This is a genomic window from Agrobacterium sp. GW821-FHT02D03 (genome assembly GCF_059421725.1).
Window position 1 is genome coordinate 567,501 of record NZ_JBWKVN010000001.1, and the last position, 451,413, is coordinate 1,018,913.

The following is a 451,413-nucleotide window of genomic DNA, read 5'->3' on the forward strand; positions in this document are numbered from 1 at the left end:
GTCCTAAGGTAGCGAAATTCCTTGTCGGGTAAGTTCCGACCTGCACGAATGGCGTAACGACTTCCCCGCTGTCTCCAACATAGACTCAGTGAAATTGAATTCCCCGTGAAGATGCGGGGTTCCTGCGGTCAGACGGAAAGACCCCGTGCACCTTTACTATAGCTTTACACTGGCATTCGCCAAGGCATGTGTAGGATAGGTGGTAGGCTTTGAAGCAGGGACGCCAGTTCCTGTGGAGCCATCCTTGAAATACCACCCTTATCTTCGTGGATGTCTAACCGCGGTCCGTTATCCGGATCCGGGACAGTGTATGGTGGGTAGTTTGACTGGGGCGGTCGCCTCCGAAAGAGTAACGGAGGCGCGCGATGGTTAGCTCAGACCGGTCGGAAATCGGTCGTCGAGTGCAATGGCATAAGCTAGCCTGACTGCGAGACTGACAAGTCGAGCAGAGACGAAAGTCGGTCATAGTGATCCGGTGGTCCCGTGTGGAAGGGCCATCGCTCAACGGATAAAAGGTACGCCGGGGATAACAGGCTGATGACCCCCAAGAGTCCATATCGACGGGGTTGTTTGGCACCTCGATGTCGACTCATCGCATCCTGGGGCTGGAGCAGGTCCCAAGGGTATGGCTGTTCGCCATTTAAAGCGGTACGTGAGTTGGGTTCAGAACGTCGTGAGACAGTTCGGTCCCTATCTGCCGTGGGTGTAGGAATATTGACAGGATCTGTCCCTAGTACGAGAGGACCGGGATGGACGTATCTCTGGTGGATCTGTTGTCCTGCCAAGGGCATAGCAGAGTAGCTATATACGGAATGGATAACCGCTGAAGGCATCTAAGCGGGAAACCAACCTGAAAACGAGTGTTCCCTATCAGAGCCGTGGAAGACGACCACGTCGATAGGACGGGTGTGGAAGTGCAGTAATGCATGAAGCTTACCGTTACTAATAGCTCGAGCGACTTCTTCGTTCCCATTGTTCATGCTCATCGAATAAAACTCGATCGCATCACGTGTTCATATCAAATAGAGCCAAAAGCTCTCCAGCTTCTCGATACAACAGCATGAGCCAAAGCTCATGCCAGTTGCGTTTTGCCGACCTGGTGGTTATCGCGGGGCGGCTGCACCCGTTCCCATTCCGAACACGGCCGTGAAACGCCCCAGCGCCAATGGTACTCCGTCTTAAGACGCGGGAGAGTAGGTCGCTGCCAGGTCTGCCAAACGCAACTCAAATCAAATCAAATCAGTTTATCTTCTCTCTCACAAACCGCTCGGCACAGGCCGAAACAATAGGCCGCATACAAAGCGGCCTTTTGCAGTTCTAAAGAAATAACGCGGGGTGGAGCAGCCCCCGCCGACCCGCAGAAGGCAAAAGCCTTCGAGGACCGGCAAAACAAAACAACCGGGCACTTGCGCTGCGGTCGCTCATAATTAACGCGGGGTGGAGCAGCCCGGTAGCTCGTCAGGCTCATAACCTGAAGGCCGCAGGTTCAAATCCTGCCCCCGCAACCAAATATACGACGATCATCAAAACCCCGCGGCCCAAAGCCGCGGGGTTTTGGCGTTTCTGAAGCTGCAATGCTTGCTTCACAGAGTGTGCGGCGATGAGATCGATCGCATCGTGTCGATCGGACCCACCAATGCGACGCTTGTTGAGTTATGCCTCGTGAGCGCTTTAAAGCTTGTGCAATTATTATAGTTCTCACGGCCCGCATTCTGGTGCGTCTGGGGTCATGAACGGCCGGGTCCGTAACTTCGCCAAACACGTAGATCGCATCGCGTTCTGGTAGTCAGGCCGGTGACACAGGCAACCTTCAATTCGCCCGGTAGTCTTCAAACTCCCAGTAACCGTATCGCCCGAGCTTGAGAGCAATATCCTGCCAGTCCGTCCCCATAGTTCTCTCACATAAAGCTGAAATACGCTTGGAAACCGCCTGATAATCGTATTCGGCGACGATCAGCATGTGACGAGCAAAAATCGATCCGTCCGTTAATAGTTCTCTAGAAATCCATTTTGGCGTACAAACCTGAAACCCAAACACATCGCCAGCATCCTCACCTTCAGGTCCTATAGTCGCCTGGACGTAGTAGCCGAAGTCGTCTTCTTCGTCCGGCCAATAGGTTCGCGGATCGATATCTGAGGTCATCAAGCTTTTTAGTTGAGCGCGCATCGTTAATCCGTGAAGTTCTAGTGTCGATTGTATGTCCGCTTATTCAACCGAAACCAAGGGCTAAATTTGCCTGAGTCCTTTAGATTAGTTGCGAATGTGCTGCCGGTCCATGACATCGCTTAAGATCGCGTTGCTGAAGGCGATCAATGAGGATCGGGGTTCGCCCTCATTGGATGCTTGGCGCTTGCGCCCGAATATGTAGCATGGCTGGGACGCCTATCGCTGCGGAAGCGGGGGAGGCACTCTCAGTCACCAGCACCTCGTCGGCACGGCGCGCGTATAGCTTGATTGCTAAGTTCTACCGACGTTAATGACGCGTCCAGTGTGGTTGCGCACCAATAGTTCCCGTGGCGGGGGAGACTGTTCAGGTCATTTTTCTGAACGCCAGGCTGCTGGTGACATTATGTATCCAGTTCCCAGAGGATGCGCGACTGAGATGAAACATCCGAGATCGAGGGGCGTTCCCGATCAGCGGCCGAAGGGCGATTCTTGGATTTGAATGAGCCACGTTGCTGAGACATATCCTGCCTGGGCGAACTTGTACGGTTTGGTCCCCGAGCGGTCGTTCTTACCTCCCGGACCTTATCCATCCTATCGGCTGATTTGCCGATATTGTCATATGCCCCCTGCAGCACGTTATTCAGCAATGCCCTTCGAAAAGCCCGGCGAGTTGGTGCCGAAGAGGTTGAAGCGGGATTTGTCCATGCCTTCCTGCTTGTATCTCACCTTGGCGCCCGCAAGAGCGGACTCGAATTCCTGTCCTGCCGCGAGTTTTGCGGTGAGGTCCTTCATCGGGGTCCGATCGCCGATCAGCATGTGGATGACGGATAAGGCTCTCTCGCCCAGGATTTGGCGGGAGAGGGGAGAACCGAAGTTGAGCTTCAGTCGAAAATAGGTCCACCGACCGTCTTTGTTGCCGCGGATCTGGATGAAGAGCGAGGGGGTGCGTCCCGTCTCTGGAAACTCCAGCAGGGAGTTGCATTCCCAATCCCCGTTCGGCATCTGGGTGAAGGTGGGGGCCGCTTTTTGCGACAGGTCCGCAAGCGCCTTGCAGCGAGTGGCGTCAAAATTTCGGACCGGAATTCGGCCCGCCTTTGCCACGATCTGCTGGAGTGGAGCGGGCTCCATCACGCGCGCGGTTCGGGTATTGTCCATCGTTATGCCGACAAAGGATAAGAGGGCGACGACGAGCATTCTCAAAGGCTCCGATTGAAGGGGCGTGCGGCGGAAGGTGGTTGAGCGGACCGAGACTGCGACCGTCTACGCTGGCCGCACTCTTTCAGCTACGCTTCCTGCGCTTTCGCTCCAGGTGTCGTCGCATGCCTTCATCAAAAAACCAACAGGAGTTTGACGAAGCGGCTCCACTCTCACCTGATCCATCCCGATAAGGGCTGGTTTGCAGGTTCAACCGACGACGACAGGCCTTTTCACGCCAGCCTCATCACCCGTGATGGAGGGCTCGCTGCAAGTCGCCGATGCGTTTGACGCGTTGTCTGCGGTTGGAGCCGTCATTGTATGAGAGGGACTGGAGCATGAACTCGGTCATGGCGACGAGCTGGAGCATGCTGTCGCTGCCGTTCTGGTTCAGCGGGATCGTCAGGCAGATGTCGGCGCTTTCTGGACCCCACTCGTAGAAGCGGGTGGTGATGAGGACCGTTTTATATCCGCCGCGTTTTGCCATCTTGGCAAGGCGCTGAAGGGCAGGGAGATTGCCGCCGCAGTCGATCAGGATCAGGAGCGTGCTGTCCGGCTCTTCATCCATCAGTTCGATATAGGTCGAGCCGTCGCTTTGCAGATAGTGGACCCGCTCGCGACATTCGAGAAGCTTCATGTAGAAGTAGCGGCACAGGCCGAAGCTTTCCGCCGATGAGGCGATAAAGACGTTCCGGCTGTCCTGAATGGCATCGAGTGCGGTCTTCCACACGGACTGACCGGCGAGGTCGTAAACGGCCTGCACGGCCTGGATCTGCTGCATCATCAGACCAGAAAGCGGGGTCTGCCGTGGCTCCTGGCTCTCGGCTTGAACGGCCGGTGATGCGGTGACGCGCTCGCGCAGATGTTCGCGAATGTCGCTGAGCTGCCGGTAGCCGAGAGACCGAAGAAACCGGCCAACCGTCATCGGGCTCAAACCCAGCTTTTCTGCCAGCGTCGCAGCCGTCTCGAAGGGAAGCTCGTTCATATGCTCCATGAGATATTTCGCGATGCGCCGCTCCGCCGGCGTGCCGGACTTCATCAACCGGGACAGATCGATCAGTAGCTTTTCCAATAACGCCTCATTACGTTTCTATCGGACGACGATACAGAGCTTGGCAGGTGGCTGGTGGTCGTACGTGCTTCGCGACACACTGTACCCGCTTCGAGGGCAGAATACTATTTCTTCCCCGTTGTTTTTCATAGTTTAGGCATGGCTGCTATTCAAGCAAAAGATGATAGCTCACCACCATTTGCGAAAGGCCCGAGCGACGGCGTTCTTGTGGAAGAAATACAGCCGCCTTATCTCTGCACCGCAGGTAACGTTCAGAAGAGGAATGGTGGTTTGATTCTTGATGCAGCAAAACGCGCCTTTGAGAACCTGTTTGCTTCGCAGACGCGTTCCGTCTTCTGGAAGGTTCTCGGCCTCACCATTCTTGTTTTGATCGGTCTGTGGTTTGCGATCCGCAGCCTGTTCATCTGGCTTGCTTTGCCATGGCTTGATTCGCTTGTGCCCGGCATGCCGGATTGGGCCGGTTGGATGAGCGTTGTTCTGGCCATTCTTGCCGGCATCGGATTGGCGCTGGCGCTGGCACTCTTAATATCACCGGTCACGGCGGTGATTGCCGGTCTGTTTCTCGACGATGTGGCGGAGGTGATCGAGAAACAGGATTATGCCAAGGAGCCCGCCGGTCGCGCCATGCCGCTTGGTGAAGCGGTGATGTCTTCGATCAAGTTTTTCGGCGTGGTCATCCTCGGCAATGCCATCGCACTTCTCCTGCTTCTGGTGCCGGGCGTGAACCTCATCGCCTTTTTCATGGTCAATGGTTATCTTTTGGGGCGGGAGTTCTTCGAATTCGCGGCCATGCGCTTCCGCACGCCAGAGGAGGCGCGGGCCTTTCGCTCGAAACACGCATCGACGGTGTTCATGGCGGGCCTGGTGATCGCAGCGTTTCTGGCGGTGCCCTTCCTCAATCTGCTGACGCCGCTCTTTGCCGCATCCTTCATGGTGCATCTGCACAAGTCGATCAGCCGCAAAGACCCATCCTTCGTGCTGCAATCGAATGCTCCCCGCTCAGGCACCAACCAGCTGGGGCGGTAGCTCGACCAACGGGGCAGGAATGTCCCAGGTCTTTTCCGGCGACTTACAGATGTCGGCAATGACGCAGCGCTCGCATTCCGGCTTGCGGGCCTTGCAGCAATAGCGCCCATGCAGGATCAGCCAGTGGTGGGCGTGAAAGAGGTAGGGTTCGGGAATGATCCTGACCAGCCGGTCTTCCACTTCGTCCGGGGTCTTGCCCGGTGCCAACAGAATGCGGTTGGCGATGCGAAAGACATGGGTGTCGACGGCCAGCGTCGGGATGCCGAACGCCATGGACATGACCACATTGGCGGTCTTGCGGCCCACACCCGGCAGCATCATCAGCTCTTCTCGGGTTTTTGGCACCTCGCCACCAAAATTGTCGATCAGCATCTGCGATAGCGCGATGACGTTCTTGGCCTTGTTGCGGTAAAGCCCGATGGTCTTGATGTAGTCGATCAGCCGTTCTTCCCCAAGCGCCAGCATCTTTTGTGGCGTATCGGCAATTTCAAACAGCGCTCTCGTTGCCCGGTTGACGCCGACATCGGTGGCCTGGGCGGAGAGTGCGACGGCCACGACCAGGGTGAAGGGGTTGGAATGTTCCAGCTCCCCCTTTGGCTCCGGCCGCTGGATGGAAAAACGGCGGAAGATCTCGTTCAGCTCCTCTTTCGAGTAAGCGGTCTTCACGCGCTTTTGCCTGGGCTTCGCCGTTGAAATTGACTTTTTTGCTGTTTGGGTGCTGGATCGTTTCTTGTCGATTGTCATAACGGATCTACATGCGCGTTGATCAGCCGTATCGAGGAAGGCAGATGGAAATGCTCAACGATCAGCCGGTTTTTTCTGCCGAACTCATTCCCTATCGCTCGCTGGGGCGCAAGGGCTTTCGTGTCCTGCTGGTGCTCTGCGCGCTCGTCGCAGTCCTCTATAGCGGGTTCTTCCTCGTCACCGGCGCTTGGCCGATCGGCTTCTTTCTGGAGCTCGATTTCCTGCTTCTCTATATTGCTTTTCGTGCAAACTATCGTGCCGCCAAGGTCAAGGAGCAGGTGGTGGTGTCTCGCACCAACCTCTCCATCCGTAAATTTTCGCAGAAGGGCGAGGTGGTTGAACATCGGTTCAACCCGTTCTGGGCGAGGTTTCGGGTGCGCCGTCACGAGGAATTCGGCATTCTTTCCATGCATGTGTCAGGCGAAGGCCGAGTGACGGATATCGGCTCCTTCCTCAACCCGGAGGATCGGGAAAGCTTTGCCAAAGCATTTCGCAATGCGTTGGCGACGGTGAAGCTCAAAATCTGATAGGTCTTGGCAAGAAACGGGTGGAGGCAGACGTCAGGTCGTGGTCTTCTGATCGCCAAGGAGACATGCCATGAATGCCAATATCATGCTGAAGGAAGATATCACGCCCCTCGGCGCCGACTACGAGACGGTGAGACAGGTGATCGAGATATTGACGGTGGATTACCGCGACCAGCCGTCGCTGGAGGAGATTGCCGCGAGGCTCAACCAGTCCCCCACGCAATTGCAGAAGACCTTTACGCGCTGGGCTGGATTGTCGCCAAAGGCCTTTTTGCAGGCCGTAACGCTCGATCATGCCAAGCGCCTTCTGCGCGAGGAAAATCTGCCGCTTCTGGAGACGGCCATCGAAGTCGGCATGTCCGGCCCAAGCCGCCTTCACGATCTCTTCGTGACGCATGAGGCCATGTCGCCGGGTGAGTGGAAGGTGAAGGGCAGCGGACTGCAGATCCGCTACGGCTACCACCCGTCGCCCTTTGGTCTGGCGCTGGTGATGATCACCGATCGTGGGCTGGCCGGCTGCGCCTTTGCCGATGCGGGTGAGGAAACGGAATGTTTCGAGGATATGGCGCGGCGCTGGCCGAACGCCATTTATGTGGAAGACAGCGCCGCGACAGCACCCTATGCCGAGCGGATCTTCGATCCCGCTCGCTGGAACAGCGACCAGCCGCTGCGCGTCGTGCTGCTGGGCACGGATTTCCAGGTGCGCGTCTGGCAAAGCCTGTTGAAGATCCCGATGGGCAAGGCCGTCACCTATTCGCATGTGGCGCAGGATATCGGCCAGCCGACGGCGTCTCGCGCCGTGGGCGCGGCGATCGGCGCCAACCCCATCTCCTTCGTCGTTCCCTGCCACCGTGCGCTTGGCAAGAGCGGCGCGCTGACCGGATATCACTGGGGCATCACCCGCAAGCGAGCGATGCTGGGCTGGGAAACGGGGCGGGTTTGATCGCGGCTTTTGCCATGCTGTCGTGGATGTGCGATAACGCAGGGTGACGAGAACATCAGTCGAGACAGAGATGAAAAGCACTATTCAGCTTCCGGACGATATCGACAAGCGTATCGAAAAGGTCTCTGCACAAACGAATCTCACACGCAGCCAGATCGTAGAGGAAGCCCTGTCTTTTGGACGGTCTCTTGCATGGCAGGAGCAGTGGGTCGCGGGTGTCAAAGCTGGGCTTGCCGAGGCTGACCGTGATGAGTTTGCGTCTGATGAGGAGATTGCCGCTGTTCTGAGCCGATATGATCAGGCCTGACCGTGATAGAAGTGGTTTGGACGAAACGCTATCTTCGTGAGCTCTCGGAGATTGCTGATTATCTCGCCGAGCGAAATCCTGGCGCCGCTGCCCGCATCGTTCGAGACATTCACAGCAAAACCAAGACATTGCTCTCAAGCAATCCGTTTATCGGTCGACCTGGAGAGATAGACGATACGCGAGAGCTGGTTCTTCCTGCATCGGGTTATATCGTTGCCTATCGCGTTCGCGACGAGAGGGTCGAGGTCCTTTTCGTACAGCACGGCGCAAAGGAATGGCCGCGGGATATCAGCTAGAGAGCTGTCACTTTAGAGCGTCCTTTGATCTACACATCGTGCTTTCCGAAAATCGAGTCCGATTTTCATGCCGATGCTGTAGCGTCTCCCGAACTCAACTCCATCAAGGCGCGGGCTGCCGCCTCATCCGTGATCAGCGTGTTGCAGCCGATGCGCTTGATGGTGGCGCGGATGGCGGTGGCGCGGTGGGCGCCGCCGGAGGCGAGCACGATGTGTTTGGCCTTTTTCAGCGTATCGAGATCGATCGACATGGCGTGATTGTTGATCGGGTGATCGACGGAGCGGCCTTCGGCATCGATGAAGTTGAACATGGTGTCGCAGACGCAGCCGGCCGCGACCAGCTCGTCGAGCGTCTGTTTCGAGATGAACCCTTCCGACAGCGATGTGGAATGCGGGCCGATATCGCCGCAGCTGACGATGGCGAGATCGAGGTTTTCGGCGAGCGCATAAAGGGTGCTCAGCCCGCATTTTTCGATCAGCGCCCGCTTGGTTTCGATGGAATCGACCAGGAGCGGGGCGAGAAACATGTAGCATTCCGCCCCGAGCGCGCTCGCCAGCCGCCAGGTGTAATCGAGCGGGTTGGTCTGGTGCACGGCGACGATCCCGCCAAGCAGCGAGACGACCTTGCAGTTTTCGCGCCGCGGCGGGCGGAAGCTTGAGAGCGAAGCGGTCATGGTGCGGCCCCAGCCAACACCGATCGTTGCATTGTCCGGCACGACTTCGGAGAGGAACTGGCCGAGCGCCAGACCCACGCCCTTGGCGATATCTCCTACCTTATCCGAACCCGTGGGAATGATCACCGCCTCATCCAGGCCATAGGCTTTTTCCAGGTCGATCGAAAGCGCGACAAAATCCTCGATGCCTTCATTGATCCAGATCTGCACGTCGGAGCGCTTCATTGCCTCATCAAGCAGGCGGATGACGGTGGAGCGGCTGATGCCGAGTTTCTCGGCGACATCCTTCTGCGTCATGCCCTGATTGTAATAGAGCCACGCGGCGCGAAGCCTCAGCGAGGGCGCTTCGGAAAAGGCCGTATGGGTTTCTCTACGCAGTTTTGCCACTGTCTTTTGCCGTATCCTGGTCTGAGTATGCTTGAAAGATGAGCCTGTCTCTCAAGGCTGCCGGGTTTGAAGAAGAGACTTTAGGGAAAGGCGGGTTTGATCGCTGCATTTTTCCGCCTGGCGCATTGCCGAGCGAAGAGTTACCTTCTGCTGGTCCGGCATGACGGGATATGCCGTTTCGAAAAGCGCGGTCAGCGGCGCCAAGCGGGCGTCGCACCAACTTGCTTCCATGCCGTCCAAGGCCAGCGCCTCCAGGCTGCCCTCGATGACCAGGCCAATGTTCGAATAGACCTGATCACGACCTGCCGCCGCCTTTGGATTGCTCGATAGCTCGGGCATTTCTGAAAACATTTTCTTGGTGATTGTGACCGCTGCACGACTAGACCAGAGTGTGGCGTCCAGACAGGCGCCAAGCCCCATCATATTGTCGGTGATTGCCTTCTGCGATCTCGCCGTGGCAGGATCTTCGTAGATATTCATGACGACGATGAGAGAGCGTGTGTAACTCACCACCGTCTTGTACTCATGTGGGGAGAGTTCATCCAGCTTTTCCGCTTCACTTGGGCGACAGAGAATATCGAGGGTTTTTGAAACCTCTGGATTTGTGGGCTTCATGGCCTCCCGGGAATGGCGATTGCGGTCGGCGAAAGCCTGCAGGCGTTGTGCGGTGTCCTGCATCTCCTGCAAACGCTTTTCCGATGGTGCGTTCGGTGAAATGCCATCCGTTTCTTGCGCTGGAGGTGGCGCAAAATTGAACCTGACTTCACCTTGGATACCCATGGCGGCCAGTTGCGGTTGGCAGCGCAGAACCGCTCTCATCGCCGCATTGGCGAATGCCTGATCGATCGCCCCGTTGCCTTTTTCAATGATGACGGGCGTTCTATCGAGCGACCCGTCAGCTTCAAATGTCGCGGCAATGACCACCGCACCGGTTGCCCCCGGCGGCGGGGTGAAACAGGCCTCCACTGCGCGCTGAAACTCGGACGGGCTGACGGCCTTTTGCGTCTCTGCCTGCGCTGTCTGGAAGACAAAAGCGGCTGAGGCCATGGCTGCAAAGATCATGTAAAGTCGTTTGGCTATCATGTTTGCATCCAAATTCGTTCCATCACCCCGACATTAGGCAGCGCATTGGCTTGATCCGGCAGTATTGCAGACGTGAAACTTATGTCAATTGCGATGGGCAAATGTCTTGACTTCCTCCCGTAAGCTGCGCGATACTCCCCGCGAACACAGTTCCCTTGTCGCCGACTGTACGCTCACCCGTGCGGAACGAAATTCGATAGCGATGGTTTCCGAGACATTCACAAGGATTAAACGGCATGACTTCCAAGCTTGATCAACTTCGCGCCATCACCACCGTGGTTGCCGATACCGGTGACATCGAGGCGGTGGCCCGTCTGAAGCCGGTGGATTGCACCACCAACCCGTCCATCGTCTTGAAGGCGCTCGGCACGCCTGCCTTTGCCGATACGGTGAAGGAAGCGGTTGCCTGGGGTCGCAAGCAGGGCGGTGCCTCCGAAGGCGTGATTGCCGCGGTTGCCGACCGTCTGGCGATCTCCGTCGGTGCAGCCCTTGTCGATCTCGTCCCCGGCCGCGTGTCGACCGAAGTGGATGCCGACCTCTCCTTCGATACGAAGGCTTCGATCGACAAGGCGCACAGCATCATTGCCGCCTACAAGGAGCGCGGCATCGAGCGCGAGCGCATTCTCATCAAGCTCGCCTCCACCTGGGAAGGCATCAAGGCGGCAGAAGTGCTGCAGGCGGAAGGCATCGATTGCAATCTGACGCTTCTCTTCTCGCAGGCCCAGGCGATTGCCTGCGCCGAAGCGAAGGCTTTCCTCATCTCGCCCTTCGTCGGTCGTATTCTCGACTGGTACAAGAAATCGACCGGTGAGACCTACACCGCCGAGACCGATCCGGGTGTGCTTTCGGTGCGCCAGATCTACAATTACTACAAGGCCAACGGCATCTCGACCGTCGTCATGGGCGCGTCCTTCCGTAATGTCGGCGAAATCGAAGCGCTGGCCGGCTGCGACCGCCTGACGATCAGCCCCGCACTTCTGGAAGAGCTGGACAAGGACACCGGCACGCTCGAGCGCAAGCTGTCTCCCGATCACGCCAAGGCAGAGCCGCTTCAGTCCCTGGACGAAAAGTCCTTCCGCTGGCAGCTCAACGAGGACGCCATGGCGACGGAGAAGCTGTCCGAAGGCATCCGCCTGTTTGCCAAGGATCTGGTGTCGCTGCGCGAGATCGTCCGCAAGGAACTTGCTGCCACCTGACGAAAAACGACCGGGAACCGATTTCGCGTCCGGTCGTTTTATTATCATAAGATCTCCAGTCTTGAAGCGCGGCTGTTCCCCCTGGCAGTCGCGCTTTTTCTTTGCGTGTTTGGCGTGGGGGCTGCTGTGACAGCTGGGCAAACCAGCGCTGCTGCAACGGATGGTGACGGTCAGCGTTGGAGCCGTCGAGTGGCGTGGCGAGGATGTCATATCGCCCGCAAATGGTTGCCGCGCGTCAAGACGATGTGAGTCCAGCCTTCATGTAATGGGTTGTTTTAGGCGCTTACTGACCGGCCACAACTTCTGAAATCGCCTTAGCCGTCTCGCGGATCAGCTCCAGACAGTCATCTTCTTTTGGCGCCGCTTCGTTGAGCGAGCCGATGAAGGGACAGGTGACGACGGCAAGCGCCGTGCCGTCGAGCGTCAGGATCGGGGCGGAAATGTTGCGCACGCCGGCGGTCTGCAGGCTGTTCATGCTCTCATAGCCCTGGGCCTTCACCTGTTGCAGCCGTTCGCGCAGGTTTGCAGGCAGTTCTTTTTCCTCGCCGCGTAGCTGTTCGGCAATCATCAACTCTCGCTGCGTTTCGTTCTGGAAGGCCAGAAGAACGTGGCCGGAGCCGGTGTTGAACAGGCTCATCTGCGCGCCGACGCGGATGGAGAGCGCCCAATAGGTGGAAGAGTCCTGCTGCGCGATGACGACGACCGAGCCACGATCATAGACCGCCAGATGACAGGCCTGCTGCGCTTTCGCCGAGAAATCCCGCATCATCGGGGCTGCAAAGGAAACGAGGCGTCTGACGGGCTGGTGGAAGTGGGCGAGCCCGAACATTTTCAGAGTGAGGGTAAAGCGGTCGCCATCCTGGCGCTGCACATAGCCGCGGCGGACCAGCCGATCCAGCATGCGATAGAACTCATTCGGGCTCTTGCCGAGCGCCTTGGCGATTTCCACCTGGGTCAGCCCGCCATCGGTGCGCGCCAGAAGCTCGAGAATATCCAGCCCCTTGTCCAGCGCCGGTGCGCGGTATCTGTCGCTATCGTCTTCCGTCATCGGGCCTCTATTGATTGCAAGCTGGCTTGACGGTCTGTGAATACACCGTTTACATATGAATTGTCGATGCATATTTGAGACGTTGCGCCCGAAGGCGCCGGAGGAGAGCCATCATGGGCCAGGATTTTTCAGGACAGACCGTTGTCATTACCGCAGCGGCACAGGGTATCGGCCGGGCAACGGCGGAACGCTTCATCGCGCTTGGTGCGCGCGTTATCGCCACCGACATCAATGAAGCTGCTCTCGCAACCCTTGAAAATGCCGAGACCCGCGTTCTTAACGTTCTCGATGGCGCTGCCGTTCAGGCCTTTGCCGCCGAGATCGGCTCTGCGGATGTGCTCTTCAACTGCGCAGGCTTCGTGCATGCCGGCACCATTCTCGACTGCGAGGAAAAGGACTGGGATTTCTCATTCGATCTCAATGCCAAGGCCATGTACCGCACCTGCCGCGCCTTTTTGCCCGGCATGTTGGAAAAGGGCAAGGGCGCCATCGTCAACATGTCGTCAGTGGCCTCCAGCGTCAAAGGCGTGCCGAACCGGTTTGCCTATACGGCCTCGAAGGCAGCTGTCATTGGCCTGACGAAGTCCATCGCATCGGATTTCGTTACCAAGGGTGTTCGCTGCAATGCCATCTGCCCCGGCACCGTGGATAGCCCATCGCTGCATGAGCGCCTGCGCGCGACCGGCGATTACGAAAAGGCTCTCAGCGACTTCATCGCGCGCCAGCCGATGGGGCGCATTGCCAAGCCGGAAGAGATTGCAGCGCTGGTGACCTATCTGGCGTCGGACGAGGCCGGGTTCACCACAGGTCAGATCCATGTGATCGACGGTGGCTGGACGGCCTGACAGGGCCGCTTTCAGTCCGCGGGTTTGCGTCTCGTCATCCCGCAAGTGACGGAGGAACTTAAGCTTCTGTCGTCGACGTGGTACGCCGCCAAGGTCACGCAGGTCATCGATATGACCAAACAAAAACGGCCGGGGAGGCCCGACCGTTTCTGTATTCCAAGCTTCTGTAATCCTTAGAGGATCGCCTGACCGGCCATCACTGCCAGCACCAGGAAGATAAGGAAGACGACCACGGCGATGAAGAACAGGATCCGGGCGATGCCAGAGGCCGCCGCCGAAATGCCTGTGAAGCCAAAAACTCCGGCGATGATCGAGATCACGAAAAATATTAGAGCCCACTTCAGCATGGTCGGTCCTCTTGCGTCAGATTTGAAACGGGCAAACGCTCAAGGTCCTGGACCCATTCGTTTGTCTCTCAGTCTTTGTTCAGCCAAGCCCTTACCGCACAATAATCTTCATGCGCGCGGGCATGCACTAATGACGCAAAAGTGAGGGAAGAGGTTCCAGGGTACCGGAAATCTTTTTCGACACCCGGCTCTTGCGATGGGTCACGCGGTCGCGGTGGCGGAGGTTTTCCTGGCTTTCATCGTCGTGCGGAGGAAGGCCAGGATGAAAAGACCGCTCATGATCAGCACGATGGTGGGCGCCGGTGCGCTATCGATCAGGAAGCTCAGCCAGATGCCAAGGGTGGTAGAGAAGAGCGCCACGCAGACGGCGGCAATCAGCATCTCGGAGAAACGCCGTGTGACGAGGAAGGCGATAGCGCCAGGTGCCACCAGCATGGCGACCGACAGGATGATGCCGATTGCCTGAAGTGCGCCAACGACGGTGAGCGACAGGACGGCAAGCAGGCCGTAATGCAGGATGCGGACCGGCAGGCCGATGGCCTTGGCGTGTTGCGGATCGAAGGCGTGCACCAGCAGATCCTTGCGCAGGATGGCGAGGAAGAGCGTGGCGGCAAGCGCAATCAGGCCGGTCTGGATGACATCGGCCATCGAAACGCCGAGCATGTCGCCGAAGAGGATATGATCGAGATGAACGTCGCTCTGCACCTTGACGTAGAGCACCAGCCCCAGGCCGAACATGCCGGAAAAGACGATGCCAAGCACCGTGTCTTCCTTGATGCGGCTGTTTTCCTTCAGAAAACCGGTGCCGAGCGCGCAGATCATGCCAGCGATGAAGGCACCGACGGAAAAGGGGATGTTGACGATATAGGCAATGACGACGCCGGGCAGCACCGCATGCGAGACCGCATCGCCCATCAGCGACCAGCCTTTCAACACCAGCAGGCAGGAGAGCATGGCCATCGGCACCGCGATCATCAGCGTGATGATGAAGGCATGTTGCATGAAGGGAAGCTGGAAGGGCAGGAGCGCCAGTTCGAGATATTCGCTCATGCGGGCTCCTCGAGTGCGGCGCGGGCCTTGGCGCGCGAGGCGAGATAGCCGTGCTTGGGCGCAAACAGGAAAGCGGTCAGGAAGATCAGCGTCTGTAGCACGATGATGATACCGCCGGTCGCGCCATCGAGGAAATAGCTCAGGTAAGCGCCGAGGAAGCTCGTTGCGGCGCCGATGCCGAAGCTCATGCCGATCAGCCGCTCGAAGCGGTCCGTCAGGAGATAGGCGGTGGCTCCCGGCGTGACGACCATGGCGACGACGAGAAAGGCGCCGACGGTCTGCAGAGCTGCGACAGTGGAGGCGGCGAGCAGGGTGAAGAAGATGACCTTCAGCACGTCCGGCTTCAGACCGATGGTACGGGCGTGGTTCTCATCGAAGAAGACGACCATGAAGTCCCGCCATTTCAGCGACAGGACCAGGAGACTGATGCCGCCGATCAGCGCCAGTTGAATGGTGTCTTCGGGGGTGATGGCGAGAATGTTGCCGAGAACGATGGTTTGAATGTTGATGGAGGTGGGCGAGAGCGACACCATGAAAAGGCCGAGGCCGAAGAAGGAGGTGAAGATCAGGCCGATGATGGCGTCTTCCTTCAGCCTTGTCTTCTGGTTGAGAAACAGCATCGATGCTGCCGCAAGCCCGCCGGAGAAGAACGCGCCGAGTGCGAAGGGAAGACCCAGCATATAGGCGCCCGCCACACCCGGCACGATGGCGTGGGAGAGGGCATCGCCGATCAGCGACCAGCCCTTCAGCATCAGATATGCGGAGAGAAAGCCGCAGACGCCGCCGACCAGTGCGCTGACCCAGATGGCATTCAGCATGTAGGAGTAGGTGAAGGGCTCGAGCAGGGTGGAGATCATCGCTCCGTGTCTCCCACCTTCGCCGGATCGCCCCGCGTCTCATGGCCGTTCTGGCCGTAGATGACGAAGGGGCGCTCGTCATCGGTGATCACTTTCAGACGCCGCGGGTCGGCATCGTCATGCAGATCGGCGCCGCCCAGGATGAAGTGGCGGAGGCTTCCGCCGAAGGCGGCCTGAAGATTGGCTTCGGTAAAGGTATCTTTCGTCTTTCCCGAGGCAAGCACCGTGCCCTTGACGAAGACGGCGCGATCGCAGAAATCCGGCACGCTGCCGAGATTGTGGGTGGAGACCAGCATGATGCGGCCTTCGTCGCGCAGGGATTTCAGCAGTGCAATGATCTGCTCTTCGGTCGTCACGTCGACGCCGGTAAACGGCTCGTCGAGCAGAATGACCTTGCCCTCCTGCGCCAATGCGCGGGCGAGAAAGACGCGTTTCTTCTGCCCGCCGGAAAGCTCGCCGATCTGGCGCTTGCGGTAATCCAGCATGTTGACGCGCGCGAGCGCCTCTTCCACCATGCGGTGGTCGCGTTTGGTGGGAATGCGAAAGAAGTTCATGTGGCCGTAACGGCCCATCATCACCACATCCTCGACGAGAACGGGAAAGCTCCAATCCACCTCTTCGGCCTGCGGCACATAGGCGACGAGGTTCTTTTTCAGCGCGGTGGAGGCCGGCTCGCCGAAGATGGAGACGGTGCCGGCCGACAGCGGCACGAAGCCCATGATGGCCTTGAAGATGGTGGATTTGCCCGCCCCATTGACGCCGACAAGGGCAGTGATGGTGCCCCGGGGTATCGAGAAGCTTGCGCGGCGCAATGCCGTGTGGCCGTTGCGATAGGTGACCGTCACATCATCGACGGTGAGCCCATCCTGACCAGGCTTTGGCTTCGCAGCGCTTCTCGTTTTCCCCATCATCATTGGCTGAGACCCTTCACGATCGTGGCTGTTGTGGTGCGCAGAAGATCGAGATAGGTCGGCACGGGGCCGTTCGCCTCACTCAGAGAATCCACATAGAGAATGCCGCCATAGGCCGCGCCCGTTTCCTTCGCCACCTGCTTTGCCGGATCGGGCGACACGGTGCTTTCGCTGAAGATGACGTGGACATTGTTGGCGCGCATCGCGTCGATGACGCCGCGCACCTGCTGCGGTGTGCCCTGGCTATCGGCATTGACCGGCCAGAGGAACAGTTCCTTCAGGCCGAAATCACGCGCCAGATAGGAGAAGGCCCCTTCGCTCGTCACCAGCCAGCGCTTGTTTTCCGGCAGTGCAGCGATGGCATCGCGCATCGGCTGGATTTCCTGTCGGATCTTGTCCGAATAGGCCTTGGCATTGGCGGCATAAACATCGGCGTGGTCGGGATCGATTTGCGTCAGCGCCTTGCGGATGTTCTCGACATAGATCAGCGCATTGTCCGGCGACATCCAGGCATGCGGGTTGGGCTTGCCACTATAGGCGCCGCCGCTGATCGAAATCGGCGTCACACCATCGCTGACGACGACATTCGGAACGCCGGAGAGATTGGCGAGAAACTTCTGAAACCACAGTTCAAGGTTCAGCCCGTTCCACAATACGAGGTCGGCATCGCGAGCTTTGAGTATATCGCGCGGGGTCGGCTGGTAGTTATGGATCTCGGCCCCGGGCTTGGTGATGCTCTCGACATCAGCCGCGTCGCCCGCAACGTTGCGGGCCATATCGGCAATGATTGTGAAGGTGGTGATCACCTTGGGCTTTTCCGCAGCAAAAGCGGAGAAGGGCAGGAAGGCTGCGGCGCAGAGAGCGATAAACGTCGAGCGGGTCAACTTCATGAGAACGATAAAACCTCTTTTGCGATTAATTCGCAATAGCAATGTGGGAGACATCGGAAAGATTGTCAATGCTATTGCAAATCATTCGCATTAAGAACGGCTACAACTGAATATTGTTCCAAATTCTTTCTTGCAACGGTGTGCTGTGGCCTGATTGGGCGCGGGCTGCTGCCGGCGGCGAGCCTATGCGGCGTGGTCTCTCTCTGGATAGGAGAGACCAAACGCCGTCAGCCGATACGTGCGGGCTCGCCCTTTGCGTGTCTTGTTCGCAAAAAGTGTCAGTGATCTTACGGCGTGTTTCGCCTTGGCAGCCTGGGCAAGAGCGGGCTGATGAGCCTCGGCGATCCAGCTCAAAAAACGTCCGGAAACGAACCTTTTTCCTGCCTAATTAAGTCTTCTTCAATGAGAAGCCATCAAGATCAATGGCTGCACGGATGTGGTCTATCACCATCCGGCCTTTTTCCACTCCGGTGGCGCAACGAGGCGCGACGGGAGACGAAGGCGTTAGACGAGGTTGTCTATGTCGGGACGTTTGACGTGAAAGCAGTGTTCAAAAGAATACGGTTTTCCCGCAAAGTGGTATTAATTGGCGGTGGCATCCTCCTTCTGGGTGGTGCCTCCGGCGTTGCTGCCATTGTCGTCGGCAGGGATCAGCTCTTCGGTAATTCGGAGGTCGTGCAGAACGGCCTGGAATGCAAGACGGCGCAGACAGTCAAGATCAAGAAGAACGGCTCGGTCTGGATCCGCAAATTCGTCCGCACGGAAGGTGGCGATGGCCCGGAGCGCATGAAGACGGCGCTGCGCGTGGCCAAGGCCATCTACGACAAGGATCATCCCGACCTCGTTCAGGTCTCGGTGCTGGATGCCAAGGGACCGCAGATGCGCGCCGACATGCGCGGCCGATCGATCGCCGCGCAGGCGATCTACATCGCCGATCCCAGCAAGCTGCCGGAAGGCGCTGCCTCTCAGAGTTATTCCGCCTATTACTATGATGGTGCTGCCGCCGATGACGGCCAGTTTTACGGATTGCGCATCGATCTTCCTGTCGAAGACGCCAAGGCGATGACAGCGTCGCTTACCGAATTTGCCGATTGCGTCGATCCGGTCGCGGCCACTGCCGGCGACGGACATGGCGCTCCGGCTGGTGGCCATGGCGCGCCTGCCGGTCACGGTGCTGAGGCGTCAGGCGGGCACGGCGACAGCAAGGGATCGGATGGCCACGGCGCTGAAGGCGATGGACATGGCGGTGGCGAGAAGCCTGCCGAAGGCGGCCACGATGCGCCTGCCAATGCTGATGGCAGTGGTCATGGTTCTGCTGAGCCACTTTTGACTTCGACACCCGACAAGAGCGAAAGCATGTTCAGCTTCGGCTATATCAAGTCGCTGCTGTTCGGTAAGGGTGAGACGACGGCAGTTGCGGCTGAGCAGCCTGCGGCAGAAGGCCATGGCGAGCCGGCAGCGGCTGGCGACCATGGCAGCGCCCCGGCTTCAGACGGTGGGAATGAGGCGGCGGGTCACAGCGCCCCAGCCGTGGCGGAAGAGCCTGCCGCACAGGGCAGTGCCGCGTCCGGCGCGGCGGCTGGTGGACACGATGCGCCCGCGGGAGAGGCCGCCGGCCATGATGACGCTGCTGCTGGTGGCGACCACGCCGCAGAGGCTCCGAAGCCCGAGCACTGATTGGGTTGCTTTGTGCGAGATGAGCGGCTTAGTTACCGCCTCGTGCATGTGAGTATGTCGCCAGTTCTGCAACATCGCGAGCAGCGGCATCGAAAGTTGCCACCGAAGGCATGAACCCTTCCACATCCCTGTGCTGATCCTCGCATCAAGGACAGGTGAGGTAGGATGATAAGGCCAAACCAATAAGCCGCTTATCTCGGACCGCCGCTCGTCGCGACGGTCCTTTGCGTTATAAATTCAGTCGGCCTTCTGGCGGCGGGCTGGGAAGAGGATGACGTCGCGGATCGACGGGGCGTTGGTGAGCAGCATGACCAGGCGGTCGACGCCGATGCCGAGGCCGCCGGCGGGGGGCATGCCCTGGTCGATGGCGTCGAGGAATTCGTCGTCGAGCTGCTTGTCCTTTTCGCCGCGGGCGTGGGCCTGTTCCAGCTGTTCCACCATGCGACGGCGCTGTTCTTCCGGGTCGTTCAACTCGGAGAAGGCGTTGCCCACTTCCCAGGCGTTGCAATAGCTCTCGAAGCGCTCAACCAGACGCGGTTCACCCGGCACTTCCTTGGCGAAGGGGGAGATGTCCTTGGGGAAATGGGTCACGTGGCTTGGCTGGATCAGCGTGCCTTCGACCTTTTCTTCGAAGATGAAGGCGAGGCATTCGCCCCAGGTCCAGTCCTTCTCGACTTCGAAGCCGGCGGCCTTGGCGGCAGCGCGGGCTTCCTCGTCGGTCTTGATCGCCAGGAAGTCGATGCCGGTTGCTTCCTTGACGGCATCTGGCATCGGCACGCGCTTGAACGGACCCTTGAAGGAAATTTTCTGGCCCTGGAAATCAAGCTCGGTGGTGCCGTGGATGGCGATTGCCAGCGTCTCGAACATGCGCTCCACGAGGCTCATAATGTCCTCATAGTCGGCATAGGCCCAGTAGCATTCCAGCATGGTGAATTCGGGATTGTGCCGTGTCGACACGCCCTCATTGCGGAAGTTGCGGTTGACCTCGAAGACCTTGTCGGAAAGGCCTGACACCAGCGTGCGCTTCAGGAACAGTTCCGGCGCGATGCGCAGATACATGTCCATCTTCAGCGTATTGTGGAAGGTCTTGAACGGATCGGCGGTCGCGCCGCCATAGACCGTCTGCAGCATCGGGGTCTCGACTTCGAGGAAGCCTTCGGCCTCCATGAAGCGGCGGATGCCGGAAATGATCTTGGAGCGCTGCTGGAAGCGCAGCTTGGATTCCTCATTGGAGAGGATGTCAAGATGGCGCTTGCGATAGCGGATTTCGACGTCGGAAATACCGTTCCACTTCTCCGGCATCGGTAGAAGCGACTTGGTGAGCATGGTGATCTCTTCGGCATTGATCGTCAGCTCGCCGCGCTTGGTGCGGCGCACCTTGCCGGTAACGCCGATGATGTCGCCGATGTCGATCATCGGCAGCATCTCGCGGGCCGCTTCCGGCGTCGTATCCTTGTGGGAAAAGATCTGCACCTTGCCGGACGCATCATGGATATCCATGAACATGCCGGAATTGCGCGAGGAGTAGACGCGACCTGCGACCGTGACCGTATCGCCCGTTTCGACATCCGGCTCGATATCGGCATATTTTTCCGCAAGCTCGGCATTGGTCAGCGTGCGGTGGAAATGCGCCGGATAGACGTCGCCGATCTTGTCGCGCAAAAGCGCCAGCTTCTGGCGGCGCACTTCTGTGGCGTCGGAGGACAGGGCAGTCGTTTCGGTCGTCTTGGTGTCGGTCATGGTCCTGAAGCCTTTTTCGGGCGAGTTGTTCTTGTGTCTGTGGCGGCCAGGTGGGTTGGCTGCACTCGTTTTCCGTATTCGTCATCCTCGGCCTTGAGCCGAGGATCCATAGTCTTGCGCTCGTTCCATCCGTCGGCCTTAGGAGACCTTGGCGTGGATCCTCGGGTAAAGCCCGAGGATGACGGCGGGTGGGGTGGCGCGACCTTATCGACCTTAGCCCGCAGCGCCAACCATCGTCGTGACAACGGCGATGGCGGCCTTCAGCCGCTGGCGAACGACCGAGCGGCCGAGCAGCGCCATGGAATCGAAGAGCGGCAGCGAGCGCGAGGAGCCGGACATGGCGACGAAAAGCGGCGGCGTGACGACGCGCAGCTTCTTGCCCGTGCGTTCCGCCACATCGCGCAGTTCCGCTTCGATGGCCTCGACGTTCCAGTCGGGCATCTTTTCCAGATCGGTAGCAACGGTCGTCAGGATCTCAAGGATCTCTTCCGGCTTGCTCTTCAGCCCGACAAAGGAGGCCGGTGTAAGACCTACATCGCCAGAGAGAAGGAAGCCTGCGAGATTGGGCAATTCGCCAAGCTTGGAGACACGGCTCTGGGAGAGCTTCAGGCCTTCGGTCAGGCGCTGGTTCTCCATCGCCCATTCCAGCGTGCGGGCAATGAACTCTTCCGGCGTGAGCTTTTCGCGCAGCCAGCGACCGTTCAGCCAGTCGAGCTTCTGGATGTCGAAGATCGCGCCGGCCTTGGAGAGCGCGTCCGGATCAAATTTCGCAGCCAGCTCGTCCATCGACAGCAGCTCTTCGCCCTCAGCAATCTGGATGAAGAACAGGCCGAGGAAGTTCATCAGCGCTTCCGGCAGATAGCCGAGTGCGGAATAGTAGGAGATCGAGGTCGGGTTCTTGCGCTTGGAAAGCTTCGACTTGTCGGCGTTGCGCATCAGGGACAGATGCATGAACACCGGCTCCTGCCAGCCGAAATAGCGATAGAGCAGAATGTGCTTGGGCACCGATGCCAGCCACTCTTCGCCGCGCGCCACATGGGTGATCTTCATCAGATGGTCGTCGATGACGTTTGCCATGTGATAGGTCGGCATGCCGTCGGCCTTGATCAGCACCTGCATGTCGACCGATTCCCACGGGATCGAGACATCGCCATAGACGCCGTCATGGAAATCGCATGAGCCTTCGGTCGGGATCTTCATGCGCACGACGGAAGGTTCGCCCGCTTCCATCTTGGCGGTGACTTCTTCCGCCTTCAGGTGAAGACAAAGACCGTCATAGCCCGGCGGCTTGCCGGCGGCGCGCTGTGCTTCGCGCATTTCTTCCAGGCGCTGCGGGGTGCAGAAACAGCGGAAGGCGTGGCCCTTGTCGAGCAGGTCCTCAGCGTAAGGCCAATACATGTCCTTGCGCTCGGACTGGCGGTAGGGGCCGTAAGGGCCACCCACATCCGGGCCTTCCGACCAGGTCAGGCCGGTCCATTTCAGCGCTTCCAGAACCTTCTCTTCATATTCGCGAGTCGAGCGCGTGGCATCGGTATCTTCGATGCGCAGAATGAACTCGCCGCCGTGTTTCTTGGCGAAGAGATAGTTGAAGAGCGCGATATAGGCGGTGCCGACATGCGGCTCGCCGGTGGGGGAAGGGGCAATACGGACGCGGACGCCGGAAGTGGTCATTGAAATTCACTCGTCGTGACGTTGCAGCGACGCAAGGCTGAAATCAGCCTGTTGTCAGCGAAATTGACGTTGGATGCGGCAGGATTGGCAAAAACAGGCGTTGGATCAAGCGCCATTTCACACCATCCCATTGGGCATGGCTTAGGCCACATTCCGCCGCAGGCGTCAAGAAAAGACTGTTGTGCCGTCTCGCCGGTGGCGCCGGGGGTGGCCCCCTCAGGACACCGGCCAGACGTATAGCAGCATGGGAATGCTGACGATGACGATGATGAAGGAGAGTGGCAGCCCAAGGCGCGGATAATCGCTGAAACGATAGCCGCCCGGTCCCATGACCAGCGTGTTGCACTGGTGGCCGATGGGGGTAAGGAAGTCGCAACCGGCACCGATGGCGACGGCCATCAGGAAGGCTTCGGGCCGAAAGCCGAGCGTGGTGGCAAAGCCCGCGGCGATCGGTGCCATCACAAGAACGGTGGCGGCATTGTTGAGGAAGGGTGTCACCGCCATTGCGGTGAGCAGGATCATGCCAAGTGCGGCAAAGGGCGGAAGACCATGGGCGACGCTGCCAAGCCAGTGGGCAATCAACTCGCTGGCGCCTGTGGTTCTCAAGCTGTCGCTGACGGGAATGAGGGCGGCGAGCATGACCAGGATCGGGCCGTCCACCGACTTGTAGACTTCCGTCAGCGGGATGGCGCCGACCACGATCATCAGGAAGGCGGCGGCGAAGAAGGCGACCGAAACCGGTACCAGGCCGCTGCCGGCGGCAATCATGGCGGCCGCGAGCACGATCAGCGGCATAAAGGCGCGGCGCTTGACGCCAAGCAGGATTTCGCGCTGGGCAAGCGGCAGCAGCGAAAACTCCTGCAGCATCAGCGGCACGTTCTTGCGGCTGCCCTGCAACAACAGCACGTCTCCCGCCTTCAGCGTCAGATCGCTCAGGCGTTCGCTGACACGCTGACCGCGCCGTGACACGGCAATCAGATTGACGCCGCGCGTATAGGAGAGCGCCAGTTCGCGTGCCGACATGCCGTTCAGGTGGGAATCGTTGCTGATGACGGCTTCCATGGAGATGAGATCGACGACCTTTTCGCCCTTGTCGGTGAGCGGCTTGCCCGAGAGTATGAGGTTTGCCTGCGACACCATCCGGTCGAGGCCTTCCGGGCTGCCTTCCAGCATCACGGTGTCGCCAGCCTTCAACGTCACATCGGGAAAGGGCGAGATGCGACGCGGGCCACGCAGAATGGTTCTGGCGATCACGTCGCCATCGCCAAGACGCAGCAGTTCGCGTAACGGCTTGTCGACGAGCACGCTGTCGGGCGAAAGTGTGGCTTCGGCGGTGTAGCTTGCCTGGTCGAGAATATCTTCCACAGACGCCTGCTGCTTTGCCCGCACGGGGAGAAGACGATAGCCGACGGTGAGGAAGAGAATGCCGACGACCGTCAGCGCAAGGCCGACGGGGGTGAAATCGAACATGCTGAAGCTCTGCCCGGTCATCTCCTCGCGAAGGCGCGATACGACGATGTTGGGCGAGGTGCCGATCTGCGTCATCAAGCCGCCGAGAAGGGCGGAAAAGGCCATCGGCATCAGGTAGAAGGAGACGGGGCTGCCGGACTTGCGGGCAAACTGGAAGGCAACCGGCATCATGATGGCAAGCGCGCCGATGTTCTTGATGAAGGCCGACATGACGGCAACGGTCACCATGAGGAAAGCCAGTTGCAGGCCCTTCGAGCGCATTTCCGGCAAATAGCGCTTGATGATGAAATCGACGATGCCGGAGCGCGCCACGGCGGAACTGACGATCAGCGCGCTGCCGACAATGATGACGATATCGTCGGAGAAGCCGGAAAAGGCCTTGTCGAAGGGAACCACACCGACGGCAACGGCCACCAGAAGCGCGCTGCAGGCCACCACGTCGTAGCGGAACCTGTCCCACATGAAGGCCACCATCATCCCAGCAATCACGGTGAAGGCCAGGATCTGCTCTGTGGTCATGCTGGGGTACTTTCAGGAGGGCATTGCCATTAGACAATGCGGGGATAACCCGGGAAGGGTGCATCAAGAACGCGGGCGCTGTGCCACTTGTTCCTGCCGGCTTTGCGGGTTTTGCGGGCGTGCCGCGCATGCTGTATCCGGGCGTGCCCTCGGACAAGTCTTTGAGGTTGCTTGTCTCTCAGCCTTGAGGCGCAAGCGCCGTGTTCAGCCTTGAATTTATACTGGAGCCCGCAGCGGGTGCGGGCTCCAGGGATGTCTTTACAGCATCAATGCAGGGTGCTGCTCTTCTTGCGCTTGGAATTGCGTGAGACGATGTTGAGCACTTCCACCAGCGCCGAAAACGCCATGGCGGCATAGACGTAGCCCTTCGGCACATGGAAGCCCATGCCTTCGGCAATCAGCGTCGTGCCGATCATCAGCAGGAAGGCGAGCGCCAGCATGACGACCGTCGGGTTGCGCTCGATGAAGTTGGCAAGCGGGGTTGCGGCGAGCAGCATGACGGTGACGGCAAAGACGACGGCAACGACCATGATCGGCACGTGAGGGGTCATGCCGACTGCGGTGATGATGCTGTCCACCGAGAAGACCAGATCGAGAAGCAGGATCTGCACGATGGCAGACGAGAAGCTGGTGATGGCAACCTTGCCGCCAACCATGTCTTCCTTGTGATCGATCGGGTCCACGTTGTGGTGGATTTCCTTGGTGGCCTTCCAGACGAGGAAGAGACCGCCGACGATGAGAATGATGTCCTTCCAGGAAAAGGGCTGGCCGAAGACTTCAAAGACCGGCTCTGTGAGCTGCACGATCCAGGCGACGGTGCCGAGCAGTCCAAGACGCATGACGAGAGCCAGACCGATGCCGATGCGCCGTGCCTTTTCCCGCTGGTTTTCCGGCAGCTTGTTGGTCAGGATCGAGATGAAGATCAGGTTGTCGATACCCAGCACCACCTCCATGACGATGAGGGTGACGAGCGCCACCCATGCGGTGGGATCTGACAAGAGAGGGACGATGGACTCCATCGGGCCGGACTTCCTTTCAACTGAAGGTTATTATTTGACGGTGATAACGCAGATAATGGGCAATCTATAACGAATAAGTTGCGACGCAAGCATGTCAAAAGCGCCGTCAGGAGAGGTTCCCGGCGGCGCTTCAGACTAACTCGGAAGGATGAATGGCTTCAGGCGGCTTTTGTTCCGTAAGCGGCCATGAAGACGCGGATGGCGCTGGAGATCACGCGTTCCAACTCTTCGTCGGGAACGGGGCCTTCCAATTCGCCAAACAGGCGATATTTGAAGAACGTGCCGGTGGAAAGTTCGATGAACTGGCGCGCGGCCAGTTCCACATCGTCAACCTGGAGGCTGCCGTTTTCAATATGATGGCGGATGAACTCTTCCAGAACGATCCTGATATTGTTGGGCGCGGAACTGAAGAACCGTCGCGAAAGCTTGGGCATACGGTCGATGACGCCAAGCAGTGAGCGCATGGCAGGGATCATGTCAGTGCATACCAGACGGTTCGCAAAGGCCGTGCCAAACTGCCTCAGGCCATCGCGCACCTCTTCGGTCCCGGCCAGAATGTCGCGCATGGAGTCAGCAAATTCGCTGCGATGGCGGTCGATCAAAGCGGCGAACAACTCTTCCTTATTGGCGAAGTAAACGTAGATAGTCCCCTTGGAAACGCCAGCTTCCCGGGTAATATCATTCATGCTGGCGGCGTCGAAGCCCTTTTGCTTGAACATGCGCCACGCGCCATCGAGGATCTGTTCACGCTTGGACGGGTCTTCACCCGCAGCAAAGCGCCCACCCGATGCGGTGGCCGAACTTGCATCCTCGATTACCTTCTCTGTCATCGTCTTTCGTCCGATCGCGGTTAACACCCGGTTCAACATATCGAACCGGGTGGTTCGATGCCACTTGATATGTGGTGTAAAAGCGATTATGTCAATCGAACCGAACGGTTCAGTTCAATTAATTTCGTATAACCAGGTGTCTACCATGTCGTCTCAAAAGAGTGGCGCTGTCCGGGCGATCAATACGTCGGAAGAAGCAGAAGTCCAGACCGCAGCTCAGGCTGAAGCCCGCACTGAAGAAAACCGTCCGGCAGAGGCCCCCAAGGCCGCAGCGCCCGTGCAGCCGCCGGTGCAGAAGAAGAAGGGCAAGTCCTTCCTTTTACCGATCTTCGGTGTCGCGCTTCTGGCCGGTGCCGCCTGGTATGGCTACGACTACTGGACGACAGGCCGCTTCATGGTGTCGACCGACGACGCCTATGTGCATGGCGATATCGCGGTGATTTCTCCCAAGGTGTCCGGCTATGTGGCGAAGGTGGATGTCGTCGCCAACCAGCAAGTAAAGGCCGGCGATCCGCTGGTGACGCTGGATGACGGCGATTATCGCCTGGCACTTGAACAGGCCGAGGCGCAGCTTGCCACGCAGCAGTTGTCCTTGAACCGTATCGACGCGCAGATCGCAGGCGGCGAAGCAGCGCTCGCCCAGGCGTCTGCCCAGAAGGGCGCGCTCGACGCAGCCCTGCAGGGTGCCGAGATCAACAACAAGCGTGCCACCGAGCTGCAGTCCAAGGATGTCGGCACCGCCGCATCTGCCGACAATGCCCGCATTTCGCTTGAGCAGGCCAAAGCCAATCTTGCTGCCGGTCAGGCGAATGTGGTTGCGGCTGAGGCCAATATCCAGCTCCTGAAGGCGCAGCGCAAAGAGGCCGAAGGCTCGATCAAGCAGCTGGAACTGGCGCGTGACAAGGCAGCTCGCGATCTTTCCTTCACCGTTCTTCGCGCGCCCTATGATGGCGTGGTCGGCAATCTTGCGGTGCAGACGGGCGATCTCGTCTCTGCGGGTAAGCGCCTGGCATCGCTCGTGCCGATGAATGAGCTTTATGTCGATGCCAACTTCAAGGAAACGCAACTGGCACGCGTCGTGCCCGGTTCCAAGGTGAAGGTGCATGTGGATGCGTTCGATGATGACGCGATCGAAGGCACGGTGCAGTCGATCTCGCCGGCATCCGGCTCGGTCTTCTCCATGCTGCCGCCGGAAAACGCCACGGGCAACTTCACCAAGGTGATCCAGCGCGTGCCGGTGCGTGTCGTTCTTTCCAAGGAAGATATCGACAAGCATCACCTGCGCGCGGGCCTGAGCGTCGTCGTCGATGTCGATACGCGCACGGCACCAAAGCCGGCCGACACCCAGGCAGCCCAGAACCAGTCCAAGTAACCGGCAGCCCGGATCAAGGTAGGGACAAGCATTATGGCGGCTACAGCCAGCATGAGCGGCGGCACGACGGCCGCCGTCGATCCGCCGATGGACCGCAGACGCCTGATCGCGTTCTTCGCCATGGTCTTCGGCATGTTCATGTCGATCCTCGACATTCAGATCGTTTCGGCATCGCTTGCCGAAATCCAGGCCGGCCTCGGTGCCGGTTCGGATGAGATCGCCTGGGTGCAGACATCCTACCTGATTGCGGAAGTCATCATGATTCCGCTATCTGGGACGCTGGCGCGCATCCTCTCCACACGCGTGCTGTTTGCCACCTGTGCGGCAGGCTTTACGCTTTCCAGTGCGCTTTGCGCGACCGCGACGAATATCGACCAGATGATCGTCTATCGCGCCATTCAGGGCTTCATCGGCGGCGGCATGATCCCGTCGGTCTTTGCCGCGGCCTTCACCATTTTCCCGCCCTCCAAGCGCCCGATCGTTTCGCCGATCATCGGCCTTGTCGCAACGCTTGCGCCCACCATCGGCCCGACGGTTGGCGGTTATCTCTCCAATGCCTTTTCCTGGCACTGGCTGTTCCTCGTCAACATCATTCCCGGCATCATCGTCACCATCGTGACCTGGACGTTCATCGACTTCGACAAGCCAGAGGCTTCGCTGTGGAAGAAGTTCGACTGGTGGGGTCTGATCTCCATGGGCGTCTTCCTTGGTTCGCTGGAATATGTGCTGGAAGAGGGCAACAATAACGACTGGTTCAACGATGAGAATATCGTCATTGCGGCGATTGCCATGACGATCGGTGCGGTGGTTTTCTTCTGGCGGGCCTTCAAGGTGGATTTCCCGGTGGTGGATCTGCGCGCCTTTGCGGACCGAAACTTCTCCATCGGCTCGCTGTTTTCCTTCGTCATGGGTATCGGTCTTTACGGGTTGACCTATCTCTATCCGCTCTATCTGGGGCGCGTGCGCGGCTATGATGCGCTGATGATCGGCGAGACGATGTTCGTTTCGGGTCTGACCATGTTCTTCACCGCACCGATTGCGGGGCGGCTTTCGGCCAAGCTCGATCCGCGGGTGATGATGGCGATCGGCTTCATCAGCTTTGCGGCGGGCACCTGGATCATGACGCATGTGACGGCCGACTGGGACTTCAACGAGCTTCTGATCCCGCAGATCCTGCGCGGTTTCGGCCTCATGATGTGTATGGTGCCGATCAACAATATCGCGCTCGGCACGCTTCCGCCCGCCCGCATCAAGAACGCATCCGGTCTCTTCAACCTCACGCGTAACTTGGGCGGTGCGGTCGGTCTTGCCATCATCAACACCGTACTCAGCCAGCGCACCGACGACCACTATGTCCGCATTGCCGAGCATGTGAATTACGGTAATCCCGCAGCCCTCGACTGGCTGAACAATGTCGGCGGCAATTACGACTCCTACGGCCTCGACGGCGCGTCGGTGGCAATCAAGAAGCTCGTCGGCGTGGTGTCGCAACAGGCGTGGATCCTGGCCTTTGCCGATGTGTTCCTGCTTTTGACCTTCCTGTTCACCGGGCTGATCTTCCTGACGGTGCTGATCAAAAAGCCGAAGGCGGCCCCGCCGCCCGATGCCGCGCACTGAGTTTTACCTATCCACCGCAGCGCATGTGGGGTCACCGGAAACGGTGGCCCCTTTTTTGTTTGGGTTGGACACTCTGCTTGTTTTTTGGCGGATGCCGGTGGTCGATCCACGCGCTCTGCCGTCATCCTCGGGCTTGACCCGAGGATCCATGGTTACCAATGAAGTCAACGGTTTATGGATCCTCGGGTCAAGCCCGAGGATGACGGAGGAGAAGGGCTTGAGCCTCGACTTAACCGTAGACACCATCAGACTTGAGTTCATCTCCGCCGCTACATCGTACGACTTCACTCCTTCATGAGGTACGTACATCATTTTCTGATTTACGTACCTCAGAAACTCCTCTATGACGGTGCGCGGGAGGAAGCATGAAGCCGACAGTTCACGATATTGCGTCAAAGGCAGGGGTCAGTCTCGCCACCGTCGACCGGGTGATCAACCTGCGTCCGGGCGTGCACCAGCTGACCCGTGCCAAGGTGGAAGCGGCGATTTCCGAGCTTGGCTATGTGCGCGATATCGCAGCCGCCAACCTTGCCAAGGGGCGCAGCTATGCGCTGGTCTTCATTCTTCCCAACAACGACAATTCCTTTATGGCGGGGCTTCGCAACGAGGTGAGGTGTGCAGCCTCACGCTCCTATGTGGAGCGCACCTCGATCCGCATCATCGAGGTACCACCCTTCGATGCGGCGGCACTCACCCAGGCGCTGGATGTGGCGCGGCTGGAAAAGCCGTCGGGCGTTGCCTTTGTCGCGATCGATTCCGAGGATGTTGTCGAGGCGACGGATCGTCTGGCTGACAGCGGGATCGCTGTCGTGACGCTGGTGTCGGATCTGACGGGCTCCAAGCGCGACCATTTCGCCGGTGTCGACAATGCCGCGGCAGGGCGCACGGCGGCAAGCCTGATGGGGCGCTTCCTGCCAAGAGAGACGGCCGAGATTGCGGTTCTGGCGGGCTCCATGCTGGTGAAGGATCACCGCGAGCGTCTGGCCGGCTTCGAAGGTGTGATCGAGGTGGAGTTTCCGCATCTTTCCATCCGTCCGGTTCTGGAGGGGCGCGACGATGCCGAAAGGGTGGACGCGCTGGTCGCAGACACTCTGCGCGACAATCCGAGGCTTGCCGGGCTCTATAGTCTCGGTGCCGGCAATCGTGGTCTGATCCGGGCGCTGAAGGCCCATGATGGCTTCCGACCCTGCGTCATTGCCCATGAGTTGAACGACACGACCGCGGCAGCACTTCGCGACGGCGTGCTGGATGCCGTGCTGAACCAGGATGCCGGCCACGAGGTGCGCAGCGCCATCCGCGTGCTGAAAGCCCGTGCCGATGGGCTTACCGTCATCGAAGCGCAGGAGCGTATCCGTATCGACATATTCCTGAGGGACAATCTCCCTTGAGCACTCTTCGTTTGAACCCGTTTCGGGCGCGGCCCGGCTTCAACTGCGCCAGCCTCATCACATCCCATCTTGGAGGACGACATGTATCTCGGTCTTGATCTTGGAACATCCGGCGTCAAGGCGCTGCTGATCGATAGCGATCAGACGGTCATCGGTTCGGCCAATGGCGCGCTGGATATTTCGCGTCCGCATCACGGCTGGTCGGAGCAAAATCCAGCCCACTGGATCAAGGCGACCGAAACGGCGATCGCCGGGCTGAAGGCGAAATTTCCGGCCGAGCTTTCGGCGGTCAAGGGCATCGGCCTCTCCGGCCAGATGCATGGCGCGACGCTGATCGATGCGAGCGGCAACGTTCTTCGCCCCTCGATCCTGTGGAACGATACGCGATCGTATGCGGAAGCTGCCAAGCTCGATGCGGACCCGCGCTTTCGCCAGATCACCGGCAATATCGTATTTCCAGGCTTCACGGCGCCGAAGCTCGTCTGGGTGAAGAACAACGAGCCGGAGATTTTTGCCAAGGTCGCCAAGGTGCTTCTGCCGAAGGATTATCTGCGCCTGTGGCTGACGGGCGAGTACATCTCGGAAATGTCCGACTCTGCCGGCACCTCCTGGCTCGATACCGGTGCGCGCGCATGGTCTTCCGAATTGCTGGCGGCCACCGATCTGGATGAGAAGCATATGCCGTCTCTGGTGGAAGGCACGGATGAAGCGGGCGTGCTTCGCTCCGAGCTCGCCTCCGCCTGGGGTATTTCCGGCAAGGTCGTCGTGGCCGGTGGCGCTGGCGACAATGCCGCATCCGCCTGCGGCATGGGCACGGTTGCCGAAGGCCATGCCTTTGTGTCGCTCGGCACCTCGGGCGTGCTCTTTGCTGCCAATGCCTCCTATCTGCCGAAGCCGGAGAGTGCCGTTCACGCCTTCTGCCACGCGCTGCCCAACACCTGGCACCAGATGGGCGTCATCCTGTCTGCCACCGATGCGCTCAACTGGTATTCCGGCATTGCCGGCAAATCCGCGTCTGAGCTTTCCAGCGAGTTGGGCGACGACTTGCAAGCGCCGACCGGCGTCACCTTCGCCCCCTATCTTTCCGGCGAACGCACCCCGCATAATGACGCGGCCATTCGCGGCTCCTTCATCGGCCTTTCGCATGAAAGCGACCGCAAGGCACTGACGCAGGCCGTGCTGGAAGGCGTGACCTTTGCGATCCGCGACAATCTCGAAGCGCTGAAATCGGCTGGCACCTCCATCTCCCGCGTCACCGCCATCGGCGGCGGCTCGCGCTCGCGCTATTGGCTCGCCTCGATTGCGACCTCGCTCGGCGTACCGGTCGATATTCCGGCCGAAGGCGATTTTGGCGCGGCCTTTGGCGCCGCACGTCTTGGCCTGATTGCCGCGACGGGGGCCGATCCGCTTGCGGTCTGCAGCCAGCCGGAGACGGAGGAGACGATCGAGCCGGTCACATCGCTATCAGGCGCTTACGAAGAGGCTTATGGGCGATATCGGGCGCTTTATCCGGCGATCAAGCCGCTTTCGCATTAGGCGGGGTTGAGGGTGGGGCTTACCCCCCCTCTGTCCTGCCGGACATCTCCCCCTCAAGGGGGGAGATCGGCCAGATGGACGGACACCACTTCAAATTCGGCCTCGGTAGAACCGAGCGCCCACCACGAATCGATCTCCCCCCGTGAGGGGGAGATGCCCGGCAGGGCAGAGGGGGGTGAACCGCACCCTCTACCGACACACCACACATCACCAAGGGAGAAGCAACGATGAGCACTGGATTTTTCGGCGATATCGCCAAGGTCAAATATGAAGGCCCGGACAGCACCAATCCGCTGGCCTTCCGCCACTACAACCCCGATGAGATCGTCTCCGGCAAGCGCATGGAAGACCATCTGCGCTTTGCGGTCGCCTACTGGCACTCCTTTGCCTGGGAGGGCAGCGATCCTTTCGGCGGACGCACCTTCGACCGCCCCTGGTTTGGCGATGACATGCAGAAGGCCAAGCTGAAGGCCGATGTGGCGTTCGAAATGTTCAGCCTGCTCGGCGCGCCCTATTACTGCTTCCACGATGCGGATGCGCGTCCTGAAGGCAAAACGTTTGCGGAAAGCACCAAGAACCTCAACGAGATCGTCGATTACCTGCAGAAGAAGCAGGAAGAGACTGGCGTCAAGCTTCTCTGGGGCACGGCGAACCTCTTCTCCAACCGCCGCTTCATGTCCGGCGCCTCCACCAATCCGGATCCGGATGTGTTTGCCTATTCGGCAGCCACCATCAAGACCTGCATGGACGCCACGATGAAGCTCGGTGGAGAGAACTATGTCCTGTGGGGCGGCCGCGAAGGTTACGAGACGCTGCTCAACACCGACCTCTCCCGAGAGTTCGACCAGATGGCGCGCATGCTGCACATGGCGGTGGAGTACAAGTACAAGATCGGTTTCAAGGGCACGATCCTGGTCGAGCCGAAGCCGCAGGAGCCGACCAAGCACCAGTATGATTACGACGTCGCGACCGTCTATGGCTTCCTGAAGAAGTATGGCCTCGAAAACGAAGTGAAGATGAATATCGAACAGGGCCACGCGATCCTTGCCGGCCACACCTTCGAGCATGAGCTGGCGCTTGCCAACACGCTCGGCATCTTCGGCTCGATCGACATGAACCGCAACGACTACCAGTCCGGCTGGGATACCGACCAGTTCCCCAACAACGTCCCGGAAATGGCACTTGCCTATTACCAGGTCCTGCAGGCTGGCGGCTTCACCACCGGTGGCACCAACTTCGACTCCAAGCTGCGTCGCCAGTCGCTCGATCCGGAAGATCTGCTGATCGGCCATATCGGCGGCATGGATTGCTGCGCGCGTGGCCTGAAGGCTGCGGCGAAGATGGTGGAAGACGGCGCGCTCTCCAAGCCGCTTTCTGAGCGCTACGCCAAGTGGGACCAGCCGGAAGCCCAGAAGATGCTGCGCGGCGAAATGAAGCTGGAAGAGATTGCGGCCAAGGTGGAGCGGGAGAACATCAACCCCGAGCCGAAGTCCGGTCGCCAGGAATATCTCGAAAACGTGGTCAACCGCTACGTTTGAGGCGTTGTGCCGGTGAGAGCCGGCTGTTGCGATGGTTTCACTCCGGACTTGCGTTCGGGGTGAAACCGTTGATGCGGTTTCTCTTCCTCCCTCATTCCTGTGCTCGTCACAGGAATCCAGCCGACGCGCGTCTGCGCGGCGAAAAGAGGCCCTTCCCGACCAAAGACTTGGTCTGACTGGATTCCTGTGACAAGCACAGGAATGAGGGTGGATGCTTCAGACCAACTCTTCCGCACGCGCCTCCAATAGCGCGAGGATCTCACACCCGCACATCCCCCCGATAGACATTCGGCGTCGTCCCGGTCAGCCGTCCGAAAATCTTGCGAAACGCGGCGGGGTCGGTGTAGCCGACGGACCAGGCGATGGATTCGATGGAGCCGTTGGTGGTTTCGAGCAGCTGTCGCGCCTTCATGATGCGGACATTCTGGTGATACTCGGTGAGCTTCAGTTTCGTGGCGCGGAAGAAGCGGCGTTGCAGGGTGCGCTCCGAGAGGTTCACGCCGTCTGCCAGTTCGCCAACGCTCTTTTGCAATTCCGGGGTGGCGTGGAACTGGTGCTGGATCTGCAGCACCTCGCGGTCGCCATGGTCGAAGCGCGGCAGGAAGGCCTTGTAACGGGCTTGGCTGGTGCGTGGCGGATCGACGATGAGGAAGCGGGCGGTCTCCAGCATCACCGTCTGGCCGAGAAGTTTTTCCACGAGCAGCAGGCCGAGATCGGCCCAGGCGAGAATGCCGCCGGCGGTGATCACGTCGCCGTCGTCGATGATCATATTGTCGGGTGCCACATCGATGCCGGGAAAGCGCTCCGAAAGCCTGTCGGCAAAGGCCCAGTGGGTGGTGGCGCGGCGCCCATTGATGAGGCCGGTTTCGGCCAGCACGAAAGCGCCGGCACAGACCGAGCAGACCGTCACGCCTTCGGCATGTTGCGCTGACAGCCACTGCGAGGCGGGCGTCATGCTCTGCATCTTCTCCGGCATCACGATGCTGGGCGGCGCGATGACGTAGCGCAGCGCATGGGGCTCGCCCGGATGCGAATCCCAGATGCAAGCGACCGTGTCGCCTTCCATCTTCCAATGGCTGATGCGGATGCCGGTTTCACCGGCGCGACCTTCCAGCGCCATCGCCCAGCTGGACGCGAGGCTGAAGAGATCCGTCAGCCCGTAGATCGCAGCCAGCTGACAATCGGGATAGATGAGTAGCGCAATTTCGATAGTGCTGATATTCGTATCGACGGTCTTCGGGACGCCCGTCTCGACACCTTTTTCCAGCATTTGCGTCATTGTCACTTTTGCCTTCTATAAAGTCGTTTGCGCCACGTGTTTTGTGTAGAGCAAGGCGCTAGCTTGTTCAAGTCAACAGCAACCAGACAGGCACCGACAGGAGAGCGCGATGACGGAACCAGGGACAACCAATGACGCCAACCGCTTTTTCGTGTCGAGGCGCAGTGTCTTGATCGGAGGTGCCGCCCTTGCAGGCGCCGCACTCTCGCCACTCGATTTTTCATCCGCCTATGCAGCAACCAATTCAGTACAAGGAGATATCAACATGGGTTACGTTACCACCAAAGACGGCGTGCAGATCTTCTACAAGGACTGGGGTCCAAAGGACGCGCAGCCGGTTGTCTTCCACCACGGCTGGCCGCTGTCTTCCGACGACTGGGACGCGCAGATGCTGTTCTTCCTTGCCAACGGCTACCGCGTCGTTGCCCATGACCGCCGTGGACATGGCCGCTCGGAGCAGGTGTCCGAAGGTCACGACATGGACCACTACGCCGCCGACGCTTTTGCCGTCGTCGAGGCGCTGGACCTGAAGAATGCCATCCACATCGGCCACTCCACCGGCGGCGGCGAAGTTGCCCGCTATGTGGCCAAGCATGGCGAACCGGCAGGCCGCGTTGCCAAGGCGGTTCTGGTTTCCGCCGTTCCGCCGCTGATGCTGAAGACCGAGGCCAACCCGGAAGGTCTGCCGATCGAAGTCTTCGACGGTTTCCGTTCTGCACTTGCCGCCAACCGGGCGCAGTTCTTCCGCGATGTTCCGGCTGGTCCCTTCTACGGCTTCAACCGCGATGGTGCTAAGGTGCATGAAGGCGTGATCCAGAATTGGTGGCGTCAGGGCATGATGGGCGGTGCGAAGGCCCATTATGATGGCATCAAGGCGTTCTCCGAAACCGACCAGACGGATGACCTGAAGGCGATTGGCGTTCCGACGCTGGTTCTGCATGGCGAAGACGACCAGATCGTTCCGATTGCGGACTCGGCCCAGAAGTCGATCAAGCTTTTGAAAAACGGTACGCTGAAGACGTATCCGGGCTTCTCGCACGGCATGCTGACGGTAAACGCCGACGTGCTGAACGCCGATCTTCTGGCCTTCGCCAAGAAGTAAGAAAACGTAAACGAGGGCCGCTGGCGGGGCAAACGCTCCGCAAGCGGCCCTTCGTCGTTTTAACGATGGTGCATCACGAAACTGTGATGGTGACGAGCGCTGCGATTTCTGATGTTTAGCAGTCTCCGCCACTGGAGATTGCCCATGCCCGCTTATGCCATTCTCGCCCTTGCTGTGATCAGCGAAGTCGTCGCGACCATGTCGCTCAAGGCATCGAAAGGGTTCACCGTCCTCGTCCCCTCCATCGCCGTCGTCATCGGCTATGGCGCTGCCTTTTTCTTCCTGTCGATGATCCTCGATCGCATTCCGGTGGGTGTGGCTTACGCCATCTGGGCCGGTGGCGGGATCCTCTTGACGGCGACACTCGGCTGGTTCGTCTTCGGCCAGCGCGTGGATTTCTGGGGCTTTGTCGGCATGGCATTCATCCTTGCGGGTGTGCTCATCCTCAATCTGCTGTCGAAATCTTCCGTTCATTGAGCGGCCACAAACGCCTGCAAAATCGCATGGTTACATTTCTGTGCCTTCTTGTGTGCGGCGCAACAGACCCTATCTGTATCTGCGTTTCAAAGGGCTTCAGACCGCGCATTGACGCGCATGGCTGGCCCGCCAAGGAGTTTCTATGCTGATCGATAAACTGAACTGGCGTTATGCCACGAAGAAGATGGACCCCGCCAAGGCTGTGTCCGAGGACAAGGTGGACCGCATCATCGAGGCGGCGCGTCTGGCTCCGACGTCAAGCGGCCTGCAGCCCTTCGAAATCATCGTCGTCACCAATCCGGAGGTTCGTGCCAAGATCCAAGAGATCGCCTGGAACCAGGCGCAGATCACCGATGGTTCGCATCTTCTGGTGTTCGCCGCCTGGGACAATTACACCCCGGAGCGCATCAACCACATGTTCGATCTGACGAACGAAGAGCGTGGCTTCAAGAACGAAGGCTGGGAAAAGTACCGCCAGTTCCTGCTTGGCAAGTACCCGGATCGTGACCCGGAAGTAAACTTCGAGCATGCCGCCCGCCAGGCCTATATCGCCTTCGGCATGGCTGTCGCCCAAGCCGCCTTCGAAGGTGTGGATGCAACGCCGATGGAAGGTTTCGAGCCTGCCAAGCTGGACGAAATTCTCGGCCTTCGCGAGAAGGGCCTGCGTTCGGTGACGATCCTGCCGCTCGGCTATCGTCAGGAAGAGGGCGACTGGCTTGCCAATCTGAAGAAGATCCGTCGCCCGCTGGGCCAGTTCGTTACCAAGGTCGAGTGACGACAACCGTCGCTCTTCGGGCAGATTTTTCCGTCATTCGCGGATAATTGAAATATCCTGCCTATAAATCGGTATCGCATACGGGCATGTATGCGATACACAGATGGCCGAAACGCTCCAGCAACGGCGTGAAAGCCATCGTCTTCAGAAAGTCGACCATGCTCTCAGATGTCTTTCATTGTCGAATGTGCCGGATGGCGGCATGAACGGTTGTGGCCTGACGGGCCGTCCGCCGGAATGAAGAGACAATTTCCTCAAGAGCAATGGCATGAATTCCGATATCAGTAAGGGCGCAGAGCGTCCGATCCCGACCTCGACAGCCGACCCGATGGTGGCCTTCGAGGCAGTGACGAAAACCTTTGGCGGCAATGGCAAAGAGCCGGCCTTCACCGCGCTTGCCGGCGTGGATTTCGTCGTCCCGCGCGGCGGCATATCCGGCATTATCGGCCGCTCGGGTGCCGGCAAATCCACCATGATCCGCCTGGTCAACGGGCTGGAGCGGCCGACATCCGGCAAGGTGGTGGTGGATGGCGTCGATGTCGGCGCGCTGGACGAGGGCGGCCTGCGCTCGCTTCGCCGCTCCGTCGGCATGATCTTCCAGCACTTCAACCTGCTGTCGTCGCGCACCGCTTACGACAACGTGGCGCTGCCGCTCGAAATCTCCGGTGTCTCCAAGGACGATATCACGCGCAAGGTTGGACCGCTGCTCGATCTCGTCGGCCTTGGCGACAAGGCAAAGCGCTATCCAGCCGAACTCTCCGGTGGCCAGAAGCAGCGTGTCGGCATTGCCCGTGCGCTTGCCACCGAGCCGAAGCTGCTGCTTTCCGACGAGGCGACGTCTGCGCTCGATCCGGAAACGACGCAATCGATCCTGGAACTGTTGAAGCGCATCAATGCCGAGCTTGGCCTGACCGTGCTGCTCATCACCCATGAGATGGAGGTGGTGAAGACCATCGCCTCGCAGGTTGCCGTCATCGACAAGGGCCTCATCGTCGAGCAGGGCTCCACCTTCGATATCTTCACCCATCCGCAACACGAAACGACGCGCAGCCTGTTGTCGTCTGCCGTCGGCGTCAAGCTGCCGCATTGGGTAACGTCTGGCTTGAAGAGCGAGCCGGCTGCAGGCGACCGTATTCTGGTGCGTCTGGTCTTCTTCGGCGATACGGCGTTCCAGCCATTGACCGCACGTCTCGTCGCCGAGATCGGGCAGGATGTGAATATTCTGGCGGGCACGATCGAGGAAATTGCCGGTGCGCCCTTCGGTTCGCTGGTCGTTTCCTATCCGGCAACGCCGGATGTGCTGGCGCGGGCGAAACGCGTCTATGACGAAACGGGTCTGACGACGGAGGTGCTTGGCTATGTCGCCTGATATGCTGTTCAACATTCTCCTCAAGGGTCTGATCCAGACGCTGCATATGGTGGCGGTCTCCGGCATCGTCGGTTCCGTGCTTGGCCTGCCGATCGGCATCTTCCTTGCCACCAGCGGCAAGGGCGAGCTGTTCGAGGCGCCGATGGCAAACCGCATTATCGGCTTCATCGTCAACGCCGCGCGCTCCACGCCCTTCATCATTCTGGTGGTGGCGATCATTCCCTTCACCCGGCTTGTCGCCGGCACCTCGATCGGCACCAATGCGGCGATCGTGCCGCTCACCGTCGCGACCGTTCCCTTCATTGCAAGGCTGGTGGAAGCGGCGATCCGCGAGGTGGACAAGGGGCTGATCGAGGCCGCGCGCGCCATGGGCGCGACGCCGCTTCAGATCGTCACCAAGGTGCTTCTGGCCGAAGCCAAGCCCGGCATTACGCTGGCGCTCACACTCACGCTCGTCAGCCTCATCGGCTATTCGGCGATGGTCGGTGCCGTCGGCGGCGGTGGGCTGGGAGACCTCGGCATTCGCTATGGCTATCAGCGCTTCATGCCGGATGTGATGCTGGCGGTGGTGATCGTCCTCATCGTGCTGGTGCAACTGGTGCAGAGCGCCGGTGACGCGCTGGCCCGCAGCTTCGACAAGCGCAACCGCAAGAATTGAATTCAAGTGCGGGGTTGCCCCCGCGCTCAGAGATAACAACGTCAAGGAGACACCCATGAAAAAGATCATCATCGCTGCTTCTCTCGCAGCGCTCTTTGCCGGCAGCGCGCTGGCTGAAACCATCAAGGTCGGCGTGACCCCTGCCGAACATGCGCAGATCATGGAGCAGGTGAAGAAGGTTGCCGCGACCAAGGGCCTCGATATCGAAATCCTCGATTTCTCCGATTACGTCGTGCCGAACCAGGCGCTGGCCGATGGCGAGCTGCAGGCCAACTCCTTCCAGCACCAGCCTTATCTCGACAACCAGATTGCCGACCGCAAGTTCGATATCGTCAGCGTCGGCACCACCATCACCACGCCAATGGGCGTCTACTCCAAGAAGGTGAAGAGCCTGGACGAATTGAAGCATGGCGCAACTGTCGGCATTCCGAACGACCCGACCAATGGTGGCCGCGCGCTTCTGGTTCTGGCTTCCAAGGGCGTGCTGAAGGTGAACGAGGCTGTTGGCCTAAAGGTCACGCCAGCCGATATCACCGAGAACCCGAAGAACATCCAGATCGTCGAACTCGACGCCGCACAACTGCCGCGTTCGCTGGATGATACCGATGCCTCGGTGATCAACACCAATTATGCAACCGCAGCCGGCCTCAACCCGAAGAAGGATGCAATCGCCATCGAAAGCGAAAAGTCTCCCTATGCGAATGTGATCGCGGTTCGCACGGAAGACAAGGACAAGCCCTGGGTGAAGACGCTGGTTGAATCCTATCACAGCCCGGAAGTGAAGGCTTTCATCCTCGAGAAGTATAACGGCACCGTCATCCCGTCCTGGTAACAGGCTGTGCGCTGTCGCCACCGTTCGATTGCAAATGGAACGGTCGGCCCCGCAAAATGCGTGTGAAACTTTCGCCCCTTCCACAACCTTGGGAGGGGCTTTTTCTTGCAAAAGTGGCATATTTGTACGTTTCGTACAAAATTTCTGCGCGCGTTTTTAATCTCTTCTGAATGTTTCCCCGGCACGATGGCGCTTTGTAAGGGCGAAAAATCGCATCTAGTGTGGGGCAGAGCAGAATGAGGATGATTGGTAGGAGATCTGCGGTTGCAGGTGTTCTTTTTGCCTTTGCGCTCATTGTCACCCTGATCACCGCGCTCGTTCTCTCGGCGCTGACCAATGTCACCCAGATGGCCAACCGGCTGGATGAGGAGCGTTCTCTCCAGACTGCGCGCGGCGCGCTTTCCACCTTCCAGCATCAGCTGGGCGCGACACTGAATGATTACGCCGCCTGGGACGATGCGGCCCGCTTCGTCTATGCCGAAGATGGTGCCGGCTGGATCATCAGCAACTACGGCGACATGACCGTCAATAGCGAACTCTTCGATACCGCTGTCGTTCTGGACGATCAGGAGGGCGTGCTGCTGGCCTATCAGAATGGCGCGCCGGCACCCTGGAGCGTCGGCTCCTATTTCGGTGGCAGCATTTCCGAAATGATCAACCGCATCCGCAGTGCCGGACCGGAGGCCACCCCGGAAACGACCGGCTTCATCCGCACGCGGGACGGCATTGCCGCCGCCGGTGTGGCGCTGGTGCGCAAGAAATCCGGCGAGCTCGACCCTTCACTTGGCAAGCGCTACCTGGTGTTCGTTCGTCATCTGACCGATGACAAGGTCGCCAAGCTCGGCCAGACCTATCTGGTCAATGGGCTGTCGCTGGAACCCGGCCTTGCGGCCACACCCTATTATGTCGATATCGTCGATCCGCATGGCGATATCCTTGGCAAGCTGACATGGACCTCCACCATGCCGGGCGATGTCAGCCTCAACGAAGTGCGCCCGCGGGTGCTGACCGCCTTTGCCATTGTCGGCGTCTTTTTCCTGGTGCTCTTCGTCTTCGGCCTTGCCGTCATCCGCAAGCTCAGACGTGAGGAAGCGGTGATGCGCGAAGAGCTTTTGGTCGATCGCTTGAGCGGGCTGCATAATCGCCCCGGCCTGTTTCGTGGCCTGAAGCGCATGACGGAAGCCGCGAATGCGGACGGCTCCTATGTGGAACTCATCTATCTTGATCTCGACGGCTTCAAGGATGTGAACGATTCCTTCGGCCACGAGGTGGGAGATCTGCTGATCAAGGCTGTGGCTGCGGCCCTCAAGGTTCTTGCGCCGAAGGGTGCCCTGCTGGCGCGCCTTGGCGGCGATGAATTCGCTGTTGCGCTGCAGGGTTCCAATGCCCGTATCGAGGGGCGCATGTTCTGCGACGCCCTGCTGGAACTCGTCTCCGAACCTTTCATGCTGGGTGATCGCGTTGCCGCAATCGGCTGCAGCATCGGCACGGCCGTCTCCAAGGGTGGCGATATCAATGGCGAGGAACTGCTGCGGCGGGCGGATATGGCCATGTATGAGGCGAAGGAAGGTGGCGGCGGCCGCTACTTCGCCTATCAGGCCGATCTCGACGCGCGCCGTGAAGAGCGCAAGCAGCTGGAAGCCGATCTGAAATACGGCATCGACAACAACGAAATCCGCGTCGCCTTCCAGCCAGTCGTCTCTACGCTGAGCCGCCGTATCATCGGCGTGGAAGCGCTCGCCCGCTGGAACCGCCCAGGCTATGGCCCGGTTTCGCCGGATATCTTCATTGCAGCGGCGGAATCAGGCGGGCTGATCGACAAGCTCGGCATGCAGGTCATGCGCACGGCGCTCAAGGAAGCGGCCGCCTGGCCGGACCTGAAGATTGCCATCAACATCTCGCCTGTGCAGTTTCGCAATCCAGCCTTTGCCGGACATGTGGTGCAGATCTTGGAAGAAACCGGCATTGCCCCGGAGCGGGTGATGCTGGAAATGACCGAAGGCTACTTCATTCATCATCCAGAGCGCGCTCAGGCCGTCATCGAAAAGCTGCAGCAGATCGGGCTCAGCATCGCGCTTGATGATTTCGGCTCCGGCTTTGCCAGCACCGGCTATCTGCGCCGCTTCGGTTTCGACCGGATGAAGATCGACAAGTCGCTGGTCGTGGCGCTGGAAGAGGGCGGCCGCTCACTGGAAATGCTCACCGCCACCGTGGCACTTGCCCGCTCGCTTGGAATTCCGGTGACGGCGGAAGGCATCGAAACCGAGGACCAGGCCGTCATCCTGCAGATCTGCGGCTGCGACGAGCTTCAGGGCTATCTCTTCTCCAAGCCGCTCCCTGCCGCAGGCATTCACGAGTTGCTGGCGCAGCAAGATGCGCCGATGGAGCAGTTGAAGGCTTCGTAACGCGTCGGGTGATTACAGCATCGGCCCGGAAATCGGACTCGATTTTTCGGAAAGCACGATGCGTCGATTCAAAAAGGGTAAAGCGTTCTTTGCGCGTCCAACAGGACGCGCGATGCTTTAGCGCCCCAGATGTTTCTCGCCGCGCTTCTTTGCGATATCGATCTGCTTCTGGCGGTCGCGGAAGCGTTGGCGGTCTTCTTCGGTCCGATCATTGTAACAGCTCGGGCAGGAGACGCCTTCTTCGAAAAGTGGCGACAGGCGCACCTCCTCGGTGATCGGGTTGCGGCAGGCGTGACAAAGCTGGTGGTCGCCTTCGGCAAGGCCGTGGACCACGGAGACGCGCTCGTCGAAGACGAAGCAGGCGCCTTCCCACAGGCTCTCGTCTTCCGGCACCTCTTCGAGGTATTTCAAAATGCCGCCCTTCAGGTGGAAGACATCTTCAAAGCCCTGTTCCTTCATGAAGGCCGTTGCCTTTTCGCAGCGAATGCCGCCGGTGCAATACATGGCGATCTTCGGCTTGTTATGCAGGCCGGGATTGTTCTTCACCCAATCGGGAAATTCGCGGAACGTCTTGGTCTGCGGATCGACCGCGCCCTTGAAGAGGCCGATCGCCGTCTCATAGTCATTGCGCGTATCGATGACGATCGTGTCCGGATCGGAGATCAACGCGTTCCAGTCCTTCGGATCAACATAGGTGCCGACGATCCGGTTGGGATCGATATCCGGCACGCCCATGGTGACGATTTCCTTCTTCAGCTTCACCTTCATGCGCACGAAGGGCATTTTCGACGCGCGGCTTTCCTTGTGCTCGAGGCTCGCAAATTCCGGCTGGGCGCGAAGATAGGAGAGCACGGTCTGCACGCCTGCATCGGTTCCGGCAATCGTGCCATTGATGCCCTCGGCTGCCAGAAGCAGCGTGCCCTTCACGCCCTGTTCCTGGCAGAGCTTGAAGAGACTATCGCGCACGCTCTCGAACCGCGGGAAGCGGGCGAAGTGGTAAAGCGCTGCCACGAGGAAATCGCCAGCGCCACCGGAGAGGGTGGAACTGGAAGACGTCGCCTCGGCGGTGGCGTCCGGGCGGAAGGATGTCGCAGTGTCGGTCATGGGCGCTGAAATACAGCCAGATGCGTTCGCTTGCAATCCTGTTGACGCTGGATTTGCATTTGCGCAGGTGCAGGCATGGTCCCGGCCCTGGGCATGGCGATAACGTTGATCCGCCAAACTTCACGGAGCTTGTGACAAAGGCAATGGGCTCTACGCCCGGCAAGTAAATCCAGCCGCACCTTTGTCTTGAGCCAATTTATCCGGATGTCAGGCTCATGAGCGGGTCTTCACCGCGCCGCATGCTTCCACAAAAGCGCAACGATCTCCGCCTCGCGGGCAGCGGTCTCGGCGAAGACGCGGTCGGCAAGCGCGAGGCTCTCTTCGCGTAGTGCCTGCTGTCGGTCGATAATCGCGTCGAGCAGCAGGGCAAGCGTTTCGCCGCCTGCGAAGCTGTCGGGTTCGCGGTCGGCGAAGGCGGCGAGTACGGAGAGGTCGTGTTCGTGGCCGAGGAGTTTGACCAGTTGCTTGGCATCCGCCCTCTTGGCGCGCATGGCCGAAGGCCAGAGCTTTTGTAACAACGCCAGATGCATCCAGTAGACCTGGCCGCTTTTGCGCAGATCGTGAAAATACTCGTCATGGGCTTGCCCATGGCAGAGACCCAAGGCGTCGAGCGCCTTTCGGCGTTGCTTTTCCCAGGTCTTGCGGATCATCTTCAGCGCGGTCTTTTCGCCGTGGGAGAGCGACAGGGCTGAGAGTGCGTCCTTGCCGTCTTCGCAGGACTGGATGGCCGCTTCGATCCGCTTTGGCAGGTCGCCATCCTCATGGGTTGCGGCATCGCGACGCTTGCTCAGCACCTCATGGGCGGTTGCCAAGGCTTCGCGCTCGGGATCGGAGCGGGCGACGCCTTGCAGATAGGTGATGGTTTCCACCAGGGCTGCGGCATCGCGCGCGGCTGAGAGGGAGCGGGCGATATCGCGGAAGCGGGCGTTTTCCGTCTTGCGGAAATCCGGCGCCTCCTTTTCGAGGAAGCGGTAGAGTGCCCGGATGCGCTTGAATTTCTTGCGGGCATCATGCACCGCACGGTCCGTGCCGTCCGGTTGATCTTTCAAAAGCGCGATGGCGTCGTCGATAAGCTCTCGCCCGGTATGCTTGATCTCCTCGACGAAGGAGCGGGTGGGGTCAATCCTGAAGGACATGGCACAGCTCCCCGCTCAAATCTTCCAAGGCCATATGCTGGTTTGAATAGCGCCGGTCGCCGGTGACTTCCGGGCCAAGCCATGCGGGAAGTGCCGGGCGGTCGGTTTCCTGCTTCATCTCGACTTCTGCGACCACGAGACCGCGATAGATCCCGTCGAAGACATCGACCTCCCAAACGAAGCCTTCGTGATCGACCGTATAGCGGGTCTTTTCGATGACGATGCCAAGCGCTGTGGTCATCAGTTCGCGGGCATCTTCGACCGTGATGGGATATTCATATTCGTCGCGCACAAGCGCACTGGTGCCGATCTTGATGGTGAGCCGGGCGTCGGCATCGTCCATGATCCTGACGCGGACCGAGCGATCCTCCATGGAGGCGACATAGGCTTGCTGGAACGATTTCCGAGACGTCGTTTCTCGCTGCCACTCATCGCTGCGGACCAGAAACTTGCGTTCGATTTCTTTTGCCATTCAACACCCTGCGCTGTTTTGTCGGGACGGTAAACCAAGTAGTTGTCATGAAAAAGCAATAAATGAGAAATCGTTGGCCCGGCCTCGACACGGCGGAATGGTCGCGGTATTTGAAAGCGCAATTTCAATCGATACAAAAGCCGGAGATAACGCCATGGCCCAGGATTCCGAAAAGCTTCTTTCCATCCTGAAACTTCAACCTGTGGTGCCCGTGCTGATCGTGGACGATCTGGTTTCTGCCGTTCCGCTGGCCCGCGCGCTGGTGGAAGGCGGTCTGAAAGCCATCGAGATCACCATGCGCACGCCCGTCGCACTCGATGCCATCCGCGCCGTTGCCGCAGAGGTGGAAGGTGCGCATGTGGGCGCCGGCACCATCTTGAACGCCAAGGATTTCGATGCCGCCGCCAAGGCCGGCTCCACCTTCATCGTCAGCCCCGGCGTCAACAAGAGCGTTCTCGATGCTGCGGAAAGCTCCAACGTGCCGCTGCTTCCAGGTGCCGCCACCGCCAGCGAAGTCATGGTGCTGCGCGATGCCGGCTACAAGGTCCTGAAATTCTTCCCTGCCGAACAGGCCGGTGGCGCGCCTTACCTGAAAGCGCTCTCTTCGCCGCTTGCCGGCACCGTGTTCTGCCCGACCGGCAGCGTTTCGCTGAAGAACGCCAAGGACTATCTGTCGCTGCCGAACGTCGTCTGCGTTGGCGGTTCGTGGGTTGCGCCCAAGGAACTGATCGCAGCGGGCGATTGGGCCGGCATTACCAAGCTTGCAGCCGAAGCTGCAGCGCTTCGCGGCTGATCGCGCGTTCACGCCGTTCACGACGGCGTGAAGATCCCTGCCATTTGTAATCGGCCGTACACTCCCTATCTCCTGTTTCGACATTGACGCAAACAGGAGATTTTGATGTTCGACGCGAAAAAGCTTCTCGACCAGTTTTTGGGTTCGCAGGTGCCTGGGCTGTCAGGAAGCGTGCGGGACCGTGCAGGCCAAGCCGCAGAGATTGCGAAGAACAATCCGATGAAGGCCGGCGCACTGGCTGCGGCCATTTTCGGCACCAAGACGGGCCGTAAGCTTGCGGGCAATGCCGCCGCCGTCGGCGGTATCGCCGCCATCGCCGGTCTTGGCTATCTCGCCTACCGCAACTATCAGTCCGGCAAGTCGCCGCAGGCAGTGACCCAGCCGCAGCCAACGCAGGAGCTTTTGCCGCCGCCGGTCGATTCCCCGTTCCACCCGCAGTCTCCCGCGCTGTCCAACAGTTTTGCGCTGACGCTGGTGCAGGCGATGATTGCCGCTGCCAAGGCTGACGGTCATATCGACGCAGGCGAGCGCGCCCGTATCATGGAGAAGGTCAAGGTCTCCGGTCTCGACCATGAGGCGGAAGCCTTCATCGATAAGGAACTGGCCGATCCGCTCGATATTGACGCGCTGGTGGCTGCGGCAACGACGGAAGAGCAGAAGGTGGAAATCTACACCGCCTCGCGTCTCACCATCGAGCCGGACAGCCGGGCCGAGCGCGGCTATCTCGATCTTCTTGCCGGTCGTCTTGGCCTGCCGGATGCGCTGGTGGAGCATATCGAAGCGACCGTTTCGGCTGCCAAGGTCTGATCGATCAAATTATTCCATATCAGAGGTCGGTTGTCTTTGATCGATGGCTGACCTATTCCTGAGCGTCGCAACGCTCAGGAGGGAAGATGCGCGATCTCAGCCAGTTCAAAGGATGTCCAGCACCGCAGCCGGTGACGCTCGAAGGCCGGTTCGTGACCGCCGTTCCCTTTGATCGAGCGGCGCACCAGCAGGCGCTTTGGGATGCGCTTGGCGGGCTCGGCACCAATGAGCTGATCAAATATTTCCCCAACGAGCCTTTTGCCGATGCGGCCGCCTTCAGCGACTGGATCGAGAGCATGGCAACGAGCTTGCAATGGGTGACGCTGGTCTTCATCGAAAATGCGAGCAGCGAGGTCGTCGGCATGGCGACCTATATGCGGCCGGATCCGAAGAATGGCGTGGTCGAGGTTGGCTCGGTTGCCCACGGGCCGAAGATGCAGCGCTCGCCGCTTGCCACCGAAGCCCATTATCTGATGGCGCGGCACGTTTTCGACGATCTCGGTTATCGCCGTTACGAGTGGAAGTGCCACAATGAGAACGAGCCGTCCAAGACAACGGCAAGGCGCTACGGCTTCACCTTTGAAGGCGTCTTTCGCCAGCACATGATTTCCAAGGGGAAGAATCGCGATACCGCCTGGTTCTCGATCATCGACAGCGAGTGGCCGGTGATCCGTGAGGCCTTCGAGGCATGGCTTTCGCCGGACAACTTCAACGAAGACGGAACGCAAAAGCGCAAGCTGGAAGAGATCCGTGCCGGTCTCTCCGCCGGGGCTCTCGCATGAGCGGCAAGGATACGACATCGGCCGCGATTGCCGCCATCGCCATCATCTTCGGCTTCGGGTTTCTGTTCTATATCATCCCGACAGTGACGCTGTGGCTTGCCAACACCTATTCGGTGTGGTTGGCGGCGGCCTTCGATGTTGCGGCGGTGCTGGCCTTCTTCCTGGTCTTCTGGCTCAGGGCGCGCCACCAGCGGCGGGGTTGACTGCCCAAAGCGATGGCAATCGCGCCTGCCCAAAAATTCTGCATTTGGCCTTTTCTTGCACCTTCTTTCGGCGCAATTCCAAATGATGTATAGCGGCGGCATTTAAGATGCTGCTCTGTATACTTTGGTGATTCATGGACCGGAATGTGGCCGAAAGGCCGTTGGAATTGACCGTTTTTGCGCCGATTGCCCCGTCGCTTCCCGTCCGAGAGGATGAACCTTACGCCCGCGACGAGATGTTGCAGGAAATTTTCGAGCAGACGGCCAGGCGCTATCCGTCCAAGCTTGCGCTTCGGCTTCTGGGAAACGATCCCGAATATAGCCGCCGGACTGAGCTGACCTACGGGCAACTGGCTGAACGCGCCATTCGCTTTGCCCGCACGCTGCAGACCATGGGGGTGAGACGTGGCGACCGCGTCGTCATCTGCCTGCCGCGCGGGCTCGATCAGTATATGGCGATCCTCGGTACGCTCTGGGCCGGTGCCTGCTATGTGCCGGTGGACTGGACCTATCCGCAGGACCGTATCGACTTCATTGCCGAAGATAGCGGCGCCACGCTGATCGTGACCGATGCCGAACGTGCCGGTGCCATGCGGGTGCAGACGCTCGTGGTCAACGAGACGCTGGGCGATCTTGCGGCGCAGGATGCGTTGCCGATCACGCGCGCCGAAATCGGCGCGTCTCCCGACGATCTCGCCTATATCATCTACACCTCCGGAACGACTGGTCGCCCCAAGGGCGTGATGATCTCGCATCGCAGCGCCTGCCATTTCCTGCGGGCCGAAGGCGCGATCCTGGCGATCGAGGACACCGACAAGGTGTTCGGCGGCTTCAGCGTGGCCTTCGACATGTCGATCGAGACCATGTGGAGCGCCTTTTCCGCCGGTGCCGAACTGTTGGTCGCCAACGAGGCGCTGCACAGAGCGGGCCCGGATGTGGCGATCACGCTGGCCGAAGAGGGCGTCACCGTCTGGCACGTGGTGCCATCGCTCTTCACTTTGGTGGAAACCGAGCTTCCGACGCTGCGCATCGTCAATCTCGGCGGCGAGGCCTGCCCGCCGGATCTGGTGAACCGCTGGGCGCGCCCCGGCCTTCGCATCCTCAACACCTATGGCCCGACCGAAACGACGGTGACGGCCACATGGACGGAGGTCCAACCTGGCCGCCGCGTCACCATCGGCCGGCCGCTGCCGGGCTATACCGCCTGGATCGTCGACGACAAGCTTTGGCCGGTGAATGCCGGCGCCGAAGGCGAGCTTGTGATCGGCGGGCCGGGGGTCAGTTCCGGCTATGTGAACCGCCCCGATCTCACCGCAGACAAATTCGTCATGACGCCCTTCGATGGGCCGGATGGGCTTCCCGCGCGGATCTATCGCTCCGGCGATCTCGTGCGGCTCGATGCCGTCGGCGATATCGAATTCATGGGGCGCATCGATACACAGGTGAAGATCCGCGGTTTCCGCGTCGAGCTTGCCGAGATCGAAACGGTGATTGCCGAGGATTCCAGTGTCGCGCAGGCCGTGGTGCATCTCTTCCGTGATGATGACGGGTCCGAACTTCTCGCCGCGTTCCTCGTGGCGCGCGGCAGCGCGGTGATCGATATCGAGGCTGCCCGCAAGCGGGTGGCCGACCGGTTGCCGAACTATATGCGGCCTGCCGCCTACCAGATACTCGATGCGCTGCCGACGCTGCCCGCCTCCGGCAAGGTGGACCGCAAGGCGCTTCAGCGCCCGGTGGTGGTGGCCTCCTCGGATCGCGAAGCTGTCGCACCGCAGACGCCGCTCGAAATCCAGCTGCATGCCATCTGGTCTGAGGCTTTCGCCCCCCAGAAGGTTTCGGTCGAGGATGATCTCTTCGAGGATCTGGGCGGCCATTCGCTGAAAGCCGCGCGTCTGGCGTCGGCCATGCGCAAGGCGCCCGGTCTTTCCGGTGTTTCTATCCAGGATCTCTACGCCGCGCCGACCATCCGCCGACTTGCCGCGCGCCTGGGTGAGCACGTGATGGCCGAGAGCGCCGCCCTCGAACCCTTCCACCGTGTCAGCACGTTCCAGAAGCGCCTCTGCTGGACGCTGCAGACCATCGCGCTGGTGCCGATCTATGCGGTGGCCGGGCTGCAATGGTTTTTCCCCTATCTGGCCTATACCTATCTGGTCGAAGATTTCGGCCGCGTTTCGGCGCTGCTGTTGAGCGGCTTGAGCTTCATTCTCATTCCGCCACTCGGCATGGTCTTTGCCATCCTCGTCAAATGGCTGGTGATCGGTCGCTACAAGGCGGGCGATTATCCGCTGTGGGGCAGCTATTATCTGCGCTGGTGGTTCGTGCGCCGCCTCTCCGATATCATCGCGACACCCTATCTCAGCGGCACGCCGATGATCCGCTTCTATTACCGGCTGCTGGGTGCCAGGATCGGTCGTCGTGCCTTTATCGGCACCGTTGCCATCGACACCGCCGACCTCGTCAGCATCGGCGATGATGCCATCGTCAGCGATTATGCCATGCTCGCCACCAGCTCCGTCGAGCGCGGTCTATTGCGCCTCGGCTCGGTCAAGATCGGCCGCAGCGCGTCCATCGGCACCATGGCGGTGATCGGGCGCAATTGCGTGGTGGGCGATGCTGCAGCGCTCGAGGATCTGTCTTCGCTGCCGATGAACCAGTCGATCCCGGCTGGCGAAAGCTGGAACGGCTCTCCGGCCAAATGCGCCGCCACGGGCCGTGTTGCTAGGCGTGATGACGAGGCGGGCTCCCTGCGTCGCTTCCTGGTCGGCGTCGGCCTGTTCATCGCCGCTGCCCTTCTTCCCGTCGTCGCCATCCTGCCGATTGCGCCAGGTCTGATCGCGATGATCGAAATCGACTGGAACACCGATGGCTATTCCTATCTGCTGATTTCGCCGTTCCTGGCACTCACCTATATCGTGTTGATGTGCGTTCTGACCGTCTTCGCCAAGCGCCTGATCCTCGGGCCGGTGCGGCCGGGACGCTACTCGATCCATAGCTGGTTCTATCTGCGCTTCTGGTTCGTCCAGCAGGTGACGGATCTGGCGCTGGCACTGCTTCACCCGATCTATGCCACCCTTTACGTGCTGCCCTGGTATCGCGCACTGGGTGTGCGGATCGGCAAGCGTGCCGAGATTTCTACCGCCGCAAAGATCGTGCCCGATCTCGTCGATATCGGGCCGGAGAGCTTCATTGCCGATGGCGTGGTCTTCGGCGCTGCTCGCCATGAGCCCGGCATCATCGAGCTTGCGCATACCAGAATTGGCCGGCGTTCCTTCATTGGCAATTCCGCCGTGCTGCCGACCGGAGCCAAGATTGCCGATGGTACGCTGATCGGCGTGCTCTCCAAGCCGCCATCGGATGGCGGGGCCGAAAAGCCGGATGGCACATGGTTCGGCTCGCCGCCGATTTCGCTGCCCGTGCGCCAGGCCGTCGGCCTGTTCGACGAGGGTGCGCGCTTCAACCCGCGTCCGCGCCTCGTCGCCATGCGCCTGTCGATCGAGGCGATCCGCGTGATCCTGCCGTTGACCCTGTTTCTCGCCTTCTTCAGCATCCTCTTCTCCATCGTCGGCGATATTCAGGATTACGATGACAGCCAGACGCTGATCGCGGCCGTCTTCCCCTTCCTCTATATCGGCTTCGCGCTGGCCTCTGGTCTTTCGGTCGTGGCGCTGAAGTGGCTGGTGATGGGCCGCTACAAGCCGACGACCAAGCCGCTGTGGAGCACCTTCGTCTGGCGCACCGAACTGGTGACGGCAACTTACGAAAACCTGGCCGTGCCGAACCTTCTGCAGCCCTTGCGCGGCACGCCGTGGATCTCGGCCTATCTGCGCCTGCTGGGCTGCAAGATCGGCCGCGATTGCTTCATCGACACGACCGATGTCACCGAGCATGATCTGGTGCGCATCGGCGACGAGGTGGCGCTGAACGAGTTCTCCGGCCTGCAGACCCATCTCTTCGAAGACCGGGTGATGAAGGTCAGCAGCGTCACGGTGGGCGACCGCGCGGTGATCGGCTCCTACGCCATCGTGCTCTACGATGCGGAAATCGGCGAAGATGCCCAGCTCGGCGATCTTTCCGTCGTCATGAAGGGCGAAACGCTGCCGGCGGGCACCTCATGGGAAGGCTCTCCAGCGCAACCCGTGCGCAGCGCATGAGTGAGATCGTCTGGCTTTCCGGCGCGGACGATTTGACGATAGCCACCGGCGAGGCGCCGGTGGTGTGGCACCTGCGCCTCGACGGGCCCGAGACGGAACGTCTTGCGGGAGGCGCAACGCTCTCCGCCGCCGATCTGCAGGATCTGGCTTCCAAGCCGGATGCCGGCATGCGGGCTCTGCGCCGACGACTGGCAAAGCTTCTTCTGGCACGGCTCTCTGGCCTGCACCCGGATGAGATCATCATCGGCAGAACCGCGCTCGGCGCGCCGCAGGTCCTCCACCCGCCCGGCTGGCACATCAGTCTCGCCGGGCGATTTCCCCACTGCCTGATTGGCCTCAGCCGGACCCCCATCGGCGTGGATATCGAACCGCTTGATGCCGAACCGCCGCCGGAAGACAGCTTTACCCCAACCGAACGACTGGCCCTTCAAGGGGCCACGGACACAACGCTCATCACCCGCTGGACGGCAAAAGAAGCGCACGCCAAGTGCCTCGGCGTCGCATCGCGCATCGATGCGGCCGAGATGGAGACGGTGGCTTTCGGTGACGGGTTGCTGGTTGTTTCAAGGGAAGGGGAAACGCGTGTGTGCGTGCGGGCGGAGGCAGGAACCGTGCAGGCGGTTGCCGGACTGCCCGATTCCGGTCGGTGATAGTCACCGGACCAGCGCGAAACCCTCTTAAGGCTGCGCCCGAACCACGACATTTCTGCCCTGGTCCTTTGCCGAGTACAATGCTGCGTCTGCGCGCAGGAGAAGCTCTTGCAGTCGCTCGGTCGGGCGGGCTTGGGCAACACCGAAGCTGCCGGTGATGCGCCCTTTCGGCAATGGCTCGACCACGCGACTTTCGACGGCGTGACGCAGACGTTCTGCCACCGATTCCGCCGCTGCGAGGTCGGCGCCGGGCAAGACGATGCAGAACTCTTCTCCGCCCATTCTCGCGGCGTAGTCGTAAGGGCGCAGGTGATCCTTCACGGCTTCGCCGATGGCCATCAGAACATTGTCGCCGGCATCGTGGCCGTATTCATCGTTGATGCGCTTGAAGTGATCGAGATCGAAGAGGATGAGCGACACGGCTTCTTCCGGTCGTGCGGCCTTGGCGCGAATGATCGGCATCTGCTCCATCAGCGCGCGGCGGTTTCCCAGCCCCGTCAGAAAATCCGTGGTTGCCTGATGCTTCAATTGCTTGGTCAAAGTCTCGACCTGTAACAGCATCGATCGCGCAATATCGGTCACGGTGCCGATCTCGTCGGGCGATGCCGGATACATCTTCAAAATCCCCTTGTCCTCTGGATACCGCTTCATGGCGTCCGCCAGCAGGTTGAGAGGCCTGATCAGCCGCCAGATCGCAAAAAGGCACAGGGACGTGCCGACCAGGGTGGCGACGAGGATGAGAAGAAGAATCGACAACGTGCTGAGCTGAAAACCCATCGACAGATAGGCGACAAGCGCAATCAGCGGCACATGGACGCTGACGAAGCAGACCAGAAAGGTTTTCGCGACGAAGGACGATTTGATCTTCTTCAAAGGCACCTCGGATTGGGGCTTATTTTATCTGGACCTCATTTAGAAGTGGAAAGACCAGAATCCTAGGCCCTAATCTGGTAGGCAACATCTTGCAGCACAAAAAGGTGGTTGGATCAACTCTAAGCGACAGAGCGGCGACTTGCGTGAGACAGCGAGCCCACTATGCATCTGGTGGTGCGTGTACGCTCGAGGCGTGGTCGAAAATAACTGGCGCGGCTTGCACTCAACGAAGATTTTGAATCATCAATTTAGACAATTATTAAACTGAAGCTGTGACAATCCTCTCGGATGAGGGGCAGGCCATGTATCGCGTATTATTAGCAACGATTCTTGTTTTCTGGACGGCGTTTATTGCAAGAGCCGCTGAGGGAGATTGGCAAGTCTCGAAGGCCAGCCAGCAGGTCAACTACACGGTCGACAAAACGACGTGGACGCCTGTGAAGGCTGGCGACACCATTCCAAACAACGCGTGGATCTCGACCGGCGCCAGAGGGCGAGCCCAGATCGTTCGCGGCGTCGAGAGCATCACGTTCCAACCCAACACTGTTGCGGGGATCTTTACCAAGTCCGGGTTGTTTGAGCGAACAACAGATATTTATCAGCAAGTCGGCACGATCGATCTGGAGATCGAAAAACGCAATAAACCGCATACGACGGTGGAGACGCCATTTTTGGCTGCGGTGGTGAAAGGGACGACGTTTCGGGTGGAAGTAACCAAGCGGAGCGCCGACGTTGTCGTCAATCACGGTCTCGTTCAGGTCACCTCTTTCAATTCCGGACAACGGGCCAATGTCGGCCCTGGTCAAAGCGCAGCGGTCGATGCTGCCCGCGGCATGACCGTTTCCGGTTCCAAAGGAGCCCCTTCCATATCGTCGGTCGCGCCCTCCGTATCGCGAGTGCCAGCCCTTGGTTCATTGAAGTCACCCAACTCGAAGCCGGAAGCATCTGCGCGCTCGTCCTCCGCGTCCAAGGGCAACGGCGTGACGGGTGGAGAAAAAGGCGGAACAAAAAATGGCAACGCCGCTTCCGGGAACGTCGGAAACAGCGGCAATGGCAATGGCAACAATGGCAAAGGTAACGGCAACGGCGGCGCCAGCGGAACTGGCAATAACGCAAACGGAAACTCCGGCAGCAGCCAGGGGAACGGCCAAGGCAACAACGGCCAAGGCAACGGCAATGGCGGTTCCAGCGGACATAGCAACAGCGGAAACGGAAACGGCAATTCCGGCGGCAGCGGCCAGGGGAACGGTCAAGGCAACAACGGCCAAGGCAATGGCAATGGCGGCTCCAACGGAAATGGCAACGGAAACGGAAACGGAAACGGGAATGGGAATGGGAATGGTGGCTGATCCATGGATGAACCCCCCTCGGTCATTGTCGGAAAACTGACCCTGTCGAGGCTGGTTCGATTGCTGTTCATGACGGCAATCATCGCAATCGCACTGCTGGGACACCGCGTTCCTTTTACGCGTTATCTGGACGAGCAGCTCATTTCCCATCGCTTCTCAGGCGCTCCGCGGCCAGCCTCCAACAGCATTGTCTTCCTGGCCATCGACAAGAAAACGCTCGATAGTGTCGGCACATGGCCCTGGCCACGCAGTCTATATGCGACGATCCTGGACAAGCTGTACCAAGCGGACGTCAACGACATTTTTGTCGATATCGATTTCAGCACGCCATCGACGAAACAGGAGGATGAGCGCCTGGGTTCGGCGCTTCGTGACGCGGGCGGTGGCGTCATATTGCCGGTTTTCAAACAGCAGGCATCTGCAGATGGCAAGGGCATCGAAGCCACCAAGCCAATTCCCTTATTGGCAGAGAATGCCTGGCTTGGCTCAGCCAACATGTATCCTGACAGTGATGGCTTGCTCAGACGTTTCACTCTGGGCGATGTCTATGATGGAGACGTGATCCAGTCCGCGGCTGCCCTCTTGAGCAAGTCCACCTTGGCTTCAGGGACGCTCCGCATCGATTTTTCCATCGCTCCCTCCAGCGTTCCCACCATTTCACTCAAGGAATTGTTTGATCCGGCCTTTGATCTGAACCGGCTTAATGGCCGCTCGATCGTTATCGGTTCCTATGCCAGCGAACTGAAAGACATATTTCCCGTCCCGGTCTACGAACAGCTCTCCGGGCCAATGATCCATATTCTGGCCGCCGAAACGCTGCTGCAGGATCGCGTTCTGACCGAGTTCGATCAATCGGCCCTGCTTCTTCTAGCCGCCGCCATCATATTGCTGACGGTGCTCACGCTGAAGCGGCGACCGATGGCGATCGCCACGTGCTTTTTGTTCAGTCTGCTATTGGCGGGAGAGGCTGCCGCATTCCTCTTGCAGAAGCATTCAGGTGTCGTCGTCTATACGGCAAGCTGCTGGTTGCTTGCGCTTTTCGGCCTCCTCTTGCTGATGACCGAGAAGCTCGACCTCAGTCGATTGATCGCTGACATTGCCAATGCGGAAAAGAGGAATATGCGCCGCCTGCTTGGCAAGATCGTCGTCGAGAGCACGGATGGCATTCTGGCTTTCGATCACAGGCTGAACGTCTTCGAAGAAAGCCGGTCAGTGCAGGCCATGCTGGGCATCACGGGCGAGTTGAGAGGCAAGGGATTGCGTGAGGTACTGCCGAGAGACCTTTTCAATCTCGTTGACCGGCTTGTCGATACGCACAGCACCGACAACCAGCTCGCTCTAAGCTCATCGGGGCGCTTCTCCTTCTTGATTGGCAAGAAAGCCATCTGCCTGGATGCCGTCGCGACGATATCGCCTGTCACGCAGCGATTTAACGCCGGGACTGAGCGCGCTGGCGCGTTCATAGGCAGCCTCGTGATCCGCGATGTGACGGCCAGACAGACCTACGAGGATCGACTGAAATATCTCTCGGAACATGACGATCTTACGGATGTGATGAACAGGCGCGCTTTCGGTGACTATGTTGCAGCACGGGAAGCTCCCCCTTTGGTCTTCGCAATCGGGATCCATCGTTTGAGCGTGGTCAATACGACCATGGGGAGGGATTTCGGCGATAAGCTTTTGAAAGCAGTGGCCGCCCGTCTAAAGGCGGTGGGCCACTTCCTTGAGGTTAGCCGCCTCGGAGGCGATGTTTTCGCTGTCGCGATAGCGGCGACGCCGGACGATGATATCGCGGCGTGTGCCCAGGCCATTGTCGACATTTTTGATACGCCACTCGAGATCGACAAAACGCTCATCAGCGTTGGCGTTCGGGTTGGCGCGCCTTGCGTTGACATGGCAACGGGCCACCATGAGGGTTCGATCGAACAGGCCGAGCAAGCCCTGGAGGAAGCCAAAGCGATACCGGGCAGTGGCTGGCGCGCCTATGATCCGGCAGCCGCACTGCGTCAGTTCGGGGCAAGGAAGCTCGAGAATGCGATGCGTGAGAGCCTCGGCAAGGGTGACTTTTTTCTGCTCTACCAGCCTCAGATCGACTTTGCTTCGGGTGCTGTGGTTGGCGCGGAGGCACTTCTTCGCTGGAAGCATCCAGATCATGGGATCATATCACCCGCCATTTTCATTCCCATAGCCGAAGCAAATGGCTTCATCTGCGAACTCGGCAAATGGGCACTTCTGGAAGCGTGCCTGGCGGCCAGCCGGTGGCCGGAGCAGTTAAGTGTCGCCGTCAATGTCGCTGCGATCCAGTTGCTCCGGGGCAACCTCGTCGAAGAGGTGGACGCGGCCTTGGAAGCCTCGGGCCTGTCGTCTTCGCGCCTGCATCTCGAAATTACTGAATCGGCGATGGTCGAGCATAGCGCGCCGATCCTCAAGACGATCGAAAAATTGAGGAAAAAGGGTATCACCATCGCCCTTGACGATTTTGGTACCGGATACTCTTCGCTGAGCTACCTCGCAGGCTTTCCCCTGGACAAACTGAAGATCGATCAGTCGTTCGTGCGCAAGATGGACCACGATCCCCAAAGCTTCGCAATCGTTCAAGCGGTCAAGTCGCTCGCAGTCGGACTTCGACTTGCTGTCGTTGCGGAAGGTGTGGAGACCGAGCGTGAGGCCGAACTCTTGAAGTCCATGGGATGCGAGGTCGCTCAGGGATACTTGTACGGTCGTCCACAAAGCTCGTCGGAACTGGTGTCGCTCATCGCTCGCCAACCCTGGATCAAAGCCGCGTAGCCTGGATGACTGCCATCGCGGCGAGCCCTGGCATTGAAGCCTGTCGCGATCTTTCGGATTCGCGCACACGCTTCAGGTCCTGGTTTTATCGCATCGGTTTATCGCAAAAATGCTTTACCGTTTTGCGTTGACCCTGCATTCGCTCTTCATCTGATTGACGTGGCTGCCGAGTATGGCCAGACTGAGCGATGCGGCGTCGGCCTTATCGTGCTTGTCAAATGCACGTCGTCATACTCGCCTTTGCCTCAGCAGAGAGCATCCAAGTCCATACCAGGAGAGATTACCCCATGGCCCGAAAGAACAGGGATGAGCAGGAGTCGTGGGACGAGCCGAAGCCGGAGCCGGTGATCTGTGCGCTATGCGAGCGCGTCATACCCGACGATCAGATGGACCAGCATCATCTCGTTCCCAAGAGCAAGGGCGGAAAGCAAACCGTGTCCCTGCACCGGATCTGCCACGACCAGATCCATTCGATCTTCACCGATGCCCAACTCGCCAAGAAGTTCTCTACGATCGAGGCCATCCTGGAGGAGCCTGCTGTGCAGACATTCGTCGCCTGGGTGAAAAACAAGCCTCCGGGCTTTGCGGATTCCGCCAGGGGATCACGGCAGTCCTTCGGGCGAGGGCGCTAGTCTTAAAGCATGTCGCGCAAAAGTGTGCAGCGGTTTTGCGATGACGACATGCGACAAAACAACGACTTAAAGCGTAGGGAGCGAATCTGAAAGATCGCGACACGCTTTAAAGCGCCGTGCGTCTTATGGGACGCGCAAGGGACGCTTTGTCTTTTTGAATATACGCATCGGCGGCGTCCGGCTGGACGCGATTGCGGACCTCTCAGCCTGCCGAAGCCTTGCCTCAGACGGATAGGTCGAAGATATCCGCCTCTTCCTGGGTCGCGAAGGTGAATGTCACCAATTCGCTGTCGTCGCTCTGGCGGATGCCGATGGCTGTCACGATCAGCCGGGCGATCTCGTCCTGCGCTTCGCTTCCCGATCGCGATGACCCCACCGCCTTTTCGATGGCGGGGGCGAAGAGTTCGCTGATCACACCAAGGCGCATGTTGTAGCGCATGATGATATCGCGGTCCTCGATGATCGCGGCCTGTTCTTCCTTCGGAATGTCGGCATTGTCCATGGCGGTGATCGTCGCATTCGTCGCCAGCTTGATCGGGCCTTCGGCCAGCCAGCGATCGACCATCTCATCGAACTGGCGCATGCGCTGCGCGGGGATTGTCTTCTGTACCGTGATCGACATCTGCGTTCCTTTGTTCGCTGCCATGCTTGCTGTCACGCACTTCCCGATCAGGGATCGACTATTGCCAGCATGAGATCTTTTGCGAGCAGGCTTTATGGGGTCAGGCCGCAAGCTTCAATGATTTTGTGGCGAAAGCCCGCCGCCGATAGGTGTGATCTTGAGGAGTGAGCGCGGCGCCCCGACGAAGCCACGCCCTCAACGACCATCTTTTGCCTCGTCATAGGTTTTCGCTGCCGCGTCGATCCTGTCGCCATTTTCAGCTGCCCAGGCGCACAGGGCTTCGAACGGCTGGCGCAGGGAGTGGCCGAGCGGCGTGATGGCATATTCCACGCCGATCGGCTGCGTCGGCAGAACCGTGCGCGTGACCAGCCCATTGCGCTCCAGCCTCTTCAACGCATCGGCCAGCGCCTTGTGCGTGATGCCATCCAGACGCCGCTTGATTTCGTTGAAGCGCGATGGCTTGGGGCAGATCACGGTCAGGATCAGGATCGTCCACTTGTCGGCGATCTTGTCCAGCACCGGGCGGACTTTTGGCATATCGCAGAGCGCCTGCTGAGAGAGGGTTTCCAGGTCGGTATACTCGTCCATATCTAGGCTCTCCAAGGTGCGTAATTGATATCAGATATCCACCGTATATCATGGCGGAACCATTGATTGAAAGGAATTACGATGGCTCGCATGAACAACAAGGTGGCTCTGGTCGTGGGCGGAGCGAAGGGCATCGGCCTCGCCATAGCAGAGCGGCTTTCTGCCGAAGGCGCAAAGGTTTTCCTCACCAGCCGCAAGGGGGAGGAGGCCGAAAAGGCAGCCCAGAGCATCGGCAGTGGCGCGGTCGGCATTGCCGCCGATGCAAGCTCTCCCGACGACATGCTCGCGGCTGTCGAAACCGTCCGCCAAGCCCATGGCCATATCGACGCGCTGGTCTTGAATGCCGGTCTTTCCGAATATGCACAGATTGCCGAGATCACGCCGGAGCATTTCGACCGCCACTTCGACGTCAACGTGAGAGGGATGGTCTTCGGCTTTCAGGCCGCTCTCCCTGCCATGAGAGAAGGAGGCTCAGCTGTCCTTATCGGGTCGATTGCCGGTAGCGCGGGCTACGCAGGTTACGGAACCTATTGTGCAACCAAAGCGGCCGTCCGCTCCTATGCAAGAACCTGGACGGCCGAACTCGCCCCCAAAGGCATCCGCGTCAACGTGGTCGCACCCGGCCCGACGGATACGGACATGATGGCCTCCGTCGCAGACGACGTGCGCGCGGCCATCGTCGCGCCGATCCCCATGGGCCGCATGGGACGGCCCGCGGAAGTGGCCGCGGCGACGTTGTTTCTGCTGAGCGATGAGGCGAGCTATATCGCCGGCGCCGAACTCTGCGTCGATGGCGGGTTGCTGCAGGCTTAAGGGCGGATGGAAGATGCTGCCCGATCGCGAAGGGGTCGGGCAGCCACGATCACCATCCCGAGCCTGCGGCTCACAATGGTGACGATGTGGAGCCGTCAGGCTGTCGTGTGGACTGGACGCTGCGATGTCGTCTGCCGCCGGCTGGTCAGTGTCAGGATCAGGGCTCCGCTCAAACCGGATACGAGCGATCCCATCAAAATCCCGATCTTGACGTGATCCTGCACCGCCGGATCGTTGAATGCCAGCAAGCCGATGAACAGCGACATCGTAAACCCGATTCCACACAAAAGGGCCGTGCCTGCCACCTGTCCCCAGCTTGCCTGCGCGGGAAGTTGCGCCAGACCGAGCTTCACGAGCACGGCGACGATGCCAAACACGCCGATGAGCTTGCCGAAGAAAAGGCCACCGGCAACACCCATTGTCAGCGGCTCGGTGAATACCGACAGGCTCAGACCCGAAAGTGAGACACCTGCATTGGCGAAGCCGAAGATTGGCACGATGATGAAGGCAACAGGCTTGTGCAGCGCACGCTCAAGGCGATGAAGCGGCGACTCGTCCGGCGTCGCTTCCGGCGTGCCGGGCGTCAACTTGAGCGGGATCGTCAGCGCCAGCATCACGCCAGCCAGTGTTGCGTGAACGCCGGACGCAAAGACGAGCACCCAAAGCACGGCGCCAAGGATGAGATAGGGCCACAGCACCTTCACCTTCATCCTGTTGAAGATGAAGAGATTGCCCCAAACGAGAGCAGTGCCGATAAGAGCGACCAGGTTCAGGTCTGCCGTGTAGAACAGAGCGATGACGATGACCGCACCGAGATCGTCGATGATGGCCAGCGCTGCAAGAAAGATCTTCAGTGAGGTCGGGACGCGCGATCCGAACAGGGAGAGCACGCCAAGGGCAAAAGCGATGTCCGTCGCTGTCGGTATGGCCCATCCTTGCAAGGCGGCTGGATTGTCGCGGTTCAGCAGGACGTAGAAGAGTACCGGAAACACCATGCCGCCCGCTGCGGCAGCACCCGGCAGAACCCTGCGGCTCCAGCTGGAGAGTTGACCGTCAAGCATTTCGCGTTTGATTTCCAAACCCACCATCAGGAAGAACACCGCCATCAGGGCGTCGTTGATCCAGTGCTGGATGCTCAGCGGTCCGATATAGACGTGGAGGATATGGAAATAGTCTTCAGCCAGAGGCGAGTTGGCCGTGATGATGGCAAGAAGTGCGACGGCCATGAGCACGAGGCCACCAGAGGCCCCGTTGTCGAGAAACTTGCGAAGTGTGGAATTGATGCGACCTGGATTTGATGTCGAAGACACAGGCTCACCCTCCCTTTGTTGGAAGTTGATCTTAGTCTCCGTCGATTTCGGGGGAACCCGCAGCGCACGCAGCACGCGCTGTCAGGTTCAATCATAGCCCAGTTTGGTGCGTTTTTCTACCGAAACCGTTCTCTCGCCCGTCCAGGTGAAGGCTTTTTTGCCGGGCAAGTCGACGTTTCAGCGCAGCCCTTCTTCTTCGTCCACCTGTCCGGCAAACCAGTTGGCGAGCAGTGCGCCGGATATGTTGTGCCACACGCTGAAGATGGCGCTGGGCACGGCGGCAAGCGGCGAGAAATAGGCCGTGGCAAGTGCTGCACCAAGACCGGAATTCTGCATGCCGACCTCGATGGCGATGGCTTTGCGCTTGGCAAGCGTCAGGCCGAAGGCCTTCGCCGCAAAGAAGCCCAGCAGATAACCAAGGCCGTTGTGAAGGATAACGACGGCGAAGATCATCAGGCCGGATTGGACGATGGAGGCCTTGGACGCGCCGACGACCGCCGAGACGATCAGCACGATGCCGATGACGCTGACGAGCGGCAGAGCGGGGACGGCGGCCTTGACGAAAGCGGGCAGAAGTTTCTGCAGGATTGCGCCGAGCGCCAGCGGTATCAGCACCACCTTGATGATGCTCATGAACATCGCCCAGCCGTCGACGGGCAGGTACTGGCTGGCAAACAGCCAGACGAGGAAGGGCGTGACGATGGGAGCCACAAGCGTGGTGACCGACGTGCAGGCAACAGAGAGCGCCACGTCTCCCTTGGACAGATAGGTCATGACGTTGGAGGATGTCCCACCAGGGCAGCAGCCCACCAGGATCACGCCTGCCGCCACTTCCGGCGGCATCGGAATGAACTTGGTCAAAAGAACAGCCAGAAGCGGCATGATCAGGAATTGGCCGAGAACGCCGATCGTCACATCGAAAGGCCGCTTCACCACCTCGCGGAAGTCATCAAGCGAAAGGGTAAGACCCATGCCGAACATGATGATGGACAGCAACGTCACGATCCATGGACCGATCTGCTTGAACGTATCGGGAAAGAAGAAGCCGAGGACCGCAAACAGTACCACCCAGGCCGCGAATGTCTTGCCAACGAACGACGATATCTGCGCCAGTGCCTTCATGATCTGTCCCTCCAAAGAAATGCTAGCGGGACGTCTAGATGCGTCAGCTTGACTGTCAAGGTCAGTTTGGCTGGGTTGTTGCGTGTCTGCTAATATTGTGGTTGCCTGCTTTCAGCGGGGAGGTGGACGACAGCCGGAGTCTGGGATGACGCGCGTGCACCCATCGGCGAGCCCACCCGCCGCCCAGCAGAGGACATCAAGGGCGCGCTTTTGTCAGCCTGATTTGATCGTCCTCAACTTTGGTCTCGTTGCTCCAGCCAAGGTGCCGGTAGAACCCGGCGGCGCGGCTATTTTCAGCGGTTTCGAGCCAGATTTCAGAATGGTGCCGAAACAGCTCGTTCTCAGCGGCATCCACCAGCTTTGCCCCTATGCCCATCCGCTCATGTGAGGGAAGAACGAAGGCAGCGAAGAGAGATCCTTCGGCAATATCGATCATCGAGAACCCGACGACCTCATCGCCCGAAACCGCGGCCCAGGCGCAGGGTGCAGCGGAAATCATCTCGGCAATCGACGCCTCGGTGATGCCGAGACCCGCAAGTTGTTCGCGGCTCAGGTGGTTCTCGCGAACGGAGGTGCGAATGTGAAACAGGGCTGGAACATCGGCGGGATTGGCGGGTCTTATTATTTCTACCATGACACGTCTTTTGTCTTCGAAGCAAAGACGCCTCCATCTCATACTGAGCTTCAGCACAAGGGGTTACGGCGCTAACTCTTCGCTACGGATACCAGTTCTAACACGTACTCGGTCAAGTCTTTGAGCAATTCTGGTTCGTGTTGAAGAAGATCACGAACGAGAGCCACCGAGTGAGTGGTTTTGCGGTACTCCAACGTCGAATTGGTCACCTTTGAAAATAGATCTGCTATTAATTTTGCCCCATCCACGCGAGCAAGCCATTCCTCACTGGAGCTTGTCGGCGGATCGGCTGGAGCACCGTATCGGCGATCAGCAGCCAAGGCGCGCAATACTCTCGCGACCTCAGCCTTCAACTCTTCAACATTGACTGGATGCACATGCTCTAACTCGGCAGCAATCACTCTAGCGATCGCTGAGGGGTGGAGAAGGTAACTTTCAAAATTGCGTCTCGGGAGAAAGTGAATCCGACCGCCAGAACGGGTCTGTAGTTCACGTTGCTTTTCAACAGTGAGATCGTCGGCATCGAAATTGAACGCGACTTTGCTTACCACGGGTGCAGTCGCGCCGGTAAGCCGTTCATAGATTTGGAAGACGGTGTCCGCCCGCATCTTTCGATTGTTGAAATCGCCGGTATGAAGCACGGCTATGAAGAGGATTGATCTCGTGTCATCGGTCGACTGGGCGAGAAGCATCGGGAAACACGCCTCCTCGGTTTCGCCGTCAACCCATATAATGTGCTCAGCGGCAAAGACATCCGTCATTGACACGCCGAGTTGACCTGTGACTTCGCGGAGTGTCTTCAGATTTCTCAAGTCGATCTCGGTGATACTGGATTCGAAACCGCTCTTACGAATCCAGAAGACTTTAGCGTCCCGGCCCGCGCTGAGGATTTCGGGTGAGTGCGTGGAAATAATATACTGATGTTGGGGGTAGTTTGACTGAAGTATACGTAGCAGGGCCTTTGCTGCGGCGGGATGAAGGTAACTGCTAATTTCGTCGATCACGAGCACTGCGCTGTCGTAGGTCATAGCCACGAAGAGTATTGCAATTGCCTGCGCAAGGCCGGTACCGCTGTCGTCCAGACTGAAGCTGAACTCACGCCGCTGTTGTTCGCGGGTCGACCACACGCGAATCTCAAGCAGACCTTCGGCTGGGCTCACGCTTAGATTGCCAACAGTGGGAAAAATAGAAACGAGATGGGCAACAAGCTTTGAAAATACCTCGGGACGATCACCTTGAAGGCCATTGAGTTGCACGGCAAGGGTGCTGGCGTTTTGGTCAAGCTTACCCGGCGCGCTGAAGGCCATCTTCCCAGGGCTTGTCCTTAAAGCCTGGAAGACGAAAACGTGGTCCAGCCAGACATGTGTTATGAGGGATGCAATCCCATCTACCGCGGGGAACCAACCATGATTGTCGACCTTCCATTGCCCCTGGTTAAAGGTTATGTGAAATGCTTCAGCATTTTCTGCTGGCGCGCTTCCTTCAAGCTGCTGAAACTCAGCGCCTCGGCGCTGCACCGTGGCAGTCGAGTTAGCTTTAGCGAATGCTGCAGACGCGTGTTCCAACGCTGATGCGGAGCCGGACACCGATGGTTCTGCGAAGAACCAACCGACGCCGTTTGGAGCATAACGTCTTAACACTCCCTCTAAGTCGGTACCCGCGTAATCGACGATTAAACTCTGCAACGGGATTGGGAGGTAGTCTGCTCGCCATTCAAGAGAATTGCGGTGGGGCACATAAGGCAGGCCCTGATTAAAAGAGCGTAGTATCGCGCTTTTCCCAGAGTTGTTCTCTCCCACGAAAATGTTCATAGTGCTCGACAGCGGTATCCAACCACTGTCGATAAATGGCCCGTAATTTTGAAGCCTAAATTCGCGAACTTTCATTTGTCCCCAGCATCGATAGACTCAAGGCTGCTGCTGTCACGCATGCATTAGGGATGATGACGAAGCGTCTTACAAATGCAAGTCTCGATTGAAGTAGGACTCACGCCTGCAACGACGCCCCCAACAGCGCCAGTCCCATCAACAGCACCACCAGCGCGCCCGCAATCTCGATCCCATTGGCGATCCTTGAGGCGCGGCGGCTGCCGGTTCCGGCGTAGCGGATGGCGGCGTCCTTGGCGGTGACGGCGAGGATGGCGAGGAGCGAGACGGTGATGGCGGTGCCGATGGACATGGCGAGCACCGAGAGCATGCCGCCGAGCAGCAGGCCGTTCAGCATGGAAAAGCTCATGACGATGATGGCGCCGGAGCAGGGGCGAAGACCGACCGCCACAATGGCCGACCAGGCTTCGGTGAGGCTGAAGGTGCGGGACTGGAAGAGCAGGGGGTCCGGCGCATGCGCCTTGCCGCAGGCATCGCAGAGATCGCCGCTGCCGCTTTGGGCGTGATCGGCAAAGACCGGCTGGCCCTGGAAGCGCAGGCCGCTGCCCATGCCGGTGCGGCGGGGCGCTGAGCTTGCGGTCTCCCCGAAGCCGGTCGTTCCGTTTTCGGCTGCCTTGAACGAGAGCACGGGGCTGGCGGACAGGCTGGCGCTTGTAAGAGGTGAGGCCGATGACGACGTGGCAAGGGCCGGTGCGGGCGTTTGCGGGGATGCGAGCGTGTGATGATCAGAGCGCCGATGCAGCATGCTCCAGATCTTGCGCGCCAAGAGCCAGGCGCCGAAGAGCGCGACCATGGCGAAGCTGGCAATCTCCATCGCCTGCGTCGCCTTGGTCATGGTGATGGAGGTGCCGCGCAACACGAAATAGGCTGCGACGACGAGGAGGATGGCGACGACGCCTTGAATCAGCGCCGAGACGAAGGAGATCAGGATGCCGCGTTTCAGCTGCGTCTCGTTGGCGATCATGTAAGAGGAGATCACCGCCTTGCCATGGCCTGGGCCAGCCGCGTGGAACACGCCATAGGCAAAGGAGAGGCCGATCAGCGAGGTTAGCGCCCAGGGGTCTTCGCGCATGGCTTTCAGCGCGCCGGTCAGGGCGCGGTAGAAGCTCTGCTGATGGACGTTGATCCACTGGAAGAAGGGGGCGAGCGGCCCGCCGACGGAAATGGAGGGTTCGGCCGAGCCGATGCCGAGCGGCGATTGGGCGTGGGCGATGCTGAGCGAGGCGAAGAGCAGGGTGAGGGTGGTCAGCGCGAGGAGAAGCTTGCTTCCCTCATTCCTGTACTTGTGACAGGAATCCAGTCGTCGCGCGTCTGCGCGGCGGGAGGAGCCTTGTCCGCCTAAGGACTTTGCGGGCTCAGACTGTTGACCAAGAGCCAAAGACGCCTCCCGCGTCATGGTCGGGGCCCGGATCGAGTCCGAGGGTGATCTGGCCATCCACGAGCCGTTGGAAATATGGATCCTCGGGTCAAGCCCGAGGATGACCCAAAGCGAGCGTTTTAGGGTGATCATCAATCCCCCAGCCTGACTGGATTTCTCTGATGAGCCCCGCATGAAGCCTGCGGACAGGAATGAGGGGAGAGAAACCGGCGCGCCCTCCGTCTTTCGGGCGCGAATCTTCGAAACACTGTTGCCTAGCATTGCAGTTCCAGTCTTGTCGCAAAGAGCTTGGTCATGTCGGTGCCGGTCGGGTCGTTGAAGAAGGCGTCGGTGAGGCTGCTCTGGTTCTGGGCGATGATTTCATCCGGGTCCGGGCGCACCACCTTGTGTTTGCAGGCGGCCAGATGCGGACCCTTCACCACGATGTCGGTGTCCTTGGCAAAATCGATGGCCGTATACATGGTCGGGTCCCAGGCGCCGAAGGAGAGCTTGCCCTTCACCGGCAGCGGGTTTTTCGGCTTGACCGAGAAGAACATCAGGATCTGGCCGTCCTTGTAATCCACATGGATGACGTCCGGCTTGTTGAAGTCGATGTTCTTTCCGTTCACCGCGATGAAGGTGTAATAGGAATATTCCGCCAGCGATTCATGCACCGTGTTGCCGATTTCGGCGAGCTCTTCCTTGTCGAGCTTGGCGTCGCTGTTCTTGTCGTAATCCAAGACCACGCTTGCGGAGAACATCTCGTCGAAGCGCCAGATGTTGCGCACTTCCTGCACATTGCCATCCGCGCCTTCGATGATTTCCATGCGGGCTTCGGCAAAGATATGCGGATGGGCGAAGGCGGTGAGCGGCGCAAGACAGGCGGCGGCGCAGGCGGCCGTTGGCAGAAGATGTTTTTTCATGGGCCGCGTTTATCCTCGGGCGAATCTGCGGTTACTCTATAACAAATTGGGTCTGAATTTCGGCGGCCAGCCGATCAACCGTTCTTTCGGAACCAGTTGGACAGATAATCGACGAAGCTGCGCACCTTGGCCGGCAGATAGCGCCGGTGCGGATAGACGGCGTAAATGCCGCGATCGCGGGAAATATAATCATCGAAAAGGGTGACAAGCTCGCCCGACTGGATATGCGGGCGGGCAATGAAATCCGGCACGATGGCGACGCCCAGACCTGAGCGCGCCGCGCGCAACGTCGCCTGAGGGCTGTTGACCTCCATCGGCCCGCGCGTTGCCACCGAATTGGTGCCGCCGCCCGGCTCGAAATAGCGGATGTGATTCTGGAAGCGGGAATTGGTATCGATGATGCAGGGGACTTTTCCGAGATCCTGCGGGTTTTCCAGCGGCCCATGGCGGGCGACGAAATCCGGTGTCGCCACCGCGTGAACGCGAAAATCCGACAGCTTGCGGGCAATCAGGCCGGAATCCTCCAGCTTGGTGATGCGGATGGCGAGGTCGAATCCTTCCTCGATCAGATCGACGAAGCGGTCATCGGCAACGATCTCCATGGAAAGCTCGGGGTTTTCGCGGGCGAAATCGATGAGGCTCTGGCCGACATCGGCATCGATGAAGGTGCGCGGCACGGAAAGCCGGAGTTTGCCCTTCAGATCGGAATTCTTCTCCCGCACCAGATCGGCGAGATTGTCGATCTCTTTCAGAATATCCGAGGCGGTGCGGTAATAGGTATGGCCGGCTTCCGTCAGCGAAAACTGCCTTGTGGTGCGGTTGAGAAGCAGCGCGCCGAGATCGTCTTCCAGCTCCCGGACATATTTGGACAGCAGCGCCTTGGAGCGTCCGGTCTTGCGCGCGGCGGCCGAAAAACCCTCCGCTTCGACCACGTCGATAAAGGCGCGAATGCGCGTCAGCGTGTCCATCCATAAACTCCTGTTCGTTCCATATAATTGAACGATTGGAATCCACTGTCCAACAGGAAAAGCACTGCCGAAAAAATTCGCGACATGCTGAAAAAATCCTCTTGATTATGACGGCGAATATTCTTATCTCCCTGTCTGCCCAAAGTCGCACGTGCCCATGTGTGTCCGCCGACCCTCGATGTGGTGAGGAGTTCGGTAAGGTACCTGGAATTAACCCCTCCAGTCGCTGTTCCGGCCAACCGGATATGCGAGGACATACGAAGCAACGACGGTGCGGGCCTTTCTGGTTCTCTGCCGGCTTTCCATCAGCCGGGGTACTGAAGAGGCACACCATCATTGCCGTAAGTGCGGTTGGGTATGATTCCCTCCAATCCCATGGCAGACAAAGCCGAATAATGCTCCTGGCAGGGCGTTGTTCATATTTGCGCCTTGAGCGTATGCGAATGAATCTGCGCCTCCACCGGCTGATTCGTCTTGCATATCTCGAGCGTTCTTTGTCCTCCGGAATTTTCCGGAGCCGGATCAAGTTAGGGAACACAACGATGACGACTGCTCGCATCCTCGACTTCATCAATACCCGCCGTCCCGAAGGTCCCTGCCTTGTGGTCGATCTCGACGTCGTGCGTGACAACTTCCATGCGTTCCGGCATGCCCTGCCGAACAGCGCGATCTATTACGCAGTCAAGGCCAACCCGGCTCCAGAAATTCTGTCGCTGCTCGCCTCCATGGGCTCCAACTTCGATTGCGCCTCCGTGGCTGAAATCCAGATGGCGCTCGATGCCGGTGCGACCTCCGACCGTATCTCCTATGGCAACACCATCAAGAAGGAACGCGATGTTGCACGCGCTCACGCGCTCGGCATCGATCTCTTCGCCGTGGACAGCCATGAGGAAGTCGAGAAGGTTGCCCGTGCCGCTCCCGGTGCGCGCGTATTCTGCCGCGTCCTGACCGATGGCGAAGGCGCCGAATGGCCGCTGTCTCGCAAGTTCGGCTGCGTGCCGCAGATGGCTGTCGATGTTCTGGTCTATGCCCACCAGCTGGGTCTGGAATCCTACGGCGTGTCCTTCCATGTCGGTTCGCAGATGATGAACCTCGACGCATGGGATGCAGCCGTTGGCGATGCCAAGCGCGTCTTCGCCTCTCTTGCCAAGCAGGGCATCCACCTGCAGATGGTCAATATGGGCGGCGGTTTTCCGACCAAGTATCTTCGCGACGTTCCTGCCGCTGAAGAATACGGCCAGGCAATCGACACGGCGCTGCGCAAGCACTTTGGCAACCAGATCCCGAAGACCATCATCGAGCCGGGCCGTGGCATGGTTGGCAATGCGGGCGTGATCAAGGCGGAAGTCGTTCTCGTCTCGCGCAAGTCCGACAATGACAACCATCGCTGGGTGTTCCTCGACATCGGCAAGTTCGGCGGTCTGGCCGAAACCATGGACGAAGCCATCCGTTACCCCATCCGTACCACGCGCGATGAGGACACGATGGAGCCTTGCGTTCTGGCCGGTCCGACCTGCGACAGCGCCGATGTGCTTTACGAGAAGAACATGTACCCGCTGCCGGTCTCGCTGACCATCGGCGACGAAGTTCTGATCGAAGGAACGGGCGCCTACACGACCACCTATTCGGCGGTCGCTTTCAACGGCTTCGAGCCCTTGAAGGCCTATGTGATCTAAACCCGTCTCAGGGTTTTCTCGATCCAAAGCAATGTGATCTGCGCGAGACGCCGCCCGTTGGGGCGGATGGCGTTCTCCCGGATCTTCCCGTTCCGGCCCGGCTGACGCCCGGGCCTGGCGCACACCCTGCTTGCCAATCCTCTGTCCAGTCGAGGGATAAGCTTGCGGCGCGCGCCGGGCCGGAACGGTTCATTCCTTGTCGTTGCAAGATGGTTGCGCGACATGTTTCTGGCAGGTGCCGCTTTCGTGGGCGGCTTGGTAACGGGAGGCCGGGATGGCCGCTGTTCTCAATTCGGTTCGTGCATTCTTCACGCCGCAGACATTCTTCATCGAGACCGAGAACGCCGGCGACATCGTCGCGCGCGAAAACCTGCTGGACCGCGCCATGGGTCCTGGCCGCCGCCGCAAGTCGTCGGAAAAGCTGCGCGCTGGCCGCGTGCCGGCCGAAGGTCTGGCGCTGGTTGCCCGCGACCAGGACGGCCATGTCATCGGCACGGTGCGCCTGTGGAATGTCGAAGCCGGCGTGACCCGCGAAGGCCGCCCGGTCGCAGCGCTGCTGCTCGGCCCGCTTGCCGTCGATGCCGCGCATGAGGGCAAGGGCATCGGCTCGGCGCTGATGCGCGCTGCCATTTCCGAAGCAACCCGCCGCGAGCACGGCGCGATCCTGCTCGTCGGCGATGCGGCATATTACGAGCGCTTCGGCTTCTTCGCGACGAAGACCCAGCACCTCGTCATGCCCGGCCCCTTCGAGCGCAACCGCTTTCTGGCGCTGGAACTGAAGCCCGGCTGGCTGGATGGCGTGGCCGGCATGCTGGCTGCAAGCGGTCGTCGCTTTTCCTGAGGGCGTGTGGGCCCTTGAGGTCTGTCGTGTAGATTGAAAAGCTGCCAAGACAGCTCTGAATGCTTGGCATACCCCCCCCCTCTGTCCTGCCGGACATCTCCCCCTCAAGGGGGGAGATCGAACTGTGCCCGGCCTTGCCACAAACTGCGGTCAGATGGGAGATGGGAAGAGCGCCTCTTGCCGATCTCCCCCCTTGAGGGGGAGATGCCCGGCAGGGCAGAGGGGGGTATGTGACAGATCCGGAACGTAGAAGGATATGGGCAATCCGCGCGACGTAGATCTGGAGACAGACCACCGACTATGCTGTCGACGCTGATAAAGGACGCTATCGTCGTGTCTCACGACATTGACCTCTACTTGCTGTCCAGAACGCAGTGAAACGTCCAAAACCAAGCCAAATCAATATCATGTCCATTATCCAGTAAGTTGAAAACGGACAGTGTGTGGATCACGTGCGGGATGACGGTGGAGGTGTGGCCGCCCTGCACGCCGGTGGTCCCTCACGAAACGATCGGAATCCAGATCTCCACCTCGCCGCGACCGGTGCGGCCGTCGAAGCGGTGGTCGTAGCGCTCGAAATCCGGTGCGTTCGCGCTTTCAAGTCCTGCGTCCGGCAGTGCCTTGTTCCAGATCGTATAGACCGTCTTGCCGATATCCGAGATGTGGCCGCTATGGGTGAAGACGGCATAGGTCTGCGCGGGGATGTCGATATGCTCCATTCCGGGTGTCGCGCCGGTCGCCTCGATACCGGCAATGTAGCGGAAGTTGCCGGCGCCATCGGCCATGCAGCAGACGCCGTAGGCCGGCCCTGGCACAGGGTTTTGCACCTCTGCCTCGCGCGCCATGAAGGATCCCCAGAGTGCCGGAATTTCGCCCGTCTTGTCGAAGGCGCAATCGACGCCCAGACCGACGACGCGGAAGGCTGCGCGGTCTTCTCTGCGGGGTGCTGCAAGCGGAACAATCATATCCTTGTTCATTTCAAAAGGCTCCATGAGCTCGAGGGTTGTGATGGACTGCTCGCCTCTCAGCCTGCTTGGCGGTGTGCCGAAATAGCTGGCGAAGGCGCGTGTGAAGGCCTCGTGGGAGCCGTATCCGGCATCCAGCGCAATGGCGATGATGCTCTCCTGGCCACCTGCGATGGCCCGTGCCGCGAGCGATAGCCTGCGTGCGCGGGCATAGGCCATGATCGACATGCCCGTGGCGAGTTGAAAGACCCGGCACATGTGATGAAGATTGACGGCACAACGCCTGGATAGAGACGGCAGCGATAGATCGGATTTGAGGTCCGTCTCGATCTGCCAGATCAGTCTTTCCAGAACGGCCATGGGCTCTCCCCTGCTTCACGCCTTACCTTTTCCGCATCGGAGGGCGTTGCGCTTGATCGCATTTGACTTTGCGAGAGGGCAGGGAGCAAGAGGGGCTCGGGGACAAATACATGAAGCGCGGTGCGATCTTGAAGGTCGCTGCGCGCTTCGTGTCTTTCGCTCGGCTCGGTTGTAAGCGCCGATCAGGCGGCGTGGCGCATGGCAGCCTGTCCGTTGCCGCCAATATGGAAACGGCCTGCGAGGGTGGCGAGCGTATGGGCTGCTTCAGCAAGATTCTGGGTGGCGGCGTTGGTTTCTTCCACCATTGCAGCGTTGTGCTGGGTCATCTGGTCCAGCGTGTTGACGCTGGTGTTGATTTCCGAAAGCCCGACGGATTGTTCGCGTGCGGCTGTCGCGATGCTGTCGATATTGAGATCGATGCGCGAGACGATCGCCTCGATTTCCGCCAGAACCGTACCCGTCGATTGCACGAGATCCACGCCGCCCGCCACTTCCTGGCCGGATTTGGCGACAAGCTGCTTGATCTCGTTGGCAGCGGCGGCGGAGCGCTGGGCCAGTTCGCGCACTTCCTGGGCGACCACGGCAAAGCCCTTTCCGGCTTCGCCGGCACGGGCGGCTTCCACGCCGGCGTTCAGTGCCAGAAGGTTGGTCTGGAAGGCAATGTTTTCGATTGCGCCGATGATGGAGCCGATTTCACCGGATGCGGTCTCGATCCGTTGCATTGCCGAAATCGCCTTTCCGACGACCTGCGATGAATGGACGGCGGCGTTGCGGGCATCCTTTACCAATGTGCGGGCATCTTCTATGCGCTCGACGGACGCCTTGCCGGTGGAGGTGACCTGTTCGAGGGCGGCGGCCGTCTCTTCCAGTGCGGCGGCCTGCTGTTCGGTGCGACGCGCCAGATTGTCGGCGCCGCCGCGCAGGTCCTGGCCCTGGCGGTTCAGGTGATCGGTTTCCGACAGCACGTCCCGAAGCGTCAGGCGCAGGGTGGAAATCGATTCGTTGAAATTCTTTCTCAGCGTTTCGAAGCGCGGATGGAAAGGCTGATCGAGGCTGCGGCTCAGATCGCCGATGGCAAGCTGGCTCAAGCCGCCGCCGAGCTGCTCCACGGCAAAGCGAAGCGCATCGGCATCGGCCAGGCGTTCACGCTCACGCTGCTGGCGTTCGCGATCGCTCAACTGGCGAGCGTCCTCGGCTTCTGTTTCCAGCTGTCGCTTGGCAAGACCGGCATCACGGAACACGGCAAGCGCCTTCGCCATGGCGCCGATCTCGTCCTGGCGGGCAAGATGCGGCGGTTCGTCCTTCAGATCCCCACTTGCCATTCTGGTCATGGCCTCGGTCATATCGCCCAGCGGGCGAATGGCGCGGCGCCTGGTGAAGAGGGTGGATGCAAGGCAAAGCACAATGAGGAACACGCCGAGCCCATAGCTTGCGCCCTGCAGCAGGCTCGTTTGCGAAGCGGCATAGGCTTCCTTCTCCTTGCCGAAGAGATTGCCCATTTCCACCAGTTCGTTGACGGCGGCCTCATGGCGATGGAACTTGACCCGCAGGGCGCTCAAGGAAGCGACGATGGCATTGCGATCATTGGCCTGGAGGGCGGGGAGCGTAACACCCTGCATTTCACGCCAGAAGTCATCGCCCTTGACCAGCACATCGTCGAGCAGCTTGGTCTTCAAGACGTCGGGAAGTCTCGTCGTTTTCCAATAGGCGCGGCGCTCCTCATACTGCTCTTTCAGAACCTTCACGCGTGGCGCATTGACGGCCAGCGTGTCGGGATGCAGTGTGCTCTCATTGGCCAGAGCATAGCTTTCGATCACATAAAGTGGTGGCGGCAGGATATCGGCAATCAGGTCCTTGCTGTAGATGATATCCTCATAGATCGGACCGTTGACCTTCAGCCGGTTCAGCGCTTCCGCTCCCGTGAGAAGCGTCAAAAGGACGCCCGCAATAAGCGCAAGACCCGTCGCGGTGACGGCGGTCGAAATGGAAATACGCATGCCTTGAATCCTCCACACCGCTCGCCGCGTTAACGGGTGGCGCGTTGCTTTTCTTAATTTCCGCATAGGTTTAGCAGCAATGGGTATAAAACATATTAATTAGTATTAATAAGCACTTACTTGAATTAGTGTGACTTAATATTGGCCAATAGAGGCTTTTGCCGCCCATGCTAGGGCTTAAAACCCTTGAATCCGTAACGGAAGGTTTTCGGTGTTTGATCCACCTCAAACACGTGCGCGACCAAAGTCGATAGGGATTGGCGCGACCGATTTGCTTGCCTCCCACATTTTTTTGAGCGGATCACCGTCAGTGTGGGAGGAGCGCAGGATCGTCGATCTGATCAAGGAGAGAAAACGTGTTTGCGACCGTCCGAAAAGCTACCCTTCCACTTGCCATCCTGTGCGGCGTCCTGCCCGGCGCTGTTTGTGCGGCGGATCTGGCACAAGTTGCACCGGCCCCCACGGCGGAAGAGGCCATTGCTGCGGCAAGCCCATGGATGATCCGCGTTCGTGCGCTCGGTGTCCTGACCCATGACAGTGGCACAATCAATGGTGTGCCGGGTGCTGGGCTCTCCTATTCGGACACGGTGATCCCCGAACTCGACATCAGCTACTTCTTCACCGACAACATTGCCGCCGAACTCATTCTCGGCACGACCTTTTCCAGGATCAACACGACAGGCGCGCTCGGCGAAATCGATGTCGGCAAGACCTGGCTTCTGCCGCCGACCTTGACGCTGCAATACCACTTCACCGATTTCGGCGCCTTCAAGCCCTATGTGGGTGCGGGCGTGAACTACTCGCTCTTCTATCACCAGAGCGAAAAGCCGGGCTTCAGCAATCTCGACGTCAAGAACGACTTCGGCGCAGCACTTCAGGTGGGCTTCGACTATATGGTGACGAAGAATTGGGGCGTGAACTTCGACGTGAAGAAGATTTTTCTCGATACCAAATGGACAGCGACAAGCGACGCTTTCGGTGACATCAGCGGCAAGGCGAAGATCGATCCGTGGCTGGTGGGTGCGGGTGTGACCTATCGGTTCTGAGTGCCTGGGAGGGCTGGGGGTGCCGCGCAAGTTCTGCGGCGCCCCTTCGTCATTCGGTCTCCCGGCCAGACCCAAATTGACCGCTTCTCACAAATCCGCTAAACACTGCGGCAGGTTGAGAGTGCCTGCCGTCCGCGAGCATCCATGCTTTGGTGAAACTCTCTGTCAAACCTCCGATACGGTCATTCCTTTTCAGGCATGCAGACGGTGGCAATGCGGACCCCTCCTCGACACTGTATGCCGATGCAGGAGAACCGCCATGCGGAACACGACACCACCTCTACCCAGTCTCGATACGCTGAAGGATCAGGCGAAGCGTCTTCGCGCTGGCCTTGCTGACGAAGGCACGGCCATCGGCCATTCACGCGCGCTGGAACTGATCGCGGCGCAATATGGCTACCGCGACTGGAACACGCTTCATGCCGCCGTTGGTAATCGCCCGCCCTTCAATCCCTACATGCTGGGCTCACGGGTCAGCGGCTACTATCTCGGCCAGCCTTTCACCGGTGCAATCCTTGGCGTGCAATCGCTTGGCGGCGATCCGGAGCGCTTTCGTCTGACGATGCATTTCGATGATCCGGTCGATGTCGTCACCTTCGACAGCTTCTCGGCCTTTCGCCAGCGGGTTCATTGCAATGTGGATGCGAGCGGTCGCACGACGGAGCGGACCTCCGATGGGCGGGCGCAGGTCGAGCTCACCTGGTAAAAGCGCAGGCGGGCGCATCTGGCGCTGATCTCAGCACCAGATGCGCCGTTGCTACAGGCATCTCGCTTTTAAGCGGAAATATCGACGATGCCGCAATCGCCCGCTTCGGAGGAGAAGGCGAGCAGCTTGCCGGTGGCGCTCCAGGAGAGGCCGGAAATGGCGCCCTTGCCGGGGCGGCGCAGCAGCGCTTCCTTGCCATCGGCCATGCGCACGCCGAGGATCATGCCATCGATAAAGCCGATGGCGAGCACGTCGTCGCTCGGATGGAAGGCCACCTGCGTGGCCATGATGTTGCCGCGGGTGCCGAGCTCTTCCGGCGGCTTGCCCATCGGGCCATCCTTGCCGGAGAAGGGCCAGACGATGGCGGCCGGGGCGCCGGAAGAGGCAAGCCATTTGCCCTTGGGCGACCAGGAAAGCGATTTGACCTTGGCCGGATAGCCGGTCATGCGCATATGGCGGGCGTCAGCACCTTTCGGCGCATCGAGCTTCCAGCCATGCAGCGCATTTTCCTGCATGGTGGTGACGAGGAAGCGGCCATCGGGAGAATAGGTGACACCGGTATGGGCGCCCTTCCATTCCAGATCGACGGGATCGCCGGCGGTCGCCACCCAGTGCAGCGTCACGCCATTGTAGCGGGCCGCGGCGATACGCAGGCCCTTGGGCGCAAAGGCAATCGCCTCGACCGTGCGCTCTTCCTTGAATTCCTTGGTGGTGCCGTCCGCAAGCTTAACGAAACTTGATTTTCCAACGGCATAGGCCACGGCATTTTGCGGGCCACCTGCCACCACGCTGATCCACTTGCGCGGCACATGGGCAAGCTCGGTCACCGCGCCATCATGACCGATGCGCAGCACCTTGCCGTCCTCGCCGCCCGTCAGAAGCGTTGCGCTATAGGGATCGCGAATGCAGGTGAGCAGGCCTTCATGGGCCTGCGTTACCTTTTCCCCGCCATCGAGGCGATGAATAGTACCGGCGGCGGTGGCAAACAGCGGGATATCGCCCAGAAAATGCGCCGCGACGACGTGGCCTTCAAGGTCAAGAGGAGCAACGGTTGGCATGGGCGGTGAGTCTTTCGTCTGTATGGGTTTTGGCTGCGGTATGGGGTGGTTTGTTTTCGTCCACCCTGTGCGGCGTGGATCCTCGGGTCACCCTCGGGCTTGACCCGAGGGCCGAGGATGACGCGCAGGAGAGGGCGGAGCCCAAGCTTCCCTTGGTCGGCCCAGGTGGAACTGGACCGGCCCGGAAGGGGGATGCTTACGCCTTCGCTTCACAGGCGTGGAAGCTGGCTTCCAGTTTTTCGCGATCCAGCTCACGACCGATGAAGACGAGGCGGCTTTCGCGCTTTTCGCCATCCTTCCAAGGACGCTGGTGATCGCCCTCGATGATCATGTGCACGCCCTGCACCACGTAACGCTCGGCATCGCCCTTGAAGGCGATGATGCCCTTGAGGCGCAGAATGTTCGGGCCATCGGTCTGCGTCACCTTCTGGATCCAGGGGAAGAAGCGCTCCGGGTTCATCTCGCCGCCGCGCAGCGAAATGGACTGAACCGTCACGTCATGGATGGGAGACGGCGCCGCATGGTCATGATCGTGATGATGGTGATCATGGTCATGGTCATGCCCATGGTGATCGTGGCCGTGATCATGCTCATGATGGTGGTGGTCGTGATCGTGGTGGTGATGATCGCAATCCGGGCCGCAGGCATGGTCTTCATGGCCGTGCTCGAGGAAGTGCGGATCGTTTTCCAGCGCACGCTCCAGGTTGAAGGCACCCTGATCCAGCACGCGGGCCAAATCGACGCCGGAGCGTTCGGTCTTGTAGATGCGGGCGGAGGGGTTGATGGCGCGCACGATGTCTTCGATGCGGGCCAGCTCTTCCTTGGTGACGAGGTCGCTCTTGTTGATGACGACGACGTCGGCAAAGGCGATCTGATCTTCGGCTTCGCGGCTGTCCTTCAGGCGAAGCGGCAGGTGCTTGGCATCGACCAGTGCGACGACGGCGTCGAGCTCGGTCTTGGCGCGCACATCGTCATCCATGAAGAATGTCTGGGCGACGGGGACCGGATCGGCAAGGCCGGTGGTTTCGACAATGATGCCATCGAAACGGCCAGGACGGCGCATCAGGCCTTCCACGACGCGGATGAGGTCACCGCGCACCGTGCAGCAGATGCAGCCATTGTTCATCTCGTAGATTTCCTCGTCGGATTCCACGATCAGGTCGTTGTCGATGCCGATTTCGCCGAACTCGTTGACGATGACCGCATATTTCTTGCCGTGGTTCTCGGTCAGGATGCGATTGAGCAAGGTGGTCTTGCCGGCACCCAGATAGCCGGTCAGCACGGTGACGGGAATGGGCTTTGCAGCAGCAGCGGTGTTTGCTTCGATCATTGTTTCGGTCATGGGAAACCTCGATATGCGGCGGGGTGCCGCGACAGACAAAAATGTTGCCGTTCATATAGGCTTGCGAAGAAGGCAGTTCAAAGAAATTCTGTTCAAGAATTTTGATGATGGGGTCTCAAGACCGATCGAAGTCGCTCACATCGAAGGCGCGCACGTCCTCCAGAAGCGCGATCAGACCGCGCACCGAATGGGCGATGATCTGCTCCCCCTTTCCGGCGGTTGCGGCGGCCGCGTTTCCGGCGACCCCCAGTGGGTTGAGGTCGCTCATCATCCAGCCGAAGGCGTGCGGGCCGTAGGCGCGCAGATGGGTGAAGCGGTTTGTAAATTCGCTTTGGCGGGAGGAAAAGCTCGCTGCCTTATCCATAGCGACTTCATCGGGGTTGAGCGCCAGCATGACCGACGTTTCAATATCGCCGCCATGAATATCGATCGCCTTGTCTTGCGGCGCGATCAGCCCTTCGGGCAGGCCAAAGCGCGTCCAGCTGGTGGCAACCGCCAGCATGGAAAAGCGCTTGCGCGCCTCTGTCGCGACGATCGTCATCAGCGGCGCATTGCCGCCATGGGCGTTCAGCATGACGAATTTGCGGATGCCCTTCTGATGCTGGGCGCGGACGATCTCCAGCCAGCGATTGACGGCCTCATCGAAGGCAAGCGTCTTGGTGCCGGCCACATCCATATGCTCGATGGAGTAGCCGACCGGCTCTACGGGTAGGAAGGTAACGGGGAAGTCTTGCGGCAGGGCTGCCTTCAGGCGCGCGACGATGCCTTGCGCAATCAGCGTGTCGGTCTCGAAGGGCAGATGCGGGCCATGCTGTTCATGTGCGCCGAGCGGCAGAACTGCGATTATCTCCGACGGTTGAAATCCGGCTGTTATCGTTTCGTCGTCAAATTGCGTGTATGTGTTTGGCATATGGCGATCCGCGCCTGTATTCGTTAGAAGTTACAATATCATATAGTCGTTTCGCGATCTGGCAAAAGGCACGGGCTGAATGAGCAAGGACAAGGCCTCGAAAAAGGACAAGGCGTCCAAGAAGGACAAGTCGCAGAAGAAAAAGGATATTGCCTTCAGCCCGGAAGAGCTGGCGCAATCCATCACGCAAGCAGCACGCTCCATGCGCACGGCGCTCAGCCACAATCTTGCGACGAGCGGCCTTTATGCGGGCCAGGACGGCGTGATCCTGGCGCTTGCCAAGGAAGGCAGCATGACGCCCGGCCAGATTGCCCAGAAGCTTGGCGTCAAGGCGCCGACCATGACTCGCACCATCGGTCGCATGGAAGCGCAAGGCTTTGTCGAGCGCAGTGCAGGCGAAGGCGACGGGCGCCTGACCATGGTGAGGCTCACCGAAGCCGGCCAGAAAAGTGTCGATCACATCAACACCTCGCTTGCGGCCTGTGGCGCGCGCGCGGTGGAGGGATTGTCCGCCAAAGACGTGAAAAACGTTGTCAAACTGCTGCGCGCCATCGACGCCAACCTGCAATCCCTCGATTTAATCGATTAAAAATTTGAAGCGAAAGCTTTCAACAGTTCGCAAAACCCTTAAACCAGTTGCGCGTGTTGTTTAAATTGTTTAATCACGATTTAAACGTCGCGGGGGTGCGACGCGCGATCTCGGGGAGGGGACATGGCGCAGAAGGTGAAGCTTTCAACGATTGCCGAAAGCCTGGGGCTTTCGACGGCAACGATTTCTCTGGCGCTGCGTGACAGCCCGTTGGTGGCATCCGATACCCGCGAGAAGATCAAGGATCAGGCCCGCGCGCTGGGTTATATCTATAACCGCCGCGCTGCCAGCCTTCGCACATCCCGCTCCGGCATTATCGGCGTCGTCTTTCACGACGTGATGAACCCCTTCTACGGCGAAATTCTCAAAGCCATCGAAAGCGAACTCGATCGCAGCCGCCAGACCTTCATTCTGTCCAACCATTACGACTCGGTGGAAAAGCAGCGCACCTTTCTGGAAACGCTGCTGCAGCTTGGCAGCGATGGCGTGATCATGTCTCCGGCGATCGGCACGCCGACGGAAGATCTGAAGCTTGCGGAAGAAAACGGCATGCCGGCCATTCTGGTGGCGCGCTCCATGGACGGCGTCGACATGCCGACCTTCCGTGGCGACGACAGCTATGGCATCTCGCTTGCCACCAACCATCTGATCAGCCTTGGCCACCGCACCATCGCCATGGTGGGCGGTACCGATCAGACCTCCACCGGCCGCGATCGCTATCAGGGCTATGTGAATGCGCTGCGCAAGGCCGGTATCGAGGTCGATCCGAATCTGCGCATTCCCGGTGCCCGCTCCAAGCAGGGCGGTTTCGAGGCGGCGGTGAATTTCCTGTCGCTGCCGCAGAAACCGACAGCTGCCGTCTGCTGGAACGATCTCGTCGCCATCGGCCTGATGAACGGCGTTTCACGCGCAGGCTTCGTGCCGGGCAAGGATATTTCCGTCACCGGCTATGACGATCTGGAAGAAGCGTCGATTTCCACGCCTTCGCTGACGACCGTGTCCAACGGTCAGGCGGAAGTGGGGCGGCTTGCGGCCCGCGCGTTGCTCGACAGGCTGGCCGGCAGCCATGAGCCGGACGGCATTCACCTGATCAAGCCGGAAATGCGCATTCGCCAGTCCACCGGGCCGTGCATTCCGCGTCAGTAATCCACGACAGTACCAATCTCGTCTTTTCGCGGGTTTCGGTTTCGTCTCGCATCGGTTAGCTTTGCCTTCCGCGTCACGGAGCGGTCCCGCCGCTTCGACATTTTTTGCATTTCAGGGTCTTGAGAGCGACTGGCTCTCCTCTCTGGAAATGCGTCTGCAGGAGGAATGACCGCCCATGTCCGATCAAAAACCCGTCGTTCTCGTTCCGGGGAAAATTCATCCGCGCGTGCTGGAGCGCTTCCAAGGCAAGGTGGAGGTGGTGACCGCCCCTGTGGGGGCAAAGCCTGCCATCTCCGCCGAGGTGGCGGAGCGCGTTCGCGCCGTCGCCGTCTCCGGCAGCGTCAATGCGGACTGGATCGATGGATTGCCGAACCTTGAGATCATCTCCAATTTCGGTGTGGGCTATGACGGCGTCGATGCCAAGCATGCGGCCAAGCGTGGCATCATCGTCACCAACACGCCGGATGTGCTGAATGACGAAGTGGCCGATACGACGATTGCGCTTCTGATCAACACGGTGCGCCGCCTCTATCAGGCCGAGAGCTATCTGCGGGATGGCAAGTGGGTGAAGGAGGGGCCGTTTGCGCTCTCGCCCTTTTCGCTGCGCGGTCGCAAGGTCGGCCTCTTCGGCATGGGGCGCATCGGCCAGGAAATCGCCAAGCGCCTCGAGCCCTTCAAGGTAGAGATCGGCTATCACACGCGCATCAAGCGCGACGAGCTGTCCTACACCTATTATGCCTCGCTGAAGGACATGGCCAGCGCGGTGGATATTCTGATCTGCATCGTGCCCGGCACGCCGGAAACCCACAAGGCTATCAATGGCGAGATCTTCTCCGCACTTGGCTCGAATGGCGTCTTCATCAATGTCGGCCGTGGCTCGAGCGTGGATGAGGATGCGCTGATCAAGGCGCTTGAAGACGGCACGCTCGGTGGTGCCGGTCTCGACGTGTTCTATTCCGAGCCGAATGTGCCCGAAGCGCTGTTGGCATTCGACAATGTTTCGCTCTTGCCGCACGTTGCCTCCGCCTCGGTGCCGACGCGCAATGCCATGGCGGATCTGGTGGCGGACAATATTCTCGGCTGGTTTGCGGAGCGGAAGGTGCTGACGCCGGTGCCGGAAACACCGGCGAAGCGGTAATCGATGAAGGGAGCGAGGCGTTTTACGCCTTGCTCGCCTGATATGCCCGCACGGCCTTGCCGAAGGCTTCGAACAGAGCGCGTGAGGGGCCATCGGTCTCGGCCCAATATTCCGGGTGCCACTGGACGCCGATGGCAAATCCCTTGGCATCAATAACGGAGACGGCCTCGATGGTGCCGTCTTCGGCGGTCGCTTCCACCTGCAGCCGGGGCGCGGTCTCGGCAATGGCCTGGCGGTGGACCGAGTTGATCTGGATTTCGCCGGACAGGCCAAGGTGCTCTGCAATGCAGGAGCCTTCGCGCACATGCACCGGCTGGCGGATGCTGAACATCACGTCGCGCTCGGTGGTCTCCGGCTTGCGGTGGTCCCAGCGTCCTGGCAGTTCCTGGATTTCGCTGGCGAGCGTGCCGCCAAGGGCCACGTTCAACTCCTGAATGCCGCGGCAGATGGCGAGCATCGGAATGCCGCGATCGATCGCGCGGCGGATGAGTTCGAGGCTCGTCGCATCACGCCCGGCATCGAAGGGGCCATCGGCGTCGGTGGCTTGCTCGCCATAGAGCGAGGGGTGCACATTGCTGGCCGAGCCCGAGACGAGCAGGCCGTCCACCCGGTCGAGAATGGCGTCAACCTCGTTGCCGGTCTCGAAGGCGGGTACGATCAAGGACATGACGCCGGCCACCTTCAGCGCCGCTTTGAGATACTGCGTCTGCGCCGCGTGCCACTCGGCACCGTCCACCTGTTTGATATCGGCAGGGATCGCGATGATGGGCTTCGACATGATGGCTCCGAATGTGATGCGGTCTTGAAATAAAGCATGTTGCGCAAAACTGTGCAGCGGTTTTGCGATAACGACATGCGAAAAAGCAAGGGCCGAAAGTGGGTGCGCGAATCTGCAAGATCGCAACACGCTTAAGGCTGCCGTCAGTGAAGCCGAAGGGGCGGATTCGTCAAGCATTCTCTTTGCGTAAGTGACGCAATTTATTGGTCTAAAGTATAAGATCATGCCGCTTGGACGATCGACTTTCCCATGAGGCGATCAATTTTATCGCTCCCAAGCATGTCATGAGATTTATTGTTCGATGGGCCGCTTGTCAGTTGCCATGGCCCATGCTTTTCTCAGTTGATGTCGTGTGCGTGGAGGGATGCGACACGATGACAGGTTCGTATCTGGGAGGATAATATGGATCGACGTTCATTCATCAAAAAAGGTGCGCTTGCGGGCACGGGTGCTGCAGCAGCAACGGTTCTGGCGGCACCGGCAATCGCGCAGGAAAATGCCAAGATCACATGGAGGTTGACCTCCTCGTTCCCCAAATCGCTCGATACGATCTTTGGCGGCGCGCAGGATATCGCCAACCATGTGAAGAACGCGACCGACGGCAATTTCAACATTCAGGTGTTTGCAGCCGGCGAAATCGTCCCCGGCCTGCAGGCGGCGGATGCTGTCTCCTCCGGCACGGTCGAAATGTGCCATACCTGCTCCTACTACTACGTCGGCAAGGATCCGACCTTTGCGATCGGCACCGCGATCCCCTTCGGGCTGAATGCGCGCCTCACCAATTCCTGGTTCTATGAGGGCAATGGCAACACGCTGCTGAACGAGTTCTACGCCAAGCACAAGCTCTATGGCATGATTTCCGGCAATACCGGGGTGCAGATGGGCGGCTGGTTCCGCAAGGAAATCAACACCGTCGACGATTTCAAGGGCGTGAAGATGCGCATTGCCGGTCTGGCCGGCAAGGTGGTTGAAAAGCTTGGCGTCGTGCCGCAGCAGATCGCCGGCGGCGATATCTACCCGGCGCTGGAAAAGGGCACGATCGACGCGGCCGAATGGGTCGGCCCCTATGACGACCACAAGCTCGGCTTCCAGAAGGTGGCGAAATATTACTACTACCCGGCCTTCTGGGAAGGTGGCCCGGTCATCCACTCCTTCGTCAATCTGGACAAGTGGAACGACCTGCCAAAGAATTACCAGGCCGTGCTGCAGGACGCCTGCTCGTTTGCCAACACCAACATGCTGGCGAAATACGACGCCAAGAACCCCAAGGCGATCAAGCAGATCGTATCCGAAGGTGCAACGCTTCGTCCCTTCAGCCAGGATATTCTGGACGCCTGCTACAAGGCCGCTCTCGAAGTCTACGCGGAAATCTCTGCCGTCAACCCGGACTTCAAGAAGGTCTATGACGACCAGGTGGCCTTCAAGCGCGAAGGCTATCTGTGGATGCAGCTGGCGGAATACACCTATGACACGTTCATGATGATCCAGCAGCGCAACGGCAAGCTCTGACGTTATCCATAGCATTGATAGGACGCCCGGATCGAAAGGTCCGGGCTTTTTCGTTTGAGCTTAAACAGGGCTCTCGCGCGTTTATGGACAAGTAACGGCGCGTGGTTATGATCGGCAGCGTTGAGCAGCGAAGCAGCACATTTCGGAGACCAGCCGGAATATCGGCGAGGATCGGCCACGCCGACCTTGGCAAAGGCCTTGCTGTTCAACTGTGGAGGTACAGCATCGGCCCGAAAATCGAAGTCGATTTTCGGAAAAGCACGATGCGTACATTCAAAAACCTCGAGCGTCCTTTGCGCGTCCTAGAGGACGCGCGGCGCTCTAGTGTGATGCGCAAGCCGCTGAGCATTACGTTTATCGTAAAGAAAAACCGGACAGGCTGGTCAATAGCTGTCCGGTTCACATTCTTCAGGAAGTAAATAAACGGAAGGTAGGTGTGCAACCCTACCTTCCACTCCACCAATATAACGCTTTCATCCTGATCAAACAAGCGTTCGCCGTCAGGGATTGATCTTCGGCGGTTCGTTGAGGTTCGGCATGCCGGGCAGGCCGTTGCCGCCGCCCTGGCCGGGTGCGCCGTCCATGGGGGGCAGGCCGAAGTTTGGCATGGTGTTGCCGCCCTGATTGCCAAAGGCGGGGACCTCGATCTTGATGGTGTTGAGATCGACCTCCGGGGTCTTGTCCAGCCAGTAGGTGACGGATTCCGGCCAGAAGATGACGATGGCGACGAGGATAAGCTGCATGCCAAGCCAGGGGATCGCGCCCATGTAAATATCCGAGGTCTTTACCGTGCGCGGTGCGATGGAGCGCAGATAAAAGAGCGCAAAGCCGAAGGGCGGATGCATGAAGCTCGTCTGCATGTTGATGCACAGAAGCACGCCGAACCAGATCAGATCGATGCCCAGCGACTGGGCGATCGGTGCCAGCATCGGCACGACGATGAAGGCGATCTCGAAGAAATCGAGGAAGAAGGCAAGGAAGAAGATGAAGATGTTGACGAAGATCAGGAAGCCGATCGGGCCGCCTGGAATGCCCGACAGCATGTGCTCGATCCACAGCGACCCATCCATGCCCTGAAACACCAGCGAGAAGCAGGTGGCGCCGACCAGAATGAACACCACCATGGAGGTGATGTGCATGGTGGAATGCATGCCCTGCTTGACCAGATCCCAGGTCAGGCGACGGTGGGCTGCGGCAAGCGCCATGGCGCCGACAACGCCAAGTGCGCCGGCTTCCGTTGGTGTCGCAAGGCCGAGGAAGATGGTGCCGAGAACGAGGAAGATCAGCACGATGGACGGGATCATGCCGCCCAGAACCTTCAGCACCAGCGCCCGGTTCAGCTCTCCACGGGCTTCCGGCGGAAGTGCGGGAACATCCTTCGGCCGGAAGACCGAGAGAAAGAGGATGAAGAGCATGAAGATTGCGACCTGCAGGAAGGACGGGCCGATGGCGCCGAGATACATATCGCCGACGGAACGGCCGAGCTGGTCTGCGAGAACGATGAGAACGAGAGAGGGCGGAATAACCTGCGTGATGGTGCCGGATGCGGCAATGACGCCCGTGGCGACGCGCGGATTATAGCCATATTTCAGCATGATCGGCAGCGAGATGACGCCCATGGTGATGACGGACGCTGCTACGGTGCCGGTGATGGCGCCGAGAATGGCGCCAACCAGAATGACCGCATAGGCAAGGCCGCCGGGGATCGCGCCGAAGAGCTTGCCCGTGCCCTCCAGCAGATCCTCCGCAAGGCCGCATCGTTCCAGGATTGCCCCCATGAAGGTAAAGAAGGGAATGGCGAGCAGCAGATCGTTGGAGATGATGCCGAAGATGCGCAGCGGCAGCGCCTGCATGAACGCGGGCGAGAAATGCTCGGTGAAGATGCCGATGACGCCGAACAGAAGGCCGACGCTGGCAAGCGAGAAAGCGACCGGAAAGCCGTAGAGCATGAAGATGATCATGCCCAGGAACATGGCCGGCGGAAGAATACCGTATTCGAACATCAGAATATCCTTGAAATGGCGCCGGCGTTACTGGAGCGGTTTTTCGTATTTGGTGTCGAGCTGATAGAGCCCGTTCAGCGCACCGATGCGCTTCACCAGTTCGGATATTCCCTGAAGGACGAGGAGGGCAAAGCCCGCAAAGATGATGAACTTGACGGGCCAGCGGATGAGGCCGCCGGCATTGGAGGAGACTTCGTTCTGTTGCCATGAAAGCAGGAACACCGGCCAGCTCAGCCAGGCGAGATAGAAGCAGGCGGGAAGCAGGAAGAGAACGAGGCCGATAATATCCACCCAGATGCGGGTGCGCGGTGCAATGGCGCCATAGATGATATCGACGCGCACATGCTCATTCATCCGCAGCGTATAGGACGCGCCGATGAGCACGATGAAGCCGAACATGTACCACTGGATTTCCAGGAGGCCGTTCGAACTGTAATTGAACAGGTAACGCACGATGGCGTTGCCGGCGCTGACGAGGCAGCAGATGAGAACCAGGTAGCCTGAGAATTTTCCCAGCGCCTCGCTCAACATGTCGATGGCGCGGCTCAGTTTCAAAAGCGCGTGCATTGTTTTCCCCTTTCGATCCCTTTGCGGGTTTTCGAGGAGGAATGTTTATGGCGGAAACCCCTCAGGCGAATCGTCCTCCCACGCCTGTTGTCCCCACCAGAAATCCTCCCTGCGTCCATCGTTATGGGCAGGATTTGCCAAATGCAACTAGGAAGAAGGTCGACCATGCGCCATCCCGGTCTTTCCTGCGCGCCGGTGGCGTCGATGTGACAAACGCTCCGCTTTTCCAAGGCCGCGAGCCCGGGATAAATTGCCCGAATTCGGAGCGATTTTGCCGGGCAAACAGCGCGTTACCCGCGTTGCGTCTGCTTCAAATTTTGTGTAGGTCTTGACGCGGAGCGTTCTGTCGCTTGCTTCGTTATCAGGGAAGACATCCATCGGATGATGGGACGATGACGGCGAGCGCAGATCAATAGAGGGGAAGCAAGCATGAGCGAACACCATAGCGGTCCAGTCGAAGTCGGTGCGAAGATGGACCTTGCCGAGCATCAGAAGACCTACAATCATTTTCTGTTGGCTTCGAAATACGGCACCATGCTGGTGTGCATGCTGATGATCGCCATGGCCGTCGGTTTCTTCACGACGGGCGGATTCTTCGGCGGATTGCTGGTTTTCATCATCCTGTCGGCTGCGGGTTTCTTTATTCTGTAAGCCGCTTTGCCGTCATCCACGACAGCGCGGCACCCGTCGCGCTTCATCTCACTCAACGTCATAAGACCGATGAGAGGCGCGTGTCATGAAGGCTCTTTTCCTGTCTTTGTGTCTGGCTGTCTGCTTCTGGCAGGGTGCGGCGGCGCGTGAATTCACCGCCGAGGAAAAGGCCGACCTTCAGGCGCAGATCGTGCGCTTCGAAACCGCGCTGAAGCAGGGCGACTTCGGTGTCGTCGCCGAGACCGTCCCACCCAAGGTTCTTCAGCATATTGCCAGCAAGGCCGGTGTGGATATGGCAACGCTTCGAAGCGCGATGCAGGCGCAGATGCAGATTGCGCTCGCCTCGGTCAAATTTCTCGATTTCGAGATGGATGTCGACAGGGCCGCTTACAAGCAAGCCCCCGATGGCACCCCCTATGTGCTGGTGCCTTCGCGCAGTCTGATGGAAACCAAGGGCCAAAAGATCGAGGCGAAGACCGCGACGTTGGCGCTGATCGATGGCGGAAAGTGGTATCTGGTCAGGATTGATGACGCGCAGCAGATCAATATCGTTCGCGAGGTCTATCCGCCGCTTGCCACTGTCGCGTTCCCGACGGGTACGATGGAAGCGGTGGAGTGAACCGCCCCTACTGATACGGTGAAAGCGATGCTGACATTTCGCCGGTGGATTTGTGGATCGGCGATCGCCGCGCGTTATGACGGCGACCTTGTAAGCTCCTGCCCCCTCTGTCGCATGAAGGATGGCAAGGTGACCTCCTTCCACTGTTACTGCGCCGCATCCATCATGATGCAGCGACTGGGGCTCGCGTGCTCCAAGCCTTGACGATGCAGTCGCATCGGGCAGTCGACACAGGCTTCAATCAAACATTCACCTTCGTTCTTCATGAGATATCAAAACCTCTCATGCAACAGTTCGACCCGGTCGGGGGCGACTAGAGCATCGGCTAAGCCGCTGCGTAGATTTTAAGAAGAGCGTCCTTTGTGCGTCCATAGGGACGCACGGCGCTCTATCGCTCAAACGAGGGACCTGAAGGTCGATGCTTGCATTTGTTGAACGCCATATAAAGCAGGCATGCGCCACGGACCGCTTTGAGACGAAGAGCAAGGTCCTTTCCTTTGCCCTTCGCACGGCTATCGTCGTGACGCTGGTTGCCGACATATTGAATATCGTCGCCCACCATCTGATGAACGCATTTGGCTTGCTGCCCTACGACGTCTGGCAGGGGGCAACCGTTGGCGTGATCATATCGACTGTGGTGGCCTCGTCGTTGACGTTTTCCATCGTGTATCTCGTGGGTCTCGCCATCCATCATCTGTCCATCTCGCGCGCGACATTTGAACGGCTGAGCCGCACCGACATGCTGTCTGGGCTCCTCAATCGCCGTGCCTTTATGGAAGAGGTGGCGAAGGCGGACGAGAATGCGTCGCTCATCCTGTTCGATATCGATCGCTTCAAGCGGATCAATGACGAGTTCGGCCACGATGTCGGAGACCATGCGATCGTGACGGTGGCACGGCACCTGATGTCTGCTTTCCCGCAACCCCATGTCGTTGCCAGGATCGGCGGCGAGGAATTTGCCGTTCTGGCGGTTCAGCTCACCGCCCAGAAACGTCTGACACTTGCACAGCGGTGCAACGAAATGCTGGCGGCCCGGCCCGTGAACCTGAAAGACAGGCTTGTTCATATCACGCTGTCGGGCGGTGTGGCCGATAAGGAATCCTACGCGTCCTTCGAGGATCTGTTCAACGCCTGCGACAGGGCGCTCTATCTGGCGAAATCATCCGGTCGCAACCAGATCCTCCATAGCGACCTGCTGCCGGAGGACTTCAAAGCGAAAGCCAGCGTGGCTGTGTAGCGCCTCGAGCCCTCCAGGGCAGGTTCTCTAAAGCGAGTCGCGATCTTTCAGATTCGATCGTTACGCTTGAGGTCCTTGGTTTATTGCATGGTGCTATCGCAAAGCCGCGGCATATTACAGCCGCTTTTGGCGCGAAGCAGCCGAAGTTGCTAGACAAAGCGCGCCAGAATGGGGGCGCAATTTTCAGATATTCAGAATACTGCGCGCGTCCACCATGGGTTCAAAGCGCAACAGTTCCGCATCACGATGGCAATGTCACCGTTGGGATAGTGCTCTTACTTCGAAATCCTGCTCAACACGCTACTCTTCGGTGGAAATCTTGATGTCGCGCGCTGCAAGCGCTTTCAGAAGCTTTGGGGTGGGCTTGCTGTTCTCCAGCCCACTGATCGATTTCAGGTTTGGCAGAAGCTCAAGATCGGTAATCGCCTTGTTGCTGACGGGAATGGCTTTATCGCCACTGCCGGGATCCCAGAAGGGGTAGAGGTGATAGATAAACTCGGACCCACCGTCCAATCCGCTTGATTGATGCAGCGTTTCGACCTTGGCAAGCAGCTCGTCCGATATGGGCAGATTTTTGAAGTAGGTCTCGACCTCCGGGATGATCTCGTAGCCGTCAATCTCGACGGAAATTTCCCGCTTCTCATATTCCTTGGCAAACAGGTGGATATCGAATTGCGGCGCGAGCACCTTCTGCCGGTACATGAGTTCTTCGATGACCAGCAGCTTCAAGCCAAAATCCTTGAAACGATTTTCCGAAGGCTTGTGCGAGGGGTAAAGTTTGGGACGGCTTGAATAGTCCTCAGCCTCTTTGAGAAGCGCGCCAATGAGCTCGGCGTAAGGGGCAGGGAGCTTCGTTTCGATAACCTTGAACGCCTTGCGGGTTGTGGCGGAAACGGCAAGCCGCTGCACGGCCTTGTCGCGACGTTTCCTGTTCCAGGCGTCGAAATCACTCTGGATCAAGTTAAGGGTTGCGCGATGCGCCTGAAGGGTTTTTTCGTCGCGTTCGCGGTAGGTTTGTGCTGACGTGCCGAGATGACTTTCATATTTGTTTTCCCGCAGCAGCCGTTCGTAATTGGCGATGGTCGATTGCAGGAGAGCTTCAGCCTCTGGGCTCTGATATGTCTGGATATCCAGAGGCGTAAAAACGACCTGCTCCAGAAACTGTTCGAGTTGTTGTTCCGTCCAGGAAGATGCGTCGCTGAGAGCATGTTGCAGAATTGCGGCCGATTGGGCGTGCGCCGGCTTGCCTTTATCGGAGTGAAACCCGAACATATCGTAAGCAAGGTCCACAAGCAGAGGGGCTTCGCGCTGGGCTTTTTCCAGGATGTAGAACCGGATCAGGTCACCAGCCTCGCGGATTGCATTTGGATGCAGCATCAAGTGGTCGGGCAGGAGAAAACTCCTGTGCTCCGGGAACGCCCGGTAGATCTTGGGAACGAGCATCGCTGCTTCGATTCTGAGCTTTTCGTCGTGATTGCTATAAGGCTTATGCCAATAATAAAGGTCGAGCATCGATGTAACGATATCAGCCCATTTTCCCGTTTTTGTCCTGCTGAATTTTTCACTGACGACACTATTAGGTCGTTCGATCGCGCGTCGCAAAAGGTCGAGATGTTGGGCGTGCCGCTCATTGAGAATTCGCCACGCTTCTTCTTTGCCGCCATGACTTGCGACGGTGGTCGTGCCCGAAAATGCAAGAATGAAATTATAAGCTTTCACACCGTTAAGCGCCAAAGCGTCATTTTCACCCAGGAAACCTTTGATCGTCGCAAAATAAATATCGTAAAGTCGTTCAAGGTAGCCACGATCTTCGCTGATCAGTGATTTCCAGTTTTCCTGGGCGATTTTTAGAGATCGGTAATCGTCCGCCTCATAGGAAGTTAGAAAATCCAGGCTTTCTTCAAACGTCATATCTACTCACAATCGATTTCGAACGGATTTGAAAGACGTGGCGCTGCAAACGGCAGTTCCCAACAAAATTAAGCGGCCCTATTGGACACAAACCTATCCCGGACAGCCTTGAGCCATCAAGATTAAAAAAGTTGCGATATCAAAGATAGGTCGAGTGTCGGCCAGCAATACCGCATCAGCTCATGCCTGGATGACGACCTTTCCGATTGCAGACCCTGAATCTCATCGCCCCATCATTCCGTTAGGTGCGGCCGCTCGTGATCGCGTCGTACAAGCTTTGGCGAGCCTGTGGAATCACATGCGGTACCAACCGTTATCCCGCGTAATGCGAACGATTTACGATCGCCATGACTTGCACCGTGTCGCTCGCTCCTGATTTAGAGCAACCCTCACCATGTCCGCTCTTGGCGCGAAGCGGCCCATTGCAGTCATCACGGGCCGAAGGGAGAAGGTCAGCGTCGCGCCTTCGTCTCAGTTATCCGAACCTCCTTTTGATGCCTTGCAGAAGCGGCCGTTCGTTTCGGTGCAGCAAACCTCGATCGTCGGCAAAGCCACATCCCAGGCGAGCTGATCCTTATTCTCAATATTATGAAGTGGTGATTTTGCTCCGAGACATTCATGCTTCTCCAGAGCCAAGGGCTCTACGTCACCGACACTGAAAGAGAGAAGAATGCCCAGGCTGGAGCTCCCAAATACATCGATCATCAACGGTGATAGAGTTCGTTGGGGGACCATCGGCAGCGGCCCGCCATTGGTTGCAGTTCACGGCACACCGTTTTCATCACAGGTGTGGCGCAATATCATTCCGCACTTCGCCAATGATCGGACCGTTTACTACTTCGACATGGTTGGCTATGGCCAGTCTGAGATGCGTGAAGGACAGGACGTTTCACTTGGCGTACAAAACAATGTTCTGGCGGCGTTGTTCAACGAGTGGAATATCGAACGGCCGGAAATTTTGGCGCATGATTTCGGCGGAGCAACCGTGCTTCGTGCTTACCTTCTCAACGGGTTGCGCTATTCCGCCCTGACAATTTTTGACGCTGTCGCTCTTGCCCCGTGGGGGTCGCCCCTGGTGCAGCATGTTCGTCAGCACGAAATGGCTTTCTCTGGCATGCCGAGCTACATGCACCGCGCCATTTTACGCGCCTATTTGCAGACCGCCGCCTACAAGCCGTTATCGGAAGAGGCACTGGACATATACAGTGCACCTTGGCTTGGTCCTGTCGGACAGCCCGCATTCTATCGGCAAATCGCGCAAATGGATCAGCGCTACACCGATGAAGTTCAATTCCGCTATGCCCCAATGGATTGCCCGGTAAAAGTGCTGTGGGGAAAGAATGACGAGTGGATTTCCTATGAAAACGGTGTTCGCCTGGCGGCACTGATTTCCGCCGATGACTGCATTCCACTTCTCGAAGCAGGCCATCTTGTTCAGGAAGATTGCCCGCAAGCCATTGTTGCCGCGGTTTTGAAGAGCTTCAGATAGCGAGTCACATAAGTCAGGTATTGGTTCGGCAGCATCTGGCCATGCCGGACGGCGTTATCTGACTGGCAAGTGCCATTTCATTTTCCCTGAGACATCGAACTTATGCGCCGCGACGACCTATCGCAATCCGTCACCGGCTGCGATAAGCTGCCATTTCAGTAGCTGCAGCGGTCCTGTTTTGGCCGACACTGGCAAGCAATGGCCGAGGTTTTTCATCATGGCTCAGTCGGCAAGGATTCTGATCGTTGGCGGTGGTGCGAGCGGCCTGGCCTGTGCGCTCAGTTGCGCTCGTCTTGGCGCGGATGTCAGGATCGTCGAGAAGAGGCCTTCCAGAACATCGGTGCAGAAGGCGACAGGGGTCGCGCAAGGCGTCTGGCACCAACTCGCGGATTTCGGCATCACCGAGAGAGTGATCTCGCAAGCTATTCCCATGCGGCGCTTTGTCTTTCACGACGATGAGAAACTGGTGGCGGATCTTCGGGTGCCGGATGTGAATGGCGAGCCGCCCGCGCATCTTTATCCGCAGGCCATGCTTGAGCAGGCGATGGAGGAGGCTTTGGCCGCTTATGGCGTGCAGGTCGAGTATGGTCGCGTGTTCGCAAGCGTCGTGGAAAATGCCGATGGCATCGAAGCGACCATCCGTGACGGGGATGGGACCGAAATCATCAAGGCCGATTGGCTGGTTGCCGCGGACGGGGGCAAAAGTGCGGTCCGATCATTCCTCAATGTGCCATTCGTCGGACGTGACTACCCCGAAGACTGGTCTGTCGCCGAGATAGAGACTGAGACGTGGCCTCAGGACGCACAGGCGCAACTGTTTCTGCAAGCAAACGGTGTCGGCCTCTTTCTTTCACAACCGCGTCGCGGTGTCGTTCAGGGCATATTCAATGCGAAGGGTGTGGCCTCCAGGCTCACTCATATGTTCCAGGATGCCAGGCTGCTTTATGAAAGGGAGTTTCGTGTTTCCCTTCGGCGCGTGCCTTCGCCACGCATCGGTCGCGTATGGCTGATTGGGGATGCGGCCCATGTCCAGTCTCCAGTCGGCGGCCAGGGCCTTAATCTGGCGATCTGGGATGGCGTGACGCTTGGCCGCGCATTGGCGAGACACCAGACGGAGGTGGAAAAAACCTTGCGCGATCGCGCACGATCCGTCCTGCGCTTCACCCATTTCGACTATCTGATGCTGTCGACGAAGTGGCGGAGTGTCCAATATCTCAGGAACAGCTACTGGAAATTTGCGGGGCGATTCCCCCGCAGTGCGGCCTGGTTTTTCACCCTCATTTCCGGGGTGTGGTGAAGCGGTCAGTGTGTCTTCAGCAGCGGGGCACCGAAGCAACCGATTTCATGAAGCGCGTCATCCATCCATGATGTCACGTTCGTTGAACGCGTCGTATTTTCGGATCTCGCCGCGCATCTTGCCGCTCCAGCGGCGGACGAAGGCGATGGTGTCGGCTACCAGCAAATGCGCGTTGAGCGCTGCCTGATCGGCCCAGCGTTCCGATATCAGCAGTCGCCCCTCGTGCGGATCGTCCACCGCCGCATCATAGCTGATGCATCCTGGCCGCTTTCGTGTTTCGGCTGCCAATGCTTTGAGGTCTGCGGTGAACGGCGCCAGATCGGCCGGATCGACATGCATGTGGCCGGTTATGATCAACATGGATATTGCCTTCCATAGGTGCCCCGACCGCGTGTTTGCGACGACCGGGGCATTGACTGGTCAAGTCGGTGATCAGGCGGCGACCAGCACGATCTTACCCTGGATGCTGCCTTCGGACGCACGACGATGCGCTGCCGCGGCCTCGGCCAGGGGATAGGTGCTGTCGATCACCACCCGCACGGTACCATCATCGAGCAGCCGGCCAGCCGCTGCCAATTGCGCGCCATTCGAGCGCACCTGCGTCGAGGAGACGGTTATGTTGCGCCGGGCGGCTTCCTCGTGGCCGGAAAAGCCAAGCGGGTTGACGAGGTACAGTGCGCCATTCGGCTTGATCAAGGGCAGGAAGCGTTCCATGTTCGCGCCGCCCACGGCATCGAGCACCAGATCGACATCCTTCATCACGGTCTCGACATTCGTCTTTCTGTAGTCGATGAAGAGATCCGCACCGAGGTCTTTGAGAAGCGCCTCGTGTTTGCCCGAAGCGACGGCAATCACCCTCGCGCCCTGCCATTTGGCGATCTGGACTGCGAGATGGCCCACGCCTCCGCCCGCGCCGTTTACCATCACCGTCTTGCCGCCAAGCGGAATGGGTGCGTGCGGAAAGGTCTGGAAGGGGTTCGGCACATCATGACCGAGGCTCACCAGAAATTGCCATGCGGTCAGCAGCGACATAGGTGCGCCGGCGGCGTGGATATGGTCGATCCCGGCGGGTTTTGGCGCGAGCTCTGACGCGGGAACCCGGACATAGTCGGCATAGGCGCCGCTTCCGGTCATCAAATCGTGCGGGAAGCGGACCATGGCGAAGACGGCATCGCCGCGTTTGAACTGCGAGACGTTCTCACCAACGGCCGAAACCGTGCCGGAAATGTCCGTGCCGAGGATCAGCGGGAAGCTTGGATTGGGCTGCCATTCCGGCGGAAGTGCGCGATAACCGTCGCGCAAATAGAGATCCGGCGGGTTGATGCTTGCGGCGTGGACCCGAACAAGCACCTCATCCGCAGAGATTTGCGGTCGTGGCGCATCCTCATAGAGGAGCACATCCGGTCCACCGAATGCGTGCAATCGCACGGCTTTCATCATCTCAGTCATCTTTGCCTCACCTGAATTGTCGTTGTGTCAGGAAAAGATAGGACTGCGGGTTTCATTTGAAAATCAGGCGGTAATTCGCTTTAATAGTGCCATGAAGGAACAAATCGGAATTGACAGGCTGACGGGGCTGATTGCATTTGCGCGCGCCGGTTCGCTTGGAAGCTACACCGCCGCTGCCCGCTCGCTGGGCATCTCACCGTCCGCGGTCAGCAAGAGCATCCAGCGGCTGGAACAGCAGCTCGGCGTTTCGCTGTTTGCGCGCACGACGCGTTCCTTGACGCTGACGAGCGAAGGGCGCGATCTGCATGATCGGGCGCTGAGGCTGCTGCACGCCGCCGAAGAGATCGAGCAGGCGGCAAAGGCAGCGCGCACCGAACCAGCCGGGACATTGCGGATTGCCGCATCCCTGCCGATCGGCCTGCATGTCATCGCGCCGGTGCTGCAGCAGTTTCGCGCGCTCCACCCGAAGGTGACGATCGATCTGCGTTTGAGCGATCACATGGTGGATCTTATCGACGGCGGCTTCGACCTTGCAGTCCGCATTGGCGACCTGTCGGATTCGCGCCTGCTGTCCCGCCGCCTGATGCCACACCGGCTATGCTGCTATGCCTCGCCCGACTATCTGGCGAGGCGCAGCCCGCCAACCCATCCGAACCAGTTAGAGGAGCACGAGACGGTCAGCCTGCGCTATCAAAGCAGCGGCCAGCTGTTTCGCTGGCCTTTCCGCATCGGGGAGAAGGAAGTGGAGATCGTGCCATCCTCCGGCATCATCGTCGATGCCAGCGAAGCGGTGCTGGCGGCAATATCAGCCGGTGCCGGGATCGGAATGGCGACGAGTTTCATGGCCAACGCCTGGGTGAAGCGTGGCGCGCTTGTGCCAGTTCTTTCCGATTACGCGGTGGACCGTCACAATATCACGGCCCTATGGCCCGAAAGTAGACGGTCCAACCCCGCCATGCGCGCCTTCCTGAACGCGCTGGTGGAGCTGTCGTGACGGGGGCAGGAGCCTCCGCAGTTTGCGGAGGCTCCGCGTTCTACAAGCGATATCAGCCAGCCACCTTCTTCAGCTCAGACAGTGCCTCCGAGGGGAGCTCGATCGTCGCGGCTGCCAGGTTTTCGCGCAGATGGCCGCGTGACGAGGTGCCGGGGATCAGGAGAATGTTGCGCGATCGCTGAAGCAGCCAGGCAAGCGCCACCTGCATCGGCGTGGCGTTAAGCTTTGCCGCCACGTCGGACAGGACGGAGGATTGCAGCGGCGAGAAGCCGCCGAGCGGGAAGAACGGCACATAGGCGATGCCGCGGGCCGCGAGCGTCTCGATCAGGGCGTCGTCGTGGCGATGCGCAAGATTGTACTGGTTCTGCACGCAGACGATGTCGGTGATCTTTCCGGCATCCTCGATTTGCTTTGCCGTGACATTGGAAAGGCCGATATGCCGGATCAGCCCCTGTTGCTTCAAATCCGCCAGCACGTCGAGCGCTTCGTCCAACGACCCTTCCGCAGGGCCGTGCACGTCGAACATGGCGCGCAGATTGACGACATCGACCACATCGAGCCCGAGATTGCGCAGATTGTCATGAACGGCCTGTGTCAGCTCCGCACGTGAGAAGGCCGGCTTCCAGGATGCGTCCGCGCCTCTGCTCGCGCCGACCTTGGTGACGATCAGAAGGTCGCTCGCGTAGGGATGCAAGGCCTCGCGGATGATTTCGTTCGTCACATGCGGGCCATAGAAATCGCTGGTGTCGATGTGGTTGACGCCGCTTTCCACCGCTTCGCGCAGCACGGCTATGGCCTCTGCACGATCGCGCGGCGGCCCGAAAACGCCCTTGCCCGCAAGCTGCATCGCGCCATATCCCAAACGGCGCACCGTGTGGTCGCCAAGCTTGAATGTTCCTGAATGTGTCATCGTGCTCATCGCCTGTCTCCTTTGTGTTGCTGGAAAATAGGCAGGTGGCATATGTGCGACAAGGCGCTATAATCAGGACAGGTTGTCCGCCAGGCTGGACAATGGCAACGGGCGTTGGGAGTGAGCAAGAGTGGCGGATTTAACGGATCTGAATGCGTTTCTCCTGGTGGCGCGATCCCAGGGGTTTCGGCAGGCGGCGCGTGAAAGTGGCATCAGTTCCTCGGCGTTGAGCGATGCGGTCAAACGGCTGGAAGACGAGCTTGGGGTGCGCCTGTTCAATCGCACCACAAGGAGCGTGCTGATGACGGATGCAGGGCGTCTCCTCATGGAGCGCACCGCACCCGCATTCGCAGAGGTGGCCTCGGCGTTGAACGAGGTCAAGAGCAGCCGCGGCCGTACCTCGGGCGAGCTTCGGCTGAATGTGCCGATGAGTGCGGCAAAGCTGGTCCTGCCTGACATCGTGCCACCGTTTCTCGCGGCCTATCCGGATATCAGCCTGGAAATCGTGACCGATGAGAATTTCGTCGACATCATCAAGAACGGCTGCGATGCGGGCATCCGTTATGACGAAAGGCTGGAGCAGGATATGCTCGCCCTGCCGATCGGCCCACGCCAGCAGCGCTTCGCCCTTGCCGCATCGCCAGATTACCTGGCACGAAGGGGCATGCCGCAACACCCGCAAGACCTGCTTTTGCATGATTGCATTCTCGGCCGGTTTTCAGGGCGCGCCATTCCGCCCTGGGAATTCGAACGGAACGGGGAAGAGGTGGTCATCAATCCGAAAGGCAACCTCATCGTCCAATTCGGCGGCGGCACCGATCTTGGCATCGACGCCGCCATTGCCGGCTGCGGCATGGCTTACATTTTCGAGGATTGGCTGAGGCCGCACTTCGAGCGAGGCGATCTGGTGCCGGTGATGGAAGACTGGTGGCTACGGTTTCCCGGCCCGTTTCTTTATTACTCCGGACGGCGGCTCGTGCCTGCGCCTTTGCGTGCGTTTATCGATTTCGTGCGGCAAATGAACAGGGATGCAGGGAAAGGTTTGGGGGCAGGCTTATGAAGATCAGCGACGGGGTCATGTCCATTGCTCTCTTTGGCGGGATCGCCGGGAGTCGTAGGGGCCTACTGGATGGAGACTATCGGGTCTAAGCCTGAGGTACATAGAGTTGAAAAGCTACGCAGAAGACGTTTTGGGATCAGCGCCCGGCTGCCAGTTTCTATAAGTGTCGGGCTCAATCCCCAAGCCTTCGAATGGGGCGCCATTTGGAAACATCTGCCTCTTGGTGCTGACCCACAACCGCATCCCATCGCCAAGGTCCCGCAGGCAAGGTTGTCCGCTGCTTCCGCCCGTCGTCTCACCGACGATTTCGGCACGTTTGGTGTCCTTGAAAGGCATCACAAAATCCTCGGCGGCTGAGAAGGTGCGTCTGTCAATGAGGATGGTCAGCGGTCCCTTGAATGCTCCTTCGATTGGCTCTCTCCATTTTGCCTCGTGGGTCAGCAAGGAAGGCGGCTTGCCTTGAGCGCGCGCAAGGGCGTTCGTGACGGGTGTGACATATGTCCAGAACCGATATCGATCAGGCATGAGTGCGGCGACGAGTTTGTCGGGTGTGTTGCCGCCGGAGTTGCCGCGAACATCGATCACCAGATGAATGGTATTGGCGAGAGATTGCAGAAGTCCGATAGCGTTAGCTTCGAAGTGAGGTTGAGCGAAGCTTGGTATGGTCAGGAGGTATCTCTCGCCGTCCACCAGCCAGCGACCTGTCGTTGCAGTACCGTCGTCGGGTAGCTCCCTGCCACGATCGATTTTTTTCTTCGAGCCATCGTCCATCACGATTTCAAAGGAAGGTGGAAACAGGAAAGGTTTCGAGAAAAGGCGGGTGCGTTGCTCACGAATGCTGGAGCCCGGCACGAACGCCAAAAGCCTCGACGCCATCTCATCAATTGGCCGGTCGTCGATCTGGAGAATTCGAGCTCCCAGAGAAATATCATCATAGGCTGACTTGGTAACGCACCATCCAGCCTCGTCGTGCGTTACGTCCAGTCCTATGGGCGCACCATGCTCATGCCAGAGCCATTCATCGGAAAATGCGGTATGCCCGTTCCTCAGCTTCGCAATAAACCGCATCGTGGCCAGATCGAAACCGAGGCGATCGGGCGCCTCAAAAGCGTCTTCGACATAGGCCTTGAACTCAGCCTCAAAGTCGAAACTGGCAAGTGGCTCCCAATGCGCGAAGCAAGATCGGATCGCTTCATATATGCCAGCGACGATCCCACCGCGCCGCGCCGCGGACAATGTCCTCTGCGCTTCCAATCGATCAATGTCTTGCGTTGCCATCTCCAGCCTCGGCTCAATAGGCGATCTGCAGATGACGTCGCTATATCGACCTGGATGTCAACGGCTGGTGTTGGCGCAAAGCGGAGACCGTGACTGGCCCGAAGCAGTCATGGTGTCCACAGACCAGTGCTTGTGCTAGCGTTGGAAAAAAAGAGATACCGATTGTCATGAGAGCACGACAGGCACTGACACTATTCTGCGTCATCGCTACGGCGATCTTGGGGCACGGATCGGCCTCCGGAGGAGTGATGACAAGAAGTGAAATTATCCGACAAATCAAGGCATCTGCGCTTGAGGTTGAGATAAGTACAATTTTTGAATTGGAGTTAGGGGAGCCGCCGGAAATCGATGGAGACCAATATAAAATCACCCCCGAAGGCTCTAAGCAATTTGCAATGGATGGTAGTGGTGGAACGTTCAACCTGATGCCGGACGGCAAAATTCTTCTCATCGACTCTGAGGGATCGTTTGGGGTCGTCGCGTCCGACTTTGACGAGTTTGTCGCTATAGCCACGGGATTACCAAGCTGGCGTGACGCGTTGAGATTTGTAGGCGAGCCAGACTTACGGCAAGCGCGTGCCGCCTGGGCTGCCTATGTTCAAAAATGGGGCATGGACGAGGCATTAAACAAGCCGTGGCCATATGAGCCCGGAGGCTATTCTGTCGCGACACCCGGCGAGGCAAGGGAAGCTATCCGAGAACGACTAGGTGTTGGTGCTTCCGCCGATCCCTTCGCTGCCCTCTACCGCGCAGTGAACGAGCTTAACGACGGGGTGGCTGTTTCCTGGCAGGGCGAACCACTCATTCGTTTTGGGCGTCAACCCTAGAAGCGCCCATGCTCGCCGCCGATGAGGGCCCAGCATAAGGGAAACTGCCTTCCGCGCATCGTCGCTGTTAACGCGAAACGGACGTTCGACCTGTCGTTTCCATGTTGCGATTGGACGTTAAGCCATGGCGTCATGTCGCGATTTCTTACTCAACCAGAATCGACAAAGGCGTAGACCCGCGAGAAGTCCGCTCGAACGGCGTCATTTCGGTTGATCATAAAAACGTAGTCGCCGTGATCACTGAAGTTGAAATCCGCTTCGCCTCCGGATGCGAGCTTGACCAGAATGAACCAGCCATCTGGCGCGGAGATATCGGACCAGCCGTTTTGTGCTGCATGTTTCGCAGCCATCTGCTGGATTGCAGCGAGATCACGCACGCCGGTTATTCCGAACATCTGGTGCTGCGGTCCATCTCCGATTTTAAAGCGCTCGCTGACCGCGATAGAAAAATCCGACGGGTCTTCGATCCCAATATCAGCATAGGCCCTTGGTTTGTTGTTGGGGCCACGCTGGCCGAAGGGAGCGCTAAGCGAGCGTTCGAAGCGCAGCGTCTGCGCCGAGCGGCTGAACTCGTATTCAGAGGCGAAAGCCCTGACGGGTACACCGTCACGGCTGAATGTCAAGCGACCGGCCTCGTCCGTGCTGACCAATAGTCCGTCGACAGCCTGTCCGTTCGGTACAAACCGCTTGAGGTCGCTATCCCAGACGATCATCTGCGATACCGAGATTGCCGTGTCCATCGCGTCTTCCGAAACTGTATGGGGCGTGAGAGTTGCGTCCGCCGGTGTATAGAGGACGCGCCAATCCGTGTAGTCCGTTCCCGTGAAAAAGGAGATCACCCCGGATGCCGGTAGCTCTTCGGGTCGATCAGGCACGTCAGCAAGATTGATCTGGGCAAGATAATTGAGGTGCAAGCCGTTGTCGTCGCGCGGCCAATCCGTGTCGGAGGGCAGGTCAGGGCCTCCGCCGATGCGGCTCAGGCCAGTGATTTCGGGGTCGGCGGCATTGCATTCAACCATGGCAACCGTCGGCATGACGATCAATCGCAGGGCTTCACGCTTATCCTGCAACCCAGCGTCAGCTACCGCCGCGTTGAAGCGCTCCTCGATACCGGCCGCGGGTGCCATCACGGCTGCTGCATTTTCGAGGCGCCGTTCTTCCTGGCTTTGCTGGATGCGAATGGCTGATACCTTCTCCATGCTGTCCTTCAGTTTTTCAACGACGGCTGCCGTCTCAGCTTCCGCCGCAGCTCTTACCTCGTTCGCGGCATTGCCTTCGAGCTTGAGGCGGAGGGATTCTAGCAAACGCTTAAAATCCCTCTCGATCTCGGCGAGCTCCGGCTCACTGACCATAGCAGTGGCGTGATACCAGGTAGAGCCATCAGCCGACACCAGAAGCGCACGCAGCCGATACCAGTTGCGTTTCTCCTTCGTCTCCCAATCCTGCAAACGATCCTTTACTTTGCTCATCTCGCCAGGCATGCCTGCGAAGGTCACAGCTTCACGCCCAATGATCTTGCCACCATCATCTTTGAGGCGGTCGCTGAGCCATTTTTCGGGCGATTTTCTCTCACGCTTAGCAGACCACACGCTCATCTGTGGTGAGAACGCCGTCTCCGGATGACGACGCAATCCGATTGACCCTGCAAAGATGCGGGTATTTTCAAACATAGGATTTGCTTCAACTGAGAACTCCGGCGTTTCGACCAACTTCATATGAGACTCCCAACGCGGACATAGTCGCTTCGATACTCGGCCAGATCAGAAACTTGCGCAACCACCAGAAATGGCGTGGTCTATTCGCGGCAGGTTCCGGCCCAAAGCCGTCATACCCGCCCTCTCAGGCCGCCATCATGGCCGGGGTGTAGCACAAGATAGCTCAAGGCAAACATCGGCGTAAATGTGCAACGAGTGCACCTTCCCCTTCTCGACTGCTACTTCAACACCGTGGGTTCCTGAGACCGGCGGACGACGCCCGTCCGAAACTGACAATTATCAAATCACTGAACTTCTTGATCTTTTCGAGAGATTTGATACCGATCAATTGGAATCTGAGGCGACAAGCCTCAATGTTGCAGGCGGACCGACGACATGAACCAATATGCGACGCAGCTCGGCGAAGGCCGCATGGGCAAGCTTATTGCGGCATACGACTGGACCTCGACGTCACTAGGGTGCCTGGAGACCTGGCCAGCGGCTCTTCGCTCTGTCGTGGAACTGATTCTGGGGCAAAGGCATGCGATATGCGTGTTCTGGGGACCTGACCTCACTCTGCTTTACAACGACGCCTATGCGCCGATCCTCGGAGCGAAGGAGGAAGGGGCACTAGGACAGCCTGCGGCAGAAATATGGTGGGATGTGTGGAATGACATCAAGCCCTTCGTGGATCAGGCGCTTTCCGGCGAAGGCACGTGGTCAGAGGAGCTTCCGCTCGTCATGACGCGGAACGGCTTCCCCGAGCAAACATATTGGACCTTCTCCTACAGCCCGCTTTACGACGGCGGCAAGATTGTCGGAATGATCAATGTCGCGTCGGACGCCACGCCGACGGTTGTCGCACGCGAAAGGGAAGCGGCGCTGCACAACGAGATGATCCATCGCCTCAAGAATACGCTCGCGGTCGCAAGCGCGATCGTCTCGTCGACATTGCGTAACGCCTCCGATCTCAATGAAGCACGAACGATCGTTATCGATCGGATCAATGCGTTGGGTCGAGCCCAGGACCTGTTACACGGTGATGCCAGAGAGGTGTCGATGCGCGAAATGATTGGCGTCGCCTTGAGTGCCCACATCGATCATCCCGGACGTATCGGTATCCACGGACCCGACCTCACGCTCGCCGCCCAACAGGCAATCGGGTTGTCTCTGGCTGTGTACGAATTAGCCACGAACTCGGTGAAATACGGGGCTCTATCGAGTGACAAAGGAAAAGTCTTCGTTTCCTGGAATTGGAATGATGCGGGCGCGTTGCGCTTCGTCTGGCGAGAAACCGGTGGCCCACCTGTCAAAGCGCCGGTCCGAAAGGGATTCGGATCGCGGCTGACCAACAGCATAGTAGCGGGATATTTTGAGGGTACCGCTGCCACCCACTTCCATGAAGACGGCATCGAGTATGAACTCGAGGGTAAGCTCAAACCCCTTGCTGCGGGCTAGCGTGAGAGAGTGTAGCAAGGTTATTGGCGTGGAACTTAACATACGTGGCGGTCATCGATTGCGGCCGCGACGCCTCCACTAACTGTTGACTGTTCAAACTGTGTTCCGTGGCCCATTTCTGGCTTGTTAGACTAAACCTCGGTACGTCACCATGACCGCTTCTGACGCAAACCAGTCCTAGAGAAGAAATCAGGGAAGCTGACCGGCTCGCGCACAGGCGTCAGTTCCCCTGTCAGCTTCGGCGCATCTTTCGTTATCGCGACTCTCTGCTCGCCGACCCGCCCTTAACCTTCCCCAGTCTTCCTCGCCAGAAGCCCATTCAGAAGCAGATCGAGATGGGCGGCGCGGTAGCCCTTTATGTCGATGTCCATGGCTTCTTCGAAGATGATCCTCAGAACGGTGAGCGTCATCAGCGGTGCGATGACGAGTTCGGGGAAGGCGATGTAGTCGCTCTTCAGTTCGCCGGCTGCGGCACCTTCCTTGATGAGTTCGATGATCCTGTCGATCAGGGGCTGGAAGACGCATTGCTCATGCCGGGCGACGATATCGGGGAACTTCTGGCCCTCGGCGATGATCAGCTTGAGGATTTCGCGGTTCTGGCGGTCTTCGTCGAGATGATCGTAGAGTGCGCCCAGAAGCGACCGGATCTTTTCCGAGGCCGTGCCGGTGCGGGTGTCCTCGCTCTTGACGATGTCGGCGAAGGAGGTCGAGGCGTGGCGGATGGTGGCTTCGAAGAGAATTTCCTTGGTCTCGAAGTACACATAAATGGTGCCCTTGGTGACGCCGACATGTTTGGCGATGTCCTCAACCCGTGTTGCGGCGTACCCGTTCTTGACGAATTCGGTGAAGGCCGCGTCCAGGATCTGCGCGGGGCGGAGCTCTTTCTGCTCGGCGCGCGTCAGTTTCTTTCCCGCCTTGGAGTGGCACAGCTTAAACATCGGTGATCGGCATCCCATTCATTCGGCATCGATAGTGCTGAAGCAAGTCGCGATCTTTCAGATTCGCGTCGCCGCTTCGTTCCTTGCTTTATCGCATATCGTTATCGCAAAACCGCTGTACAGTTTTTCGTGCAGCAGGCTTCAGAAGTTATCATTGACTTTCCAGTCAGTCAAATATACGCAATCACGATATCTCGATGATAAGGCCCACCCATGAAGCAGATTTTGAGCGTGCTCCTGATTGCGAGTGCCGGTTTTTTGACCGCGTGCAGTCCAAAGGAAGGCGAAGGAGAACCGGACTTGCGCCAGGTCCGGGTGGTGACGGTTGAGAACAGCCAGGTGGTGTCCGGCGGAGCCGTGACCGGTGAAATCCGCGCGCGTATCGAGACCGATCTGTCCTTCCGTGTGGGCGGCAAGATCATCGATCGTCAGGTCGATGTCGGAGACCATGTGAGAGCGGGCCAGGTTCTGGCGCGCATCGATGCGGAAGAGCAGCAGGCCGATCTGGCGGTTGCCGAGGCCAATCTCGAGGCCGCTGTGGCGCAGCGCATCCAGGCGGAGCTGGCCTTTGCGCGCCAGCAGAAACTCTTCGAAACGCAGGTCACGCCACGCTCGGCACTCGATCAGGCGCAGGAAGCGCTTTCCACCGCGCAGGGCAGTGAGCGGTCGGCGCAGGCGCAGCTTGGCAGCGCCAAGGAAGCGCTGTCCTATACCGAACTGAAAGCCGATCAGGATGGGTTGATCACCGCGCGCAATGCCGAAGTGGGGCAGGTGGCGCAGGCGGCTTCGCCCATTTTCACGCTGGCGCAGGATGGCCCGCGCGACGCGATCTTCGAAGTGGTGGAAACGCTCTTCCTCGGCCGCGAGATTCAGCCGGAGGTGAAGATCACGCTTCTGACCGATCCCGACCGGCAGGTGATGGCCAAGGTCCGCGAGATTTCCCCCACCATCGATTCCTCCACCGGAACGGTAAAGGTGAAGGTCGGGCTTGGCGTGGATGTTCCCATGCCGCTCGGCGCTGCCGTGCAGGGCAATTTCCTCTATGAGCCACAGGCCGCCATGGTGCTGCCCTGGTCGGCGATTTCCTCCAAGGATGGAAGGCCGGCTGTCTGGATCGTCGATCCCGCCTCGTCCAAAGTGGCGCTGCGGGTGATCGAGGTCGAAGATTATGAAACAGGTCATTTCATCGTCAAGCAGGGGCTGAAGCCCGGTGAGAGCGTGGTGGCTGAGGGGGGCAAGTTCCTGCGCCCGGATGAAAAGGTCGCTTTCGAGAAGGTGGCAGCACAATGATGAGAACCCCTATTGCTATCCTCCTTCTATCGGGACTGCTGCTTTCCGCCTGCAGCGAGGACAAGTCCGAGGCCCCACCGCCGCCCCCGCGCCCCGTGCTTTCGGTGGTGGCGAAGGAGGTTCCCGTGCAGTCTCTGAGCTTTGCGGGAACGGTGTCGCCGCGCTTCGAGGCCGAGCTTGGTTTTCGCACGCTGGGGCGTCTGACGTCTCGCACCGTCAGCGTCGGCGATCTCGTGGAGAAGGGGCAGATCATTGCCACCATCGATCCGACATCGCTGGAGCTTGCCGTGCGCAGTGCCCAGTCGGATCTTTCCAATGCGCAGGCACAGCTTCGCAATGCGCAGAGCACGCAGCAGCGCCAGTTGCAGCTTGCCGAAACGCGCTCCGGCACAAGGGCCGCGCTGGAAGAGGCGGAACAAGGGCTGAAGACCGCGAGCGCCTCCGTGGCGCGGGCGCAGGCCAATCTCAACAAGGCGAATGAGCAGCTGAGCTACGCGCAGCTTGCCGCCGAATTTGACGGCGTGGTGACGGCAACCTCGGCAGAACTCGGCCAGGTCGTGACCGTCGGCCAGGTGGTGGTGACCATCGCCAAGCCGGACGAGCGCGATGCGGTGATCGATGTGCCGCAGTCCATTGCCGAGCAGTTGAAGCTTGGCACGCCCTTCGACGTGGCCCTGCAGCTCGATCCGCAGGTGCGGGTGGCTGGCACAGTGCGCGAGATTGCGCCGCAGGCCGATACGGCCACACGAACGCGCCGCACGAAGATCGCGCTTGACCACCCGGGTGATGCCTTCCGGCTGGGTGCGGTCATCCGCGCTTCGGCCAGCATCGCCTCCAAACCCAATCTGATGCTGCCGGCCACCGCCATCCGCACGCGTGACAGCCAAACCGCCGTGTGGATCGTCGATGAGGCCGCCGCCAAGGTTGTGCTTCGCCCGGTCGTGCTGGAGGGTCCGCCGAACGCCTATGGCTATGTGGTTGTCAAAGAGGGCGTGAAGCCGGGGGAGCGCGTCGTTATTGCAGGCGTCAACTCGCTTGAGGACGGGCAGTCCATTCGCATCGATCAGGAGCGCGTACAGTGAAAAAGTTCAATCTCTCCGAATGGGCATTGGCGCACCGCTCGCTCGTCTCCTACTTCATGATCGTCTTCCTGATTGCGGGCGTGTTTTCCTATCTCAATCTCGGGCGTGAAGAAGATCCGAACTTCACCATCAAGACGATGGTGATTTCCGCCGCCTGGCCGGGTGCGACGGCCGAAGAGGTCAGCCGTCAGGTAACGGACCGCATCGAGAAGAAGCTGCAGGAACTGGAATCGCTCGATTATACCCGCAGCGAGACGACCGCCGGCAAGACCACCGTCTTCCTCGAACTTCTGCCCACCACCAAGGCGCGGGATGTGGAGCCGACCTGGCGTCGCGTTCGCAACATGATCAGCGATATCAAGGGCGAGTTTCCCTCCGGCGTGCAGGGTCCGTTCTTCAACGATCGCTTCGGTGATGTGTTCGGCAACATTTTTGCCTTTACCAGTGACGGGCTGTCACAGCGCCAGCTGCGCGATCTCGTCGAAGATGCGCGCTCCAAGATCCTGACCATCGAGAATGTCGGCAAGGTCGATATCATCGGGGCGCAGGACGAGGCGATCTATCTGGAATTTTCCACCCGCAAGATCGCAGCGCTCGGCATTGATCGCCAGTCGATCATCGCCACGCTGCAGGCGCAGAATGCGGTGACGCAATCCGGCTTCGTGACCGCCGGGCCGGAGCGCATCGCCATCCGTGTGGGCGGGCAATTTGCCTCGGAAAACGCGCTGGAATCGATCAACCTACGCGTCAATGATCGCTTCTTCCCGCTGACGGATGTGGCGACGATCCATCGCGGCTATGTCGATCCGCCGACGGCACTCTTCCGTTACAATGGCAAGCCAGCCATCGGTCTTGCTATCGGCATGCGTGCCGGTGCCAACCTGCTGGAATTCGGCGAGGCCGTCGACGAGCACATCAAGGCGGTGGTGGCGGATCTGCCGATCGGCGTCGAGGTCAACCGCGTGTCCGACCAGCCGGCGGTGGTGGAGGAGGCTGTTTCCGGCTTCACCCGTGCGCTGTTCGAAGCGGTTGCCATCGTTCTCGTCATCAGCTTCATCAGCCTTGGTCTTCGCGCCGGTCTGGTGGTTGCGGTGTCCATTCCGCTCGTGCTCGCCATCACCTTCGTTTACATGGAATATACCGGCATTTCGTTGCAGCGCATCTCGCTTGGCGCGCTGATCATTGCGCTCGGTCTTCTGGTCGATGACGCGATGATTGCGGTGGAGATGATGGTGGCGCGGCTGGAGGCGGGCGACGATCTGCGCAAGGCGGCGACCTATGTCTACACGTCTACCGCCTTCCCCATGCTGACCGGCACACTCGTCACCGTCGCGGGCTTCATCCCGATCGGCCTCAACAGCAGTGCGGCGGGTGAGTTCACCTTCACGCTGTTTGTGGTGATTGCGGTTTCGCTGCTGGTCTCCTGGATCGTCGCGGTTCTCTTCACCCCGCTTCTCGGCGTGTTGATGCTGCCCAAGACGATGAAGCAGCACCACGACAAGAAGGGCCGGGTTGCGACGATCTTCTCGCGCCTGCTGACGACGGCCATGCGCTGGCGCTGGGTGACCATTCTGTTGACCATCGGCGTCTTCGGCGTTTCCGTCGCGGGCATGGGTCTTGTGCAGCAGCAGTTCTTCCCAAGCTCCGACCGGCCGGAACTGATCATCGACTGGAACCTGCCGCAGAACAGCTCGATTGCCGAGACCAACCGGCAGATGGCAAAGTTTGAGCAGGACAAGCTCGCCAACAATCCCGATATCGACCACTGGACGACCTATGTGGGGCAGGGCGCACCGCGCTTCATTCTGTCCTTCGACGTGCAGAACCAGAACGTCTTCTTCGGCCAGACGGTGATCGTGCCGAAAAGCCTGGAAGCGCGTGACCGGGTGCGCGGCGATTTCCAGAAATATCTGAACGAGACGTTTCCCGGCACCGATGCCTTCGTGAAGCTGCTCGATATCGGCCCGCCAGTCGGCAAGCCGGTGCAATATCGCATCAGCGGGCCCGACATCCAGAAGGTGCGCGATATCTCCATGCGCTTTGCCGGCGTCGTCGGACAGCATCCTCTGCTTACCAACATGATCTTCGACTGGAACGAGCCATCGCGCGTGGTCAAGGTCGATGTGTTGCAGGACAAGGCCCGCCAGCTTGGCGTGAGCTCGGAAGATATCGCCACCGTGCTGAACAGCATCGTCGAAGGCGCGAGCGCCACGCAGGTGCGCGACAATATCTACCTCATCGATGTGATCGGACGCGCGGATGCTCAGGAGCGCGGCTCGATCGAGACGTTGCAGAACCTGCAGATTGCAGGCTCCGACGGAAAGCTCATCCCGCTCTCGGCCGTGGCGAACCTGCGCTATGATGTGGAACAGGCGATGATCGCATCGCGCGATCGCATCCCGACCATCACTCTGAAAGCGGCGATCAAGGGGCCGACCCAGCCGGCAACGATCGTCACCCAGCTTCAGCCGCAGGTGGACGCTTTCAGCAAGACGCTGCCGGTCGGCTACAAGGTCGAGATCGGCGGCGCCGTGGAATCGAGCGCCGAAGCACAGGGACCGATTGCTGCCGTCGCACCGATGATGCTGTTTGCCATGGCGACGATCCTGATGATCCAGCTGCAGAGCTTCAGCCGCCTGTTCCTGGTCTTTGCGGTGGCTCCAACAGCGCTGATCGGCGTGGTGGCGGCACTGCTTCTCAGCAATGCGCCGATGGGCTTCGTGGCGATCCTCGGCATTCTGGCGCTGATCGGCATCCTCATCCGAAACTCGGTCATTCTTGTGGTGCAGATCGAGCATCTGCGTATGGAGGGCGTGCCTGCCTGGCAAGCCGTGATCGAGGCGACCGAGCACCGCATGCGCCCGATCATGCTGACTGCGGCGGCTGCGACACTGGCACTGATCCCGATCTCGCGCGAAGTCTTCTGGGGGCCGATGGCCTATGCGATGATGGGCGGAATCGTGGTCGGCACGGTGCTGACACTGCTCTTCCTGCCGGCGCTTTACGTGACGTGGTTCCGCATCAAGCCGGAGGAGAAGACAGCCGAGCCAGAGGCGAAGGCCGAAGGCGACGCCAAGCCGGTGTGACAAAACGAGCTGGAGGCGATCCCTTTTAAGTTCTGAATCTGGGGCTTACCCCCCTCTGTCCTGCCGGACATCTCCCCCTCAAGGGGGGAGATCGGCAAGAGGCGCTCTTCGCGTTTCACATCTGACTGCAGTGTGGGGCAAGACGGAGCAACAATTCGATCTCCCCCCTTGAGGGGGAGATGTCCGGCAGGACAGAGGGGGGTGGGACCTCTCGGGCAGGGCTACCGGAACAGCCGAAGTGGGGCCGAAAGAAAAAGCCTCTCGCCCCAAAAAAGCTGTCTCAATTTAAACAAGACAGCAGTGGCTCGACGTCCTCACGCCCCTGAAAACCGCAATGCGATCTTACGACGCGCCAGCGCCGCGCATGCGGGCGAGGCCGTCGACGGCGGGCTTGTATTTGGGGTCGAGGCGGGCTGCGTGGTTGTAGGATTTCAGCGCCTTGTCCTTTTCGCCGCGGCGCTCGTAGACCAGTGCCTGGTTGGCCCAGGATTCCGCCCGGCTGTCATCCAGCGCAATGGCGTGGTTGAAATCGGCAAAGGCGTTTTCGTCGTCGTTCAGCGCCACATAGGAAATGCCGCGGCCGTTATATGGCTCGGGCGAGTTGGGCGAGAGCGAGATGGCCTTGGAGAAATCTTCGATCGCCTGGCTGTGCTGGTTGCGCAGCTGGTAGATCAGGCCGCGATTGTGATAGGCGCGGCCGTCGGTGGTGTCAGTGTTGATGGCGGCGGTGAAGTCGTTGAAGGCTTCGTTGGTGCGGCCCGTCTGGCGGTAGAGGTTGCCGCGACCGATCAGCGCCACGTCGTAATTCGGGTTGATCTGCAGCGCGCTGTTATAATCCTGCAGCGCCTGCTGCTGCTGGCCCATGTTGCGGTAGACGAGCGCGCGGTTGGCGTAAGCCTGGTAGAAGCGCGGATTAAGCTGCAGGGCCTGATTGAAGTCGGCAATGGCGCGCTTGGAGTCACCGGCGCGGCCGTAAGCCGAGCCACGAACATTGTAGCCCTCCGGATCCTGCGGATTGGCATTGATGACCGAGGTCAGCGAGGCGATGTTCTGTTCAGACCCTTGAGCGCGGTCGATCTGGAACACGTCGTTCGTCGTGTTGGTGGTGGCGCAGCCGGCAAGAGCCGCAACCATGCCGCAGAGGATGAGGGTGGAAGAAAGCCGCATGGTTTTTCTCTGAGATACGCCGTGGAACAGGGCGATAGGACGTCTGGATTCACCGGTATCAACAGCGTTCATGCGGTATGGGTTCCCTCTCAAGGCTGATCATGCAGAGCCAATTATGCAGGCCCGATCGTGCAAAGCGAATTCAGACATGCTAAACCGTGTCGCGATCTTTCAGATCCGCTCCTTCACGCTTTAGGCCTTCATCTCTCGCATGTCGTTATCGCAAAACCGGTCACCCCTTTTGCGCGACATGCTTTAGAGCGCCGTGCGTCCTATTGGACGCACAAAGGACGCTCTATCTTCTTTGAGCCACGCATCGTGCTTTCCGAAAACCCTATCCGATTTTTGGGCCGATGCTGTAAAACTCAAAGAGCGGCGGCGAAATAATCGCCCCCGCCCCATAAGCATTCAAAAACGTCGAAAAGACGGCCTATTAGCGGCTCGCAGCACGTGGAGCAGCAATCAGACCTTCGCGCTGCATGCGCTTGCGAGCAAGCTTGCGAACGCGGCGAACGGCTTCAGCCTTTTCGCGAGCGCGCTTCTGCGAAGGCTTCTCGTAATAATCGCGCATCTTCATTTCGCGGAAGATACCTTCGCGCTGCATTTTCTTCTTAAGAGCGCGAAGCGCCTGATCAACGTTGTTATCGCGGACTAGTACCTGCACGTGAATCCCGTTCCTTTAGGTTGGTTATCTTGCCATGCGAATAAAGGCATTCGCAGGCAAACAAAAAAGCGTTCGTGTGGCCGGGTTGGCCGCGCGATTGGTGTGGTGCAATATCAGATCGTTTCCTTGAAGTCCAGCCGTTAACTGTGTCTCTCGGCGAAAATACAAGGGGTACCGAGAAAGTTATGGGGCATGTCAAAACAATCATGTCGCGGCGTCGCAAAATGAACACTGAACACTGCGCATATTTGCCATTCATAGGTCTCAGCCGGAATAATCCAGCGTGTCTTCAGGGAGTTGCTTGCGAATGCGCAAATTTTCTGTTTTTGCCGTGGCTCGCGAGGCAATGCGGGCCCACAAGGGATGGGATGCCCAATGGGCTTCTCCCGAGCCGCGCAAGGAATATGACGTCATCATCATCGGTGGCGGCGGCCATGGTCTCGGTGCCGCTTATTATCTGGCCAAGGAACATGGCATCACCAACATTGCCGTTCTGGAAAAGGGCTGGCTCGGCGGCGGCAATACCGGCCGCAACACCACCATCATCCGCTCGAACTATCTCTATGAAGAGAGCATGGATATGTACGAGCATTCCCTCAAATTGTGGGAAGGCTTGAGCCAGGACCTGAACTACAACGTCATGTACTCGGCGCGCGGCGTGATGATGCTGTCGCACAATGTGCATGACCAGCAGTCCTTCAAGCGCCATATCAATGCCAACCGCCTCTATGGCATCGACAATGAATGGCTGACGCCGGAAGAGGCCAAGGCTTACTGTCCGCCGCTCGATATTTCTGCGAACGCCCGCTACGCCATCAATGGTGCTGCCCTGCAGCGTCGCGGTGGTACGGCCCGTCACGATGCGGTGGCCTGGGGCTATGCCCGTGCGGCATCCGATCGCGGCGTCCACATCATCCAGAACTGCGAAGTCACCGCGATCCGTCGTGGGCCGGATGGCGCAGTCACGGGTGTGGAAACCAATCGTGGCTTCATTGGTGCCAAGAAGATCGGCGTATCGGCTGCCGGTCATTCCTCCGTCATCATGAAAATGGCCGATGTGCGCGTGCCGCTTGCTTCCAACCCGTTGCAGGCGCTGGTTTCCGAGCCGCTGAAACCCATCTTCCCCTGCGTGGTAATGTCCAACACCGTGCATGCCTATATCTCGCAGTCCGACAAGGGCGAGCTGGTCATCGGTGCCGGTACCGACCAGTACAACTCCTATTCGCAGACCGGCGGCCTGCAGATCATCACCCATACGCTGGACGCCATCTGCGAACTCTTCCCGATCTTCCGTCGTGTGAAGATGATGCGCCAGTGGGGCGGGATTACCGACAACACACCGGATCGTTCGGCGATCCAGAGCGTGACGCCGGTTCCAAACCTCTTCGTCAATTGCGGCTGGGGCACGGGCGGCTTCAAGGCCACGCCGGGCTCTGCGCATCTCTTCGCGCATCTGATTGCGCGCGGCGAGCCGCACCGGCTGGCGGCGGGTCTGAACCTCGACCGGTTCCGCACCGGACGGTTGATCGACGAGGCGGCAGCTGCGGCGGTTGCCCATTGAAGATGCCGGCTGCTCTCCTTGCAGCTGTGTGTATGGCCTCTGCGGCCGAGGCCGGTCCGGTTGTTCCCGAGGCTGGCGATTTTCGAGTGCAGGCCATCCGCAAGGTGCAGGGAGAGGACAACTGGCCATTTCTGGCAGAAGAGGGCTTCCTGATGTGCGCTCCAAGCCTTGGCCAGAAGCTCGTCTATTTCGTGCCGAAGGGTGCGGATGGCGAGAATGAATATCCCGTCGCTCTCGACAGCAATCTGATGTCGATGGCGGTGGTCAATATCGGGCGCGGCAACGCGTTTCGGCCGTACGCGAATTTTGAAGATCTGACGAACAGGCTCTCCCCCTACATCACCATGGGAAAGCGCCTGTGTGACCAACCCGCCGGAACGGTGATTCCGGAAAGCTCTCTTTGAGGGAACATCATGCTGCTGATCCGTTGTCCATATTGCGAAGAAGAACGCTCCGAGCTGGAGTTCCGCTGGGCTGGCGAGGCGCATATTGCCCGCCCTGAAAACATTGCCGGGATCTCCGACGAGGAGTTTTCCGAATATTTCTTCATGCGCGATAACGACAAGGGCATGGTCTATGAGCGCTGGCGCCATATCCATGGTTGCGGCCGCTTCTTCAACGCGGCGCGCCATTCCGTGACCGACAAGTTTTACCTGACATACAAGGCGGGCGAGCCGAAGCCGGATGAGGCTTCGCTTCTCTCCTCCAGCGAAGGAGCAGCCCGATGAGTGGCGCTTACCGTATCAAGGGTGCCGGCCGCCTGACGCCCGCCCGCACCGCCCGCTTCAACTTCGACGGCAAGAGCTATACCGCGCTTCAGGGCGACACGGTTGCTTCCGCACTGCTGGCAAACGGCGTGCATCTGATCGGCCGTTCGTTCAAATATCACCGTCCGCGCGGCTTTCTGTCTGCCGGTCCGGAAGAGCCGAATGCGCTGATCGACGTGTCGCGCGATGCATCCCGCCGCCAGCCGAACGTGCGCGCCACGGTGCAGGAAGTCTTCGACGGGGCGATCGTCTCGTCGCAGAACCGCTATCCGTCGCTCTCCTTCGATGTCGGCGCGATCAACGATTTCTTCTCGCCTTTCTTTGCGGCGGGCTTCTACTACAAGACCTTCATGTGGCCGAAGGCGGCATGGCACAAGCTCTACGAGCCGATCATCCGCCGCGCCGCCGGTCTCGGTAGCGCGCCGAGAGAGGGCGATACCGATCAGTATGCCAGCCGCTTCGCCCATTGCGACGTGCTGGTGGCTGGTGGCGGCGCTGCCGGTCTGACGGCGGCGCTTTCTGCGGCCAAGACCGGCGCCAAGGTCACGCTGGTGGATGAGAATCCGACGGTTGGCGGTGCGCTGCGCTTTGAAAGCGGTACCGTGATCGACGGCAAGAACGGCTATGACTGGGCGCAGTCGGTTTTGGCCGAGCTGAAGGCCATGCCGAATGTGGAGGTTCTGACCCGCACCACCGTCTTCGGCTACTACAACCACAACTTCATCGGCCTGGCCGAGCGCGTCACCGACCACCTGGCAAGCCCGGCGCTGCATGAGCCGCGCGAGCGCCTGTGGCAGGTGCGCGCCAAGAAGGTGGTGATGGCGACCGGCGCCATCGAGCGCCACATGGTGTTTGCCAATAACGACCGCCCCGGCATCATGCTGGCGTCTGCTGCACGCACCTATCTCAACCAGTACGGCGTGGCTGTCGGCCACAATGTTGGTGTCTACACCGCCCATGACAGCGCCTATGAGGCGGCCTTCGACCTGAAGCGCGCCGGTGTGAAGATTGCGGCGATCGTCGATTGCCGTCCCAACCCGAGCGCGAAGCTTCTGGACGAGGCACGCGCGCTTGGTATCGAGGTTCTGGCCGGCCAAAGCGTTTACGATACCGCGGGCCGTCTTCGCGTCACCTCCATGACGGTTGGCCGCAATGGCGGTTCGGGCAAGCGCAAGATCGCTGTCGATGCGCTGATCGTCTCGGCTGGCTGGACGCCATCCGTCCATCTCTTCTCGCAGTCTCGCGGCAAGCTGAAATATGATGCGCCGAACCAGCGCTTCCTGCCCGACGTGCACGTGCAGGACTGCGTTTCGATCGGCGCCTGCAGCGGCACCGACGATCTCTCCGCACTGCTTTCCGAAGCGGCGGCGGCTGGGGGCGGTGAAGTTGCCGTTTCCGGCAGCAATGCCAACACCTGGACGGGTGGCATGATCGGTGCTGCCGAGGGTGCGGGTGCCGACCACAGCGTAAAGGCCTTCATCGACTTCCAGCACGATGTCTGCGCCAAGGATATCCGGCTTGCGGTGCGCGAAGGCATGCACTCCATCGAGCACATCAAGCGCTTCACCACCAACGGCATGGCCTCCGACCAGGGCAAGATGTCCAACATGCATGGTCTTGCCATTGCATCGGAAGCCCTTGGGCGCGATCTGCCGAAGGTCGGTCTCACCACCTTCCGCGCACCTTACACGCCGGTGACCTTCGGTACGCTGGTCGGCCATTCGCGTGGCAAGCTGTTCGACCCGGCCCGCAAGACGCCGATGCATGCCTTGGAAGAAGCAGAAGGTGCGGCCTTCGAGGATGTCGGCAACTGGAAGCGCGCCTGGTACTATCCGCGTCCCGGCGAAGACATGCATGAGGCGGTCAACCGCGAGTGCAAGACGGTGCGCGAAAGCGTTGGCGTCTTCGATGCCTCGACGCTCGGCAAGATCGAGGTTGTCGGCCCGGATGCGGCGAAGTTCCTCAACCTGCTCTACACCAATGCCTGGGATACGCTGAAGCCCGGTCGCTGCCGTTATGGCATCATGACCCGCGAAGACGGCTTCGTCTATGATGACGGCGTTGTCGGTCGCATGGCGGAAGATCGCTTTCACGTGACGACAACGACGGGCGGCGCGCCGCGCGTGCTGCACCACATGGAAGACTATCTGCAGACGGAATTCCCGCATCTCAACGTCTGGCTGACCTCTGCCACCGAACAATGGGCGGTGATCGCGGTGCAGGGACCGAAGGCGCGCGACGTGATTGCGCCGCTGGTGGAAGGTATCGACCTGTCGCCGGACGCCTTCCCGCATATGGCGGTGGCGGAAGGCAAGATTTGCGGTGTGCCGACGCGTCTCTTCCGCGTGTCGTTTACCGGCGAACTCGGCTTCGAAGTCAACGTGCCGGCCGATTACGGCCCGGCCGTGTGGCAGGCCATTGCAGAGCGGGCGAAAGCCGTTGGCGGCTGCCTCTACGGCACCGAGACGATGCACGTGCTGCGCGCCGAAAAGGGTTATATCATCGTCGGCCAGGATACCGACGGCACGGTGACGCCAGACGATGCGGGCCTTGGCTGGGCTGTCTCCAAGAAGAAGACGGACTTCGTCGGTATTCGCGGTCTGCAGCGCCCGGATCTGACCCGCAGCGGCCGCAAGCAGCTCGTTGGTCTCCTGCCGAAGAACGCGCATGAGGTGCCGGAAGAGGGCGGGCAGATCGTCGTCGATCCGAATGCACCCAAGCCGATGACGATGCTCGGTCACGTCACATCGTCCTACTGGTCCGAAAATCTTGGCCGCTCCATCGCCTTCGGTCTGGTTGCCGATGGCCGGGCGCGGATGGGTGAGACCCTCTACATTCCGCTTGCCGACAAGACGATTGCAGTCGAGGTGACGGACATGGTGTTCTTCGACAAGGAAGGAGGCCGGATCAATGGCTGATTTGGCGACAGCAAAGCGTACATTCGTTCTCGACGGCGTGCATGGTGGTTCCGCCGGCACCTCCATCAAGCCCGCGGCACCGGCCTACCGGCTGGTGCTGCGCGCGCGGCCAGAGGCGATCGAGGCCGTATCTCAGGCGCTCGAACTTGCCCTGCCGACACGCCCAAAAACCTCTACGACATCGGGACTGCGCTCGGCCTTGTGGATCGGCCCGGATGAGTGGCTGGTCATCGACCAGGGCGAAGCCGACCTGATGGCAGCACTTTCCGGCACGACCGGACTGTTTTCCGCAACCGACGTCTCCCACCGCAACCTCGCCATCATCGTCTCCGGCCCCCGCGCGGAAACGACGATCAATGCCGGCTGCCCACAGGACCTGTCTCTCACCGCTTTCCCGGTGGGTGCCTGCACCCGCACGGTCTTCGGCAAGGCGGAAGTGGTGCTGCTGCGCGTGGCGGATGACACCTTCCGCGTCGAATGCTGGCGCTCCTTTGCGGACTATGTGTTCGGTCTGCTGGACGAGGGTTCGCGGGACGTTTGAGGCGCGCGCCAAGTCATTCAGGCGCCCTAAGCCGTTGGAAAGATGGATCCTCGGGTCGAGCCCGAGGATGACGCAGGTTGGGTTTTGCCCCTCGTCCTGACGAGCATCCCTTTCCCGTTTTTCCTACTGCCTTGATCCAAGCGCAAGACGGCAGGCGAGCCCGGCAAAGACGCTTGCCAGCAGATATTGCGGCAGTCTGGGAAAGCGGCTGATGCCGGAAAGCCGCTGGCGGATGTTGCTGCCAAGAAGAATCACGGTGCCATTCACCAGAAGACCGATGCCGTTCAGGATGGTGGCGAGGATCACCATCTGGAGAACGAGCGCATTGCCATCCGGATTGATGAACTGCGGAAAGAGCGCGAGAACGAAGAGCGCCATTTTCGGGTTGAGGATGTTGGTGGCGAGACCTTCCAGAAAAATCCGTCTTGAAGACAGTCGTTTCAGCCCGGTTGTGGGTGAAAAGCCTGCGCCCTGTGAGCGCACGGTTTTGACGGCAAGATACAAGAGATAGGCGCAGCCCGCCCAGCGGACGATCTCGTAGGCGACCGGTACCGTCAGAAACAGTTGCGAGAGGCCCAAGGCCGCGGCAATCGCGTGGCAATAGGTCCCGGCGGCTATTCCGGCATAGGTTAGAAAACCTGCGGACCGGCCCTGGCTGACACTGCGCGAGGCGATCAGCAGCATATCAGGGCCAGGTGTTGCCGTCAGCACCAAGGCTGCGGCGGCAAAGAGCATGAGGGTGGGGAATTCCGGCATGGTATTTTCCTTTTGAAAATGAGGCCGGAATTCCGATCTATCATGGGCGACGCAGATAGCAAGCGCCGTTGTGCCGCTATGCCGATTTCGCCTGTGCCCGCATGAAGCCGACGGTCGCTGCCCAGAGGACGACGCCGATCAGGAGCAGGACGCCCGCAATCGAATATTGCACCGGATCGCGACCCGTCCATGGGCCGACGAGGAAGAAGCAACTGACGGCGCCGAGCACCGGCAGGATGGTGGGTGTGCGGAAGTGCTTGTGCGCCACCTTGTCCTTGCGCAGCACCAGCACCGCGACATTGACGATGGTGAAGACACCGAGCAGCAGCAGTGCCGTTGTACCACCAAGAGCTGGAACACCACCTGCAAAGGCGATCAGGCCAACCGCGATCAGCGAGGTGAAGATGATCGCCACAAAGGGCGTGCGGCGGCCGGAATGGACCTTGCCGAGGGCTGGCGGAAGCACGCCTTCGCGGCTCATGCCGTAGATCAGGCGGCTTGCCATCATCATGTTGATCAGCGCCGAATTGGCGACGGCAAACATGGTGACGACGGCGAAGATGCCGATCGGGAAGTTTGGCGCGCCGGCCTGTACCACCTTCAAGAGCGGCGTTTCGCCTTCGCCGAGTTCCGCTGCGGGCACGAGGGTGATGGCGGAAATGGCGACCAGAATATAGATGACGCCGGTGATGACGAGGCCACCGAGCAGCACTTTCGGAAAGATGCGGGCAGGCTGCTTGCATTCTTCGGCCATGTTGACCGAATCCTCGAAACCGACCATGGCGAAAAAGGCCAGTGTGGTGGCGGCCACCACCGACCATATGACGCCGTGGTCACCCGTAGGCTGGAAGGTCCAGGCGCGCGACACATCGCCCTGACCATTGCCGATGGCCCAGAAGCCGATGCAGATGATCAGAAGCAGGCCGGTCAACTCCACCACCGTCAGCACCACATTCATCTTCACGCTTTCACCGACGCCACGGAAATTGATGAGCGCGACGGCGACGATGAAGGCAATGGCGATGCCGGTGACACCGAAGCCGCCGAAATCGAAGCCGGTGACGGTGGCGAAATTGGCGGCAAAGGCGCGCGAGGCGGTGGAGGCGGAGGTCACGCCCGACGACATGACGGTGAAGGCGACGAGGAAGGTGATGAAGTGAACGCCAAAGGCCTTGTGGGTATAAAGGGCAGCGCCTGCGGCGCGCGGATATTTCGTCACCAGTTCGAGATAGCTGCAGGCGGTCAGAAGTGCCACGGCAAAAGCGATCAGGAAAGGCAGCCAGACGACGCCACCCACTTCGGCGGCGACCTGTCCGGTCAGCGCGTAAATGCCGGTGCCGAGAATATCCCCGACGATGAACAGAAGAAGCAGCCCCGGCCCCATGACGCGTTTAAGCTCAGTGCTTTGCTCGCCTGCATCATCCGGTTGTGTGATGTTTTGCGCCATATAGAATTCCCCCAAATAATATCGGCTTCAACGTGAGGGCTGGATGAAGGTTCCCGCGAGAGAAGAGCAAATGGCGCCAAGTGCTTGCGCTGGAATTGGCTGGAGGAATAGCGATGGTGTCTGCTATAGAGGATACAGCTTTTGGGCGAAGGGCTGAAGCCGCGCCCGACCCGTCATGGCCGGGCCCGACTACCCATGAGCCATTGAAAGCATGGATTCTCGGGGCCGAGCCCAAGGACGACGAGGGAACAGGTTAGTACTTCATTGCAGCCTGGCAGTCTTGGCTGGGGCCTTCTATAGAGGATATGATGCAGATACAGGTCGGCCATTATCCGCAATTGCAGATGCTCTGCTGGAGCAGGGACGCGAACGCGTGCTTGACTGGCGAAGAAGCGTTCTCGATCTACGAGCGCAATTGGCGCTTTGTCGACACTGATGCGCTGACCAAAGAAGAGAAAGCGTTGATCGACGATCTGGTTGAGCGATACGGCCCTTTGCTGATAGCATCCTGAGGTATGAGTACTTTCCGCCGTCCGCACCATAACGCTGTCCTGACCGTGCTGAACTCTCTCGACGGAGAGTTGCTGAAACGCGCTGAATGTTTTTTCGGCGGCGAGACCGCGATCGTCCTTAGCCTCGACGAGTATCGTGAAAGCGTCGATATCGACTTTCTCTGTTGGTCTCAGGAAGGCTACAGGATGCTCCGCGAAGCGGTGTGGACCCGAGGATTTTCGGGGCTGGCCAAATCGACTGGGAAGTCGATTGGCCGAGTTTCAACTCTGCGAGACATGCGGGCCGACCAATATGGTATTCGGACCTTTGTGCAGGTGGACGATACCCGCATCAAGTTCGAGATCGTACGCGAGGGTCGTATCGATCTTTCCGGGCAGATGGATGAGCGCTACGGCATCCCGGTGCTGAGCAGAAGCGATATGTTCGCTGAGAAGCTTTTGGCAAATGCGGACCGCTGGCCTGATAAGGCCGTTTACAGCAGAGATATTATCGATCTGTCGATGATGATTGCTGCGTGGGGCGATGTTCCTGCTGCGGCGTGGCAGAAAGCTCGAGACGCTTACGGTGAGACGATTACGAGCGCGTATTCCAAGGCTGTCGCGTTGATTCAGGACAGAGAATGGCTCCACACCTGTATGGACGGCATGCAGATGGACCGGCAGCTTGCGTCGCGGATATTGGGAGCGCATGCGAACCCAACGGCCGATCAGGAGCCGGATTAAGCTTCGAACAACGGCTTGGCTTTGAGCACGCGGCCTATGTGACCGTCACCGCACCCAGCCCTTCCAGTCCACCCAGCGCCCATGAAAATCCGCGCGGCCGATTTCCTGTTTTTCACCCGTGGGCCAGATTTGCAGGGTCAGCGCGGCACCGCGTGGCTGGCCATCGCCTTCCATCTGGAGGCGGGCGAGCGGGGCGTCCGGGGTGGCGCGGCTTCCGGCCTCAGTGATCAGCGCTTCGCCCTTCTGCTTGAGGCTGTCCGGAAAATACTGCCAGGCGACGGAGTGGAAGATGACGTGGGTGGCGCCGGGCTTCGATGTTTCGAGCCGTCTTGCCAGCCAGTCGATCGCGTCTGCCTTTTCCACCTGCAGGTGATTGTCGGCGGCGATGGTGAGCGCGTTTTGCGTGCGCTCCAGGCGGTCTGTCTGGTCTGCCCAGATGTAGGAGAGCTGGCGCAGGCGGTCCTCGGGGGAAGATGGGTTCAAGGGGTTGAGGTCGCAGCCGGCGCGCTCGAGGACGGTGAAGCTCAGCGGGATGGCTGGCGCTTCGCCGCGCCATTCCGGCGAGAGAAAGACGGGGCTGTCCGTTCCCCACTGTGTTTCGCCAAGGCGGTAGCGATAGCGGTCGAGCTGGAGGTTGAGGCCGGCGCTTGCGCCAACCTCTGAAAGGATGAGCGGCTGGCCGGTGCGCTCGGCGACGATGAAGAGGCCGGGCAGGAGGGCGGCGGAGCGGCGGACTTCGTTGGTTTGCGGCGGGGACTTCAGTCGCTCGAGGATGAAGGCCTCGTGCTCCTGAAAGGCGTGCTGGCAGGCGGTCCAGAGGTCGGTGTCATCAAGTTCGGTCAGCGGGCTGATCCGGTTTGAACGAACCAGCGCGTGCAGGCAACCGGCGGTGCGCAAGGGCACGGAGTCGTCGCTGGGACCGGGCGGGCCGGGCCATGTGAGGATGGTGCGGGCAACCGCACTGTGCGCGCTGTCCAGCTTTTCGGCGAGTAGCCGGCAGAGCCTGGCGGTGAAGGGGGAACCGAGCGCATCGCAAGCTTGCGCCTGCGTCTGGAATGCTTCTCGAACGATTGCTTCCGGCATGGTGCCCTCCCGTCCTCTACTTGTTCCAAGACGTGTCGCGATCTTTTAGATACGCGTCAAACGCCTCAGCTCTTTGCGATCGCAAACCGCCGACCCGTTTGCGCCGGCCATGCCTTACGCGTCCTCCGGCCTGTCCTTCGGATCGAATTGCGAGATGGTGGTCCAGCGGGCGGTGAGCGCCGGTTTGCGTTCGTCTTCGATCTCCACCGTCACGTCGTAGGTGTTGGTCAGCATCGATGCGCCGCGAAAACGGGCTTCTGCAAGGGTAAAGCGACCGCGCACGCGCGCGCCGCTTTTGACCGGGGCGACGAAGGTGACTTTCTCGAAGCCGTAATTGATGCCCATGGTCTGTTCGCGGATTTTCGGCAGCGCGCTGTAGTTCATGGCCGACAGCAGTGAGAGCGTCAGGAAACCATGAGCAATCGTGCCGCCGAAAGGGCTCTCGGCCTTGGCGCGTTCGGGATCGGTATGGATGAACTGGTCATCCAGCGTGGCTCCCGCGAAGGCATCGATCATTGCCTGATCGACGGTGATCCAGTCGGATACCCCAACTTCCGTGCCGACCAAACCCTTCACTTCAGCAAGCGATACGTCTTTCACAGCGCGTGGTCCTTTTCATGATGGAGACTCTACCGTATCGGCCCGAAAGTCGGAATCGATTTTCGGAAAGCACGATGCGGTGAGTCTACGAGATAGAGCGTCTTTATGCGTCCAATAGGACGGCGACGCGCTATAGGGCAGGTGAATGCGTGTCATCAACGGCTACAGCATCGGACGGGAAATCGGAACCGATTTCGCAAAGCAGATGCTAAAAGAATGAAGGCCTCCCCTAAAGGAGGCGTGGTGCACTCACATAAAAGACGACGGAGCGGGGTGGTAACCAGGCGGGAACGCCGAAATCGACGCCGAGCGGCTTCCAGCCTTCGCCCTTCAAGGTGAAGGGAATGGCATTGCGGCTGCGGTTGAACAGGATGGCCAGACGAACCGCCTTGCCGGTCTCCCGGTCCAGTGTTCGCAGCACCATGGCGAAGGTCGTGGCATCCGGACGGTCCCAGTCCTCGTCGCGCATGGGGTCACCCAAAGGCGAAAGCCATTCGATCTCGCCGTTGCCGGTTGAGAAGAACGTGCTTTCGCCAAAGACTGCGAAGCGCTGGCGCAGCTTGGCCAGAAAGGCGGTGTGGTCGATGAGATCCGGGGAAAGGGCTTGCCAGTCCACCCAGGTGATCTCGTTGTCTTGGGCATAGGCATTGTTGTTGCCGCGCTGGCTGCGCCCGCCCTCATCGCCCGCCGTCAGCATCACCGTGCCGCGGGTGACGAAGAGGGTGGCGAGCAGCGCCTTGACGTCGCCGATCCGGGCAGCGTTGACCGCCGGATCGTCGGTCAGGCCCTCGATGCCATTGTTCCACGAGTGATTGTCATTGTGGCCGTCGCGGTTCTCCTCGCCATTCGCCTCATTGTGCTTGTGGGCGTGGGAGACGAGATCGAAAAGCGTGAAGCCATCATGGGCAGCGATGAAGTTGACGCTGCGGGTTTCGGTACGCGCGTTGCGTGAGAAGATCGGGGCGGAACCCGCGAGAGCATCGGCGAGCGCGCCGATCGTATAATCGTCGCCGCGCCAGTAGCGGCGGATATCGTCACGCGCCCGGTCGTTCCATTCGAGAAAGGAGGCGGGAAAGTTGCCAAGTTGATAGCCACCGGGGCCGATATCCCAGGGTTCCGCGATCAGCACCCGGTCGGCCAGAAGCGGGTCTTCATGCATCTGGCGCAGGGTTTCGCTTTGCGGATCGAAGCCCTCTGCTGTGCGACCGATAACGGGGGCGAGATCGAAGCGGAAGCCATCGATGCCGGCATGGGCGACGAAGTGGCGGAGCGTTTCGATGACGAGATGGCGCACTTGCGGATGATCGCAGGCGAGCGTATTGCCGGTGCCGGTGTCGTTGATTAGCGTGCCGGGATCGTCGGATGCGTGACGGTAATAGGTGAGGTTGTCGAGACCGCGCAGCGACAGCGTCGAGCCGAAGCGATCGCTCTCGCCCGTATGGTTGAAGACGAGATCGAGGATCACGCCGATGCCTGCTTCATGCAGTTTGGCGACCGTGTCGCGCAGTTCGGCGATGCCGCCAGGGCAGAGCCGCGGATCGAGCGCCATGAAGCCGACGGGGTTGTAACCCCAGCCATTGGTGAGATTGAGCGGCGGCAAATGCCGCTCGTCGATCCAGGCGGTGATCGGCATCAGTTCCACGGCGCTGACGCCGATCGTCTTGAGATGGGCGATGATGGCGGGGTGGGCAAGGGCGGCGACCGTGCCGCGGATCGCTTCCGGCACGTCGGGGTGCAGCATGGTGAAGGGCTTGACGGCCACTTCGTAGATCAGGCCGGTGCGGGTGAAGCGGGGTGCTTCCTTGGTGACGATCGGGGCCTCTGAAACGATCGCCTTCGGCATGACGGCGGCGGTGTCTTCGCCGAAGGTGAAGAGGGAGGGGTGGTTCTGGAAGGGGCGGTCGATCGTGGTGGCGTAGGGGTCGAGGAGGAGCTTGGCCGGGTCGAACCATTGGCCGTGGTCTGGCGCGTAGGGGCCGTGGGCGCGGTAGCCGTAGCGGATGCCTGTGGTGGCTTGCGCAACGGTGAGGCGGTGGATGCCATCCTCGTCACGCTGCATCGGCAGGCGCGCGGTTTCGGTATTGCCGGTGGCGTCGTAGAGGCAGAGTTCGATTTTCGTGGCGTTTTGGGAGTAGACGGAAAACTGGGTGCCTGTTGGCGTGGGGACTGCACCTTGGGGGAACGCTGGGTGGGTTGGCATGGGCTGGTCCCTTTGGTGGTTTGTGGGTGGGGCTTGCGCCGCCGTCTTGTTGGTCGAAGACCAGAGGGTTTTGTGAAGGACCCCCCTCTGTCCTGCCGGACATCTCCCCCTCAAGGGGGGAGATCGAATCGTGGTCGGGCCTTGCCCAAACAACTACCGGAAGGCTGCTCGGTTTCACCCTCCTCGAGCTTGAGGACGCGCTGGGAGCGCGCCTCTTGCCGATCTCCCCCCTTGAGGGGGAGATGCCCGGCAGGGCAGAGGGGGGTGCCCACCTGTCATAACGGCAGAGGGGCGCGCCAACTCGGCCAGCCCTGGATCAGGTAATCACCGTCGGCGCATCACGGCCGGTATGTTTCTTGATGCCGGCAATCGTGTCTGCCGCAGCAATGAGGTCGGCCAGCGCTTCCTGGGTTTCGATAGTGTGGCGGGCCGCATCGGCCTCGTAGCGCTCGACATAGAGGCGCAGCGTTGCGCCGGAGGTGCCGGTGCCGGAGAGGCGCAGCACGATGCGCGAGCCGCCTTCGAAGAGGATGCGGATGCCCTGGTTCTTGCTGACCGACTGATCGACCGGGTCGTGATAGGCAAAGTCGTCGGCCTTGGCGACCTTCAGATTGCCGTAGGTGGTGCCGGGAAGCGTCGCGAGTTTCTCGCGCAGTATGGCGACCAGCGTGTTGGCGGCCTCGCTGTCGACTTCTTCATAGTCGTGGCGCGAGTAATAGTTGCGGCCATATTCGGCCCAGTGCTTGGTGACGATGTCCTTGACGCTTTCCTTGCGGGCGGCGACGATGTTCAGCCAGAAGAGCACGGCCCAGAGACCGTCCTTTTCGCGCACATGGTTGGAGCCGGTGCCGAAGCTTTCCTCGCCGCAGACAGTAACCTTGCCGGCATCGAGCAGATTGCCGAAGAACTTCCAGCCGGTCGGTGTTTCATACATGCCGATGCCGAGCTTTTCCGCCACGCGGTCTGCGGCCGCACTCGTCGGCATGGAGCGAGCGATGCCGGAAATGCCGGATGCGTAGCCGGGCGCCAGCTTGGCATTGGCGGCGATGATGGCAAGCGAATCCGAAGGGGTGACGAACATGCCCTTGCCGACCACCATGTTGCGGTCGCCATCGCCATCGGAAGCGGCGCCGAAATCCGGGCCTTCCGGGCTCATCACGTCGTCATAGAGTTCCTTGGCGTGAACGAGGTTCGGGTCGGGGTGATGGCCGCCGAAGTCGGGCAGCGGTACGGAGTTGCGAACCGAGCCTGCCGGTGCGCCAAGGCGCTTCTCGATGATTTCGACCGCATAGGGGCCGGTCACCGCGCTCATGGAATCGACCACGACCTTGAAGCCGCCGGCGATCAGATCGCGGATCGCGCCGAAGTCGAAGAGTTCTTCCATCAGCGTGGCGTAATCGGCCACCGGATCGATGACTTCCACCTGCATGCCGGCAACATCGCTCGTGCCGATCCGGTCGAGATCGATATCGGCGACATCGGCGATGCGGTAGGTTTCGATCGACTTGGTGCGGGCGAAGATGGCGTCGGTGATCTTTTCAGGGGCCGGGCCGCCATTGCCGATATTGTACTTGATGCCGAAGTCTTCGTTGGGGCCACCGGGGTTGTGGCTGGCGGAGAGAACGATGCCGCCGAAGGCCTTGTATTTGCGGATGACGTTGGAGGCAGCCGGCGTGGAGAGAATGCCGCCCTGGCCGACCAGAACCTTGCCGAAGCCTGCGGCTGCGGCCATCTTGATCGCCTTCTGGATGACCTCGCGATTGTAGTAGCGGCCATCGCCGCCGATCACCAGCGCCTCACCGGCAAAGCCTTCGAGGCTGTCGAAGATCGACTGGATGAAGTTTTCCGCGTAGTTCTCCTGCGCGAAAACCGGCACCTTCTTGCGAAGGCCGGAGGTTCCGGGCTTCTGATCCTGAAACGGCGTGGTCTGGACGGTCTTGATCGACATTCAATGGCCTTTCGACAAAAGTTGGGTGTAAAGCGCGGCATACAGCCCTGCGCTCTTTTCCCAGGAAACATCCGATTTCATCCCCTGCTTCTGCATCTGCGTCCACAGCTTCGGGTCTCGGTAATATCGCATGGTGCGGCGGAGCGCCTGGCGCAGTCCTTCCGGGGTGACGGAGGAGAACTGGACGCCGGTGGCGACCTTGGCGGAAACAGCAGCGTGATTGGCATCGATCACGGTATCGTTCAAGCCCCCGTTGCGGGCAACGACGGGCACGCAGCCATAGCGCAGCGCATAAAGCTGGGTCAGGCCGCAGGGCTCGAAGCGGGAGGGAACGATGATGGCATCGCAGCCGGCCTGCATCAGGTGCGACAGCGGCTCGTTATAGCCGACGGCAACGCCGACGCGTCCGGGATGACGGGTGGCGGCCGCCATCAGCGCGCCTTCCAGCGCAATCTCGCCAGCACCCAGCACCACCAGACGGCCGCCCATCTCAACAATATCGTCGGCAACCTCGGCAATCAGGTCGATGCCCTTTTGCCAGGTGAGGCGGGAGATGACGCAGAAGAGCGGACCGTTATCGTGATCGACCCGGAAGTGGTTGGCGACGGCGGCCTTGTTGATAGCGCGCAGCTTCAGGTTTGCAGCCGTATAGTTTTCCTGGATCAGATGGTCGATTGCCGGGTTCCAGACCTCGGCATCGATGCCGTTGACGATGCCATGCAGCGCCTGGGCGCGGGCGCGGATGACGCCCTCGAGCCCCATGCCGTAATCCGGAGTCAGGATCTCCTCGGCATAGGACGGGCTCACCGTGCTGAGCGCCGTTGCCGTCTGCAGGCCGCCCTTCAGGAAGCTGATATCGTTATAATATTCAATGCTTTCGGTGGAAAAGGCATGGGCCGGCAGGCGCAGTTCGGAGAAGATATTGGCACCGAACTGACCCTGGAAGGCAATATTGTGGATGGTGAGCAGGCTTGGAATTTCCGGCGTCTCGGCATAGCGCATATAGACCGGGGCCATGGCGGACTGCCAGTCATGCGCATGCAGGAGATCCGGCTGCCAGCCAGCAAGCTTGCCGGCGGCGATTTCGGCAGCGGCCAGCGAAAGGGCGGCGTAACGCTTCCAGTTGTCGGCGAAATCCTTGCCGGTGGAATCGAGATAGGGGCCGGCGGGGCGGTCATAGAGCGAGGGAATGTCGAGGATCAGGAGGTCCAGACCTTCGTGTTCGCCTGCCAGAATATCGGCATGTTCGCCCAGAAGATCGGGAAATTCCCCGACCTTGTGGGCGTCCTTGACCGCCGATTTGACGGCGGGGTAGCCGGGGATGAGCGAGCGGGTGTGAACGCCGCAGGCTTTCAGCGCGATGGGGAGCGCGCCGGAAACATCCGCAAGCCCCCCGGTCTTGATCAGCGGATAGATTTCGGATGTGACCGAAAGAACATTCATGAGGCTCACAGGTCCAGCTTGTCGATCATCGATTGGGTTATCAGGCAGATGCCGTTGTCCGTGCGGCGGAACCGCTTGGCATCGAGGATCGGGTCCTCGCCGACGATCAGCCCTTCCGGGATGACGACGCCGTGGTCGATCACGACATTGCTGAGCTGCGCGTGGCGGCCGATCTTCACGCTTGGCAGCACGACGGCATTTTCGAGGCGCGAATAGGAGTTTGCGCGCACGCCGGTAAACAGCAGGCTGCGGTTCAGCGATGCACCCGAGATGATGCAATCGCCCGACACGACGGAGGAGACCGCCGAGCCGCGGCGGTTTTCGTCGTCATGCACGAATTTCGCCGGCGGCGTGATCTCGGCATAGGTCCAGATCGGCCAGGACTTGTCGTAGATATCCAGATCCGGAACGATATCGGTCAGATCGATATTGGCCTGCCAGTAGGCATCGATGGTGCCGACATCGCGCCAGTAGGGTCCATGCTCGAAATCCGAGCGTACGCAGGAGGAGGCGAAGCGGTGCGCGACGGCCTTACCATGTTCGACGATATAGGGGATGATGTCCTTGCCGAAATCGCGGCTGGAATTGGGATCGCTTGCATCGCGGCGCAGGCATTCCATCAGGAACTTGGTGTGGAAGACGTAGATGCCCATGGAGGCGAGAGCGTTTTCCTCATCGCCCGGAATGCCCGGCGGGTCGGCCGGCTTTTCGATGAAGGCGATGATCTCGTCCTTGTCGTTGACATGCATGACGCCGAAACCGGTGGCTTCCATGCGCGGCACTTCCAGACAACCGATCGTCACGTCCGCGCCGGAATCCACATGCTGCTGCAGCATGTATTCATAGTCCATCTTGTAAATATGGTCGCCGGCGAGGATGACCATATATTCGGGACCGTGAGACTCGATGATGTCGATATTCTGGTAGACGGCGTCTGCGGTGCCTTCGTACCATTGCGTTTCGGAAACGCGCTGGGAGGCGGGCAGAATATCGAAGCTTTCGTTACGTTCCGGGCGGAAGAAGTCCCAGCCGCGCTGCAGGTGGCGGATCAGCGAATGCGCCTTGTACTGCGTGGCGACGCCAATGCGGCGGATGCCCGAGTTCAGCGCATTGGAGAGCGCGAAATCGATAATGCGTGCCTTGCCGCCGAAATAGACCGCAGGCTTTGCGCGGCGGTCGGTGAGTTCCTTGAGGCGGCTGCCGCGCCCGCCAGCCAGCACATATGCCATTGCATCACGTGCCAGAGGCTGAATTCTCTTTTCACTCATCGGTCCTGTCCTCCCATAAAATTCCACGGTTCCCTTGGTCTCAAACGTGTGGGGAGATTTTAAGGTTTCCCATCACGTGTTCATTTTCCTCTGCCTCATGTCCCTGCGACGAGAGGCGGATTAGTTTTCCAGCTCCAGCATGATGACGGCGAGCGGCGGAAGTGTGAGCGTCGCGCCGATGCTGCCGCCGGCATCCACCGCCTGCACGCGCCCGCCATTGCCCTTGCCCGTCCCGCCATAGATCTCGGCATCGGTGTTGAGAATTTCGCGCCAGCGCCCTGCGGCGGGAAGCGGCACGTAAAAATTCTCGCGATAGACCGGCGTCAGGTTGGAGATGACCGCCACCGGCTTTTCGCCCGGCGCACGGCGCAGCCATGCCAGCACGGAATTGTCGTGATCGTCGGCCATCAGCCATTCGAAGCCTTCCGGCTCGCAGTCGCGGGCATGAAGGGCGGCCTTGGAGCGGTAGGTGAAGTTCAGATCGCGCACCAGGCGGCGCATGCCTTCATGCATGTGGTACTGCAGGAGGTTCCAGTCGAGCGAGACCTTCTCGCTCCATTCGCTCCACTGCGCAAATTCCTGACCCATGAACAGCAGCTTCTTGCCCGGATAGCCCCACATGAAGGCGTAATAGGCGCGAAGATTGGCGAATTTCTGCCAGTCGTCGCCCGGCATCTTGGCAATCATCGAACCTTTGCCATGCACCACTTCGTCATGCGAGATCGGCAGCACGAAATTCTCGCTGAAGGCGTAGAGCAGACCGAAGGTCAGTTCCTGATGGTGGAACTTGCGATGCACGGGTTCGCGGGCAAAATAGCTCAGCGTGTCGTGCATGAAGCCCATGTTCCACTTGAAGCCGAAGCCGAGACCGCCCTCATGCACGGGCTGGGAGACCTTGGGCCAGGAGGTGGATTCTTCCGCAATGGTCATGACGCCCGGATGGTTGCCATAGATCAGCGTGTTCATCTTCTGCAGGAAGCGAACCGATTCCAGGTTCTCGCGCCCGCCATATTCGTTGGGGATCCACTCGCCTTCCTTGCGGGAGTAATCGAGATAGAGCATCGAGGCGACCGCATCGACGCGCAGGCCGTCGAGGTGGAATTTTTCCGCCCAGTAGAGCGCATTGTTGATGAGGTAGGACATGACCTCGACGCGACCGAAATTGTAGATCGCGGTGTTCCAGTCCGGGTGGAAGCCCTGGCGCGGATCGGCATGCTCATAAAGGGCGGTGCCGTCGAACCACTTCAGGCCATGCTCGTCGGTCGGGAAATGGGCCGGCACCCAGTCGAGGATGACGCCGATGCCGACCTTGTGGGCGCCATTGACGAAGCGCGCAAAACCCTCCGGTTCGCCGAAGCGGGCGGTCGGCGCATAAAGGCCGGTCGTCTGGTAGCCCCAGGAGGGATCATAGGGGTGTTCGGTGATGGGCAGGAATTCGATATGGGTGAAGCCCATGTCGGCGCAATAGGGGATGAGCTGGGCGGCCATCTCGTCCCAGGTCAGCATGGAGCCGTCCTGGTGCTTGCGCCAGGAGGCAGCGTGGACCTCATAGACGCTGATCGGCTGGCGACGCTGATCGATGCTGGCCCAATGCTTGCGGTGCGCGTCGTCTTCCCATTGCTGCACAAGCTCCGGCGTGGTGACGGAGGCATTCTTCGGGCGAAGCTCGGCGCGGCGCGCGTAAGGGTCGGCCTTCAGCGGCAAAAGCTCGCCATGGGGGCCGATGATCTCGAATTTGTAGGCGCAGCCGGCATAGACATCCGGTGCGAAGATTTCCCAGATGCCGGTGTCCTTGCGAAAGCGCATCACATGGCGGCGGCCATCCCAGTTGTTGAAATCGCCGACGACCGAGACGCGGCGCGCATTCGGGGCCCAGACCGCGAAATGGAAACCCTCGACGCCTTCAAGCTTCAGGGGATGGGCGCCCATCTTGTCAAAAAGGCGTAGGTGCGAGCCTTCGCGCACCAGATAATCATCCATCGGGCCAAGCACGGGGCCGAAACTATAGGGGTCGGTTACCGCCCATTCGGCATCGTCGCGCAGCGCGCGGTAACGCACGGGCTGGCGCTTGGTAATCGTGATCGGACCTTCGAAGAAGCCGTCGTCGTCGACGCGGGTCAACTCTCCGGCAACGTTGCCGTCCAAGGTCATGACCGTCACTTCTTCGGCGCCCGGGATAAAACAGCGGGCGACAAGAGTGCCCGGCGTCTGGTGGACGCCGAGCACTGCAAAAGGATTGGAATGCAAACCGCTCTTGATTGCCTCGATTTCGGCCGTGGGTATGGAGTTGAAAGTCTTCTCTTCAGCCGAATTGAGCGGTTTTTTCATCAGGCTCTCCAGATTTCCGTGGCGTATTGGCGGATCGTCCGGTCGGACGAGAACCAGCCCATGCGCGCGGTATTGCGAACGGTTTTTTCAAACCAGCTGGAGGGGTTGCTCCAGATGGCATCGACATCGCGCTGGGCTTGCGCATAGGCATCGAAATCGGCGGCGACCATGAACCAGTCATTGTTGTAGAGACCGTCCATCAGTCCGGTGAAGCGCGAGCGGTCGTCAGGCGAAAACACGCCGGACGCAATCGAAGAGACGGCTTGAGCAAGCTCGGCCGAATTTTCGATGATGGCGCGCGGATTGTGGCCCTCGGAGCGCGCCTTGGAGACCTCGTCGGCGGTCTTGCCGAAGATGACGATATTGTCTTCGCCGACATGCTCAAGCATCTCGACATTGGCGCCGTCGAGCGTGCCGATGGTGAGTGCGCCATTGAGCGCGAATTTCATGTTGCCGGTGCCCGACGCTTCCATGCCCGCGGTGGAAATCTGCTCCGACAGGTCAGCGGCCGGCACCATGATTTCGGCCAGCGAGACGTTATAATTCGGAATAAATACCACTTTCAGAAGCCCACGCACTGCCGGATCGTTATTGATGACGCGGGCGATATCGTTGGCGAGCTTAATGATAAGCTTGGCGTTGTGATAACTCGGCGCGGCCTTACCGGCAAAGAACTTAACGCGCGGAACCCAATCCAGTTCCGGGTGCGAACGAATTTGGTCGTACAAAGCGACCGCCTCGATCAGGTTCAGCAGCTGGCGCTTATATTCGTGGATGCGCTTGATCTGGATATCGAAGAGCGCGGAGGGATCGACGCGGATGCCCATGCGCTGCGCCACCGTGTTGGCAAGGCGCACCTTGTTCTGCCGCTTGATCTCGGCGAACTTGTCGCGGAAGCTGGAATCTTCGGCAAAGCGGTCGAGATCGAGAAGCTTCTCGGCATCGTCCAGGAAGGCATCGCCGATGGCGTCGCGGATCAGGCTCGTCAGGCCCGGATTGCACTGCATCAGCCAGCGGCGTGGGGTAATGCCGTTTGTCTTGTTGTTGATGCGGTTTGGAAACAGCATGTGCAGGTCGGAAAAGACCGTTTCCTTCATCAGCTCGGTATGCAGCGCCGACACGCCGTTGATGGAATGCGAGCCGATAAAGGCGAGGTTGCCCATGCGCACCCGGCGCTCGCCGCCTTCGTCGATCAGCGAGATCGAGCGGATCTGGCCATCCGAGAGCTTCTTTTCCTTGCGGGCGAAGATCAGCGTGTTGGCATTGATCGCGTAGATGATCTGCATGTGGCGCGGCAGAAGCCGCTCAAGCAGCGGCACCGGCCAGCTTTCCAGCGCTTCGGGAAGAAGCGTGTGGTTGGTGTAGGAGAAGGTGCCACGGGTGATCGTCCAGGCCTCTTCGAAATCCATGCCATGCACGTCGCAGAGAAGGCGCATCATTTCGGCAATGGATATGGCCGGATGGGTATCGTTGAGCTGGATGGAGACCTTGTCCGGGAGATTGGTGAAGTCCGGATATTGCTGCAGGTGACGGCGCAGAATGTCCTGCAGCGAAGCGGACGAGAAGAAGTATTCCTGGCGCAGGCGCAGTTCCTGGCCGGCGGGGTTTGCGTCGGCTGGGTAAAGAACGCGGGTGAGGGACTCGGCCTTGTTGCTTTCACGCAGCGCGCCAATGTGGTCGCCGGCATTGAAGGCATCGAGCAGGATCGGATCGATGGGCTGCGCGGACCAGAGGCGCAGCGTGTTGACGCGGGTGCCGCGCCAGCCGACCACCGGCGTGTCATAGGCCATGGCGATCATGCGCTCGGCCGGTTTCCACAGGAAGCGCTGCGGATCTTCATAGCCGCCAATGGTTTCCACCGTGCCGCCGAAGCCGATTTCATAGGCGCTTTCACGCCGCTCGAATTCCCACGGGTTGCCGTGGGCAAGCCAGGTCTCGGGCAACTCCACCTGCCAGCCATCGGCCATCTGCTGGCGGAACAGGCCGTGGACATAGCGGATGCCGTAGCCATAGGCGGCGATATCGACGGTGGCCATGGATTCCATGAAACAGGCGGCGAGACGGCCAAGACCGCCATTGCCGAGGGCCGCATCGGGCTCCAGTCCGGCGATCACGTCGAACTCGACACCGAGCGAGGTGAGCGCCTGGCGAATTTCCTCCATCAGTTCCAGGTTGGAAATAGCGTCTCGCATCAGCCGGCCGATGAGAAATTCCAGCGACAGGTAATAGACCCGCTTGGAATCGTTCTGATAGGCCTTGCGGGTGGATTCCATCCACTTGTCGATGATGCGGTCGCGAACGACGAGAATGGTGGCCGTCAACCAGTCATGCGGCTTTGCGACCTTGACGTCCTTGCCGATGCGGTAGGTGAGGCGCTCGATGATTTCAGAGGCAAGCACATCCGGTTCGGAACTGCGCGGGGCGGGGCGGGGAAGGTCGTTGGTGGCAAGTTTGTTGATCATGGGTCGGTCAGCACCTTGATGGGAGGAGAGGGCCTGAGTCTATCTGTCGATCAAAGCGCGTCGCGATCCTTGGGAGCGGCTCGTCACGCTTTCAATCCTTTCATTGTTGCATGTCACGATCGAAAATCGCCTTGCGGATTGCACGACATGCTGCACTGCTTCGATTGCAGTTTATGCATCGATAAGCGGCTGTGGCAACAGCCCTTTTCGCAAGAGGAGCGATTGCCCAGAAAGGGGCGCGAGCGGTGGCGAAAAGGCTGACTGAAACGCAGATAGATCGTCTCCTATGCGCCCATTTGGACGCGTGAGAGACGATCTATTTCTTTTTACGTCCACGCATCGTGCTTTGCGGAAAATCGGTTCCGATTTTCGGGCCGAAGCTGTCGCGCGCGGCTTTCGCCACGCGCTCCTAAAAACGTACGGGTGAATTGGAAGGTCAGTTGATCAGGCGGGTGGGAACGCTTGCGGCCTTGCGGGCGATCTCGCCGAAGGCGGCGACGATCTCTTCCATGTTATCGGGCTCGAAGTAATTGTCAGGGCTGCTGGCGCAATATTTCAGCAGCGATTTGCCCTTGTCCGGCGCCATGAAGGCCACGGTGAAGATCTTGATGCCATCTTCCTTGATCGAAGAGCAAATGGAACGCACCTGTCCGTCGATGCTCGAGTTGGTCATTTCACCATCGGTCATGAACACGATAAAGCGCTGGAACATTTTGTTGCCTCTTTCATCATGCCGCGTGCGCTCCTCCGGATTGGAGCCTCTCAGAGCGTTGTATGCGGTCGTCAGTGATGGATAGGCATTGGTGCCCCCTGTCGGCACCGCAGGGATGGAGTCGACATATCGCTTCGTCGCTGATGTACCCCAGGTGATCTTCTGCGCGCTGAAACTTGCCGAGTTATAGGCAATGGCCCCGGTGCGGATGAGTTCAGACTCAGGATTGCCTGACTGGTTATAGGACGGGTCCGACTTGTTCAGCGTGTCCACCAGGTAGGAGACTGCCGCCTGCAGCGACGCCATCTTCTTGATGTAGCAGGGGGTGGTGAAGGCCACTCTCGGCCAGGATTGTTCCGTGTAGTTGTCACAGGAATTCCTGGATTTGTCCAACGTATCGGTCTTGAAGGCCATGGAACCGGAGCGATCCAGCACCAGATAAAGAGACATGGCCGCACCCTTGCTGAAGCTGCTTTCGGCCGTGCTGCTGACGGTGATCGTGACCGTATTGACGCCGATGAAGCCGATCAGCGGGTTAAGGGGCACCTGACGGGTGAGCGAGCCGGAAATCTTGAAGCTCGTTCCCTTCTTGGTCTCATTGCGGCTGGCCGTCGCATCGACTTCGGCTTTGTCTTTTTTTGGGTTGCTCTTATCGGCACCGTTGCCGTTACCCTTGCCGTTTCCTTTACCCAGTCCGTGATCGAGGCCATGATCGAGCCCGGGGTCGAGCGGGTGCCGGGGCCCGCTTCCGCTGCCGTTTCCGCCTCCACCTCCATTACCGCTTCCGTTGTCAAGTTGACCCCCCGAAGCTTCTTCAACGACCTTCTTTACCTCCGCGGCATACTCTGCGTCGGACTTGCGGCCCTCGTCGAGCCGGGCATGCGTCGCTGCCGCGAGAACGGCGCTGTCGAGTGCGATCTGCATGTCATTTCTCACCTGCATCACGCGAGTGGTTTCCATGCCAGCGCCAACGGCACCAAAGAGGAGAGGCAGACCAAGTGCAGTCAAAATTGCGAAGTTGCCGCGCTTGTCGGCAAGTAACCTTTTAAACGTCCGTCCCATCATCATTCGGCCACCACCCAGCTATCGCCTTGTTTTATAAGGGGCAGGCTTACCGACGCTTCATTGATGATTTGCTAACTCAAGCACTCCAGTTTGAGCAAAGTGGCGTTTTATTTGATAATAATTACAGTTGTGACGCTTTTTACTTGCAGCTGTTCTACCGCAGACAACTCTCGATCGGTGAAGGATGGCATAGGCGGTTGAAAGGGTGATGATCAACTGACCGGGACGACATCGACCGCTTGTGTAATCTTCTGGTTGCCGTAGCTTTTCAATACGCCGATGACGGGTGCCACATCGGCGTAATCACGGCCATAGCCAACGACGATGTGATCGCTGCCGGCAAGGATATCGTTGGTCGGGTCCAGTTCGATATAGCCGTCCGCTTCGCCGCACCAGACGCGCACCCAGGCATGCATGGCGTCTGCGCCTTCCAGTCGCTCCTTGCCGGGTGGGGGAATGGTGCGCAGGAAGCCGCTGACATAGCCAGCGGGAATGCCGAGGCTGCGCAGTGCTGCAATCATGATGTGGGAGAAATCCTGGCAGACGCCACGCTTCAGCTTGAAGGCCTGGCCGGGTGTCGTGTCCACCGTGGTGGCCTCGCCATCATATTTGAAGTCCTTGTAGATGCGCTTGCACAGCGCAAAGGCAATTTCGCGCACCGTCATGCCAGGCTTGGCCGTTTCACGCGCGTAAGACGCAATCGCCGCATCTTCGCCGATGCGGGGGCTGGCTCCTGCCAGATGGTGCGGCGCCTCAGCGTCCAGCGAGTTGATGCTGGAAAGCTCTGCCTGCAGCCTCTCGAGCGGTGGCGAGAGATCTGCCGTCAGCGACGGACTCTCGACCGAGACGCGGGCCTGCATGCGAATGTCGAGCTTGTCGTGGGAGGCGCGCAGATAGATCGAGGTGGCGCTCTGGTGGAAGAAGTCGTCGAAGACGGTACGCTCTTCGGGCGTCGGCGAGACGGTGAGAGCAGAGGCGACCAGCCTTTGCCTGCCCTGAATGGAAAGCGGCGTGACACGGATGATGTGGCGCGCGCCGGATGCCAGCGTGTCGTAGACATAACCCATATGCAGCGAGAGATCGTAGAGCATCGACTATCCGAGATAGGTTTGTGCGAGAATATCGGAAAGCCGTTCGAGATCCTTCTCCAGCTGGCGGAAGACATCGCCGGAGAGATTTTCCGACGTCATGACCGCAAGCGTGGACTGAATGCGCATCGCCTCTCGGCAGAAGGGCGACATCTGGCCGTTGATGGAGGCGTTGGGCAATTGCTCGACCTCGGCATGGATCTCGTTCAGCTGGAAGAGGATCGAGCGCGGGTTGAGCGGGTCGAGCGCCAGAAGATCCATGACGGTCAGCGCTGCGGTATTCACATTGTAGCGGCGGCGATGGGTCATGACGCTGTCGCCGATTTCGAGCAGCATGTCATAGGAGCCGTCGGGCGCTTCCGGCCCGCCCATATGCGCAAGCAGCCGTGTCATGTGAAGACCACGTTCGAGATAGCGCCCGATCGCCAGAAAGCGCCAGCCGGTGAAGCGATACATGTTTTCATGCACGAGACCGGCAAAGCCCGCGACCTTGCGCAACAGAATGGTCATGGCATGGGTGGCATCGTCGCCTGCATGGATCTTGCTGTGAAAACGGCGTGCGGTTTTCGCCAGATCGTTGAGTGCCAGCCAGCCATCCGGCGAGAAACGGTCGCGGATGTTGCTGGCGGAATAGATGGCGCTGTTGATGTTGGCGATCAGGCTGGAGGGGACGGGCTCCTCCACGTCGATATCGACGGTTTCCAGATAATCGGTGACATGGGCAAGCAGCGGCTGCTTCGGATCGGCGGATTCGGCATAGCGTGCATGCCAGGCGCGCAGAATGCGCAGCGCGCCTTCGGAGCGTTCGATATAGCGGCCGAGCCAGAAGAGATTATCGGCCGCACGGCTTGGAAGGCTGCCGGGTATGTTGCGGATGAAGTTTTCTTCCGGCGGCAGCAGCGTGGTGCGCTCCACCGGCTTGTCGCTGACGATCCAGACATCCGCCGCGCGGCCTCCGGCCTGCATGGCAATGGCCGCCACATCGTTGCTGCGGCCGATGCGGGCAAAGCCGCCCGGCATCACCTGCCAGCCATCCTGGGTGCGGGCAACGAAGACGCGAAGGCTCATGGGCCGTGGCACAAGCTTGCCGTCGACGAAGGCAGGCGTGGTGGACAGCGTAACGACTTCCTGGCCGACGAGCTTGTGGCCGTCGGTTGCGAGCCAATCGCTGATCGAATCCCTGGCGGTTTCGCGCAGGCTCGAACCCAGCACCGACTGCCCGTTGTCGTCGAAGAAGGGCAGGCGCGAGTAAGCGGGGCCGATGACCATGCGCTCGATATTGCTCGCCACCTGCTGACGCTCCGTCGGCTGGCCGCACCACCATGTAGCAATCGACGGCATGGCGAGATCTTCGCCGAGGATATGGCGACAGATGGCGGGCATGAAGGCAAGCAGTGCGCGGGTTTCCAAGATGCCGCTGCCGAGCGCATTGACCATGTTGAGCGAACCGGCGCGCAGCGCCTGCACCATGCCGGGCGTGCCGATATGGGAGTTCTGGTCGAGCTCCAGCGGATCGGCATAGGATGCATCGAGACGCCGCCACAACACGCCGACGGGCTTGAGGCCTGCAACGGTGCGCACCATGACGCGGTTGTTGACGACCGTCAGGTCTTCGCCTTCCAGGAGCATGAAGCCGAGATAGCGAGCGATATAGGCATGCTCGAAATAGGTTTCGCTGGCAGGGCCGGGGGTCAGGACCGCGATACGCTCATCCATATGCTGGCGGTGCGATTGCAGCGTATCGCGAAACGCGCCGAAGAAGGAGGCGAGGCGATGGACATGCGCCTCCGCATAGATATCGGAAAAGGCGCGGGTGGTGGCCACACGGTTTTCGAGCGCGAAGCCCGCGCCGGAGGGTGCCTGGGCGCGATCGGCCAGAACCCACCAGTTGCCATCCGGGCCACGGCCGATCTCGAAGGAGCAGAAGTGCAGGTAATGGCCGTTGGCGGGTTTTACCCCCACCATGGGCCGCAGAAATTCCGGATTGGAGGCAATGAGGGCTGGCGGCACGTAGCCCTGCTGCACCAGCGTGTTCTCGCCATAGATATCGGCCACCACGGCTTCGAGCAGATTGGCGCGCTGGACGAGGCCTTTGGTGACGACTTGCCATTCGGCATCGTCGATCAGAACCGGGACATGCGAGATCGGCCAGTTGCGTTCGCTGCCGCCACCGCCGACGCCTTGAGCGCTATAGTCGCGATAGAAAACGCCGGCATCGCGCAGATAGCGGTCGGTACGCGAGAAGCGGTCGTGCAGTTCACGCTCGTCCATGCGCGAAAGGGCATTGACGAAGGGCTGCCAGACGGGGCGGATGCGCCCGTCTATATCCAGCATTTCATCGGCAACGCCCGGCAACGCGCGATAGCCCAGCATGGATCCCATGCCGGTTTCTCCGGTCTTGCGTTCCGTTGCAGGTGCCTTCGCCACCTTATACTCCTTGCGGGCGTCGCAGATCGAGTGTCAGCGGAAATTCCGGCGACACCGCTTCCGGCCAGACGGTATATTGACCGGCCGTATGGCCCCATGGCTCGAAACGCGCCAGGCGACGCGCTTCCGCCTCGTTTCCATTGACCGGAAAGGTGTCATAGTTGCGCCCGCCCGGATGGGCAACATGATAGATGCAGCCACCGATCGAACGGTTCGACCATGTATCATAAATATCGAATGTTAAGGGCGAGTTGACCGGCAGCACCGGGTGCAGGCCAGCTGCCGGCTGCCACGCCTTGAAGCGCACGCCTGCGACAGAAACGCCGGATTCGCCCGTTGGCTTCAGGGGCACGGCGCGGCCATTGCAGGACACGGTGTAGCGGGCCGGATTGGTGGTTTCGAGGCGTACCTGAAGGCGTTCGACGGAGGAATCCACATAGCGCACGGTGCCGCCAATGGCACCCTGTTCGCCCATGACATGCCAGGGTTCCAGCGCCTGGCGCAGTTCCAGTTTCGAGCCCTCATATTCCACCTCGCCGAAGAAGGGGAAGCGGAATTCAAGCTGGGCGACGAACCATTCCGGCTTCAGGTCGAAACCGTTTTCTCTCAGATCGGCGAGAACGTCGAGGAAATCCGCCCAGATATAGTGCGGCAGCATGAAGCGGTCAGCAAGCGCTGTACCCCAGCGGACGAACTTGCCACTGACCGGGTTCTTCCAGAAACGGGCGATCAGCGCACGCACCAGCAATTGCTGGGCAAGCGACATGCGGGCATTCGGCGGCATTTCGAAACCGCGGAATTCCACGAGGCCAAGACGGCCCGTCGGGCCATCGGGCGAAAACAGCTTGTCGATGCAGATTTCCGAGCGGTGGGTGTTGCCAGTCACATCCACCAGAAGATTGCGGAACAGACGGTCGACCAGCCACGGCAGGGGCGGCACGCCTTCGCCCGGTGCCGGCACCTGGGCCATGGCGATTTCCAGCTCGTACATGCTGTCATGGCGCGCTTCATCGATGCGCGGCGCCTGGCTGGTGGGGCCGATGAAGAGGCCGGAGAAGAGGTAGGAGAGCGAGGGGTGGCGCTGCCAGTGCAGCACGAGGCTCTTCAATAGATCGGGACGGCGCAGGAACGGGCTGTCATTGGGGTTTGCGCCACCGACGACCACATGGTTGCCGCCGCCGGTGCCGGTGTGGCGACCGTCGATCATGAACTTGTCGGCGCCAAGCCGCGACTGGCGCGCGTCTTCATAAATCGCGGTGGTGATATCGACGCACTCCTTCCAGCTTGCCGCCGGATGGATGTTGACCTCGATGACGCCGGGATCGGGTGCGACGCGGATGACGTTCATGCGCTCGTCATGCGGGGGCGCATAGCCCTCGATATGGACGGGCAGGCCGAGATCGGTGGCGGCAGCCTCGGCGGATGCGATGAGGTCGAGATAATCCTCGATGCGTTCGACCGGCGGCATGAAGACGCAGAGCCTGCCATCGCGCGCTTCGACGGATAGTGCGGTGCGCACCGTTCCGGCGATATCACTGATGACCTGCTCGTTGCGGCCGAGATTTGGGGCATCGCCCGCCTGGAAGGAAGCTTCCGGCATACTGCGTGCCGAAGGCGATGGGGCATGCGCCGAAGGCGGCAAGGCGTCCGGCAGAGGGCCGCGTGGAATCGAGGGATCAGCCTCGTGAATGTAGGGGAAGGCGGACGGCGGAACGTAAGGCAGGGTTCCAAGCGGCAGGCGGTAGCCGACGGCGCTATCGCCGGGCACCAGGAAGATCTTGCCGCGCCGTGTCTTCCACCGCTCGCTGACCCAGCGCTTGTGGCCGGAGCTTTGCGCATTCCACGCCTGCACGGGCAGAATATAGCCGGTCGGCTCCGTCAGGCCGCGCTCGAAGACGCGGGCAAGGCGGCTACGCTCTTCCGGGTCCTTGAGCTTGGAGTTGGAGGGATCGACATTGTCGGGAAGGTTGGCTTCCTTGATCAGCCATTCCGCCGTGTCTTCATAGGCGGGCAGTACCAGATCGGGCTCGATGCCGAGATGGCCGGCAATCGAGGTGAGAAGCCGTTCGGCATCGGTGGAGGTGACGCCGGTATCCTGACCTTCCTGAGCGACGAGATCGGGATTGCGCCAGACGGACTTGCCGTCCTTGCGCCAATAGAGCGAGAAGGTCCAGCGTGGCAGGGTTTCGCCCGGATACCACTTGCCCTGACCATAATGCAGGAAGCCGTTGGGGGCAAAGCGCTCGCGCAGTTTGCGGATGAGGATATCCGCCTTCTGCCGCTTGGTCGGGCCGACGGCGCCGGTGTTCCATTCCTCGGATTCGAAATCGTCGATGGAGACGAAGGTCGGTTCACCGCCCATGGTGAGGCGCACATCCTGCGCGGTGAGCGCGCGATCGACCGTTTCGCCAAGCGCATTCAGCTCTTCCCAGCTTTCATCCGAAAAGGGCTTGGTGATGCGCGGATGTTCGGCAACGCGCGTCACCCTCATGTCGAAGGCGAATTCCGTATTGGCCTCGCCGAAATAGCCGCCGGAGATCGGCGCTGCGTTGCGATAATGCGGGGTGGCCGACAAGGGGATATGGCTTTCGCCGGTCAGAAGCCCCGATGTCGGGTCAAAACCGACCCAGCCGGCACCCGGCAGATAGACTTCCGCCCAGGCATGCAGATCGGTGAAATCCACTTCCGTACCGGACGGTCCATCGAGCGCCTTCAGATCCGGCGCGAGCTGAATGAGATAGCCGGAGACGAAGCGGGCGGCCAGTCCCAGGCGACGCAGCACCTGCACGAGAAGCCAGCTGGTATCGCGGCAGGAGCCCTTGCCCGACAGAAGCGTTTCTTCCGGGGTCTGCACGCCGGGCTCCATGCGGATGACGTAACCGATGGCCTGCTGAAGTTTGGCATTGATGCCGACGATCATATCGACGGTCGTCTGGCCGGGCGTCTTGTCGATGGTGGCCATCAGCGCATCGAAGAGCGGACCCGTCTCTTCCGGCTTGCGGTAGATCGACAGATCGTCCTTCAGCGTTTCCGGATAGTCGAAGGGCCATTTGGTGGCGCTTTCTTCGACGAAGAAATCGAAGGGATTATAGACCGTCATATCCGCAACGAGATCGACCTCGATCTTGAACTCGGTGACCGGATCGGGAAAGACGAAGCGGGCCTGGAAGTTGCCGTAAGGATCCTGCTGCAGATTGACGAAATGATTGGAGGGCGTGACCTTCAGCGAATGGCTGATGACCTTGGTGCGTGAATGCGGCGCCGGTTTCAACCTTATGATCTGGGGTCCGAGGCGGACTGGCCGGTCATATTTATAATGCGTCAGATGATAGATGCTCGCCTTGATCGACATGTATTACCTTATATTTCCGGCATTTGCGGATTGTTCCGCCCCCTCTATTGCCCTGACTTTGTGCAATGCACGCGCATAATGCAAGGAACATTTCGGTCCCGTCGTGCATTCGTCGCCGCGGCATTTCAAAGGGCGCGTCAGAGGTGTTCTTGAGGTCGTGTAGACAAGTATCAGCTTAGTGATATTGCTGTCATCGCTAGGGCACAGACTTGGTCTTTGTCAGTCAGCGCGATTCTGTGATTTGAGAAAGTGGTAATGAATTGAAAACGCAAGGAAATTCTCCTGAGGAGATGGCTGCCTACGCGCGATTCGATCTCAATTTCAGAGCGCAGATGCGGATGATGGGCAGTGCCTTCTGGACATCTCCGGTGCGATCCCGGCTGATCCTTCTGGCCTGCGGTCTGCTGACCATCATTCTCGTGACAGCCTATGGGCAGGTGAGGCTGAACGAATGGAACGCGCCCTTCTACAATTCGCTGGAGCGGCGCGACCTTAACGCCTTCATTCACCAGTTGGAAGTCTTCACCATCATTGCCGGGTGTCTGCTGCTTCTCAACGTCTTCCAGACATGGCTGAACCAGATGACCGCGCTGAACATGCGCGAAGGGCTGGCGAAAGACATGGTGGAGCAGTGGCTGAAGCCCGGCCGTGCCGCCAAGCTTGCAAGCTTCGGCACCATTTCCATCAACCCCGACCAGCGCCTGCATGAGGATGTGCGCAACCTGGCCGAAAGCAGCACCGCACTTGCGATCGGTCTCGTCAACGCCACGATTATTCTCGTCAGCTTCATTGGCGTGCTCTGGGGGCTTTCGGCGGGCTTTGCCATCGAGATCGGCGGCAAGATGGTGGCGATCCCGGGCTATATGGTCTGGGCGGCACTTCTTTATGCGGGATCGGCCTCGCTGCTTTCCAACATTGTCGGCTACCGGCTGGTGCCGCTGAACGCCGAGCGCTATTCCAAGGAAGCGGAGCTTCGCTTCTCTTTGATGCGCGCGAGCGAAAATCTGACGGCCATCACCCTTTCACGCGGCGAGAAGAACGAGCGTCACCGCATTCGCCAGGATATCGACGCGGTGCTGGTCGTCATTCGGGGGCTCGCCATGGGGCTGACGCATCTGACATGGGTGTCTGCCGGTTATGGCTGGCTTGCCATCGTCGCGCCGATCCTGATTGCCGCGCCCGTTTATTTCTCCGGCAACCTGACGTTTGGCGGGCTGATGATGGCGGTGGGCGCCTTCAACCAGGTGAATGTGGCACTGCGCTGGTACATCGACAACTTCGGCCCGATCGCCAGCTGGAAGGCGACGCTGCAACGCGTGTCGATCTTCCGCAATGCGCTGATCCAGATGGACAGCGTCGAGAGGCACGAAAACGCCATCGACCTCGAACGTTCCGCGACCGATGTCGTGCGGTTTTCATCCGTCGAAATCAGTCCTGAAGCGGGAGGCAAGGAGATGGCGCGCAGCTTCAGGCTGCGCGAAGCTCCTGTCGAGATCGCCATTGGCGACCGTGTGGTGATCGACGGAGACCAGGGCGTGAACCGACGGCTGTTCTTTGCGGCGATTGCCGGGCTCTGGCCCTGGGGGCGCGGCAAGATCACCATGCCGCCGCGCGACGAGACGCTGTTCATTGCCCAGCACGGCTATATGCCGGCGGCGCCATTGCGCGAAATTCTCTCCTATCCGCGTGCGCCGCAGAAGTTCACGGAAGAAGAATTTCTGGCCGCCATGGAAGCCTGCGGCCTCGGCCACATCATTCCGCGGATGAACGACAATATTCGCTGGGACCAGAAGTTCGATTCCGACGAGCAGGCCTGTATTCGGGTGGCCAACGCGCTTCTGTTAAAGCCGCGCTGGCTGTTCATCGACGATCTGCTGGAAGGTCTGGAGAAGCACACGATCGACCGGCTGGTGGAGGTGCTGAGCGCCATGAAGGACACCGCCGTGGTCTATATCGGCCGCTCTGATGCGGTGATGCAGGTGCTGTCACCGCGCGTTCTGCATCTCGAGCTGGTTACGACCGCGCCAGCTGGATAGCGTGCGTGTCTTCCATGACCACCGGTGAGCGGATTTCGATCCGCTCTCCTTTCATCGTCTGTGTTTCGAAACGAAGCATAAAGGGCGCCGTCACCGCAATCGAGACGATGGCCAGCAAAGCGACCACGATCAGGCGATCGTAATGCCTCTGTTTGATGTCATTCCCACTCCAGTCATATGCCATTTTCGAGCCTCGCCCTGCATCTGGAAGTATATGAAATTAACCTAATAAATTAAGAGACTGAGCCGTTATAGTTAACGAAGCATTACCGAAGCTTGGTAATTTGTTGTATTGTGGTTTTTTGACTGTGTTTGACATGACTTGTTGTTGATTCAAGAATCAGCTTCCTCATTTCAAGCGACATGCTGGAAATGAAGACCAGCCAAGACGAAATCGCTCTTTTCCAATCAATGGTGAATAGGCTATCGCGACACCGGGAGGTGCGCGATCAAGAGGTATGCTGATGGACAACCAACCACCCTCCGATATGGAACTGACCCTTCGCACGCTGGCCATGCCGGCTGACGCCAATCCCGCCGGTGATATTTTTGGCGGCTGGGTGATGTCGCAGATGGACCTTGCCGCCTTCGTGCGCGCCAATGACGTGGCGGGCGGCCGCACGGTCACCGTTGCCGTCAACGAGATCGTCTTCAAGAAGCCGGTGAAGATCGGCGACACGCTGTGTGTCTATACCCGCATCGAGAAGGTTGGGCGCACATCGATCACGCTGAAGATCGAAGCCTGGACGCGCCACTATTCGCAACACTCCCGCGACAAGGTGACGGAGGCCGTGTTCATCATGGTGGCGGTGGATGATGCGGGCAACCCGCGGCCGGTGATGGGGTGAGGGTTTGGTGGTGCGGGTGCGTTGTTTGGGCCGATGAGCGGCACTCACCTCACTTCCGTCATTCTCGGCCTCGAGCCGAGAATCCATGCCCTTCAGAGTTCATTGCGCGTGGTGGCCTGCGCTGATTGCCTGTTAAGCCCTTGACGTTGTGGATCCTCGGGTCAAGCCCGAGGATGACGGCAGTGGGTGGGGCAGAGCGCGCGTGCAACAGGCAAGCTCGTGGATAAGGCCCAGATTGTCTCGCGTCTTTTGGTATGCCGCGGTTCCACTGAGAGCATCCGCTACCCAGCCCGCATCGTGAGCAATCGAGGTGGATTAAAACTTCACGCCGAGGCCGAGGCGCACACCGTGCTGGTCGATGTCTGAGTTGAGCAGCGGGCCGGCGTCATAATCGAAGTTCTGGTCGCCGAAATTGGTGTAGCGATATTCGACGCGACCGAAGATCATGTCGGTGAAGGCGTAATCGACGCCGGCGCCGACGGTGAAGCCGTAGAAATTTTCCTTCTGGGTGCCGGCACCTGGCACCGTCAGATAGCCGCGGCCGATGGCCCAGCCGGCCGTGCCATAGACCAAGGCGCGGTCAACCGCGTAGCCGACCTTGCCGCGGACCGAGCCCTGCCAATCGAATCCGTATTCGTAAAAATCGGGTGCGAGAACCGTGAGCTTGCCGCCGCCCAGGTTGCCTTCGAAATCACCTTCGACGCCTGCGACCCAGTTGTTGGAGAACTGATAATTGTAACCGGCAAAACCGCCGATCAGGCCGTCGTCGAAATTGGCATTCACTGTGCCGACCGGAGCGATGCCCAGAATATCGTTCTTGTTCCAGCCATATCCAACCTGAATACCCGCGTTAAAGCCGCTCCAGGAGAAGGAAGAGTTGTCGATGGCGACCGGTGCTGCGGGAACGTCCGAGACGGCGTCCGCGGCAATTGCGGAAGTTGCGGCAAGAATAAAAGCGGCGGCGGCAAAGACAGTGGTTTTCATCGGAAGCACTCTGAGGTTCAATGGCGCTATCGATAGCCTATTGGCGGCAAAATGCTGTAACTCCGAAGCAACAACAGAAACATCTTGCGGCCTGCAGCTTGGAGCGCGGTGGCGTGCCACTCGGCTCTTTGAGGGCTACAGCGTCGGCGCGAAAATCGGGCTCGATTTTCGCAAAGGCACGATGCGTCGATTCAAAAATGTAAAGCGTCCCGTCGATACCGGGCGGGTCTGTCCCTTCATGGCCCATGGGCTTCACGCTCGCGACTGGATGCCCTGCTGCGTATGGTTCAGCGTGTTGTAGAGACCGGTGCCGTGTCGCAATCGGCGTTGCTCTGCCATCTCGTCGCGTGCGTCCTTTTCCTTTCGGTCTTCCTCGCGCTCAGCAAAAGGGCGGATATCGAAATCATCGGCGATGGACATGCCCTTCTTGGCGGTGACGTCGTAGAGATCGACGCTGATCACCGTGCAGTTTTGCGAGGTGGTCTCATCGATCAGGGACTGGATCTCCTCCGCCTTATAGAGGCGCACCGGCATTTCCAGAAGAACCGTATCGCCATCGCGCCAGCGGGTGGCAATCAGCAGCATTTCGTCTTTTCCGATGATGTAGCCAGGCGTGGTCATGGGGGGTGATCCTCATCGTCGCTGTCTTCTCAGATACCGGGTTACTCCGCCTGATGCGGGTTCACCTGTTCGGACACAGATCCATTTCTACTATTATACTAGTATTTATGTCAACAAGAAAACTAGTAAATGTGGGAACAAAGAGAGAATCAGTTTGCAGAGGGCCGATTGGTCAAACGGATCGTTGCTGTGATGATGGGACGTCGACCGGCGGCGAGGTGATGCTTGGCAGCAGGCTACATATTGATGATCGAGCGGCGGACGCGGCCGACGATGATGGGGTCGTTGTCCGGGAAGATCGGTTCGTGCTGTGGATTGGTGGAGACGGGTTCGAAGCGCATGGGGCCGGAGCGGTAGCGCTTATAGGTGGCGTTGCCTTCCACGTCCGAGATGACGTAGCAGCCATTGGGAACGAGGTTGCGATCGTTGCGATCGACGAAGATGATGGAGTCGGGCGGAGAAATCCTGTCCATGGAATCGCCGCTGACTTTCAAGGCAATCCAGTCTCCCGAGGCCGGCAAATCCGCCACGCGGATGAGGCCAAGGGCTTCGTCGGCGATGTCATCGCGGATCATGGCGCCGGCGCTGACCCAGGCGAGATAGGGCACGATCAGGGTGGGAACGCCCTCCGCATCCGGCGTGTAGGATGGGTCGAGTTCGTGGACGCTGACGCCGAGCGCCTGGGCAAGGGCGGGAAGTTCAGTGGTCTTTTCAGTCAAGCCGGTCTCGAGCTGCGAGATGAGCTGCTGGCTCACACCCGACAGTTCCGCAACTTTCGCCTGCGAAAGATTTTTGATCTTCCTGATCGATTTCAGATTTTCGCCAATAATTCCCATGGCTTAGTTTCTACCAGAACACTTGTGGAAACGCACACAAGGAAACTAGTTGACGGATGTTCCAATTTTTACTAGTTTTCTTGTATGAACAGATTTCGTCATCATATCGCACCGGGCGCTGAGGCCGATGGCTTCCGGGTCGGACCCGGCTCGGCAGGGAGCGGCTTCAAGCCGTTCGTTTGCCGGTTACGGGTGGCGGCCCGAGAGGTCTGCGCCAGAGGGGCGGTTGCGGTTGAGACGGTGCCTGTCTTGCGAATGGCGAGGGATGGGTTTGTCCCTCGTCTGGACCTGCGCCCCGATGTCCTTGGTGAGCGGCAGGCAGCGAAGCGGAGGACCGATATGGCCTTCGCCGCGCTGGCCGCTTCCGGCATCGGGGCGGGGCAAAGGCAGGCTTTGACCTTTATGGGGGATCGGCGCGCATGAGTTCTGTCCGTATCGAAGCATCCGCGCAGGCGCGCCGCGCTGCGTTTCAGACACGCTATATCGGCTGCCGCGAATGCCGGCGCCCGCTTTCTATCGAACACCAGATCGAGCGGTTCTGCGACAGGTGCGGAACGGTGACGCCGGTCGAAATCCGGGAAGGAAAGAATGATGACTGATGTTCTGGACAGACCCGGCTTCGGCGTGGCGCGCTGGAAGGCGGTTGCCGAATATCGAAGCCAGGCCGGTATCGTCGATGTCGAACACGCGATCGAGGAACTGGACGAGTTGCACGACCTGATCGAGCGCGGGCCGGATTGGAATACGCTGGTCAAGATCACCGTGACCTTTGCCCGCCCGGTTTGCGAGTTGCTGACCATCGAGGAGGCCGCGCGGCTATGACCCAATGCAACAGCAACATGCAGCCCGTGGCGACGGATGATGAGGATGCAAGCTTCGATGTCGAGCTTCTTTGCGAGGTCAACCGCATCAATGGCGAGCGACTGGCGGCCTGATGGCTGCAGTGTTTGCCCCATGACTGAGTTCGAGATTTCGGCGGTTCTGCCGCTGGATCGAAGGTTTTGATCGCGTCTCCTCCCTGGCGATCAAAAACGGGCTGACGGCTTGTCCTCCCGGGCCGTCAGCCCAACCCTCCAATCCTTGAAGCCTTTGCCGTCTCGAGAAGACGGTTCGAGGCGCTTGTCGGGAAGATCCTGCGCGGGAGCGCCGGCCTTTCGGCCCGAAAACTCTCAGCCGTGCCGTGAAGGTGCGGCCGATATCACCATTGCCAATACCACGTGCCTTAAGTCTGCGCCTGCGGTTCAGACGACAGGCGAACTTTGCCGCCTGATGGCGAGGAAGCGGGAACACGCATGAGCAAGGCACTGACACTTTTTCGCTCCGGCTATGACACGGCCGAGATCGCCTACATTCTGGGGCGTTCCGAAGCGGATGTTTACAACGAGCTTGCACGGCTTCGCGAAGAAAGCCGGGCGGCAAATGTGGCGGTGATCAAGTATCACCCGGCCAAGGATGCCTGGGGCACGCCGCCAATGCGCGCGGAGAATGCCAATGGCTAACCTGCCTTTCATGCCGTTCTGGACCGATGCCTATCTGGCAGACACGGTGCATCTGACCACCGAGCAGCATGGCGCCTATCTGCTGCTGCTCTTCCAGGCGTGGCGCTCCCCCGATTGTTCGCTGGCCGACGATGATGAACTTCTGGCGCTGCAGGCCAAGGTTTCGCCGGCCAAGTGGCGGGCGATGAAGCCGGTGGTGATGGCGTTCTGGAAGCTCGACAAGCGGCGGAAGAAATGGGTGCAGAAGCGGCTGCGGATCGAGCGCGAAAAGGCCATGGAGCGCAAGGCGAAGGCCAGAGATAGCGCCGTAACCCGCTGGAAGGCTGAGAAAAAAAGCGATGCGAAGGCATTGCCAAAGCACAGCGAAGGCTCTGCTTCCAGAGTCACACCCATAGAAGAAAAATCTGGCGATTTTTCCAAAGGCGCTCGCGCGCCGAAAAAATCATCCCGCGATTTGTTGATGGAGGCGTTTCAGGATGTTTGACCTCATTGCCAAGGATCAGTTCGACCGGCTGCCGGAGCGGTATCGTGAGCGTGCGCGGCAGATTGCCCTGCGGGTGCAGGAGATCGACCGGCTTCTGGCGCCTGCCGCGCCGGAGACCATTCGCGATACGGCTATTCGGCTGATCGGCCAGTTTCGCCCGCAGCCGGGCGTGGATGTGGCGGCGTTTGGCCGGGAGTTTCGCGGTGTCTGCGCCGATCTGCCGGAATGGGCGGTGTGCGAGGCCGCCAATGATTTCATTGCCGGGCGCGTGGCCAACCATACCGGCCAGTTCGTGCCGACCTGCGCGGAGTTCGGCAAGCAGGCCAGAGCCATCGTCGCGCCCTTTCATGCCGAACGCTATGCGCTGCGCATCGAAGCCTCGCGGCTGTTCGACCGTGCGGCGGATGAGAAGCGGCGGGCGATGATTGCCATCGAGCGTGCTGATCCTGCGGTGAAGGCGCGGGTGAGGGCGATTGTGGCGGAGGCGCGTGCGGGGGCACCGGCGAGGGTCGGGTTCCTGCATGGCTCTCTCGACCCGCAGGTGCAGGCGACGCTGGATGCGATGAAGAAGACGCCGCAGCACCCATCGAAAATTTCAAAGACACGCATCGGCAAGGACGACAGACGATGAGCCTCTATCCTCAGACACAGCTGAATTTCACCCTGATCCAGACCAACCGCGTGGACGGCTTCATGCGGCTTGTCAGCCCGCTGGAATACCGCGCGCGCGACAGCATGGCGGACGCGGCGCGTCATCTTCTTCAGAAATATCCCGACGCCACGCTGCATCTGGTGCGCAGCGATGTGCGGGCGCGCTGGCTGGTCAGGATCCGGATGGAGATGGTGGTGCATTTTCGCGATGCGCTGGGCAAGACCTACCCGCAGATCGCCCGCTTCATGCGCCGCGACCACACCTCCATTCTGCATCTCTATCGCAAGGCGAAGGCACAAGCTCTGGAGGGCGGGGCGTGACCGGCACAATTCCAGAAGCGATCCACCAGGCAAAGGCTGCGGCATCGGAACGCAAGAAGCGGGAAACGGCGATCCACCGCATTCTCGACCAGTATCAGCAAGGCCGCGGTGCATCGGCCTGCATGGACGACATCAAGCGCATCCTGGCGCGCGATTAACAACGGAAAAGGACTAGCAGCATGACCAGCAAGGCCGAAAAACTGAAGCAGAAGCGCGGACGGCGCAAGGTGATCAATGTGGCGCGTGAGCCGAATGGGCGCATCTCAAGATCCGGCCGTGCCCACGCGCCGGCAGACAGTGTGGCGCTGAAGGCGCGGGCAAGCCGCATGGGCGTGACGGTCGAAGAAGCGCGTGATCCGCGGGCCGCAACCTATATCGGCACGCTGAACATGCTCGGCAAACGCGATGGTCTGAGCGACGACCAATATGAAGGCGCGGTGCGGTTTCTGGAACTACGCCAATCCTACATGATGGCGATCAAGGCGCCGGATGGCGATCGCGACAAAAGCGAGCGCAGCACGCCCTCCCAGACGATCAGCGAGGATTACGAGAAATGGTGCAAGGCGGTGATTGCCCGCTATGACGGATGCCGCAAGACCATCCAGACCGCACAGAACGAGCTTCGCCAGAACCTCTGGGCGGCGCTGGATTTCTGCGTGATCAAGGGCGAGCGGCAGCACCATATGCTGGGAGATCTGCGCGTGGTGTGCAATGTGCTGGCGCGGTTTTTTGGGGTGTGATTGGGGTGAAAAGCCTTGAAGGCGGCGGCGTTCGCGCCGCCCTCGCCACGCCAATTTTATGGGCTATTCGAGAAGCCTTTACAGAGCTTCAAGTGGCTTCCTACGCCTGATGAACAACGATCCGGGGCATAGAAGAGGTTGATTTTCAAAATTGCCGCTTTTTGAAAGACAAACCTGTTTGTCTCGCATGCGTGATACGCAAAAGGATTTGACTATCAATAATCCGGTATTTTGAAAATCAAATGGGTTTGAGTGATACAGATGTACATCAACCCGCGTTGTCTATCAAAAATAACCATTCTTGATAGACAACGGCTTCGTGATCAGGCATGACATTGTAGCTCGTATGTCAAAAATCCTGAAACTCGGACATCACAATGGCGCTGCGCCCAGGCTTGGACCTCTCTGAAGCGGTCGAATATCACTATGATCAGTTTCCACCGCGGTACATCGATGCTGGCAGACTCATTACGCCGGTGGCATCGGCATCGGCTGCTCTGGCGCGCTACGATCAAATGCTCAAGAGCATGCATAATAGCGAGATTCTGCTGGCGCCCTTGAGAAATCAAGAAGCCGTTGTGTCTTCACGTATGGAAGGCACGGTCAGTACGCTCGACGAAGTGTTGCGATATGAAGCCGATCAGGAGGAAAGTGGTGACGAGACGGGTGGCCACTATCGTAATGAAGCGATTGAGGTCTTTTTGTACACTCGCGCCCTGTCAGCCGCCCAGCGCAGTATGGAGCAAGGAGCGCCACTGTCCGGCTTTCTTGTAAAAAGCGCGCATCGCGTTCTTCTTGGTTTCGGTCGCGGCGCGCATCTATCCCCCGGCGAGTATAAGACGGAGCAAAATTATCTCGCCGATCGAATGCGCCGAAAAGTTCATTTCGTGCCAATGCGACCCGAACAACTTCAGGACGGGATGGATCGTCTTTTCGCATTCATCGAATCGGATGACTGGCAGATTCTCATCAAGACAGCAGTCGCTCATCTAGAGTTCGAAGCCCTGCATCCATTCAAGGACGGCAATGGCAGAATTGGGCGGATGTTGATCACCCTCATGCTTTGGAAAGCCGGAGCGATCTCCGCGCCGCACTTCTATATCAGTAGCTATTTTGAAGATCGCCGCGATGAATATATCGATCTTATGCGTGACGTGTCCAAGTCGGGGGCTTGGACCGAGTGGATCATTTTCTTTCTTGAAGCCCTGGAATCCCAGGCGCAAAAAAACCTGGCAACAGCCGAACGGATTCGCGACCTTTACGAAGAGCTGAAAAAAGAGTTTCCGCAACTCCTGACATCGCAGTGGAGCACAGCGGCTCTGGACTTCCTTTTTTCGCGTCCGGTTTTCAGGAATAACGTTTTTACAAAAAAATCCGGAATTCCTGGACCCTCCGCTCACCGGTTCACGCGAATCTTGTCCGAACGCGGGCTGATACGGACTCTTGAGCCTGCTGCCGGTCGACGGCCAGCGCTCTACAGTTTCGAGCCGCTTTTGCAGATCGTTCGTGACTAATGGTCTGCTTTTGACCTTTGCTACCGCTAGCAGAGGCAGCAATAGCAAAGGTCAAAATCTGAGAGGATAGGCGCTCATGTTGATTGTCTTCTTCTCGTCAATTCCGCCACGAAATCTCCGGCTCTGATCATCGATATGCCGAACGCCTGGACGGCGGGATGCTCGAAATGTCAGTCGCCACAGACGATGAATGTCGCACCAGCCGTCAAAGCGGATTCTATATACAAATCGTCCTTTGGATCAGTGGATTTTAAAATATATGTTTCAGGGCTTTAGACGATTTTTGCGTTTTGAGGATTTTAGCGTTTGACTTTTCTTCCCGAAACAGCGATAAGTGACATGTCTTCATATTCGAAGAATTGTATTTGGGAGCGGCCTTCGGGTCGCTTTTTGCGTTTCTGGGCTAATGCCATCGATACGCAGTTTTTGTACCGGCGTTCTTCGTGCTCCCGCACTTAATTTCCATCAACCCGTTGATCCGGCGTTACTGCTGTCCGCGACTGCATCAGTCATCGCAGCCTCAACATTCACGCTTCGATACGCAGCGATGCGACCCCCCACTCTGAGAGACCTTCCATGACATCACCACGGCCCCTAAGCGCGAGGCAACAGGCCTTCGTTGAGGAATATCTGGTCGATCTCAACGCTCCCCAGGCTGCGATGCGGGCAGGGTACAGCCGTTCGTACCCCGTCCAGATAGCGTGGAAGCTCATGCGGAATACGGCCGTCAGAGACGCGATCGACACGGCGAAAGAACAGCGCTCGAAGCGCACGCAGATCCATGCGGATTGGTTGCTTTCGCGGCTGGCCGAAGAGGCGCTGGCGGATATTGCCGATCTTTATGATGACAATGGCGGGCTGAAGCCGGTCGATCAGTGGCCGTTGATCTGGCGGCAGGGACTGGTTGCAGCGGTTGAGGTCAAGGAGCTGTTCGAAGGGCGTGGCGAGAGCCGCGAGGCGATCGGGCGGGTGTCTCAGGTGAAGCTCAGCGACCGGATCAAGCGGCTGGAACTGATCGGCAAGCATATCGATGTGCAGGCCTTTCGGGAAAAGGTCGAGGTCGAGGTCAGCGGGTCGCTGGCCGAGCGGTTGGCGCGGGCCAAGGCGCGGGTTTTGGAGTGACGGGTTTTGTTGTCGCGGTTGACGGCGCCGGTCTGTCGGGGTGTTGGCGGGGAGTATACTTCAAGCTGCTTCGTGTGTGACTTCGATACGTGATGCATCTGATTTTCTGGCGCCGTGACGCCAGGTAGGAACTTGGAACGACAGCCCTTTGGTCGAAGGCGGAAAACCTCTCGGAGTCATCCTCGCTCTTGAGGCGAAGATCCATCTTTTCACGCGCTTAAGAGTGCGGCTCATGGATCCTCGGGTCGAGCCCGAGGATGACGGAGCAGGAGAGGTTTGACCTCATCGCAACGTCGTGCGGAAGTGATAAGTGACAGAGTGTCCGGCTGAATGACTGTGTATCCAGCTAAACCGCCGGGCGTCCTATTGGACGCACAAAGGACGCTTTGCCTTTTTTGAATCTAGGCGATGCTGCAGCAGATTATTCGCGCCGTGTGATCGGAAAGATCGCGACCCGCTTCAATCGGGCGAATGCGCGCCGATTATGACATTCAATACGAGACATTGCAGGCTTTGCCGGGAGACGTTTCATGGGCAATGCCAAGCAGGCGAGCAAGGGCCGTGTGGATGCCGATCTCGATGCAGAGATTATCGAGGCGGCGGCGCGGTTTCAGTATGATCCGCAGGCCTGGGCGCGGTTTGCCTGGGACTGGGGGCAGGGCGAGCTTGACGGAATCGCGGGGCCGCGGGACTGGCAGGCGGATATCAATGACGAGATCCGACAGCATCTGAACAGCGAGAACCGCTACCAGCCTTTGCAGATTGCGGTGGCGAGCGGCCACGGGATCGGCAAATCGGCGCAGATGGGGATGATGGCCAATTGGGCCATGTCGTGTTTTGCCGATTGCAAGATTGTGGTGACCGCCAATACCGAGACGCAGCTGCGCACCAAGACATCGCCGGAAGTGGGCAAGTGGTTCCGCTCCTCGATTACCAGCCACTGGTTCGAGACGCAGGCGATGTCGATCAAGTCTCGCGACCGCGGACATGCCGATCTCTGGCGGCTGGATTTCGTGGCATGGTCTGCCAACAATACCGAGGCTTTTGCCGGTCTGCACAACAAGGACCGCATCATCGTCTTGATGTTCGATGAGGCGTCGAAGATTACCGACAGTGTCTGGGAAGTGGCCGAAGGCGCGCTGACCGACGAAAACACCATCATCATCTGGATCGTCTTTGGTAATCCGACGCAGAATACCGGGCGGTTTCGCGAGTGTTTCCGCCGGCATCGCCGGCGCTGGATCAGGCGGCAGATTGACAGCCGCACGGTGCCCGGTACCAACAAGAAGAAACTTGCCGAATGGGTCAGCGACTACGGCGAGGACAGCGATTTCGTCAAGGTGCGAGTGCGCGGCATGTTTCCATCGACATCGGCAAAGCAGTTCATCTCCACCGAGGATGTGGACGCTGCCCAGAAGGTGCATCTGCGCAAGGAGCAATATGATTTCGCGCCGAAGATCATCGGCGTCGATCCGGCCTGGACGGGTGACGACGAGCTGGTGATCTATCTGCGCCAGGGGCTCTATGCCCGACTTTTGATGACCATGCCGAAGAACGACAACGACATTCTGGTGGCAAACCATGTGGCGCGCTTCGAGGATGAATTGCAGGCCGATGCGGTGTTCATCGACCTTGGTCATGGTACCGGCATCTATTCCGCCGGCGTGACGCTGGGGCGCACATGGCAGCTCGTCAGCTTTGCCGAAAAGAGCATCGACCGCGGCTGTCTCAACAAGCGTGCCGAAATGTGGAAGGGCATGCGCGACTGGCTGAAACAGGGCGGCGCGCTCGATGCGCGCGACGACATTCTCTATCACGACCTGATTGGCCCTGAGCTCGTGGCCCGTGTGGATGGCAAGCTGCAGATCGAGAGCAAGGAAGACATGAAGGCGCGGGGGCTTCCTTCTCCCAACCGTGCGGATGCGCTTGGACTGACCTTTGCCCGGCCTGTCGTGCCTAAGGGGCGGGGGGATGAGCGGTATAATCATAGCCGGGAGACCGGGTATGGTGATGGTGGGGATGGGTATAATCCGTTTGGGTGATGTGTGCGCCATCTGATGCGCTGTGATGTCCGGCGGTAGGAATGATGAAGGCGACCCCTTTAACGTTCTGGATCTGCCGTTGACCCCCCTCTGCCCTGCCGGGCAGAGGGGGGTTCTTCCACCCAACTCATTGTTTCCATGAAATTTAAGCCGAACGACCCGCGGTGCGGGCTGGCTCTGTCTGTCTTCAATTCGAGGTTTTGCGATGTGTGTTTTCAAGTCTCCCAAGGTGGCGAAGCCGGAGGATCCGAAGTTGCCGATCGAGTATGCGGCGCAGCGCGAGCCGGACGCCCAGACGGTGAATGGGGCCGGGCGCCGCACGCGGGATCGGTTGCGGGCGGCGACGTCCACGATGTTGACCGGGGTTCAGGGCGTGGGCGCGCTGGATACGAGCGGCAAGAAAAACCTGTTGGGAGGCTGATATGGCCGATACGATCCGCGAACGGCATGAGCGGCGCCTGAAGGCGTTGCAGAAGGAGCGCAACCCCTATGAGGCGCAGTGGCAGGAGCTGAACGATTTCATCGTTCCTGGCCGCTACCGCAAAGGGGATGCCCGTGACCCGAAGGGGATCAACGGCAACAAGAAGATCATCGACAATTCGCCGAAGCTTGCCCATCGCGTGGCGCAATCGGGCATGCAGGCGGGGCTGACGTCTCCCACGCGGCCCTGGATGCGCTACAGCATTACCGACAAGGATCTGCGCGAGTTCGGCCCTGTCAAAGATTATCTTTATGAGGCGACACGCCGGGCGCGCGAGCGGCTGGCGGTCTCGAATATATATAATTGTCTTCATTCCGGTTATGGCGACGAGCTTCTGTTCGGGCAGTTCTGCCTGATCCTGACGCGCGCCGGGCGGCGCCTGCACGGCATCTTGCCGCCGGTCGGGCAATATTGGCTGGCGCAGAGCCAGTATGGCATGCGGGTCGATACCTGTTATCGCCGCGTGTGGATGACGGTGGAGCAGATCGTCGGGCGCTGGGTGGCAAAGCCCAATTCCCGCGATATGGACTGGTCGAACGTGTCCTCCACCATCAAGAACCTGTGGGACCGGGGCAATTACGACGAGGTGGTGGAGGTGTTCAACGCCATCGAGCCGCGTTCCGCCCGCGATCCCGCCCGCCCGACGAAGGCCAACAAGCCCTTCATGTCCAACTATTGGGAAGCGGGCCAGGACCGCGACAAGATGCTGGAAGTGAGCGGCTTCGACCGCAATCCGCTGATTGCGCCGCGTTGGGATGTGGTGGGCGAAGATGTCTATGCCGCCACATGCCCCGGCATGGATGCGCTGCCGGATGTGAAGATGCTGCAGACCGAACAGCGCTGGAAGGGCATGGGCATCGAACACCAGGTGCGCCCACCACTGGTGGCGCCGACCTCGCTTCGCAACAAGCGCAATTCCTCGCTGCCTGGTACCGTGACTTTCGTCGACGAGCAGAGTGTCGGGACTGCGGCCTATCGCCGTGCCTTCGAGGTGAATGTGCCGCTCGGCGATCTGGCCGCCGATATCGATGAGGCCAAGCGCCGGGTGGACCGCGCCTTTTATGCCGATCTCTTCATGGCGATCAGCACGATGGAGGGCGTACAGCCGCGCAACCAGTTCGAGTTGACGCAGCGCAAGGAAGAGCAGCTTCAGCAGCTGGGACCGACGGTGGAGCGACAGCATCACGAACTGATCCAGCCCTTGGCCGACTGGGTGTTCTACCAGCTGGACGACGACGACGAGCTGCCGGACGCGCCGCAGGATCTGCAGGGCGAGGAACTGAATGTCGACAATATCTCGACGCTCTACCAGGCGCAGCTTGCGGTTTCGACCGGCTCTATCGAGCGCATGGTGAGTTTCGTCGGCAATCTTGCCGGTGCGCGACCTGACGCGGTGGACAAGCTCGATGTCGACCAGGCGATCGACGAATATGGCGATGCGATCGGTGTGGTGTCCACCATCGTGCGTTCCGATGACAAGGTGAAGGCGATCCGCGACGAGCGGGTGCAACAGCAACAGGCGGCGCAGGCGACGGAAGCCGCCGCCAAGCTGGCGCCTGCATTGCGCGATGGTGCGCAGGCGGCACAGGCGCTTTCCGCCACCGACGATCATGGCGGGCCGGTGGAACTGCTGCGCAAGCTTGGAATTGCCGGATGACAGCCAAAACAATGCAGGAACAGGCGCTCGATCTCGCAACCGAGTTCGTGCTGGCGGAGCCGCGTGCGCGCGAATTTCTCTGGTGGGTGCTTTGCCAGTGCAACGTCTATGGCGCACCGCATGTGGTGAATGGCGAGACCGGCATTCACATCGGTCGCCGGATCATCGGCGTCACCATCATCGACCAGCTGAACCAGATCAAACCCACCGCCTATGCCGAGATGATGATCGAGGCCCACAGACGCGCGGAAAAGCGCAAGAGGGAAGAGCATGCTGAGACAGTGGATGAATAGCGCCACCTTTGCGCCGGAAGGCCATACCGATTGGGGCGCTGCCCCGAATCATGGCGGCAATGACAATGCCAACGCCAATGACGATGCGCCGCTTCTGAACGGGGCGGCCGAGAAGCTTTCTGCCGGCCAGAATGGGGCCGGGCGAGAGGGTGGCGAAGGGGAGGGTGACAACCTGTCTCCCGAGCCGGGCGATGCCGCCGATCTGGTGCCTGAAAATGGTCAATACGACATCAAGCTCGATGGCGGCATTGAACTCGACCGGGCGCTGCTGGACCGCGCCTCTCCGGTGATGAAGGAGCTTGGCCTGACGAATGGCCAGGCGAGCCGTCTGGCCGGCGTGATCGCCGAGCAGCGCAAGCTTGAATATGACGCGCTGAGCGAGCGCCACCAGAAGATTACCTCCGACTGGCAGCAGGAAATCCGCGCCGACCGGGACTTTGGCGGCGACAATCTTTCGACCAGCCTCAACAACGCAAACCGCGTGATCGCGACGTTCGGAGACGATGCTCTCCGCCGCGATCTCGTCGAAATCGGGATTGGCAACCATCCCGGACTTTTCCGGCTATTGGCCCGTGTCGGCAACGCTCTCAGTGATGACAAGCCCGCATCGTCGGAAACCGCAGCAGCCCCTCCGACCTCGCCCGAACAGGCGATGTATGGAGCGACAACATCAACGACACGAGGTTAACACATGGCCACTATCGGCAATATGTATCCCACCCTTTCCGACCTGAAGAAGCAGGGCTGGGGCGACGACATTTCCACCATCATCGACATGCTGGTGCAGTTCAACGCGATGTATGAAGACGCGCCGATCTTCGAATGCAACATGGGCTCGTCACATCTGACGACGGTGCGCACCGGCCTTCCCGTTCCCACCTGGCGCAAGCTCTACAAGGGCGTTCTGCCGACCAAGGGCACGACGGCGCAGGTGAAGGACGCGACCGGCATGCTGGAAGACTGGTCGGAGGTCGACGCCAAGCTGGTCGAAATCGCAAAGAACCCGGCGCGCTTCCGGCTCAATGAAGCCAAGGCCCATATTGCGGGCATGGCGAACATGCTGGGCTCCACCGTCTATTACGGCGATATCGACGTGAACCCGGAGCGTTTTACCGGCCTGCATGCCCGCTTCAATTCCAAATCCGCCGCCAATGGCCGCCAGATCGTCGATGCCGGCGGCACGGGCTCGGACAACACCTCCATCTGGTTCGTGACCTGGGGTGAGGATTCCGTTCACCTGCTTTATCCGGAAGGATCGAAGGCCGGTCTGCAGCGCGAGGACAAGGGCAAGACCACCAAGGAACTGCCGGACGGCTCTCTCTACGATGTGTACCGCGAGAAGTTCCAGCAGGATATCGGCCTTTCGGTGCGCGACTGGCGCGGTGTGGCGCGTATTGCCAATATCGATATTTCCGATCTGCGCGCCAACCCGACGGCCGGCGGTGCCGATCTCATCAACCTGATGATCGACGGCTATTACGCGCTGCAGAACCCGAACCAGCCGAACGGCAAGACGGTGATCTATGCCAGCAAGACGGTGCAGACCTTCCTGCACAAGCAGGCAATGAACCGCACCAATGTGAACCTGACGCTCGACCAGAGCCAGGGCAAGCCGATCGTCTCCTTCCTTGGGCATCCGATCCGCCGCGACGACAATATTCTCGAAACAGAAGGGCAGATCGTCTGAGGACGGTCTGGAACAGGTGACACTCCATGATTTTTGACGCACAGAATCTCTTCTCGGATGGGCAGGCGATTACCGCCTCGACCGTATCCACCAATGTCATCGACTTCGGCGCATCGGGCAAACCCGTGGGTGCAGCTGCCGCGATCCGCAAGGATCTTGGCCGCGGCAAGAAGGTCGATCTTCGCCTGCAGATGGTGGAGACGGCGCTTGCTGCCGGTGCGGCGACGCTGACCGTCGATCTGCAGACCGACGACAATGAGGCGTTCTCCTCGCCGCGTGTGGCCTGGACCTCCGGCGCGATCCCCAAGGCGGCCCTCGTGGCAGGCTATGTGTTTCCGCTGGAGTTCTTTCCGCGCGGTGCCGACGAGCGCTTTGCCCGTCTTGCCTACACGGTCGCCACCGGTCCGCTGACGGCGGGCAGGATCACCGCCGGTGTGGTGGCCGCCTCGGAGGACAATAATTATGACTAAGACCGTGATGGCGACCCGGGCCGGTGTCTACGGGCATTTTCGCGAAGAGGGCGAGGTTTTCGAGATTGCGACCGAGAACCATTTCTCCGCCTTCTGGATGACCGAGATTTCGCCGGAAGAAGCGCTGGCGCGTCAGGCGGCGGCCCGCAAACGGGCGGAAGCACAGCGCCATGGGACCGAGACGTCCCGTGTCGACAATGTGGAGATCGAAGCTCTGCGCGTCGAGATTGCCGAAAAGAACGCCGAGATCGAGCGGCTGATGCGCAATGCGCCCGTTGCTTCTGCCGAGAAGACCGCGGCGGATGTGGTGAAGATGGCGAGCGATCCGGGCGTCGAGTTCATGACCTTCAAGGCGGCGGCGCGCAAGCTTCTGGGCGAGGCGACGCCTTCGACCAAGGCGGAGATTATTGCCGCACTTGAGGACAAGGTGAGCCAGGGGTGATGGTCGCGGTCAGTTGAAGGACTGGCCTGCCTCCATAAGCCCATTGAAAGATGGGTCCTCGGGTCAAGCCCGAGGATGACCCAAAGTGAATGCTGCATACCGCATCCTGAACCCGGCTCAATCCAGAGCCGGGTTTTCTATTTTGGAGAAGCGAATGTCATCCGTTACCAGCATCTGCAACATTGCGCTGTCCAATATCGGCAAGAAGACCATTTCCGACATAGACGAGCCATCGACCGAGGCGCGCACCTGCAAGCTCCACTATGCGCTGACGCGCGACCGGTTGCTGCAATCCTATGAATGGGAATTTGCCAAGACCATGGTCGATCTGGCGGAGGTGGCCAATCCGCGCCCTGAGCGCTGGCGCCACGCCTATGCGCGGCCGCAGAATTGTCTGAAGCCGCTACGCATCGTGCCGGCCGTGCTTTTGCCAGGCGATAGCGATGACGTCGCCTATCATGCAACCGAAGGGCTGATCTTTTGCGATCAGTCTCCGGCGAAGCTGGAATTCGTGCGGCAGTTCGACGATCCCGCGCGTTATCCGCCGCTTTTCGAAGAGGCGTTGAGCTGGGCGCTGTCGGCCAAGATCGCCATTCCGCTGACATCCGACCAGTCCACCCGCAAGGATGCCTACCAGATTGCGGCTTCGTCTTTCGAGGCGGCGAAGGAGGCGGATGCGGATGAAAATCGATCGAGCTGGACCGACAGTTCCACGCTGATGACGGCACGGGGTTAAGGCGATGGCGATTCTGCGCGTGATGCAGCCGGCCTTTACCTCCGGCGAGTTGAGCCCGGCGCTGTGGGCCCGGGTCGATGTGGATAAATATCGGTCCGGTCTCAAGGTGGCGAAGAACATTTTCATTCACCCTCATGGCGGAGCGTCCAACCGCAGCGGTCTTGAATTTATCGGCCGGACGCGGGGTTCGGGCTTTGCCATTCTGCTCCCCTTCATTTTCGATGCGGAGACGGACCAGACCTATAATCTGGAATTCTCCCATCTGAAGATGCGTGTCTATCGTGCCGGGAGCCCGGTGCTGGAGGCGGCAAAGACGATCACCGGTATTTCCATTGCCGCAAATGGCGTGGTGACATCCGCAGCGCATGGCTTTGCGAATGGCGACGAGGTGTTCCTGTCCGGCGTTGCCGGCATGAGTGAGCTGAACAATCGCAATTTCATTATCCGCAATGTGACGGCCAATACGTATCAGTTGGAGGACCTGCTGGGTGTCGCTCTCTCCACGCTTGGCATGCCGGCCTATGCGGGTGGCGGTACGGCGCGGCGCGTCTACGAGATTGCCTCGCCCTATACGGCGGACGAGTTGCGGCGCGTGGTCTTTGCCCAGGAAAATGATGTGATGTATCTGACGCATCAGACACATCCGCCGATGAAGCTCTCCAGGCTCGGCGATGCCAACTGGCTGTTTTCGCCGCTGACCTTCGTGCCACAGATTGCCAAGCCGACGGGGGTGAAGGGGACCGTGTACTTCAAGCGCAAGACCGGCTCGGTTGCCAATATCGGCTACCGCGTGTCGGCAGTCGGTGCATCGGGCGCGGAAAGTGCGGCGTCTGCCGGCGTCACCGTCGGGGTTCAATATGAGAATGAGGACGGGCGCCGGGTACGGCTGACCTGGAACGCCTCTACCGGCGCTGCCCTCTATCGCATCTACCGCTCTGACGCGAGTACCGGCATTCTGGCCGAAACGCCGCTTGCGGAAATCGAGATCGACCAGACGCAGTATCAGGGCGATGGAACGGCCATCCCCTCAGCTTCTGCAACGGGCGCGCCGCCGGTGCCGACGGGCGTGACGGGTACGATCGTCTACGGCAAGGAAATGAAATATGTGGTGGCGGCCATCTCCGATGAGACAGGGGAAGAAAGCCTGCCATCCGAGCCTGCGACGCTGCGCAACGACATGGTTTATCGCGGCAACCGCAATGTGCTGTTCTGGACAGCGACGCCTGGGGCAGGAAGCTATGTGGTCTACCGGCTGGACAATGGCCGCTATGGCTATGTGGGCAAGACCGAGACGACGAGCTTTACCGACGAGAACATCACGCCGGATCTGGCGAGCGGCCCGCAGGAGGGATACAACCCGTTTGACAGTGCCGGCAATTATCCGGCTTGCGTGAATTTCTACGAACAGCGGCTTGCCATGGGCGGCACGGCGAATGTGCCGGCGGGGCTTTGGCTCGGGCAATCTGCCAATTATGAGAATTTCGGCGCGGCCTCGCCGGTAAAGGCAAGCGACGCCATCACCTTGCGCATCCGTTCCAAGGAGAAGAACCAGATCCGCGCGATCAGCGAGTCTCGCGGCATGGCGGTCTTCACCACGGCGAACGAGTTCAACGTGGCCGGCAGCGGTGAAGAGATCATGACGCCGACCAATATGGTGGTGAAGAAGCAGAGCAACCGTGGCTCATCCTGGTTGCAGCCGATTGCGGTCGGCGACGTGATGCTGTTTGCGCTGGCGCGGGGCGGGGTTATTCGCGACTATTCCTATGAATTTTCCAACGACAATTTTACTGGCCAGGATCTGACGATCATGTCGCGCCATCTGTTTGAAGGCCGGCAGGTTGTGTCCTGGGCTTTTGCGCAGTCGCCCTATTCGATCGTCTGGGTGGTGCTGGACAATGGGCAATGCGTGAGCCTGACCTATATGCGTGAGCATGAGGTGTGGGCCTGGACGCGGCATGAGACGGATGGTCAGTTCGAGGCGGTGAATGTGGTGGCCGAGGGCGACGAGGACGCGGTCTATTTCGTCATTCGCCGCACGGTGGATGGCAAGTCGCAGCGTTACATCGAGCGCATGCATTCGCGCCTCTTTGCGATGTCCGAAGATGCGTTCTTCGTCGATAGCGGGCTTTCCTATGAGGGCGCGCCGACGAAGACGATGCGCGGGCTTCACCACCTGGAGGGCAAGGTGCTGGTGGCGCTGGCGGATGGCAATGTGGTGCGCGATCTGGTGGTGACGAATGGCACGGTGACGCTGCCGATTGCGGCTTCCAAGGTGCATGTCGGCCTGCCTTACGAGGCGGAGCTGAGGACGCTCGATGTCGATCTTGGCAATGTGGGTGAGCTTGGCACGGTGCAGGCGAGGAACAAGGCGATCGCCAATATCACGCTCAGGGTGGAAAAGACCCGCGGCATCTGGGCCGGGCCTGCCGAGGATGCGCTGGTGGAGCTGAAGCAGCGTGAGTTCGAGAACTGGAGCGAGGCGATCCGCCTTGCGACTGGCGATGTGGAACTGACGCCGACGGCAGACTGGACGAAGGGTGGGACGATGATCATCAAGCAGTTCGATCCGCTGCCGATGACGGTTCTGGCCATCATGCCGGATCTCAGGGTGGCAGCGTGACGGTTCGGGTGATCGAGGCCAGCATCGACCATGTGGATGTGATTGCGCCGCGGATGCGTGAGGCCGACCGCGAGGAGGTGTTCGCCGCCGTGGGACGCGGACCGGCCTCTGCGCTTTTGCACTCGCTGGAGCGGTCCGACTTTGCCCATACCGTGTTGTTCGACGATGTGCCGGAGCTGATGTTCGGCTGCGGCACGACGAATATTCTGACCCGGACCGGTGCGCCGTGGCTGCTGGGGACCGATGCGCTGGAGCGGCATGCGCGCGATTTTCTGCGAGGCTCTCTCCACTGGGTGGCCGAGATGCGGCAGCGCTACACGCTGCTGCAGAATGTGGTCGATGACCGGAATGTGGTTTCCAAACGGTGGCTGCAATGGCTGGGCTTCACGCTCTCCGATCCGCAGCCTTTTGGCTATGAGCAGCGCCCTTTTCGTATTTTTGAGATGAAGGCTTGAGGCATGTGTGATTTTGGTCTGATCCTTGGCGCCGCCTCGACCGTGATTGGTGCGGCCGGCGCAAAACAGGAGGCGGAGGCAAGTGCCGCCGCATCCGAATATAACGCGAAAGTCACGGACATGAATGTGCGGCTTTCCGAGAGGCGGGCGCGAGACGCGCTGGACCGCGGTAAGCTGGAAGAGCAGAAGAAGCGCCAGGAGACGGCGCAAATTACCGGCCAGCAAAGGGCAGCGATGGCCGCCAATGGCGTGGACCTGACATTCGGCTCTCCGCTTGATCTGTTGGTCGATACCGCAACGCTTGGTGAGATCGACGCGCTGACCATTCGCCGCAACGCCGCAAACGAGGCCTATGACTTCGCCGTGGCGGCGGCCAATGGCCGGGCGGAGGCGAGCCTGGCGCGGGCGAATGCCAAGAACACCCGCAAGGGCGGCAACCTGAAAGCGATTGGCACGCTGCTGACCGGAGCGAGCAAGACGTTTGGCGATAGTCCATTGTTCAAGCCGAAACCGGGGACGGGATGAGCGCCCATTGTTGGTCGGGGCTTTTCGAAGCCCTTCAGCCGTCAAGGCGTCTTGGCGAAGGGGTCTTGCTGCTTTGCATCTTCGGCGCTGTTGCGGAGCATTTTTTCAGTCTCGTCCTGGCAGGCGCGCATTTGTGAGAAGGCCGTCTTCGCTCCGTCGAGCCGAAGGTCCGCAACCTCCTTTCCGTCATAGGTCACAAGCAATTGGCTGCTCGTTTCAAACTGGGCCATGAGCTTCGCCATTTTTGTGACGATGCTCAATCCGTGCGATGAGCTTGAGCCAGTTGCTTCTAGCTCCAAGGCTTTCTTGGAATCAAAGGAAAGATGGAGCGCATAGGCCTTGTCGTCTTTCAGGGACTTCCACTTGTCGTTTCTGAGAAGGACGTAAAATCCGGCGTTGCCAGGAAGCATAGCGAAACCGACGTGCAGGATCGTGCGGTCTTCATAAAGGCGCGACACGTAGCAGCCGAAGCCGAGATCTGGCTCAACATTGACCGACCACTTGCCAAAGGTTCCCCACTCGACCGGATCGGCGTAGGCGCTGAACGGCATGCAGGAAAGGCAAGCGGCGAGGAGGGTGTGTTTCAAGAGCCTGTCCATGTCTTTTGCCTGATCATGCTGGATGGTTATTGTGCCGGATGCGGTTGTGACGGCTCTGTTCGACCATCGCTCTTATCGACTGCACATCGACGCTACTGCTATCTCAATCACGGTTTGAAGGGGTCGTCCGAGGCTTGCGTGGAAGATTTCCTGGCGAAGGGATCGGACGTGTCGGGCTCCATTCTGGAGATTTTGAAGAATTCGTCGGTCGTCTTCTGACAGGCATCCATTTCTTCTATAGCCTCTTCGACGCCACTTAGGGAAAGGTGGGCTATCTCCTTCTTCTCATAGAACATCTTGACGATTTTGCTGGACTTGAACCCGTCGAGAAAGTCCTGCAAACTCGATTTCATCATAAGTCTACGGTTGGATCCTTGAACGTAGGCTGTAGTCTCTACATCCCAGTTTATGCCCTCATCGAATTCGAAGTTGACGGAATAGACTTTCTTGTGGACCAGCGATTTCCATTTTTCATTCCCAACAGAGAGAAAAAAGCCTGGCTTTCCCTTTTTGAAATAGCGCCAAAACATCAGTTCATGACCGGTTTCAAACACAGACATGACGACACAAGTATTGTCGAGGTTCGGTTGCATCTGAACCCTCCAAGTGCCGAATTTGCCCCAAAGGACCGGGTCTTTTATCTCCGGTGCGTTCTGCGCGGCGGCGGCGAAAGGCATGCAGGCCAGGAGGAGGGCGGCGATTGCCTGTTTCATGTGAAGGCCTGCTTTATGTTGGCTATCGGCAAGGTGGTGAGACTTGCGCATTTGTGCATGAGTCGAAATGCGTGTCGAGTGGTTTTGCCTTGGAAACGGGGTGCGCCCGATGGGTTGCAGAGAGGATACTTTCGTCCGTTAGATCAATGTCCATCGGGCTAATTGGCCGGTCAGATTGTGCTGAGGCCAGCGTCGAGGGGCTGACCTCCCGACCCCGGGGTCGTCCGCAGGTGCATCAGACCTCGACATAAGGGCGAAGACAGCAAGTGTTACAATTTTTGGGGATCGTCTGATGGTTCTACGGAGGGGTCCTTGGCGAAGGGATCGGCTTCCTGTGACTTTGGTTTTCGGGCTTTCAAAATCTCGTCAGTCTTTTTCTGGCAGGCGTTCATCTCGGCTATCGCCTTGGCGACGCCTCTCAAAGAGAGGTTAGCGATCTGTCTGCCGTCGTAGAAGAGCGTGGCGGTGTCGCTAGTCTGGAAGTGTTCGAGGAACATCTCATTATCTGTGGCGATCAAGAGACTGCGGTTGAAATCATCCTCCACTGTTGCCGATGCGTTCGTCTTCCAGATTCCATAATCGCCAAGCTGAACTTCCAAGGCATATCTCTCATCATCCTTCAGAGATTTCCATCTTGGGTTATTGACGGACAAGTATAGTCCAGAGCCGTCCTTTTGACGAAAGCGTCCAAATCGCATTACGACGCCCTCACCGTAAATGCGGGCCACGTAACAAGCATTTCCGCGAGTAGGGTCCATAAAGACGTGCCAGCCACCGAAGGTGCCCCAGACGGTGGAGTCTTTCGGGGGCGCGTCCTCAGCGACAGCAACAAATGGCGCGAGGACGACAAGAAAAGCGGCAATTGTCTGTTTCATGCGGGACTTGTTGATCAGAACCAGGTTGAAGGTCATTCATTTGCACACGGGTTGAAATGTCTGTCCAGGCGTTTCGCCGTGTCGGTGAGATCGTGCTCGGTGCACCGCCGCTGTTGACGCTAAGCTGGTTCATGGTTTGGGCGCGAATGGGTCATCCGTTGCGCTTGTTGCCGGAGGCTTGGCAAAAGGATCCTCCGTGGTGCTCTCCGCTGGAGGCTTGGCGAATGGATCATCCGGTGTCGCAGTCTCTGGCGTCTTGGCGAATGGATCACCAAACTCTTCCGGCGAGCTTTTAAGGTCTTCCATAACCATTGCCAAGCAGTCAAGCATTGCAGAAATCGCCTCGGCAGCGCGATCGAACTTCAATGCAATGGCCGCTCCGCTTACGGGTTTGACGTGAAGCACCTTATTCTTTGCGAACTCTTCGAAAAGTTGAGTATCCTGCGGCACCACAATAAATAGCATCTGGCTATCGTCCATGAAATCGGCTTTCGCCTTTATGGGCGCCGATGAACCGAACTGAAGACGCACATCGAGGTTCTTGCTGGGTTTAAGTACAGTCCATTTGTTGTGTGTGACCGAGAAGTAAACGCCTCGCGCTTCTTCTAGGGGTAAGACGCCGAGGGTGATGGAGGCGTCTGCGCCAAACGACCTGTACATCGAGCAACCGTGCGTCGCTCGACGGTCATTGAAAACGGACCATTCGCCGACCTGTCCCCACAATTCGGTCTCTGCGCGTGTGGTGGTTGGCAAGCATGCGAGGAATGCGAGTGCAATGGCCGTTTGTGCGGTCCCGAGCAAAACCGCTTTCCCAGACAATATCGATTGAAAGATCACTGGTTTCTCATTGGTGGCGGCATTTGTCTGCCTAGTCTGCATTGCTTTTATCGTCGAGTTCGAAAGCTGCCGCTTGTCCTCAGCGGTGGCGCAGTCCATCGCCGTTACAGCTCGCGCGGACGGTCCACTGCTCCGACAGGAGATTTTTTGGCGAAAGGTTCAGCCTCTTCAGTCTTCGGGTTCAGTTTCTTCAAAACCTCGTCGGTCTTCTTCTGGCAGGCGTTCATCTCCCTCACGGCCTCGGTGACGCCCTTTAGCGACAGGTTGATGATTTCCTTGTCATCATAGTAAACTTTGGCTGTGTCGCTTGTCTCGAACTCTTCGAGGAACTTTTCATCTGCACCGGAGACCAAGAGCGAGCGCGTTACATCGTCGTCCTCCACGACTCCCATAGCGCTTGCGGACCAAGGATCATTATCCCCAAACTGAAGGTCGATGAGATACTCTTGCCCATGCTTGAGCGACTTCCACTTTGGGTTGTTGACCGAAAAATACAGGCCGGAGTTGCCCTGCTTGCTGTAGCGCCCAAACCGAAGCACGACGTCCGCGTCGTACACACGACCCAAATAACAAGCATTGCCGGCGGTCGTATCGACACGAACGCCCCATTCACCGAATGTGCCCCACAGGATGGTATCCTTCGAGAAGGCGTCCTCTGCTGAAGCTACAAAAGGCATGCAGGCCAGAAGAAGGGCGGCGGTTGCCAGTTTCATGCGCGGGCCTGCTGTTCGGGTGCGGTATTGGTTTGAGACCTGGATATCTGCGCAGGAGTTGGAAGGGCTGTCGAGTCGTTTCTTCGAGCTAAAGCGTGTCGCGATCTTTCAGATTCGCTCATACGCTTTAGATCTTTGTTTTGTCGCATGTCGTTATCGCAAAACCGGTGACCACTTTTGCGCGACATGCTTAGGCGTGTGTTCTCACAGGTGAGAATGCGCAGACCTGCCGCGGGTGAGGGCTCGGCCAATGGCTGCAGCCTGCTCTTACAAAATCACGAGATTAGATGTTGCCAGGCGTTCTTCGGGGCGCCTTTTTCATGGAGTGCGCCATGGCTGAGGTTCCGGTCAAACAATATTTTCGCCAGGCCGCCGTGCCTGTTTATCAGGGCAGCGTTGTCCCGCGGCCGATCCTCCAGCAGCCACTGACGGTGAAGGCAACGGAGAATGATTTTGGTGCGCAGGTGGGCAAGGGCATGCAGTCTCTTGGCGAAGGGCTCGGCAAGATGGCCGAGTTTGCCAGCAAGCTGCGCGACCTTCAGGCCGACACCACCGCCAAGGACAGCAAGACTGCCTTCGAGCGTGCAAAGCTTGCGTTGGAGCATGGCGAAAATGGCTATCTCAACACAAGCGGCCAAGGCGCTGTCGAAGGCTATCCCGGCTATGAAGAGGCGCTTGCCAAGCTTCAAAAGACCTTTGAGCCGAAAGACCCGCTGGCGGCGGGACGATATGAGGCGATGGTCGCTCCTGTGGTGACGACCAGCCTGGAAGCCGCCATCAAGCACAAGGCGCAGGGGCAGAAGGAGTGGGTGGGCAAGGCCGCGGAGGGCAGGCTTTCTCTTGCCAAGGACCAGGCGATCGCCGGCTACAACAAGCCCGAACAGATCAATTCCGCGGTGGCATCCGGCGTCACCGAAATCCACAATCTCGGTAAGCTGAACGGCTGGACGCCGGAGGTGATCGTGGCCAAGGCCATGGACTTCATAACGGGACTTCACACCGGGGTAGCGATGACGATGGCCGGAAAGCCTGGTGGGGCGACCGCGGCGATGGAGTATCTGAAGGCCAACAGTGCCCAGGTGGACCCGAAGGCGCGGGCGGAACTGGAGACCAAGATCAGGCCCTTGGCAATCGACGAGAAGGGCAAGCAGATTGCCCTGGAGATCGTTTCGGAGAAACGGACACCCGCCGGTGCGAGTGACGATGTTGTGACGGGCGCTGTGGATAAGGCTTCGCCCGGCAAGGCTGAGACTGGTGCTGGTAAGGATGTTGGCACGCGAGGCGATGCCGATGCCGCTCAGAATCCAACCGCTGATGCCGGCAAGGATACGGTTGTCAGAACGGAGAGGAATAGCAGCAACACCGCTGACGGTGGGGACGCGAAGGCTCGGCCCGGTCAGACATCCACAGGTGGCGTGAACCGTGCCGCGGAGGAAGAACCGCAACGCGGCGGACCAACGCGGGCGAAAGCGTTTCTCGTTTCAATCTCGGCAAAGCCCGATCGGCCCGGCGACGCGCTTCCGCTTGACAATGCCCTTGCCGAAAACACCAAGGCCTTAATCGAGGATGCGCCAGAGCGCATCCGTAAGGGATTGGGGGTGAGCTTCGGCGACCCAAGGTCGCGCGCGCCTCTTGCGTCCACTTCTGCCGGGCGCAGCATCCAGTTGACCTATGAGGGGCGGCCGCTGGATCAGGCTCCGGCTCAGGTTCTCGACTGGCTTCACGACAATGCCGAACAATATGGTCTGCGGTTTCCCTATGAGACCGATCCATCCTCCACCGCGCCGGAGGCGTTCGGACGTGGCGGCAGCACTCTTGTTGCGGCGCAGGATGGGGTTGCGGCGCGCAGTCAAATGCTGCCCTTTTCACAAGCGATGGGAAGGGTGCGGCTGATTGAAGACCCGGAGTTGCAGTCTTCGACGCTGCGTTATGTGAAGGGGATGTTCCGGGAGAGTGGCAGAGCCGAGAGTGCGGCTGCCAACGCTGCGAAGATGCAGATGTGCCAGATGATCATGGACAACGTGCCCGTGTCCCAGATCCCGCTCGACCTGAAACTCGCGGCCGGCCCGGATGCTGTCGATGGCGTCAAGCAGTTCGAGGCGCAGGGCGGCAACGTAAAAGCCAATCCCGATCTCCATGATCAGCTTTCAATCATGAGTGCGAGCAATCCTCGGCAGTTTTTGAAGATGGACCTTACCGGACCGGAGATCATCAACAGGCTTTCCCGGGAGCAATGGAAGGGTCTGGCGGACAAGCAAGGCTCCATCCGGGCCGACGGGGCAAAGGCCGACCGCGATGGCACATTTTACAAGCAGGCGTTCCAGGAAGCCGGATTGACGCTGGAGGAGGCGGGGATCAACACACCTCGCCAGACGCTGCGCTATAATGCGCGGTTGCAACGCGAGATCGACCAGTGGGTGGAGCGCAAGGGCGAATATCCGAATTTTGCCGAGAGGCAGTCAATGATCAACATGCTCGCCATGGAAGTCATCTACACGGAGAAACGTGCTCGTCTGTCTCCAATGAGGCTGATCGACGACGGTGAAGATCAGGTTGGCAGCGGCTATATGTTCGACAATGACGACAGGCCGGAAGGATCTGACGTCAGGCTTACGGCGCGCTATGGCAAGATCCCGCCAAACGAACGGGCGCGGCTTTTCAAGGTGCTGATGAAGAAGAACGGCAAGGCGCCGTCACGAGCTGAAATCGAAGCGGAGTACAGCGCTGAGGCGATGGAAACCATTGGGACAGATTGATGCTGTTCTTGCCGGTCCAGTGCTCTATCGTTGAGGCGATGCCTCTAAGCTTCAGACACCTGTGAGCGCCATTTCCCTAGGGCGAATGGCGCTGTGACTGTTTGAACCGGCACCTGGCGCCTTTGGAAGGTCAGATTCGGATCTTCAGCCGGAGCTCTCAGTTCATCTTTCCCACGACCGCGAGCGCTTCAAAAATGACGCAAGCGATGACCGCTGAAAGCGCGCCTTTCCACGGATTATTTGAACGTCGTCGGATGAAATAGACGATTGAGCCAACGATCGCGCCTGCTGCGAATGTGGGGAGCATGCCTCCAACCCACTCTCCCAAAATCCGGCCAGGACTCTGAGACAATCGAGACGGATCCCAATCAAGCGGTGCCGTGACCAGCGCAGCGACGACCGTCGTGCAGAGCGCTGCGAAAAACATCTTTTTCAAGCGAGACCCCCATGTCCCCAGAAGAAAATCGAGACAGGACCCGTACACAAGGCGGGTCTTCTGTCAAGCAGACGGCGTATGACCTTCAGGATGTTCGCTCGACATTACCCTATGTTCCGGTGAGCGAAATGGACAAGCTTCTAAATGAGCACAGGTCTGTCGTCGAATTGCGGGGCAGCATGGCAGCTCAGGAATCTTTGCGGAAACAGAAGCAGCTCATTCTTCAGCAAAGTCCCGGATTGCGCGAAGCACTGAACGCTCGTGGGCACGCAGGCCTAACGGTAAAAGATTTGTCAAGTCTTGCGCTTTTTGAGCGAGCGCTGCAGCGTGTTCAACAAGAAGATGCCTACGCTAGTTCAATTGAGGCAAGTAGACGCGGATGGTTCAAAGGGTTCGGACTTGGAGCAGCGAACTCGGTCTCTCGTAGCATCTTGAAGATGAAGATCGCATACAACGAGTACAGGTTCCAACAAACTGCGGAACGAGCCTGGGATCGCAAAGCGTCATTTTCGGAAATTGCGAACAGTGGCCCCGACGTTGGCGTCTTATCTGCCGCGTTTCGATATATAGACGCGCGTTATGCTGATATGATCGGCACTGACGATGAGGAATCGGCACGTGAATTCGCCCTTGCTGTCGCACAACATACCAAAGAATTGGAGTATTTTCCTAAGTCCGAAATCGCCCAAAGTGCTGAGAAATCGATGTTTAAGAAGGGGGCAACTTGGGCTGAGCTCGCTGAAAACGTCGGGTCGACACTGATCGATAATCCTGTCGGTGTACTGTCTCTTGTGGCCGAAAATATAGGTGAGGAAGCTCTGCCAGTAACGGCGGCAGTTTTAACGACTGCCCTCACAAGGAATCCCAACGCTGGTGCGGCCATCGTGCTAGCCGGAAAATATGGTAACGAGCGTTACAATTCTTCAGCAGAATACCTCCAAGAAAAAGGTGTTGATCTCAAAAATCCCGAGCATGTCGATAGGATCGTCGACGACCGGACTTTGCTGGCCAAAGCCGATGAGTATGGTCGAACTCGAGCAACTGTCATCACTGCGGTCGATTTGTTTTCTGCTGGCTTGGGCAAGAGGGTTATGCTTGTGCCGCCGGTTATTGAAAGTGGCGTCAAGTCTGGGCAGGAGGTGCTCAGTGGGCCTGTTGGAGAATATGTTGCCCAAAAGGCGTCAGGCCAAGAGACTGACCCAAACAAGATATTTGGGGAATTTCTTTCAGGTTTGGGCTCCAAAACGAAAGACATTGGTGTTGATGAAGCGAAGAACATTGGTACTAGAGCTGTCCGAAGTTACAAAGAATATGCCGCAGCTGCGAAAGCAAAAGAAACCGAGGCCGCAGTTAATAAGCTAGGCGACGCCGCAGCTGCCTCAGACGTGCGCAAGCAAGACCCGGTCGCTTTTAGAGACTTTGTTTCTCAACTCACCAAGGGCTCCCCCACCGAATATCTCTACATCCGAATTGATCCGCTCAGAGACGTTGTTTCAAGCATCGGTGGCAATCCAAACGCAGTTTATGAAAAGCTGCGGATAGATAAAGCCGATTTGGATGCCGCAGTTCAGAGCAAGGGATACGTCAGATTTTCGATTGCGGACTACTCTACTCACTTTGATGGAGGCCAGTATGACCTATCGCTCCGCCCTCACATGAGCTTCGACCCTAACGCCAAGACGCCAGCGGAGGGACGAGAATTCATCACTAAAGAGGCCGAGCGTATTACCGAAGCGAAGAAGGCAGAAGAGACGACAGCTCGCGCTGAAGATCACGATCAAGCTGTTTCCAAGGCGAAACGGGGGCAGAGCTCTCAAAATCTGCAGTCTTCTGGTACGTTACCAGTAACTGCAATGCGCACCGTAAGGATCGGGAAGACCGGACGAACGCCCGACGACGATGGTCGAGGTGACACGTCGCTTCAGGATAGCTCCTTGAGCAACCAAGGGCAGTCACCCGTATCTGGTCCAGCACGGCTACCTCCCGCCAGTCTTCAGGGTGTTGGCGCGGGCAACGCGGCCACTAGTCGCGCTCCCGGCGATACCGGTACGAGCACGCCCTCTACGACCGATGCAGCGTCAGAAGCACAAGCTCAGGTTTCAACTAATATCCAGAAAGGGCCGCGGTTGCAGTCAGTTCCCGAAGGCCGTGGCGGGATGTCGACGGACCATTTCAAGAGGATGATGCAATCATCCACCGCGCCCGCGCCTCGGCTGGAACCGCCCAGCTCGCCACCCAAGATCCTCGATCAGCAAGGCCCCGCAGTTCCCACGGAGACGCCCTGGTCTGCGCGCCGAGACAAGCTGGAACGTAACGGACGATAAATCCAAGGAGGGATTCGATGGATACTGTTGAACCCGATGAAAACCCATCCCTCATTCGGCTTTTTGAAAGTGCTGAGCTTGCCGCCTTTCTTCGCGGGACGAGCCGGTATTTTCTGGAAACGCTTCCTGAAATTGGCCGGACGGATGCCGTTGTGCGGGAGATGGGTGAGACCCTGCGCGACTGGGGACGGGAGGTTTCTGATGCTGACGAAAGCGCGATCCACGTGCATTTTGCCCAGGTCTTCGAGGTGTATCTGCTGGAGGGTGAGGCGCCTTCGGTGGCTCTTCGCACTGTTTTCGAGCATTTCGCCGAGTGGCTTTTGCATGTCTATGGAGCATTGCGCGATCTTGATTTGACGCTTTCTCCTGACATTCGCGACGTGCTTTTGCGGATGCTGGCAACACATGCGGCAATCGAAGAGGCGCGCGATGACATGTCTGCGGGCATGTTGTTTACGGGTGGGAAGACGGTGGGGTTTTCCGCTGATGAGCACCGGCGTTTGCGTCGGCTTCATGAAGCGGCCGATGATGAGGCGCATCAAAAACTGCGGCGGCAGGTGATGAAGCCGATCTTTCTCGCGCGCCAGGACTGGTATCGCAAGGAGCGCGAGACGGTGAAGGCGATATCGACGCGGACCTTGAAGGCCGTGCCGATCTACCAAGCCATTCAGGCATTGCGCTTCGGCACCGATTTCGATGGCAAGCCGGTGGGGCGGATCAAGCTCGACCGGGATATTCTGGAGCGGGACTTTGGTTTGAAGCCTCTTTCTTCCAAGGCGGATGGAGGCGAGGACGAGCTGGACCATGCCCATGCCTTTGCCGGACGTGAGGGCATTCATCCCGACATTGCTGCCGGCATGTATGGGTTTGACAGTGGCCGGACGTTTCTGCAGGCGCTGGTGCGGGCGCGGCCAATCGAACTTGCCATCGAGCTTCTGACCGAGCGGACGATGATCGAGCGTCATGGCGATCTTTTGCTGGACGGCCAGTTGGAAGAAGAGGCGCTGAAGGCGCTGCATGGGGACAAGCGGCGCGCGTTTCTGCTGGCGGAACTGAATGCGCTGAGCAAGCTTTCGGGCGGTGAGGCGACAACACGTTACGAGGTGGAGGGGAATGTCTACCGGCTGTTCAGCGCTCTGAAAGTGTCCAGCGCGACGGATTTCGACCGCCACCTTGCGGCCGAGCGCAAGGCCGCCGCCGAGGCGGCGGAGGCCTTTGCCAAGGATGATCTGAGCCAAGCGGCGGAGGCGAAACGGCGACAGCTGATGGCGTGCCATTTCTACATGGCGGCCTCTGCCAAGGCAGACGAGCTTGAGGCGCTGATCGACCGGATGGCGACCTTGGATGCGATGGATGACGAGCGGGCGGGCGGCGCTGAGGCGGATGACCGCCAAGCCGTGCGTGCGCTTGCCGCAAAATTTGGCCTGGCGAGCAAACCTGTCCGGTTCGACATGGATGGCTGGCTTGAGCAAATGAGGGAGGACGATCTTGTCCTATGACGTGCTTTCACAGGCGACGGAGGTTTACGCCAACGCCGATGAAAAGGTGTTTGGCGATCTGACCGTTGCGGAATTCGATGCCGTTCACGATGCGATCGACAATGTCACGGAGGTTGGCCAGAACGCGAGGAAGATCGAGATCGATGGCGAGCGGCATGATCTGGACACTGTTCTTGGCTCGGTTTTGGCGGCTATGGCGGAGCGCAGCGAGGGCCAGAACGCGGATCTGCGAGGCAGGCTGAAGGCGCTTGGAGTGGGGGCCGTGACGCCACTTTCCGTTGAGGCGGCCCAGCGGCCGGTTGAGCTCTGGGCGCAGGATATGGATGGGGGCGAGGCGGGGCCTTGTTCGCGTTTCATCGTCGCGCCGGTGCGGCAGGCGTTTGAGCTCTACGAAAAGGACAGGGCTGCTCATCTTCGCGCGCTTCACGCCATTATCGAGCCGCGCAGAGCTGAACTTCTGGGGCCGGCGATTGGCGCCCCGGAGCTTGGATATACATTCGAGAACAAGGGACAACTGTTTCATGCGCTTTTGCACACCGGCAATGACAGCAATAAACGGAAGCTTCTAGCCGGGCGTGGCTGGCAGGCCGGATGGGAGCGCTTTCTGGCGCGGATGTGGCGCGAAGGCATTTTGACCAAAGCGGATTATGATGCGGCGCAGGCCATCTGGGATGTGATGGAGAGGCTGAAGCGCCCAGGGCGGGAGGCGCACCGCAAGATCTGCGGCTTCGCTTTCAGGGAGGTGGTGCCCACCGCGATGAAGACGCCGTTTGGCACCTATGCCGGTGGTTTCGTGCCGGCGGTGTTTGAGCACGGGGCTGGTGTGGATAATGGCGCGCGGAACCCGGCGGAGATGTTTCCGACCGTTGCTCCTGCCTTCACCGTACAGGGTAAGGCGAGCGACGCGCAGCCGCTGGAGCTGGAGTGTTCGATGCTTGCGGCGCATATGGATCAGCTCTTGAGATTCATCCATCTCGAGCCTGTGGTGCAGCAGATTGGGCGAATCGTGAACAGGCCGGAGTTTCTGGTGGCACTGGAAGAAATCTCGCCCGATATGATCGACACGGTGATAGCGCCTTGGCTGCGCAAGGTTCGCCAGCCGGTGGCTGAGGTGCAGCCGACCACGGCGGAGGGGCGGGCGTTGTCTCATGGGGTGCGGGCAATCCGTGGGCGTGCGGGGGTTCGCAGCATGATGCTCGATATCATCAATGCGACCGCCGCGGCCTGCTCCCACTCCTCCGTGCTGGCAGACTTGTCGTCCGGCCGTGTGGAGGCTGCGCTGTTTCGCTTCGGTAGAAAGGGTCAGGGCGCAGCCATGCGAGACGAGGCCGCGACGTTGTCTTCCGTGATGCAAGCGCGGATGATGCGTGGCAGCCGGGAGATGGAGAGACGTGTTCAGGATGCGATCCTCAAGCCAGGTGATCGCGGGTTGATCAGCGAGAAGGCTGGCATCTATGGCGACATTTTGCTGCAGGGGACGCGGAGTGCCCTTGAGCTTGTTCTCTGGCATGCCGCCTACGACGAGGCAATTGGGCAAGGCTTGGCGCAGGAAAAGGCTGTGGCGGCGGCGGACAGGCTCGTTATCCACGGTATGGAAAGCCCTTTCGCGACAGATACCGGGACGGCCTTCGCCCGCCTGTTCACGCTGTTCTACAGCTACTGCAACGGACAAGCCAAAATCTTAGGTGGAGATCTTCAGCCCACCATGCAAAGCTTCGGCTACATGGGGGCACCGCGTCTGTTTGCCATCTATCTGGCAGGGATTGCTCTTCCGGCGGTTCTGGCAAGGGTGATTATCGAGGCTGGGAAAGGCGGGTTGGCGGGGGATGGAAGCGCGCTCGGGGAACTGGCCGGGTTTTTTCTTGGCGATCAGGCGGAGGGAGGCGCGGGGATGGCGCCGGTCTCGGACCAAGCCTTCGACGCTTTCCTGAAAAACTGGAATGACGCCTCCCAAAGCAACAGCAGCTTGAAAAGCGTTGATGCCGCGGAGGGTGACGGATTGACGGCGGTTGCCATGGTGCTCGGTATCTCTCGCGATCGCCTGGTCAAGGCAGCAGGGTTTGGTGATACGGAAGACTTTGATCCAATCCTTGCCGTTGATGAGGTTTCGCCTGTGTCAGGTGGTGGGGCACCACGAAGTGAGGCAGTTCAACTTCAGGCGCCGCTCTGAGAGCGATTTCGATAGAGTTATGGGTCCTCGCGGGAAACACGCCCAAACTTGAATTTTCGCATCGTGCTTTTGCGAAAATCGATACCGATTTTCGAGCCGATGCTGTTGCGGATGATCCGCCACGACGGTTGCCTCGGTATGACCAGAGCCACCAATCCCAACGTCCGAAACGATGGCGGAGATCCGGTATTCCCTACGCCGCGGCGATATTGGGCGGATCATTTCGATTTTATGCCCACACAGCCCACACTGACAAGCGCCTTTAGGGCGCTTTTTCTATGGAGTGAACAATGACGGTTTCAAGCGAAGTCAGCGTAGCCGGGCCATTTTATGGCAACGGCACCACGAAGACTTTTCCCTATAGTTTCAAGATACTCGATGCCAAGCACATCCGCGCCGTGCTGATTTCAGCGTCCGGCGACGTATCCGATCTTTCTCTCGACAATGGCGATTATAGTATCACCGGCGTCGGCAGCGAGACCGGCGGCGACGTCATCAAGGCGACGCCGCTTTTTGCCGGCCAGACGTTGACGCTCGTTCGGCGGTTGCCGCTGACCCAGGAGACGTCGCTGGAAAACCAGGGAGCCTATTATCCCGAGGTGGTGGAACGCCGTCTGGACCAGATGGTGATGCAGATCCAGTCGGTGAAAGAGACGACAGAGCGATCGCTGACTGTTGAGCCTGGGCAGGAAAAGCCCTCCATGACGCAGATTGCGGCTGCGCAGGGTTATTCGCAGGCTGCGAGGACAAGCCGTGATGAGGCAGCCGAGCAGGCTTCCGCGGCGTCGGGTAGTGCTTCGAATGCATCAGGATATGCAGTGTTGGCAAGCCGGTGGGCGAGCGAGGCCGAAAACGTCCCGGTGGCTGGCGGGCTGTTTTCTGCCTTTCACTGGTACCGTAAGGCCTACGCGATTTATCAGACGATCACGCAAGGATTCCTTGAAAAGGTCGGCGGTATTCTCACGGGTGATGTGCTGTTTGGCCCTGGCACCGGTGGTAAGTATGCCAAGATCATGGCTAGTGGCGATGTCACGCTTAATCGCGGTGACAACACCGGCTATTTGCAGTGGAACGCCCCAAACGCTTATTTCGGTTGGAATGGTGTGGATTGGACATATGGACCAGGCGGTAAAATCTTCACTGCAGGTGGCGGTATCGCTGTCACTAATGCCGCAGGTTACGGGGTGGAGTATTCCTACACCGGCGATCACACCTTCTATGGCTATATGGCTAGCGAGTTTGGTGCTGGTCTGTCGGTCGCCCTGCGGGGTTTTACAAGCGCTCAGCAAACTTGGACAATTGGTGGTTCTCTTGTGGTTGCCCATGGTCTCGGCAGCATCCCAAAGACAGTGTTTCTTATGTTGGTCTGCAAGTCCCCCATTTCCGGCTACTCCGTTGGCGATCGTGTCATCGTAGCTCCCTCAGCAGCACGTGACGAAAACTACTACAGTGAAAATTACACGGCCCAGGTCGATGCCGCCAATGTCAGAATTCACTTCGCCAATAACTGGATCGGACTTGTGCAGAAGGGAGGGGGAGCTACCGGTGGTGGCGGCATCCCCACATACTTTGATGTTATCGTCGTAGCGAGGTTGTGATGAAGAGATATTTTGTGGATGCCAATGGCAATCACCTTAGCAGCTACGATGATGCCGACGGCAATATGCCAGATGACTTCGCAGACGCCATTAAGGTCCCAAGCAAGAAGCCAAGGTCACCAACCGTTCAGCGTTTTTATGCGGATGCTACCGGCAACTTTCTGGGTTCGTTCGACGGTCTGGATGAGGAAATTCCAGCCGACATGGCGAACGGGATTGAGGTTGCTACAGCGCCGCTGGATGCGCGCCAAGTATGGGACGGGCAGAAATGGCTTCCCGCCGTGCCAACACCGGACATGCTGACCGAAGAAGTCAATCGCCGCCTCTCTCTCGGCTTCGATTACGATCTCGGCGACGGGCGCGGGGTCCATCATTTCGGCACCACCGACGTGGACATGAAGCGATGGATGCAGGAGGTAACGCCTCTTGCGCAAGCGGCTGTAAATATGGGCGAGCCCAACAGGCAGATCGCAATCAAGACCGATACCGGTCCGACTTTCGTCACGGCTTCCGAGTGGTGGCGTGTCCTTGATGCTGCGGCCGATTGGCGCCAGCCGCTCTATGCAGCGTATTTCACGCTGAAAGCTCTACCGGAGATCCCGGCGGACTACGCCACCAATCCCGCTTATTGGCCATAAGACGAAAGGTCACATCATGAGCCTTAACAAGAAATTCGACACCGTCGTTTACCAGGGCGCCAGCGGCGAAGAAGCAGGTGCGCCGGTGGTTGTTTCCGTAACGCTTGATGCCTCCGGCAACCCCGCCACGCCGCTGCCCTCCGGCCGTGCGCCAGCTTCAAACGGCGTCCCTGTCACGCTCAGCGTAGAAGACAAGGACGCTCTCGATAAAGCAAGTACCGGCTACACCGCCGCAGGCGCTTACGTTGACAACACCGCTCGTGCAGCCGGGAGAGCGTTCCTTGCCAACATTACGACGTCCGGCACGGCGACGCTCACGGTGGGTGGCACGACTATGCAACTGAATTTCATCGCTGGGCCACCGGTTATCTTGCCACTCGCCGTCACGAAAACGGTTCTGGGCACGGCTGTCGGCACGTTCTTCGCGCTATCATAACGGGCATTTGCGATGGCTGGAGAAGTTACCACAAACTCTCTCGCGCGAGGTCGGGGTATCGTTTCGTTACCGCCCGCGTGGGTGCCTGTTGGTTCAGCCGGATATCGAGATTTTCAGCAGAACCGCGCTTACATGTCTGGAGGCGTCCTCTCGTCGAGCTTGGAGGGACTGGTGGCGTCACGCGCCAGCGCCGGGTTTGATTTAGACGTGTTGGCGGTCTTTGCGCCTAATCAGCCTCGCAGGAATGGCGCAGGGTTGCTGATAGAGCCATCCGGCTCAAACAGGCTGCTCAGGTCTACCGATCTCACTCAGGCGTGGAGCAAGAGCAACACGCTTATTGGCGAGACGCAAGACGATGGGACGCAACTCGTTACTGAAGGCGTGGGCTCTTCCGAAGTCCTTCAAACCGTCACAGGTGTCACGGCCGGGGCCGCATTCCTATTCAGCGTGGTTCTAAAACGGGGGAACCACAACTGGTGCCGAATACGAATTGACGAAGGCGGCGGTGGCGAGTTCGGAAATTGCTGGGTCAATCTCGTAACGGGCACGGTCGGAACCGTCAGCACATCGGGGGGTGGCTGGATGGTGTTCCCGGGAATGATACCGCTAAGCGGTGGCCGGTTCCTTTTCTTCGCCGGGTACCTTCCCAACGCTTCAACCACAACGCGCCGAGTAAGAATCTCATCCGCTGCTGGAGATAACAACCTGACGTCCGTTGATAATGCGACACGGTTTCAGGGCTTTCGTCAGTTGGAGCCACCAAGTTCGTTGCCACGATCTCATGCTGTGACGGCTGGAAGCGCTATCACACGCGCCGCCGACGTGATTACCGATACTGTCCCTGCCGTGGCATCTCAATGCACGCTTACCTACAGCAACGGTTCAACTACCTTAGTCATAGACCTGACGCCGGGTGGAAGTCTACTACTGCCGCCCAACCCACTTCGGACTACGCTCCTCTCAATGGACTTCCGCCCATGAACATCACTCATCAAACAAGGAAAGTATTCTAATGGCAGGAGAAATCACGTCACGTTCGTTGGCTCTCGGCCGGGGAATTGTTGCTGCTTTGGTGCAGCCCGTGCTGGTTTGGCTTCTAGCGACCGGTGCATGGAACGATGCTGGTGCTTGGGACGATGCAGCATCATGGAAGGATAGCTAAATGGGCCTTACATTGATTTCAAACGAGGACAAAGGCGCGAGCATCCGAGAGAAGCTTAATCGTCTCCTCGCGATGTTTACAGAAAACCGATACGCCGCCGATACCGTTCCTGGCGCGACCGACGATAGCGCAGCCGGTTTCGAGGTCGGGTCCAAGTGGTTCAACCAGTCCACCGGCATTGAGTATATTTGCCGCGACGCGACTGCCGGGGTTGCTTCTTGGGTGCGCCAGGATAATGCCGATTTCTTTGGCTATATCTCGGGGAACTATTATCAGGGGCTAAACACACTCGTCTCTGCCGGCGCTGCTGTCGTCGGCGGGCAGATCAAGTTTCATCCGATCGTCATCAAAGAGCGGGTGACGATCTCTGAACTCGCGGTTCGCGTGACCACTGCCGAAAGCGGCAAAGCCTTTCAGCTTGCGATCTATGCCGCTGACCCTGCCACCAAACTGCCTTCGGGTAATTGTCTTGGCGCTACGGCAAGCATGTCGGCGGGAACGACTGGCGCAATGAGCGCCGCAATCGTCGGCGGGAACCTGACGCTCAATCCGGGGCTCTATTGGGTCGGGATAAACGGCGACACCACGACAGCCATCTTTCAGGCCTTCGGTTCCAACTCAACCTTCATCGCTGTCCTGATTGGAGGCACAGCGTCACAGGTGGCGTCCGGAACGGCCTCCTCCGTTTCGTTCCTGGGCAATACGCAAACTTTCGGCACTTGGCCCGATCTCACAGGCCAAGGCTTCAGCCGAGGCAACAACAGCGGTTACGCGGGCATTTTCTTCAAGGTGGCATAAATGGAAGACGTCGAGCTTTACTTGCAGTACGACACCCAAGGCAACATTACGGTTTCCGTGGTGTACCCGCAGGGAAACACAAACACGCTTCACGTTCCGCATGATGTCCCGCCGATCGAGCGCGACAATCGCATCAATGCCTTCAAGGCAGAGCGGCAGGCGCTGTAAGACGCCTCGTGACGTTTTGCCTGTAGCGGCATAATCCAACAATCAGGACATCCCCATGCTCATCTCAAATTGGTGGCAGGTGCTTAAACGCGCCTGGTCCATTCGATGGATCGTGCTCGCCGGACTTCTGTCCGGCCTCGAAGTCTTTCTGCCGATCATTGATGGTTCCGTCGAAATTCCGCGTGGGCTGTTCGCCGCGCTATCGGGTGCCGCGACTGGCGCGGCCTTTATCTCCCGAATTCTTGCTCAAAAAGGTGTATCGGATGCCGATCAATAGGATTGTGCCGACGCGGCGTGGGCGGGCGGCTGTTGCGGCTGTGCTGGCCAGCGTCGCTGCGGGTGGTTATGCGGCTTATGACCGTTATTCGGATGCGGTGCGGATGGACCCTGCGGTTATCCTGGCGGTGGAGAAGGCCATCATTCCCTGGGAAGGGCTGGTGTTGACGTCGCACTGGGACCCTTTCGCGAAGATCTGGGATATTTGCTACGGCGAGACCCAGGGTGTGGGCCCGGGCATGAGGAAGACGAAGGCGCAGTGTCGCGATATGCTGCTGCGCCGGGTGCATGACGACTATTATCAGTCGATCATGCAATGTTCGCCGAAGCTTGGGGCGGCACCCGTCAGCGTTCGTGCGTCAATGATTTCCGGGTCCTATAATTTTGGTGTCGGGGCCTGGTGCCGGTCGACCGCGAAGGCGCGGATCGAAGCGGGGAAGTGGCGGGCGGCGTGTGAGGCGCAGACGGCGTTTAACCGGGCGGGTGGGCGCATCGTACGTGGGCTCGTCAACCGTCGGGAGATGGGGGACGCGCAGCGCATCGGCGAAGCCGAGCTCTGTGTGAGCGGCCTATGAGTGTTTTCTTTCCGACCTCGCTTATGGCGCGCCTGGCAGCGCTGATCCTTTTTGGCTTGCTGGTCATCGGCGGCTTTCGGCTGTGGCTTTCCGCGCATGATGCGGCGCTGCTGAAAGGCTATGTGCTGCTCTCCGAAAAGACCGCGGCCGAGGCCAAGGCGGCCGAACTCGAGCGACAGCGCAATGCCGCGGCGCTGGCGCTGGAAGATTATCGCAAACGTGCGGCGGCGGATGCGCTGGCGCAGCAGGCGCTTGAAGCCCAACTCGAAGAGGCGATCCGCAATGACAATCAGAAGATGGACGATGGCGATTACCGCTGGAGCGATGCTGATCGTCTCTGGCTGTGCCAGCAAAGAGGCGCGGCTGATTGCAGCCGCTGATGCGACGGGACGGCTCGCGGCAGGTGTGCGCCTGCCGGATTTGCCGGACGAATGTCGCCAGAAGATGCTGAGGGTCGTTCCGAAATACGGCATCGAAAAGCCGCGCAACACGCAGTTGCGATGGGAGGTGGCTGCCGAGCTTGCCGATCAGCGCACGGGGCGCTGCGCTTCCTTTTACGATGGCGTGAGGACGCGCTTCGACGGAGCGGCGCCGCGCCGCGGAGAAAAATGATGGGACCTGACGAGATGAATGGCAACGATGCCCACCGGGCCTATAGCGACGCCGCGACCGCCCAGCTCGGGGAGCGCGTCACCAATCTTGGGCGCCGCCAAAGCGATCTTGAAACCGAGATGCGTTCCGGGTTCAAGCAGGTGGAAAACACCATGTCGGCGATTGCCAACGAGATGCGTTCTTCGATCTCTGGCCTCTCCGCCAGCCTTGCGGAGCGCAGCCGCACGCAGTGGCCGGTCGTCTGGTCGGCGGTCGGCGTATCCTTTACAATTTTGGCGGCGCTGAGCGCCTTCGTTTATGGCACGCTCAGCAAGGATCAGAGCCGGCTTGATACCGCGATCCTGAAGAACTCCGAACTGGCGCAGACAGCGGTCGCGAAACTCGCCGATACCACGCAACAGAGCATCATTGCGATGACGGAGCGAATGGTGACGCGGCAGGAGATGGAGTGGCGCCAGCAACGCAGCTCCGAAGATCGGCTTCGCATGGAAGCCGAGGTCAAGGATCTGCGCGATGGGCAGGTTCCGCGCCCGGAGCTTGAGCGCGCCTTTGCCGGATATGATCAGCGGTTCAAGGATCAGCAGCGACAGATTGACGAGCAGAGGCGGCAGACAAGCGCTGGTGCGTTGCCTGTGCGGTGATCGCCCTCACGCCGTTTATGCTTTCTCCGATGACCGGATGTAGTGATGCGCGCCGAATGCGATGGCGGCGATGATGACAAGGGCTGGAATGATGGCGACAGCCATATGGTGGCCAAGGCCGAGCCTGCCGATCAGTGTCTCGACGGCCTGCCCCAATCCATAGCCGACGGCTGTGATGACGGTGCCCCAGGTGGCGGCGGAGATTAGGTTGATGGCAAAGAAGCGAAGCGGCGAAATGGACGAGAGGCCGATCGCGACCGGGCTGATGGTGCGAATGCCATAGACGAAGCGAAAACAGAAAATGAAGGCGTTGGGATGCTTTTCGAGCCATGACGTGACCCGCGTCATGGCGGGTTTTGCAGTCAGGCGTTTGACGGCTTTGACGCCGCTGGCATAGCGGCCGAGATAAAACAGAATTTGATCCGCCAGGAACGAGCCCACCGCGGCGGCAACGGCAGCATGCCAGTAGGGAAACACGCCCTTGTGGGCAAGCACGCCGCCCAGAAACGCCACGGTCTCTCCCTCCACGCCAGAGCCAATCAGGACGGCGGCGATGCCGTAATCGGTAACGAATTGTTCAAAAGCCATGATGTCTTCCAGATGATCGATCGATGGTAAGACTGTCATGAAGCATAATTGGTTGCCATCAAGGAATGCTCGATGCTGAGATTCTTGCCCGATGCTAGTCGATCCGACGCTTCGATGATCCAGGTGGCGGCACCTGCCGTAAGCTGGGAAAACATCAAAGGCGGCCCAATGCCGAAACAACGCAAGAAATCCGAATTGCCGTCCAAGATATGCCCTGTTTGCGGGCGGCCCTTCGTCTGGCGGAGGAAATGGGCGAAGGACTGGGAGACAGTGAAGTTCTGCTCCCAGCGGTGCCGCGAAGCGAAATGAGGCGTCGCTCCTGATATTCGTGTGCGTGAGAAGCTGCTCGCTCTTACGAAACGAAGCGATGTCCTGCCTCTTCGAGCAGGCGCCCCGCTCGATCCCAGTCTTTCTCCGGCACAAGAATATGCTCGCCGTCAAATGTGCAGAGCACGAAGACGCCGATGCCTTGTTCGGAGATCGGCTGAATCAGCGATTGGAGAATACCCGTAGCATTAAACGGGATCGGGCCGAGGCTGCGGAAGCAGCGCCAGTTTGGTTCGACTTCGACGTGTGTTGGTACCCGGTCCTGCAGGCAGACGAGGGTCAGTTCGTCGTCGCTTCTCACCATGGCGGAAAAGCCGGGGCCATCAAACCATGCAGGCAACGTGGCATCGGGCGAAAGGCGCGCGACGCTGAAGACGCCCGGAACGGCCCGTAGATTTATTGCCTGCGGCACGGCGCCTTCTCCTTCACGGTTTGGTTTCAGTGTCGATCAAGGTCGTTGGTCGCACCGCACAATGGGCGACGCATTTTTCGATCTGCGAGAAATCCGTCAGGCCGCACCAGAAGACCTTCCACCGCTCCTGTTTGAAGCAGCCGTCGGACTGGGCGTAGTAGAAGATGTTGACCTGATTGTTGTGGCGGGAGCGCCAGAACAATTGCGGTGTCTCTTCGCGCATGACCTTCCAGACCGCACGGCCGAGGCCTTCTCCCTGTGCTTCGTCGAGTACGGCGAATTTGTCGAGGTAGGGTACGCCATCCTCTTCCGTCAGGATGATGGCGGCGCGGTAGTGCTCGCTGATATAGGCCCGCAGCAGCCGGGTGCGCTGGAAATAATCGTCGACCACGCGTCGTCCGAAACTCGATTCAATCAGCGCCCTCAAACGGGTCAGGTCCAGTTCTTCCCATGATGTGGCGCGCAGCACCCGTTCGCCCCGGCGGATCAGCGTGCCGGAGCCCTTATGGGTGAAAAGCTCTTGCGCCAGGTTGGCCGGGTTGGTGATGGAGATCGAGGATTCCATCGGCAAGCCATCGAGCAATTGCTTCATCCGCTCGATCTTGAAGGTGAAGCCGCTTTCCGAATAGGCCTTTTCTGCGAACTGGTCGTATTCTGTGGAGAGGTTGATCGAGTCGATCCTGCGACCATTGTCATGGCGCAAGCCGCCGAAGCTCGTGAGAAAGATCACCTTGAAGGGCTGCAGCGCGCGCACCAACTCGTTGGTCGCGTCATCGCTGCCGATCTCTATTGTCTGGCCGGATGGGGTTTCGCCAACGCTGCTGATGACAGGGATCGATCCTGCATCGAGACTGGCTTCGATCGGCGCCAATCTTACTGCGCTGACCGTTGCGAGGCGAGAGCTGGCATTGCTTGTCGAAACGTCTGCCGCAAACACGCCTGCCGTGATCGAGGTGGCGCGCGTGCCTTGTTCTTGCAGCAATTGAACGAGCTTCAGGTTGAGGCCATCAAACGTCTCGCCTGCGGCAGTCTCGTGCCGTTCGCCCGCGGCCCTGTCTGCCCTCTCGTGGGTGGCGCTCTCATCTTCTGTCCGCGAACTACGTCCCAACAGAACAATCGGCGTCAGCCCCACTTGCTGCAGAAACGACAGCGAAGAGGCGGTCGCCTCTGCCTCCTGCGCATCGCGCAGGATCGCGCCATCGATGTTGACGAGCGCGAAGCGCTTGGCATCGAGCTGGGAGAAGCGTTTCAGATACTGGTCGATCTCCTTGGCGCTTGCCATGGTGGAGAGAAGACGCACGATTGTCTGGCGGGTGTCGCTTTGCATTCTAGGCACGGTCGTTGACAGTCTCGGAGGATGAAGTGGGCTTCACCCATAGGACCAAGATTGGTCTTTTCCAAATCATATCGACCACAAGGGTGAAAAAGAGGCCGCGCTCTCCCTTAAACAAAATCTCGCGCCTCGCCCCCGGGAGGGTAGGCGAGACGCGAGAGACCGCAGCAAAGGGCTGCAGCCGGCAGATCAGAGGTTGGCGAGAAGCTCGTTGACGCGGCTTTCCATATCGGCCAGCGCAGAATCGACGTCCTTCTGGCCAGTGATGGCCGCACTCATTTCCTCGCCGACAATGTCCTGAATGGCGAACTGGCGCTGGACGGCAGAGGGCAGCGGTTTGCCAAGCGTGGCGATCGGCGCAATCGTGTCGCGATGCGGCAGCGCCTTGAACTCGGCGGATTCGATGACCGCCTTGTAAGCCGGCAGGTGCCCGGTGCGCGACCATTCAAAATCATTATCGGCAAAGAATTTCAGGAACTTGGCAATCGCCGCCTCCTGCTCCGGCGTGCGATCCTTCTTGGAAACCGCCCAGCTGTGGCCATCGGCATATTGCGCCTTGGCGCCGGGGAAGAGCTGCGGATAGGGATAGACCGCATAGCCGCCCTTGTTCAGCGCAGTGCCCGGCTTTTCAGATTGGGCATTATAGTCGCCGACCATCCAGGTGCCGTTGAGGTGTACGCCGCCTTCACCGCCGAGAAACGCGTTGATGGAGCCGCCGTAATCGAGGTCCTTCGTCGTGTCGTCCTTTTCGAAGATGGTCTTGTACATTTCCAAGATCTTGCGTGCTTCCGGCGTGTTGAACTTCACCTTCTTCGGATCGGCGAAGAAATCGGAATTCTGCTGGAACAGGTAGGTGTAGAGATTGCGGGCATAGAGCGCCGTCTCGTTGGCAAGGTTCTGGACGAAATAGGGCTTGCCGGTCTTCTGCTTGAACTGCTCGGCCTGGGCCAGCAACTCTTCCGGTGATTTCGGCAGGATCGGCGTGCCGTCGGCATTGACGAGGCCTGCGGTTTTGAAGAGGTCCATGTTGATGTGGTAGAGCATGGTCCAGTTGTCGATCGGCAGGCCGTAAATCTTGCCGTTCTTGGTCACGCCTTCCTTGGCCGCATCGGTGAATTTGTCCGGCGTCACGCCGACGGTTTTCAACATGTCGTCGAGCGGGACCAGCAGGTCCTTGGACTGATAGTCGGACAGGACGGATTCATGGATCGTGACGATGTCCGGTGCATCGCCCGAGGCGAATTGCGCCGTCAGCTGGTCGTAGCCAGGCCACTCCACCGTGGTGACGTTGATCTTGATATCCGGATTGTCGGCGGCGAATTTGTTGATCATCGAGGTGATGATGCCGCATTCGCCTACCGCCTTGCTGATATCGGTGTTCTTGCCGAAATCTGCGTCGCAGGCACCAAAGAAGCGCTGCACCTGCAATTCGGTCTCGGCAAAGCTTGGTGATGCGACCAGAACCGCGGCTGCGGATATGGTGGCGAGAAACAGTGTCCTCAAAGTCATGATAGTCTCCTCCTCCTCAGGTTTCGCCGTCGCTGGGCGAGCGGCGTCTTTTCCTCATTCGTTCAGGCCTTGCATCTTGGCCGGAGCGTCATGCATCACCGCACCGCCGCGCCAGATACGGCGGTGACGATATATTTCTGGAAAAACAGATAGATGATCAGGATGGGTGCGCCGGCGAACACCGCCTGCGCCATCAGAAAGCCTATGCCCTGCGACTGGGCAAAGTTCATTTGCGTCGAGGCGATACCGACGGTGAGCGTGAACATTTCCTTCTTCGTCGCGGAGATCAGCGGCCAGAAGTAATCGTTCCAGGCGCCGAGAAAGGTGAAGATGCCAAGTGTCGCCTGGGCCGGGACGGTGAGCGGCAGAAGCACCTTCCAGAAGACGCGGAAGCGGCTGGCATTGTCGAGGATCGCGGCTTCATCCAGCTCCTTCGGAATGGCGCGGAAATATTGCGTCATCAGGAACACGCCGAAGGCGGAAGATAGACCCGGCAGGATCAGGCCCGGATAGGAATTGTGCAGGCCAAGCCAGCTGAAGATCTGGTGGCGGGCAATGAGCACCGCCTGTTCCGGCACGGCAAGACCCAGAAGCACCAGAACGAAGAGCACGTCGCGACCGGGGAAGTTCAGCCGCGCGAAGCCATAACCCGCAAGCGACGACAGGATCAGCGTCATGATCGTCATGCCGCCGGCCACCACGATGCTGTTGAACACCCAGAGAAACACGCTCGAGGTGCCGATCGTGTCGACATAGTTCTTGATCGTATAGGGCAGCTGGAAGACCGAATGCGGATCGACCATCAGTGCGTTGTTGTCCTTCAAAGACAGCGCGATGACGTAAAGGACGGGGGCTGCCATGACGATCGCCAGAAGGATGACGAGGCCATAGAGCACGCGGTCGCCGAAGGATCTGCCGATGATGTTGGAGTTCTGCGAAGCCATCACACATCTGCCTTTCTGCGGGACACCAGAAATTGCACCATGGCCGCGACCAGGATCAGCACGAACAGGATTTCGGATGCGGCGGCTCCGAGGCCGAGATCCCAGCGACGGAAGGCCGTCTCGTAGATGTAGAACACGATCGGCTTGGTGAGGTTGTTCGGGCCGCCGCGCGTCATCAAAAGCGCCTGACCGAAGAGCTGGAACTGAAAGACGATCTGGATGATGACGACGAGCACGAAGGTGCGCTTGATCGAGGGCAGGGTAATGGACCGCAACGTCTGCCAGCGATTGGCATTGTCGAGTGCGGCGGCCTCGTAGATATCCTGCGGGATCTGTTGGAGTGCCGAGAGAAACAGCATCATCGGCAGGCCGATGCACCACCAGACGGTGGCGATGGCAATGCCGATCATGGCAAGGCTGGGGTCCGACAGGAAGGCCGGTGCCCTAGCGCCGAACAGGCCGAAGATCATCGACAGAAGGCCGATGTCGGGAATGTAGACGATGCGCCAGATCAGTGTGACGATGGTGACGGACAAGACCGAGGACGAGAAGAACAGGCCCCGGAGGACGGCGGCGCTGCGCGTGCGCCGGTTGAGGCAAAGCGCCAGGAACAGGCCGAGCAGGGCCAGCGATGGAACCGTCAGCAGCACAAAGTAGAAGGTGTTCCAGATCGACTGCAGGAAGATCTTGTCATTGAACAGCCGAACGTAATTGCCGAAGCCGATAAAGGGCCCGGAGGAAAACGTATCCGCCTTGTGGAAGGACAGCCAGATGCCCCAGAACAGTGGCACGACGAGCAGGGTGACGAAGAAAACGAGATAGGGCGCGACGAAGAGAAAGTTTCGCCATTGCGGCGCGTAGATATCGACGCTTCTCGCGCGCTTAACTGAGACTGCACCTGGACTTTGATGGGCGGTGGTTGCGGTCAGTGGTTCAGCCATGACCCACCTCCCGCGCGTGCCAGGCGCGGCCTGACGCATCGAAAAGATGCGCCTTGGTGCTGTCGAAGGAGAGGCCGACCCGGTCGCCGACCGAGACGCGGCTATCGCCACTATCGGAACCGACAAGTTGCTGACCATCGGCAAGGCGCACATAGACCAGCGTGCGTTCGCCCAGCCGCTCCACCACATCCACCACGCCTTCCGCGTTGCCGCTGCCTTGCGATGTGATGCGCACATCTTCCGAGCGCAGGCCAAGTTCGAATGCGCCGGGCGCGATGCCGGCGGCTGGAATGGCGGTTGCCATCTTGATGCCCGAAGCGGTCTCGACGGTGAGCAAGCCGGCATCCGTGCCGATCGTGACGGGAAGGAAATTCATCGCCGGTGCACCGACGAAGCCCGCGACGAAGCGGCTTGCCGGGCGGTTGTAGATCTCCATCGGCGTGCCGATCTGCTCGATCTGCCGGTTGTTCATGACGACGATCCGATCCGCCAGCGTCATCGCCTCGATCTGGTCATGGGTGACGAAGATCATGGTCGACTTCAGCCGCTGATGCAGCTGTGCCAGTTCGATGCGAGTGCGGGTGCGCAGTGCCGCATCGAGGTTGGACAACGGCTCGTCGAAGAGAAAGGCTTTCGGCTCTTTCACCACGGCGCGACCGATGGCGACACGCTGGCGCTGGCCGCCGGACAATTGCCCGGGCTTGCGCTCCAGCAGATGGCCAATTTCCAGCATGCGTGCGGCTTCGGCAATACGTGCATCGATGACGGAGCGCTCGACGGCGATGTTCTTCAGCCCGAAGGCCATGTTGTCGCGCACCGTCATATGCGGATAGAGCGCATAGGACTGGAAGACCATGGCGACGCCGCGCTTGCCGGGTGGCTGGTCGTCGATGCGCTCGCCATTGATGTGGATTTCTCCGTCATCGACACTTTCGAGCCCCGCAATCATGCGCAGAAGCGTGGACTTGCCGCAGCCAGATGGCCCGAGGAACACGACGAATTCATGTGCTGGAATGGAGAGCGACAGTCCTTCAAAAACCGTCAGCCCGCCGAAGTGCTTGCTCACATTGTTGATATCGATACTTGCCGTCATAGTGTCTCCTCCCGTGACCCGTATGGCGATGTCGCAAGGCCCTGTCAGACCTTGATGCGCACCATCTGGTAGGAGTAGGGGGCGCATGTCGCCGAAAGCCGGCCGTCGGACAGCCTTGCCGTGTCGGCCTTTTTCGGCGCGACATTGTCCATATTCGTCTCGGTGTTGACCGCTTTCAGATCGGCATGGGTCATCACCTGGTGATCGGCGATGCTGCTGGCGCTGCCGAAGGCTGCGACATCGAACTCGGCCTCCATCTCCTTGTCGGAGCGGTTGACGACGAAGAAGCTGACGAAGCCGCCTTCCTCATCATGCACGGCGGAAACGTCGAGGCATGAAACCTCGCCCGCCGTATCGCTCTTGTAGGTGGGGCTGTTGACCTTCAGGTCCAGCGCCTTGCCGCGGCCATAGCGCGAGGCAAAGAGGAAGGGATAGAAGATCGTCTGGCGCCAGGCCGGGCCGTTCGGCGCGGTCATGATCGGCGCAATGACGTTGACGAGCTGCGCCAGGCAGGCGATGCGCACCACATGTGAGCGGCGGATGAATGTGTTGAGGATCAGGCCGACCTGCAGCACATCCTCGAACGTGTAGATGTCTTCCAGAAGCGGTGGGGCGAAGGGCCAGCCATCGGCACCGGCGAGCGTCTTCTTGTCCTGCTCCTTCGAGTGATACCAGACGTTCCATTCGTCGAATGAGATATAGACCTGGCGCGACGAGCGCTTCTTGGCCTTGATGTAATCAATGACGCCTGCGACCGACATGATGTAGTCGTCGAGCTTCTGGTTCATCGCCAGATAGTTGCCGACATCACTGGCGTGATTGTCGAAATACATATGCAGCGAGATGTAATCGACCTCGTTATAGGTGTGGTCGAGAACGGTCGCTTCCCACTCCGGATAGGTCGGCATCTTGGCATTGGAAGAGCCGCAGACCACGAGTTCGAGCGAGCTGTCGAAGGCGCGCATGGCCTTTGCCGTTTCGTGGGCGAGGCGGCCATATTCATCCGCCGTCTTGTGGCCGATCTGCCAGGGGCCGTCCATCTCGTTGCCAAGGCACCAGAGCTTGACGTCGAAGGGCTCCTTGCGGCCATTGGCGATACGCTTGTCGCTCCACTCGCTGCCGCCCGGGTGGTTGGCATATTCCAGCAGATTGCGCGCTTCATCCAGTCCGCGCGAGCCGAGATTGACCGCCAGCATCATCTCGGTATTGGCGGACACGCACCAGTCGGCAAATTCATGCAGGCCAACTTCGTTGCTCTCGGATGTGTGCCAGGCGAGATCAAGGCGAACGGGCCGTTCTTCCTTAGGGCCAACACCATCTTCCCAATTGTAGGCGGAAACGAAGTTGCCGCCGGGATAGCGCACGATCGGGACGTCCAGTTCCTTGACGAGATCGATGACATCCTGACGCATGCCGCTCTGATCAGCCGTTCCGTGGTCCGGCTCATAAATGCCGGTATAGACGGCGCGACCGAGATGCTCGATGAAGGACCCGTAAAGCCTGGGATCAATATCCGCCACGACAAATTGCGGATGCGCCACAACCGATACCTTCATGCATTCCTCCCATTAGTATCATAAAAAGCGATATGTATCGCTATTACGGATACTAAATCGGAAAATCCGGTATGGGTCAACAGGAAGAGCTGCAACGTTGCCTGAAGATGCTACCCGTAATTTCTAACAGCTTGATGTCGCGCCGTTATTTTAAATATCGGAATTATTGATATTATTCTATCTTCAGGCGCAGCACGATGTCCTGATCGTAATTGCCGAAGCCCTTGCCGAAGATATTGATGCCACCCGGATGCTTGGCGTCGTCTTCGATGCCGATGCGCACACGGATGGAGTGATGGCTGGCAAGATCGAGATCGGCCAGCGTGACATTCGAGATCTGCACGCCATCGACGAATGTGCCGTCAGGCCCCACCCGCCAGTTCTTCAGCTTGCCATATTGCGAGCCCTTGAGCTTCCACCAGTCCGGCGTATAGACGCCGCGCTTGTCGCCGAAATCTCCAGGCGAGGTCCACACCCCGACCTTCTTGCCATTGATGGTCAAGGTAATGTCGGAGGGCCAATCAGCACTTGTGCCCGGTACTTCGGAGCTCAGTTCCACCGCCACTTCCAACTCGCGGATTGCGGCGTTGGAGAGTTTGGCATTGTTGGGAAACTGGTACTCCACATGGCCGCGGGTGAACCAGATGAGCCCGGCCTTCATACGGTCGGGATCGAGTAGGGCATTCGGCACATCGAGGAGCCCGATAATGCCGTCCGTGGAGCAGAGCCCGCAAGGCGCCGTCACCTCGAAGCCGGTGTAAAGCCCAACCGGCATGGCCACCTCGATCACGTCCTTGCGCGGCTCACGCACCTCACTCTTGAAGACGATGACCACCTCTTCCACCGTGGCGCGACAGATCTTCTGGCTCCCCTTGCGCGCCTTCTGCGTCTCGCTTTGCAGCAAGCCGGCATCTTCCAGAATCTGGATATGGGTGGAGACCGTCGATTGCGGCAGTTCCAGAGCCGCTGCCATGTCGTTGACGTTCATAGGCCCGCGATCATGCAGCATTTTCAGCATGGTCGCCCGCGTCGGCGAGGCGATGCCCTTCAACACGGCGTGGTCGGTCTCGGGATCAATGATGAGGAATTTTTTCGTCATGGCGCTTTTACATTACGGAATTTCGGATTTGTATCGCGGTTTCTGATATTTGAAAAGCGTGTTTGGCGGCGCTGTTCCGCTGCGTCGAAAACGGAGCATTCACGGCTCGCCCTTCAGAAAGACATCGACTGCCACGGCCGCAAAACAATGCGTCGTCGTCTGCCTTGCGCCTCTGTACGGCGCAAAAGAAAAAGGCCTCGCGATTGCTCGCAAGGCCTTGATTTCTTTCTGAATTCGGATGGTGGGCGTGACAGGGATTGAACCTGTGACCCCTACGATGTCAACGTAGTGCTCTCCCGCTGAGCTACACGCCCTCCGTTGCGGCGCATAAATCACATAACCGAATGAAGCGTCAACTGCCTTTTTCGATTTTGTGACAGGTTTTTTTGAAACCCTTACGCCACAAGGAGTTTGTTGACTTCGTCGACGAGGTCGCGAAGGTGGAAAGGCTTGGAAAGCACCTTGGCATCCTTCGGCGCCTTCGAATCAGCGTTCAGCGCGACTGCTGCGAAACCGGTGATGAACATGACCTTGAGGTCGGGATCGAGTTCCGTCGCGCGGCGCGCCAGCTCGATGCCGTCCATTTCGGGCATGACAATATCGGTCAGGAGGAGCGAGAACGGCTCTTCGCGAAGTCGATCATATGCGCTGGCACCATTATCGAAGGACGAGACCTTGTATCCGGCCTTTTCGAGCGCCTTCACGAGGAAGCGGCGCATATCGTTGTCGTCTTCGGCGAGAAGAATTTTCTGAACCATATAAGTGACCGTAACTACAGAATTATTGGGATACCCTATCGCGATTGTACCATTGTCGGAGTAAATATCATGTGAATGGTAGAATCACGCGAGGGTGACTGCCTGCCAGTATGGACTTGCACTGGCGCAACTGGCAACATGATGCGTCTGGCAGAATTATGACATGGTAAACGGGACGGCATGGACTGGGTGACGGGCGAATATGAATTGTTCGAGGTGCGCGAGCCCACCGTGCACAGCATTCCCTTCGTCTATAACTCCCCTCACAGCGGTCGCTGCTACCCGGTCTCGTTCCTCGAAGCCTCGCGGCTGGATTCCTATGAGATCCGCCGTTCAGAAGATTGCTTCGTCGATGAGCTCTTTGCAAGCGCTCCGGACCTCGGCGCGCCGCTGCTGAAAGCCAATTTTCCCCGCGCCTATCTCGATGTCAATCGCGAGCCCTATGAGCTCGATCCGCGCATGTTTGATGGCGCGCTGCCATCTTACGCCAATATCGGCTCCATGCGGGTTGCGGGCGGTCTCGGCACCGTGCCGCGCATCGTGGCGGAAAATATGGATATCTACGCCCACCGGCTTTCGGTGGAAGAGGGGCTGGCGCGCATCGAGGGCATCTACAAGCCCTATCACACGTGCCTGCGCCGGCTGGTTTCGCGCACCCATGCCAATCACGGCATGGCTGTCTTGATCGATTGCCATTCGATGCCGGGCAATATTCGTCTCGCGGGCTCGAACATCCGCCCTGATATCATTATCGGCGATCGTTACGGCACGAGTGCTTCCGCCGAGATTTCCCGCGCCGCGCTGCATTTCCTCGAAGAGCTCGGCTTCACCGCCGTGTGCAACAAGCCCTATGCCGGCGGTTTCATCACCGAGCATTACGGTCGGCCGATCCGCTCGCTGCATGCGTTGCAGATCGAGGTAAACCGTGCGCTCTATGTGGACGAGAAGACGTTTCTGAAAGCGGCGGATTTTCCGGCCATGCAATCGGCTCTGGAAATCTTCATGCGCCAGTTGGCGGCTTTCGTGTCGGAATACGCGATCGACATGGCGCTTGCCGCCGAATAAGGCGCTCGACACCCTCTCATTGTTCAACTGTTCCTGCCCTGCGGCTATCGCATGGGCAAAAAAAACCGCGCCTTCGCGCGGTTAAGTCTAGGGAGGAAACACCCAAGGAGGGTATTTACAGTCAAAGACTGTGACCATCAGAGTAGAGGAATCTGCTTAATTGTCAATCATTTTTATTTTTGATTAAAAAATGCACAGCAATAAGGCGTTTGCTTTTCTGCTGTGCGAATTCTCAGACAAAATGCCCCGCCCGGGAGCAATTTCGCGTTTTGTTTGGGAGTGGACGAGAGATGGTCCAGCGCGCTATGTCTCTCTTCCAAAAGAGACGCCGGGGATTTCCATGCTGCCAGATCGCAATTTCTTTTTCCGCCTTGCCGATGCCGCCAAGGCTGAGACGCTGCCCCGGTTTCGCACCGGCATCGCTGTCGATAACAAGCAGGCAGGCGGCTATGATCCGGTAACAGAGGGCGACCAGGCGGCGGAGGCGGCGATCCGCGCGTTGATCACCGAGCATTTTCCCGATCACGGCATTCTTGGCGAAGAGCATGGCAGCATCGGCCTTGACCGCGAGCATATCTGGGTCATCGATCCCATCGATGGCACCCGCGCCTTCATTTCCGGCGTGCCGGTCTGGGGAACGCTGATCGGCTTCCAATCGGGCGGGCGCGCGAAGATGGGTCTGATGGACCAGCCCTTCACCGGTGAGCGCTATTTCGCCGATGGGAACAAGGCCTGGTACAAGGGGCCGGAGGGTGAGAAGCAGATCAAGACACGGGCGTGCCAGTCGCTATCGGACGCCGTGCTCTTCACCACCTCGCCGCATATCTTCACCGCCGACGAGGCCGAGCGTTACGGCCAGATCCAGGACAAGGTGCGGCTCTTCCGCTATGGCGTGGATTGTTACGCCTATGCGCTGCTGGCCGCCGGTCATGTGGATCTCGTCATCGAATCTGGCCTGAAGCCCTATGATGTCGGTGCGCTGATCCCGATCATCGAGCAGGCGGGCGGCATCATCACCACCTGGGATGGCGGGCGGCCGGAAGGGGCGGGGCGTATCATTGCTGCCGGCAGCAAGGCTGTGCATGAGGAGGCGCTGGCGCTGCTCTCCGGCCTCTGACCCTTTTAGGGCAGGACGCTATTCGTCCGGGGCGAAGAAGGCATCCAGCGCCGCAAGCGCCTGGGCACGGTAGATATCGCGTTCCTGAAACAGTTCGTGGCGGGCACCGATGACCGGGATCAACTGTGCTGCGCGGAAATTGCGCGACAATTCCTCTTGCACCGCATAGGGCGTGATGGTGTCGAGAACCGGGGCCAGCAACAGGGTGGGAATGGTGATGCGGGTCAGGTGATCCTGACGCGTCACTTTCGGCATGATCTTCATGACTTCGTAGAGCCAGCGGGCTGTCGGCCTGCCGATGAAAAGCTCCGGATGGCTGTTGGCGATCGCAATGTTTCGGGCAAAACGCTCGGCATCGGAGGTCAATGGGTTGCCATCGAAATCCCGCTCGCGATTATCCCTGCCCAGTTGCTTGCCGCCAAAACCCGTCCATGTCAGCGCGGTGGCAACGGTCTTGATCCAGCGTGGCGAAACGGATTGGCCCCCAAGCCCGACAAAGGGCGAGCAGAGCGCCATGCGCTCGATCCGGTTGGACAGTTCCGGCGCCATGGAAAGCGCAATCAGCCCGCCGGTGGAGTGCGCCACCATGAAGAAGGGCAGGCGCGTATCCGGCAGCACCACCTGTTCCAGGAAGAGCGACACATCCTTCTGGTAATCGGAAAAACGGCGCACATAGCCGGCGTCCGCCTTCTTCAAAAGCCGCGCCGAGCCGCCTTGGCCGCGCGTATCGAAAGTGGCGACCCAGAAGCCCTTGGCCGTCAGGTCGCGGATCGTCTCGAAGTATTTCTCGATCGTTTCATTGCGTCCGTGCAAAAGCACGATGGTGCCGCGTGCAACCGGTCTTTCGGAACGGAAGATCGCGTAGCGCAGGCTCTTCTTGCCATGGCCTTCAAAGGTTCCGACATGGTGGTTGTCGGGCACGGGGTTGCCTTTGGTCTCATGGAGAATGGCTTCGGTCATCGATATCCTGCCTCGGGGCAAATCGTGGTCGTGCGGAGAGGTGTTTCAAGGGGATAGGTTGAGCGGTTGTGTCCGTCAAAGGAAAACATGCGCAAAACGGATTACGCGGAAAAAATTGCCGGAACCGTCGGTTTAGCAGTCGCGGTTCCGGCCAGTCGGGCAGAGAAGAAGGGACGATGCTTCTCTGCCCTCGAAGTTGCCTCCGATAGGGTGGTTGTAGCGGGCGCTCAATGAACGGTTCTGGAACCTGCCATTCAGAAATCGTTCAGGTGAGTCGAATGCTTTTTTCCCTCTTGAACTGCCAAAACACCATTCCCACCTATTGCTCACGGTCGCCAGAACGGGGCCGTATCAAGGTTTCTTTCATCGCCAGAACGGGATGGAGAGCCACACTCGCAAACAGTCGCTTCTAAGGAGGACACCATGCGTCACGTTGATTTTTCCCCCCTTTACCGCTCCACCGTCGGTTTCGACCGTCTGTTCTCGATGCTCGACAGCATCGGCCAGCCGGAGCAGGCCCAGGCTTATCCGCCCTATAATATCGAGCGGACCGGCGAGAATGCCTATCGCATCACCATGGCGGTTGCCGGCTTCGACGAGACTGAACTCAGCATCGAATCCCGCGCCAATGTGCTGACCGTCAAGGCCGAGAAGGCTGAAGACACCAAGGCATCCGAGGGCGACTTCCTCTATCGCGGCATTGCCACGCGCGCCTTCGAGCGCCGCTTCCAGCTTGCCGACCACGTGGAAGTGCAGAATGCTTCGCTGAAGAACGGTCTTCTGCATATCGACCTTCTTCGCAACATTCCCGAAGCCATGAAGCCCCGCCGCATCGCGATTGCGACCGACGCATCGGACGCGCCGAAGCAGATCGAGGCACAGGTAACGCCAGCCCAGGTGAACTAAACCTCGAGGTTAGCGCGTGAATGAGAAGACGGCTCCCGCGAGGGAGCCGTCTTTTTTGCATTTATGGATGGGCAAAGACACTGTGACGTCATCCTCGTTATCGCCACGAGGATCGACTGTCTTGAGCGGCGGGCAGAGAGATTTATGACGCCGTCTTGGCCACGATCGCCGCCGCCTCCGGTGCATCTGCCGCGGGCGCCGCGATCTTTGCGGCTTCCGCTTCCTTTGCCTTCTTCGCATAGTGCTGTGCAATCACGGCGCAGGCCATCAGCTGAATCTGGTGGAAGAGCATGATGGGCAGCACGATGGCGCCGATGCTCTGGCCGGCGAAGATGGCGCCTGCCATTGGTACGCCGCTCGCAAGGCTCTTTTTCGACCCGCAGAAGGTGATGGTGATTTCATCCTCCTTCTTGAAGCCGAGCAGGCGGCTGCCAAACATGGTGAGACACAGGACAAGGGTCAGCAGAACCATGTTGATGCCGATCACGACGCCGATGTCGCGCAAGGTGAATTGGTTCCAGATGCCTTCCACCACCGCATCGCTGAAGGCGAGATAGACGACCATCAGGATCGAGCCGCGATCGACAGGGGCCAGCAGCGTCTTGCGGGCGCGTATCCACTTGCCGATCCAGGGCTGCAAAGCCTGGCCGGCGATGAAGGGCAGCAGAAGCTGCAGGAAGATTTGGCCGAAAGCATCGAGCGAGAAACCGCCGCCATGGCCGCCAACGGTAAAGAGGAAGCCGACGAGGAGCGGCGTCAGGAACATGCCGAAAATGTTGGAGGCGGATGCCGCGCAGATTGCGGCTGGCACGTTGCCTCCGGCCATAGAGGTAAAGGCGATGGACGACTGCACGGTGGAGGGAAGCACGCAGAGAAAAAGGACACCCATATAGAGAGGCTGCGGCAAGATGCTGTCTGGAATATAGCCTACCGCAAGTCCGAGAAGCGGGAAGATGCCGAAGGTGACGAGAAGGATGACGATGTGCAGGCGCCAATGCAGCATGCCCGCCACCACGACGTCTCGCGACAGGCGCGCGCCATGCAGGAAGAAGAGCAGCGCGATGGCGCATTTCGTCGCGATGGAGAAGTAATGCGCCGGCTCTCCGCTGATCGGCAGCAGCGACGCGAGGATGACGGTGGCGACCAGCATCATGGTAAAGCGGTCTGGCAGGAAGCGGCTCATGGCGCGGCCTTTCTAGAACGTGGTGGGCAGAGGGGCTTGGCGCTCTGCAATCGTTTGATCCGTCGTAACCAACCTAAAGCGTCAGGACCGTTTAAGATCCCGCACCCTCCAAGCCGGTTTGCGGATTGAAATCGGCGGTACTATCGCTCATCATGAAACCAGATGCAAAAACTAACAGTTATCATGTTTCGAGATATCCATGCTGAACCTCCAACATCTTGCAAGCTTCGTTACCCTGGAGCAGACGATGAGTTTCACCCAAACCGCAGAACGGTTGGGGATCGGTCAATCGACCGTCAGCCAGCACATCCAGCGGCTGGAAGCGTCGCTCGGCCAAAAGCTGATCGCCCGCGATACGCATCGGGTGCGCTTGACGCCGGAGGGCGAGGCGCTTCTTGGCTATGCCCGCAATATGCTCGATCTCAACAACAAGGTTGCGGCTCTCTTCGGCGAGAGCAGGCTGCGCGGTCGCCTGCGTCTCGGCGTCTCTGAGGATTTCGTCGCAAGCCGTCTCACCGTCATTCTGGAAGAGTTCACGAGACTTTATCCGCTGGTCGATCTTGAGTTGACGGTATCGCTCTCCGGCGTGCTTTATCAGATGCAGGACAATGGCGAACTCGATGTCGTGCTGGCGAAGCGCCGGCTTGGCGATCAGCTCGGCCATTTCCTCTATCGCGAACCGCTGATTTGGCTTGCCAAGGACCCGGATGCGATCCTTGCCCGCAAGGAAGCGCTGCCGCTCATCGCCTTTCCACCGCCCAGCATCACGCGCAAAGCCGCACAAGAAGCGCTCGATCGGGCTGGCGTTGCCTGGCGGATCGTCTGCACCTGCGGAAGCCTCAGCGGGCTGACGGCTGCTGCCCGCGCCGGCATGGGCGTTCTTGTCCAGCCTCGCAGCATGGCGCCGTCCGGCTTGCGCGAGTTGCCGCAAGGCAGTCTGCCTTCGCTGGAAGACGTGGAGTTCGTTCTGCAGCCGCGCAAGGGCGCGGATGCAGAACTGGTGCGGGCGCTGTCGTCGCTGGTCACAGCGAAAGGCATGGTGCCGGGCAGTTATGCGTGAGCGTGCAGCTTCTCACGCCTGACCGCAAATGCGCAGAAACGAATCCACGTCGCTCTCTTCCGTCGCAAAGCTGGTGACGAGGCGGATCAGCTGTTCGTTCTCGCCGACCGGCTGCTGCATGTCGTGCGGGACTGGCCAGTCGTAGAAGCTGGCGCCGGCATCGCGGGCAGCCTTCGCGGCCTGCTTGTCCAAGACAACGAAGAGCTCGTTGGACTGTGTGGGCCAGGCGAGGCGGGCGCTGTTGGAGGCCGAGAGGCCGTCGCGCAGGCGGTTTGCCATGCCGTTGGCGTGGGCGGCAAGCTCCAGCCACAGGTCGTTCTGGAAATAGGCGTCGAACTGGGCTGCCATGAAGCGGGTCTTGGAGAAGAGCTGGGCGGAGCGCTTGCGGATGAAGGGCAGGTCTTCTGCCATTTTTGGATCCATGTAGACGATGGCTTCCGCGCACCAGCAGCCGTTCTTCGTCGCGCCGAAGGAGAGAATATCGACGCCGCGTTTCCAGGTCATTTCGGCTGGCGTAGTATCGAGCGCGGTCAGCGCATTGGCAAAACGCGCGCCATCCATATGCAAGGGAACGCCAGCGCTCTTGGCGATTTCCGAAATCGCCGAAATCTCATCGAGATCGTAGATCGTGCCCTGCTCGGTCGCCTGGGTCATCGTTACCAGCATCGGCTGGCCCTGGTGAATGGAGCCCGGCGGAAAGCGATCGATGGCGGCTTTCAGGTTCTTTGGCAGCATCTTGCCGTTTGGCCCTGCCACCGGCATCAGCCGCGAGGCGTTGGAGAAGTAGATCGGTGCGCCGCACTCGTCCTCGATCACATGGGCCTCGGAATGGCAAAAGGCGATGCCGCCGGGGCGGGCGACGCTTGCGAGTGCCAGGGAGTTTGCCGCGGTACCCGTGCCGACGAAGAAGACGGCGACCTCGCGCTCGAAGATTTCATTGAACTTCTTCTCAATCGCCTGGTCCAGTTCGCTGGTGCCGTAAGCGGCGGCAAAGCGGGTGGATTCCTTCATCAGCCGCTCGTTGATGGCCGGGTGGGCGCCAGCCCAGTTATCAGAGGCAAAAATCATCGTCAGCACTTTCAAGCATGTTGCGGGCAGGGATGTCGCGCGGTTGAGATGGTTGGCAAGACTAGGCCCGTGGTTTTACGAGCATATTTAAGCCAAGGCAAATCCGGTAATGAAAGCAATTATTTCGACGCCGGCGGAGAAGAAAATTACGCGTTCCTTTGTTCTGTTGAAATTTCACGTCACAATGGTTCTCTATAAATTAACGGCATCCCCTTGCGGAAGGTGGGTGTTTCTGTCATTGTTCAGACAGAATTAAGACAGCATTGCTGTCCTAAATTGAAATGCGGAGACGGATTTGGCTTTCAGGATTGAAGCCGGATCGGCCTCCGCCTCTCTGCGTGACACCATGCAACGAGTTTGCAGGAGGGATGAAAATGACCATACGGCTGGAAGGCGAAAACGCCCAAGGACTTCAGACCCTGGCACTTCAGACGAATGACTGTCCGAGCGACGCGCCGAAGGCGATCGCGCCTCGCGCCACGATTGGCGGTCTTCCGGCCAGGCAGGGTCTTTACGATCCACGCAACGAGCACGATGCCTGCGGCGTCGGCTTTGTCGCGCATATGAAGGGCCAGAAGTCGCACCAGATCGTCAAGGACGGTCTTTTCATCCTTGAAAACCTCACGCATCGCGGTGCCGTCGGTGCCGACCCGTTGATGGGCGACGGCGCTGGCATCCTCGTGCAGATCCCCGACCGCTTCTTCCGTGAGGAAATGGCAAAGCAGGGTGTGACGCTGCCCAAGGCCGGCGAATATGCCGTCGGTCACATCTTCTTCCCGCGCGATCCGGAACGCATCGAGCATTATAAGAAGGTCATCGTCGATGTGATTGGCGAAGAGGGCCAGCAGTTTCTCGGCTTCCGCGACGTGCCGGTGGACAATGCCTCGCTCTCCAAGGCGGCGGACATTGCCGCGACCGAACCGCATCACGTGCAGGTCTTCATCGGCGCGGGTCGCGAAGCTGCGACCAATGCCGAATTCGAACGCCGTCTGTTCCTGATCCGCAAGGTTCTGTCCAACCGCATCTATGATGCCGGCGGCGGCAAGGAAGCGCAGGATTTCTATCCGGTGTCGCTGTCCTCCTCGACCATCGTCTACAAGGGCATGTTCCTGGCCTACCAGGTCGGTGCCTATTACAAGGACTTGGCAGATCCGCGCTTCGAAAGTGCGGTGGCGCTCGTTCACCAGCGCTTCTCCACCAACACCTTCCCGTCCTGGAAGCTCGCCCACCCCTACCGCATGGTTGCCCATAACGGCGAAATCAACACGCTGCGCGGCAACGTCAACTGGATGGCGGCGCGCCAGGCGTCGGTCTCGTCCGAACTCTTCGGCGACGATATTTCCAAGCTCTGGCCGATCTCCTATGAGGGCCAGTCGGATACGGCCTGCTTCGACAACGCGCTGGAATTCCTGGTGCGCGGCGGCTACTCCATGGCCCATGCGGTGATGATGCTGATCCCGGAAGCATGGGCTGGCAACCAGTCCATGTCGGCCGAGCGGAAGGCATTCTACGAATATCATGCGGCCCTGATGGAGCCATGGGATGGCCCGGCTGCCGTTGCCTTCACCGATGGCAAGCAGATCGGTGCCACGCTCGACCGTAACGGTCTGCGTCCAGCCCGCTACCTCGTCACCGATGACGACCGCATCATCATGGCGTCTGAAGCCGGCACGCTGCCGGTGCCGGAAGAGCGCATCGTCAAGAAGTGGCGTCTGCAGCCTGGCAAGATGCTGCTGATCGACATGGAAAAGGGCGAGATCATTTCGGATGAGGACGTCAAGCACGAGCTTGCCGCCAAGCATCCGTACCGCACCTGGCTCGATCGCACCCAGCTGATCCTGGAAGACCTGAAGCCTGTTGAGCCGCGCGCGCTGCGCCGCGACGTTTCGCTGCTCGATCGTCAGCAGGCCTTCGGCTATACCAGCGAAGACACAAAGCTTTTGATGTCTCCGATGGCGACGACCGGCCAGGAGGCTGTCGGCTCCATGGGCACCGACACGCCGATCTCGGCCATGTCGGAAAAGTCCAAGCTGCTTTATACCTATTTCAAGCAGAACTTCGCGCAGGTCACCAACCCGCCGATCGATCCGATCCGCGAAGAGCTGGTGATGAGCCTTGTCTCCTTCATCGGCCCGCGCCCGAACCTTCTGGACCATCAAGGTGCAGCCCGCGCCAAGCGTCTGGAAGTGCGTCAGCCGATCCTGACCAATGGCGATCTGGAAAAGATCCGCTCCATCGGCCACACGGAAGACCGTTTTGACACCAAGACGCTCGACTTCACCTATGATGTGGAGCGTGGCGCCGAAGGCATGCCGGAAATGCTCGATCGTCTGTGCGAGCGGGCGGAATCGGCCGTTCGCGGCGGTTACAACATCATCGTTCTGTCCGACCGTCAGGTTGGTCCGGACCGCATCGCCATCCCGGCGCTGCTGGCAACGGCTGCCGTTCACCATCATCTGATCCGCAAGGGTCTGCGCACATCGGTCGGTCTCGTTGTCGAGACCGGCGAGCCGCGTGAAATCCATCACTTCTGCCTGCTGGCCGGCTATGGTGCGGAAGCAATCAACCCCTATCTCGCCTTCGACACGCTGCTCGACATGCACAAGCATGGCGCCTTCCCGAAGGAAGTCTCCGACGATGAAGTGGTCTATCGCTACATCAAGGCGGTGGGTAAGGGCATCCTCAAGGTCATGTCCAAGATGGGCATTTCCACCTACCAGTCCTATTGCGGCGCGCAGATCTTCGACGCCATCGGCCTGTCGTCGGACTTCGTCGAGCAGTATTTCTTCGGCACCGCCACCACCATCGAAGGTGTGGGTCTGAAGGAAATTGCCGAAGAAACCGTGACACGCCACATGGCGGCCTTCGGCAAGGACCCGATCCTTGCCAACACGCTCGATATCGGCGGCGAATATGCTTACCGCATGCGCGGCGAAAGCCACGCCTGGAGCCCGGATTCGGTCGCCACCCTGCAGCATGCCGTGCGCGGCAACAGCCAGGAGCGCTACCGCGAATTCGCCGAGATGGTGAATGACAGCAACCTGCGCATGAACACCATTCGTGGCCTGTTCAAGCTCAAGAGCGCCGAGCAGTCTGGTCGCAAGCCGATCTCCGTCGATGAGGTCGAGCCGGCAGTCGATATCGTCAAGCGCTTCTCCACCGGTGCCATGTCCTTCGGCTCGATCAGCCGTGAGGCGCATACCACGCTCGCGATTGCGATGAACCGCATCGGCGGCAAGTCCAACACGGGCGAAGGCGGCGAAGAGTCCGATCGCTACATGCCGCTTCTCAACGGCCAGCCGAACCCGGAACGCTCCGCCATCAAGCAGATCGCCTCCGGCCGCTTCGGTGTGACGACGGAATATCTCGTCAATGCCGACATGCTGCAGATCAAGGTCGCGCAGGGTGCCAAGCCCGGCGAAGGCGGTCAGCTGCCCGGCCACAAGGTGGATGCAACGGTTGCCAAGACCCGCCACTCGACGCCAGGTGTCGGCCTGATTTCGCCGCCGCCGCACCATGACATCTACTCGATCGAAGATCTGGCACAGCTGATCTACGACCTGAAGAACGTCAACCCGGAGGCAGACGTTTCCGTCAAGCTCGTCTCCGAAGTGGGTGTGGGGACGGTTGCTGCCGGTGTCGCCAAGGCGCGCGCCGACCATATCACCGTGTCGGGCTTTGATGGCGGCACGGGAGCATCGCCGCTCACTTCGCTGAAGCATGCCGGTAGCCCATGGGAAATCGGCCTTGCCGAAACTCAGCAGACGCTGGTGCTGAACGGTCTCCGTTCGCGCATCGCGCTGCAGGTGGATGGCGGTCTGAAGACCGGTCGCGACGTCATCATCGGTGCGCTTCTGGGTGCCGACGAGTTCGGCTTCGCCACCGCGCCGCTGATTGCGGCGGGCTGCATCATGATGCGCAAGTGCCATCTAAACACCTGCCCCGTGGGCGTTGCGACGCAGGACCCGGTTCTGCGCAAGCGCTTCAAGGGCACGCCCGAACACGTCATCAACTACTTCTTCTTCGTTGCCGAAGAAGTGCGCGAAATCCTCGCTTCGCTTGGTGTTTCCAGGCTGGACGAGATCATCGGCGCTTCGGAGCTTCTGGAAAAGGATGAGATGCTGGCGCACTGGAAGGCACGCGGGCTCGATTTCAGCCGCATCTTCCACAAGGTGGAAGCGCCGAAGGAAGCCACCTACTGGACCGAGCGCCAGAAGCACCCGATCGACGACATTCTCGACCGCAAGCTGATCGAGAAGTCCATGCCGTCGCTGGAAAACCGCGAGCCGGTGGTCTTCGAAGTGCCGATCAAGAACGTCGATCGCTCCGCCGGTGCGATGCTGTCCGGCGCGCTCGCCAAGCGCTGGGGCCACAAGGGCCTGAAGGACGATACGATCCACGTGACGCTGCGCGGCACAGCGGGTCAATCCTTCGGCGCGTTCCTGGCACGCGGCATCACCTTCGATCTCGTCGGTGACGGCAACGACTATGTCGGCAAGGGTCTGTCTGGTGGTCGCATCATCGTGCGTCCGCCGGAAAATGCCCGTATCGTTGCGGAAAACTCGATCATCGTCGGCAACACCGTGCTTTACGGCGCGATCACCGGCGAGTGCTACTTCCGCGGCGTGGCCGGTGAGCGTTTCGCCGTGCGCAACTCGGGTGCGATTGCCGTTGTCGAAGGCGTGGGCGACCATGGCTGCGAATATATGACGGGCGGCATCGTCGTGGTTCTGGGTGAAACCGGCCGCAACTTCGCAGCCGGCATGTCCGGCGGCGTGGCCTATGTTCTGGACGAGACGGGCGACTTCGCCAAGCGCTGCAACATGGCCATGGTCGAGCTTGAGCCGGTTCCGGAAGAAGACGACATGCTGGAAAAGCTGCACCATCACGGCGGCGATCTCATGCACAAGGGACGCGTCGACGTTTCCGAGGACATGACACGCCACGACGAGGAGCGCCTCTACCAGATGATCTCCAACCACTTCCACTACACCAACTCCACCCGCGCCAAGGACATCCTTGACCGCTGGAGCGAGTTCCGTCCGAAGTTCCGCAAGGTCATGCCGGTCGAGTACCGCCGTGCGCTTGAGGAAATGGAACGGCTGAAAATGGGGGTCGCAGCAGAGTAGTTGGGTTTCGACAAATCTTGTGATATGCTTTGTCATATCACAAGATGGAGGTAGTCATGAATGACCATTCCAGCGTCGTTAAAATCGCGCAGGTCTTCAACAATGGACGTAGCCGCGCCATTCGTATTCCGAAGGAATTCGAATTCGAGGCTGACCAGGTGGAGATCCGCATGAATGAAAACGGCGATCTGGTGGTTCATCCGGTGAAAGCACCTCGATCTCCGGCAGGTTTGGTGGCTTTTCTGCGGACGCTTGAGCCGCTTACGGAAGAGGATCAGATGCCGGAAATCGAGGACTACCCACCGGAACCCGTCGATATCGATTTTCCGGAATGAAGTATCTCTACGACACGAATATCATCTCGAACCTTATTCGCTCACCCGACGGCAAGGTTGGTCAGCGCACCGAAATGCTGGCGGTTGGAGATCTTGGGACAAGCATCGTGGTCGCGGCAGAGCTTCGGTTTGGATACCGCAATCGGGGATCGAAGCGGTTGGAAGTCCTGGTCGAGCAGGTTCTGGCAGATTTCGAGATAGCCCCGTGGGCGTCGCCTGCGGATATGCATTACGCCGAGATACGCAGCATCTTGCAGCAGCAAGGTCAGCCGATCGGGCAAATGGACATGCTGATCGCCGCCCATGCGCTTGCGCTGGATGCGGTGGTGGTGACGGACAATGAGAGAGAATTTTCCCGCGTGCCGGGATTGAAAGTTGAAAATTGGCTGCGTTAGGCCGCGGAAGGGACTGAGACATGGGCAAGGTTACAGGTTTTCTGGAGATCGATCGTCAGGTTGGCAAGTATCAGCCGGCGTCGGATCGTATTCGCCATTTCCGGGAATTCACCATTCCCATGTCGGATGCCGAGGTGCAGAAGCAGGCGGCGCGCTGCATGGACTGTGGCATTCCCTATTGCCATGGCCCGACCGGCTGCCCGGTGCACAACCAGATCCCAGACTGGAACGATCTGATCTACAACAACAATTGGGAAGAGGCGATCCGCAACCTCCATTCCACCAACAACTTCCCGGAATTTACCGGCCGTGTCTGTCCGGCTCCTTGCGAGGAAGCCTGCACGCTGAACCTCGAAGATGCGCCGGTTGCGATCAAGACGGTGGAACAGGCGATTGCCGACAAGGCCTATGAGCTTGGCTTTATCGTACCCAAGCCCGCTACCGTTCACACCGGCAAGAAGGTCGCGATCATCGGTTCAGGTCCGTCCGGTCTTGCCGCTGCCCAGCAGCTTGGCCGTGCCGGTCACGAGGTGCATGTCTATGAGCGCGAAACCAAGGCCGGTGGCCTGCTGCGCTATGGCATTCCCGACTTCAAGATGGAGAAGAACTTCATCGATCGTCGCGTCGAGCAGATCAAGGGCGAAGGCGTCACCTTCCATTACGGCGTTAATGTCGGCGTCGACATGAGCGCAGAACAGCTGATGGCCGAGCATGATGCCGTGCTTTATTGCGGCGGCTCGGAAACCCCGCGTCCGGCCGGTATAGGCGGCACGGAGTTCCATGGCGTTCACGATGCCATGCCCTATCTGGTGCAGCAGAACCGTCGCGTCGGCCGCGAAAACATCGACAGCGTCGGCTGGCCTGCCGATCCGATCCTTGCTGGCGGCAAGCATGTCGTCGTCGTCGGCGGTGGCGATACCGCGTCTGACTGCGTCGGAACCGCCTTCCGCCAGGGTGCCGTCAAGGTGACCCAGCTCGACATCCGCCCGATGCCGCCGGAGAAGGAAGACAAGCTTGCCGTCTGGCCCTACTGGGCAACCAAGATGCGCACCTCGTCCTCGCAGGCCGAAGGTGCCGCGCGTGAGTTCCAGGTGGCAACGCTCGAATTCGTCGGTGACGAGGATGGCGTTCTGACGGGCGTGAAGTGCTGCCAGGTGGATGAGCGCCGCAAGCCGATCGCCGGCACGGAGTTCATCATCAAGGCCGATCTCGCCTTCATCGCCATCGGCTTCTCCGGCCCCTTCACCGATAGCATTTTGAAGGAACTGGACGGCAAGCTGACGCTCAACACCGACCGTCGTGGCTCCACCAACGTCGTTGCCAATGATCGCGACTACAAGACCTCGATCGACAAACTCTGGGCAGCCGGCGACGTGCGCCGTGGCCAGTCGCTGGTCGTCTGGGCCATCCGCGAAGGTCGCCAGGCGGCGCGCGCCATCGACGAAGCGCTGATGGGAAGCTCGGTTCTGCCGCGCTGATCAGTGGCTCATCTGTCAGATTATCAAGCGCCCGGGACATCGTTCCGGGCGTTTGTGTTTCACTCCACCGCCATAAACCGCTCGCGATAGGCCTGCGGGCTAACCCCGAAGCGGCGCTGGAACAGGCGGCGTAGCGTTTCCTCGCTGCCGAAGCCGGCGCGGCGGGCAGCGCGCGAAACGGGCTGTGCCTGTTCCAAGAGGCGCCTTGCGGTTTCCAGACGCATTTTCTCCAGCGCTTTGGCCGGTGTCACGCCGGTCTGCTCGCGGTAGTGGCGGGAGAAGCTGCGCAGGCTCATCCCTGCCTTGTCGGCGAGATCACCAAGTGACAAATCCTGCGTGATGTTTTCCATCATCCAGGCATGCAAGCCGTCGAAGCGACCACCTTCATCCTGAAGCGTAAGGGCAGCGCTGAATTGCGACTGGCCGCCGGGGCGCTTTAGGAAGACGACGAGTTGGCGCGCGACGGCAAGCGCAACATCGCGTCCGAGATCGTTTTCCACCAGCGCCAGCGCCAGATCGATGCCGGCCGTCACGCCGGCGGAGGTCCAGATGCTGCCGTCCTGAATGAAGATCGGGTCGGGATCGAGCCGGACCTTGGGGAAGCGTTTCCGGAACTCGCCGCAGCGCTGCCAGTGCGTGACTGCGCGCCTGCCGTCCAGCAGCCCGGTGCTCGCCAGCAGAAAGGCACCGCTGCAGACCGAAGCCGTTCGTCGCGCCAGCTTGGAGCGCTCCGCGATCCAGCTGATCAAAGCCTGATCCTCGCAGGCACGGTAAACGCCCCAGCCACCGGGAACGATCAGCGTGTCTATCGGCTGGTCGCTGACGGAAAGGGGAGAAGTGCCGATCGGCAATGCGGAGGAAGTGACGATCGGATTGTCAGCGCCGACTGCGACCGGCTGATAGGGCGCTGGCTTTCCGGCGTGCAGACAAAAATCATTGGCCGAGGCAAAGACCTGCAAGGGGCCAGCGACATCCAGAAGCTGGACGTCCGGGAAAGCTAGAATTTCGATGCGGCGGGTCATTTTGGCCTGAAGCGTGGGATGAATGGCAATCTCGCCAAACGATGCGCGCCTATCATGCTCTCGTCAACAGGAGAGTTCACATGACCTATCGCTTCGGTTTCCTCGTCTTTCCGAATATCCAGCAGCTCGATCTGACCGGGCCTTACGAGGTCTTCGCGTCGGCGCAAGATAGTACGGTGCATCTGGTGTGGAAGGACAAGAGCCCGGTTCGCTCCGTGACCGGGATCAGCTTCACGCCGGATGTCGATTTCGACGACAGCCCGCAATTCGACGTGCTCTGCATTCCGGGCGGCGGGGGCGTCAATGCGCTGCTTGGCGATGAAGAGGTGCTGGAGTTTATCCGCCGCCAGGCAAAGGGCGCGCGCTTTATCACCTCGGTGTGCACCGGCTCGCTGGTGCTTGGCGCTGCCGGACTGCTGAAGGGCAAGCGGGCGGCGACGCACTGGAACGCGATGGATTTTCTGCCGCATTTCGGCGCGACGCCGGTTTATGAGCGCGTGGTGAAGGACGGCAATCTGATCACTGCTGGCGGTGTGACCTCCGGTATCGATTTCGGTCTATCGCTTCTGGCCGAGTTGATGGGGCGGGAGGAAGCGGAGATCGTGCAACTGTCGCTGGAGTATGCGCCGGCACCGCCCTTCCATTCGGGCACGCCTCGCGAAGCGTCTGCCGATATTCTGGAAAAGGCGAAAGGTCGGATCGCGTGCTCGCGTCAGGAACGGGAGCGGCTGGTCGGCCAGATCGATTGATAGCGTTGGCTCACCGCGCATGCCCACAAAAAAACGGCCCCCGTGCATCTGCGCGAGGGCCGTTTTCCACATGTGTGGACATCAATGCTTGTTCTTGTGGCTCTGCTGGCCGGCCTTCATGTGCTGCTCCGACGAGCCACCCTGCTTGCCGCTGGTCTTGCTGTCTGCCGAGGACTTGGAAGATGCGCTGCGGGTTGCCTTGTCGTCGCTGTTCTTGTGCGACTGCTTGCCAGCCTTGACGTGCTGTTCGTGCGTGCCACCTTGATTTGCCATGACGGTATACTCCTCATATCCATCTTTTTAAGCAAGGCATCATGCCTTGCCGGGCGTTAACACGAGGCCAGCATTGATCGTTCCGATTTTAATATTTCGTGATAACAAAGATCGTCGTTCGGGTAGCCGACTACCGGTTTTCCCGGAGAACGTTCATTTCGCGGCGGTTTCATCCGTTGGCGGCATGCGATAATCATCCACGCGGCCAAGCGGCGCATCTTCCATCAGCCCGCGCTTCGTCAGTCTTTCGCGTGGTGTTTCGACAACGGAGAATTTCGCAGGCGCCTGCTTGCCACCCAGCAGCGCGTCGCCACCGTCGAGGTCAGGGTCGGTCAGGCTGATCGGTTGGGTGCGCACCTGCTGCGCATCGATGCCCATAGCGGGCAGCGAGGTGAGGGAGGGCAGGTTGCTGCCGTCCAGCGTGCCGAGACCGGGCTCGGCACCGTCCAGATGGCGGCGGACGAATTTCTCCACGTAGAAGGCGAGCTTCTGCTTGCCGGCCTGCGTCATGCCGATGCCATCGGCTTCACGCAGACGGGCCTGCTGGCCGTTCACGTCATAGCCGGTGGTCACGTATTTGCCGCCCTCATCAACGAAGCCATCCCAGACATCGACGAACTCGCCGCCGAGCTTTTCGATGTGGCTGCGGTAAAGCCGGTTGAAGCCGACGAAATCGGCCGTCAGCGACGGCGACTGGAAGGCGGGCAGGCCGACCCAGAGCACCGGCACTTGCTGGCGCTTGGCAAGGGTGATCAGCGCGTCGATGCGCCGCTCATATTCCTTGAACCAGATCTCGCTGCCGTATTTCTCCTTAGTGCCGCCAATGTCCATGGCCTGACGGTCGTTGGACCCCATCATGATGACGATGGTGGCGGGCTTGGTATCCTTGATGAATTGCGGGAGGTTGGCAAACCAGTCGTAGTAATCGGAGCGCACGAGGCCGGATGAGCCATTGGCGCGGACATCGATGGCAATGCTCGCCGAAGTCTCGAAGGTGGAGACCAGCGCCTCGCCCATGGCGCCAGCGAGGAAATCGCCGACGACGAGAACTCGTCGGGCATTCTCCAGCTTCTCCACCGGTGCGGGCTTGGCGGTGCGCATCTGCACCACCGACGGTGTGCTGCGCGGTGCGGCAGGCCTGGTGACGGAGCGGCTGGAATTTTGCCGCTGCGGCGCTGCCTGCCGGCGCTGCTCGCGGCGCTCGGGCGCATAGAGACGATCATTATACTGGTTGGGGCCGCCGAAGAGCATTTCCATCAGCGTGCGGCGCTCGCGATATTCCTGCGCAATGGCAGGCGCCGTCCATGAGGGCAGGCTGAATGTCACGACAAGAAGCGCGACGCTGCCGCGCTTCATGATCTTTGCAAAGGGTCCTGCTTCTCTTGTGGTCATGGCGTGATGTTCCCGAGACGGTCCCATTGATTATATTCTAATATAAGAGGCTCGTCAGGACTTTTATCCGCTACGCGATCGGTTGCCCGATCAGTTACGAAGCGCTCTCAGCAAGGTCTGCGATGGCTCGCCGTCATTTTGCAGGCCCATGCGTTTCTGGATGGCGCTGATTGCCGCTTTGGAGCCGGAGCCGAAATTGCCGTCGATTTCGCCATCATAATAGCCCAGTTCCTTCATGCGCGTCTGAAGCTCGAACTTCTCCTTGATGTCGAGCGTGCCATTCGGGCGCGGCCACTTCTGCTGCATGCCGCCGAAACCGGCAATCTCGTCGGCCAGAAGGCCGACGGCCAGCGCGTAGCTGTCCGACGCGTTGTAGCGCTTGATGGTGAAAAAGTTCTTGGTCATCAGGAAGCCCGGACCGTTCGAACCACCTTCGAGCTTCAGCGTCGCGCGGTCCGAACCGCGCGGGAAACCCTTGCCATTGGGGCGGAAGAAGCCGAGCTTCTGCCATTCGGCCAGGCTCTTCGTCTGGTCCGCATAGCGCGCACCACCCGCAGGCACCGCCGTCTCGTAACCCCAGGTGCGGCCGGGTTCCCAGCCGTTCTTGGCCAGAAGGTTTGCAGCGGTTGCCAGCGCGTCCGGCACGGAATGCCAGATGTCACGCTTGCCGTTACCGTCGGCATCGACCGCATAGAGCAGATAGCTCGTCGGGATGAACTGGGTGTGGCCCATGGCGCCCGCCCAGGAGCCGGTCAGCTGCTTTGGCGTCACGTCACCGGACTGCAGGATCTTCAGTGCGGCAATCAGCTGGGTGCGGGCAAACTTGGCGCGCTTCGGGTCGGAATAGGCGAGCGTTGCCAGCGCCTGGGGAATATTATGCAGGCGTTCGGGCTTTTCCAGCACCGCGCCGTAATTGGATTCCATCGACCAGATGGCGAGGATGACGTGCTTGTCGACGCCGAAATTGCGCTCGATCCAGTTGAGCGTCGTGGCGTGCTTCATCTTCATCTCGCGGCCGATGCGCACCGTGTAAGGGTTCACGCGGCTGTCGAGATAATCCCATATCTGAGTGGTGAATTCGGGCTGGAAGGTTGCCTTGCGCAGCGCGTCCGGATCAGGTTCAGTCACGCCTGCGAAGGCTTTCTGATAGGTCGCGCGCGAAATGCCTTCCTTGGCGGCTGTGGCATAGAACTGGTTGATCCATTGTTTGAAACCCGCATCTGCACTTGCAGTGACGGGCGTCAAAGCAATGGTCAGGCCTGCGAGTGCCACGCAGCCAAATTTACGGACGCCGGAAAGGATCATCTTTTTCATCGTCAGTCTTTCGTTTCTCTCGAATGTCAGTTCGATTGCGAGATACGCATCGGGCTTCACGATGGGGTACCAAATTAAAGTCAACAAATTCTTTACCATTAACGATAGGTAAGGTCACGCTTTGCAAAAACTTGCCACTTTTGTCATAACAAGTTCGTGTGCGTTACTTAAATGCCGTTGAAATCTCTGAGGAGGGATGTGTGGTAGAAAAAAAGAAAATTCGGAAAGCGGTCTTTCCGGTGGCTGGCCTTGGCACTCGTTTCCTGCCGGCAACCAAAGCTGTTCCGAAGGAAATGCTCACCGTCGTTGACAAGCCGGTCATCCAATATGTGGTGGACGAAGCGGCTGAGGCTGGTATCGAGCATTTCGTATTCGTGACCGGACGCGGCAAGGGCGTGATCGAAGACTATTTCGATATCCAGTTCGAACTGGAGCAGATGCTGCGCGAGCGTAACAAGAACGCCGAACTGACGCTGCTGACGAACATTCTGCCCAAGGCCGGCACGGCCAGCTTCACCCGCCAGCAGGTTCCGCTCGGTCTTGGCCATGCGGTCTGGTGTGCCCGTGACATCGTCGGCGACGAGCCTTTCGCGGTTCTTTTGCCCGACATGATCATGACCGGCGACAACAAGTCCTGCCTCAAGGGCATGGTCGAGCTCTACGATCAGAGCGGTGGCAACGTTCTGGCGGTCGAAGAATGTGCACCGGAACTTGCCCATCGTTACGGCATCGTCGCGCCTGGCGAAGAGATCGGCAACGGTTTCCGCATCACCGACATGGTGGAAAAGCCTGCCAAGGGCACGCAGCCATCGAACTACTTCATCAACGGCCGCTATATCCTTCAGCCGGAAATCTTCACGCTTCTGGAAACGCAGGAGCGCGGTGCCGGCAATGAGATCCAGCTGACCGACAGCATGCTGAAGCTTCTGAAGCAGCAGGATTTCACCGCCTATCCGTTCCGCGGCGAGACCTACGACACCGGCGCCAAGGATGGCTTCATTCTGGCAAACCTCGCTTTCGCCCTGCAGCGCGAGGACATCCGTCCGCTGATCGAAGGTCCGCTGAAGGACATCATCGCCAAGATGGGCTGATGACGAGATCGCTCTTGCCCTGCCATGTCGGACTTGGTCTCAGGTGGCGGGATGGAGCATCGGTTCTGAAAAACGTCAATCCCGGCCTCGTGCCGGGATTTTTTTTCTGGCATAGGCCCGCACTTGTCGGGCGAGGCGGTCGGCCTCGACCGGACCTTCCATAAAGCTATGAAAGTTTGATCCACTGCTGGCCGGGTTCATTTGCGACGTGCGAGCTATGTGGCTGATAAAGCTCCTCATTCCTGTGCTTGTCACAGGAATCCAGTCAGACCAAGTCTTTGGTCTGAAAAGACCTTTCTCGCCGCGCAGACGCGCGTCGGCTGGATTCCTGTGACAAGCACAGGAATGAGGGTGGATGAGAAAGCGTCATCAGGCGAACTGTCGCTCATCAACCGGACAGCATTGGGTCAAGCTCAAGAATGACCCTGACAGCACCAACGTCCTATCGCTTGAGCGTCAGGCCAGCGCCGATGCGCCAATTGTGGTTGTTGGTCACGGGCGTGGTGTCGTAGCTGACGTCGGTGGTGAAATCGAGGTAGCGGTTGATGTTCCAGGTCAGACCGGCGCCAAGCGTATATTTCGTCTCGTCCCTGATGCTGGAGGTCTGGAAGTTGCGCCGCTCCAGTCCGGTCGTCAGCCGTGCCACGAGGTCATAGCGCAATTGCTGGATCAGGCCGATGGTCAACTGACGCGTCACCCAGCCGCCCTCCGGGCCGCCGGCAAAGTCTTCAATGTCCGTCTTCAGGCCGAAGTTGACGTCAGTTCCGCGCATCGGCGACCAGGTGAGGGTGCCATCGGTGGTCAGCGCGTTGACGGATGCCAGGCGGCTATCGTCATAGTCGCGCCGAAGAAGGCCGACGGCGACTTCGCCGCGCCACTTCTCGCCAAGATCGATCTGCGTTCCGACCTTCGCGCCATAGGAGACGGATGAGCGCTGGTAGCCGGTTCTGTCCGTCTTCTGGTCGTAGGAGCTGAGCGCCCCTGTCGCTTCCAGGAAGGGAATGAGGGCGGGCGACACTTCATAGCCGACACGTCCGCGGATGGCCACGCCTGAGCGATCGCGATCGGACAGGCTGATCGGCTGGCCGTTGAGCCCCTTGGCGTCGGTATAGACGGTGCGCGACAAATCGAGTGCGGCAAGCGTCTTGACGAGGGCGACATTGTGCTCGACCGACGCGCCGGTGGTGAAGAGATGCTCGCCACCCTGCACCGCCGCACCGGTAATGGCGTTCGGATCGGTGGTATCCTCACGGCTGAAGGTGTAGCCGGCCTTCAGCCTGGCTGTTGTCTGGTCGGCCAGATCGAGGCGCAGTTCGGCCTGCACATTGGCGCTCGGACTTTCGCCCGCGCTGCTGCCGCCGAGATTGCGCTCATAGATCCCTTCGCCGGTGACGGTCAGCGCATGGCGGGACCAGTCGCTCGTCAAGGTGCCGCGAATACCGGTCGCCAGATAATTGCGGTTGGTCGATCCTGTGGCGAATGTCTTGTTCTCGTGGTTGATCGTCTGGCTGATGGAAGGGCGCAGCGTCAGCGTGCCGATGCGGATGCCGGGCGCGGTGCCATCATCGCTCGCAACCTTTTCGCCGCCGTCGAGCGTGGTCTCATAGGTGTTCTCCCGCCGATCAGCTGGTTCTATCGCTTCATCGACAGGCTCCGCCACGGCGCTGCCAGGATCGACGCTTGTGCGCGTACCGTTCGTGGTCGTTGTGCCGGTGGTCGGTCTCGGCGTCGGAACGACGGTCGCGGCAGGCGTCGGGTTCTGGCCGGAGGCTGGATCGTTGGCATAAGGGTCGGCGCTTTGTAGGCCGGCAGGCTGCACCGGCGTGTTCCGATCCGTATTCTGTCCGGTATTCTGGCCCGTGTTCTGGCCTCTATTCTGCCCGAGCGTCTGCGCTTGCGCAGGCAGGGGCAAGGCGAGGGAGAGAGACGCGCACAGCGACAGGCAGGCCGGCAGAGCGGCGGCTGCTCTGCGCAACGTCTTTTGACGCAGCGCGGTGCTGTGAGAGGTCATGCGTTTCACCCGGTTCGGTATCTTGGTTACCCAAAGGTAAAGTCGCATGGTTAATATCTGGTTGATTATGCGCCCTCTTTCGGCTCATCGTCAGAGGTAGGAGCGGATTTCGCCAATAGACAGGCAAAGGCGAAAATAGTAACAGTCCCGCCATGACCACGAGATCTGCTGCCCTGACCGAAAACAACGCCATCGAGTCTGCGCTGAGAACCGTTTCGATCGAGCGGAACGGGCTGGCGGCGCTGGAGACTGCGCTTTCCGGAGAGCTTGGCGACGCCTTTGCCAAAGCCGTCGATGTGATCGGCAACATCACTGGACGGCTGATCATCACCGGTGTTGGCAAGAGCGGCCATATCGGTGCCAAGCTTGCGGCCACCTTTGCCTCCACCGGCACGCCTGCCTTCTTCGTGCATGCGGCGGAAGCCAATCATGGCGATCTGGGGATGATCGGCGGCAATGATGTGGTGCTGGCGATCTCCAAGGGCGGCGAAAGTGCCGAGCTTCGCAGCATCATCAATTACACCCGCCGCTTTGCCATTCCGCTGATTGCGCTGACCTGCGCCAAGGGCGGATCATTGGCGAAGGCCTCCGATATCGTCCTTCTGATGCCGGATGAGGAAGAAGCCTGCCCGCACAGGCTGGCGCCGACCACATCCACCTTGATGCAGCTTGCACTTGGCGATGCGCTGGCGATTGCGCTTCTGGAAGCACGCAAGTTCACCGCAGGCGATTTTCGCGTCTTTCATCCCGGCGGAAAGCTCGGTGCCAGCCTGACGCTTGTCGGCGACATCATGCACACCGGCGAGCGCGTGCCGCTGGTGGCGCAGGGTACCCCGATGGCCGAGGCGATCCGGGTTCTGGCGCAGAAGCATTTCGGCTGCGTGGCGGTGCTGGATGAAGATGGCCGCCTTTGCGGCATCGTCACCGAGGGCGACATGGCGCGCAATCTGACGCGCAATCTGGCGGAACTGACGGTGGACGACATCATGACCCGCACGCCGAAGACCGTGACGAAAGAGGTTCTGGCAACGGCGGCACTCGCCACGCTCGAGAAGCACCATATCGGCTCGCTGATCGTCATCGATGCCGACAAGCGGCCGATCGGCCTTGTTCACTTCCACGATCTGCTTCGGATCGGCGTGGCCTGATCTATGCCATCGCAGGCTTGCGTCTGTTGCCATAAAGGGTGAGCAGGAGACCCGCTGCGACAATCAGCGTCGCCCCCATCACGGTTTGGAGGGTGGGCACATCCCCAAAAATCAGAAAGCCCAGAATGCTGACCCAGATGAGGCTCTGATATTCCAACGGCGCCAAGAGAGACGCCGGCGCGAGACGATAGCCTTCCAGGAACAGCATCTGCGCGAGCACGATCTCTATTCCCAGGATCGCGCACATGCCGATTTCGAACCAGCTGGCTGGCATGGTCCAGTCCATCAGCAGGCCGCTGACCAGACAAAAGACGAGACCCGTCGTCAGCAACTGCGCCTGCGTGCTCTCTCTCGTCGCGGCCTTGCGGGTGTAGACAACCGTAAGAGCCCAGAACAGGCCGGAAGCAAAGGCAAGGAGCGTTGGCGCGAGGTTGAGGGACCCGGCCGGGTTGGCGGCGATCACCGTGCCGATCATCCCCATGACAACCGCTGCCCAGCTTGCTCTTCCCACCTTTTCGCCGAGGATCGGTATGGAGAGGACGACGATGATCAGCGGGGCCGTGGCGTAAAGAGTCGTGACCTGTCCAAGCGGCATAAGCTTGGCTGCTGCAAAGAAACAGAAGGTGCAGGCGATTTGAAACAGTGCCCTCAGCGCCGTCGCCCACTTATAGGGGCTCTTGATGACCTCCCGGCACGCGGCAGGCTTTATCACGAGGGCACCAAGCACCATCGCGAAGCTGCGGATGAAGATGAGCTGCCATACGCCAAACAGGTCTCCCATCCACGCCATCGTGGCATAATGCATTGAGTACATCATGTAGGAGCCGCAGACCAGGATGATGCCGAGTGCGGTTTTCTCGCGGGTGATGGTCACCGCTGACGGCGCGGCGTTTTCTTCGTGCACCTGCAGACATTTCGGCGCGGCAGGCCCTTCGCGAGGGGTGCTGAGTATGATGGTTTCATTTGACATCGGCCACCCACAAACCCCTTAATGCCTCAATATGAATCACATAGTAGACCGGTCGTCTAGTAATGGCACGAGAGAATGCGACACGACACAAGCTTATTTGCGAAGGGCTGAAAGGCCTGATGGCGCATGGCTATGAGGGGGTGGGTATCGGGCCGATCCTTGCCAGTGTGGATGTTCCCAAGGGCTCCTTCTACCACTTCTTCAAAAGCAAGGACGATTTCGTCGGCGCGATCATCGAGCATTACGCCGAGATTTGGGACGCGCGGCGCAAAGACATCTTTGCTGATCAAAAGCTCAGCCCGCTGGAACGTCTCGATGCCTATCTTGCGGTGCTTGAAGGTACGATCCAGGAGGAGCATCCAGCAGGCGGTTGTCTGCTTGGTGTCTTGGGACAGACCATTTCAGGCCGAAGCACCATGCTGCGCGCGAAGCTCGCTGATGCTTACCGTTCCTGGGAAAACAGCATCGCAAGCGTCCTTCAGGAGGCGGAGAAGGCTGGAGAGTTGAGGGTGGGTGTCGATCCACAAATGGCTGCCATGGAACTGATCGACGCTTATGAAGGTGCAATCATCCGCGTCAAGCTCAACGACGATCTGGAGGCCTTTGCACGTTTTCGAAAATTGGCGATCGCGAAATTGCGTCGTGACCGCGATGAGCAGATCCGCAGCGCATAGAGCCAGCCGAATGCGACACACCGGCCGACATCAGCCTCATGTCATTGCCAGAGAGCGTTTCCAGTCAACACGGAAACGCCCTGGTGGCTTAACCCTTTGAGCGGCGTCAGCCCTCAGCCCTTTCCACCGTCAGGGTGCGGCCATGGGCCGAGGCGATGCGCACGCGCGTGCCGGCGGGCTGGTCGGTGCCTTGGACCGGCCACCAGGTGTCATCCAGACGAATGCGGCCGCGACCTTCGGTGATCGGCTCCTGAAGGGTGGCCGTGCGGCCGATAAGGCTTGCCTCGCGCTGGTTGAGGAAGGGTTCGTCGGTTGTCGCATGCTTGCGGTCATAGTAGCGGCGACCGGCAATGGCGAAGACGACGGAGAGTGCTGCAAAGAGCAGGAGCTGGATCTGCCAGCCCCAGAAGCCCATGTCCCACAGCGCCAGAGACAGCGCGCCGACCACCAGCGCAGCCGCGCCGATCCAGATCAGGAACACACCGGGGGCCGCCAGTTCCGCCACCAGCAGGATGGCCGCCAGCAGCCACCAGCTCCAGGGACCGAGACCGGCGACAAGTTTCTGGATCATGTCACTTGTCCGTCGGGCCGGCGAAAGGGTTGGGAACGGTCACGTTGATCGTCTGTCCGCTGGGGCGACTGGATGGCGGAACGGAGGAACGGCTTGTCGTGGCGCGTGGAGCAGGCGGCGGTGTCGTGCCGTCATTGTCCCTGCCGAAGACCTCGCGGGCAATGGCGCCGATGCCGCCAAGCGAGCCGATCAGCGAGGAGGCTTCCATCGGCATCAGCACGATCTTGGAATTGGTCGCCTTGCCGATATCGGCCAGCGCCTCGGTGTATTTCTGGGCGATGAAGTAGTTGATGGCGTGGATATCGCCGGCGGCAATGGCTTCCGAAACCATGCGGGTCGCATTGGCTTCGGCTTCTGCCAGACGTTCGCGTGCCTCGGCATCGCGGAAGGCGGCTTCGCGCTGGCCTTCGGCTTCCAGAATGGCCGATTGCTTGGCACCTTCGGCGCGCAGGATCTGCGCGTTGCGCGAACCTTCGGCCTCCAGAACCTGGGCGCGCTTCTCACGCTCGGCCTTCATCTGGCGCGCCATGGAGGTCACAAGATCCTTCGGCGGCGCGATATCCTTGATTTCGATGCGCGTGACCTTGATACCCCAGGGGCCCACGGCCTCATCGACGACGCGCAGCAGCCGGTCATTGATCGCATCGCGGTTGGACAAAAGCTCGTCGAGATCCATCGAGCCCATGACGGAACGAATGTTCGTCATGGTTAGGTTCTGGATGGCGAATTCCAGATTAGCGATCTGGTAGGCGGCCTGGGCGGCGTTCAGCACCTGATAGAAGGCCACCGCATCGGACGACACGCTGGCATTGTCCTTGGTGATGACTTCCTGGGTCGGAATATCCAGCACCTGTTCCATCACATTCATCCGTGCGCCGATCCGCTCGATGAAGGGGGTGATGATGTTGAGGCCGGGCTCCAGCGTGCGGGTGTAGCGGCCAAAGCGCTCCACCGTATAACGGTATCCCTGCGGCACGGTCTTGATACCGGCAACCAGCGTCAGGATGACAAGAACAACCGCCGCAATGACAAAAATATCGAAACCGCTCAAGTCCATTCCTGCTCTCCTGTTCAATCACCGGGCGAAAGAGAGGGTGGGATCAGACCCAGCCCTGCAATTCCTTGCGCACAACTTTTTCGAGAACCCGCATACCATCCGCACTGTCGTTGAGGCAAGGAATATGGGTGAACTTCTCGCCGCCATGGTGCAGGAAGCTCTCGCCCGCTTCACCGGCAATTTCTTCCAAAGTCTCAAGACAATCGGAAACGAAGCCGGGGTTCATCACGGCAATGCGCTTGACGCCTTCGCTTGCCAGTTTCTCCACCGTCTTGTCGGTATAGGGCTGCAGCCACTCTTCCGGTCCGAAACGAGACTGGAAGGTGATGAGGAAGCGGTCCTTGTCCAGCCCCAGCTTTTCGCGCAGCAGGCGACCGGTCTTCATGCACTGGCAGTGATAGGGATCGCCCTTCCTGAAGTAGGATTGCGGAATGCCGTGAAAGGACGCAATCAGCTTTTCAGGCTCCCAATCCAGCGTCGCCAGATGGGCCTTCACCGAGCTGGCCAGAGCATCGATATAGGTTTCGTCATCGTGATAGGGCGGCACGGTGCGCAGTGCCGGCTGCCAGCGCATCTTCATCAGATGCTCGAAGGCCTTGTCGTTGACGGTCGCCGTGGTAGCGGCGGCATATTGCGGGTAGAGCGGAAAGAGCAGGATCTTCTCGCAGCCTTCGGCCTTGAGAGCATCGATCTTGGAGGCGATCGAGGGCTGGCCATAACGCATGCCCCAATCGACCACCACATTCGGCAGGTCGGTCAGCGCCTTCGCCATCAGCTCGGACTGGTTGCGGGTATAGGTGCGCAGGTAGCTTTCGTTCTTCTCGTGGTTCCAGATTTCCTCATAGGCCTTGCCCACCTTTTGCGGGCGCTTGTTGAGCACGATGCCGTAAAGGATCGGGTACCAGAAGAGGCGCGACCATTCGATCACGCGTTTGTCGCTCAGGAACTCCGCGAGATAGCGGCGCATGGATTTGTAATCCGTGCCATCCGGCGTGCCGAGATTGACGAGAAGAACGCCGACCTTGCCGAAGGAAACCTTTGGATGGTCCTTGGGAAGGTGGCTTGCGGGGAAAGCGGTGATATCTGCGGCCATTAACTTGTCCTGAACTCTCATGAATCGCGGAAGACTACGTCCGCGCGCGCATCGTGGATCAATCTTTAGACCATCAATCCCGTGATCTGAATTGATTTTTGACAAAGCGCGCGTGGCATATCAGCGCGATGCGGGATGATTGAGCGGTTGACGCACCGTTGCGAGGGCCGCGGCATCGGCGTTGTCCCTTCCGGGCACTCGTAAGCCGGTGGAAAGATGGATCCTCGGGTCAAGCCCGAGGATGACGCGGAGGAGGAGTTGGATTCCGCCGGCAAGATCGGCGGAACAGGCAATCCGGTTAAAGGTCCCAAGATCGGCGGATGGTCCATTGTGAATCTCGGACGACAAAAACCTCTCGACCGTCATCCTCGGGCTGGACCCGAGGATCCATCTTTTCAATGGCTTGCGAGTGATCATGTCCACCCTCGGCCCGGGGACGAGTGGAAAACCAAAAGCCGGCCCGCAATGCGAACCGGCTCTTGTCATCAATCAACCAAAGATCAGTTGGCCGGAATGGTCAGCTCTTCACCCACCTCGATGTGGTTTGGACGGCGCAGCTCATTGGCTTCGGCGATCTTCTTCCAGTCGATGCCCTTGCCGTATTTTTCCTCGGCGATCTTCCACAGCGAGTCGCCCTTGGTGACGACATATTTTGCTGCCGCGGTGGCGGCTGCAGGTGCGGATGGCGTCGTGGTGGACGGAGCCGCCGGAGCTGCAGGTGCTGCGGTAGACGGCGCTGGTGTGGCCGGTGCTGGAGCTGCCGGTGCTGGCGTGGCGGGAGCTGGTGCAGCAGGAGCAGGCGCGGTTGCGGCAGGAGCCTGAGCCGTGGTGGCCGGAGCGGGTGCTGCCGGTGCCGGTGCGGCGGGCTGCTTTGGCGGGGCGACGTAACCGGCAGGCGTTGCATCTACGATACGGCCATCGGTATAGGGCTTGTAAGGGCTGTGCGCGTCGATATAGGCGGCGACCGCATCTTCCAGGCTCGGTCCGAAGTCATAGGGGTTGATCGCCTTGTTGGCGAAGGTCTTGAAGCCATCGCCGCCGGTGCGGGTGTAGTTGTTGGTCACGACGCCATAGGTCTTTTCCGGGTCGAGCTTGACGAAGTTATCGCCTTCCTTGACCTCGACGGAGACGATGCGGCTTCCGGCAGGCTTGGAGCGGTCGAAGGTGTATTTCAGGCCGGAGGCCTGGACGAAGCGACCCGCACCTTCCTCGATCTGGCTTGCGCCATTTTCGAGAGCCGCGACAAGGTCGGCGCCCTTGATCTGGAAGGTGGCGATGGAGTTCTGGAACGGCAGAACCGTCAGAACTTCACCCATGGTGACCGGGCCGGCATCGATGGAGGCGCGAAGACCGCCACCGTTCTGGATGGCAATGGTGATGCCCTGATCCTTCACGCGGTCAAGCAGCGCGTCGGCGACGAGGTTGCCCATCGAGCATTCCTTGGCGCGGCAGACCTCACGCGAGCCGTCGATCGGGGCTTCGCTGACGCCGATTTCCTTCTTCTTCATCTCTTCCAGCGGTGCGGCGAGTTCCGCCACGCGCTTGTTGTAGGCATCATCCTGGGCAACGGCTGCGTCGAGCAACTTCGGTGCGCCGCTGACGGATTTTACCACGCCGTTATCGTCGAAGGTGACGGCGAGATCGCCGAGATATTTGGAATAGGCATAAGCGGTGACGACCGGAACATCGACGCCCGATGGGTTCTTGACCATGGTCGGGTAGGGGCCGGCGGCCTTCGGATCGGTGCTGGAGAGCAGCGTGTGGCTGTGGCCGCCGACGATCACGTCGATGCCATCCACTTCTCTCGCGATTTCCTGGTCGCGCACATAGCCGACATGCGAAAGCAGCACGATCTTGTTGACGCCCTGGTCCTGCAGTTCCTTCACCGCGCCCTTGAGATAGGCGACCTCATCCTCGAAGGAGACCTTGTCGCCCGGAGAGGAGGTTTCGCCCGTATCGGTGGCGAGAACGGAAACCACGCCGACCTTCTGGCCGCCCATGTCCTTGATGACATAGCCCTTGAACTTGTCCTTCAGCTCCGAGCCGTCGGCAATCTTGGTGTTGCCGGAAATGATCGGGAACTTCGCGGCGTTGACGAACTTCAGAAGTTCTGCCGGGCCATCATCGAATTCATGGTTGCCGATTGCCATGGCGTCGAAGCCAATGCCGTTCATGAACTCGGCAACCGGGCCGCTCTTGTACTGCGTATAGAAGAGCGAGCCCTGAAACTGGTCGCCGGCATCGAGAACGAGAATATTGGCGTTCGGTCCAAGCTCGGCGCGACGCGCGTCGATGGCGCCCTTCACGCGGGCGATGCCGCCAAAGCACTCTTTCTTTTCCGTCTCGGCAGCCGAGCAGGTGGAATCATATTTGTTGATCGGCTCGATGCGGGAATGAAGATCGTTGATATGCAGGATGTTGAGTTGATAATCGGCAAGTGCTGCACCCGCCGAAAGCGCGACCACGGACGCGGTCATCAGGCTAAATCTCAAAATCCTGTTCATCAGTCTCTCTCCTGTTGATGTCGTGCTTTTCGTTTCAGACCGTCCACATTCACAGCTAATGCAAGACTGTGACAGCCATTCGAAGGCATGTTTCCATCTTGAAGCATCTGCCGCAAGTAGAATTCTTGTGGTGGAGAGACAATAAAAAACGCGCGCTACACGCGCGCGTTGAATAAGAGATCGCTCTTTATTCAGTGGGGCCTCTCGGCTCAGCCCTGGCGGTTCAGGGTGAACTGGCTGTTGGTGTCCGTCGTGCAGTTCAACTGACCGGGGGAAATCAGGGCGCAATTGACGCGCGACTGGGTGTTGCGCACCAGCGAGGTCATGTTGATCTCGTAGAGGGTGGGAGAGATCGCCACGTAGGTTCCGGAGGCCAGAAGCGTGTTGGTGTCGGAGGAACGGGTGGAGAAGGATCCGTTCTGGAACGTGGAGACGATGCCGTTACGGTCGATCCAGCGGCCATCCACTGCGGGGCGCTGCGAAATCGACGGCATGGGCCGCATGGGGCTTGAGGCTGGAGCACAAGAAGAAACGGCAACTGCAGCCAACAGCAAGGCAACACTTGTCTTGAAATACATTATTCTTTTCTCCTGCGATTCTTCAGCCAACGGTTAATGACCATGGCGCGAGTTCCGGTTTATTGCAAGCGAACGACAGGCGATACACACCGGTTCCGGCATCGCACGACAAAACCGCAAGCGTGGCAAAACTGCATCAATGCGCAGCGGGACGCGCTCAGGGTTGGCCTGAGCGCTTTCCTTTCCGTCAGGGCTTAGCGCACCAGAATGTTGCGGAACTGCCAGGGGTCGTCCTTGTCGATATCGTCCGGGAAGAAGCCGGGACGACCGTCCAGCGGTGTCCAGTCGGTGTAATGGCCTTCCACAGGGCCGAGATAGGGCTTCTGGATTTCGAGGCAGCGGCGATAATCCATCTCGTCAGCTTCGACGATACCGACCTCCGGATTTTCCAGCGCCCACACCATGCCGGCCAGAACCGCGGAACTGACCTGCAGACCGGTGGCATTCTGGTTGGGGGCGAGCTTGCGCGCCTGTTCGAGCGTCAGACGCGAGCCATACCAGTAGGCGTTCTTCTCATGGCCGTAGAGGAGCACGCCGAGTTCATCGGCGCCATCGACCAGTTCGTCTTCCGTCAGTACATGCTGCACGGCTTGTGCCTGTCCGCCATTGCCGAACATCTCATAGAGAGACAGCACCGCGTCGTTGCAGGGGTGGTAGGCATAGTGGCAGGTGGGGCGGAAGGCGACCTTGTCATCCTCGTCGCGCACGGTGAAGTAATCGGCAATCGAGATCGCCTCGTTGTGGGTGACGAGCAGGCCATATTGTGCGCCATGCGTCGGGCACCATGTGCGCACGCGGGTGTCGGCACCGGGCTGCTCCAGATAGATGGCGGCCTTCGATCCCTTCTTGTGCTTCCTGGCGTTTTTCGGCTTCCACGTTTCGTGGCTGCCCCAGCCCAGTTCGGCGGGCTGCAAACCTTCGGCGATGAAGCCTTCCACCGACCAGGTGTTCCAGAAGGTGCCGAAGGGTTTTGGTTCGCGGGCGCGCTGCGTGTCGCGCTCTGCCACATGCACGCCCTTGACGCCCAGGGTCTGCATCAGCTTTGCCCAGCCTTCGCGGTCGCCGGTTTTCGGCTCCTCGATCTCAACGCCCATATCACTCGCCAGATTGACGAGCGCCTGCTTGACGAACCAGGAAACCATGCCGGGATTGGCGCCACAGGTGGAAATGGCCGTCGTGCCGCCGGGGTGCTTTTCCTTGGCTTTCAGCATGGTCTGGCGCAGCCGGTAATTGGTGCGGGCGGAATTGTCGGCCTTGTCGTCGAAGTAGAAGCCCGGCCATGGCTCGACGACGGTGTCGATATAAAGCACGTCATGCTTGCGGCAGAGCTTCATCAGATCGACGGAGGACGCATCCACCGACAGGTTGACGCAGAACCCGCCCTTGCCGCCTTCGACCAGCGGCGTCATCACGTCCTTGTAATTATCCTTGGTCAGATGGGTGCGGATGTGGCGAATGCCTTTCTCGGCCAGATCATCGGCGATGTCTTCGCGCGGATCGATGACCACGAGTTTCGTCCGGTCGAAGGTAAAGTGCCTTTCGATCAGCGGAAGCGTGCCACGGCCGATGGAGCCGAAACCGATCATGATGATGGGGCCGTTGATCTCCCCGTAGATCGGGTATGCAGCTTCCGTCATTTCAATTCCCTTCGTAAACTATGGTCTAAAACCAGATTATCCATTCGTATCAATAAAGTACAACCACATGACGCGAATATGAAGCACGTCTTCATTCTCTCTTTACTATCGAGAATGATGCATCCTTTCTCGCAATCGCAATTTTGACACGAGCCGATATAATTGTCTGCTAAATAAGCGGCCATGAGGGACGCTGGCCGGATTTCAGGTGACGAATGTTCCGTCATGATGAGCAGTCTTATATCGGCGGTCTTCTGGAGCGCGTGGCGGCGTTGCAAGACGTAACGCCTGTTCTTATCGCGCTCTACGATACGGAAGACCGTGTTCGCTATGCCAACCGGGCCTTTCGCGAAGCCTTCCATCTCTCCGAAGACAGCTTTCCCACCTGGGCCGAGATCATCCGTTTGAACTATCAGAACCGTCAGGGCCTGATCATCAATACGAGGGATTTCGAAGCCTGGCTTCTGTCCGCTCAATCGCGGCGCGGCAAGCAGGCCTTTCGCGGGCTCGAACTCGATATGCATGATGGGCGCTGGATCTGGATGACGGAGACGGTGGAAACGGATGGCTGGATGCTGTGCGTCGGCACCGACATCACCGCACTTCGCCAGAACCAGCGAAGCCTGCGGCAGGATCGCGACCTTGCGCTGCGCGCCGCGCAGACCGATGAACTGACCGGAACCTCCAATCGACGTTTCGTTTTCGCTCGCCTGGCAGCTCACGCCGAAAATGTCGACAAGGACATCGAGCCCCCGTTCGGCGTTTCCATCATCGATATCGATCTGTTCAAGGGGGTCAACGACCGCTTCGGTCATCAGGGTGGCGATGCGGTGCTGCGCGACTTCGTCAAGCTTGCCCATTCGACCATTCGCCGGCCGGATTATTTCGGCCGTGTCGGCGGCGAAGAGTTCATGCTCGTGATGCCACGGACGGGGCTGGAGGAATGCGCCTCGATCGTCGGACGCATTCTGGAAAAAGCGGCAGAGTCACGGCCCTTCGCAGACCATCCCGAATTCTCCTATAGCTGTTCGGCCGGCATTGCGCTCTACAAGGCGGGTGAGGGCAGCAACGAACTCTATCACCGGGCCGATCGGGCGCTCTATCTCGCCAAGCAGAATGGCCGCGCCCGGCTGGAATGGATCGTCAACTGAAACCGGATCAAACCAGTTCGGCCGGCACCAGCCCGTGCAGTGAATTGCCGACAAAAATCTTCCTGCCTTGCAGATCTTCGGGCTTCAGCGCCTGTCCGCGCGCCTTGCGGTCGCGGATAAGATCGGCGCGAAGGACGCCGGGCAGAATGCCGCTATCGAGCGGTGGGGTCAGCAACTGGCCGTCCGGGCCTTCGACGAAAAGGCTGGTGGCAGAGCCTTCGCAGATTTCGCCGCGCTCGTTAAGAAGCAGGACCTCGTCAGCCTCCTTGGATGAAAACTCAGCACGCGCGGCATCATAGGGTTCGCGCCGCGAGGATTTGTGCCGGTAGAATGTGTCGCTGGAATCGAGCCGGGTCTTTTCGGCGATCTTCAGCCGCCAGACGGCGTCCGGCGCAATCGGCTGAAAGGGCTCTGCGGCAATCTCCAGCTCGCCCTTGTAGTTCATCACCAGGGCGACCTTCATGGGGCCGTCGCCGTTCACGGTTGTCTTGAGCGCCGAGGCCGGATCTTTCGGCGGGCGAAAACCCAGCGCATCGGCAGACCGCAGCAGACGGCGCAGATGCTGTTCCAGCCGCTGGAAGCCGCTTTGCGGCTCCCATCGCAATGTTTCCCTCAAGGTAAGGTCAGCGGGCTTGCGCTTCATGCTCCTGGTCCGTCTTCTGCATCTGTTCCGACGGGATATAAAAACCGGCGAAGCTTGTCCGAAATGGGAGCGTCGCCGATTTTTGTTGTCATGGTCTCATTTTGACGGCGCGTCGAGGGCTTCCAACTCGTCGATCAGGCCTTCGATCATCGACAGGCCCTTGCTCCAGAAGGAGGGGTTGGTCGCATCAAGGCCGAAGGGTTTCAGAAGCTCCGAATGGTGCTTGGTGCCGCCGGCCTTCAGAAGCTCGAAATACTTTGCTTGGAAACCCTCGTCGGCATTCTGATAGACGGCATAGAGCGAGTTCACTAGGCAATCGCCAAAGGCATAGGCATAAACATAGAAGGGCGAGTGGATGAAGTGGGGGATATAGGTCCACCAAGTCTCGTAACCTTCCGAAATGCGGATCGCCGGCCCGAGGCTTTCTTCCTGCACGGACAGCCACAATTCACCGATCTGTTCGGCGGTCAGTTCGCCCTCCTTGCGGGCGGTGTGCACCTTGCGCTCGAATTCGTAGAAGGCGATCTGGCGAACGACGGTGTTGATCATGTCCTCCACCTTGCGCGCCAGCATGGCCTTGCGCTCGCGCGGATCGGTGGTGGCTTCCAGAAGCTTGCGGAAGGTCAGCATCTCGCCGAAGACCGAGGCCGTTTCGGCAAGGGTCAGCGGCGTGGCGCACATCAGCGCACCCTGCTCACCGGCCAGAACCTGGTGCACGCCATGGCCAAGCTCATGGGCAAGCGTCATCACATCGCGCGGCTTGCCGAGATAATTGACCAGAACATAAGGATGGGCGGAGGGCACGGTCGGATGGGCGAAAGCGCCCGGCGCCTTGCCGGGGCGGGCGGGCGCATCGATCCACTCCTCATCGAAGAAGCGGCGGGCGATATCGGCCATTTCCGGGGCAAAGGCGCCATAGGCGGAGAGCACCATATCCTTTGCGTCACCCCAGGGGATGATAGCGTTGGACGTGTCTGGAAGCGGCGCGTTGCGATCCCAGTAGTCCATCTGCTCCATGCCGAGCCAGTTGGCCTTCATCTTGTAATAGCGATGCGACAGGCGCGGATAAGCCTCGCGCACCGCAGCCGCCAGCGCATCGACCACCTCGCGCTCGACGCGGTTTGCCAGGTGGCGGCTGTCGGCAATGTCTTCAAACTTGCGCCAGCGGTCGGAGATTTCCTTGTCCTTGGCGAGCGTGTTGGTGATCAGCGTGAAGACGCGCAAGTTCTCCTTGAAAGTGGCGCTGAGCGCGGCTGCCGCCTTGCGGCGTGTTTCCGGGTCCGGCTCCTGCAGCATGTTGAGCGTCGGTTCCAGGGCCAGGCTTTCGCCATCAACCTCAAAGCGAAGGTCGGTCATCGTCTCGTCGAAGAGGCGGTTGAAGGCGGCTGCGCTGGTCATGGATTTTTCCAGGAACAGCTGCTCCAGGCTGTCATCCAGCTGATGCGGCTTGTCCTTGCGCAGGTCCACCAGCCAGGGCTTGTAGTGCGCTGCAAGCGCATCCTTGTCGAATGCCGCATCGATCAGCGCATCATCGATGCGGTTGAGTTCCAGCGGGAAGAACAGAAGGTGCGAGGCAATATCGGTGAGCTTGGCCTGGGCGTCGCCGTAGAGCTTTCCATTGGCCGGGTTCGACGTATCGGAAAAGTAGGTGAGGCCCGCAAAGGAACCGATGCGGCCGAGAATGTCGTCCAGCGCTTCATATTCCTTCAGTGCCGCACCGATGCCCTCATCGCCCGAACGGCTGGCGGCAGCTTCAAGCTTGCCCTTCCATTTCGTCTCGAATGCCTTGGCATCGCTCTCGGCCTTTTTCAGGTCGCCTTTGTATTCGGCGGAATCGACCGAGGGATAAAGATCGGAGAGCTTCCAGACCGGCAGGTCGCCAAGAGCAGCGCTTGCGCTTTCGGCGGGAGAGAAGGCAGGCATGGGGGTCGATGTCGTCAAGGTCATGAAACGCGTCCTTTTTGTCTTCGCATCGAAGCATATGGGTGCCTTTGTTTCCTGTGGCAATGCTTAAAATGCAAGCAATTCTCACAACCCGATGTTGAAGTCTTGCGTGGCAAAGTCGAGCCAAAGAGCCTGCATGAGGCAGGTTCATAAACCGGAAACCGGAGCTCGAAATGACCGTTCACGTTCTCATTGTCGAAGATGATCCCGTCCAGCGCCGTGTGCTGAAACAGGCCGTGGAGCAGAATGGACATGCGTGCCTGCTGGCCGAGAGCGGAAAGGCGGGCCTTGGGATCTTGAAAACACGTGGGTCCGAGATCGGTGTCGTCGTCATCGATCTGGCGATGCGCGGGCTGGACGGTCTTTCCTTCATTCAGGCGGTTCACGATCTCGGCATGGACGTTCCCGTTGTCGTCCAGACCGGGCAGGGCGGTATCGACGCGGTTGTGGAAGCCATGCGGGCGGGCGCTTTCGATTTCGTCGTCAAGCCGGTTTCGCCTGAACGCCTTGGCACGGCGATTGCCGGTGCGCTGAAATCCGACGATCCAAAGGGTCGCTCCCTGCGGCGCGCGCGCCATCAGCCGGTTGGGCTTGCGGATATTGTTTCGGCCAGTCCTGCGATGGCACGCGTGGTGGATTTGGCAAAACGCGCCAGCCACTCCACCATTCCCGTGGTGCTGGAAGGCGAGGCGGGGGTCGGCAAGGAGATGATTGCGCGCGCCATCCATGCGGGCAGCGAGCGGGCGACGAAGCCCTTCGTGATTTTGAACTGCAGCGCGATTGCGCCTGAACTGATCGAGAGCACGTTATTTGGTGGTGATGCGGCAGAGGGCGGTGACGGCGCTGGCGAGCGCCAGCAGGCCAAGTTCCTGGAGGCCGATGGCGGCACGCTGTTTATCGATGAGCTTGGCGACCTGCCGCTCGAGGTGCAGGTGAAGCTTCTGCGGGCAGCGCAAAGCGGAGAGATCGAAGCCGCGGGATCGTCCAGGCGCCGCAAGGTCAATGTGCGGCTGATTTCCGCCACGGCGAAAAACCTGATCGAGGAGGTGAAGGAAGGCCGCTTCCGCGAAGATCTTTATTACCGCCTCAATGTCTTCCCCATCACCATTCCGGCACTGCGCCGCCGCAAGGAAGACATTCCCTTCCTGGCGCGCACCTTTGCCGAGCGGTTCTCACTCGAGCAGAAATTGCCGCAGTCGGTCGGGGTCAGTGCCGCAGCACTTGCGCTGCTGACCGCCTATGACTGGCCGGGCAACATCCGCCAGCTGGAAAATGCCGTGTTCCGCGCAGCCGTTCTGGCGCAGGGCCGTGAGCTGGCGGCAAGCGATTTCGTCCAGATCGCCGCGCAGGTTCCAGGCTTCGAAGGCGATGCGCGAGAGACGGGCGCACACGCCGCGGATCGGTCCGTGGCGGGAACCGCGCCTTCGCTGGTCGAGGTCAAGGCATCTGAAGCACCGGGTACGCATGGGACTGCAAGCGAGGAGGCAGACGTGGAGAATGATGGCGTTTTTCCGAGCGGCAGTCTGATCGCCAGTACCGATGAGACCGGCAATGTGCGCACCATCGCCGAAATCGAAGAGGAACTGATCCGGTTCGCACTGCGATTCTACCGCGGACAGATGAGCCAAGTGGCGCGAAAACTCGGCATCGGGCGCTCGACACTCTACCGTAAGTTGAAGGATTATGGCATTGATCCCGACAATCCGATGCATGACGCAGCGTGACGATGAGGGTTAAAGCCTAAATTAGGCGTTCGGATTTTTGTTAACCCCTGAGCAAGGATATTCGCTTACCCTTCATAAACCTCTTGTTAGTTGTCTGTTCACTATATAGAGGAAGGTTGTATGTGTGTGGCAAATTTGCCATCGTGTCACCGTAATTGAGGTTCAAGTGGGACAATGTGACAAATTGTCTGCCAGGCGGGGATCGAATTGCCATATCTGAATCGGAATATCGCGCATGCGGGCAAGTCTGCGCGCGGCTTGATCAAAGATATATGCACGAAGCTGTCGGCACGCGTTGTCACCGTTGCGTGCCTGATGTTAGCCGCAATGCCCATCTTCAGCGTTTCAGCGACGGAAGCCGCCGCCGAGACACGCAGTTTGAAGCTCTATTATATCCACACCAAAGAAAAAGCCGTCATCACATTCAAGAGAAACGGCAAGTACGATCAGAAGGGCCTGCAGGAGCTCAATCGCTTCCTGCGCGACTGGCGCCGCAACCAGCCCACCAAGATGGATCCGCGCCTTTTCGATCTGGTCTGGGAAGTGTATCGCCGCTCCGGTGCCACGGACTATATCAACGTCGTTTCCGCTTTCCGCTCGCCTGAGACCAATGGCATGCTGCGTTCGCGCACCAAGGGTGTTGCCAAGCACAGCCAGCACACGCTCGGCAAGGCGATGGACTTTTTCATCCCCGGCGTGAAGCTCGCCCGCTTGCGTGAGATCGGCATGCAGATGCAGATCGGCGGCGTCGGCTTCTACCCGACCTCCGGCTCACCCTTCGTCCATATGGATGTCGGCAATGTCCGTGCATGGCCGCGCATGAGCCGCCAGGAACTCGTTCGCATCTTCCCGAACGGCAACACCATTCACCTTCCTGCCGATGGCAAGCCGCTGCCGGGTTACGATCAGGCTCTGGCCGATTACAAGAAGCGCGTCAGCTCCTCTTCGATCCAGGTGGCGAGCACCGCTGGTTCCGGACCTGCGACATCTTCTTCCGGCGGCAAGCGCAAGACCCTTCTCGCAGCCCTCTTTGGCGGTGGCGACGAGGATGAAGATTCCGAAGAAATCGCAACACCCGCACCTGCCGGTCGTTCCCCTGCACCTGCTCCTGTAGCGGAAGAGGCGGAAGAAGCCCCAGTCGCGGTGGCCTCTGCAGCACCCGTGCCGAGTGCCGTGAATGCACCGCTGCCGACCGCACGCCCGGCCTTCCGTGGCGAAGAAGCTTCGACCGGCCTTGCGACGGCGCTTTATTCGCCAGGTCGTAACGCCGCTCAGGATGCGCTCCAGGCTGCGACCACGCCAACACCGACAGCCGCACCGGCTGAGCAGAAGTTCGCCGATCTGGCCGAGGTATCGGTTCCGGTTCCGACGCTTCTTGGACCACGCGGCATGCGTGGCGATGCTCAGGGTTCGGTCATGACGGCGTCACTCGACTCTGAAAACGCACCGGCCGATGCGCTGGTTGCCCATGTGCCGGTTCCGGCCAATCGTCCGGCTGTTGCAGAAGCGCTGATCGCCTCGGCTAATGCCGATACGGAAGGCCAGGATGACGTAGCCGACAGCCAGGCAGCTCTGTCTCCGACGGTGATTGCCGCCCTGGAACAGAGCGGACAGGATGCACGCTCTGCCGTGACGGCTGCTGCCATGCCAACGGCTGCACCATTCCCGTCATCGGCTGCTGCCTATGCTGCACCGACCCCGGTTGAAGCGCCGCGCCAGGTTGCCAAGCTTGACCCGATGGTGACGCCGAAGGCAAAGAGCTTTGGTGACGAGTTCGATCCGAAGCCAGCGGCTGCGAACAATAGCGGCCTTAATGCCGGCCTGCCGACCAAGGGTGGTCGCCCAAGCAAGCAGGATGCCGTCGTATCGCAGCAGGCCATGGTCAGCGGTGGACGCCTGACGCAGGAAGCGATTTCCGATTGGGCACTCAGCCAGAACAAGGGTGCGACTGTTCGTGCGGTGAAGGCACCGCGCGTCAGCAACCGGATGCTGAGCCACGACATGTCGGCCTCCAATGCAAGCTTCCGCCAGGGCGCCAAGGCGATCGACTCCAGCCGCTTCAGCTCGCCGGTCAGAATGCCTTAATCAGCTTCTGCAGAGCATAAGATAAGTTAGCGGCCCGGAAATCGACATCGATTTTCGGGTCGTTTGTTTTTGCAGGCATATTGAGATCTGGCATTTTGGTAGAGTTGCCTTTCAGGCGGCCACGCTGTGTCTCAACAAAGCGCCGGGCGTCCTCTTGGACGCACAAAGGACGCTCTCCCATTTTGAGTTGACGCATCGGGCTCTGCGAAAATCGGGTCCGCCATTCGGGCCGATGCTGTGGAGAGTCGTCCACAGAGAGGGCGTCTCAGGCGATTGAGACCATGTCTGTTCTTGCCGAAGCGTGCGCGGAGCTTTCGTCAGCCACGCTGTCACCTTGACGGGGTTTGACGGCGCTGTTAACGCTTTCTTCATTGCTTTGTTTGTCGCGGCGAAAGTTATGCGTGTATCGCCGCACGTCATTTGTTTTAGGTCGCGCAAAGGCAGTGGTCTTGAGAGACGCTGCACGCATGAAGCTCTTTCAATGCGCCGGTTCTGACGAACCATGTCCCTGATGAATTCCGTGTTCCTGTGTCGATAAAAGACGCGCCGTAAGGCCGTTTTGAATCTCGTCTCAACGCTCTTTCCTTCGGCCACGGGCACGAAGCGCGTTGAGGCTGGTTCGTCGTCACATGGGCATGCCACTCGACGGTATACGCGCCATGACCACGATTTCCTTGCTCGCCACACGCCAGATCGCCATGCTCTCCACCTCCGTGATTGCGGGGTTGACGAGTGCCGATGTCGATGCGCTGAGTTCGGCGCAGATCAAGGCGCTGACCAGCACGCAGATCGGCGCGCTGAACACCTCCGTGATTTCGTCGCTTTCCTCTGCCGATGTCGGTGCCATCGCGCCAAAGTCGATCATCGGTCTGACCCTGTCGCAATTGATGGCCATCGGCACGACACAGGTATCCGGGCTGACGACCGCGCAGGTCGCATCGCTCTACAGCAGCCAGATCGATAATCTATCGAGCGCGCTCATCGAAGCGTTGAACACGGCACAGGTGGGTGCCTTGAGCAGCGCACAGCTCGCGACGCTCTCGTCTGCCGAGATCAACAGTTTCACCACCGATGAACTGGCCGCCATCAAGAAAGCCAATATTGGCGGCCTGTCGAGCGCCGTCATCGCCGGGCTGTCGACGACGAAGTTTGCGGCGCTGACGCCTGCCCAGCTTGCCTCATTCAGTTCAACGCAGATGAGCGCCCTGACGAGTGCGCAGCTGGCAGCGCTGACGCCGGCGCAGATGGGTGCATTGACGCCGAAGCAGATCGCCGGGCTTTCGACCGACGTCCTCCACAGCCTCAGTTCCGAGCAGGTTGCCGGCCTGACAAACCGTCAGATGTCCGCACTCTCCGCCACCCAGTTTGATGCTCTCAGCAGTGCCGGCCTTGCAGCCCTTGGCAGCCAGCAGGTGAGCGGATTGACCGCCGCACAGGCGGGAACGCTCACCGCCGCTGAGCTCAACAGCTTCTCAGCCGATGAGATTGCGGCGATTAAGAAGAACGTCGTGGCAGGGATCAGCACCGCCGCGATTGCCGGTCTATCCACCAGCCTTGTCTCGGCAATTACCACAGCACAGATCGCCGGCCTGAACTCTGCGCAGTTGAGAGCCCTGACGGCAGCCCAGCTTGCCACGCTCTCGAGCGGGCAGATCGCCGCACTGAAGCCGGACCAGATCGCCAGCCTCACCACGGACGCGATCGCTGCCCTGAATGACGCCACCCTGTCGGCGCTCACCACGCGCCAGATCTCGTCGCTGACCGCTGCGCAATTCGACGTCTTGAGTTCCGACGACATCGCGCTCTTGAACGAAAATCAGGTCGCCGGCCTGACCTCCGCGCAACTCGCCACGCTTTCCTCCTCGGAACTCAACCGCTTCACCACGGCAGAGATCGCCGCGCTGAAAAAGGGTGCTTTGACAGGGCTGTCCACGGCGGCGATTGCTGGGCTCTCCACCACCCTGATCGCGTCAATGACGACAGCCCAGATCTCGGCCTTGACCTCCTCGCAGTTCCAGGCGCTGACCTCCTCCCAGCTTTCGGCGCTGACTGCCACACAGATCTCCGCGCTGAAGCCGCAGCAGGTCGCCAACCTGTCGACCGCGGTGATCGCGGGCTTGAGCGACGCGACGCTTTCGGCGCTCACCACACGCCAGATTTCGGCTCTCACCACAGCGCAGTTCGGGTCGCTCGACAGCGCGGATATTGCGCTTCTTAGCGCAGCACAGGTCGCAGGATTGACCTCGGCGCAGCTTTCAACACTGTCTGCGGCAGAACTCAACAGCTTCACCACGGCGGAGATCGCAAGCCTGAAGAAGAACGTGTTGGGCGGCTTGCCGACAGCCACCATTGCCGGCCTTTCCACCACCTTGCTTTCGGCGATGACGACAGCGCAGATTGCGGGCCTCTCCAGCGCGCAGGTCAACGCCTTGACCTCTGCTCAGATTTCAGCGCTGACGCCGAGCCAGTTCGCGGCGCTTTCGACCGCTCAGATCGCGACGCTTTCCACCGCAACGATCGCCAATCTCACCACGGCGACGCTGGCGGGCATGAGCACACGACAGATTGCCTCCCTGACGACGGCGCAGTTCGATACGCTCAGTTCCGCTGGTATCGCAGCGCTGACCGAAACTCAGGTCGGCGCGCTCAACAGCACGCAATTGGCAACCTTGTCGGCTGGTGAACTCAACAGCTTCACCACCGCCGAAATCGCCGCCATCAAGAAAAAGGCGATTGCCGGGCTCAGCACAGGTGCCCTGAGCGGTCTAGACACCAGCCACCTCGCTGCCTTCTCGTCCAGTCAGGTGGACGGGATGAGCCCCGCGCAGGTCGATATCGTGATCGCAGCCTACCGGAGTGTGTGATCGAGAGATGGGTTAAGGGTTGGATTGCCGGAAAACGGCACCAGCCCTCCGTCCTCAGGGCCGCGATCATCATCGGAGTTCTGAAGCGCCCTTCGTGTGCGGCTTGTTTGCGGCTTCGCGGACCTTACAAAATCCCTGCAACGCGCCCGTCCCGGACGCGACCAGAGATTAAGCACGACCAGTCTGTGGGCACAGCAGACGTTTTTACTGTGCGCATGTAAGGGACTGGTGCCAAACTCAAGCAAGGCGGAAGGGATTAAACCCTAAAAGAAACTTCCCATGCACTCGGAGTGGATTGGGGCAGCGTCGCTGCGCATCAAGCGCGAAACGGCGAAGGACAAGAGGGCGGAGCTTTGCTCTCGCCCTCTCTGAGTGCGATCAAACGCCGCTCTGGCCGTCCTGGGCAATATAGGCGATGCGGACCATGTTGGTGGCGCCGGGCGTGCCGAGGGGGACGCCGGCCGAGATGATGATGCGGTCGCCGGGCTTGCCGAAGCCTTCGGCCACGACGATGCGGCATGCGCGGTTGACCATGTCGTCCAAGTCGCTGGCATCACCGGTGACGACGCAGTGCAGGCCCCAGACCACCGACAGACGGCGGGCTGTCTGGATGATCGGCGAGAGTGCAATGATCGGAACCTGCGGGCGTTCACGCGCGGCGCGCAGGCCGGTGGTGCCGGACGAGGTGTAGGTGACGATGGCGGCGAGGCGCAGCGTCTCGGCAATCTGGCGGGCAGCGAGCGAAATGGCGTCGGCTCCGGTCGCCTCCGGCTGGGCGCGCTGCGCGTAGATGATGTTGGAGTAGTGCGGGTCCTGCTCCACGGTGCTGGCAATGGACGCCATGGTGGAGACGGCTTCGACCGGGTAATCGCCGGAGGCGGATTCGGCAGACAGCATGATCGCATCCGCACCTTCGAAGACGGCGGTCGCGACGTCGGAGACTTCAGCGCGGGTCGGGACCGGTGCGGAAATCATCGATTCGAGCATCTGGGTGGCAACAACGACCGGCTTGCCGGCGCGGCGGCAGGCGCGGGTCAGCTGCTTCTGGATGCCGGGAACGGCTTCGAGCGGCATTTCCACGCCAAGGTCGCCACGGGCCACCATCAGTGCGTCGGAGAGTTCGATGATCTCTTCGATGCGTTCAAGCGCCTGCGGCTTTTCAATCTTCGACATCAGGCCAACACGGTTGCCGGCAATCTTGCGCACTTCCGCCAGGTCTTCCGGGCGCTGCACAAAGGACAGCGCCACCCAGTCGACTTCTTCGGTTGCGAGAACTGCGGCAAGGTCGGCGCGGTCCTTGTCCGTCAGAACGCCAACGCCGAGCAGTGTGTCGGGCAGGCTGATACCCTTGCGGTCGGAAATCTTGGTGCCGGAGACGACGGTGGTGACGATGCTCTTTCCGTCGCATTTTTCGGCGCGCAGATGCAGCTTGCCGTCATCGATCAGCAGGCGATCGCCCGGCTTGACGGATTCGAGAATTTCCGGATGGGGCAGGAACACGCGGTTCTTGTCGCCAGGGGCTTCGTTGTTGTCGAGCGTGAAGGTCTGGCCAGCGACGAGATCGACCTTGGTATCGGCAAACTTGCCGACGCGCAGCTTCGGTCCCTGCAAATCCGCCAGAATGCCGATCGGGCGGCCGTTGCGGCTCTCGACAGAGCGGATGCGCTGGATCAGCGTGCGCATCACGTCATGGCTCGCATGGCTCATATTGATGCGGAAGAGATCGGCGCCGGCAAGATGAAGCTTCTCGATCATCGCCTCTTCTGCCGAAGCGGGGCCAAGAGTTGCAAGGATTTTGACTTTGCGGTTACGCTTCATCAGTTCTGACTTTCCTGTGTTCCTGGCGTGTCCGAAAGCTGGACCATCCAGCTTCCCTGTCGGCCAGTATCGTATTCCTTGAAGCCCATGCGCTGGAAGCTGCGGGCATAGCAATCATCGACGCCGTTGATCTTGAACTCGTTTTCGGCAACGCACATGTTGACGTCGCCGGTCCAGCGGCCGCCGCGGGCCGCATCCTCGGCGTAGAGATAGTAGTAGCGCGATTGCAGCTCACCCTCGATCAGCGTGGCGCATGTGGAGGCAGGCACCTGCCACCAGCCTTCGCTGACCCAGCCTTCCTTTGCGCGATAGCCGATGGCAACGCCGACAAGGTTCTGCGTGCTGTTGCAGACGCGGAAATCCGCCAATGCCGGCTGCGCTATCAAAAGGGGAGAGGAGAGGACGGCGGCTGCGGTGAAAATGCGGATCGCGCGCCGATGTTTCTCGAGGAGAGCGGGGAATGTGTATGTCACGGCGTCCATCCGGATTCCATGGTTATAGTGAAAACACTTCTAGGCGCGGAGGCCCAAGAATGTCAACGCGAGTTTAATCGATTATATTGTCAGGTCGGGTCTCTGGTGCGGTGCTGTCGATGGCCGTTTACCCGTGCAAACTTGCGCGTGGCGTCAAGCCATGCCATCAAGCGTCTCTCCCTTAGCTGCCCCAGAAATCAATTATGCCAGACTTTCAGCCATACGAAATCATAGAAGGCGATTATGACAAAGGCATGGTTTTGCTTGCAGACCATGCCATGAACCTTCTTCCACAAGCTTACGGCAATCTCGGTCTACCGCAAGCCGCGTTCGAGCGCCATATCGCTTATGACATTGGTGTGGAAGGTTTGACCAGAAAGCTTGCGGCGAGTCTTGGCGTGCCTGCCGTTCTCGGACGCTTTTCGCGTCTGTTGATCGATCCCAATCGCGGCGAGGATGATCCGACGCTGATCATGAAGATTTCCGATGGCGCGATCGTGCCCGGCAACCATCCGATCACGGACGAGGAGTGGCAGAGGCGGCTCGAAACCTATCACCGCCCCTATCACAATGCGGTGGATGCGGTTTTGACGAGAACGGCGCAGACGTCTGGCAAGGCAACACTTGTGTTTTCGCTGCATTCCTACACGCCGTTCTGGAAGTCCGTTCCGCGTCCCTGGCATGCGGCGGTTCTGTGGGACACGGACCACCGCGCCGTTCATCCGCTGATTGATCATCTGAGAGCCAGCGGCGATATTCTGGTTGGCGATAACGAGCCCTACGATGGCGCGCTGAAGGGTGACACCATGTATCGCCACTGCATGATGAAGGGCATCCCGCATGCGCTTCTGGAAGTGCGCCAGGACCTGATCGGCGATGAGGCTGGCATTGCCGACTGGGCTGATCGTCTCGCTCCCATTTTTGCCGCAATGAATGACGATCCCACCCTGCACGAGTACAAGCAGTTCGCCTCGCGGACTGGTCCTTATTGAAAGGCGACATCGATATGAGCGAGCTTGACGAGAAGCAGAGAACCGAGTTCGAGGCAGCCGCCTTCCGCAGGCTGGTCAACCATCTGCGCAATCGCCCCGAGGTGCAGAATATCGACCTCATGAACCTTGCCGGCTTCTGCCGCAACTGCCTGTCCAACTGGTATTCGGATGCGGCAAAGGATGCCGGTACCGATCTCAGCAAGGACGAGGCGCGCGAGATCATCTACGGCATGCCCTATGAGGACTGGAAGCGTCTTCACCAGAGCGAAGCGAGCGACGGCCAGAAAGCCGCCTTCGAAGAAAACCGCCCCAAGGAATAGCTGCCTCCCACCCGATTAGGCTTGACGTGAGGCCTTTCCACGGGCAGTTCACCAGCCGGGAATTTTGGCTGCCTTTGATGAGCAGCAGGCGAAGATTTCGCCTTACGTAAAACGGGCTCGAAGCGAGCCGAACTATTGAAGGATCATGGAATGGACGAAACAGCCACAACCGAAACCGTCGCCGCCGCCGAACTTCGCCAGATTATCGAGCGTATCGAACGCCTCGAAGAAGAGAAGGCGGCAATCCAGGGTGACATCAAGGATGTCATGGGCGAAGCCAAGGGCCGCGGTTATGACACCAAGGCGATCCGCACCATCATCCGCCTTCGCAAGAAGGATGCCAATGAGCGCATCGAGGAAGAGACGATCCTCCAGACCTATATGGCCGCGCTTGGTATGGAGTAAGGTCTAGAGCTGCGGGACCAAAGACGGCCTCGCAGCTTACTTGTTTTCGGTCAGGATGTTTTTGTTGGCTATCAGCAACTCCATAATTTTGCTTCTAACGAATTCTTGCTCTTTCAAAAGCTCTGACTGACGCTTGTTCAAAGCGCGCTCCACCTCTGTGAACATGACGACAGTAAAGAGAAAGTCGCCAAATCCATCGGCACGAGTAACATCACTAACTGGGCGTTCCGTGGTCAAGACGCGAAAGATGTTTCGCTTTTCGTCGTCGGAAACTTCGAATACGAGTTTATGCGCGAACTTGTTGCGGAGCGCGTTGACAGCTTTAAGTACACTCCCGAACTCGTCCCTGAAAAATCCCAGAGCCTGACATAAGCCGAGCTTCTCCGCGAAAGACCTGTGCGCGTTAAAATAAGCTTCTGGATGATCGAGGTGCTCGTTGAGGACGGCCGTGATTATATGATCAAGATATATATGGGCGACGATTAATTTTGCCCAATCTTCGGAAACTGATATCCGGTCGATAAACGTGCTGATGTCGAAACTAGGATTGTCGCCAATCGAGCGTAGTAGCAGCTCTTCTTTCTCGAATCTTCCTTGCTTCAAAATTGGTTCTGCTTTCTCTGAAAGTAGGCGGATCAGCTGCGCGTGCCAGCCAGCTTTTCGGAAAGCTCGCCCATTTCCTTCTGCGCTTCCTTGTCGGCGGGGTAGAGCGTCAGGTAGCGCTCCCATACCTTCATCGCGGTCTCATTGCGCTCTGAGCTTTCCAGAATATTGGCAAGGCCGGCAAGCGCGGGGAAGAAGCGGGGTTCTTTTTCCAGTGTGCTGTTGAGGTCGGCCATGGCCTTGCGGGTGTCGCCGTCGGCCAGATGTATCATGGCGCGGCGGTACCAGGCGCCGGCGTAGTCCGGGTCGAGGAAGATGGCCTGGTCGAGGAAGTCATAGGCTGCGGCGCTGCGCTTCTGTTCATTGGCCTCTTCGGCCCACTGCATCAGCAGATTGATAGTCGGGCTGCCGGAATCGCTCCACTGGCCAACGATTTCGGTGGCGATGACGCGGGCTCTCTTGGCGTCGCGCTCCTTCTTCAGGTTGTTGAAGAGATCGCCGACCGGGTCTTTGGAGGCAGGCTGCTCGGGCTGAGGCGCTGCCGCGACGGGCTCCGCAGCATGGGCGGTGAGAGCCGTGGCCGGGGCAATCGGGCTGAGCGAGGCGAGGAGAAGGGCACAAAAACGAAATTGGCGCATGCGGATCACGATAATCCGTATGCGCCAATTAGGAAATCGAATTCTGTCTGCTATCAACAAAGTGATCCGCCTTTTCAAACGGAGCACTGCAGAAACGCAATCAGCCCTGACGAGCCTTGAAGCGTGGGTTCTGCTTGTTGATGATGTAGACGCGGCCCTTGCGGCGAACCAGACGGTTGTCGCGGTGACGAGCCTTAAGCGCTTTGAGCGAGTTCTTGATCTTCATTTTTCTGGTCCGCAGTTTGGCGGGCTTTCGCACGCATAATCTAAACAATCAAAAGCGCGCAACGGGGCGCGCCTTTTTCGGTTGGCAGGCAGATACCCTTTCGGCACCGGCCTGTCAACACGCTCCGCAAGCTTTTACCGGGAAAACCCCGGCTTTCCAGCCTTGGTGAGTTGCGTCACATGGCCCATCTTTCGGCCCGGACGGGCCTCCGTCTTGCCGTAAAGATGCACGAGGCAGTCTTTTTGGCTCAGCCATTCCGGTACGCTGTCGATGTCGTCACCAATCAGATTGGTCATCACGCAATCGGAATGGCGCTCGGTGCTGCCGGGCGCCAGGCCCGCGACGGCGCGGATATGCTGCTCGAACTGCGAGACCACGCAGGCGGCTTCCGTCCAATGGCCGGTATTGTGGACGCGCGGCGCCATTTCATTGGCCACCAGCGAACCATCCGCCAGCACGAAGAACTCGATGCCGACGACACCCACATAGTTCAGCGCGGCGAGCAGTTTCTGCGCCGATTCCACTGCGACGGTTCTTGCCGCATCGGAAAGATCGGCGGGAATCGTCGACGTATGGAGAATGCCGTTCAGGTGAACGTTTTCGGCCGGATCGTAACAGGTGACGGTGCCATCCTGGAAACGCGCGGCGATGATGGAAATCTCACGCTCGAATGGAATGAAACTTTCGAGAATCAGCGGCACCTTGCCGAGCGCATCGAAGGCGCCGGTCAGATCTTCGCCGCCCTTGAAGACGCGCTGACCCTTGCCGTCATAGCCCATGCGCCGCGTCTTCAGCACGCCCTTGCCGCCGAATTCTGCAAGTGCTGCTTCAAGGCCTGCCTGATCGTCCACGGCGCGGAAATCGGCCGTCGGGATGCCGCAGTCATTGAGGAAGCGCTTTTCCGTCAGGCGGTCCTGCGAGGCGCTCAGCGCTTTCGCCGGCGGATAGACCGGCACGGAAGCGGCAAGCGTTTCGGCCGCGACGACGGGCACGTTTTCGAATTCATAGGTCACGACATCGCAGAGGCTTGCGAGTTCGGCGAGCGCCTTTTCGTCATCGTAAGCCGCGACGATCTGGCGGTTGCAGACCTGCGACGCCGGACAATCGGCCTGGGGTTCCAGCACCACGGTGCGGAAATTCAGGCGGGCGGCTGCCATGGCCAGCATGCGGCCAAGCTGGCCGCCGCCGATGATACCGATGGTGGAGGATTTCATTGCGGGGCGTCCATGGGATACTCGGCAACGATGGCCGTCTGGCGGGCGCGATAATTATCCAGCCGGTCGGCCAGATCCTCATCGGAAAGCGCCAGCACGGCGGCAGCCAGAAGGGCAGCGTTGATGGCGCCCGCCTTGCCGATGGCAAGCGTGCCGACCGGAATGCCTGCCGGCATCTGCACGATGGAATAGAGGCTGTCCTGGCCGGACATGGTTTTCGACTGAACCGGAACGCCGAAGACGGGGAGAGGGGTCAGCGCTGCCGTCATGCCGGGAAGATGGGCGGCACCGCCGGCACCGGCGATGATGACCTTGAAGCCCTCATCCTTCGCATTGGTGGCGAAATCGAACATCCGCTCCGGCGTGCGGTGGGCGGACACGATGCGCGCCTCATATTCGATATCGAGCGCATCCAGCGTATCGGCGGCGTTTTTCATGGTCTCCCAGTCAGACTGGCTTCCCATGATGATGGCGACGGGCGGCGTTTCGGTGGTCAAGCGGCCTCTCCTTGTCCAGAGGGTTGTCAGGGTCCAGAGGTTGTCAGGCGATGATATCCGGGATGATCTGATCTTCGATCTGGGTCATCTTGTCCTTGATGGCCAGCTTCTTCTTCTTCATCCGTTGAATTCTGAGCGCTTCGCAATTGGTTTGGATCATCGCGTTGATGGCCGTGTCGTAATCCTCATGCTCCTGCCTCAGCCTTGCCAGCGTAAGCCGGACGTCCGCCTGTTCCTGGTCGGCCATCTCGTCGTCCCCATTGTAATGAACCGGACCGCCATCCGGCATCTCTGTTGTTGGTCTTCGTGCCTGTACCATCAAATGGCGGTAACGGGAAGTTTCCTTAGAGCGCTTCCTTGTCAAATGGCAACGTTCTGCCGGAGCAGGTTTTCGTCAGGGCAAAGGCGATTGGCGAAGGGCATACCCAAAGGTACGCCCGAGCCGATCGCCTTTGATCCTGGCGGAAAGATGCCCGGCCCTTCGGGTTGGTTGAAACGGGCCACCTGCTTGCCCGGACGGCTTGGCCGTATGCGTTGGCTACGGCACGCGCCATCCGGACAATCAGTCGATCCCGTTTGAACCAACAGAACTGTTTCCATTTAACAAGGAAGCGCTCTTATAGCATTTTTGCCGCACTATTGCCCCGATTTCGCCTTCGACAAAGCGCGCTTTCCGTGTCACAGTGCTGTCGTAAACCTGAAACTCCAGCGATGGAGCGCTGGAGGTAGGTTCAACAAGGAAGGACGTGCCGCATGACCATTCAGGCTCATATTGCATCGCTCGAAAAGAAACACGGTGCTCTGGAGGAAGAGCTCGAGAGTATTCTTGCTTCCCCGTCTTCCGACGATCGGGAGATTGCCAATATCAAGCGCAGAAAGCTGCGTCTTAAGGACGAGTTGCAGAGGCTGAAAGCGACCACGAAACATTGATTTTCAATCACTATTGAGACCGCAGGGCGAGTTTTCGTCTGAGAAGCGGTAAAAGTTCAAGGCCCTGGTTGCAAAGCGCGATCAGGGCCTTTCCGTTTTGTCTGTAGGAGGCTGCGGATGCATGCGCCGCAAGGGACATTTGTTACGCCGGCAAGCCATCCCAGAGCAGTTTCAACGCCGCGATAAAGGCCATTCCATACATTAGCGGATAGAAGACGGCGGGCTTCATGTATTTGACAACCTTGGCACCGGCAAATGTGGCAATCATCGCCACCGGCAGCAGCGTGGCGGAGGTGGTGAGGTTGGTGGAATCCAGCGCTCCCAACGCAAAATAGGGGATGAGCTTGATCGCATTCATGATGGCGAAGAAGCGCACGCTCATGCCGGTATAGGTCTTCGGATCCAGCTTGAGCGGCAGCACATAGATCTGGAAGGGTGGACCACCGGCATGCGCCACGAAGCTTGCATAGCCCGAAAGTGACGACCAGAGCGTGGCGGCAGCCGGTCTCTGCGGTTTTGGCGCGATCTCCTGTCCGCGGCGGGCGCGGAAGCTCTCGTAGAAATAACGCAGGACGAAGAGGATGGTGACGGTTGCGACGACGAGGCGCATCGCGTCGGGAGAAATCAGCGTCGACGTGGCCCAGCCGAGCGCAATGCCGGCAATGGCACCCGGCAGCATCAACAGCAGCGTTTCCCGGTGGTTGTGGTGGCGCCATGCCCAGAGCGCCACCAGATCCATGACGATCAGAATGGGAAGGAAGATCGCCGCCGCCTGCACCGGCGGCACGGCCAGCGCCATCAGCGGCACGCCCATCAAGGCCAGGGCACCGCCAAGCCCGCCTTTTGACAGGCCGACCAGAACGACAGCGGGAATGGCAACAAGGAAGAAATGGAGATCGAGCGACATGGTCAGCACTTGAGATGAGCGTGTGAGACGGCCATTGGAACAGGCCGCGAGGGGAAAGGACGACAAAGAGTCCAGCTATGAACTGTTGATCCTTCGTGCAGTCCGGTTTATCGGAAACAGTATATGAAAACGAGTGCAGATTGGCGATGAAGCGTTCTTTCTGCGGAAAATGGAAAAATCATGGGTTCTCCTGAAGATCGCTGCCGTCTGGTTCTGATCGTGCCGCAAGCCGAAGATGCTGGCCTGCAAGCCAAGGCGCTGGAGGATGCCCTGAGGGGCGGCGACGTCGCCTCCGTCATCATTCCGCAATATGCTCTCGATGACGACAGCTTTCAAAAACGCGCGGAAGTGCTGGTGCCGATCGTGCAGGCGGCAGGTGCCGCAGCGCTGGTTGCCGGTGACAGCCGCGTTGCCGGCCGCGTGAAGGCCGATGGTCTGCATGTGATCGGCGGCGTGGAGCCGCTGGCGGAAGCGGTGGAGAAATTCACGCCGAAGATGATCGTTGGCGGCGGCAATGCCGATGACCGGCACAAGGCGCTGGAGCAGGGCGAAGCGAACCCGGACTATATCTTCTTCGGCAAGCTGGAAGGCGATATCAAGCCGGAGCCACACCCGAAGAACGTCGCGCTTGGCGAATGGTGGGCCTCGATGATCGAAATTCCGTCGATCGTCATGGGCGGTTCGGATGTCGCCTCGGTGGTTGCGGTTGCCGAAAGCGGCGTGGAATTCGTCGCACTGCGCCAGGCCGTCTTCGCTCACGCGGGCGGCGCGGCGCAGGCCGTTGCCGAAGCCAATGCATTGCTTGACGAAAAAGCGCCACGGTTTGGCGGTTGATACGGGCGATGATCCTTCGCTTGCTCCGCCTTTCCCCATCGATCTCGCTTCTGGCGATGGCTTTTGCCATCACCGCGGCCCCTGCCTTTGCGCAGGGCCAGGCTCCAGCTGCCGGCCAACAGTCTGCGCCGCAGCAGGCTGAGCCGCAGGCAAGCCCTGATCTTCTGCCGGGCCTTCAGCCGCAGGCGCAAGGTGCCGATGGCGCGGGTGAGGAAGACACCGATTTTGGACCGGTGGTGAACCAGGGACCGGACGTGCTGTCGCGACCGACGGACCAGGATGCCGATCCGCTGCGAAAAGGCCGCGTGACCGGCGGCGATCAGAAGGATCTCCAGCCTTCGGAGGGCGTCACCGTCTATCAGCGCATGGGAGCCGAGCTTCCGCCGCTGCCGAAGGAAAAGGAATTCAAGGGCAAGATTGACGAGGCCTATGGTCATTATCAGCGCGGTGAATATGTGCAGGCGCTGGACAAGGCGCTGACCCGCGCGCAGGACGGCGATGCCGCAGCGCAGACGCTGGTTGCCGAAATGATGAGCCGCGGTCTCGGCATTGCCCGCGACGACAAGACCGCCGCCTTCTGGTACGAGCAGGCCGCCAAGAATGGCGATCCCGTTGCCATGTTCAAATATGCGCTGATCCTGATGGAGGGCCGCCTCGTCAAGCACGACAAGACGCTTGCCGACGACTACATGCGCCGCGCGGCTGAGGCAGGCAATCCGGAAGCCGAATTCAACTGGGCACAGATCCTCGTTTCCCAGACGCCCGGGCCAAAGGGTCTGATGGCGGCGCTGCCCTTCTATGAAAGATCGGCGGAAAAAGGGATTGCGGATGCCCAATATGCCGTGTCGCAAATCTATTTGAACGTGCCGGAGGTGCCGAAGGAAAAGAAGGCAAAGGCACGCGAATGGCTGACACGGGCCGCAAAGGCGGGCTTCGATACCGCGCAGGTCGATCTCGGCATCTGGCTGGTCAACGGCACGGCCGGCGATCGCGATCTGGAAGAAGGTTTTCGCTGGCTGAACGGTGCTGCTCAGCGCGGCAATGTCGTGGCGCAGAACAAGGTGGCGCATCTCTACATCCAGGCGCTCGGAACGCGCCCCGATCCGATCGAGGCGGCCAAGTGGTATGTGCTCTCGCGCCGCGCAGGGCTAAAAGACCCGGGGCTGGAAGATTTCTATCTCGGCATCGAGGACAGTCAGCAGAAGCAGGCGATCGACGCGGCCAACAAGTTCCGGCCCAACTGAGGGCAAAGGCGCCGCCACGGCTCACGAGGCGAACGGGTCGTCCTTTTACGGTTTCAATTGTTGGGAGGCCCACCGTCGCACGACGTTGTGATGACGCCGAACCTCTCCTCACCGTCATCCTCGGGCTTGACCCGAGGATCCACTGTCGAACCGTTAAGCAGTTGAAAAACATGGATCCTCGGGTCAAGCCCGAGGATGACGAACGAGAGGTTTTCACACTTGATCACAGGATTGTCTCAACCGTTACTTCGAGACGCTTGATTGGCGTCACGGCACCGGAAAAGCAGATGCGCCCTGTACCGTGGCATTTCACCTTTTTGCTCGACTATGCTTTAGCCTTGAATTTCAGTGCGTTTTGTGGTCTTGAACCCGCAAACCTAAAATAGAAACCAATATGCCTGCCTGCCCCGATCTTGCGCGGCCGGTTCAGCCACCTTCCAGGAATGTTCTTTCATGGCCCGTTCAGCCCTTCTCAATGTCATGGTTCAGGCCGCCTTGAAGGCGGGAAAATCTTTGTCGCGTGACTTCGGTGAAGTGCAGAACCTGCAGGTTTCGGTCAAGGGACCGAGCGACTTCGTGTCCCAGGCCGATCTGAAGGCTGAAAAGATCGTTCGTGAGGAACTGATGAAGGCTCGTCCGACCTATGGCTTCCTCGGCGAAGAGGGTGGCGAGGAAATCGGCACCGATGGCGCCCATCGCTGGATCGTCGATCCGCTGGACGGCACCACCAACTTCCTGCACGGCATTCCGCAGTTTGCGGTGTCCATCGGTCTGGAGCGCAGCGGCGAAATTGTCGCCGGCGTCATCTTCAACCCGGCAACGGACGAGCTTTACACCGCAGAGCGTGGCGGCGGGGCGTTCCTCAATGATCGCCGCATTCGCGTTGCGGCCCGCAAGCAGCTTTCCGACAGCGTCGTGTGCTGCGGCGTTCCGCATCTCGGTCGCGGCAACCACGGCAAGTTCCTCGTCGAGCTTCGCCATGTGATGGGCGAGACCGCAGGCGTGCGCCGCATGGGTGCCGCTGCTCTCGACCTCGCTTACGTTGCGGCCGGCCGCTTCGACGGCTTCTGGGAAGCGGAACTGTCCCCCTGGGATATCGCCGCAGGTATCGTGCTTATCCGGGAAGCCGGCGGCTTCGTTTCCGATATGGGCGGTGCGAACAGCATGCTCGAAAGCCGTAGCGTCGTTGCCGGCAACGAGTATATCCAGAAGGCGCTGCTGGACGTCGTCAACCGTCCGGTTCCTGGCCGCTAAGGGGCACCAGCAAACCCGCCGTCGTCCTCTGGCCTGACCCGAGGCTCCACGACATCAGGGTTCATGGATGGTCGGATCAAGTCCGACCATCACGCCGGAGAGGTCGAGCGCTCCGTGGCTGGCTCGCGTCTTGTGTCGCGGTCCTTCACCGCTCTAAAAAGCTTTGTTCTCAAAAGGCTTTTCACTTCAATTCGTCGTAATTTTACTCTAGCTTCCGCTCCGAACCATGTTGATGCCCCAGTCTTGAGGGCAAGGTCATGGCAGCATCAAAGGAACGGGCCCTATGGCGGATACGGAACTGCTCGATGTCGGCGTCGAGAAACCGCTGACGAAAGAATATCATCACAAGCTGTCCAGCCCGACGCCGTTCTTATGGACGATGATGATCTTTCTCATCATCGTGTCCTTCCTTGCCGCCATTCTCTTCCGGCAGGCCCAGTCAGCCTTCATGACCAATCCGGGTCTGAACGGCTTCATTCTCGGCGTTCTCGCCATCGGCATCGTTCTGGTGTTCATGCAGATATTGAGCCTGCGCCCTGAAGTGCGCTGGTTCAACAATTTCCAGGCAGCCGGAAGCGTCGACAAGGCCGGGCGTCCGCCGAAGCTCCTGGCGCCGATGCGGGCGCTGATCGGCAAGCGCGGCGAAGTGCGAGTCTCGACCGTCACGCAGCGCTCCATTCTCGATTCCATCGCCACTCGTCTGGATGAATCGCGCGACACCTCGCGCTATCTCATCGGCCTTCTGGTCTTCCTCGGTCTGCTCGGCACCTTCTGGGGTCTGATCGGCACGATCGGCGCCATCAGCGACGTCATCCAGGGCCTCGATCCGACATCCGGCGACAGCAGCGATATTCTGTCGTCGCTGAAATCCGGCCTGACGGCGCCGCTGTCGGGCATGGGCACGGCGTTTTCGTCCTCGCTGCTCGGTCTTTCCGGCTCGCTGATCCTCGGCTTTCTCGATCTCCAGGCGGGCCGCGCGCAAAACCGCTTCTATACCCAGCTGGAAAACTGGCTGTCTTCCGTTACCGATCCGGGCGTCGATCTCTCCGTTGACGGCAAGCCCGTTGCGGCGAGCGGTGCCGCCGGTACCGAGCGTTCGCTTGCCGCCATGCATAATCTGGCGGAGGGCATTCAGGGGCTGGTGAAGAATATGCGCGGCGAGCAGCAAATGCTGCGCGACTGGATCGAAGCGCAGCAGGAGGAATCCAAGGCGCTCCGTCGCACGCTTGACCGTCTCACTGCGCGAATGGATGCCGACCAGAAGGCGGCCAGGCGATCCACTCCCCACGATAACGGGAGCGCGTAGCCATGGCGCTTGCGCGCAACCGCCGTCGCGACAGAGGTATCGATTACTGGCCGGGCTTCGTCGATGCGCTGTCGACGCTGCTGATGGCGATCATGTTTCTGCTCACCGTTTTCGTTCTGGCGCAGTTCGTGCTCTCGCGCGAAATCTCCGGCAAGGACGAGGTCATGACGCGCCTCAACAACCAGATTGCCGAGTTGACCGAATTGCTGGCGCTGGAAAAGGGCAGCAAGCAGGATATCGAAGACACGCTTGCCAATCTGCAATCCACCCTTGCGCAGTCTGAAAACGAACGCTCGCGCCTGCAGGCACTTCTTGATTCCGGCGCGGGCAACAGTTCCGCCGCCAATGCCCGTGTCGGGCAGTTGACGGGCGAGCTTGAGGATGCGCGCGAGGCCGGTGCCAGAGCCTCGACGCAGATCGAATTGCTGAACCAGCAGATCGCCGCACTCAGAGCCCAGATCGCCTCTGTCGAGGCGGCACTGCAGGCGTCGGAAGCCAGGGACACATCCTCTCAGGTGAAAATCGCCGATCTCGGCCGTCGTCTGAACGTGGCGCTGGCGCAGCGTGTGCAGGAGTTGAACCGCTATCGCTCCGACTTCTTCGGACGCCTGCGCGAAATCCTCTCGGACCGCGAGAACATCCGCATCGTCGGCGACCGCTTCGTCTTCCAGTCGGAGGTTCTGTTTCCGTCCGGCGGCACGGATCTCAATCCGGAGGGGCAGGTGGAGATGGCGAAGCTTGCCGCAGCGCTGATCGATCTTGCCAAGGAAATCCCACCGGAAATCAACTGGGTGCTGCGTGTCGATGGTCACACGGACAATGTGCCTCTGTCCGGCTCCGGACGTTTTCGTGACAACTGGGAGCTATCGTCGGCCCGCGCCACATCGGTCGTCAAGTTCCTGATTTCCAAGGGCGTGCCGGCCAACCGTCTGGTCGCAGCCGGTTTTGGCGAATATCAGCCGTTGGCGGAAGGCGAGACTCCGGAAGCCCGTTCGCAGAACCGCCGTATCGAGTTGAAGCTGACGGAGCGCTGATCCTGTCGGGGCAGTGGGGCGCTTTGCGCTCACATCGGGATCGCGGCCTTTAAAGCGTGTCGCGATCTTTCAGATTCGGCCACAAGCTTTGGGTCATTCTTGTCGCATGTGGTGATCGCAAAACCGCTGCGCAGTTTTGCGTGGACCGTGCTTCAAGCCGCGTCGTTGGCATCCGTGTTGAATTGCAGGCGCGCCAGCTTGGCATAGAGACCGCCCTGGCGGATCAGGCTTTGATGCGTGCCTTCCTCGATAATGCGGCCTTCATCCATCACCAGAATGCGGTCGGCCTTGAGCACGGTTGCGAGGCGGTGGGCAATGACGATGGTGGTGCGTTTGGCGATCAGCTCGTCCAGCGCCTTCTGCACCAGCGTTTCGCTTTCGGCATCCAGCGCTGAGGTGGCTTCATCCAAGAGGAGGATCGGCGCATCGCGCAGGATGGCACGGGCAATGGCGATGCGCTGGCGCTGGCCGCCGGAGAGTGTGACACCGCGTTCGCCGGCCACGGTGTCGTAACCTTCTGGGAGTCTGGCAATGAAGCCATCGGCCTGCGCGGCGACCGCTGCAGCCCGCACCTGCTCACGTGTGGCATCCGGTCTGCCGAAGGCAATGTTGTCGTGGATAGAGGAGGCGAAGATCGCCACATCCTGCGGCACGATGGCGAGCCTGGAGCGCAGCTCCTTCAAGGTGACGGAGCGGATATCGGTGCCGTCGATGGTGATGCGGCCGGATTGCGGATCGTAAAAGCGCATCAGAAGCGAAAAGACGGTGCTTTTTCCAGCGCCCGACGGGCCGACGATCGCCACTGTTTCGCCGGCGGCGACGTGGAAGGAGAGGTCGGAGATAATCGGTTTGCCTCCACCCTTCGGATAATGGAAGGCCACATGCTCGAAGCTTGCTTCGCCGCGCGGCGGAACGGGCAGCAAAACGGGTGCGACCGGTTCTTCGACAGGGGACTTTTCCTCCAGCAATTCGGAGAGGCGTTCGGCCGCGCCACCTGCCTGCGACAGCTCGCCCCAGACTTCCGAGAGCTGACCGAGCGAGCTTGCGGCAATGACGGAATAGAGAACGAACTGGCTGAGCGTACCGGCGGAGATCGCACCGGTCAGAACGCTATGCGCGCCATACCAGAGAATGGCAACGACGCTGCCGAAGACCAGGCTGATGGCAACGGCCGTCAGAATAGCGCGGGCGCTGATGGCCGCGCGGGCGCCATGATAGGCCTTCTCCACGGCTGCATCATAGCGGCTGTTTGCCAGCATCTCGGCATTGAAGGACTGGATGGTGCGGCTGGCGGAAATCGTCTCGGAAGCGAAGGCAGACGAAGCGGCAAGCGTATCCTGCGTGGTTCTGGAGCGCGAGCGCACCGAGCGGCCAAAGGCAATCAATGGAAAGACGATGAAGGGAATGGCAAGAAGGGCAAGGCCCGCAAGCTTCGGGCTGGTATAGACCATCATTGCCACGGCGCCGAGACAGAGCAGCGTGTTGCGCAGCGCCACGGAAGCCGACGAGCCGAAGGCGGAGCGGATCTGCACCGTATCGGCCGTGAGGCGTGATGTCAGTTCGCCGGAATGGTTGGTATCGAAGAAGGCCTGCGACAGCGAGGTCAGATGGGCGAAGACATCACGGCGCAGATCGGTCACCACACGCTCGCCGATGATCATCACATAATAATAGCGCATGGCGCTGGCGAGCGCGAGAATGATGGCGATCGCCAGCAGCATGGCAAAATAATCGTTGATCATCGCGCCACCGGTCGCTTCAAAACCGTGGTCGATGATGCGGCGCACGGCAAGCGGTAGCGCAAGCGTGGTGGCGGAGGACAGCACGAGCGCAAAAAGGGCCGCGGCAACCAGGCCGCGATAGCGCTTGAGGTAGGGAAACAGGCTTGCCAGAGGTTTCAGCGTCCTGCGCCCTGCGGGCTTGTGTGCCTCAATGTCTGCCACGTGCATTACTCCTTGGTGCCGCAGGATCAACAGGTCCGGCGGCGACGCCGTTTTGGCGTCTTGATATGTGTCTTGCCGTGATCGGCAGGCACTTGTTATCTCGGCGCCCTTCATGTATAGGCTCCGCATCAAATTGGGAAGCCATGGCCTAAAGGGCTCAGGTTTCATTTATTGAATCGGCTCAGTTGACGCAATTGCGGCAAATGGTCCGCACCCACTTACGCAGGAAGATTGTCATGAAGGCTGAAATCCATCCCGACTATCACATGATCAAAGTTGTCATGACCGATGGTACCGAATACGAAACCCGTTCGACCTGGGGTTCCGAGGGCGCAGTTATGAACCTCGAAATCGATCCCAGATCCCATCCGGCCTGGACTGGTGGCAACCAGCAGCTGATGGACCGCGGCGGTCGCGTTTCCAAGTTCAACAAGCGTTTCGGCGGCCTCGGCCTCTAATCCGTTTGATCATGGACTGCAAAATAACCTCGGAGCGATCCGGGGTTTTTTGTTGTCTGGATGACGGAGCGGGGTGGTCTGCTTCGTGTAGGACGGATCAATGCGTGGCACCCTGCTGATGTGAGACAAGGGTTGCGTTTCAAGCGCTCGTCTGAGGTGCCAGCGATATGGCGCGGCAGACTTCAGACAACAAAAAAGCAGGCCGGAGCCTGCTTCTTCAAAATCATGCGTCGGGAATAGCGCGATCAGTTGCTGTTGAACGCGGTGCGCAGCAGGTTGAGCTGTGCCTGAACGCTGTTTTCGTTGTCCGGTACCTTTGCTTCCGACGGGCGATAGATTTCGCGGTCGAGAAGGGCAACGCGGTTTTGCAGGCGAAGCGAACGCTCGACGAGATCGCGGAAGGATTCCGGAAGGTCGTTCCAGCCTGGAGCGTTGCGATCGACGTTGAAGTTGTCGAGGCGGACCTTGTTCTTTTCGTTGAGAACCTGATCGCGGGTCATCTCGCCATTGTTGACGGCGCGCTGCAGCAGCAGCCAGGAGGCCATCTGCATCAGGCGGGTGGTGAGGCGCATGGACTCCGCGGCATAGAGCACCGATGCCATACGCGGCAGCACCTTGGAGGCTGCGCGACCGGAGCCATCGAGGTAGCTTGCCGTTTCTTCCACCAGGCCCATGCCCTCGGCATAGAGAGTCTTGAACTGGTTCGAGGCTGCGGCGCGGCCGGCGAAGCTGATGGTATTCAAAACCTGTTCCGACATTTCTTTAATCCCTGCTTACGCATGATACGGTGAGGCAACGGAGTTAGCGGGTGAATTGTTCCGGCCTTTGTATTTTCAGGATGATACCAATACCGCAAATGCGCAAGCTGATTATTAAAGAAAGGTTAATACCCACAGTTTTGCAGGTTTTCCAACAGAATAAAAAAAGAGCCGCAAAAGCGGCTCTCAAAGTAAAACAGGGAGAAAAATCAGACCAATTCGCCGATAGGAGAAACTGCCTGAGGTTCAGCAGAACTGAACATGTATAGTAATCTCTCAGAAAGCTTAATATTTGGTTAATGGTAAACGAAAAACTGTCTCACGGGGTAACGTTTGCTCGCCATTCTTCATCTCATCTGGTGCGAAACAGATTTTCCGCAGCCTTGCGGCCCGCCGACTTCTTCTCCTTTTCGCCTTCCAGCCGTTCGATTTCGGCTGACAGAATATTGATGCGTGCGGTCAGCTCATCCACCGAAAGCAGCGCCAGGTCGGCGCCGATGATGTGCGTGGTGTTCTGCTTTTGCGGAAGATCCTCGTCAAAGATACTCATATTCCTGCTCCCTTCTGCAAATCTGCTTCCTCTTCAGGATATTGCGGTGCTCTGGGGTCCAGCGAAGCGCTTTCAGGCGTCAGTAGCGGCGCAGGGGCCGTCGGCATGGTGGAGAAGTTATCCTTCTCCGCGGTGGTGAGCGCGGCGCGCTGCCTCGAGCGGAAGATAGAATAAGCCGTAATCAGAAGATGCGAAACCGCCGTTACCAGAAACAGCGCGTAAGGACCAAAGGAGGTCATGATCGGGCCGCCAAGCGTCGGGCCGATAATGGTGCCGATGCCGTAAAGCAAAAGCAGGCCGCCCGAGACTTTGACGAAATCTTCCGAGGAGGCGAAGTCGTTGGCGTGTGCGACCGCGATCGGGTAGAGCGCATTGGCGGCGGCACCATAAACGCAGATCATTCCGATCAGCACATAGACATGTGTCGGGTGGATGATCGCAATCGCAAGGCCCGCGACGGCGGCGAGCGCCGAGAGGCCTGCCAGCACGAAACGACGGTCGATACGGTCGGACAGCTTGCCAGCCGGAAATTGTGCGAGCGCGCCGACGAAGATGGTGGAACTGACCATGATGGCGATGGTGGTGGGATCGAGCCCCGCACGTGCGCCGAAGACGGCAGCCAGCGTACCATAGGCGCCATTGGCGATGCCGACCAGCAGGATGCCGACGAAGGATACCGGCGAATTGCGGTAGAGCGCCCGAAGATCGAGCTTGACCTTCTTCAGCGGCTGCGGGCTTTCCGCTTTCGACAACATGGCGGGAAGGATGGCGACGCAATAGATGATGGCGCAGACCATGAAGAGCGATGTATTGCCGACATGGCCAAAGGGAATGACGAGCTGTCCGGCTACCACGCCGAAGAGCGTAATGGCGATATAGAGCGAGAAGATCGCACCGCGGCTTTCATTGGTGGCGCGCTCGTTCAACCAGCTTTCGATGATCATCGAGGTTCCGGCCGTGCAGAAGCCCGTCAGGGCACGCAGGGCAACCCAGGAGACGTCGTCGATGAAGAGCCCGGTCAGGAGAACGGTGAGGCAGATGACGGCGACGAAGCTGCCGAAGGCGCGGATGTGGCCGGCCCGGCGCACGATGGCGGGCGCGACGAAACAGCCGATGACGAAGCCTGCCGCCCAGGAGGTGCCGAGAAAACCGAGCACTTCGTTGGAGTAACCTTCCTCTGAACCGCGCACCGGCAGAAGCAGGCCCTGCAGGCCGTTGCCAAGAAAGAGGAAGAGGGTGCTGGTGAGAAGAGCGAATACGGGTAGAATATTTCTGCTCATAAAGTCTCTCTCATGCTGATGCTATTGCCGGTATCATGTGGAAGTTGGTGCGAATAAGACGCCGCCATGGTGAGCATAAAAATGTCCACCCTGTGACGATGTAGAATGAGTTTGACATTTGGCTCACGGATGCGGCAAGCCCTTTAATAGACATTTGCAGTTGAACCGGCGGCAGTTGCCAAGGGTTCCCTCAGAAGATGGCAGAAACGGTGGCACACAGCTTGCCCGATTGAGCCAAAAGGTTGCGTGATGACGAAGGCGATCGGCCTTTTGCTACTTTTGGCCATGGGTATCCAGCTCATCCGCCCGCTCGGATTCCCGGGCTTTAGACGACGCGCCGATTTCTGGAAGATCGCCGTGGTGGCCTTTGTTCTATGGACGCTGGTGCTGCTGCTGCGGCCATGAATTTCGGCGCTCCCATCGATGACGGAAGCGCCTACAGCATGGGCCCGAAAATCGGTCTCGATTTTCGGAAAGCACGATGCGTAGCTTCAAAAAGCTAAAGCGTCCTTTGTGCGTTTAACGAAACGCACGCCGCTTTAGATGATCAGAGTTTGCGCCCGAGATAATCCTCGACCTTCTTGCGCTCCCATGCGGCATTGAGGAAGGGCACGAGGTCAAAGGTGGTCATGCCGTTCATCGCAAGGGCGACACCCCAGCCGAGGGCTGGCCATATGGCCCAGAAGTAATGTGGGCTGGTAACAAGGTTGATGACGAGCAGCATGGCGATGACCAAGACATATTGCGCGACATGCAGGTAGAACTTCTTGATCTTTCGCACGCGCTCGAACGCGAGGGCTTCTTCGGCTTCTCTGGAGTCGACAGCAATGCTTTGCATATCCGTTTCCTTTTCTACGGTCAGTTGCGACACGTCGATCTCGAAGACGGATGTTAGAGCGTTTCCTTGTTAAATAGAAACGTTCTGCCGGAGCAGGTTTTCGTCAGGGCAAAGGCGATTGGCGAAGGGCATACCCAAGGGTACGGTCGAGCCGATCGCCTTTGAGCCTGGCGGAAAGATGCCCGGCCCTTCGGGTTGGTTGAAACGGGCCACCTGCTTGCCCGGACGGCTTGGCCGTATGCTTTGGCTACGGCACGCGCCGCCCGGACAATCAGTCGATCCCGTTTGAACCAACAGAACTGTTTCTATTTAACAAGGAAACGCTCTTACGTTGCGAGCGTTTCCAGGCTCGCGGATTGGCCGCGCTCGATACGCTGAATGGTGCGCACGCTCAAGCCACTGACGATTGCCAACTGCTCCTGCGACCAGCCACGCTGTAGCCTGAGTTTCTGTACCAGCATCATTCTCTCCAAGGTTCGACGCGGTCGACATTTCCGCAAACCGCCATCGATCACCACGCCATCCGCCCGACTGTCGGGTTGCTGTCGGGACGGTGACGGGCCTGTCATGGCGGCATACTGCGCCGGGCGAGCGTGAATTTGAAGAGCGGCGAGCCGCCGCGAAAAGAAAAAGCCGCTCGAGGGGAGCGGCTTTCCGGTACAGTCTTCGATAGGGCTTACGTAGAGAGAAGCGACGTCAGGCCGCCTTCTCAAGCTCCTGCTTCCAGTTGCCGCGCGCTGCCAGAGAATTCATCTCGGCGCGGTGGCGGAAGGCACGCTGGCCGGCTGCGACATTTTCCTGCTTGCCGCCCCAGGCATGGAGTGCTGCTTCCTGCAATGCGCGGCCATAGGAGAAGGTGACCGACCAGGGCAGGTCATAGCCGGCATTGATGGCCGAGAGGTGGGCTGTGGCTTCTTCCGATGACTGGCCGCCGGAAAGGAAAGCGATACCGGGCACAGTGGATGGCACGGTGGCCTTCAGCACCTTCACGGTCTTTTCGGCGACCTCTTCAACGCTTGCCTTGCGGGCATTCTTGCCGTCGATGACCATGTTGGGTTTCAGGATCATGCCTTCCAGATCGACGCGGGCATCATAAAGATCGGTGAATACAGTGCGTAGCACCCATTCGGTCACCTCGGCGCAACGGTCGATGCTGTGGGTCCCAGGCTTGCCGTCCATCAACACTTCCGGCTCGACGATCGGCACGATACCGGCCTGCTGGCAAAGGGCTGCATAGCGTGCAAGCGCCTGGGCATTCGCCTTGATCGATCCCCATGTCGGAAGCCCATCACCAATAGCAATAACGCCGCGCCATTTGGCAAAGCGCGCACCGGCCTCGTAATAGGTCTTCAGGCGATCCGCCAGGCCGTCAAGGCCCTCGGTGACCGTCTCGCCCGGAAAGAAAGCCTGCGGCTTGGCGCCCTTGTCCACCTTAATGCCGGGAACGGCGCCGGCGGCCTTGATGATCTCGACGAAAGGCGTGCCATCGGCGGCCTTCTGGAAGAGGGTTTCCTCGTAGAGAATGACGCCGGAGATGCACTTGGTCATCGCCTCTTCGGTGCGGAACAGCATTTCGCGATAATCACGGCGGCTGGTTTCGGTCGATTCCAGACCGATCGTATCGAAGCGCTTCTTGATCGTGCCGGTGGACTCATCCGCCGCCAGCAGTCCCTTGCCGTTCGACATCATTTTTTGTGCAATATCTTGAAGACGTTCGGTCATTTGCAGTTCTCCCAATACATAATCATACTCAGATACCAGACAGAGGCAGAAAGATGGCAGGCTAATGCCTTGAATCGTTTGAAATAGTTTTAGTAAGTTGAAGGTCCTGAAGTTGTAGTTTGCGCAGTTTGGTCGTCGCGATCAATTCATTCGATTGCTTGATTGATCGTAGTTTTTAGACTACATAAGCAGAATGTTCGAGCTGAAGCAGACCTCCGTCTTTTCCAAATGGGAATCAAAGCTGCGAGATAAACGCGCCAGGACGATTATCGCTGCACGTCTGATGAGGTTGGCTGCAGGCTTGCCCGGAGACGTCGAAGCTGTCGGAGACGGCGTCAGCGAACTACGAATTCACCAAGGGCCGGGATACCGGATTTACTTTCAAAAACGGGGAAGCGTTTTGATCGTGCTGCTGTGTGGCGGGGACAAAGGATCGCAGCCGCGCGATATCGCGCTTGCCAAAACGCTGGCCAAGGAATGGAGCGAACGAGATGAGTGAGAAACTAACGACCTACGACCCTGCTGCCGCTCTCGTCGACGATGAGGAAATCGCCGCATTCATGGCCGACGCCTTTGAGACTGGCGACGCGCTCTATGTGGCGAAAGCGCTAGGCGTTGTCGCCCGCGCCAAAGGGATGACAGAGATAGCCCGTAAAACCGGCCTATCACGCGAGCAGCTCTACCGCTCGTTCAGTGAGAACGGAAATCCCACGCTCAAGACGACATTTGCCGTGATGCGCGCTCTTGGCATTGAGATGACTGCCAAGACGCACGCTTCACAATAAGCAGACGCTTACTTCTGTTCCTGCAGAATGGCGACGCCGGGCAGGACCTTGCCTTCCATCCATTCGAGGAAGGCGCCGCCGGCTGTCGAGATGTAGGTGAAGTCTTCGGCAACGCCCGCATGGTTCAGCGCTGCGACCGTATCACCGCCGCCGGCGACGGAGACGAGCTTGCCGGACTTGGTGCATTCGGCGGCATGGCGGGCGGCAGCGACCGTTGCGGTGTCGAAGGGTTCGATTTCGAAGGCGCCGAGCGGGCCGTTCCAGACCAGCGTTTCTGCGCGCGAGATCCAGCCCTTGATGGCTTCGACCGATTTTGGACCGACATCGAGTACCATGGCGTCTTCGGGGATGGCGTTGATATCGACAATCTCGTTGGCGGCATTGGCCTTGAACTCGCGGGCAACGACGCCGTCATCCGGCAGCACGATGGCACAGCCAGCCGTTGCGGCTTCGATCATGATCTGCTTTGCGGTTTCGGCCAGATCATGCTCGCAGAGCGACTTGCCGACCTGCGTGCCGCGGGCGGCGAGGAAGGTGTTGGCCATGCCGCCGCCGATGACGAGCGCATCGACCTTCTTGACGAGGTTCATCAGGAGATCGATCTTGGTGGACACCTTGGCACCGCCGACAATGGCAACCACCGGGCGGGCAGGGGCGCCGAGACCCTTTTCCAGCGCTTCCAGTTCCGCCTGCATGGTGCGGCCGGCATAGGCCGGCAGATGGCGTGCGAGACCTTCGGTGGAGGCATGGGCGCGGTGGGCTGCGGAGAAGGCATCGTTGACGTAGACATCGCCGTTCTTGGCAAGCTCGGTGACGAAGGCCGGATCGTTCTTTTCCTCGCCCTTGTGGAAGCGGGTGTTTTCCAGAAGCAGGATATCGCCATCATTCATCTTGGCGATGGCGTCCGCAGCAGCCGGACCAATGCAATCGGTGGCGACGTGGACGGCGTGGTCGAGAACCTCTTCAAGCGCAGGCGCGATCAGCGACAGCGACATGTCAGCAACCGGCTCGCCCTTGGGGCGACCGAAATGGGCGAGCAGAATGACCTTGGCGCCCTTGTCCGAGAGTTCCAGGATGGTGGGTGCCACGCGTTCCAGGCGGGTCTTGTCCGTCACCTTGCCGTCAGCAACCGGCACATTGAGATCGACGCGAACGAGAACGCGCTTTCCGGAAATGTCGGTGAGGTCGTCAAGGGTCTTGAAGGCGGGCATAGATCAATCCTGTAAAACGTGTTTGAAACAATGTCTTCGGGCGCGACCATACTATGCCTGACCAACGACGCAAGGCGTTTTCGTCACGATGCCATGACGCGCTTTCACTTCGCGTTCAGGCGGGCACGGCGCCTTTCCTTGCGGTGCTCGCGGGCGCGGTGGATGATGTCTTTCAGGTTGATGAAGATCGGCAGCGTGGTCGCCGGTTCGACCGGTTCCAGCGAAATGCCGATGCTGGAAATCGCGTGGTTTTCATCGAGATCGCGGACGATCAGGATCAGCGAGCCGAGACGGATGCGATCGGCATATTCAGCCTTTCCGCCAAGGCGGGTTTCGATCAGTTCGCCAACGGTAAGCGACTGCTCCTGGGGCGTGATCAGCCCAGGCCCGTAGGATGCATCCAGTTCCGTTGCCGGGCGTTGCGGCGAGATGGCGAAGGTACCGAAAATGTCCTCGTCATCGGCGGTCACCGGCTTGGCGCTGGCAAAGAGGCGGTCGAGCAGCCTTGCATTGCTGGGGATGACGAAGAGATAGACGAGATCGTTTTCCCGAAGCCTGCCGGCATATTGATAGCGGATCGAGGTGCCGTCGCGCACGACCAGAGACGGCATGGCCCAGCGGGGAATGCGCTCGCCCTGCAGGATCGCGCTGCCCTTTGCCACACGGTAGGAGATCAGCTCGTGGGTTGCCGTGCCGGGCAGATCCACTTCCAGCTTGTCCACCTCACCCATGCGCGGCGGTACCACGAGGCCGAGACGGGTTGCGACGGGCTTGATCGTCCAGCCCTGCAAGAGAAGCGAGACGAGCACGATGATGAAGGCGGCGTTGAAATAGATCTCGGCATTGTTGAGCCCCCCAAGTGCGGGCAGGATGGCGAGCAGAATGGAGACGGCACCGCGCAGACCGACCCATGCAACGAAGCTCGTTTCCTGCTGGGTGTAGTTGAAGGGCATGAGGCTCAGCCACACCGCAAGCGGCCTTGCAACGAAAATGAGGAAGAGCGCAAGCAGGATGGCGGGAATGATGATGGCCGGGAACTGCGAGGGTGTCGCAAGCAGGCCGAGCATCAGGAACATGATGATCTGCGCCAGCCATGTCATGCCCTCATGAAAACGGCGGATGGCGCCCTTGGCAAAAATCTTGCGGTTGCCGGAAACGATGCCCGCAACATAGACGGCGAGGAAGCCACTGCCGTTCAGCGCGCCGGTGAAGGAGAAGACGAGGAGCGCCAAGGCCAGGACGAGGATGGGTGCGAGCCCGCGATCCATGGTGAAGCGGTTGACGACCTTGACGATCATCAGCCCGCCGAGCACGCCGAAGATCAGGCCAAGTCCCATTTCTTCGAGGAACATCAGCAGGAAGCCGGTATCGAAACCCGCCAACCCCTTGCCGCGGCCAACGACCTCCACCAGTGCGATGGTCAGAAAAATCGCCATCGGATCGTTGGTGCCGGATTCCACTTCCAGCGTGGAGCGCACCTGGTCACGAATATGGATGCCGCCGATGCGCAGCAGGAAGAACACGGCTGCCGCATCGGTGGAGGCGACGATGGAGCCGAGCAGCAGTCCTTCCAGCCAGGAGAAACCGAGCAGTAGCGCAGCAGCGCCCGCGAAGAACACCGCCGTCAGGACGACACCGACCGTGGCAAGTGTCAGGGCGGGCCGGGACGAGAGCCGGAAGGTCTGTAATGGCGTGCTGAAACCGGAATCGAAGAGGATGACCGCCAGCACCAGCGAGCCGAGCATATAGGCCAGCGCGCTATTGGTGAATTCGATGCCGAGACCATCCTTGCCCGCGGCAAGCCCGATCATCAGGAAGAGAAGGAGCAGGGGCGCGCCAAAGCGGTAGGCGATCAGGCTGGAAAAGGCGGCTGCAAGAACAAGGACGTTGGCGACCAGCAGCAAGAGATAAAATGATTCCAATGCCCTAACCTTTGCAAGCGATGCTTTGAAGCTGGCGCACAGCCTCCCGTCTGCGACTACCGAATCTTGTCAGTGATTGTTCAGGTTGAAAATGGACCAGAGCAAGGCGGGAGTGCCGGCGCCGGCGACGGACCCATAAAAAAACCGGCGGGATTGCTCCCACCGGTTCTGATTTGTCATCGACCGCCGGATCAGATGGTCTTGGCGAAAGCCACGGCCGTGTCGGACATGCGGTTGGAGAAGCCCCACTCGTTGTCGTACCAGGAGAGCACGCGCACAAAGTTGCCTTCCATGACCTTGGTCTGGTCGGTGGCGAAGATCGAGGAGTGGCTGTCGTGGTTGAAGTCACGCGAAACCAGCGGCTCGTCGGTGTAGCCGAGAACGCCCTTCAGCGCGCCGTTCGACGCAGCCTTGATGGCTTCGTTGATTTCAGCAACCGAGGTTGCCTTCTTGGCGACGAACTTGAAGTCGACGACCGAGACGTTTGGTGTGGGAACGCGGATCGAGGTGCCGTCCAGGCGGCCCTTGAGGTGCGGCATGACGAGACCGACGGCCTTGGCAGCACCGGTCGAGGTCGGGATCATCGACAGCGCTGCGGCGCGGGCGCGGTAGAGATCCTTGTGCATGGTGTCCAGCGTCGGCTGGTCGCCCGTGTAGGAGTGGATCGTCGTCATGAAGCCATGGTCGATGCCGATCAGGTCATCGAGAACCTTGACGACCGGTACCAGGCAGTTGGTGGTGCAGGACGCGTTGGAGATGACGAGGTGGTCCTTCGTCAGCTGGTCGTGGTTTACGCCGAAAACAACCGTCAGGTCGGCGCCGTCGGCCGGAGCCGAAACGATGACGCGCTTTGCGCCAGCCGTCAGGTGGGCGGCAGCCTTGTCACGGGCGGTGAAGATGCCGGTGCATTCCAGCGCGATATCGACGCCGAGTTCGCCATGCGGCAGCGTTGCGGGGTCGCGCACGGCGGTGACCTTGATCGGCTTGCCGCCGCCAACGGTGATCGTGTCGCCTTCGACCTTCACCTCGGCCGGGAATTTGCCGTGAATGGAGTCGTAACGCAGCAAGTGTGCATTGGTCTCGACAGGGCCAAGATCGTTGATGGCGACGACTTCGATGTCGGTGCGGCCGGATTCGACGATGGCGCGAAGGACGTTACGGCCGATGCGGCCGAAGCCGTTAATGGCTACTTTTACAGTCATTTACAGTCTCCCGATCAATAATTTACGTCTGAATGGAATAGCTTGGGCGCAAAGTGGCGAAGGCGTGGGGCGCGCTCCACCGCTTGCGGCGGTCGACGACCGAAGATCATGGCGTGCGAGACGCCCTGATCTTCGGTCAATGGGATCAGCCGAGCTTTTCTTCGGCTGCGGCGACAACCGCTTCCGCGGTGATGCCGAAGTGCGGGAAGAGGTCCTTGGCCGGTGCAGAGGCACCGAAGGACTGCATGCCGACGAAAGCGCCGTCATTGCCAATAAAGTAATCCCAGCCCTGGCGAATGGCCGCTTCGACGGCGATCTTGACCGGCGCGTTGCCGATGATCGCCTGACGATAGGTTTCCGGCTGCTCCTTGAAGAGTTCGAAGCAGGGCACGGACACGACGCGGGCGGAAATGCCCTTGTCCTTCAGCGTTGCGGCGGCCTTCAGCGCAAGCTCGACTTCCGAGCCGGAGGCGAAGATCGAGACCTTCGCATCGCTTGCCGAAACCAGTTCGTAGGCACCGTAGGCAACGAGGTTCTTCTCCTCATAGTCCTTGCGGGCCGGCGTCAGGTTCTGGCGTGTAAGCGCCAGTGCGGAGGGACGATGCTTTTCATGCAGGGCAAGCTGCCAGGCTTCTGCCGTTTCGGTCTCGTCTGCCGGGCGGAAGACCAGAAGGTTCGGAATGGCGCGCAGCGCCGCGATCTGTTCCACCGGCTGGTGGGTCGGGCCGTCTTCGCCAACGCCGATCGAGTCATGCGTCAGGACGTGAACGACGCGGATGCCCATCAGTGCGGCAAGGCGGATCGACGGACGGCAATAGTCCGAGAAGATCAGGAAGCCGCCGGAGTAGGGGATCAGACCGCCATGCAGCGAAATGCCGTTCATGGCCGCAGCCATGCCGTGTTCGCGGATGCCGTAATGCATGTAACGACCGGAGAAGTCGGTCGGCGTGATCGACACCATCTGGCTGGTCTTGGTGTTGTTGGACGGTGTCAGGTCGGCAGAGCCGCCGAGCATTTCCGGCACGACGCCGTTGATGACTTCGAGTGTATCTTCGGAAGCCTTGCGGGTGGCAACCGTCGGGTTGTTGGCCGCAACCTTCTTCTTGAAGGCGTCGATGGAGCTGTCGAAGTTGCCGGGCAGATCGCCGGCGAAACGGCGCTTGAACTCGGCCTTCTTCCCACCCTCGACCGCTTCCAGGCGGGCTTCCCACTCCTGGCGTGTCTTGGTGGAGCGCAGACCTGCCAGACGCCATGCGTCGAGCACGTCTTCAGGAATGACGAAGGGTTCGGCTTCCCAGTTGAGATGCTTGCGGGTCGCAGCAATTTCTTCTGCACCGAGCGGCGAGCCGTGTACCTTGTGGGTGCCGGCCTTGTTCGGGGCGCCGAAGCCGATCGTGGTCTTGGCTGCGATAAAGGTTGGGCGATCCGACTTGTGGGCTTCTTCGATGGCAGCGGCAATCGCTTCCGGGTCGTGGCCGTCGATCTCGATCGTGTGCCAGTGAACCGCTTTGAAGCGTTCGATCTGGTCGGTGGAGTCGGACAGGCCGACTGCGCCGTCGATCGTGATGTTGTTGTTGTCCCAGAAGAGCACGAGCTTGTTCAGGCGCAGATGGCCGGCAAGCGCGATTGCTTCATGGCTGATGCCTTCCATCAGGCAGCCGTCGCCGCACAGAACGTAAGTATAATGGCTCTGCAGATCGGAGCCGAATTCTTCTTCCAGCTTGCGCTCGGCAATGGCCATGCCGACAGCATTGGCAATGCCCTGGCCGAGAGGACCGGTGGTGGTCTCGATGCCGGTGGCATGACCATATTCCGGGTGGCCGGCGGTCTTGGAGCCAAGCTGACGGAAGCGCTTGATCTCGTCGATCGTCATGTCTTCGTAGCCGGTCAGATACAGGCACGAGTAGAGCAGCATGGAGCCGTGGCCGGCAGACAGCACGAAACGGTCGCGGTCGGGCCAGTGCGGCGCCTTGGGATCGAATTTCAGGTAGCGGGTAAAGAGAACGGTGGCGACATCCGCTGCTCCCATCGGCAGGCCGGGGTGGCCGGAATTGGCCTTCTCCACAGCATCCATGGCAAGAAATCGGATTGCATTGGCCATCCGGTCGTGTTTGTCGCGAGAAATCATGGCTTTTCCGTTTGTTCCGGGTGAAAGGAGATAGTCGTTCTAACTATCCAAAAAGCGGGTTGATCCATAGCAGGTAGGGCGGCTCTGTCAATAAATCCAGCCTGATGTTGCGGTTCGATCGGTCACAAAAATCGTTTCGCATCAAAAGATTCGCGCGCCGCCCATGGCCACATTCGATCTCGCGCAAGCTTCGCGCCGCGCTGTGGCCATAATCAGGCAGGGATGGGGAAGCCCATGTTTGCGACTTTGCATTCATCCACAGCCCAAAGTGCTTGAATGTATTGGTTTGATTGACGCGGGCGCAAAACGGGTAATATCGTATCAATGCCTTGAGTGACATCGGGCGGCAACGATTCGGGCGTGCCGCTTATGCGGTTTGGAAGAAACGATGACGGCGGAAAAAACAATACAAGTCGCGCTGTCGGAGCTCAGCTCCGCAATCACCAGCCTTGAAAACGCCCTCGACATGCGCCTGGAGCGCCAGCGGGAAAGTGCCGAGGTGGAGGGTGAGGTCAAGCGCGTGCACGTGGATCGTGCCCGTCTTGCCCAGGAGCTCGACCAGTCGCAGTTCCGCGCCAATCGCCTGGAAGAGGTGAACCGCGAGGTCTCGCGCCGCCTGGTGACCGCCATGGAAACCATCCGCGCCGTACTGGACAGATAAGAGGAGGCCCGCATGGCTCAAGTCACCGTGATGATCGACGGCAAGGCCTATCGCATGGCCTGCGAAGCCGGGCAGGAAGACCATCTGACCGATCTCGCAGCGCGTTTCGACCGCTATGTCGGCCATCTGAAGAGCCAGTTCGGCGAGATCGGCGATCTGAGGCTGACCGTCATGGCCGGCATCATGATCACCGATGAGATGTCCGAGCTGTCGCGCAAGATCGAAGCGCTGGAAAACCAGGTGGCGTCCTTGCAGCAGAACCGCGACGGCATGGCCGAAAGCAAGGCGAAGGCCGACGAGCAGATCGTGCTCGCCATCTCCGATCTCGCCATGCGGCTCAACGGCATTACCGAGAAACTGGTGGAGAGACCGAAGCCTTCGGTCAATTGAGATTGCGAGCGTAAGCCTGCCATCAAGATTGTCTTCGATAGCCTCTTTCGAAACGGACCGATCCATCATATATAGAGCATGCGTTCTGCGCTTCTCGACAGGAACCACAATCCCTGGGGCCATACTCGATCCAAAGGGAGCTGTCCCTGGCCAGCCTCGTGGGGCTGGACACACGGTGCCCACCTACGTTTGTAGGCACCCAGGATCGTAAACATCCATCGGTCGTCGCGGACGCACTTTATCATTTTTTTGCCTTATGCTGCCGTGCTCATTTCCGGCGTGGCAACAAACCTTCGGTTTCAAATCGCGTCCTTCTGCTTGAGCGTGACGCCCACGATTATTTTATCCGTTTGACGATGAAAGCTTTGCAATGGCGCTATGTTGTCATTGCATTGGTGGAACAAATCTTTATTATTCGGATTGGTATGTCCGTTCAGCCTCTCCTCAAGGCGAATGCGGTTGCAACCGCGACGTGCCGTTCAACAGCCCAAAGAGCTAAACTTGTTTACTGAAATTATGATCGTGGTCCTGCTCACCGTATTGAACGGGGTGCTCGCCATGTCCGAGCTTGCTGTCGTCTCTTCCAGACCGGCGAGACTTAAAGTGCTGGCCGCGCAAGGCAGCAAGGGTGCCACGATGGCGCTCAATCTTTCTGAAAATCCCGGACGGTTTTTGTCCACCGTGCAGATCGGTATTACGCTGGTCGGCGTTCTTTCCGGTGCCTTTTCCGGCGCCACACTTGGTGCCCGCTTCACGCTTTGGCTCGCTGAACAGGGCGTGCCGGACCGTGCCGCCGATGCGCTTGGCGTCGGCGTCGTGGTTGTTGCCATTACCTATCTCTCGCTGATCGTCGGCGAACTTGTGCCCAAGCAGATCGCGCTGCGAGACGCTGAAAAGGTCGCAGCCCGCGTCGCGCCTGCCATGGTGTTCCTGTCGAAGATCGGCGCGCCCGTCGTCTGGCTTCTCGACAAGTCGGGCAGGATCGTGCTCGCTCTCCTCGGTCATAACGGTGAATCCAACGCTTCTGTCACCGATGATGAAATCCGCACCGTTCTGGCCGAAGCGCACAGCGCCGGCGTGATCGAAACCGAGGAATCGGCGATGATCACCAGCGTCATGCGCCTGGCCGACCGCAACGCCCGCGGCCTGATGACGCCGCGTCGCGACGTGGAAGTCGTCGATATCGAGGACACGGCTGAGGAAATCCGCGAGCAGCTTCGTGCCACCCAGCGTTCGCGCCTTCCGGTGCGCAACGGTGCCTCGGATGAAATTCTCGGCGTTCTCTTCGCCAAGGATGCCTTCGATGCGCTGGCGTCCGGCAAGGAACTGAACATTCGCGAGTTGCTGCGTGAAGTACCGGTCGTTTCCGACCTCACCAGCGCCGTCGACGTGATCCAATCGCTGCGCCGTTCCACGGTGCATATGGTTCTCGTCTATGACGAATATGGCCACTTCGAAGGCATCATCAGCTCCGGCGACATTCTGGAGGCCATTACCGGTGCCTTCCAGGAGGACGACGGCGAAGAGCCTGCGATGGTGGAGCGCGAGGATGGCAGCTTCCTGGTTGCCGGCTGGATGGCGGCCGATGAGTTTGCCGATCGCATGGGCTTCCAGATCGATGAAGATGCCGAATTCGAAACCGTCGCCGGTCTGGTGCTGGACGAGTTCCGCCGCCTGCCGGAACTGGGCGAGCACATAACGCGCAACGGCTGGCGCTTCGAGGTCATCGATCTCGACGGCCACCGCATCGACAAGGTCCTGGTCAGCCGGGCTGCCTGATGAACGAAGCCGGTTCTCTGACAAAAGCGCAATTGCGTCTCGAGCGTCTCGCCCAGCGGGACGCTCTTTCCGTTGAAGACCGCCAAACAAAAAGTCTTGCGATGGCGCAGTCGGGTGCGCAGGCCTTGTCCTTCGCCTCCGGTACGGTGATTTCCGGTTTCATGCCGATCCGCTCCGAAGCCGACACCCGGCCGCTGATGGAAGCCCTGCGCGACAAGGGCGCCACGCTTTGCCTGCCGGTGATGCTTGACCGCGAGACCATTGTCTTTCGCGCCTTCGCTCGCAACGCCGAACTGGTGAAGACGGGCTTCGGCACGAGCGGGCCGGATGAGAGCGCTGCGGTCCTTGATCCGCATATTCTGCTCGTGCCGCTTTCCGCCTTCGATGGCACCGGTCAGCGCATCGGCTATGGCGCCGGGCATTATGACCGCGCCATTGCCCGCCTGCATGCAAAAGGACTGGAACCACTGTTGATAGGGATTGCATTCGATTGCCAGGAAGTGCCATCAGTGCCGGCTGAAGCGCACGACGTTGCGCTGGACGCGATTTTGACCGAAAGCGGCTTGCGGCATTTTTCTGGCAGGGCAGGGGCATGAGACTACTTTTTCTCGGAGACATGGTTGGCAAGACCGGACGCACGGCCGTCTGGGAAAAGTTGCCGGGGCTGATCTCCGACCTGAAACTGGATTTCGTCATCGTCAATGGCGAGAACGCCGCTGGCGGCTTCGGGATTACAGAAGACATCTATCTGGAAACGATCAATGCAGGCGCGGATGTCGTCACCACCGGCAACCATGTCTGGGACCAGAAGGAAGCGGTGTCATTCTGCGAGCGCCACGACCAGTTCCTGCGGCCCGCCAACTACCCGAAGGGCACGCCCGGCAAGGGTTCCGGCCTGTTCTATGCCCGCAATGGCGCGCGTGTGCTGGTTGCCAACATCATGGGCCGCGTCTTCATGCATCCTGAGCTGGATGATCCCTTCAGTTCGGCGGAGAGCATTCTGGCGGCCTGCCCGCTCAAGGAACAAGCGGACGCGATCATCTTCGATTTTCACGCGGAAGCGACCAGCGAGAAGCAATGCTTCGGCCATTTCGTCGACGGTCGCGCGAGCTTCGTCGTCGGCACGCATACGCATGTGCCGACCGCTGACGCCCAGATCCTGAACGGCGGAACCGCCTATATGTCGGATGCCGGCATGTGCGGCGATTACGATTCCTCGCTTGGCATGGAAAAGGAAGAGCCGATCAACCGGTTCATTTCGAAAATGCCGAAGGGTCGCTTCGAGGCGGCCAGTGGCCCGGCGACATTGTGTGGTGTCGGGGTCGAGATTTCCGATAGCACCGGGTTGGCGGAGAAGATCGCGCCTTTGCGGATCGGACCGCGGTTGGCGGAGACTGTGCCGGCGTTTTGGGCTTGATGGGTTTGCGGCCGGTTCGGGCGTAAGCTACGCTCACCCCATCCAATGACAACAATGTGAGCGCCCTCCACCGCTTACACCTAGACGAACCCCCATCCTTGCCGCATCTTTTCGTCCATTCGCCTTTCCGGGGAGTGGTGCCATGCCTCGCATGTTCATGCCTGCATTGATCGCCATGCTGTTCAGCGCCGCTTCCGTCGCGGCGCAGGAGCCTCCCGATCGACCGCCCGTCAGCCAGTGCCAGGCGATCGCGCAGGCTCTTCCCCGCGTCACGTTTGCGAGCTTCAAGCCGACCGATGTCAAGAAGGCCCAGTTGAGCGACCGCGAGGAGGTGAAGATCCAGTATATCGGGCATTCGACCTACACCATCGAGTCGCCGGAAGGGGTGGTAATTGCCACCGATTATAATGGCGTCTATCGCCCACCGGTCATGCCGACCGTGGCGACGATGAACAATGCGCACACCACCCATTACACGCTCTCGCCGGAGCCTGAGATCAAATATGTGCTGCATGGCTGGAGCGATGTGCCGGGTGAAAAGGCCGTGCACAAGCTGGAAGTGGGCGACGTCTATATCCGCAACGTCACCTCGGATATCCGCAACCGCTGGGGCGGCGGCGGCCTGCTGACGAAGGACGGCAATTCGATCTTCATTTTCGAAGTGGCGGGCTTGTGCATTGGCCATCTCGGACACCTGCATTACGAGCTGACGGAAACCCAATATGCGGAGATCGGCAGGCTGGATGTGCTGATGGTGCCGGTGGATGGTGGGTTGACGATGGGCGCCGATAGCATGAGCCGGATCGTGAAACGGCTGCGCTCTGCGCTTATCCTGCCGATGCACCAGCCGAGCGCGCTCGAGCGGTTTCTCGTCGCCTTCGGCCCGCAGTTCAAGATTGCCTATGCCAGCGATCCGGTGATCCGCGTTTCGATGCGCAATCTTCCCAAGCAGCCGCAGATCCTTGTGCCGCAGGGCATGTAGCCGCATTGGCGCAGAAAGGTCATACCTCAAAGCAAAAACGCCGCGCGTCATGAGGATGCACAGCGTTTCTCAAACAGCTATGGGTCAGGATCAGGCGAAGGTCAGGTGCTGACGAACGCCGACATCCGGCATCTTTCCATCAGACATATTGGCCTTGGCGATTTCCCAGCCGAATTTCAGCGTGCTGTCGGTCGAGGCCCAGATATCGGCATCGTCCACGTGAAGAGCCAGCATGACGAGCTGCGGGTCGCTCTTGCCGTGCTCATACCAGGCGGCGGTGACGGAGTTCCAGTATTCGTCGAGCTTGGTCTTGTCGTCGCGCACTTCCAGCTTGCCGGACAGGCAGGCGTGATAATCATGATCCTTGCCGATGACACAGAAGTGGGCACGCGAACCGGACTTCAGCGACTGAACAAGGTCGGTATCCTTCTTGGAGAAGAACCAGATGGTGTTGGTCTTCGGATCGGCATGCGGTGCCATGGGCTGCATGTGGTTGTGGAGACCTTCCAGACCCAGCATGCCTGCATGGACGGAATTGATCTCGTCCCAAAGCTGACGGGCGGGTTGTTCGCGTGCTTCAGTCAGACTTACCATTCAGTGATCTCCTTGCGGTTCCTGTTCCTTCCGGCAGCGATCCGGTCATGATCGCGCCGCCTGTGATCACAACGGCGGGAGAGGATTTCTGTTCCTTGCAGCGCTGTCATGTGGATGCGAGAAGAAGGGGGTTACGGGCTTGAACAGCCGCGCCATCGCACTTATAAGGCCCACAATCCAAACAAACGATCCGATCAGGGGTGCCATGGCTGGCCATTCACAGTTCAAGAACATCATGCATCGCAAGGGGAAACAGGATTCGATCCGTTCGAAGATGTTCTCCAAGCTTGCGCGTGAAATCACCGTTGCAGCCAAGTCCGGTCTTCCGGACCCGACCATGAATGCTGCTCTTCGCCTGGCCGTGCAGAACGCCAAGGCGCAGTCCATGCCGAAGGACAATATCGACCGCGCCATCAAGAAGGCGTCCGGCGCGGATGCGGAAAACTACGATTCCGTTCGCTACGAAGGCTACGGCCCGGGCGGCACGGCGGTCATCGTCGAAGCGCTGACGGATAACCGCAACCGCACGGCATCCAACATCCGCTCGATCTTCACCAAGGCCGGCGGCGCACTTGGCGAAACCGGTTCGGTTTCCTTCTCCTTCGATCGCGTTGGCGAAATCACCTACAAGGCGTCGGTCGGCGATGCGGACAAGGTGATGGAAGCGGCGATCGAAGCCGGTGCCGAAGACGTGGAAAGCAGCGAAGACGGCCACACGATCATCTGCGGCTTCGAAGACATCAACGAAGTTTCCAAGGCGCTTGAAGCCACCCTCGGCGAAGCCGACAGCGTCAAGGCCGTCTGGCGTCCGCAGAACACCGTTCCGGTGGATGAGGAAAAGGCGCAGTCGCTGATGAAGCTGATCGACAACCTCGAAGACGATGACGACGTGCAGAACGTCTATTCGAACTTCGAAGTGTCCGAAGAAGTCATGGCGAAGCTGTCAGCCTGATACTCTCGGGTTCCGTTCGATTTGAGGACGGCAATCGAAAGCGACAGATGCTAAGTACAAAAGGCCGGATTTGCTCCGGCCTTTTTCAATTTCAATGATGATAGTGGTAGAGGAGTGTTAGAACACAGTCGGCTCAGGCCGCCTTTTTCACACCTTCCCGTACCTCGGCGAAAACCTCGACAGACCGCAGCCGCTTGTTGATGTCGTGGATCGGCATGGAAACAATCAATTCATCCGCGCCGGTCTCGCCCAGGAACTGCTGGAGTTTGCGATCGATGGTCGCGTGCGAGCCGACGGCGGCGTAACGCAGCGTATGTTCGACGGTGATGCGCTCCATGTCATTCCAGTAGCCGTCCATGCTCTCGACCGGCCGGGGGAAGGGCGTGCGGACGTTCTTGCGCAGATTGACGAATTGCTGCTGGGCCGAGGTGAAGAGATGCCGGGCTTCCTCATCCGTGTCCGCACCGACGCCCATGATGCCCACCATGACATAGGGCTCCGAAAGCGTTGCAGACGGCTGGAAGCGCTCGCGGTAGATGGCTATGGCATCCATCAGCATATCCGGCGCGAAATGCGAGGCGAAGGAATAGGGCAGGCCAAGCGCTGCGGCCAGATGCGCGCTGTAGATGCTGGAGCCCAACAGCCAGATCGGCACATTGGAGTTCACGCCCGGCACGGCAAGGATCGCCTGATCCGGTTCGGGCGCACCGAGATAGCGCTGAAGCTCGACGATATCATGCGGGAAGTTCTCGGCCCCGGCATCGAGATTGCGGCGAAGCGCACGCGCCGTGCGCATATCCGTTCCCGGTGCGCGGCCAAGTCCGAGATCGACACGACCCGGCAGAAGAGCGGCAAGCGTGCCGAACTGTTCAGCGATCACCAGTGGAGAGTGGTTAGGCAGCATGACGCCGCCCGAGCCGACGCGGATGCGCGAGGTTGCGGCACCCACGTGGGCAATCACGATCGACGTTGCGGCACTTGCGATCCCCGGCATGCCGTGATGCTCGGCCAGCCAGAAACGCTCATAGCCGTGTTCTTCCGCCTTGATCGCCATGCGGCGGGAGTTATCGAGCGCCTGGCTTGCGTTCTCCCCATCGCCAATCGGCGACAGATCGAGAATGGAAAAGGGAATCATGGCATGCTCCTTCCGGCCTTTATTTAGGACCTTATTTAATGTGTAGCGTCGTGTTTGCCATCCTCGTCGCAGCGAATTGATCCATGGTTCAAAAAAACTGACGGCGTGAGCGTGGATGGCGATCCGCTGGCGCGGCGCATTTTCTCATTGAATGTTTTTGTTTTGTTCACTTATGGCTGGCAGGTTTCCTGACCAGACGGTAGGGTGAGACATGCAAAACGCGATTCGAATTATCGGCATTGATCCGGGGTTAAGGCGTACCGGCTGGGGCGTCATCGAGACGATCGGCAACAGCCTGCGTTTCGTGGCGTCCGGCACGGTGACGTCCGATGGCGACATGGACCTCGCCTCGCGCCTTTGTCAGTTGCATGACGGGCTGGCGGATGTCGTTCATTCCTATCAGCCTGATGAGGCGGCGGTGGAGCAGACCTTCGTCAACAAGGACGCGGTGGCGACCCTGAAGCTTGGCCAGGCGCGTGGCATTGCCATGCTCGTTCCCGCCCGTGCGGGCCTGCACGTGTCCGAATATGCGCCGAATGCGGTGAAGAAGGCGGTGATCGGTGTGGGTCACGGTGAAAAGCAGCAGATCCACATGATGCTGAAAATCCTGATGCCGAAGGCCGAGTTCAAGGGTAATGACGCCGCCGATGCCCTGGCGATTGCCATCTGCCATGCCCATAACCGCGGGGGCGACCGGATGCGCCGGCTCCTTGCTGCGGGCTAAGCGGGCGTTCTTCGGCTTTTCAACTCTTTCTCAAACATCACGGACGCGACGATGATTGGCAAACTCAAAGGCACCATAGAGGAAATCGGCGACGACTACGTTCTCGTTGACGTCCATGGCGTCTGCTACGTGGCGCATTGTTCGGCGCGCACTTTGTCCAGGCTTGGTTCCGCGGGCGAGGCAGTGGTGCTGTTCATCGAGACCTATGTGCGCGAGGACCAGTTGAAGCTTTTCGGCTTCATGAGCGCTCTTGAGCGCGAGTGGTTCAATCTGTTGCAGAGCGTGCAGGGTGTGGGCTCCAAGGTGGCGCTTGCGGTGCTCTCCACCCTCTCGCCGTCCGAACTCGCCAACGCCATCGCACTGCAGGACAAGGCTGTTGTCTCCCGCGCACCCGGCGTTGGCCCGAAGGTTGCGATCCGCATCGTCACCGAATTGCGCAACAAGGCGCCGGCCTTTGCCGGAGAAGCGGCAGGTGCCATCGGTCTCAAGCAGGAGATCGGCGAAGGCGCGGCACCCGCACCTGTGGCCGATGCCGTCTCGGCTTTGACCAATCTCGGCTATTCGCGCGATCAGGCCGCCAACGCCGTGGCCGCCGCCTTGAAGAATGGTGGTGAGGGTGGCGATAGCGCCAAGCTGATCCGATTGGGCTTGAAGGAGCTTTCGCGATAAATCGGACATTTGTGTTTTTGGCGGATGAATGATAATATTTCCGCCATATGAATTTTTTTCTTACGGGTGCTTATAATGGGATGGGAAGTTGTCGTCTCGTCGAAGGGGCAGGTGACGTTGCCGAAAGACATGCGTGAAGCGCTCGACCTCAGGCCCGGTGATCAGGTCGTCTACTCAATCATCGATGGCGAAGTGGTACTGACGCCCAAGAATGTTGATTTCAATGATCTCGCTGGCCTTTTGGGTAAGCCTCCCAAGGGCCGTGCCACCCTGGAAGAGATAGACGAGACCGTCAGCAAGGCTGCAGGCCATAACGTCGTCGATACCGACGATGATCAGGCGGATGCCGCTGCATGATGGTCTATGGCGTGGATACGAACGTCGTTCTTCGTCTTTTCGTTGATGATGAACCAGGCCAAAGGGAAGCAGCGCTGCGCTTCGGAGCAGGGATTGGCCGCGACTACACTGTCTTCGTAACGCTTCTCACTCTGATCGAGCTCAGTTGGGCTTTGAAGTCACAATACGGTTTCGATCGCCGACAGATCAGCTTGGCCGTTCGAAAGTTGCTACACACAAGGGGTTTGGTTGTTGAAGGGCACGATAAGGTCGTGAAAGCTGTCCGTCTGGTTGAGCGCCATAATGCCGACTTCACGGACGCGCTTATCGCGTGTCAGTCGCTCGGCGAAGGCTGCAAAACGATCTACACCTTCGACATCAAGGCGGCGCGGAAAATACCCGGAATGGAACTTTTGACATGAGTGAGGCTGCACGGCTGATATCTTCTGAGAAGCGCGGCGAGGATATCGATACGACGCTGCGCCCGCAGACGCTGGATGATTTTACCGGCCAGGCGGAGGCGCGCGCCAATCTGAAGATTTTCATCGAGGCAGCGAAGAACCGCGGCGAGGCGCTGGACCACGTGCTCTTCGTCGGCCCGCCAGGCCTCGGCAAGACGACGCTGGCGCAGATCATGGCGAAGGAGCTTGGGGTTAACTTCAAGTCCACATCCGGCCCGGTCATCGCCAAGGCGGGTGATCTTGCAGCGCTTTTGACGAACCTTGAAGAGCGCGACGTTCTGTTCATCGACGAAATCCACCGGCTGAGCCCGGCGGTGGAGGAAATCCTCTATCCGGCGATGGAGGATTTCCAGCTTGATCTGATCATTGGCGAGGGGCCTGCGGCGCGCTCGGTGAAGATCGATCTGTCGAAATTTACTCTCGTTGCCGCCACCACGCGCCTTGGTCTTCTGACCACGCCGCTTCGCGACCGTTTCGGCATTCCGGTGCGGCTCTCGTTCTACACAGTGGATGAGCTGGAACTGATCGTGCGCCGCGGTGCGCGTTTGATGGGTCTGCCGATGACGGATGAGGGCGCGCGCGAAGTTGCGCGCCGCGCGCGCGGAACGCCGCGTATTGCCGGGCGCCTGTTGCGCCGCGTGCGCGACTTTGCCGAAGTGGCGCGCGCCGAAGCCGTGACCCGCGAAATTGCCGATCAGGCGCTGACGCGGCTTCTGGTCGACAATATGGGTCTCGATCAGCTGGATATGCGCTATCTGACGATGATCGCAGTGAATTTCGGCGGCGGGCCAGTCGGCATTGAAACCATCGCAGCCGGTCTCTCAGAGCCCCGCGATGCAATCGAAGATATCATCGAGCCCTATATGATCCAGCAGGGATTTATCCAGAGAACGCCGCGTGGCCGTATTTTGACCGCGACAGCGTGGAAGCATCTCGGTATGCAGCCGCCTAAGGATCTGGAAGCGGCGCAGTTTCGCCTATCTCTCGAGGACGAGTAAATTTGATCACGCGTCGAGCGCTTCTTAAAATGGCCGCGACTGCCAGCGCAGGCTTCTTTTCTCTTGGGGCCTATGCAGGTGGTGTCGAACCGATGCTGCGGCTTGCCACGACGCGCTATCGCATCACCCCACCCAACTGGCCGGCCGGGCAGAGCCTGCGCCTCGTCATCCTGGCCGATGTGCATGCCTGCGAACCGTGGATGTCGACGGAACGGATTTCGGGCATCGCCAACTATGCCAATACTCTTGGCGGGGATATCATTCTGCTGCTTGGCGACTATGTCACCGGCATGCAACGCTTCATCACCGATATCGTCCCGCCGGTGGAATGGGCAAAGGCGCTTTCGGGGCTAACCGCACCCTATGGCGTTCACGCCGTGTGCGGCAATCATGACTGGGCGCAGGATGCAGAAGCCCAGAGGCTGCGGCTGAAGGAAACCGTGTCGCACAGGGCGCTTCGCGCTGTCGGTATTACCGTTCATTCCAACACCGCGATCCGAACGGGGAGCGAAGAGCACCCCTTCTGGATTGCTGGACTTGAGGATCAGTGGGCGTTTCGCGAAAGTGGCGAGGCTGTTGGGCTCGACGATCTTCCTGGAACGATGGCGCAGATCACCGATGACGCGCCGATCATCATGATGGCCCATGAGCCGGACATTTTCCCAACGATCCCGGAGCGCGTGTCACTCACCCTGTCAGGTCACACGCATGGCGGGCAGGTCAATCTCTTCGGCTGGAGACCCGTCGTTCCCTCGCTCTTCGGCGAGCGATATGCCTATGGGCACAAGGTGGAGAACAATCGCCATCTGGTCGTATCCGGCGGGCTTGGTTGTTCGGGCGCGCCGATCCGCTTCATGTCGCCGCCGGAAATCGTCGTGATCGATCTGGTCGGCTGACGGAACCAGATGACCGTCACCGCCTTTTCCCGTTCTTTCAATGGGAGAAGCCGCATGACGACATATCGCAAGGGCACCAAGGTCAGCTGGAAGTGGGGCAATGGCAAGGGCGAGGGCAAGGTGGCCGAAAGCTTCACCGAGGATGTCGAACGCAAGATCGACGGCTCGACGATCAAGCGCAAGGCGAGCAAGGATGAGCCTGCCTATCTGATCGAGCAGGAAGATGGCGGCAAAGTTCTGAAGAGCCATTCGGAGCTCGACAATGCGAGCTGAGCCGACACCTCGCCACCGCTGATGAAAAAGGCTCAAGGCGCGATCGCCTCGGGCCTTCAGCCGATATGCAAAAGGGGTGGCGAGATGACCTATGATTCAACGCGGATATTCAAAAAGCTGGCGCGCAACAACAGGCTTGCCAATCTGCGCCTGCACCACGCCTGTCTTCAATTAACCGCTGATGAGTTGGTGGCACCGCGCACCAGCTTTTTTCCGACGATCCGCAAAACGCTGAACCACATCTACCTGGTGGATCTCTTCTATCTCGATGCGATGAAGGGCGGATCGTTGGGGCATAGCGTTTTCGGCGAGCCTGAGCCCTATAGCGACATGGCCTCCTTGGCAGAGGCGCAAGCGGCACTCGACATGGATCTGATCGCTTTTGTCGACGGTATCGACGGGGACGGGCTTGCCGCCACGGTCCATGTTCACCGGGGTGAGCGGGTACAGCAGGATCGCTGTGACGATATTCTTTCGCATCTCTTTCAGCACCAGACGCACCATCGTGGTCAGGTTCATGCGATGCTGTCCGGCACGCGCCTCAAGCCGCCACAGCTGGATGAATTTATCGTCGGTGACGATGCGCCTGTTCGCAAAAAGGAATTACAGGCATTAGGATGGACGGAAACTGATTTGCTGTTTCCTGTTTAATCCTTTGGACGCCTGATGGTCGAAGACACTCGTATTCGCATGAAATTCAAGCCGAAGCGCATTTTCCAGATGCGCGTGGCAGGCATCGCCTTTCGCAACGGCCATTTGCTGGTGCACCGCGCCACCCATGAGAAATTCTGGACCTTTCCCGGCGGACGCGCCGAGATGGGCGAGCGATCGGAAGAGACGCTGGCGCGCGAAATGGTGGAAGAACTGGGTGCCGAGGTATCCGTTGGGCGGCTGCTGTGGGTGGTGGAGAACTTCTTCCACTACGAGGGCAAGGACTGGCACGAGCTTGGTTTCTATTACCTGATGGACCTGCCCGAGAGCTTCCCATTCGATGAGGAAAAGATCGTCCACAGGGTTCAGGACGGCAAGAATGCGTTGGAATTTCGCTGGGCCAAGGCGACGACGCAGGCATTGACGGCACTCGACATCCCGCCCTATTTCATCGCCGCAGAGATCGAAAACTTGCCCGCCTCCACGCGCCACGTGGTCTGGGACGACGGCAATCTGGACGACAAATGAGCAATCCCCAACCGCGCCACATGATCCGGCTGGACCACAAGCCGCAGCTCTTCAGCTTTCGCGTGGCAGCCCTGATCTTCCATGAAGGCCATCTTCTGGTGAACCGGAGCGTGGCCGATCGGTACTGGGCGCTGCCGGGTGGCCGGGCCGAAATCGGGGAAAGCACCGAAGAGACGATCCTGCGCGAGATCGAGGAAGAGCTGCATGTGAAGGCGCGCATCGAGCGTCTTGTCTGGTCGGCAGAAAACTTCTTCACCTACGGCGACTATCAGGCGCATGAGATGGCCTTCTATTATCAAATCCGGCTGGAAGAGGCCTTTCCGTTTCATGAGAATGATATCATTCACCGCGTTGCCGATGGCGGCGAGGTGGAGTTCCGCTGGTTGCCCGCAACTGTGAAAGCCCTGCGGGAGAACGATCTCCGTCCCGCCTTCATTGCCGACAGTATCGAGATGCTGCCGGAGCGACATGAGCATGTGATCGTGCGCGAAGGCAATCAACCCAGGACAGACAATGACTGACATCACCGTTTCCCTTTCCGGCGAGCTGATCGAGCACGGCCACAGGCTGGTACAGCGGGTCTATTACGAGGACACGGATTTTTCCGGCCTCGTCTACCACGCGCGCTACCTTCATTTCCTCGAGCGCGGCCGCACCGACTATCTGCGCTGCCTTGGCTGTGAGCAGAGTGCGCTTCTGACGGCGGATGAGGAGGGGCTGGTCTTCGTCGTTCACCGCATGGAGATCGACTTCAAGACACCGGCGCGAATGGATGATGTGCTGACCATCACCACCATCACCGAGAAGGCGGGTGGGGCAAAGATGGTGCTGAACCAGGAGATCCGTCGTGGCGAGACGCTGCTGGTCGCGGCGAAAGTGATCATTGCCGTCATCAACGCCAAAGGAAGACCAAGACGTCTGCCGGAGACGGTCGCGGAGAAGTTTTTGAAGTAAACCGGAGGGCGGGACAGAAAACCCGCCCGCAGCCCCATGTTTCGTAACACTCCCTTAACCATAATGTAGTCTTACTGAAACGCCCGGTATTTGTGGGCTATGCGCCTTCCTTTTACCAAATTTACCGGCGAATAAGGCGTACTGGCACTTATCGGGGCAAAGGCGACGGGCTGGCGGATTCTCAACCGCGACGCTTAACGCATCAATGCGTGTTTGAATCGCCCGGTCATGCACCGGGCGTTTGGATTCGGGGATTGGAATATTTATGGAACAGGCAGGTTTGGCAGCGGCAACGCATGATGTGAGTCTTTGGGCACTGTTCATGCAGGCAGGACTCATCGTCAAGCTGGTGATGATCGGCCTCTTAGCCGCCTCGGTTTGGACGTGGGCCATCGTCATCGACAAATATATGAGCTTCACCAAGGCACGGCGCCAGTTCGATCAGTTCGAGCAGGTGTTCTGGTCCGGCCAGTCGCTTGAAGAGCTCTACCGCACCCTGGCCGAACGCCAGAATGGCGGCCTTGCGGCGATCTTCGTGGCCGCCATGCGCGAATGGAAGAAGTCCTTCGAGCGCGGCGCACGGTCTCCGATCGGTCTGCAGATGCGTATCGACCGGGCCATGGATGTGACGATGTCACGCGAAGCCGAGCAGTTCGAAGCGCGTCTCGGTTCGCTGGCAACGATCGGTTCTGCCGGTCCGTTCATCGGTCTGTTCGGTACGGTTGTCGGTATCATGACCTCGTTCCAGGCGATTGCCGGTTCGAAGTCCACCAACCTTGCGGTCGTGGCGCCCGGTATTGCCGAAGCGCTTCTGGCAACCGCAATCGGCCTTGTGGCCGCTATTCCGGCGGTCATGGCCTACAACAAGTTCATGGCTGACGCGCACAAGCTTTCCTCGCGCATGGAAGGTTTTGCCGACGAGTTCTCCGCGATCCTGTCTCGCCAGATCGACGAGAAGCTGCAGACGCGTCAGGCCGCGCAGTAAAACGCAACGCCGAAAGCCAGTGGAGTAAAACGCGATGGGTATGTCAGCAGGCGGTAGCGGTGGTGGTTCGGGCGGTCGTCGCGGCCGTGGACGCGGTCGCCGTGGCGGTGGTGCGATCAGCGAAATCAACGTGACGCCACTCGTGGACGTCATGCTCGTGCTGCTCATCATCTTCATGGTGGCAGCACCGATGATGACGGTCGGTGTGCCGGTTGATCTGCCGCAGACCTCTGCCTCCGCTCTGAACTCGGAAACGCAGCCGATCACCATTTCGGTCAATGCCAATGGTCAGATCCATCTGCAGGAAACGCCGATCGAAGCGGCGGAAGTGGCGGACAAGCTGAAGGCGATCGCCACCACCGGATACAATGAACGCGTCTTCGTGCGTGCCGATTCCGTTGCCGCTTACGGCGTTGTCGCGGATGTCATGGCGCGTATCCAGGGTGCGGGCTTCAAGAATATCGGCCTCGTAACGCAACAGAAACAGGACAATTGACCTCGGCGATGAAGGGTAGCATTACCACATCTGCGATCGTGCACGCCTCGCTGCTGGCCTTTGCCCTTGTGTCTCTGGGCTCGCCGGCACCGCTCGAGGTGTCTCAGGCCGAGTCGATGCCTGTCGAACTCGTGTCCGTCGAAGAAATGACGCAGATCCAGCAGGGTGACAAGAAGGCGCCGAAGGCGGAGAAATCCGCCCCTGTTCCGACGACGCGTCCCGACACCGTGCCCAATGCGCAGAATGTCGGCAACAACAATGCCGACCTCGATGCGCCGCCGACGCCAACCGAAAAGCCCAACAACAATGACAGTGCTGCCGCTCCGCCCAAGCAGGAGCAGCCAGCACCCGTGGTCGATACCAATCCGAACGACGTCAAGGACATCGTGAAGGAAGAGACCGCGCCGAAGCCGCAGGAAATGGCGGCCCTTCCACAGCCGAAGCCTGAAATCGCGACGCCGCCCAAGCCCGCCGAGCCACCGCCTGCCGAGCAGAAGGCCGAAGAGCCGCCGCCGCAGAACCAGGAACCGGCAGAAATTGCCGTGCCGCAGAACGTGCCGCGCCCCAATGCGCGTCCGCAGCCGCCGGAACAGAAGCCGGAGCCGCCAAAGCCCGAGCCGCAGAAGCCGGCTGAGCAGAAGCCTGCGGAAAAGCCGACTGAAAAGAAGACCGACCAGGCCAAGGCCAATGAAAAGCCTTCCGACAAGAAGGTCTCCGATCGCAAGCAGGAAACGGCAAAGGCTGCCGCGACCCAGCAGAGCGAGTTCAACGCCGATGAAATTTCTGCACTTCTCAACAAGCAGGCGCCTTCCGGCGGTGGCGCAAAGCGCTCCACCCAGACGGCAGCCCTTGGTGGCAAGAAGACGATCGGCACGGGCCTGAGCGCCAGTGAGATGGATGCCCTGCGTGGGCAGATCTCCAAGAACTGGTCGATGGTCGCCGGCCTGACCGATGTGGCGCAGGTGGTCGTTGAAGTCCGCGTCCATCTCGACAGATCGGGTGAGATCGTCGGCCAGCTTGAGGTTTCGGCGACAGGCGGGCCGGACGGAACGCGCCGTGCGGTGGAAGGCAGCGCAAGGCGCGCCGTCACCCGGTCCGCGCCCTTCACCAATCTCCCACCGGATAAGTACGACGGTGAAAAAGGATGGAACACCTTGTTGTTGACGTTCACGCCGGAAGACTTCGGTGTCTAAGCAGCCGCTTTCGGCGCCGGCATCCGTATTCCAATCGATGTGCAACTTATGAAAAAAAAGCTGAAAGGCTTGTCTCGATGATCAAGTTCTCTTTCCTTCGCGCGATGATGGTGGCCTCCGGCCTCATCCTGTCGTTCGTTGCGATCACTCCAGCCAACGCGGAAGTTCGGCTCAATATCACCAAGGGCAATGTGCAGCCGCTGCCGATTGCGATCACCGATTTCATGTCGGGTGACGGCATCGGCGCGCAGGTTTCCGCTGTGGTTGCGGCGGACCTGCAGCGCTCCGGCCTGTTTGCGCCGATCAACAAGAGCGCCTTCATCGAAAAGATCAGCAATCCGGACCAGTCCCCACGCTTTGAAGACTGGAAGGTCATCAATGCCCAGGCACTGGTGACGGGCCGGGTGACGAAGGAGGCCGACGGCCGTCTTCGCGCCGAGTTCCGTCTGTGGGACACCTTTGCCGGCCAGCAGATGATGGGTCAGCAGTTCTTCACCCAGCCGGAAAACTGGCGCCGCGTCGCGCACATCATCGCTGATGCCATTTATGAGCGTATCACCGGCGAGAAGGGCTACTTCGACACCCGCGTCGTTTTCGTTTCCGAAAGCGGCCCGAAGCAGCAGCGCAAGCGCCAGCTGTCCATCATGGACCAGGATGGCTTCAACGTTCGCAACCTCACCAACACCAACGATCTGGTGCTGACGCCGCGCTTCTCGCCGAACCGGCAGGAAGTCACCTATATGTCGTTCGAAGGCAACCAGCCACGCGTTTACCTGCTGCAACTGGAAACCGGACAGCGTGAAGTCGTCGGCAACTTCCCGGGCATGACCTTCTCCCCGCGCTTTTCGCCGGATGGTCAGAAGGTGATCATGAGCCTCCAGCAGGAGGGCAATGCAAATATCTACACGATGGATCTGCGCTCGCGCACCACGACGCGTCTGACGAACACCGGGGCAATCGACACGGCACCGTCCTATTCGCCGGACGGCCAGCGCATCGCCTTTGAAAGCGACCGTGGCGGCCGCCAGCAGATCTATGTGATGAATGCCGATGGCTCGGGCCAGACGCGTATTTCCTTCGGCGACGGCTCCTACTCGACGCCGGTCTGGTCTCCGCGCGGCGATCTGATTGCCTTCACCAAGCAGTCGGGCGGCAAGTTCTCCATCGGCGTGATGAAGCCAGACGGTTCTGGCGAGCGCATTCTGACGTCCGGCTTCCACAATGAAGGACCGACCTGGGCGCCGAATGGACGAGTGCTGATGTTCTTCCGCCAGAATGCCGGCGCCGGTGGCCCGCAGCTCTATTCCATCGATCTGACAGGTTATAACGAGCAGATGGTCAAGACCCCGACCTATGCGTCCGACCCTGCCTGGTCGCCACTGCTTGACTAAAGCGTATCGCGATCGTTTAGATTCGCGTCTTGCGCATTAGGACTTGTTCTTTCGCATGTCGCTATCGCAAAGCCGCTGTACCGTTTTGCTTCGACCACGCCTGATGAATACCCGCCACAGCACCTCGAACCGGAGTTGTTGTGGCGGTTTTGTGGAGAATACCGGGAATGCGCCTCTTTCTTGCCGCAAAATGCTGTGAGGGAGCAGAAAAGTGGGACATTTCCGTTTTGTTAACCATAAGCGTTCGGGGGCCGTTAACCTCAATCGGTTAGCGTCTGGCAACGTTATCGAAATCCTAAGGAGAGACCGGCGATGAGCCGTACACAAACTTCGGCGCTTAGCCCAATGCAGAAAATCGCCCGCAATCCGGCTGTTATCGCTCTGACGCTTGCTCTGGCGCTTGCCGGTTGCGCGAACAAGAAGAACATGCCGAACAGCGCTGGCGAGCTTGGCCTCGGCGGTGGTGCTGGTTCCGCAACGCCTGGTTCGCAGCAGGACTTCACCGTCAATGTCGGCGACCGCATCTTCTTCGATACCGACTCTACCTCGATCCGCGCCGACGCACAGCAGACGCTGCAGCGCCAGGCCCAGTGGCTTGCTCGTTACCCGAACTACGCCATCACGGTTGAAGGCCATGCCGACGAACGCGGCACACGCGAATACAACCTGGCGCTCGGTGCACGCCGTGCAGCCGCCACCAAGGAATTCCTGGCATCCCAGGGTGTTCCGGCCAACCGCATGAAGACCATCTCCTACGGCAAGGAACGTCCGGTCGCCGTTTGCGACGACATCTCTTGCTGGTCGCAGAACCGCCGCGCGGTTACCGTTCTCGGTGGCGCAGGCATGTAATTGCCTCGCGCAATCGTGATGAAATTTGCAAAGGCGGCCCTCGGGTCGCCTTTCGTTTTTTTCATAGTTTGGCCGAAGTTAAGTTGCTTTTTCATCGCAGATGGAAAAAATCGCGAGTTGCGCCGCTGGGGCGCAAATCAATGAGACAGGAAGCACTATGAAGAAACTTGTCGTGGCGGGAATGCTGGGGCTTGCAGCCTGCACCGGCTTCAGCGGCACTGCAGTGTCGCAGCCGTTGTTTGGCTGGGGTGGGAACCCTAGCACGACCAATTCGCGGGCTCCGGTGGTCAATGTCCAGGCCAACGAGACCTACCGCGTACAGCAGCTTGAAGAGCAGATCCGTCAGTTGAACGGTCGTATCGAAGAGATGAGCTTCCAGCTTCTCCAGATGCAGGAAACCATTCGCAAGGCGCAGGAAGACAATGAGTACCGCTTCCAGGAACTGGAAGGCGGCGGCAAGTCCTCTGCACCGGCTGCGGCACCGAAGAAAAAGGCCGAGGCGGATCTTCCGCCTGCAGGCTCTTCCGCCGGTCCGTCTGACGATGTCGCAACAATTATCGGAGAGCCGTCCACCAACGGCGCTTCGGTGCCAGGCAGCGCAGCACCCACCGGTCCGCGGTCCAACGCGGCACCGGGCGAGACCACGCTTGGCTCGATCGAGCTCGATTCGCGTGGCCTGCCAGTTGGCGGCACGCTGAATTCCAGCGCCAACAATTCTGCAGGCGCGCTTCCAGGTGTAAGCACGGGTGGCAAGTCCACCAGCACCGATCCGGTCAATACCGCAGCGCTAACCAGCGAAAACGATATCTACCAGGCGGCTTACAGCCATGTGCTTGCTGGCGACTACAAGCAGGCGGAGCAGGGCTTCGAACAGTATATCCAAGGCTATCCCAATGGCTCGAAGGCGGCGGATGCCAGCTTCTGGCTTGGCGAAGCGCAATATTCGCAGGGTAAGTTTACTGCTGCGGCGAAGACCTTTCTCGACGGCCACAAGAATTACGGCAAGTCTCCCAAGGCGCCTGAAATGCTGCTGAAGCTCGGCATGTCGCTTGCCGCACTCGATAACAAAGACACCGCCTGCGCCACGCTGCGCGAAGTGCCGAAGCGCTACCCCAGCGCCTCCAAGACCGTTCTCGGCAAAGTTACCAGTGAACAGAAGCGCATCGGCTGCTGAGCCTGCTCGCAGCCCCCGCTATGGCACCCCTTTCTTCTCCGCTCGCGCCGATCGAGGCAGCACGGAATTTCCTAGAACGAATTTCAAAACCCGCCCTTCTTCTGGTGGCGATCTCAGGTGGAAGTGACTCTACCGGCCTTCTTCTCGCTCTTCACGAGGTTTTGCTTGTCTCCGGTCGAGACGATGTCCGGCTTCATGCCGTGACCATCGACCATGCATTGCGGCCCGAAGCGGCGGATGAAGCGCAAGCCGTTCAATTCTTGTGCTGCGGCCTGAATATTCCCCATGACATCCTTCGCTGGAATGACGAGAAGCCGAAAACAGGCATCTCCGCCGCAGCGCGGCTCGCGCGGTATCGGCTGATCGACGAGGTCGCCGGCAAGATCGGCGCAACAGCCATTGTGGTCGGGCACACGCTTGACGACCAGGGCGAAACGATCGCGATGCGTAGTCAACGAAGCGCGCAGGCTGGCATGCCCGGCCTCTCTGGCATGGCAGACGCGGTTCTCTACAATGCCCGCAATTGGGTGCTGCGCCCGTTCTTGAGCGTGCGGCGCGAGGATATTCGCGACTATCTCGCCGCCAAAGGGCAGGGCTGGTTCGATGACCCCAGCAACGAAGACGACACGTATGAGCGGGTGCGCGTGCGCAAGCTCTCAAAGGATGCCGAACCACCGTTCCTAGAGCCGTTGCTCGACAGGACGGAGCTTGCATCCCGCGCCGGGGCTTTTGTCTCCCATTCTGTGCAGGCTTATCCGGGGGGACTGATCAGGCTCAGCGCCGATTGTCTTGGCGATGATCCTACCGTCATCCGCTATGCACTGACCGCACTCGCTTGCGTTGCAGGCGGCAGAACCTATCCGCTTGCGGCGGAGAGCATGGACCGGGTGATGGCCTTCGTCACCGCTAAAGAGCCAGGCAGGCTGACGGCAGGGCGGGTCATCTTCGACCGGCGCAAGGATGGGTTATACCTGATGCGGGAGAACCGGGACGTGCCGACGATAATCGTTGCTCCCGGCGAGACCGCGAGGTGGGATGAGCGGTTCGAGATCGTCAACCGTTCCAAGGTTCCGGTGACTGTTTCCGGCGGGGCGGTTGCTCATGCAGAGGATGCCACGCCCACCGCCGTTCCGGCTGGCGTGCTGAAACGCGCGAAGCTTGCGCAGCCACGTGTTGCTCCGGAGGGTGCGGGGCAGGGGGAGGCTGATATGGGGTCGATCACCATGCGCCCATTGCTAGCGCCCTACGACCTGTTTCTCCCGCGCTTCGACCTCGATTTGGCCAACGCAATTGCGCTCAGTCTCGGGCGCGGCGTCTATCCAAGGCTTCCGCTGCAAAGTTTGTCGTAAATTTCGCAGAGTTTTTACCGCAAAACACATCTCCTTCCTCCCTTCGCCTTGGCAACCGCAACTGTCCTCCTTATGTTAGGGGCAACATAATGGCGGGCGGTCATCCGTCCGTTGGAGTTCGGGGAGTTCAATGAACCCAAATTTTAGAAATTTCGCCCTGTGGGCGGTGATTGCTCTTTTGCTGATTGCGCTTTTCAGCATGTTTCAGACGTCGCCGTCTCAATCCGGCTCGCGCGAAATTCCATATTCGCAATTTATTCGTGATGTCGATGCAGGCCGTGTCCGTGAAGTGACGGTAACGGGCAACCGCGTTCTTGGCACCTATACCGAGAATGGAACGACCTTCCAGACCTATTCGCCGGTCATTGACGACTCGCTGATGGACCGTCTTCAGCAGAAGAACGTCACCATTGTCGCGCGTCCTGAAAGCGATGGTTCCTCCGGTTTCCTGAGCTATCTCGGTACGCTGTTGCCGATGTTCCTGATCCTTGGTGTGTGGCTGTTCTTCATGCGGCAGATGCAGGGTGGATCGCGCGGCGCGATGGGATTTGGCAAATCCAAGGCGAAGCTTCTGACGGAAGCGCATGGCCGCGTCACCTTTGACGATGTCGCCGGTGTCGACGAAGCCAAGCAGGACCTGGAAGAAATCGTCGAATTCCTGCGGGATCCGCAGAAGTTTCAGCGTCTCGGCGGCAAGATCCCGCGCGGCGTGCTGCTCGTCGGTCCTCCCGGTACGGGTAAGACGCTTCTGGCGCGCTCGGTTGCCGGCGAAGCCAATGTGCCGTTCTTCACCATTTCCGGTTCCGACTTCGTTGAAATGTTCGTTGGTGTGGGTGCATCCCGTGTCCGCGACATGTTCGAACAGGCGAAGAAGAACGCGCCGTGCATCATCTTCATCGACGAAATCGACGCCGTCGGTCGCCATCGTGGCGCCGGTCTTGGCGGCGGTAACGATGAACGCGAACAGACGCTGAACCAGCTGCTGGTCGAGATGGACGGCTTCGAGGCCAATGAGGGCATCATCCTGATCGCCGCGACCAACCGTCCCGACGTTCTCGACCCCGCTCTTCTGCGCCCAGGCCGTTTCGACCGTCAGGTCGTGGTGCCGAACCCGGATATCGTCGGTCGCGAACGCATTCTGAAAGTTCATGCGCGCAATGTGCCGCTGGCGCCGAATGTCGATCTCAAGGTGTTGGCCCGTGGCACGCCCGGCTTCTCCGGTGCGGATCTGATGAACCTTGTCAACGAAGCAGCCCTCATGGCCGCGCGCCGCAACAAGCGCGTCGTCACCATGCAGGAATTCGAAGACGCCAAGGACAAGATCATGATGGGTGCGGAACGCCGCACGACTGCCATGACCGAGGCCGAAAAGAAGCTGACCGCTTACCACGAGGCGGGCCACGCCATCACGGCGCTGAACGTGCCGGTGGCCGATCCGCTGCACAAGGCGACGATCATTCCACGCGGTCGCGCGCTTGGCATGGTCATGCAGTTGCCGGAAGGCGACCGCTACTCGATGAGCTACAAGTGGATGGTGTCGCGCCTTGTCATCATGATGGGCGGCCGCGTTGCTGAAGAACTGACCTTCGGCAAGGAAAACATCACGTCGGGTGCGTCTTCCGATATCGAGCAGGCCACCAAGCTTGCACGTGCCATGGTGACGCAGTGGGGCTTCTCTGACGAACTCGGACAGGTTGCCTATGGCGAAAACCAGCAGGAAGTCTTCCTCGGTCACTCCGTGTCGCAGTCGAAGAATGTTTCCGAGGCAACTGCGCGGACGATCGACAGCGAAGTTCGCCGCCTGATCGACGAGGCCTATACCGAAGCGCGCCGCATCCTGACCGACAAGCACGACGAGTTCGTGACTCTTGCCGAAGGCCTGCTCGAATATGAGACGCTGTCGGGCGAAGAGATCAAGTCGCTGCTGAAGGGCGAAAAGCCTGCCCGCGATATGGGCGACGATTCGCCCCATAACCGCGGCTCGGCCGTGCCGAAGGCGGGCGCCAAGAAGGATGGCCCGAACGAGGCCAAGGGCGATGGCGAAGCCGAAGGCGGCATGGAGCCCCAGCCGCACTGAGCTTCGTGCACAAGTTTACGACGGGAAGGCCGCTTCGAAAGAGCGGCCTTTTTGTTTGGCGGGATGCGGGTCCATCCCCTCCGTCGTCCTTGGCTTGACCCGAGGGTCTATAAATCATTGAACGTGCTTGGAAACGTGGATCCTCGGGTCGAGCCCGAGGATGACGGAGGGTGTGGCGGGAGCGGCGCCAGTCCCGTAGCTTCCCGTCTGTCCGTCGCCTCTCTCATTGCTGGCGCTTCGCGTGCGAAGTGTCCGCTTTCCTGGGGAGAACCTGGACCGGTCACGACATATATTTCGTTTTTGCGGTAATTTACGTGCTGCCAGACTCGCTTTGTGGCATCTAGCGAAAAAAGGTAGCCGCATCTTAGTGCACGGCGCCGCCATATATTTGGAGTTCACATGACACGTCGCTATTTCGGAACTGATGGCATTCGCGGGCAATCCAACGTTTTCCCCATGACGCCGGATCTGGCGATGCGGGTGGGGATTGCTGTCGGCACGATCTTCCGTCGTGGCCATCACCGTCATCGCGTCGTGATCGGCAAGGATACACGTCTGTCCGGCTATATGCTGGAAAACGCCCTGGTCGCGGGCTTCACCGCCGCCGGTCTCGATGTCTTCCTGCTCGGCCCGATTCCGACACCTGCCGTTGCCATGCTGACCCGCTCGCTTCGCGCCGATATCGGCGTGATGATTTCCGCCTCGCACAATCCCTTCGCCGATAACGGCATCAAGCTTTTCGGCCCGGATGGCTACAAGCTTTCCGATGAGCTGGAGCTGGAAATCGAAGATCTGCTCGACAAGGACATCCATGCACAGCTTGCCAAGCCGCATGAGATCGGTCGCGCCAAGCGCGTCGATGGCGACATTTATCGGTATATTGAATTCGTCAAGCGCACCCTGCCACGCGACGTGACGCTGAGCGGGCTCCGGATTGCAATCGACTGCGCCAATGGCGCGGCCTACAAGGTCGCACCGACGGCGCTTTGGGAGCTCGGTGCCGAGGTTGTGACCATCGGCAACGAACCGAACGGCACCAACATCAATTTCGAATGCGGCTCGACGCATCCGGACGCGTTGCAGAAGAAGGTGCATGAAGTGCGCGCCGATATCGGCATTGCACTTGATGGCGACGCCGACCGCGTCATCATCGTCGATGAGCGCGGCCAGATCGTCGATGGCGACCAGTTGATGGCGACGATCGCCCATAGCTGGGCCGACGACAATATCCTGCGTGGCGGCGGCATCGTCGCCACCGTCATGTCCAATCTTGGCCTCGAACGCTTCCTTGGCGACAAGGGGCTGACGCTTGCGCGCACCAAGGTTGGCGACCGTTACGTGGTCGAGCACATGCGCAACCACGATTTCAATGTCGGCGGCGAGCAGTCCGGCCATATCGTGCTTTCCGATTACGGCACCACCGGCGATGGTCTTGTCGCGGCGCTTCAGGTTCTGGCGCGCGTCAAGCGCTCGGGCAAGACGGTCAGCGAAGTGTGCCGCAAGTTCGAGCCCGTGCCGCAGCTCTTGAAGAATGTCCGCATTTCCGGCGGCAAGCCTTTGGAGAACCCGGTGGTGAAGCAGGCGATTGCCGATGCCGAAAGCGCGCTTGCCGACAAGGGCCGTCTCGTCATTCGCCCATCCGGCACCGAGCCGCTGATCCGCGTCATGGCTGAAGGCGATGACAGCGCCCAGGTCGAGCGGATCGTCAACGACCTGGTGGGCGTGATTGGCAGCGTCAAGTCGGCGGCTTGAAGGTAATCAACTGATAGGACGGGGAAGGGGTGGCGCTTTTCATCTCTCCTCTTTCCTGTGCTTGTCACAGGAATCTAGCCGCTGCGCGTCCGCGCGGCGAGAGGAGTTCTTTCAGACCAAAGACTTGGTCTGACTGGATTCCTGTGACAAGCACAGGAATGAGGAGCGTGACAATTGATGCTCCCGTTCCTTCGTCGCCGTCGCGGTGCAACTCGTCGAAGACACAGAAAAGATAAGCTCCATCAGTGACATACGTCGTACGTCACAAAATCGAACCGGACAGCAATGGGCCCAGACCAAGGGGGATCAAGAGGCGAGGTCGTGACGCCTCGGTATCATTGCTGCGCTTGCTTTGCCGCCCGCTTGCCTATGACCGCGTCACGCCCACTGCTGAAGGCTGTCCTCAACACACCCATTGAGAAACGCATGCACGCTCTCCGTCTGGATCGGACGGGAAAAGACATAGCCCTGCACCAGCGTCCCGCCCAGCGCCTTGATGACGGCGAGTTCGGCCTGAGTTTCGACGCCCTCCACAATCGTGTCTAGGCCCATTTCACGGCTGAGCGTCAGCAGCGAGCGGACGATGTTGTAGCTGGCGTCGCTGTCTTGGATGTCTCTGACGAAGCTGCGGTCGATCTTGAGCTTGGTGAGCGGGAGAGAGTGAAGCGAGGTCAGGCTCGAATAGCCGGTGCCGAAATCGTCGAGCGAAATGCCGCAGCCGATCTTTCGCAGCATCTCGACGGATTTGCGTGCCTGCCGGGTGTCATGAATGATCGCGGTTTCGGTGATCTCGAGATCCAGCCGCTGCGGGTCGAAGCCGCTATTGGCGATGATGGCGACGATGCCAAGCGTGGCTTCGGCGCTGTTGATGTCCTGGGCAGAGAGATTGAAGGACAATCGAATGTCCTGCGGCCACGTCTTCGCGGTGGCCAATGCCTTCTTCAACAGCGGCTTCGTCAGCATATTGATGATGCCGGCGCGCTCTGCGATCGGAATGAATTGTGCCGGTGGGACAGTACCGAGAAGCTTGCTGTTCCAGCGTGCGAGCGCTTCGAAACCGACTGTCTTGCCGGAGTTGACGTCGAGGATCGGTTGATAGACCACCGACAACTCGTTTGCGAGATCGGCTTGCCGCAGCGTCTGCTCCACGCGCGCATCGCGGTGGATTTCGACGATATGCTTGGTGGTGAACAGGGTGCTGTTGCCGCGATGTTCGCGCTTGCTCTGGTAGAGCGCATAGTCGGCCCGGTCGAACAGTTCCTCGGGCGTGGACGCCACATCCGGATAGATGGCGATGCCGATCGAAGCGGAAATCATGATCGTCGCATCCGGGGTTTCAAAGGGGATGCGGAGTTTGGAGCCCATCAGGTTTCCCGCGGCAAGAACGGTATTCTCGTTCACCTGACCGGAGATGATGAAAGCAAACTCATCGCCACCCAAGCGCGACAGGAACATGCTTTCGGCGTTGCAGACGTCTTGCAGCCTCTCACCGACCTCTTTCAAAAGCCGGTCGCCAGCGGAGTGCCCGTAAAGGTCGTTGACGGGTTTGAAGCCGTCGAGATCGATCACGCCGACGGCGAGGCGATGATTTTCCGCCTGGGCGAGGGTGAAGGACGTGTCGAGATGATGAAAGAAGGCGCGGCGGTTCGGGAGTTCGGTCAAGCTATCGATATTGGCGAGCTTGAGGTTCTCATTGCTCAGCGCTTCGGTCTTCTGTTGCGCCAGCACCATTTGCTCGAAATTGTCGTAGTTGATCTTCAGCACGACCAGCATGCCGAAACAGACGAGCAGAATGTTGATGGCCGTGGCAATAAGCGTCATGTGCCCGGTCGATGCGAAGAAGACGACGAAGGTGCCGTTGACGATCGCCGTGACCATGAGGGCGGCGGAGCGCACATGCATCATGCAGAAGATGCAGGAAATGACGGTGATCGCCATATAGAAGGCGACATGCGATTTCTGGAAGGCGTCGCCATAGGGATAGAGAAGACAGGACCATGTGGTAAAGGACGCGGCAATTACCGCCCCAAGGATGTTGATCCGCCTCATGGTGGAGGCGACAGTCGCAATGGGCGGAGTTTCACCTCTAGACCGTAGCCAGAAGAGAATGCGCGCCCCGCACATCACGGTGAAGAGGCAAGGGACGCCAAGCGACAGCAGCCTCGGCGCGGTGTGCAGATAGGTTAAGGCCAGCGCCCACGTGCTCGAGAGCAGAATGAAGTACATCATCGGCATCTGCTGGCTGAAGGCCATATATTGTGCCCGCAACAACACCGGATTGTCCTGAGGTGTCGGAGAGAAGTCGAAGATGCTTTTCAGATTGGTTTTCAACGAAGGCCACTCTCGAACAGTTGTTATGTCGTCTTCTCAACGGGTTTGTCGTGATGCAGTTGCTAGCGAACGCTGTGAGTGGCTTCGTCGTGGTCGCTTGTGGGGACGATGACGGGCAAAGTCGAAACGTTCTGCGTTTGAACCATCTGGAAGGGTCTAAGTTTCCCGATGTTCACACACGTTTCGTTTTATACTGTGTGCCGGTTAATACTGTTGTCTATCAAAAGGGAATAATTCTAAAGAAACGTACCGGTTCGGCGCAGCGGCGTAGACTTGCTGACGTGCAGCTTTTGGATGTGCTGGAGCGCATTCCTGCGTGTGAATGCGCACTTTGAGGTGTAGACGTTGCTTACTTTAACCGGGTGTTGACTGTATTTATTAGCAAAACGACCTGTACTGGCCGTGATATTAATCGTCACTTAACCAATTTCCTTCATGTTTCATAAGTGAAGAATTCACTGGTGTGCGCGCCGTTCGCGTATGCCGCTTATGGAGCCGCCCACATGAAGAAGAGCCTGATCGGTGTCGTTGCCGCTCTGATGGCAGGTCAGCACGCACTCGCTGCGGATGTCTATCAGTCAGCCCCACCAGCCTATATTGAGCCCGCACCGGAAATTCAGGTGAAGGAAGCAAGCGGCTGGTATCTGCGTGGCGATGTCGGCTATTCCTTCAACAAGTTCCGTGGCGGCAGCTTCAACCGGGCAGTGTCGGCATCTGCGATGGAAGATGTGAGCTTTACCAGCACGTCCCAGAAGGACAGCGTCCTCTTCGGCGCAGGCGTGGGCTACCAGATCAACAATTATCTGCGCACCGACCTGACCGTCGACTATCTGTCGAAGTCGAAATTCCGGGGCTCTGCTCCAAGCCTTGAGTCGCACACCTCGCTGCAGGCCTTCGGCCTGATGGCGAACGCCTATGTCGATCTCGGCACCTATGGCCGTGTCACCCCCTATCTCGGCGCAGGTATCGGTGGCGCGCATGTGAAGTGGGATACGTTCAAGACCGATTCGGGTTGCTGCGAATTCGATGGCAAGGGCAGCTGGCGCTTCGCTTACGCTTTGATGGCCGGTGCCTCGGTTGATGTCACCTGCGACTTCAAGGCCGATATCGGCTATCGCTTCCGCCAGATCGGCCAGGGCGAAATGTTCGGTCTCAATGGCGCTGCCGGTCCTGGTCGCGACAAGGGCTTGACCTCGCATGAAATCCGTCTCGGCGGCCGCTATGTCTTCAATGGCTGCGATACCGCACAGTACATGCCACCGGCCGATATTCCGGTTCAGCCTGCCGTTTACAAGTAAACGTCACAGACCGACTATAGACTTGGACCGCCCGTATCTGATCGATACGGGCGGTTTTTGTTTGTGCGGTTATTGGCGTTTGGCGCAGATCGGACAAAATTATCGAAGCTTGCGACATATTCCGCTTGACGGAAACGGGTGAGAGGAATAGCAACGGTGTCAGGACACTCCACCCTAACGTGGAGCGCCTATCTGGAAGGATAGTCAAATGACAGATATAGTGAAGCCGGACGTGCGTCCGGGCAATACGCATTTTTCTTCAGGTCCCTGCTCGAAGCGCCCCGGTTGGTCGCTTGAAGCTCTCGCCGATGCACCGCTTGGTCGTTCGCATCGTGCCAAGGTTGGCAAAGCCAAGCTGAAGCAGGCCATCGATCTCACCCGCGAAATTCTCAATGTTCCTGCCGATTATCGCATCGGTATCGTTCCCGCATCCGACACCGGCGCCGTTGAAATGGCCCTGTGGTCGCTGCTTGGCGAACGCGGCGTGGACATGGTTGCCTGGGAAAGCTTCGGTGCCGGCTGGGTGACCGATGTTGTCAAGCAGCTGAAGCTCAAGGATGTTCGCAAGTTCGAGGCCGATTATGGTCTCCTGCCGAACCTCGCAGAGGTCGACTTCGACCGCGATGTGGTCTTTACCTGGAACGGCACGACCTCCGGTGTTCGTGTTCCCAACGCCGATTTCATTCCCGCCGATCGCAAGGGCCTCACCATCTGCGACGCGACCTCTGCCGCATTCGCGCAGGATCTCGATTTCGCCAAGCTCGATGTTACGACCTTCTCCTGGCAGAAGGTTCTGGGCGGCGAGGGTGGCCATGGCGTCATCATTCTTTCGCCCCGCGCCGTCGAGCGTCTGACGACCTATGTTCCCGCCTGGCCGCTGCCGAAGATTTTCCGCATGACGTCCGGCGGCAAGCTGATCGAAGGCATCTTCACCGGTGAGACGATCAACACGCCCTCTATGCTCTGCGTCGAAGACTATATCGATGCGCTTCTCTGGGCGAAGAACCTGGGTGGCCTCAAGGCGCTGATCGCGCGTGCCGATGCCAATGCCAAGGTCATCTTCGACTTCGTGGCCGAGAACAACTGGATCGCCAATCTGGCTGTCGCCGATGAAACGCGCTCCAACACCTCGGTCTGCCTCAAGATCGTCTGCAAGGATGTTGCAGCCCTTGATGCTGGCGTCCAGGCCGATTTCGCCAAGGGCATGGTTGCCCTTCTTGAAAAGGAAAATGTGGCGCTCGACATCGGTGCCTATCGCGACGCGCCGTCTGGCCTTCGTATCTGGGCTGGCGCGACCATCGAAACGGCCGACATGAAGGCCGTGATGCCCTGGTTGAAGTGGGCCTTCGAAACGCAGAAGGCCACGCTTGCCAAGGCGGCAGCCTGATCCATTCCGGCCCTGCGCAGTGCAGGGCCGCACACACTTTTCGCTTTCACGCATAAACCGCTTTTCAAGGAGCCCACACCATGGCACCTCGCGTACTCGTATCCGACGAACTGTCTGAAACCGCCGTTCAAATCTTCCGCGACCGTGGCGTCGAGGTCGATTTCCAGCCGAAGCTCGGCAAGGACAAGGACAAGCTCGCCGAAATCATCGGCAATTATGATGGTCTTGCCATCCGCTCTGCCACCAAGGCGACGGAAAAGCTTATCGAATCGGCCAAGAACCTCAAGGTCATCGGCCGCGCCGGCATCGGCGTCGATAACGTCGATATCCCAGCTGCATCGCGCCGCGGCATCATCGTCATGAACACGCCTTTCGGCAACTCCATCACCACGGCAGAACATGCCATCGCGCTGATGTTTGCCGTTGCCCGTCAGCTTCCGGCAGCGGATACCTCTACCCAGGCCGGCAAGTGGGAAAAGTCGAAATTCATGGGTGTCGAAATCACCGGCAAGACGCTCGGCGTCATCGGTGCCGGCAATATCGGCTCCATCGTCTGCTCGCGTGCGCTCGGTCTGAAGATGAACGTGCTAGCCTACGACCCCTTCCTGTCGCCGGAACGGGCACAGGAAATGGGTGTGACCAAGGTCGAGCTCGATGAGCTTCTGGCCCAGGCCGACTTCATTACGCTGCACGTGCCGATGACCGACAAGACGCGCGGCATTCTCGGTGCGCAGAACCTGGCCAAGACCAAGAAGGGTGTGCGCATCATAAACTGCGCCCGTGGCGGTCTGGTGGATGAGGCAGCGCTTGCCGACGCCATCAAGTCCGGCCATGTGGCTGGCGCCGGTTTCGACGTCTTCGAAGTCGAGCCTGCAACCGAAAGCCCGCTTTTCGGCCTGCCGAACGTGGTCTGCACGCCGCATCTTGGCGCGTCCACCACGGAAGCACAGGAAAACGTGGCGCTGCAGGTTGCCGAGCAGATGTCGGATTACCTGGTCAAGGGTGCGGTTTCCAACGCCATCAACATGCCTTCGATCACCGCTGACGAAGCACCGCGTTTGAAGCCCTTCATCAAGCTTGCCGACGTCCTCGGTTCTTTCGTTGGTCAGGTGCAGGAGAGCGCCACCAAGGAAATCGAAATCCTGTATGATGGCGCAACCGCCAACATGAACACCAAGGCGCTGACGAGCGCGCTTCTGGCCGGTCTCATCCGTCCGCAGGTGGCAGACGTCAACATGGTTTCCGCGCCAATCATGATCAAGGAAAAGGGCATCATCCTCTCCGAGGTCAAGCGCGACAAGACCGGTGTCTATGACGGCTTCATCAAGCTCACCGTCAAGACCGAAAACCAGGTTCGCTCGGTTGCCGGCACGGTGTTTTCGGATGGCAAGGCCCGCTTCATCCAGATCAAGAACATCAACATGGATGCCGATGTCGGTCAGCACATGATCTACATCACCAACACCGACGTGCCCGGCATGATCGGCTTCATGGGCACCACGCTCGGCGAAGCGGGCGTCAATATTGCAAACTTCCAGCTTGGCCGCGAAGCCAATGGTGGCGATGCGATTGCGCTGCTCTATGTCGACGGCCCCGTCTCGGAAGAGGTGCTGGACAAGCTGCGCGCCAACCCGGCCATCCGTCAGGTCAAGCCGCTAACCTTCAATATCGATTGATCGACGACGGCCTTCTTGAAGATTTCAGCCCGGTGCGGATCCTATCTGCACCGGGCTTTTTATTGCGCGATGAAGCGTAAATCTACCGAGGGTTGCGTATCACGAAATATTTATGGTTCTCACCCTCAAAACAAAGACCGATAGTTGCTATATGCCTTTTGTTCTTTGTCGCTCAATGGGAGGGCGACCCAACAGGAGATGACGATGTTTGCTGCCATTCGGCGCTTTAAAGGTTTGTTCGCAGTTGCCGCTCTGGGGATTGCGGTTTCGTTCGTGGCTGTCGATATGGCAGAAGCGCGCCGCGCAAGCGGCGGTTTCGGCAGCCGCGGCACGCGAACCTTTTCGGCGCCGCCCGCAACCAATACCGCACCTGGCCAGGCCGCGCCGATGAACCGCAGCATGACGCCGAACACCAACCAGGCGACGCAGCCAAATGCAGCGCAGCCGGCACGTCCAGGCGCGCAGGCACCGCAGCAGAACCGCGGCATGTTTGGTGGCATGATGGGCGGTCTCATGGGTGGCCTGTTGATGGGCGGCCTGTTCGGCATGCTCATGGGCGGCGGCTTCGGCGGCATGGCTGGCTTCTTCGGAATGCTGCTGCAGGGACTGCTGATCGGCGGCCTCATCATGCTCGCCATGCGTTTCTTCGCCTCGCGCCGCAAGGCCGCTGAGCCCGCTTATGGCGGTGCAGCCGGCTCGAACAATGCGCGCAGCGACTATGCCGCCAATCAGCCCCAGGGCCAGGGTGGTTTCAAGATCCCGCAGATGGGCTCGCGTGCCGGTGCCTTTGGTGGCGCTACTGCCGCAACGGCAGCTGCCGAACCGGTAGCTGCCAAACCCGTACCGCATGAAAATGCCATGTCCGAAGGCGACGAAATCGGCGTGACGCATGGCGACCTCGAAACCTTCCAGCACATGCTGCAGCAGGTTCAGTCCGCTTATGCTGCGGAAGATTACGGCACGCTGCGCAAGCTGACGACGCCGGAGGCGATGTCTTATCTTGCCGAAGAACTCAGTGACCATGCGACGAGCGGCGTGAAGAACGATGTACGCGATGTGACGCTGTTGCAGGGTGACGTTGCCGAGGCCTGGCACGAAGAGGGCCAGGATTACGCGACCGTCGCGATGCGCTATTCGGCGATTGACATCATGCGCGACCGCGCCACCGGCAAGGTCATCGAAGGCAATGAGCACGAGCCGGAAGAATCGGTCGAGATGTGGACCTTCGTTCGCAAGGGCGGATCCGACTGGCAGGTGGCCGCAATCCAGGCCGCCGCGTAAACCGCATCGATTTCTTCTCACGATTTAGGCGCCGGGGTCAGACCCCGGCGCCTTTTTCTTTTTTGCCGCTTTGCACTGGTGAGCAAGCGGTTCAGGCGACCGACGCAAAATGGGGGAGGGACGGTGCCGCAACCTTGTCCACGTATTGCCTTTTTTCGTTCATCCCGCATTCAGTCGCGGCCTTCTAACCAGACAGGCACACGTCAATGTGAACCGCTCGCGTTTTAGCAAATGCGCGCATAGGCGGAACTCCCGCCTTTTATTCGCGTTGACAATCCGAACTTCGGGCCGACCTTCGGACAACACCCGAGCAGAGGAACACGGCGACCAGCCACAGCGCGGTCCGCGAAATGGAGAGCTTTAACGATGAAACGCTTCGACCTGATCGACGGGATGCGCGGCTATTTCCTCGTCTTTATGCTGATCAACCATCTGGTCTTCGCAGGCGGTTTCTGGCTGGTGGAAATCAACCATCGCCAGTTTGCCTTCGTTGAGGACGCACAGGGCTTCGTGTTCCTGTCCGGCCTTCTTATCGGCATGGTGTATGCCCGCAAGATGGTGAAATACGGCTACGAGGCCGGGCGCGATATGATCTGGAACCGCGCGCTCGAACTGTACAAATATGCAATGGGACTGGTGATCGCCGTTCTCTTCGCACGCATGGTCATCCCGCACGCCCCTTACATCTGGTACAATTGGCTCGGCATGACGTCGTTTGACGATCCGTTGCGTCTGGCGGCCATTGCCACCTTCCTGTTCCAGCCGACCTTCATGGATATCCTGCCGCAATATATCGTCTACATGATCTTTGCGCCCTTCCTGGTGAAGCTCTGCATCGACGGCAAGTGGGCCTATGTGATGGCCGGCTCGCTGCTGGTATGGATGGCGGGACAGCTTGGCCTGCAGCAGCTCTTCACCGCGCCGATGAACGAGATCGTCAAGGGCGTCGACGAGCAGGGCATTCGTGTCAGCTTCAACCTGTTTGGCTGGCAGCTGGTATTCTACACGGCATTGGTACTCGGCGCGATGACGGCGCAGAACCGTATTCCGTGGACGAAGATCTTCTCGCCGGAGCGTAGCTGGATTGCCAAGGCCGCGCTGATCGTCTGCGTGTTCTTCGTGCCGCTGCGTATCGCCACCGCCTGGAACCTGATGCCGGAATTCGTGCTCGGCAAGTTCTCGACCATGGAAATCCGCGCCGACTTCGGCCCGGTCTACCTGATCAACTTCCTCGCGGTCGGCGTTGGCCTCACCTGGCTCATCATTGCCGGTCCGAAGCATCACAACCCTACCGTGCAGAAGATCGCCGCTGGCGTCATCTGGGTGCTGTCCCTGAAGTTCCTGCAGCTTCTTGGCCGCCACTCGCTGCAAGTCTATGTCTGGCACGTCGCCATCGTCTACGGCATCTACTATCTGGATGGCCGCACGGCAGAGCTGACGCAGATCCAGAAGACCGCGATTGCCGTCGTCGGGATTGCGCTGCTGGCAATCCCAGCCCTCTGGCGCGAACGCGACAAGTGGATCGGCAACAGCCAGAAGACCGCTGGCGCCTGATACTGCAACACAGAGACAAATCCTCTACGGGGTGGCACGTGCCGCCCCGTACTTGCGTTTCAGGGCTTTTCTTTCTATATGCAGCGCTTGAAAATCCAAGCTTCCATGTCTCGCTTGAGGCTGAGCTTCATGGATTTGACGACAGGCGGCGGGGCCTTTACCCCCGTTATGACTGACGATTGGAAAAACCTTGAATACGCTCGACTTTGACAAGAAGCCGGAAGATACCCGGATTGTCGTTGCCATGTCCGGTGGCGTCGATTCCTCAGTGGTGGCTGGCATTCTCAAGCGTGAGGGCTATGACGTCCTCGGCATCACCCTGCAGCTTTACGACCACGGCGCCGCCGTTCATCGCGCTGGCTCCTGTTGTGCGGGCCAGGATATCGACGATGCACGCCGCGTGTGCGAAACGCTCGGCATTCCCCACTACGTGCTGGATTACGAGGCGCGTTTTCGCGAAACGGTGATCAACCCCTTCGCCGAAGCCTATGCCATGGGCGAAACGCCTGTGCCTTGCGTCGCCTGCAACCAGACGGTCAAGTTTGCCGATCTGCTGGCCACCGCGCAAGAGCTGGGCGCCGACGCGCTGGCAACCGGCCACTATATCCGCTCGCGCCGTAACCCGGTGGCGGGCAACCCCAACCGCCGCGCGCTCTATCGCCCGATCGATAGCGACCGCGACCAGAGCTGGTTCCTGTTTGCAACGACACAGGAGCAGATCGATTACCTGCGCTTTCCCCTTGGCGGTCTCTCCAAGGCGGAGACGCGTGCGCTGGCGGAAGAAATGGGCCTGGTGGTGGCCAAGAAGGCGGACAGCCAGGACATCTGTTTCGTGCCGCAGGGCAAGTATACCGACATCATCAACAAGCTGAAGCCGAATGCAGCACTTGTGGGCGATATCGTCCATCTGGACGGCCGCGTGCTCGGCCGCCACGACGGCATCGTGCATTACACGATCGGCCAGCGCCGCGGCATCGGCGTTGCGACCGGCGAGCCTCTTTATGTCGTCCATCTCGACGCCCGCGGACGCCGCGTCATCGTCGGCCCACGCGAAGCGCTGGAGACACACCGCGTCTATCTGCGCGACATGAACTGGCTCGGCGACGCAGCACTTGAAGACGACGCAGCAGGCGGCTTTGCCTGCTATGCCAAGGTCCGCTCCACCCGCCCGCCGGCGGAAGCCGTTCTCCATACCGACGAGAAAGGCATCTATGTCGATCTCGCCGTCGGCGAGGCGGGTATCGCACCCGGTCAGGCCTGCGTCCTCTACTCCGCACCGGGCGCGGATGCGCGCGTCTATGGCGGCGGTTTCATCGAGCGCTCGGAACGCTCGGCGGAGGCCGAGGCATCGCTCAAAGCGCTGCTCGCCAACCAGGTCGCAGCCTGAAATCGGCACTCCGGCCAAGTCTGTCGAAAGACTGACTTTTTGCGCATCTTGCGCTTGACACTTTAGGGAGCGGCACCTTATAAGCCGCTCATCCTGATGAAACGGGCCGCACATCGCAGCTTTGTTTCCCTCGTGGCGGGGTAGCTCAGGTGGTTAGAGCAGCGGAATCATAATCCGCGTGTCGGGGGTTCAAGTCCCTCTCCCGCTACCATTATTTCCATGTCCGAACCGAAGACGTAAGTAACAGTTTGTACCTAAGACATAGTGTACCCTCTAGCGCGTTTTCGGAATTCTGACAGGAGAAATCAGAATCGCGCGAATCCGAAATCTCTGGAAAATTGGATGGGGCACAGCTGAAGATCGTGATCACTTGTTATGTCGCCAAGATCGGGCACATCACATTTGTCGAAACAATAACCTTATCCAGCCATATGCGGTTCGTCGGCGCAAGGTTAGACTGACCTAGTGGTGGCGCTTGCAGCTCGGAGCTACGATGCTTTCTCGCGAAGGTTTGCTTCGTACCTTGCAAGGTCGATTACATATGCAAGCGCAATCTCGATTCGATTCTCGGTCGGACGAACAAGAAACTGAGCGGAAAAATCTGTTTTGTGAAATGGGTCTACGTCTATCAAGGGAACGTTGCCGGGACCTAGAGGTTTCGCGGCGTACGTAACTACCTTTTGTGACATGGGCCGCCCAAGAACACGGAACGGTAAACCAAAAACGTCTACAAACGCACGTAGCAGATCGAGAGGCTTTGCTGTAGCTAAATCAAAGTTGCGGTCAAGGTCGGTAGCGTAAACTTTCCAGATTGCCGATGGTTGGATCGTCTCGCTCTCTCTCTTCGCTGGAATCAGGTACCACACTGCCTGGTAAGGATCCTCGGCAGAGGCTTCGGAATTGATCATTTTCACGTAAATCGAGACTAACGGCGCATCTTGAGCGAACTCTTCGGGCGCGAATAGGTGCTGATAAGCATCAGGATTGCGGACGTAGTACTCAAGTCGAGAGCTTGTCAAACCTAGCAATTTGACTTGATCGCGAACATAAGGGCTAACGTTGACCTTATATTGCTTAGGGTCCAATAGGCCTGTGGATCCTAAAACACCTCGCGCATCGCGTGGTCGCACTTCACCAATCGACAACGAAAACAAAGCATCCATAGCCACTTCCGACAGCCGTACCTTGTCAGCAACTCTTTTTGATTTTAGATCAACTCCGGATTTCTCCGCCAATATGCGGAGCGTATCGATAACCTCAGGCGGCAACTCCCCTGCCAAGGCACCAGCCACCGATGCGGATGAAGCGAGCGCGGCCATAGCAAGCGCAACGCGATCACGCGAAAGGCCGCTTCTTTCGAGAGACTGGTTACTACTCAACATCGAGCTCAATCCTATCAAACTCCGACCCTTTTAAATCGACGATCTTATACTCATCGCCGAAACCTGCACGCTCCGAGGGTGGCACTAAGACAATCCTCGACACGTCGATTCCAGACTTCGGAATTACGTAAATAAGAGGTCTCCACAGCGAAAGTTCGTCAGAGCGGAGCATGTACAAAAATTCGTTTGCAGCATCTAGTGAAACTGTGCCGGCTATGCGCCACTCCTCTATGAGAGCCACCAAACCAAGTTTCTGCTGCACTATCTTAGCATTGTGTTTGTCTTTCGTCTTTACCGCCGCGGCAAGGTCTTTAGCAATCAAATAAGGGCTGGACGTCGGCGGGATGAGTGAACCACGGTCATCTGACGTTAGCCGTCTCGGATCGAACACCGGACTGCACCACACATGATGAATGTCAGAGCGAAGCTCCTTCGCGATCAACCACTTTATCCAGGGATTGCATGAGTAAAGGATCAAGGACGATGGCATTATTGCGTAATTACTCCGCTTTTAAGCGCAGCTTACATGGTTGCATTCACTTTACAAGTCTACGTCAGGGTGCAGGCTAAAGAGGTACTTACCATCCAGCAAACATTAAAAGGCGAGTCGCCAGGCCCGCCTTACGCCTCTTTCGAAGCCTTCTCACCTGTGACTCAAATGGGCGTTTTTGAGAGTTCGCCACGCACACGCTGCAGCCAGACTGACCACCCCGTTACCGGCCGCATCGGATCGGTCCATCCGATCGGCCATCCCATGATCCAATCCGAAAAATTCGGGTTGAAGGTCAGGTCGCCGATCGAGGATCTCGGCCCAGCGTTCAAAGTGAGATGGAGGGGGGCGAGAAGAGGGCAATCTGAAGGCCATGTGGGTCGAGCTCCGCATGCCTTCATCAAAAGCTAAATGCTCATCCATGGGCGGGAGGCTTTGCTCCGAGCGATCTGTTTGCCAATTTGGTTTAAATAAAAAAGCCCGGCGCAGTGGCCGGGCTTTCTCAGATCAACGTGTTCTTCTAACCTTAGAACTTCACGCCAAGACCGACGCGGATCGCGTGCTGGTCGACGTCGGAGTTGAGCGTTGCGCCGCCGCCGAGGTCAAAGTCCTTGTCGCCGAAGTCGGTGTAGCGGTATTCGATGCGGCCGAACATCATGTCGGTGAAGGCGTAGTCGACGCCCACGCCAACGGTGTAGCCGTTGAAGGTTTCTTTTTCGCTGGCGCCTGGGACTTCAGCGAAGCCACGGGCATAGGCCCAGCCGGCGGTACCATAGACCAGTGCGCGGTCGAAGGCGTAGCCGACGCGGCCGCGGACGGAGCCCTGCCAGTCGAGGCCGTAGTCAACCGTGGCGATGCCGCCGAGGTCTGCCGTGTCATCCGCCCAGTTCTTTTCGAAGTCCGCTTCAAGGCCGACGACCCAGTTGTTGCCGAGCTCGTGGTTGTAGCCGACGAAGCCGCCGAGAAGGCCGCCGTCGACGTCAGCAGAACCGGTTGCGCCGAGGAGCGAAACGTCCTGGTTGGCCCAGTTATAACCGCCCTGGATACCGATGTTGAAGCCAGTCCAGCTGAAGGCGGGGGCAACGTCGGCGACGGGTGCAGCCGGGGTTTCGTAAACGGCGTCCGCTGCCATTGCAGTGGAGGCTGCGAGAAGGAATGCCAATGTGGCGATCGTCTTTTTCATGGTCTTTACTCCCTTATATGAGGGAATACTAAAACGCATTTTGGTTGAAAAATCTGTAGATTTTATGCAACAGTTAGCGATCGATAGGCCAAAAAATCCCTTTGAAGTTGCGTTGCGGTTTGCGCGCACAAAGGAGTTCAAGCTGTTCGTTGTCATGGCAGCAGGGAATAGGCGTTGGAAGTACGCCCGGCCTTGCGCCGTGTATTGTATATTCCAAGATCAAACCGGCCTTAATACTTGCAAATGCATACAAATCTTGGGAATATTTGGCGCGTCCAGCTTCTTTCTGCGCACAAATTTCGTTGATAGTGTTGTTTTTATGAAATCGACACTTCACCCGGCGCGCATATAAATGTTAGGGTCTCCTTAAGTTCCCCGTACCGGCAATAGCGCCACGGATGTGCGCAAGCGGTCTGCGCCTCCTGAATGATTTACGGGGTGCGATCAGGATTTGGAGTGGGACATGGATTGCCTGTTGGGCAGGGACCCGAGTGAAGTTGGGTATCATACTTGGGACATCATCGAGAACCGATTGTCGCTCGATCGCGTCTGCGCAGCAATGTGTGGCGTGCCGGAGGCGGAAGGGGCAGAGGGGATTCCGATCGAGGCCTTTTTGATGAAGATCGACCTTGCCAATAGGGAGCGGGTGGCGAAGGCCATCCATGACAGTCTTCTCTACGGCAATTTCTACCAGGAAGAATATCCGGTTGAATATGAGCCTGGTCTGTTTCGTCTCGTGCGCGTGGGCGGTCGGTTGATCTATGACCGGGACGGCGTGCCTCTCAGGGGGATCGGCTGGATGGTGGATGTCAGTCCTGAAAAGATACTGGGCGAGGGCATCACCCGCCAGTAAAGCAATCCAAACGTGAAAACGGGCCGCGTGTTACGCAGCCCGTTTTCGGATAGATTTGCTAGTGTGCGGTTACCAGCCCTGGCGACCGTACCAGCTGTCGACGTCGCTCTTGACGCGATCCTTTTCAATGCCGTAGCGCTCCTGGATCTTACCCTCCAGCTGGTCGCGCTTGCCTGCGATCTGGTCCAGATCATCGTCAGTGAGTTTGCCCCACTGCTCTTTGATCTTGCCCTTGACCTGCTTCCAGTTACCTTCGACGCGGTTCCAGTCCATGGTGGTGTCTCCTCTATTAAATCATGGTGATATAACGGGCGCATGAAGCTGTGGTTCCAATAAATGAATGATTGATAATTCGTTAAAATCTGATTCGACATCCGATTCGATCAGGTGTAAAAATTAAGTGTTCATGGAAATTAACATCGTTTGTCAGCATGTTGCGGGAGGATGAGCCTTGTCGTACGCGGCATTTCAACGAGTCGGCGGACAGTTGTCGCCCCAGCAGGTCACGGATCTGCAGACTATCTTTGACGGTGTTTGTTTCGAATGCTTGGAGGATCGCAGCAGTCAGGTGGCGAATGAATGCGCCGCCGTGCTGATCAGAAGCGCCCAGCGCGGCATTCTTGATCACGACATGCTTCGGGACATCGGCCGCGCAGTCTTGCGGCGGCACTAGTTGGCACTATCTTGGTGAAAGCGCCCGGTCTTGGCCGGGCGCTTTGTCGTGTCAGGCTTTTTCCTGCACGTGGGCTTCGAGGAACCACAGCGACTTGTCGAGATCGCGCGAGGCGGCGGTGAAGATATCCGCCGTGCTGGCGTCGCCTGCCTCATCCGCCTCATCGATCGACTTGCGAACGAGATTGGCGACATCGCCGTAGCGCTCGATCAGTTCGTCCAGATGGTCATGGATCTTGTAGATATCGGTCGGGTAGGCCTTGAGCTTGGTGGTGGACGAGACCGCCTGAAGGCTGCCAAGTGCGGTGCCGCCGAGCTGGACGGCGCGTTCTGCGATAATGTCGGTGTGGTTGTCGATCAGCTTGCGGAAGCTGTCGAGAAGCTCGTGCACGGCAATGAACTGCGGACCCTTGAGGTTCCAGTGTGCCTGCTTGGTAAGGAGTGCCAGATCGATCATCGAAGCCAGCGCTTCGTTCAAAAGCCCGATCACCGTGGATTTGGTGTTGGAGGGCAGGTCGTTTCTGGTCTTGTGGGTCTTCATCTTCTTCTCCTGGACGGTCGCGGCCATGTGCCGCTTGTGCTGTTCAGGAGAGGAACGGGCAGCGGCTTATGATGTTCCGCTGCCGTCAAAGGGACGATGGAAAATTTGCGCGGCGCTTAAAGCGTGTCGCGATCTTTCAGATTCGCTCCATACGCTTTAAGTCCTTGTTTTGTCGGATGTCATTATCGCAAAACCGCTGCACACTTTTGCGTGGACCATGCTTTAGCGCGCGGTCAGTTTTCCGGATAGTCGCTGATGATCTCGCGGCGCAAAAGGGTCAGCGAACGGTCCGGTTCGATCCGATAGGTTTCCAGCGCAAGGCGTCCGTCGCCGGTGCGGAAGCTATGGCTGAAGGTGGAGCCTGCGGGCGACTTCACCAATCTCTCACGCGGCTGTCCGCCATAGGTAATGCTGCCGGGAATGGGTTCGACGGTGGACCCGGCTGTGGAGCAGGAAGCAAGCGCCAGAACGAGAAGAAGGCCGAGTTTACGCATGGTGGCTCCCGTTGAATCTAGGTGAAGTATGAGTGTGTAACTCAGGCTCTTCGCGTCTGTTCCAAAGGAAAGAGCCCCGCATCGTGCAAGATACGGGGCTCTTCGTCCTGGGAGGTGTTCTGGTTACGATCAGTCTTCGTTGGCCGCAAGCTGCGTCAGAACCTGGCCGCGTCCGCGAATACGCATGATCAGCGGAACGATGAAGGCTGCGGCGGCGACGAGGAAGAGGCCGACGGCGATGGGCGAGGTGAAGAGGACGCTCGGGTCACCCTGGCCGATGGCAAGTGCACGTCGCAGCTGCTGTTCGGCAAGCGGGCCGAGGATGAGGCCGACGACGGCGGGCGCGATCGGGTAGCCGAAGATGCGCATAATGTAGCCGAGGATACCGAAGGCGAGCAGCATGCCGAGTTCGAAGACCGATGGATTGGCGCCGATGGTGCCGAGCGTCGCAAACAGCAGAATGCCGGCATAGAGCCATGGCTTCGGGATGGTCAGCAGCTTCACCCACAAGCCGATCAGCGGCAGGTTGAGAACCAGCAGCATCAGGTTGGCGATGAAGAGGCTGGCGATCAGACCCCAGACGAGCTGCGGATTGGTGGCAAACAGCAGTGGGCCGGGCTGCAGGCCATATTGCTGGAAGCCCGCGAGCATGATGGCGGCGGTTGCCGTGGTGGGCAGGCCGAGTGTCAGGAGCGGAACGAGCGTACCGGCTGCCGATGCGTTGTTGGCCGCTTCCGGACCGGCAACGCCTTCGATGGCGCCTTCGCCGAATTCTTCCGGATATTTGCTCAGCTTCTTCTCCGTCGCATAGGAGAGGAAGGTGCCGATTTCCGCACCGCCCGCAGGCATGGCGCCGATGGGGAAGCCGATCAACGTGCCGCGCAGCCATGGCTTCCAGGAGCGTGCCCAGTCCTGCGCGCTCATCCAGATGGAGCCCTTGACCGCTTCGATCTTGTCCTGGCCGGTCTGGCCCTGGGCCACGATGAAGAGCGTCTCGCCAATGGCGAACATGGCAACGGCAAGCGTCGTGACTTCGACACCGTCGAGAAGGTCCGGAACGCCGAAGCTCATACGCGTCTGCCCGGTCAGCTGGTCGATGCCGATAATGGCAAGCGTGAAGCCGATGAAGAGCGAGGTGAGGCCGCGCAGCGCCGAATCGCCGAATGCCGACGAGACGGTGACGAAGGCAAGAACCATCAGCGCGAAATATTCGCGCGGACCGAAGACCAGCGCCAGCTTGACGATATAGGGCGCGACGAAGGCAAGCGCTATTGTTGCGATCAGTCCGGCGACGAAGGAGCCGATGGCGGCGGTGGCAAGAGCCGGACCGCCACGACCCTTGCGGGCCATCTTGTTGCCTTCGAGCGCGGTGACGATCGAGGCGCTTTCGCCTGGCGTGTTCAGAAGGATCGAGGTGGTCGAGCCGCCATACATTCCGCCGTAATAGATGCCGGCAAACATGATGAGCGAGCCCGCAGGGTCGAGCCTGTAGGTGACGGGCAGAAGGAGTGCCACGGTAAGAGCCGGGCCAATGCCGGGCAGAACGCCGACGGCGGTGCCGAGTGTCACGCCGATCAGCGCGTAGAGCAGGTTCATGGGTTGGGCTGCAACCTCAAGACCGTGCAAAAGGAATTCGAATGTGCTCATGGACAGATGTTCCCCTGTCGGGCGAGGCTGCCGCGGAATTCGCGTCCCACTGCGGTCAAGCCTCTGATCTTTGTTGTTTTATAATTTGCGGTCAGATGAAGAGCTGCTCGATTGGGCCAGCGGGTAGAGACAGCTGCAGCAGGCGCGCGAAGATGAACCAGACGACGAAGCTGATCGCGATACCGAGCGGGATCGAATAGTGGAGCTTCTTCTTGCCGAAAGCGCGCGCGGTGAAGGCAAACAGCAGGCCGGTGGCAATGGAAAAGCCGGCAACCTTCAACAGCAACATCTGTGCGGCAAGGCCTGCAACAACCCAGACCACGGGTCCGACTTCCTGGTGGTCGCGCTCGGGGAAATCCCCACGCCAGGCTTCGATCGCCGTCCAGATTGCCAGACCCACAAGACAGAAGCCGATGGCGTAAGGTACCGTTGCCGGACCGACAGGCGAGTAGCCGGTGACGCTGGCCAGACGGCCTGAATCCCAGAAGATGACGGCGGCAATGGCGACCAGCGCCACCGCGATGAGGAGCGCCGCCCAATCAGGGCGGCGTTTTTGTGATTGTGAGGGGTTGATACCCTGGCTCATTTTACAAGTCCGATGTCTTTGAGAATGGTTTCGGTCGCGGCCGTATCCTTGGCAAGCTCGGCCTTGAAGGCTTCACCGGCGAGATAGGTGTCCGTCCAACCCTTGGTCTTCAGCGTTTCCTGCCACTTGGCGGATTTGACCAGCTTCTCGATATCGGCGTTCACAGCCTTTTCCTGATCCGCCGTCAGGCCGGGAGGAGCGGCAACCATGCGCCAGTTCTGCACGACCACATCGAGGCCGCTTTCCTTCAGCGTCGGCGCGTCGACGCCTGGAAGCTTCTCTGCGCTGGTGACGGCGAGAAGGCGAAGCGTTCCGGCCTTCACCTGGCTTTCGAATTCGCCATAGCCGGAAATGCCGGCGGTGACCTGGGCGCCGAGGATGGAGGCAAGTGCTTCGCCGCCGCCGGAATAGGCGATGTAGTTGATCTTGGTCGGATCGACGCCGGCAGCCTTGGCAATCAGGCCCGCCGTGATGTGGTCGGTGCCGCCAGCCGAACCGCCGCCCCAGGACACGCTGCCCGGATCCTTCTTCAGCTGTGCGACCAGATCGTTGATGTTCTGGATCGGCGAGGAGGCCGGAACGACGATCGCTTCAAATTCGCCGGTCAGGCGGGCAATTGGGGTGACGTCGTTCAGCGTAACGGGCGCCTTGTTGGTGAGGATGGCACCCACCATGACGTAACCGCCGACGATCAGCGCGTTGGCGTTGCCCTTCTGCTGGCTTGCGAACTGGGCAAGACCGATGGTGCCGCCGGCGCCTGGAACGTTTTGAACCTGCACGCTCTTGGAAATGCCCTCTTCCTGCAGAACCGTCTGCAGCGAGCGGGCCGTCTGGTCCCAGCCACCACCCGGATTGGCAGGCGCGATGATGGTGTAATCAGCGGCTGCTGCGGGAAGAGCGATGGCGCCAGCCAGAAGCGAGGCGAGGAAAAAATGCTTCAAAGTGAATCCTCCTTGAATGCCGTTTCGGCATTGTTGCGATCATTGACAACGGAAGGAGCACGCACATTTACCGACCTGGCGCGAAGACGCTGCCTGTTGAACGGTATCATGCGATGAGACTTGCCTCCCGCTTCCCCGGCCGCCTCCACGGCATGAAGAAGAATTGCAGAGCACCATACAAAGCTGTCATTTAACTGACGCGGGGTGAAGGTTGCGGTGTTTACGGGCTGTTAATTTTTACGAGAGGGTGTTTTGCCAGTGCCTGCAGTCCCTTCGGCCGCCGCATTCCGTATCGCACCGCCTCCCGACATAGGAATTCTGTGATGGCCTGTGTAGGACGCATCTAAATTTCCAGCGTTGTGGCGTTGATGAACGTCTGCAACATCGGTTGGGACAGTCCTATGATCGAGGGCGAAAACTTATCGTTCGTCATCCTCGCCCTTGAGGCGAGGATCCATAAGGCTTTGACACTAGTGGAAAACGTGGATCCTCGGCTCAAGGCCGAGGATGACAGGGAGGAGGGGTCCGACATCATCGCAACGTGGTGTGCGAGGGAACCCCCAAACCCACGTGGCAGAGTACACGGACGAGGAATCATTTGAGCCATGTCCTGCCCTGTGATGATCCCAGGCCGAGTCCGCGGACAAGATCGAGGGCGGCGATCGTGGTTGGTTACTGCGACCGCAGCGCCTCGTTCCAGCGCTCGATGATGCGGGCGCGCTTGACCTGGTCGAGATAGACCATCAGGCCGGGGCTGACGGGGACGGGGCGCAATTGCGCACCGTGGATGGCCTGCATGGTGTTGGCAGTGTTTTCGCCTGCGACTTCCGGGCTGACAGCCGGGATCTGCAGTTGCCGTGCCATGATCGTCTGGCCCTCCTTCGACATGAAGAACTGCAGATAGCGGCGGCCGAGTTCTGGATTGGCGGCGGCCTGCGGCACGAGGCCGATGCGTGACATGACGACGGTATAATCGCTTGGCAGCATGATGCCGACATCCGGGTGGCGGGCGGCCCAATCGGCGGCGTATGAACCGAGGATATTGTATCCCAGCACGAAGCGGCCATCGGAGATGCGCTCGAGAATGGCGGAGCTGGTGGAATAGACCTTTACGCCCGCTGCCCCCATGGCCTTGATGACGTTCCAGATATCGCCGAACTGCTCCTGGTCGCGCGACATGAAGAGAAAGCCGACGCCGGAGCGCTCGATGTCATAGGTGGCGATGCGGCCGTGGATATCCTTGGCGTGGCGCTGAAGATAATCGACGAACTCGGCGCGGCTTGTCGGTGGCTTCTCGTTGACGAAGCTCGGCTTGTGATAGACGAAGACAGCGGGCTCGAAGGTCAGCGCGTAAGCGGTGTTGCGCCAGTTGGCCCAGGCGGGCCAGAGCGCGCTGCCGGGCAGGTCGGAGCGCTGGGCGTAGCCGTCATTGCTGAGCTTGACCTGCAAATCCATGGCAGACGAGAAGGCAAAGTCGGCGGTCCTCTTGCCGCTATCTGTCTCCTTCACGATGCGGTCGTAGATCTCGCCGGTCAGCATGTCCTCATAGGAGACGGCCACATCCGGGTTGGCGCGCTGAAAGCCTTCGATCATCGGTGTGGCAAGTGGCTCGTCGAGCGAGGAATAGACCACAAGCGTCTGCGCATCCTTCTTCCCCGAAAGCGCGGGAAAGAGCATCGGCTGCGCTTGCGAGGCGGCAGTGCCGAGAAGAACAAGACAAAGGGCAAGAGCAATACGCATGGGCGCGATCATGCCGCAGGGCGTTGTTCTTCACAAGCGGGGTTCATGAGCGGTCGCTTCGAGATGGGCATTCACAAGCGCCAGCGACTTCGCTAACGTCCGGGTGGAAAGAGGGATTTGACGTTTGCGCATTCTGCTGGTGGAGGACAATCAGGTTCTGTCGGAAGGACTGTCGGCGCTGTTGCGTGGCAGTGGCTATGCCGTGGACGTGGTGTCCGATGGCAATTCGGCCGATGCGGCGATTGCTGCTGAAAATTTCGACCTCGTCATTCTCGATCTCAACCTGCCGGAAAAGGATGGCATCGATGTGCTGCGCTCCATGCGCGCGCGCCAGGACAAGGCCGCCGTGTTGATCCTGACGGCGCGCGGCACGCCCGAGGAGAAGGTGAGGGGCCTCGATCTCGGCGCCGACGACTACATGATCAAGCCCTTCGACATTGCCGAGTTCGAGGCGCGGGTGCGGGTGCTTCTGCGTCGCAACGCCGGCCTGCGCTCTTCTCTCGTCAGCTTCGGCAACGTGTCTTTCGATCTTACCTCGCGCACCTTTTCCGCCGGCGGTCATCCGCTCGATCTTCCGGCGCGCGAAGTGGCGCTGCTGGAGGTCCTCTTCATGCGGGCAGGCAAGGTGGTGGCGAAGGAGGCGATCGTCCAATCGCTGACGGGCTTTGACGACGAGCTTTCCGGCAATGCAATCGAGCAATATGTCAGCCGGTTGCGCAAGCGCCTTGCACCCCACGGGCTGACGGTGAAGACGGCGCGCGGCATTGGCTACTATCTCGAAAGGCTGGCCGAGGCCGCCGAATGAGAAAGGTCGCCTATTCGCTTCGGCGCAGGCTTCTCGGCTGGCTCTTGGTGTCTACCGCGATCATCGGCTGCGTGGCACTCGCCGACACCTATCGCGAGGCGATCAACACCGCCAATATCGTCTCGGACCGCGTGCTCTCCGGCTCGGCGCTTGCCATTGCCGAACGCGTCGTGGTGGCAGAGAACGGCACGCTGGAAGTCGATATTCCCTATGTCGCGCTGGAGATGCTGACGTCAGCTGCGCAGGACCGCGTGTTTTACCGGGTGGATGGGCCGAACGGCCAGTTTCTTACCGGCTACCAGAACCTTCCTTCGGTGAATGGCCTGCAAGGGGATAGCCCGCGCTACATGGACGGTGTGTTTCGTGGCGAGCCGATCCGGATCGCGGGCCTTCGCCGCTTTGCCTCAACCGGCATCAACTCCGTGCCCTTTACGGTCACGGTGGCGGAAACCACCATTGCCCGCAGCCGGCTTGCCCGCGCCATCATCCTGCGCTCGGCGCTGCGATTGCTGCTGATGATCCTCGGTGCCGCAGCGATTGTCTGGGTGGCAGTGACTATATCGCTTCGGCCTCTCTATCGCTTGAGCGAGGCGATCGACGAGCGCAGCCCGGACGATCTGCATCCGATCCGTCAATCCGTCCCGGTCGAGGTCGAGAACCTGGTGGAGACGGTCAACTCCTTCATGGTCCGGCTGCAATCGGCGCTCGATGCTCTTCGCCATTTCACCGGCAATGCCAGTCATCAGTTGCGCACCCCGCTTGCCATCATCCGCACCCAGCTGGCGCTGGCCGCGCGTGCACAGACGCTGGAGGAGGCCAAGGCAGCAGCCAAGAAAGGCGATGCTTCCGTTGCGCATGCCGAGCATATTCTGGCGCAGCTTCTGCGCATGGCCAACATCGATGCCGCGGGCTCCGGCGAGAAGCAGAGCCTCATCGCTGTCGATCTCGTTTCACTTGCCCAATCGGTGACGGCGGATTTTGTGCCGAGCGCTGCAGACGCCGATATCGATCTGGGCTTCGAGGAGGTGGAGCCAGCGACCGTCGAGGCTGAACCGCTGCTGCTTCGAGAACTTCTCGGCAACCTCATCAGCAATGCGATTGCCTATGCGGGACGCGGCAGCGAGATCACCGTGCGGGTGCGCAAGATTGATGGCAGGGCCTGTCTGGAAGTGGAGGACAACGGCATCGGTATCCCACCGGAGAAGCGTGCTGTCGTGCGCCAGCGCTTTGCGCGCGGCGAGGGGAATGTGGCGCCCGGCGCTGGATTGGGCCTGGCGATCGTCGAGGAGATCGCGACGCTTTTCAAGGCAGAACTTGTGCTTGAAGATGGCGCGGGTGGACAGGGGCTGAAAGCGTCGATCCGGTTCTGATCGACAAGGGTGAACGGGCAGGGCAGCGCATCGCCACCCTGCCACAGCCAAAGGCTTAATCGTTCATCTTGTCGATGAGCTGCATCATGATATCGGCGCAAGCTTTCATCGGTTCATCGTCGGCGCATTTGACGTCGATCTTGGTCTCGCCGCTCTCGATGCGGAAATGCGCACCCTTGGAAGGTGGCGGCGGAGGAGGCATATGACCGCGCGGGCCGTCCGGACCTGGACCATCTGGGCCGGGGCCACGCTCCATAGGACCGCGAGGGCCTGGTGGCGGTGGCGGCGGCGGAGCGTCGGGCTTTGCCATTCCGTCAGCCGGCGCTGCCGGCGGAGGCGGCGGTGGTGGCTGCTGGGCAAAGGCGGTTCCGGCCGCAAGGAAAAGCGCGGCGCCGGCGATAATCAACTTTTTCATGGGGAAGCCTCTTGGTTGGACTGCGCAAAAGAAACGGCACGGAGCGCCGTCAGTTGCTTATGGTCCAAAATTATTTTTGGCTTCCCCGGGAAGACGCTGCCTACAGCAACGGCCCGAAAATCGGAATCGATTTTCGGAAAGCACGATGCGTAGATCAAAGAAGATAGAGCGTCCTTTGTGCGTCCAATAGGACGCACGGCGCTCTAAGCCGCGGCATCGGTCTGCGTTTTAGCGACCAAAGAGAGCCTGTAGCCCAGAGCATCGGCCACCTTGCTGATGGTGCCGAGTTCTGGATTCCCTTCTCCGCTCAACGCCTTGTAGAGTGTCTGCCGGGACAGGCCGGTCTGCTTGGACAGATCGGTCATGCCCTTGGCGCGGGCCACGACGCCCAAGGCATGGGCAATCTCTGCCGCGTCGCCGCTCTCGGTGGCGTCAGCGAGATAAGCTGCGATTGACTCTTCGCTATCGAGATAACGTGCTGCGTCGAACTCACGAGTTTCCACGGCCATGGCCTACTCCTTCAACGCCTTGGCAAGTGCCTTGGCTTGTGAAATGTCCCGGCTCTGCGAGCTCTTATCTCCACCGCAGAGCAGCACGATAATGAGCTTACCCTCCTGAATGAAATAGACCCGGTAGCCGGGACCGTAATCGATCCTCAGCTCACTGACGCCCTCGCCAACCGGCTTGACATCGCCGGGATTGCCCTGCTGGAGCCTATCGACCCGCCGGACAATCCGCGCTCGCGCCTGAACGTCTTTAAGCTTGGTCAGCCAGTTCGAGAACTCCATTGTTTCGCGAATGGTGAACATAGGAAGTGTAAACTATGGTTGTCTATTTGTCAAAGATTGATGGTGGGCGGAAACGTTACCCCATCCGTTCCGACGCATAGGAACCGGGGCTTGGCGGGAAGACCACGGTGCGGTTGCCGTTGATGAAGGTGCGGTGGTGGATATGGGCGTGGATGGCACGCGCCAGAACCTGGCTTTCCACATCGCGGCCAAGCGAGACGTAATCGTCTGCCGATTGGGCGTGGGTGATGCGCACCGTGTCCTGCTCGATGATCGGGCCTTCGTCGAGATCGGCGGTGACGTAATGGGCGGTGGCGCCAATCAGCTTCACGCCACGCTCATAGGCCTGCTTGTAGGGGTTGGCGCCCTTGAAGCTTGGCAGGAAGGAGTGGTGGATGTTGATGATCTTGCCAGACATCTTGCGGCACATGTCGTCTGACAGAACCTGCATGTAGCGCGCCAGAACCACGAGTTCGGTGCCAGTGCTTTCGATGAGGTCGTTCAGCTGCGCTTCTGCCTTCGGCTTGTTTTCCTTCGTCACCTTGATGTGGTGGAAGGGAATGTCGTGGTTGACGACAACCTTCTGATAATCGAAGTGGTTGGAGACGACGCCGACGATATCGATCGGCAACGCGCCGATCTTCCAGCGATACAGCAGATCGTTGAGACAATGACCGAAACGCGAGACCATCAGCAGCGTTTTGGTGCGCTCGCCATCGCTGAAGATCTCGGCTTCCATCTTGAAGCGCTCCGCGACCGGCTTGAAGCCTTCCTTGATGTCTGAAAGCGACACGCCTTCTTCCGAAATGAAGGAGACGCGCATGAAGAACTTGCCGGTTTCGAGGTCGTCGAATTGCGAGCTATCGACGATGTTGCAACCCTTGTCCGCGAGATAACCCGAGATGGCGGCGACGATGCCGCGTGTGGATTTGCAAGCTACGGTCAATACATAGGTCGTCATCTGGCCTTACCCCTCGCGATCTTTATGGTGCCTAATAGCGCAAGCGTGCGTGGGCGCAAGTCCTCCATCGCGCCGCTTCTGCGCTTCAGATCAATGTATGGAATTCATAAGGCACGCGCAGGGCGCGGAACATGCCGGGAGCGACATCCGCTGTTCAAAGCAGGAGTGGCGTCGGGCTGCCGAGATGGGATCATTCGGCAGCCCCGGATTCACGGCCGTCAGTGGTGAAAACTGTTCCGCAGGGTCTCGAAGCGGGCGACCTGGTGGGGCAGCAATTCCTTCTCCGCATCGCGGCGTACGAAGATTTTGAACATGGCGCTGCCCGCCGCATTCATGAACCAGACGGAGAGCGACCGGCGTCCGTGAAAGGTGCGGTCGACAAAGGCGATGGAGGCGCAGGCCTCTTTCTTGATATGGCCGCCAATCGGGCTATCGCCGTGGATGTTGAACCAGCCATGGCCCTCGCTGCCCTCCGGCAGGGTGCCTGCCACTTCGAAGACGATATCCGGCGTCTGGACGATCATCAGGATTTCGCCCCAGCTTCGCAGCTCGTCCCAGATGGCGTTGAAGCTCTCGGCAGGCGCCTGGACAGCAGCACCGGGCGGCAGGATCGCCAGAATTTCGGCAGGTGTCACCTCAGCCTTGCCGGCAATGGCCTCCACCACACCATCGGGCTTTTCGGCGAGCGCCGCTTGAGCGCGGGCGCGGCGTTCGTTGGCCTCGTTCGAAGCGTTCAGCGTTGCGGCTGTCATCGTCATGCGGCGACCGAACGGGTTTCGCCGTTGGCGTCTTCATGGATGATGACATCGAAGCCTTCAAAATGCGGGCCGGAAAGATATTCGACCTTGCCGCGATTGTTGCCGGCATTGGCATGGGCGGCGCGGAACTGCTCGGAGCGCGTCCATGCGGTGAAATCGTCCTTGGTGGCCCATACGGTGTGCGATGCGTAGAGCGTATGGTCGTCGGCCTTCGGGCCTTTCAGCATATGAAACTCCAGATAGCCGGGCATTTCGGCCAAATGGCGCTTGCGCTCGCGCCAGATGGTCTCGAAGGCTTCTTCATAGCCCGGGACGACGCGGAAGCGGTTCATTGCGATAAACATTGGGGTCTCCATTAAGTGGTGTATGCCACTCAGGATATTGAGCACCTCGGCAAATGAAAAGAGGAAAATAGAAAAGATAACGCTCATACTCCACTTTATCGGATTGTGCGCATTTTAAAGATGTGTAAATAACTCAACTTATAGGCGGCATGCCTGCCGCACCGTTCGATAGCAGGGTTATGACATGCCGGTTTTCACGCGTTCCGCTCTCTTTGGTGTTGTTCTGCCAGCGCTCGCCGCGTTGGTGCCGTTGCACGCCACCGCTTCGGACAAGGGCAATCTTGAGGCGAAACGGATCGTTGCCGTCGGTGGCACGATCACGGAAATCCTTTATGCGCTGGGTGCGGGAGAGCGCGTGATTGCGCGTGATTCCACCAGCACCTATCCCGCCGAGGTCGTGCAAAAGCCGGATGTCGGCTACATGCGGGCGCTCTCGTCCGAAGGCGTTCTGGCGCAGAAGCCGGACCTCATCCTTTCCGAGGACGGTGCCGGACCGCCGGACGTGATCGGCATCCTGAAAGCCAGTGAAGTGCCGATGGTGACGATCGATACGCCGCCAGATGCAAAGGCCATCGCCAGGAAGATCGAGGATGTCGGGGCCGCTGTCGGCCTGCAAGGCAAGGCGAAGGCACTGGCCGACAAGGCCGATGCCGAACTCGCTGCGCTTACCAAGGATGTTTCTGCCGTCGGGGACAAAAAGAAGCGCGTCCTCTTCGTTCTTTCGATGGCGGGCGGTCGTATCATGGCGGCGGGCAAGAATACCGAGGCTGCGGCGATCATCGAACTTGCAGGTGGCATCAATGCCGCGCCCGAAATCACCGGCTACAAGCCGCTGACGGATGAGGCGGTGATTGCGGCAGCCCCTGATGTTATTCTCACCATGCAGCGGGGCAATCATGCGGCAAAGCCCGAAGAGGTCTTTGCGCTGCCCGCCTTCCAGTCCACACCCGCTGCTGCGGCAAAAGCCCTGATCAGCATGGACGGGCTTTACCTGATCGGCTTTGGCCCGCGCACGCCCGCCGCCGGTCGTGAGCTTGCGTCAAAACTCTATCCGGAGATCGTCAAGCCGTGAGTGCGATTGCGATGAACGCGGCGGCGGGAAGGGTGCCAGGAGATCGCTCCCGCAAGGGCGTCGTGACGCTTGGCGCACTCTGCCTCATCCTGTTTCTCGCCTGTCTCGTGTCGCTGGCAAGCGGCCCGACAGGCGTTGGCTTGCATGAACTCTGGCTTTATTTTACCGGCGGTGCCGAGGGCATGGATGCGCGCGACCGCATCATTCTGGAGGCCGTGCGCCTGCCGCGCACCGGGCTTGGGCTGATGATCGGTGCTGCCCTCGCCGTTTCGGGTGCGATGATGCAGGGGCTGTTTCGCAATCCGCTGGCCGATCCGGGCCTTGTTGGCGTGACCTCGGGTGCCGCCCTTTTTGCCGTTGCGGCATTGGCGCTGGGCGGTGGGCTGCTTGCACCGCTGTCGCTCTTCCTCGGCGTCCACTTTCTGCCGGTCATGGCCTTTGCCGGCGGGCTGATCAACACATTCCTTCTCTACATCATCGCCACGCGCAATGGCGCCACCTCGACCACGGTGCTGATCCTTGCCGGCATTGCGGTCGCTGCATTGAGCGGTGCCCTGACGGGCCTGATGATCTTCATGGCCGACGACCGGGCGCTGCGCGACATCACCTTCTGGAGCCTCGGCTCGCTCGGTGGCGCCACCTCCACCAAGGTGCTCGCGACGCTGCCCTTCGTGCTGGCGATCCTTGTCAGCATTCCCTTCGTTTCCAAGGGGCTGGATGCGCTGATCCTTGGCGATGCCGCAGCTTTCCACATGGGTATTCCGGTGCAACGGCTGAAGCGCATCGTCATCGTCGTCGTGGCCGCTGCCTGTGGTGCAAGTGTCGCCGCGGCAGGCTCCATCGGCTTCGTCGGCATTGTCGTGCCACATCTGCTGCGTCTCGTCATCGGCTCGTCGCATCGCTTCCTGCTGCCGTCCTCGGCGATTGGCGGAGCAGCACTTCTGCTGCTTGCGGACAGTTTCGCCCGCACCGTCGCCGCTCCCGCCGAATTGCCGATCGGGGTGGTGATGGCGCTGATCGGTGCGCCAGTGTTCCTATTCCTGCTGCTTGGCAAGAACGGTCTCGGTCTGAGGAGCACGACATGATTTCGGCACGCAATGTCACCGTCACACGCGGAGAGCGGCATTTGATCGATGACGTGTCGATCAGCCTTTCGCCCGGTACTTTCAGTATCATCATCGGTCCCAATGGCGCGGGAAAATCGACCTTGATGAAGGTGTTGTGCGGCGAGATGACGCCCGATCAGGGTCACGTCGCCTATGGCAATATCGATCTCTCGGTTTTCTCCCCGGTGCAACTCGCGCGTCGTCGTGCCGTGCTGCCTCAGAGCACGATGCTTGCCTTTCCCTTCACCGCGCTTGAAATCGTGCGGATGGGTGCGGTGGCGCAAGGGTCGCGCACCCCGGATGAACAGGCACGACGCGCGCTTGCGAAAGTGGGCTTGAACGGCTTCGAGGGCCGGGCTTACAACATGCTGTCTGGCGGAGAGCAGCAGCGGGTGCAGTTTGCCCGCGCGCTCGCCCAGGTGCCGCTTGCCGTGGAGAACGGCGAGAGCCGTGTCCTGCTTCTCGACGAGCCAACTTCCAGCCTTGATCTTGGTCATCAGATTTCCGTCCTGGAAACGGCCAAGGACTTTGTTGCGGCTGGCGGCACGGTGCTGGCGATCCTGCACGATCTCAATCTTGCGGCGGAGTTTGCCGATCAACTTATCGTCATGCACCGGGGCACTGTCACCGCGTGCGGATCGGCGCTCGAGACCATCAATGACGAGACCATTGCCCGGGTCTATGGCGTGGGCGGCGCGGTGGGGCGTCTGCCGGCCGATCATATCGCCTATGTGCTGCCACAGGCACGGCACCGTTAGGCCGCTTGCTCAGTCCTTGGGCGGCGATGGCCGCGTGACCACGAAGGTTCCAGCACCGATCATCACAACCGCGACGACCAGCATTTGAAGAGCGGGCGGGGCCAAGATGAAGACGTAAAACAGATAACTCATTGTCATCAAAGAGACTGCGGCGATCTTGGCGCGCCGCGGAATGGCGCCGTGTTCGCGCCAGTTGCGCAGGGATTTGCCGAAGCGTGGGTGGTTCAGCAGCCATGCCTCCAGTCGCGGCGACGATTTGGAAAAACACCAGAGCGCCAGCAGAAGAAATGGCGTCGTCGGCAACACGGGCAGAAACGCGCCGACCACACCGGTGGCGACCATCAGACAGCCAAGACAGAGGTAAACAATGCGCATATCTGCCGGTAACACGGGCGTGCCATCCCTGACAAAGAAAAAGCGTCGCAGACCCTCGTTCCGAGCCAAGGGGTTGAACTCTCTGCCTTTCGGCTTTATCTGCCTGCCAAAATGCCGGGGTACAACCGGCCAGGCATGGTCCGCGCAGATATGCGTAAGCGGTTTGCGATAAGGACGTGCGACAAACAAAACTCGAAGCGTGAGGCGCGAATCCGAAGGATCGCGAAACGCTTTAACAGGAAGAAGGAAGACACCATGGCCAAGCTGATCCACTCGATGGTCCGGGTGCTGGACGAGACGCGTTCGGTGAATTTCTACAAGCAGGCTTTCAATCTCGATGTTGCCGAGCGCTTCGAATTCGAAACCTTCACGTTGATTTATCTGAGCAACAGCCAGGGCGACTTCGAGCTGGAACTGACGGTCAACAAGGGCCGCGAGGTGCCGTATGCGCTGGGTGACGGCTACGGCCATCTTGCCGTCAGCGTCGACGATGTGGATGCCGAGCATGCCCGCCTTTCCGAACTCGGCCTTTCGGTTGGCAAGATCATCGAGGCGGATTACAAAGGCATGCCGTTCGCCAAATATTTCTTCATCTGCGATCCGGACGGCTACAAGATCGAAGTGCTGCAGCGCGGCAATCGCTTCAAGTAAGCGGCTTACAGGGGACGGCTCACCATGGCAGAGGCTGGCGTGAAACTCGAGGAGAGCTGGAAACAGGCGCTTTCGGGTGAATTCGACAGCCAGTATATGCAGAAGCTGAAAGGTTTTCTGCTGGCCGAAAAGGAAGCCGGCAAGCAGATCTTTCCCAAGGGGCCGGAGTATTTCCGCGCGCTCGATCTGACCCCGCTCGACGAGGTCAAGGTCGTGATCCTGGGGCAGGACCCGTATCATGGTCCGGGCCAGGCGCATGGTCTCTGCTTTTCCGTGCGCCCCGGCGTGCGCATTCCGCCCTCGCTCGTCAATATCTACAAGGAATTGCAGAGCGATCTGGGCGTCCATCCAGTCAAGCACGGCTTTCTGGAAAGCTGGGCCAAGCAGGGCGTTCTGCTTCTCAACAGCGTCCTGACGGTGGAGCAGGCGCGGGCCGCCTCGCATCAGGGGCAAGGCTGGGAGACGTTCACCGACGCCGTCATCCGGGCCGTCAACGAGCAGTGCGATCATGTCGTCTTCCTGCTCTGGGGCGCTTACGCCCAGAAGAAGGCGTCATTCGTCGATCAGCGCAAACATCTTGTGCTGAAATCGGCCCACCCATCGCCGCTTTCCGCCCATAATGGCTTTTTCGGCAACCACCATTTCTCCAAGGCCAATGCCTTCCTCATCTCGCATGGACGAGACCCGATCGACTGGCAGTTGCCGGACGAGGTGTGAGGGCTGTGATCGTCAGGGGGCATGCAAAAACCCGCAGCGCCGAATGAGCAACTGCGGGTTCCAACACGACCGTCCGAGCGGTCTCAGCCTTTAACGTCAATCACTTGACGACGTTGATCTCGGCGACAGAATCTCGCACCACACCGTCCTTGTATGAGTTGCGGATCACAACCTTGTCAGTGCCGGTGAACCCCTTTTTCGAGGTGTAGTAAGCGGCGGCCCCTTGCACGTCTTTTCCCGTGCATTTTGCATAGGTCCCGTGGAACTTTCCATCTAGCTTTTCGTGGACGATGTCGACGGTGCCGTGTTGAGGGGCTTGCAGAACGCGCAGTTCCGGGATGACGCGAGCGCTGCAATCTCCCTTCACCGCCACAGCCCAATCGATTTTGGTGGGCTCGCCGCTGAGGGCGTTCTTTGTATAAGTGGTTTGCTTGATGCCTTCGGCATTCGTGGTGACACAGCTTGCTACTGCAGTGGAAATCAATATTGCGGCAGAAATTTTAAGGAGGATCTTGTTCATGGTGGTTGTCCCAACCGAGGAATTTACACGCGAAATCTAGAAGTGCCGGTAGTACAGTCAAATTAAATTTCGTTTAGAATTGCGCATGTATTTCAGCGACTTGAGATATATTGAGAAAACAACTGTCAGCGAGGAATCTGCGTAATTGCGGATAAGCTGGTGACGACTGGCAGCCGAAAACTGTTCTCAGAAAAAGAACGATCCGTTCTGATTGTTCACTCTATGCGTCAGGGCCGATCTGCACCATCTTCAGCCCATCAAACACGGCACCTGCTTCCAGAATGAAGCCTCCGCCGAAGCACAAGGGTTTTATCATGTTGAACCAGATCAAGGGCCTGCACCACGTCACCTCCATGGCCGCGAGTGCATCGGGCAACAACCGCTTCTTCACCGATACGCTGGGTCTGCGCCGGGTCAAGCAGACCGTCAATTTCGATGCGCCGGATGTCTATCACCTCTATTATGGTGATGAGGTCGGTTCGCCGGGTTCGGTCATGACCTACTTCCCATTTCCGCATATTGCTCGCGGGCGTCCGGGCACCGGCGAAGTCGGCACCACGCTGTTTTCAGTTCCAGAAGGTTCGCTCGGTTATTGGCAGGATCGTCTTTCCAAGGCGAATGTCGAGGGGCTGAAGAGCGATGAAGCCTTTGGCAACAAGCGCCTGCATTTTGCTGGCCCCGATGGCGATGGCTTTGCGCTGGTGGAAGTCAAGGATGACAGCCGGGCGCAGTTCACGGGCAATGGTGTCGGTCAGGATCAGGCGATCCATGGTTTCCAGGGTGCGTCGCTGCGCCTACGCGATGAGGGTGCGACGGCAGAGCTCTTGAAGTTCATGGGCTATCAGGAGATGGACCGCCAAGATGGCGTTGTCCGTCTTGGCATTCCCGGCGGCAATGGTGCCGATGTGATCGATATCGAGACCATGCCGAATATCTCCGGCGCGCGTCTGGGTGCCGGTTCCGTCCATCACATCGCCTTTGCTGTCGAAAACCGCGCCAAGCAGTTGGAGGTTCGCAAAGCGCTTATGGACACTGGCTATCAGGTGACACCGGTCATCGACCGCGACTACTTCTGGGCGATCTATTTCCGTACGCCGGGTGGGGTGCTGTTTGAGATCGCCACGAACGAGCCGGGCTTCGATCGCGATGAAGATACCGCGCATCTGGGTGAAACGCTGCAATTGCCTGAGCAGCACAAGCATCTGCGGCCCTTCCTCGAGCAGCATCTTGAGCCGCTCGATGGCTCGCTAAAGGCTTGAACATCAGGGGAACGAGGCTGGCTCAAACGCAGGCCTCGTCGAGGATTTGAGGAGTACGAGATGAGCACCGACAGTTACATTCATAAGCTGCGCGTCGGCACGCCCGGCCAGCCGGCTTTCTTTGTCTTTCACGGCACTGGTGGCGACGAGAACCAGTTCTTCGATTTCGCCTCACGGCTCTTGCCGAATGCCACAGTGATTTCGCCGCGCGGCGATGTCTCCGAACATGGTGCGGCGCGTTTCTTCCGCCGCAAGGCGGAAGGCGTCTACGATCTTGACGACCTCGACCGGGCGACCCGCCGCATGGCCGATTTCATTACGGCGCACCGCGACGCGCATCAGGCAGGCAAGGTTGTCGGGCTCGGCTTTTCCAATGGCGCGAATATCCTTGCCAATGTCCTGATCGAGTTTCCCGATCTCTTCGATGCGGCAGCGCTCATGCATCCGCTCATTCCCTTTGAGCCGAAAGCGGGCCCCGCGCCGCAAACGCGACGGGTTCTGATCACGGCTGGAGAGCGCGACCCGATTTGTCCGGTGCCGATGACCAAGGCCTTTGCCGACTATCTGAAAGCCCAAGGCGGAGAGGTCACGGAAGAGTGGCATGCTGGCGGGCATGAGATTCGGTCGAATGAAATCGAAGCGGTGCGGACGTTTTTGACGCCCTATATGTGAGGCATAACAGAAGCGGTGGCCGAGCCCATTCCCGGCTCAGCCGCGGCTTTTTCTCAATAGCCGCATTGGCGAAGCTGTGCTTCGTAGCGGATTGCCATATTGGCCGAGCGCCGCGCCGCCTTCTGGATGGCCGTATTGTTGCGCCATACACCATTGGCGTAGCCGCCATGGCCGGAGTAATAGGCAAGATAGAGATTGTAGGGATCGTTCAGCGCAATGCCGTTCTGGCGGTTGCTGGTGGAGTGATACCAGCCGACGAAATGGATGGCGTCGGTGAAGTCGGTGCGGCTGGCGCCCCAGCGTCCGGTTTCGCGGCGGTATCGATCCCACGTGCCGTCCAGCGCCTGGGCATAGCCGTAAGCCGTGGATTTTCGCTTCCACGGAATGAAGCCGAGAAGCTTGGTGCGCGGCGGGCGGGCGTAGGGCTGGAAGCTCGATTCCGTATAGATCGTCGCCATCATCACCGGCACGGGCACGCCGAACTCGCGTTGCGCTGCCTCGGCATCCTTGCGCCAGTTGTTGAACATGCCGTTGCGCTGTTCGAAAATGGCACAGGCATTGGTGATTTGCGACGGGGCTGTCGCACAACCTGCCAGAACGACCAAAAGAAAAAGGGCGACAAAAACGCTACGCATCGCGAAAACCTTTCGTTCCGCGCATTAGTAAATCGTAAATCTTAATGCTCGGTTTTGAGACAGGGTTAATGCAAATGCGATCTGTTAAGGATCGATTAACCGCTTAGATACGGCTCATGGCCGACGCCATCTGGTAGAGCGCGAGACCGGATGCGGTGCCGGCGTTGAGGCTATCGAGCTGCGGAGATTGGGCGATGCGGGCCGAATGGAAGCGCGAAAGCACAGCAGGCGGAAGGCCATCTCCTTCGGTGCCGATCACGAGCGCCATGCGGGGAGAGGGCGGGATGTGTCGGATCTCCGTTTTGCCCGCTGGCGAGAGGCTCCAGATCTCGAAACCTTCATTTGCCAGTGCCTCCAGCATGGAAAGCGCGTCACCGCCGCGATGATAGGGCACCGACAGGACCGAGCCGACCGAGACGCGCAGGGCCTTGCGGTAGAGCGGATCGCAGGAGGTGGAGTCCAGAAACACCGCGTCCGCCATGAAGGCTGCGGCGTTGCGAAACATGGCGCCCATATTGTCGTGGTTGGAAAGGCCGCAGCCTGCGACGACGAGTGCGGTTTCCGGCAGGCTGGCGATCGTCTGCGCCCTGTCGCGGCTTCCCATCCGCGAGCCCAGCGCCAATATGCCCCGGTGCAGGTGAAAGCCGACGATGGTGTCGAGCACCTCGGCCTCTGCGACATAGACCGGCACGTCTGCCGGAAATTCGGAGAGAATATCCAGCACGCCGGCGAGGCGATTTTTCAGGATCAGGATGCATTCGGCGCGGAAATCGCCGCCTGTCTTGTGGACTGCCGCCAGCATGCGCAGCACCACGGTGCCTTCGACGATGAATTTGCCGTGCCTGCCGGTCAGGTCGCGTTCCTTGATGTCGCGAAAGGCAGCGATCCGTGGATCGTCAGCCCGCTCTATCGCAGTGGGACGCGCGCCATTCGGCAGGGCAGGCAGATCATTGAGCATCGATGGTGACGTCTGCGACGAAGCGGCGTGTCTGGACATTGAAGACCAGCGCCTTGCGCGTGCCGTTGGCGAGGCGACCATAGAACAGCATGTCGCCATTGGCGAAGGAGACGTTCTCGATGGTGAAGCCCTGCGGCAGGCTGGCCGTTGCCGAGACCGGCTGATCGGACGGTACCTGCATGGACTGGGTCGCCGCCGGTGTTGCGGTTTTCGATGGTCCCATCGCCTTGTAGACAACCGCGCCGAAGACGGCCATAAGGCTGATAAACATCACCAAGCCCGACACGATCTGCAAACGGATCATCTTGCGGCGAACTTTTTCCATGGCCGGGTCTAGCGGCTTGTCGTCCTGTTCGTCTTGCTCGATCTGCGTCATCGGGGTCCTTGGAAGTCTCGGATTGATCGGAAAAATAAGAATGAACGACCCCTTTAAACAAGGCGAAGACGCAAGGAAAGTCCTGATTGCTGGCGATGATGCCGAAGGGCGCCTCGATTCCTGGCTGGCAGCCGAAGTTGGGGGCGATCTTTCCCGCAGCCGCCTCAAGGCGCTGATCGAGCAGGGAGCCGTCTTCGTCAATGGTGTGGCCGTCACCGAGCCGAAGAAGAAGATCCGCGTCGGCGACAGCATCGAGATCACCATGCCGGAGCCGGAAGATCCCGAACCCAAGGGTGAGGATATTCCGCTCGAGGTGGAATATGAGGATGATGACCTGATCGTGCTGATCAAGCCCGCCGGTCTTGTGGTGCATCCCGGTGCCGGCAACTGGACCGGAACGCTGGTCAACGCGCTGATCCATCATTGCGGCGATAGTCTCTCCGGCATTGGCGGCGTCAAGCGCCCGGGCATCGTTCACCGGCTGGACAAGGAAACCAGCGGTGTGATGGTGGTTGCCAAGAACGACAATGCCCACCGGCATCTGGCCGCACAATTTGCCGACCACGGCCGCACCGGCCCGCTGGAGCGCGCCTATAAGGCGATCGTCTGGGGCCGCCCGAAGAGCCTGCGCGGTACGATCGATGCGGCCTTGGGACGCAGCACCGACCGCACGAAGCGCGCCGTCAAGCGCGAGGATGCCGACGATGCGCGCGAAGCCATCACCCATTATGAGGTGGTGGAGCGCTATCACGAAAAGCCGGATGCAACCTCGCTCGCCTCCATGGTGGAATGCCAGCTGGAGACCGGGCGCACCCACCAGATCCGCGTTCACATGGCCCATATCGGCCATCCGCTGATCGGCGATCCCGAATATGGGGCGGCCTTTCGAACCAAGGCGAACCTTCTACCGGAACCGGCGAAGATCGTCGTCAACCGCTTCCCGCGCCAGGCGCTGCATGCCTATCTACTGGTCTTCGAACATCCGCGCACCGGCGAGGTGATGGAGTTTGAAACGGATATGCCGGACGACATGGCAGAACTGGCGAATGCGTTGCGGGCTTAAGCCGTGAGCAACGCCTGACGGTGTGCGGCATCCTGCCGCTTTTCAATGATGATTTTTTTGGGAACGATTTCGGCTGAGATCGGTTTTTTCAACGTCCCGTGATGAGGTATTATCGGTTCATATGAGAGTGTCGCGTTTCCTTGAAACGTGACATCCGCATACATATTTAAGACATGGCTTGAAGCGGGGTCGGAAATGAACCGCGATAAGGTTCGCCTTAGGTTTGGGAACCGTGCCTGAAAAAAACATAAAGGGGGTGCTTTATGGCCCGCAATAGTTTGCCATCGATTACGGCTGGTGAAGCCGGTCTGAACCGATATCTAGACGAAATTCGCAAGTTCCCGATGCTGGAACCGCAGGAAGAATATATGCTCGGCAAGCGTTATGCCGAGCACGGCGACAGAGATGCCGCCCACAAGCTCGTGACCAGTCACCTTCGCCTCGTTGCCAAGATCGCCATGGGTTACCGTGGTTACGGTCTGCCGATCGGCGAAGTCGTGTCCGAGGGCAATGTCGGTTTGATGCAGGCGGTGAAGAAGTTCGATCCTGATCGCGGCTTCCGCCTCGCGACCTATGCCATGTGGTGGATCAAGGCGTCGATCCAGGAATATATCCTGCGCTCGTGGTCTCTGGTCAAAATGGGCACGACCGCCAACCAGAAGCGCCTCTTCTTCAACCTGCGCCGTCTCAAAGGGCGTCTGCAGGCGATCGATGACGGCGATCTGAAGGCCGAACACGTCAAGGAAATCGCGACGAAGCTGCAGGTGTCCGAGGAAGAGGTCATCTCGATGAACCGCCGCCTGTCTGGCGACGCCTCGCTGAACGCGCCGATCAAGGCGTCCGAAGGCGAATCCGGCCAGTGGCAGGATTGGCTGGTCGACGACCAGGAAAGCCAGGAAGCGGTGCTGATCGAGCAGGACGAGCTGGAAACCCGCCGCCGCATGCTCTCCAAGGCACTCGGCGTTCTGAACGATCGCGAACGTCGCATATTTGAAGCACGCCGTCTGGCGGAAGATCCGGTGACGCTGGAAGAGCTGTCCACCGAGTTCGACATCAGCCGCGAGCGCGTTCGCCAGATCGAAGTCCGCGCCTTTGAAAAAGTGCAGGACGCGGTGCAGAAGCAAGCCGAAGAGGCTGCCAAGGCACTTCGGCTCGTGGACGCCTGATACGTTTAAAGCGTGTCGCGATCTTTCAGATTCGCTCCCTACGCTTTAAGTCCTCGTTTTGTCGCATGTCGTTATCGCAAAACCGCTGCACACTTTTGCGCGACATGCGTTAGAGCGCCGTGCTTCCTATTGGACGCACAAAGGACGCTCTATCTTCTTTGATCTACGCATCGTGCTTTCCGAAAATCGATTCCGATTTTCGGGCCGATGCTGTAGGCATTCGATGAATACACCTTCCAAGCAAAAGCCCCGGTGAAATCTTCACCGGGGCTTTTCGTTTTGGTCGAGTTATCCGATCTGCTTACTGCGCGGGCGTCGGCGATGCCGCCATCCACTCGCGAAGCGCGGTCTCAAATGCAGACTTGCCGTCAGCGCCCTTCTGAAGCGTCAGGAGCGCCCGGCGACCGTTGCGGTAGGACACCGGAATGTCGATCCAGTCACGGGTTCTGAGCAATTCCAGATTGGTCTTGCGTGCGTCGGGAAAGTCGTTCAGCGCGATCATGTGGAAATCGTCGGTGATCTTTGCAGGAACGGCGATGAGTGCGTTGCCGCGGTCCTGTTCGGTGGACTTCATGGCAATGCGCTGGACGCTGTCGATGGCGCCACCTTCGAAGCCGGGCGAGACCGAGAAGACGATCTCGACCAGATGGCTTGCGGGAAGCGACGGGTCGGTGTTGCGCTTGAAGGTGATGAGTGCGCTGAGGCCACGGCCGGGGATGGTGATCTGGCCCTGAACCTCAGGCGATGGCTTGCCAGCCTCATCCTTCTCGTTCTGCAACGTCCAGGAGACCGTCCCTTCGATCGCTGTCGGAACCGTCTGGCCGAGCACTTCCTCGTAGAGGAACATGCGGTCGCCGGTTGCTGCGGCCGCGGGAGTCGCGGCTTGCTGTGCGGCGGGCTGGCTGCCGGAAGCAGCCGGTGCCGCAGCAGCGGTGTTCTGGGCCGAAGGCGCCTCGTTCTGTTGATAGACCGACTGGCCTTCTGCGGTCACAGGCTGGCCATTGGCGCCGGGGCCTGGGCCTTCGTCCTTCTCCGTACCGTCGGCAAGAAGCCGCTGGGTGAACTTCGTGCCGGTGACGGAGCCGTCATCGGCAGGACGCGTCGCTGCCGGCGTTGCTGTCGACGCCTGGCCCTGGGCCGGTGTCTGGCCGTTGGCCGCTGGCTGATTGCCAGCCGGTGTTTGGCCATTGGCCGGTGCCGATGCCGTCTGCGAGGTTCCGTCGGATGGTGTCTCGGTCGATGTGCCCGTCTTGGCCGAATTGACCAAACCGCCGACCATGTCGTTCAGGGCCTCGCGGTTTGTCCAGGCGGCGTAGCCACCGCCTGCAAGCACCACGAGAAGGCCAAGGCCGAGAACCATGCCCGCATAGTTGCGCTTCGGCTTTTTCTTCGTCGCATAGGCGGCTGCCGGAATGCCAGCGCCGGTAAAGCCGCTGTCGAAATTATTGCCGGCCGTCTTGTCGGAGCGATCGTTTGCGCCGCCATCATAGCCGATCAGTTCTTCGAGATCGTCCCAGGGCGTGCGTTCCTTGTCGTCCTTCTTGGCGCTTGCCGCAAAAGGATCTTCATCTGCACGGGGGAGGGACGGCGAAGACTTCGGCGGCAGATCGAGTGCCGTGTCCTGAAAATAGGACGAGAAATCGTCGACCGGAGCCGCGGCCTTGCCAGCGTTATTGGCTTGCGCCGTTTCCGGCTGGTCGCGATGAGCGTCATGCTCGTCGAAGGCGGCATAATGCGTCTCGTCGGAAGCGGTACGGTTCTCCGGCTCTACGCTGACATTGCCATAGTAATTGGAATGGCCGTCGAAGCCTGCCGTGTAGGGAAGCGGTGCGTTTTCATGCAGCACGGTTTCGGTGCTGAAGGGTTCTGCCTGACGCGGTTCTTCGCGCGCGTCATCATCCCGATGGGTCTCCTCATGACGGTAATCGTCATGGGCAACCTCGTCGTGGCGATAAGCGGCATGAAGCTGATCGTCAGCCACATGGTCGCCGACCGTCGTCTCTTCGCGCTCCCACGGGGCGGGCTCGAGATGGCTGTCCTGGCCGACCCAGTCGCGGTGCGCGTGGTCTTCCTCGGCGACGGGCTCATGACGTGCTTCGACGCCATGGTGCTCGTCCTCATGCTTATGAGAATAGGCCGGGGCCTCGTGCCGATAGGTCTCCGGCTCCTGATGAGGTTCATGTGCCTCGTCGAATGCCGGGCGCTCGTAACGCTCGGCATCTTCTGCCGTTTCCTCGGCACGATAGGCCGGCTCTTCGGCAGGCTCAGCCTGATAGGCGGGCTCGCGCTCTTCGTGCCGTTCCACATCTTGGTGGGCAGCATAAGTATCGTGCTGCTCAGGCTCGGCCTGCTGATCAGGATGGGCGGGCTCCGCCTCATCGCGATGGTCATCGGCGTAGCGCTGTTGCTGCGCGACGCTTTCTTCATAATAGGGCGACGACACGTCTTCGGTCGCAGGCGCCGCGTAAGCGGCGGCCGCGCCATCGTCTTCGTCCTCCACTGCGGGAAGTGCTTCGGAATACTCGCCCTCGACCTCGGCAATCGCGGTGTCGAGCTTCATGATCTGCCGCTGGAGCATTTCTTCCGGCGGGCGCGGCTTCATGTTTTCAAGCTGGCGCACGACGGCGCTGCGTGCCTTGTCGTACACCTTGGCCCGGTTTTCGGGAGTATTGTTCGCCAAGCCATCCACGGCCTTGCGAATGACTGCTACAAAATCCGCCATCAGCACTTTCTCGTCGGGACCGGCAACACGCTGACCCGAAATGGTTTATGAAGTTTGATCGCCGAGGACATTAGTCCTCAAACGGGTCAGTCACAAGTATGGTGTCGTCACGCTCCGGGCTGGTGGACAGCAGTGCCACGGGCGCGCCGATCAGTTCCTCGACCTGACGCACATATTTGATCGCCTGGGCCGGCAGGTCCGCCCACTTGCGGGCACCGACGGTCGATTCCTTCCAGCCCTCAAGCGTGATGTAGATCGGCTCGACGCGGGCCTGTGCGCCCTGGCTTGCCGGAAGGTGATCGATTTCCTGGCCGTCGAGTTTGTAGCCGACGCAGATTTTCAGTTCGTCCAGGCCGTCGAGAACATCGAGCTTGGTGAGCGCAATGCCGGTGATGCCGTTGGTGGCAACCGACTGGCGCACCAATGCCGCATCGAACCAGCCGCAGCGGCGCTTGCGGCCCGTAACGGTGCCGAATTCATGACCTTTCTCGCCCAAGAACTGGCCGATCTCGTCGTGCAGTTCGGTCGGGAAGGGGCCTTCGCCAACGCGCGTCGTATAGGCCTTGGTGATGCCCAGAATATAGCCGAGCGAACCCGGGCCCATGCCGGAACCGGCAGCTGCCTGACCCGCCACCGTGTTGGACGACGTCACATAGGGATAGGTGCCGTGATCGATATCGAGAAGCGAACCTTGCGCGCCTTCGAACAGGATGCGCGCACCGGCGCGGCGCTTCTTGTCGAGCAGCAGCCAGACGGTTTCGCTGAAGGGAAGAATGCGATCGGCAATCGATGTCAGCTCTTCCATGATCGTTTCATGCGCAACTTCGGCAGCGCCGAAACCGCGACGAAGGGCATTGTGGTGGGTCAGAATGCGGTCGACCTTGGCCGACAGCGCTTCGCGGTCTTCGAGATCCATGACGCGGATGGCGCGACGGCCGACCTTGTCTTCATAGGCAGGACCGATGCCGCGGCGGGTGGTGCCGATCTTGGTGCCGCTGTTGGAGGCGGCGTCTTCGCGCATGCCGTCCAGTTCGCGGTGCAGAGACAGGATGAGCGTGGCATTGTCGGCGATGCGCAGGTTTTCAGCCGTCACCTTGACGCCCTGGGCTTCCAGACGGCCCATTTCCGCAATCAGCGCGTGAGGATCGACCACCACGCCATTGCCGATGACGGCAAGCTTGCCGGGACGAACGACGCCGGAAGGGAGCAGGGACAGCTTGTAGCTGACGCCATCAATGACAAGCGTATGACCGGCATTGTGCCCACCCTGATAGCGCACGACCACGTCGGCGCGCTCGGAGAGCCAGTCAACAATCTTACCCTTGCCTTCGTCGCCCCACTGCGAGCCGACCACGACTACATTCGTCATTTCTTGCTTTCCTGCTCATGGCGCCGGGGCGCCCCTACCTTAAACCCGCAAATCTATACTGCGTTGTTTTGCGGAAAGCGACCCTGTTTATGCAGCGGAATTTTGCTTTTGTAGGATAATTGTGCCCATCCTATGGCTGAAAAGCGTGCAACTGCCCTTGCGAAGCCGTGAGGGCGAGTGCAGAAATCGGGCACGTCTTTGAATGAAAGTTCTGTGCCCGTGCCCTCCAGAGCCTATCTCGTCCTCACCATTGCCGCATTGTGCTGGGGCGGCAATGCCGTCGCGGGCAAGCTTGCGGTGGGCCATATCAGCCCGATGGTGCTGACCTTTCTGCGCTGGGTCGTTGCAGTGGCGATCATTGTCGCGATCTCCTTGCCGCAACTGGCCCGCGACTGGCCGGTGGTCAAGAAGCGGCTGCCCTATTTCTTCATCCTCGGTACGGTTGGATACACCTGTTTCAACGCCGCCCTCTACTCGGCGCTGAAATACACAACCGCGATCAATGCCGCGGTGATCCAGGCTGTCATTCCGGCGGTGATCTTCATCTTCAACTTCGCGCTCTTTCGCACCAAGGTGCTCGCCGTCCAGATCATCGGCTTCATGCTGACCATCTGCGGGGTTGCGCTTCTCGCCTCCCGCGGCGATCTGATGTCGCTCGTGCGGCTAGAGTTCAATCCAGGCGATGCGATCATGCTGCTCGCCGTGCTCGCCTATGCGATCTACACCGTGATCCTGCGCTGGAAGCCGGCGGTGGACTGGCGCACGCTGATGGCCATTCCAGCGACGGCCGCTCTTCTGACCTCCATACCGCTGATGGGATGGGAAGTCTTGAGCGATCAGGCGATCTGGCCCGAAGCGAAGGGTTGGGCGATCGTTCTCTATACCGCACTCTTCCCGTCCCTCGTGGCGCAAATCTCTTTCATCAAGGGCGTGGAAGAGATCGGTCCGAACCGCGCGGGGCTCTTCATCAACCTCATTCCGGTTTTCGGCACGTTTCTATCGGTGATGATCATCGGCGAGACGCTGCATCTCTATCAGATCATCGCCCTTTTGCTCGCACTTGGCGGCATTGCGGTGGCCGAACGAAAAAAGCCGCCTGTCGTGTAGGCACAAGGGCGCAACGACGGGCGGCAGTCGGTCATGAATCTCTTGGATATTTGGTTCAGCGCAGCTTTTCGAACTGGTCGAAGCGCTGGAAGTAGAAGTCGAGCGAGGCGATCGCGGCCTTGCGCTCGATGTCCACTTGCTCGCCCTGTGTGATCGACGGGGCCGATGCAATGAGGTTGCGCTCGATCTTGGCAAAGCTTCTGGCGAGACCGCCGGGGCCTGCCGCATCGGCGTGGCTTGCGATGGATGCGATAACGATGCCGCACAGTGCGGCTGCGAAAAGCTTCTTCAACATGTCTAACCCCGTTTCGTGGCCGGCTTGCCCGCCGGTTTCTTTTGCGCTTCGGTTACCGGGCCGGTTTTTCTTTCGTTGTCCGGCCTCTGTTGAAGACGACATTACGAGGCAAAATTTTCGGGGCGTTTAAATCGATCGGTACAATTTTATCGGTCTTTATTTTTAATGCCGCTCATCGCATTTTTTTCGGCGATCCTCACCAGGGGACGCCACGCCCTTCCCGGTCGAGATAGCGAAGACCTGGCTTTCCCTGCTGCGCGAGAAGCGTGGTAACGATCTGTGGTACGGTCTCTTCCATGCCGAGGGGCGCATCGGGGCCGCCGAGTCCGGTGCGGATCCAGCCTGGCGCCATCAGCACCAGGGCGCGAGAATCATGAGCATGGCGAGCCGCGTAGCTGCGCATATATTGGTTCAGCGCAGCCTTGGAGCCGCGATAGACCTCATGACCGCCATTCCTGTTGTTGGAAATGCTGCCCTGCCCGGATGACATGACGCCGATCAGACCAGCCGGCGTCACGCAATCCTGCAAGCCTTCAACCACCCGCATGGGGCTAAGCGCATTCGTGACCATCACGCGGATGAACTCATCGGTCGACACCTCCGAGATGGTCTCATCCTGATTGGTGTTCGCCGTACCAGCGTTCACGAACAGGATGTCGATCTGTTTCTCTGCCAGCCGATCACGCAACGCGGCGATCTGCTCCGGCTCTGTGACGTCGAGCTGTTCGATTTCAACACGGCCTGGATGTGCATCGGCAAGGTCGTGCAACAAGGTTCGATCAGGTCCACGCACCGTTCCGATCACATTCCAGCCGTGCCCCAAAAATTCCGCCGTCATTGCATGGCCAAGTCCCCGCGATGCGCCGACGATGAGAGTGGTTTTGTTGGTTTCGTTTGCATGGTTTGAGGTCATGATCTCGCCTTTCCTTTTGATGTCGGACGCCATCATCCTCCTCGCAGATGAAATGCGCCAGACGCACAGGATGCAAACTATTATTGCACAAGACGCTATGCATCTGTCGGGTATCGGATAGAGTGTTGCGATGGACACCATCGACCTCAATCTTTTGCCGGCACTGGATGCGCTTTTGACTGAAGGCAGTGTAACGGCGGCGGCGCGGCGGCTGGGCCTGAGTTCATCCGCCATGAGCCGGACGCTTGCCCGATTGCGTGCCGCGACCGGCGATCCTCTGCTCGTGAGGGCAGGTCGTGGGCTGGTGCCAACGCCACGCGCCATCGCGCTGCGTGAGCGCGTTCATGTGCTGGCGCGCGATGTGCGCGCCGTTCTGAGCCCGCAGGACGGCACTCTTGATCTAGCCACTCTGGAGCGGACCTTCACGATCCGGGCCAATGAAGGTTTCATCGCCTTGTTTTCCGCTCCCCTGGTCGCCGCGGTGGTTGCGATCGCTCCCCATGCGCGCCTGCGCTTTGCGCCGAAGCCGGTTAAAGAGGCGGGACCGCTCCGGGACGGAACGATCGATCTGGAGATCGGAGTGCTGGGCGACTTTGCGCCCGAGGTTCGAACGCATCTTCTCTTTCGCGACCGCTTTGTCGGCGTTGTCCGACAGGGGCATCCGCTGCTCTCAGCACCGGTGACGCCTGAGCGGTATGCCGCCGCCCGGCATGTCGTCGTGTCCCGGCGCGGGCAATTCACCGGGCCGGTCGATGACGCTCTTGAAACGCTCGGCCTTACCCGCGAAATCGTGGCCGTGGTGCCCGGCTTCCCCGATGCCTTGCGGATTGCGCGCCAGTCCGATCTCGTCGCGCTGGTCACGCAATCCTGCCTGTCCGATCCATGGTTCGAAGAGGGGTTGGTCAGCTTCCCGCTACCGGTGGAAACGCCGGAGATCGCCGTCGTGGCGCTTTGGCATCCCCGCATGGAAGCCGATCCCGCGCATCGCTGGCTGCGCGAGACAGTCATTGGCGTATGCCGGTCCTCCGCGCCGTTGTCGAAACCGGAGGACAATGGCCGCTAGAGCGCCGTGCCTCCTATTGGACGCACAAGGGATGCTCTATCGTCTTTAATCCAGGCATCGCTCATTCCGAAAATCGATTCCGATTTTTGGGCCGATGCTGCCGGCAAAATCTGGGAAGCCACGTCCGCCACAACAAAAGCGACAGGAAGCTCACATGATCGTCCAAGCCTGCATCAACGGAGCCCGTCCCGCCGGTTACCATCCGAATTTGCCCCTGACGGTCGACGCCATGGTCCGAGATGGTGTTGCCTCGATCGAGGCGGGTGCGGCCGAACTGCACATCCACCCGCGCGATGATGCTGGCCGGGAGAGCCTTGCGGCCGTCGATGACACGATCCGTGCCATGCGCAACGCATGCCCAGGCACGCTGATCGGCGTTTCCACGGGCGCATAGATCGAAGCGGATGCAGCAACCACGCGGGCACGCATCGCGGCCTGGCGTGAGCGGCCCGATTATGCGTCGGTCAATCTCTCCGAACCGGATGCTCCCGCGGTGATGGCGCTTCTCGACAGGATCGGGGTCGGCATCGAAGCCGGTCTGGCGACGATTGCCGACGCGGAGCGGCTCGTCTCATTGCCGGACCGTCCGCCCCTGTTCCGGGTGCTAATCGAAATCGAAGAACAGGATGTCAACAAACCGACGAGATCGCCGATGGCATTGCGCAGGTGCTGGCCAACGCCGGGCTGTCCCGGCCGATCCTGCTGCACGGCTTCGATGCGACCGTCTGGCATTTCGTGCGACGCGCGCGCGAGCGGCGCTGGTCGACGCGGGTCGGACTGGAAGACGGCCTGTCAAGGCCGGATGGGACCCTGTCCAGCGGGAATGCCGATCTGGTCGCCGCGGCTGTGGCAATATTCGCGCCAAACCGATGGGTCAGCTGATCCTTCACGCCGTGTATCGTTGCGCGTGGCTGAGGCTAAACTTATCCCCGAGAGCGCCGATGCTGGCGCTTGCCCCCGCTACAGCGTGAGCATTCTTCTCATGATGACCCGGCGCGGCGCGCCATCAACTCGCTGGCACGGTTGGCAAGGCTTTGGCGGTTACCTGCGCTTTCGGCATTGGCGATGAGAGCGGGAATGGGGGAGCTTTCGCCTTCCTGCGCGGCAGTGAGCGCGATCATGCGTGCGGCAATCTGGCTGATCTCGTTGCGGATCGCCTCATCATGGGTGTCGCCCTTGATGTTCAATAGCCGCTCCGTCAGCGCCGTGCCCTGATTGCGGATATCCTCGATTTCGCGCGAAAGCCGTTCCGGCGTTTCCGCAGAGGTTTCAGACTGAATGAGCGGAAGAGGGGCGGTGCTCAGCGCGTCCTTGCTCGCATCATTGCCGCTCATGCGCTCTTTCAGGCGGGCGATTTCCTGGGCGCGACGCTCCAGTAGCATTTCGCTATCGGCATTGCGCGCCATTTCCTTGGCAAGCTGATCTTCAAGCCGCGCAATCTTGCGGCTTTCCCGGTTCATATGCTGGGCGGTCTCGCGCGCTTTTGCGGCGGCGTCTTCCAGCTGGCGGGTGATGTCCTCGCGCTCCTTGCGCCAGGAACTCGCCTTGCTTTTGCCCTGCTCCACTTCCAGATCGCGGGCCGACAGCGCGATCTTGAGATCGTCCAGTTCGCGGGAAATGGCGCTGACGCGCTTGGTCAGATTGGAGATTTCCTGGGTGCGGGCAATCGCCGTTTCTTCAGCGTCGTTGAGCTTGGTCGTTAGCCGGGCGACGGCGTCCTCGTGACGGCGGGCCTTGGCGCGCAGGTCGCCTGCCTCCAGCGTCATCTGCTCGAGCTGCAGTTTCAGCTCGCGGGTTTCGGCGAGAAGCCGTCCGGCATCGCCCTGGGCCGCCTCGTTCTTGAACTTCAGCGCCAGAGCCTTTTCCCGCTCGGAATCCAGTTCCTGACGGGTGCGGGCATTTTCCGCGGCATACAGCGCACGCGCCATGTCCTTTTGCGCACGCACCTCCTGCGGGCTCATCGGCATCGTCGCACGCAGTCGCTTTTCGGTATAGGACACGATGCGCCGGTGGATCGCAGGGGCAATCAATGAAACCAGCAAAATTGCGCAGAGAAAACCAAGGCCGAAAATAAGGGCGTACTCAATCACGCGTGGTCGTCTCCACAGGAAGCGCCATGGGTCGATGACCCAAAATGGCAGCTCATTTCATCGTCGCGGCGAAGACTGTCATGGCAATCTTGCGCCAGGCGGTCATCGCCTTACACGCTAAAGCGCCGTGTGTCCTATTGGACGCACAAAGGACGCTTTACCTTTTTGAAGCTACGCATCGTGCTTTCCGAAAATCGATTCCGATTTTCGGGCCGATGCTGTAGTCGCGTTAGAGGACTTTACTGCAAAAGTGAGCGGCTGACGAATCAGAAAGGATTCCAGGTCGGCTGCGGGGTGAGCTTCAGATAGCCGACATTGATGCCAAGGCGCGCGCCGATGCCGGTACGGATCGGGGCGATGGTGACGTCGCTGTTCTTCAAAACCGTCATGCCAACGCCGGCGACGATGAAGGCCGAGCCGCTGACGCCGCCATAACGACGATAGAGCGCGTTGACGGAGGGCAGGTTGTAGACGAGCATCATGGCGCGCGTGCCCTGGCCGCCGTAATCGAGACCGAGCGATGGACCCTGCCAGAAGACCGGATGCTGACCGGCATTCTTCGTATACAGCGTACCTTCGCCATAGGTGAGGCCTGCGACAAAGGCGCCGGAGCCTTCCTGGCCCAGAATGTAGCCGTTCGGCAGACCATATTGCTGGAATGCGCGTTCCACGACCTTCGCAAGGCCGCCCGTCGTCTCGCCGAAGAAGCCGTGACCGGCATCGACAATTTCCTGGATTGTGTATTGATCGCTGCTTTGTGCCGATGCCTGCGCAGCCGACAAAGACAGGCTCGCGAGCATCACGAAAATCTTTACCAGCCCGAGGCGTGCGATGGTGCGGAGTTGGTTAAGTCGCATCGTCAGTTCCGTCCGTCTGTTTGTTACCATTGCCGTGTTAAGACATTTGGCATTTTGAGACCATGATATTAACAATCGGTTTACCAAATATGGTGTCATTATGGCTTAGAGCGTTTCCTTGCTAAATGGAATCGGTCCGGCGAAGCACGTTTTCGACAGGACATATTGTATTTAACAAGGAAAAGCTCATGAGAGCGCCTCGCGTCCTTTCGGACGCCCTTGGGGCGCTCCAACAGTTTGAGGTGACGCGTCGTGCTTTTCCGAAAATCGGTTCCGATTTCCGGGCCAATGCTGAAGCAATTTTTATAGGGTCCGCGCTCCATCCGCGCAGGAGAAAATCTATGACATCAAAATTCAATATCTCGCTCTCCGGCCCGGATCTGGCGGCACTTCTGTGCAGCCGCGTCTGCCACGACGTCATTTCGCCGGTCGGAGCCATCAATAATGGTCTTGAACTTCTCGACGAAGGCGGCACCGATGCCGATGCGCTGGACCTTATTCGCACCTCGGCGCTGAATGCTTCCGTAAGACTGAAGTTTGCACGCCTTGCCTTCGGTGCTTCCGGCTCGGCCGGTGCGTCGATCGACACGGGCGAAGCGGAGAAGGCCGCCAAGGATTTTGCCGCTGCGGAAAAGAAGGTGGAAGTGACCTGGTCCGGTCCGCGCGCCATCGTCGCCAAGAACCGCGTCAAGCTGCTGCTGAACCTCTTCCTTGTTGCCTATGGCGCGATCCCGCGCGGCGGCAATGCGGATATCGTGCTGGAAAACCCCGAAGGCGATGCCCGCTTCGAAATCACCGTCAAGGGCCGCATGATGCGCGTGCCCGCGAAATTTGCAGCCCTGGCCGAAGGCACGGAAGAAGAGGCGATCGACGCCCATTCCGTCCAGCCTTACTACACGCTGCTTCTGGCGGAGGAAGCCGGCATGAAGATCGAGTACAAGATTCATGAGGACCGCGTGGTCTTCACGGCCTCCATGGCCGGGGCTGCCGAAGCGGCCTGATTCTGATGTGGGCTGCCGTGAGGTGGCCCATTTTTTTCATGCCGAGTGAAATGTGGGGGTGGCTTAAAAGCTGTTGCCCCCGTCACTGACAGTGCGATTCGCTTGGCTAGGTCTTCAAAGACGCTTCACCATCACCTCGTTGGCATAGGATTGCTCGCCGATCCGGAACGTAGTCTGGCCGTCGCGCGTAAAACCGAGACGTTCATAGAAGGCGATGGCGTCTTGATTCTCGCTGTTGACCGCGAGCCACACGCCGTCACGTCCGCGTTCCGCGCTTAGCCTGAAAGCTTCATCGAGAAGCCGTCTACCGATGCCTTTTCCCTTGTGTCGCGGCTGAACATAGAGCGTTGCGATTTCTGTTTCCGAGATAGGGGCGGGGCTTTCGAGCGTGACGCGCACGAAGCCGTCTATGCCGTCGCTATTGTCGGAGACGAGAACGATCTCGTTTTCATCATCGATGAAGGCTTCGAATATCTGCGTGGTGAAGGTCGAGAGGGCGTAATCGGCAAAGAATTTCGACACGCCGTTCCTGAGATAGGTGCCGATCCAGACTTCAATGGAAAGTGCTGCAAGGCTGGAGGCGTCGTCTATTGAGGCTTCGCGAATCGCCATAGCATCTTCCGTCCTGTGGCCGCGTCATCGGAAAAACAAAACCCGCCGTTTGCGCGGCGGGTTTGTCATGACAATCATGCTTGGGAGGCATGTTCAGGCGATAATCAGGCGGTCTCGAGATATTCGGTGTTGCTGTCCGGCTCGCGCAGCACGTAGCCGCGGCCCCAGACGGTTTCGATGTAGTTCGCGCCGCCTGCTGCGTTTGCGAGCTTCTTGCGCAGCTTGCAGATGAACACGTCGATGATCTTCAGTTCAGGCTCGTCCATACCGCCGTAAAGGTGGTTGAGGAACATTTCCTTGGTGAGCGTGGTACCCTTGCGGAGCGACAGAAGCTCCAGCATCTGGTATTCCTTGCCCGTCAGGTGAACGCGCTGGCCGCCGACTTCAACAGTCTTGGCATCCAGGTTAACGATCAGTTCGCCGGTGGCGATGACCGACTGGGCGTGACCCTTGGAGCGGCGCACGATGGCGTGAATGCGGGCAACCAGCTCGTCCTTGTGGAACGGCTTGGTCATGTAATCGTCGGCGCCGAAGCCGAGACCGCGCACCTTGTCTTCGATACCAGCCATGCCCGACAGAATGAGGATCGGTGTCTTGACCTTCGAGAGACGGAGCGTTCTCAAGACCTCGTAACCGGACATATCCGGGAGGTTGAGATCGAGAAGGATAATATCGTAATCGTAGAGCTTTCCAAGGTCCACGCCTTCCTCACCGAGGTCGGTCGTATAGACGTTGAAACTTTCTGACTTCAACATCAGCTCAATGCTCTGAGCCGTTGCGCTGTCGTCTTCAATAAGTAGAACCCGCATAATTATCCCCTTTGCCGCCCGCGGTTGGTAAATCAATGCCTTTGCGCGATGCGGATCCAGACGTTGCCTGATTTGCAGGCTGCCACCAAATGGTTAACAAATTCTTCTCTCCTTTGGCAAGGTATGCAGAATTTATTAAATAATTCGGGCACTCTGCTGTTTTTCAACGTGAATCCCTCATCGCCAAACATGAACCAATAGATGAGGAAAGCCCCCTAAGTGATTCAATCGACTCTTGCATTGTCGTGCCCAGTGGTTTTTTGGGCTTGGCATTTACCGACCCTTAAATGATCTCCCTTATCATTAACGATGCCCGTAAATGAAAAGTTAACAGCGCAGTTTTTTTATTAATGGCGGGTAACTTTTAAGAATCATTCCGGCACAGCCGGAGTGGCGGGTTGGTTCCTGTTTGAACCGGGGTCTCGCTATCCACGGAGTATTGAGTATGAAGTCGCGTGACAGCCTAGTTCGCCTGAAGGAATTTCAGGTCAACGAAAAACGTCGTCAGTTGCAGCAGCTGCAGTCGATGATGTCCGAATTCGAACGGATGGCCAAGGAGTTGGTCCATCAGATCTCGCTGGAAGAAAGCAAGTCCGGGATCAGCGATCCCAGCCACTTCGCCTATCCGACGTTTGCCAAAGCTGCGCGCCAACGTGCCGACAACCTTCAGGTCTCCATTCGCGAGTTGAAGATGCAGCAGGAAGCCGCGGAAGCCTCTCTGGAAGAAGTGCAGGCCGAGTATGATAAGGCCGCAGCACTGGAAAACCGCGATACGGCGGTGCGCGCCCGCGCTTGACGCTTTTGCGTTAACGCGAGTGCTTTGATCCTGACGTCATTGACGGCGGCCAGCTGATCAGGAGGCTGCTTTCAATGACGCTGTGTCATTTTTGTAGATGACAGTCCGCCTGGCGAAAGCCGGGCGGATTTTTTTATGGGTTACTGACCGATCGGATTGAGGGCAGGGGAGAAATCCCCACCACTTGCCATTAAGACAGTGCGAAGTCCAAAAACAAAAAAGCGCCACGCCGTCCCGGATGAGCGGGATGGGGTGACGCCGTATCTGGCAAGGCTGGACGCAACCAATGCGCCCAAGCCTAAACTCTTAGTGGCGGTATTGCTGAATGCGCGTGGTGCGCAGGCCGGCGAGGCCATGATCTGCAATCGACGACTGCCAGGACAGGAATTCTTCCACTGTCAGCGTATAGCGCTCACAGGCTTCCTCCAGGCTGAGAAGACCCCCGCGCACGGCGGCGACGACTTCGGCCTTTCGGCGGATAACCCAGCGACGGGTGTCGGCTGGTGGCAGATCGGCAATCGTCAAGGGGCTGCCATCGGGACCGATGACATATTTAACTCGCGGGCGTATCATTTCGGTCATTGGACACTCTACACAAACTCAAGACCATATGCTGGGCACTTTAGGGGCGTACCTTTAAAAAATACCTAAGCGTGCAGAGATAATTTATTAACAATTTGAATGATTTCGCTGCGTTTGTTCGTGCTTCGCGGCACATAGGCGCAAAATGAGCGCTTTACCGCTCACGGAATTGTCGAAAATTTTTTCGCCGGAAACGAAATTTGGGAGAGGTTGCAAGGGGCGCGCGGATGGGCGGCTGGGGCTTCTACGGGTTACGTCGCAGGCCCGCACCCAGCTCTTCGCATGGCATTGGATTGCATCTTTGGAGCGCCGGGTCGCTCGGGAAGGAGAGACTCCTGCGACCACACGGGAGGCTCTTATCGCGGGGGAGCGCCCCAGGCGATGAAGTCGGGGTTGGCCAGCATGTCGTCATTGCTCTGGTCGATTTCGTAGCGCAGCGGCAGGCCCGCCATATCGAGCGTGATGCCGCCGGCAGCCCTGAGCACCGCGTCGCCTGCGGCGGTGTCCCACATCATGGTGCGGCTGAAGCGCGGGTAAACGTCGGCCGCGCCTTCCGCCAGCATGCAGAATTTCAGCGAAGAGCCAATGGAGATGCTGTCGATCAGGCCGTTTTCGGCAACGAAGGCTTCGGTCTTCGGCGTGCAGTGGGAGCGACTGATGACGGCAACCGGCATGGGCGGTTTGGCACGGCAGCGAATGGAGTGGTTTGACACCGGCTCGAATTCGCCTGAGATGAAGAGCTTGCGCGCCGTCTCCTTTTCGCCGGTCCATGCCACGCCAAGGGCCGGCGCATAGACGACGCCGAGTACAGGCGTGCCATCGCGGATCAGCGCGATATTGACGGTAAAATCCTGCTTGTCGGAAATGAATTCCTTGGTACCATCCAGGGGATCGACGAGGAAAAAGTCGCTTTTGATCTCGGGGATATGGCCGCTGGCGGCGGCTTCTTCGGCGACGACGGGGATATCGGGATAGTGGCGCGCCAGAGAGGAGAGGATGATGTCTTCGGCGCGTTGATCTGCCTCGGTCACGGGAGAACAGTCATTCTTGTAGGTGACCTGCGGACCTGCGGCATGAACCGCCATGATTTCCCTACCAGCACTCAAAGCTGCGGCGATCAGACTTTCCAGCATTTCCATTCCTTCAGAACCAGCAAGCCCACAGCCCTTCTGCTGCAAGGCTTTCTGTCATCACGAGAAGCGATCCGGTGAAGGTTGGTTACGCCTGAAGAGAGCGATGGTCAAATATATCTATTTATAAACAAAGTGGTTGTCTTCGGCGCTTAAAATTTCGGGCCTTGTTGCCGCTTTCATCATCTTTTTGATGCCGATTGCAGCAATCGGTGGGTCAACATTAAATTTTGTGCATATTTCCACCTTTTTAGCTTCACATTTTTAACGAACGCGATATGGGTTTGGGTCAAGAGGGACCAAAACAGCAATGAGAGCCCTCAGGAAGCAACATAAACGAGGCGCGTTCCAACTTGAGGACGTGCCCGGGGGAAAAATATGGAGTATTTTATCCAGCAGCTCATCAACGGGCTGACTCTTGGATCGATCTACGGCCTCATCGCTATTGGCTACACGATGGTCTACGGTATCATCGGCATGATCAACTTCGCTCACGGCGATATTTTCATGCTTGGCGGCTTTGCCGCGCTGATCGTCTTTCTCATTCTCACATCCTTCATCGCAGGCATTCCGGTCGCCATTCTTCTGTTGGTGATGATGGTCGTTGCCATGCTGGTGACGGGCCTGTGGAACTGGGCAATCGAGCGCGTCGCCTATCGTCCGCTGCGCGGCTCGTTCCGCCTTGCGCCGCTGATCACGGCGATCGGCATGTCGATCGTGCTGTCGAACTTCATCCAGGTGACGCAGGGTCCGCGCAACAAGCCGATCCCGCCCATGGTCACCGAGACGTATCATTTCGGCGCAATCACCATTTCGCTGAAGCAGCTTCTCATCGTGGCCATCACCTCGGTGCTGCTGTTCGCCTTCTGGTACATCGTCAACAAGACGCCGCTTGGCCGTGCACAGCGCGCCACCGAGCAGGATCGCAAGATGGCGGCGCTGCTTGGCGTCGACGTCGACCGGACCATTTCGGTGACCTTCGTCATGGGTGCAGCGCTCGCCGCCGTCGCCGGTACGATGTATCTGATGTATTACGGCGTGGCCTCTTTCAATGACGGCTTCATACCCGGCGTCAAGGCTTTCACGGCTGCGGTTCTGGGCGGTATCGGCTCGCTTCCGGGTGCCGTTCTCGGCGGTCTTCTGATCGGCCTTATCGAGTCGCTCTGGTCGGCCTATTTCTCCATCGCCTACAAGGACGTGGCCGCCTTCGGTATCCTGGCTTTCGTGCTGATATTCAAACCGACTGGCATTCTGGGCCGTCCGGAAGTCGAGAAGGTTTAAGCACATGGCAAACATTCCTTCTGACAACACCGCCGAGCAGGACGTCATGGCAAGAGCGGTGAAGGAAGCCATTATTGCTGGCTTCGTTTCCCTCGGCATGTTCCTGCTCTATGTGGGCATCGTCACCTATCAGGATATCAACAACCAGCTGGTCTGGGGCACACGTTGGGGTCTCCTGGCGATCTTCGTCGCCGTCGCCGCCATCGGTCGCTTCGTCGTGGTCGGCGTCATCGAGCCGCATCTCGACCGCCGCAAGCTTGCCAAATCCAAGGCTGGCATTCTGGAAATTTCTGAGGAAAAGAACTTTTTCCACAAGCATTTCCTGAAAATCGCGCTGGTGTTCCTGCTGCTCTATCCGATGGTTGCCGTCTATTTCCGAGGCGCTCAGGGCTCGCTGATCTTCGTCGACAATTTTGGTATCCAGATCCTCATCTATGTGATGCTCGCCTGGGGTCTGAACATCGTCGTCGGTCTGGCGGGTCTGCTCGATCTCGGTTATGTCGCCTTCTATGCCGTCGGCGCCTATTCCTACGCGCTGTTGTCCAGCTATTTCGGCCTGTCCTTCTGGGTGCTTCTGCCGCTTGCCGGGATTCTCGCCGCTTTCTGGGGAATCATTCTCGGCTTCCCGGTGCTGCGTCTGCGCGGCGACTATCTCGCCATCGTCACACTTGCCTTTGGTGAGATCATCCGGCTTGTGCTGTTGAACTGGACGGATGTGACCCGAGGCACATTCGGTATTTCCGGAATTGCCAAGGCTTCGGTCTTTGGTATCTGGTCTTTCGATGTTGGTGCGCCGAACAATTTTGCCAAGGCTTTCGGCCTGCCGATGTCGTCGGGTTACTACAAGATCTTCCTCTTCTACGTGATCCTGCTTCTGTGCATGCTGACGGCCTATGTCACCATCAAGCTGCGCCGCATGCCGATCGGTCGTGCCTGGGAAGCGCTGCGTGAAGATGAGATCGCCTGCCGTTCGCTCGGCATCGATACGGTCAAGACCAAGCTCACCGCCTTTGCAACAGGTGCGATGTTTGGTGGCTTTGCGGGGTCCTTCTTTGCCGCACGTCAGGGCTTCGTGTCTCCGGAAAGCTTCGTCTTCCTGGAATCGGCCGTCATCCTCGCCATCGTCGTTCTTGGTGGCATGGGCTCGCTGACCGGTATTGCGATTGCTGCCGTCGTCATGGTTGGCGGTACGGAACTGCTGCGTGAGATGGAATTCCTCAAGCACGTCTTCGGTCCGGACTTCACGCCAGAGCTTTACCGCATGCTGCTCTTCGGCCTTGCCATGGTTATCGTCATGCTGTTCAAGCCCCGCGGTTTTGTCGGCTCGCGTGAACCCACGGCCTTCCTGAAGAAACGAAAGTCTGTCTCCGGCAGCTTCACCAAGGAAGGTCACGGCTGATGGCTTCCGGAAACACTGTGATGAACAAGAATACCATCCTGAAGGTCGAACATCTGTCGATGCGCTTTGGCGGGTTGATGGCGATCAACGACCTTTCCTTCGATGTGAAGCGCGGCGATATCACCGCGCTGATCGGTCCGAACGGGGCCGGCAAGACCACCGTGTTCAACTGCATCACCGGCTTCTACAAGCCGACGATGGGCATGATCACCATGGTGCGCAGCAATGGCGAGGAGCATCTGCTCGAGCGTCTGCCGGACTTCGAAGTGACCAAGAAGGCCAAGGTTGCCCGTACCTTCCAGAATATCCGCCTGTTTTCAGGCCTCACGGTTCTGGAAAACCTGCTGGTTGCGCAACACAACAGGCTGATGAAGGCCTCCGGCTACACCATCCTCGGCCTGCTCGGGCTTCCGGCCTATACGCATGCGGCCGAAGCATCGGTCGAAAAGGCCAAATACTGGCTGGAGAAGGCCGATCTCATTGATCGTGCCGACGATCCGGCGGGCGATCTTTCCTACGGCGCGCAGCGCCGTCTGGAAATTGCGCGCGCCATGTGCACCGAGCCTGAGCTTCTGTGCCTAGACGAACCGGCCGCCGGTCTCAACCCGAAGGAGTCGCTTGCGCTCAACGCCCTCCTGCGCGGCATTCGCGACGAGGGAACCTCGCTGCTTCTGATCGAACATGACATGTCGGTCGTCATGGAAATCTCCGACCACGTCGTGGTGCTCGAATATGGGCAGAAGATTTCTGACGGTACGCCCGATCATGTGAAGAACGATCCCAAGGTCATTGCCGCCTATCTTGGTGTCGAGGACGATGAAGTGGAAGAAGTGATTGCAGAAGAACTTGACGGGAGAGCAGTCTGATGTCTGACACTCTTCTGAAAATTGAAGGCGTTGAAACCTATTACGGCAATATCCGCGCTCTGGCTGGCGTGGATGTGGAAGTGAAAAAGGGTGAGATCGTCTCCTTGATCGGCGCCAACGGTGCCGGCAAGTCGACCCTGATGATGACGATCTGCGGCGCGCCTCAGGCACGCAATGGCGAAGTCATTTTCGACGGCGAGGATATCACCCGCCTGCCGACGCATATGATTGCCCGCAAGCGCATCGCCCAGTCGCCTGAAGGCCGCCGAATTTTTCCGCGCATGTCGGTGCTGGAAAATCTGCAGATGGGCGCCAATCTCGACAACCTCAAATACTTCAAGGAAGATGTCGAGAAGGTCTTCACCATGTTCCCGCGCTTGAAGGAGCGCCAGAGCCAGCGTGGCGGCACGCTTTCGGGTGGCGAGCAGCAGATGCTCTCCATCGGTCGCGCGCTGATGTCGCGTCCGAAACTTCTGCTCCTCGACGAGCCGTCTCTCGGCCTGGCTCCTTTGATCGTCAAAGGCATTTTCGAGGCGATCAAGAAGCTCAACCAGGAAGAGGGGCTGACTGTCTTCCTCGTGGAGCAGAACGCTTTCGCGGCCCTGAAGCTTTCCGACCGCGCCTATGTGATGGTCAATGGCAAGGTGACGATGAGCGGTTCTGGCAAGGAGCTTCTCGCCAATCCGGAAGTGCGTGCAGCCTATCTCGAAGGCGGCCGCCACTGACGATGAGAGGGTGCGGGGGTCGTCGATCCCCGTCCTTTGACAAGGCGCAAAAGTTTTTATGATTTTGTGCCGCTGCCCATGAAAAAATGCTTGCTTTCGAAGGCGTTGGGCGCAAATCTGCTGAGAGCCTGTCAGACTGCATAGCCGGTTTGGCGGATCAAAAACAAACAATAAAGCTTGCCGGAAAACGGTCAAGCGAAACAGAAAACAGGATCGTTTGCTTCTCGTGGCGGTGGTGCTGATTGGGGAAAAGATGCAGGGCCTTTTTTTCGAAACCGATAGTGGCGTTCGCTATATCTTGCGTGGCCTCGTCGTTCTTCTCGGCTTCTGGACTGCCTGGCGTACAGGCAAGTCGGTTGCCGATGGCTGGGGTCAATATCCGCAGGTGGTGATTTACGCTCTGCTTCTGGGCTGCGTCATGCGCTTTTTGCATTACGCGCTCTTTGCCGGTCCGTTGTTGAACGGCTTCTACTACCTGATCGATGTCGCGGTTCTCCTGGCCTTCGCAACGGCCGGCTTCCGCATCCGTCGGACCAGCCAGATGGTCGATAACTACTACTGGCTCTACGACCGGACATCGGCATTTTCCTATAAGAAGAAACATTGACAGACGGGTTTTTCTGAAATCAGAATTCCCTCCTGAGAGGAACAGCCTGGACAGTTAATTTGGGTGCTGGACAGGTCGAGAAAACCAACCCAATCAAAGGAACTGGGAGTAATATAATGAAGAAGTCTCTTCTTTCCGCAGTTGCGCTGACCGCAATGGTCGCGTTCAGCGGTTCGGCATGGGCCGATGTCCTGATCGGCGTCGGTGGTCCGTTGACTGGCCCTAACGCTGCTTTCGGCGCTCAGCTCCAGAAGGGTGCAGAGCAGGCCGCAGCGGACATCAATGCTGCTGGCGGTATCAACGGCGAGAAGATCAAGATCGTTCTCGGCGACGACGTGTCCGACCCTAAACAGGGCATCTCGGTTGCCAACAAGTTCGCAGCCGATGGCGTGAAGTTCGTCGTCGGCCACTTCAACTCCGGCGTTTCCATCCCGGCATCTGAGGTCTATGCTGAAAACGGCATTCTCGAGGTCACGCCTGCTGCGACCAACCCGGTCTTCACCGAGCGCGGCCTGTGGAACACCTTCCGTACCTGCGGTCGTGACGACCAGCAGGGCGGCATCGCCGGCAAGTACCTCGCGGACCACTTCAAGGATGCCAAGGTCGCCATCATTCATGACAAGACCCCTTATGGTCAGGGCCTTGCCGATGAGACCAAGAAGGCTGCCAACGCCGCTGGCGTGAAGGAAGTCATCTATGAAGGCGTCAATGTCGGCGACAAGGACTTCTCCGCCCTGATCGCCAAGATGAAGGAAGCTGGCGTTTCCGTTGTTTACTGGGGCGGCCTCCACACCGAAGCCGGCCTGATCATCCGTCAGGCAAAGGACCAGGGCCTCAAGGCCACGCTCGTTTCCGGTGACGGTATCGTTTCGAACGAACTGGCTTCGATTGCTGGCGACGCCGTTGAAGGCACGCTGAACACCTTCGGTCCTGATCCGACCCTGCGTCCGGACAACAAGGACCTGGTTGCGAAGTTCAAGGCTGCAGGCTTCAATCCTGAAGCTTACACGCTCTACTCCTACGCCGCCGTTCAGGTGATTGCCGAAGGTGCAAAGGCTGCCGGTTCTCTCGACGCTGAAGCCGTCGCTGCAGCGCTGAAGAAGGGCACCTTCAAGACCGTTCTCGGCGATATCTCCTTCGACGAAAAGGGCGACCCGAAGCTTCCTGGCTACGTCATGTACGAGTGGAAGAAGGGCCCGGACGGCAAGTACAGCTACTTCCAGCAGGGCATGTAATCTGCTGTCTGGATTTGAGATTGATGGAGCCCGGCAGCGATGCCGGGCTTTTTCCGTTCTTTGGCTCCCGGTAGTATCGGCCTCCGGCGGCAAGCTCAGTCTTCTATCAAGCATCCTGCTGTCGTTCCCGGCGGAGAGAGGACAGAGTGAGACTCCCCTTTGAGCATGTTCGATCACGATAAATTAGAAAAATGTGATGATGGGCGGAACCGGCTGCGACGCGCCACGTTTCCCGCAGCCTCAATTCAGGAGTTCATGAATGAAAAAGCTTGTTGTTTCCGCAGTGCTCGCCGCCGCGTCGTTTTTCTCGGTCACCGCATCGTCCTACGCCGAGACCGTCACCGTGACGACGTCGCAGCGCGTCATGCGTGAGCCCGTCCGTGAAGAATACCGCCCGCGCCACTACCGCCACGCCCCGCGCGATTGCTTCGTCAAGAAGGAACGCATCCGCCGCCACGGTGAGATCATCGTCCGCAAGACGCGCGTTTGCCGCTAATCTCAGCGCTTGGTCTCCCTTCCGATGGTGTCGGAGGGGAGGGCAGGTGTGATGCTGTAGTGTATGGCGGACGGAGTTCCGCCTTTTTTGCATTGTGGGGAATGTAAGCCGTGGCTACCCCCCTCTGTCCTGCCGGACATTTTCCCCTCAAGGGGGGAGATCGGCATGAGGCGCCGACGCAGTTTAGCGTCGACGTTCGCGATTTTTGCTTCGTATCGGTTTAAGCGGGCCTGTCTTTCTCATTTGTCTTGAAGCAGGTTCAGCATGAATTCCACTCGCTCATCAACGCGCGTCTTCGGCAGGATGGCGACGTCATATCCCAGATTTTCGTAATCGCGGCAGAGCCGCTCATACTCGTCTACGGCGTCCTCGAAGCCGTGGCGGCGTTCGTTGTCGGTTGCGTAGATTTCGGGCCACGGGGGTGTGAGGAAGACCCGATTGTCGTAACGAAACTCACTACGCAGTTTCTCATACCAGCGGTCGTCTCCCAGATGGCGAAGCGCGGAGGCGGCGTCGATCAGGCTACGGTCAAAGATCGAAATGCCTGATGTGTCGCGGGCGGCTGCGTAGTCCTGTTCCGCCATCGCAAGTGCTTGCTCCAGGAAGGCTTTAAGATCGAGCCAGGGGAAGGCCGTGCCTCCCGTTTTCAGCTGTTGTGCGACGACGCGTCGGCCCGGTTCTTCGACCGTGGCGAACCCGTGTTTTGAAAGGTTTGAGAGGAGCGTGGATTTGCCGCCGCCGGAGCAGCCGGAGAGGATGACGAGTTTGGCCATGGGTTTATCCTTACAGCATCAGCCCGAAAATCGACCTCGATTTTCGGAAAGCAGGATGCATCAATTCAAAAAGGTGAAGCGTCCTTTGTGCGTTCAATAGGACCACGGCGTCTTAATGGATGAGATGGTGCAGCCCCGTCGTGATCAAGCGACAATGGCGCAATGGAGCGTGACACTGTGGAGCGCGCGAGGGCTCGCAGATCGGGTGTTACTTATCGGGCAGGCGGCGGAGACAGACGGCTCGCGAATCTCAGCTATCGTGCAGCACATTCGCCGCTTTCACTGCGGCAGAGGCGCGGTTTTCGACGCCGAGTTTGACGTAGATCTGCTCCAGATGCTTGTTCACCGTGCGGGCCGAGAGGCCGAGGATTTCGCCGATATCGCGGTTGGATTTGCCCTTGGCGATCCAGACCAGCACTTCCGATTCCCGCGTCGTCAACGAGAAGCGGTCCCGCAGCAAAGCGTCGCCGGATTTGTCGTTGGTGGTGGTGAGGCGGAAGAGATATTCGTCGGCGCCGACGGCACCCAGAAACGTAAATTGCAGCGAAGGCCGATCCGACTGCGTGATCACCAGCGGCATGTCACGGGATGCCTGCTTCTCCATCCATTCGCCAATGGTGCGCGAGACGATATCGAGGCCATCATTGCTGCCGGTTGCGGCGTTGATGAGGCGCGTTGCCTGTGGCGTGGACCAGAGGATCGTGCCATCGGCGCGCACGGCCAGAAGGTGGCGGCCGGCGGCATCCAGCGCGACGCGCGCGCTTTGGGCCGAGCGGGCATTGGAGAGGTGAACCCGAAGCCTGGCGCGCAGCTCGTCGATATTGATCGGCTTGCTCAGATAATCCACGCCGCCGCATTCCAGCGCGCGCACCACATGCTCGGTTTCGGTCAGCCCGGTCATGAAGATCACCGGCACCTGCGCCACGGCGGCGTTCGCCTTCAGCCGCAGGCAGGTTTCGAAGCCATCCAGGCCCGGCATGACGGCATCGAGCAGCACGAGATCGGGCGTCACGCGCTCGACGATGTTGAGGGCTGCCTGTCCAGAGGTTGCGATCAGCACCGAGAAGCCGGACTGTTCCAGCGCCTCGGTCAAAAAGCCAAGCGCTTCCGGGCTGTCATCGACCAGAAGAACGATATCGCGGGGCTGCAACGATCGGTTCATCCGTGTCCGTCCTTTCTGTGGAAAGCCTGGAGATAATCGGCATAGCCGGCGAGGTCAAAAGCGCGCACGAAGCGGCGGGCTTCTTCGGTGAAGGCGAGGTTCTCAGGTTCAGCCGCAAGGCTATCAAGCTTGGCTTCGATGCCACGAATATAGCCTATTTCGCCAAGTGCAATCAGATCCTGCAAATGCGCCGGTGCCGGTGCCTGTATTGCGCCGGGCTTTGCATGACTTTGGGCTAATGAGACTGGGGGCAGATCGGTATCGTAAACCCATTGCAGACCGAGATGGACGGCCAGCCGGTCGCAGAGCTTGCGGATATCCACGGGCTTTGCCAGCGTGTCATTATGGCCATCGGTCCCAGCGCCGATGATGGCCGTATCGCCGATATTGGCAGAGAGCATGAGGATGGGTGCCGTTTGGCCTGCGTCGCGCAGCCTGTCCACCAGTTGCCAGCCGCTCATCCCCGGCATGGAGATATCGATGAGGAAGGCGTCCGGCTGCATCGCCTCGATCAGCGCCAGGCAGTCCGGCCCGCTTTGCGCCGTTAGCACGACGAAATCGAAGGGCGACAGAACCTCCATCATCAGGTCGCGGTGATCCTCATTGTCATCGACAACGACGATGGTGCGGCGTGGACCGGCATAGGAAACGATCTTCTTTTCCGGTGCGAGTGCCGTGCTGGGACGATCGACGGAGGAGAGCATCAGCCGCACCCGGAAGGTCGAGCCGACATCCTTTTCGCTCTCCACCGAGATCTCGCCGCCGAGCGTGTTGGTCAGAAGCTGCGTGATGGTGAGGCCAAGACCAAGCCCAGGCATCGGCTTGATGCTTTCGGCTTCGCCGCGCTGGAACGGCTCGTAGATGCGGGCCAGATCCTTTTGCGCAATACCGCGCCCGGTATCGGTGACGGTGAAAGTTGCGACCTGGCTGCGATAGGTCACGTCGAAGCTGACAGTGCCTTCGTCGGTGAACTTGATGGCGTTGGAGAGCAGGTTGACGAGGATCTGGCGCAGGCGTTTTTCGTCGCTGCGCACATATTGCGGCAGGCCTCGTGCCCGTTCATGACGGAAGGTCAGCCCCTTGGCCTGCGCCTGCGGGCGGAACATGTCGATGATCTGGTCGAGGAAATCCTGAATGTTGATTTCGCTGGACTGCACCTGCAGGCGTCCCGCCTCGATCTTGGAGATATCCAAGAGACCGTCGATCAGGCCGGAGAGGTGATCGGCAGAGCGGCGGATGACCTTGATGGCGGACTGGCGTGGCGCGGGGATGGTTTCGTCGCGCTCGAGGATCTGAGCGTAGCCAAGCACGGCGTTGAGCGGCGTGCGCAATTCGTGGCTGAGCCCCACCACATAGCGGCTCTTGGCGCGGTTGGCAGCCTCGGCGGTTTCCTTGGCGTTTTGCAAGGCGGCGTCGGTCTTCTGGTGGGCGGCGATTTCCTTAAGCAGCAGCGTGTTCTGGCGAGAGGATTCCTCCTCCGCCACGACGCGGCTGTCATGGGCTAGCACCAGGAACCAGCAGACGATGCCGGCAATGACGGCAAAGACGAAGAAGACGATCAGGATGGTGCGGTTGACGACATCCGCCGTCGCTGGCGTGCCGGTGCCGACCTGATGGGCGATCAGCCCCAGAATGCCGCCAATGGCGGCCACGGCGAGTATCGAGAAGATGGCGTAGCGGCCTAGCCGGGTCGACAGCTTGGCGACGAGCTGTTCCGGCAGGAAGGTCTTCGCCACCTGGGCGGTCTGATAATTTAGTCGCGCCTTTGGCTTGCACATATCGTGGCAGCGGCTGTCCAGCGAGCAGCAGAGCGAACAGATTGGACCGGCATAGGCGGGGCACCAGGCCATGTCTTCCGGCTCGAAAGGATGCTCGCAGATGGAGCAGGTGATGCTGGAAAGCTCCTTCCACTTCTGGCGCGGCTTACGGGCCAGGTAGAATTTTCCCTTCGTGCCCCAGGCGATCAGCGGTGAGGCGATGAAGGCGACGATGAGGGTGATATAGGGCGCCAGCGATGCGGCAAGCGTGCCGAACAGACCGAAATGGGCGCTGAGTGCGATCGTTGCGGAGAGCGCCATGGCGCCGACGCCAACGGGATTGATATCGTAGAGATGGGCGCGCTTGAACTCGATGCCGGGTGGGGCAAGGCCGAGCGGCTTGTTGATGAAGAGATCGGCCGAGATGGTGCAAAGCCACGCCATGGCGACGATGGAGAAGATGCCGAGCGTTTCTTCCAGCAGCCGATAGATGCCAAGCTCCATCAGAAGGAGCGCAATCGCCACGTTGAAGACCAGCCAGACGACGCGGCCCGGATGGCTGTGGGTGAGCCGCGAGAAGAAATTCGACCAGGCGAGCGAGCCTGCATAGGCATTCATCACGTTGATCTTCAACTGGGACACGACGACGAAGGCCACCATCAGGATCAGCGCGGCATTGTGGTTCGGGATCATGTAGCCGAAGGCGGTCAGATACATCTGCGAGGGGTCGGCGGCACGATCCACCGGCACGCCGGAGGACAGCGTCAGCACCACCAGGAAGGAGCCCGCCAGAAGCTTGGGAACGCCGACCAGAACCCATCCGGCACCAGCGAGGAAAACGCCGAACTTGTGGCGCCACTTGCTCTGACCTTCGGCCGGCAGGAAGCGCAGGAAGTCCACCTGTTCGCCGATCTGTGACATCAGCGCCAGGATGACGGCGGAGGCCGCACCGAATTCGATGAGGTTGAAAGAGGCGACTTCACCGGGCTCCGCGGAGGCATGGTGAATGCCGGAAAAGGCGAGCCAGAGATCGAACTTCTGCCAGTCCATCAGGGCGATGAAGATGAAGGGCAGAACGTTGAGGACGATCCAGAAGGGCTGCGTCAGGATCTGGAACTTGCTGATGAGCCGCACGCCATGGGTGACGAGCGGAATGACCATGACGGACGAGATGATGTAGCCGATCCACAGCGGGATGCCGAGCGCCAATTCCAGCGCGCCGGACATGATCGACGCCTCGATGGCAAAGAGCATGAAGGTGAAGGCGGCGTAGATCAGCGAGGTGATGGTGGACCCGATATAGCCGAAGCTTGCACCGCGCGTCAGAAGGTCGATATCGACGCCATGGCGGATGGCGTAGCGGCTGATCGGCAGGCCGACCAGCAGCATGGCGATCGCAGCAGCAACGATGGCGAAAAAGGCGTTGGTCGTGCCGTAGGAGAGGGTGATGGCGCCGCCAATGGCTTCCAGGGCCAGAAAGGAGATCGCGCCGATGGCGGTGTGAGAAATGCGGCTCGAGGAGAATTGCCGGGCGCTCTTGGCGGTAAATCGCAGCGCGTAATCTTCCAGCGTCTGGTTCGCGACCCAGCGGTTATATTCGCGTCTGACGGGGATGATGCGTTGCCGTGCGGCCATGCCAGTGTTCCACAGCCTCCACTAGAGCTTGGTGTCCGTATCTCTCTCCGGCGTCATGGTCGGGCTTGACCCGACCATCCACCAGCGGATGGAAACCTGGATCCTCGGGTCAAGCCCGAGGATGACGAGCGCGCCGCGGTCGTTGAGTCCACGTTGCCCGCAAACGGCAGACGGAAAAATGGCGTCGCCCGGATCGAGCGACGCCACTTGTTTTAGATTAGGCAGCAGCCGACTTTGCCGTCGGGACTTCTGCGATCGTCTTCAGAACGACGGAAGCGATCTGGTATGGGCAGCCCTGGGAGTTCGGACGACGGTCTTCGAGGTAACCACGATAGCCGTTGTTGACGAAGGAGTGCGGAACGCGGATCGATGCGCCACGGTCTGCAACGCCGTAGGAGAACTTGTTCCACGGAGCGGTCTCGTGCTTGCCGGTCAGGCGCAGGTGGTTGTCTGGACCGTAAACGTCGATGTGCTCTTTCCAGTTCTTTTCGAAGGCAGCCATGAGGGCTTCGAAATAGTCCTTGCCGCCAACTTCACGCATGAACTTGGTGGAGAAGTTGCAGTGCATGCCAGAGCCGTTCCAGTCGGTGTCGCCGAGCGGCTTGCAATGGAATTCGACGTCGATGCCGTACTTTTCGCACAGGCGAAGAAGCAGGTAGCGAGCGATCCAGATCTGGTCGGCGGCACTCTTGGAGCCCTTGCCGAAAACCTGGAATTCCCACTGACCCTTGGCCACTTCGGCGTTGATGCCTTCGTGGTTGATGCCTGCTTCGAGGCAGAGGTCGAGATGCTCTTCGACGATTTCGCGAGCGATCGAACCAACGTTCTTGTAGCCGACGCCGGTGTAGTACGGGCCCTGCGGAGCTGGGTAGCCCTGCTCTGGGAAGCCGAGCGGGCGGCCATCTTCGTAGAAGAAGTATTCCTGCTCGAAGCCGAACCAGGCGCCTTCGTCGTCAAGGATGGTTGCGCGGCTGTTGGACGGATGCGGCGTGACGCCATCCGGCATCATGACTTCACACATGACCAGCGCGCCGTTGGTGCGGGCAGGGTCAGGGTAGATTGCGACTGGCTTGAGAACGCAGTCAGAGCTGTGGCCTTCGGCCTGCATGGTGGAGGAGCCGTCAAAGCCCCAAAGCGGAAGCTGCTCGAGTGTTGGGAATTCGTCGAATTCCTTGATCTGCGTCTTGCCGCGCAGGTTTGCTACCGGCTTGTAACCATCCAGCCAGATGTACTCGAGTTTGAACTTAGTCATTACGAACCTCTCATGGGTTAAGATGCGAAGCCTTGATTGTTTTCGTCCGGTTACCGGTGGAAAACGCTCTCGCTTTCAAGGGCTGCCGATAGATATGCATGCCGCGTGCCAATTCGCGTCCGGCTCGAATCGACACCTCATTTTTTTCTGCCAACCTTGCTGCCGAACCGGTTGGTACGGCAAAATTCCGCCTTGCAGCGTAATGAAGGGTTTTCGCGAATTTTTAGAATTATGAAGGCGTTATGAAGCGAAATCGGCCGATTTTCTGCTGAAACTGTAAGCGTTAGGGTCGTTCTGAATGTTTTTTGATCTGAAAGTGCGAAATTTGAGTGATTAGCTGCATAAAGACTATTCGATTAACCGACGCGCGATCGATGTGATTAAAAATTAGGCTTTGTGATATTTTTTTAAGCGGATGGGGTGAATTTCGGCTTTCAATCGGCTATAGTCCGGAACGAAGCATGGTGCTGAGGTGTTTGACTGGAAGAAAAGAGGCCGTCATGAGAACCGAACCCAATTTTGAAAGTGCCAAGATCTATCAGTTCCCCGTCGGAGGCCGTGCAGGCTACCGATGCTTTCGCAAGGATGCGTCGGTTCAGTCCATCCAGGCAGAGGCTCCGCGCGTGGACTTCGACAGCTGGTACCATCAGGACGCCATTGCCGAGGACGAAAAGCCCCGTAACTGAGGTATCTCGCGTCCTCGCTTAGCCCGTCGGCTGACCTTGCGTCGGCCCTCACACTTCCATGTGCTGATTTCGCCACCCCACCTACGTCAAACGACGTATACGGTTTCGCGGCACCGAGCCCGATAGTCCCCTCCAGCAGCGGTTCAACATGCCGCTGAGGCCTTCACGGCCCAACACGAAGAGGGGTTCTTCCGATGACTTTCAGCAAGATGCTCACTGGCGCGCTGCTCGGCGCCATCATGTCCACCACCGCATTCCATGGCGCATTTGCCGCTGACGACACGATCAAAATCGGCGTGCTGCACTCGCTCTCCGGCACGATGGCGATTTCGGAAACGACGCTGAAGGACGCCATGCTGATGCTCATCGATGAGCAGAACAAGAAGGGCGGCGTTCTCGGCAAGAAACTGGAAGCCGTCGTCGTCGATCCGGCCTCCGATTGGCCGCTCTTTGCCGAAAAGGCGCGTCAGCTGATCAGCCAGGACAAGGTCGCCGCCGTCTTCGGTTGCTGGACCTCGTCTTCGCGCAAATCCGTTCTGCCGGTGTTCGAAGAGTTGAACTCCATTCTCTTCTACCCTGTGCAGTATGAGGGCGAAGAGTCCTCTCGCAACATCTTCTACACCGGTGCTGCACCGAACCAGCAGGCGATCCCTGCCGTCGATTACCTTGCCAACACCGAGGGCGTCGAGCGCTGGGTTCTGGCCGGTACCGACTATGTCTACCCGCAGACCACCAACAAGATCCTGAAGGCCTACCTGATGTCGAAGGGCGTCAAGGAAGAGGACATCATGATCAACTACACGCCATTCGGTCACTCCGACTGGCAGACGATCGTCTCCGACATCAAGAAGTTCGGCTCTGCCGGCAAGAAGACTGCCGTCGTTTCCACCATCAATGGTGATGCGAACGTTCCCTTCTACAAGGAACTGGCGAACCAGGGCGTGAAGGCTGAAGACATTCCGGTCGTCGCCTTCTCCGTCGGTGAAGAAGAGCTTGCCGGTCTCGATACCACGCCTCTCGTCGGCCACCTTGCTGCCTGGAACTACTTCCAGTCCGTCGATACGCCGGTCAATGCCGAGTTCATCAAGGAATGGCACGCCTTCACCAAGAACGACAAGCGCGTGACCAACGACCCGATGGAAGCCGCCTATATCGGCTTCAACGCCTGGGTAAAGGCCGTCGAGGCTGCCGGCACCACGGATACCGACAAGGTTCTGGATAGCATCATCGGCGTTTCGGTGCCGAACCTGTCTGGCGGTTACGCCACCGTCATGCCGAACCACCACATCACCAAGCCGGTGCTGATCGGTGAAATCCAGTCTGACGGCCAGTTCCAGATCGTCCAGCAGACCGCGCAGGTCGTGGGCGACGAGTGGTCCGACTACCTGCCGGACTCCAAGGACCTGATCTCCGACTGGCGCAAGCCAATGTCCTGCGGCAACTTCAACGTTGCGTCGGGCAAGTGCGGCGGCAAGGGCATGTGATTGGGTGATCCCTCTCGAGGCGCTGATGCGCCTCGACTGGACTCCGGCTCAACTCCGGGGTGAGGGAGACCGGGCAAGCGCCCCACACACTGCCGTCATCCTCGGGCTTGACCCGAGGATCCACTGTTTACACTCACTCCCTCTAGCGTCGCTGGTTTCTGGCCGACGTGATGGATCCTCGGGTAAAGCCTGAGGATGACGTCGAGAGGGAGGGAGGCTCCAAGGGGGACTTGGGACCATGTTTTTCCGACTGTTGGCCGTGATCGGCCTGTTGTTCAGCCTGACGGCTTCGGCCTTTGCCCAGCAGGGCGATGCCAAGCCGTTGATCGATGCGCTGGGCAAGGCCGACTTCAAGCAGGCTGAAGCGTTGATCGGGCAGATTGCTGCGACCGGCGATGCGCGCGTCGTGCCTGCACTCGAAGCGCTTGCTGCCGGTGAGCTCTATGTTCGCAAGGCCGACAGTCTGGTGTTTCTCACCAAACTCGCCGGCGATAATCTGACCCTGATCGATCCGGTGACGGGTGAGGCGGTCGGTGAGGCGCCGAAAGCGGCGGTGACGAAGATCAAGGTCAACAATACGCTGCGCCGTGTCACGCGCGCAGCACTCGGCGGTCTGACGCTGCTGAGCCCCGATCGTGGCGTGCGGCTTGCCGCGGCCGATGCCGTGTTGAAGGCGCCGAGTGCTGAAAATCTCGGGCTGTTGGAAGCGGCTCTTGCCAAGGAAACCGATGCACAGGTACGCGCACGCATGGAAGAGGCGCGTGCCGTTTCCCTCCTGAGTTCCAACCGTTCCGTCGAAGACAAGCGCAGTGCCATCGACACGATCAAGACGATCGGCGGGCGCGATGCGATCAGCATCCTAATGGCTTCATCGTCCTCCGTCGATGCCAGCCTGAAGCCGGACATCGACGCGGCGATCTCCCACATCCAATCCTCGCTGGCGCTATGGGATGCCGCGCAGAATATCTGGTACGGCCTGTCTCTCGGCTCCGTGCTGCTGCTTGCGGCCATCGGCCTTGCCATCACCTTCGGCGTGATGGGCATCATCAACATGGCGCATGGCGAGATGGTGATGATTGGTGCCTATTCCACCTTCATCGTTCAAGATATCATTCGCAGTCACTTCCCGGGCCTGTTCGACTGGTCGCTCACCATCGCGCTGCCGGTCGCCTTCATCGTCACCGGATTTGTCGGCCTCGTCATCGAGCGCGGCGTAATCCGCTTTCTTTATGGCCGGCCGCTGGAAACACTGCTGGCCACCTGGGGTATTTCTCTGATCCTCCAGCAGGGCGTGCGCTCCATCTTCGGGCCGACGAACCGCGAGGTCGGAAGCCCAAGCTGGATGTCCGGCTCCTTCAGCGTCGGTTATCTGAATTTCACCTGGAACCGCGTCTGGATCGTCTGCTTCTCGCTGTCGGTGTTCTTCGCTCTGCTTCTGCTTCTGAAGCGCTCGTCCTTCGGTCTGCAGATGCGCGCCGTGACCCAGAACCGGCGCATGGCCTCTTCCATGGGTATTCGCACACCCTGGGTCGATGCGTTTACCTTTGCGCTCGGTTCCGGCGTTGCGGGTCTTGCGGGCGTCGCGCTCAGCCAGATCGACAATGTGTCGCCCAATCTTGGCCAGAGCTACATTATCGACAGCTTCATGGTCGTGGTCTTCGGCGGTGTCGGCAATCTCTGGGGAACGCTGGTCGGCGCGCTGTCGCTTGGTGTTCTCAACAAGTTCCTGGAGCCGACCGTCGGTGCCGTTCTCGGCAAGATCCTCGTCCTCGTCCTCATCATCCTGTTCATCCAGAAGCGGCCACGCGGTCTCTTCGCACTCAAGGGAAGGGCGATCGAAGCATGATTACCGGCTTTCTCCTTCGCGCGCTCGACCGCCGCATCTCGATTGCCATCGGCATCATTCTGGCCGTTGCGCTCATCATTCCGGCGCTGAACCTGCTCTTGCCGCCCAGCAACCCGCTGCATGTACCGACCTATATGATGTCGATGCTCGGCAAGTATCTGGCTTACGCGCTACTGGCGCTGGCACTCGATCTCGTCTGGGGTTATTGCGGCATTCTCTCGCTCGGCCACGGGGCGTTTTTTGCGCTCGGCGGCTATGCCATGGGCATGTATCTGATGCGCCAGATCGGCTCGCGCGGCGTCTATGGCGATCCGGTGCTGCCGGATTTCATGGTCTTCCTCAACTGGAAGGAACTGCCCTGGTTCTGGCATGGCTTCGACATGTTCTGGTTCGCCATGCTGATGGTGCTGGTCGTGCCCGGTCTGCTTGCTTTCATCTTCGGCTGGTTCGCCTTCCGCTCGCGCGTCAATGGCGTCTACCTGTCGATCATCACCCAGGCCATGACCTACGCACTGTTGCTCGCCTTCTTCCGCAACGACATGGGTTTTGGCGGCAATAACGGCCTGACAGACTTCAAGGATATTCTCGGCTTTTCCGTTCAGGCGGATGGTACACGTGCGGTACTCTTTGCCATGACCGCACTGATGCTGGCGCTGTCCCTGATGATTGCCTCCGGTATCGTCAACTCCAAGTTCGGCAAGGTGCTGGTGGGTGTGCGCGATGCCGAAAGCCGCGTTCGCTTCCTTGGCTTTCGCGTCGAAAACATCAAGCTCTTCACCTTCGTCGTCTCGGCGATGATGGCGGGCATTGCCGGTGCGCTTTTCGTGCCGCAGGTGGGCATCATCAATCCTGGCGAGTTCGCGCCGGCCAACTCGATCGAGGTGGTTGTGTGGACGGCCGTTGGCGGTCGCGGCACGCTGATCGGGCCAATCATCGGCGCGCTGCTGGTCAATGGCGGCAAGAGCTATTTTACCGGCGCCTTTCCCGAGTTCTGGCTCTTTGCGCTGGGCGGCCTCTTCATCGCCGTGACGCTGTTCTTCCCCAAGGGCATTGTCGGCACCATCCAGCACACTATGGCGGGTCGTCGCGGCAAGGGTGCAAAGCCCAAAGACAACCCGGCAAAGCCCGGCAATGACGATGCGGTGGCGCATCAGGCAGCGGAGTGAGGCGGATATGAACACAGTTTCTGATACGAGAGCAAAAAGCCTGCTCTATCTCGACGGCGTTTCCGTGTCCTTCGATGGCTTCCGGGCGCTGAACTCTCTGTCCTTTGTGGTGGAGCCCGGCGAGTTGCGCGCCATTATCGGCCCGAATGGAGCCGGCAAGACGACGATGATGGACATCATCACCGGCAAGACGCGGCCGGACAGCGGCACCGTGCTGTTCGAAGACCAGATCGACCTGACGAAGAAGGACGAGGCCGATATCGCCCAGCTTGGCATCGGCCGGAAATTCCAGAAGCCGACCGTGTTCGAAAGTCATACGGTCTGGGACAATCTGGAACTGGCGCTGAACCGCAAGCGCGGCGTGTTCGCCACGCTGTTCTATCGCCTCACTGCAGAGGACAAGGCGCGCATCGAGGAAATCCTCGCAACCGTGCGCCTCGGCCACCGCCGTCACGACTTGGCGGCGAACCTGTCGCACGGACAGAAACAGTGGCTGGAAATCGGCATGTTGCTTGCGCAGGAGCCGAAGCTTCTGCTGGTGGACGAACCGGTGGCGGGCATGACGGACGCCGAGACGGCGGAAACGGCAGTGCTATTGAAGGAAATCGCCAAGACCCGTTCCGTGGTGGTGGTGGAACACGACATGGGCTTCATCCGCGAACTCGGCGTCAAGGTGACATGCCTTGCCGAAGGCTCCGTGCTGGCCGAGGGATCGATCGATTTCGTTTCGAACGATCCGAAGGTCATTGAGAATTATCTGGGGCGGTGAGGGGATGGCTTCTAGTGTTCAAGGTTGGTGGGTGTTGCCGTGGATCCTCGGGTCAAGCCCGAGGATGACGGACGAGGGTGAGGTTGCGCTTCAGCAGAACCCACCAACGATGCCTGAGATTGGGGCACCACATAAGCTCCACCCACTGCCGTCATCCTCGGGCTTGACCCGAGGATCCATGGCAGCACGCGCCGTTGCCTCATCCAAACTCCTCATACAAATCCCGCCACTCGGGATTCAAATCCTCGATCAGCTTGATCTTCCAATCCCGGTACCACCGTTTCAAACTCTTCTCCCGCTGGATCGCCGTGCCAATGCTCATGTGCTCTTCGTACCAGACGAGCCGCGTGCAGCCATAGCGGCTGGTAAAACCCTTCGTCAGACTTTCGCGGTGCTCATAGATGCGCTGCTCAAGATTGGACGTCACGCCGATATAAAGCGTACCGCGCTTCTGGCTGGCGACAATGTAGACGTAACCGCTCATCGTGGTCGTTCCCGGTTGTGGATCCTCGGGTCAAGCCCGAGGATGACGGAAGAGGTTGAGGCTACCCTACAGCCAAACCGGCGAACAATCCCCGAGATCGGGGCACCACATAAGTCCCGCCCACTGCCGTCATCCTCGGGCTTGACCCGAGGATCCATATTACAGCCGAAGCCGAAGCCGAAGGTAACACCATGCTGAGCGTCGAAAACATCAATCTTCATTACGGCGCGGCGCAGGCTTTGCGTGGCATTTCGCTCAATGCCGAGATGGGCAAGATCACCTGTGTGCTGGGGCGCAATGGGGTGGGCAAGAGTTCGCTGTTGCGTGCGGTCACCGGGCAGCATGCCATCAGCGGCGGCTCGATTACCTTTGGTGGTGAGAGCCTGAATGGACTTGCACCCTACCAGCGGGCAAAGCGCGGAGTCGGCTATGTGCCGCAGGGGCGTGAGATCTTTCCGTTGCTGACGGTGCAGGAAAATCTCGAGAGCGGTTATGCACCGCTGCCGCGCAAGGAGCGGTTTATTCCCGACGACATTTTCAGCCTGTTTCCGGTGCTGCAAAGCATGTTGTCACGCCGCGGCGGCGATCTTTCCGGTGGCCAGCAGCAGCAGCTGGCGATCGGCCGGGCGCTGGTGACGCGTCCAAAGATCCTGGTGCTGGATGAGCCGACCGAAGGCATCCAGCCTTCGATCATCAAGGATATCGGCCGGGCCATCAAGTATCTGCGGGACTCCACCGGCATGGCGATCCTGCTTGTCGAGCAATATCTGGATTTCTGCCGCGAGCTTGCCGACTATGTCTACATCATGGATCGCGGCGAGGTCGTGCATCAAGGTGCGGCGGAAACGCTCGACACGCCGGAAGCGCGGCGGCATTTGACAGTATAGTTGCTGCTGATTTGCTCACGCCGTAATAAAAACCTCGTGATAAAGTGAACAGCCATGCGCTCAGGCATGGCTTTCATGCAGGTTTTTACGTTTCATTCACCAAAGTCCTGTGTTATTGGCAACATGAATGCTGCATGCAAGACACACCCGAGAGGTCATCTGCACGCCGCGACCGTCGATCCCTTACATTCCGCGAATTTTCCGGCATCTTGTCGGAGAACTGTGCCAATAAAGGCGTGCCGATGAATTTGACTGTTGCTGGCCGGACGCTCCGGCTTCAATTTCCTGCCAAGACATTGTTCGCAGGGTTTGCCATCCTCACAAGCATGAGCGCCGCAGCATCGGCGTCGATGTGCGGTGAGGCTGCAAAGCCCGGTCGGCATGAGTTTTCGCTCACGTCACAGGGGTCAGAACGCGAGGGCGTCTATTTCGTTCCATCTTCATATGATGGATCGAAGCCGGTGCCGGTGGTTTTTGACTTTCATGGCAGCAACAGCAACCCGAACGGCCAGTTGGATCGCAGTGGCTGGGACAAGGTCGCCGAACGTACGGGCGTCATGGTCGTGGCACTGCAGGGCAGTCTCGACGGCGATCTGCCCGGTACCCATGCCTGGAACGTGCCGGGCGTGACCACCCGCAAGGGGGGGCTGGACGAGGTCTCTTTCATCCGCGATGCGGTTTCCATGGTGAAGTCGAAGTTCTGCGTCGATGAAGAGCGCTTCTATGGCTCCGGCTATTCCGGCGGCGGGCGCATGCTTTCCCAATATCTGTGCAGCGGCAGCAATGATTTTGCCGCGGCTGGCTTTGTCGCCTCGCTGCGCGCAGGCGTTCCGGTGGAAGCTGAAGGCCGCTGGCGGCCGGATATGGCAAGCTGCACGCCGGCCAAGCCCATGTCGATCATCGCTTTTGCCGGCACGAAGGATCCAGCCAATCCCTATCAGGGCGGCGGCAAACCTTACTGGCAGTATGGCGGCGAGACGGCGCTGAAGCGGTGGGCGGAGCTCGATGGCTGCAAGGGTGCCGTCAAAAGCAAGTCTCTCGGCAACTTCACCTTCAATTCCTATGATGTCTGCAAGAGCGGATCGCGCATCCATTCCTATGTGATCGACGCCTGGGATCATGCATGGCCGCGCGCCACGATGAAGTCCGACGTCATTGCCGCTTCTGCCGTTCTGACCCGCAAGCCCGGCAGCGATGTGACGCCGAAGGCGCAGCCTGCGGTGGACCGCAGGGCATCCGGTGATGAGAGCGCAAGACAGGTTGATGCAGCCGAAAGAATGTGGGATTTCTTCCAGAATACGGAAGGGCAGATGGTTGTCGACGCAACGTCGAAGACGGATTGCTCTGTGAAAGCGGTTTCCGCATCCGCGAAGCCCTCGGAGACGACGTGCAGCCAGTCCTTGAAAGCATCAGCCAACCCCGTCCGCAACGCGCCCGTGGCCGAGGACGCATTGTAACCAAAGCGCTTGATGGGCGCAGCCGTCTGGATGAATTGTTCCAGGAAGGCTGCGCCAAGATCAGGCTCCCCGATACATTTTCCAATGAAATGGAAGCCATTCTCATCAATTCCTCCGGCGGTTTGACCGGGGGAGACGAGGTGGAATGGCAGGCGCATGCCAAGGCAGGCACCAGCCTTGTCGTGACCACGCAGGCCTGCGAAAAGGTCTACAAGGCCGCTGCCGGGACTGCGACTGTCTCCGTTCGTGTCACAGCGGAAGAAAACACCCGGCTGCACTGGCTCCCCCAGGAAACCATCCTTTTTGATCGCGCCTCGCTGACACGCAGGCTGGAGGCCGATCTGCATGCCTCGTCCGAGTTTCTCGCTGTGGAAGCGGTGCTGCTTGGCCGTCAGGCCATGGGCGAAGCAATGGAAGAGGGACTGTTTCGGGACCGCTGGCGCATTCGCCACGGCGGCAAGCTCGTTCATGCGGAGGAGCTTTTTCTCGACGGTCGCATTGCCGATCTGACGCAGCACTCTTCCGTTCTTGCGGGCCGTGTCGCCTTCGCCACCATCCTTTATATCGGGCCGCTGGCTGAGGCGCTCTTGCCTAAAATCAGAGCGTTTGCCGGAGAAAGCGGCGGCGCCAGCGAATGGCAGGGGAAGCTCGTCGTGCGACTGTCTGCACAGGACGGTTTCTCCTTGAGAAAAATGCTTTTTCCCATCATTTCGCTCTTGCGCAACGGCGCGCCAGTGCCGAAAGTCTGGAATCTGTGAAGCGGGTGCAGCACGCCTAACGCCGGATGACCGTTCGGCCTAAGTGACTGCATCGGCGGGATGATTTTGAGCGTACCTTCCAAGCTTTGAAGGACGCTCGGCTGGAATGGGACGACGATGAACCTTACTCCCCGGGAAAAAGACAAGCTCCTGATCTCCATGGCCGCCATGGTGGCGCGCCGGCGGCTCGAACGCGGCGTGAAACTCAATTATCCAGAGGCGATCGCGCTGATCACCGACTATGTGGTGGAAGGTGCGCGTGACGGCCGCGCCGTGGCCGAACTGATGGAAGCGGGCGCCCATGTCATCTCGCGCGATCAGGTCATGGAAGGCATAGCCGAGATGATCCACGACGTGCAGGTGGAGGCCACTTTCCCGGACGGCACCAAGCTCGTCACCGTGCATGAGCCGATCCGTTAAGACCGACTGATTTTGTTTTACGCATGTCAGAATGCAAAATCGCTCATGCTTTTGCCGGACATGCTGAAGGGAGAACCGCGATGATACCAGGTGAGATCATTGCTGCCGAGGGCACGATAGAGCTCAATGCCGGCCAGCCGACTGTGACCATCGAAGTCGCCAATTCCGGTGACCGCCCGGTGCAGGTGGGCAGCCACTATCATTTCTTCGAAACCAATGCCGGGCTGATTTTCGAGCGCGACAAGGCCCGCGGCATGCGACTGGATATTCCGGCCGGCACGGCGGTGCGTTTCGAGCCGGGGCAAAAGCGTGAAGTGACGCTCGTGCCGCTTTCCGGCAAGCGCGAGGTCTATGGCTTTCGCCAGCAGGTGATGGGGAAGCTTTGATGGCCTCGCAGTTGAATCTGGGCGCCTTTGTTTCGCTCTTCCTGCTTGTCGGCTCCGGCGCCGCCACCACGGCGTTTGCCCAGGACAAAAAGGTCAATTGCGCCGACCCTCAGACGCAGATGGAGATGACTCAGTGCGCCGGGGAAGACTACGACAAGGCCGACGAGGACTTGAATGTCGAGTACCAGAAGCTCCGCAAGCTTTTGGGCGAGCGCGACAAGGTGGCTGACGAGAACGGCAAGGGCGCGGTCGATGCGCTGGTTGCTGCGCAGCGCGCCTGGGTCGCCTACCGCGATGCCAATTGCAACCTTGCGGGATTTCAGGCGCGTGGCGGGTCGATGGAGCCGCAGCTTGTCGCCTCTTGCCTTGCGCAGATGAGCCGCGATCGGACGCAGGAGTTAAAGACGCTTTCCGCACAGTTCTGGTAGCCCGGATCTGTCAAGATACGTCACGATGCCAAGGCGGACGCCGCCTTGGTCTTTATCAAAACAATAGCCTTCTCCGCCTCTGAGGGAGCCAGACCGCCCATGTCCTACAAGATTTCCCGCGCCGCCTATGCCAGCATGTTCGGCCCGACCACCGGCGACAAGGTGCGCCTGGCCGATACGGAGCTGTTCATCGAAATCGAAAAGGATTTCACCACCTATGGCGAAGAGGTGAAGTTCGGTGGTGGCAAGGTCATTCGTGACGGCATGGGCCAGAGCCAGGCGACGCGTGCGGAGGGTGCGGTCGATACCGTCATCACCAATGCGGTGATCGTCGATCATTCGGGCATCTACAAGGCCGATGTCGGCTTGAAGGACGGGCGCATCCACGCGATCGGCAAGGCGGGCAATCCGGATACGCAGCCGGGCGTGACGATCATCGTTGGCCCTTCGACCGAAGCCATTGCAGGTGAGGGCAAGATCCTGACCGCCGGCGGCATGGACGCCCATATCCACTACATCTGCCCGCAGCAGATCGAAGAAGCGCTGATGAGCGGCGTCACCTGCATGCTGGGCGGCGGTTCTGGCCCTGCGCATGGAACGCTTGCCACCACCTGCACCGGCGCATGGCATATCGAACGGATGATCGAAAGCTTCGATGGCTTTCCGATGAATCTGGCACTTGCCGGCAAGGGTAATGCCTCGCTGCCGAAGCCGCTGGAAGAAATGATCCTGGCAGGCGCCTCCTCGCTGAAGTTGCATGAGGACTGGGGCACGACCCCGGCAGCCATCGACAACTGCCTGACGGTGGCCGACGCCTTCGACGTGCAGGTGATGATCCATACCGATACGCTGAACGAAAGCGGCTTCGTGGAAGACACGGTGGCCGCCATCAAGGGCCGCACCATCCACGCCTTTCATACGGAAGGGGCAGGTGGCGGTCACGCGCCGGATATCATCAAGATCTGCGGCAACCCCAACGTCATTCCGTCCTCCACCAATCCAACGCGGCCCTATACGGTCAATACGCTGGCGGAGCATCTCGACATGCTGATGGTTTGCCACCATCTGTCGCCATCGATCCCTGAAGACATCGCCTTTGCCGAAAGCCGTATCCGCAAGGAGACCATCGCGGCGGAAGATATCCTGCACGATATCGGCGCCTTCTCGATCATCTCCTCCGACAGCCAGGCTATGGGCCGCGTCGGCGAGGTGGCGATCCGCACCTGGCAGACGGCTGACAAGATGAAGCGTCAGCGCGGCCGTCTGAAGGATGAAAAGGGCGAGAACGACAATTTCCGCGTTCGTCGTTACATCGCCAAATACACGATCAATCCAGCGATCGCCCATGGTGTGAGCCACGAGATCGGCTCGGTCGAAGTCGGCAAGCGCGCCGATCTCGTGCTTTGGTCCCCGGCCTTCTTCGGTGTGAAGCCGGAAATGGTGCTGCTCGGCGGTTCGATTGCGGCAGCCCCGATGGGCGACCCGAACGCCTCCATTCCCACGCCGCAGCCGATGCATTACCGGCCGATGTTTGCGGCTTACGGCAAGCTGCGCACCAACTCCTCCGTTACCTTCGTCTCGCAGGCCTCGCTCGATGGCGGCTTGGCACAGCGTCTCGGTGTGGCGAAAAAGCTGGTGGCGGTGAAGAATGTCCGTGGCGGTATCTCGAAGGCCTCGATGATCCACAACACGCTGACCCCGCATATCGAGGTGGACCCGGAGACCTACGAGGTGCGCGCCGACGGCGAGTTGCTGACCTGCGAACCGGCAACGGTTCTGCCCATGGCGCAGCGCTACTTCCTGTTCTGATATCGGGCTTTTTGAAACGGTCCGCATAACTGCGCGATCGTCGCCTTAGCGTCGTCTCCGCTCCGTTGGCGGATTGGCGAGGGGCGCACGCGTTTGAAATGATGCGTTGTGCTTTTGCGATACTGACGTCAGTTGCGAGAATTGGTCTACCTCCAAAAACGAAGCGGGCGCCGTCCAGAGACGGCGCCCGCTTCGTTTTGTTATCGGTCGCAGACCCCTGATGAGGGTCTTTAGTCTTCGATGATCTCGCTCTGCTTGCTGGTATCGCGCATGAACAGGTAGACGACAAGCGACACGCCGATCATGGCGGTGACGTACCAGTAGAAGCCCTGTTCCCAGCCAGCGCTCTTGAAGCGCAGTGCGACGAACTCCGCGGTACCGCCGAAGAGCGTGTTGGCGAGAGCGTAAGGGAGAGCAACGCCGAGTGCGCGGATATGGGCGGGGAAGAGTTCCGCTTTGACCACGGCGTTGATCGAGGTGTAGCCCGTCACGATCACCAGTGCGGCCATGACCAGCAGTCCGGCAATCAGCGGATCCTTGGTGTGTTCCAGGGCCGAGAAGATCGGGTAGGTGAAAAGAACGCCCATCACGCCGAATGCGATCATAAGGGGTTTGCGGCCGATCTTGTCGGACAATCCGCCCGCGATTGGCTGCAGCAGCATGAAGATGAGGAGCGTGATCGCATTGATCTCGCTGGCGACTTCGCGCGAGAAGCCGGAGGTGTTGACGAGGAATTTCTGCATGTAGATCGAGTAGGCGTAGAAGGCCAAGGTGCCGCCTGCGGTCAGCAGCATGACGAGTGCGGTCTCTTTCGGATGCTTGGTCAGAAGCTGCCAGAAGCCGGACTTCGGCTTGCCTTCAGCCTTGGCGTTCTTGAAGCTTTCGGTTTCTGCAAGGCCACGACGCAGCCAGAAGACCACGACGGCAAGTGCCGCACCGACGAAGAACGGGATGCGCCAGCCCCAGGCATTCAAATCTTCCGTGGTCATGACGTTTTGCAGAATGATGAGGACGGCGATGGCCAGAAGCTGGCCCGAGATCAGGGTCACGTACTGGAAGGAGGAGAAGAAGCCGCGGCGTTCCTTGCCGGCCATCTCGGAAAGATAGGTGGCAGAGGCACCATATTCGCCGCCAACGGAAAGCCCCTGCAACAGACGGGCGATGACGAGAAGTGTGGGCGCGGCCACGCCGATCGTGTTGTAGTCAGGCGTCAGCGCAATGATCAGCGAGCCCAAGCACATCAGGGTTACCGAAAGCGCCAGACCGGACTTGCGGCCATGACGGTCGGCATAAAGACCCATGATCCATGCGCCGACGGGGCGCATTACGAAGCCGACGGCGAAGACGGCTGCGGAATTGAGAAGCTGTGCGGTCTGATCGCCTGCGGGAAAGAAGTGCGGTGCGAAGTAAAGCGCAAAGGCGGCATAGACATACCAGTCGAACCATTCGACGAGATTGCCCGTCGAGCCGCCAATAATCGATTTCAGGCGGTGCTTGCGGTCCGCTGACTGCGCGGCTCCTCCCTGGGTGACAGTATTTCCGGTCTCGATCAACACACTCAGACCCTCCCTTGGTCAAGTTTTACAAAGACGCCCAGTGCCTTCTTCCAGGCAGGGCCAAGATCGTGACGCGCGGCTAGGGGCTTGGGTCTTCCCTTAAAGTGACCAGCGATTGTCCCGCTCAAAGCGTGCTTGCTGATCAGCACATGGCCGTTGATTTTTAGCTGTTGGGCCATCCTCCCGACGGCGCGTCCTCTTCATGCAATCTGCGGGAGGGGCGGTCGACGTGTGAAGGTTTTGTTGCGCTTTGGTCAAGCTATTGAATTTTATTATTTTTCCCAAAATTGTCTTCGGGCTACCGATAAAATTTGTGCTGATTTTTGCATGGCATTCTGATAGGTTGTGCAATATCCTGCACAGATGTCAGTGAAACCTCGTCTACAAATCGTCGTGCTGGTGCTGCTCGTCCTGGCCGCTATCGCTCTCGTCTGGAGTGGAGCGTCACTCTGGTCGCGTAGGCAAGCATCGCAGCAACTGGCCAGAGAGGCCGAGTTGCTGGTACGCCAGCACAGCCTGTTGATTGACAGCGAACTTGCCCGTTTTCGGCTCATGCCGATCGTTCTGGGCGAATATGGCGATCTGGTCGATGTTCTCTCGACCAGGAATGCTCAGACGGCAGCGCGGCTCAGCGAAAAGTTCGGCTCTCTCGTGCGAGAGACCGGAGCCTCCTATATCTATCTTATCAATCGAAACGGCATTGCCGTTGCCGCCTCCAATGCCAGCGATGACAGCAGCTTCGTCGGGCAGGATTTCGGCTTCCGGCCCTATTTCTCCGGCGCCATGCGCGACGGGAAGGCGGAGTATTATGGTGCCGGCTTACTCACCCGTCAGGCGGGATTGTTTCTGGCGCGGCGCGTCGGCCAGAACGACGCGGCATCCGGCGTCGTCGTCGTTAAATACGAGTTCGGTGCGCTTTCCTCCATCTGGGCCGGTGATCCGGGGCGCACGCTGATCGTCGATGCCAACGGCATCATTCTGGCGGCACCCGACAAGGACCAGATTTTGACAACGCTTGCGCCTTTGCCAACCGCGGTCCGCCAGCGCATCGATGCGATCAGCCAGTATGGCGATGCAAAGTTGGAGCCGGGCAATTATCGGTTTGCCGGTCCGGATCATATCGAGACGGCTGAGGGCGCTGACATGGTCTATGCCGCACTTCCCATTGCCGGAACGGATCTTCGCATCCTGCATCTTCTCAACACGCGGCAAGCGCGTCTCGCCGCAGACCGGCGAGCGACGTTTGCCACGCTTGCCATCCTGCCGCTTCTGCTTCTCGCCGGTTTCGTCGTCTGGTGGCAGGCCAATCGTACTGCGAGGCGCGCTGCGGAGCGGCGTAGCCTGGAGGCGGCGGTTGCTGAAAGAACGGCGCAGCTTCGTGAAGAAATGGGCTATCGGGCAATTGCCGATCAGCGTTATCGGGAGGCGCGCGAGGAACTGGCGCAGGCCAATCGGCTCGCCTCTGTCGGCTCCATCACCGCTGGCCTCATGCATGAGATCAATCAGCCGGTTGCCACCATTCGCACCCTTTCGGAAAATGCGCTGCACCATCTTGCCGCCAGTCGCAGCGAACGTGTTCGCGACAGCCTCGGTACGATGATTGCGATGACGGAGCGGATCGGCACGCTGACGCAGGAAATGCGCGGTTTTGCCCGCAAGGGGGAGGGGCAGATCCGCGAAGAGCCCCTGGATGAGATGATCGCCGGCGCCATGCTGTTGATGGAAGACCGGATCCGCAAGGCGGGCATTCGCCTGACCTTGCCGCCAGGCGGTCGACCAACTGTGCTGGGCAAACGTGTGCCGCTCGAACAGGTTGTCGTCAATCTGCTGCAGAACGCCATGGATGCGCTGGAGGGACATCCCGATCCAGAGATTGCGATCACGGTGCAGCGTGAAGAGGGCATGATTTGCCTGACGGTTGCCGATAACGGCCCCGGCATCGATCCACAGCTTGGCAAGCAAGTCTTCGAGCCCTTCGTTACCGGCAAGCCCAATGGTCTTGGGCTCGGTCTCGGCATTGCCCAAGACATCATGAAGGATCTCGGCGGTTCTCTCACCATCACGGCGTCGGCGCTTGGGGGCGCGGCCTTTACTGTGACGATGAGGGCGGCATGATGCAGAACGCACCGGAGAAGATCCTGCTCGTCGAAGACAACCTCGCCTTTCGCGCAGCATTGGCGGACAGTTTCGCCATCGCCGGGTTGGAGGTGGAAGTGCATGACGATGGGAAATCGGCGCTCGCCAGCCTCTCCACAACGCTGCCCGGTGTCGTCGTCACCGATCTTCGCATGCCGCGGCTCGATGGCAACGACCTGTTCGATGCCATTCTGGCGCGAGACCGGGAATTGCCAGTCATCTTGATGACGGGGCATGGCGATATCGCCATGGCAGTGGCGGCTTTGAAGCGGGGCGCTTTCGACTTCGTGGCAAAGCCGTTCATGACGGACCATCTGATCGCCTCCGTCCGGCGGGCGCTCGAAACGCGCCGCCTCGTCGTCGACAATCGGCGGCTGCGCCAAGCGGCCTTGGAAGCGGAACTGACATCGCCGCTGCTTGGCCAGACGCCGGCGATGGTGCAGTTGCGGGACCTGGTCGAGCGGGTCGCGCCAACGGACGTCAATGTTCTGATCGAAGGGGAGACTGGCACCGGCAAGGAGCTGATTGCCCGACTGTTGCACCAGGGAAGCGCGCGACGTGCGCGCCCCTTCATCCGCGTCGATTGCGCGTCGATCTCTGATACGGCGGTTGACGAGACGCTGTTCGGGACGCGCCTGCGTCGTGGGCTGATTGCCGAGGCCCAGCGCGGAACGCTGTTTCTGGATGGGGCGGAGACCATGTCTGCCCTGATGCAGGGGCGGATGCTGGGCGTGGCGGAGAGCCGCGAAATGCCCAATCCCAGCGGCGGGACGATGCCCGTGGATATCAGGATCATCACCACCCTGACACGCAAACACCTTGCCGGTGATGACGAAAGGGCGGGCTTTCGCAAGGATCTGTTGTATCACCTCGAGACCGTGCGCATCGGTGTGCCGCCTCTGCGCCAGCGGCAGGGGGATATCGCCATCCTCTTCCACGTGTTTTTAGAGGACGCGGCGCGTCGGCATGGGCTTCCCAGCCCGCAGATCGATGCCGAGATCGAGGCGTTTCTGCTCAGCAACGAATGGCCGGGCAATGTCCGTGAATTGCGCAACTATGCAACGCAGATCGCGCTTGGCCTCGCGTCACCGCGCCACGGCCTATCGACGAGGCTGGGCCTTGTGGAGCAGATGGATGCTTTCGAAACAAGCGTTCTCACACAGGCACTTCAAAACCATGGCGGTGACGCTACGGCTGTTGCGGAAGCGTTGAAACTTCCGCGACGGAGCCTGTATGCGCGTTTGCAGCGTCTGGGCATCTCCCCATCCTCTTTCCGCAAACCCCGGGAGGAGAGCTAGGATCTGTCTCTCTTCGTCTCGCTGAGAGCATGCCGCGGAAAGCCCTCGGACGCTGTCATGCGGAAATCTGGGGATAACGACACCAAAGCAGAACTGGGGCCGCGTGCGGCAAAGCGGAGGCGCCCGACAGCATTTTCATGAGAATTTTGCGGATCATTCCTGCTGCTTCGCCGTTCATGCCCGTGGGGAATGACAAGCTTAAGGTCATCCTTGTTTAAGCACATATGCGATTAATTTCACCACGACCGCACATGCATAAAACTAGCTTAAACTTTTACTTGTTCTATTGAAGATGTCGCAACCTTTTCTGCTTATCGGTTGCCTTATGGAGGTAAGAGGCTGATGGCTGACGGGTTCGCAAAGTTTATCTCGCTCGATATGAGCCTCAGCGATCAAGGCCGGGGCCAGACGCTGCGAAGCTTTGCGATGAAAATGGTGTTCATCTCCATATCCTTGTCCATCGTGATCAGTCTGGCCGTCATTTTGATCGGTTCCGCGTTGGGGCTTCTTCCCGTTCCGCTTGCGGAAGCTGTTTCCTATAGTATCGCCATGGGCTGGATCGTCGGCGGCCTGGTGGCCGGAATTCTTTGCACGGTTCTTGCCAAAGCGATCCTTCAGTTGCGGGAATCGCAGGCGGAGTTTGAGCGGCTGAGCCGCACCGATACGCTCTCGGGACTGGCCAATCGCCGCGCCTTCAACCAGGAATTCGAAGAGATTCAGAACAACGCCTCGCTTGCGATCTTCGATCTCGACCGCTTCAAGTCGATCAATGACAATTTCGGCCACAGCGCTGGCGATCTGGTGATCAAGCGTGTTGCCCGGGCAATAGAGGATGTCTTCGGCGATTTCCACTGTGTCGCAAGGCTCGGCGGCGAAGAGTTCGGCGTGATTGTCTGTGGCGGAGAGCGCAAGGATCGCGTCGCGCTGATCGAAATGGCGCGTGTCCGCGTGGCCTGTCTTTCCGTCAATTTCGAAGGCAATCTGTTGCAGACGACGGTTTCCGTCGGCATTGCCGAAATCGAGCCATCGCGATCGAAGCACGATACTTTCGCCTTGGCCGACAAGGCGCTCTATATCGCCAAGGCCGCCGGGCGCAATCGCCTTTGCCATAGCGATGGATTTGCCCGCGTGGAGCGTAACGAGACAGTTGGCATGGCCCTCCAGGCGGCATCCTGAGCCGAAGTGAACGCGGTGCCGCCGTCACTCCATGAGGCGCATTTGTGCTTGCTATACGCTTGAGATTTTGAATCCACGCATCGTGCATCTGCGAAAATCAGTTCCGATTTTCGGGCCGATGCTGTAGCGGCTTGCAATCCCCCATCCCATCCGGCAAGACTCATCGCTTGAAGCAATACAGTCAGGCCGGACAACTCCATGTTACGTGTTCAATCCTATCTCCCCGCAGGCACACACGCCGATGAGCCGAGCGGCTATGTCACCCTTGCCCATGACCAGAGACATTTGAGACGCAAGTTGTTGCATCTCCAGAATGACGAGATGGTCATGCTGGACTTGAAGGAGGCCGTGCTGTTTGCCCATGGCGATCTGCTGGTCGTCGAAAACGGCGATCTGGTGGAGGTGCGCGCAGCCAATGAGAAGCTGTTCGAGATCTCCGCAAAGAGCCCGCTGCATCTGATCGAGCTTGCCTGGCACCTCGGCAATCGCCATCTGTCGGCGCAAATCGAGGAAGATCGTATTCTCATCCTGCGCGATCACGTCATCCGCGCCATGCTTGAGGGTCTTGGTGCAACGGTGCGGGATGTGGAAGAACCCTTCCAACCGGCCCGCGGCGCCTATCATGCACATGGTGGGCATTCGCATGGCAGCCATTCCCATGGGGATCACGGGCATGGCGATCATGGACACGGCAGCCACGGCCACCACCATCACGATTGACGCATGATGCCGAAACGCAATGTGGATAGCCTGCTCAGACTGCTGGCCTGGATGTCGCCTGCCTTTCCGGTTGGCGCCTTTTCCTATTCAGGTGGTCTTGAAAGCGCTGTTGCGGACCGCCGCATTACCGATGCTGAAAGTCTCAGCGACTGGATTGGGCTTTCACTCCATCGTGGAACGTTGTGGAACGACGCAGTTTCGTTGTGCCAGGCCTGGAACGGCTTTGCCGACGACTCCCTGCTCAACGAGACTGCCGAACTGTCGCGGGCTCTCGCGGGTTCGGCGGAGCGCTATCGCGAGACGGTTCTCCTGGGCGATGCCTTTGTGGAGGCTGCGCGCGCCTGGCCGTCCCTAGTCTTCGACAGGCTGCCGGCCTCGCCAACCTATCCGGTTGCGGTGGGTGCAGTTGCCGCCGCGCATGACATTGCACTTGAGGATATTCTCGCCGCCTATCTGCATTCCGGCCTGTCGCAACTGATTTCCGCAGGCATCCGTCTTGGTGTCGCGGGGCAGAAGGACGGTGTTGCGATCCTGGCAAGGCTAGAGGAGGCGGTGGGAGAGATTGCAAGCCGAGCCTCTACCGCCACGCTCGATGATCTCGGATCGGCCGCCATCATTGCCGATACGGCCCCCATGCGCCATGAGGTGCAGGGAACGCGGCTCTTCCGCTCCTGACCGCCTCCCTTTACTTTGGTGTTGATGAGGCAGGCGTGAGACCGCTATGGTCGGCCAAACACATCCAGAAGGGAAGTAGGCATGAAATCGGGAAATGGGCCGCTCAGGGTTGGTATTGGCGGGCCTGTCGGTTCCGGCAAGACGGCGTTGACGGAAAAGCTGTGCAAGGCGATGAGCTCTGAATTCTCCGTCGCCGTCGTCACCAATGACATCTACACCAAGGAAGATGCCGAAGCGCTGGTGCGGATGCAGGCGCTGCCATCGGAGCGCATCGTCGGCGTGGAAACCGGTGGCTGCCCGCACACGGCGATCCGTGAAGATGCGACGATCAATCTTCAGGCGATTGCCGGTTTGAACGAGCGGTTCCCCGATCTCGACGTGGTCTTCATCGAATCGGGCGGCGACAATCTTGCGGCCACCTTCTCTCCCGATCTGGCCGACATCACCATCTATGTCATCTCCGTCTGCCAAGGCGAGGAAATCCCGCGCAAGGGCGGGCCAGGCATCACCCGTTCCGACCTTCTGGTGATCAACAAGAAGGATCTGGCACCTTATGTCGGTGCCGATCTTGAGGTGATGGACAGCGATGCCAGCCGCATGCGCAAGGACATGCCCTTCTTCTTCACCGACATGAAGCGCGGCGAGGGCATCGACCGCATCGTCGGCTTTCTGAAGCAGCAGGGCGGCTTGTGAAAGGATCAGCCTATGGAAGGCCCGGTCCGCTTTGATACTTCCACGGCTTAGTCCGGGTCATAGCCTGTTGAGGGCCGCCGGGTCTTTGATGTGGATAACGCGTCCGCGCACGCTGACGCCGCAGCTTTTCAGAGTGGAGAAGGCGCGCGAGAGCGCTTCGGGTGCAAGGCCGAGCTTGCCCGCTAGCACGCTTTTCTGAAATGGCAGGCGCAGCGAATAGGAGCCATTGTCCGTCGGCGCCTGGGTCGCCAGGTAATGCGCCACGCGTTGAGGCGCTGTCTGCAACCGGTCATTGGCGACGCAATCCATGACTTTCAGATTGTTTTTCGACAGGGTTTCGATCATGGCCCGCGCCACTGTCGGGTCTGCTTCGAGCATCGCCCTGATACGCGACAGTTCCAGCCTTGCCAGCAGGCAGCATTCGGTGGTCTGGGCGCTGTAGCGGTGGTTTCCGGTCTCGAAGATCATGCAGTCGTTGAAGGTTTCGCCTGGACTGCAGATGCGAATATCGGCCTCGCGCCCGTCGCGACTGGTGCGAAACAGGCGTACATGGCCGTTCAATACGTAATAGAGATATTCCGCGGCACTCGCCTCGGTGAAGAGCACATGACGGGAGGGTAGCGTCAAAAGCGACGCGGCATCGATGACCGACCGCGCCGATGTCTCGCTCATGGGAGACAGAAGGTCACTGCGAATGAGAAGGGCTTTGTCCCTGTTGGTCAGTTTCTCGATCTTGCTCACGCTCGTCCCCCGGAACCATAACCATCTGCGCGTCCGTCTCGTCAGGTCGATTGGGAGAGGCGCGAACCTTAGGCCATGGATGTTGTCATGGGGAGAGGATAGCCGGTTCTGTAGAGGCTAAATTGATTTCGATCAAACTTTGATGAAATTTGAGGAGCGTATTTCTTCGAAGTGATACTGCTTGCTGCGTAGATGAAGCCGTCGAAAGAGGATCGACGTTTTACCTTTTCAATCTAAGTATCGTGCTTTCCGAAAATCGAGTTCGATTTTTCGGGCCGATGCTGTAGTGGGATCGTTGATCCAAGCGCTATGCTTGTCACGACTTGTGGATGGTCTGATCAAGTCCGACCATGACGACGGAGAGGTTTAATTTCCCATTATAGACGAGAACGCCGGGTACATGGCCCGGCGTCTTTGGTTCGATTCAACTGCGTTGCGGCTACTCAGCCGCGAGAGGTGGAAGTCGAAGCACGTTGTCGGATTTGCCATTGCGGTTGTCCTTCGGCGCATTCTTTTCCACCGCTGCGATACGCTCCTCCATGGAAGCGATAGCTTCGCTGTTTTCCCGCGCGACGTTCGACAGTTCTTCCGATGACAGGATCGGGTGCTCTTCTTCCTTCTTGCCGACGAAGCGGCCGAACAGGTGAGAGAGCAGGCGCGACAGGTCGTCCATGATCAGGAAAAAGGCCGGGACGACGATCAGGGACAGAACCGTCGAGACGATGATGCCACCGATCACGGCGATTGCCATCGGCGCGCGGAATGAGCCGCCTTCGCCGACGCCGAGTGCGGATGGCAGCATGCCGGCCGACATGGCGATCGAGGTCATGATGATCGGACGGGCGCGCTTACGGCCGGCCTCCACCATGGCTTGAACGCGCTCCATGCCGTGGCGTCGCATCTCGATGGCGAAATCGACGAGCAGGATGGCGTTCTTGGTGACGATGCCCATCAGCATCAGAATGCCGATCAGAACCGGCATGGAGAGCGCGTTCTGCGTGACGATCAGCGCCACTGCCACACCTCCGATCGCAAGCGGCAGCGAGAAGAGAATGGTGAAGGGCTGGATGACGTCCTTGAAGAGCAGGATAAGAACGACGAGAACCAGCAGTAGGCCGAGCAGCATGGCGTTGACGAAGCCTTGCTGCATTTCACCTTGGACCTTGGCATCGCCGCTTTCCGCCAGGCGAACCGTTGACGGAAGCTTTGTTTCTTCGACGATCCGTTTGAACTCATTCGTCGAGGTATCGAGTGCCGTGCCGAAGGGGACATCGGAGCCGATGGTGACAACGCGGTTGCGGTCGTTGCGCTTGATGGAGCTCGGGCCTTCCGAATAGTCGATATCGGCCACGCTATAGAGTGGCACGGTTGCGCCCGACGCAGTCTTGATCTTCAGCGCGCGGATTGCGGCCAGATCGCGCCGCACATCGAGCGAGGTCTGGACGCGGATCGGGATCTGCCGGTCATCCAGTGAGATCTTCGTCAACTGCGCATCGATATCGCCGATGGTGGCAACGCGCACGGTCTGCGAAATCTGCTGTGGCGTGATGCCGAGGCGGGCGATTTCATCCTTGCGCGGGCGGATCTGCAGTTCGGGACGCGGCAAGGCACCTTCCGAGCTGACATTGGCGAGGATCGGTGAGGCGCGCAGGCGTGATTCCAGAATGCCGATGGCCTGGCTCAGGTCTTCCTCGCTGGAGGAGAGAAAATTGAATGCAAGTTCGCGTTCCGCGCGGTCGTTGAGCTTGATGATGCGGACATCCGGGATGTCGTGAACGCTGGCGAAGATGTCGCGCTCCACATCCCATTGTGGCCGGGTTCTGCCATTTTCTTCGATCTTTGGCAGATGAGGACCGATCAGCGGAAGGGAGCCGAAACCCTGATTGACGATGGTCTTCAGCAGCGAGTGGTCGATCTTCTTCAAGATGACGCGCACCGTCGCACGGCGCAGTTCAAGATCACCCTTGGGGGACGCGCCGCCGAGGATGAAGACGCTTTCCACGCCGTCGATGCCCTTGATGGCGTCATTGATCTTGGCAGTCGTGGCGTCGGTCTCGTCGAGCGTCGCATTGGGCGGAAGCTCGATCGACAGCACGACGCGCGAGGAGTCGTCCGGCGGCAGGAAGCTGCCGGGTACCTGGGCGAGCAGCATCAGCGAGGCGACGAGGAAGCCGATCGCACCGAGCAGGGTGAGATAGCGCGCCCACCATCTGCGGGTCGTGCCCGTCACCATGCGCGTATAGGCCTTCATCAAGCGACCGTCATTATCGTGATGATCGTCGACGGCATCGTCGGCACGCATCAGATAGGCGGCCATCAGCGGCGTGATCAGACGCGCCACCATCAGCGAGAAGAAGACGGAGAAGGCGACGGTCAGGCCGAACTGGATGAAGTACTGGCCGGGAATGCCGGGCATGAAGGAGACGGGGACGAAAACCGCGATGATGGTGAAGCTGGTAGCGATCACCGCAAGGCCGATTTCATCGGCAGCTTCAAGTGCTGCGCGATAGGGCGTCTTGCCCATCTTGATGTGTCGCGAGATGTTTTCCACCTCCACGATCGCATCATCGACGAGAATACCGGTTGCCAGCGTCAGAGCCAGGAAGCTGACAAGGTTCAGCGAGAAGCCGAGCAGATCCATCACCCAGAAGGTGGGGATGGCCGAGAGCGGCAGCGCGACGGCCGCAATCAGCGTGGCGCGCCAGTTGCGCAGGAAGAGCAGCACGACGATGACGGCGAGGATCGAGCCTTCCATCAGCGTGTGAAGGGCGGCCTCGTAGTTTCCATAGGTGAAATAGACCGAGTCATCCACCATCTGGATGGCGACATCCGGATGGTCTGTGCGCACCTTGTCGAGGTTCTGCGCCACGGTTTCGGACACCGTCACTTCGCTGGCGCCCTTGGCGCGGAAGACGGCGAAGGTGACGGCGGGATTGCCGTTGAAGCGCGAGAAGGACTTCGGCTCCTCATACGTATCGGTCACTCTTCCGAGTTCCGACAGCTTGACGAAGTTGCCGTTCGGTAGCGCGATCGTCGTATTGGAAAGCTCCGCCACGTTGCGGGCGTCGCCGAGCGTGCGGATCGTCTGTTCGTTCCCGCCGACCTGACCACGGCCGGAGCCCAGATCGATATTGGTACCGCGCAGCTGGTTGTTCACCTCGGCTGCGGTAATGCCATAGGCATCGAGCTTCGACGGGTTGAGCGACACACGCACTTCGCGGTCAGCACCACCGTAGCGGTCGATCTTGCCGACGCCCGGCTGGCCCTGGAGTGCGCGCTTGATGGTGTCATCCACGAACCAGGAAAGCTCTTCCAGCGTCATGTTCGGCGAGGAGACCGCAAAGGTCTGGATCGCCTGACCTTCAACGTCGATCTTGCTGACGACAGGCTCTTCGATGCCGGCGGGCAGATTGGAGCGGATCTTGTCGATCGCATCCTTGGTGTCCTGCACGGCCTCTTCGGTCGGCTTTTCGATCCGGAAGAGAACGGTTGTCAGCGACTGACCGTCGGTCACGGTGGACTGGATTTCATCGATGCCGCTGATCGAGGCGACGGCATCTTCCACTTCCTTCGTCACCTGCGCCTCCAGTTCGGAAGGCGAGGCGCCGCTCTGCGTGACCGTGATGGCGACGACGGGAACGTCGATATTGGGGAAGCGGGTGATGGGAAGGTCGTAGAATGCCTTGATGCCAAGGAAGAGCAGCAGCGCGAAGGCAAGCAGCGGCGCAATTGGATTGCGGATGGACCATGCAGAGAAGTTCATGGTTGTGCCTTCGCTTTAGTTCGAGGCCGCGGCAGCAGCCGGAACCGGGTTGATCTTGTCACCGTCGCGGACAAAAGCGCCTGCCTTCTCCACGACCTTGTCGCCCTGCGACAGGCCTTGTTTGATTTCCACAAAGCCGGAATCCTGAATGCCGGTTTCGATCTTCACCTGCCTGATGAAACCGTTTTCGACCTTGCGCGAGGTGGAGCCGTCACGCCCCGAGGTAACAGCCGACAGGGGGAGGGCCAGCGCATTGGCGGAAGCAACGACGATTTCGGCATTGGCATACATGCCGGCGCGCGCCGGGCTATTGGCGGGAAGCACGATATGGACTGCGCCGAGGCGTGTGGTCGGATCCACCGTCGGAGAGACGATGCGCACGGTGCCCTCGATCTTCTGGCGGCCGCCGGCGACGGTGAGGCGCGCCTTCTGGCCGACCTCGACCTTTTGAATATCGGTCTCCGACAGGTCGGCGACGAGCTCGATCGCGCCATCCCGGATGATGGTGAAGAGGGGGTTGCCCGACCCGCTGGCAATGGCGCCGATGCGGGCATTCTTGGCGGAAATGACGCCGGCGACGGGCGTCTTGACGCCGGTGCGGGCGAGCTTCAGATCGATATCTTCGATCTGCGCATCCACCACCTTGATATCGGCTTCACCGACCGTCACGGTCTGCCTGGCTGCCTCGAGGCGCGCCTTGGCGACATCTGCTGCCGCTGCCGTCTGCTCCACCTGGGATACGGAGCCGGAGCCGGACTGGCCAAGGCGGGCGGCGCGATCCTTCTGGCGCACGGCGTCATCCAGATTGGCCTGGGCTTCGATCACCTGCGCCTTGCTCTGGGCAACGCCTGCCTCGGCTTTCGCCCGGTTGGCTTCCAGCTGGCTCTTTTGCAAAAGCAGGCTGTCGCGGGAAAGCTCGGCGAGAACCGCACCTGCCTCCACCTTGTCGCCCACATCGACATTGAGCTTGTCGAGGGCAAGGCCCTCTACCTGCGGCTGGACATAAATCTCGTCCACCGGGCGAATGGTGCCGGTGGCAATCACGCGGTCCACGAGATCGCGCTTTGCCACCTCCGTCACCACGATGGCGGGCAGGTTGTTGCGGCTTGCCTGCACGGGTTCACCTTCTGCCTGAGCCACTGTCTGAAGAGTGGAGCCGAGAAGAAGAAGGGCAGTAAAACCTGCAATCGGTGCGATGCGCTGCATATATTTGTCCGTCTACAGTGGGTCGCGCGATGATCATGCGCCGTCGTCGGCGCCGGTCATCTTCGGCGAGAAGTGCATGCGATATTCATTAGACTCTTCTACGATATCAGCCTCCATCCGGTTTACCTGACCGCGATGTCGGCGATATTACGCAAGCGTGTCCCATTCCCCTGATGCACGCTTTGTAAAAGCTCTGGTGAGAGGAATGTAAATGCGAGATCGCTACTTTTCAATCCGTCTAGCCGATGGCCCGGCTATACATTTTTGAATATCTTTTTGATGGGTGGCCGAAGGGTTCATCTGCACTCACGTACCAGCCTATCAGGAATTTCCGCGCCGTGCGTAGCATGTTTGAGAAAAACATGACGATTATCATCAACTTTATTCTTTACTCTAAAACTCATCTTTAATATCGTGCTCTCCAAGAACCGGCAGAGGGCCGGGTTTCAACGGCAAGGTGAGGCATGGCGCGGAAAGAAAAGAAGAAGGCAGTTCGGGGCAAGCAGGATGATCGCTCTCAATCGCCGGACACGTCCGTACAACAGCAGGCACCTTCCGGTCCGAAGAGCTTTCTCTATGTCGGCGGGCGCGACTGCCAGGTGGCGCATCTGCGCCAGATCGCCAGCAATTTCGATGCCGAACTGATCCACCATGACGGGGGCTTGCGTGAAGCGGTTTCGCGCATCGACACGCTGCTGCCGTCGGTCGACTGCGTCTTCTGCCCCATCGACTGTATCAGCCACGACGCGTGCCTGCGCGTCAAATCCGGCTGCAAGAAGTTCGGCAAGACCTTCATCCCGTTGCGCAACGGCAGCAAGTCCAGCCTCGAGCGGGCGCTGCAGACGATGAATGAGCGCGGTGCGAATTAAGGGATGATGCGGCCCCGGATGAGGTCTGCAGGTACCCCTACTATCGAGTCGTAAAAATAGTAGATCCTCGCCTCAAGGGCGAGGATGACGGAGGAGAGGTCTGAGGCTGATCGTGCCCACCTCGACGTGGCGAAAAATGGTATCTACAAAGCGTTCTTCCGGATCACATCGCTCAGCCAGTGATATGACGCCTTCGGAATACGCTGCAGTGTCGGGTAGTCGACATAGACCAGACCGAAGCGTTTGGAATAGCCGCGGCCCCATTCGAAATTGTCCATCAGCGACCAGGCGAAATAGCCTTTGATATCGTGGCCCTCTTCGAGCGCGTCGAGAAGAACGTTCAGGTAGCCTTCGAAATAGGCGATGCGATCCTTGTCGATGACCTTGCGATCCGGGCCGAGCGCGTCCGGATAGGAGGCGCCGTTTTCGGTGATGTAGATGGTCGGCTTGTTGTAGCGGTCGCTGGTATCGCGGATCTGTTCGAGGAAGGCCTGCGGATCGACGACCCAGTTGACATCGGTGAGCGGACCCATGCCGGTGGGCGGGGCGGTCTCGGCAACGCCGAAGGTCGTGTTCTTGTTGGGGCCGACGAAGACCGGATTGTAGTGGTTGAGGCCGAAGAAATCCATTGTCTGGCTGATATCGGCCATGTCGTCGCCAAGAATGAACGGCTCCATCTGCTTGGCGATCGGCTCTGGATAGGTGCCGAGCCACAGGGGATCGACGGTCACGCGGCGCCAGAGGCAATCGCCCAGAATGCGGGCTTCCTCGTGGGCCGCGTCGTCGTAATGCGGACGCACCGGCCCGAGCGAGACGATGTTGCCGACTTCCGCCTTGGGCGCTTCGGCGCGAACGGCCTTGACCGAGTAACCATGGGCAAGGTTCAGCGTGTGGATGGCCTGCAGGCTGTCCTGGTAGGACTGCTTGCCCGGCGCGTGACGGCCGACATTATAGGCGACCCAGGGAATGACGTTCGGTTCGTTGATGGGCGCAAAGCGTTTGACGCGGTCGCCAAAGTAGCGGGCAATCGTCGCGGCGTAATCGGCAAAAATCTTCGGTGTTTCGCGCGAGCGCCAGCCGCCCTTTTCTTCCACCGCCACCGGCATGTCCCAGTGATGCAGGCAAATCCACGGCTCGATGCCTTCATGCAGCAGAAGGTCTATGACGCGGTCGTAGAAATCGAGCCCGCGCTGGTTCACCTGGCCGGAGCCCTGCGGGAAAATGCGCGGCCATGCGGTCGACAGGCGATAGGCGCCGACGCCAAGACCGCTCATCAGGCCGATATCTTCCGGATAGCGGTGGTAGTGGTCGCAGGCGATATCCGCCGTCTCGCCATTGGTGGTGCGGCCCGGCGTGTGGGCATAGACATCCCAGACACTCTGACCGCGGCCATCCTTGTTGACGGCGCCTTCGGTCTGGAAGGCGGAGGCGGCGACGCCCCAGAGAAAGTCCTTGGGAAAAGAACGCGTCATGACAGGTGCTCATTATCGATGAAGGAGGCTAGCGGCGTGCCCCGCACAGGATGCGGGACACGTGTCTTCTTGGGAGGAGAGTTGACCTCAGTTGCCGGTGCTGACATTCCAGAAATACGGCCAAGGGGATGGCTTGAAATCCTTGAGTGTCTTCTTCTTCGAGCTCAGCGCATTGAAATCGCCGACCTTGTAAACCGGGGCTTCCTCATAGAAGACCTTCTGAATTTCGGCGAAGAGGGCCTTGCGCTTTTCCGGATCGGATTCCGCAATGAAGGGCTCGACTGCTGCCGCCTTGGCAGGCGTTGACCACCAGCCGGGATAGCTGTCGGACATCCAGCCGTTGAGGATCGGCTCCGGCGGGAAGGGGCCGTGGGTGATGAAGATGTCCCACAGTTTCGGATCGGCCCGGCGGGTGGTCAGCGTTGCCCAGTCGAAGACGCCAAGCTCGACCTTGAAGCCGGCGGCCTTCAGATACTCGGCCGCCACCTGCGCCATCTTGTAATGGAACTCGTATTGGCGGCTGGTCAGGATGCGGATCGGCTTTTCACCGTCATAACCGGCCTTCTTGGCCATGGCTGCTGCCGCTTCGGGATTGCCCGCGCCATAACGCTCGATGCCCTCTTCCGTATGCCACGTATAGCCCTGCGGATAGAGCGCGCCATCGACGGCGAAGAATTCCGGATTGCCGAAGGCGGCCAGCAGCATGTCTTCCGGGTTCAGCGCGGCCTGGATGGCGTGGCGCATCTCCTTGTTGGCAAGCACGCCTTCCTTGGTGTTCATCACCATGACTGGCGCACCATAGGGCTTCAGCACCACAGGCTCCGAAGCCTGCGACGCCTTCAGGCGGTCGAAGGTCTCAGGCGGCAGGGAGTCCGCATAGTCGAACTGTCCGGAGACCGCGCCTTCGAGGCGGGTATTGGCATCGGGAACCGGCACGAAGCGGACTTCATCGAGAATGGCCTTGCGCGCTCCGCCAAAGCCGTTGGCCGCTTCAGACCGCGATTGGTAGCCATCGAAGCGGACGAGCTGGATATACTGGTCGGCCTTGCGTTCTTTCAGCATATAGGGGCCGGTGCCGATGGTCTTGGTCAGCGGGTCTTCGGCAAGGTTTGCCTTCGGCATGATGACGGCGGCGGAATTGTTGAAGGCGAGAAGCGAGAGCAACGGCGCGTAGGGCTTGTTCAGCACGATCTGAATGCTGTCATCACCCTTGGCGGTGACCGAACTCAGATAAGGTGCGACCTGCTTGCCGCGTGATGCGATCTTGGCCCAGCGTTCGATCGAGGCGACGACATCGGCGGACGTCATGGTGGAGCCGTCATGAAACTTGATGCCCTTGCGAAGCGCGATGTCATAGGTCTTGCCGTCGGCGGAAACGGTCGGCATTCCCTCGGCCAGCAGCGGAACGACGTTCCATTCGGCATCGAAGGTGAAGAGCGTTTCGAAGATGTGCTGCGTGATCATGCCCACCACATCGGCTGTCGATGCCATCGGGTCGAGTGTGGGCGGTTCACCGATCGTCGCGACATTGACGACGCCGCTGGCAAAACTCGGCGTTGACATGGCGGGCAGCAAGAACAAGGAGGCTGCAAGCAAAGTGCGTTTGAGCATGACGTTCCCTCTTTTGAATCCACAATAATGGAATATGCGTTTTTATTGCGTCATACTGTAGCGGGATGATGAGCGTTGTCAAATGCGTTTGCGCGCACAGTCGCGTGTAAGCAACGTCACCTGAAAGTCATGGGGATCGACGCGAAACCACATGCGCGTTCTGGCAAAGACGCGCCGACACGTGGTCGTTACGGTCAAAGTGGATCGCTATCCATTTCACACGCCGAGCGAGGCGATCTCAGGATCGCCCTTGTCCGCTGCGCGGTCTTACGCCGGTCCCAACAGGCTTGCGATACGTCGAAGCTTGTCGAGGTCTTCTTCGATCATCGATGTTGCTTCGGCACGCTTGATTGCGCTTCTGGAATGCTGAACGGCAATGCGTTTGAACTCGGGATGGCGAAAACCGGAAAGGGTGATGAACGCCTTCTGCAATCGAATGCCGACTTCAAGGATCGCGGCGCCATCGCGGGCGAGCGGAATGAAGAGATCATCGAAGACATCTTCGAGCCTGATGGGCGCGACATGCAGGCGCGGATATTGCACGTCGATCTCGTCGGCGTGTTCATCCCAGACGGTCAGGAGACGCATATATCTCGAAATCAGATCGATCGCGGTGCCGGAATCGTTGATGGCTTGCGACAACGATCTGGACGCGATTTCAGCCAGAACCGCAGCACCGAAACGTGGGTCCTGATCGAAGGACCGGACATCGCCAATCGTGAATGCCGATGCTATGCGTTTTTGACCTTCTTCATCGACATCCCCGATGATCCAGGCCAGGGGAATATTGGGGGCAACCAGCTTGCCGGCGATCGCCACCACTGCGATGTCCACGTCAAGTTCTTCCGAAATTTGCCCGAGCGCACCGCCATCCACATGCTGGACATAGCCCACCTTCGGCTGGTGAACGGGCGTGTTCGGCGCGCTCAGCCTCGGATCATTGTCCTCCAGTTCCTTCCCACCCAGGCACGGGCTTTCTATCCAGGACCGTAAGGCCTCGATGGTGGCTTTCTCCACGCGCTCCGTCGTTTCCGTCACACGTCCAAGGCGTGAAAGGTGATCGATCCACCGAAGCAGGGTGACGATGATCAGAAGGATGACGCCGATCGTCACGACGAAAAGGATGACGCGGCCCTGGTCGCCATAGGCTCCGGTTGCAAGCGCGATAATGCCAACGAGGCTGAAGAGGAACGAGCCGACAAAGGTGGCCAGCACATTTTGCGTCGTGCTGTCTTCCATCACGAGCTTGGTGGCCCGTGGCGTGACGTTGTTCGTTGCCGCCGAATAGGCGGCGACCATCGTGCTCAATGAGAAGGTGGTCACTGTCAGCATGCTCGAGGCGATGATGCCGAGGATCTTGTCGACAGCGTCGGCACCGATCTTCGCGGGAAGCTCTGCCGGGATGTAGGAGGAGAAGGCGACGGCGAGAAGTGCGGTCACGACCCCTCCGACGGAGAACAACGTGGCCCTGAACCATATTCGCCGGACGATCTGGTTGAGCCACCACTGCCATTTCGATGTCATATAGCCCCCGCTCCATTGCAACCCGGTCGTCTACAATCGCCGACGATCCGGCCTCTTTCAGACGCTTTTCAGAGCGATAACGACGTCACGCGGAGGGCGTTCCGTAAAAGGAGTTGCAGCGCTTCTGGTAGGGCTGGACGCGTTTGCCGTGGTTTACGTGAGCCGCTATTTCGCGGTGCTAGTCCCGTGCGGATGGAAAAAAGGCCGCGGCTGCAAGCGCCAACCAGCCGAAGATCATGCCGCGACCGCCTGCGGGGGCGGCCATGGGAAAGAGGCTTTCACCGGCAAAATGCTTGGAGACGAGATCGCCGGCAAAGAGTGCGGTTCCAAGGCCAAGAAGAAGGGCAGTGGGCAGGGCGGTCTTGATGCGATCCCAACCAAGGTGGAGACCGAGGAGCACAGGCGCATGGGCAAGGCACATGGCAGACGCATTACCGAGCAGCACTGTCGCGCCCGTATGGGTGGCAGCGGCGGCAAGGGCGACGCCGGAGGCGCCGAGCACGCCGCTCAAAAACAGCGTCCCGGCTTTCACGATGCCCTGATTCATGGCTGCGCCTCTTCCTGGTTTTGCATGTGAAAGGCCAGTCTTTCCACCGGCGCCCAGATGATGTCCCGTAGCTTCGGGTTTTCGATCGTCTCATCCATGGCGCGGCGGAAACAGAGCAGCCACTCATCCCTTTCGCTTGCGCCGATCGGTGCGACGAAATGGCGGCGGCGCAGCATGGGGTGGCCGTATTTTTCCACATAGACCGGCGGTCCACCGAGATAGCCTGTCAGATAATCGTAAAACTTGCTTTCGCTGCCGGAAAGATCGGCGGGATGGATGGCGCGGCAATGGGCGGCTTCCGGCAATGTGTCCATCAGCTGATAGAAGCGGCGGGTGAGCGCCCGCACGGTGGCGTCTCCACCAATGGCTTCATAGAGAGTGATCGTATCGTCTGCCACGCCTTAGCCGTCTCCGTTTGCTCCGCTTTTGGCGCGTCCACAGGGAAAGTGCAAATGGAAAGGCCAGGATGCGGCAATTTGCGTTGCCGCATCCTGATGATCGTCAAAGACGATCAGCTGAAATTGCGGATGAGGTCGAGGCCCTGGTTCAGCAGCGCATTGGCCTCGCCTTCATTTGCCGCTTCCACATAGCAGCGCATTTCCGGGGCATTACCCGAGGGGCGGAAGTGGATGGTGTTGCCATTGGTCAGCGTCACCCGCAGGCCGTCGATATCGCTGGTGGACTGGACTGCGCCGACCGGCTTGAGGAACGCTTCGAGATTGCTGCGCGAGGCACGCAGGTGCTCCATCAGAGCCGAGCTCTTCTCCTGGGCGAAATCCTGCAGGCGGTCGGCGGCTGCGACCGGCAGCGAGTAGGCAGCAGCGACCTCGGACAGTGTCTTGCCTTCGCTTGCCTTCAATTGCAGTGTGGCGAGGATCGGCAGGAAGCAGTCACGGGTGGGAAGGGGCGCGATCTGCTTGCCGTGCAAGGTAAAGGGCGTTGCCGTCAGGAAGCCGCCATTGGCCTCGAAGCCGACCACGTGGTCGCGACCTTCCGACAGCGCATCGGCCATGCCGGCGATGACGAAGGGTGAGCCGACCTTGGTGCGCACCACCTTGAAGTCACCCGCCGCCTCGATGCCGGAATTGGAGGTGACCGGCGTGACGACGACGCCTGCTCTGAGAAAGTTCGAGGTAATGAGACCAATGAGATCGCCACGCAGCGGCGTGCCGGTTTCATCAGCAAGCAAAGGCCGGTCGCCATCGCCATCGGCGGAGACGATCGCATCCAGACCATGCTCCGGCGCCCAGGTCTTCAGCTTCTCCAGCGTGTCAGGAGAGACGGCTTCTGTATCGACCGGAATGAAGCTCTCCGAGCGGCCAAGCGGCACGACGTCGGCGCCGTAATGGGCCAGGACGTCGACGAAGAGATCGCGCGCCACGGTGCTGTGCTGATAGACGCCGATCTTCAGGCCTTTCAACGCATTCTCATGCAGAAGACCGATATTGCGCTCATAGAAGAGTTCGTTTGCCTCGCTGCCACGGCTTTCGCCCGTGCCTTCCTCAACGGTCAGCTCGTCCTGCTTCAGGCTTGCGGCCAGATCGGCAATCGCGGTTTCGTCCTGCTTGTCGATTTCGCCATCGGGGCGGTAGAACTTGATGCCGTTGCGGTCTGCGGGAATGTGAGAGCCGGTGATCATCAGGGCCGCTGCCTTGAGCGACAGGCCGTAAAGCGCCAGGGCCGGCGTCGGCAGCGCGCCGCAATCGAGCGGCTTGAGGCCGGCGGCCTTCAGCGCGCCAATGCAGCTTGCGGCAATCGCTGGGCTGGAGTCGCGAAAGTCCTGTCCGATCAGGATCGGGTCGCCTTGTTTTGCCAGGCCGGAGTTCAGAAGATGATGGGCGAAGGCTGTGGCGTAAAGGGCGGACGCCTTGCCCTTCAGATCTTCCGACAGGCCGCGCAGACCGCTCGTTCCAAACTTCAAACTCATCTCAAAAAAGCTCCTTGTTCAAAATCTATTCGAAGCCCGAGACGTGGGCTCACAGTTTTCTAACCCGGAACATGCGGCATTGATCCCGGCCTGTCATCAGGAAAGACGGTATTGCGTTAACGCGAAAGAGGCTTCGATCCCGTACAAATGGCTGCATATGGTGGCTTTTGCACACCATTTTGCTTACAGACTTTTTCTGGCACTGCTCCATATCGGCGCATTGCTTCCAGGGGATGACAAAGCAATGGACACTGTATCGATCGACAATCGCGGCGATTTTGGCCTTTGGGCCATTGAGCGTGCCAAGGAGATCATCGCGGTCGAGGCTTCGGCGCTGGCGATCGCGTCACGCGATGGCAAGGACGAGGAGATCCGCGATGCGGCCAATGCGCTGGGTGCGGCCATCTCCGCCGCACTTCTGGAGGTCTATGACGGGCTGGTGCCCGAGGAGTGATCGGCTCCGCGCATACCTGAATAGCGAAGCGCGATGAAGGCGGTGAGGCAGGCGACGGCAAAAGCATTGAGGTTGAACAGCTTGCCCAGATCCTCCGCGCTCCAGATGTGCAACGCATCGCCGATCAGGTAGCGCGTGGTCAAGAAGCCGGCAAAGACGACGCCCGTCAGGCCGATCTGCCAGAGTTTTTCGCCTGCCCTGAAAGATAGTGCCACGAGCATGATGCAGGCGGCAAAGAACAACTCGGTGCCCGATCCCGTGCCGAAGAGCTTGGTTTCGAACACCGTGTCGATGGTGCCGATGAGGGGAAGCGCAATTCTTGCCGCCAGCGCGGACCGCCTGGCGATGAAAGGGATAGCGAGAAAGAAGGGCATGGACAGCACGCTGATCCATGCCGCCTCGACGCCATTGCCGACCACCCACCAGATGGTCGGCGGGTAGAATGGCTTGTTGGCAATGATGACCCAGGCCACGGTGACGGTGGCTGCCGTCAACGCGTCCTGTTTCGCGCTTGCGCCTCTGTCTGTCATTTGCCGACCGGCTTCAGCAGATAGTGTCCGACGCCCCAAACCTCGCCCTTGTCGTGGCCGAAAAGCCCTGCGGTGGCGAGGAAGAACAGTCTCCAGCGGCGGTGCCACAGCGAAGCGTCCTTGCCGTAAACACGCTGCAGGATCGGCGTGATCCTCTCCGACTTGGCATCGAAATTGGCAAGCCAGTCCATGGCAGTCCGGCGGTAATGCGTGCCGGACCAGCGCCATTCGGCTTCCACGGCGTAGACATCGGCGAAACGATGCGGCAGATCATGCGCCGGCATGATGCCGCCGGTGAAGAAGTGATGCGCGATCCAATCGGCAGGGTCGTTCGGATCGAAGCGGTAGGAGCGGTTCTTGTGGGTGAAGACGTGGATGAACAGCCTTCCATCCGCCTTCAGCCAGCCATTGGTGCGCTCGAAAAGGGCGCGCCAGTTGGACATGTGCTCGAACATCTCGACCGAAACGATGCGGTCATAGGTCCCTGACGGCGAAAAGTCGTTCATGTCCGCGGTGATGACGGTGAGGTTGCTGAGGCCCTGGCGCTCAGCCTCCCCGACAATATAGGCGCGCTGCGAGGCGGAGTTGGAAACCGAGGTGATGCGGGCATTGGGAAACTGCCGCGCTAGATAAAGCGACAGCGAACCCCAGCCGCAGCCAAGCTCCAGAACATCCATACCGTCATGGACATCGGCGTGCTTGACGGTTTCAGCCAGTGCTGCGGTTTCCGCATCTGCAAGCGTGCTGGAATCGCCCAGGTAATAGCAGCAGGAATATTTTCGCTGTGGCCCGAGCACCAGAGAGAAGAATTCCGCCGGGACTTCGTAATGCTGGCGGTTGGCGTCATCGGTGTGTGTGGCGACAGGAAAATCCGCCATGTCACGGGCAAAGGCCGCCTCCTTGCTCTCTGGCACCTTCTCCAGCCGGCGCTTGGTGCGGTTGCAGAGGAAATCGATGCCGGTCAGCGTGAGGCCGTCGGACAGCGGTGCCTTTTCGGCTGCGTTGATGGCGAATGCCAACATGTTCATGTCATGCCTCCTCTTTGCGTGGACCGGGGAAAAATGCGTTGACGCGGCGCTGCAGCGCGCGGAATTTTTCGCCGCGCGAACGCAGCATGTGCTCTTCAAGCGGCGGGATGCCGGACGCATGGACGAGCAGCCAGTACATCAAGGCTGGCGCCAGAAGCGCTGCCCAGGCGAAAGGCGAGGGGCCCGTCAGCGCCAGCAGCGGCCATGAGCACCAGTAGAGCCACTCGAAGAAATAGTTGGGGTGGCGGGAATAGCGCCACAGGCCTTCCTCGCAGACTTCGGTCTTGGCTTCCGGCTTCTTGCGGAAGCGTGCCAGTTGCCGGTCCGACAGTGCCTCGCCAGCAATGGCCAGAAGACCGATGACGACGGCGATAAGATCCAGCGAGTGGGGGAAGCTGGCTGTGCTGAAGGCTGCCAGATAGATGGCAAGGACCAGAATGAACCCGGCAAGAGCCTGGATCTGCAGAAACAGGAAGAGGCGTTTGGAGGCGTTGTCGCCCCATTCCTCGACGAGCTTGGCATAACGAGGATCTTCGCCGCCACCCTTGGTGCGAGAGCCGATATGGCTACCCAGCCGGATGGACCAGACGGCCACGAGCAGGAATGCGGCAAGCCTGCGCTCCTGCGTGCCATCGGCAATGACGATTGCGACGATGCCGCCGATACCGACGGCGAAAGACCAGATCGTATCGATCCAGCCGCTTGCCCCCGTGCGGCGTTGCACGGCCCAGGCCGCAATCATGGCAAGCGACAGGCCAAGGGCAATCAGAAACAGGAAGAGGACATCCATAGGAAAGTTCTTTCCGTGATCAGCATGATGAGTCTGCCAAATCTACGGAGAACGACCGGTCGCGGTTTCCTTGCAGAAGAAAAAAAATTCTTACACCATTTCTTGTGATCCGAAATCAAGGTCGGCGCGTTGTTCTCGTCATCGGTGCGCAGCGACGCCTCTTGTTAAAGGATTTGAGCATGAAAACGGTTCTTAGACTGTCCATCCTTGCCCTTGCTTTGAGTGGTGGCAGTGCCTTTGCAGATACGATCGAGGGCCAGTGGGCGCGCGGCGATGGCAATGCCAAGGTCCGGATTGCACCCTGCGGCTCCGACATCTGCGCCATCAACACCTGGATCAAGCCGGGTACGCCCAAGGAAAAGACGGGCGACAAGCTGGTGATGAGCATCAAGCCGACATCCGACGGCGAATATTCCGGCACCGCTTTCGATCCGCAGCGCGACCTGACCTACAAGCTGACCGTCTCCGTCAAAGGCGCCAGCATGACCACCAAGGGCTGCGTATTGGCAGGCATCGTCTGCAAGGGCGTCAACTGGACGCGTATCAACTGATCCTGGGGTGCCGGGCGCGACACGTTTGCGCGATGTGCGTCCAGGAATGCTTTAAGACGTGGGAGTTCTCATGAAACGTTTCGTCATCGCCTATATCGCGACCATGGTCTTCTTCCTGGCCATAGATGCGGTGTGGCTCAGTACCATGGCGGACCGTCTCTACCGCCCTCTGTTGGGAGATCTTCTGGCGCCGCAGTTCCGCCTTGTCCCCGCCGTGCTCTTCTATCTGATCTATTGTGCGGCCTTGAGCTTCTTTGCGGTTATTCCCGGCCTCGACCAGCGCCGGCTGGTGGTGGCGCTGCGCAACGGCGCCTTCTTCGGCTTGGCCGCCTATGGCACCTATGACCTCACCAATCAGGCGACGCTCGTGACCTGGCCAACAACACTGACCATTGCCGATCTCATCTGGGGTTCTGTGCTTTCCGCGGCCACGGCGTTTTGCTCCTGCTGGCTGACGGGAAAGCTGAATGGGCGTTCTGCCCATTAAGGACCCGGCCATTTCCGTCTTGCGTATCGAGATGGCCGGGTTCAAGACGTGATGTTACCTCTCTTCTCAGGACGATCATGCCCAACAGTTTTCTGCCGATGCTCGGAACGGTTCTTGCCATGAGCATGATGACGCCCGCGATCGCTGCATCGGACAGCCCGACCAAGGGTGAAGAGAGGGTCGATGTCGGCGGCTTCAAGCTGAACAGCATCCTGCTGCCCGCCGGAAAGAAGGCCGATCTTCCGCCGATCGTCTTCATCCATGGCGCGAGTGCCAGCCTCTACGATCCGCTCTTTTCCTTCCGCGAGCCGCTGGAAGGGCGCGCGAAGCTGCTCTTCGTCGACCGGCCGGGGCACGGTCTTTCCGATATCGGGCCGAAGGAAAACATCCTGCCGGACGCGCAGGCCGATGCGATTGCCGAGGCGATGAAAAAGCGCGGCATCCGCAAGGCGATCATCGTCGGCCACTCCTTCGGCGGCGCGATCACCGCCGCCTTCGCACTGCGCCACAAGGATATGATCGAAGGGCTCGTCTTCCTGTCACCCGCACTCTACCCGTGGCCGGGTGGCATCAGCTGGTATTATGACGCCGCGCGCGTGCCCGTGGCCGGCGTGTTCTTCAGCACGCTCATTGCCCCGCCTGCCGGGCTGATTGTGTTGAACGGTGCGGTCAAAGGTGTCTTCGCACCCAACCCCATGCCATCCGATTATGTTTCGAAGACGAAAGCCTACCGTGCCCTGCGCCCCGTCGCCTTTCGTCACAATGCCCAGGAAGTGGGGGCTTTGAACGGCTGGGCAAAAGATGCCTCTGCGAATTATCGGCAGATCCGAGCGAAGACGATCATCATTGCCGGGGACAAGGACGGCGTGGTCTCGACCGAAATCCACTCCAAGCATCTTGCCCGCGATATCCCGGGAGCAGAGCTCATCGTCGTCCATAATCTCGGCCACAAGTCGGATTACGTCGCCCGCGATCTGGTCGTCGCCGCGCTGGAAAAGATTGCCGGTAAGCCCCGCAATCTGAAGGCCATCGCCAAGACGGTGGAAACGCGGATTGCCAGCGACAAGGGCGCGATGTGACGGCAGGACGATATTTCGACTGGTCACAGCCACACTTGTCGATCTTCATTGCATGCCGTATGTCTCAATCCAATAGTTCAAGGATTGTTGAAATATGGACGAGCGTCAGGCGCTTTCTTCTGTCGCGGCACTCGCCCAGGAAACCAGGCTTCGCATCGTGCGGGCGCTGGTCGTTGCGGGTCCGGATGGACTTGCGGCCGGTAAAATTGCCGAACGCATGGGCGTTTCTGCCACCAATGTCTCATTCCATCTCAAGGAACTGGAGCGTTCCGGGCTGATCAACCAGCAACGGGTGTCACGCTCCATCATCTATCGTGCCAGTTTCGAGACGCTTGCCGAGCTTGTGACCTTCCTGATGGAAGACTGCTGCGCTGGCCACTCCGCGATCCGGCATAATGTCCCGCTGTCCGAAGGTCATCTATCTGCTGCAAGAGTGAACGCCGTTGAGTAAGTCGCGCGTTTCTGCCTCTCTCGTTTCAGCGCTCGGCCTGACGCAGATCATCGGCTACGGCACGCTCTATTACAGCTTCAGCATACTGGCGCCCGGCATGGCGCAGGATCTTGGGCTTTCGCTGGCGCAGGTGTTCGGGGTGTTCTCCGTTTCCCTCTTTATCGGCGGGCTTTCGGCAATTTACATCGGCAGACAGATGGACCGGCTGGGTGCGGCAACCATAATGGCGGTCGGGTCCGCGCTGGCATCGGTGATGCTCGTGCTGTGCGCCGCAGCACCTTCGGTTGCGACGTTTGCCATTGCCATCATCCTGCTCGAGGTTTCGTCCGGCATGGTGCAATATCAGGCGGCCTTCGCCACGCTGGTGGAGAGCGATGCCCATAGCGCGTCGCGGAGCATTACCTATCTGACGCTCATTGGCGGCTTTGCGTCAACGATCTTCTGGCCGATCTCCAGCGTGCTTGCCAGCCATCTTTCCTGGCGTGAAATCTATCTCGTCTTTGCGGCGCTCAACCTTGTTGTCTGCATGCCGCTGCATGTCTGGATCAGGAGCCTTGGCAAGACGGCGCGTGGTTTGCCCGCTCGCGCGAAACCGACTGTCGTCGGCGCCGTTCCGCCGCATATGCGCCAGCGGACCATGCTCATCGTCTCCGTCGCTTTCGCGCTTCTCGGATTTACGCTTTCCGCCATGCTGGCGCATATGGTGCCTATGCTCGGATCAATCGGGCTGGGGGCTGCCGCTGTTGTGATCGGTTCTCTCTTCGGCCCGGCCCAGGTTCTGAGCCGCCTGATCAACATGGTGTTTGGAAAGCGTCTTTCGCCGCCGGGCCTTGCCGTTTTGTCCGCGGTGCTGATCGTGTCTGGGGTGGTGATGCTGCTGATGAGCGCGGACTGGTTGCCGGGTGCGGTGGCCTTTGCCATCTGTCTCGGGCTTGGCTCCGGCATCAACAGCATCGCCCAGGGGAGCCTGCCGCTTTATCTCGCCGGCTCGGAAGGCTATGGCGCAATGACCGGCAAACTGACCGCTGCGCGGCTTGCGGTTGGCGCTTTCGCGCCCTTCGCCTTTGCCGCCGCCATGGAAAATGTGGGCCTGAGCTTTGCGCTTGCGGCAAATGCAGGACTTGGCGCGCTCAGCATTGCCGCTTTCGTCATTGTCGCGCGGTCATGCCGGGCTCAGGTGGCGTAAGCGCGCTGCTGGTCAGATCGAATTCAGTGACACCCGCTTCTCAAGTGCTGCTGCTTCTTCCTTCCGCTCGCTGTAACGGCTGGTCAGATAGGGTGAGGCGTCGCGTGTCAGAAGGGTGAACTTCACCAGTTCCTCACAGACATCGACGACGCGATCATAATAGGAGGATGGCTTCATCCGCCCTACGGCATCGAATTCCTGAAATGCTTTGGCGACCGAAGACTGGTTGGGAATGGTGATCATCCGCATCCAGCGGCCGAGGATGCGCATCTGGTTGACCGCATTGAAGGACTGGCTGCCGCCGGAAACCTCCATCACCGCAAGCGTCTTGCCCTGGGTGGGGCGCACGGAACCGAGCGACAGAGGAATCCAGTCGATCTGCGATTTCATGATGCCGGTCATGGCGCCGTGGCGCTCCGGGCTGATCCAGACCTGACCCTCCGACCATTGCGAGAAGTCGCGTAGTTCCTGCACCTTGGGATGACTGGCGGGTGCTTCATCCGGAAGCGGAAGTCCAGCGGGATCGAACAACCGCACTTCGCACCCCAAATGCTCCAGCAGGCGCCGGACCTCGAAGGCGAGGAGCCTGCTATAGGACACTTCTCTGAGCGATCCATAGAGTATGAGGATGCGCGGGCTGTGGACCGACATTGCGGGCCGCAGGGCCTCTGCCGCGACGGGATCGAGATGCTCGGTCTGTAAAGCGGGGAGGTGCTCAGACAATGCGCTTTCCCTCATGATCGAGAACCTGTTCTCCATCTTCCTTGGTGAAGGCACCCTTATGGCTGTCGGGCAGAATTTCCAGCACCGCTTCCGACGGACGGCAGAGCCGTGTTCCGAGCGGCGTAACCACGAAAGGCCGGTTGATGAGGATCGGCTCCTTCACCATGGCATCCAGCAACTGCTCGTCGCTTAACGCCGGATTGTCCAATCCCAGTTCGGCATAGGGCGTGCCCTTTTCCCGGATCGCTTCGCGGACCGTCAGTCCAGCATCGGTGATCATTGCCTTCAACTCTGCGCGTGATGGCGGGGTTTGGAGATACTCTATGACCGTGGGTTCGATACCGGCGTTGCGGATCATGGCCAGCGTATTGCGCGACGTGCCGCAGGCGGGGTTGTGGTAGATGGTGACCTGCATGATTATGCCTCCTTGGCTTGGGCGTTCTTTGAAACGGATGGGGCGCTTTCGTACCAAGCCTTCGAGCGGTTCACGATCCAGACGACGGACAGCATGACGGGCACCTCGATGAGCACGCCGACGACGGTTGCGAGTGCGGCGCCAGACTGGAAGCCAAACAGGCTGATGGCCGCGGCCACCGCGAGTTCGAAAAAGTTGCTGGCGCCGATCAGGGCCGATGGGCCAGCAACGCAGTGCTGTTCGCCCGATAGCCGATTGAGGAGATAGGCAAGGCCCGAATTGAAGTAGACCTGGATCAGGATCGGCATGGCAAGAAGCCCGATGACGGCAGGCTGGGCGATGATCTGCTCGCCTTGAAAGCCGAACAGGAGAACGAGCGTTGCCAGGAGAGCGACAAGAGAAAGCGGCTGCAACCGGGCAAGCAGGGCATCCAGCGCGCGCGTCTTTCCATCGGCGGTCAGCATCTTGCGAAGAAGTTGGGCTATGCCGACGGGGATGAGAATATAGAGAACGACCGAAATCGTCAGCGTATCCCATGGCACCGTTATGGCGGAGAGGCCGAGAAGCAAGCCTACGATCGGCGCGAAGGCGACGACCATGATGGCGTCATTGAGCGCCACCTGCGACAGGGTGAAATGAGGCTCGCCCTTGGTCAGGTTCGACCAGACGAAGACCATCGCCGTGCAGGGCGCTGCAGCCAGGATGATCAATCCCGCAATGTAGGAGTCGATCTGATCTTGCGGCAGCAACGGTCGAAACAGCCAACCGACGAACAGCCAGCCGAGAAGAGCCATGGAGAAAGGTTTGATCGCCCAGTTGATGAAAAGTGTGACGCCGATGCCGCGCCAATATCGTCCGACTTTCGACAGGGAGCCAAAATCGATCTTCAGCAGCATGGGGATGATCATCAGCCAGATTAGGGCGGCGACAGGAATGTTGACGCTGGCGACCTCAGCTGCGCCGATCGCATGAAAGACCCCCGGCAACAGGTGGCCGAGCGTGACGCCGACCAGAATGCAAAGAAAGACCCAAACTGTCAGGTAGCGTTCGAACGTGGACATCAACTTGTCTTTCCGGCGTTTGATCCTGGCGTGGTGGCGTGATGCTGCGTCACGACTTTTCAACGCTACAGCAGGGCGTCAAATCGGCGATTAGCGGGGTGCAGAGCGCGGCATTGCCGTTGCAGCAATCCTTGAGCAGGAAGAGTGTGAGCGCACGAAAACCATCGAGATCGGCGCGATAGATGATGGAGCGGCTTTGCCGGTCGCTTTTCACGATGCCAGCGCGTTGCAAAATACCGAGATGTGCCGACATCGTGTTCTGGGGCACGTCCACCAACCGAGCCAGCTCACCGGCCGCCACACCATCGGGCTCCGCCTCCACGAGGAGACGGAAGGTTTCAAGACGCGTTGTTTGCGCAAGGGCCGACAGCGCTGTAATGGCAAGATTAGTATCCATATATCCAGAATAACGGATATTTTGTCTCTGTCAAGAGCACGCGTCTTTTGGGCGTGGAGAACGTCGCAGGCTCTTGGATTGACTCAGTTTTCGATCAGATTGGCAACCGGTGCCGAGAGCGAAAACACCAGCCCGTCCCTGTCGAAATCAATCCGGCTCGCGCCTCCAAGATAGGAGGAGAGCGCCTTATCGATCATCCTCGATCCAAAGCCGCGGCGGGTCGGCTGGAAGACTTCGGGGCCGCCGGTTTCTTTCCAGGTGAGGTCGAGGGTGGGGCGGTCGGCGTCTTCGTTGAGTTTCCAGGTGAGCGAGACGATGCCGGTGTCGTTGGAGAGCGCGCCGTATTTGAAGGCGTTGGTGGCAAGTTCGTGGAAGGCGAGGGTAAGCGCAAGCGCACATTTGGCCGAGAGATCGATTTCGGGGCCATCGATCAAAACCCGGCCGGCGCTATGTTCAGCAACGACGGCGTCCGCGAGTGTGCGCAGTTGCGTCGGGTTGTGATGGGCGTTGATGAGGATGTCATGCCCGCGGCTGAGAGCGCCCAGGCGCGAGAGGAAGGTTGGCTTGGCCGTTGCCATGTCGGCGTCGTCTTTCAACGTTTGCGACGCGACCGCCTGCACAAGGGCGAGGATATTCTTGATGCGGTGCGCAAGCTCGTTGCGCAACAGGATCTGCTCATCCTCGAAGGACTTCAGAGCGGTGATGTCTCTTGAAATGGACAGGATGCCTTCGACAGCACCTTTGTCATCGAAAAGGGGGGAGACCTTTACATCCCAATAGCGCGGCGTGCCCTTGGCTGTATTGGCGAAGCCCGTGAAGCGCGCAGGGCGACCGGCGCGGGCTTCAGCCAGTGCGGCAACAGCATCGATATTGCCTTGGCCCTCCCAGAAATTGGGCCAGTAGCAGCCCTTGAACTGGGAAAAATCGTCCACCTCCATCACCCGCTGGCCGCCTTCGTTCATGAATTGCAAAGAGCCATCCAAGCCGATGACTTTGATGCAGTCTTCCGAAGCGGCAAATGCCGCGGCAATAAAGCGGGAACTATTGGGGCTATCCAGCACTGGAAATTACCTTGAATAAGATGCGGGTCTGCGAGAAACACAGGCTAGTTCAATACCATAACCATTTAAGGCGCAACAGAAGAAGAAGTTCCCATCAATACTTCGTTAATGACGTAACGTGAGGTCTTTCACGTCGGATTTTCTTCGCTGTGCATTGCGCAAAATCGCCTTGCCGGGGAGCGCTGACAAGCACGTTCAACGTCCCGGTGCCGAATTTCGTGGCAAGTCCGTGTCGTTAGGGACGCCTGCTCCACAGGCGGTCATGAAGCGTCATGCCCAAAAGCATGGCGACGACGAAGAGGATGACCTGCGGCGCACCGCTGGTGAGTGCTGTCACCGAGAGAGACGCGATGGCCGGGCCGGGGCAGAAGCCGCCGAGCCCCCAGCCGAGGCCGAAAAGCGCTGAGCCGATGATGAGCGGCGCATCGATCTTCTGTTTTGTCGGCAGGTGGAACACATCGTCCAGCACGGGGTGCCCCATGCGTTGTGCTGCCCGCCCGCCGATAAAGGCAACAAGGACAGCGCCGCCAAGAACGAAAGCGAGGCTCGGGTCCCAATTGCCGAAGACATCCAGAAAGGCTTGAACGCGGGCAGGGTTCAGCATACCGGAAAGTGACAGGCCGAGGCCGAAGATCAGGCCGGATGCCAGTGCTGCGGAAAATCGAAGGATCGAGCGGTTCATCATCCGATGCTCCGCAGGACGGCAACGGCGGCAATGCCCGTTGCCAGAAATGTCGCGACCGCTGCCATGGAGCGGGGTGACAGCCGCGCGAGCCCCAGCACGCCGTGGCCGCTGGTGCAGCCGGAGCCCATGCGCGAGCCGAAGCCGACCAGCAATCCTGCGAGCGCGATGAGTGGCAAGGGCGTGGTGATCTCGATCTGCGGCCAGCCACCGAAGAGAGAAAGATAGGCAATCGGCCCGAGCAGCAGGCCCAGCACGAAGGCGAGATTGGTGGTGAGCCCTGCGCCCTGGACCAGGCGCCCGACAATGCCGCTGATACCGGCAATGCGGCCGTTGAGGATGAGCAGCATGACGGCGGAGGCGCCGATCGACAGGCCGCCCGCAAGGGAGGCGAGATAAGGGCTCATGCCGTCTCCCTCGCGCAGAAAATAGTGTAGAGCGCGGCGATCAGTTGGGCGGCCTTTTCTTCGGTCAGCCGGTAGAAAATCTGCTTGCCATCACGCCTGGTATCGACAATGCCGGAGCCTCTCAGCACGGTGAGGTGCTGGGAGAGATGCGGCTGGTGCAGATCGAGCCGCTCCTCCAGATCGCCAACGGAGAACTCCCCTTCGACCAGGGTGCAGACGATCATCAGCCGCGCCGGGTGCGACAGGGTTTTCAGCAGGGTGGCGACATCTGCGGCGCGGTCTGCCATTTCGGCAGGCGAAAGCGCCAGGTCTTTTGGCAAAGCGGTCATTCCCAAACGGCTCCCTGCAAGGCATCCAGCGGGAACTTGAGATAGCGTTTGCCATTTGCCTCCGGTTCCGGCAGGCGGCCACCGCAGATATTCACCTGTAGCGCATGGAGCATGAGCTTCGGCATGGGGAGCGTCTTGTCGCGTTGTGTACGAAGCGTCACGAAATCCTGCCGGCTGACGCCTGCAATATGCGGGTTGGAGGCTTTTTGTTCGGCGACCGTACTTTCCCAACGCGGCGTGCGGCCATGCGGCTGATAATCATGACCGGTAAAAAGCCGCGTCTCATCCGGCAGGGCCAGAATATCCTGAATGGAGTGCCAGAGGGTCTCCGCATCCGCGCCAGGGAAATCGGCGCGCGCCGTGCCGCCATCCGGCATGAACAGCGTGTCGTGGATGAAGGCCGCATCGCCGATGACATAGGTGATCGAGGCGAGCGTGTGGCCGGGAGAGAAGAGAACCCGCGCATCGAGTGAACCGATCTTGAACGTCTCTCCATGGGCAAACAGCTGGTCCCATTGCGACCCATCGGTTTCGAGGTCCGGCCAGTTATAGATATCCTTCCATAGCGCCTGGACATCCACGACGCGCTCGCCGATGGCGGTGCGGGCACCTGTCTTTTGTTTCAGATACTGTGCGGCAGAGAAATGATCGGCATGCGGATGCGTGTCGAGAATCCATTCGACCGTGAGACCTTGGGCACGCACATAATCGAGGATCGCATCGGCATTGATGGTGGCTGTGGCGCCGCACTTCTCGTCAAAATCCAACACCGGATCGATAATGGCGCATTTTCCAGCCTCGGGATCAGAGACCACATATTGAATGCTGGAGGTGCGGGCGTCGAAGAAGCCCTTCACCTGCGGCCGCCGAGAGGTTTGGCGGGCAAGCCACGTCTCTGTGGCACCCATGTCGAAGCCATGGGCGCGGCCGAAGGCAGCGACATCGGCTGCTTTCATCCGCCCATCCAGAACTTCGCCGATCACATAGAGGCTGAGCGAACGGGTGCCGCCTTTGCAATGGGCGAAAACCGGGCCATCGGACTGGCGCATGGCATCCTGGAAAGCTCGCACGTCCGCCTCGGTGATGGTACTCATCGTCACCGGAATGTGGCTATAGGCCAGACCATATTGGCCCGCTGCCTGCGCCTCCACTTTCGTGCCGAGTTGAGACGTGTCCTCGCCATCCGGGCGATTGTTGATGAATGTCGTGAAGCCTTGAGAGTGAAGGGCCTCGATGTCTTCCACACTTGGCTGGGTCGAGACCGATAGCTTGTCGGAGATTTTGGTGACCGGCATAGATGCCCTCCATCCTAATTCACTATATATTATTTTATAATGTATAATGATAGCGGCTGCAAGTGCTGAAGCGTGTCGCGATCTTTCAGATTCGCTCCTTCGCTTTAGACCCTTGTTTGGTCGCATGTCGTTATCGCAAAACCGCTGCACACTTTTGCGCGGACCATGCTTTAAAGCGTGGCGCGATCTTCAGATTCCCTCGCCACGCTTCAGCTCGTTGTCTTATAGTCTGTCGTCATCGCCAGACCGCTGCACCCTCTTGCGCGGCATGCTTCAGTATTTCGGAATGGACGATGGCTTTCGGTCGAACGTTTCCGTCGTGCCGTCCGGCCTGTACAACGTCCAGGAGCCACTGAGATTTTGCGAGAGCCTTCCCTCACTTTTGCCGTCGCGGCTGACGGCATATCCGCCTCCAAGATTCTGCTGGAGTTCGTAGGTGCTTCCATCTTTCTTGAAGCATCGCGAGGCGTTCATCCCGCACTCGGCGAAGGCGCTGTTTGCTGCAAGCACCATGATGGAAGATAGGATAAGTCGCTTCATGAGTTTGATCCTTTCGCTTTGTTTTCAGTTGGACGTGACATCGATTTGAACTGTTCTGGGTGACCACCGCAGGATCCGCCCGGGTGAAGAATTCATCCGGACGGGCAGGCGGCGGAGATGGATGCGCTCATCTCCCGGCCGAGATGGAGCACGGCGCCTTCGTCCCTTTGGGTGGGCAGCGTTTCGCCGTGATACCGGGAGATGCGTGCGACTATGAAAGCTCACCGTATGCGTGAACTGGCGTTACTGCCTTCGCATCGCGCATAGTCTGCTGCATCGCTGGCAAAGTTCTTCGCCGCATCCGCGGCATCGGCTGCGTCCTCTGCATATTCCGTCAGGGCGCGAATATAGGTCGCGACGTCGTTCTTGTAGGAGCGCATGTCATACTCCGAGCAATTGGAATAAAGCACGCAGGAGGGCTGTGAAATTTTGGAGGGCGCCCTGGGAATGCGGACATCGCTGGAAGGCTCGGAGCAGCCCAGTGCCAGTGTTGGAGAGATCATGAAAAGAGTACAAAGAAACGAAACGCGTCGCATGCTGGAAACCTCCGTTTGCATGGCTGATGAAAATTCCTGTCAGGGTTAAGGCGTCGCGCGGAACCGTGCGGTCTCTTGTCTATCCATCGCGCCGACCTCACTATCGTTTTGCCCATTTGTCCTTTATGGTCGCGGGCTAAATGCCGCTGCGGAAAGACGACCCCGCGTTGCGTCGTGCCATGTGCAGGTCTCCATGTGTTCGACCCGTCTGCCCCTGAGATTCTCTCCCAATCTCTTCATTCGATGTGTCCTTCGTGGGTGGCGGTTACGACCGCCGTTGACCGAGTGGGTGCGATCGGTGAGTAGGGACTTGTCTTAGCCTCAGTGGCCACTATCCGATTGGCGGATGGCTATTACTGAGCGGCTGGCATTCTCCTCGGTATCAATCTGCGCGGATAGGCAAGACGATCGTCGAGAGGCGATCTGCATCGTTCAAAGCAGCATCCGTCCTCAATCGCGCGATACATGCCCGAAGACGAAATGGTTGCCGTTTCCGTTGCCGCATCGGCTGCACCGCAACTTCCGTTCCAGCGGCATCAACTGCTGCGACTTGCCAAACCGTCGCTGTAATTCCCACCGTTCCAGCATGCTCACCTCTCCGCATTGTCCGCATTTGCCGCTGACCGAATACCATTGCGGCAGGTCGGCAAATGTAACCTCGTTGGCCTTTTGTCCTGCTATCTCGTCGCCCGCGCCCACCAGATCGATACCGCGACGGTGGCGCATGTCACTCCCGCTCGCCGTTCGGTATCCACCCGCGCGTAAATCCTCGTCCCATCGCGGCGACGGCGACCGACAGCTGTTGTTGCAGATGCTCGATCTCATCCAGCAGCGTTTCTACTGCCGCCTTCGCATCCCCGTCGTGGCATTGGATGACATATGCCGCAACATCCACGACCTGTTCGTTGATTTCGGCACACACGTTCCCGATCTCCTGTTTCAGAGCCACCTGCTCGTTGATGTGAAAGATGATTGATCCCTGTCCGGTCAGTCAGGCATCAAGTCGGTAATCTCGCCATGAGAGACCAAGAGACGGGGATCGGCCATATCGCCACTCTCCTCATCCACGGTGACGGCATAGGCAGCAACGCCAATATGGCGAGACGCCATTGCACCGGCAATCTTCTCGGCAGAGGCGGCGCTGGAAGCCTGTCGAATATCCCCCGGCACAATACCGCCGCGTCCCTTCTTGAACTGCACCACGATGATCTTTTCAGCTCCGGACATTGCTCGCTCTCTCATTTGTTCTATAAATGTTCTCATTTTTGGGAAGAGTCAAGACGGTGGTTTGACGCGATTTCGAAGGCGTGTCTCCAGCAGACCAAATATCCGCAGAAGATGGGATCGCGAGCGCCATATGCACGTCGAAGAGAACTATTGGAAAATGGCGCACCCGACAGGATTCGAACCTGTGACCTTTGGAATCGGAATCCAACACTCTATCCAGCTGAGCTACGGGTGCACTCGTGACGCGTTTTTGAGTCGCGTTTGGATATGCCGGGTTTCTTAAACCAGCTTTCCTGTCTCTTCAATCCGTAAAATGTCGCCGGCGACAATGATATTGCCGATGAATCGGTATGGTTAAAAATCATCTATTACTTCTTGCACGCTTTGCTTGTGTCTAATTCTTACGGGCTGGAATTTGTACTTCATCTTTCGCCGGTTGCATGATGAGTGGCTAGTTAACGAGAACGTGCATGATGATTTTTCGCGCTCGAGTTTGATAAGAGCGAGATTAGTGGTTTGTTTACAATATATTGGTTGTAAGAACCAATATTTATGCGATGCTAATAGTAGGAAATGCTTATCGTTTCTACCATGGAAGATTTCATCCGTACGAACCCTAGACCTATGGATTAATTACTATTAAACATTGTTCTAATAAACATATGCCGCTAATGACCTCTCAAGCGGATGAATCACAGGAGGCCGGGATGACTTTGAATATGGCTTTTGAGCAAGGTCGCGCGAAGGGTAAATACTCGGAAGCCGATGAGCCGTCGCTCGGGCATTCCAAGCTCTCGAAGCTCGATGTCGATTACTCCATTCTTTCCGAAGCTGTACTTTACAGGCTCCGGAGGGCACAACTCGCGGTGGTGGGGGACTTCAACGAGAGCCTTCTTGCCTACGGTCTTCGTCCGGCTGATTTCTCCGTGCTGATCGTTGTGGCGAACAATACCGATCTGAAGCAGAGCGATGTTGCAGAGGCGCTTGGAATTCAGCGCGCCAACTTCGTGGCGATCATCGATGGTCTGGAAAACAAGGGGCTGCTCGCCCGCCGCAGATCGGCGACCGACCGCCGTGTCCACTATCTGGAGATGACAGAAGAGGGCAAAGCCACGCTCGACGAAATCCTGCAGATCTGGAAGGCCCATGAGGATAAGCTCGTTGGTCGACTGGGTGGCGAGAAGGCCCGCGATCAACTCGTCGGCCTGTTGCGCAAGATCGAGGATTGATCCTGGGCGATAATGCTCGGTGCTCTCCATTGAACACTTGAAGGCGGTGCAGTTTTGCGCCGCTTTTTTGTTGCGGACTAGGGGTGGCGCGTCTGCGATGAGCGGACTGACCCGTCATGGTGTTCGCCGTTGCAGCACGATCCTTGGACGAAACCTCTTGCTGCGCCATTCCCATTGTTGTGCAGTGGCTCCGGGGCGGGAGGTAGTGGGCTTCCTCATCCGTGTTTGCTATCGCTCGCCAGTCCACACGCAGAGCCGCTCGGGGTAAGTTCTCTGAGATCAAGGACAATGGTCTGGCTATTTCTCCAATACCGCCGGATGGGTGTGCCTGTCATCTGGCTGGATCCTGACCCTGGGGGCGAGCCTCTTGTTTTGGGGTCAAGCGTGTCGCCCTTCTCTAAACGCCGGCATATCCTGCCCACACCAGCGCAGTGGATTGGCCTTCAGTCGATCACAATCCGGTTGGATAGGCGATTCTCGCGCCTCTCTTTGGCCTGCGGTCTTGCATTGTTGCGTTTCTGAGGGGATATGCTCGGCAAAATGCTTGAAGCGCCGTGCGTCCTGTTGGACGCCCAAGGGATGCTTCACCTTTTTGAATCGACACATCGTGCTTTTCCGAAGATCGATTTTGATTTTCGGGCCGATGCAGTAAAGCCGGATGCTTGCGTGGATTTCGCATGAGAGGCTGGCGCAAGGGAGAGACCATGCTTTTGATCGATACGAACCATCCGATGTATCGCCCGCTCTGGGTGCGGCTGCTGATCGTTGGCGTCTGCGCTGGCTGGGCGGTGTTGGAGTTCGTTAACAACGAGCCCTTCTGGATGACCGTCGTCGGCGGCATCGCGCTTTATGCGGCCTATGTGCTGCTGTTTACCTTCAAGCCGGCCGAGCCGAAGCCGGACGAGCCAGCGGTTCGCTCCGAGCAGGACTGAGGCCTCACACGCGCTTTACCGAGCGCGTTTTCAGGTTCTGCCCATCAGCGGCAACAGCCGGATGGCCTGGTCGATAAGAAGATTGGCGGCCGTCATGCGCAAATGGGCGTTTTCGCGAAAGGCGGCGAGGACTGCGTCGGGGTGATTGAGCTTGGCGAAGGCCCGCCGCTTTTCGCTGAGGCTTTCCAACGTGTCCCTGTCGTTGATGGCAAGCTCGTCGCTGACATCTGCCAGAGAGGTCTTTTGAAGATAATCCGGCATCGGCGCCGGTTCAGGCTCCTCATCCCTCGGCTCAATGTCTAGGGTCGGCATATCCTCCAGCACATCGAGATAGGCAGAGAGCGGGCGATTGTCCGGCTCTGTGTCGGGTATGCCGGATGTCGCGATGGGGCCGGGGTCGAAGATGACGCGCGGGCTAAAGGGTGTGGCAATTTCCTCCTCAGGTCGATCTTCCGCCTCGCGCTCAAGGCGCGCGACGACAGACTGGAAAACCGACTGGCCGAAAAGCATGACACCCCATCTCTTTGCGACCGCGCTAAAGCAAGATGCGTAGATTCAAAAAGTAAAGCGCCCTTTGTGCGTCCAACAGGACGCGCGGCGCTTCAGCAGGTCTACTGCGGCGGTCGTTGCTTCCCGCAGAGAGAATCACTCTAATATTGCCTGAGCCTTGAGCGTTACGCGGCCTTGCGGCTTTCCTCCAGCACCAGATCATAAAGAAGCTGGGCGCTGGGCGGCAGCACTCGGTCCTTAACCGTCAGCAGGCTGAAGGGTTTGACACTGAGCTCAAACTCGGTCGGCAGAATGCGGATGTCGCCCATAGGGGAATGCTGGCCGGAGAGAAACTCGGCCATTTCCAGCGCAAGCGGCGCGATTGCGTGGGTGGTGCTGACAATGGCAAGGGTGAGGACGGTGGAGGGCGTGTTGATGATGTTACGCGGCAGCGAGACGCCCTGGGCAAGGAAGGCATCCTCGATCGTGCGCCTCAGCAGTGTGCCGGGCGGCTGGAACACCCAGTCGTAGTCGCAAATATCCTCCAGCCGGGCAGGCGGGGCATTCAGCAGCGGATGATTCTTGCCGACCAGAAGACAGGCGCGCTCGATGCCGATTTCATGGGCGTTGAACAAGGCCGGGTCGAGATCGTCTGGAATGCGGCCGATGACGAAATCATGCCGTGCTGCCAGAAGCTCGCGCGCGAGAATGTTGCTCGTTTCCACCTGCACGCTGATTTCGATGCCGGGATAGATATCCATTGCTTTACGAAGTGCGGGCACCACCATGCTGATGGCAGGCGCGGTGACTGCGCCGATATAGACCGAGCCGCCGCTGCCGGTTTTCATCTGTGCCAGTTCCCGGCTTGCCTCTCGCAGCTCCAAAAGGATCTTCTTGGCCCGTCTCGCCAAGGCTTCTCCAAACTTGGTTAAGACAACGCCGCGTGATGCGCGCTGACAGAGCGGGCTCTTCACGATGGCCTCCATCTCCGACAGAACGCGCGAGGCTGCAGGCTGCGTCATGTTGAGGGCTGCGGCCGCAGCGCTTACCTGGCCGTGTTCTTCCACCATCACAAGCATACGTAAATGGGTCATTTTCAGCCCGGCACGCAACAGGGGGTTGTCTTCGATGATCGAGGGAAACTCACTCAGATTCGTTTCATCGCGTTCCATTTTCGTCACCGTTTATGGCAGGAGAGCTTAGAATAAACATTTGTATCGATTTAATATATCAAAATTGATATAGGAAAAGAGAGATATTCTATTTGACAGTTATATAGATTCAGAACAGTTTGCACCTCGTGCCGGGGAGGAGCGATGAAAGACGGATTATGCTCAGGGAGCCCGTTCGAGTAAGCTCGATTCTTCACTACCGCGCATGAATTTGACGGCATTCTGTAAGGATACAGAAGCCTAAAAGGGTTCCAAGGGAGAGAGTTCATGAAATCCATCATTTCGTTGTTTGCTGCCTGCGCTATCGGCGCTGCGGCATTTGCGTCGCCCGTCTGGGCGCAGGACAAGGGCACGGTCGGTATCGCCATGCCAACCAAGTCCTCCGCGCGCTGGATCGACGACGGCAACAACATCGTCAAGCAGCTTCAGGACGCCGGCTACACGACCGACCTTCAGTACGCTGACGACGATATTCCGAACCAGCTTTCCCAGATCGAAAACATGGTCACGAAGGGCGTCAAGGTCCTCGTTATCGCTTCGATCGACGGCACGACTCTGTCGGACGTTCTCAAGCAGGCCGGCGAACAGGGCATCAAGGTTATCGCCTATGACCGCCTGATCCGTAACAGCGGCGACGTCAGCTACTACGCAACCTTCGACAACTTCCAGGTTGGCGTTCTGCAGGCAACCTCCATCGTCGACAAGCTCGGCCTGAAGGACGGCAAGGGTCCGTTCAACATCGAGCTCTTCGGCGGTTCGCCGGACGACAACAACGCCTTCTTCTTCTATGACGGCGCAATGTCTGTCCTGAAGCCTTACATCGACAGCGGCAAGCTCGTCGTGAAGTCCGGCCAGATGGGCATGGACAAGGTCGGCACGCTGCGTTGGGATCCGGCAACGGCCCAGGCTCGCATGGACAACCTGCTCTCCGCTTACTACACCGACGCCAAGGTTGACGCCGTTTTGTCTCCTTATGACGGTATCTCCATCGGTATCATCTCCTCGCTCAAGGGCGTAGGTTACGGCACCAAGGACCAGCCGCTGCCGGTCGTTTCCGGTCAGGACGCTGAAGTTCCTTCCGTCAAGTCCATCCTGGCTGGCGAACAGTACTCCACCGTCTTCAAGGACACACGCGAACTCGCCAAGGTGACCGTCAACATGGTCAACGCGCTGATGGAAGGCAAAGAGCCTGAAGTCAACGACACCAAGACCTACGAAAACGGCGTCAAGGTTGTTCCGTCCTACCTGCTGAAGCCGGTTGCCGTGACCAAGGACAATGTTGAAAAGGTTCTGGTTGAAAGCGGTTACTACAAGGCTGACCAGCTGAAGTAATTTCTTCATGATCGTGGCGGGGAGGGACGTGATCGTCGCTCCCCGTTTATCCAAATAAGAACGCCGGATTGTACGGCGCAGGATTGTGATATGGACAACACCATTCTCGAAATGCGCAACATCACCAAGACGTTTCCAGGCGTGAAGGCGCTTGAAAACGTGAACCTCAAGGTTCGCCAAGGTGAGATACATGCGCTCGTCGGCGAGAATGGCGCGGGAAAGTCGACCCTCATGAAGGTCCTTTCCGGCGTTTATCCCGCTGGCACATATGATGGAGAAATCCACTACGAAGGTGAGCTGCGCAATTTCCGCGCCATCAACGACAGTGAAGATATCGGCATCATCATCATTCACCAGGAGCTGGCGCTCGTGCCGCTTCTGTCGATTGCAGAAAACATTTTCCTCGGAAACGAAGTCGCGCAAAACGGCGTCATCAGCTGGCAGCAGACCTTCAATCGCACCCGCGAGTTGCTGAAGAAGGTTGGCCTGAAGGAATCGCCCGAAACACTCATCACCGATATCGGTGTCGGCAAGCAGCAGCTAGTGGAAATCGCCAAGGCGCTGTCGAAGAGCGTGAAGCTTCTGATCCTTGACGAGCCGACGGCTTCGCTCAACGAAAGCGATTCCGAAGCGCTGCTCAATCTCTTGATGGAGTTCCGCACCCAGGGGCTGACCTCGATCATCATCACCCACAAGCTGAACGAAGTGCGCAAGGTGGCCGACCAGATCACCGTGCTTCGCGACGGCATGACGGTGAAGACGCTCGACTGCCACAAGGAAGAGATCAGCGAAGACGTGATCATCCGTAACATGGTGGGTCGCGATCTGGAAGACCGCTATCCGCCGCGTGACGTGCCGATCGGCGAGACGATCCTCGAGGTCAAGAACTGGAACGCCTTTCACCAGCAGCACCGGGACCGTCAGGTCCTGCACGATATCAACATCAATGTCCGCAAGGGCGAGGTTGTCGGTATTGCGGGTCTGATGGGTGCGGGCCGCACCGAATTCGCCATGAGCGTGTTCGGCAAGTCCTATGGCCACAAGATCTCCGGCGAGGTTCTGCTTCACGGCAAGCCCGTGGATGTCAGCACCGTGCGCAAGGCGATCGATGCGGGTCTGGCTTACGTGACCGAAGACCGCAAGCATCTGGGTCTCGTGCTGAACGACAACATTCTGCACAACACCACGCTTGCCAATCTGGCCGGGGTGTCGTCTGGAACCGTCATCAATGACATTCAGGAAATGAAGGTGGCGACGGATTTCCGCAAGCGCTTGCGCATTCGCTCGTCCGGCATCTTCCAGGAAACGGTCAATCTGTCCGGCGGCAACCAGCAAAAGGTCGTGCTGTCCAAGTGGCTGTTCTCCAACCCGGACGTCCTCATTCTGGATGAACCGACGCGCGGTATCGACGTCGGCGCAAAATACGAAATCTACACCATTATCAACCAGCTTGCCGCCGACGGTAAGGGCGTTTTGATGATCTCATCGGAAATGCCCGAGCTGCTTGGCAATTGCGACCGCATCTACGTTATGAACGAAGGACGGATTGTCGCCGAATTGCCGAAGGGAGAGGCGAGCCAGGAAAGTATCATGCGCGCTATCATGCGCTCAGGGGAGAAGAACTGATGAGTTCGACCAACACATCCACCGAAGAGAACAACGTCATCTCGGTCGGCTCGTATATCCGGTCCAATATCCGTGAATACGGCATGCTGATCGCGCTCGTCGCCATCATGCTCTTTTTCCAGTTCTACACAGGCGGCATTCTCTTCCGTCCGGTCAACCTGACCAACCTCGTGTTGCAGAACTCCTTCATCGTCATCATGGCGCTCGGCATGCTGCTCGTCATCGTGGCAGGGCATATCGACCTTTCGGTCGGTTCGATCGTCGCCTTCGTCGGCGCGATAGCCGCCATATTGACGGTCCAATGGGGTATGAACCCGTTCCTGGCCGCGCTGATCTGCCTCGTCGTCGGCGGTGTCATCGGTGCCGCCCAGGGCTACTGGATTGCCTATCACCGCATTCCGTCCTTCATCGTGACGCTGGCGGGCATGCTGGTTTTCCGCGGACTGACGCTCTTTGTCCTCGGCGGTAAGAACATCGGTCCGTTCCCGTCCGACTTCCAGGTCATCAGCACCGGCTTCCTGCCGGATATTGGCGGCATCGAGGGCATCAACACCACCTCGCTGATCCTGACGATTTTGATTTCAGTCGTCCTTCTGGTTCTGGCTTTCCGTCGCCGTCAGGTGAATCAGAAGCATGGCATTGAGGTCGAGCCTTTCGGCTTCTTCCTGGTGCAGAACGTTCTGATTGCCGCTGCGATCCTCTTCCTCGGCTACAGCCTGTCGACCTATCGCGGCCTGCCGAACGTTCTCATCGTCATGCTGGTGCTGATTGCGATCTACAGCTTCGTGACCCGTCGCACCACGATCGGCCGTCGCATTTATGCGATGGGCGGTAACGAAAAGGCGACAAAGCTCTCGGGCATCAACACCGAACGCTTGAGCTTCCTGACCTTCGTCAACATGGGCGTTCTCGCCGGTCTTGCCGGCATGATTATCGCAACGCGCCTGAACTCGGCGACGCCGAAGGCCGGTGTGGGCTTCGAACTGGACGTGATTGCGGCCTGCTTCATCGGCGGCGCATCTGCTTCCGGCGGCGTTGGCAAGATCACCGGTGCGGTCATCGGCGCCTTCATCATGGGCGTGATGAACAACGGTATGTCGATCATCGGTCTCGGCATCGACTTCCAGCAGATGGTCAAGGGTCTCGTGCTTCTGGCCGCCGTGTTCTTCGATGTCTACAACAAAAACAAGGGCTGACCTTAGCGTTCGCCAACAGTTTTGAACGATAGCAAGTGGCCGGTTTCCGGCCACTTCCATGAGGAGGGGGCGTTTGAGGACGCCCAGGAAGGAACAACTATGCTCATTTCTCAAATCAAGGACGCCAGCGGCAAGATCATCGTCGCCGCGCGTGAAGATGGCGGCGAGGCCCGCGCCGTCAACAATGCCGAGTCGGTTTATGCGCTGGCGATGGAAGCTGCCAATGGCGGCAAGTCTCTTGCCGATGTGATTGCTGCCTATGGTTATGGCGATGCGGTCGATCTGGAGAAGGCCTATTCCGAAGGTCGCTTCCTGCCGCCGATCACTCATACCGATCCTGCCCATCTGCATCTGACCGGTACGGGCCTGACGCATCTGGGCTCTGCCGCCACGCGCGACAGCATGCACAAGAAGACCAGCGAAGCCTCGGATGACACGCTGACGGATTCGATGAAGATGTTCAAGATGGGTCTGGAGAACGGCAAGCCGAAGGCTGGCGAAAAGGGCGTTCAGCCCGAATGGTTCTACAAGGGCAACGGTCATGTCTCGGCAGCCCCGGGCGCAGCACTCGTTTCTCCCTCTTTCGCGCTCGATGGTGGCGAAGAGCCGGAAATGGCCGGTATCTATGTGATTTCGGACAAGGGCGAGCCCGTGCGCATCGGCTTTGCCGTTTCCAACGAGTTCTCCGATCACGTGACGGAGCGGATCAACTACCTCTATCTGGCGCATTCCAAGCTGCGTCCAGCAAGCTTCGGCCCGGAAATTCGCGTCGGCGCACCGCCATCCGATATTCGCGGCACGTCCCGTATCCTGCGTGACGGCAAGGTGATTTTCGAAAAGCCTTTCGTTTCCGGTGAGGACAACATGTCCCACACCTTCGCGAACCTCGAATATCACCATTTCAAATACGGCCTGTTCCGCGTTCCGGGCGAAGTGCATGTGCACATGTTCGGCACGGCGACGCTGTCCTTTGCCGATGGCATCAAGACCGAAGCTGGCGACGTCTTCGAAATCGAGGCCGGCGGCTTTGGCCTGCCGCTTCGCAACCCGCTGAAGGTTGCCGAAGAAGAGACGATTACGGTTCGTCAAATCTAACGGGCAGGGCGGTTCTCCTCAAAGGACTGCCGCCCCACAGACATGATGAAGAGGGCTCGGCGCATGGCGTTCGAGCCCTTTTTTTCTGTCGCAAGGGAATCGCAGATCGAAACGCCGTCCGTCCCTTTGGATGCACTAAGGACGGGCCTTACTCTGCAAATCTACGCATCGTGCTTTTCCGAAAATCGATCTCGATTTTCGGGGCATCCCGTAAGGCGTCTTACTTCAACTTGCCCACAGACCCACTTCCCCGATCTCGACGGAGTTGCCGGCCGGATCGCGGACGTAAACGGAATAGGCGCCGTTGTCCCAACGGAAATAGAGGTCGATCGCTACACCCTTGGCGACGAAGTGATCGCGCCATGCATCGACCTCTGCCTTGTTTTCAGCCCTAAAACACACATGCCCCGCTCCTGTGGTGCCATGACGGGGAAGCGGATTGCCGCCTTGTGCGACGCGTGAGGTCTCCGGATTGAAGATCAGCAGCATCTGCTCGCCGCAGCGCAGGAAAACGAATTGGTTCTTGAAGGTTTTCACGATCTCCAGCCCGACGACATCGCGATAGAAGCGCTCCGCGGCATCAAGATCGGTCGCATATATCACGGTTTCCAAAATGGCTTTTGGTGCTCTCATCTGGCGGCTCTTCGTTTGAGGTCGGTGTTTGTGGAATGTTAGCCGCTCGAACGTAGACGGGCGATCACGAATTCATCAATCTGCCACGCCCGAACCGATTTCGCTCCCATATCAGCCCAATGCCTATCCCGTGTGTGCCGCGTTCTGCTTGACCTGTTTACGGCGCGGCGCCGGAAGCGTCATCGATTCCTCCTCGGCATCCTGCGGGTCTCCCCAGAATGCTTCCAGGCTTGGCCGTTGGGCCAAAAATCGATCTTGGACAATGAACTGGACGATTTCGCGCAGCCATACACGCCTGCCCATCTTGGTATACCAGCGCATCGAATGGCGCTGCTCCGGGTCGGGATGAAAAAGGATGCGTGCCAATGCGCGCGGTCGCGCCTGGACGGCCAACTCGATTGCTTTGACGCAGGCAAACAACAACCACGGCCGGAAGTGTGCCATGGCCAGGACCTGATGCTTATAGTCCCACTTGCGTATATCTGCCTGAATGACTTGCCTGTCCTTTGCGATCCGGAAGAACGGTGTCCAGCGATGCGGCGTAACGTAAAGCGCCTGTATCTGGTCAGGATCGTAGGACAGAAGTTGGCGGAAACCACGCCATAGGTCCTTTGGGCGATCCTCCTCGAAGCCAACAACCCAGGTCGCCATGGACAGTATGCCGTGCTGGCGCAAAAGCTGGATCGCTTGGCGATCCGAAGACGTGCCGCCACCTTTTCGGATCAACGCCAATGTGGCCTCATCCGTATTCTCCATGCCGATAAGCCAACGGATGACGCCCGCCTTGCGATAAAGATGTAAGATATCTGCATCACGCACGATGTCATCGGCACGCGTGGAGCCCACGATCAGGACGGGAACATTCTCCGCAATCATCGCTTCCAGAAACGCCTTCCACGCCTTTTTTGACGAGGTCGGGTTCTCATCGGCGAGATTGACCAATTCTATGCCATGGTCGCGATGAAGCCTTGCGATTTCACGTGCGAACAGCACCGGATCTCGGTGCCGCCAGCGGGCCCAGAAGCCGCGCTGACCACAATAGTTACAGAGATGCGGGCAGCCTCGCGAAAACTGCATGACCACGGCTCTTTTGCCGCCCCAGTAGCTGTAACGTGCATGATCGATCAGTTCCCAGCCCACCCTGCAGCTATCGAGGTCGGCAATTGCCTGAGCAGGGGCGGTCGCCTTTGCGCTGCCGTCCTCTCCACGATAGGCTATGCCATTCACCATCGAAAGAGGCCGTCCTGTCTCCAAAGCGTCGATCACGAGCGTTATCGTCGCCTCTCCTTCGCCGCGAACGATCAAGTCGAAGGCGTTTGTTTCGGTCAGTATCTCTCGCCAGTGGTAGGTCGGAAACACGCCCCCATAGATGACGAGTATCGTGTCATCCTGGGCCTTCACTGCCTGCGCGATGGCAAGCGCAGTCGGATGCGCCGAGGTTGAACCGGAATGCCCGATGAGCACAGCGTGGGGGGCGCCAAGCACGATCTGCGACACGATCGCCGCAATCGACATTGGCCCGAACTCCGCATCGATGAGCGATACGTCATGCCCGGCGTCGATCAATGGGCCGCCGAGGGAGAGGAGACCTAGAGGTGGCAGGTGATCGTCCGGAACCCGACTCCCGATCGCCGTATGCGGTGGATTGACGATACAAATCTTCACGCGTGCAGTTCTCCCTGAAAGCTCAGTCGGTCGCGGGCTGATCGAAAGATTGACGCATCAGCCGCGGCAATCGGCACTATGCCGAATTTGAGGTCGCATGCGTACAGGAAATCTGCATCCTATAGCCTCGCATTTCACTCCCGTTGGACGGGGATAGACCTTGGCGGGGAACCGGCCAAGGTCGTTTGCATGCGCTTTCGGGGGCCGTGTGGTGGCGCCGTGGACGCATCGCGCCGACAGCCAATGGTCCTTTTTGTCCCACATCCATTTTCCACAATACAAAAGAACAAAGGGAGTATATGGATTTCTCATGGACAATCCCGAGCACCTGTATACCGAACATGAAATCAGCGAGCTGGTATCTGGTGCCGGCCCGTTTGCGGCGGCGATGCGGGCATCGCGGATGCCGATGGTGATCACCGATCCGCGAAAGGCGGATAACCCGATCATCTTTGTCAATGATGCTTTTGCCAGGTTGACGGGCTACAGCCGTGAGGAAACGCTTGGCAAGAACTGCCGGTTTCTTCAGGGGCCGGGTACGAATGCCAACGACGTTCGTCGCCTTAAGCAGGCGATCGCGGAGCGCCGTTCCGTCGAACTGGACCTGCTGAACTACAAGCGGGATGGGTCGATCTTTTGGAACAGGCTGCTGATTTCGCCGGTCTTCGAGGGCGAGGAACTGGTGTATTTCTTTGCCACACAATACGACGTCACACGCGAGCGTGCGGTCAAGGCCATCGAGCATCAGGAAGACTACCAGCTCGAACTGGAGCAACGGATCGCCGATCTGATTGCCAGCGAAGAGCGTTTGAATTTCACGCTCAAGACAGGCAGTTTGGGAACCTGGGCGCTCGACGTTCTAGCGCAGAAGCTGTCTTGTTCTGCTCTTTGCAAGAAGAACTTTGGCCGCAGCCCGACGGACAGGTTCGATTACGAGGAACTCAAGGCGTCCATCCATCCGGGCGACTTCAACCGGTGGCAGGATGCGGTGATGTCTGCTCTTTCCACTGATGGCAATCTCCAGGTCGAGTATCGTGTCGTCCGGCCGGACGGGACTTTGAGCTGGGTAGAAGTTCGGGCAGAAACGAAGTTCAGCGCCGACGGGCAGCCGATCCTGATGAACGGCATCTCGATGGACATCACCGCGCGCAAGACAGTTGAGGCAGAGAAAGCCGTCATTGCGCAAGAGATGGGTCATCGGATCAAGAATATGATGGCGACCGTCCAGTCGATCGTGAACCAGTCGATGCGCGGCGATTTTGACGTGGCGACAATGCGCAATAACATCACCAGCCGCCTCGATGCGCTTGGCCGGTCTCACGATGTGCTGCGGTCTAGGGACTTTCTTTCGGCCAACATCAGGGCAGTCATCGAACGCGCCATCGAGCCTTTCGATGCCGGCGAGCGTTTTGTCATCTCCGGTCCCGACTTTCTCCTGTCACACCAGGGCAGCAACACGCTGGCGCTTTCGGTGCACGAGCTTGCGACGAATGCTGCCAAATACGGCGCATTGTCTAAAAGCGGCGGCGAGGTCCGGATCGAGTGGCGGATCGAGGGCGAAGACTTCTATTTCAGCTGGGCCGAGAGCGGTGGACCGCCCGTGGTGACACCCCAGAAATCGGGCTTCGGGACACGTCTGATCAGAATGCTGGGCCTCGGCCTGAGTGGCAAAGCCGCGATCGACTACAACGAAACAGGCGTCGTCTTCACGGCATCGACCAGTCTCGCGTCGCTTTCCGAGATCTGATTCACAGATCGAGGCCCAACCGGGCCAAAAGCCAATTGGTTCTGGCGAGGAAGCGTTGATCGATGCAATCGTCGCGCCGGGCATTCCATAGGCGATGGGCGTTGATCGGACACGCGACGTGGAACGCCGCATTGGGCGTGTTCAAAGTGTTGCCGGTCTTGACGGAAGTGTCGAAATCAGCCGATTTGGCCATTGGTGGTCGTGCGCATTTCGTGCGACGCACCGCATTCCCATTCTCAGATGCACGGAGCCTGCTTGTGACGATCGATTTTAGACGTGGACGATGGTTGAACGAGCCGGTCAACGCGCAGGTCACGGAACACAGCCTGACGATGACGACGGATGCGAAGACGGATTTTTGGCGCGAGACCCATTATGGCTTCACCCGTGATACAGGCCATTTTCTGGGCATACCGACAGCGGACGGGTTCACGGCGGAAATCCGCGTGCAAGGCGAGTTTCGCACCTTGTACGATCAGGCCGGTTTGATGGTGCGGATCGATAAGACCCGTTGGGTCAAGACGGGTGTCGAGTTTACAGACGGAGAGGCATTCCTGAGCACGGTTGTCACCGACGGACGATCGGACTGGTCCGTCTCGCAGCCTTTCAAGCAGCTTGACGATTTCTACATGCGCGTGACGCTGTCGAATGGAGCGATGCGGATACAGGCGTCGCGAGATCGGAGCTATTGGCCCCTTCTTCGGCTGGCGTCTTTTCCAATTGCGGAAACCTACGAGGTTGGTCCGACGGCCTGTACGCCGGAACGCAGCGGACTGAGCGTCCATTTCTCCGAGTTCACGATTGGTCCGGCGACCACAAAGGATCTCCACGATCTAAGCTGAAAACGAGAGGGCTGATGAAGGGCGATCACTCGCTGCCATTGCCACCGGTTCGAACGAGGACAATGGTGAGATAGTTCCGGAGTTCAAAATCGATCTCGATCTCTCTCCGGAGCATCGTCAATTACGGGTTTTTGAAATCCAGTGGCTGTCGTGGTTGTCATGTTGGGACGAACAGTCCCCAGGCATTTCTGCCTCGTCCAGTTGCTGTAGTAGATGTGAGAAAAGCTCGTCCGTCTGTACCGATCGTCTCGATGCAGAGCGTGATGCTTGCTTTATGGCGTCGTGGCTCAAAAACCTAGCCAAGCGATAGTCTTGTCCTGTCACTGATCTGTCCCTGTTGTTCCCCACCCGGCAAACAGTTCCGGGTGGATTAGGTTCCGCGGGTGTGCGGCATCCATCGTGAAAAACAGGGGTGCGCCCATTAATGAGACAGTTATGGTTTCACAGCCGTTACATGCAGCCAGTCGGTGGGCTTGTTATCGTAGCCGCTGCCTTTGGCTTCATCGATGGTGATCTGGTCCCATGAGAGTTGCTGGTAGACGTCCAGGAGCCAATCGGGAGAAGGATAATTATAGAAGCGATCGAGTTCGTCGCGGCCTTCGGCCGTGCCGGCCTTATAGCTGGCATAGAAGACGCCCTCGTCTTTCAAGGCGGCATGAATGCGGGCGATGATCGACGGCAGGGTGGCGCGGGGCACGTGCAGCAGGCAGGCATTGGCCCAGATGCCGTCATAGGCGTTTTGCTCGGCAATGTCTTCGAATAGCAAGGTGCTGGTTGCGACGCCCAGACGTTCTGCTGCCGCACGCGCCATTTCGGGCGTGCCGTCGGTGGGATGGACGTCGAAGCCGAGGGCAAGCATGGCTTCGCTATCCTGGCCTGCGCCACAGCCGAGTTCGAGAATGCGGCCGCCGGGCGGAAGCGCTGCGAGAAAGGCCTTGAGGCGAGGGGAGGCGTCTACGCCTCGCGTGGTGTAGGCGGCAACTTCTCGGGCGTAGAAGCCGATCGTATGATCATCGCGGGCAGTCATGGATGCTCTCTCTCCTCAGTCACATTTCATTGAGGTAAAGCGCTTAGCAGTTTTGCGCGATCGTCTCCACCTCCGCCAGTTTAGTTTAATGCGCTTCTAGGCTTGATGCGGGGCCGTTAGTGCGCTGGCCACCACAAGTGTTTCTGAGCTTGACGATGTCAGAGCGGCACCACCATGATTGGGAGGACCCGCGGGACGGATCCGTTCGTTTGCGTCAGAAAGGTGTGATGATGACGGTTGATGTGAGTCTGACATCGTACCCGGGTCTCGATGATCGCATTACGGTTGTTCGGGCGGGTGATGAGGTCGATGCTGTGTTCGTCAGCACCGAGCGTTTCAATGTGCTGGTCGATACGCTGGGGACGCCGGCCCTGTGCCGGCGTGCGCTGGAGCTGCTTGCTGACCGCATGCGGGATCGACCGCTCATCGTCGTCAACTCGCATATGGACTGGGACCATTTCTGGGGCAATCGTGCCATCAGCGACGCGCCGATCATCGCCCATCAATCCGCGATCGATCGCTTGCGCGATCCGTCTGCGCTTCAAACGCTTGAGCAGAAGAGAAAGACCGAGCCCCGCTTTCACGAGGTCGAGCTTGTTTCACCGACATTGACCTTCAGCGGGGAGAGCATGACGCTGCATGGCGGCGATCTCAGCCTGCATCTTTTGCACACGCCTGGACACACGCCAGATCATCTTGCCGTTTGGATCCCCGAGATCGAGACGTGCCTGGCGGTGGATGCGGTCGAGCATCCCATTCCGGAAGTTTGGAGCAGCGCGCCTGACGATCTGCGCAGTCTCTGCTCCTCGTTGAACCGCATTCGCAGCCTGAAGCCGAAGCAGCTTGTTCTTGCGCATGGACAGACGAGTGACCCCGCCGTCTTGGATCGCAACATCGCCTATTTTGAAAACATTCAAGAGGCCGTGGCGCTCGTCCCTGCATCTGCCCTGATGAGCGCGGCTCTGGACCAACGCGAGAGAATGAGACTGGAAGACTTCGTCGATATTCCAGCGGGCATGTCTTTCGAGGCCCGGGAGTTTTACGAACGCTGCCACCGCTCCAACCTTGCGGCTACCGTTGCGGCGCGGGGAGCGTCTTGATCTGTCAGCTGGACGATGAAGCCGAGTATAGCGTGGTGAAAGATCCTGGAGACGCCTGTCGCGATTGATCGCAGAGTCCATTCAAACCGGCATGGACTTCGGTTCTACAGCATCGGCCCGAAAATCGGACTCGATTGTCGGAACGGCGCTTCAACTCTGCGACTGGCTTTGGCTCTGGGACTCATGCACGGTGACGGAGACGCTCAGGCTTTCGCCGGAAACGCCAACGCGCATGCCGGAGACGGGTGCGCAGTCGCGGTAGGATAGGCCCGTGGCGATGCGGACATAGCGCTCATCCGGGCAGATCTTGTTGGCCGCATCGAAGCCGACCCAGCCCAGGCCAGGAAGATGGGCTTCACCCCAGGCGTGGGTTGCCACCTGTTCTTCGACGCCTTCCATCATCAGGTAGCCTGAGACGTAGCGGGCAGGATGGCCGAGCAGGCGGGAGGCAGCAATGAAGATATGGGCATGGTCCTGGCAGACACCCTTGCCAGCTTCCAGCGCCTGTTCCGCCGTGGTTTCGGTGCCGGTGCTGCCGGTCTGGTATTCGACCTCCAGGTGGATCAGGGCCATCAGTTCGTGAAGGCGTTCCAGTTCGGTGCTGCCTGAACTCTGTCGAGCCATCTCGCGTATCAGTTTGCCGGGCTTGGTCAGCGGCGTATCGCGCATGAAGAGCCAAAGCGGCGCGTTGCCGATATGGGCGCCGAAGACGCCTGCCTTGTCCTTCGTTTCCACTTCACCGCTTGCCGTAACCTTCACGGCGCGGCTGGGACCTTCGCTTTCCACAAGCTCGATGCGGTTGCCGAAATGGTCGTCGTAGCGCACTTCCACTGTCGCGCCCTCGACGGAAACGTCCCAGTTCAGCACGGTTTGCATCGGGCCGCTGAGCGGTGTCAGGCGCAGGCGCTGAAGCGAGTATGGCACCAGCTCTTCGTACAGATATTCGGTCGTGTGATTGATCTTCAGACGCATTCGCCCCGTATCCCCGTCTTGTACCGCTTACTGATAGAAGCGGTAACCTTCCGTGATTTCCTGACCCAGCTGGCCGTTCCTGTTGATGAAGGCTTCCAGGAACTCGTGCAGGCCCCGATCCATCACGCGGTCGATGGTGGTTTCCTTCAGTGTCGACAAAATGGCGTCCGACGTTTCGTGTGCCTCGTGCCGCTCGCCATAATCCTTGGCGAGATAGCCGAGGTTGCTGACGATCTTCTCATAGCAATAGGCGAGCGAACGCGGCATGCGGGCGTTGAGAATGAGGAAGTCAGCAATGTTGGCGGGTTTGTATTCCGCGTCGTAGACCCAGCCATAGGAGCGGTGGGCCGACACTGAGCGCAGGATCGATTCCCATTGTGCATTGTCGAGCGAGGAGCCGACCTGCGCTGCCGCAGGCAGAAGCACGTAATATTTGACATCGAGAATGCGCGCGGTGTTGTCCGCCCGTTCGATGAAGGTGCCGATGCGCGAGAAATTGTAGAGATCGTTGCGCAGCATCGAACCGTGGAAGGCGCCGCGCACCAGGCCTGCCCGATGCTTGATGACATCGATGACATGCGGCATTTCCGCCGGTTTCAAGCGGCGTCCGAGCAGGCTCTTCAACTCGATCCAGAATTCGTTGGTCGCTTCCCAGGTCTCGCGCGTCAGTGCGGTGCGCACCATGCGGGCGTTGTTGCGGCCGGAGTCGATGCAGGACATCACGCTCGACGGGTTGCTCTTGTCGCGCAGGAGATAGTCGATCGCATCTGCCGACGTGACCTTTTCGTTGTCTTTGAGAAAGGCTTCGCGAACGCCCGCACTTTGCAGCACGCCGTCCCAATCCTCATCCGCGCTGCCGCTTCGCGTCAGCGAGACACGCAGGCCCGCATCGACGAGGCGCGCGATGTTTTCGGCGCGCTCGATATAGCGGAACATCCAATAGAGCCCGTTTGCAGTTCTTCCCAACATGGCTCAGTCCTCCAGTACCCAGGTGTCTTTGGTGCCGCCACCCTGGCTGGAATTGACGACGAGCGAGCCCTGCTTGAGGGCCACGCGGGTCAAGCCGCCTGGAATGATTTTGACCTTGTCGGACACAAGCACATAGGGACGAAGATCGACATGGCGTGGCGCGATGCCGTTCTTCACCATGATCGGGACAGTCGAGAGCGAAAGCGTCGGCTGGGCAATGTAATTGTTCGGACGCGCTCGCAGCTTCTCGGCAAACAAGGCGCGTTCCTTCTTTGAGGCGGTTGGGCCGACCAGCATGCCGTAACCGCCGGAGCCATGCACTTCCTTGACGACAAGATCGGCGAGATTGTCGAGCACGTATTTCAGGCTGTCCGGTTCCGAACAGCGCCATGTCGGCACGTTTTCCAGAAGCGGCTTGCGGCCGGTGTAGAACTCGACGATTTCCGGCATGTAGGAATAGATCGCCTTGTCATCGGAAATGCCGGTGCCGGGCGCATTGGCGATGGTGATGTTGCCCGCGCGGTAGACATCCATGATGCCGGGAATGCCAAGCGCCGAATCCGGGCGGAAGGTGAGGGGATCGAGGAAATCGTCGTCGACCCGCCGATAGAGCACGTCGATGGCTTCATAGCCCTGCGTGGTGCGCATCTTCACCTTGCCATCCATGACGCGCAGGTCCGAGCCTTCCACCAGCTCCACGCCCATCATGTCGGCCAGGAAGGAATGCTCGTAATAGGCGGAGTTGTGGATGCCGGGGGTCAACACCGCCACGCGTGGCTTGCCCTTGCAGCCGGGGGGCGCGAGCGACGCCAGCGACTGGCGCAGTTGATAGGGATAGTCCTCGACGCGCTGAACCCGGTTCTCATGGAAGAGTTCTGGGAACATCTGCATCATGGTTTCGCGGTTTTCCAGCATGTAGCTGACACCCGACGGCGTTCTGGCATTGTCTTCCAGCACGTAGAACTGGTCCTCGCCGGTGCGCACGATGTCGGTACCGACAATATGGGTGTAGACGCCGCCCGGCGGGCGGAAGCCGATCATCTGCGGCAGGAAGGCTTCGTTCTTCTCGATCAGCTCGCGGGGAATACGACCTGCCTTGATGATTTCCTGCTTGTGGTAGATGTCGTCCAGAAAGGCGTTGAGCGCGATGACGCGCTGTTCGATGCCCTGGGCAAGCTTGCGCCACTCCTTGCCGGAAATGATGCGCGGAATGATGTCAAAGGGGATGAGCTTTTCGGCGCTGTCGGCGTGGCCATAGACGGCAAAGGTAATGCCGGTTCTGCGGAAGATGTTTTCCGCGTCCTTGGATTTCTGGATCAGATGCGACCGGTCCTGTCGGCTATACCAGTCGTTGTAGTTTGCGTATGGGCTTCGCGGCGTGGTGTCCGCATTTATCATTTCATCAAATGCCAACTTTCAGATCCCCTTTTTGTACATTTGAATACAAGGTTGGAAGCAATGCAAGCCGCATGAGTGGTCGGCGATCCAGATTTTTTGGGCCGCCTCGGTCCCTCAAAGCGACTGAAAATAAAGCAATCTTTCCCTCTCAGCATCAAAATGCGGCAGCGCGTGGAAAGTTCATTCCGTGTTGGTAGAATTGCGGAGGTTTTTACGCCCGATGCAAAGGCTCAATGCCTATAAATTGAGCGCATTTTTATCGTGCGTCCTTCCCCCAGAATTGAGTGCCGGAGGAGAAGATGCGGTGCGGCCAGGGCAGAATAAGAATGGACTCGGCAGAGTGACGTAGTGTCCACTGGTCCTTAACCTCCGGCCAAGGATATTAGATATTTGTTAACCATAAAAATATACCTCTGGTTAAATCGAAAGATTCGTGACGGCAGGGGGTAATATGTCGATTTCGCGTCGTGGTTTCCTGTTCGGGTTGCCACTTTTCCTGGCAGGCTGTGCAAGTATCAATCCCGCGGGCCAGCGGCAGAACTATGCGGCTCTGCCGAATGAGCAGTTTCCCATGGCAGCCATGCCGCTTGAGAAGATCAAGCCGGAATTGCGCCGCCAGGAAGTGGCCTATGAAACCACCTATCCGGCCGGAACCGTGGTCGTCGACACGCCGGCGCGCCGCCTCTATTTCGTTCTCGGCGATGGCCGCGCCGTTCGCTACGGTGTGGGTGTCGGTCGACAGGGCCTGGCGCTGAAGGGCAATGCCTATGTGGGTCGCAAGGCCGAGTGGCCAAGCTGGACGCCGACCCCGAACATGATCCGCCGCGAGCCGGAACGGAACCTGAAATATGCCGGCGGCATGCCAGGCGGCCTTAACAACCCGTTGGGTGCGCGTGCGCTTTATCTTTATCGCAACGGCAATGACACGATGTTCCGCCTGCATGGCACCAACCAGCCGCAGTCGATCGGACACGCCATGTCGAGTGGTTGTATCCGTATGCTCAACCACGATATCATCGACCTTTACGAGCGCGTCCCGGTCGGCGCCCGCGTGGTCGTGATCCAGGCCTGAAGCATCTCATTAACGCCCTGATCGGGCGTTAGAGCGGCCTTGTTGAACAATGAGGCCGCCCCAATGGCCCGATCGGTGGGGCGCTTTCAACCTGATATGAAGGTATGCGCATGTGCCGTTTTCTTGCCTATTCCGGCTCACCTGTCTGGCTCGACACTCTGCTGATCGAGCCGGAGAGTTCGCTGATCAGCCAGTCGCTTGCCGCAAGGGAAGCCAAGACGGTGGTGAACGGCGATGGGTGCGGGATTGGCTGGTATGGCGAAAGACCCGAGCCGGGGATCTATCGCGGCATCCTGCCCGCATGGTCTGACAGGAACCTCACCTCGCTGTGTCATCAAATCCGCGCCGGCATGTTTCTGGCGCATGTGCGCTCCGCCACCACCGGCGGCGTTTCCATGGCCAACTGCCATCCCTTCGGTTTTGGGCGACACCTTTTCATGCATAACGGCCAGATCGGCGGCTATGAGAAGGTGAAGCGCGCCATCGAGGCGCATATTTCCGATGATGTTTACTGCTCGCGGTCCGGCAATGGCGATAGCGAGGCGATGTTCCTGATTGCCGCTGGCCTCGGTCTCGATAAGGACCCGGTCGATGCGCTTTCGCGCACCATCGAAATCTGCATGGATGTGGTGCTCGATGCAGGCGTAGACCAACCCATCCGTTTCAGCGCCATCCACGCCGATGGCGATACGCTGCACGCCTTTCGCTGGTCGAGCGACGCCCGCCCGCCGACCCTTTACTGGCGCAATATGGGGGAGGGCATCGCCATCGCCTCCGAACCCTTCGGCACGGGCGGCGAGATGTGGGAAATCATCCCTGCCAATACGGTGGCGACCGTGACCAAGGGCAAGATCGAGTTCAAGCCCTTCACGCCTTACTATCGCGATGCAGTTCTGATGACCGCCTGAGTGCGGTGTGCCGTCAACCGAAACCTAAAATATGTGGATTAATTTCTGGCGCCAATAGATGCTGCCGGTTGAATTCCGCTAGGCGAGGCGGGAAACGGGGCATTTTTTCAACTCAACGGAGAGTTGCGCCTGTGGCTGATAGATCCCCTTCTTTTTGATAGCGGAAATGTGATTATCGAGCGCTCGATTTCGCGCCTATCGACGAAGCGTCACCTCAAGCAAATGCGATGACCGTATTTCCATCGTATGAGCTTCAACCCTTTGTTTTTATGCATTTCTAGACACGAAGCTAAGCACCGCCGCTGGAAATGCGCCAATCAGGAACGCTTGAATGTCGGTATTTGAAAAATTGTCCCGTTATCAGCCTTACGCCCTTGCAGCACTGCGTATCATTGCCGCACTTCTCTTCATCGAACACGGCACGCAGAAGCTGTTCGGTTTTCCGCCAGCGCAGATGGAAGGCTCGCTCCCGCCGCTTCTTCTTGCGGCCGCTCTGCTCGAACTCGTCGGCGGCATTCTCATCCTCGTCGGCTTCTTCACCCGCCCGGCCGCCTTCATTCTGTCCGGCCAGATGGCGTTCGCCTATTTCATGGCACATGCGCCGAAAAGCTTCTTCCCCGCTATCAATGGCGGTGATGCTGCGATCCTATTCTGCTTCGTCTTCCTGTTCCTGGTGACCGCAGGTCCGGGCGCGTTCGCAGTCGACAAGCGCTAAGATGCCCTTGTTCGCCGCCATCCCTGGGCTCGACCCAAGGATGGCGGAGAGCGGGCTATCGGGGTTCAACCGCAACTCCCATCGGAGGCGCTTAAAGTCGGTGCCTTCTCAATTTTCGGAAAGCGCGATGCGTCGATTCAAAAAGGTAGAGCATCCTTCGTGGGTCCAATAGGACGCACGGCGCTTTAAAACGCTTCCAGCGCGCCCTTCGGTAGCCACTGGCTGATCTTGGCGCGTAGCAGTTCGGGGCTGATGGGTTTTGAGACATAGTCGTCCATGCCGGACGCCAAGCATAATTCGCTGTCCAGATCCAAAGCGTGCGCCGTGACACCGATGATCGGCACGCGGCCGAGGCGGCCGTCTTCGTCGTCCTCCATCCGGCGGATGGATTGGGTTGCGTGGTAGCCGCTCATGACCGGCATCGACACGTCCATCAAGATGAGCGCCGGGCTGTCATTGCGCCAGGCTTCCACGGCCTTCTTGCCATTGGCGACGATGCGGAAGCTGAGTCCCGTTTGCTGCAGGATCTGGCTGAAGACGATCTGGTTGACATCATTGTCTTCAGCCACCAGCACATCGATGCCGGAGCCGTTCTTGCGGGGCGGCTGCGGCAGGTGAAACGGCTGATCATCCTCGACAGGTGCGGTAATCGAAGGCGAGGGGATGTCTGTCAGAACAGGAGCGGGAATGAGCGCTTCCAGAGTTTCACGAAGCTTTCGCCCGCGCACCGGCTTGGCAAGGTAGGCGTGAGCGTTCTCGCAAGCGTCCCTCTCTCCAAGCGCGGTCAGCAGGATCACGGGGATGTCCTGCGTGCCGGGATGACGGCGGAGGTACGCGACCACGTCATTGGCACGCATATCGGGCATGGCCTCATCGACAAGGAGAGCTGCGGGGCGCAGACCGAGCGCTATGGCTTCCTCCAGAACGGCAAGCCCGGTCGTACCGTCTTCGGCGGCATAGGCGTCCAGCTTCCAGTCGCTGAGGTGTCTTGTCAGAATATCGCGGCTCATCGCATTGCCGTCGATCACCAGGATGCTTGCGTGGGCAGGCCATAGAGGTGTGACGGGTTGTGCCGAAATCACGCAAACCGGCAGTGTTACGGTAAAGACCGATCCACTGTTCTCTTCGCTTTTCGCCTCGATCCTGCCATCGAACAGAGACACGATCCTGAGGGTTTCAGCGAGCCCGGTTGCGGCTGGTACAGAACGACTGTTTTGACCAAGGATGGAGGCAAGTTGCTCCTGCGACATGCCGATGCCGGTATCTTCGACGATCAGCCGAAGTGAGACGCCGTCCGCAACGTTCTCAGCCTTCAGCCTGACAATGACGTGACCGGACCGGGTGAAGCGGATGGCGTTGCTGACGAGGTGGGTGACGATCTGACGTAAGCGCGCTGCGTCCGCTTCGATCGTGATCTCTGCCGATGCATCGATGTCGGTAAAGACAGTCAGCCCCTTCTCTTCCGCATGAAAGGCGAGCAGCGACGCAATCTCTTCCATCAGATCGGCGGGATCGAAGAGGCTTGTCTGCAAGGATGCCGAGGTGTCAGTCGCAGACGCGCTCAGCACAGCGTCCAGGCTTCGCAGCAACGCGTTGCCGGATTGGACGATTGTGTCCGCATAGATCCTTTGTCGGGTGTCGAGGTCGGTTCGGGCCAGCGCGTCTGCCATGCGAAGGATGCCGGTGAGCGGCGTCTTGATCTCGGAGAGCCAACGGGCGTCATTGCTGCGATGCCGACCATCTTCTTCTGCCCCCTGAGCGTCATTTTCCATGACACTGACCGGGTTTGGCCGTGGCGTGCTGTCGAAGTCCGGCATCTTTTCGAAGACTTCGTAGAGAAAGATCTGCCCGGCCTCGTCGATGAAGCGCTCGCATCGCAGGGTCTGCGCCTCAGGCAAGATCCCCCGGCAGGTGGCGACCTCGTCGGTGGCGAAGACGAGACAGCGGCGTTCCTTGTCCTCCCGCTCCACATCGTCCGCGGTGTTGAAGATGAGGCGGCTGGTTTGCCCGGCAAAGTCTTGTTGGTTCTTTCCGGCAAAACGGGCATAGGCTTGGTTGACGCAGATATAGCGCAACTCGCTGTTCTTCACGCAAGCCGGCAGGTGCAGGGACGAAACGCCCTGGCAAGCCTTTTCCAACAAGCTGCCCTCGATACTCAAGCCGTACTCCGCACCATCAATGGAATCAAAATATCTTTAATCTGATCGCAAGCTAGGAGAGGTGCGCATGAAAAACCATGGGCGACCAAGGCTTTTCACGCTTTTTTAACCATAAGCATCAGGTTGTGAGGGTGGTGCCTGCGAAAGAATTGCTTGACTTTTTTCGGCAAAACGACCACATGCCTGTCAAGCTTTCACCTTCCACAGCCGCGTGAGCTGTAGCGTCCACTTGAAAATTATACGCACGCATGAAGGAAAAGCGCAGGCAATACAGAATACGGCGACCCTTCGCCGGTGCTAAGCGCAGAAAGTCATTTCAACCACCAAGTTCCCAATTCACGCGGGGTTCTTGACGCCAAGACAACCGGACAGCATGGGCTGAACCGGCTGAAGCGTTTTGGCGCCCCGAAAGGTATTCTATTGACCAGTTTTAACGAACTCGGCCTCTCCGAAAAGCTCGTGGCTGCGGTCACCGCTCTCGGTTACACGACACCAACACCTATTCAGGCGAAAGCCATTCCCTTCCTCATGGAAGGTCGCGACGTCATTGGTCTGGCTCAGACCGGCACCGGCAAGACCGCTGCATTCGGCCTGCCGATGATCGAAATGCTGATGAAGCATGCAGAACGTCCTGCAAACCGCACCACCCGCTCCCTGATCCTTGCGCCGACACGCGAACTGGTCAACCAGATCGGTGAAAGCCTGCGCGCCTTCGTGAAGAAGACGCCGCTTCGCATCAACCAGGTTGTCGGCGGCGCATCGATCAACAAGCAGCAGCTGCAGCTGGAAAAGGGTACCGATATTCTGGTCGCCACGCCTGGCCGCCTGCTCGACCTGATCGCGCGCAACGCGATTTCGCTGTCCAAGGTCACGCATCTCGTTCTCGACGAAGCCGACCAGATGCTGGATCTCGGCTTCATTCACGATCTGCGCAAGATTTCCAAGATGGTGCCTGCCAAGCGGCAGACGCTTCTCTTTTCGGCGACCATGCCGAAGACGATTGCCGATCTTGCCGGTAGCTATCTGACTGATCCGGTCAAGGTGGAAGTCACACCTCCGGGCAAGGCTGCCGACAAGGTTGAGCAGTATGTTCACTTCGTCGCCGGCAAGAACGACAAGACGGACCTTCTGAAGAAGTCTTTGTCGGAAAACCCCGATGGCCGCGCCATCGTCTTCCTTCGTACCAAGCATGGTGCCGAAAAGCTCTACAAGCATCTTGAGCATATCGGCTTCAAGGTCGCGTCGATCCATGGCAACAAGAGCCAGGGCCAGCGCGAGCGCGCGTTGAAGGGCTTCAAGGATGGTGAAGTCAAGGTGCTGGTGGCGACGGACGTTGCTGCACGTGGCATCGACATTCCTGCCGTAACGCATGTCTTCAACTACGATCTGCCCGAAGTAGCAGATGCCTATGTGCACCGTATCGGCCGTACGGCCCGTGCCGGTCGCGATGGTATTGCGATTGCATTCTGCGCACCGGACGAAACCCGCCTGCTGCACGACATCGAAAAGCTGATGAAGATCGAAATTCCGGTCCTCTCTGGCGAGCGTCCAGAAGGTCTTGCCAGCCCGACCCGTGGCAGCGGCAACCGTGGCGGCCGTGGAAACGGCGCCGGCAATGGCGGTCGTCGTCAGGGTGGCGAGCGCGGCGAGCGTGCACATGGCGATCGTCCGGCCCGTGCTCATCGTGAGGGCGGTCACCGTGAAGGTGGTCATCGCGACGGTGGACGTCGCAATGGCGATTTCCGTGGACAGCGTGCGGGCGAGTTCGCTCCCGTCGAGCGCGACAACGATCTGGAAGTCACGTCCGACTTCAAGCGTACCAAGGTTGAAGGTGCCGAAGGCGCCAAGGCCGCTGGTCCGCGCAAGCATCGTGGCGGCCAGGGCCGTCCGGCCCGCAAGGCTGGCTCCTTTGCCGCTGCCGGTCAGGCTCGTCCTGCCGGGAACGCCGGTCGCGGTCGCAAGCGCGGCTGATCTGATCTGATGAATTCGAAAACGCCCGGACGATGATCCGGGCGTTTTTGTTTTGGGTATCTTGTCGATGGGACGGTGAGGCTACTCGGCCGATCTGCTATCGCAGCTGCTTGGTGCCGCAGAGCATTTCCCGCTTGCCGGCAAAGCCCTTTCGGCGCTCGACTGCAAAGCCTGCGGACTGCAAGTTCCGGCGAACAAATCCAGCGGCGGCATAGGTCGCAAAGGTTCCGCGCTCTTGCGTCTTGTCGTAGATCGCGCTCATGATCTCTACCGACCACATGTCCGGATTGCGCGACGGCGCAAAGCCATCGAGGTACCAGGCGTCGAAGACGAGGTCGCTTTGCTTGATACCCTGTAACGCCTCGCCGCAGACGACGGTGAGCTTCGTCTGCTCATCCAGTTGCAGCTCGACAATACCGTGGGGCTCTTCCGGCCAAAGCGAAACGAGGGCCTGACGTTCGGCATTCACCTCGGGCCAGCGCGACAGCGCCCGGTCGATCTCTGCGGCGCGCATTGGGTAAAGCTCGAAGGAGACGAAGTGCAATGTCTGGCCAGGCTTGCGCGCAAGCTTCCACTGCCGCCATGTCTCGGTGAGATTGAGCGCAGTGCCGAAGCCGAGTTCTCCGATCACGAAGGTCTCTTTCGGGTGATCTTCCCAGCGATCCGGCAGTCCGTTACCGTTGAGAGAGACATGCTCGCATTCCAGCCGCCCCTCGGTCTGGCAATAAAAATGATCGCCAAAGGCCAGGGAATAGGGCATATCGCCCTCTCGCCAATCCAGCATGTTGTTGCCGGTGCTGTCCGGTCTTGCATCTTCGGGATGTGTCATGGTCCAAGCCGATAGTCTTCCCGATCACCAAGGTCAATCGCCATTACCCTCCAGTGCCGCGCTGCTGATTGTCGGCGGCGGCATCATGGGCCTGTGGGCGGCGCTGAAGGCGGACCGTCTGGGGATCGATACGGTGCTGGTCGATGCCGGCCAAACGGGAAGCGGCGCAAGCGGTGGCCTGCTCGGCGCCCTGATGCCGCATATGCCGGATCGCTGGAACGACAAGAAGCAGTTTCAGTTCGATGCGCTTCTGACGCTTGAAGACGAGATTGCGCAGCTGGAAGCCGAAACCGGCATGTCGGCCGGTTACCGGCGATGCGGGCGCATCATCCCGCTGCCGAAGCCGCATCTGCGGCCCATCGCCGAACGCCACCGCCAGGAGGCGCTGACCAATTGGGATCAGCAGGGGCAGCGTTTTCACTGGCATGTGCTGGACGCGCCGCCGGTGGAAAACTGGGTTGATGCATCCGCGGGGCAGGCGGGCTTTGTGCATGATACCTTTGCCGCCAAGGTCTCGCCGCGGGCTTTGGTTGCAGCACTCACAGCGCGTCTCAAAGCTTCGCGGCATGTGCGTGTCGTGGAGGGCCAAAAGGTCGTGTCGCTGGGCAAAGAGCGTCTTGCGCATTTCGACGATGGCGCGCGACTGTCATTTTCCCATGCCATTGTCTCGGCGGGGCATACCTCCTTTCCGCTCTTGACGCAGGCATTTGCTCTTCCCGCTGAGCCAGCACTGGGGCAGGCGGTGAAGGGCCAGGCCGCCCTGTTGCGGGCGACGATCGATCCGGCCATGCCGGTGGTCTTCCTCAACGGGCTTTACATCGTGCCGCATGAGGACGGAACGGTTGCGATCGGCAGCACCAGCGAGGAAGATTTTGCCGATGCCTTCAGCACCGATGCGAAGCTGGACGCTTTGATGGATGCGGCAAGGGAGATTGTGCCGGCGCTTTCTACGGCTGAGGTGATCGAGCGTTGGGCCGGTCTTCGTCCAAAAGCAATTGGTCGTGATCCGATGGTGGGCGCGCATCCCGATCATCCTCAGATCGTGGCCCTGACAGGCGGCTTCAAGGTGAGCTTCGGTCTGGCGCATCGTCTTGCGAATGCTGCGCTTTGCGCCGTTCAGGGCCAGGATATGGATGTGCCCTCAAGCTTCCGCACCGAAACGCACCTGGCTCTCGCTCACGGAAATCTTTGATTCGTCTTCGTTTTGCGTCGTCAATCTGTCACGCAAATCACCTATCTGCTGTCGCCATGCACATACAGACGTAAATCCCAATTGAGCGGGGCGAGGTGACGACGCATGCGGTACGCCATTCATTACACGCCTTCCCCGAACGACCCGATGACCTTTGCTGCTGCATCGTGGCTTGGTCGCGACGTCTATTCCGGCCACAGCATCGAGCCACCACCACAGACCGGGCTTGGGATGCAAGAGCTCTCCTACTTTACCGCACTTCCGCGCCGATACGGTTTCCACGGTGCGATCAAGGCGCCGTTTTACCTTGCCGAAGGCATGACCGAAGCCGGGCTTCTTCGCGACCTGATGCGGTTTGCCGGCACGCACCAGCCTTTCACGCTGCCGCCGCTTGAAATCGCCAAGCTGGGCAACAGCTATGGGCTCGTCCCATCCTGGCCGTCGGAGACGCTGAATTTCCTCGCTGCAAGCGTGGTGCAGGATTTCGACCGCTACCGTGCGCCCCTTTCTGATGCCGACATCGACCGGGCCGATCCGCACCGGCTCTCTGCCACCCAACTGACCAATTTGCATCGCTGGGGACACCCTTACGTCATGGATGAGTTTCGTTTTCAGATGACGCTGACCGGCGCCATCGTGCCAGCCGATTGCGCTCGCCTGGAGCGGGCTTTGCGAAGCGTTTTCGCCGCCCTGCTGGAGCGACCGCTGGAGTTCGCCAATCTGGCGCTCTTCGTCGAAGAGGAGCCGGGCGCGCCGTTCAGGGTGCATTCGCTGCATCCGATGGGCCGCGTCTCGGCGCGCAAGATCGCCTGATTGCAAGGTGCGCTGGACGTTTCAGCCCAGCGTAAAAGCAGCGGGCGCTTTTGGTGAAATTGCGCTGAAACGCTCTCGACTTTCCGGTCTGCGATGCTACCGTTCACGAAATTTCGTGAAGGTGATTTGATGATTTCCGCAGACTATCCCCGCAATCTCATTGGTTATGGCCGCAACGCTCCCGATCCGAAATGGCCGGGGGATGCGCGCATCGCCGTGCAATTCGTCATCAATTATGAAGAGGGCGGGGAGAGCTGCATTCTCGACAATGACAAGGCGTCGGAATCGCTGCTCTCCGAAATCGTCGGGGCGCAGCCTTGGGCCGGTCAGCGCAACCTCAACATGGAATCGATCTACGAATATGGCTCGCGCGCCGGTTTCTGGCGTCTTTGGCGCATGTTCACGTCGCTCGGCGTAACCACCACTGTCTATGGCGTGACCTCCGCCATGGCGCGCAATCCGGAAGCGGTTGCGGCGATGAAGGAAGCGGGATGGGAGATTGCCAGCCACGGCTATCGCTGGCTGGAATATAAGGATTTCTCCGAAGAGGAAGAGCGCAAACACATTCTCGAAGCGGTGCGGCTGCACACGGAACTGACGGGCGAGCGGCCCTACGGCATGTATCAGGGCAAGCCGTCCGACCATACGCTGAAGCTGGTGATGGAGGAGGGTGGCTTCCTCTATTCCTCCGATTCCTACGCCGACGATCTGCCCTATTGGGTCAAGGGTTCGAAGAACGATCCGTTCCTGATCATCCCCTATACGCTTGAAACCAACGACATGCGCTTTGCCACGCCGCAGGGCTTCAATTCCGGCGATCAGTTCTACACCTATCTGAAGGATGCCTTTGATGTGCTCTATCAGGAGGGTGTGGAAGGCTCCGCCAAGATGATGAGCGTCGGTCTTCATTGCCGTCTGGTCGGTCGTCCGGGACGTGCGGCAGCGCTTCGCCGTTTCATCGAATATGTGCTCGGCCACGAGAAGGTCTGGATACCGCGGCGGATCGACATTGCGCGCCACTGGCACGAGCATCACAAGCCGGAGGCGCTTTGATGCTAGAGCGTGACGATTTCATCAGCCGTTTCGGCGGCGTCTTCGAGCATTCGCCCTTCATTGCCGAACGCGCCTATGATGCAGGTCTGGTGGTGGAGCCGCTGACGGCCAGAGGTGTTCACGAGGCGCTTTGCGTGCCGTTTCGTGCCGCCTCTTATGAGGAGCGTCTGAGTGTCTTGCGGGCGCACCCGGATCTTGCCGGTAAGCTCGCCATTGCCGGAGGGCTGACCGAGGACAGCAAAAAGGAGCAGGCCGGTGCCGGGCTCGATCGGCTGACGCCGGAAGAGCATGCGCGCTTCACCGCGCTCAATACGGCTTATGTCGAGAAGAACGGTTTTCCTTTCATCATCGCGGTGAAGGGGCTCAACAAGGACGATATTCTGCGTGCCTTCGAAGAGCGCATTCACAACGACGCCGAACAGGAGTTTGCCACCGCAACTGCACAGGTGGAGAAGATCGCTTACTTGCGCCTTTCCGCGCTGTTGCCCGAGACTGCTGCCTGATGCGGCAGCTTTCCACGCGGCCTTTCTCGCCCTATATTCCCCGCCAGCAAAGGATTTAGGCGATGAGACCGTCGGACGTGCTGGAGCAGAATCGGGAGGCGATCCGCGAAGCGACCAAGCGCTTCAACGCGGCCAATCCGCGAGTCTTCGGTTCGGTTGCGCGCGGCGAGGACCGGCCGGACAGCGACCTCGATATTCTGGTCGATGCCTTGCCAGGGACGACGCTCTTCGATCTCGGCGGGTTGCTGGAGGAGCTTTCGGACATGATGAGAGGGACCGATGTCCATCTTCTCACGATGGGCGATCTTCCTGAGCGCATTCGCTTTCGGGTCGCAGAAGAAGCAAGGCCGATATGAGATCGGACAGCCTGCTTCAGCATATCGAGACGATCGAGACGATCGCGTCGAGAGTTCAGAGCTTCGTGGGGGATATGGACGAAGCGTTGTTCCTCTCCGACACGCGGACCCAGATGGCGGTGATGCTATGCTTGGTTCTCATCGGCGAAGCCGTAATCAAGATTGACGGTGAGGCACCGGAATTCTTGGCGCAGCATCCCCATGTGCCTTGGGCACCGATCAGAGATATGCGAGACCTCATTCTGCTTGACTATGTCCAGATCGAGCTGCCTGCCATCTGGCAGGCGGTCACCGAAATTATCCCCGATCTGCAAGAGGGTGTTGCCACCATCCGAAACTGGCGCGCGCAAGGTGAATAAGCATTTGAGTGAATTTCTAGAAATCCGCCCTCTCGAGCGCGAAGCCTTTCGTGCCTTTGGTGATGTCATCGAAGCCGATCCATCGACGATGCGCCTCATCAATGGCGGCAATACCGAGCGGTATCATGCGCTCGCTCAAGCCGATGTGGTCGGTGAGGGCGCGCGCGTCGTGATCAATCTCTTTCGCGGCACGCCCCGACGCTTTCCCCATGCCATCGATATGATGGAGCGGCATCCGTTTGGCAGCCAGAGCTTTTCGCCGCTCTCAGCGCGACCGTTTCTGGTGGTGGTCGCGGAGGATGAGGGTGGCAAGCCCGGTCGGCCCCAGGCGTATCTTGCGGCGCCCGGCCAAGGAGTGAACTACCACCGCAATGTCTGGCACCATCCGCTGATGACGATTGGCGAGACGAGCGACTTTCTGGTGGTGGACCGCGATGGTCCAGGCATCAATCTGGAAGAGTATTTTTACGAGCAACCCTTTTTTATAGCGGAGCCACGTCCATGACCGGCCTGACGACCCATGTTCTCGATGCTGCCCACGGTACGCCTGCGCAAGGACTGAATATCGATCTCTACCGGCTGGATGGCGAGCGTCGCGAGAAGCTGAAGAGCGTAGAGACAAACAGCGATGGCCGGGTGGATGGTGGGCCGCTGCTGGTGGGGGAAGAGTTCCGCGCCGGGCAATATGAGCTGGTCTTCCATGCCGGCGATTATCTACGCCAGAAAGGCCTTGTGCTGCCGGAACCGGCTTTCCTCGATATCATTCCGATCCGCTTCGGCATCGCCGATGAGGCCGGGCATTACCACGTGCCGCTGCTGCTTTCGCCCTTCAGCTACTCCACTTATCGCGGGAGCTGATCGTCATGATCTTTGCTGCGATTGCCGACGTCCACGGAAACCATGCAGCACTTGAAGCGGTGCTGGCCGATATTGAAAAGCTTGGCATCACCGACATCGTCAATCTCGGCGATTGTTTCAGCGGTCCGCTGGAAGCGGGGCGCACCGCGAGACTGCTGATCGATCGAGGCATTCCGACGGTGCGCGGCAATCATGACCGCGCCTTGATCGAGGAGCAGCCCGATGAGATGGGGTCGTGGGAAAAGACGATCTACCCACAGCTTTCTCCAGGGGATCTCGAATGGCTGAAAGCGCTGCCATTCGACATGGCGTTCAAGGACGTGGCCTATTGCTGCCATGGTTCACCGGCTGGCGATCTGGACTATTGGCTGGAGCGCATCCTGCCGGAAGGCGTGCTGCATCTGCGTGCCCGCGCCGAGATCGAAGCGCTTGCCCGCAGCATCGATCAGCCGATCATGCTTTGCGGCCACACCCATCTTGCCCGCACAGTGCAGCTTTCCGACGGTCGCCTGATCGTCAATCCGGGTAGTGTGGGTTGTCCCGGCTGGAAGGATGACGAGCCGGTCTATCACCAGGTCGATGTCGGCCACGGGCTGGCGTCCTATGTGGTTCTCGAAGACACCGCGCATGGCTTTCAGGTCACCCATCGCAATATCCGCTACAATGCAGCACCCATGGCGGCATTGGCTCGCGAGAATGGCATGGACCGCGTCGGCAACGCGATCGAGAGCGGCTGGTTGGACTGAACTGGCCTGATCTGGGCTGAGCTCTGCTGTCAGAGCTCAGCCGTTGCTGGTCATCACCACGCAGGAATAGGAGCGTGCCTTCAGGTCCTTGCAGGCCGAAAGCGCCTCTGCCTGGGTGTCGAAGCCGGTGAAGCGGGCGCGGTAGAGCGTTGCGCCGCCGGTTCTGACCGCTTCGGTGTAGGGTGCCACACCGGCATGGCCGGAGGATAGCGAATCCTTGGCAGATTTCAGCATGGAGAGGGCGGCGGCTTCCGAGTCGGTTGCGGCGATCTGCACTTCCCAGCGGCTTCTGCCTGGAGGAACGGCGGATGGGGCTGCGACGGAAGTCTGCATCATATCGGCCATCACGCCATCTGCCGCCGCAATCTGATTGGCGATCGGGTCATGGCGCTCGGCAAACATCGGCAGCGGTACGACGGAGGGTGGCGTGTCGAAGGTGCGGCTGGTGCTGGCGCTGGCGACCAGCTGCTCGGTGTTGCGCGTGCGCGATGCTTTCGGAAGAGTGCGGTCAAGCAGCGCGACGACCTGATTGTCGCGGCGTTGGGCGCTCTGTCCACCCAGGACGACGGCGACGACGCTGCGGCCATTGTGATTGACGGCGCTGACGATGTTGAAACCGGAAGCGTTGGTGTAACCGGTCTTGATGCCGTCGACGCCCTTGTAGCGCGTCAGCAGGCGGTTATGGCCACGGATCGTCTTGCCGCGAAAGGTGAAGGATGTGGAGCTGAACATCTTGTATTCGCGGGGGAAATCCCGCTGCAATGCGAGGCCGAGTTTCGCCATGTCGCGTGCGGTGGTGACTTGCGATTTGTTCGGCAGGCCCGATGCATTGCGGAACACGGTTTTCGTCATGCCAAGCTGGCGCGCCTTGCGCGTCATCATGTCGGCAAAGCGGGCTTCGGAGCCGCCAAGATAATCGCCCATGCCTTCGGCGAGATCATTGGCGGATTTGACGATCATGCCATAGACGGCTTCGCGTACCGTGAAGGTGGTGCCAGCGCGGACATAGAGCTTGGAGGGAATGGTCGCCGCGCCATTCTTCGACATGGTGATGCGCTGATCCCAGGTGATGCGGCCCTTATGCAGCGCCTCGAAGGTCAGATAGAGGGTCATCATCTTGGTCAGCGATGCGGGATATTTCAGCTGATCGGCATTCTGCGAATCCAGCACCTTTCCAGAATTCGCATCGATGACGATATGCGCATAGCGTGCCTGCGCTGGTGCTGCCCCGAAAGTGAGGATCGCGCAGAAAAATGCCAAAGCGAAAAGCCACGCTTCAGCCGTTCCCCGTCTGATCTTACCCGACATGAAATTCCCCTTACTGCCCATCGAATGTGGGTTCGTCCCGAAGCTGCCCGTTCCGCATAAGGTAACGCCGCTTTCGGGCAACAAAACCGTTCAAAGTTTAAAGACTGCCTTCATGCTTAATTAAGTATGAAAATCGACCCCCACTGGTGGCGGGTCAGATTTGGGACTTGGCGGGTGGATGAAGGGTTTCTGCAGTGCTTCGGACGGGCATGTGAGGCGGCTCAACACGATAGCGATCACCCGGAAAGGTCACCTGCAAATGCTGAAATTTCGGGGTTTTTTAGATGGTCACAACATGAATGAGGTTGTCCGCACAGCAGGTGGCAGAAACGCTCGGCAGATCAACCGGCGTCCATCTTGATAGCCGCCTTCAGGCATTTCGCCCTCACGTCATTGTGAGGGCGTCGGAAGGTCGGGTCGGTGCGGTTGTGCGATGATCAGGCGTTCTGAACGAGGATGCTGCGATCGATATCGGTGATCAAACGCTTGCCGCAAAGCGCCATGGTGATGTCCATTTCCTTGCGAATGATCTCAAGCGCCGTCGTCACGCCAAGCTTTCCGTTGGCGCCGAGACCGTAGAGGAAGGGGCGGCCGATATAGGTGCCCTTGGCGCCGAGCGCGATGGCTTTCAGCACGTCCTGGCCGGAACGGATGCCGCCATCCATATGGACTTCGATCCGGTCACCCACAGCATCGACGATCTTCGGCAGCATGGCGATGGAGGAGAGTGCGCCGTCCAACTGCCGACCGCCATGGTTGGAGACGATGATGGCATCCGCTCCCGTGTCAGCCGCAGCACGGGCATCTTCCTCATCGAGAATGCCCTTGAGGATTAGCTTGCCGCCCCAGCGTTCCTTGATCCACTCGACATCTTTCCAGGAGAGCCGCGGGTCGAACTGCTCCGCCGTCCAGGACGAGAGGGAGGAAAGATCGGAAACGTTCTTGGCGTGGCCGACAATGTTGCCGAAGCTACGACGCTTGGTCTGCAGCATGTCGAGGCACCATTTCGGCCGCGTCGCCATTTGCCAGATGTGCTTGGGCGTGAATTTCGGCGGGGCAGAGAGGCCGTTGCGCAGGTCCTTGTGGCGCTGGCCGAGGATCTGAAGGTCGAGCGTCAGGACCAGCGCCGAGCACTTGGCGGCCTTTGCCCGGTCGATGAGATTGTTGATGAAGTCGCGGTCCTTCATCACGTAAAGTTGGAACCAGAAGGGGCGCGAGGTGACGGAGGCGACATCCTCGATCGAGCAGATGCTCATGGTCGAGAGGGTGAAGGGAACGCCGAACTCTTCGGCGGCTTTGGCCGCCAGCATCTCACCATCGGCATGCTGCATGCCGGTGAGGCCCGTTGGGGAGAGTGCGACCGGCATCGAGACCTTCTCGCCAATCATCTCCGTTTCCAGCGAACGATTGGTCATGTCCACCAGCACGCGCTGACGCAGCTTTATTTTTTGAAAATCATCCTCATTGGCGCGGTAAGTGCCTTCGGTCCATGCGCCGCTATCGGCATAGTCGAAGAACATTTTCGGCACGCGACGTTGCGCCTGTTTCTTCAGGTCTGCGATGGTGAGGATTTTGCTCATGGATAAAGCCTTCAAATTTGAATGACAGTTGGCCATAGCACGGATTTCGGCACCATGTCACCGGAATCGTTGCGCAAGCGGGCAGGAAAGGGTGCTCACCTCGCGTGTTACGCCGCAAGGGCAAAGCAGCATTCATCCGTTCGCGGAATGAAGCTCCAGTTCGACCGCCTTGCCCGCCAGCCGTGCAATTTCCAGCAGGCGCGCGAGGCTCACTCCGTTGCGGGCCATGGCAGAAAGGCCGGCCATGCTTGAGCAAACGAAGTCGGCCAGCCGATCCGCCTTGTCGGGAAATTTTTGGGCGATGTGAGACCGGATGACCTTGCCTGCCGCCGCATAGAACGCCCTTGCGGCGTTTCGGGCGTCCTCATCGTCGCAGCGGGTGCTTTCGATGACCAAGCAGCCCCTGGCCTCGGGGTCTGCCGCATATCGCCGCGCGGCATCCTCCATCACCGCCGTCAGGCTTTCGCCGATGGGCCTATCCGACTGCAACAGATCTGGCAGCGGGATAGCGTCGGTCCTGTTGTACTGATCGAGGACCCGCTGGTAGAGACCGAGCTTGCTGCCAAAGGCGGCGTAAAAGCTTGGCGGGTTGATTCCAAGTGTCGCCGTGATCTCCGCGACACCCAGCGCATCGAAGCCGCGCGCGTGGAAGAGATGCTTTGCCGTAGCAACGGCCTCGTCAGGATCGAAGCGGCGCGGGCGGCCTCGGGGCCGAATGTTTTTTGTATCGTTCACTACATAATACCTTGACCGGGATAGTCTTTGGGTATTTATGTATCGATCATTACGTTAATCTTCAAGGAAGCACAGACCATGTTCGAAGGAAAATCCATTCTGGTGCTCGGCGCCAGCCGTGGCATCGGTGCTGCCATCGTGCGCCGTTTCGCAGCCGATGGCGCAAAGGTCACATTCACCTATGGCGCCTCCAAAGATGCGGCGGAGAGCCTCGCCGGCGAAACGGGAAGCACCGCGATCCAGGCCGATAGCGCTAACAGAGATGCGGTTATCAAGGTTGTGCGCGAGAGCGGCCCTCTGGATATCCTCATCGTCAATTCCGGCATCGCCATTTTCGGGGATGCCCTCGAACAGGACCCGGATGCAATCGATCGTCTTTTCCAGATCAACATCCAGACGCCCTATCACGCATCGGTCGAGGCGGCGCGGCAGATGCCGGACGGTGGGCGCATCATCGTCATCGGCTCGGTGAATGGCGACCGGATGCCGGTGCCTGGCATGGCGTCCTATGCGGTCAGCAAGTCGGCGCTGCAGGGACTGGCAAGAGGGCTTGCGCGTGACTTCGGACCCCGAGGCATCACCATCAATGTCGTGCAGCCTGGCCCGATCGATACAGACGCCAATCCTGAAAGCGGGCCGATGAAGGATCTGATGCACAGCTTCATGGCGATCAAGCGCCATGGCCGTCCGGAGGAAGTGGCTGGCATGGTGGCCTGGCTTTCCGGCCCGGAAGCGGGCTTCGTGACCGGCGCGATGCACACGATCGACGGCGCCTTTGGCGCCTGATGTGAACAGGGTGGAGGGAGCCGTTGGCTTCCTTCGCCTTTCCTACGGATAGAGCCGGCCGCGTTCGGCTTATGCGGTCGGCTGGAATTTCACCACGTCGATAAAGGCGCGCAGCGGTGGCGGAACCGATCGATGGCCGGGATAATAGAGCGCCATTCTCTCAGGCGCATGCATCCAGGACGTGAGCACCGGTTTCAATTTGCCGGCAGCGATCGCGGGTTCGGCAATCCAACTGACAACATAGGCGATCCCCAGACCACTTGCGGCAGCCTCGATCATCAGATCCTCGTCATCCAGGACCACGGTTCCGCCTGTCTCGACGCTGAGTTCCTGCCCAGCGCGCTCGAACTCCCATTTGTAAAGCTTGCCGCTCGGCAGGCGGTGGCCGATGCAGCGATGTTGAGTGAGATCGTGCGGCGTGAGCGGTTCTCCGGCGCGCTCGAGATAGGCGGGTGAGGCGACGCAGAGAAAGTGCACGGGCTTGCCGAAAGGGACGGCGACCATGTCCTTCGGGATGGCCTCCATCAGGCGAACACCGGCATCGAAGCCGGCGGACACGATATCGATCAACCGGCCATCTGCCACGAGATCGACCTCGACATCCGGATACCGCTCCGTCATCAGCGGCAGGATTTCCCGCACAAGATAGGCGATGGTGACACGCGGCGCGTTGATCCTTACTCGCCCCGCCACATTGCCGCGAAAGGCAGCCGTGGCATCGAGCGCCTCATCCAATGAATTCATCACCTTGTGCAGCCGATTGAGCAGTGAAAGTCCCGCTTCCGTGGGCGAGACGCTACGGGTCGTCCGGTTGAGCAACCGCACGCCAAGGCGTTCCTCGAGCGCGCGCACGGTGTGGCTCAAGGTGGACGGTGCCGTTCCAAGCTCGTCCGCCGCACGCCGAAAGCTGCGATGGGTGGCGACGGCCATGAAGGCGGTGAGTTCGGTCAAGGATGGGCGCATGATTGATGGGAATTTTGCATGAGTGCATCCCAACTTCAACGTCTAATCGCATCTATGCGTCATTGCTATCTCTCCAACAGCCGAGGTGAACGATCCCGGCTGTTTAAAGAAGGAGAAGCACATGACAAAGCCCGAAGCAGTTTTCCCGGCCCGTCGTCAGGCACTTTACGACATGCACCGCTATTCCGCCGCCATCCGATCCGGTGATCTTCTGTTCATTTCCGGACAGGTTGGCGCGCGCGAGGATGGATCGCCCGAGCCGGATTTCGAACAGCAGGTTGAACTGGCCTTCACCAATCTGAAAGCGGTGTTGGAGGCCGCCGGCGGCACGTTTGAGGACATCATTGACGTGACGACGTTCCATACCGATCCGGAACAGCAATTCGAGGCGGTGCTTGCCGTCAAAGACAAGATCTTTGCGGAGGCGCCCTATCCGAACTGGACTGCGGTCGGCGTAAACTGGCTTGCCGGTTTCGACTTCGAAATCAAGGTGATCGCGCGTCTTCCTTGAGACCCAGTTGGGCCTCAATTGCAGTCTTGTCGATCACGGACCAGACAGAGACGATCTGCAGATCGCGGAACTCGTAGAAGACGTTTTCGGCGAAGGAAATGCGCCGTCCATTGATGGGAAGTCCGAGGAACATGGATTTCGGCGAGCAGTCGAATTCCAGCCTTGCCGCAACGTAGGGCGGATCGCAGGCGAGGAGTTCGATCTTGAAGGAAAGATCCGGAATCGTCTCGAAGTCGTTGATCAGCATGCTCCTGTAGCCATCGAGCCCGAAGCTCCGGCCATTATGCGTTACGTCGGAGGCAACGAACGTCCCGAGATCATCCCAGCGTTGATCGTTGAGGCAGGCAATGTAGGCGCGATAGTGATCGGCGAGCTGTGTCATTCAAACCTGTCCCTGCTCATGAACGCGAGTGCCCCTCATTTGAAGTCGGATTCGCTACAGAAGTTCCGTTTTCTCGCTAAATTAGGAATAGCAGAAATATCGGATAAGCTCCGGACTTCAAGCGGATGGTATTCCCGATCCCGATAGAGCTGCCGTCAAGAAAACCACGGTGGCAAAAGCAGAACAGGC

Annotated in this window: 434 protein-coding genes, 4 tRNA genes, 2 rRNA genes, 1 other RNA gene and 2 pseudogenes (1 of these 443 cut by a window edge); 240 read left to right on the plus strand and 203 right to left on the minus strand. The window is 59.3% G+C overall.

What is annotated here, in order from left to right:
- The 3 genes from AC07U5_RS02560 to AC07U5_RS02570 all read left to right on the plus strand — a co-directional run.
- Nucleotides 1-967 (plus strand): 23S ribosomal RNA (locus AC07U5_RS02560); it begins 1,833 nt to the left of the window's first position.
- Nucleotides 968-1,095: 128 nt separating this feature from the next.
- Nucleotides 1,096-1,210: ribosomal RNA gene (gene rrf, locus AC07U5_RS02565) — 5S ribosomal RNA — on the plus strand.
- Between the two features lie 221 nt (nt 1,211-1,431).
- Nucleotides 1,432-1,508 (plus strand) — tRNA-Met (locus AC07U5_RS02570).
- Nucleotides 1,509-1,810: 302 nt separating this feature from the next.
- Here the strand turns inward: AC07U5_RS02570 and AC07U5_RS02575 are convergent.
- From AC07U5_RS02575 to AC07U5_RS02585, 3 genes are all read right to left on the minus strand, one after another.
- On the minus strand, nt 1,811-2,167 hold the full coding sequence (locus AC07U5_RS02575) for an immunity 8 family protein (RefSeq protein ID WP_113327456.1): 357 nt from the start codon (nt 2,165-2,167) through the stop codon (nt 1,811-1,813).
- A gap of 636 nt (nt 2,168-2,803) precedes the next feature.
- Entirely contained in the window at nt 2,804-3,361 is a 558-nt protein-coding gene (locus AC07U5_RS02580; RefSeq protein ID WP_494722207.1) for a DUF6030 family protein, read from the minus strand.
- A gap of 247 nt (nt 3,362-3,608) precedes the next feature.
- Nucleotides 3,609-4,433, minus strand: coding sequence for a MurR/RpiR family transcriptional regulator (locus tag AC07U5_RS02585; protein WP_246666378.1), 825 nt, complete (start codon nt 4,431-4,433; stop codon nt 3,609-3,611).
- Nucleotides 4,434-4,703: 270 nt separating this feature from the next.
- On the opposite strand from AC07U5_RS02585, the gene AC07U5_RS02590 reads away from it, so the two are divergent.
- Complete coding sequence (locus AC07U5_RS02590; RefSeq protein WP_494722208.1) at nt 4,704-5,459, plus strand: sulfate transporter family protein; 756 nt, start codon at nt 4,704-4,706, stop codon at nt 5,457-5,459.
- Here AC07U5_RS02590 and nth read toward each other — a convergent pair.
- Nucleotides 5,433-6,203 carry an endonuclease III gene (gene nth / locus AC07U5_RS02595; RefSeq protein WP_494722209.1) on the minus strand — a complete coding sequence of 257 codons (771 nt, stop codon included), beginning with the start codon at nt 6,201-6,203 and terminating at the stop codon, nt 5,433-5,435. The genes AC07U5_RS02590 and nth overlap by 27 nt on opposite strands.
- Before the next feature lie 44 nt (nt 6,204-6,247).
- On the opposite strand from nth, the gene AC07U5_RS02600 reads away from it, so the two are divergent.
- The 4 genes from AC07U5_RS02600 (at nt 6,248) to AC07U5_RS02615 (ending at nt 8,276) form a co-directional block, all read left to right on the plus strand.
- Nucleotides 6,248-6,730, plus strand: coding sequence for a DUF2244 domain-containing protein (locus tag AC07U5_RS02600; protein ID WP_494722210.1), 483 nt, complete (start codon nt 6,248-6,250; stop codon nt 6,728-6,730).
- Nucleotides 6,731-6,800: 70 nt separating this feature from the next.
- A complete protein-coding gene (locus AC07U5_RS02605; RefSeq protein ID WP_494722211.1) occupies nt 6,801-7,673 on the plus strand; it encodes a methylated-DNA--[protein]-cysteine S-methyltransferase in 873 nt (290 codons plus the stop codon).
- A gap of 70 nt (nt 7,674-7,743) precedes the next feature.
- Complete coding sequence (locus AC07U5_RS02610; protein ID WP_062598970.1) at nt 7,744-7,980, plus strand: CopG family ribbon-helix-helix protein; 237 nt, start codon at nt 7,744-7,746, stop codon at nt 7,978-7,980.
- Nucleotides 7,981-7,985: 5 nt separating this feature from the next.
- Entirely contained in the window at nt 7,986-8,276 is a 291-nt protein-coding gene (locus AC07U5_RS02615) for a type II toxin-antitoxin system RelE/ParE family toxin (protein WP_111850510.1), read from the plus strand.
- Between the two features lie 65 nt (nt 8,277-8,341).
- Here AC07U5_RS02615 and AC07U5_RS02620 read toward each other — a convergent pair whose 3' ends face one another.
- Both AC07U5_RS02620 and tolA (AC07U5_RS02625) read right to left on the minus strand, forming a co-directional pair.
- Nucleotides 8,342-9,337 (minus strand): sugar-binding transcriptional regulator, encoded by a 996-nt coding sequence (locus AC07U5_RS02620; RefSeq protein WP_111850495.1) that lies wholly within the window; start codon nt 9,335-9,337, stop codon nt 8,342-8,344.
- Between the two features lie 51 nt (nt 9,338-9,388).
- Nucleotides 9,389-10,420, minus strand: a complete 1,032-nt coding sequence (gene tolA / locus AC07U5_RS02625; protein WP_494722212.1) for a cell envelope integrity protein TolA — start codon at nt 10,418-10,420, stop codon at nt 9,389-9,391.
- Nucleotides 10,421-10,656: 236 nt separating this feature from the next.
- On the opposite strand from tolA (AC07U5_RS02625), the gene tal reads away from it, so the two are divergent.
- Nucleotides 10,657-11,616 (plus strand): transaldolase, encoded by a 960-nt coding sequence (gene tal / locus AC07U5_RS02630; RefSeq protein WP_494722213.1) that lies wholly within the window; start codon nt 10,657-10,659, stop codon nt 11,614-11,616.
- A gap of 283 nt (nt 11,617-11,899) precedes the next feature.
- Here the strand turns inward: tal and AC07U5_RS02635 are convergent, their stop codons facing one another.
- Nucleotides 11,900-12,664 carry an IclR family transcriptional regulator gene (locus AC07U5_RS02635; protein ID WP_062424983.1) on the minus strand — a complete coding sequence of 255 codons (765 nt, stop codon included), beginning with the start codon at nt 12,662-12,664 and terminating at the stop codon, nt 11,900-11,902.
- 113 nt (nt 12,665-12,777) lie between these two features.
- Here AC07U5_RS02635 and AC07U5_RS02640 point away from each other — a divergent pair, with 113 nt between their 5' ends.
- Entirely contained in the window at nt 12,778-13,509 is a 732-nt protein-coding gene (locus AC07U5_RS02640) for an SDR family oxidoreductase (RefSeq protein ID WP_062439287.1), read from the plus strand.
- Between the two features lie 173 nt (nt 13,510-13,682).
- Here AC07U5_RS02640 and AC07U5_RS02645 read toward each other — a convergent pair whose 3' ends face one another.
- The 5 genes from AC07U5_RS02645 to AC07U5_RS02665 form a co-directional block, all read right to left on the minus strand.
- A complete protein-coding gene (locus AC07U5_RS02645; RefSeq protein ID WP_082447294.1) occupies nt 13,683-13,856 on the minus strand; it encodes a DUF1328 domain-containing protein in 174 nt (57 codons plus the stop codon).
- Between the two features lie 201 nt (nt 13,857-14,057).
- Nucleotides 14,058-14,906 carry a metal ABC transporter permease gene (locus AC07U5_RS02650; RefSeq protein ID WP_494722214.1) on the minus strand — a complete coding sequence of 283 codons (849 nt, stop codon included), beginning with the start codon at nt 14,904-14,906 and terminating at the stop codon, nt 14,058-14,060.
- Entirely contained in the window at nt 14,903-15,763 is an 861-nt protein-coding gene (locus AC07U5_RS02655) for a metal ABC transporter permease (protein WP_494722215.1), read from the minus strand. Before AC07U5_RS02655 ends, AC07U5_RS02650 begins: the two co-directional genes overlap by 4 nt.
- Complete coding sequence (locus AC07U5_RS02660) at nt 15,760-16,671, minus strand: manganese/iron ABC transporter ATP-binding protein (protein ID WP_494723244.1); 912 nt, start codon at nt 16,669-16,671, stop codon at nt 15,760-15,762. The genes AC07U5_RS02655 and AC07U5_RS02660 overlap by 4 nt, the downstream gene beginning before the upstream one ends.
- A 2-nt stretch (nt 16,672-16,673) precedes the next feature.
- Nucleotides 16,674-17,564 carry a metal ABC transporter substrate-binding protein gene (locus tag AC07U5_RS02665; RefSeq protein ID WP_112360453.1) on the minus strand — a complete coding sequence of 297 codons (891 nt, stop codon included), beginning with the start codon at nt 17,562-17,564 and terminating at the stop codon, nt 16,674-16,676.
- A 576-nt stretch (nt 17,565-18,140) separates the two neighbouring features.
- On the opposite strand from AC07U5_RS02665, the gene AC07U5_RS02670 reads away from it, so the two are divergent.
- Nucleotides 18,141-19,241, plus strand: a complete 1,101-nt coding sequence (locus AC07U5_RS02670; protein ID WP_494722216.1) for a hypothetical protein — start codon at nt 18,141-18,143, stop codon at nt 19,239-19,241.
- 237 nt (nt 19,242-19,478) lie between these two features.
- Here the strand turns inward: AC07U5_RS02670 and lysS are convergent, their stop codons facing one another.
- From lysS to AC07U5_RS02695, 5 genes are all read right to left on the minus strand, one after another.
- Entirely contained in the window at nt 19,479-20,981 is a 1,503-nt protein-coding gene (gene lysS, locus AC07U5_RS02675; RefSeq protein ID WP_062424978.1) for a lysine--tRNA ligase, read from the minus strand.
- Between the two features lie 213 nt (nt 20,982-21,194).
- Nucleotides 21,195-22,652: a glutamate--tRNA ligase gene (gltX, locus tag AC07U5_RS02680; protein WP_494722217.1), complete on the minus strand. Its 1,458-nt coding sequence runs from the start codon at nt 22,650-22,652 to the stop codon at nt 21,195-21,197.
- Between the two features lie 216 nt (nt 22,653-22,868).
- The gene (locus AC07U5_RS02685; RefSeq protein ID WP_144621532.1) at nt 22,869-24,641 is read right to left on the minus strand and encodes an SLC13 family permease; all 1,773 of its coding nucleotides are present in this window, start codon (nt 24,639-24,641) and stop codon (nt 22,869-22,871) included.
- 266 nt (nt 24,642-24,907) lie between these two features.
- Nucleotides 24,908-25,660 (minus strand): TerC family protein, encoded by a 753-nt coding sequence (locus AC07U5_RS02690; protein ID WP_062424975.1) that lies wholly within the window; start codon nt 25,658-25,660, stop codon nt 24,908-24,910.
- A gap of 158 nt (nt 25,661-25,818) precedes the next feature.
- Nucleotides 25,819-26,490 carry a TetR/AcrR family transcriptional regulator gene (locus AC07U5_RS02695; RefSeq protein WP_494722218.1) on the minus strand — a complete coding sequence of 224 codons (672 nt, stop codon included), beginning with the start codon at nt 26,488-26,490 and terminating at the stop codon, nt 25,819-25,821.
- A gap of 145 nt (nt 26,491-26,635) precedes the next feature.
- Here AC07U5_RS02695 and AC07U5_RS02700 point away from each other — a divergent pair, with 145 nt between their 5' ends.
- From AC07U5_RS02700 to xylA, 5 genes are all read left to right on the plus strand, one after another.
- Entirely contained in the window at nt 26,636-27,862 is a 1,227-nt protein-coding gene (locus AC07U5_RS02700) for an HlyD family secretion protein (protein ID WP_494722219.1), read from the plus strand.
- Nucleotides 27,863-27,895: 33 nt separating this feature from the next.
- Nucleotides 27,896-29,479, plus strand: coding sequence for a DHA2 family efflux MFS transporter permease subunit (locus tag AC07U5_RS02705; protein WP_062598958.1), 1,584 nt, complete (start codon nt 27,896-27,898; stop codon nt 29,477-29,479).
- A gap of 365 nt (nt 29,480-29,844) precedes the next feature.
- Nucleotides 29,845-30,867, plus strand: coding sequence for a LacI family DNA-binding transcriptional regulator (locus tag AC07U5_RS02710; protein WP_494722220.1), 1,023 nt, complete (start codon nt 29,845-29,847; stop codon nt 30,865-30,867).
- 81 nt (nt 30,868-30,948) lie between these two features.
- Complete coding sequence (gene xylB / locus AC07U5_RS02715; RefSeq protein WP_494722221.1) at nt 30,949-32,403, plus strand: xylulokinase; 1,455 nt, start codon at nt 30,949-30,951, stop codon at nt 32,401-32,403.
- 227 nt (nt 32,404-32,630) lie between these two features.
- Complete coding sequence (gene xylA / locus AC07U5_RS02720; RefSeq protein ID WP_494722222.1) at nt 32,631-33,941, plus strand: xylose isomerase; 1,311 nt, start codon at nt 32,631-32,633, stop codon at nt 33,939-33,941.
- A gap of 259 nt (nt 33,942-34,200) precedes the next feature.
- Here the strand turns inward: xylA and AC07U5_RS02725 are convergent, their stop codons facing one another.
- Nucleotides 34,201-35,220 (minus strand): GlxA family transcriptional regulator, encoded by a 1,020-nt coding sequence (locus AC07U5_RS02725; RefSeq protein WP_494723245.1) that lies wholly within the window; start codon nt 35,218-35,220, stop codon nt 34,201-34,203.
- 265 nt (nt 35,221-35,485) lie between these two features.
- Between AC07U5_RS02725 and AC07U5_RS02730 the strand changes: the two genes are divergently transcribed.
- From AC07U5_RS02730 to AC07U5_RS02765, 8 genes are all read left to right on the plus strand, one after another.
- A complete protein-coding gene (locus AC07U5_RS02730; protein WP_494723246.1) occupies nt 35,486-36,322 on the plus strand; it encodes an alpha/beta fold hydrolase in 837 nt (278 codons plus the stop codon).
- Between the two features lie 144 nt (nt 36,323-36,466).
- A complete protein-coding gene (locus AC07U5_RS02735) occupies nt 36,467-36,799 on the plus strand; it encodes a DMT family transporter (RefSeq protein WP_062427774.1) in 333 nt (110 codons plus the stop codon).
- Between the two features lie 142 nt (nt 36,800-36,941).
- Nucleotides 36,942-37,574 (plus strand): NAD(P)H-dependent oxidoreductase, encoded by a 633-nt coding sequence (locus AC07U5_RS02740; protein ID WP_494722223.1) that lies wholly within the window; start codon nt 36,942-36,944, stop codon nt 37,572-37,574.
- 103 nt (nt 37,575-37,677) lie between these two features.
- A complete protein-coding gene (locus AC07U5_RS02745) occupies nt 37,678-37,815 on the plus strand; it encodes a hypothetical protein (RefSeq protein WP_156380110.1) in 138 nt (45 codons plus the stop codon).
- A gap of 87 nt (nt 37,816-37,902) precedes the next feature.
- Complete coding sequence (locus AC07U5_RS02750; RefSeq protein WP_494723247.1) at nt 37,903-38,943, plus strand: methionine ABC transporter ATP-binding protein; 1,041 nt, start codon at nt 37,903-37,905, stop codon at nt 38,941-38,943.
- A complete protein-coding gene (locus AC07U5_RS02755; RefSeq protein ID WP_062427776.1) occupies nt 38,933-39,601 on the plus strand; it encodes a methionine ABC transporter permease in 669 nt (222 codons plus the stop codon). Before AC07U5_RS02750 ends, AC07U5_RS02755 begins: the two co-directional genes overlap by 11 nt.
- A 55-nt stretch (nt 39,602-39,656) precedes the next feature.
- On the plus strand, nt 39,657-40,433 hold the full coding sequence (locus tag AC07U5_RS02760) for a MetQ/NlpA family ABC transporter substrate-binding protein (RefSeq protein WP_494722224.1): 777 nt from the start codon (nt 39,657-39,659) through the stop codon (nt 40,431-40,433).
- Between the two features lie 242 nt (nt 40,434-40,675).
- Entirely contained in the window at nt 40,676-42,838 is a 2,163-nt protein-coding gene (locus tag AC07U5_RS02765) for a putative bifunctional diguanylate cyclase/phosphodiesterase (RefSeq protein WP_494722225.1), read from the plus strand.
- Nucleotides 42,839-42,955: 117 nt separating this feature from the next.
- Here the strand turns inward: AC07U5_RS02765 and trhO are convergent, their stop codons facing one another.
- The 3 genes from trhO to AC07U5_RS02780 all read right to left on the minus strand — a co-directional run bounded on the left by trhO (nt 42,956) and on the right by AC07U5_RS02780 (nt 45,550).
- The gene (gene trhO, locus AC07U5_RS02770) at nt 42,956-43,942 is read right to left on the minus strand and encodes an oxygen-dependent tRNA uridine(34) hydroxylase TrhO (protein ID WP_494722226.1); all 987 of its coding nucleotides are present in this window, start codon (nt 43,940-43,942) and stop codon (nt 42,956-42,958) included.
- Between the two features lie 227 nt (nt 43,943-44,169).
- On the minus strand, nt 44,170-45,078 hold the full coding sequence (locus tag AC07U5_RS02775; RefSeq protein WP_113266625.1) for a CHAD domain-containing protein: 909 nt from the start codon (nt 45,076-45,078) through the stop codon (nt 44,170-44,172).
- Complete coding sequence (locus tag AC07U5_RS02780; RefSeq protein WP_113180926.1) at nt 45,062-45,550, minus strand: CYTH domain-containing protein; 489 nt, start codon at nt 45,548-45,550, stop codon at nt 45,062-45,064. The genes AC07U5_RS02775 and AC07U5_RS02780 overlap by 17 nt, the downstream gene beginning before the upstream one ends.
- Nucleotides 45,551-45,704: 154 nt before the next feature.
- Here AC07U5_RS02780 and AC07U5_RS02785 point away from each other — a divergent pair, with 154 nt between their 5' ends.
- From AC07U5_RS02785 to AC07U5_RS02810, 6 genes are all read left to right on the plus strand, one after another.
- Entirely contained in the window at nt 45,705-46,343 is a 639-nt protein-coding gene (locus AC07U5_RS02785; protein WP_494722227.1) for a 2-dehydro-3-deoxy-phosphogluconate aldolase, read from the plus strand.
- 105 nt (nt 46,344-46,448) lie between these two features.
- Nucleotides 46,449-47,150, plus strand: a complete 702-nt coding sequence (locus AC07U5_RS02790) for a tellurite resistance TerB family protein (protein ID WP_494722228.1) — start codon at nt 46,449-46,451, stop codon at nt 47,148-47,150.
- An 86-nt stretch (nt 47,151-47,236) separates the two neighbouring features.
- The gene (locus AC07U5_RS02795; protein WP_494722229.1) at nt 47,237-47,932 is read left to right on the plus strand and encodes a GNAT family N-acetyltransferase; all 696 of its coding nucleotides are present in this window, start codon (nt 47,237-47,239) and stop codon (nt 47,930-47,932) included.
- Nucleotides 47,929-48,135: a hypothetical protein gene (locus AC07U5_RS02800; protein ID WP_112360743.1), complete on the plus strand. Its 207-nt coding sequence runs from the start codon at nt 47,929-47,931 to the stop codon at nt 48,133-48,135. The genes AC07U5_RS02795 and AC07U5_RS02800 overlap by 4 nt, the downstream gene beginning before the upstream one ends.
- A gap of 161 nt (nt 48,136-48,296) precedes the next feature.
- The gene (locus AC07U5_RS02805) at nt 48,297-52,286 is read left to right on the plus strand and encodes a Pls/PosA family non-ribosomal peptide synthetase (protein WP_494722230.1); all 3,990 of its coding nucleotides are present in this window, start codon (nt 48,297-48,299) and stop codon (nt 52,284-52,286) included.
- Nucleotides 52,283-52,936 (plus strand): 4'-phosphopantetheinyl transferase family protein, encoded by a 654-nt coding sequence (locus tag AC07U5_RS02810; RefSeq protein ID WP_494722231.1) that lies wholly within the window; start codon nt 52,283-52,285, stop codon nt 52,934-52,936. Before AC07U5_RS02805 ends, AC07U5_RS02810 begins: the two co-directional genes overlap by 4 nt.
- Nucleotides 52,937-52,963: 27 nt before the next feature.
- On the opposite strand, the gene AC07U5_RS02815 is transcribed toward AC07U5_RS02810, so the two are convergent.
- Entirely contained in the window at nt 52,964-53,809 is an 846-nt protein-coding gene (locus tag AC07U5_RS02815; RefSeq protein WP_494722232.1) for a GGDEF domain-containing protein, read from the minus strand.
- 302 nt (nt 53,810-54,111) lie between these two features.
- Here AC07U5_RS02815 and AC07U5_RS02820 point away from each other — a divergent pair, with 302 nt between their 5' ends.
- The 3 genes from AC07U5_RS02820 to AC07U5_RS02830 all read left to right on the plus strand — a co-directional run bounded on the left by AC07U5_RS02820 (nt 54,112) and on the right by AC07U5_RS02830 (nt 58,577).
- The gene (locus AC07U5_RS02820; RefSeq protein WP_494722233.1) at nt 54,112-55,158 is read left to right on the plus strand and encodes a FecR domain-containing protein; all 1,047 of its coding nucleotides are present in this window, start codon (nt 54,112-54,114) and stop codon (nt 55,156-55,158) included.
- Nucleotides 55,159-55,161: 3 nt separating this feature from the next.
- The gene (locus AC07U5_RS02825; protein WP_494722234.1) at nt 55,162-57,945 is read left to right on the plus strand and encodes an EAL domain-containing protein; all 2,784 of its coding nucleotides are present in this window, start codon (nt 55,162-55,164) and stop codon (nt 57,943-57,945) included.
- Between the two features lie 287 nt (nt 57,946-58,232).
- On the plus strand, nt 58,233-58,577 hold the full coding sequence (locus AC07U5_RS02830; protein WP_112956485.1) for an HNH endonuclease: 345 nt from the start codon (nt 58,233-58,235) through the stop codon (nt 58,575-58,577).
- 223 nt (nt 58,578-58,800) lie between these two features.
- Here AC07U5_RS02830 and AC07U5_RS02835 read toward each other — a convergent pair whose 3' ends face one another.
- On the minus strand, nt 58,801-59,223 hold the full coding sequence (locus tag AC07U5_RS02835) for a hypothetical protein (protein WP_112956484.1): 423 nt from the start codon (nt 59,221-59,223) through the stop codon (nt 58,801-58,803).
- A 171-nt stretch (nt 59,224-59,394) separates the two neighbouring features.
- Nucleotides 59,395-59,787, minus strand: coding sequence for a winged helix-turn-helix transcriptional regulator (locus tag AC07U5_RS02840; RefSeq protein ID WP_112520907.1), 393 nt, complete (start codon nt 59,785-59,787; stop codon nt 59,395-59,397).
- An 81-nt stretch (nt 59,788-59,868) separates the two neighbouring features.
- Here AC07U5_RS02840 and AC07U5_RS02845 point away from each other — a divergent pair, with 81 nt between their 5' ends.
- The gene (locus AC07U5_RS02845) at nt 59,869-60,600 is read left to right on the plus strand and encodes an SDR family NAD(P)-dependent oxidoreductase (RefSeq protein ID WP_494722235.1); all 732 of its coding nucleotides are present in this window, start codon (nt 59,869-59,871) and stop codon (nt 60,598-60,600) included.
- A 95-nt stretch (nt 60,601-60,695) separates the two neighbouring features.
- On the opposite strand, the gene nhaA is transcribed toward AC07U5_RS02845, so the two are convergent.
- From nhaA to AC07U5_RS02880, 7 genes are all read right to left on the minus strand, one after another.
- Nucleotides 60,696-61,910, minus strand: coding sequence for a Na+/H+ antiporter NhaA (gene nhaA, locus AC07U5_RS02850; RefSeq protein ID WP_494722236.1), 1,215 nt, complete (start codon nt 61,908-61,910; stop codon nt 60,696-60,698).
- Nucleotides 61,911-62,087: 177 nt separating this feature from the next.
- The gene (locus AC07U5_RS02855; protein WP_494722237.1) at nt 62,088-63,032 is read right to left on the minus strand and encodes a bile acid:sodium symporter family protein; all 945 of its coding nucleotides are present in this window, start codon (nt 63,030-63,032) and stop codon (nt 62,088-62,090) included.
- A gap of 196 nt (nt 63,033-63,228) precedes the next feature.
- Entirely contained in the window at nt 63,229-63,666 is a 438-nt protein-coding gene (locus tag AC07U5_RS02860) for a GNAT family N-acetyltransferase (protein ID WP_494722238.1), read from the minus strand.
- A gap of 71 nt (nt 63,667-63,737) precedes the next feature.
- Nucleotides 63,738-65,552, minus strand: coding sequence for an ATP-dependent nuclease (locus AC07U5_RS02865; RefSeq protein WP_494722239.1), 1,815 nt, complete (start codon nt 65,550-65,552; stop codon nt 63,738-63,740).
- A gap of 100 nt (nt 65,553-65,652) precedes the next feature.
- The gene (locus AC07U5_RS02870) at nt 65,653-66,801 is read right to left on the minus strand and encodes a nickel/cobalt transporter (RefSeq protein ID WP_494723248.1); all 1,149 of its coding nucleotides are present in this window, start codon (nt 66,799-66,801) and stop codon (nt 65,653-65,655) included.
- Nucleotides 66,802-67,184: 383 nt separating this feature from the next.
- Nucleotides 67,185-67,832, minus strand: a complete 648-nt coding sequence (locus AC07U5_RS02875; RefSeq protein ID WP_494722240.1) for a DUF1007 family protein — start codon at nt 67,830-67,832, stop codon at nt 67,185-67,187.
- Nucleotides 67,833-67,906: 74 nt separating this feature from the next.
- Nucleotides 67,907-68,800, minus strand: coding sequence for a LysR family transcriptional regulator (locus tag AC07U5_RS02880; RefSeq protein WP_494722241.1), 894 nt, complete (start codon nt 68,798-68,800; stop codon nt 67,907-67,909).
- A gap of 542 nt (nt 68,801-69,342) precedes the next feature.
- Between AC07U5_RS02880 and odc2 the strand changes: the two genes are divergently transcribed.
- Complete coding sequence (gene odc2, locus AC07U5_RS02885) at nt 69,343-70,476, plus strand: ornithine/lysine decarboxylase (RefSeq protein ID WP_062427966.1); 1,134 nt, start codon at nt 69,343-69,345, stop codon at nt 70,474-70,476.
- A gap of 274 nt (nt 70,477-70,750) precedes the next feature.
- Nucleotides 70,751-71,317, plus strand: a complete 567-nt coding sequence (locus AC07U5_RS02890) for a GNAT family N-acetyltransferase (RefSeq protein WP_062439399.1) — start codon at nt 70,751-70,753, stop codon at nt 71,315-71,317.
- Between the two features lie 500 nt (nt 71,318-71,817).
- Here the strand turns inward: AC07U5_RS02890 and AC07U5_RS02895 are convergent, their stop codons facing one another.
- Nucleotides 71,818-72,642: an AraC family transcriptional regulator gene (locus AC07U5_RS02895; RefSeq protein ID WP_494722242.1), complete on the minus strand. Its 825-nt coding sequence runs from the start codon at nt 72,640-72,642 to the stop codon at nt 71,818-71,820.
- Nucleotides 72,643-72,824: 182 nt separating this feature from the next.
- On the minus strand, nt 72,825-74,639 hold the full coding sequence (locus AC07U5_RS02900) for a methyl-accepting chemotaxis protein (protein WP_494722243.1): 1,815 nt from the start codon (nt 74,637-74,639) through the stop codon (nt 72,825-72,827).
- 395 nt (nt 74,640-75,034) lie between these two features.
- On the opposite strand from AC07U5_RS02900, the gene AC07U5_RS02905 reads away from it, so the two are divergent.
- Nucleotides 75,035-75,685 (plus strand): OmpW/AlkL family protein, encoded by a 651-nt coding sequence (locus AC07U5_RS02905; protein WP_245495298.1) that lies wholly within the window; start codon nt 75,035-75,037, stop codon nt 75,683-75,685.
- Between the two features lie 259 nt (nt 75,686-75,944).
- Nucleotides 75,945-76,391: a glyoxalase superfamily protein gene (locus tag AC07U5_RS02910; RefSeq protein ID WP_153311641.1), complete on the plus strand. Its 447-nt coding sequence runs from the start codon at nt 75,945-75,947 to the stop codon at nt 76,389-76,391.
- Nucleotides 76,392-76,459: 68 nt separating this feature from the next.
- Here AC07U5_RS02910 and AC07U5_RS02915 read toward each other — a convergent pair whose 3' ends face one another.
- The 3 genes from AC07U5_RS02915 to AC07U5_RS02925 form a co-directional block, all read right to left on the minus strand.
- The gene (locus AC07U5_RS02915) at nt 76,460-77,449 is read right to left on the minus strand and encodes a WD40 repeat domain-containing protein (RefSeq protein ID WP_494722244.1); all 990 of its coding nucleotides are present in this window, start codon (nt 77,447-77,449) and stop codon (nt 76,460-76,462) included.
- A gap of 196 nt (nt 77,450-77,645) precedes the next feature.
- Nucleotides 77,646-78,791: a CobW family GTP-binding protein gene (locus AC07U5_RS02920; RefSeq protein ID WP_494722245.1), complete on the minus strand. Its 1,146-nt coding sequence runs from the start codon at nt 78,789-78,791 to the stop codon at nt 77,646-77,648.
- A 115-nt stretch (nt 78,792-78,906) separates the two neighbouring features.
- Nucleotides 78,907-79,701, minus strand: a complete 795-nt coding sequence (locus tag AC07U5_RS02925) for a creatininase family protein (RefSeq protein ID WP_494722246.1) — start codon at nt 79,699-79,701, stop codon at nt 78,907-78,909.
- A 79-nt stretch (nt 79,702-79,780) separates the two neighbouring features.
- On the opposite strand from AC07U5_RS02925, the gene AC07U5_RS02930 reads away from it, so the two are divergent.
- The 3 genes from AC07U5_RS02930 to AC07U5_RS02940 all read left to right on the plus strand — a co-directional run bounded on the left by AC07U5_RS02930 (nt 79,781) and on the right by AC07U5_RS02940 (nt 82,574).
- Nucleotides 79,781-80,290 (plus strand): MarR family winged helix-turn-helix transcriptional regulator, encoded by a 510-nt coding sequence (locus tag AC07U5_RS02930; RefSeq protein WP_494722247.1) that lies wholly within the window; start codon nt 79,781-79,783, stop codon nt 80,288-80,290.
- Between the two features lie 123 nt (nt 80,291-80,413).
- Nucleotides 80,414-81,436, plus strand: a complete 1,023-nt coding sequence (locus AC07U5_RS02935; protein ID WP_062427810.1) for a LacI family DNA-binding transcriptional regulator — start codon at nt 80,414-80,416, stop codon at nt 81,434-81,436.
- Nucleotides 81,437-81,611: 175 nt separating this feature from the next.
- Nucleotides 81,612-82,574: a 2-hydroxyacid dehydrogenase gene (locus AC07U5_RS02940; RefSeq protein ID WP_494722248.1), complete on the plus strand. Its 963-nt coding sequence runs from the start codon at nt 81,612-81,614 to the stop codon at nt 82,572-82,574.
- A gap of 22 nt (nt 82,575-82,596) precedes the next feature.
- On the opposite strand, the gene AC07U5_RS02945 is transcribed toward AC07U5_RS02940, so the two are convergent.
- Nucleotides 82,597-83,352: a gamma-glutamyl-gamma-aminobutyrate hydrolase family protein gene (locus AC07U5_RS02945; protein WP_494722249.1), complete on the minus strand. Its 756-nt coding sequence runs from the start codon at nt 83,350-83,352 to the stop codon at nt 82,597-82,599.
- A 402-nt stretch (nt 83,353-83,754) separates the two neighbouring features.
- Here AC07U5_RS02945 and AC07U5_RS02950 point away from each other — a divergent pair, with 402 nt between their 5' ends.
- Nucleotides 83,755-84,861: a TRAP transporter substrate-binding protein gene (locus AC07U5_RS02950; protein ID WP_062439429.1), complete on the plus strand. Its 1,107-nt coding sequence runs from the start codon at nt 83,755-83,757 to the stop codon at nt 84,859-84,861.
- A 500-nt stretch (nt 84,862-85,361) separates the two neighbouring features.
- Here AC07U5_RS02950 and AC07U5_RS02955 read toward each other — a convergent pair whose 3' ends face one another.
- Both AC07U5_RS02955 and AC07U5_RS02960 read right to left on the minus strand, forming a co-directional pair.
- Nucleotides 85,362-86,864 carry a TRAP transporter large permease gene (locus tag AC07U5_RS02955; protein ID WP_062427813.1) on the minus strand — a complete coding sequence of 501 codons (1,503 nt, stop codon included), beginning with the start codon at nt 86,862-86,864 and terminating at the stop codon, nt 85,362-85,364.
- A 27-nt stretch (nt 86,865-86,891) separates the two neighbouring features.
- On the minus strand, nt 86,892-87,431 hold the full coding sequence (locus AC07U5_RS02960; protein ID WP_062439430.1) for a TRAP transporter small permease subunit: 540 nt from the start codon (nt 87,429-87,431) through the stop codon (nt 86,892-86,894).
- A gap of 429 nt (nt 87,432-87,860) precedes the next feature.
- On the opposite strand from AC07U5_RS02960, the gene AC07U5_RS02965 reads away from it, so the two are divergent.
- From AC07U5_RS02965 to AC07U5_RS02975, 3 genes are all read left to right on the plus strand, one after another.
- Entirely contained in the window at nt 87,861-88,082 is a 222-nt protein-coding gene (locus AC07U5_RS02965) for an aa3-type cytochrome c oxidase subunit IV (protein WP_062427815.1), read from the plus strand.
- 85 nt (nt 88,083-88,167) lie between these two features.
- Entirely contained in the window at nt 88,168-88,701 is a 534-nt protein-coding gene (locus AC07U5_RS02970; protein ID WP_494722250.1) for a hypothetical protein, read from the plus strand.
- Nucleotides 88,702-89,119: 418 nt separating this feature from the next.
- Complete coding sequence (locus AC07U5_RS02975; protein WP_112956116.1) at nt 89,120-89,938, plus strand: GGDEF domain-containing protein; 819 nt, start codon at nt 89,120-89,122, stop codon at nt 89,936-89,938.
- 300 nt (nt 89,939-90,238) lie between these two features.
- Here AC07U5_RS02975 and AC07U5_RS02980 read toward each other — a convergent pair whose 3' ends face one another.
- On the minus strand, nt 90,239-91,315 hold the full coding sequence (locus AC07U5_RS02980) for a DUF6892 domain-containing protein (RefSeq protein ID WP_494722251.1): 1,077 nt from the start codon (nt 91,313-91,315) through the stop codon (nt 90,239-90,241).
- Here AC07U5_RS02980 and AC07U5_RS02985 point away from each other — a divergent pair.
- The 3 genes from AC07U5_RS02985 (at nt 91,307) to AC07U5_RS02995 (ending at nt 94,635) form a co-directional block, all read left to right on the plus strand.
- A complete protein-coding gene (locus tag AC07U5_RS02985; RefSeq protein ID WP_494722252.1) occupies nt 91,307-91,762 on the plus strand; it encodes a hypothetical protein in 456 nt (151 codons plus the stop codon). The two genes, AC07U5_RS02980 and AC07U5_RS02985, sit on opposite strands and share 9 nt — an antisense overlap.
- 757 nt (nt 91,763-92,519) lie before the next feature.
- Nucleotides 92,520-93,338 (plus strand): alpha/beta fold hydrolase, encoded by an 819-nt coding sequence (locus tag AC07U5_RS02990; protein ID WP_494722253.1) that lies wholly within the window; start codon nt 92,520-92,522, stop codon nt 93,336-93,338.
- A 217-nt stretch (nt 93,339-93,555) separates the two neighbouring features.
- Entirely contained in the window at nt 93,556-94,635 is a 1,080-nt protein-coding gene (locus AC07U5_RS02995; protein ID WP_494722254.1) for an FAD-dependent oxidoreductase, read from the plus strand.
- A gap of 57 nt (nt 94,636-94,692) precedes the next feature.
- Here AC07U5_RS02995 and AC07U5_RS03000 read toward each other — a convergent pair whose 3' ends face one another.
- Together AC07U5_RS03000 and AC07U5_RS03005 are read right to left on the minus strand one after the other, a co-directional pair.
- On the minus strand, nt 94,693-94,995 hold the full coding sequence (locus tag AC07U5_RS03000; RefSeq protein WP_494722255.1) for a putative quinol monooxygenase: 303 nt from the start codon (nt 94,993-94,995) through the stop codon (nt 94,693-94,695).
- Between the two features lie 72 nt (nt 94,996-95,067).
- Nucleotides 95,068-96,084, minus strand: a complete 1,017-nt coding sequence (locus AC07U5_RS03005) for an NADP-dependent oxidoreductase (RefSeq protein ID WP_494722256.1) — start codon at nt 96,082-96,084, stop codon at nt 95,068-95,070.
- A gap of 91 nt (nt 96,085-96,175) precedes the next feature.
- On the opposite strand from AC07U5_RS03005, the gene AC07U5_RS03010 reads away from it, so the two are divergent.
- A complete protein-coding gene (locus tag AC07U5_RS03010; RefSeq protein WP_494722257.1) occupies nt 96,176-97,078 on the plus strand; it encodes a LysR family transcriptional regulator in 903 nt (300 codons plus the stop codon).
- A gap of 52 nt (nt 97,079-97,130) precedes the next feature.
- Here AC07U5_RS03010 and AC07U5_RS03015 read toward each other — a convergent pair whose 3' ends face one another.
- Entirely contained in the window at nt 97,131-97,997 is an 867-nt protein-coding gene (locus tag AC07U5_RS03015; RefSeq protein WP_494722258.1) for an aldo/keto reductase family oxidoreductase, read from the minus strand.
- Between the two features lie 121 nt (nt 97,998-98,118).
- On the opposite strand from AC07U5_RS03015, the gene AC07U5_RS03020 reads away from it, so the two are divergent.
- A complete protein-coding gene (locus AC07U5_RS03020; protein ID WP_494722259.1) occupies nt 98,119-99,048 on the plus strand; it encodes a LysR family transcriptional regulator in 930 nt (309 codons plus the stop codon).
- Nucleotides 99,049-99,162: 114 nt separating this feature from the next.
- Here AC07U5_RS03020 and AC07U5_RS03025 read toward each other — a convergent pair whose 3' ends face one another.
- Entirely contained in the window at nt 99,163-100,326 is a 1,164-nt protein-coding gene (locus tag AC07U5_RS03025) for a S41 family peptidase (RefSeq protein ID WP_494722260.1), read from the minus strand.
- Nucleotides 100,327-100,574: 248 nt separating this feature from the next.
- Between AC07U5_RS03025 and AC07U5_RS03030 the strand changes: the two genes are divergently transcribed.
- On the plus strand, nt 100,575-101,153 hold the full coding sequence (locus tag AC07U5_RS03030; RefSeq protein WP_494722261.1) for a hypothetical protein: 579 nt from the start codon (nt 100,575-100,577) through the stop codon (nt 101,151-101,153).
- A gap of 149 nt (nt 101,154-101,302) precedes the next feature.
- On the opposite strand, the gene AC07U5_RS03035 is transcribed toward AC07U5_RS03030, so the two are convergent.
- Nucleotides 101,303-102,868, minus strand: a complete 1,566-nt coding sequence (locus AC07U5_RS03035) for a DUF1963 domain-containing protein (RefSeq protein WP_494722262.1) — start codon at nt 102,866-102,868, stop codon at nt 101,303-101,305.
- Nucleotides 102,869-103,279: 411 nt separating this feature from the next.
- Here AC07U5_RS03035 and AC07U5_RS03040 point away from each other — a divergent pair, with 411 nt between their 5' ends.
- Complete coding sequence (locus AC07U5_RS03040) at nt 103,280-104,305, plus strand: sensor histidine kinase (RefSeq protein WP_494722263.1); 1,026 nt, start codon at nt 103,280-103,282, stop codon at nt 104,303-104,305.
- A gap of 284 nt (nt 104,306-104,589) precedes the next feature.
- Here the strand turns inward: AC07U5_RS03040 and AC07U5_RS03045 are convergent, their stop codons facing one another.
- The gene (locus AC07U5_RS03045) at nt 104,590-105,243 is read right to left on the minus strand and encodes a TetR/AcrR family transcriptional regulator (protein ID WP_112520929.1); all 654 of its coding nucleotides are present in this window, start codon (nt 105,241-105,243) and stop codon (nt 104,590-104,592) included.
- 213 nt (nt 105,244-105,456) lie between these two features.
- Here AC07U5_RS03045 and AC07U5_RS03050 point away from each other — a divergent pair, with 213 nt between their 5' ends.
- Genes AC07U5_RS03050 through AC07U5_RS03060 form a run of 3 tightly spaced genes read left to right on the plus strand, consistent with a single transcriptional unit; the run spans nt 105,457 to nt 110,701 of the window.
- Nucleotides 105,457-106,533 carry an efflux RND transporter periplasmic adaptor subunit gene (locus AC07U5_RS03050; RefSeq protein WP_494722264.1) on the plus strand — a complete coding sequence of 359 codons (1,077 nt, stop codon included), beginning with the start codon at nt 105,457-105,459 and terminating at the stop codon, nt 106,531-106,533.
- The gene (locus tag AC07U5_RS03055; RefSeq protein WP_494722265.1) at nt 106,530-107,615 is read left to right on the plus strand and encodes an efflux RND transporter periplasmic adaptor subunit; all 1,086 of its coding nucleotides are present in this window, start codon (nt 106,530-106,532) and stop codon (nt 107,613-107,615) included. Before AC07U5_RS03050 ends, AC07U5_RS03055 begins: the two co-directional genes overlap by 4 nt.
- On the plus strand, nt 107,612-110,701 hold the full coding sequence (locus AC07U5_RS03060) for an efflux RND transporter permease subunit (RefSeq protein ID WP_494722266.1): 3,090 nt from the start codon (nt 107,612-107,614) through the stop codon (nt 110,699-110,701). The genes AC07U5_RS03055 and AC07U5_RS03060 overlap by 4 nt, the downstream gene beginning before the upstream one ends.
- A gap of 342 nt (nt 110,702-111,043) precedes the next feature.
- On the opposite strand, the gene AC07U5_RS03065 is transcribed toward AC07U5_RS03060, so the two are convergent.
- Together AC07U5_RS03065 and rpsU are read right to left on the minus strand one after the other, a co-directional pair.
- Nucleotides 111,044-111,868 (minus strand): tetratricopeptide repeat protein, encoded by an 825-nt coding sequence (locus AC07U5_RS03065; RefSeq protein WP_246666389.1) that lies wholly within the window; start codon nt 111,866-111,868, stop codon nt 111,044-111,046.
- Between the two features lie 433 nt (nt 111,869-112,301).
- Entirely contained in the window at nt 112,302-112,532 is a 231-nt protein-coding gene (rpsU, locus tag AC07U5_RS03070) for a 30S ribosomal protein S21 (protein ID WP_062427830.1), read from the minus strand.
- Between the two features lie 307 nt (nt 112,533-112,839).
- Here rpsU and AC07U5_RS03075 point away from each other — a divergent pair, with 307 nt between their 5' ends.
- From AC07U5_RS03075 to AC07U5_RS03095, 5 genes are read left to right on the plus strand one after another with little or no spacing between them, the layout of a single operon-like run.
- Entirely contained in the window at nt 112,840-114,093 is a 1,254-nt protein-coding gene (locus AC07U5_RS03075; protein ID WP_062427831.1) for a sarcosine oxidase subunit beta family protein, read from the plus strand.
- Between the two features lie 32 nt (nt 114,094-114,125).
- The gene (locus AC07U5_RS03080) at nt 114,126-114,497 is read left to right on the plus strand and encodes a hypothetical protein (protein WP_333631993.1); all 372 of its coding nucleotides are present in this window, start codon (nt 114,126-114,128) and stop codon (nt 114,495-114,497) included.
- Between the two features lie 9 nt (nt 114,498-114,506).
- Complete coding sequence (locus AC07U5_RS03085; RefSeq protein WP_113261852.1) at nt 114,507-114,821, plus strand: sarcosine oxidase subunit delta; 315 nt, start codon at nt 114,507-114,509, stop codon at nt 114,819-114,821.
- Nucleotides 114,818-117,778, plus strand: a complete 2,961-nt coding sequence (locus tag AC07U5_RS03090) for a sarcosine oxidase subunit alpha (protein ID WP_494722267.1) — start codon at nt 114,818-114,820, stop codon at nt 117,776-117,778. The genes AC07U5_RS03085 and AC07U5_RS03090 overlap by 4 nt, the downstream gene beginning before the upstream one ends.
- The gene (locus AC07U5_RS03095) at nt 117,771-118,319 is read left to right on the plus strand and encodes a sarcosine oxidase subunit gamma (RefSeq protein WP_494722268.1); all 549 of its coding nucleotides are present in this window, start codon (nt 117,771-117,773) and stop codon (nt 118,317-118,319) included. Before AC07U5_RS03090 ends, AC07U5_RS03095 begins: the two co-directional genes overlap by 8 nt.
- Nucleotides 118,320-118,442: 123 nt before the next feature.
- On the opposite strand, the gene AC07U5_RS03100 is transcribed toward AC07U5_RS03095, so the two are convergent.
- Together AC07U5_RS03100 and AC07U5_RS03105 are read right to left on the minus strand one after the other, a co-directional pair.
- Nucleotides 118,443-119,075: a LysE family translocator gene (locus AC07U5_RS03100; RefSeq protein WP_494722269.1), complete on the minus strand. Its 633-nt coding sequence runs from the start codon at nt 119,073-119,075 to the stop codon at nt 118,443-118,445.
- Between the two features lie 76 nt (nt 119,076-119,151).
- On the minus strand, nt 119,152-120,522 hold the full coding sequence (locus AC07U5_RS03105) for an APC family permease (RefSeq protein WP_494722270.1): 1,371 nt from the start codon (nt 120,520-120,522) through the stop codon (nt 119,152-119,154).
- A 308-nt stretch (nt 120,523-120,830) separates the two neighbouring features.
- On the opposite strand from AC07U5_RS03105, the gene AC07U5_RS03110 reads away from it, so the two are divergent.
- Nucleotides 120,831-121,034 (plus strand): hypothetical protein, encoded by a 204-nt coding sequence (locus AC07U5_RS03110; protein ID WP_494722271.1) that lies wholly within the window; start codon nt 120,831-120,833, stop codon nt 121,032-121,034.
- A gap of 3 nt (nt 121,035-121,037) precedes the next feature.
- Nucleotides 121,038-121,757: a nucleotidyl transferase AbiEii/AbiGii toxin family protein gene (locus AC07U5_RS03115; RefSeq protein ID WP_494722272.1), complete on the plus strand. Its 720-nt coding sequence runs from the start codon at nt 121,038-121,040 to the stop codon at nt 121,755-121,757.
- Between the two features lie 45 nt (nt 121,758-121,802).
- Here the strand turns inward: AC07U5_RS03115 and AC07U5_RS03120 are convergent, their stop codons facing one another.
- The 12 genes from AC07U5_RS03120 to AC07U5_RS03175 all read right to left on the minus strand — a co-directional run bounded on the left by AC07U5_RS03120 (nt 121,803) and on the right by AC07U5_RS03175 (nt 143,733).
- Nucleotides 121,803-122,840 carry a DUF2332 domain-containing protein gene (locus tag AC07U5_RS03120; RefSeq protein WP_494722273.1) on the minus strand — a complete coding sequence of 346 codons (1,038 nt, stop codon included), beginning with the start codon at nt 122,838-122,840 and terminating at the stop codon, nt 121,803-121,805.
- Between the two features lie 114 nt (nt 122,841-122,954).
- Entirely contained in the window at nt 122,955-123,440 is a 486-nt protein-coding gene (locus AC07U5_RS03125; RefSeq protein ID WP_113327397.1) for a MaoC family dehydratase, read from the minus strand.
- 229 nt (nt 123,441-123,669) lie between these two features.
- Nucleotides 123,670-125,640, minus strand: a complete 1,971-nt coding sequence (gene glgX / locus AC07U5_RS03130; RefSeq protein ID WP_494722274.1) for a glycogen debranching protein GlgX — start codon at nt 125,638-125,640, stop codon at nt 123,670-123,672.
- A gap of 316 nt (nt 125,641-125,956) precedes the next feature.
- The gene (locus AC07U5_RS03135; RefSeq protein WP_335322061.1) at nt 125,957-127,588 is read right to left on the minus strand and encodes an alpha-D-glucose phosphate-specific phosphoglucomutase; all 1,632 of its coding nucleotides are present in this window, start codon (nt 127,586-127,588) and stop codon (nt 125,957-125,959) included.
- A complete protein-coding gene (gene glgA / locus AC07U5_RS03140) occupies nt 127,589-129,031 on the minus strand; it encodes a glycogen synthase GlgA (RefSeq protein ID WP_062427973.1) in 1,443 nt (480 codons plus the stop codon).
- A gap of 5 nt (nt 129,032-129,036) precedes the next feature.
- A complete protein-coding gene (gene glgC, locus AC07U5_RS03145) occupies nt 129,037-130,299 on the minus strand; it encodes a glucose-1-phosphate adenylyltransferase (RefSeq protein ID WP_062427843.1) in 1,263 nt (420 codons plus the stop codon).
- 120 nt (nt 130,300-130,419) lie between these two features.
- The gene (gene glgB / locus AC07U5_RS03150) at nt 130,420-132,627 is read right to left on the minus strand and encodes a 1,4-alpha-glucan branching protein GlgB (RefSeq protein ID WP_113180873.1); all 2,208 of its coding nucleotides are present in this window, start codon (nt 132,625-132,627) and stop codon (nt 130,420-130,422) included.
- Nucleotides 132,627-135,089, minus strand: coding sequence for a glycogen/starch/alpha-glucan phosphorylase (locus AC07U5_RS03155; protein ID WP_494722275.1), 2,463 nt, complete (start codon nt 135,087-135,089; stop codon nt 132,627-132,629). The genes glgB and AC07U5_RS03155 overlap by 1 nt, the downstream gene beginning before the upstream one ends.
- Nucleotides 135,090-135,525: 436 nt before the next feature.
- Nucleotides 135,526-136,869 carry a vWA domain-containing protein gene (locus tag AC07U5_RS03160; RefSeq protein WP_494722276.1) on the minus strand — a complete coding sequence of 448 codons (1,344 nt, stop codon included), beginning with the start codon at nt 136,867-136,869 and terminating at the stop codon, nt 135,526-135,528.
- A 209-nt stretch (nt 136,870-137,078) separates the two neighbouring features.
- On the minus strand, nt 137,079-137,957 hold the full coding sequence (locus AC07U5_RS03165; protein WP_494722277.1) for a transglutaminase family protein: 879 nt from the start codon (nt 137,955-137,957) through the stop codon (nt 137,079-137,081).
- Nucleotides 137,958-137,960: 3 nt separating this feature from the next.
- Nucleotides 137,961-140,381, minus strand: a complete 2,421-nt coding sequence (locus AC07U5_RS03170; protein WP_062427847.1) for a circularly permuted type 2 ATP-grasp protein — start codon at nt 140,379-140,381, stop codon at nt 137,961-137,963.
- Between the two features lies 1 nt (nt 140,382).
- Nucleotides 140,383-143,733 carry a transglutaminase family protein gene (locus AC07U5_RS03175; protein ID WP_494722278.1) on the minus strand — a complete coding sequence of 1,117 codons (3,351 nt, stop codon included), beginning with the start codon at nt 143,731-143,733 and terminating at the stop codon, nt 140,383-140,385.
- A 290-nt stretch (nt 143,734-144,023) separates the two neighbouring features.
- Between AC07U5_RS03175 and AC07U5_RS03180 the strand changes: the two genes are divergently transcribed.
- Nucleotides 144,024-145,769 carry an ABC transporter ATP-binding protein/permease gene (locus AC07U5_RS03180; RefSeq protein WP_494722279.1) on the plus strand — a complete coding sequence of 582 codons (1,746 nt, stop codon included), beginning with the start codon at nt 144,024-144,026 and terminating at the stop codon, nt 145,767-145,769.
- On the opposite strand, the gene AC07U5_RS03185 is transcribed toward AC07U5_RS03180, so the two are convergent.
- Nucleotides 145,747-145,953: a hypothetical protein gene (locus tag AC07U5_RS03185; protein ID WP_062427850.1), complete on the minus strand. Its 207-nt coding sequence runs from the start codon at nt 145,951-145,953 to the stop codon at nt 145,747-145,749. The two genes, AC07U5_RS03180 and AC07U5_RS03185, sit on opposite strands and share 23 nt — an antisense overlap.
- A 280-nt stretch (nt 145,954-146,233) precedes the next feature.
- On the opposite strand from AC07U5_RS03185, the gene AC07U5_RS03190 reads away from it, so the two are divergent.
- A complete protein-coding gene (locus tag AC07U5_RS03190; RefSeq protein ID WP_494722280.1) occupies nt 146,234-146,617 on the plus strand; it encodes an acyl-CoA thioesterase in 384 nt (127 codons plus the stop codon).
- 315 nt (nt 146,618-146,932) lie between these two features.
- On the opposite strand, the gene AC07U5_RS03195 is transcribed toward AC07U5_RS03190, so the two are convergent.
- From AC07U5_RS03195 to AC07U5_RS03205, 3 genes are all read right to left on the minus strand, one after another.
- A complete protein-coding gene (locus AC07U5_RS03195) occupies nt 146,933-147,601 on the minus strand; it encodes an outer membrane protein (RefSeq protein WP_448746486.1) in 669 nt (222 codons plus the stop codon).
- A 252-nt stretch (nt 147,602-147,853) separates the two neighbouring features.
- On the minus strand, nt 147,854-148,222 hold the full coding sequence (locus AC07U5_RS03200) for a hypothetical protein (protein WP_062598895.1): 369 nt from the start codon (nt 148,220-148,222) through the stop codon (nt 147,854-147,856).
- A 236-nt stretch (nt 148,223-148,458) separates the two neighbouring features.
- Entirely contained in the window at nt 148,459-149,058 is a 600-nt protein-coding gene (locus AC07U5_RS03205; protein ID WP_062427854.1) for an XRE family transcriptional regulator, read from the minus strand.
- 84 nt (nt 149,059-149,142) lie between these two features.
- Between AC07U5_RS03205 and AC07U5_RS03210 the strand changes: the two genes are divergently transcribed.
- From AC07U5_RS03210 to AC07U5_RS03320, 23 genes are all read left to right on the plus strand, one after another.
- Complete coding sequence (locus AC07U5_RS03210) at nt 149,143-149,481, plus strand: hypothetical protein (protein ID WP_494722281.1); 339 nt, start codon at nt 149,143-149,145, stop codon at nt 149,479-149,481.
- On the plus strand, nt 149,478-149,657 hold the full coding sequence (locus tag AC07U5_RS03215; RefSeq protein ID WP_112358602.1) for a hypothetical protein: 180 nt from the start codon (nt 149,478-149,480) through the stop codon (nt 149,655-149,657). Before AC07U5_RS03210 ends, AC07U5_RS03215 begins: the two co-directional genes overlap by 4 nt.
- Nucleotides 149,650-149,880 carry a hypothetical protein gene (locus tag AC07U5_RS03220; RefSeq protein ID WP_062439551.1) on the plus strand — a complete coding sequence of 77 codons (231 nt, stop codon included), beginning with the start codon at nt 149,650-149,652 and terminating at the stop codon, nt 149,878-149,880. Before AC07U5_RS03215 ends, AC07U5_RS03220 begins: the two co-directional genes overlap by 8 nt.
- A gap of 470 nt (nt 149,881-150,350) precedes the next feature.
- Entirely contained in the window at nt 150,351-150,557 is a 207-nt protein-coding gene (locus AC07U5_RS03225) for a hypothetical protein (protein ID WP_313058421.1), read from the plus strand.
- Nucleotides 150,550-151,041 carry a DUF1376 domain-containing protein gene (locus AC07U5_RS03230; RefSeq protein ID WP_494722282.1) on the plus strand — a complete coding sequence of 164 codons (492 nt, stop codon included), beginning with the start codon at nt 150,550-150,552 and terminating at the stop codon, nt 151,039-151,041. The genes AC07U5_RS03225 and AC07U5_RS03230 overlap by 8 nt, the downstream gene beginning before the upstream one ends.
- Nucleotides 151,034-151,672, plus strand: coding sequence for a hypothetical protein (locus AC07U5_RS03235; protein ID WP_494722283.1), 639 nt, complete (start codon nt 151,034-151,036; stop codon nt 151,670-151,672). Before AC07U5_RS03230 ends, AC07U5_RS03235 begins: the two co-directional genes overlap by 8 nt.
- The gene (locus AC07U5_RS03240; RefSeq protein WP_062427861.1) at nt 151,669-152,013 is read left to right on the plus strand and encodes a hypothetical protein; all 345 of its coding nucleotides are present in this window, start codon (nt 151,669-151,671) and stop codon (nt 152,011-152,013) included. Before AC07U5_RS03235 ends, AC07U5_RS03240 begins: the two co-directional genes overlap by 4 nt.
- Complete coding sequence (locus AC07U5_RS03245; protein ID WP_162723148.1) at nt 152,010-152,171, plus strand: hypothetical protein; 162 nt, start codon at nt 152,010-152,012, stop codon at nt 152,169-152,171. The genes AC07U5_RS03240 and AC07U5_RS03245 overlap by 4 nt, the downstream gene beginning before the upstream one ends.
- A 21-nt stretch (nt 152,172-152,192) precedes the next feature.
- Nucleotides 152,193-152,753 carry a hypothetical protein gene (locus tag AC07U5_RS03250; protein WP_494722284.1) on the plus strand — a complete coding sequence of 187 codons (561 nt, stop codon included), beginning with the start codon at nt 152,193-152,195 and terminating at the stop codon, nt 152,751-152,753.
- Between the two features lie 377 nt (nt 152,754-153,130).
- Complete coding sequence (locus tag AC07U5_RS03255) at nt 153,131-154,267, plus strand: Fic family protein (protein WP_494722285.1); 1,137 nt, start codon at nt 153,131-153,133, stop codon at nt 154,265-154,267.
- A gap of 576 nt (nt 154,268-154,843) precedes the next feature.
- A complete protein-coding gene (locus AC07U5_RS03260; protein WP_494722286.1) occupies nt 154,844-155,389 on the plus strand; it encodes a terminase small subunit in 546 nt (181 codons plus the stop codon).
- A 530-nt stretch (nt 155,390-155,919) separates the two neighbouring features.
- Entirely contained in the window at nt 155,920-157,431 is a 1,512-nt protein-coding gene (locus AC07U5_RS03265; protein WP_494722287.1) for a terminase, read from the plus strand.
- Between the two features lie 205 nt (nt 157,432-157,636).
- On the plus strand, nt 157,637-157,852 hold the full coding sequence (locus AC07U5_RS03270) for a hypothetical protein (RefSeq protein WP_296086045.1): 216 nt from the start codon (nt 157,637-157,639) through the stop codon (nt 157,850-157,852).
- Between the two features lies 1 nt (nt 157,853).
- The gene (locus AC07U5_RS03275) at nt 157,854-159,569 is read left to right on the plus strand and encodes a portal protein (protein WP_494722288.1); all 1,716 of its coding nucleotides are present in this window, start codon (nt 157,854-157,856) and stop codon (nt 159,567-159,569) included.
- Complete coding sequence (locus tag AC07U5_RS03280) at nt 159,566-159,862, plus strand: hypothetical protein (RefSeq protein ID WP_062439578.1); 297 nt, start codon at nt 159,566-159,568, stop codon at nt 159,860-159,862. Before AC07U5_RS03275 ends, AC07U5_RS03280 begins: the two co-directional genes overlap by 4 nt.
- On the plus strand, nt 159,840-160,550 hold the full coding sequence (locus AC07U5_RS03285; RefSeq protein ID WP_494722289.1) for a hypothetical protein: 711 nt from the start codon (nt 159,840-159,842) through the stop codon (nt 160,548-160,550). Before AC07U5_RS03280 ends, AC07U5_RS03285 begins: the two co-directional genes overlap by 23 nt.
- A 3-nt stretch (nt 160,551-160,553) precedes the next feature.
- Entirely contained in the window at nt 160,554-161,549 is a 996-nt protein-coding gene (locus AC07U5_RS03290; RefSeq protein ID WP_062439585.1) for a major capsid protein, read from the plus strand.
- A 26-nt stretch (nt 161,550-161,575) separates the two neighbouring features.
- The gene (locus AC07U5_RS03295) at nt 161,576-162,019 is read left to right on the plus strand and encodes a Bbp16 family capsid cement protein (protein WP_494722290.1); all 444 of its coding nucleotides are present in this window, start codon (nt 161,576-161,578) and stop codon (nt 162,017-162,019) included.
- Nucleotides 162,012-162,461 carry a hypothetical protein gene (locus tag AC07U5_RS03300; protein ID WP_494722291.1) on the plus strand — a complete coding sequence of 150 codons (450 nt, stop codon included), beginning with the start codon at nt 162,012-162,014 and terminating at the stop codon, nt 162,459-162,461. The genes AC07U5_RS03295 and AC07U5_RS03300 overlap by 8 nt, the downstream gene beginning before the upstream one ends.
- Before the next feature lie 154 nt (nt 162,462-162,615).
- Nucleotides 162,616-163,197 (plus strand): phage connector family protein, encoded by a 582-nt coding sequence (locus AC07U5_RS03305; RefSeq protein WP_113225154.1) that lies wholly within the window; start codon nt 162,616-162,618, stop codon nt 163,195-163,197.
- 4 nt (nt 163,198-163,201) lie between these two features.
- Complete coding sequence (locus AC07U5_RS03310) at nt 163,202-165,817, plus strand: ubiquitin-activating E1 FCCH domain-containing protein (protein WP_494722292.1); 2,616 nt, start codon at nt 163,202-163,204, stop codon at nt 165,815-165,817.
- On the plus strand, nt 165,814-166,272 hold the full coding sequence (locus AC07U5_RS03315; RefSeq protein WP_112358585.1) for a hypothetical protein: 459 nt from the start codon (nt 165,814-165,816) through the stop codon (nt 166,270-166,272). Before AC07U5_RS03310 ends, AC07U5_RS03315 begins: the two co-directional genes overlap by 4 nt.
- A gap of 3 nt (nt 166,273-166,275) precedes the next feature.
- Nucleotides 166,276-166,797: a virion core protein, T7 gp14 family gene (locus AC07U5_RS03320; protein WP_494722293.1), complete on the plus strand. Its 522-nt coding sequence runs from the start codon at nt 166,276-166,278 to the stop codon at nt 166,795-166,797.
- Nucleotides 166,798-166,838: 41 nt separating this feature from the next.
- Here AC07U5_RS03320 and AC07U5_RS03325 read toward each other — a convergent pair whose 3' ends face one another.
- The 5 genes from AC07U5_RS03325 to AC07U5_RS03345 all read right to left on the minus strand — a co-directional run bounded on the left by AC07U5_RS03325 (nt 166,839) and on the right by AC07U5_RS03345 (nt 170,534).
- Entirely contained in the window at nt 166,839-167,384 is a 546-nt protein-coding gene (locus AC07U5_RS03325) for a hypothetical protein (protein ID WP_274103049.1), read from the minus strand.
- A gap of 119 nt (nt 167,385-167,503) precedes the next feature.
- Nucleotides 167,504-168,109: a hypothetical protein gene (locus tag AC07U5_RS03330; RefSeq protein WP_274103051.1), complete on the minus strand. Its 606-nt coding sequence runs from the start codon at nt 168,107-168,109 to the stop codon at nt 167,504-167,506.
- A 269-nt stretch (nt 168,110-168,378) separates the two neighbouring features.
- Complete coding sequence (locus AC07U5_RS03335) at nt 168,379-169,020, minus strand: hypothetical protein (protein WP_274103053.1); 642 nt, start codon at nt 169,018-169,020, stop codon at nt 168,379-168,381.
- Nucleotides 169,021-169,113: 93 nt separating this feature from the next.
- Entirely contained in the window at nt 169,114-169,920 is an 807-nt protein-coding gene (locus AC07U5_RS03340; protein WP_494722294.1) for a hypothetical protein, read from the minus strand.
- Nucleotides 169,921-169,925: 5 nt separating this feature from the next.
- Nucleotides 169,926-170,534, minus strand: coding sequence for a hypothetical protein (locus AC07U5_RS03345; RefSeq protein WP_494722295.1), 609 nt, complete (start codon nt 170,532-170,534; stop codon nt 169,926-169,928).
- 332 nt (nt 170,535-170,866) lie between these two features.
- Between AC07U5_RS03345 and AC07U5_RS03350 the strand changes: the two genes are divergently transcribed.
- From AC07U5_RS03350 to AC07U5_RS03420, 15 genes are all read left to right on the plus strand, one after another.
- Nucleotides 170,867-173,290, plus strand: coding sequence for a hypothetical protein (locus AC07U5_RS03350; protein ID WP_494722296.1), 2,424 nt, complete (start codon nt 170,867-170,869; stop codon nt 173,288-173,290).
- Nucleotides 173,291-173,737: 447 nt separating this feature from the next.
- Complete coding sequence (locus AC07U5_RS03355; RefSeq protein ID WP_494722297.1) at nt 173,738-176,050, plus strand: hypothetical protein; 2,313 nt, start codon at nt 173,738-173,740, stop codon at nt 176,048-176,050.
- Nucleotides 176,051-176,067: 17 nt separating this feature from the next.
- A complete protein-coding gene (locus tag AC07U5_RS03360; protein ID WP_494722298.1) occupies nt 176,068-177,549 on the plus strand; it encodes a hypothetical protein in 1,482 nt (493 codons plus the stop codon).
- Nucleotides 177,539-179,719, plus strand: coding sequence for a hypothetical protein (locus AC07U5_RS03365; RefSeq protein ID WP_494722299.1), 2,181 nt, complete (start codon nt 177,539-177,541; stop codon nt 179,717-179,719). The genes AC07U5_RS03360 and AC07U5_RS03365 overlap by 11 nt, the downstream gene beginning before the upstream one ends.
- 290 nt (nt 179,720-180,009) lie before the next feature.
- The gene (locus AC07U5_RS03370; protein ID WP_494722300.1) at nt 180,010-181,317 is read left to right on the plus strand and encodes a hypothetical protein; all 1,308 of its coding nucleotides are present in this window, start codon (nt 180,010-180,012) and stop codon (nt 181,315-181,317) included.
- Entirely contained in the window at nt 181,317-181,955 is a 639-nt protein-coding gene (locus tag AC07U5_RS03375; protein WP_494722301.1) for a hypothetical protein, read from the plus strand. Before AC07U5_RS03370 ends, AC07U5_RS03375 begins: the two co-directional genes overlap by 1 nt.
- A 16-nt stretch (nt 181,956-181,971) precedes the next feature.
- Nucleotides 181,972-182,391 (plus strand): hypothetical protein, encoded by a 420-nt coding sequence (locus tag AC07U5_RS03380; protein ID WP_494722302.1) that lies wholly within the window; start codon nt 181,972-181,974, stop codon nt 182,389-182,391.
- 132 nt (nt 182,392-182,523) lie between these two features.
- The gene (locus AC07U5_RS03385; RefSeq protein ID WP_494722303.1) at nt 182,524-183,372 is read left to right on the plus strand and encodes a phage head spike fiber domain-containing protein; all 849 of its coding nucleotides are present in this window, start codon (nt 182,524-182,526) and stop codon (nt 183,370-183,372) included.
- Between the two features lie 181 nt (nt 183,373-183,553).
- Nucleotides 183,554-184,351: a hypothetical protein gene (locus AC07U5_RS03390; RefSeq protein ID WP_494722304.1), complete on the plus strand. Its 798-nt coding sequence runs from the start codon at nt 183,554-183,556 to the stop codon at nt 184,349-184,351.
- Complete coding sequence (locus AC07U5_RS03395; protein WP_494722305.1) at nt 184,352-184,519, plus strand: hypothetical protein; 168 nt, start codon at nt 184,352-184,354, stop codon at nt 184,517-184,519.
- 55 nt (nt 184,520-184,574) lie between these two features.
- Nucleotides 184,575-184,796 carry a DUF7940 domain-containing protein gene (locus AC07U5_RS03400; RefSeq protein ID WP_494722306.1) on the plus strand — a complete coding sequence of 74 codons (222 nt, stop codon included), beginning with the start codon at nt 184,575-184,577 and terminating at the stop codon, nt 184,794-184,796.
- Entirely contained in the window at nt 184,783-185,370 is a 588-nt protein-coding gene (locus AC07U5_RS03405; RefSeq protein WP_494722307.1) for a lysozyme, read from the plus strand. The genes AC07U5_RS03400 and AC07U5_RS03405 overlap by 14 nt, the downstream gene beginning before the upstream one ends.
- Entirely contained in the window at nt 185,367-185,750 is a 384-nt protein-coding gene (locus AC07U5_RS03410) for a hypothetical protein (protein WP_494722308.1), read from the plus strand. The genes AC07U5_RS03405 and AC07U5_RS03410 overlap by 4 nt, the downstream gene beginning before the upstream one ends.
- The gene (locus AC07U5_RS03415; protein ID WP_494722309.1) at nt 185,674-185,982 is read left to right on the plus strand and encodes a hypothetical protein; all 309 of its coding nucleotides are present in this window, start codon (nt 185,674-185,676) and stop codon (nt 185,980-185,982) included. The genes AC07U5_RS03410 and AC07U5_RS03415 overlap by 77 nt, the downstream gene beginning before the upstream one ends.
- Entirely contained in the window at nt 185,982-186,623 is a 642-nt protein-coding gene (locus AC07U5_RS03420; protein ID WP_494722310.1) for a hypothetical protein, read from the plus strand. The genes AC07U5_RS03415 and AC07U5_RS03420 overlap by 1 nt, the downstream gene beginning before the upstream one ends.
- A 15-nt stretch (nt 186,624-186,638) precedes the next feature.
- Here AC07U5_RS03420 and AC07U5_RS03425 read toward each other — a convergent pair whose 3' ends face one another.
- On the minus strand, nt 186,639-187,211 hold the full coding sequence (locus AC07U5_RS03425) for a DedA family protein (protein WP_313556163.1): 573 nt from the start codon (nt 187,209-187,211) through the stop codon (nt 186,639-186,641).
- Between the two features lie 168 nt (nt 187,212-187,379).
- Between AC07U5_RS03425 and AC07U5_RS03430 the strand changes: the two genes are divergently transcribed.
- On the plus strand, nt 187,380-187,520 hold the full coding sequence (locus tag AC07U5_RS03430; RefSeq protein WP_494723249.1) for a DUF2256 domain-containing protein: 141 nt from the start codon (nt 187,380-187,382) through the stop codon (nt 187,518-187,520).
- 43 nt (nt 187,521-187,563) lie between these two features.
- Here AC07U5_RS03430 and AC07U5_RS03435 read toward each other — a convergent pair whose 3' ends face one another.
- From AC07U5_RS03435 to cpdR, 10 genes are all read right to left on the minus strand, one after another.
- Nucleotides 187,564-187,950, minus strand: a complete 387-nt coding sequence (locus AC07U5_RS03435; RefSeq protein ID WP_312807557.1) for an ACT domain-containing protein — start codon at nt 187,948-187,950, stop codon at nt 187,564-187,566.
- A 13-nt stretch (nt 187,951-187,963) separates the two neighbouring features.
- Nucleotides 187,964-189,277: an acetylglutamate kinase gene (locus AC07U5_RS03440; protein ID WP_494722311.1), complete on the minus strand. Its 1,314-nt coding sequence runs from the start codon at nt 189,275-189,277 to the stop codon at nt 187,964-187,966.
- 195 nt (nt 189,278-189,472) lie between these two features.
- Nucleotides 189,473-190,792 (minus strand): ABC transporter substrate-binding protein, encoded by a 1,320-nt coding sequence (locus AC07U5_RS03445; RefSeq protein WP_494722312.1) that lies wholly within the window; start codon nt 190,790-190,792, stop codon nt 189,473-189,475.
- A 95-nt stretch (nt 190,793-190,887) separates the two neighbouring features.
- A complete protein-coding gene (locus AC07U5_RS03450) occupies nt 190,888-191,736 on the minus strand; it encodes a carbohydrate ABC transporter permease (RefSeq protein ID WP_313556159.1) in 849 nt (282 codons plus the stop codon).
- Nucleotides 191,736-192,677, minus strand: coding sequence for a carbohydrate ABC transporter permease (locus AC07U5_RS03455; protein ID WP_494722313.1), 942 nt, complete (start codon nt 192,675-192,677; stop codon nt 191,736-191,738). Before AC07U5_RS03455 ends, AC07U5_RS03450 begins: the two co-directional genes overlap by 1 nt.
- Nucleotides 192,670-193,770, minus strand: a complete 1,101-nt coding sequence (locus tag AC07U5_RS03460) for an ABC transporter ATP-binding protein (RefSeq protein ID WP_494722314.1) — start codon at nt 193,768-193,770, stop codon at nt 192,670-192,672. Before AC07U5_RS03460 ends, AC07U5_RS03455 begins: the two co-directional genes overlap by 8 nt.
- A gap of 44 nt (nt 193,771-193,814) precedes the next feature.
- Entirely contained in the window at nt 193,815-195,326 is a 1,512-nt protein-coding gene (gene arfA, locus AC07U5_RS03465) for an arabinosylfuranosidase ArfA (RefSeq protein WP_494722315.1), read from the minus strand.
- Nucleotides 195,327-195,498: 172 nt separating this feature from the next.
- Nucleotides 195,499-196,425 (minus strand): ArsR/SmtB family transcription factor, encoded by a 927-nt coding sequence (locus AC07U5_RS03470; protein WP_494722316.1) that lies wholly within the window; start codon nt 196,423-196,425, stop codon nt 195,499-195,501.
- A gap of 239 nt (nt 196,426-196,664) precedes the next feature.
- A tRNA-Val gene (locus AC07U5_RS03475) sits at nt 196,665-196,739 on the minus strand.
- An 81-nt stretch (nt 196,740-196,820) separates the two neighbouring features.
- Nucleotides 196,821-197,183: a cell cycle two-component system response regulator CpdR gene (cpdR, locus tag AC07U5_RS03480; protein ID WP_027675545.1), complete on the minus strand. Its 363-nt coding sequence runs from the start codon at nt 197,181-197,183 to the stop codon at nt 196,821-196,823.
- Between the two features lie 180 nt (nt 197,184-197,363).
- On the opposite strand from cpdR, the gene AC07U5_RS03485 reads away from it, so the two are divergent.
- Nucleotides 197,364-198,248, plus strand: coding sequence for an N-formylglutamate amidohydrolase (locus AC07U5_RS03485; protein ID WP_113266680.1), 885 nt, complete (start codon nt 197,364-197,366; stop codon nt 198,246-198,248).
- 340 nt (nt 198,249-198,588) lie between these two features.
- Nucleotides 198,589-199,365 carry a histidinol-phosphatase gene (hisN, locus tag AC07U5_RS03490; protein WP_062427878.1) on the plus strand — a complete coding sequence of 259 codons (777 nt, stop codon included), beginning with the start codon at nt 198,589-198,591 and terminating at the stop codon, nt 199,363-199,365.
- A gap of 18 nt (nt 199,366-199,383) precedes the next feature.
- On the opposite strand, the gene AC07U5_RS03495 is transcribed toward hisN, so the two are convergent.
- On the minus strand, nt 199,384-200,325 hold the full coding sequence (locus AC07U5_RS03495; protein ID WP_112358554.1) for an alpha/beta fold hydrolase: 942 nt from the start codon (nt 200,323-200,325) through the stop codon (nt 199,384-199,386).
- 423 nt (nt 200,326-200,748) lie between these two features.
- On the opposite strand from AC07U5_RS03495, the gene AC07U5_RS03500 reads away from it, so the two are divergent.
- Nucleotides 200,749-201,231, plus strand: coding sequence for an Hsp20 family protein (locus AC07U5_RS03500; protein ID WP_062427880.1), 483 nt, complete (start codon nt 200,749-200,751; stop codon nt 201,229-201,231).
- Between the two features lie 142 nt (nt 201,232-201,373).
- Here the strand turns inward: AC07U5_RS03500 and AC07U5_RS03505 are convergent, their stop codons facing one another.
- Nucleotides 201,374-202,414 (minus strand): bile acid:sodium symporter family protein, encoded by a 1,041-nt coding sequence (locus AC07U5_RS03505; RefSeq protein ID WP_494722317.1) that lies wholly within the window; start codon nt 202,412-202,414, stop codon nt 201,374-201,376.
- A 199-nt stretch (nt 202,415-202,613) separates the two neighbouring features.
- Between AC07U5_RS03505 and AC07U5_RS03510 the strand changes: the two genes are divergently transcribed.
- Entirely contained in the window at nt 202,614-203,474 is an 861-nt protein-coding gene (locus tag AC07U5_RS03510; RefSeq protein ID WP_062427882.1) for a LysR substrate-binding domain-containing protein, read from the plus strand.
- Between the two features lie 12 nt (nt 203,475-203,486).
- Here AC07U5_RS03510 and AC07U5_RS03515 read toward each other — a convergent pair whose 3' ends face one another.
- Complete coding sequence (locus AC07U5_RS03515; protein WP_494722318.1) at nt 203,487-204,542, minus strand: threonine aldolase family protein; 1,056 nt, start codon at nt 204,540-204,542, stop codon at nt 203,487-203,489.
- 374 nt (nt 204,543-204,916) lie between these two features.
- Here AC07U5_RS03515 and gltB point away from each other — a divergent pair, with 374 nt between their 5' ends.
- From gltB to AC07U5_RS03535, 4 genes are read left to right on the plus strand one after another with little or no spacing between them, the layout of a single operon-like run.
- Nucleotides 204,917-209,671 (plus strand): glutamate synthase large subunit, encoded by a 4,755-nt coding sequence (gltB, locus tag AC07U5_RS03520; RefSeq protein WP_494722319.1) that lies wholly within the window; start codon nt 204,917-204,919, stop codon nt 209,669-209,671.
- A gap of 56 nt (nt 209,672-209,727) precedes the next feature.
- The gene (locus tag AC07U5_RS03525) at nt 209,728-210,006 is read left to right on the plus strand and encodes an antitoxin (protein WP_274103102.1); all 279 of its coding nucleotides are present in this window, start codon (nt 209,728-209,730) and stop codon (nt 210,004-210,006) included.
- Nucleotides 210,003-210,401: a type II toxin-antitoxin system VapC family toxin gene (locus AC07U5_RS03530; RefSeq protein ID WP_438371938.1), complete on the plus strand. Its 399-nt coding sequence runs from the start codon at nt 210,003-210,005 to the stop codon at nt 210,399-210,401. Before AC07U5_RS03525 ends, AC07U5_RS03530 begins: the two co-directional genes overlap by 4 nt.
- 20 nt (nt 210,402-210,421) lie before the next feature.
- Nucleotides 210,422-211,879, plus strand: a complete 1,458-nt coding sequence (locus AC07U5_RS03535) for a glutamate synthase subunit beta (protein ID WP_062427885.1) — start codon at nt 210,422-210,424, stop codon at nt 211,877-211,879.
- A 59-nt stretch (nt 211,880-211,938) separates the two neighbouring features.
- On the opposite strand, the gene AC07U5_RS03540 is transcribed toward AC07U5_RS03535, so the two are convergent.
- The gene (locus AC07U5_RS03540) at nt 211,939-212,901 is read right to left on the minus strand and encodes a GlxA family transcriptional regulator (protein WP_494722320.1); all 963 of its coding nucleotides are present in this window, start codon (nt 212,899-212,901) and stop codon (nt 211,939-211,941) included.
- A gap of 80 nt (nt 212,902-212,981) precedes the next feature.
- Here AC07U5_RS03540 and AC07U5_RS03545 point away from each other — a divergent pair, with 80 nt between their 5' ends.
- Nucleotides 212,982-213,650 (plus strand): DJ-1/PfpI family protein, encoded by a 669-nt coding sequence (locus tag AC07U5_RS03545; protein WP_494722321.1) that lies wholly within the window; start codon nt 212,982-212,984, stop codon nt 213,648-213,650.
- 81 nt (nt 213,651-213,731) lie between these two features.
- On the opposite strand, the gene AC07U5_RS03550 is transcribed toward AC07U5_RS03545, so the two are convergent.
- The 3 genes from AC07U5_RS03550 to AC07U5_RS03560 all read right to left on the minus strand — a co-directional run bounded on the left by AC07U5_RS03550 (nt 213,732) and on the right by AC07U5_RS03560 (nt 216,629).
- Nucleotides 213,732-213,923, minus strand: coding sequence for a hypothetical protein (locus AC07U5_RS03550; RefSeq protein WP_494722322.1), 192 nt, complete (start codon nt 213,921-213,923; stop codon nt 213,732-213,734).
- A 153-nt stretch (nt 213,924-214,076) separates the two neighbouring features.
- Entirely contained in the window at nt 214,077-215,315 is a 1,239-nt protein-coding gene (locus tag AC07U5_RS03555; protein WP_112953610.1) for a DUF459 domain-containing protein, read from the minus strand.
- A gap of 90 nt (nt 215,316-215,405) precedes the next feature.
- Nucleotides 215,406-216,629 (minus strand): lytic murein transglycosylase, encoded by a 1,224-nt coding sequence (locus AC07U5_RS03560; RefSeq protein ID WP_062427985.1) that lies wholly within the window; start codon nt 216,627-216,629, stop codon nt 215,406-215,408.
- 200 nt (nt 216,630-216,829) lie between these two features.
- Here AC07U5_RS03560 and galU point away from each other — a divergent pair, with 200 nt between their 5' ends.
- Nucleotides 216,830-217,720, plus strand: coding sequence for a UTP--glucose-1-phosphate uridylyltransferase GalU (gene galU, locus AC07U5_RS03565; RefSeq protein ID WP_062427889.1), 891 nt, complete (start codon nt 216,830-216,832; stop codon nt 217,718-217,720).
- 442 nt (nt 217,721-218,162) lie between these two features.
- On the opposite strand, the gene AC07U5_RS03570 is transcribed toward galU, so the two are convergent.
- A complete protein-coding gene (locus AC07U5_RS03570) occupies nt 218,163-219,731 on the minus strand; it encodes a surface lipoprotein assembly modifier (RefSeq protein ID WP_494722323.1) in 1,569 nt (522 codons plus the stop codon).
- Between the two features lie 152 nt (nt 219,732-219,883).
- On the opposite strand from AC07U5_RS03570, the gene AC07U5_RS03575 reads away from it, so the two are divergent.
- Entirely contained in the window at nt 219,884-220,879 is a 996-nt protein-coding gene (locus tag AC07U5_RS03575) for a KpsF/GutQ family sugar-phosphate isomerase (RefSeq protein ID WP_130979362.1), read from the plus strand.
- A gap of 1 nt (nt 220,880) precedes the next feature.
- Here the strand turns inward: AC07U5_RS03575 and AC07U5_RS03580 are convergent, their stop codons facing one another.
- Nucleotides 220,881-221,849 carry a DMT family transporter gene (locus tag AC07U5_RS03580; RefSeq protein ID WP_494722324.1) on the minus strand — a complete coding sequence of 323 codons (969 nt, stop codon included), beginning with the start codon at nt 221,847-221,849 and terminating at the stop codon, nt 220,881-220,883.
- A 62-nt stretch (nt 221,850-221,911) separates the two neighbouring features.
- On the opposite strand from AC07U5_RS03580, the gene AC07U5_RS03585 reads away from it, so the two are divergent.
- Nucleotides 221,912-222,523 carry a TetR family transcriptional regulator C-terminal domain-containing protein gene (locus AC07U5_RS03585; RefSeq protein WP_494722325.1) on the plus strand — a complete coding sequence of 204 codons (612 nt, stop codon included), beginning with the start codon at nt 221,912-221,914 and terminating at the stop codon, nt 222,521-222,523.
- 106 nt (nt 222,524-222,629) lie between these two features.
- Here the strand turns inward: AC07U5_RS03585 and AC07U5_RS03590 are convergent, their stop codons facing one another.
- From AC07U5_RS03590 to AC07U5_RS03615, 6 genes are all read right to left on the minus strand, one after another.
- Nucleotides 222,630-223,094 carry an NfeD family protein gene (locus AC07U5_RS03590; RefSeq protein WP_494722326.1) on the minus strand — a complete coding sequence of 155 codons (465 nt, stop codon included), beginning with the start codon at nt 223,092-223,094 and terminating at the stop codon, nt 222,630-222,632.
- Nucleotide 223,095: 1 nt separating this feature from the next.
- Nucleotides 223,096-224,151: an SPFH domain-containing protein gene (locus AC07U5_RS03595; RefSeq protein ID WP_112520995.1), complete on the minus strand. Its 1,056-nt coding sequence runs from the start codon at nt 224,149-224,151 to the stop codon at nt 223,096-223,098.
- 43 nt (nt 224,152-224,194) lie between these two features.
- Nucleotides 224,195-225,244 carry a ferrochelatase gene (hemH, locus tag AC07U5_RS03600; protein ID WP_144621431.1) on the minus strand — a complete coding sequence of 350 codons (1,050 nt, stop codon included), beginning with the start codon at nt 225,242-225,244 and terminating at the stop codon, nt 224,195-224,197.
- 500 nt (nt 225,245-225,744) lie between these two features.
- Nucleotides 225,745-227,748: a 5'-nucleotidase C-terminal domain-containing protein gene (locus AC07U5_RS03605; protein ID WP_494722327.1), complete on the minus strand. Its 2,004-nt coding sequence runs from the start codon at nt 227,746-227,748 to the stop codon at nt 225,745-225,747.
- A gap of 209 nt (nt 227,749-227,957) precedes the next feature.
- Nucleotides 227,958-228,326: an outer membrane lipoprotein Omp10 gene (gene omp10 / locus AC07U5_RS03610; RefSeq protein ID WP_062427898.1), complete on the minus strand. Its 369-nt coding sequence runs from the start codon at nt 228,324-228,326 to the stop codon at nt 227,958-227,960.
- Nucleotides 228,327-228,520: 194 nt separating this feature from the next.
- Nucleotides 228,521-229,963 (minus strand): homospermidine synthase, encoded by a 1,443-nt coding sequence (locus tag AC07U5_RS03615; protein WP_494722328.1) that lies wholly within the window; start codon nt 229,961-229,963, stop codon nt 228,521-228,523.
- Between the two features lie 242 nt (nt 229,964-230,205).
- Here AC07U5_RS03615 and AC07U5_RS03620 point away from each other — a divergent pair, with 242 nt between their 5' ends.
- Nucleotides 230,206-231,114 (plus strand): sensor domain-containing diguanylate cyclase, encoded by a 909-nt coding sequence (locus AC07U5_RS03620; protein ID WP_111849683.1) that lies wholly within the window; start codon nt 230,206-230,208, stop codon nt 231,112-231,114.
- Between the two features lie 7 nt (nt 231,115-231,121).
- On the opposite strand, the gene AC07U5_RS03625 is transcribed toward AC07U5_RS03620, so the two are convergent.
- Both AC07U5_RS03625 and AC07U5_RS03630 read right to left on the minus strand, forming a co-directional pair.
- A complete protein-coding gene (locus AC07U5_RS03625; RefSeq protein ID WP_113266696.1) occupies nt 231,122-231,757 on the minus strand; it encodes an aminotransferase class IV in 636 nt (211 codons plus the stop codon).
- Between the two features lie 96 nt (nt 231,758-231,853).
- Nucleotides 231,854-233,704 carry a M3 family oligoendopeptidase gene (locus AC07U5_RS03630; RefSeq protein ID WP_494722329.1) on the minus strand — a complete coding sequence of 617 codons (1,851 nt, stop codon included), beginning with the start codon at nt 233,702-233,704 and terminating at the stop codon, nt 231,854-231,856.
- Nucleotides 233,705-233,874: 170 nt separating this feature from the next.
- Between AC07U5_RS03630 and AC07U5_RS03635 the strand changes: the two genes are divergently transcribed.
- From AC07U5_RS03635 to AC07U5_RS03645, 3 genes are all read left to right on the plus strand, one after another.
- Nucleotides 233,875-235,425 (plus strand): sigma-54-dependent transcriptional regulator, encoded by a 1,551-nt coding sequence (locus tag AC07U5_RS03635; RefSeq protein ID WP_494722330.1) that lies wholly within the window; start codon nt 233,875-233,877, stop codon nt 235,423-235,425.
- 207 nt (nt 235,426-235,632) lie between these two features.
- A complete protein-coding gene (locus tag AC07U5_RS03640; RefSeq protein ID WP_494722331.1) occupies nt 235,633-237,510 on the plus strand; it encodes a peptidoglycan L,D-endopeptidase MepK in 1,878 nt (625 codons plus the stop codon).
- A 659-nt stretch (nt 237,511-238,169) separates the two neighbouring features.
- Nucleotides 238,170-240,374 carry a hypothetical protein gene (locus AC07U5_RS03645; RefSeq protein WP_494722332.1) on the plus strand — a complete coding sequence of 735 codons (2,205 nt, stop codon included), beginning with the start codon at nt 238,170-238,172 and terminating at the stop codon, nt 240,372-240,374.
- Nucleotides 240,375-240,752: 378 nt separating this feature from the next.
- Here AC07U5_RS03645 and pyk read toward each other — a convergent pair whose 3' ends face one another.
- A complete protein-coding gene (gene pyk / locus AC07U5_RS03650; protein WP_062427905.1) occupies nt 240,753-242,192 on the minus strand; it encodes a pyruvate kinase in 1,440 nt (479 codons plus the stop codon).
- Nucleotides 242,192-242,674: a DUF1036 domain-containing protein gene (locus AC07U5_RS03655; protein WP_062427906.1), complete on the minus strand. Its 483-nt coding sequence runs from the start codon at nt 242,672-242,674 to the stop codon at nt 242,192-242,194. The genes pyk and AC07U5_RS03655 overlap by 1 nt, the downstream gene beginning before the upstream one ends.
- Nucleotides 242,675-242,868: 194 nt before the next feature.
- On the opposite strand from AC07U5_RS03655, the gene AC07U5_RS03660 reads away from it, so the two are divergent.
- The 3 genes from AC07U5_RS03660 to AC07U5_RS03670 all read left to right on the plus strand — a co-directional run bounded on the left by AC07U5_RS03660 (nt 242,869) and on the right by AC07U5_RS03670 (nt 244,382).
- A complete protein-coding gene (locus AC07U5_RS03660) occupies nt 242,869-243,657 on the plus strand; it encodes an N-formylglutamate amidohydrolase (RefSeq protein ID WP_494722333.1) in 789 nt (262 codons plus the stop codon).
- Between the two features lie 14 nt (nt 243,658-243,671).
- Entirely contained in the window at nt 243,672-243,977 is a 306-nt protein-coding gene (locus AC07U5_RS03665) for a DUF1244 domain-containing protein (protein WP_062439741.1), read from the plus strand.
- Nucleotides 243,978-244,127: 150 nt separating this feature from the next.
- Nucleotides 244,128-244,382 carry a DUF2312 domain-containing protein gene (locus AC07U5_RS03670; protein WP_062439745.1) on the plus strand — a complete coding sequence of 85 codons (255 nt, stop codon included), beginning with the start codon at nt 244,128-244,130 and terminating at the stop codon, nt 244,380-244,382.
- Between the two features lie 36 nt (nt 244,383-244,418).
- Here AC07U5_RS03670 and AC07U5_RS03675 read toward each other — a convergent pair whose 3' ends face one another.
- From AC07U5_RS03675 to AC07U5_RS03700, 6 genes are all read right to left on the minus strand, one after another.
- Nucleotides 244,419-244,985 (minus strand): hypothetical protein, encoded by a 567-nt coding sequence (locus AC07U5_RS03675; protein WP_494722334.1) that lies wholly within the window; start codon nt 244,983-244,985, stop codon nt 244,419-244,421.
- Between the two features lie 32 nt (nt 244,986-245,017).
- On the minus strand, nt 245,018-245,623 hold the full coding sequence (locus tag AC07U5_RS03680) for a tetratricopeptide repeat protein (RefSeq protein ID WP_443276101.1): 606 nt from the start codon (nt 245,621-245,623) through the stop codon (nt 245,018-245,020).
- 100 nt (nt 245,624-245,723) lie between these two features.
- On the minus strand, nt 245,724-245,849 hold the full coding sequence (gene ykgO / locus AC07U5_RS03685; protein ID WP_003497670.1) for a type B 50S ribosomal protein L36: 126 nt from the start codon (nt 245,847-245,849) through the stop codon (nt 245,724-245,726).
- Nucleotides 245,850-245,983: 134 nt separating this feature from the next.
- Nucleotides 245,984-247,063 carry a 5-(carboxyamino)imidazole ribonucleotide synthase gene (locus tag AC07U5_RS03690; protein ID WP_443276103.1) on the minus strand — a complete coding sequence of 360 codons (1,080 nt, stop codon included), beginning with the start codon at nt 247,061-247,063 and terminating at the stop codon, nt 245,984-245,986.
- Entirely contained in the window at nt 247,060-247,527 is a 468-nt protein-coding gene (purE, locus tag AC07U5_RS03695; RefSeq protein ID WP_207773727.1) for a 5-(carboxyamino)imidazole ribonucleotide mutase, read from the minus strand. Before purE ends, AC07U5_RS03690 begins: the two co-directional genes overlap by 4 nt.
- Before the next feature lie 76 nt (nt 247,528-247,603).
- Nucleotides 247,604-247,807 carry a YdcH family protein gene (locus AC07U5_RS03700; RefSeq protein ID WP_062427987.1) on the minus strand — a complete coding sequence of 68 codons (204 nt, stop codon included), beginning with the start codon at nt 247,805-247,807 and terminating at the stop codon, nt 247,604-247,606.
- A 506-nt stretch (nt 247,808-248,313) separates the two neighbouring features.
- On the opposite strand from AC07U5_RS03700, the gene AC07U5_RS03705 reads away from it, so the two are divergent.
- On the plus strand, nt 248,314-248,490 hold the full coding sequence (locus AC07U5_RS03705; RefSeq protein WP_082447303.1) for a YdcH family protein: 177 nt from the start codon (nt 248,314-248,316) through the stop codon (nt 248,488-248,490).
- Nucleotides 248,491-248,632: 142 nt separating this feature from the next.
- Here AC07U5_RS03705 and AC07U5_RS03710 read toward each other — a convergent pair whose 3' ends face one another.
- Nucleotides 248,633-249,397, minus strand: coding sequence for a sulfite exporter TauE/SafE family protein (locus AC07U5_RS03710; RefSeq protein ID WP_062427913.1), 765 nt, complete (start codon nt 249,395-249,397; stop codon nt 248,633-248,635).
- Nucleotides 249,398-249,577: 180 nt separating this feature from the next.
- On the opposite strand from AC07U5_RS03710, the gene AC07U5_RS03715 reads away from it, so the two are divergent.
- The 5 genes from AC07U5_RS03715 to AC07U5_RS03735 all read left to right on the plus strand — a co-directional run bounded on the left by AC07U5_RS03715 (nt 249,578) and on the right by AC07U5_RS03735 (nt 255,069).
- The gene (locus tag AC07U5_RS03715) at nt 249,578-250,231 is read left to right on the plus strand and encodes a thiamine phosphate synthase (protein WP_062598860.1); all 654 of its coding nucleotides are present in this window, start codon (nt 249,578-249,580) and stop codon (nt 250,229-250,231) included.
- 8 nt (nt 250,232-250,239) lie between these two features.
- Nucleotides 250,240-251,475 carry a tetratricopeptide repeat protein gene (locus AC07U5_RS03720; RefSeq protein WP_494722335.1) on the plus strand — a complete coding sequence of 412 codons (1,236 nt, stop codon included), beginning with the start codon at nt 250,240-250,242 and terminating at the stop codon, nt 251,473-251,475.
- Between the two features lie 453 nt (nt 251,476-251,928).
- A complete protein-coding gene (locus AC07U5_RS03725) occupies nt 251,929-252,729 on the plus strand; it encodes an inositol monophosphatase family protein (protein ID WP_062599050.1) in 801 nt (266 codons plus the stop codon).
- Between the two features lie 283 nt (nt 252,730-253,012).
- Nucleotides 253,013-254,035, plus strand: coding sequence for a flagellar motor protein MotA (locus AC07U5_RS03730; RefSeq protein WP_112521007.1), 1,023 nt, complete (start codon nt 253,013-253,015; stop codon nt 254,033-254,035).
- Nucleotides 254,036-254,037: 2 nt separating this feature from the next.
- The gene (locus AC07U5_RS03735) at nt 254,038-255,069 is read left to right on the plus strand and encodes a peptidoglycan -binding protein (protein WP_062427918.1); all 1,032 of its coding nucleotides are present in this window, start codon (nt 254,038-254,040) and stop codon (nt 255,067-255,069) included.
- 152 nt (nt 255,070-255,221) lie between these two features.
- Here AC07U5_RS03735 and AC07U5_RS03740 read toward each other — a convergent pair whose 3' ends face one another.
- Nucleotides 255,222-257,012 (minus strand): ABC transporter transmembrane domain-containing protein, encoded by a 1,791-nt coding sequence (locus AC07U5_RS03740; protein WP_494722336.1) that lies wholly within the window; start codon nt 257,010-257,012, stop codon nt 255,222-255,224.
- Nucleotides 257,013-257,248: 236 nt separating this feature from the next.
- Here AC07U5_RS03740 and rpmE point away from each other — a divergent pair, with 236 nt between their 5' ends.
- Nucleotides 257,249-257,470, plus strand: a complete 222-nt coding sequence (gene rpmE, locus AC07U5_RS03745) for a 50S ribosomal protein L31 (RefSeq protein WP_062427919.1) — start codon at nt 257,249-257,251, stop codon at nt 257,468-257,470.
- A gap of 245 nt (nt 257,471-257,715) precedes the next feature.
- Here rpmE and rcdA read toward each other — a convergent pair whose 3' ends face one another.
- From rcdA to AC07U5_RS03760, 3 genes are all read right to left on the minus strand, one after another.
- Nucleotides 257,716-258,228 (minus strand): protease adaptor protein RcdA, encoded by a 513-nt coding sequence (gene rcdA / locus AC07U5_RS03750; RefSeq protein WP_062427920.1) that lies wholly within the window; start codon nt 258,226-258,228, stop codon nt 257,716-257,718.
- A 352-nt stretch (nt 258,229-258,580) separates the two neighbouring features.
- Nucleotides 258,581-258,778 (minus strand): DUF1192 domain-containing protein, encoded by a 198-nt coding sequence (locus AC07U5_RS03755; RefSeq protein WP_111849604.1) that lies wholly within the window; start codon nt 258,776-258,778, stop codon nt 258,581-258,583.
- Nucleotides 258,775-260,058 (minus strand): MFS transporter, encoded by a 1,284-nt coding sequence (locus tag AC07U5_RS03760; RefSeq protein ID WP_062427922.1) that lies wholly within the window; start codon nt 260,056-260,058, stop codon nt 258,775-258,777. The genes AC07U5_RS03755 and AC07U5_RS03760 overlap by 4 nt, the downstream gene beginning before the upstream one ends.
- 249 nt (nt 260,059-260,307) lie before the next feature.
- Between AC07U5_RS03760 and AC07U5_RS03765 the strand changes: the two genes are divergently transcribed.
- Nucleotides 260,308-260,463, plus strand: a complete 156-nt coding sequence (locus tag AC07U5_RS03765; protein WP_165457088.1) for a hypothetical protein — start codon at nt 260,308-260,310, stop codon at nt 260,461-260,463.
- Between the two features lie 142 nt (nt 260,464-260,605).
- Here the strand turns inward: AC07U5_RS03765 and AC07U5_RS03770 are convergent, their stop codons facing one another.
- The 3 genes from AC07U5_RS03770 to AC07U5_RS03780 form a co-directional block, all read right to left on the minus strand.
- Complete coding sequence (locus tag AC07U5_RS03770) at nt 260,606-260,896, minus strand: 2TM domain-containing protein (protein ID WP_494722337.1); 291 nt, start codon at nt 260,894-260,896, stop codon at nt 260,606-260,608.
- A 326-nt stretch (nt 260,897-261,222) separates the two neighbouring features.
- Nucleotides 261,223-261,357, minus strand: a complete 135-nt coding sequence (locus AC07U5_RS03775; protein ID WP_236769615.1) for a helix-turn-helix domain-containing protein — start codon at nt 261,355-261,357, stop codon at nt 261,223-261,225.
- 235 nt (nt 261,358-261,592) lie between these two features.
- A complete protein-coding gene (locus AC07U5_RS03780) occupies nt 261,593-262,618 on the minus strand; it encodes a class I fructose-bisphosphate aldolase (protein ID WP_494722338.1) in 1,026 nt (341 codons plus the stop codon).
- Nucleotides 262,619-262,811: 193 nt separating this feature from the next.
- On the opposite strand from AC07U5_RS03780, the gene AC07U5_RS03785 reads away from it, so the two are divergent.
- Nucleotides 262,812-263,117 (plus strand): type II toxin-antitoxin system RelE/ParE family toxin, encoded by a 306-nt coding sequence (locus AC07U5_RS03785; protein WP_494722339.1) that lies wholly within the window; start codon nt 262,812-262,814, stop codon nt 263,115-263,117.
- Nucleotides 263,110-263,403 carry an addiction module antidote protein gene (locus AC07U5_RS03790; RefSeq protein WP_112521011.1) on the plus strand — a complete coding sequence of 98 codons (294 nt, stop codon included), beginning with the start codon at nt 263,110-263,112 and terminating at the stop codon, nt 263,401-263,403. Before AC07U5_RS03785 ends, AC07U5_RS03790 begins: the two co-directional genes overlap by 8 nt.
- An 8-nt stretch (nt 263,404-263,411) precedes the next feature.
- On the opposite strand, the gene AC07U5_RS03795 is transcribed toward AC07U5_RS03790, so the two are convergent.
- From AC07U5_RS03795 to tkt, 4 genes are all read right to left on the minus strand, one after another.
- Nucleotides 263,412-264,614 carry a phosphoglycerate kinase gene (locus AC07U5_RS03795; protein WP_062598855.1) on the minus strand — a complete coding sequence of 401 codons (1,203 nt, stop codon included), beginning with the start codon at nt 264,612-264,614 and terminating at the stop codon, nt 263,412-263,414.
- Between the two features lie 104 nt (nt 264,615-264,718).
- Nucleotides 264,719-266,536, minus strand: coding sequence for a potassium/proton antiporter (locus tag AC07U5_RS03800; protein ID WP_333630661.1), 1,818 nt, complete (start codon nt 266,534-266,536; stop codon nt 264,719-264,721).
- Between the two features lie 191 nt (nt 266,537-266,727).
- Nucleotides 266,728-267,738: a type I glyceraldehyde-3-phosphate dehydrogenase gene (gap, locus tag AC07U5_RS03805; RefSeq protein WP_062439786.1), complete on the minus strand. Its 1,011-nt coding sequence runs from the start codon at nt 267,736-267,738 to the stop codon at nt 266,728-266,730.
- Nucleotides 267,739-267,883: 145 nt separating this feature from the next.
- Entirely contained in the window at nt 267,884-269,866 is a 1,983-nt protein-coding gene (tkt, locus tag AC07U5_RS03810) for a transketolase (RefSeq protein ID WP_112521015.1), read from the minus strand.
- A gap of 388 nt (nt 269,867-270,254) precedes the next feature.
- On the opposite strand from tkt, the gene AC07U5_RS03815 reads away from it, so the two are divergent.
- The 7 genes from AC07U5_RS03815 to AC07U5_RS03845 all read left to right on the plus strand — a co-directional run bounded on the left by AC07U5_RS03815 (nt 270,255) and on the right by AC07U5_RS03845 (nt 275,095).
- Complete coding sequence (locus AC07U5_RS03815) at nt 270,255-270,527, plus strand: DUF4164 domain-containing protein (protein ID WP_062427932.1); 273 nt, start codon at nt 270,255-270,257, stop codon at nt 270,525-270,527.
- 12 nt (nt 270,528-270,539) lie between these two features.
- The gene (locus AC07U5_RS03820) at nt 270,540-270,917 is read left to right on the plus strand and encodes a cell division protein ZapA (protein ID WP_062427933.1); all 378 of its coding nucleotides are present in this window, start codon (nt 270,540-270,542) and stop codon (nt 270,915-270,917) included.
- Nucleotides 270,918-270,996: 79 nt separating this feature from the next.
- A non-coding RNA gene (ssrS, locus tag AC07U5_RS03825) (6S RNA) lies at nt 270,997-271,154 on the plus strand.
- Between the two features lie 279 nt (nt 271,155-271,433).
- Nucleotides 271,434-272,696, plus strand: coding sequence for a hemolysin family protein (locus AC07U5_RS03830; RefSeq protein ID WP_494723250.1), 1,263 nt, complete (start codon nt 271,434-271,436; stop codon nt 272,694-272,696).
- Nucleotides 272,696-273,292, plus strand: a complete 597-nt coding sequence (locus AC07U5_RS03835) for a 5-formyltetrahydrofolate cyclo-ligase (RefSeq protein ID WP_494722340.1) — start codon at nt 272,696-272,698, stop codon at nt 273,290-273,292. The genes AC07U5_RS03830 and AC07U5_RS03835 overlap by 1 nt, the downstream gene beginning before the upstream one ends.
- Nucleotides 273,289-274,113: a TIGR00282 family metallophosphoesterase gene (locus AC07U5_RS03840; protein WP_062598851.1), complete on the plus strand. Its 825-nt coding sequence runs from the start codon at nt 273,289-273,291 to the stop codon at nt 274,111-274,113. The genes AC07U5_RS03835 and AC07U5_RS03840 overlap by 4 nt, the downstream gene beginning before the upstream one ends.
- Before the next feature lie 142 nt (nt 274,114-274,255).
- A complete protein-coding gene (locus AC07U5_RS03845) occupies nt 274,256-275,095 on the plus strand; it encodes an MBL fold metallo-hydrolase (RefSeq protein ID WP_494722341.1) in 840 nt (279 codons plus the stop codon).
- 90 nt (nt 275,096-275,185) lie between these two features.
- On the opposite strand, the gene AC07U5_RS03850 is transcribed toward AC07U5_RS03845, so the two are convergent.
- Entirely contained in the window at nt 275,186-275,689 is a 504-nt protein-coding gene (locus tag AC07U5_RS03850) for a pyridoxamine 5'-phosphate oxidase family protein (RefSeq protein ID WP_494722342.1), read from the minus strand.
- Between the two features lie 205 nt (nt 275,690-275,894).
- On the opposite strand from AC07U5_RS03850, the gene AC07U5_RS03855 reads away from it, so the two are divergent.
- The gene (locus tag AC07U5_RS03855; RefSeq protein ID WP_062427939.1) at nt 275,895-276,641 is read left to right on the plus strand and encodes a YebC/PmpR family DNA-binding transcriptional regulator; all 747 of its coding nucleotides are present in this window, start codon (nt 275,895-275,897) and stop codon (nt 276,639-276,641) included.
- A 133-nt stretch (nt 276,642-276,774) separates the two neighbouring features.
- Here AC07U5_RS03855 and AC07U5_RS03860 read toward each other — a convergent pair whose 3' ends face one another.
- Complete coding sequence (locus AC07U5_RS03860) at nt 276,775-277,776, minus strand: LLM class flavin-dependent oxidoreductase (RefSeq protein WP_440611679.1); 1,002 nt, start codon at nt 277,774-277,776, stop codon at nt 276,775-276,777.
- 211 nt (nt 277,777-277,987) lie between these two features.
- Here AC07U5_RS03860 and ruvC point away from each other — a divergent pair, with 211 nt between their 5' ends.
- From ruvC to glmM, 20 genes are all read left to right on the plus strand, one after another.
- Nucleotides 277,988-278,500 (plus strand): crossover junction endodeoxyribonuclease RuvC, encoded by a 513-nt coding sequence (gene ruvC, locus AC07U5_RS03865; protein ID WP_112358521.1) that lies wholly within the window; start codon nt 277,988-277,990, stop codon nt 278,498-278,500.
- A 51-nt stretch (nt 278,501-278,551) separates the two neighbouring features.
- Nucleotides 278,552-279,169, plus strand: coding sequence for a Holliday junction branch migration protein RuvA (ruvA, locus tag AC07U5_RS03870; RefSeq protein ID WP_111849624.1), 618 nt, complete (start codon nt 278,552-278,554; stop codon nt 279,167-279,169).
- A gap of 75 nt (nt 279,170-279,244) precedes the next feature.
- Nucleotides 279,245-279,526, plus strand: coding sequence for an AbrB/MazE/SpoVT family DNA-binding domain-containing protein (locus tag AC07U5_RS03875; RefSeq protein ID WP_062439812.1), 282 nt, complete (start codon nt 279,245-279,247; stop codon nt 279,524-279,526).
- Nucleotides 279,523-279,927 (plus strand): type II toxin-antitoxin system VapC family toxin, encoded by a 405-nt coding sequence (locus tag AC07U5_RS03880; RefSeq protein ID WP_494722343.1) that lies wholly within the window; start codon nt 279,523-279,525, stop codon nt 279,925-279,927. Before AC07U5_RS03875 ends, AC07U5_RS03880 begins: the two co-directional genes overlap by 4 nt.
- Nucleotides 279,924-280,964: a Holliday junction branch migration DNA helicase RuvB gene (gene ruvB / locus AC07U5_RS03885; RefSeq protein WP_062598848.1), complete on the plus strand. Its 1,041-nt coding sequence runs from the start codon at nt 279,924-279,926 to the stop codon at nt 280,962-280,964. The genes AC07U5_RS03880 and ruvB overlap by 4 nt, the downstream gene beginning before the upstream one ends.
- A 2-nt stretch (nt 280,965-280,966) precedes the next feature.
- Entirely contained in the window at nt 280,967-281,860 is an 894-nt protein-coding gene (locus tag AC07U5_RS03890; protein ID WP_494722344.1) for a metallophosphoesterase, read from the plus strand.
- Between the two features lie 54 nt (nt 281,861-281,914).
- Nucleotides 281,915-282,133 (plus strand): hypervirulence associated TUDOR domain-containing protein, encoded by a 219-nt coding sequence (locus AC07U5_RS03895; protein ID WP_494722345.1) that lies wholly within the window; start codon nt 281,915-281,917, stop codon nt 282,131-282,133.
- A gap of 84 nt (nt 282,134-282,217) precedes the next feature.
- On the plus strand, nt 282,218-282,784 hold the full coding sequence (locus tag AC07U5_RS03900; protein ID WP_113327457.1) for a DinB family protein: 567 nt from the start codon (nt 282,218-282,220) through the stop codon (nt 282,782-282,784).
- A gap of 15 nt (nt 282,785-282,799) precedes the next feature.
- On the plus strand, nt 282,800-283,312 hold the full coding sequence (locus AC07U5_RS03905) for an NUDIX hydrolase (protein WP_494722346.1): 513 nt from the start codon (nt 282,800-282,802) through the stop codon (nt 283,310-283,312).
- On the plus strand, nt 283,309-283,833 hold the full coding sequence (locus AC07U5_RS03910; RefSeq protein WP_494722347.1) for an NUDIX hydrolase: 525 nt from the start codon (nt 283,309-283,311) through the stop codon (nt 283,831-283,833). The genes AC07U5_RS03905 and AC07U5_RS03910 overlap by 4 nt, the downstream gene beginning before the upstream one ends.
- Nucleotides 283,826-284,266: a tol-pal system-associated acyl-CoA thioesterase gene (gene ybgC / locus AC07U5_RS03915; RefSeq protein WP_062427951.1), complete on the plus strand. Its 441-nt coding sequence runs from the start codon at nt 283,826-283,828 to the stop codon at nt 284,264-284,266. Before AC07U5_RS03910 ends, ybgC begins: the two co-directional genes overlap by 8 nt.
- A 265-nt stretch (nt 284,267-284,531) precedes the next feature.
- Nucleotides 284,532-285,251 carry a protein TolQ gene (gene tolQ, locus AC07U5_RS03920; RefSeq protein WP_062427952.1) on the plus strand — a complete coding sequence of 240 codons (720 nt, stop codon included), beginning with the start codon at nt 284,532-284,534 and terminating at the stop codon, nt 285,249-285,251.
- Nucleotides 285,252-285,285: 34 nt separating this feature from the next.
- Entirely contained in the window at nt 285,286-285,747 is a 462-nt protein-coding gene (tolR, locus tag AC07U5_RS03925) for a protein TolR (protein WP_062427953.1), read from the plus strand.
- A gap of 8 nt (nt 285,748-285,755) precedes the next feature.
- The gene (gene tolA / locus AC07U5_RS03930; protein WP_062427954.1) at nt 285,756-286,940 is read left to right on the plus strand and encodes a cell envelope integrity protein TolA; all 1,185 of its coding nucleotides are present in this window, start codon (nt 285,756-285,758) and stop codon (nt 286,938-286,940) included.
- A gap of 77 nt (nt 286,941-287,017) precedes the next feature.
- A complete protein-coding gene (tolB, locus tag AC07U5_RS03935; protein WP_062427955.1) occupies nt 287,018-288,331 on the plus strand; it encodes a Tol-Pal system beta propeller repeat protein TolB in 1,314 nt (437 codons plus the stop codon).
- Between the two features lie 312 nt (nt 288,332-288,643).
- Nucleotides 288,644-289,180 carry a peptidoglycan-associated lipoprotein Pal gene (pal, locus tag AC07U5_RS03940; protein WP_062427956.1) on the plus strand — a complete coding sequence of 179 codons (537 nt, stop codon included), beginning with the start codon at nt 288,644-288,646 and terminating at the stop codon, nt 289,178-289,180.
- 157 nt (nt 289,181-289,337) lie between these two features.
- Nucleotides 289,338-290,354, plus strand: coding sequence for a tol-pal system protein YbgF (gene ybgF / locus AC07U5_RS03945; protein WP_062427957.1), 1,017 nt, complete (start codon nt 289,338-289,340; stop codon nt 290,352-290,354).
- A 20-nt stretch (nt 290,355-290,374) separates the two neighbouring features.
- Nucleotides 290,375-291,703 (plus strand): tRNA lysidine(34) synthetase TilS, encoded by a 1,329-nt coding sequence (gene tilS, locus AC07U5_RS03950; protein WP_494722348.1) that lies wholly within the window; start codon nt 290,375-290,377, stop codon nt 291,701-291,703.
- A gap of 130 nt (nt 291,704-291,833) precedes the next feature.
- The gene (gene ftsH / locus AC07U5_RS03955) at nt 291,834-293,780 is read left to right on the plus strand and encodes an ATP-dependent zinc metalloprotease FtsH (protein ID WP_062427959.1); all 1,947 of its coding nucleotides are present in this window, start codon (nt 291,834-291,836) and stop codon (nt 293,778-293,780) included.
- A 399-nt stretch (nt 293,781-294,179) separates the two neighbouring features.
- Entirely contained in the window at nt 294,180-295,532 is a 1,353-nt protein-coding gene (glmM, locus tag AC07U5_RS03960; protein WP_062426211.1) for a phosphoglucosamine mutase, read from the plus strand.
- 378 nt (nt 295,533-295,910) lie between these two features.
- On the opposite strand, the gene AC07U5_RS03965 is transcribed toward glmM, so the two are convergent.
- The gene (locus tag AC07U5_RS03965; protein WP_494723251.1) at nt 295,911-297,785 is read right to left on the minus strand and encodes a putative bifunctional diguanylate cyclase/phosphodiesterase; all 1,875 of its coding nucleotides are present in this window, start codon (nt 297,783-297,785) and stop codon (nt 295,911-295,913) included.
- A 581-nt stretch (nt 297,786-298,366) separates the two neighbouring features.
- Here AC07U5_RS03965 and AC07U5_RS03970 point away from each other — a divergent pair.
- From AC07U5_RS03970 to AC07U5_RS04000, 7 genes are all read left to right on the plus strand, one after another.
- On the plus strand, nt 298,367-299,161 hold the full coding sequence (locus AC07U5_RS03970; protein ID WP_112521020.1) for an outer membrane protein: 795 nt from the start codon (nt 298,367-298,369) through the stop codon (nt 299,159-299,161).
- A gap of 208 nt (nt 299,162-299,369) precedes the next feature.
- Complete coding sequence (locus tag AC07U5_RS03975) at nt 299,370-300,548, plus strand: phosphoserine transaminase (protein ID WP_494722349.1); 1,179 nt, start codon at nt 299,370-299,372, stop codon at nt 300,546-300,548.
- An 80-nt stretch (nt 300,549-300,628) separates the two neighbouring features.
- Nucleotides 300,629-302,224, plus strand: coding sequence for a phosphoglycerate dehydrogenase (gene serA / locus AC07U5_RS03980; RefSeq protein WP_062598839.1), 1,596 nt, complete (start codon nt 300,629-300,631; stop codon nt 302,222-302,224).
- A 204-nt stretch (nt 302,225-302,428) separates the two neighbouring features.
- Nucleotides 302,429-303,505 carry a Tim44 domain-containing protein gene (locus tag AC07U5_RS03985; protein WP_494722350.1) on the plus strand — a complete coding sequence of 359 codons (1,077 nt, stop codon included), beginning with the start codon at nt 302,429-302,431 and terminating at the stop codon, nt 303,503-303,505.
- A 366-nt stretch (nt 303,506-303,871) separates the two neighbouring features.
- Entirely contained in the window at nt 303,872-305,059 is a 1,188-nt protein-coding gene (locus AC07U5_RS03990; RefSeq protein ID WP_494722351.1) for an OpgC family protein, read from the plus strand.
- Nucleotides 305,060-305,249: 190 nt separating this feature from the next.
- Complete coding sequence (gene mnmA, locus AC07U5_RS03995; protein WP_113266540.1) at nt 305,250-306,446, plus strand: tRNA 2-thiouridine(34) synthase MnmA; 1,197 nt, start codon at nt 305,250-305,252, stop codon at nt 306,444-306,446.
- Nucleotides 306,447-306,580: 134 nt separating this feature from the next.
- A tRNA-Met gene (locus tag AC07U5_RS04000) sits at nt 306,581-306,657 on the plus strand.
- Nucleotides 306,658-306,934: 277 nt separating this feature from the next.
- Here AC07U5_RS04000 and AC07U5_RS04005 read toward each other — a convergent pair.
- From AC07U5_RS04005 to AC07U5_RS04015, 3 genes are all read right to left on the minus strand, one after another.
- Nucleotides 306,935-307,828: a hypothetical protein gene (locus AC07U5_RS04005; protein ID WP_494722352.1), complete on the minus strand. Its 894-nt coding sequence runs from the start codon at nt 307,826-307,828 to the stop codon at nt 306,935-306,937.
- Nucleotides 307,818-308,270 (minus strand): hypothetical protein, encoded by a 453-nt coding sequence (locus AC07U5_RS04010; protein ID WP_494722353.1) that lies wholly within the window; start codon nt 308,268-308,270, stop codon nt 307,818-307,820. Before AC07U5_RS04010 ends, AC07U5_RS04005 begins: the two co-directional genes overlap by 11 nt.
- Nucleotides 308,271-308,844: 574 nt before the next feature.
- A complete protein-coding gene (locus AC07U5_RS04015; protein WP_113181025.1) occupies nt 308,845-309,501 on the minus strand; it encodes an outer membrane protein in 657 nt (218 codons plus the stop codon).
- A gap of 463 nt (nt 309,502-309,964) precedes the next feature.
- On the opposite strand from AC07U5_RS04015, the gene AC07U5_RS04020 reads away from it, so the two are divergent.
- On the plus strand, nt 309,965-310,354 hold the full coding sequence (locus tag AC07U5_RS04020; protein WP_062598830.1) for a hypothetical protein: 390 nt from the start codon (nt 309,965-309,967) through the stop codon (nt 310,352-310,354).
- Between the two features lie 69 nt (nt 310,355-310,423).
- Here AC07U5_RS04020 and AC07U5_RS04025 read toward each other — a convergent pair whose 3' ends face one another.
- The 8 genes from AC07U5_RS04025 to AC07U5_RS04060 form a co-directional block, all read right to left on the minus strand.
- Complete coding sequence (locus tag AC07U5_RS04025) at nt 310,424-310,627, minus strand: CsbD family protein (RefSeq protein WP_494722354.1); 204 nt, start codon at nt 310,625-310,627, stop codon at nt 310,424-310,426.
- 82 nt (nt 310,628-310,709) lie between these two features.
- Complete coding sequence (locus AC07U5_RS04030) at nt 310,710-310,982, minus strand: hypothetical protein (RefSeq protein WP_200924747.1); 273 nt, start codon at nt 310,980-310,982, stop codon at nt 310,710-310,712.
- Nucleotides 310,983-311,078: 96 nt separating this feature from the next.
- A complete protein-coding gene (dps, locus tag AC07U5_RS04035) occupies nt 311,079-311,594 on the minus strand; it encodes a DNA starvation/stationary phase protection protein Dps (protein ID WP_082546397.1) in 516 nt (171 codons plus the stop codon).
- A gap of 206 nt (nt 311,595-311,800) precedes the next feature.
- The gene (locus tag AC07U5_RS04040; protein WP_062425157.1) at nt 311,801-312,061 is read right to left on the minus strand and encodes a hypothetical protein; all 261 of its coding nucleotides are present in this window, start codon (nt 312,059-312,061) and stop codon (nt 311,801-311,803) included.
- Between the two features lie 129 nt (nt 312,062-312,190).
- A complete protein-coding gene (locus AC07U5_RS04045) occupies nt 312,191-313,708 on the minus strand; it encodes a tripartite tricarboxylate transporter permease (protein ID WP_062425156.1) in 1,518 nt (505 codons plus the stop codon).
- Between the two features lie 91 nt (nt 313,709-313,799).
- Nucleotides 313,800-314,294, minus strand: a complete 495-nt coding sequence (locus tag AC07U5_RS04050; protein WP_062439864.1) for a tripartite tricarboxylate transporter TctB family protein — start codon at nt 314,292-314,294, stop codon at nt 313,800-313,802.
- On the minus strand, nt 314,291-315,235 hold the full coding sequence (locus AC07U5_RS04055) for a Bug family tripartite tricarboxylate transporter substrate binding protein (RefSeq protein ID WP_111848846.1): 945 nt from the start codon (nt 315,233-315,235) through the stop codon (nt 314,291-314,293). Before AC07U5_RS04055 ends, AC07U5_RS04050 begins: the two co-directional genes overlap by 4 nt.
- 672 nt (nt 315,236-315,907) lie before the next feature.
- On the minus strand, nt 315,908-316,975 hold the full coding sequence (locus AC07U5_RS04060) for an ABC transporter substrate-binding protein (RefSeq protein ID WP_443265858.1): 1,068 nt from the start codon (nt 316,973-316,975) through the stop codon (nt 315,908-315,910).
- A gap of 124 nt (nt 316,976-317,099) precedes the next feature.
- Here AC07U5_RS04060 and AC07U5_RS04065 point away from each other — a divergent pair, with 124 nt between their 5' ends.
- Together AC07U5_RS04065 and AC07U5_RS04070 are read left to right on the plus strand one after the other, a co-directional pair.
- Entirely contained in the window at nt 317,100-317,780 is a 681-nt protein-coding gene (locus AC07U5_RS04065) for a response regulator (protein WP_062425152.1), read from the plus strand.
- The gene (locus AC07U5_RS04070; protein WP_062598828.1) at nt 317,777-319,150 is read left to right on the plus strand and encodes a sensor histidine kinase; all 1,374 of its coding nucleotides are present in this window, start codon (nt 317,777-317,779) and stop codon (nt 319,148-319,150) included. Before AC07U5_RS04065 ends, AC07U5_RS04070 begins: the two co-directional genes overlap by 4 nt.
- Before the next feature lie 55 nt (nt 319,151-319,205).
- On the opposite strand, the gene AC07U5_RS04075 is transcribed toward AC07U5_RS04070, so the two are convergent.
- From AC07U5_RS04075 to hmuQ, 6 genes are all read right to left on the minus strand, one after another.
- Entirely contained in the window at nt 319,206-319,565 is a 360-nt protein-coding gene (locus AC07U5_RS04075) for a hypothetical protein (protein ID WP_062425150.1), read from the minus strand.
- A gap of 203 nt (nt 319,566-319,768) precedes the next feature.
- Nucleotides 319,769-320,074 carry an addiction module antidote protein gene (locus tag AC07U5_RS04080; RefSeq protein ID WP_113261930.1) on the minus strand — a complete coding sequence of 102 codons (306 nt, stop codon included), beginning with the start codon at nt 320,072-320,074 and terminating at the stop codon, nt 319,769-319,771.
- Nucleotides 320,075-320,077: 3 nt separating this feature from the next.
- A complete protein-coding gene (locus tag AC07U5_RS04085; RefSeq protein ID WP_113227289.1) occupies nt 320,078-320,374 on the minus strand; it encodes a type II toxin-antitoxin system RelE/ParE family toxin in 297 nt (98 codons plus the stop codon).
- 55 nt (nt 320,375-320,429) lie between these two features.
- Complete coding sequence (gene purU, locus AC07U5_RS04090; RefSeq protein WP_112520849.1) at nt 320,430-321,314, minus strand: formyltetrahydrofolate deformylase; 885 nt, start codon at nt 321,312-321,314, stop codon at nt 320,430-320,432.
- 218 nt (nt 321,315-321,532) lie between these two features.
- Nucleotides 321,533-322,072 carry a heme utilization cystosolic carrier protein HutX gene (hutX, locus tag AC07U5_RS04095; protein WP_494722355.1) on the minus strand — a complete coding sequence of 180 codons (540 nt, stop codon included), beginning with the start codon at nt 322,070-322,072 and terminating at the stop codon, nt 321,533-321,535.
- Nucleotides 322,069-322,416, minus strand: a complete 348-nt coding sequence (gene hmuQ, locus AC07U5_RS04100; RefSeq protein WP_062425147.1) for a heme-degrading protein HmuQ — start codon at nt 322,414-322,416, stop codon at nt 322,069-322,071. Before hmuQ ends, hutX begins: the two co-directional genes overlap by 4 nt.
- A 184-nt stretch (nt 322,417-322,600) precedes the next feature.
- On the opposite strand from hmuQ, the gene AC07U5_RS04105 reads away from it, so the two are divergent.
- Genes AC07U5_RS04105 through AC07U5_RS04115 form a run of 3 tightly spaced genes read left to right on the plus strand, consistent with a single transcriptional unit; the run spans nt 322,601 to nt 325,352 of the window.
- Nucleotides 322,601-323,488 (plus strand): heme/hemin ABC transporter substrate-binding protein, encoded by an 888-nt coding sequence (locus tag AC07U5_RS04105; protein ID WP_494722356.1) that lies wholly within the window; start codon nt 322,601-322,603, stop codon nt 323,486-323,488.
- Between the two features lie 11 nt (nt 323,489-323,499).
- Nucleotides 323,500-324,573, plus strand: coding sequence for a FecCD family ABC transporter permease (locus AC07U5_RS04110; protein WP_376782323.1), 1,074 nt, complete (start codon nt 323,500-323,502; stop codon nt 324,571-324,573).
- Complete coding sequence (locus AC07U5_RS04115; protein ID WP_494722357.1) at nt 324,570-325,352, plus strand: heme ABC transporter ATP-binding protein; 783 nt, start codon at nt 324,570-324,572, stop codon at nt 325,350-325,352. The genes AC07U5_RS04110 and AC07U5_RS04115 overlap by 4 nt, the downstream gene beginning before the upstream one ends.
- 9 nt (nt 325,353-325,361) lie before the next feature.
- Here the strand turns inward: AC07U5_RS04115 and AC07U5_RS04120 are convergent, their stop codons facing one another.
- Entirely contained in the window at nt 325,362-325,727 is a 366-nt protein-coding gene (locus AC07U5_RS04120; protein ID WP_494723252.1) for a YbaN family protein, read from the minus strand.
- Between the two features lie 255 nt (nt 325,728-325,982).
- On the opposite strand from AC07U5_RS04120, the gene AC07U5_RS04125 reads away from it, so the two are divergent.
- Together AC07U5_RS04125 and ung are read left to right on the plus strand one after the other, a co-directional pair.
- Nucleotides 325,983-326,378, plus strand: a complete 396-nt coding sequence (locus AC07U5_RS04125) for a VOC family protein (protein ID WP_062598821.1) — start codon at nt 325,983-325,985, stop codon at nt 326,376-326,378.
- A 24-nt stretch (nt 326,379-326,402) separates the two neighbouring features.
- A complete protein-coding gene (gene ung, locus AC07U5_RS04130) occupies nt 326,403-327,095 on the plus strand; it encodes a uracil-DNA glycosylase (protein ID WP_062439897.1) in 693 nt (230 codons plus the stop codon).
- Nucleotides 327,096-327,195: 100 nt separating this feature from the next.
- Here the strand turns inward: ung and AC07U5_RS04135 are convergent, their stop codons facing one another.
- Nucleotides 327,196-327,615 carry a hypothetical protein gene (locus AC07U5_RS04135; RefSeq protein WP_130979309.1) on the minus strand — a complete coding sequence of 140 codons (420 nt, stop codon included), beginning with the start codon at nt 327,613-327,615 and terminating at the stop codon, nt 327,196-327,198.
- Nucleotides 327,616-327,929: 314 nt separating this feature from the next.
- Between AC07U5_RS04135 and AC07U5_RS04140 the strand changes: the two genes are divergently transcribed.
- Nucleotides 327,930-328,874 (plus strand): VOC family protein, encoded by a 945-nt coding sequence (locus AC07U5_RS04140; protein WP_130979308.1) that lies wholly within the window; start codon nt 327,930-327,932, stop codon nt 328,872-328,874.
- A gap of 60 nt (nt 328,875-328,934) precedes the next feature.
- Nucleotides 328,935-329,546 carry an alpha/beta hydrolase gene (locus tag AC07U5_RS04145; RefSeq protein WP_494722358.1) on the plus strand — a complete coding sequence of 204 codons (612 nt, stop codon included), beginning with the start codon at nt 328,935-328,937 and terminating at the stop codon, nt 329,544-329,546.
- Between the two features lie 53 nt (nt 329,547-329,599).
- Here the strand turns inward: AC07U5_RS04145 and AC07U5_RS04150 are convergent, their stop codons facing one another.
- From AC07U5_RS04150 to AC07U5_RS04160, 3 genes are all read right to left on the minus strand, one after another.
- The gene (locus AC07U5_RS04150) at nt 329,600-330,181 is read right to left on the minus strand and encodes a transglycosylase SLT domain-containing protein (protein WP_494722359.1); all 582 of its coding nucleotides are present in this window, start codon (nt 330,179-330,181) and stop codon (nt 329,600-329,602) included.
- Between the two features lie 103 nt (nt 330,182-330,284).
- Nucleotides 330,285-331,139, minus strand: coding sequence for a TrmH family RNA methyltransferase (locus AC07U5_RS04155; RefSeq protein ID WP_494723253.1), 855 nt, complete (start codon nt 331,137-331,139; stop codon nt 330,285-330,287).
- Nucleotides 331,129-331,515, minus strand: a complete 387-nt coding sequence (locus AC07U5_RS04160) for a hypothetical protein (RefSeq protein WP_062425135.1) — start codon at nt 331,513-331,515, stop codon at nt 331,129-331,131. The genes AC07U5_RS04155 and AC07U5_RS04160 overlap by 11 nt, the downstream gene beginning before the upstream one ends.
- Before the next feature lie 40 nt (nt 331,516-331,555).
- Between AC07U5_RS04160 and AC07U5_RS04165 the strand changes: the two genes are divergently transcribed.
- Nucleotides 331,556-332,578 (plus strand): RluA family pseudouridine synthase, encoded by a 1,023-nt coding sequence (locus AC07U5_RS04165; RefSeq protein WP_494722360.1) that lies wholly within the window; start codon nt 331,556-331,558, stop codon nt 332,576-332,578.
- A 263-nt stretch (nt 332,579-332,841) separates the two neighbouring features.
- A complete protein-coding gene (rpoH, locus tag AC07U5_RS04170; protein ID WP_062425133.1) occupies nt 332,842-333,744 on the plus strand; it encodes an RNA polymerase sigma factor RpoH in 903 nt (300 codons plus the stop codon).
- Nucleotides 333,745-334,045: 301 nt separating this feature from the next.
- Here rpoH and AC07U5_RS04175 read toward each other — a convergent pair whose 3' ends face one another.
- Nucleotides 334,046-336,466 carry a nucleoporin FG repeat-containing protein gene (locus tag AC07U5_RS04175; protein WP_494722361.1) on the minus strand — a complete coding sequence of 807 codons (2,421 nt, stop codon included), beginning with the start codon at nt 336,464-336,466 and terminating at the stop codon, nt 334,046-334,048.
- Nucleotides 336,467-336,536: 70 nt separating this feature from the next.
- Nucleotides 336,537-337,835, minus strand: a complete 1,299-nt coding sequence (locus AC07U5_RS04180) for an adenylosuccinate synthase (RefSeq protein ID WP_062425131.1) — start codon at nt 337,833-337,835, stop codon at nt 336,537-336,539.
- Between the two features lie 219 nt (nt 337,836-338,054).
- Here AC07U5_RS04180 and AC07U5_RS04185 point away from each other — a divergent pair, with 219 nt between their 5' ends.
- Entirely contained in the window at nt 338,055-338,942 is an 888-nt protein-coding gene (locus AC07U5_RS04185; RefSeq protein WP_113274146.1) for a DMT family transporter, read from the plus strand.
- A gap of 55 nt (nt 338,943-338,997) precedes the next feature.
- Here AC07U5_RS04185 and AC07U5_RS04190 read toward each other — a convergent pair whose 3' ends face one another.
- On the minus strand, nt 338,998-339,237 hold the full coding sequence (locus tag AC07U5_RS04190; RefSeq protein ID WP_062439919.1) for a hypothetical protein: 240 nt from the start codon (nt 339,235-339,237) through the stop codon (nt 338,998-339,000).
- Between the two features lie 196 nt (nt 339,238-339,433).
- On the minus strand, nt 339,434-340,150 hold the full coding sequence (locus tag AC07U5_RS04195) for an SDR family oxidoreductase (protein ID WP_494722362.1): 717 nt from the start codon (nt 340,148-340,150) through the stop codon (nt 339,434-339,436).
- 130 nt (nt 340,151-340,280) lie between these two features.
- Between AC07U5_RS04195 and AC07U5_RS04200 the strand changes: the two genes are divergently transcribed.
- Nucleotides 340,281-341,213, plus strand: coding sequence for a LysR family transcriptional regulator (locus tag AC07U5_RS04200; RefSeq protein ID WP_494722363.1), 933 nt, complete (start codon nt 340,281-340,283; stop codon nt 341,211-341,213).
- A 154-nt stretch (nt 341,214-341,367) separates the two neighbouring features.
- Nucleotides 341,368-342,095: pseudogene (locus tag AC07U5_RS04205) on the plus strand (3-keto-5-aminohexanoate cleavage protein).
- A 98-nt stretch (nt 342,096-342,193) separates the two neighbouring features.
- Here the strand turns inward: AC07U5_RS04205 and AC07U5_RS04210 are convergent.
- On the minus strand, nt 342,194-343,303 hold the full coding sequence (locus tag AC07U5_RS04210; RefSeq protein WP_494722364.1) for a coiled-coil domain-containing protein: 1,110 nt from the start codon (nt 343,301-343,303) through the stop codon (nt 342,194-342,196).
- A gap of 266 nt (nt 343,304-343,569) precedes the next feature.
- Nucleotides 343,570-344,166 carry a DUF1134 domain-containing protein gene (locus tag AC07U5_RS04215; RefSeq protein WP_062425158.1) on the minus strand — a complete coding sequence of 199 codons (597 nt, stop codon included), beginning with the start codon at nt 344,164-344,166 and terminating at the stop codon, nt 343,570-343,572.
- A gap of 335 nt (nt 344,167-344,501) precedes the next feature.
- On the opposite strand from AC07U5_RS04215, the gene chpT reads away from it, so the two are divergent.
- Nucleotides 344,502-345,161, plus strand: a complete 660-nt coding sequence (gene chpT / locus AC07U5_RS04220; RefSeq protein WP_062425125.1) for a histidine phosphotransferase ChpT — start codon at nt 344,502-344,504, stop codon at nt 345,159-345,161.
- A gap of 114 nt (nt 345,162-345,275) precedes the next feature.
- Here the strand turns inward: chpT and AC07U5_RS04225 are convergent, their stop codons facing one another.
- A complete protein-coding gene (locus AC07U5_RS04225) occupies nt 345,276-345,773 on the minus strand; it encodes a GNAT family N-acetyltransferase (protein ID WP_494722365.1) in 498 nt (165 codons plus the stop codon).
- A 104-nt stretch (nt 345,774-345,877) separates the two neighbouring features.
- Nucleotides 345,878-346,582 (minus strand): response regulator transcription factor CtrA, encoded by a 705-nt coding sequence (gene ctrA, locus AC07U5_RS04230; RefSeq protein WP_062425123.1) that lies wholly within the window; start codon nt 346,580-346,582, stop codon nt 345,878-345,880.
- Nucleotides 346,583-347,027: 445 nt separating this feature from the next.
- Between ctrA and AC07U5_RS04235 the strand changes: the two genes are divergently transcribed.
- The gene (locus AC07U5_RS04235; protein ID WP_062425122.1) at nt 347,028-347,378 is read left to right on the plus strand and encodes a flagellar export protein FliJ; all 351 of its coding nucleotides are present in this window, start codon (nt 347,028-347,030) and stop codon (nt 347,376-347,378) included.
- A 306-nt stretch (nt 347,379-347,684) separates the two neighbouring features.
- Here AC07U5_RS04235 and sciP read toward each other — a convergent pair whose 3' ends face one another.
- Both sciP and cysQ read right to left on the minus strand, forming a co-directional pair.
- A complete protein-coding gene (sciP, locus tag AC07U5_RS04240; RefSeq protein ID WP_062426213.1) occupies nt 347,685-347,960 on the minus strand; it encodes a CtrA inhibitor SciP in 276 nt (91 codons plus the stop codon).
- Between the two features lie 356 nt (nt 347,961-348,316).
- The gene (gene cysQ / locus AC07U5_RS04245; RefSeq protein ID WP_494722366.1) at nt 348,317-349,093 is read right to left on the minus strand and encodes a 3'(2'),5'-bisphosphate nucleotidase CysQ; all 777 of its coding nucleotides are present in this window, start codon (nt 349,091-349,093) and stop codon (nt 348,317-348,319) included.
- A 375-nt stretch (nt 349,094-349,468) separates the two neighbouring features.
- Between cysQ and AC07U5_RS04250 the strand changes: the two genes are divergently transcribed.
- The 7 genes from AC07U5_RS04250 (at nt 349,469) to AC07U5_RS04280 (ending at nt 355,699) form a co-directional block, all read left to right on the plus strand.
- Entirely contained in the window at nt 349,469-350,371 is a 903-nt protein-coding gene (locus AC07U5_RS04250; RefSeq protein WP_062426214.1) for a branched-chain amino acid ABC transporter permease, read from the plus strand.
- A 4-nt stretch (nt 350,372-350,375) separates the two neighbouring features.
- Nucleotides 350,376-351,770 (plus strand): high-affinity branched-chain amino acid ABC transporter permease LivM, encoded by a 1,395-nt coding sequence (gene livM / locus AC07U5_RS04255; protein WP_111850344.1) that lies wholly within the window; start codon nt 350,376-350,378, stop codon nt 351,768-351,770.
- The gene (locus tag AC07U5_RS04260; protein WP_113176403.1) at nt 351,770-352,636 is read left to right on the plus strand and encodes an ABC transporter ATP-binding protein; all 867 of its coding nucleotides are present in this window, start codon (nt 351,770-351,772) and stop codon (nt 352,634-352,636) included. The genes livM and AC07U5_RS04260 overlap by 1 nt, the downstream gene beginning before the upstream one ends.
- The gene (locus AC07U5_RS04265) at nt 352,636-353,361 is read left to right on the plus strand and encodes an ABC transporter ATP-binding protein (protein ID WP_427928722.1); all 726 of its coding nucleotides are present in this window, start codon (nt 352,636-352,638) and stop codon (nt 353,359-353,361) included. Before AC07U5_RS04260 ends, AC07U5_RS04265 begins: the two co-directional genes overlap by 1 nt.
- Nucleotides 353,362-353,614: 253 nt before the next feature.
- The gene (locus AC07U5_RS04270; RefSeq protein WP_062426612.1) at nt 353,615-353,968 is read left to right on the plus strand and encodes a DUF6867 family protein; all 354 of its coding nucleotides are present in this window, start codon (nt 353,615-353,617) and stop codon (nt 353,966-353,968) included.
- A gap of 116 nt (nt 353,969-354,084) precedes the next feature.
- Nucleotides 354,085-355,203, plus strand: a complete 1,119-nt coding sequence (locus tag AC07U5_RS04275; RefSeq protein ID WP_062426218.1) for a branched-chain amino acid ABC transporter substrate-binding protein — start codon at nt 354,085-354,087, stop codon at nt 355,201-355,203.
- Between the two features lie 259 nt (nt 355,204-355,462).
- Nucleotides 355,463-355,699: a hypothetical protein gene (locus AC07U5_RS04280; RefSeq protein ID WP_312807734.1), complete on the plus strand. Its 237-nt coding sequence runs from the start codon at nt 355,463-355,465 to the stop codon at nt 355,697-355,699.
- A gap of 239 nt (nt 355,700-355,938) precedes the next feature.
- Here AC07U5_RS04280 and AC07U5_RS04285 read toward each other — a convergent pair whose 3' ends face one another.
- The 4 genes from AC07U5_RS04285 to AC07U5_RS04300 all read right to left on the minus strand — a co-directional run bounded on the left by AC07U5_RS04285 (nt 355,939) and on the right by AC07U5_RS04300 (nt 362,278).
- The gene (locus tag AC07U5_RS04285; RefSeq protein ID WP_494722367.1) at nt 355,939-356,472 is read right to left on the minus strand and encodes an AAA family ATPase; all 534 of its coding nucleotides are present in this window, start codon (nt 356,470-356,472) and stop codon (nt 355,939-355,941) included.
- 250 nt (nt 356,473-356,722) lie between these two features.
- A complete protein-coding gene (locus AC07U5_RS04290; RefSeq protein ID WP_111850347.1) occupies nt 356,723-357,634 on the minus strand; it encodes a response regulator transcription factor in 912 nt (303 codons plus the stop codon).
- Nucleotides 357,631-361,026, minus strand: a complete 3,396-nt coding sequence (locus AC07U5_RS04295; protein ID WP_494722368.1) for a hybrid sensor histidine kinase/response regulator — start codon at nt 361,024-361,026, stop codon at nt 357,631-357,633. Before AC07U5_RS04295 ends, AC07U5_RS04290 begins: the two co-directional genes overlap by 4 nt.
- 217 nt (nt 361,027-361,243) lie before the next feature.
- Nucleotides 361,244-362,278: a glutamine synthetase beta-grasp domain-containing protein gene (locus AC07U5_RS04300; protein WP_112359988.1), complete on the minus strand. Its 1,035-nt coding sequence runs from the start codon at nt 362,276-362,278 to the stop codon at nt 361,244-361,246.
- A 500-nt stretch (nt 362,279-362,778) separates the two neighbouring features.
- Between AC07U5_RS04300 and AC07U5_RS04305 the strand changes: the two genes are divergently transcribed.
- From AC07U5_RS04305 to urtD, 5 genes are all read left to right on the plus strand, one after another.
- Nucleotides 362,779-362,964 (plus strand): DUF2735 domain-containing protein, encoded by a 186-nt coding sequence (locus AC07U5_RS04305; protein ID WP_494722369.1) that lies wholly within the window; start codon nt 362,779-362,781, stop codon nt 362,962-362,964.
- A gap of 194 nt (nt 362,965-363,158) precedes the next feature.
- On the plus strand, nt 363,159-364,448 hold the full coding sequence (urtA, locus tag AC07U5_RS04310) for an urea ABC transporter substrate-binding protein (protein ID WP_062426226.1): 1,290 nt from the start codon (nt 363,159-363,161) through the stop codon (nt 364,446-364,448).
- 238 nt (nt 364,449-364,686) lie between these two features.
- The gene (gene urtB / locus AC07U5_RS04315) at nt 364,687-366,294 is read left to right on the plus strand and encodes an urea ABC transporter permease subunit UrtB (RefSeq protein ID WP_494722370.1); all 1,608 of its coding nucleotides are present in this window, start codon (nt 364,687-364,689) and stop codon (nt 366,292-366,294) included.
- Nucleotides 366,291-367,460 (plus strand): urea ABC transporter permease subunit UrtC, encoded by a 1,170-nt coding sequence (urtC, locus tag AC07U5_RS04320; RefSeq protein WP_113274123.1) that lies wholly within the window; start codon nt 366,291-366,293, stop codon nt 367,458-367,460. The genes urtB and urtC overlap by 4 nt, the downstream gene beginning before the upstream one ends.
- 7 nt (nt 367,461-367,467) lie before the next feature.
- A complete protein-coding gene (gene urtD / locus AC07U5_RS04325; protein WP_113180730.1) occupies nt 367,468-368,229 on the plus strand; it encodes an urea ABC transporter ATP-binding protein UrtD in 762 nt (253 codons plus the stop codon).
- A 199-nt stretch (nt 368,230-368,428) separates the two neighbouring features.
- Here urtD and AC07U5_RS04330 read toward each other — a convergent pair whose 3' ends face one another.
- Complete coding sequence (locus AC07U5_RS04330; protein WP_494722371.1) at nt 368,429-368,713, minus strand: GIY-YIG nuclease family protein; 285 nt, start codon at nt 368,711-368,713, stop codon at nt 368,429-368,431.
- A gap of 191 nt (nt 368,714-368,904) precedes the next feature.
- Between AC07U5_RS04330 and urtE the strand changes: the two genes are divergently transcribed.
- From urtE to ureC, 7 genes are all read left to right on the plus strand, one after another.
- Nucleotides 368,905-369,600 (plus strand): urea ABC transporter ATP-binding subunit UrtE, encoded by a 696-nt coding sequence (urtE, locus tag AC07U5_RS04335; protein WP_062598804.1) that lies wholly within the window; start codon nt 368,905-368,907, stop codon nt 369,598-369,600.
- Nucleotides 369,601-369,842: 242 nt separating this feature from the next.
- The gene (locus AC07U5_RS04340; protein WP_494722372.1) at nt 369,843-371,057 is read left to right on the plus strand and encodes a CE1 family esterase; all 1,215 of its coding nucleotides are present in this window, start codon (nt 369,843-369,845) and stop codon (nt 371,055-371,057) included.
- A complete protein-coding gene (locus tag AC07U5_RS04345; RefSeq protein WP_494722373.1) occupies nt 370,988-371,815 on the plus strand; it encodes an urease accessory protein UreD in 828 nt (275 codons plus the stop codon). Before AC07U5_RS04340 ends, AC07U5_RS04345 begins: the two co-directional genes overlap by 70 nt.
- 117 nt (nt 371,816-371,932) lie before the next feature.
- Nucleotides 371,933-372,235 carry an urease subunit gamma gene (locus AC07U5_RS04350; RefSeq protein WP_062426232.1) on the plus strand — a complete coding sequence of 101 codons (303 nt, stop codon included), beginning with the start codon at nt 371,933-371,935 and terminating at the stop codon, nt 372,233-372,235.
- A gap of 80 nt (nt 372,236-372,315) precedes the next feature.
- Nucleotides 372,316-372,621: an urease subunit beta gene (locus tag AC07U5_RS04355; protein ID WP_062439962.1), complete on the plus strand. Its 306-nt coding sequence runs from the start codon at nt 372,316-372,318 to the stop codon at nt 372,619-372,621.
- A complete protein-coding gene (locus AC07U5_RS04360; protein ID WP_494722374.1) occupies nt 372,621-373,049 on the plus strand; it encodes a lysozyme inhibitor LprI family protein in 429 nt (142 codons plus the stop codon). Before AC07U5_RS04355 ends, AC07U5_RS04360 begins: the two co-directional genes overlap by 1 nt.
- Nucleotides 373,050-373,148: 99 nt before the next feature.
- Entirely contained in the window at nt 373,149-374,858 is a 1,710-nt protein-coding gene (gene ureC, locus AC07U5_RS04365) for an urease subunit alpha (RefSeq protein ID WP_062426235.1), read from the plus strand.
- A gap of 230 nt (nt 374,859-375,088) precedes the next feature.
- On the opposite strand, the gene AC07U5_RS04370 is transcribed toward ureC, so the two are convergent.
- The gene (locus tag AC07U5_RS04370; protein WP_113267036.1) at nt 375,089-376,408 is read right to left on the minus strand and encodes an MFS transporter; all 1,320 of its coding nucleotides are present in this window, start codon (nt 376,406-376,408) and stop codon (nt 375,089-375,091) included.
- 369 nt (nt 376,409-376,777) lie between these two features.
- Here AC07U5_RS04370 and AC07U5_RS04375 point away from each other — a divergent pair, with 369 nt between their 5' ends.
- The 6 genes from AC07U5_RS04375 to ureG all read left to right on the plus strand — a co-directional run bounded on the left by AC07U5_RS04375 (nt 376,778) and on the right by ureG (nt 383,112).
- A complete protein-coding gene (locus AC07U5_RS04375; RefSeq protein ID WP_494722375.1) occupies nt 376,778-378,529 on the plus strand; it encodes a sensor histidine kinase in 1,752 nt (583 codons plus the stop codon).
- The gene (locus AC07U5_RS04380) at nt 378,526-379,848 is read left to right on the plus strand and encodes a sigma-54-dependent transcriptional regulator (RefSeq protein ID WP_494722376.1); all 1,323 of its coding nucleotides are present in this window, start codon (nt 378,526-378,528) and stop codon (nt 379,846-379,848) included. Before AC07U5_RS04375 ends, AC07U5_RS04380 begins: the two co-directional genes overlap by 4 nt.
- A gap of 342 nt (nt 379,849-380,190) precedes the next feature.
- Nucleotides 380,191-381,024, plus strand: coding sequence for a diguanylate cyclase (locus AC07U5_RS04385; protein WP_111850359.1), 834 nt, complete (start codon nt 380,191-380,193; stop codon nt 381,022-381,024).
- A 198-nt stretch (nt 381,025-381,222) separates the two neighbouring features.
- Nucleotides 381,223-381,744 (plus strand): urease accessory protein UreE, encoded by a 522-nt coding sequence (gene ureE / locus AC07U5_RS04390; RefSeq protein WP_312807752.1) that lies wholly within the window; start codon nt 381,223-381,225, stop codon nt 381,742-381,744.
- Between the two features lie 3 nt (nt 381,745-381,747).
- Nucleotides 381,748-382,419, plus strand: a complete 672-nt coding sequence (locus AC07U5_RS04395; RefSeq protein ID WP_494722377.1) for an urease accessory protein UreF — start codon at nt 381,748-381,750, stop codon at nt 382,417-382,419.
- Nucleotides 382,420-382,500: 81 nt separating this feature from the next.
- Entirely contained in the window at nt 382,501-383,112 is a 612-nt protein-coding gene (gene ureG, locus AC07U5_RS04400; protein ID WP_443265030.1) for an urease accessory protein UreG, read from the plus strand.
- A 57-nt stretch (nt 383,113-383,169) separates the two neighbouring features.
- Here ureG and AC07U5_RS04405 read toward each other — a convergent pair whose 3' ends face one another.
- From AC07U5_RS04405 to AC07U5_RS04415, 3 genes are all read right to left on the minus strand, one after another.
- Nucleotides 383,170-383,853 (minus strand): Crp/Fnr family transcriptional regulator, encoded by a 684-nt coding sequence (locus AC07U5_RS04405; RefSeq protein WP_062598795.1) that lies wholly within the window; start codon nt 383,851-383,853, stop codon nt 383,170-383,172.
- Between the two features lie 439 nt (nt 383,854-384,292).
- The gene (locus AC07U5_RS04410) at nt 384,293-387,616 is read right to left on the minus strand and encodes an efflux RND transporter permease subunit (protein ID WP_494722378.1); all 3,324 of its coding nucleotides are present in this window, start codon (nt 387,614-387,616) and stop codon (nt 384,293-384,295) included.
- Nucleotides 387,617-387,631: 15 nt separating this feature from the next.
- On the minus strand, nt 387,632-388,822 hold the full coding sequence (locus AC07U5_RS04415; RefSeq protein WP_494722379.1) for an efflux RND transporter periplasmic adaptor subunit: 1,191 nt from the start codon (nt 388,820-388,822) through the stop codon (nt 387,632-387,634).
- A gap of 563 nt (nt 388,823-389,385) precedes the next feature.
- Between AC07U5_RS04415 and AC07U5_RS04420 the strand changes: the two are divergent.
- Nucleotides 389,386-389,691 (plus strand): annotated as a pseudogene (locus tag AC07U5_RS04420) (DUF2325 domain-containing protein); the annotation flags it as partial.
- A 143-nt stretch (nt 389,692-389,834) separates the two neighbouring features.
- Here AC07U5_RS04420 and AC07U5_RS04425 read toward each other — a convergent pair.
- The 6 genes from AC07U5_RS04425 to AC07U5_RS04450 form a co-directional block, all read right to left on the minus strand.
- Complete coding sequence (locus AC07U5_RS04425; RefSeq protein ID WP_494722380.1) at nt 389,835-391,163, minus strand: GH1 family beta-glucosidase; 1,329 nt, start codon at nt 391,161-391,163, stop codon at nt 389,835-389,837.
- 87 nt (nt 391,164-391,250) lie between these two features.
- Nucleotides 391,251-392,774 (minus strand): ABC transporter substrate-binding protein, encoded by a 1,524-nt coding sequence (locus AC07U5_RS04430; protein ID WP_494722381.1) that lies wholly within the window; start codon nt 392,772-392,774, stop codon nt 391,251-391,253.
- Between the two features lie 267 nt (nt 392,775-393,041).
- Nucleotides 393,042-394,298 (minus strand): DUF2254 domain-containing protein, encoded by a 1,257-nt coding sequence (locus AC07U5_RS04435; RefSeq protein ID WP_494722382.1) that lies wholly within the window; start codon nt 394,296-394,298, stop codon nt 393,042-393,044.
- A 178-nt stretch (nt 394,299-394,476) separates the two neighbouring features.
- Entirely contained in the window at nt 394,477-394,845 is a 369-nt protein-coding gene (locus AC07U5_RS04440; RefSeq protein ID WP_494722383.1) for a DUF423 domain-containing protein, read from the minus strand.
- Nucleotides 394,842-395,243, minus strand: coding sequence for a group II truncated hemoglobin (locus tag AC07U5_RS04445; RefSeq protein ID WP_130979259.1), 402 nt, complete (start codon nt 395,241-395,243; stop codon nt 394,842-394,844). The genes AC07U5_RS04440 and AC07U5_RS04445 overlap by 4 nt, the downstream gene beginning before the upstream one ends.
- Before the next feature lie 113 nt (nt 395,244-395,356).
- Nucleotides 395,357-396,772, minus strand: a complete 1,416-nt coding sequence (locus AC07U5_RS04450) for a phosphomannomutase (RefSeq protein ID WP_494722384.1) — start codon at nt 396,770-396,772, stop codon at nt 395,357-395,359.
- A gap of 244 nt (nt 396,773-397,016) precedes the next feature.
- Here AC07U5_RS04450 and AC07U5_RS04455 point away from each other — a divergent pair, with 244 nt between their 5' ends.
- Complete coding sequence (locus AC07U5_RS04455; protein ID WP_062426615.1) at nt 397,017-397,226, plus strand: hypothetical protein; 210 nt, start codon at nt 397,017-397,019, stop codon at nt 397,224-397,226.
- On the opposite strand, the gene AC07U5_RS04460 is transcribed toward AC07U5_RS04455, so the two are convergent.
- From AC07U5_RS04460 to AC07U5_RS04470, 3 genes are read right to left on the minus strand one after another with little or no spacing between them, the layout of a single operon-like run.
- A complete protein-coding gene (locus tag AC07U5_RS04460; protein ID WP_494722385.1) occupies nt 397,199-397,756 on the minus strand; it encodes a hypothetical protein in 558 nt (185 codons plus the stop codon). The genes AC07U5_RS04455 and AC07U5_RS04460 overlap by 28 nt on opposite strands.
- Nucleotides 397,753-398,784 (minus strand): SAM-dependent methyltransferase, encoded by a 1,032-nt coding sequence (locus AC07U5_RS04465; RefSeq protein WP_062598784.1) that lies wholly within the window; start codon nt 398,782-398,784, stop codon nt 397,753-397,755. The genes AC07U5_RS04460 and AC07U5_RS04465 overlap by 4 nt, the downstream gene beginning before the upstream one ends.
- A 1-nt stretch (nt 398,785) precedes the next feature.
- Nucleotides 398,786-399,574, minus strand: a complete 789-nt coding sequence (locus AC07U5_RS04470; RefSeq protein WP_113180673.1) for a DUF1295 domain-containing protein — start codon at nt 399,572-399,574, stop codon at nt 398,786-398,788.
- Between the two features lie 179 nt (nt 399,575-399,753).
- Here AC07U5_RS04470 and AC07U5_RS04475 point away from each other — a divergent pair, with 179 nt between their 5' ends.
- From AC07U5_RS04475 to arsK, 5 genes are all read left to right on the plus strand, one after another.
- Nucleotides 399,754-400,125 (plus strand): DUF2147 domain-containing protein, encoded by a 372-nt coding sequence (locus tag AC07U5_RS04475; RefSeq protein WP_062426256.1) that lies wholly within the window; start codon nt 399,754-399,756, stop codon nt 400,123-400,125.
- 70 nt (nt 400,126-400,195) lie between these two features.
- On the plus strand, nt 400,196-400,612 hold the full coding sequence (locus tag AC07U5_RS04480; RefSeq protein ID WP_494722386.1) for a DUF2177 family protein: 417 nt from the start codon (nt 400,196-400,198) through the stop codon (nt 400,610-400,612).
- A 77-nt stretch (nt 400,613-400,689) separates the two neighbouring features.
- Nucleotides 400,690-401,691, plus strand: coding sequence for an alpha/beta fold hydrolase (locus AC07U5_RS04485; RefSeq protein WP_494722387.1), 1,002 nt, complete (start codon nt 400,690-400,692; stop codon nt 401,689-401,691).
- A gap of 94 nt (nt 401,692-401,785) precedes the next feature.
- On the plus strand, nt 401,786-402,142 hold the full coding sequence (locus AC07U5_RS04490) for an ArsR/SmtB family transcription factor (RefSeq protein ID WP_494722388.1): 357 nt from the start codon (nt 401,786-401,788) through the stop codon (nt 402,140-402,142).
- Nucleotides 402,135-403,328, plus strand: coding sequence for an arsenite efflux MFS transporter ArsK (gene arsK, locus AC07U5_RS04495; protein ID WP_494722389.1), 1,194 nt, complete (start codon nt 402,135-402,137; stop codon nt 403,326-403,328). Before AC07U5_RS04490 ends, arsK begins: the two co-directional genes overlap by 8 nt.
- Before the next feature lie 12 nt (nt 403,329-403,340).
- Here the strand turns inward: arsK and arsH are convergent, their stop codons facing one another.
- The 15 genes from arsH to AC07U5_RS04570 form a co-directional block, all read right to left on the minus strand.
- Nucleotides 403,341-404,066 carry an arsenical resistance protein ArsH gene (gene arsH / locus AC07U5_RS04500; protein WP_494722390.1) on the minus strand — a complete coding sequence of 242 codons (726 nt, stop codon included), beginning with the start codon at nt 404,064-404,066 and terminating at the stop codon, nt 403,341-403,343.
- Complete coding sequence (arsC, locus tag AC07U5_RS04505) at nt 404,044-404,466, minus strand: arsenate reductase (glutaredoxin) (RefSeq protein ID WP_494722391.1); 423 nt, start codon at nt 404,464-404,466, stop codon at nt 404,044-404,046. Before arsC ends, arsH begins: the two co-directional genes overlap by 23 nt.
- Nucleotides 404,467-404,468: 2 nt before the next feature.
- Entirely contained in the window at nt 404,469-405,527 is a 1,059-nt protein-coding gene (gene arsB, locus AC07U5_RS04510) for an ACR3 family arsenite efflux transporter (RefSeq protein WP_494722392.1), read from the minus strand.
- Between the two features lie 49 nt (nt 405,528-405,576).
- Nucleotides 405,577-405,924 (minus strand): ArsR/SmtB family transcription factor, encoded by a 348-nt coding sequence (locus AC07U5_RS04515; protein WP_494722393.1) that lies wholly within the window; start codon nt 405,922-405,924, stop codon nt 405,577-405,579.
- Between the two features lie 83 nt (nt 405,925-406,007).
- Nucleotides 406,008-406,985: a sensor histidine kinase gene (locus tag AC07U5_RS04520; protein WP_494722394.1), complete on the minus strand. Its 978-nt coding sequence runs from the start codon at nt 406,983-406,985 to the stop codon at nt 406,008-406,010.
- 235 nt (nt 406,986-407,220) lie between these two features.
- The gene (locus tag AC07U5_RS04525) at nt 407,221-407,667 is read right to left on the minus strand and encodes a DUF6691 family protein (RefSeq protein ID WP_494723254.1); all 447 of its coding nucleotides are present in this window, start codon (nt 407,665-407,667) and stop codon (nt 407,221-407,223) included.
- Entirely contained in the window at nt 407,667-408,074 is a 408-nt protein-coding gene (locus AC07U5_RS04530) for a YeeE/YedE family protein (RefSeq protein ID WP_494722395.1), read from the minus strand. Before AC07U5_RS04530 ends, AC07U5_RS04525 begins: the two co-directional genes overlap by 1 nt.
- Entirely contained in the window at nt 408,071-408,403 is a 333-nt protein-coding gene (gene bigR / locus AC07U5_RS04535; RefSeq protein WP_494722396.1) for a sulfite-sensing transcriptional repressor BigR, read from the minus strand. The genes AC07U5_RS04530 and bigR overlap by 4 nt, the downstream gene beginning before the upstream one ends.
- Entirely contained in the window at nt 408,400-409,698 is a 1,299-nt protein-coding gene (blh, locus tag AC07U5_RS04540) for a bifunctional sulfur transferase/dioxygenase Blh (RefSeq protein WP_494722397.1), read from the minus strand. The genes bigR and blh overlap by 4 nt, the downstream gene beginning before the upstream one ends.
- 273 nt (nt 409,699-409,971) lie before the next feature.
- Nucleotides 409,972-410,238 carry a hypothetical protein gene (locus AC07U5_RS04545; protein ID WP_062426272.1) on the minus strand — a complete coding sequence of 89 codons (267 nt, stop codon included), beginning with the start codon at nt 410,236-410,238 and terminating at the stop codon, nt 409,972-409,974.
- Nucleotides 410,239-410,459: 221 nt separating this feature from the next.
- Entirely contained in the window at nt 410,460-410,618 is a 159-nt protein-coding gene (locus AC07U5_RS04550; RefSeq protein ID WP_494722398.1) for a hypothetical protein, read from the minus strand.
- A 606-nt stretch (nt 410,619-411,224) separates the two neighbouring features.
- Complete coding sequence (locus AC07U5_RS04555) at nt 411,225-411,500, minus strand: hypothetical protein (RefSeq protein WP_062426273.1); 276 nt, start codon at nt 411,498-411,500, stop codon at nt 411,225-411,227.
- A gap of 1 nt (nt 411,501) precedes the next feature.
- Entirely contained in the window at nt 411,502-411,696 is a 195-nt protein-coding gene (locus AC07U5_RS04560) for a hypothetical protein (RefSeq protein ID WP_207773694.1), read from the minus strand.
- A 65-nt stretch (nt 411,697-411,761) separates the two neighbouring features.
- Nucleotides 411,762-412,001, minus strand: coding sequence for a hypothetical protein (locus AC07U5_RS04565; RefSeq protein ID WP_062426274.1), 240 nt, complete (start codon nt 411,999-412,001; stop codon nt 411,762-411,764).
- Between the two features lie 158 nt (nt 412,002-412,159).
- Nucleotides 412,160-412,236, minus strand: a tRNA-Arg gene (locus AC07U5_RS04570).
- 472 nt (nt 412,237-412,708) lie between these two features.
- Between AC07U5_RS04570 and AC07U5_RS04575 the strand changes: the two genes are divergently transcribed.
- Nucleotides 412,709-413,230, plus strand: coding sequence for a MarR family winged helix-turn-helix transcriptional regulator (locus tag AC07U5_RS04575; RefSeq protein WP_207773695.1), 522 nt, complete (start codon nt 412,709-412,711; stop codon nt 413,228-413,230).
- Between the two features lie 704 nt (nt 413,231-413,934).
- On the plus strand, nt 413,935-414,162 hold the full coding sequence (locus AC07U5_RS04580) for a hypothetical protein (protein ID WP_112521083.1): 228 nt from the start codon (nt 413,935-413,937) through the stop codon (nt 414,160-414,162).
- 30 nt (nt 414,163-414,192) lie between these two features.
- On the opposite strand, the gene AC07U5_RS04585 is transcribed toward AC07U5_RS04580, so the two are convergent.
- Together AC07U5_RS04585 and AC07U5_RS04590 are read right to left on the minus strand one after the other, a co-directional pair.
- A complete protein-coding gene (locus AC07U5_RS04585) occupies nt 414,193-414,672 on the minus strand; it encodes a hypothetical protein (protein WP_494722399.1) in 480 nt (159 codons plus the stop codon).
- Nucleotides 414,673-414,836: 164 nt separating this feature from the next.
- Nucleotides 414,837-415,823: a LysR family transcriptional regulator gene (locus AC07U5_RS04590; RefSeq protein ID WP_494722400.1), complete on the minus strand. Its 987-nt coding sequence runs from the start codon at nt 415,821-415,823 to the stop codon at nt 414,837-414,839.
- A 267-nt stretch (nt 415,824-416,090) separates the two neighbouring features.
- On the opposite strand from AC07U5_RS04590, the gene chvE reads away from it, so the two are divergent.
- The 4 genes from chvE (at nt 416,091) to araD1 (ending at nt 421,072) form a co-directional block, all read left to right on the plus strand.
- Nucleotides 416,091-417,155 carry a sugar ABC transporter substrate-binding protein ChvE gene (gene chvE / locus AC07U5_RS04595; protein ID WP_062426278.1) on the plus strand — a complete coding sequence of 355 codons (1,065 nt, stop codon included), beginning with the start codon at nt 416,091-416,093 and terminating at the stop codon, nt 417,153-417,155.
- Nucleotides 417,156-417,245: 90 nt separating this feature from the next.
- Complete coding sequence (gene gguA, locus AC07U5_RS04600) at nt 417,246-418,781, plus strand: sugar ABC transporter ATP-binding protein GguA (protein WP_062426279.1); 1,536 nt, start codon at nt 417,246-417,248, stop codon at nt 418,779-418,781.
- The gene (mmsB, locus tag AC07U5_RS04605; protein ID WP_494722401.1) at nt 418,781-419,977 is read left to right on the plus strand and encodes a multiple monosaccharide ABC transporter permease; all 1,197 of its coding nucleotides are present in this window, start codon (nt 418,781-418,783) and stop codon (nt 419,975-419,977) included. Before gguA ends, mmsB begins: the two co-directional genes overlap by 1 nt.
- Before the next feature lie 99 nt (nt 419,978-420,076).
- On the plus strand, nt 420,077-421,072 hold the full coding sequence (gene araD1 / locus AC07U5_RS04610) for an AraD1 family protein (RefSeq protein ID WP_494722402.1): 996 nt from the start codon (nt 420,077-420,079) through the stop codon (nt 421,070-421,072).
- A gap of 225 nt (nt 421,073-421,297) precedes the next feature.
- Here the strand turns inward: araD1 and AC07U5_RS04615 are convergent, their stop codons facing one another.
- A complete protein-coding gene (locus AC07U5_RS04615) occupies nt 421,298-421,705 on the minus strand; it encodes a VOC family protein (RefSeq protein ID WP_494722403.1) in 408 nt (135 codons plus the stop codon).
- A gap of 123 nt (nt 421,706-421,828) precedes the next feature.
- Nucleotides 421,829-423,370 (minus strand): magnesium-protoporphyrin IX monomethyl ester anaerobic oxidative cyclase, encoded by a 1,542-nt coding sequence (bchE, locus tag AC07U5_RS04620; protein WP_494722404.1) that lies wholly within the window; start codon nt 423,368-423,370, stop codon nt 421,829-421,831.
- A 310-nt stretch (nt 423,371-423,680) separates the two neighbouring features.
- On the opposite strand from bchE, the gene AC07U5_RS04625 reads away from it, so the two are divergent.
- On the plus strand, nt 423,681-425,117 hold the full coding sequence (locus tag AC07U5_RS04625) for a PAS domain-containing protein (protein ID WP_113261618.1): 1,437 nt from the start codon (nt 423,681-423,683) through the stop codon (nt 425,115-425,117).
- 1 nt (nt 425,118) lies between these two features.
- On the opposite strand, the gene AC07U5_RS04630 is transcribed toward AC07U5_RS04625, so the two are convergent.
- Complete coding sequence (locus tag AC07U5_RS04630) at nt 425,119-425,310, minus strand: hypothetical protein (RefSeq protein WP_494722405.1); 192 nt, start codon at nt 425,308-425,310, stop codon at nt 425,119-425,121.
- Nucleotides 425,311-425,374: 64 nt separating this feature from the next.
- On the opposite strand from AC07U5_RS04630, the gene AC07U5_RS04635 reads away from it, so the two are divergent.
- Nucleotides 425,375-425,959 carry a DUF1349 domain-containing protein gene (locus tag AC07U5_RS04635; protein ID WP_113261677.1) on the plus strand — a complete coding sequence of 195 codons (585 nt, stop codon included), beginning with the start codon at nt 425,375-425,377 and terminating at the stop codon, nt 425,957-425,959.
- 433 nt (nt 425,960-426,392) lie between these two features.
- On the opposite strand, the gene AC07U5_RS04640 is transcribed toward AC07U5_RS04635, so the two are convergent.
- A complete protein-coding gene (locus AC07U5_RS04640; RefSeq protein WP_443264971.1) occupies nt 426,393-426,986 on the minus strand; it encodes a class I SAM-dependent methyltransferase in 594 nt (197 codons plus the stop codon).
- A gap of 230 nt (nt 426,987-427,216) precedes the next feature.
- Here AC07U5_RS04640 and AC07U5_RS04645 point away from each other — a divergent pair, with 230 nt between their 5' ends.
- Complete coding sequence (locus tag AC07U5_RS04645; RefSeq protein ID WP_494722406.1) at nt 427,217-428,086, plus strand: MBL fold metallo-hydrolase; 870 nt, start codon at nt 427,217-427,219, stop codon at nt 428,084-428,086.
- Between the two features lie 150 nt (nt 428,087-428,236).
- Here the strand turns inward: AC07U5_RS04645 and AC07U5_RS04650 are convergent, their stop codons facing one another.
- From AC07U5_RS04650 to AC07U5_RS04660, 3 genes are read right to left on the minus strand one after another with little or no spacing between them, the layout of a single operon-like run.
- Entirely contained in the window at nt 428,237-429,058 is an 822-nt protein-coding gene (locus AC07U5_RS04650; protein WP_494722407.1) for a transglutaminase family protein, read from the minus strand.
- A 27-nt stretch (nt 429,059-429,085) separates the two neighbouring features.
- A complete protein-coding gene (locus AC07U5_RS04655; protein ID WP_494722408.1) occupies nt 429,086-430,027 on the minus strand; it encodes an alpha-E domain-containing protein in 942 nt (313 codons plus the stop codon).
- A gap of 3 nt (nt 430,028-430,030) precedes the next feature.
- Nucleotides 430,031-431,440: a circularly permuted type 2 ATP-grasp protein gene (locus AC07U5_RS04660; RefSeq protein ID WP_062426290.1), complete on the minus strand. Its 1,410-nt coding sequence runs from the start codon at nt 431,438-431,440 to the stop codon at nt 430,031-430,033.
- A 436-nt stretch (nt 431,441-431,876) separates the two neighbouring features.
- Here AC07U5_RS04660 and AC07U5_RS04665 point away from each other — a divergent pair, with 436 nt between their 5' ends.
- From AC07U5_RS04665 to AC07U5_RS04675, 3 genes are all read left to right on the plus strand, one after another.
- Entirely contained in the window at nt 431,877-432,497 is a 621-nt protein-coding gene (locus AC07U5_RS04665; protein ID WP_494722409.1) for a L,D-transpeptidase, read from the plus strand.
- Between the two features lie 110 nt (nt 432,498-432,607).
- Nucleotides 432,608-433,405, plus strand: a complete 798-nt coding sequence (locus AC07U5_RS04670; RefSeq protein ID WP_062426292.1) for a class II glutamine amidotransferase — start codon at nt 432,608-432,610, stop codon at nt 433,403-433,405.
- A gap of 331 nt (nt 433,406-433,736) precedes the next feature.
- Nucleotides 433,737-434,120 (plus strand): DoxX family protein, encoded by a 384-nt coding sequence (locus AC07U5_RS04675; RefSeq protein ID WP_494722410.1) that lies wholly within the window; start codon nt 433,737-433,739, stop codon nt 434,118-434,120.
- Between the two features lie 185 nt (nt 434,121-434,305).
- Here the strand turns inward: AC07U5_RS04675 and AC07U5_RS04680 are convergent, their stop codons facing one another.
- Nucleotides 434,306-436,279, minus strand: coding sequence for a response regulator (locus AC07U5_RS04680; RefSeq protein ID WP_494722411.1), 1,974 nt, complete (start codon nt 436,277-436,279; stop codon nt 434,306-434,308).
- Between the two features lie 420 nt (nt 436,280-436,699).
- Here AC07U5_RS04680 and AC07U5_RS04685 point away from each other — a divergent pair, with 420 nt between their 5' ends.
- Nucleotides 436,700-438,250, plus strand: coding sequence for a DEAD/DEAH box helicase (locus AC07U5_RS04685; protein ID WP_062440091.1), 1,551 nt, complete (start codon nt 436,700-436,702; stop codon nt 438,248-438,250).
- A 97-nt stretch (nt 438,251-438,347) separates the two neighbouring features.
- Here AC07U5_RS04685 and mnmC2 read toward each other — a convergent pair whose 3' ends face one another.
- Nucleotides 438,348-439,079 carry a tRNA (5-methylaminomethyl-2-thiouridine)(34)-methyltransferase MnmC2 gene (mnmC2, locus tag AC07U5_RS04690; protein WP_494722412.1) on the minus strand — a complete coding sequence of 244 codons (732 nt, stop codon included), beginning with the start codon at nt 439,077-439,079 and terminating at the stop codon, nt 438,348-438,350.
- Between mnmC2 and AC07U5_RS04695 the strand changes: the two genes are divergently transcribed.
- From AC07U5_RS04695 to AC07U5_RS04735, 9 genes are all read left to right on the plus strand, one after another.
- Nucleotides 439,078-440,271, plus strand: coding sequence for an NAD(P)/FAD-dependent oxidoreductase (locus AC07U5_RS04695; protein WP_494722413.1), 1,194 nt, complete (start codon nt 439,078-439,080; stop codon nt 440,269-440,271). The genes mnmC2 and AC07U5_RS04695 overlap by 2 nt on opposite strands.
- A 105-nt stretch (nt 440,272-440,376) precedes the next feature.
- A complete protein-coding gene (locus tag AC07U5_RS04700) occupies nt 440,377-441,084 on the plus strand; it encodes a DUF1045 domain-containing protein (RefSeq protein WP_113327311.1) in 708 nt (235 codons plus the stop codon).
- A gap of 129 nt (nt 441,085-441,213) precedes the next feature.
- Nucleotides 441,214-442,137 carry an allantoinase PuuE gene (puuE, locus tag AC07U5_RS04705; protein ID WP_494722414.1) on the plus strand — a complete coding sequence of 308 codons (924 nt, stop codon included), beginning with the start codon at nt 441,214-441,216 and terminating at the stop codon, nt 442,135-442,137.
- Nucleotides 442,137-442,640, plus strand: coding sequence for a 2-oxo-4-hydroxy-4-carboxy-5-ureidoimidazoline decarboxylase (gene uraD / locus AC07U5_RS04710; protein ID WP_494722415.1), 504 nt, complete (start codon nt 442,137-442,139; stop codon nt 442,638-442,640). Before puuE ends, uraD begins: the two co-directional genes overlap by 1 nt.
- 62 nt (nt 442,641-442,702) lie before the next feature.
- Entirely contained in the window at nt 442,703-442,996 is a 294-nt protein-coding gene (locus AC07U5_RS04715; protein WP_112359940.1) for a nucleotidyltransferase family protein, read from the plus strand.
- The gene (locus tag AC07U5_RS04720; protein ID WP_494722416.1) at nt 442,993-443,355 is read left to right on the plus strand and encodes a HepT-like ribonuclease domain-containing protein; all 363 of its coding nucleotides are present in this window, start codon (nt 442,993-442,995) and stop codon (nt 443,353-443,355) included. Before AC07U5_RS04715 ends, AC07U5_RS04720 begins: the two co-directional genes overlap by 4 nt.
- 4 nt (nt 443,356-443,359) lie before the next feature.
- Nucleotides 443,360-443,860: an ureidoglycolate lyase gene (locus AC07U5_RS04725; RefSeq protein WP_111850409.1), complete on the plus strand. Its 501-nt coding sequence runs from the start codon at nt 443,360-443,362 to the stop codon at nt 443,858-443,860.
- Nucleotides 443,857-444,213, plus strand: a complete 357-nt coding sequence (uraH, locus tag AC07U5_RS04730) for a hydroxyisourate hydrolase (protein ID WP_113261606.1) — start codon at nt 443,857-443,859, stop codon at nt 444,211-444,213. The genes AC07U5_RS04725 and uraH overlap by 4 nt, the downstream gene beginning before the upstream one ends.
- A gap of 5 nt (nt 444,214-444,218) precedes the next feature.
- Nucleotides 444,219-444,959: a metallophosphoesterase family protein gene (locus AC07U5_RS04735; RefSeq protein ID WP_494722417.1), complete on the plus strand. Its 741-nt coding sequence runs from the start codon at nt 444,219-444,221 to the stop codon at nt 444,957-444,959.
- Between the two features lie 36 nt (nt 444,960-444,995).
- On the opposite strand, the gene AC07U5_RS04740 is transcribed toward AC07U5_RS04735, so the two are convergent.
- From AC07U5_RS04740 to AC07U5_RS04750, 3 genes are all read right to left on the minus strand, one after another.
- A complete protein-coding gene (locus AC07U5_RS04740) occupies nt 444,996-446,267 on the minus strand; it encodes a serine hydrolase (RefSeq protein ID WP_494722418.1) in 1,272 nt (423 codons plus the stop codon).
- 437 nt (nt 446,268-446,704) lie between these two features.
- A complete protein-coding gene (locus AC07U5_RS04745) occupies nt 446,705-447,847 on the minus strand; it encodes an alpha-hydroxy acid oxidase (protein ID WP_062426306.1) in 1,143 nt (380 codons plus the stop codon).
- 132 nt (nt 447,848-447,979) lie between these two features.
- Nucleotides 447,980-448,582 (minus strand): TetR/AcrR family transcriptional regulator, encoded by a 603-nt coding sequence (locus AC07U5_RS04750; protein WP_494722419.1) that lies wholly within the window; start codon nt 448,580-448,582, stop codon nt 447,980-447,982.
- A gap of 78 nt (nt 448,583-448,660) precedes the next feature.
- Between AC07U5_RS04750 and bdcA the strand changes: the two genes are divergently transcribed.
- A complete protein-coding gene (bdcA, locus tag AC07U5_RS04755) occupies nt 448,661-449,368 on the plus strand; it encodes an SDR family oxidoreductase (RefSeq protein WP_312808506.1) in 708 nt (235 codons plus the stop codon).
- A 69-nt stretch (nt 449,369-449,437) separates the two neighbouring features.
- Here bdcA and AC07U5_RS04760 read toward each other — a convergent pair whose 3' ends face one another.
- Complete coding sequence (locus AC07U5_RS04760; RefSeq protein WP_494723255.1) at nt 449,438-450,334, minus strand: LysR family transcriptional regulator; 897 nt, start codon at nt 450,332-450,334, stop codon at nt 449,438-449,440.
- Nucleotides 450,335-450,452: 118 nt separating this feature from the next.
- Here AC07U5_RS04760 and AC07U5_RS04765 point away from each other — a divergent pair, with 118 nt between their 5' ends.
- Nucleotides 450,453-450,842 (plus strand): RidA family protein, encoded by a 390-nt coding sequence (locus AC07U5_RS04765; protein ID WP_494722420.1) that lies wholly within the window; start codon nt 450,453-450,455, stop codon nt 450,840-450,842.
- Here the strand turns inward: AC07U5_RS04765 and AC07U5_RS04770 are convergent.
- Nucleotides 450,817-451,224: an ester cyclase gene (locus tag AC07U5_RS04770; protein ID WP_494722421.1), complete on the minus strand. Its 408-nt coding sequence runs from the start codon at nt 451,222-451,224 to the stop codon at nt 450,817-450,819. The two genes, AC07U5_RS04765 and AC07U5_RS04770, sit on opposite strands and share 26 nt — an antisense overlap.
- Between the last annotated feature and the right edge of the window lie 189 nt (nt 451,225-451,413).

What these genes read in the sequence shown, in the direction of transcription:
- AC07U5_RS02575 (WP_113327456.1), bottom strand. Translation starts at nt 2,167, where the DNA reads ATGCGCGCTCAACTAAAAAGCTTGATGACCTCAGATATCGATCCGCGA.
- AC07U5_RS02580 (WP_494722207.1), bottom strand. Translation starts at nt 3,361, where the DNA reads ATGCTCGTCGTCGCCCTCTTATCCTTTGTCGGCATAACGATGGACAAT.
- nth (WP_494722209.1), bottom strand. Translation starts at nt 6,203, where the DNA reads ATGACAATCGACAAGAAACGATCCAGCACCCAAACAGCAAAAAAGTCA.
- AC07U5_RS02600 (WP_494722210.1), top strand. Translation starts at nt 6,248, where the DNA reads ATGGAAATGCTCAACGATCAGCCGGTTTTTTCTGCCGAACTCATTCCC.
- AC07U5_RS02605 (WP_494722211.1), top strand. Translation starts at nt 6,801, where the DNA reads ATGAATGCCAATATCATGCTGAAGGAAGATATCACGCCCCTCGGCGCC.
- AC07U5_RS02610 (WP_062598970.1), top strand. Translation starts at nt 7,744, where the DNA reads ATGAAAAGCACTATTCAGCTTCCGGACGATATCGACAAGCGTATCGAA.
- tolA (WP_494722212.1), bottom strand. Translation starts at nt 10,420, where the DNA reads ATGATAGCCAAACGACTTTACATGATCTTTGCAGCCATGGCCTCAGCC.
- tal (WP_494722213.1), top strand. Translation starts at nt 10,657, where the DNA reads ATGACTTCCAAGCTTGATCAACTTCGCGCCATCACCACCGTGGTTGCC.
- AC07U5_RS02635 (WP_062424983.1), bottom strand. Translation starts at nt 12,664, where the DNA reads ATGACGGAAGACGATAGCGACAGATACCGCGCACCGGCGCTGGACAAG.
- AC07U5_RS02640 (WP_062439287.1), top strand. Translation starts at nt 12,778, where the DNA reads ATGGGCCAGGATTTTTCAGGACAGACCGTTGTCATTACCGCAGCGGCA.
- AC07U5_RS02645 (WP_082447294.1), bottom strand. Translation starts at nt 13,856, where the DNA reads ATGCTGAAGTGGGCTCTAATATTTTTCGTGATCTCGATCATCGCCGGA.
- AC07U5_RS02650 (WP_494722214.1), bottom strand. Translation starts at nt 14,906, where the DNA reads ATGAGCGAATATCTCGAACTGGCGCTCCTGCCCTTCCAGCTTCCCTTC.
- AC07U5_RS02655 (WP_494722215.1), bottom strand. Translation starts at nt 15,763, where the DNA reads ATGATCTCCACCCTGCTCGAGCCCTTCACCTACTCCTACATGCTGAAT.
- AC07U5_RS02660 (WP_494723244.1), bottom strand. Translation starts at nt 16,671, where the DNA reads ATGGGGAAAACGAGAAGCGCTGCGAAGCCAAAGCCTGGTCAGGATGGG.
- AC07U5_RS02665 (WP_112360453.1), bottom strand. Translation starts at nt 17,564, where the DNA reads ATGAAGTTGACCCGCTCGACGTTTATCGCTCTCTGCGCCGCAGCCTTC.
- lysS (WP_062424978.1), bottom strand. Translation starts at nt 20,981, where the DNA reads ATGACCGACACCAAGACGACCGAAACGACTGCCCTGTCCTCCGACGCC.
- gltX (WP_494722217.1), bottom strand. Translation starts at nt 22,652, where the DNA reads ATGACCACTTCCGGCGTCCGCGTCCGTATTGCCCCTTCCCCCACCGGC.
- AC07U5_RS02685 (WP_144621532.1), bottom strand. Translation starts at nt 24,641, where the DNA reads ATGACCACAGAGCAGATCCTGGCCTTCACCGTGATTGCTGGGATGATG.
- AC07U5_RS02690 (WP_062424975.1), bottom strand. Translation starts at nt 25,660, where the DNA reads ATGGAGTCCATCGTCCCTCTCTTGTCAGATCCCACCGCATGGGTGGCG.
- AC07U5_RS02695 (WP_494722218.1), bottom strand. Translation starts at nt 26,490, where the DNA reads ATGACAGAGAAGGTAATCGAGGATGCAAGTTCGGCCACCGCATCGGGT.
- AC07U5_RS02700 (WP_494722219.1), top strand. Translation starts at nt 26,636, where the DNA reads ATGTCGTCTCAAAAGAGTGGCGCTGTCCGGGCGATCAATACGTCGGAA.
- AC07U5_RS02705 (WP_062598958.1), top strand. Translation starts at nt 27,896, where the DNA reads ATGGCGGCTACAGCCAGCATGAGCGGCGGCACGACGGCCGCCGTCGAT.
- AC07U5_RS02710 (WP_494722220.1), top strand. Translation starts at nt 29,845, where the DNA reads ATGAAGCCGACAGTTCACGATATTGCGTCAAAGGCAGGGGTCAGTCTC.
- xylB (WP_494722221.1), top strand. Translation starts at nt 30,949, where the DNA reads ATGTATCTCGGTCTTGATCTTGGAACATCCGGCGTCAAGGCGCTGCTG.
- xylA (WP_494722222.1), top strand. Translation starts at nt 32,631, where the DNA reads ATGAGCACTGGATTTTTCGGCGATATCGCCAAGGTCAAATATGAAGGC.
- AC07U5_RS02725 (WP_494723245.1), bottom strand. Translation starts at nt 35,220, where the DNA reads ATGACGCAAATGCTGGAAAAAGGTGTCGAGACGGGCGTCCCGAAGACC.
- AC07U5_RS02730 (WP_494723246.1), top strand. Translation starts at nt 35,486, where the DNA reads ATGGGTTACGTTACCACCAAAGACGGCGTGCAGATCTTCTACAAGGAC.
- AC07U5_RS02735 (WP_062427774.1), top strand. Translation starts at nt 36,467, where the DNA reads ATGCCCGCTTATGCCATTCTCGCCCTTGCTGTGATCAGCGAAGTCGTC.
- AC07U5_RS02740 (WP_494722223.1), top strand. Translation starts at nt 36,942, where the DNA reads ATGCTGATCGATAAACTGAACTGGCGTTATGCCACGAAGAAGATGGAC.
- AC07U5_RS02745 (WP_156380110.1), top strand. Translation starts at nt 37,678, where the DNA reads ATGGCCGAAACGCTCCAGCAACGGCGTGAAAGCCATCGTCTTCAGAAA.
- AC07U5_RS02750 (WP_494723247.1), top strand. Translation starts at nt 37,903, where the DNA reads ATGGTGGCCTTCGAGGCAGTGACGAAAACCTTTGGCGGCAATGGCAAA.
- AC07U5_RS02755 (WP_062427776.1), top strand. Translation starts at nt 38,933, where the DNA reads ATGTCGCCTGATATGCTGTTCAACATTCTCCTCAAGGGTCTGATCCAG.
- AC07U5_RS02760 (WP_494722224.1), top strand. Translation starts at nt 39,657, where the DNA reads ATGAAAAAGATCATCATCGCTGCTTCTCTCGCAGCGCTCTTTGCCGGC.
- AC07U5_RS02765 (WP_494722225.1), top strand. Translation starts at nt 40,676, where the DNA reads ATGATTGGTAGGAGATCTGCGGTTGCAGGTGTTCTTTTTGCCTTTGCG.
- trhO (WP_494722226.1), bottom strand. Translation starts at nt 43,942, where the DNA reads ATGACCGACACTGCGACATCCTTCCGCCCGGACGCCACCGCCGAGGCG.
- AC07U5_RS02775 (WP_113266625.1), bottom strand. Translation starts at nt 45,078, where the DNA reads ATGTCCTTCAGGATTGACCCCACCCGCTCCTTCGTCGAGGAGATCAAG.
- AC07U5_RS02780 (WP_113180926.1), bottom strand. Translation starts at nt 45,550, where the DNA reads ATGGCAAAAGAAATCGAACGCAAGTTTCTGGTCCGCAGCGATGAGTGG.
- AC07U5_RS02785 (WP_494722227.1), top strand. Translation starts at nt 45,705, where the DNA reads ATGGCCCAGGATTCCGAAAAGCTTCTTTCCATCCTGAAACTTCAACCT.
- AC07U5_RS02790 (WP_494722228.1), top strand. Translation starts at nt 46,449, where the DNA reads ATGTTCGACGCGAAAAAGCTTCTCGACCAGTTTTTGGGTTCGCAGGTG.
- AC07U5_RS02795 (WP_494722229.1), top strand. Translation starts at nt 47,237, where the DNA reads ATGCGCGATCTCAGCCAGTTCAAAGGATGTCCAGCACCGCAGCCGGTG.
- AC07U5_RS02800 (WP_112360743.1), top strand. Translation starts at nt 47,929, where the DNA reads ATGAGCGGCAAGGATACGACATCGGCCGCGATTGCCGCCATCGCCATC.
- AC07U5_RS02810 (WP_494722231.1), top strand. Translation starts at nt 52,283, where the DNA reads ATGAGTGAGATCGTCTGGCTTTCCGGCGCGGACGATTTGACGATAGCC.
- AC07U5_RS02820 (WP_494722233.1), top strand. Translation starts at nt 54,112, where the DNA reads ATGTATCGCGTATTATTAGCAACGATTCTTGTTTTCTGGACGGCGTTT.
- AC07U5_RS02825 (WP_494722234.1), top strand. Translation starts at nt 55,162, where the DNA reads ATGGATGAACCCCCCTCGGTCATTGTCGGAAAACTGACCCTGTCGAGG.
- AC07U5_RS02830 (WP_112956485.1), top strand. Translation starts at nt 58,233, where the DNA reads ATGGCCCGAAAGAACAGGGATGAGCAGGAGTCGTGGGACGAGCCGAAG.
- AC07U5_RS02835 (WP_112956484.1), bottom strand. Translation starts at nt 59,223, where the DNA reads ATGGCAGCGAACAAAGGAACGCAGATGTCGATCACGGTACAGAAGACA.
- AC07U5_RS02840 (WP_112520907.1), bottom strand. Translation starts at nt 59,787, where the DNA reads ATGGACGAGTATACCGACCTGGAAACCCTCTCTCAGCAGGCGCTCTGC.
- AC07U5_RS02845 (WP_494722235.1), top strand. Translation starts at nt 59,869, where the DNA reads ATGGCTCGCATGAACAACAAGGTGGCTCTGGTCGTGGGCGGAGCGAAG.
- AC07U5_RS02855 (WP_494722237.1), bottom strand. Translation starts at nt 63,032, where the DNA reads ATGAAGGCACTGGCGCAGATATCGTCGTTCGTTGGCAAGACATTCGCG.
- AC07U5_RS02860 (WP_494722238.1), bottom strand. Translation starts at nt 63,666, where the DNA reads ATGGTAGAAATAATAAGACCCGCCAATCCCGCCGATGTTCCAGCCCTG.
- AC07U5_RS02865 (WP_494722239.1), bottom strand. Translation starts at nt 65,552, where the DNA reads ATGAAAGTTCGCGAATTTAGGCTTCAAAATTACGGGCCATTTATCGAC.
- AC07U5_RS02875 (WP_494722240.1), bottom strand. Translation starts at nt 67,832, where the DNA reads ATGAAAAAACATCTTCTGCCAACGGCCGCCTGCGCCGCCGCCTGTCTT.
- AC07U5_RS02880 (WP_494722241.1), bottom strand. Translation starts at nt 68,800, where the DNA reads ATGGACACGCTGACGCGCATTCGCGCCTTTATCGACGTGGTCGAAGCG.
- odc2 (WP_062427966.1), top strand. Translation starts at nt 69,343, where the DNA reads ATGACGACTGCTCGCATCCTCGACTTCATCAATACCCGCCGTCCCGAA.
- AC07U5_RS02890 (WP_062439399.1), top strand. Translation starts at nt 70,751, where the DNA reads ATGGCCGCTGTTCTCAATTCGGTTCGTGCATTCTTCACGCCGCAGACA.
- AC07U5_RS02895 (WP_494722242.1), bottom strand. Translation starts at nt 72,642, where the DNA reads ATGGCCGTTCTGGAAAGACTGATCTGGCAGATCGAGACGGACCTCAAA.
- AC07U5_RS02900 (WP_494722243.1), bottom strand. Translation starts at nt 74,639, where the DNA reads ATGCGTATTTCCATTTCGACCGCCGTCACCGCGACGGGTCTTGCGCTT.
- AC07U5_RS02910 (WP_153311641.1), top strand. Translation starts at nt 75,945, where the DNA reads ATGCGGAACACGACACCACCTCTACCCAGTCTCGATACGCTGAAGGAT.
- AC07U5_RS02915 (WP_494722244.1), bottom strand. Translation starts at nt 77,449, where the DNA reads ATGCCAACCGTTGCTCCTCTTGACCTTGAAGGCCACGTCGTCGCGGCG.
- AC07U5_RS02920 (WP_494722245.1), bottom strand. Translation starts at nt 78,791, where the DNA reads ATGACCGAAACAATGATCGAAGCAAACACCGCTGCTGCTGCAAAGCCC.
- AC07U5_RS02925 (WP_494722246.1), bottom strand. Translation starts at nt 79,701, where the DNA reads ATGCCAAACACATACACGCAATTTGACGACGAAACGATAACAGCCGGA.
- AC07U5_RS02930 (WP_494722247.1), top strand. Translation starts at nt 79,781, where the DNA reads ATGAGCAAGGACAAGGCCTCGAAAAAGGACAAGGCGTCCAAGAAGGAC.
- AC07U5_RS02935 (WP_062427810.1), top strand. Translation starts at nt 80,414, where the DNA reads ATGGCGCAGAAGGTGAAGCTTTCAACGATTGCCGAAAGCCTGGGGCTT.
- AC07U5_RS02940 (WP_494722248.1), top strand. Translation starts at nt 81,612, where the DNA reads ATGTCCGATCAAAAACCCGTCGTTCTCGTTCCGGGGAAAATTCATCCG.
- AC07U5_RS02945 (WP_494722249.1), bottom strand. Translation starts at nt 83,352, where the DNA reads ATGTCGAAGCCCATCATCGCGATCCCTGCCGATATCAAACAGGTGGAC.
- AC07U5_RS02950 (WP_062439429.1), top strand. Translation starts at nt 83,755, where the DNA reads ATGGATCGACGTTCATTCATCAAAAAAGGTGCGCTTGCGGGCACGGGT.
- AC07U5_RS02955 (WP_062427813.1), bottom strand. Translation starts at nt 86,864, where the DNA reads ATGTTCGAATACGGTATTCTTCCGCCGGCCATGTTCCTGGGCATGATC.
- AC07U5_RS02960 (WP_062439430.1), bottom strand. Translation starts at nt 87,431, where the DNA reads ATGCACGCGCTTTTGAAACTGAGCCGCGCCATCGACATGTTGAGCGAG.
- AC07U5_RS02965 (WP_062427815.1), top strand. Translation starts at nt 87,861, where the DNA reads ATGAGCGAACACCATAGCGGTCCAGTCGAAGTCGGTGCGAAGATGGAC.
- AC07U5_RS02970 (WP_494722250.1), top strand. Translation starts at nt 88,168, where the DNA reads ATGAAGGCTCTTTTCCTGTCTTTGTGTCTGGCTGTCTGCTTCTGGCAG.
- AC07U5_RS02975 (WP_112956116.1), top strand. Translation starts at nt 89,120, where the DNA reads ATGCTTGCATTTGTTGAACGCCATATAAAGCAGGCATGCGCCACGGAC.
- AC07U5_RS02985 (WP_494722252.1), top strand. Translation starts at nt 91,307, where the DNA reads ATGCAGCATCAAGTGGTCGGGCAGGAGAAAACTCCTGTGCTCCGGGAA.
- AC07U5_RS02980 (WP_494722251.1), bottom strand. Translation starts at nt 91,315, where the DNA reads ATGCTGCATCCAAATGCAATCCGCGAGGCTGGTGACCTGATCCGGTTC.
- AC07U5_RS02990 (WP_494722253.1), top strand. Translation starts at nt 92,520, where the DNA reads ATGCCCAGGCTGGAGCTCCCAAATACATCGATCATCAACGGTGATAGA.
- AC07U5_RS02995 (WP_494722254.1), top strand. Translation starts at nt 93,556, where the DNA reads ATGGCTCAGTCGGCAAGGATTCTGATCGTTGGCGGTGGTGCGAGCGGC.
- AC07U5_RS03000 (WP_494722255.1), bottom strand. Translation starts at nt 94,995, where the DNA reads ATGTTGATCATAACCGGCCACATGCATGTCGATCCGGCCGATCTGGCG.
- AC07U5_RS03005 (WP_494722256.1), bottom strand. Translation starts at nt 96,084, where the DNA reads ATGACTGAGATGATGAAAGCCGTGCGATTGCACGCATTCGGTGGACCG.
- AC07U5_RS03010 (WP_494722257.1), top strand. Translation starts at nt 96,176, where the DNA reads ATGAAGGAACAAATCGGAATTGACAGGCTGACGGGGCTGATTGCATTT.
- AC07U5_RS03015 (WP_494722258.1), bottom strand. Translation starts at nt 97,997, where the DNA reads ATGAGCACGATGACACATTCAGGAACATTCAAGCTTGGCGACCACACG.
- AC07U5_RS03025 (WP_494722260.1), bottom strand. Translation starts at nt 100,326, where the DNA reads ATGGCAACGCAAGACATTGATCGATTGGAAGCGCAGAGGACATTGTCC.
- AC07U5_RS03030 (WP_494722261.1), top strand. Translation starts at nt 100,575, where the DNA reads ATGACAAGAAGTGAAATTATCCGACAAATCAAGGCATCTGCGCTTGAG.
- AC07U5_RS03035 (WP_494722262.1), bottom strand. Translation starts at nt 102,868, where the DNA reads ATGAAGTTGGTCGAAACGCCGGAGTTCTCAGTTGAAGCAAATCCTATG.
- AC07U5_RS03040 (WP_494722263.1), top strand. Translation starts at nt 103,280, where the DNA reads ATGGGCAAGCTTATTGCGGCATACGACTGGACCTCGACGTCACTAGGG.
- AC07U5_RS03045 (WP_112520929.1), bottom strand. Translation starts at nt 105,243, where the DNA reads ATGTTTAAGCTGTGCCACTCCAAGGCGGGAAAGAAACTGACGCGCGCC.
- AC07U5_RS03050 (WP_494722264.1), top strand. Translation starts at nt 105,457, where the DNA reads ATGAAGCAGATTTTGAGCGTGCTCCTGATTGCGAGTGCCGGTTTTTTG.
- AC07U5_RS03055 (WP_494722265.1), top strand. Translation starts at nt 106,530, where the DNA reads ATGATGAGAACCCCTATTGCTATCCTCCTTCTATCGGGACTGCTGCTT.
- AC07U5_RS03065 (WP_246666389.1), bottom strand. Translation starts at nt 111,868, where the DNA reads ATGCGGCTTTCTTCCACCCTCATCCTCTGCGGCATGGTTGCGGCTCTT.
- AC07U5_RS03075 (WP_062427831.1), top strand. Translation starts at nt 112,840, where the DNA reads ATGCGCAAATTTTCTGTTTTTGCCGTGGCTCGCGAGGCAATGCGGGCC.
- AC07U5_RS03080 (WP_333631993.1), top strand. Translation starts at nt 114,126, where the DNA reads ATGGCCTCTGCGGCCGAGGCCGGTCCGGTTGTTCCCGAGGCTGGCGAT.
- AC07U5_RS03085 (WP_113261852.1), top strand. Translation starts at nt 114,507, where the DNA reads ATGCTGCTGATCCGTTGTCCATATTGCGAAGAAGAACGCTCCGAGCTG.
- AC07U5_RS03090 (WP_494722267.1), top strand. Translation starts at nt 114,818, where the DNA reads ATGAGTGGCGCTTACCGTATCAAGGGTGCCGGCCGCCTGACGCCCGCC.
- AC07U5_RS03095 (WP_494722268.1), top strand. Translation starts at nt 117,771, where the DNA reads ATGGCTGATTTGGCGACAGCAAAGCGTACATTCGTTCTCGACGGCGTG.
- AC07U5_RS03100 (WP_494722269.1), bottom strand. Translation starts at nt 119,075, where the DNA reads ATGCCGGAATTCCCCACCCTCATGCTCTTTGCCGCCGCAGCCTTGGTG.
- AC07U5_RS03105 (WP_494722270.1), bottom strand. Translation starts at nt 120,522, where the DNA reads ATGGCGCAAAACATCACACAACCGGATGATGCAGGCGAGCAAAGCACT.
- AC07U5_RS03110 (WP_494722271.1), top strand. Translation starts at nt 120,831, where the DNA reads ATGCAGATACAGGTCGGCCATTATCCGCAATTGCAGATGCTCTGCTGG.
- AC07U5_RS03115 (WP_494722272.1), top strand. Translation starts at nt 121,038, where the DNA reads ATGAGTACTTTCCGCCGTCCGCACCATAACGCTGTCCTGACCGTGCTG.
- AC07U5_RS03120 (WP_494722273.1), bottom strand. Translation starts at nt 122,840, where the DNA reads ATGCCGGAAGCAATCGTTCGAGAAGCATTCCAGACGCAGGCGCAAGCT.
- glgX (WP_494722274.1), bottom strand. Translation starts at nt 125,640, where the DNA reads ATGCCAACCCACCCAGCGTTCCCCCAAGGTGCAGTCCCCACGCCAACA.
- AC07U5_RS03135 (WP_335322061.1), bottom strand. Translation starts at nt 127,588, where the DNA reads ATGTCGATCAAGACCGTCCAGACCACGCCGTTTCAGGATCAGAAGCCC.
- glgA (WP_062427973.1), bottom strand. Translation starts at nt 129,031, where the DNA reads ATGAATGTTCTTTCGGTCACATCCGAAATCTATCCGCTGATCAAGACC.
- glgC (WP_062427843.1), bottom strand. Translation starts at nt 130,299, where the DNA reads ATGAGTGAAAAGAGAATTCAGCCTCTGGCACGTGATGCAATGGCATAT.
- glgB (WP_113180873.1), bottom strand. Translation starts at nt 132,627, where the DNA reads ATGAAAAAACCGCTCAATTCGGCTGAAGAGAAGACTTTCAACTCCATA.
- AC07U5_RS03155 (WP_494722275.1), bottom strand. Translation starts at nt 135,089, where the DNA reads ATGATCAACAAACTTGCCACCAACGACCTTCCCCGCCCCGCCCCGCGC.
- AC07U5_RS03160 (WP_494722276.1), bottom strand. Translation starts at nt 136,869, where the DNA reads ATGATGATGGGACGGACGTTTAAAAGGTTACTTGCCGACAAGCGCGGC.
- AC07U5_RS03165 (WP_494722277.1), bottom strand. Translation starts at nt 137,957, where the DNA reads ATGCTCTACGATCTCTCGCTGCATATGGGTTATGTCTACGACACGCTG.
- AC07U5_RS03175 (WP_494722278.1), bottom strand. Translation starts at nt 143,733, where the DNA reads ATGTCGATCAAGGCGAGCATCTATCATCTGACGCATTATAAATATGAC.
- AC07U5_RS03180 (WP_494722279.1), top strand. Translation starts at nt 144,024, where the DNA reads ATGGCTGCCTACGCGCGATTCGATCTCAATTTCAGAGCGCAGATGCGG.
- AC07U5_RS03185 (WP_062427850.1), bottom strand. Translation starts at nt 145,953, where the DNA reads ATGGCATATGACTGGAGTGGGAATGACATCAAACAGAGGCATTACGAT.
- AC07U5_RS03190 (WP_494722280.1), top strand. Translation starts at nt 146,234, where the DNA reads ATGGACAACCAACCACCCTCCGATATGGAACTGACCCTTCGCACGCTG.
- AC07U5_RS03195 (WP_448746486.1), bottom strand. Translation starts at nt 147,601, where the DNA reads ATGAAAACCACTGTCTTTGCCGCCGCCGCTTTTATTCTTGCCGCAACT.
- AC07U5_RS03200 (WP_062598895.1), bottom strand. Translation starts at nt 148,222, where the DNA reads ATGACCACGCCTGGCTACATCATCGGAAAAGACGAAATGCTGCTGATT.
- AC07U5_RS03205 (WP_062427854.1), bottom strand. Translation starts at nt 149,058, where the DNA reads ATGGGAATTATTGGCGAAAATCTGAAATCGATCAGGAAGATCAAAAAT.
- AC07U5_RS03210 (WP_494722281.1), top strand. Translation starts at nt 149,143, where the DNA reads ATGAACAGATTTCGTCATCATATCGCACCGGGCGCTGAGGCCGATGGC.
- AC07U5_RS03215 (WP_112358602.1), top strand. Translation starts at nt 149,478, where the DNA reads ATGAGTTCTGTCCGTATCGAAGCATCCGCGCAGGCGCGCCGCGCTGCG.
- AC07U5_RS03220 (WP_062439551.1), top strand. Translation starts at nt 149,650, where the DNA reads ATGACTGATGTTCTGGACAGACCCGGCTTCGGCGTGGCGCGCTGGAAG.
- AC07U5_RS03225 (WP_313058421.1), top strand. Translation starts at nt 150,351, where the DNA reads ATGAGCAAGGCACTGACACTTTTTCGCTCCGGCTATGACACGGCCGAG.
- AC07U5_RS03230 (WP_494722282.1), top strand. Translation starts at nt 150,550, where the DNA reads ATGGCTAACCTGCCTTTCATGCCGTTCTGGACCGATGCCTATCTGGCA.
- AC07U5_RS03235 (WP_494722283.1), top strand. Translation starts at nt 151,034, where the DNA reads ATGTTTGACCTCATTGCCAAGGATCAGTTCGACCGGCTGCCGGAGCGG.
- AC07U5_RS03240 (WP_062427861.1), top strand. Translation starts at nt 151,669, where the DNA reads ATGAGCCTCTATCCTCAGACACAGCTGAATTTCACCCTGATCCAGACC.
- AC07U5_RS03250 (WP_494722284.1), top strand. Translation starts at nt 152,193, where the DNA reads ATGACCAGCAAGGCCGAAAAACTGAAGCAGAAGCGCGGACGGCGCAAG.
- AC07U5_RS03255 (WP_494722285.1), top strand. Translation starts at nt 153,131, where the DNA reads ATGGCGCTGCGCCCAGGCTTGGACCTCTCTGAAGCGGTCGAATATCAC.
- AC07U5_RS03260 (WP_494722286.1), top strand. Translation starts at nt 154,844, where the DNA reads ATGACATCACCACGGCCCCTAAGCGCGAGGCAACAGGCCTTCGTTGAG.
- AC07U5_RS03265 (WP_494722287.1), top strand. Translation starts at nt 155,920, where the DNA reads ATGGGCAATGCCAAGCAGGCGAGCAAGGGCCGTGTGGATGCCGATCTC.
- AC07U5_RS03270 (WP_296086045.1), top strand. Translation starts at nt 157,637, where the DNA reads ATGTGTGTTTTCAAGTCTCCCAAGGTGGCGAAGCCGGAGGATCCGAAG.
- AC07U5_RS03275 (WP_494722288.1), top strand. Translation starts at nt 157,854, where the DNA reads ATGGCCGATACGATCCGCGAACGGCATGAGCGGCGCCTGAAGGCGTTG.
- AC07U5_RS03280 (WP_062439578.1), top strand. Translation starts at nt 159,566, where the DNA reads ATGACAGCCAAAACAATGCAGGAACAGGCGCTCGATCTCGCAACCGAG.
- AC07U5_RS03285 (WP_494722289.1), top strand. Translation starts at nt 159,840, where the DNA reads ATGCTGAGACAGTGGATGAATAGCGCCACCTTTGCGCCGGAAGGCCAT.
- AC07U5_RS03290 (WP_062439585.1), top strand. Translation starts at nt 160,554, where the DNA reads ATGGCCACTATCGGCAATATGTATCCCACCCTTTCCGACCTGAAGAAG.
- AC07U5_RS03295 (WP_494722290.1), top strand. Translation starts at nt 161,576, where the DNA reads ATGATTTTTGACGCACAGAATCTCTTCTCGGATGGGCAGGCGATTACC.
- AC07U5_RS03300 (WP_494722291.1), top strand. Translation starts at nt 162,012, where the DNA reads ATGACTAAGACCGTGATGGCGACCCGGGCCGGTGTCTACGGGCATTTT.
- AC07U5_RS03305 (WP_113225154.1), top strand. Translation starts at nt 162,616, where the DNA reads ATGTCATCCGTTACCAGCATCTGCAACATTGCGCTGTCCAATATCGGC.
- AC07U5_RS03310 (WP_494722292.1), top strand. Translation starts at nt 163,202, where the DNA reads ATGGCGATTCTGCGCGTGATGCAGCCGGCCTTTACCTCCGGCGAGTTG.
- AC07U5_RS03320 (WP_494722293.1), top strand. Translation starts at nt 166,276, where the DNA reads ATGTGTGATTTTGGTCTGATCCTTGGCGCCGCCTCGACCGTGATTGGT.
- AC07U5_RS03330 (WP_274103051.1), bottom strand. Translation starts at nt 168,109, where the DNA reads ATGAAACAGGCAATCGCCGCCCTCCTCCTGGCCTGCATGCCTTTCGCC.
- AC07U5_RS03335 (WP_274103053.1), bottom strand. Translation starts at nt 169,020, where the DNA reads ATGACCTTCAACCTGGTTCTGATCAACAAGTCCCGCATGAAACAGACA.
- AC07U5_RS03340 (WP_494722294.1), bottom strand. Translation starts at nt 169,920, where the DNA reads ATGGACTGCGCCACCGCTGAGGACAAGCGGCAGCTTTCGAACTCGACG.
- AC07U5_RS03345 (WP_494722295.1), bottom strand. Translation starts at nt 170,534, where the DNA reads ATGAAACTGGCAACCGCCGCCCTTCTTCTGGCCTGCATGCCTTTTGTA.
- AC07U5_RS03350 (WP_494722296.1), top strand. Translation starts at nt 170,867, where the DNA reads ATGGCTGAGGTTCCGGTCAAACAATATTTTCGCCAGGCCGCCGTGCCT.
- AC07U5_RS03355 (WP_494722297.1), top strand. Translation starts at nt 173,738, where the DNA reads ATGTCCCCAGAAGAAAATCGAGACAGGACCCGTACACAAGGCGGGTCT.
- AC07U5_RS03360 (WP_494722298.1), top strand. Translation starts at nt 176,068, where the DNA reads ATGGATACTGTTGAACCCGATGAAAACCCATCCCTCATTCGGCTTTTT.
- AC07U5_RS03370 (WP_494722300.1), top strand. Translation starts at nt 180,010, where the DNA reads ATGACGGTTTCAAGCGAAGTCAGCGTAGCCGGGCCATTTTATGGCAAC.
- AC07U5_RS03375 (WP_494722301.1), top strand. Translation starts at nt 181,317, where the DNA reads ATGAAGAGATATTTTGTGGATGCCAATGGCAATCACCTTAGCAGCTAC.
- AC07U5_RS03380 (WP_494722302.1), top strand. Translation starts at nt 181,972, where the DNA reads ATGAGCCTTAACAAGAAATTCGACACCGTCGTTTACCAGGGCGCCAGC.
- AC07U5_RS03385 (WP_494722303.1), top strand. Translation starts at nt 182,524, where the DNA reads ATGTCTGGAGGCGTCCTCTCGTCGAGCTTGGAGGGACTGGTGGCGTCA.
- AC07U5_RS03390 (WP_494722304.1), top strand. Translation starts at nt 183,554, where the DNA reads ATGGGCCTTACATTGATTTCAAACGAGGACAAAGGCGCGAGCATCCGA.
- AC07U5_RS03395 (WP_494722305.1), top strand. Translation starts at nt 184,352, where the DNA reads ATGGAAGACGTCGAGCTTTACTTGCAGTACGACACCCAAGGCAACATT.
- AC07U5_RS03400 (WP_494722306.1), top strand. Translation starts at nt 184,575, where the DNA reads ATGCTCATCTCAAATTGGTGGCAGGTGCTTAAACGCGCCTGGTCCATT.
- AC07U5_RS03405 (WP_494722307.1), top strand. Translation starts at nt 184,783, where the DNA reads ATGCCGATCAATAGGATTGTGCCGACGCGGCGTGGGCGGGCGGCTGTT.
- AC07U5_RS03410 (WP_494722308.1), top strand. Translation starts at nt 185,367, where the DNA reads ATGAGTGTTTTCTTTCCGACCTCGCTTATGGCGCGCCTGGCAGCGCTG.
- AC07U5_RS03415 (WP_494722309.1), top strand. Translation starts at nt 185,674, where the DNA reads ATGGCGATTACCGCTGGAGCGATGCTGATCGTCTCTGGCTGTGCCAGC.
- AC07U5_RS03420 (WP_494722310.1), top strand. Translation starts at nt 185,982, where the DNA reads ATGGGACCTGACGAGATGAATGGCAACGATGCCCACCGGGCCTATAGC.
- AC07U5_RS03425 (WP_313556163.1), bottom strand. Translation starts at nt 187,211, where the DNA reads ATGGCTTTTGAACAATTCGTTACCGATTACGGCATCGCCGCCGTCCTG.
- AC07U5_RS03430 (WP_494723249.1), top strand. Translation starts at nt 187,380, where the DNA reads ATGCCGAAACAACGCAAGAAATCCGAATTGCCGTCCAAGATATGCCCT.
- AC07U5_RS03440 (WP_494722311.1), bottom strand. Translation starts at nt 189,277, where the DNA reads ATGCAAAGCGACACCCGCCAGACAATCGTGCGTCTTCTCTCCACCATG.
- AC07U5_RS03445 (WP_494722312.1), bottom strand. Translation starts at nt 190,792, where the DNA reads ATGACTTTGAGGACACTGTTTCTCGCCACCATATCCGCAGCCGCGGTT.
- AC07U5_RS03450 (WP_313556159.1), bottom strand. Translation starts at nt 191,736, where the DNA reads ATGGCTTCGCAGAACTCCAACATCATCGGCAGATCCTTCGGCGACCGC.
- AC07U5_RS03455 (WP_494722313.1), bottom strand. Translation starts at nt 192,677, where the DNA reads ATGGCTGAACCACTGACCGCAACCACCGCCCATCAAAGTCCAGGTGCA.
- AC07U5_RS03460 (WP_494722314.1), bottom strand. Translation starts at nt 193,770, where the DNA reads ATGACGGCAAGTATCGATATCAACAATGTGAGCAAGCACTTCGGCGGG.
- arfA (WP_494722315.1), bottom strand. Translation starts at nt 195,326, where the DNA reads ATGAAGGTATCGGTTGTGGCGCATCCGCAATTTGTCGTGGCGGATATT.
- AC07U5_RS03470 (WP_494722316.1), bottom strand. Translation starts at nt 196,425, where the DNA reads ATGACGAAAAAATTCCTCATCATTGATCCCGAGACCGACCACGCCGTG.
- cpdR (WP_027675545.1), bottom strand. Translation starts at nt 197,183, where the DNA reads ATGGTTCAGAAAATTCTTCTCGCCGAAGACGACAACGATATGCGCCGC.
- AC07U5_RS03485 (WP_113266680.1), top strand. Translation starts at nt 197,364, where the DNA reads ATGGACTGGGTGACGGGCGAATATGAATTGTTCGAGGTGCGCGAGCCC.
- hisN (WP_062427878.1), top strand. Translation starts at nt 198,589, where the DNA reads ATGCTGCCAGATCGCAATTTCTTTTTCCGCCTTGCCGATGCCGCCAAG.
- AC07U5_RS03495 (WP_112358554.1), bottom strand. Translation starts at nt 200,325, where the DNA reads ATGACCGAAGCCATTCTCCATGAGACCAAAGGCAACCCCGTGCCCGAC.
- AC07U5_RS03500 (WP_062427880.1), top strand. Translation starts at nt 200,749, where the DNA reads ATGCGTCACGTTGATTTTTCCCCCCTTTACCGCTCCACCGTCGGTTTC.
- AC07U5_RS03505 (WP_494722317.1), bottom strand. Translation starts at nt 202,414, where the DNA reads ATGAGCCGCTTCCTGCCAGACCGCTTTACCATGATGCTGGTCGCCACC.
- AC07U5_RS03510 (WP_062427882.1), top strand. Translation starts at nt 202,614, where the DNA reads ATGCTGAACCTCCAACATCTTGCAAGCTTCGTTACCCTGGAGCAGACG.
- AC07U5_RS03515 (WP_494722318.1), bottom strand. Translation starts at nt 204,542, where the DNA reads ATGATTTTTGCCTCTGATAACTGGGCTGGCGCCCACCCGGCCATCAAC.
- gltB (WP_494722319.1), top strand. Translation starts at nt 204,917, where the DNA reads ATGACCATACGGCTGGAAGGCGAAAACGCCCAAGGACTTCAGACCCTG.
- AC07U5_RS03525 (WP_274103102.1), top strand. Translation starts at nt 209,728, where the DNA reads ATGAATGACCATTCCAGCGTCGTTAAAATCGCGCAGGTCTTCAACAAT.
- AC07U5_RS03530 (WP_438371938.1), top strand. Translation starts at nt 210,003, where the DNA reads ATGAAGTATCTCTACGACACGAATATCATCTCGAACCTTATTCGCTCA.
- AC07U5_RS03535 (WP_062427885.1), top strand. Translation starts at nt 210,422, where the DNA reads ATGGGCAAGGTTACAGGTTTTCTGGAGATCGATCGTCAGGTTGGCAAG.
- AC07U5_RS03540 (WP_494722320.1), bottom strand. Translation starts at nt 212,901, where the DNA reads ATGACCCGCCGCATCGAAATTCTAGCTTTCCCGGACGTCCAGCTTCTG.
- AC07U5_RS03545 (WP_494722321.1), top strand. Translation starts at nt 212,982, where the DNA reads ATGACCTATCGCTTCGGTTTCCTCGTCTTTCCGAATATCCAGCAGCTC.
- AC07U5_RS03550 (WP_494722322.1), bottom strand. Translation starts at nt 213,923, where the DNA reads ATGGCAAATCAAGGTGGCACGCACGAACAGCACGTCAAGGCTGGCAAG.
- AC07U5_RS03555 (WP_112953610.1), bottom strand. Translation starts at nt 215,315, where the DNA reads ATGACCACAAGAGAAGCAGGACCCTTTGCAAAGATCATGAAGCGCGGC.
- AC07U5_RS03560 (WP_062427985.1), bottom strand. Translation starts at nt 216,629, where the DNA reads ATGAAAAAGATGATCCTTTCCGGCGTCCGTAAATTTGGCTGCGTGGCA.
- AC07U5_RS03570 (WP_494722323.1), bottom strand. Translation starts at nt 219,731, where the DNA reads ATGACCTCTCACAGCACCGCGCTGCGTCAAAAGACGTTGCGCAGAGCA.
- AC07U5_RS03575 (WP_130979362.1), top strand. Translation starts at nt 219,884, where the DNA reads ATGACCACGAGATCTGCTGCCCTGACCGAAAACAACGCCATCGAGTCT.
- AC07U5_RS03580 (WP_494722324.1), bottom strand. Translation starts at nt 221,849, where the DNA reads ATGTCAAATGAAACCATCATACTCAGCACCCCTCGCGAAGGGCCTGCC.
- AC07U5_RS03585 (WP_494722325.1), top strand. Translation starts at nt 221,912, where the DNA reads ATGGCACGAGAGAATGCGACACGACACAAGCTTATTTGCGAAGGGCTG.
- AC07U5_RS03590 (WP_494722326.1), bottom strand. Translation starts at nt 223,094, where the DNA reads ATGATCCAGAAACTTGTCGCCGGTCTCGGTCCCTGGAGCTGGTGGCTG.
- AC07U5_RS03595 (WP_112520995.1), bottom strand. Translation starts at nt 224,151, where the DNA reads ATGGACTTGAGCGGTTTCGATATTTTTGTCATTGCGGCGGTTGTTCTT.
- hemH (WP_144621431.1), bottom strand. Translation starts at nt 225,244, where the DNA reads ATGGCCGCAGATATCACCGCTTTCCCCGCAAGCCACCTTCCCAAGGAC.
- AC07U5_RS03605 (WP_494722327.1), bottom strand. Translation starts at nt 227,748, where the DNA reads ATGAACAGGATTTTGAGATTTAGCCTGATGACCGCGTCCGTGGTCGCG.
- omp10 (WP_062427898.1), bottom strand. Translation starts at nt 228,326, where the DNA reads ATGTATTTCAAGACAAGTGTTGCCTTGCTGTTGGCTGCAGTTGCCGTT.
- AC07U5_RS03615 (WP_494722328.1), bottom strand. Translation starts at nt 229,963, where the DNA reads ATGACGGAAGCTGCATACCCGATCTACGGGGAGATCAACGGCCCCATC.
- AC07U5_RS03625 (WP_113266696.1), bottom strand. Translation starts at nt 231,757, where the DNA reads ATGAAGCGCAAGCCCGCTGACCTTACCTTGAGGGAAACATTGCGATGG.
- AC07U5_RS03630 (WP_494722329.1), bottom strand. Translation starts at nt 233,704, where the DNA reads ATGACCTTGACGACATCGACCCCCATGCCTGCCTTCTCTCCCGCCGAA.
- AC07U5_RS03635 (WP_494722330.1), top strand. Translation starts at nt 233,875, where the DNA reads ATGACCGTTCACGTTCTCATTGTCGAAGATGATCCCGTCCAGCGCCGT.
- AC07U5_RS03645 (WP_494722332.1), top strand. Translation starts at nt 238,170, where the DNA reads ATGACCACGATTTCCTTGCTCGCCACACGCCAGATCGCCATGCTCTCC.
- pyk (WP_062427905.1), bottom strand. Translation starts at nt 242,192, where the DNA reads ATGAAGCGTAACCGCAAAGTCAAAATCCTTGCAACTCTTGGCCCCGCT.
- AC07U5_RS03655 (WP_062427906.1), bottom strand. Translation starts at nt 242,674, where the DNA reads ATGGACGCCGTGACATACACATTCCCCGCTCTCCTCGAGAAACATCGG.
- AC07U5_RS03660 (WP_494722333.1), top strand. Translation starts at nt 242,869, where the DNA reads ATGCCAGACTTTCAGCCATACGAAATCATAGAAGGCGATTATGACAAA.
- AC07U5_RS03665 (WP_062439741.1), top strand. Translation starts at nt 243,672, where the DNA reads ATGAGCGAGCTTGACGAGAAGCAGAGAACCGAGTTCGAGGCAGCCGCC.
- AC07U5_RS03670 (WP_062439745.1), top strand. Translation starts at nt 244,128, where the DNA reads ATGGACGAAACAGCCACAACCGAAACCGTCGCCGCCGCCGAACTTCGC.
- AC07U5_RS03680 (WP_443276101.1), bottom strand. Translation starts at nt 245,623, where the DNA reads ATGCGCCAATTTCGTTTTTGTGCCCTTCTCCTCGCCTCGCTCAGCCCG.
- ykgO (WP_003497670.1), bottom strand. Translation starts at nt 245,849, where the DNA reads ATGAAGATCAAGAACTCGCTCAAAGCGCTTAAGGCTCGTCACCGCGAC.
- AC07U5_RS03690 (WP_443276103.1), bottom strand. Translation starts at nt 247,063, where the DNA reads ATGAAATCCTCCACCATCGGTATCATCGGCGGCGGCCAGCTTGGCCGC.
- purE (WP_207773727.1), bottom strand. Translation starts at nt 247,527, where the DNA reads ATGGGAAGCCAGTCTGACTGGGAGACCATGAAAAACGCCGCCGATACG.
- AC07U5_RS03700 (WP_062427987.1), bottom strand. Translation starts at nt 247,807, where the DNA reads ATGGCCGACCAGGAACAGGCGGACGTCCGGCTTACGCTGGCAAGGCTG.
- AC07U5_RS03705 (WP_082447303.1), top strand. Translation starts at nt 248,314, where the DNA reads ATGACCATTCAGGCTCATATTGCATCGCTCGAAAAGAAACACGGTGCT.
- AC07U5_RS03710 (WP_062427913.1), bottom strand. Translation starts at nt 249,397, where the DNA reads ATGTCGCTCGATCTCCATTTCTTCCTTGTTGCCATTCCCGCTGTCGTT.
- AC07U5_RS03715 (WP_062598860.1), top strand. Translation starts at nt 249,578, where the DNA reads ATGGGTTCTCCTGAAGATCGCTGCCGTCTGGTTCTGATCGTGCCGCAA.
- AC07U5_RS03720 (WP_494722335.1), top strand. Translation starts at nt 250,240, where the DNA reads ATGATCCTTCGCTTGCTCCGCCTTTCCCCATCGATCTCGCTTCTGGCG.
- AC07U5_RS03725 (WP_062599050.1), top strand. Translation starts at nt 251,929, where the DNA reads ATGGCCCGTTCAGCCCTTCTCAATGTCATGGTTCAGGCCGCCTTGAAG.
- AC07U5_RS03730 (WP_112521007.1), top strand. Translation starts at nt 253,013, where the DNA reads ATGGCGGATACGGAACTGCTCGATGTCGGCGTCGAGAAACCGCTGACG.
- AC07U5_RS03735 (WP_062427918.1), top strand. Translation starts at nt 254,038, where the DNA reads ATGGCGCTTGCGCGCAACCGCCGTCGCGACAGAGGTATCGATTACTGG.
- rpmE (WP_062427919.1), top strand. Translation starts at nt 257,249, where the DNA reads ATGAAGGCTGAAATCCATCCCGACTATCACATGATCAAAGTTGTCATG.
- rcdA (WP_062427920.1), bottom strand. Translation starts at nt 258,228, where the DNA reads ATGTCGGAACAGGTTTTGAATACCATCAGCTTCGCCGGCCGCGCCGCA.
- AC07U5_RS03755 (WP_111849604.1), bottom strand. Translation starts at nt 258,778, where the DNA reads ATGAGTATCTTTGACGAGGATCTTCCGCAAAAGCAGAACACCACGCAC.
- AC07U5_RS03760 (WP_062427922.1), bottom strand. Translation starts at nt 260,058, where the DNA reads ATGAGCAGAAATATTCTACCCGTATTCGCTCTTCTCACCAGCACCCTC.
- AC07U5_RS03765 (WP_165457088.1), top strand. Translation starts at nt 260,308, where the DNA reads ATGACGAAGGCGATCGGCCTTTTGCTACTTTTGGCCATGGGTATCCAG.
- AC07U5_RS03770 (WP_494722337.1), bottom strand. Translation starts at nt 260,896, where the DNA reads ATGCAAAGCATTGCTGTCGACTCCAGAGAAGCCGAAGAAGCCCTCGCG.
- AC07U5_RS03775 (WP_236769615.1), bottom strand. Translation starts at nt 261,357, where the DNA reads ATGCTGGTACAGAAACTCAGGCTACAGCGTGGCTGGTCGCAGGAGCAG.
- AC07U5_RS03780 (WP_494722338.1), bottom strand. Translation starts at nt 262,618, where the DNA reads ATGACCGAACGTCTTCAAGATATTGCACAAAAAATGATGTCGAACGGC.
- AC07U5_RS03785 (WP_494722339.1), top strand. Translation starts at nt 262,812, where the DNA reads ATGTTCGAGCTGAAGCAGACCTCCGTCTTTTCCAAATGGGAATCAAAG.
- AC07U5_RS03790 (WP_112521011.1), top strand. Translation starts at nt 263,110, where the DNA reads ATGAGTGAGAAACTAACGACCTACGACCCTGCTGCCGCTCTCGTCGAC.
- AC07U5_RS03795 (WP_062598855.1), bottom strand. Translation starts at nt 264,614, where the DNA reads ATGCCCGCCTTCAAGACCCTTGACGACCTCACCGACATTTCCGGAAAG.
- gap (WP_062439786.1), bottom strand. Translation starts at nt 267,738, where the DNA reads ATGACTGTAAAAGTAGCCATTAACGGCTTCGGCCGCATCGGCCGTAAC.
- tkt (WP_112521015.1), bottom strand. Translation starts at nt 269,866, where the DNA reads ATGATTTCTCGCGACAAACACGACCGGATGGCCAATGCAATCCGATTT.
- AC07U5_RS03815 (WP_062427932.1), top strand. Translation starts at nt 270,255, where the DNA reads ATGACGGCGGAAAAAACAATACAAGTCGCGCTGTCGGAGCTCAGCTCC.
- AC07U5_RS03820 (WP_062427933.1), top strand. Translation starts at nt 270,540, where the DNA reads ATGGCTCAAGTCACCGTGATGATCGACGGCAAGGCCTATCGCATGGCC.
- AC07U5_RS03830 (WP_494723250.1), top strand. Translation starts at nt 271,434, where the DNA reads ATGATCGTGGTCCTGCTCACCGTATTGAACGGGGTGCTCGCCATGTCC.
- AC07U5_RS03835 (WP_494722340.1), top strand. Translation starts at nt 272,696, where the DNA reads ATGAACGAAGCCGGTTCTCTGACAAAAGCGCAATTGCGTCTCGAGCGT.
- AC07U5_RS03840 (WP_062598851.1), top strand. Translation starts at nt 273,289, where the DNA reads ATGAGACTACTTTTTCTCGGAGACATGGTTGGCAAGACCGGACGCACG.
- AC07U5_RS03845 (WP_494722341.1), top strand. Translation starts at nt 274,256, where the DNA reads ATGCCTCGCATGTTCATGCCTGCATTGATCGCCATGCTGTTCAGCGCC.
- AC07U5_RS03850 (WP_494722342.1), bottom strand. Translation starts at nt 275,689, where the DNA reads ATGGTAAGTCTGACTGAAGCACGCGAACAACCCGCCCGTCAGCTTTGG.
- AC07U5_RS03855 (WP_062427939.1), top strand. Translation starts at nt 275,895, where the DNA reads ATGGCTGGCCATTCACAGTTCAAGAACATCATGCATCGCAAGGGGAAA.
- AC07U5_RS03860 (WP_440611679.1), bottom strand. Translation starts at nt 277,776, where the DNA reads ATGATTCCCTTTTCCATTCTCGATCTGTCGCCGATTGGCGATGGGGAG.
- ruvC (WP_112358521.1), top strand. Translation starts at nt 277,988, where the DNA reads ATGCAAAACGCGATTCGAATTATCGGCATTGATCCGGGGTTAAGGCGT.
- ruvA (WP_111849624.1), top strand. Translation starts at nt 278,552, where the DNA reads ATGATTGGCAAACTCAAAGGCACCATAGAGGAAATCGGCGACGACTAC.
- AC07U5_RS03875 (WP_062439812.1), top strand. Translation starts at nt 279,245, where the DNA reads ATGGGATGGGAAGTTGTCGTCTCGTCGAAGGGGCAGGTGACGTTGCCG.
- AC07U5_RS03880 (WP_494722343.1), top strand. Translation starts at nt 279,523, where the DNA reads ATGATGGTCTATGGCGTGGATACGAACGTCGTTCTTCGTCTTTTCGTT.
- ruvB (WP_062598848.1), top strand. Translation starts at nt 279,924, where the DNA reads ATGAGTGAGGCTGCACGGCTGATATCTTCTGAGAAGCGCGGCGAGGAT.
- AC07U5_RS03895 (WP_494722345.1), top strand. Translation starts at nt 281,915, where the DNA reads ATGACGACATATCGCAAGGGCACCAAGGTCAGCTGGAAGTGGGGCAAT.
- AC07U5_RS03900 (WP_113327457.1), top strand. Translation starts at nt 282,218, where the DNA reads ATGACCTATGATTCAACGCGGATATTCAAAAAGCTGGCGCGCAACAAC.
- AC07U5_RS03905 (WP_494722346.1), top strand. Translation starts at nt 282,800, where the DNA reads ATGGTCGAAGACACTCGTATTCGCATGAAATTCAAGCCGAAGCGCATT.
- AC07U5_RS03910 (WP_494722347.1), top strand. Translation starts at nt 283,309, where the DNA reads ATGAGCAATCCCCAACCGCGCCACATGATCCGGCTGGACCACAAGCCG.
- ybgC (WP_062427951.1), top strand. Translation starts at nt 283,826, where the DNA reads ATGACTGACATCACCGTTTCCCTTTCCGGCGAGCTGATCGAGCACGGC.
- tolQ (WP_062427952.1), top strand. Translation starts at nt 284,532, where the DNA reads ATGGAACAGGCAGGTTTGGCAGCGGCAACGCATGATGTGAGTCTTTGG.
- tolR (WP_062427953.1), top strand. Translation starts at nt 285,286, where the DNA reads ATGGGTATGTCAGCAGGCGGTAGCGGTGGTGGTTCGGGCGGTCGTCGC.
- tolA (WP_062427954.1), top strand. Translation starts at nt 285,756, where the DNA reads ATGAAGGGTAGCATTACCACATCTGCGATCGTGCACGCCTCGCTGCTG.
- tolB (WP_062427955.1), top strand. Translation starts at nt 287,018, where the DNA reads ATGATCAAGTTCTCTTTCCTTCGCGCGATGATGGTGGCCTCCGGCCTC.
- pal (WP_062427956.1), top strand. Translation starts at nt 288,644, where the DNA reads ATGAGCCGTACACAAACTTCGGCGCTTAGCCCAATGCAGAAAATCGCC.
- ybgF (WP_062427957.1), top strand. Translation starts at nt 289,338, where the DNA reads ATGAAGAAACTTGTCGTGGCGGGAATGCTGGGGCTTGCAGCCTGCACC.
- tilS (WP_494722348.1), top strand. Translation starts at nt 290,375, where the DNA reads ATGGCACCCCTTTCTTCTCCGCTCGCGCCGATCGAGGCAGCACGGAAT.
- ftsH (WP_062427959.1), top strand. Translation starts at nt 291,834, where the DNA reads ATGAACCCAAATTTTAGAAATTTCGCCCTGTGGGCGGTGATTGCTCTT.
- glmM (WP_062426211.1), top strand. Translation starts at nt 294,180, where the DNA reads ATGACACGTCGCTATTTCGGAACTGATGGCATTCGCGGGCAATCCAAC.
- AC07U5_RS03965 (WP_494723251.1), bottom strand. Translation starts at nt 297,785, where the DNA reads ATGGCCTTCAGCCAGCAGATGCCGATGATGTACTTCATTCTGCTCTCG.
- AC07U5_RS03970 (WP_112521020.1), top strand. Translation starts at nt 298,367, where the DNA reads ATGAAGAAGAGCCTGATCGGTGTCGTTGCCGCTCTGATGGCAGGTCAG.
- AC07U5_RS03975 (WP_494722349.1), top strand. Translation starts at nt 299,370, where the DNA reads ATGACAGATATAGTGAAGCCGGACGTGCGTCCGGGCAATACGCATTTT.
- serA (WP_062598839.1), top strand. Translation starts at nt 300,629, where the DNA reads ATGGCACCTCGCGTACTCGTATCCGACGAACTGTCTGAAACCGCCGTT.
- AC07U5_RS03985 (WP_494722350.1), top strand. Translation starts at nt 302,429, where the DNA reads ATGTTTGCTGCCATTCGGCGCTTTAAAGGTTTGTTCGCAGTTGCCGCT.
- AC07U5_RS03990 (WP_494722351.1), top strand. Translation starts at nt 303,872, where the DNA reads ATGAAACGCTTCGACCTGATCGACGGGATGCGCGGCTATTTCCTCGTC.
- AC07U5_RS04005 (WP_494722352.1), bottom strand. Translation starts at nt 307,828, where the DNA reads ATGTTGAGTAGTAACCAGTCTCTCGAAAGAAGCGGCCTTTCGCGTGAT.
- AC07U5_RS04015 (WP_113181025.1), bottom strand. Translation starts at nt 309,501, where the DNA reads ATGAAAAAGACGATCGCCACATTGGCATTCCTTCTCGCAGCCTCCACT.
- AC07U5_RS04020 (WP_062598830.1), top strand. Translation starts at nt 309,965, where the DNA reads ATGGATTGCCTGTTGGGCAGGGACCCGAGTGAAGTTGGGTATCATACT.
- AC07U5_RS04025 (WP_494722354.1), bottom strand. Translation starts at nt 310,627, where the DNA reads ATGGACTGGAACCGCGTCGAAGGTAACTGGAAGCAGGTCAAGGGCAAG.
- dps (WP_082546397.1), bottom strand. Translation starts at nt 311,594, where the DNA reads ATGGCCGCGACCGTCCAGGAGAAGAAGATGAAGACCCACAAGACCAGA.
- AC07U5_RS04040 (WP_062425157.1), bottom strand. Translation starts at nt 312,061, where the DNA reads ATGCGTAAACTCGGCCTTCTTCTCGTTCTGGCGCTTGCTTCCTGCTCC.
- AC07U5_RS04045 (WP_062425156.1), bottom strand. Translation starts at nt 313,708, where the DNA reads ATGAGCACATTCGAATTCCTTTTGCACGGTCTTGAGGTTGCAGCCCAA.
- AC07U5_RS04050 (WP_062439864.1), bottom strand. Translation starts at nt 314,294, where the DNA reads ATGAGCCAGGGTATCAACCCCTCACAATCACAAAAACGCCGCCCTGAT.
- AC07U5_RS04060 (WP_443265858.1), bottom strand. Translation starts at nt 316,975, where the DNA reads ATGCGTATTGCTCTTGCCCTTTGTCTTGTTCTTCTCGGCACTGCCGCC.
- AC07U5_RS04070 (WP_062598828.1), top strand. Translation starts at nt 317,777, where the DNA reads ATGAGAAAGGTCGCCTATTCGCTTCGGCGCAGGCTTCTCGGCTGGCTC.
- AC07U5_RS04075 (WP_062425150.1), bottom strand. Translation starts at nt 319,565, where the DNA reads ATGAAAAAGTTGATTATCGCCGGCGCCGCGCTTTTCCTTGCGGCCGGA.
- AC07U5_RS04080 (WP_113261930.1), bottom strand. Translation starts at nt 320,074, where the DNA reads ATGGCCGTGGAAACTCGTGAGTTCGACGCAGCACGTTATCTCGATAGC.
- AC07U5_RS04085 (WP_113227289.1), bottom strand. Translation starts at nt 320,374, where the DNA reads ATGTTCACCATTCGCGAAACAATGGAGTTCTCGAACTGGCTGACCAAG.
- purU (WP_112520849.1), bottom strand. Translation starts at nt 321,314, where the DNA reads ATGACGACCTATGTATTGACCGTAGCTTGCAAATCCACACGCGGCATC.
- hutX (WP_494722355.1), bottom strand. Translation starts at nt 322,072, where the DNA reads ATGACGATGACAGCCGCAACGCTGAACGCTTCGAACGAGGCCAACGAA.
- hmuQ (WP_062425147.1), bottom strand. Translation starts at nt 322,416, where the DNA reads ATGTTTATCGCAATGAACCGCTTCCGCGTCGTCCCGGGCTATGAAGAA.
- AC07U5_RS04105 (WP_494722356.1), top strand. Translation starts at nt 322,601, where the DNA reads ATGCCGGTTTTCACGCGTTCCGCTCTCTTTGGTGTTGTTCTGCCAGCG.
- AC07U5_RS04110 (WP_376782323.1), top strand. Translation starts at nt 323,500, where the DNA reads ATGAACGCGGCGGCGGGAAGGGTGCCAGGAGATCGCTCCCGCAAGGGC.
- AC07U5_RS04115 (WP_494722357.1), top strand. Translation starts at nt 324,570, where the DNA reads ATGATTTCGGCACGCAATGTCACCGTCACACGCGGAGAGCGGCATTTG.
- AC07U5_RS04120 (WP_494723252.1), bottom strand. Translation starts at nt 325,727, where the DNA reads ATGCGCATTGTTTACCTCTGTCTTGGCTGTCTGATGGTCGCCACCGGT.
- AC07U5_RS04125 (WP_062598821.1), top strand. Translation starts at nt 325,983, where the DNA reads ATGGCCAAGCTGATCCACTCGATGGTCCGGGTGCTGGACGAGACGCGT.
- ung (WP_062439897.1), top strand. Translation starts at nt 326,403, where the DNA reads ATGGCAGAGGCTGGCGTGAAACTCGAGGAGAGCTGGAAACAGGCGCTT.
- AC07U5_RS04135 (WP_130979309.1), bottom strand. Translation starts at nt 327,615, where the DNA reads ATGAACAAGATCCTCCTTAAAATTTCTGCCGCAATATTGATTTCCACT.
- AC07U5_RS04140 (WP_130979308.1), top strand. Translation starts at nt 327,930, where the DNA reads ATGTTGAACCAGATCAAGGGCCTGCACCACGTCACCTCCATGGCCGCG.
- AC07U5_RS04145 (WP_494722358.1), top strand. Translation starts at nt 328,935, where the DNA reads ATGAGCACCGACAGTTACATTCATAAGCTGCGCGTCGGCACGCCCGGC.
- AC07U5_RS04150 (WP_494722359.1), bottom strand. Translation starts at nt 330,181, where the DNA reads ATGCGTAGCGTTTTTGTCGCCCTTTTTCTTTTGGTCGTTCTGGCAGGT.
- AC07U5_RS04155 (WP_494723253.1), bottom strand. Translation starts at nt 331,139, where the DNA reads ATGCTCAATGATCTGCCTGCCCTGCCGAATGGCGCGCGTCCCACTGCG.
- AC07U5_RS04160 (WP_062425135.1), bottom strand. Translation starts at nt 331,515, where the DNA reads ATGACGCAGATCGAGCAAGACGAACAGGACGACAAGCCGCTAGACCCG.
- AC07U5_RS04165 (WP_494722360.1), top strand. Translation starts at nt 331,556, where the DNA reads ATGAACGACCCCTTTAAACAAGGCGAAGACGCAAGGAAAGTCCTGATT.
- rpoH (WP_062425133.1), top strand. Translation starts at nt 332,842, where the DNA reads ATGGCCCGCAATAGTTTGCCATCGATTACGGCTGGTGAAGCCGGTCTG.
- AC07U5_RS04175 (WP_494722361.1), bottom strand. Translation starts at nt 336,466, where the DNA reads ATGGCGGATTTTGTAGCAGTCATTCGCAAGGCCGTGGATGGCTTGGCG.
- AC07U5_RS04180 (WP_062425131.1), bottom strand. Translation starts at nt 337,835, where the DNA reads ATGACGAATGTAGTCGTGGTCGGCTCGCAGTGGGGCGACGAAGGCAAG.
- AC07U5_RS04190 (WP_062439919.1), bottom strand. Translation starts at nt 339,237, where the DNA reads ATGTTGAAGAAGCTTTTCGCAGCCGCACTGTGCGGCATCGTTATCGCA.
- AC07U5_RS04195 (WP_494722362.1), bottom strand. Translation starts at nt 340,150, where the DNA reads ATGACCTCAAACCATGCAAACGAAACCAACAAAACCACTCTCATCGTC.
- AC07U5_RS04200 (WP_494722363.1), top strand. Translation starts at nt 340,281, where the DNA reads ATGGACACCATCGACCTCAATCTTTTGCCGGCACTGGATGCGCTTTTG.
- chpT (WP_062425125.1), top strand. Translation starts at nt 344,502, where the DNA reads ATGACATCAAAATTCAATATCTCGCTCTCCGGCCCGGATCTGGCGGCA.
- AC07U5_RS04225 (WP_494722365.1), bottom strand. Translation starts at nt 345,773, where the DNA reads ATGGCGATTCGCGAAGCCTCAATAGACGACGCCTCCAGCCTTGCAGCA.
- ctrA (WP_062425123.1), bottom strand. Translation starts at nt 346,582, where the DNA reads ATGCGGGTTCTACTTATTGAAGACGACAGCGCAACGGCTCAGAGCATT.
- AC07U5_RS04235 (WP_062425122.1), top strand. Translation starts at nt 347,028, where the DNA reads ATGAAGTCGCGTGACAGCCTAGTTCGCCTGAAGGAATTTCAGGTCAAC.
- sciP (WP_062426213.1), bottom strand. Translation starts at nt 347,960, where the DNA reads ATGACCGAAATGATACGCCCGCGAGTTAAATATGTCATCGGTCCCGAT.
- cysQ (WP_494722366.1), bottom strand. Translation starts at nt 349,093, where the DNA reads ATGCTGGAAAGTCTGATCGCCGCAGCTTTGAGTGCTGGTAGGGAAATC.
- AC07U5_RS04250 (WP_062426214.1), top strand. Translation starts at nt 349,469, where the DNA reads ATGGAGTATTTTATCCAGCAGCTCATCAACGGGCTGACTCTTGGATCG.
- livM (WP_111850344.1), top strand. Translation starts at nt 350,376, where the DNA reads ATGGCAAACATTCCTTCTGACAACACCGCCGAGCAGGACGTCATGGCA.
- AC07U5_RS04260 (WP_113176403.1), top strand. Translation starts at nt 351,770, where the DNA reads ATGGCTTCCGGAAACACTGTGATGAACAAGAATACCATCCTGAAGGTC.
- AC07U5_RS04265 (WP_427928722.1), top strand. Translation starts at nt 352,636, where the DNA reads ATGTCTGACACTCTTCTGAAAATTGAAGGCGTTGAAACCTATTACGGC.
- AC07U5_RS04270 (WP_062426612.1), top strand. Translation starts at nt 353,615, where the DNA reads ATGCAGGGCCTTTTTTTCGAAACCGATAGTGGCGTTCGCTATATCTTG.
- AC07U5_RS04275 (WP_062426218.1), top strand. Translation starts at nt 354,085, where the DNA reads ATGAAGAAGTCTCTTCTTTCCGCAGTTGCGCTGACCGCAATGGTCGCG.
- AC07U5_RS04280 (WP_312807734.1), top strand. Translation starts at nt 355,463, where the DNA reads ATGAAAAAGCTTGTTGTTTCCGCAGTGCTCGCCGCCGCGTCGTTTTTC.
- AC07U5_RS04285 (WP_494722367.1), bottom strand. Translation starts at nt 356,472, where the DNA reads ATGGCCAAACTCGTCATCCTCTCCGGCTGCTCCGGCGGCGGCAAATCC.
- AC07U5_RS04290 (WP_111850347.1), bottom strand. Translation starts at nt 357,634, where the DNA reads ATGAACCGATCGTTGCAGCCCCGCGATATCGTTCTTCTGGTCGATGAC.
- AC07U5_RS04295 (WP_494722368.1), bottom strand. Translation starts at nt 361,026, where the DNA reads ATGGCCGCACGGCAACGCATCATCCCCGTCAGACGCGAATATAACCGC.
- AC07U5_RS04300 (WP_112359988.1), bottom strand. Translation starts at nt 362,278, where the DNA reads ATGACTAAGTTCAAACTCGAGTACATCTGGCTGGATGGTTACAAGCCG.
- AC07U5_RS04305 (WP_494722369.1), top strand. Translation starts at nt 362,779, where the DNA reads ATGAGAACCGAACCCAATTTTGAAAGTGCCAAGATCTATCAGTTCCCC.
- urtA (WP_062426226.1), top strand. Translation starts at nt 363,159, where the DNA reads ATGACTTTCAGCAAGATGCTCACTGGCGCGCTGCTCGGCGCCATCATG.
- urtB (WP_494722370.1), top strand. Translation starts at nt 364,687, where the DNA reads ATGTTTTTCCGACTGTTGGCCGTGATCGGCCTGTTGTTCAGCCTGACG.
- urtC (WP_113274123.1), top strand. Translation starts at nt 366,291, where the DNA reads ATGATTACCGGCTTTCTCCTTCGCGCGCTCGACCGCCGCATCTCGATT.
- urtD (WP_113180730.1), top strand. Translation starts at nt 367,468, where the DNA reads ATGAACACAGTTTCTGATACGAGAGCAAAAAGCCTGCTCTATCTCGAC.
- AC07U5_RS04330 (WP_494722371.1), bottom strand. Translation starts at nt 368,713, where the DNA reads ATGAGCGGTTACGTCTACATTGTCGCCAGCCAGAAGCGCGGTACGCTT.
- urtE (WP_062598804.1), top strand. Translation starts at nt 368,905, where the DNA reads ATGCTGAGCGTCGAAAACATCAATCTTCATTACGGCGCGGCGCAGGCT.
- AC07U5_RS04340 (WP_494722372.1), top strand. Translation starts at nt 369,843, where the DNA reads ATGAATTTGACTGTTGCTGGCCGGACGCTCCGGCTTCAATTTCCTGCC.
- AC07U5_RS04350 (WP_062426232.1), top strand. Translation starts at nt 371,933, where the DNA reads ATGAACCTTACTCCCCGGGAAAAAGACAAGCTCCTGATCTCCATGGCC.
- AC07U5_RS04355 (WP_062439962.1), top strand. Translation starts at nt 372,316, where the DNA reads ATGATACCAGGTGAGATCATTGCTGCCGAGGGCACGATAGAGCTCAAT.
- AC07U5_RS04360 (WP_494722374.1), top strand. Translation starts at nt 372,621, where the DNA reads ATGGCCTCGCAGTTGAATCTGGGCGCCTTTGTTTCGCTCTTCCTGCTT.
- ureC (WP_062426235.1), top strand. Translation starts at nt 373,149, where the DNA reads ATGTCCTACAAGATTTCCCGCGCCGCCTATGCCAGCATGTTCGGCCCG.
- AC07U5_RS04375 (WP_494722375.1), top strand. Translation starts at nt 376,778, where the DNA reads ATGTCAGTGAAACCTCGTCTACAAATCGTCGTGCTGGTGCTGCTCGTC.
- AC07U5_RS04380 (WP_494722376.1), top strand. Translation starts at nt 378,526, where the DNA reads ATGATGCAGAACGCACCGGAGAAGATCCTGCTCGTCGAAGACAACCTC.
- AC07U5_RS04385 (WP_111850359.1), top strand. Translation starts at nt 380,191, where the DNA reads ATGGCTGACGGGTTCGCAAAGTTTATCTCGCTCGATATGAGCCTCAGC.
- ureE (WP_312807752.1), top strand. Translation starts at nt 381,223, where the DNA reads ATGTTACGTGTTCAATCCTATCTCCCCGCAGGCACACACGCCGATGAG.
- AC07U5_RS04395 (WP_494722377.1), top strand. Translation starts at nt 381,748, where the DNA reads ATGATGCCGAAACGCAATGTGGATAGCCTGCTCAGACTGCTGGCCTGG.
- ureG (WP_443265030.1), top strand. Translation starts at nt 382,501, where the DNA reads ATGAAATCGGGAAATGGGCCGCTCAGGGTTGGTATTGGCGGGCCTGTC.
- AC07U5_RS04410 (WP_494722378.1), bottom strand. Translation starts at nt 387,616, where the DNA reads ATGAACTTCTCTGCATGGTCCATCCGCAATCCAATTGCGCCGCTGCTT.
- AC07U5_RS04415 (WP_494722379.1), bottom strand. Translation starts at nt 388,822, where the DNA reads ATGCAGCGCATCGCACCGATTGCAGGTTTTACTGCCCTTCTTCTTCTC.
- AC07U5_RS04425 (WP_494722380.1), bottom strand. Translation starts at nt 391,163, where the DNA reads ATGACGCGTTCTTTTCCCAAGGACTTTCTCTGGGGCGTCGCCGCCTCC.
- AC07U5_RS04430 (WP_494722381.1), bottom strand. Translation starts at nt 392,774, where the DNA reads ATGCTCAAACGCACTTTGCTTGCAGCCTCCTTGTTCTTGCTGCCCGCC.
- AC07U5_RS04435 (WP_494722382.1), bottom strand. Translation starts at nt 394,298, where the DNA reads ATGACATCGAAATGGCAGTGGTGGCTCAACCAGATCGTCCGGCGAATA.
- AC07U5_RS04440 (WP_494722383.1), bottom strand. Translation starts at nt 394,845, where the DNA reads ATGAATCAGGGCATCGTGAAAGCCGGGACGCTGTTTTTGAGCGGCGTG.
- AC07U5_RS04450 (WP_494722384.1), bottom strand. Translation starts at nt 396,772, where the DNA reads ATGAGTTTGAAGTTTGGAACGAGCGGTCTGCGCGGCCTGTCGGAAGAT.
- AC07U5_RS04455 (WP_062426615.1), top strand. Translation starts at nt 397,017, where the DNA reads ATGGACACTGTATCGATCGACAATCGCGGCGATTTTGGCCTTTGGGCC.
- AC07U5_RS04460 (WP_494722385.1), bottom strand. Translation starts at nt 397,756, where the DNA reads ATGACAGACAGAGGCGCAAGCGCGAAACAGGACGCGTTGACGGCAGCC.
- AC07U5_RS04465 (WP_062598784.1), bottom strand. Translation starts at nt 398,784, where the DNA reads ATGAACATGTTGGCATTCGCCATCAACGCAGCCGAAAAGGCACCGCTG.
- AC07U5_RS04470 (WP_113180673.1), bottom strand. Translation starts at nt 399,574, where the DNA reads ATGGATGTCCTCTTCCTGTTTCTGATTGCCCTTGGCCTGTCGCTTGCC.
- AC07U5_RS04475 (WP_062426256.1), top strand. Translation starts at nt 399,754, where the DNA reads ATGAAAACGGTTCTTAGACTGTCCATCCTTGCCCTTGCTTTGAGTGGT.
- AC07U5_RS04480 (WP_494722386.1), top strand. Translation starts at nt 400,196, where the DNA reads ATGAAACGTTTCGTCATCGCCTATATCGCGACCATGGTCTTCTTCCTG.
- AC07U5_RS04485 (WP_494722387.1), top strand. Translation starts at nt 400,690, where the DNA reads ATGCCCAACAGTTTTCTGCCGATGCTCGGAACGGTTCTTGCCATGAGC.
- AC07U5_RS04490 (WP_494722388.1), top strand. Translation starts at nt 401,786, where the DNA reads ATGGACGAGCGTCAGGCGCTTTCTTCTGTCGCGGCACTCGCCCAGGAA.
- arsH (WP_494722390.1), bottom strand. Translation starts at nt 404,066, where the DNA reads ATGAGGGAAAGCGCATTGTCTGAGCACCTCCCCGCTTTACAGACCGAG.
- arsC (WP_494722391.1), bottom strand. Translation starts at nt 404,466, where the DNA reads ATGCAGGTCACCATCTACCACAACCCCGCCTGCGGCACGTCGCGCAAT.
- arsB (WP_494722392.1), bottom strand. Translation starts at nt 405,527, where the DNA reads ATGTCCACGTTCGAACGCTACCTGACAGTTTGGGTCTTTCTTTGCATT.
- AC07U5_RS04515 (WP_494722393.1), bottom strand. Translation starts at nt 405,924, where the DNA reads ATGGATACTAATCTTGCCATTACAGCGCTGTCGGCCCTTGCGCAAACA.
- AC07U5_RS04525 (WP_494723254.1), bottom strand. Translation starts at nt 407,667, where the DNA reads ATGAACCGCTCGATCCTTCGATTTTCCGCAGCACTGGCATCCGGCCTG.
- AC07U5_RS04530 (WP_494722395.1), bottom strand. Translation starts at nt 408,074, where the DNA reads ATGAGCCCTTATCTCGCCTCCCTTGCGGGCGGCCTGTCGATCGGCGCC.
- bigR (WP_494722396.1), bottom strand. Translation starts at nt 408,403, where the DNA reads ATGACCGCTTTGCCAAAAGACCTGGCGCTTTCGCCTGCCGAAATGGCA.
- blh (WP_494722397.1), bottom strand. Translation starts at nt 409,698, where the DNA reads ATGCCGGTCACCAAAATCTCCGACAAGCTATCGGTCTCGACCCAGCCA.
- AC07U5_RS04545 (WP_062426272.1), bottom strand. Translation starts at nt 410,238, where the DNA reads ATGAAGCGACTTATCCTATCTTCCATCATGGTGCTTGCAGCAAACAGC.
- AC07U5_RS04550 (WP_494722398.1), bottom strand. Translation starts at nt 410,618, where the DNA reads ATGCGCTCCTACAAGAACGACGTCGCGACCTATATTCGCGCCCTGACG.
- AC07U5_RS04555 (WP_062426273.1), bottom strand. Translation starts at nt 411,500, where the DNA reads ATGCGCCACCGTCGCGGTATCGATCTGGTGGGCGCGGGCGACGAGATA.
- AC07U5_RS04565 (WP_062426274.1), bottom strand. Translation starts at nt 412,001, where the DNA reads ATGTCCGGAGCTGAAAAGATCATCGTGGTGCAGTTCAAGAAGGGACGC.
- AC07U5_RS04575 (WP_207773695.1), top strand. Translation starts at nt 412,709, where the DNA reads ATGACTTTGAATATGGCTTTTGAGCAAGGTCGCGCGAAGGGTAAATAC.
- AC07U5_RS04580 (WP_112521083.1), top strand. Translation starts at nt 413,935, where the DNA reads ATGCTTTTGATCGATACGAACCATCCGATGTATCGCCCGCTCTGGGTG.
- AC07U5_RS04585 (WP_494722399.1), bottom strand. Translation starts at nt 414,672, where the DNA reads ATGCTTTTCGGCCAGTCGGTTTTCCAGTCTGTCGTCGCGCGCCTTGAG.
- AC07U5_RS04590 (WP_494722400.1), bottom strand. Translation starts at nt 415,823, where the DNA reads ATGGAACGCGATGAAACGAATCTGAGTGAGTTTCCCTCGATCATCGAA.
- chvE (WP_062426278.1), top strand. Translation starts at nt 416,091, where the DNA reads ATGAAATCCATCATTTCGTTGTTTGCTGCCTGCGCTATCGGCGCTGCG.
- gguA (WP_062426279.1), top strand. Translation starts at nt 417,246, where the DNA reads ATGGACAACACCATTCTCGAAATGCGCAACATCACCAAGACGTTTCCA.
- mmsB (WP_494722401.1), top strand. Translation starts at nt 418,781, where the DNA reads ATGAGTTCGACCAACACATCCACCGAAGAGAACAACGTCATCTCGGTC.
- araD1 (WP_494722402.1), top strand. Translation starts at nt 420,077, where the DNA reads ATGCTCATTTCTCAAATCAAGGACGCCAGCGGCAAGATCATCGTCGCC.
- AC07U5_RS04615 (WP_494722403.1), bottom strand. Translation starts at nt 421,705, where the DNA reads ATGAGAGCACCAAAAGCCATTTTGGAAACCGTGATATATGCGACCGAT.
- AC07U5_RS04625 (WP_113261618.1), top strand. Translation starts at nt 423,681, where the DNA reads ATGGACAATCCCGAGCACCTGTATACCGAACATGAAATCAGCGAGCTG.
- AC07U5_RS04630 (WP_494722405.1), bottom strand. Translation starts at nt 425,310, where the DNA reads ATGGCCAAATCGGCTGATTTCGACACTTCCGTCAAGACCGGCAACACT.
- AC07U5_RS04640 (WP_443264971.1), bottom strand. Translation starts at nt 426,986, where the DNA reads ATGACTGCCCGCGATGATCATACGATCGGCTTCTACGCCCGAGAAGTT.
- AC07U5_RS04645 (WP_494722406.1), top strand. Translation starts at nt 427,217, where the DNA reads ATGACGGTTGATGTGAGTCTGACATCGTACCCGGGTCTCGATGATCGC.
- AC07U5_RS04650 (WP_494722407.1), bottom strand. Translation starts at nt 429,058, where the DNA reads ATGCGTCTGAAGATCAATCACACGACCGAATATCTGTACGAAGAGCTG.
- AC07U5_RS04655 (WP_494722408.1), bottom strand. Translation starts at nt 430,027, where the DNA reads ATGTTGGGAAGAACTGCAAACGGGCTCTATTGGATGTTCCGCTATATC.
- AC07U5_RS04665 (WP_494722409.1), top strand. Translation starts at nt 431,877, where the DNA reads ATGTCGATTTCGCGTCGTGGTTTCCTGTTCGGGTTGCCACTTTTCCTG.
- AC07U5_RS04670 (WP_062426292.1), top strand. Translation starts at nt 432,608, where the DNA reads ATGTGCCGTTTTCTTGCCTATTCCGGCTCACCTGTCTGGCTCGACACT.
- AC07U5_RS04675 (WP_494722410.1), top strand. Translation starts at nt 433,737, where the DNA reads ATGTCGGTATTTGAAAAATTGTCCCGTTATCAGCCTTACGCCCTTGCA.
- AC07U5_RS04695 (WP_494722413.1), top strand. Translation starts at nt 439,078, where the DNA reads ATGGTCCAAGCCGATAGTCTTCCCGATCACCAAGGTCAATCGCCATTA.
- mnmC2 (WP_494722412.1), bottom strand. Translation starts at nt 439,079, where the DNA reads ATGACACATCCCGAAGATGCAAGACCGGACAGCACCGGCAACAACATG.
- AC07U5_RS04700 (WP_113327311.1), top strand. Translation starts at nt 440,377, where the DNA reads ATGCGGTACGCCATTCATTACACGCCTTCCCCGAACGACCCGATGACC.
- puuE (WP_494722414.1), top strand. Translation starts at nt 441,214, where the DNA reads ATGATTTCCGCAGACTATCCCCGCAATCTCATTGGTTATGGCCGCAAC.
- uraD (WP_494722415.1), top strand. Translation starts at nt 442,137, where the DNA reads ATGCTAGAGCGTGACGATTTCATCAGCCGTTTCGGCGGCGTCTTCGAG.
- AC07U5_RS04715 (WP_112359940.1), top strand. Translation starts at nt 442,703, where the DNA reads ATGAGACCGTCGGACGTGCTGGAGCAGAATCGGGAGGCGATCCGCGAA.
- AC07U5_RS04720 (WP_494722416.1), top strand. Translation starts at nt 442,993, where the DNA reads ATGAGATCGGACAGCCTGCTTCAGCATATCGAGACGATCGAGACGATC.
- uraH (WP_113261606.1), top strand. Translation starts at nt 443,857, where the DNA reads ATGACCGGCCTGACGACCCATGTTCTCGATGCTGCCCACGGTACGCCT.
- AC07U5_RS04735 (WP_494722417.1), top strand. Translation starts at nt 444,219, where the DNA reads ATGATCTTTGCTGCGATTGCCGACGTCCACGGAAACCATGCAGCACTT.
- AC07U5_RS04740 (WP_494722418.1), bottom strand. Translation starts at nt 446,267, where the DNA reads ATGTCGGGTAAGATCAGACGGGGAACGGCTGAAGCGTGGCTTTTCGCT.
- AC07U5_RS04745 (WP_062426306.1), bottom strand. Translation starts at nt 447,847, where the DNA reads ATGAGCAAAATCCTCACCATCGCAGACCTGAAGAAACAGGCGCAACGT.
- bdcA (WP_312808506.1), top strand. Translation starts at nt 448,661, where the DNA reads ATGTTCGAAGGAAAATCCATTCTGGTGCTCGGCGCCAGCCGTGGCATC.
- AC07U5_RS04765 (WP_494722420.1), top strand. Translation starts at nt 450,453, where the DNA reads ATGACAAAGCCCGAAGCAGTTTTCCCGGCCCGTCGTCAGGCACTTTAC.
- AC07U5_RS04770 (WP_494722421.1), bottom strand. Translation starts at nt 451,224, where the DNA reads ATGACACAGCTCGCCGATCACTATCGCGCCTACATTGCCTGCCTCAAC.